This window comes from Rickettsia endosymbiont of Gonocerus acuteangulatus, assembly GCF_964026435.1.
In the GTDB taxonomy this organism is placed as follows: Bacteria; Pseudomonadota; Alphaproteobacteria; order Rickettsiales; family Rickettsiaceae; genus Rickettsia.
The window spans coordinates 287,109-748,481 of sequence record NZ_OZ032147.1 but is presented as its reverse complement, the minus strand read 5'-3'; the positions used below and the strand labels follow the sequence as shown (position 1 = coordinate 748,481).

Sequence of the window (461,373 nt, the reverse complement as noted above, 5' to 3'; positions counted from 1 at the left end):
AAAAATTTCCTACACAAATCACTAAGAAAAATTTAGAGGAGTTTGTTACTTACGCTATTATTGGAATAATAGTCGGAGGCAGACTCGGCTATATTCTATTATATAATCCTTATAAATATTTTTCAAATCCGATAGAGATTTTAAAAACATATGAGGGTGGAATGTCCTTTCACGGTGGTGCTATAGGAGTTATTATTGTTGCTTATATATTTTGCAAATGGCATAAACTTAATTTCTTAAGTCTTACCGATATTATTGCTCCAGTAGTCCCAATTGGCTTATTTTTCGGCAGAATTGCTAATTTTATTAATGGTGAATTATATGGGCGTGTTACAAATTCATCTATCGGTGTAATTTTTCCAGATAGCGATTTAAGCTTGCGTCATCCTAGTCAATTATATGAAGCTTTCTTTGAAGGGTTAGTGTTATTTTGTATTTTGGCTTATGCTGTATTTAAACGTAATACAATTAAAAAGCAAGGTTTAAACTCAGGTTTGTTTTTAATGTTTTATTCTCTTTTTAGAATAATTATTGAGATATTTAGAGAGCCGGATGTGCAAATCGGTTTTATTTTTGATAGTTTAACTATGGGGCAGATTTTATCGATGCCACTATTACTTTTAGGTAGTTATTTAATAATAAAAACAGAATGTCGATCGATCACAAAATAAGGGAAATAATTGAGCAAAGTGGCTATATCACTTGTGATCGTCTTATGCAGGAAGTTTTACATTTAAGCCCGACTTCTTATTATAGGCAAACGAAATCCTTAGCAGAAGAAGGGGATTTTACTACCGCTCCTGAAGTTTCGCAGCTATTTGGTGAGATTATAGGTTTATGGTGTATAAAAGAATGGCAAAGAATCGGTAGTCCTAAAGATCTTAATATAGTTGAACTTGGTCCAGGGCGAGGGTTATTAATGCGGGACTTATTACGCACAGCAAAATTAGTTCCAGAATTTTATAACGCCTTATCGATTCACTTAATTGATATCAATGAAAATTTTATTGTTCAGCAAAAATCCAATCTACAAAACTTTGATTTACCGATTAATTGGTACGCATCTATAGAAGATATCCACAAAAAACCCGCTCTAATAATAGCTAATGAGTTCTTTGATGCTATGCCGATAAAGCAATATATCAAAGTAAAAGAATCATGGTATGAAAGAATATTTGTAGTACAGCCGGTAGATGGGAAAATCAAGTATGATAAAATAGCTGTTAGTAAACAATTACAAGACTATTTACAGAAGACCCATTTAGATGCGAAAGATGGAGCAGTGCTTGAAGAGCCCTATAAATCTATAGAGATTATGAAATTTATATCCGAGCATATAAAAGAATTAGGCGGAAGCGGTCTTATAATAGATTACGGCTATGATATAAACCCGAATATTAGGACTAGATATCAATATAACTCAACCTTGCAGGCTATAAAAAATCATAAATATTGCCCGATAATTGAGAATTTAGGGGAAGCAGATTTATCAGCCAATGTAGATTTTTATGTGCTCAAAACAGTAGCTCAAAATAGCAAAATAAATGTAATAGATACAATCTCACAACATGATTTCTTAATAGAAAACGGGATTTTACTACGCAAGCAAACGCTGCAAAACAAACTTAATCCCGAGCAAGCAGAGCTAATAGAGAGACAAGTAAATAGGTTGATATCTCTGAAAGAAATGGGCGGGTTATTTAAGGTATTGCAGGTGATGAATTAAAAACTCTTCATTGCAAGGAGAGACGGGATTTATTGCATATACAAAAACTTTTGGTAGCTTGATGGAGTTCAAAAACGCCCTCGATGTCATCCCGTGGCTTGCTAACTAGATCCAGTTAAAAATTATAAAATAATTTTTTCATATAAATCATGCCATTCTGGATTTTCAGATTCAATCAAATTTTTATAATATTTGATGTTACTCCAATATGTAATGTACCATTACGCTGGTTTGCTAATATATAAACATAATATTGTTTCATTATACATTTTTAAATTAAAAGCTCGATTTCTCTCGCTTTATGATGGATCCCGTGGACAAGCCACGGGATGACTACCTTAGGGCGTTTTTCGATCCACGCAATAACGCTGACTTAAGCACTTCCTACTTGGGAAGAGAAATGTGCTTCATCAATGCCTAAATGCTTCAACGCATTATGCCATTTATTTTCAGGGTTATCAGCAAAAATAAATTCTTTATCACAATCCATAACCAGCCATAGATTTTCTTCTAGTTCTTTTTCAAGCTGCCCTGCTTTCCATCCTGTATAACCTACAATTAATAAGCTATTTTTAGGTCCTTTACCAAAAGCTATATCTTCTGAAATTTCTAAATTAGAGCTTACTGCTAAATCATTATGAAAATCTAACAATAAGTTTTTATTATAATCTGTGGAATGCAAAAAGAATCCCTTTTCATGCTCTACAGGTCCGCCAAGATATATAGGTACCATAACAGGATTTACTATTTCATCATTTTTTATTTTAAAAAATGATTTTAAATCTATATGATTTACTAAACGATTAAACATTAACCCTATTGCACCTTCTTCTGTATGTGATAACATATAAATCAAGGATTTATGGTAGATACCTTTTGTAATTACATAAGGTGTTGAAACTAGTGTTTTACCGGATAGGTTATAAAAGATCTTATCATTCATAATAAAACTAGTATTATAATAGTTATTTATTAAGTATATAAGATTTAAATTCAATTATTCAATAGAAGTTAACAATAATGATCACATTTTTTGATATTACTATTTTTTCTATCATCACACTTTTTTCGTTTTTTGGACTATACCAAGGGATAATAGGTTTTTCGACAAGAATACTTGGTTTTATTACCTCGATAATGTTAACATATTTCTTATATCCACATATTTCGCAAATAATAAGCAGATATGTACATAATGAGATTGTAAGAGTAATAAGTAGCGGTATTATATCCTATATTATTTCTTTAATCTTATGCATTTTTATAGTTTATAAATTCCTAGCAATAATTTCATTTATGAGAAATGGTTTTATTGATCGATTCTTGGGATTATTAGCCGGTTTTGCAGTAGGAGCTGCTATTTCAGCTGTAGTATTTTTTGTAACAATGATTTTTACATCTGAAAATTATTATAAAAGTAAATCCCTAGAGGATTTTATAGCAAGCAGCAAAAGCAATAAATATTCAGGAGTGCTTAAAGAATCTCTAACTACAGACTATTTTGACGAATTAAATAAAAACATAATAGTTATTATCCCTGTTGAGACTTTAAAATCAGTTAAAACCTTAAACAGCAAAGATTTAGGTAATTTTAAAGCTTCATCTACTAAATCCGATGATGAAAATAACCAATATTCTCAAAAAATAGATGATGAGCTTAATGATAATGATGCATTTTCCGATGTGGATGATTAGAAAAAACGCTCGATGTCGTGTGATGGCATTTTTTGCATGGATCGAAAGTTGTCATTGCGAGCGAATGAAATGAGCGTGGCAATCCAGAAAAAATAATAAAAAATACTAATATTATTAGTATTTTTTAGCTGGATTGCTTCGTCAATTACTTCGTAATTTCCTCGCAATGACGATTTGGTATCCACGCAACAATGCCTCATTGCGAGGAGATTCGTAGAATCGACGTGGCAATCTCATAAAGTAGAATTCCTGAGATTAATTAGTCAAACTTTAAGTTTCTTCTCACAATGATGTTTTTTGTCTTAAGATTCTTTAGTTTCCTTGTTGTGGCTTGATGCGGATTCTAACACAGCTACTACCTTATTTAGTTCTACTTGACTACAGAGTCCAAGTAATACAGGGTCACGTGGGTGAATAGATTTCATATTCCAATGGCTGCGGGTTCTAATAGCGTCGATAGTACTTTTAGTAGTACCAATAAGCTTAACTACTTGATTATCTTGAATATCTGGATAATTACGTAGTAACCAATATATAGCATCAGGTTTATCTTGACGTCTTGCAATTGGTGTATATTTAGCACGTTGTTTTTTCTGATTCTTCATTAATTCATAAGCAGGGCTATGAGAAATTTGTAAGACATTTTTAGGGTCTTTGCTACAACGATCAATTTCCTCCAGAGTTAGCTGACCATTTGCAATCGGATCAAGACCTTTAATAGATTGTGCTACTTCACCATCTGCCATACCTTTTATTTCAAGTTCATGAATACCACAAAAATCAGCAATCTGCTTAAAAGTTAATGAGGTATTTTCAATTAACCACATAGCCGTAGCTTTTGGAAGTAGCAGTAATATTTTTTGGGAATTCATGATATTTGTTTTTTAGCTTAATAAGAAAGGTTATAACAAATGGTGTTATTTAAGTCAATCTTCATTTAGAAACTTGACAATCTCTTCAACTACTTTCTTAGCATCGCCAAATAACATGAAGGTATTGTCGTGATAGAATAACTCGTTTTCTATACCAGCATATCCTGAAGCCATAGAGCGTTTAATGAACAAAACACTACGAGCTTTTTCAACATCTAAAACAGGCATACCATAAATCGGGCTATCTGGATCATTTTTAGCAGCTGGATTAGTTACATCATTTGCTCCAATAACTAAAACTATATCGGTGGTAGCAAAATCTCTATTAATTTCTTCAAGCTCTAAAACTTTCTCATAGTCAATATTAGCTTCGGCAAGTAGTACATTCATATGTCCAGGCATTCTACCTGCTACCGGATGTACGGCAAAACGTACGTTAATGTCTAACCCTTCTAATATATCAACCATTTCTTTTATAATATGCTGAGATTGAGCTACTGCCGTACCATAGCCTGGAACAATTATAACAGATGACGCATTACGCAATAAATTTGCTGCATCTTCAGGGCAGCTTGCTTTTACAACTTTATCATCGTCTATATTTTTGCTAGCACCGCTAGGAGCTGGTAAAAATGCACCAAAAATAACTTTGATTAAGGAGCGATTCATTGCCTTACACATTATATAGCTAAGTATAGCACCACTACTACCAACCAATGCTCCGGTAATAATAAGTAAGCTATTACTAAGGGTAAAACCAATGCCGGCAGCTGCAAAACCTGAATAGGAATTTAGCATCGATACTATCACCGGCATATCAGCACCACCTACCGGTATTATAAGCAATACCCCAATTAGCAAAGATAGTAATATTATTAGGTTAAATAGAAATATATTTTCTGAGCGAATAAACAACACTATTAATGTGACTAGTAATATCGTTGTCAGTAAACATACATATTGCTGACCATAAAATTTTAATGGGCTGCTTTTCATTAAGCCTTGTAGCTTTAAAAAAGCAATAATTGAACCGCTAAAAGTTAAAGCACCTATAGATACACCTAGTGATATCTCTATCAAAGAACTGATAGGCAAGCTTCCTGCAATACCTATAGCAAAATTTTCAGGTGCAAGTACAGTAGCATAGGCTACAAATACCGCAGCAAGACCAACAAAAGAGTGAAAGCCCGCAACTAATTGCGGCATTGCCGTCATAGAAATTTTAAGAGCGATTACTCCTCCTATTATACCCCCAATTAATATAGTAGCTATAATGGGTAATTTATAGGCAAAATTAGGCAGAAAGAAAGTAATACCGACTGCTATTATCATCCCCAAAATACCTATAGTACTGCCTAAACGTGCCTGTTTCTGTGATGACAAAAACTTGAGCGATAGAATAAAGCAAATAGCAGCTACGAGATATAATAATTGTATAATCTGTAAGGGCATAGGTTAATATGTTTTATATTTGGATAAAGTCATTGCAAGGATAGGCAGCCTCGATGCGGCAATTTCAGGAATCATGTATTGTTTCATGAGGTTGCTATGCTCCTTATGGTCGCTCGCAATGATGAGTATACTTGGGTATACGAAGATCAACTTGGAAAAGAGGAATCGGTCTTGAAGCTTATAACCGCAGCATACATACTAGTATAGTAGCGGATTATAAGCAAAAGACAACGATGCCAATTTTTCAAGTTCATCGAGTATATTAAAAACTAAATCCTATACCTATAGAAACTACTAAAGGATTAAGCTTAACTCTAGAGGTAACATTTTGATTTCCTACTAAATTTGGCTTATATACAATTTTAGGATTTAAATAATATTGTTTTATGTCTAAATTTATTACAGTATCATCTTTAGCATAGAAATCTAGACCTATTTGTCCTACGAAACCATTTCCGTTTCTTATTTTAATACCGCTAGATTGAGTGATCATATATGAACCATGATAACCCAGCCCTACATAAGGTCTAATGCCACCGAAAGGTGCCATATGAAATTGTCCTGTAATTGTTGCTGGGATCATGTAAAGAGGCTTGCTTTTACCAGGTGTTGCTCCAACGCCATAGTTATAGGATACATTACTAAGCACTGAATATTTAGTACGTAAAACATTAAAACCTAAAGATAATTCAGTAGCAAAATAATTGTTGAAGAATATAGTAGTAGATATATCACCACCATAACCATTTTTTACAAACTCACCTATTGGAAGAGGCTGAGGAACTGTAGGAGCAGGTAAGTTTTTTTGCTTAGCATGTGCAAAAACTCCGTTTAGACGCATTTTAACGAGTAAACTTCCTTCATTTTCATAATATGGAATATCATCATAATTATATTCCGGTACAGCATTTACATCAGCTTCCATGCTTTTAGCAAAGCTATTAATGCTTATGCATGATACAAACAAAATTACTCCTAACCTTTTAGACATTCTTATCATAGTTACAACCTTTACTTGCTTAAAATTCATTATTATATTATAACATAAGCTTTTCATCGTTATGTATTTAATATTTTTTAGAAGATAAGATTCTTTCATATCAAAAGTCAAGAAATTTAAATAAAATTATAGAAATTACTGGAGTATATTAATGAATGATGCATTAAAAACATATTCGATAGGTATAGGTTGGTTCTTACTTAGTTTAGTAAGTAGTAGTGCTAACGATGTAATGTCTAAATATTTAGGAACTAGATTACATAGCTTTGAAGTAGCTTTTTTTCGTTTTTTCTTCAGTAGCATAGTTTTATTACCTTTCGTTGCTTATTATGGTAAAAATACCTTAAAAACAAGTCGTCCTTTTGTTCATATTTTAAGAGGATTATTATTGTTTTTCGGTATGACTTCATGGACTTGCGGCTTAAGTATTGCACCTGTTACTACTGCGACTGTTATAAGTTTTTCTATCCCACTATTTACTTTAATACTTGCCGTATTTTTTCTTAATGAGAATATCATTTGGCAAAGATGGGTAGTAACAATAGTAGGATTTGTTGGGCTAGTGATTACACTTAAACCTCATGCTGAAGATTTTAACCCTGAAATACTCTATTTTATTTTAGCCGCTATTTCATTTGCCATGCTTGATATTATAAATAAAAAATTTGTGGTAAAAGAATCAATGATTAGTATGCTATTTTATTCAGCAATAGTAACTGCTGTGGTATCGATACCTGCTGCTGCTAACTACTGGCTTGCTCCGACTCTTTTTGAATTAGCGTTATTATTTATTTTAGGCAGTAGCGGAAGTTTAATATTATTCTTGCTACTTAAAGCTTTTTCTATTGTAGATGCTACCGCCACTGCTCCTTACAGGTATTTAGAACTCGTGATTTCAGCAATAGCAGCATATTTCATATTTAACGAGTTTCCCGATAAAAGTACATTGCACGGGGCGATAATCATAATTCCAGCAACTTTATTTATAATATATTCTGAAAAGAAAGCTATGAACAGAAAAATATGAATCGAAGTAAAATAGTATTTTCAAGCGGCATAGCCAACACCTTTGAATGGTATGATTACGTACTATTCGGTTATTTTGCACCAATAATCGGAACTAAGTTTTTCCCGAACGATGATGCTAATACTTCTTTACTGCAGGCTTTTTTAGTCTTTGCTATAGGGTATTTGGCAAGACCATTAGGAGGTATATTTTTTGGTGTTATTGGTGACAAATTTGGCAGAAAAGTAGCTTTAACTGGTGCTTTATTCTGCATGTCTGCCCCAACTGTATTAATTGGAATATTACCGACCTACCATACTATCGGTATCACTGCCACTATATCATTGATTGTTGTTAGAATCTTACAAGGGCTGTCAATGGGCGGAGCTTTAACCGGTTCTATCTCATTTGTTATTGAGCATACACCGCCTAAACATCGAGGTTTTACCGGCAGTATTTCAATGTCTAGTATATGTGCTGGTTTATTGCTTGGCTCTTTTGTTTCTAATATCGTCAAGAACATCTTAAATGCTGAGCAGTTCGATAGTTTCGGCTGGAGGATACCTTTTTTACTCGGTTTCTTTATTCTTTTTGCAGCGTTTTATATTAAAAACCATACGCATGAAACGCCGAATTTTAAAAATTTAAAAGAACAGAAAAAGATACAGAATTCGCCGCTAAAAAAAATTATTACTAAGCACTGGTTTGATATATTAATTTCGATTTTTATTAATGCTCCAGGTTCTATAATATTCTATTTGCATGCAATTTATTTAGTGTCATTCTTAAAAATCAGTCGTAACTTTAACGAAAATGAAGTAAACAGCCTAGCCAGCGTATGTTATGTGATTATGATAGCTGTAACATTACTTAGCGGTTATTTATCTGATATTTTATAGGTCGCAGGAAAATTTTTGTAATTAATCTTGTAGTAATTATTATAGCAACTCCGTTTTTACTTAATAATTTTGAAACAGGTAATTTCACCGGCGTAATTATTTCACAATTTATACTCGCAGTGCTTGCTGCTAGCTATATTGGTCCTGAGCCAGCTTTGCAGGCAGAATTCTATCCTACTGAAATACGCAATACTGCACTCTCGCTTTCATATAATACCGCTACAACTATTTTTGGCGGCACTACACCACTCGTTTTTGAGTATTTAGTACAAAAAACAGGTCAAGTTACCTCTGTAGTTTATTATATTATTTTAAGCTGCCTCCTCTCATTGATAGCATTATTCTTTTACAGAAATCGTATAGCTTAATGCGATAAGGTAGTGACTTATAGTATGAGTTGGATTATACTAAATGAAAAACTTATGGCAAAGGCATATTCATACGATTTAAGAATACGAGTAATAAAAAGTTTGATGGTAAAACAATAAAAGAGACTTCAGAGATATACTCTATTAGTAGGAAGACTATAATAGAGTGGAAAAAATTAAAGAAACAAACTGGGGATGTCAAAGCAAAAAGTGGTTATCATACAGGACATCGTAGAATAATAAGAGACATAGAGGGATTTAAAAAATTTATAGAATTAAATTTTGATAAAACCACCATGGAGCTAGCTAATAACTGGAGTCAAAAAGTATCTGCAAGTACGATATGTCATTGCTAAAATAAAAGGGACCAGTAAATTGCACGAAAAAGGGACCAGAGAAGTTGGTGTGACCTAATAAGGTTAATGTGCAATATTCACTAGATAATTAAGCAAGTAAATATCTAGTGATACAATGATAAGAATAAATATGTATACAACAATTATCACCCTTTATAAACAAGGCAATAGTCAAAGGAATATTGCCAAACTAACAAGAACAGACCGCAAAACAGTACGAAAAATAATAAACCGCTATGTAGAGGCTGGTACAGAATCCCCAGCAATCTATGAACGATCTTCAGTTTTGGATTTTTGGCACGAAAAAATAATTGAGTTATTAGAAAAAAATCTGAGTTACATAAGAATTTTTGAGGAGTTAAAAAATCAAGGTTATACAAGCAGTTATACTTCTTTGACCCGTTATATCAAAAAATATAAAATTAAGGATAACAGTTGCATTCGTTTTCATACTTTAGCAGGAGAGGAAGCACAAGTAGATTTTGGTGACATAGGCTTACAGTATAATTCTAAAGGGCGTAGAGTTAAAGCATATGTATTTAATATGCGTTTAAGCTATAGTCGCCTTGATTATTATGAAGTAGTGTTTGATCAAAGTTGTCAAACATGGATTCAATGTCATATCAATGCATTTAATTATTTTGCTGGTAGTCCAAAAGTAATAAAACTTGATAATCTTAAAGCTGGAGTAGTAGATGCCAATTTTTATGAGCCAGTATATCAGAAGGAATATAAGTGCTTAGCCGATCATTATGGAATTTTACTTTCTCCTTGTCGAGTGTATCAACCGCAAGAAAAAGGCAAAGTTGAGTCGGGAATAAAATACGTTAAAAATAATTTTTTTGCTGGTCGTAAATTTGATAGATATGAAGAATTAACAAATGGTCTTGCAAATTGGTTAAATAAGGCCAATAGCCGAATACATGGTACTACTAAGAGAATACCTAGAGAACTGTTTGAGCAAGAGGAAAGAAGTAGTTTGATTCCTTTACCATTAGAAACTTTTGATTTGTCATCTTGGCATAATCGAAAAGTAGCAAAAGATTGTCATATTACCATAGATAATAATTATTACTCTGTACCAGCAAAATATATATACAGTGAGGTAATGGTACAATTGTCCCCAAAACTTGTTCAAATATTTTCTATACAAAATGATTTAATAGCAAGACACGTTAGAACAGAGGGCAAGGGGATATTTACCACTAATCCGTCTCATTATGCTAAATACAAACGTCTATGCCCAGGTTTTATAGAATATAGTGAACATTATCAACAACAAATGCAGCAGATAGGGAATAATTGCAGTTTATTATTAGAATCATTACAACAAACAAGAGTGAATGATTGGCAACGTTGTGCACGAGGTATCATTTCTTTACGTAAGGTTTACAATGATGACTTAATAGATAAAGCCTGTCATAGAGCACTACATTATGGTATAAGTTCTTACTCTAAAATTAAGAATATTTTAAATAGTAATGCAGTAAACTTACCATTACCAGAGTTTGGAGGTAATAATGCAGAACTTATTTAATGACCTACGAAGCTTTAGATTATCAGGTATAGTCAATAGTTTAAATGAAAGGATTATTTATGCTCAAAATAATAAACTAGGATTTAAAGAATTTCTATCACTATTATGTGAAGATGAAAAATCTAACCGTAAGGATAATAATTACCGTCGCCGTAAAAGTGCTGCTAAATTGCCGGTAACTAAAAATTTAGAAGACTTTGATTTTAATTTCCAACCAAGTGTTGATGCCAAAGTAATAAGTGATTTATCAACTTGTGATTATATTAATACTAAGGGAAATGTAATATTCATAGGTGATTCAGGAACTGGGAAAACTCATCTTGCCATTGGGCTAGCATTAAAAGCTTTAACACGAGAATACTCTGTATATTTTACTACGGTATCGGATATGCTTTATAATTTACATATTGCAAGAGCAGATAATAGTTATCACAAAAAGGTTAAATTACTCCTATCGTTTGATTTATTAATTCTTGATGAGCTCGGGTTTAAGCAATTGCCAAAACATTCAGTAGAAGACTTTTTTAATATTATTGCTAAACGATATGAAAATAAATCTACCATTATTACCACAAACAAGGATTTTGAAAAATGGAATGAAATATTTGCTGATGAAGTATTAACTCATGCAATTATTGATCGAGTGGTACATCATGCTCATATACTAAACATAAAAGGTAAAAGTTATCGTATTAATAACTATAAATCTGGAGGTAATATGGCATAAAAATTTTTAAATATAGTGGTTCCTTTTTCGTGCAATTTACTGGTCCCTTTTTAATTGACAATGACAGATATCAAGATTGCTTAATAAATTAGGTTATAGTTATAAAAAAAACTTTTCTTCATCCCAAAAGGGATATTGGTCTAAGGAATGAGTTTATATTGAAACTAAAAACTATAGATAAACAAGATTTAGTATTTATCGATGAGTCTGGGATAGAAGATAATAGCTGTAGAGAACACGGGTGGAGCATTATCGGTCAAAGATGTTATGGTGAAAAGGTCTATCAACATAAATCACGGATTAGTATGATTGCTGGGCTGTGTGTCAAAGATATTATTGCCCCAATAATATTTGATGGGACATGTAATAAGGACATTTTTGAAACTTATGTACAAGAGATATTGATCAAGGAATTAAAGGCTGGTCAGATAGTAGTAATGGATAATATTAATTTTCATAAAAGTACAAAAGTGAAAACGTTAATTGAATCTGTTGGTTGCAGTATTTTATTTTTACCAACTTACTCTCCTGACTTAAATCCTATTGAGCATTACTGGTTTAAAATCAAGAATGAAATAAGAAAAACTATTTCTAATTTTGAGCACTTTTTTGATGCTGTTTACTATGCTCTTAAAAAATCACTACCTTATCGCATTAAGCTATATGATTTTAATGTCGATATATTATTAATAAATTAATAACTATTTAATAATCTGCTTTTATAAAATAAAGACCACAGGCAGGGGAGGTAGGACCAGCAGCTTTTCTATCCTTTGCTTCTAAAACTTGCTGCATTTGCTCAGCTTGCCAAATATTTTTACCGACTAATACTAGGCTACCGACTATATTACGCACCATGTGATGTAAAAAAGATGGAGCAGAAAAATATAGTTTTATTTCCTCATTTTCTTTTATGATATCAAGCTTTGTTAAGGTTTTGATGGGAGATTTTGATTGACAAGAACTAGCTCTAAATGATGTAAAGTTATGTTTACCTAAAAGATAATTACCGCTTTTCTGCATAGCTGAAACATCTAACGGCACACTAATCCACCAAACACGATCATAATCAATTACTGATGGGTAAGGTCTATTAAGAATTCTATATATATAATGACGTGCTGTTGCGGAAAAACGTGCATGAAAATCATTTGGGGCTAATTCACAATTAACTATGCCTACTTTATATGGTCTTACAAAATAATTGATAGCTCTAATGATTTTATAAGGCTCAAAATATTTTGAGAGATCCAAATGTGCTACTTGACCTATCGCATGAACTCCAGCATCAGTTCGACCTGATGCAAATAATGTTACCTGCTCACCGGAAAATTTATAGATTGCTTCTTCTAATATTTGTTGAACCGATATCACTCCCGATTGTCTTTGCCAACCTGCAAGATTCGTACCTAAATATTCAATGGTAATTTTATATCGATACATAGTTTTACAATTATCATGCCGTGGTGAGATCTACTCGTTGCATAGCTTCTATGTCATTCCCACAAAGTATTGCCCGCATGGATCAATTTCCCCTCTGTCATCCCATGGCGGCATTGCCCGCGTGGATCGGTTTTCCAATTGTCATCCCGTGATTTATTCTATAGTACCGGACAGTTATTATTCTATATCATTCTTAGCAATGGCGGGAATCCAGCGTAAAGCGAGATATCTAAGCTTTTAATTTTAAACACTTGCTGCTTTTATATTTATTTTTCTGGATTCCCGCCTACGCGGGAATGACATATAAGGTTACCTACACCTGAATAAAATATAACATTTTTTTAAAACTGTCCGGCACTATTGATTTATTCACGGGATCCAGTTAAAAATACTAATAAAATTAGTATTTTTAATTATTTTCTGGATATCGTGGTCAAGCAACTAGATGACACCGAACATGTTTTTCGATCTACGCAACAATGCCTCCCCACGAAAGCGGGAATGACATACGGGGCATTTTCCGAGCCATGCAACAACCTAGCAATTAGATAACAGTTTTAAGCTTCTAACAAATCAGAAGGATTACCATCGCCACGTTTTCCACCGCTTCTAAAGCTATTAAGCTTTTTAGATCTGATAGGATGTTGTAACTTTCTTAAGGCTTTTGACTCAATTTGTCTTATACGTTCTCTAGTTACTTTAAATTGCTGCCCTACTTCTTCAAGCGTATGGTCGGTATTCATGCCTATGCCGAAACGCATTCTAAGCACCCTTTCTTCACGAGGCGTAAGGGTTGCAAGCACTCTAGTTGTAACTTCACGTAAATTTGACTGAATTGCCGCATCAATTGGTGCTACTGCGTTTTTATCCTCAATAAAATCGCCTAAATAACTATTATCATCACCATCCCCTACCGGATTTTCAAGGCTAATCGGCTCTTTAGCTATTTTCATAACTTTCCTTACCTTATCAATCGGCATAGAAAGTCTTGCTGCTATTTCTGCTGGTGTTGGTTCATATCCAAGCTCATTAAGCATTTGTCTTGAGGTTCTTATTATCTTATTAATTGTTTCGATCATATGCACAGGAATACGTATAGTCCTTGCTTGATCGGCAATAGCTCTTGTTATTGCTTGTCTAATCCACCAAGTAGCGTAAGTAGAGAATTTATAACCACGGCGATATTCAAATTTATCAACCGCTTTCATAAGTCCTATGTTACCTTCTTGAATTAAGTCTAAGAATTGTAAGCCTCTATTAGCATATTTTTTAGCAATAGATATCACTAAGCGTAAATTCGCCTCTATCATGTCTTTTTTTGCTTGCAACGTTTGTCGCTCACTTTTTTGTATAGTATTTACTAACTTCTTAAAATCATTAACTAAAAGACCGGTATTAGACTCTATAGCTGATAGTTCAGCAATCATCTGATCTATATAATCTGATTCTTTAGTAATTAATTCTTTCCAACCAGCTTTCTTATTTTTCCGCATTTTTTCTTTCCATGCTGCATTAATTACGGCTCCTATATATTCATCTAAGAAGTTCTGACGGGTTATTCCGTATTTTTCAGCAAGCTTTAAGAAAGCTGTTTCTTTATTTATTAAATCACGATTTATCCCATACATTTCAGACAGAATTTCTTCTGTTCTTTTAGAATTAAAATGTATTTCTGAAACTTCGCTAATTAATAGTTCTAAATTATCATTATATTTTTTACTATTTTGTAATATTTTTGGATCAGCAGACTTTTCAAAAGATTTTTTAGTTTCAATTAATAATTCTTCACAAATAAAAGCGATCTTTTTCATCCGCTCTATAATATTAGGCAATATCTGCGTTTCTACTTTAGACATTGATAAGATATTTTCTTCATGATCGTGGTCGTGATCCTGCTCTTCTTCCTCATGATCACTATTATGATCGTCTTCACTCTCTGAATTCTCATCATCATGCATCATATTAGATTCTAGATCTATAAGATCACGCAGTAACATATTATTCTCATTAACTAAATCCGCATACCACTTTCTAAACTTATCCATAGCAATAGGACTTCTACATAGTGCAGCGATTAATGTTTTACGACCTTCTTCAATTCTTTTTGCTATTTCGACTTCATTTTCACGAGTAAGTAGATCAACCCCTCCCATATCCTTAAGGTAAAGCCTTACCGGATCATCGGTAGTACCTATATTTTCTTCCTCTGTTTCATCTTCAGGTTCATGATCAATATTGGTGGATATTTTAAAACCTTCCTCCATTTCCATGTCATCAATCTTAATTGCGTCATCCTCGTTAGTATCTAAAATATCTACTTCCGCCTCGGAAAATCTAAACATAACATTATCTATCTCTTCCACAGATGTCCCATCAGGAAGAGCTCTATTTATATCATTATAAGTAACCGAACCTTTTTTAGATTTAGCTTTTTTTAGTAAACTATCTATTTTATTTAGATTATTATTAGCTGTATTTGTCATTAAATACCTATGGAATTAAGCTGATTAAGTTATAATAATATTTTATTGTGAAACCGCAATAAATCACGATTTCTACAGTTTGTTATTTGCTATTATCAATAATATGATTAATAAAAGATTCATTTAAGTCTTGTAATTCACTTGCAATCTTTAAAATTTCTTTTTTATAAAACAAAATTTTCTCATAATCATCAATGTTAGTTATAACATATTCTTTTGTAATATGTGCATATTCTTGCTGTAAATTTAATAGATAATATCTTTTGTATAACCATTGCCATAATAAATCTAAGCGAACATTATCTTTATTAAATGCTATATCTAAGAATAAGTTGTCTGCTTCTGATAATAATAAAAAAATATCAAAAAAGCTAGTTTTTTCCACAATTGCGGCAATTTCACCTGCATCTACAGCATTATCAATAATCTCACTTAAGTACCAATTACGGAATTCTTCAAGTAGTTTATTACTAAAATTTAAATTTAATATAAATTCTTTAATTTCGAATTCTTGTAATATTTGCGGGAATTTTATCAATAAAGCACAAAAAGCATGCTCTAATATTTCAAGCTCTGAATAACCGCTACTAAGAGGCAGCAAGTTTACATTTTTAGCTACAGTCTTTTGCTGTTTTGTAACTAAATTTTGCCATATTTGATCTTTAAAAAACCTATAATAGCTAGCTCTTAAATTACTATCAGATATTTTACTGCAATAATCTTTTAAATTCTTTTCTAAATTAGCCTTATCTTCTGCTGTTTTAAAATTTTTACCAGCATATTCTATTTGCCAAATCATTTCCGATAAGCTTATTCTTGCATCTATAAGCTTTATAAAAAAATCTACACCATTTTTATTTACTGCATCATCAGGATCAAGCCCGCTAGGTAGTCTAATAAAAGAAATTTTCTTTTCACTGTTAATAAGCGGCAAAGCTAAATTAATTGTCCTAACACTTGCCTTTATTCCAGCACTATCCCCATCAAGACATAGTATAATTTCATCTCCTGCTCGCCATAATTTGTGCAAATGATTTTCAGTAACACTAGTGCCAAGGCTTGCTACTGCTTCACTAAATCCTGCTTGATGCAGGGAAATAACATCAAAATAACCTTCTACTAAAATCGAGTAATTTTTTTTATAGCTACTACTTATGGCTTTATGCTCACCATAGAGAGTTTCACTTTTTTGGAATACTACAGTTTCTGGCGAATTTAAATATTTAGGCAGACCTTGCCCAATTACTCTACCCCCAAAACCTACTATTTTATTGTAAATATTTCTGATAGGTATAGTTATACGATTTGAAAATAAGCTATATATTTCGCCATCTTCTCTTTTACCTATAAGACCTGCTTTTCCAAGCTGGATATTTGTTATATTTTTATCATGGAAAAATTTCTCAAATTTATTACCTCTAGGTGCAAAACCGATTGAAAATTCCTTTATTGTCTCATTAGTAATATTTCTTTCATTTAAATAGTTTAATATTTCAGGCGTTAATTGTGATTTAAAAAACTTATTAGCAAGCTCAAGAATATTTAAAATCTCGTCTGATTCTTCATAAAATTCTTTTTGCTTTTGGGTTAATTTTGGTATTTCTATACCATAATCGGTAGCTAGTTTTATAGCAGAATCATTATAAGATAAACCGCTAATATTGGAGATAAATTTTATAACGTCCCCTGCTGCCTTACAGCCAAAACAATAAAAAAATCTTTTACTATCACTAACTGTAAAAGATGGGGTTTTCTCTTGATGGAAAGGACATAAACCTACATAATTACCGGATTTTCTAGTTAAAACTACCTTTTGCCGCACTACATCAGATATGTTAATACGATTTCTTAAAACTTCATAAAATTCTGGTGCAAGCTTCATGTTTTAAATAATATAAGAAAGGATAGCTGTAGAAAAACAATAAGTAAGCGGAATTGATAAATTATCATTAACTTTCAAATCCTTTGAATAAAATTCAATTGCTGTAGTTGCTATAGAACTTATAATAATAATAATAAAACTAGTATTAAATCCTAAGTAAAAATACACTAATAAACTTATAAAAATTGCGGATAGCAAGAATGCTGTAGAGCCTGCAACCGACTTACCATTATTTAAACTATTACCTATTTTTGTACCAACAAGAGCTGCTAGACAGTCAGAAACAATTAAAATCAGCCAGGAACAAATTGTCAAATTTTTAGGAAAAAGAAGAGCTGTTAAAAAAAAGCCAAGCATCATGAAGCTAGAGCCACTTAAGGCAAAAGAGCCATTGCTTTCGTCTGCTCTCATAATTTTTATAAAAAACTTAGTTACAAACTCACTAATTTTAATGCTACTATGACGTGATATATCTAAATACAAAGTTGCAGCAGTTACTATAAATAATAGTATAGTAATAGAGGTTCTTGAGATGAATATATATATTAAAGGTAGTATTATAGCAGATAAATGAAAAGCTTTACGCTTTTTTTCAAAATCAAAATCTTCAATGTTCATGAGGTTAATAATTTATTTTTAGGTATACGAAAGATAATAAAGATGATATAATATCATACTAAAATTACCAATTTTACACAATAACAATATGATGGCAAAATTTCCTATCACTGACCAAGGCTTTGAAAAATTAGAACATGAGCTTAAGCATTTAAAACATGTAGAGCGTAAAAAAGTTAGCGAAGATATAGCAGAAGCACGAGCACATGGCGATTTATCCGAGAATGCTGAATATGAAGCTGCACGTGAAAAACAAGCATTTGTAGAAGCTCGTATTAAACATTTGGAAGATATAACAGCAAGAGCAGAAATTATAAATGTTGCTAAATTGTCGGGTGATAGTATAAAATTTGGTGCTACTGTTACGTTAATAAATGATGAAACCGAAGAAGAAGTTATGTATCATATTGTTGGTGAATATGAGGCTGATATCACTAAGAAAAGAGTTTCCATTGCATCTCCTATAGCAAAAGCTTTAATTGGCAAATCAGTAGGTGATATTGTGGAAGTTATGACCCCTGGAGGCGTTAAATCCTATGAAGTTGTAACAATAAAATATGAAGAATTAGTATTTTAATTGTTTCAGTTTTATCAAAAGTACTGAATATATGGTACAATTCATTACTATACCAACCCCTATAGACTATCAAGATAGCTTAACGTTAATGGAAAATTATGTTAACAAGGTTATCGACGGTAAAGAACTGGAAGCAGTCTATTTAGTTGAGCATTTAGATGTATATACTGCTGGCACTAATTACAAACAGGAAGAATTATTAAACCATACTAATATTCCTGTTATTTATACTAGTCGTGGTGGTAAGTTTACCTTTCATGGAGCTGGACAACGTGTTATTTATCCCATTCTTAATTTAGCCTTACCAAATCGTACTAAAGATTTAAAGCTATATGTAAGAATGCTTGAAGAATGGATTATAAATAGTCTAGATATTTTGGGAATAAAGGCATATCTTATAAAAGATAAAGTAGGTATTTGGGTAAAAACAAACGATGATATTCCATCAAAAGTTGCTGCGATAGGAGTCAGAGTAAGAAAATGGGTAACATATCACGGCATAGCTATAAATATTTCAACAGACTTAAATAAGTTTAACGGAATTATTCCTTGTGGTCTTGAAGATTCTTTAGTAACATCTCTAAATCAATTAGGAGTTTATATTAAAATGACTGAATTTGATAAAATTCTTCAAGCTGAATTTATTAAAATATTCAAATGATACGAAAAATTGCCCTTACAATTTTAACAATATTTGCTATTTGGGCTAGCGGTTTTGTTTATTATTTATATCTGGTAAATTCTTATAAGCCAAGTAGTAATACTGCTAATGCAATAATAGTATTCGCTGGCGGAGGACACAAAATTGAAACTGGAATTGCTTTGCTAAAAGCTGGATATGCACCTATATTATTTATCACTGGCATAGAAACTGCAGACCAATAAAAGTAATCCCCGCCGCAAGCAGCGGGGTATTTTAGAAGAAAGCTAGCTGATGATCCTCATGCAGTTTCTGATATTCCTTGCCTTGGTTTTTTACGTATTTTCCTATCATATTCTCATTTCCATGCTTACCTACCGTACTCGTAAAATATCCATCAGTCCAAAATTCTCCACCCCATAATTGTTTCTTTACCTGTGGACACTGTCTAAATATTTGACGAGCTGTAACACTTTTAATTGTTGTTACTATTTTTGTTACGCTATAGGTTGGTACAGATTGTACCAAAAAATGGACATGATCTTCATCAACCCCTATTTCTAAAAATTTTATTTGATATCTCTTTTCTATCTCTAAACATATTTCTCGTAATACTTGATCAACTGATACGTCAAACACTGCTCGGCGATATTTTGCTGGAAATACCATGTGATACAGCAGTACCGTAACATTATGACTTTTATGTATATATTTGCTCATTCCGCCATATTACGCCGCAAGCGGCGGGGAATATACCCAAAAGAGATTAAACATTGTCAAAGAGGATAAAGTTGCAAGCAATACCAATTAATAGGACAGATTATTGTCAATTTTTAATAGTTAGCCAAAAGAATTATAGTTTAACCTACTACGCTGAACATGCAAAGAAATGTAGTCATGATGTTATTAATAGATTTTTAAGGAATGAAAAATATACACCTTCTTTGTTATGGGAACACATCAAGAATGATGTTATTTTTTCATCTAATGGATATACAATATTTGATGATACGGTTTTAAATAAAAGGAATACGAAGCAAATAGAAGTTGCAAGATCGCAGTACAGTGGAGCTACAGGTAGAGTTACTAAAGGTATAGGAGTAGTGAGTCTGGTATATTATAACCCTGATATTAATAAGTTTTGGGTAATAGATTATCGAATTTTTGCACCTGATCATGATGGAGCAACAAAACTAGAACACCTATTAAACATGTTAAATAATGCTGTTTATAGCAAGAAGATTCCTTTTCAAACAGTACTTTTTGACACATGGTATTCTACACACAAAATTATGCAACATGTTGACTCTCTGGGGAAATATTATTATGCCCCTATTAAAGCCAATAGAAACGTTAGTAAAACACACGATTCTAAACCTTATAAAGCTGTAAAAGAGTTGACATTTTCAGATGAAGAGATCAGGCATGGAGTAGAGATTCATATAAAAGGCTTTGCTAAAAATAAGCATGTTAATTTGTTTAAATTTACTGTTTCTACCAACAGAGTTGAGTATGTTGTTACCAATAACAAAACTCAAAAATCTTCTAAAGCTGCACAAGATGAGTGTGGCTTTCGATGGGTAATTGAGAGCATGCACAGAGAAATTAAGCAACTTACTGGGATAGAACGTTGTCAATGCAGGAAACAGCGTATTCAACGTAATCATATTAGTTGGGCATTTTTAGTTTGGGCATTTCTCAAAAGGACTGCAAATACAATCGGTAAAACGGTTTACCAAATAAAGTTAGGGCTTTTAGATGACTATATGCAACAACAGCTGCGTTCTCCATCTTTACGATATTTAGAACCAAACATAGCGTAAGTTTTGGGAATCTTCTTGCTATAAACAGCATTATTTAACATGTTTAATAGGTGTTCTAGTTTTGTTGCTCCATCATGATCAGGTGCAAAAATTCGATAATCTATTACCCAAAACTTATTAATATCAGGGTTATAATATACCAGACTCACTACTCCTATACCTTTAGTAACTCTACCTGTAGCTCCACTGTACTGCGATCTTGCAATTTCTATTTGCTTCGTATTCCTTTTATTTAAAACCGTATCATCAAATATTGTATATCCATTAGATGAAAAAATAACATCATTCTTGATGTGTTCCCATAACAAAGAAGGTGTATATTTTTCATTCCTTAAAAATCTATTAATAACATCATGACTACATTTCTTTGCATGTTCAGCGTAGTAGGTTAAACTATAATTCTTTTGGCTAACTATTAAAAATTGACAATAATCTGTCCTATTAATTGGTATTGCTTGCAACTTTATCCTCTTTGACATGTTTAATTATTTTTACAATAATTTATCACTTTTTTACTCATAGCGTAAGTTTTGGTTATATAGCTATTTACCTTCTAAAAGATATAAAAGGCAAGAAAGAGGGAAGAGGCGTCAAAGGATCATTATACCACAAAGGATCTCAATACATCAGCGTGATGCAATAGCTACGAAAAAGGTAGAAGTAGGGAATTTTGAGGCAGATCTTACATTTCATAAAGGTAATCAAAGTATGAATATTGGTGCACTGGTGGATAAAAAGAGTCAAAAGATTATTTTAGTGCTGAATAACTCCAAGAGAGCTACAACAGTTACCAATGGTTTTTTAAGAAAGATAAAAACTCTTCCAAATAGTGTGAGAAAGACTATTACTATGGATAATGGCAAAGAGTTTGTGGGGCATGTTGCCTATAGACTATCTGGGTTTCAAACTTTCTTTTGTGATCCATACCGCCCTAGACAAAAAGCATTAGTGGAAAAAATGAATTCTATGATTCATAGAATTTTACCTAAAAATACAGATATTACTACCGTTACACAAAGAGGTCTTGACAATGTTGCTGAGATTTTAAATAACATGCCAAGAAAGATTTTTGGTTATAAAACCCCTAATGAAATTTGGGCAGAAAATTTATAGGTTTTGTTCTACTTAGTCCTTGCATTTTCATGACTATGTCCTTTCTGATAACCAGTTGCTGCTTCTAAAGTACCTTGCTTATCTTTTAATTTTTTCCATTTATATATAGTATCACGACTTACATTAAATAATTTACTTACCTTACTTATTCGTATCCCTGCTTCTACAGCTTTTATAACTCTTAGTCTTAGTTCTATTGCATATGCTCGTGCCATATCTCTTTACATGCTTGTTAATATTTGCTTACTATAACATGATACTCTCGCTCTGTCAGTACCTTAATGACTTATGCTATACCATATTGTATTTACCAACTTACTCTCCTGATTTAAATCCTATAGAGCATTACTGGTTTAAGATAAAAAATGAAATTAGGAAAGTTGTAGGAGATTTTGAAACATTTTATGATGCTGTTTTTAATACTATTAAATTGTCAGTATCTTAATGATTTATGCTATATCATCACTCTCACAATGCCCACCAAGTTGAAGCCATTTATTAAGCTTTTTATGATGCATCAATAGAAACTTAGTTTGATCATGATTGAGTAAGAACGCAGAGGCAGTAAAATGCCCTGCAGCTAAATTCAAAAAGCTTGATACAAGCGAATTTTTTGATATTCGCCTTTGCTCACGTAACTTTGTACGCTCCGCAGGCTTATCTTCAAATTCATCTTGTCTGAAGCTTTTTGAATTTAGCTGCATTTTTAAGTCACTTCTAACTAAATTTAAGTGCTTATCCAAAAATTCTAGCATTCTTTCTTTGGAAAGAATTTCTTCGGAGTGGATGCTGTTATAGTTTTGTAATAAAGATTTAAGATGATTTAGCACGTTTTAAACTGTTTTTAAGCGTAATCTTGACTTGCTTTAATGAGCGAGGATTTGCATCCGTTACTTCAATTTCAATATTTTCTGAAACATTTATTTTAGTACCCACCGCCGGAACATTGCCCATTTTTGTCAGCACTAAACCTCCTATGGTATCAAACTCATCATCATCATCTTTTAGTTTCTTGCCGATTATCTCTTCAAGCACCTCCACTTCAACACGTGCGTTTGAAATAATTGTTGAGTTATTAATGACCTTATAGTTATCATATTCTGATTTCTGATCATGCTCATCATCGATTCGCCCAACTAATGCTTCCATAACATCTTCGATAGTAACTAAGCCATCAGTACCACCATACTCGTCAATAACTATAGCAATATGGGTTTTTTCACGACGCATTTTTGCAAGCAAATCCAATAGCTTCATAGAGGGAGCAGCGATTATATGCTTACGTATTAGCTTTTTTAAGCGAAAATTTTGTTTTGTAACTAATGCTTTAAATAGATCTTTGATATGAATAAAACCAACTATATTATCCAAAGTACCATCATATATTAGAGTTCTGGTATGCGGAATTTTTACTTTAATAGATTCGTTTAATTCTTCTATATTTGTAGTAAGTTTTATTGCCACAATATCAGAGCGTGGTACCATTATATCTTCAATAGTTTTGCCTTTTAATTTTAGCAAATTAGCTAAAATATTACGTTCATCTAAAGTCATTTTCTGACTATTAGTTTTTAAACGTTTTATAACGCTAAAAAAATCATCCGGTACTTTATTGGAAAATAAAGATTTTATCGGTGAGAATAATTTTCGTAAGTGAAAAATTGACTTATTATCGTGATTCTTTTTATTGTCATCTTCTTTTTTTGAAGATTTTAACATAAATTTTTTTATTTAGTTAATAAATAGGGTGAGGATATACCGAAATGTGCTAATATCTCGATTTCTAAATTTTCCATGATATTTGTTTCTGTGTCATTTTGATGATCGAACCCGATTAAGTGTAAAATACTATGTATTAAAAGATGAATAAAGTGATTCTCAAAAGTTTTTTGTTGCTCGTATGATTCATTATATATTACATCATAGCAAAATGCTATATCCCCTAAATGCATATAATCAGAATCCCCTAAATTTTCAAGGATAATAGGCTGATTACTAGAAGCTGTTTCGTTACCGCTAAAACGCAAATCTTGCCAATTTAATTCATTAGCAGGAAAAGAAAGAACGTTAGTTGCTTTTTCTATATTACGAAATTGCTTGTTTAAGGTCAATATTTCTTCGTTATTTGTCAGCAAAATCGATAGTTCGAATTGTTTTATTTCACTAAAATTTTCGAATTGCGATAAGGTTTTTTGAGTAATTTTTTTAATCAAAGCCTTATTTATTTGCTTATATTCTCGCCATTTGCTGTAGTTTTTTATAATCTCTACGTTTATCATTATTATATAATTTTTGTCGTCTGAGCTCAGAAAAACTGTAAGTTTTGTACGTGTGCAATCTCAGGAACTTATACTGTTTTATGAGATTACCACGTCAAGGCTTCGCGTTTCCTCGCAATGACGATGCCTATAATTCTCCTTTAATTTCTCAAAATCCTCGTCAGCATGGTATGAAGAGCGGGTTAGGGGGCTTGCGGAAACCATCAAAAATCCTTTTGTGCGGGCTACTCGCTCTAAATATTTAAACTCTTCAGGAGTAACATATTTTGCCATTTCTGCGTGATTCTTCGTAGGTTGCAAATACTGCCCAATAGTCAGGAAATCAACCTTTGCTTCTCTTAGATCATCCATAACTTGCACTACTTCGCTGATTTCTTCCCCAAGCCCTACCATCATACCGGATTTTGTAAAAACTTCAGGTGATAATTTCTTGATGTTATGGAGTAAGCTTAGAGAATTATAATATCTAGCTCCTGGTCTAATCGTTTTATATAAAGACGGGACAGTCTCAACATTATGGTTAAAAACATCAGGTTTTGCGTTCGCTATTATTTCTGCTGCTCCGTCTTTCCTTAAGAAATCAGGAGTTAAAATCTCGATAGTGGTATTCGGTGAAGACTTACGAATTTCACTAATACACTCAGCAAAATGCGTAGCTCCGCCATCCTCTAGATCGTCACGATCAACCGAAGTAATTACTACATGTTTAAGATCCAGCTTTTGCACTGCCTCAGCTAGTCTTTGCGGTTCATGCGGATCAAGTAAATCTGGTCTGCCAGTTTTAACGTTACAAAATCTGCAAGCTCTGGTGCAAACCGAGCCGAGAATCATCACAGTTGCATGTTTTTTTGACCAGCATTCACCAATATTAGGGCAAGCAGCTTCCTCGCACACAGTATTTAACTTGAGATTTTTAATCAAATCTTTTGTATTATAATACTCTGAAGAGTTAGGAGCTTTTACTTTTATCCAATTGGGTCTATCTAAATTAGTCATAAAACGGAAATAATTTAATTAATTTTGTTACTTCGCTTAACACTTTCTGCTCGGCTTTGCTATTATCTTCGCTATTCTTTAAACCATCTAAAATATCAGCCATTAAATGACCAACTAGTACAAAATCTTTTTCCTTAAATCCTCTAGTAGTGCAAGCTGGTGTACCGAGCCTAATACCTGAAGTAATAAAAGGCGAAGTTTCATCAAAAGGAATAGCATTTTTATTGCAAGTAATACCTGCTCTATCTAAAGAATTAGCAGCAATTTTACCGGTAATACCGTCTTTTCGTAAATCCACTAGTACAATATGATTATCAGTGCCACCTGTTAATATATCATATCCTCGCTCTTGCAAGCTACTAGCTAGTGCCTTAGCATTACTTATAACTTGTTTTATATAGTGTTTATATTCCGGCTGCAAGTTTTCTAAAAATGCTACAGCTTTTGCAGCTATTATATGCATTAATGGACCACCTTGCAAACCAGGGAATAAAGCAGAATTTATTTTTTTGCCTATCTCTTCATTGTTAGACAAAATTAGACCACCCCTTGGTCCTCTAAGTGTTTTATGAGTAGTTGAAGTAACAATATGAGCGTGCGGAATAGGGCTTTGATGCTCACCTGCCGCAACTAACCCCGCAATATGAGCGATATCAGCCATAAGATATGCTCCTACCTTATCAGCTATTTCTCTGAATTTAGCAAAATCAAGATTACGAGGATAAGCTGAAAAACCGGCTATAAGCAATTTTGGTTTATGTAAAATTGCTAAACGTTCAACTTCATCATAATCAATTAAGTAAGTCTCTTTATCGACGCTATAAGAAACTGCATTAAACCACTTACCTGACATATTAGCAGGTGAGCCGTGTGTTAAGTGTCCCCCGCTATCTAAAGACATACCAAGTACAGTATCACCTGGCTGCATTAAAGCTAGATATACGGCTTGATTTGCTTGCGAACCGGAATGAGGTTGCACGTTGGCATATTTACAGTTAAATAGCTTCTTTGCTCGCTCTATCGCCAAATTTTCGGCTTTATCTACTTCGACGCAACCATTATAAAAACGCTTACCTGAATATCCTTCAGCATATTTATTAGTCAGCACCGATCCTTGAGCTTCAAGCACTGCAGGACTTACGAAATTCTCAGAGGCAATAAGCTCAATCACACTATTTTGACGAGCTTTCTCATGCTTAATTATTTCGAAAATTTCTTTATCTATTTCTTGTAACTTGTTATTAAAAATGTTCATTATGCCTCAAGTATTTATTTGGTTTTGTCATGTATTTATGTCATTCCTGTATGGCATTGCCCGCGTGGATCAAAAAACGCCCTCGGTGTCATTCCGTGGCTTGCTAACTAGATCCAGTAAAAAAATATAAATATAAAAAGCTCGATTTATCTCGCTTTATGCTGGATCTAGTTCCCAAGCCACAGAATGACAATAAAAATCCTGAGATTGCCACGCAGCTTACGGCTGCTCGTAATGACTATTATTTACAAAATTAACAGCGATCTCAATCCCCCTATCATCTATCGAATGAGCAAGCCGAGTTAATTTATGCCCGCTATGAGGTATATGATATTTGGATAAATAGTGCGAGGCGTTATATATTTCGTTAACGCTTACTACCTCATCTAGCTCTCCATGAATCAAGCATATAGGCGTGATCTTATTATTAATCTCAGCAGGTGGAATTAACGCACCTGAAAAACCTACAGTACAATAAAATGGCTCTTTCTGAATAAGAGTTAAATATAATCCGATCATAGTACCTTGAGAAAATCCAATAATTATCGTATCTTTATTGGTTAAATTTAGCTCTTCCTGCTTTTGCTTTATGATATCGTCTAACTTAGAAATATTTTTTACCAGAAGCTTAGATATATTATCAGGGTTACGATCCTGTAAACTAAACCATTGTCTGCCATATGGAGCCATATCATAAGGCTCGATGCCATGCGGCGAAATAAAATGACAATTCGGTAAATCGTCTTTGATATAAGGAACTAATCCTATTAAATCGTGACCGTCCGAACCGACACCATGTAGCAATACTACTAGCTTTTTTGCCGGCTGCTCGATACTTGCTATTTCAGGGTATGTTAAATTTTTATTCATGTTTTTTTGTAATTTGTTATATTGTATATGTCATTCCCGCCTACGCGGGAATGACACTAAAGCCACGGGATGACAACTCAACCTTTCAGCATCTTCTCGAGTTCACCGCCATTATATAGTTCTGTTACGATATCACAGCCGCCAACTAATTCACCATTAATATATAATTGCGGGAAAGTAGGCCAATCGCTAAAAATTTTTAAAGACTCACGCAATTCAGGGTCTGATAGAACATCAATATCACGAAATTCTGTTCCTAGCTTAGTCAAAATAGCAACTACTTTACCAGAAAAACCACACATGGGTGCTTCTTTGCTACCTTTCATGAACAATACTACTTTATTATTTTTTATCTCATTTTCTATAAATTTAAAACTTTTATTTTCTAACATTAAAAACCTGATATGTTTAATTTTATTTGTAACATTATACACCATGCAAGCAGAAATAGTTAATAAAATCTTTGAAGTTTTTAGCAAGAATAATGAAAACCCAAAAACTGAGTTAGTTTATAAAAACGATTTTACCCTATTAGTAGCGGTAATATTATCAGCTCAAGCAACAGATGTGTCAGTGAATTTAGCGACTAAATCTTTGTTTGAAATTTATGACACACCAGAAAAAATTTTAGGGCTTGGTGAAGAGGGCTTAAAAAAATACATAAAATCTATCGGGCTATTTAATAGCAAAGCGAAAAATGTTATTGCCTTATGTCAAATATTGATAAGCAATTATGATAGCAAAGTACCGAATAGTTTTGAAGAATTAGTTAAATTGCCTGGTGTTGGAAGAAAAACTGCAAATGTTGTACTTAATTGTTTATTTGGTTTGCCGACAATGGCAGTTGATACTCATGTATTTAGAGTAGTAAAAAGAATAGGGCTTGCTAAAGGTAATACCCCTGAAGAAGTTGAAAAGGAGCTACTGCAAATTATCGATGGAAAATGGCTAAGCCACGCCCATCACTGGCTAATTTTGCACGGCAGATATATTTGTAAGGCAAGAAAGCCCGACTGTGAAATCTGCCCTATTAGAAAATATTGCGAGTATTATAGATTAACAACTAGATGACACTTATGATTTAACTAAACCTATTATTTTTTGGGAAGCCCATAGGGGGTAGTTTACCGGTGCTACCTCGTTTACCTAAAAATGCAATAATATTCTTCTCTAGTTTCACTTTCCCGCCACTATTCCAGCTTAAGCCATCTTCCCTATTAAATATTTTAATATCTAAAAGCTTGCCGTTTTTAAATTTTTGCAGCGTTACACCTTGTCCTTTTTTCATCTCTGGTATTTCGTAGATATTAAACACCAGAAGCTTGCGACTTTCACCAATGCAAGCAACGCTATCACCATTGACCGGTAAACAAGCTATGCATATATGACCATCCGGCACGTTCATAATTTGTTTGCCACTTTTCGTTTGAGCCATTACTTCGTTTGAATTAACCATAAACCCTTTACCTATGCTGCTTGCAAGCAATAAAAGCTGATCAGGCTTATAGACTAAAATCTCGGTAATATCATTATTGCCTATATCTACAAGCAGTTTTATAGACTCACCCGTGCCTTTGCCTTTGGAAATATTATCAGCAAGTAGAGTAAAAAATCTTCCTTCTGAGCTGATTATCAATATTTTATCGGTTGTGTAAGCTTCTAAAATAAACTTTTCTGCATCGCCCTCTTTATATTTTATACTCGATAAATCGTTATTATGACCTTTTAGCGAACGCACCCAGCCCATTTTTGAACAGATAATCGTGATTGGTTCTTTAGTAATAAAAGCTGTTATGTCAACTACTTGATTCGTTAGTGTTACTTCTTCAAAACTAGTTCGTCTTGCTCCTATAGCAGTATTTAAGCCGAATTTATTTTGTATAGCTTTTAGTTCTTTCTTAACTACTTTCCATAGCTCTTTTGGATTATTTAAGATCTCCTCAAGCATTGCTTGCTGCTTTTGCAAATTACTATGCTCAGTTATAATTTCCTGCTCTTCAAGTTTACGAAGCGAACGCAGGCGAGTATTTAATATTGCCTCTACCTGAATTTCGGTTAACTTAAACCGCTCCATCATTATCGCTTTCGGCTCATCCTCTTCACGGATGATTTTAATAATCTCATCTAGATTTAGATAAGCTATTCGCAAACCCTCTAGAATTTCTAAACGATGCTTTATTTTATTTAGAAGATAAGTCGATCTGCGAGTAATAATATTTTGTCTGTGGCTTAAGAATTCTTGCAGAACCTCTAAAATATTCATCACTTTCGGTACATTATTACTACCGATGACATTCATATTTAGCTGAATTCGGCTCTCTAAATTTGTTAGTTTAAATAAGGACTCCATAACAATTTGCGGGTCGCAGCTGCGATCCCTTGGCTCGATAACAAGCCTGATAATATCGGTTGACTCATCCCTGATATTGCTAACAAGCGGTATCTTCTTATCTTTTAATAATATTGCGATTTGCTCTATAAGCTTGGATTTCTGAATTTGATAAGGTATCTCAGTTACGACTATTTGGTAAGTACCATAACTTAGTTCTTCTTTCTCCCATCTAGCTCTTACCCTAAAGCTACCTCGTCCCGTCATATAGGCACTAGTGATAACATCACTTTTATCAATAATTATACCGCCAGTCGGAAAATCAGGTCCTTTAATGAAATGCATCATGTCGCTAATTTCGGCTTTCGGATGATCGATTAAATGCACTAAAGCATCACAAAGCTCATGCAAATTATGCGGCGGAATATTAGTTGCCATACCAACCGCTATCCCCTCCGAACCATTAGCAAGCAAATTTGGGAAGCTTGCCGGCATTATAACCGGCTCTAAATCAGAATCGTCATATGTTGGGCGGAAATCTACCGTATCCTTGTCGATATCTTCCATAAGAAGCGTACATATCTCCGTCATACGTGATTCTGTGTAACGCATCGCAGCCGCATTATCGCCATCAATAGAGCCAAAATTACCTTGTCCATCAATCAATGGATAGCGGAGAGAAAAATGTTGAGCAAGACGTACTAAAGTATCATATACTGCAACATCACCGTGTGGGTGATATTTACCGATTACGTCACCGACTACTCTTGCACATTTCTTATAGCCTGAATTCGGTTCAAGCCTTAGCTGCAACATTGCGTATAATAACCGACGATGTACCGGCTTTAACCCGTCACGTACATCAGGAAGTGAGCGGGACATGATCGTTGACAGTGCATAAGCAAGATAACGCTCGGATAAAGCACTACCAAAGTCAATATTTTCTATTTTAGCTTCTTTCATAATTTATTTATTTATTTTGCGGTGTTATCCCGTGGCTTGTCCGGCGTTGCTGTATGGCTCAAGAAAAACACACAGTGTCATCCCCGCAAAAGCGGGGACCCAGCATAAAGCGAGATGACATCGAGCTTTTAATTTTAAAAATTTTCTGTATTTAGGCTTTTTTTTGCTGGATTCCCGCTTTCGCGGGAATGACATAGGAGCCATCTAGCAATGCCGGCTTGTCCACGAGATCACACCGAGAGTGTTTTTTAACCTTTGCAATGACAGGAGGAGTACCCAAAAATCTTCATGCTTTATCCAATTTTTAGCTTCTTCTAATCGTTTATCTGCAAGTTTTGAAAAATACATATCTTCTTCAAGTGTAATTTCATCAAAATCTTCTTCCTCTGTTGTCATAAATTATTCTCACTAAATATTAAATAAAGAGTTGGGTAGACGAGTATACTACTTCAATACACAGCTTTGCTTATTCTGTGCCAATTTCTTACAAACTGCTTTTGCTTGACTAAGGTTATCATAGTTACCAGCTAATATTAAATAGAAAAATTTCCCATCGTCACATTTAATTTTTTGAGTAGTGATAATAGCGTTTTTTAGGATTTTTGGAAATTTCTTTTTTATTCTCTCACCTTCATTTATTGCATCTTCTTCCGATTTTACTGAACCGAGCTGCACTTTATAACTATTAATGTTATTATAACTTTTTATATTTTTATTGCTATCTGTACTTTCTTTATCACGTTTTATTATATTTAAATCTGTTTCATCTTTTTGTGAATTATTATTTGGTTCTATTAAAGAAAGTAGATTTGATATGTCATCCGAAGAATCTATATCAAAAGGGTCATCATTTTGATTGCGTGAATTTATATTAACAGGCTTTTCAGGTTCAGGAAGAAGTCTTGCATTTTTAAGGTTTGTATTTTTAGAAATAAGGTTTTCATATATAGTACTATGCACCGCAGACGGCATAATATCTTCTACTTTGGGGGGTTTTATTTTTGTAGGTAGTTCGTCTGCATAAATAGTAATTACCGGTCTACTATCTTGATAATATTGATAAGCAAAATAAATAACAGCAATACATATCAAAACCACCAGACATATTTTAGTAAAAATATTATTGATCATATATAAAATATTTGAGATGTCATCCCGTGGCTTGTCCACGGGATCCAGCAAAAAAGCCTAAATACAGCAAGTTTTTAGACAAAACTTACGCTATGTTATAGCAAATATGCTAAAAACCCTTACTACAAAGCTATGTTTTTACAGTGCATCACTTTATAATATCCTTTAATTTATAGGAATTATATCAAACATAGCGTAAGTTTTGTAGAATTAAAAGCTCGATTTCTCTCGCTTTATACTGGATCTAGTTCCCAAGCCACGGGATGACAATTGAACTACATCCTTTCCATCGGTTCTACGCCTATAACCTCAAGACCACTAGCTATAATTTTCTGTATGGCTTTAGCAAGAGCAAGGCGTGCTGTTGTTAACTCTACATTATTTTCTATTATGAATCTATAATCGTTATTTTCCTTACCAAAGTTCCATAAAGCATGAAATTTTGAAGCTAGATTTATCAAATAAAACGCCACTCTATGTGGTTCAAAATATTTTGCTGCTGTTTCCAAAGTTTTTGTCCAGCTAGCTAACAGCTTTATTATCTCAATTTCTTCTTCCGATGATAATAACGATAAATCATATGTGCCAGCTTCAAAGCTATTATAAGATTGCGGAATCGTTTCCATAGCTTTCGATAATATCGATAGCGTTCTAACATGTGCATATTGGACATAAAATATAGGATTTTTTTTAGATTGTTCTTTTACTTTTATTAGGTCAAAATCAAGCGTTTTGTTATTTTCTCTTGTTAACATCATAAACCTTATAATGTCTTTGCCTACTTCATGATTTACGTCTTGCACGCTAGCGAAAGCTCCAAGACGCTTTGACATCTTAACCGGCACACCATTTTCAACAAAGTTTACTAATTGGCAGATTTTAACATCAACTTTAACCTGCTCTTTGCCTAAAGCTTTAACAATCGCTTCAATTCTTTTGACATACCCGCTATGATCAGCACCAAGTACATAAATTAAGTGATTTGCACCTCTATCTATTTTATCTTTAGCATAGGCAAGATCAGAAGCAAAATAAGTCCAACTTCCATCGGCTTTTCTTATAGGACGATCTTGATCGTCACCGTATTTGGTAGATTTAAATAATTCTTGGGTTCTGTTTTCCCACTCATCATGAACTTTACCTTTGGGAGCAGGCACGCTACCTTCATAAATTAGCCCCATATCGGTTAGCAGTTTAACAGTTTTTTCTATCTCGCCGTTATCGTGTAATGCTTGCTCGGAAAAGAATATATCGTGCTTAATACCCAGTTCTTTTAAATCTTCTTTATTTAAATCTAGCATTTTTTGTATGGCAAAATTTTTAACTATTCTAAACCTTTCTGGATCATCCATACTTAATAATTTATCACCATATTCTTTAGCTAAAGCTTGCCCAACAGGAATTAAATACTCTCCTGGATATAATCCTTCGGGGATAGTAATTTTTTCACCTAAAGCTTCTCTATAACGCAATATTACTGTGCTTACTAAATCATTTATTTGTGAACCTGCATCGTTAACATAATATTCTTTCGTAACAGGATATCCTACTTTTTTTAAGATATTTGCAAGCACGTCCCCATATATCGCACCTCTTGCATGTCCTATATGCATCGGTCCAGTTGGATTAGCTGAAACATACTCAATATTGACATTTTTGTTTTTATCTATGTCAATTTCAAAAAATTTAGATTCATTTTGTAAAATATCTTTAATTGCAGTGTGCCAGCTATCAGCTTTGATAGTAAAATTAATAAACCCGGGTCCGGCTATTTCTATACTTGCGATATATGGTAGTTCATTAAGAATTTCTTTGAATTTTAACGCAACTTCGCGGGGAGGAATGTTTTCCTTAGCAGCAATAATCATTGCAATATTGCTTGATAAATCGCCGTTAAAGTTATCTTTCGGAGTTTCAATACTAGCGTTATTTGCTATTTTAGAATTATTATATAGCTGCGTACTTGCAGTAATTATATCGTGTTTTAGTTTGTTAAATATATTCATAGTTAAGAAGCATTCCAGTGAAATTAAAAATGTTTATACGATTTTGGTATATTAGATATTGTTAAAATTGAGCGAACAAAGTTGGTTATACTCTTGAATAGCAAAGCGATCAGTCATACCGGCTATATAATCGGCAATAATTCTAGCTTTACTATTTGGATTGCTAGAATCTATTTGTATTTTCCAATTAACAGGCAGTAAATTAATATCTTCCATATAAACCTTAAATAAGCCTTGCACGATCTTAGTATATTTAAGGCTGATTGCAGTAATCCTATTACTTTTATAAACTCGCTCATGTAGAAATTTTTTAATCTCTTTAATACGCTCATTAGTTTTCTCAGTAAAATCTACTATTTGATACTCTAAGTTACGTATTTCATCTATATGAGTAATTTTTTCTTTATTTATATTAGTCTTAGTTTGCCATAATAAATCGGTAATGAGTTCATGCATTAGCTTGCGTACTACTTCATATATTAAGCAAGAAGAGCTTATATTTTTATATTTTGATTTAAGTTCAAAAACATGTTGGTCGATATATTTAAGCTCAGCAAGATTATTAAAATCGATAATTTTAGCACCGATACTATCCTCCAGATCATGTGAAATATAGCTAATATCATCAGCAAGTGCTGCTATTTGAGCTTCAGCAGAAGCGTAAGTATTAAGCTCTAAATCATTTTGGCTATTATACTCTTCTATATACTCATTTACTTCGCCGCTTATAGGACCATTATGCTTTACTATCCCTTCTAAAACTTCCCAAGTAAGATTTACTCCTCTATAAGCAGCATATCTTTTTTCAAGTAAGGTTAGTATTTTCAAGGATTGAGCGTTATGAGAAAAGCCGTTATGCTCTTTCATGCACTCATTCAAAGCTCTCTCGCCCGCATGACCAAAAGGTGTATGACCAAGATCATGAGCAAGTGCTATAGTCTCGGCTAAGTCGCTTGACAGGTTTAAAGTGTTGGCAATCGAGCGAGCAACTGTTGAGACTTCTAAAGAATGAGTTAGCCTATTTCTATAATGATCGCCCTCATGGTTGATAAAAACCTGCGTTTTATATTGCAAACGTCTGAATGCATTAGTATGGATGATACGATCACGATCCCGCTCAAACTCATTGCGGTAAGATGTCGGTATTTCTCTGTATAATCTTCCTCTGCTTTTAAGCGGATTGGAAGCATATGAAGCTAGCATTGTTATCCTTATCTCTATGTTATTTTATTGTGGTACTAGTGTTGCCCGCGTGGATCAGTTTTGCCTTCTGAGCTAAGGAAATTACGGAGTAATTGACGAAGCAAGAAAGTATAAAAAATGCTAACTTATAGCATTTTTTATTATTTTTCTGGATTGCCACGCTCATTTCATTATTTTTGGATCCCACTACACGTGAGCTAGATAACAAACATCTTTCTGGATCTAGTTTCCAAGCCACGGGATGACATTAAACATATTTCTTGAGCCATGCAACAAGACCAGTTCCTCGCAATGACGATTTAGTATCCACCTTGAAAAAATATGAAATATTAGGTATATTATATAATTTATAAGATTTTTACAAGGTTATTTTAGTGACAATCACAATTACCGATAGAGCTTTTGAGCGGGTAAAGGAATTAATAGAGTTAGAAAAAGATAAGGATTTAGTGCTGCGAGTGTCCGTTGATAGCGGTGGTTGCTCTGGACTAATGTATAATTACGAACTAGTTTTAAGAAATACTATAGCAAAAGACGATCATGTTTTTACTAAACATAACGCTACTATTGTTATCGATGCTATTTCTCAAAAATTTATGCTAGATTGCACTCTTGATTTTATAGAAGAGCTAGGCAGTTCATATTTCAATGTCAGCAACCCACAAGCTAAAGCAAAATGCGGTTGCGGCAATTCTTTTGCGGTGTAATGTTATCCAGTGGGTTGTTGTATAGATCAAGAATCGTCATTGCGAGGAGGCATTGCCTGCGTGGATCATTCTCCCGGCTTTGTTCGGAAGGGTATCTGTTGGTCTTTTTTAGACGTAATTATCCTATTTTGACTGCGACACATTTACCGAATGAATTCCATAAATTTATAATATTGGTAATAACAATTGCTTCACGTTTTTGTGATGATATTTTTTTAGTTAATAGAGATGAACCAATACATCTCTTAATTCTTGAAATTTGAGCTTCAATTCGTGCCCTAATTCCATAACAGTATTTTTTATAAAATGCATAAATGTTACCTTTCTTACTAATATAACTTACAACCTTATCATGCCATATGGTGTTATCTTGACCATATATCTTAGCATTACGTGGGGGAGGAATTACTGGCGTAATACCGCAATTACTTACAAAACTTACGCTATGAGTAAAAAAGTGATAAATTATTGTAAAAATAATTAAACATGTCAAAGAGGATAAAGTTGCAAGCAATACCAATTAATAGGACAGATGATTGTCAATTTTTAATAGTTAGCCAAAAGAATTATAGTTTAACCTACTACGCTGAACATGCAAAGAAATGTAGTCATGATGTTATTAATAGATTTTTAAGGAATGAAAAATATACACCTTCTTTGTTATGGGAACACATCAAGAATGATGTTATTTTTTCATCTAATGGATATACAATATTTGATGATACGGTTTTAAATAAAAGGAATACGAAGCAAATAGAAATTGCAAGATCGCAGTACAGTGGAGCTACAGGTAGAGTTACTAAAGGTATAGGAGTAGTGAGTCTGGTATATTATAACCCTGATATTAATAAGTTTTGGGTAATAGATTATCGAATTTTTGCACCTGATCATGATGGAGCAACAAAACTAGAACACCTATTAAACATGTTAAATAATGCTGTTTATAGCAAGAAGATTCCTTTTCAAACAGTACTTTTTGACACATGGTATTCTACACACAAAATTATGCAACATGTTGACTCTCTGGGGAAATATTATTATGCCCCTATTAAAGCCAATAGAAACGTTAGTAAAACACACGATTCTAAACCTTATAAAGCTGTAAAAGAGTTGACATTTTCAGATGAAGAGATCAGGCATGGAGTAGAGATTCATATAAAAGGCTTTGCTAAAAATAAGCATGTTAATTTGTTTAAATTTACTGTTCCTACCAACAGAGTTGAGTATGTTGTTACCAATAACAAAACTCACAAATCTTCTAAAGCTGCACAAGATGAGTGTGGCTTTCGATGGGTAATTGAGAGCATGCACAGAGAAATTAAGCAACTTACTGGGATAGAACGTTGTCAATGCAGGAAACAGCGTCTTCAACGTAATCATATTAGTTGTGCATTTTTAGTTTGGGCATTTCTCAAAAGGACTGCAAATACAATCGGTAAAACGGTTTACCAAATAAAGTTAGGGCTTTTAGATGACTATATGCAACAACAGCTGCGTTCTCCATCTTTACGATATTTAGAACCAAACATAGCGTAAGTTTTGTTATATTCATGTACTTGCATTATAGTATTTATAAGTAGTTTTTTTGTTAGATTTATATCACATTCTATAGTTTTGTAATTTGCTGTATTATAAAAAACTAAAGATGGGGTATTCTCTGATTTCGCTATTTTTGTGTTAACCTTATTTAGCAATAAGTTTATATCAATACTTTCTACTTCAAGTCTTACATAATCTTTAGCTTGAATTGCTACCTCTTCTAGATATTGTGTAACAGAGGTCAGCTTATTATAAGCTTTGGTAAATACTTCACTAGAATCTATCATCATTTGTCTGCGTAGATTATTTATGACTTGTTGTGCTTGTTTTAATATTTCTAACCCTTCTTTACCAAGACCACGAGCTAATTTTTCTTGGTAATTTAAAGCATCTATTAATTTATCAGTAGTAGAATTATATAACTCTCTTAACTCTTGCTGATTATTGAGTAGCATATATACATATTGTTGTCTTCTGCGTACAAAAATTATACCAATAATAACAGAGAAAAAACATGTATAAGCCAATGTATAAATAACACTGGTGCTTGGTATGATAAAATTATCAAATATTGAGTAATATATAGTAAGAGCAAGCAATGTGCCGGTAATAGATAACGCTGTAAATACTACCCAATTTACCAGCACAATTAATAATATTGTTGCAAATGTAATATTTATCAACCATTCTACATTGCCTTTTTCTAGAAGAAAAATAAAAGTAGTAGAGAAGGGCAAACAATAAAATAGCGTTAAATGATAATATGCTGGAAAATATATTTTTAAAATAGATGGCCAATAAGGTCTTAACAGTAGCCCTATACACATTAAGCCACCTATTATTCTAAGTAATAAAATCCAATGGTATAAATTAGGCACTGCATAGCTATACATGAATAAAGGTAGCATATAATTAAAAATCATGAATAACGCAAATATATTAGCACTGGCACCATAACCTTCTATTTCAGGCTGTGAGTAATTTGTAAATTGCTTAAAAAAAGATTTTAATAATGTAAATAATTTGCTGGAATAACTAGGTTTTATAGATGAATTAATTACAAAACTGTCATCTCTTTTTACCATTATAAATCCTTTATTTAGAATATAATGGCTAATAAAAAAGCTAATGAAATTTATAATAACACTTGTAGGAATTAGTAGCTCGTTATCAAAAAATAATTTACCAATGATAAAAGTTACGGTAGTAATTATTGATGGTATAAAAAAAGAAAGAGAACTGCCTTTAAGACCTATAATACCGGCAATTAAAGGAATTGTAAAAATCAATGCGACAATCTCAGATGCTATATTTATCCCTTTAGCTAAATCCACTATTCCTGCATATTGTATCCTAGGCAAAACATTATTCACTGATGCTGTAAATACTGCAATTACCCCAAGTCCAAACGTAATATAACGTGCTAATTTTAGTTCATCAATATTAATATTTTTTTATTACAAACTGGTTTTATTACATCATGAGCAAGCAATAATGCTCCTGAATTTAAAAAGGAATCAGCAGTAGATATAACCGCACCAATTAATCCAAGAACTAGAATGCCTTTAGTACCAGCAAAGAAGTAATTATTTATTAGATAAGTAATTATTTCACTCCCTCTAGAAGGTATATTTACATATCCTGTTTCTTTCAAAACTATAACAGATAAACCAATTAATGTAAGTAACCCAAAGAATATAATTAGAAAAAACATACAAATATAATAACTATTGGTAAGCTGCTTACTATTTCTAGCCATAAGCATCCTTTGTATGAAAGGAAAACTTAAAGGAAAAGCTGGGAAAATATACCATACACAATAAATAAGATAATCCTTTAAATTAGGATGGTGCAAAATATCAAAATGCTGTATAGGAGTTTTAGTAATTAAAGATCTTATACCTCCAACTTTATTAAGCACTACATAGGCTATCATTGGTATCATTATCGTTATTGCTATAAATTGTATAAGATCAGTAATAGTGATAGATTTTATGCCTCCTATAGAAGAGTAGATTATCAAAAATGCTCCACCAAATATTACACCCCATAATTTTGGCATTCCTAACAACTCCGCAACGTTACCAAGCCATATAATTTGTAAAGTTACTAAGGTAATAGTATAGAAACTACCAAGAACACCTACAGTAAAACGAGTTTTTGTGCCATAAATTTGTCCCATTAATTCAGCGGTAGTTAAGCAACCATCAAAATATTTAATACGTGGTAAAATAAAGAAGATGATAAATGAGAAGCAAAATATCACACCACACAAAATTGATGGTAATATCGGCAAAATACCATCATCAAACACATAGCCTGCATATCCTATGCCTTTAGAACCAGTAATATATGTAGCTAATATGGTAATTGCGAGTATTCCACTACCAAATACTTTATTGCCTATAGCATATTCTGCTATATCTTTGATGTTTCTACTTGCTCGAAGACCAATAACTAATGTTATTATTAGAAATATAATAACTATAATATTATCTATATTCAGATTAAACATATTGGACCTTAAAAATTTTTATTTATTATTTAAATACCATATTAAAAATAAAAAGTAATTAATAATTTACCTTTAAGAAATATTAGGTGTGAGATTTATAGACATAGTTACAATAAGGATGTCTGTTTAATTCGTGACTAATTAATCATAGATGATTCCTTTTTAAGCTTAATAATGTTTCTTAGTTCTTTATTATTAAGTTTATCTTACCAAGATTATGTTTCTGCAGGACTTTATGTATAGTAGCCGTAGAAAACGAAATGTTATGTAAACGTTTTAGTTCGTTCTGAATACGTCTTGCTCCTAATTTCCTCTCTTGTCGTAACACTATATTTGTTGCTCTGATATATCATTTAATTTCTGAAAAGGAAATGTATGCGGTTTCCTGCTTAAAGAATGCAGCTCCTCAATACCCAATAACTCATAACGTTTATACCATTTACGTAAGGTGAATCTTGAAATACCATAATAACTACACACTTTCCCTGCATTACCTGACTCTTGATATAATTTAACCCAACTCAAACGTATTTTAATCTTAGAGTCCATTTTGGTATTTTTTATAACTAAATTACATTTGAGCTTACATCCTTATTATAACTATGTCTATAAATCACACAAATGATCAGCTAATACTCTACCATTATTGCCATCACAAGGATAGTGTGATATATTCATATATGACCTCATATTGATTTATGGGTTGTTTCATTGACCGGTATATGCTCAAACTTTGGCTAGGATGAGCATCTATCGGTTTTTTCTTTTCTGTAATAATCTCCTTCTTTGTTCTCTATTACTACATCTCATATAACTAATAATTATATAAGCTTAAAACTTAAGTCAAGAATAATTCATACTTATGAGGTAATAATTATTTTTTATGAAAAATGAATGATGATTTTATGAATTAATATATATGATTGAATAATTATTTTTTATGCAGTATAATTATTATTAACGTGTTATATTTTGATATAGCAAAATTAGTTTTTAACATTTAGTGTATACTCCACACTATTCATCCCAACACTACCAGCCACTCGTCTTATCACATGATAATAGTTATTCCTAATCCAATCAGCCATAAATCTTGTTGGCATTGTTAATGTCAAGGTTTTGGTTTCCTTACACTCGGCAACTTCTGCTTTTGCAAACCAAGCTTGGTCAATATGATCACCCAGCTCCTCCCTCACACCTTTTCTAATTTGATGCCATGCTGTCTCTTCTGCTTTTGCTTCTGATTCCCTAGTTGATCCTAGGTCTCCAATAGATTTGCCATTAGGATCAATATCAAATGTTTTTGTTTTTTGTGGTAGCATTTCTTCTCCTACTTCCTACACATAATACCCATTAATGCCATATACTGCTTCTAATTGCACACTTAAAGTTGCTATTTGTCTCTCATTTTGTCAACAGCGGTCGAAAAATGATACAGATTTTTAATATGCAACGGCTGAAAATTGATACAGTATCATAAAAAAATTATCTGACAAAACTTACGCTATGAGTAAAAAAGTGATAAATTATTGTAAAAATAATTAAACATGTCAAAGAGGATAAAGTTGCAAGCAATACCAATTAATAGGACAGATTATTGTCAATTTTTAATAGTTAGCCAAAAGAATTATAGTTTAACCTACTACGCTGAACATGCAAAGAAATGTAGTCATGATGTTATTAATAGATTTTTAAGGAATAAAAAATATACACCTTCTTTGTTATGGGAACACATCAAGAATGATGTTATTTTTTCATCTAATGGATATACAATATTTGATGATACGGTTTTAAATAAAAGGAATACGAAGCAAATAGAAATTGCAAGATCGCAGTACAGTGGAGCTACAGGTAGAGTTACTAAAGGTATAGGAGTAGTGAGTCTGGTATATTATAACCCTGATATTAATAAGTTTTGGGTAATAGATTATCGAATTTTTGCACCTGATCATGATGGAGCAACAAAACTAGAACACCTATTAAACATGTTAAATAATGCTGTTTATAGCAAGAAGATTCCTTTTCAAACAGTACTTTTTGACACATGGTATTCTACACACAAAATTATGCAACATATTGACTCTCTGGGGAAATATTATTATGCCCCTATTAAAGCCAATAGAAACGTTAGTAAAACACACGATTCTAAACCTTATAAAGCTGTAAAAGAGTTGACATTTTCAGATGAAGAGATCAGGCATGGAGTAGAGATTCATATAAAAGGCTTTGCTAAAAATAAGCATGTTAATTTGTTTAAATTTACTGTTTCTACCAACAGAGTTGAGTATGTTGTTACCAATAACAAAACTCACAAATCTTCTAAAGCTGCACAAGATGAGTGTGGCTTTCGATGGGTAATTGAGAGCATGCACAGAGAAATTAAGCAACTTACTGGGATAGAACGTTGTCAATGCAGGAAACAGCGTATTCAACGTAATCATATTAGTTGGGCATTTTTAGTTTGGGCATTTCTCAAAAGGACTGCAAATACAATCGGTAAAACGGTTTACCAAATAAAGTTAGGGCTTTTAGATGACTATATGCAACAACAGCTGCGTTCTCCATCTTTACGATATTTAGAACCAAACATAGCGTAAGTTTTGAAGTTTGATGACCCTATTAATATCTTAGAAAAAGATAAATAGTAATACGTTTACCCATGCTCCCTATGCTTAGGTGGAGCATATTTATTTTGAACCTTTATTGCAGCACTTTTATTTTTAGTTATAAATGATTCTAAATCATCTTTAGTAAATTTGAACTTAGCAATATTTTCATCATAAGTTTTAGTTTTATTAAATCTTGTATCTTTGCTTTTATCTATAGCAAACACCTCTATAAAACTTTCTTTTACTTCATTAGAAGTACTTGGATCATTCAATACATGGAATAAAGCCTTTACTGAATTTGTATTGTCTTTTAATGTACCATTACGGCTAGTTGCAGCTGTTATTACATATTCTGTAAGAAGTGGCTGTAAATTTTCTTTAGTTAAAGCATTAACATTACAAAATGATAATAGTATTTTTGCTTTATCATCATGGTTTTCAACAACTCCTTGTTGCCATTTAGAATCATTATTTTCCTTTGACGGAATAAACATTTCTAATAATTTGATTCCAAAGGTTTTATTTAAATTCTTGTTGTCATAAACTTCATAAACATTTAATAGAAATTTCTGATGTTCAAGCGTTTTATCTTTTTCTTTAGCAAGCCCATGATTATTAGCATATTCCATAGTTTGGCAATATCCTTTAATATGTAGATAGTTAGCATATTTTTGGGCATCTTTAAAATCAAGAGTATCGATTCCTTGAGTATCTAAAACAACAGTATTTAAAGCATTCTCACGTAGCTGCTCATTTGTTTCTTTTAGAGTATCGGTATATTTAAATTTTCCACCTATTTTTGCAATCATTTTAAATAATACGTTAGCTAAAAATTTTATAATTTCACTTGGACTTTTAAATTCTCTAGCACTATATATCGCAATATTTGCATCCGCTTCCATGCCAACACCAAAAGCCATAGAAAGAGTTCTCTTTTGCTTTTTAGCTAATATAATCTCATCTGTATCATTCGTTATTTCTTTTACATCAAATTCTGGTTCATTATCTTTAAAATATTTTGTCGGGACATTATCTAAATAACCACCGTCAACATATTTTTTGCCATTAATTTCTACCGGCTCAAAAACAAGTGGGATAGAAGCAGAAGCACGACAGGCTAAAGCAACTTCAACATCAGGTGTATCAAGGCTACTAAAAATAGTTAGTGTGCCTGCATCTTTCTCAACAGCCGTAACCACTAAATCTTTATAGTTAGTAGGATCATATTTTCGAAGTAATACTAAATCCCTAAAATATATTTTACCACCGCTTTTATGTCTTTCTCTTAACCTATCTAAATCTTTATCATCTTTGACATTTACAATATCTGGTCTTTGTAAAAAATCACCTACATTATCTTTTATAGTTTTATCAAGCAAATTATATAAAGGTTTACCATCTTTATTTAACTGTAAAACACCAGCAGAAAACCCTTTTTGTCCTAGTAAATCTTGTAAATTAGTAGTTTTAGATATTTCTTCAAATCGCTCAGCTGGTGTACCAAATGCCACTATTGCTGCAGTTATAGCACCGGCTGATGAGCCTGCAACAGCTTTTACCTTATCTAAAAGATGGGCTTTTTTTAGTGCAGCATAAGCACCTGAATATATAGCCCCTTTAGCCCCACCACCGCTAAAAGCTACATATTCTATAAGAGCTTCTTCAGAATCTTCTATATTTCTAATTGGAGTTTCTTGAACTTCTTTTAGATCATCTATATATTTGACTTGCTCTTCTTGAGGTTTTTTTAAATCAACAATAGGTTTAATAAAATTTCGATTTTTTTTAAAGTTTTCTATTTCTGCCATAATTTACATTTATTTAGTTAAATTATTTTCTACAAATTCCCAATTGATCATATGCTTAATAAAAATGTCAACGTAATCAGGACGTTTGTTACGATAATCAATATAATAAGCATGCTCCCAAACATCACATGCAAGAAGCGGTTGCATACCATTTGCTATAGGTGTACCAGCATTTGCAGTTTTTACAATTTGTAATCTATTATTATGATATACAAGCCAAGCCCAGCCACTCCCGAACTGCCCCGTTGCTTCTGCTTTAAACTGTTCACAAAACCCTTCAAAACTACCAAAATCCTCATTAATTTGCTTTAATATTTTACCACTTGGCTTTCCTCCACCATTTGGCTTTATTGAATGCCAAAAAAATGTATGATTCCAAACTTGTGCAGCATTATTAAAAATTGCAATATTTTGATTTTGTGATGACCATTCTATAATTTCTTCTAAATTCTTTTTTTGTAGTTCTTCTTTATCTTTTAGCAAATTATTTAAATTCTGCACGTAAGAATTATGGTGTTTACCATGATGGTACTCAAAAGTTTCAGCAGTAAAATGTGGTTTAAAACTTTCTTTGTTATAAGGCAAATTAGGTAGCACAAAAGGATAGGAAGTTTGATTAGATTTATCACAATAAGTCATGTTATTTTTCTCCTGTTTTATTATTAGTCTCTAGAAAAAATATATAAAGAATAGCTTTTTGTACGAATAACCAAAAAACTTATATCATAAGTAAGCATACTGTATTTATTAAAACTAATAAATAAAAAATAATAAGGAAAATAATATAGAAATAGTAATGCCTTGAAAATGCAAGGACTAAGTAGAACAAAACCTATAAATTTTCTGCCCAAATTTCATTGGGGGTTTTATAACCAAAAATCTTTCTTGGCATGTTATTTAAAATCTCAGCAACATTGTCAAGAGCTCTTTGTGTAACGGTAGTAATATCTGTATTTTTAGGTAAAATTCTATGAATCATAGAATTCATTTTTTCCACTAATGCTTTTTGTCTAGGGCGGTATGGATCACAAAAGAAAGTTTGAAACCCAGATAGTCTATAGGCAACATGCCCCACAAACTCTTTGCCATTATCCATAGTAATAGTCTTTCTCACACTATTTGGAAGAGTTTTTATCTTTCTTAAAAAACCATTGGTAACTGTTGTAGCTCTCTTGGAGTTATTCAGCACTAAAATAATCTTTTGACTCTTTTTATCCACCAGTGCACCAATATTCATACTTTGATTACCTTTATGAAATGTAAGATCTGCCTCAAAATTCCCTACTTCTACCTTTTTCGTAGCTATTGCATCACGCTGATGTATTGAGATCCTTTGTGGTATAATGATCCTTTGACGCCTCTTCCCTCTTTCTTGCCTTTTATATCTTTTAGAAGGTAAATAGCTATATAACTTTAATTTAGCTGCTACTACAGAAGTGTAAACAAATCTATATATACTTTCTGTACTGATACACAAAGCTGTATTTTTGTCTAGTTTTAACTTTCCGGCTATAGCATCCGGCGACCATTTCTTGCGAATCATAGCATTTTTAATATAATCTAACAACATAGGGTTCTTTTCTATTTTTAATAACTCTTGCTGATACATCCTATTTTCATATTTTTCCTGAGCAACACAAGGCATATACTTATCTTTTACCTTATTTCTTTTTAGCTCTATACTAATAGTGCTTTTAGACCTCGTAAGATGTTGTGCTATCTTATTAATACTGACTCCTAGGTCATACATTCTTTTTATCTCATATCTCTCTTCTCGAGATAAGTGTCTATATTTTCTGTTCATCATTACCTATTTAAAATCTTATTATTTTAAATAGGTTCTGTTCTACTTACTTATAGTATTTTCACCTTATAGGCACATTGCTTGCGGAATTTGATTCTACTACCTCGTGTCATCCTACAAGCTTTTAGCAGAATGACAGGGGAAACTGATCCACGCAATAAATCTAGTCTTTTTTTAATTCGCTAAGAGAAATGCCTTTTCAAGAGGTAATAGTTTGAGACCTGGTAACATTGGCATAATTAATTTTATTCCGGCTTTTTCGTTGCTGTTACCATGCACTAAGATAAAAGAACCATCTTGAACTTTTTCACCTTTTGCAAGCCAAGCATCGCTTCCGAGCGGAATAAATCCGAAATCTTTCAGTTTTTCTATTAATGTAATGTTTGATCTGAAACTAAACCAGGAAAACGGAAGAAAGGGGATGGAAGCAATATTATGGCTAACTAGTACTTTCCCTGCTTCAAGCACTTCGCTTTCAAAATTTTCTTTATTAGAGAGAAGAAAATTATTTTCAAGAGGTTTATCCTTGAAATAAGGGTGGCTAAATGAATGGTAAACCCAAGTAATTTGTAAATGACCTTTTTGTTGCTGCTGTACTAACCATAAAAATTCTTTCTCATGTTTATTGATCCATAAACCCGAAACACATATAGCAATTGGAATAGGTTTATTTAGCTTAACAGATAGCTCAACAAGTTTGTTAAAAAATTCCTCCTCAAAGCTTTTAGAAGAAGGACACATATCAATTGTAAGAAATTGTCCTTTTACCTCATACATTGAATGAGTAGCACCATAATTTTGTTGTATATAAGGTGGCTTTGTATATTTATTTAAAGCTTTGATATAAGGGGTATTATCTAGTTTTTTGAGAAGATTTTGCTTTTCTGCTTCATTCTTAGGTAACTCCACTTGGTCTTGCGAAATTAGAGTAGTTTTAAAGGAATTTGGATCGACTAAAACAAAATATTTTTTAGAATTATTTAAGTACGAACGTATAGTAATTTTTGTTTCTTTATCGCTAGTGATTATAGGCAAAAAGACTGATTTATAGTCAACTATTTTTTCATTTGCATAACTCGCATTAAAAAACAATATTATAAAAACAAAACTTAAAACTTTTCTTATTACTCTCTATTTATAACGCTTGTATAAAACTCCACAATCTTATCTTTTACCGCTATTGGATCATTCATTAAATTAACAGCTCCCCTAAATTCTGCCGAATTAGGCAACCCGCTACTATACCAATCCATATGTTTACGAGCGATAGGTACGCCTGCAGATTCACCATAATAATCAACGATAGCCTGATAATGCTCAAGCACTATTTCTAGCTGCTCCTCTATAGAGGGTGCCGGTTTTTCCTCACCTGTTTTAAGATAGTGGTCAATTTGCGAAATAAGCCAAGGTTTGCCATATGCCCCTCTACCGACCATAACCCCGTCTGCACCGGATTTCTCTAATGCTTCTTTAGCTTTGGCGAAATTAGTGATATCGCCATTAGCAATAACCGGAATTTTTACTGCTTCTTTAACGTTTTTGATAAACTCCCAATCAGCATTACCTGAATAAAATTGGCACCTAGTTCTGCCGTGAACTGTCACCATTTGAATCCCTGATCTTTCCGCAATTTTAGCTAGAGTTGGAGCATTTTTTGTCTGATCATCCCAGCCCATACGCATTTTAACAGTTACTGGAATTTTTACTGCTTTAATGGCTGCTTCAAAAATTTTAGCTGCAAGCCCCTCATCTCTCATCAAAGCCGAACCTGAATAGCCGTTTACAACCTTTTTTGCTGGACAGCCAAAATTCAGATCGATAATTTTTGCTCCCATATCCTCATTCATCTTAGCAGCTTCGGCTATTACATTCGGCTCACAACCGGCAAGCTGCACGCATGCACTTGTTGCATCGTCTTGCATAATAGAACATTTTTGCAGTGATTGCCTAGATTCTACAATCATTGCTCTGCTTGCAATCATTTCCGATACCACAAGCCCCGCTCCGAATCTTTTCACTAATCTTCTAAATTCTAAATCCGTTACACCGGACATCGGAGCTAGTATTACGTTTGAAGAAAATTCAATGTTACCAATTTTTATCATAAAAAATGCTATATAAATAATTACGCATTATACTATAATTTCTTATTTTTGTCTAATACTAGTAAATTAAGAATAGACAAAAGCCAATTAATCTATTATAAGGATTAGATTACTTTTCTAGATAAAACGAGTACATACTCAAATGATTTGGAGAATTGGAATGTAAAACAAGGGGCGAACACGCGGAGCCTATACTTAATAGGTGAGCATGTGAGTTCCCCGAAGTTTTGCAGAGCCAATTCTTCAAATCAGAAGAGTATATTTGGCCATGTAGCTCAGTTGGTAGAGCAAAGGACTGAAAATCCTTGTGTCGTTGGTTCGATTCCGACCATGGCCACCACTTCTTAATCACTCCCCATTAATTAGCTTTTTAAAGTAATTGATTTTATTAAGACCAGAAATAATTTTCATTACTTTTTAAGACTTTTATATTTAACACAAAATCATTCTCATCATAGATGAAAATTTTAACTATAGCTTAATGCGATAAGGTAGTGACTATAGTATGAGTTGGATTATACTAAATGAAAAACTTATGGCAAAGGCATATTCATACGATTTAAGAATACGAGTAATAAAAAGTTTAACAGATGGTAAAACAATAAAAGAGACTTCAGAGATATACTCTATTAGTAGGAAGACTATAATAGAGTGGAAAAAATTAAAGAAACAAACTGGGGATGTCAAAGCAAAAAGTGGTTATCATACAGGACATCGTAGAATAATAAGAGACATAGAGGGATTTAAAAAATTTATAGAATTAAATTTTGATAAAACCACCATGGAGCTAGCTAATAACTGGAGTCAAAAAGTATCTGCAAGTACGATATCAAGATTGCTTAATAAATTAGGTTATAGTTATAAAAAAAACTTTTCTTCATCCCAAAAGGGATATTGGTCTAAGGAATGAGTTTATATTGAAACTAAAAACTATAGATAAACAAGATTTAGTATTTATCGATGAGTCTGGGATAGAAGATAATAGCTGTAGAGAACACGGGTGGAGCATTATCGGTCAAAGATGTTATGGTGAAAAGGTCTATCAACATAAATCACGGATTAGTATGATTGCTGGGCTGTGTGTCAAAGATATTATTGCCCCAATAATATTTGATGGGACATGTAATAAAGACATTTTTGAAACTTATGTACAAGAGATATTGATCAAGGAATTAAAGGCTGGTCAGATAGTAGTAATGGATAATATTAATTTTCATAAAAGTACAAAAGTGAAAACGTTAATTGAATCTGTTGGTTGCAGTATTTTATTTTTACCAACTTACTCTCCTGACTTAAATCCTATTGAGCATTACTGGTTTAAAATCAAGAATGAAATAAGAAAAACTATTTCTAATTTTGAGCACTTTTTTGATGCTGTTTACTATGCTCTTAAAAAAGTCATTACCTTATCGCATTAAGCTATAACTTGAGATATGATAACGTACCAAAAATAATAGAACGAAACAAACCCGAATAGGATTTCGGCAATTGTTTATCAATTATAAGTATAATTTTTTGCATGGCGATTTGAATAAAAGTAATCCCCGCCGCAAGCAGCGGGGTATTTTAGAAGAAAGCTAGCTGATGATCCTCATGCAGTTTCTGATATTCCTTGCCTTGGTTTTTTACGTATTTTCCTATCATATTCTCATTTCCATGCTTACCTACCGTACTCGTAAAATATCCATCAGTCCAAAATTCTCCACCCCATAATTGTTTCTTTACCTGTGGACACTGTCTAAATATTTGACGAGCTGTAACACTTTTAATTGTTGTTACTATTTTTGTTACGCTATAGGTTGGTACAGATTGTACCAAAAAATGGACATGATCTTCATCAACCCCTATTTCTAAAAATTTTATTTGATATCTCTTTTCTATCTCTAAACATATTTCTCGTAATACTTGATCAACTGATACGTCAAACACTGCTCGGCGATATTTTGCTGGAAATACCATGTAGCAGTACCGTAACATTATGACTTTTATGTATATATTTGCTCATTCCGCCATATTACGCCGCAAGCGGCGGGGAATATACCCAAAAGAGATTAAACTATGAATTAACTTATAGTAAGAATGAAAATGCAAGGACTAAGTAGAACAAAACCTATAAATTTTCTGCCCAAATTTCATTGGGGGTTTTATAACCAAAAATCTTTCTTGGCATGTTATTTAAAATCTCAGCAACATTGTCAAGACCTCTTTGTGTAACGGTAGTAATATCTGTATTTTTAGGTAAAATTCTATGAATCATAGAATTCATTTTTTCCACTAATGCTTTTTGTCTAGGGCGGTATGGATCACAAAAGAAAGTTTGAAACCCAGATAGTCTATAGGCAACATGCCCCACAAACTCTTTGCCATTATCCATAGTAATAGTCTTTCTCACACTATTTGGAAGAGTTTTTATCTTTCTTAAAAAACCATTGGTAACTGTTGTAGCTCTCTTGGAGTTATTCAGCACTAAAATAATCTTTTGACTCTTTTTATCCACCAGTGCACCAATATTCATACTTTGATTACCTTTATGAAATGTAAGATCTGCCTCAAAATTCCCTACTTCTACCTTTTTCGTAGCTATTGCATCACGCTGATGTATTGAGATCCTTTGTGGTATAATGATCCTTTGACGCCTCTTCCCTCTTTCTTGCCTTTTATATCTTTTAGAAGGTAAATAGCTATATAACTTTAATTTAGCTGCTACTGCAGAAGTGTAAACAAATCTACAAAACTTACGCTATGAGTAAAAAAGTGATAAATTATTGTAAAAATAATTAAACATGTCAAAGAGGATAAAGTTGCAAGCAATACCAATTAATAGGACAGATTATTGTCAATTTTTAATAGTTAGCCAAAAGAATTATAGTTTAACCTACTACGCTGAACATGCAAAGAAATGTAGTCATGATGTTATTAATAGATTTTTAAGGAATAAAAAATATACACCTTCTTTGTTATGGGAACACATCAAGAATGATGTTATTTTTTCATCTAATGGATATACAATATTTGATGATACGGTTTTAAATAAAAGGAATACGAAGCAAATAGAAATTGCAAGATCGCAGTACAGTGGAGCTACAGGTAGAGTTACTAAAGGTATAGGAGTAGTGAGTCTGGTATATTATAACCCTGATATTAATAAGTTTTGGGTAATAGATTATCGAATTTTTGCACCTGATCATGATGGAGCAACAAAACTAGAACACCTATTAAACATGTTAAATAATGCTGTTTATAGCAAGAAGATTCCTTTTCAAACAGTACTTTTTGACACATGGTATTCTACACACAAAATTATGCAACATGTTGACTCTCTGGGGAAATATTATTATGCCCCTATTAAAGCCAATAGAAACGTTAGTAAAACACACGATTCTAAACCTTATAAAGCTGTAAAAGAGTTGACATTTTCAGATGAAGAGATCAGGCATGGAGTAGAGATTCATATAAAAGGCTTTGCTAAAAATAAGCATGTTAATTTGTTTAAATTTACTGTTTCTACCAATAGAGTTGAGTATGTTGTTACCAATAACAAAACTCACAAATCTTCTAAAGCTGCACAAGATGAGTGTGGCTTTCGATGGGTAATTGAGAGCATGCACAGAGAAATTAAGCAACTTACTGGGATAGAACGTTGTCAATGCAGGAAACAGCGTCTTCAACGTAATCATATTAGTTGTGCATTTTTGTTTGGGCATTTCTCAAAAGGACTGCAAATACAATCGGTAAAACGGTTTACCAAATAAAGTTAGGGCTTTTAGATGACTATATGCAACAACAGCTGCGTTCTCCATCTTTACGATATTTAGAACCAAACATAGCGTAAGTTTTGTAGCATCATTGCAGGAAAAAGCTAGCGTTATTGTATAGCTTCTATGTCATTCCCGCGTAGGCGGGAATCCAGGAAAAAAAGTCTAAATATAGCAATTTTTTAGAATATAAAAGCTCGATATTATCTCGCTTTATGCTGGATTCCCGCCTACGCGGGAATGACATATAAGGTCACCTATACCTGAAAAAAATATAACATTTTTTTAAAAATGTCCGGTACTATAGAATAAATCATGGGATGACAGGGGAACTATATTCTTTTACGTATAAATAAATATAAACCTATTGATAAAATGAGGGATATATTTAGGTAGCAAGCAGTAATAAAAGCTAATTTTTTTGAAGCAAAGTTTTGTAGTGTAAAGTGAGCAGAAGTAGCTATTAATACTGATAAAGCAGCAAATAATATCGGCATGAAAGTTGTTTTTTTGCTGTAAGGATATTTTAAGAAAACTGCCAATGCTAAAAATGGTAATACAAAATTATATAAAGGCCAAATTATTCGTTGATGAGCTTCAGCAATTAATTTAATTTTTTTCATAGGGTTTAGATCAACAGGGGGTTCTAGTAATTCCTCAATATAATATTCGTTTGCTTCCTTATTATGCGTTGTTCTTTCTGATATTAACAGATTATCATTTTGCAGCTTTATCATCAATGAATCAAAAGTTAGCTGCGTCAGATTCCCATTTATATTATATTCTTGCCTACTACCCTTACTAAGCTCAAAAATAGGATCATTCTCATATATATCAAGTATTCCGGAATTTGCAAATACTACAGATGGGTTATCAGCATTGCGGTTATCAAATATGATTACGCCTTTCATAACATTTCCTGCAGATTTTTTATCTATATAAACAGTAATATGTTTTGTTATTTTGTTAAAAGTCTTTTCCTCAATCATACTTGATATGTAGTTATTCTTTATAAAGCTTAAACGTGATTTTAAATTTATATGGGATAAAGGTATGACAGTGGAAGATATATAATAAGCAAGTAATGCGACTATTAATGCAACATATAAAGCAGGTAGAGCTAATTGTAGATTACCTACCCCTGAAGTTTGTAATATAATTAATTGCCTCTCAATTTTTAGGTTATTATAAATATAAATTATTGTAATAACTGTTATGATGGGTAATAAAATAAATAATAAGGTAGGCAGTACTAAAATTATTAAACTCAAGAAATCCATAACTTTTATACCTTTGTCAAATAAATATAAAAGCTTTAATACTTGAGTAATCCATACCAAGCTAGTCATTGAAAAAGTAATGACTATAAGCAAAGGTAGGATATTTTTTATAAAATATTTTCTATATAACAGCATATATTTGTTTTATTTAAAATTGGTTGTGGTGTTATTCCCTAGTTTTTAGCTCATTCCCGCGTAGGCGGGAATCCAGCATAAAGCGAGATAAATCGAGCTTTTGGCTTTAAAAACTATTTTTCAATTACTGGTACTGGACTCCGTGGATAAGCCATAAGAGATGACATTAAAATAGTCTGGATTCCCGCCTATGCGGGAATGACATTAATAAAAAATCACCCATCCACTTTATTACATTATTTTTAAAAATTTGGTAAATTATTTTACCGATTAATATTGTTACAAATCCGGTAATAATACCATAAATTATGTCGCTTGGATAGTGCATAGCAAGACTAATGCGAGATAAAGATACTAATATAATAACACAAATCATTAATATTTTAACTGGTAATTTTATATAATTCCAGATAAAATACGTTACTAAAACGCTAAGTGCTGCGTGACTACTTGGAAAACTCGATAAACATCTTTCGCTTGCAGTATTTAATATAGTGATAAAACTTCCCTCAGGTAGGCTACAATAAGGACGTGGTAAATTAACAGTAAATTTAAGAGCAGTAAAGACCAAACCAAATACGCCATATACTATCCCGATTTCAACTAATTTATTATAATTATGCCAAAATTTATTTTGTAGCTCATTATCGTTTTTGATTTTCTTTAGTTGAATATAAAGATATATACAGTATAAAATATATATTATGGCGAAATTAGCGATATTAAAGCAAAAAGAAAATATTCTTAAAAAATAGGCAAACAGACCGATATTAGTAATTTTATTTAAGAATAAAAATATTTCTTGATTTAAGCCGCAAAAATTATAAAAAACTTCAAACATTATTTTATTAGTTTATGTTACAGGTGACAATACTGGGCTGCGGAGCATCTATAGGCGTACCGGTAATCGGATGTGGTTGCTCTGTATGTTTATCAGATTCAAAGTACAATAAAAGAACTAGATCAGCAATATATATCAACGATGAAAATAGTCAAATACTAGTTGATTTTGGGTTTGATATCAAAAATCAGCTAGTAAGAGAAAAGATAAATAAACTTGATTGTGCGGTATTAACGCATTATCATTCCGATCATGTTAACGGAATTGATGATTTACGAATATTTTCTTTTATGGAAAAAAAGGCATTAGAAATCTATACAGACGCAAATACAGCAGCAAATTTACATAAAAGTTTCGACTATTTATTTGGTTATAATTCATTTATGCAAGGTCCAGTTCTTGAAACTAGGAATATTGATTTTTTTGATAAAATTAAGATTAACACAATTGAAATACAATTTTTTAGACAAACCCATGGTCCTATCGATAGTTTAGGTTTGCGGATAGGTGATTTTGTTTATTCGCCTGATGTTATTAATTTTCCGCCAGAGTCAGAGAAATTTTTGCAAAATATAAAAGTATGGATTTTAGATTGTATGGATTATACTTCAAATAAAAATCATGCAGGGCTTGATAAAGTCTTAGAGTGGCGAGAGAAATATAAACCAGAGCAGATATTATTGACAAATATGCGGCATACTATAGATTATCATGAAATTACAAAAATACTTCCAGATAATGTTAAACCGCTTTATGATGGTTATAAATTTACATTGTATACTCGATGAACTTGAAAAATTGGCTGTGTCGCTTCTCGTTTTTGATCCTCACGTAGTTTATCTACGCTGCGGTCAAAAACTCCGAGGCTTCTTGCTCTTTTCCAAGTTGATCTTCGTCTACTATTTATTAGAAGTATTATGATTATTTTAGAAAAAGTCTGTAAATGTTACGGCAAAAATTATGGTATTAAAAATATAGATTTAAGTTTTACCACTAAAGAAACCACTGTAATAATTGGTCCGTCAGGAGGTGGTAAGACCACTTTACTACGTGTTTTAAATAATTTAGAAGAACCAACTAGTGGAACCCTGCTTGTAGACGGCAAAAAGCTATTGCCAAAAGATAGAAGAAAATTGCGGTTAAAAGTTGGGATGGTTTTTCAGAATTTTAACCTCTTTCCGCATTTAAGTGTAGGTGATAATCTGATTTATACACCGGTGAATGTTTTAAAGATTCCAAAAGATGAAGCTATATCGAAAGCAAAAGAACTACTTGAAAAGTTTAAGCTAAGTCAGAAGTTTGATTCATATCCGGCAAATCTATCAGGTGGGCAGAAGCAGCGTATTGCAATAGCAAGAGCTTTAATGATGAAACCGGAAATTTTATTGTTCGATGAGCCAACATCGGCATTAGATCCTGAAAATATTAAAGATGTGATCGAGAACATTAATTTACTGAAAGACCAAATGAGTATGGTAGTAGTAACCCATCACTTAAAATTTGCGAAGCTGATAGCCGACCGTATTATTTTTATGGATCAAGGACAAATTTTAGCAAATCAATCGGCACAAGAGTTTTTTGACAAACCAGCTTCTCATAGGGTTAGGTTGTTTTTAGAAAATATCGGAGATTTTCTATAAAGAAGTGTATTTCTGCACCTCCTTATGGAAAAGAATAAATTAAAAAGTATCAAAAATAAAAGGTGGCTTCCACTTTTGATATTAGTTGTTATACTTTCAATATGGACAGAAAATACATAAAACTTATATTTATAATTTGCAGTACTATATTCATAACTGGCTTAGTATACAAATATATCAATCAGCACTATCCAAAGTTTTTTAAAGAGCCGCAAAATATCGGAAGTTTTTGTGCCTCATTACTAATATTATTTAGCATAATTTATAGCACTATAAGTCAAAATGAAATACGTAAATTTTGCTTGCAATTAGCAGCTTGGGCAGCAATTTTTTTAGTTATAATCATCGGCTATGCTTTTAGATTTGAACTAAATTATGCTTATCAAAGAGTAGCATCAGTGTTGATTCCATCATATAATTGGTCTACGGAAGCTGGCGAAATAATCATAGCTCGTAGCGGAGATGGACATTTTTATATTGATGCTGTTGTGAATAATGTTAAAATAAGCTTTATGATTGATACTGGGGCAAGTGATGTAGCTTTAACCAAAGAAGATGCTCAAAAATTAGGGTTTGATCTAACTCAGTTAAAATATACTAGAACCTATCTAACTGCTAATGGTGAAAATAAAGCCGCTCCTATAAAATTAGATAGTGTAATAATAGGAAAAGAATTTAAGGATATTAGTGGACATATCGGACTTGGTGATCTTGATGTTTCTCTTCTTGGTATGTCAGTACTTGAACGCTTTAAAGGTTTTAAGATTGATAAGGATTTGCTAATTTTAAATTATTAAAAATGAAGCTTATTTAAAGCCTATAGTCCTCAAACTAATGGAATATATGAACGATTCCACAAAACTATGCAGGAAAAATTTTATCATATTTTATTCCGTAAAAAGTTTTATTTCACCTTATAAAAATTACAAATTGATATAGATAATTGACATTGAACATGAGAATATTAGTAACTGGAGCTAACGGTTTTATTGAATCATATATTACTGCTGCATTGTTAAAAAGTAATTATAAAGTAGTATGTGCCGTTAGAGATATTGAATCTACTAGAAAAAAATTCCCTACTGCAGAAATTATACATTGTGATTTTAATACAGATATTAGCTCCCAAGATTGGATAAATAAATTAGAGAAAATAGATATAGTAATTAATGTCTCAGGTGTGTTAACGTCTAGTCGTGCTAATAATATTAAAAATGTTCATATCAACGGTCCAAAAGCTCTATTTAAGGCTTGTACTCTTACTAACGTAAAAAGAATTATTCATATTTCAGCTCTTGGAATAGATGATGAAGAAAACACTGCTTATGCTTTAACTAAAAAAGCAATAGAAAGGTATTTACAAAAATTAGAAAATATAGATTGGGTAATTTTACAACCTTCTCTTATTTATGCAAGCGGTTGCTATGGTGGTATAGCATAAGTCATTAAGGTACTGACAGAGCGAGAGTATCATGTTATAGTAAGCAAATATTAACAAGCATGTAAAGAGATATGGCACGAGCATATGCAATAGAACTAAGACTAAGAGTTATAAAAGCTGTAGAAGCAGGGATACGAATAAGTAAGGTAAGTAAATTATTTAATGTAAGTCGTGATACTATATATAAATGGAAAAAATTAAAAGATAAGCAAGGTACTTTAGAAGCAGCAACTGGTTATCAGAAAGGACATAGTCATAAGATAAAAGATTCAGAATTTTTTAAAGCTAATATGAATAAAACATCAAAGGAGTTAGCAAAGCAATGGGGTAATATTGCATCTGTAACTATTTTAAGACAAATCAGAAAACTTGGCTATAGCTATAAAAAAACTCATTTTCATCCGAAAAGAGATATTAAATTAAGAAATGAATTTATAGCAAAGATACAAACCATCACAAAAGACAAATTAGTATATCTTGATGAATCTGGAATAGAGGATAATGCTTGCAAAGAGTATGGATGGAGCATTATAGGACAAAGGTGTTATGGAGAAAAGGTGTATCAACATAAATTTAGAATAAGTATGATAGCTGGTCTTTGTAATGGTAATCTTATTGCTCCTGTAATATTTGAAGGTAATTGTAATACAGAGGTCTTTAAAACTTATATTAGGGATGTATTAATTACAGAATTACAACCTGGGCAAACCGTTATTATGGATAACATTAATTTTCATAAAAATTCTAAAGTTAAAGAGTTCATTGAATCCGTTGGTTGTACCATATTGTATTTACCAACTTACTCTCCTGATTTAAATCCTATAGAGCATTACTGGTTTAAGATAAAAAATGAAATTAGGAAAGTTGTAGGAGATTTTGAAACATTTTATGATGCTGTTTTTAATACTATTAAATTGTCAGTATCTTAATGATTTATGCTATACAGGTAGAGTTACTAAAGGTATAGGAGTAGTGAGTCTGGTATATTATAACCCTGATATTAATAAGTTTTGGGTAATAGATTATCGAATTTTTGCACCTGATCATGATGGAGCAACAAAACTAGAACACCTATTAAACATGTTAAATAATGCTGTTTATAGCAAGAAGATTCCTTTTCAAACAGTACTTTTTGACACATGGTATTCTACACACAAAATTATGCAACATGTTGACTCTCTGGGGAAATATTATTATGCCCCTATTAAAGCCAATAGAAACGTTAGTAAAACACACGATTCTAAACCTTATGAAGCTGTAAAAGAGTTGACATTTTCAGATGAAGAGATCAGGCATGGAGTAGAGATTCATATAAAAGGCTTTGCTAAAAATAAGCATGTTAATTTGTTTAAATTTACTGTTTCTACCAACAGAGTTGAGTATGTTGTTACCAATAACAAAACTCAAAAATCTTCTAAAGCTGCACAAGATGAGTGTGGCTTTCGATGGGTAATTGAGAGCATGCACAGAGAAATTAAGCAACTTACTGGGATAGAACGTTGTCAATGCAGGAAACAGCGTATTCAACGTAATCATATTAGTTGGGCATTTTTAGTTTGGGCATTTCTCAAAAGGACTGCAAATACAATCGGTAAAACGGTTTACCAAATAAAGTTAGGGCTTTTAGATGACTATATGCAACAACAGCTGCGTTCTCCATCTTTACGATATTTAGAACCAAACATAGCGTAAGTTTTGTATCATTCTATTTAGTTACTTACTTAAAAATCAAATATGAGGTAGCTTATGCAACTTAGTTCGAGCTCTTTTTCCATTATTAAAAAGGCAAACAATAGAAATAGCGTTACGGATAGCATTGCTTGCGATTTGTTCGCACATAACAATCCCTCTTAAGCGCGCCCCCTATTCCTGTAACATTACAAACTGTTGCAGTTATGTTTATTGGGCTTATTAAGGTAGTAAAACCAAAAGCCAAATATACTACTTGAACTTGAAAATTAGCTATATATGTCATTCCCGCAAAGGCATTGTTGCGTAGATCGGTTTTACCTTGTCATCCCGTGATTTATTCACGGGAGCCAGTTAAAAATACTAATAAAATTAGTATTTTTTATTATTTTCTGGATTGCTGCATTCCTTTGGGAATGACATTAAAAGTTTGTTAACTGGATCCCGGGGCGGGGCCACGGGATGACAAAGAAAAATTAAAAATATGTTCATGCCGCATTTTCCAGTACCAAAACCAAACTGGAAAAACCAAATTAAATATGATTTAGAAAATATAAGTAGTCTTTTAAAGGCTTTAGGCGATCCTCACTTAAGGCTTCCTCCTGTAATACATATAGCAGGTACGAACGGCAAAGGCTCAAGTAGTGCGATGCTTAAAAGCATTTTTACGCAAGCTGGTTATAAAGTACATTGCTATACTTCTCCACATTTATTAGAGTTTAACGAGCGAATTGTAGTAGCAGGTGAAAAAATTTCAGATGATGAATTATGGCAAGTTTGTGAACAAGTTAGGGTAGCAAGTGAGAAATTTAATATTGAACCTAGTTTTTTTGAAGGAACAACAGCTGCAGCTTTTCTAGCATTTGCGAATAATAAAGCTGATATATTAATATTAGAAACGGGACTGGGTGGTAGGTTAGATGCAACAAATGTAATAGATCAGCCGTTAATTACGTTAATTACCCCCATTTCATATGATCATATGCATATGCTAGGGTCAACCTTGCCGTTAATAGCTTTTGAAAAGGCTGGCATTATGAAGCAGGGCGTGCCTTGTGTTATAAGCGTACAAGTTCCCGAAGTTCCTGAAATATTATTTGCAAAGGCGGAAAATTTAGCAGTCCCCACCTTTTGTTATGAATATGATTTCGGTATACAAAAAACGGATAATGGGTTTATTTATTCCTCACAAAATTTTACCTATGAATTTCCTACTCCTTCGCTCTTTGGTGATCATCAATTAATCAATGCAGCAAGCGTTATTGCTTTGATAAGCCTAATTAATAAACAATTTAATATCAATAATGAAGCTATTGCTGAAGGTCTACAAAATACTATTTGGTCTGCCAGAATTGAAAAAATTAACCCACAAAAATATTCTAGATTAATAGGTGATAACGTACAAATTTGGGTGGATGGAGCTCATAATAATAGTGGAGCCCAAGCCTTAACAGCGTGGATTCGTGATAATTTAAAATCACCGATATATTTAATACTCGGTATGACTAAAAACCGCAATATAGAAGAGTTTTGTGTTTACTTCAAAGGTTTGATAACTAAAGGTTATGGTATTAAAGTTTTATCTGAAACATTAAGCTATAATGCTGAGATAATAGCCTTAGAGGCAAGTAAAACCGGTATTGATTTTGCTGCTAGTGATAGTCTTGAAGAAGCAATTATGGACATAAAAAAAATAAATGGCGATAATAAAGCAAATATCATAATAACCGGATCGCTTTTCTTAGCGGCTGATTTTTATAAACTGCTATCTACTCATTGACCTATTATTATATAGCATAAATCATTAAGATACTGACAATTTAATAGTGTTAAAAACAGCATCATAAAATGTTTCAAAATCTCCTACAACTTTCCTAATTTCATTTTTTATCTTAAACCAGTAATGCTCAATAGGATTTAAGTCAGGAGAGTAAGTTGGTAAAAATAAAATACTGCAACCAACAGATTCAATTAACGTTTTCACTTTTGTACTTTTATGAAAATTAATATTATCCATTACTACTATCTGACCAGCCTTTAATTCCTTGATCAATATCTCTTGTACATAAGTTTCAAAAATGTCCTTATTACATGTCCCATCAAATATTATTGGGGCAATAATATCTTTGACACACAGCCCAGCAATCATACTAATCCGTGATTTATGTTGATAGACCTTTTCACCATAACATCTTTGACCGATAATGCTCCACCCGTGTTCTCTACAGCTATTATCTTCTATCCCAGACTCATCGATAAATACTAAATCTTGTTTATCTATAGTTTTTAGTTTCAATATAAACTCATTCCTTAGACCAATATCCCTTTTGGGATGAAGAAAAGTTTTTTTTATAACTCAAAACTTACGCTATGAGTAAAAAAGTGATAAATTATTGTAAAAATAATTAAACATGTCAAAGAGGATAAAGTTGCAAGCAATACCAATTAATAGGACAGATTATTGTCAATTTTTAATAGTTAGCCAAAAGAATTATAGTTTAACCTACTACGCTGAACATGCAAAGAAATGTAGTCATGATGTTATTAATAGATTTTTAAGGAATGAAAAATATACACCTTCTTTGTTATGGGAACACATCAAGAATGATGTTATTTTTTCATCTAATGGATATACAATATTTGATGATACGGTTTTAAATAAAAGGAATACGAAGCAAATAGAAATTGCAAGATCGCAGTACAGTGGAGCTACAGGTAGAGTTACTAAAGGTATAGGAGTAGTGAGTCTGGTATATTATAACCCTGATATTAATAAGTTTTGGGTAATAGATTATCGAATTTTTGCACCTGATCATGATGGAGCAACAAAACTAGAACACCTATTAAACATGTTAAATAATGCTGTTTATAGCAAGAAGATTCCTTTTCAAACAGTACTTTTTGACACATGGTATTCTACACACAAAATTATGCAACATGTTGACTCTCTGGGGAAATATTATTATGCCCCTATTAAAGCCAATAGAAACGTTAGTAAAACACACGATTCTAAACCTTATAAAGCTGTAAAAGAGTTGACATTTTCAGATGAAGAGATCAGGCATGGAGTAGAGATTCATATAAAAGGCTTTGCTAAAAATAAGCATGTTAATTTGTTTAAATTTACTGTTTCTACCAACAGAGTTGAGTATGTTGTTACCAATAACAAAACTCAAAAATCTTCTAAAGCTGCACAAGATGAGTGTGGCTTTCGATGGGTAATTGAGAGCATGCACAGAGAAATTAAGCAACTTACTGGGATAGAACGTTGTCAATGCAGGAAACAGCGTATTCAACGTAATCATATTAGTTGTGCATTTTTAGTTTGGGCATTTCTCAAAAGGACTGCAAATACAATCGGTAAAACGGTTTACCAAATAAAGTTAGGGCTTTTAGATGACTATATGCAACAACAGCTGCGTTCTCCATCTTTACGATATTTAGAACCAAACATAGCGTAAGTTTTGATAGATTAATAAGTTCTGCCAATTTCTTTAGTAAAGTCAGCAAAGATTATACTTTTGGGTTATCGAAAGCATTTTTGCCGATTTTAGTCCATTGATTTTGGATACTCGGATGTTGTATTAATTCTTCTTTCAAAGAAACAAAAGCACCAAGTAAGCTGTTAGTAGGTAAATCATCAAGTTTTGCTTTTACAACTAAACCTCCCATTTCAATCAAATGACGAGTACGAATTTTCCTTTCCTGAATTTTAAGTTTAACCTCTTCCATAACTACTTTAGCCTTCTTTTGTTCTAATTTTAATCTTCGTTTTATGACATTATCCATATAAATAGTTTAAACTTTTCATTGTTACAATCATCATGAATGCTCAATAAATTTTGGAAGTCAACTGCATAATTATAAGTGTTAAGGAATTCTGCAAATTTTTTCTTGAACAGATCAATATTGGATACAAGTTTTAAGTTTGCAAAGTCCAGTATAATAGTAAAATAGAAAACCATTTAAAATCAAAATATCCCCATACCTAAAAACCGAACCAGCAAACTAAGATCAATAAAAACAAATAAAGATGAGTACCATTATTAGACTATAAAGAAGTAGCAGAGAGGAGAGTTCTCTCCTTGTTTGTAAAAACAGGGAGAGACGCAATATATAAACCTTACGGTTTATTTTTGCTTGCTGGTTCAAGTGGTTCTGGTTTCAGTGGATGATTTTAAGATTGCATGGTAATGTCAATGATGGATTGAACATTGTTAGAATTAACAAACCATGGCGATACAGTTTGCAAGAATAGAAATAGTAAGTAGGAGTGAAGGTAAAAATGCTTGCCTTAAAGCCGCCTATAATGCCAGGCTGATTATTAAAGATGAGAGAACTAACATCACTTATAATTTTAGCAAAAAAGGCGATAATGTTTATCATGCTGTTTTATTGCCAGATCATGTAGATAAAAGATTCAAAGACTCAAGGATCTTGATGAATGAGGTAGAGCGTACAGAGAAAAGAAAAAACAGTCAATTATTAAAAGATATAGTTATAGCACTGCCTGATGATAAGGAATTAGATTTAGATGATAGAATAGCCATTACTCATGAAATCATCGAAGAGATGGGGTGGGTAAGAAATGGCCTAGGAGTTCAGGTTGATATTCATCAGCCACATGATGGAGAAAAGAATTGGCATGCCCATGTGCTTGTGACTACCAGAAGATTTACAGAAAACGGTAAAGCTTTAGGAGCTAAGGCAGTAGATTTAAATCCTAAATTTGCCAAAGTTAAGGGCAAAGCGTTCATTATCCCCGAAGATAAAATTATTCATGAAAAAGCTAAAGAAGTAATCAATAAATATTTTGCCAAGTTAGGTTTAGAAATCCGAGTAGACCCAATAAGTTTTATGCCACAGCAGCATGTCGGCCCTACTAGAATGCGAAGTATTATCAATGAAATAGCAGAGCAAAATAACATATGCAGGTTTGCCCATCTTGAAATCATCAAAGGAGCAGATGGAGTGCTTGATCGCATGATTCGTCATCAAGCTATTTTTACTAAATTGGATATAGAAAAAGCAGTAAAAGAGATTAAAGAAGAAGCATGTTAGCAACGGAAGTAAAATGATACAGAGCAACGGATAAAAATTGATACAGTATTAAAGTAATATCTTCTGAATAAGGTGAAAATACTATAAGTAAGTAGAACAGAACCTATTTAAAATAATAAGATTTTAAATAGGTAATGATGAACAGAAAATATAGACACTTATCTCGAGAAGAGAGATATGAGATAAAAAGAATGTATGACCTAGGAGTCAGTATTAATAAGATAGCACAACATCTTACGAGGTCTAAAAGCACTATTAGTATGGAGCTAAAAAGAAATAAGGTAAAAGATAAGTATATGCCTTGTATTGCTCAGGAAAAATATGAAAACAGGATGTATCAGCAAGAGTTATTAAAAATAGAAAAGAACCCTATGTTGTTAGATTATATTAAAAATGCTATGATTCGCAAGAAATGGTCGCCGGATGCTATAGCCGGAAAGTTAAAACTAGACAAAAATACAGCTTTGTGTATCAGTACAGAAAGTATATATAGATTTGTTTACACTTCTGCAGTAGCAGCTAAATTAAAGTTATATAGCTATTTACCTTCTAAAAGATATAAAAGGCAAAAAAGAGGGAAGAGGCGTCAAAGGATCATTATACCACAAAGGATCTCAATACATCAGCGTGATGCAATAGCTACGAAAAAGGTAGAAGTAGGGCATTTTGAGGCAGATCTTACATTTCATAAAGGTAATCAAAGTATGAATATTGGTGCACTGGTGGATAAAAAGAGTCAAAAGATTATTTTAGTGCTGAATAACTCCAAGAGAGCTACAACAGTTACCAATGGTTTTTTAAGAAAGATAAAAACTCTTCCAAATAGTGTGAGAAAGACTATTACTATGGATAATGGCAAAGAGTTTGTGGGGCATGTTGCCTATAGACTATCTGGGTTTCAAACTTTCTTTTGTGATCCATACCGCCCTAGACAAAAAGCATTAGTGGAAAAAATGAATTCTATGATTCATAGAATTTTACCTAAAAATACAGATATTACTACCGTTACACAAAGAGCTCTTGACAATGTTGCTGAGATTTTAAATAACATGCCAAGAAAGATTTTTGGTTATAAAACCCCCAATGAAATTTGGGCAGAAAATTTATAGGTTTTGTTCTACTTAGTCCTTGAATTTTCAAGGAGGTAATAAATAATGATAATACTGGAGCAAATAATGGAAATAAAAATATTGAATAAACATGGTAAAAGCTTAAGAAGTATAGCAAGAGAAGTAGGTGCATCAGTAAATACAGTACGTAAATATTTAAAATATGATGGTTCCCCTAAATATAAGGATAGGCCAAAGTTGGTAACAAAGCTTGCCCCATATAAAGACTACTTGAGTGACAGAATAAAATCAGCCCATCCTGTATCACTATCTGGTACTGTTTCAAGAGATAAAGGAGTTGGGTTACACAGGCGGGATGACCCAACTCAGGTATTATTTAAGGAGTATAAAGCCTGCAGCTAAACAGGAGGATATGATAAGATTTGAGACTGCTTCTGGCAAACAGATGCAAGTTGACTGGATAGAATTTCGTAAGGGGAAAAGTCCTCTATCAGCTTTTGTGGCTACATTAGGATTTAGTCGAGCAAGCTATGTAGAATTTGTTACTAATGAGAAGCTTGTAACATTAATAGAATGCCATAAGCGGGCATTTGAATAGGCTCTGTCCAAATAAGTGTGGGAATTTCTCAAAGGTTATATAAAAATATAATATAACAAAAGGAGAAATTATATGCACCAAAAACAAAATGAAGCAATGAATCAAGCGATAGATTTATTAATAAATAATGATACAGATATATCAACATTACTTAAAGAGGATGGTTTATTAAAGCAATTAACCAAACGGCTTGTAGAGAAGGCATTGCATTCAGAGATGAATAATCACTTAGGATATGATAAATATTGTCATACTGATAGTGATAATGTTCGTAATGGTAAGAATGTAAAGAATCTAGTAACAAATAATGGAGTTATAGAGATTGAGGTTCCAAGGGATAGAAGTAGTACATTTGAACCTGCATTAATTCCAAAGCGTCAAAGACGTATTGAAGGATTTGATGATAAAATAATATCGTTATACGCTAAAGGAATGAGCTTATCTGATATTAAGATTCAAATGCAAGAATTGTATGGAGCTGACGTTAGCGAAAGTTTGATAAGTCAAATTACTGATGATGTAATTGAGGATGTCAAGATATGGCAAAGCCGACCATTGGATCGAGTATATGCTATAGTATTTTTTGACTGTTTAGTAGTAAAAGTACGTCAAGATAAACGAATTATCAATAAGTCTGTATATGTAGCATTAGGTATTGATTTATCTGGCAGGAAGGATATTTTAGGATTGTGGATCAGTGAAAATGAAGGAGCAAAATTTTGGCTTGGTAATTTTACTGAGATGAAGAACAGAGGTATGCAAGACATGCTTATTGCTTGCAGTGATAATTTAACCGGTATGTCTGAGGCGATAGAGGCAGTTTTTCCGAAAACCGAACATCAATTATGTATTGTACATCAGATTAGAAATAGTTTAAAATATGTATCATATAAAGACCGAAAAGAATTAGCGGCTGATTTAAAGCCTATTTATACTGCTAGCACAGAGGAAGAAGCACATCTTGCTTTAGAATCTTTTGAAGCTAAATGGAGTAAACAGTATCCACAAATTGCTAAATCTTGGTATGTTCATTGGGAAAATTTAATGGTTTTTCTAGGATACCCTGAGGCGATAAGGAAAGTAATATACACAACGAATAGTGTAGAATCTGTCAATAGCCAATTACGTAAGGTTACCAAGAATAAACGGGTTTTTCCAAATGATAATGCCGTTTTTAAGACCTTATATTTGGCAATTGATTATATGACCAAGAAATGGGCTATGCCGATTCCAAACTGGAACGCAGCTATGGCTCACTTTTTGATAAAATTTGAAGGTAGAATTTAAGCCCTATGAAAAATTTACACACTTAATTAGAAAGACTCTTTGAATATTTTGGCGGAGTGCCAGAAGAAGTACTGTATGACAACATGAAGACAGTAATACTGGATAGGGATACATATGGTCCTGGCATACACCGCTTTAATAAAGGTATGCTGGATTTTGCCAAACATTACAGTTTCCGATTAAAAGTGTGTAGGCCTTATAGAGCAAAAACTAAGGGCAAGGTTGAGCGATTTAACAGATATATAAGAGAAAGCTTTTATAATCCATTAGCAACAAAATTAAAAACTGCAGAGTTAGTGTTGGATGTGGATACTGCAAATTCAGAGGTGCTAAAATGGTTGCGTGATACTGCGAATCGGCGTGTGCATGGAACAACAGGCGAAATACCTGCAGAAAGATTAAAGTTTGAAAGGAGCAATCTTCCGCCACTACCATTGGATTATAGTGGTAGTCATCCTGCAGCACTAGAGATTATGGAAGATAAAAGGGAACGATTTTCTACAGTTTCCTTACAACATTCCCTCTGCATATACCAAAGTATACTGGAGGCATTATGAACCTACAGCACCAACGTATAGAAGAGCTATGCCGCTCTTTAAACCTTATTCAGATAGCTGAAAATTATTTTGATATTGCACAATCTTCTAGTAAAGAAGACTCAAGTTATACGGATTTCCTTGAGTCAATATTCAAAACTTACGCTATGTTTGATATAATTCCTATAAATTAAAGGATATTATAAAGTGATGCACTGTAAAAACATAGCTTTGTAGTAAGGGTTTTTAGCATATTTGCTATAACATAGCGTAAGTTTTGTATTAAAAACAGAGCTGTTGGCACGACAGAATAGAAGTAAATCAATACTCACCAGAATGGCAGGTTTTCCTGCTATTAAAACGCTGGATAATTTTGATTATGATTTTGCTACAGGAATAAAACGCAAGATTCTGGAAGGCCTAAGATCTCTATCTTTTGTAGAAAGACAGGAAAATATTATTCTGCTTGGTCCTTCTGGAGTAGGAAAAACCCATATAGCTATTGCCCTTGGTTATGCAGCTACACAATGTGGAATCAAGACTAAATTTATAACAGCTGCAGATTTGATGCTTGTACTGAATGCCGGACTAAACCAGGGAAACCTGGACTCCATATTCAAAAGAGTCATACTACCATATAAATTACTTATAATAGATGAATTTGGATATCTGCCGTTAAAACAGGAACAAGCTAATCTATTATTTCAGGTTATAGCAAAGCGTTATGAGAAGGGTAGCATAATTCTTACAAGTAATCTTCCATTTGGACAATGGCACAATAGTCTTGCTCAGGATAGTGCTCTTACAGCTGCTATCTTAGATCGTCTGCTTCATCACTCCACTATACTCAATATTAAAGGTGATAGTTTCAGGCTTAAGGATAAAAAGAAAGCTGGTCTTGTGCCAATAGAAATTACTAATAAACAGGAGGATAATTTTATGACTTAAATATCAGATAATTTTTTTATGATACTGTATCAATTTTCAGCCGTTGCATATTAAAAATCTGTATCATTTTTCGACCGCTGTTGACATCGTACTTGCAGATACTTTTTGACTCCAGTTATTAGCTAGCTCCATGGTGGTTTTATCAAAATTTAATTCTATAAATTTTTTAAATCCCTCTATGTCTCTTATTATTCTACGATGTCCTATATGATAACCACTTTTTGCTTTGACATCCCCAGTTTGTTTCTTTAATTTTTTCCACTCTATTATAGTCTTCCTACTAATAGAGTATATCTCTGAAGTCTCTTTTATTGTTTTACCATCTGTTAAACTTTTTATTACTCGTATTCTTAAATCGTATGAATATGCCTTTGCCATAAGTTTTTCATTTAGTATAGCATAAATCATTAAGATACTGACAATTTAATAGTATTAAAAACAGCATCATAAAATGTTTCAAAATCTCCTACAACTTTCCTAATTTCATTTTTTATCTTAAACCAGTAATGCTCTATAGGATTTAAATCAGGAGAGTAAGTTGGTAAATACAATATGGTACAACCAACGGATTCAATGAACTCTTTAACTTTAGAATTTTTATGAAAATTAATGTTATCCATAATAACGGTTTGCCCAGGTTGTAATTCTGTAATTAATACATCCCTAATATAAGTTTTAAAGACCTCTGTATTACAATTACCTTCAAATATTACAGGAGCAATAAGATTACCATTACAAAGACCAGCTATCATACTTATTCTACAAAACTTACGCTATGTTTGGTTCTAAATATCGTAAAGATGGAGAACGCAGCTGTTGTTGCATATAGTCATCTAAAAGCCCTAACTTTATTTGGTAAACCGTTTTACCGATTGTATTTGCAGTCCTTTTGAGAAATGCCCAAACTAAAAATGCACAACTAATATGATTACGTTGAATATGCTGTTTCCTGCATTGACAACGTTCTATCCCAGTAAGTTGCTTAATTTCTCTGTGCATGCTCTCAATTACCCATCGAAAGCCACACTCATCTTGTGCAGCTTTAGAAGATTTGTGAGTTTTGTTATTGGTAACAACATACTCAACTCTGTTGGTAGAAACAGTAAATTTAAACAAATTAACATGCTTATTTTTAGCAAAGCCTTTTATATGAATCTCTACTCCATGCCTGATCTCTTCATCTGAAAATGTCAACTCTTTTACAGCTTTATAAGGTTTAGAATCGTGTGTTTTACTAACGTTTCTATTGGCTTTAATAGGGGCATAATAATATTTCCCCAGAGAGTCAACATGTTGCATAATTTTGTGTGTAGAATACCATGTGTCAAAAAGTACTGTTTGAAAAAGAATCTTCTTGCTATAAACAGCATTATTTAACATGTTTAATAGGTGTTCTAGTTTTGTTGCTCCATCATGATCAGGTGCAAAAATTCGATAATCTATTACCCAAAACTTATTAATATCAGGGTTATAATATACCAGACTCACTACTCCTATACCTTTAGTAACTCTACCTGTAGCTCCACTGTACTGCGATCTTGCAATTTCTATTTGCTTCGTATTCCTTTTATTTAAAACCGTATCATCAAATATTGTATATCCATTAGATGAAAAAATAACATCATTCTTGATGTGTTCCCATAACAAAGAAGGTGTATATTTTTCATTCCTTAAAAATCTATTAATAACATCATGACTACATTTCTTTGTATGTTCAGCGTAGTAGGTTAAACTATAATTCTTTTGGCTAACTATTAAAAATTGACAATAATCTGTCCTATTAATTGGTATTGCTTGCAACTTTATCCTCTTTGACATGTTTAATCTCTTTTGGGTATATTCCCCGCCGCTTGCGGCGTAATATGGCGGAATGAGCAAATATATACATAAAAGTCATAATGTTACGGTACTGCTGTATCACATGGTATTTCCAGCAAAATATCGCCGAGCAGTGTTTGACGTATCAGTTGATCAAGTATTACGAGAAATATGTTTAGAGATAGAAAAGAGATATCAAATAAAATTTTTAGAAATAGGGGTTGATGAAGATCATGTCCATTTTTTGGTACAATCTGTACCAACCTATAGCGTAACAAAAATAGTAACAACAATTAAAAGTGTTACAGCTCGTCAAATATTTAGACAGTGTCCACAGGTAAAGAAACAATTATGGGGTGGAGAATTTTGGACTGATGGATATTTTACGAGTACGGTAGGTAAGCATGGAAATGAGAATATGATAGGAAAATACGTAAAAAACCAAGGCAAGGAATATCAGAAACTGCATGAGGATCATCAGCTAGCTTTCTTCTAAAATACCCCGCTGCTTGCGGCGGGGATTACTTTTATTTATTTTTACAATAATTTATCACTTTTTTACTCATAGCGTAAGTTTTGTATATTTAAATTGGCTAAAAAAGAACGAATGTTTTGAAAATGAAAAGCCTCCGATAGGTATTATATTATGTTCTGAAAAATCTGACGCCCAAGTAGAATTGTTAGAAATGTCGGCAAGCGGTATACTTGCAAAACTTACGCTATGTTATAGCAAATATGCTAAAAACTCTTATTACACAGCAATGTTTTATAGTGAAGCACTTCATAATATCCCTTAATTCATGGGCATTATATCAAACATAGCGTAAGTTTTGCTTGTTTAATTTGAAAAATTGGCTACGTCGTCCTATAAGTAATGCGGTGCTCACGTATTAAGTATACGCTCCGCTCCTTGTCTTGTGGACTTCTTGCTCTTTTCCAAATTAAACTTCGTCTACCGGCTTTTCGTTTATTAGTAGTATATTCACGATGCACAATATTGGACAGAATTACCTCCTATAGAGATTTTGCAGAAAAAAATCGGAGAAATAGTATTGCAGACAAAAAGAATTTATGAAAATAGACCTATTACAAACGCATACGAATAAAGATAATTTGTATATCCTTGATACTTCAAGATTTGGTAAGCCAAATTTCAGGACTTGCCTATGGTGATGAATAGTACCGGACAGTTATTATTCTATGTCATTTTTAGCAACGGCGGGAATCGAGCTTTTAATTTTAAAAACTTGCTGCTTTTATGTTTACTTTTCTGGATTCCCGCTTCTGCGGGAAGGCATTGCCTGCGTGGATCGAGAGTCGTCATTGCGAGGAAATTACGAAGTAATTGACGAAGCAAGGAAGTATAAAAAATGCTAGTTTATAGCATTTTTTATTATTTTTTTCTGGATTGCCACGCTCATTTTATTCGCTCGCAATGAAGGAAAAATTGATCTACGCAAGCAAGCCTTAAGTGGGAATGACATATAAGGTCACCTACACTAAAATATAACACTTTTTTAAAACTATCCGATACTATAGGACAAGCAACTAAATGACACCGATCACGTTTTTCGATGTAGGCAATGCCGTTATAAGGTAATAGAGGAAACTAGTCCACACAAAGTAATACTTACTTCTTTGCATATAATAAGTACTAATTATGCATTAACTAAGATAGATGTTTGGTGATTATTATTTTATCTATCCCGTAATTAAGTTGCGGGATAAATAAAGCATTTGAATAAAGACAAATCAAATTGTAGAATGATAAAGCTAGTCTTATGCTGACTCAGCTAAAGGCTCTGTTGTAGATTCTTCAGTTTTTTGTTCACGTAAATAGTCTTGTACTTCTGATTCTGATCTTGCAACAATAACTGTAACATCTGTACTAAGCTCAGCATGCAATCTTACTTCAACCTTGTAAATCCCTGTAGATTTAATCTGAGTATCAAGAATTATATTTAAATGAGAAATAGGGTAAGATACAGCTTGAGATAATTTTTCGGCTATTTCCTTATTATTTACTGAACCAAATAATTTACCATCATCTGAGGTCTGACGAACAAAAATTAATTTTTGATCTTTAATAAGATCATTAATTTTTGTTATTTCTTCTTTTACTTGTTTATCTTTTTCTTCTAATTCATGTTTTTGCTTAACAATCAACTCTTTATTAAGCTCAGTAGCTCTAATAGCTAATTTTTGTGGTAAAAGATAATTACGACCAAATCCGTCGGCTACTTTATGTATTTCCCCTATCTTACCTAATGTTCTTACCGGTTTAATTAAAATAACTTCCATGGTATTATACGTCCTTTACTTAGCTTGAAATACAAAAGGTAACAATGCTAAAATTCTTGCAATTTTAATAGCATTATTTAGCTTTCTTTGTTTTTTTGCACAAACATTTGTGATTCTACTTGGTAGCATTCTACCGCCTTCAGAAACAAATTTTATTAAAAGCTCTGGATTTTTATAATCAATAACCGGTGCATTAGGCACGGAAAGAGGACAACCTTTACGTCTTCTAAAGAACACTTTTTTAGAAGCTCTTTCCATTGGTTTTCGGGTTGTTGTTTCGCTAGTATTATTTTTCGACATTCTTTACCTATAATTCCTGCAAATTTAGATTTGATTATTTTAATTAGCCGTTACATCAATTACTGGAGTATTTTCTGTACTTTGATTTTTTAATATCGGTGAAGGCTCATTACTAATTGAATCTACTTTTTGTGTAAGAAATCTTATGATATTTTCATTAAGTTTCATTTTTCTTTCTAGCTCTTGCTTTACAGCTGAAGTAGTATCAAGACCTAAAAGGTAATAATGCCCTTTTTTGTGATTACCGATTTTATAAGCTAAAGCTCTTAATCCCCAGTATTCTTTTTTTACAATAGCACCGTTATTATCTTTAATGATTTTACTAAAATCATCAACTATTTTATCTATATCATTTAATGATACGTCTTGACGCACAATAAAAACTGACTCGTAAAAACTCATAATTATAAGAATCCCAACAAAAACTTTAAAATAAAGCTATTTATAGCAACTGAAACTATTAAATTCAAGTATTATTTTTAAAAAATTATTATTTCTTTGTTTATTTTTAAAAAAAGTTTGCTATAACACCTAGTAAATCTGCAGATTATTAACAAAAATTTTCAATTATTTACTAGATATTAACAGAGGTTAATTTAGTGTTAGACAAACTCTTACCACAACTTCTAATCATAGAAGAAGAAAATAAAAAAAGCATTAATATTTCTTTATGTAACGATATAGTAAAGAGCAGGCTTTAATATAACAAGAGTTATAAACATAGAAAAAATATTAAATTATTTCTTCAATGAACCACTTGCTATTATAGTTACTAATGCAGAACTACAGGAAAATCCTATGGTTACTGTATCTAATAATTAGGAAAATTGATAAGCTTTCTAATACCCCGATAATTTTTCTGTCTTCAACTAAGCAGTTAAATTTAATGGAGATCGATGATTTGATATCATTTTTCTATAAACCTTTCTTATCTGATCAGATAATACATTTTCTGAAAACCTTGTTAAGACGTTCTAAAACAATTTTACAGGATAATATTATCAAGTTTAAAAATATAAGCATTGATTTAAATGCTGAAAGGGTTTATAAGGGCAAGGAAACTATTCGTTTAGGTCCTACAGAATTTAAAATTCTGCGACTTTTTCTTCAATCGCCTGATAGCGTATTTTCACGCCGAGAAATAATGCGATATTTATGGGAAGATGACGAAAGTTTTAACCAGCGTCTGATTGATGTGCATATAAATAGAATTAGAGATGCTTTAGGAAAAGATAGTCCAATTATTAAAACAGTTCGTTTTATTGGTTATTCACTTAATAAAGATATAGTAGAATCAGATACTTAATGATAACAATTAAAAATTTCTTTGTATTTATATATTAATTGTGTTAATATTTCTTATCGATGCTAGTTAGGTTCATTGTTACAATTAAAAATCGGTTAAACTTTATGCTAAGTAAAATAAATAAGCCTGCGTTTTTTGCACTAATAATTTATCCTGTTATCCTGATATCGCTCTTAGTTAAATATGTATCTAATTATGGAATAGGTTGGACTGAAATTATTTTTCTAGTTAGCAGTTATTATGTTAATAATATTACTGTTGGGATTGGATTGCATAGATTATGGTCTCATCATTCTTATAAGATAAATAAATATGCTGAGTTTGTTTTAGTTATGCTATCTGCTGGAACTCTGCAAGGACCTGCGTTGTCTTGGGCATCAAATCACTATAAGCACCATGCTAAAACGGATACAGATCAAGATCCGCATAGTCCTTTAAAATTTGAAAATAGAGTTTTAGGTTTTATTTGGTCTCATATAGGTTGGATGTTAGTTGGGCAAGGCAGCTATAAATCTATTGATCGTATTACTTGGGTTAAACTTGGTAAAAATAATTTGTTAAAGTGGCAGCTAAGATATTATTGGCAGATAGCAGCCTTTATGAATATAGCTGTACCATTAATTATAGGTTACCTAGTCGGTGGTACTTTACATTCGGCATATATGGGATTTTTATTTATGGGTCTTGGTAGATTCCTGCAACAACAAGCAACTTTTTGTGTAAATTCTTTATGCCACTTTGTCGGTAGTAAAAAATATTATAAAGGAACTGCTGGAGATATTTGGTGGATGGCTTTATTTTTACTTGGGGAAAATTGGCATAATTATCACCATGCTTTCCCTGCAGATTATCGTAATGGTGCAAAATGGTATCATTTTGATGTTCACAAATGGATAATATTTTTGATGAGTAAAATTGGGCTTGCTTCAGAACTTGAACGTACTACAAAAGTAAGAGTTCAAGCGAAAATGCAAGAAACATTAAGTTATCTTAGTGAAAAAGAGAAGCAAAAATTAAACTTAATGCAAGCTAAGGTAGAGCAGCTTTTAGAAAATTTATGTTTAAAAATAAAAGAGCTTGAAGAATCATCTACTACGATTAAAGAGCAATTTAGAAGATCTTTTATAGAAATACAAGAATCTCTTAAAAATTTAGCAGAACAGATAAGCTCTGCTGCACAAATAACTGAAGAGCCTTCAAAGAAATTATTGAAAGTAGTTAATAGAAAAATTAACGATGCTGAACAGTCTATTTACAAACTATATAATAAATTAAATGCAATAAAAGTTTCTAATTAATTGCTTTATTTTTATCTAACAACTTTCTTCGTTTACTAGCGGTTTATGCCGCTAATAAACGAAGATTTGGCATATCTTTAACTAACTTTCTGCCAATTTTTCAAATTCTATTCAATTATAGAATCTCATATCTCAATTCCATCTAATAAAACTATCAATTCAAGCATTATTTTATTTCTTTTTCTTAATTTTTTTATATGATTCGAGCGGTTAAAAATTTTAATAATTTTTAATGTATACCGCAGATACTTCAAAAGTTAGAAATCAAATAAGTGGTGAGTTAAGCTAGGCGTAAAAAAAGGTCGATACAAGCGAACTTTGCAGGATTTGCCTGTGCTCACGTAGTTTATCTACGCTGTGCAGGCTCACCTTTAAATTCATCTTGTCTAGACCTTTTTGAAACATGCTGTAAATGCGAACCTCGAAATTTGAATAAAAGTAATCCCCGCCGCAAGCAGCGGGGTATTTTAGAAGAAAGCTAGCTGATGATCCTCATGCAGTTTCTGATATTCCTTGCCTTGGTTTTTTACGTATTTTCCTATCATATTCTCATTTCCATGCTTACCTACCGTACTCGTAAAATATCCATCAGTCCAAAATTCTCCACCCCATAATTGTTTCTTTACCTGTGGACACTGTCTAAATATTTGACGAGCTGTAACACTTTTAATTGTTGTTACTATTTTTGTTACGCTATAGGTTGGTACAGATTGTACCAAAAAATGGACATGATCTTCATCAACCCCTATTTCTAAAAATTTTATTTGATATCTCTTTTCTATCTCTAAACATATTTCTCGTAATACTTGATCAACTGATACGTCAAACACTGCTCGGCGATATTTTGCTGGAAATACCATGTGATACAGCAGTACCGTAACATTATGACTTTTATGTATATATTTGCTCATTCCGCCATATTACGCCGCAAGCGGCGGGGAATATACCCAAAAGAGATTTAATTCTGTTGAAGAAATAATTTTTAACTACGGCACTATAGGGAATAAATTACTTAACCAAGGTAAGATTCAAGAAGCAATGGCTGCTTATAAATTATCTATAGAATACGGCAAAGATAATAAATTTTTTATAGATAATTATTATCCTATTCCTTACTTAGGATTAGGGCTTATTTTTGAAAATGAACAATCTGAGAAAGCACTAGCATTTTTTAACAAAGCTATAAATATGGCAAGTAATTTTTATATAGATACTAAAAATATCTATTATGAAGAAGAAATTAATAATTATAATGATGGACTTGCTAAAGCCTATCTGTATAAAGCGTATTTATTAGAAAAATTAAAACAATTTGATGAAGCTGCAATCAATTATGGTGAGGCTACTATTTACAACAAATATATGTATTCCGCCTATTTTGGTAAAGTAGCTTGTTTGGGAAAGTTAGGAAAGGCTGAAGTGTCAACAGCGGTCGAAAAATGATACAGATTTTTAATATGCAACGGCTGAAAATTGATACAGTATCATAAAAAAATTATCTGATATTTAAGTCATAAAATTATCCTCCTGTTTATTAGTAATTTCTATTGGCACAAGACCAGCTTTCTTTTTATCCTTAAGCCTGAAACTATCACCTTTAATATTGAGTATAGTGGAGTGATGAAGCAGACGATCTAAGATAGCAGCTGTAAGAGCACTATCCTGAGCAAGACTATTGTGCCATTGTCCAAATGGAAGATTACTTGTAAGAATTATGCTACCCTTCTCATAACGCTTTGCTATAACCTGAAATAATAGATTAGCTTGTTCCTGTTTTAACGGCAGATATCCAAATTCATCTATTATAAGTAATTTATATGGTATAGCATAAGTCATTAAGGTACTGACAGAGCGAGAGTATCATGTTATAGTAAGCAAATATTAACAAGCATGTAAAGAGATATGGCACGAGCATATGCAATAGAACTAAGACTAAGAGTTATAAAAGCTGTAGAAGCAGGGATACGAATAAGTAAGGTAAGTAAATTATTTAATGTAAGTCGTGATACTATATATAAATGGAAAAAATTAAAAGATAAGCAAGGTACTTTAGAAGCAGCAACTGGTTATCAGAAAGGACATAGTCATAAGATAAAAGATTCAGAATTTTTTAAAGCTAATATGAATAAAATATCAAAGGAGTTAGCAAAGCAATGGGGTAATATTGCATCTGTAACTATTTTAAGACAAATCAGAAAACTTGGCTATAGCTATAAAAAAACTCATTTTCATCCGAAAAGAGATATTAAATTAAGAAATGAATTTATAGCAAAGATACAAACCATCACAAAAGACAAATTAGTATATCTTGATGAATCTGGAATAGAGGATAATGCTTGCAAAGAGTATGGATGGAGCATTATAGGACAAAGGTGTTATGGAGAAAAGGTGTATCAACATAAATTTAGAATAAGTATGATAGCTGGTCTTTGTAATGGTAATCTTATTGCTCCTGTAATATTTGAAGGTAATTGTAATACAGAGGTCTTTAAAACTTATATTAGGGATGTATTAATTACAGAATTACAACCTGGGCAAACCGTTATTATGGATAACATTAATTTTCATAAAAATTCTAAAGTTAAAGAGTTCATTGAATCCGTTGGTTGTACCATATTGTATTTACCAACTTACTCTCCTGATTTAAATCCTATAGAGCATTACTGGTTTAAGATAAAAAATGAAATTAGGAAAGTTGTAGAAGATTTTGAAACATTTTATGATGCTGTTTTTAATACTATTAAATTGTCAGTATCTTAATGATTTATGCTATACCAGACTCACTACTCCTATACCTTTAGTAACTCTACCTGTAGCTCCACTGTACTGCGATCTTGCAATTTCTATTTGCTTCGTATTCCTTTTATTTAAAACCGTATCATCAAATATTGTATATCCATTAGATGAAAAAATAACATCATTCTTGATGTGTTCCCATAACAAAGAAGGTGTATATTTTTCATTCCTTAAAAATCTATTAATAACATCATGACTACATTTCTTTGCATGTTCAGCGTAGTAGGTTAAACTATAATTCTTTTGGCTAACTATTAAAAATTGACAATAATCTGTCCTATTAATTGGTATTGCTTGCAACTTTATCCTCTTTGACATGTTTAATTATTTTTACAATAATTTATCACTTTTTTACTCATAGCATAAGTTTTGTTATTAATGCTTGACCTAAAATAGATATAGGAGCTGTCTGCATAGGATCACCGACCACTATAACATTTTTTGATTTGTAAATAGCACTTACCGCACATTGTGGGGGAGTTTGTCCTGCTTCATCGATAATAAGCCAAGCAAGGTCGTTATGCCTAAAATGCTTAAACATATTATCGAAAGAATGGAAATTTGTGGAAACTACTGGAATGACCATAAAAAAGTTCTGCCATAAAATACGCCAAATTTCCGGCTCTATATTATTAAGTTTTCCGCTTATTATTTCAGAGAAGAAATTCAAACTATTCCAAAAATTACTAGCGTTGGCATTTATAAATATCTCATGTAACTTAATTGCTTGGATAAATAGTTTTGAACGTAATTTTTCAACTTCTTGATTAAAATAAGGAGTAGTTCTATGAAACTCATCATAATCATTAGAGTAATTTTGCCAAAAATCATCCTCCTTAAAACTTGCAACATCAAATTTTCTTGCTTCTAAGAATTCTGTATAATCGGATAAAAATTTTTCTGTTTGTGCGAGTTGCTCAATATCAAGTTTTAATTTTTTAGATTTATCCTGTAATAGCTGAATATCAGCTTTAGTTTTTTGGGCTAGATCTAATTGCTCGCTTTTTGAGCGAGTTAAACGTAAATTATCTTGAATAAAATCATTATGTCTCTTTGTTTTGAAAAAAGTATGAACTACCGCAAAAAAACCTAACGATAAAAAATTACGCTCATAATCTAATTCCTGGATTTTAGAATCGATATATTGTAGGTTTGCTTCTAAACTCTTTATCTGTTCAGTCCATTCTTCTAAAAATTTCAAGAGATCTTTATTTTGATAAGTTTCTAACAAATCGTTTTTTTATTTGTTTAAACTAATAATTTTTTCTATTGCTTTATTAATATCTAAAATCTCTTGATGTAATTGATTAAAATATTTGCACTCTTTTTGCCATGTCTCTTTAATTAATGTCGGTGAGCTATAATAGTCAGGTATTAAATGTTTCAGAGTATGAGCTTCCTGCTTACCTTTTAGTAGATTTAAATATTGAAACATTGTTTTGCATTTATAACTTTCATTAGTTTTAAAGCTAGCAAATTCAGGCTTCCAAAATTTATCCATAAAAGCTTGACGATTAGCACTTCTACCTAATACTGCGGTAAATATTCCCCAATTCTTATCATTATCCTCATCATTCGCTAACCAATCAAAAAACTTTATTTCTTCATGATAAATTTTATCTATTTTCGCATAAAGAGGTAGCTCCTTAGAAATATTTTCAACAGCACTATTATTAGATGAAGCTACAACAATTTCGTAATTTTGAAGCGAGGGATCTATAGCTGCTACTTCATATTCAAGTCCCATAACTTTAAATGAACATTTATCACCGCTAAACCCTTTCTTTATCGGGAGTTTTAAATTTAGCAAGATTAGATGCTCGTTTAACGTAAATATTGGCTATTATATCAAATAATAAAGTAGTTTTACCGGTACCGGGTGGACCATTGATGGCAAAAATATGTTCATTATTTTCTGTTTTCTGGATAATATTCAAAACTTACGCTATGAGTAAAAAAGTGATAAATTATTGTAAAAATAATTAAACATGTCAAAGAGGATAAAGTTGCAAGCAATACCAATTAATAGGACAGATTATTGTCAATTTTTAATAGTTAGCCAAAAGAATTATAGTTTAACCTACTACGCTGAACATGCAAAGAAATGTAGTCATGATGTTATTAATAGATTTTTAAGGAATGAAAAATATACACCTTCTTTGTTATGGGAACACATCAAGAATGATGTTATTTTTTCATCTAATGGATATACAATATTTGATGATACGGTTTTAAATAAAAGGAATACGAAGCAAATAGAAATTGCAAGATCGCAGTACAGTGGAGCTACAGGTAGAGTTACTAAAGGTATAGGAGTAGTGAGTCTGGTATATTATAACCCTGATATTAATAAGTTTTGGGTAATAGATTATCGAATTTTTGCACCTGATCATGATGGAGCAACAAAACTAGAACACCTATTAAACATGTTAAATAATGCTGTTTATAGCAAGAAGATTCCTTTTCAAACAGTACTTTTTGACACATGGTATTCTACACACAAAATTATGCAACATGTTGACTCTCTGGGGAAATATTATTATGCCCCTATTAAAGCCAATAGAAACGTTAGTAAAACGCACGATTCTAAACCTTATAAAGCTGTAAAAGAGTTGACATTTTCAGATGAAGAGATCAGGCATGGAGTAGAGATTCATATAAAAGGCTTTGCTAAAAATAAGCATGTTAATTTGTTTAAATTTACTGTTTCTACCAACAGAGTTGAGTATGTTGTTACCAATAACAAAACTCACAAATCTTCTAAAGCTGCACAAGATGAGTGTGGCTTTCGATGGGTAATTGAGAGCATGCACAGAGAAATTAAGCAACTTACTGGGATAGAACGTTGTCAATGCAGGAAACAGCGTATTCAACGTAATCATATTAGTTGGGCATTTTTAGTTTGGGCATTTCTCAAAAGGACTGCAAATACAATCGGTAAAACGGTTTACCAAATAAAGTTAGGGCTTTTAGATGACTATATGCAACAACAGCTGCGTTCTCCATCTTTACGATATTTAGAACCAAACATAGCGTAAGTTTTGCATTAATAACTTAGATATACTTAATGAGCTTGAAGATGCAAAAAAACAATTAGATGAATTAAAAAGTAAAAAAATTACTGGATTATTTGCTTTAAATAATAATGGTGAAAATGCATCAATATCTTTTGATCAAAATTTGATAGATATATTAAAAATTTTAAAAGAGGTCCCAGATTTTGTTAGTATAATAAGAACACATCCCGATTTATTTCCAACTATATTTAGTGATCAATACTCTAGCATTTTTAGAGAAATGCTCACCAGAAGATTATGAGAATATAATAATAGAGCTAAGTTTATTAAATTCAAAATCTCAAAACCTGGAATCTTTAATTGTAAAAAAGCAAATATCTGAAGAAGTTACTTTGCATAATCAAGTGGCTTCTATTACTAATAAACCTATTCATATGGGTATTCATGGTAGATTGTTGTTGCCTAATGCTGCGATTGCTGGTGGTGATGAAGAGGACGCAATAAACAGAGGAGTATGGATCAGTAGTTTATATGGAGTAAGCAATCAAAAAGCATGGAGAAGCATACCGAAATATCAAGGACGCACTAGCGGTGTAACTATCGGTATGGACACAGAACTTAGTAATAGCTCTGACGTAATAGGTATAGCTTATTCAAGAATTGAGTCGCATTTTAAATATAATAAGAAGTTTGCTAAGACCGCACTTAATGGACATTTATTAAGTGTTTATGGTTTAAAAGAATTACCGAAAAACTTTTCATTGCAAGCTATAGCATCTGTTGGTCATAATTATATTAAAAATAAAGCTACATCTGCTAATAATATTATTAGTAAATATCAAAATAATAGCTTTAATTTTGAAGCATTATTAAATTATAAGTATCGTACAAATTATGATTTATACTTAATACCAAATATTGGATTAAAATACGATTATTCAAGAAGTAGTGGTTATAAAGGAAATGATTTTGTACAAAAATTAATGATTCAAAAGAAGTCAAATCGTCTATTAACGACTAGTTTAGGTGGTAAGGTAGAATTTAAATCGATAAAGGTTTTAAATGATATAACGCTAGTGCCAAGCTTGTATAGGAGTATAGAAAATCATTTTTATAATAAAGATACAAAAGTTAATGCTAAGGCAGTTTTAAATAATCAAATAATAGAAGAGAAGATTATTATATCAAAACAGCCTAAATTTGGTTATAATATTGGAGGTAATGTTCTTTTAAAAAAGAAGAATATAAATGTAGTATTTGAATATACAAAACTTACGCTATGAGTAAAAAAGTGATAAATTATTGTAAAAATAATTAAACATGTCAAAGAGGATAAAGTTGCAAGCAATACCAATTAATAGGACAGATTATTGTCAATTTTTAATAGTTAGCCAAAAGAATTATAGTTTAACCTACTACGCTGAACATGCAAAGAAATGTAGTCATGATATTATTAATAGATTTTTAAGGAATGAAAAATATACACCTTCTTTGTTATGGGAACACATCAAGAATGATGTTATTTTTTCATCTAATGGATATACAATATTTGATGATACGGTTTTAAATAAAAGGAATACGAAGCAAATAGAAATTGCAAGATCGCAGTACAGTGGAGCTACAGGTAGAGTTACTAAAGGTATAGGAGTAGTGAGTCTGGTATATTATAACCCTGATATTAATAAGTTTTGGGTAATAGATTATCGAATTTTTGCACCTGATCATGATGGAGCAACAAAACTAGAACACCTATTAAACATGTTAAATAATGCTGTTTATAGCAAGAAGATTCCTTTTCAAACAGTACTTTTTGACACATGGTATTTCTACACACAAAATTATGCAACATGTTGACTCTCTGGGGAAATATTATTATGCCCCTATTAAAGCTAATAGAAACGTTAGTAAAACGCACGATTCTAAACCTTATAAAGCTGTAAAAGAGTTGACATTTTCAGATGAAGAGATCAGGCATGGAGTAGAGATTCATATAAAAGGCTTTGCTAAAAATAAGCATGTTAATTTGTTTAAATTTACTGTTCCTACCAACAGAGTTGAGTATGTTGTTACCAATAACAAAACTCAAAAATCTTCTAAAGCTGCACAAGATGAGTGCGGCTTTCGATGGGTAATTGAGAGCATGCACAGAGAAATTAAGCAACTTACGGGATAGAACGTTGTCAATGCAGGAAACAGCGTATTCAACGTAATCATATTAGTTGGGCATTTTTAGTTTGGGCATTTCTCAAAAGGACTGCAAATACAATCGGTAAAACGGTTTACCAAATAAAGTTAGGGCTTTTAGATGACTATATGCAACAACAGCTGCGTTCTCCATCTTTACGATATTTAGAACCAAACATAGCGTAAGTTTTGTATAATCATTACACCCATAAAAAATATAAAAGCAATCAAGGGTTAGTGAAGTTAAAAATTAATTTGTAGAACAAAATAGATAAAGAGATAAGGCTTCATTCTCTTTATCTATTTGAATTTAAGTAAGTAATGTTAGTAATTACTTCTTGACAGTATACAAGTATTACTTTATATTTTTTATCTATTATATAAGTTAAAGTTTGATAGGTTAAGCTTATGTCTCGTAAATGTGAACTCACTGGAGTGGGTGTTTTATATGGCAATAATGTATCGCATTCACAGCGTAAAACTAGAAGGCGTTTTGAGCCTAATTTAAGATCGGTTAAGTTTATAAGTGATATAACAACCGCAGAATATAGATTATCAGTTAGTGCTAGATGCATAAGTTCAGTTGAAAAAGCTGGCGGGTTTGATGCATATATGTTAAAAGCTAATAATGATGCTTTATCCACTACAGCTAAAGCTATTAAGAAAAAAATAATTCAGACTAAGGTGGCAAAATCATTATGAAAAATGGGATACATCCAGACTATAAAAAGTTTTTAATTAAGGTTGGAAGTGATGTTTTTGAAACGATGTCAACTCATCCTGCAGGTGAGATTTTAATGGATGTTGATTTCAGAAAACACCCAGCATGGAATAAAGATATCGGAAATGTAGTAAATCAGTCTAACAAAAGCGTTAGTGATTTTAATAAAAGATTTTCCGGTCTTTCTTTCAGTAGTCAAAAAAAGGAAGCTAGTTAAGATTGTCATTGCAAGGAAATGCATTGCAGAGGGTGGAAACAATCTCAGGAATTCTGCTTTATGAGGTTGCCACGCTTATTCATATGCGTAGTTTATGATGCTAGAGATTAGTTTGCTCTAATCATTTATGTCATCAATCTTTGTTTACAACATTAATAAACAAAGTCATCAATTTTCTATTATTGCGGGGTGGAGCAGCTCGGTAGCTCGTCAGGCTCATAACCTGAAGGTCGTTGGTTCAAATCCAGCCCCCGCTACCATATTTTTATTTCAATTTTTTTTATTGTTGCCTTGTGGTAAAATTGTTGTGTAGAATGGTTTGGCTTTGCCCGCCTGACTCGAGAGTCGTCATTGTGAGCGAACTTAAGTAGAGTGTGGCAATCTCATGGAGTTATACAAAACAGTTTCTTTTTGCAATGACGGAGAAACTGATCCACGCAGGCAATTTTGCTACAGGATAATACAGGACGTACTAATATAGGTTGCAAAATTATGATTGATGAAAAAGTAATTAATAAAAAAGTAGTAGGTGATAATAAGCTTTTTCGTCATCAAGCCAAATTTGTAGCTGGTGCTATGGATATAAAGCAACTTCCTAATTTTGCATTACCGCAAATTGCTTTTGTTGGTAAATCAAATGTTGGCAAATCGAGCTTAATAAATACTATATGCAATAATAAAAATCTTGCTAAAGTTTCTAATACCCCAGGGCGTACTAGGCAGATTAATTTCTTTAATCTTGTAGATAAACTTATAATAGTTGACCTACCAGGTTATGGTTTTGCAGAAGTTCCAAATCAAGTTAAAGAGCAGTGGGAAATATTAATTAATCATTACTTACGCAAGAGTGACAATCTAAAATTAGTTAACTTATTGATAGATTCAAGAAGGGGAATTAAAGAAAACGATAAAAAAGTAGCAGAGTTATTACTTGCAAATAAGCGAGATTTTCAAATTATTTTTACAAAATCCGATAAAGTTACAGATCGTAAAAACCTTAACCTAGAAGCACAGAATTTTCTTGCAACTTTAAACTACTCATGTAATCTTATTTATGTAAGTAGTAGGAGTAAAGAAGGTGCAAGAGAACTTAAAACTAGTTTGGCAAAATGCATCAAACTTGAAAAGTAAAGAAGTAGATAATATTTCTGAATTAGGCGACATTACTATAATTAGGGATATAATCACATGTAGTAATGAGCTTAGAAATCAAGCTATAGTTTTAAAGTTACCCATCAATATTATTATTAATGAGCAGTTATTTGCTTCTTTTATAGAATCTATCAAGCTGCTTGAGATGTGCGGTGCTAAAATCTATATAATACATGACCATATAGATTTAGGAAATCTATCTTTAATATCACAATTGGATAAAAGTTTCAGTAAAAAATTTAATGAAGTAAGTGAAAATAGTTTCGTAGATAATCCTATTATTATGGAAATATTATCAAGTTATGTCAACAAACTTATAGTGACAAAACTTAATAATAAAGGTTGTTATGCGGTTGGTATTTCAGGGAAAGATGCGAATTTACTACAAGCAAGAAAATCAAAATTATCACATAGAAGAGTTGCAAATCGTGATGTTATAGATATTGGCTTTGTGAGCGAGCCTATTATAGTTAATCCAGAAATTCTAATAAAAGTAATCCCCGCCGCAAGCAGCGGGGTATTTTAGAAGAAAGCTAGCTGATGATCCTCATGCAGTTTCTGATATTCCTTGCCTTGGTTTTTTACGTATTTTCCTATCATATTCTCATTTCCATGCTTACCTACCGTACTCGTAAAATATCCATCAGTCCAAAATTCTCCACCCCATAATTGTTTCTTTACCTGTGGACACTGTCTAAATATTTGACGAGCTGTAACACTTTTAATTGTTGTTACTATTTTTGTTACGCTATAGGTTGGTACAGATTGTACCAAAAAATGGACATGATCTTCATCAACCCCTATTTCTAAAAATTTTATTTGATATCTCTTTTCTATCTCTAAACATATTTCTCGTAATACTTGATCAACTGATACGTCAAACACTGCTCGGCGATATTTTGCTGGAAATACCATGTGATACAGCAGTACCGTAACATTATGACTTTTATGTATATATTTGCTCATTCCGCCATATTACGCCGCAAGCGGCGGGGAATATACCCAAAAGAGATTTAACTGCTGCAACAATTGCTGTTACTTTAGGAGCAGAACATCTAATATTTCCATATGAAATGTCCCAGATATTTAGAGGATTTCAGTATAATATGAAAATACAAAATGCTAATTTATTAAAATCAATGCTAAATGATAGTAATCACTATTTAGAAGAAGAATTAATCAAAATAGCAATTAAGGTGATTGAAAGTATAGGTAATAATGTACATTTTGTTAATAGTAAAATACCAAACTCAATATTATTAACTATGTTTGCAAACAAAAATATAAATTTATATTAATAATTTTTAAGTTTATGTTTATTATTGAATAAAAAATATAAAAGAGGAAAAGTATATGGCAGGAACATTAGCAACCGATCTTTTATTCGTAGGACTAACTAGACCACCAATGATATTCGGTGTGAGTATTAAATTTGCGGCGTTAAATATGATCATGACTATGATAGTATTTATTTGGAATAACGGCATTATGATTTTATTCATTGCGGCAGGTCTACATTTAATAGCCTATATTATATGCTTTAAAGAGCCACGATTTATAGAATTATATTTAAACAAGATGTCAAGAACTAGCCAATGTCCTAATAAATTTTATTATAGGGCAAATTCATACGGAATTTGAATTTGATGTCATTTCGTAGTTTGTCTACAGAGTCTAGATTTTATTGTTACCCCGTGACTTGATTGCGGGGTCTTATGTTATAGATTCTATCTTAAGATACCACAGGTACAAGCCACAGTATGATGTCATAAGAACCAAAAATCAAAATAGTTAAATTAGGTTATGTAATGAAGTTATTTAGAACTAGAGCAGCTAAAGAATTGAGGTCTAAACAAGAGAGACCTACTTCGCATTTTATCCCTTATAAATGCCATTGGGATAGTAATACCATTTTAACTAAAGATAATTCGCTCCTACAAGTTATTAAAATAAACGGCTTTTCTTTTGAAACAGCTGATGATGAAGATTTAGATATTAAAAAGAATATACGGAATGCTTTACTTAAAAACATGGCATCAGGAAATATAGTGGTATATTTCCATACTATCAGAAGACGTAAAGCAGTAATATTTGATAACACGGAATTTACCTATGATCCTACTGTAAAAGTACCAAATGATTTTATTACATATCTCGGAGCAGAATGGCGTAAAAAACACGCAGGTGCTAGATCATTTTTTAATGAATTATATGTCAGTATTTTATACAAGCCTGATACTGGTGGTGCAGCTATAGTTGAGTATTTTTTAAAGAAGCTTAGACAAAAATCTAATAAAAATGCTTGGGAAAATGACATGAAAGAGATGAAAGAAAATCTCCAAGAAATGTCAAACAGAATAGTTAATACATTTATAAGTTATGGGGCTAGGATTCTTGGAGTTCGTAAAACTACTACAGGTAATTATTGTGAAATGCTAGAATTTCTTTCATCTTTGGTTAATTGTGGCGACTCCCCAGGTCCAGTAGCAGTACCGCGTGGTACTATTGATGAATATTTACCAACACATCGCTTGTTTTTTGAATCACGTACTATTGAGGCAAGAAGTTCGATTGGAACTAAATATGCTGGAATAATAAGTATTCTTGAATATGGACCTAATACTTCTGCAGGGATTTTTGATGGATTTTTGCAAATGCCATTTGAGTTTGTGATGACTCAAAGTTTTATATTTGCTAACAGAACCGTAGCTATTGGTAAAATGCAATTACAGCAAAATAGAATGATACAGGCAGGTGATAAAGCTACTTCACAAATTGCTGAAATATCAACGGCACTTGATATGGCAACTAGTGGTGATATTGGTTTTGGAGAACATCATCTATCACTTTTATGTTCTGCAAATAGTATTAAAGCTTTAGAAGATATATTATCAATGGCATCTGTTGAGCTTTTTAATTCAGGAATTCAGCCTGTTAGAGAAAAAATTAACATGGAGCCTAGCTATTGGGGACAGCTTCCAGGAAATATGGAGTATATAGTTCGTACATCCACTATAAATACCCTTAATATGGCTAGTTTTGCCTCTCAACATAACTATCCTATTGGAAAGGTGCGAGATAACCATTGGGGTGAATATGTCACAGTACTCGACACAACTTCAGGTACTCCGTTCTATTTTAATTTCCATGTAAGAGATGTTGGGCATACTTTAATCATAGGCCCGACTGGTGCCGGTAAAACTGTTCTTATGAATTTCTTATGTGCTGAAGCACAAAAATTCAAACCACGTATGTTCTTTTTTGATAAAGATCGTGGTGCTGAAATATTTATCAGAGCTATAAACGGTGTTTATACAGTTATAGATCCAGGTTTAAAATGTAACTTTAATCCATTGCAGCTTGAAGATACTAGTGAAAATAGAACGTTTATTTTAGAATGGTTAAGGGTTCTTGTAACTTCTAATGGTGAGAGTATAACAGCACAAGATAATAAGATATTATCGCAAGCAGTGAGTGGTAATTTTAGACTAGAGAAAAAAGATAGACGGCTTAGTAATGTGGTAGCATTCCTTGGAATCGATACACCAGATAGTCTAGCAAGTAGAATTGCAATGTGGGTTGGAAATGGTTCTCATGCTAAAGTATTCGATAATGAAATAGATGATATTGATTTGCAAAAAGCTAGGGTATTTGGTTTTGATATGACTGAATTACTTAAAGACCCAATAAGTCTTGCTCCGGTGTTGTTGTATATTTTCCATCGTATAAATATTTCTTTGGATGGGCAAAAAACTATGATAGTACTTGATGAGGCTTGGGCTTTAATCGATAATCCAGTCTTTGCCCCTAAAATCAAAGATTGGTTAAAAGTGTTGAGAAAACTAAATACTTTTGTTATATTTGCTACTCAAAGCGTAGAAGATGCAGCAAAAAGTAGAATTAGTGATACGTTAATTCAGCAGACGGCTACGCAAATCTTTCTGCCTAACCTTAAAGCTACCGATATTTATCGTAGTGCTTTTATGTTAAGTCAGAGAGAATATGTTTTAATTAAAACTACCGATCCTACAACACGTTACTTTTTGATAAAACAAGGAGTAGATGCAGTAGTTGCTAAAGTAAATTTAGACGGTATGAATAATATAATTAGTGTTTTATCGGGTAGAGTGGAAACTATTATACTACTCGATCAAATTAGGGAAAAATACGGGAATGATCCGGAAAAATGGTTACCTATATTCTATGAAGCAGTCAAAACATTGTAGATTTAATGGATTATGGTTACTTGTTGTTGTAAGTCTAAAAAATCGTCTGAGCTACGCGACTGTAAGGAGCGTGGCAATCCAAAAAAATAATAAAAAATGCTATAAGTTAGCATTTTTTACTGGATTGCTTCGTCAAAATTTTCAATTTTTCCTCGCAATGACGTTTATCACACACGAGGCAAGTAGCTAGTCATGAAATTATTCCCTCGTACTTTACTTAAAATTTTAGTAGTCAGTTTTATCCTCAATTTTGGGATTACAAGCAAATCATATGCTGATAATACACTTGATACTATCGTTAATACACTAGAAAATTTAACTTGTGAAACACAAGGAGTCGGTGATTTATTACGTACCGAATTTTCTCAAACTTGCATTGTCGCTCCCTTTTTTACTTTTGCTATAATGAATCTTGTATCTCCTGTTTTATACATGAATACATTCTTAAAGCTTAGAATAAATGACAATGAATTATTTGGTACAAAATTTCCGGGAGGGCAATGTACGCGTGAAAACAGAGCTGACCCTGACCCTGAAAAACTTGAATTAACTTTTGGTTTATGTAGTAATGCAAAACTTACGGTAGTTAGAGCAAAAGCAGTTGCAGAATCAGCACTTGCTATTGCTAAAGCTGCGTTAACTGGTAGTGATCCGTGGGATGATATAAAGGAAGTTTGGGAAAATAAGAAAGAAGATTATTATAATATATATACCCAAAAGCCTGAAGATAGCGGTATAATGTGGGATTTAGGGGTGCCGATTTTTTGGAAAGTTGTTCATGATAATGATCGTATATGTGTCGGAACATATGGTTTTACAGGTATAGTACCGGTGGGATGTAAATATATAAAAGAGCCATTTCCAAAATCTATGTATAATAGCTTTATGGATGTAAACGATACAGATTTTATTGATGACCCTAATAATAAAGCTGTTGATCCTTTAGCATTAGTTTCTTGTAGTGCAGCAGGTGGGGGGTGCTATCAAAAAGCTTATAACGCTTCAAGAACTGCGGTAGTTATGACTTCTCCGCTTATAGAATGCATAAGACAAATGATTGCAAGATTGTTGATTAGTGAAGATGTATGTAGCTTTGATGATGTAAATGCAGTAGTTAATTCAGCTTCAAGGCAGACTAGTGCTTTATTCCAGTTTCAAGTAGGAATGTATAGAATAGTTACGGCTTTCTTAACTTTATATGTTATGCTTTTTGGTGCTAAAATACTTCTTGCAGGTCAAGTTCCGCCAAAAAATGAGTATATAAACTTTATATTAAAAATAATATTTGTAACTTATTTTTCAATAGGATTGAACATAACGCCAGGTAGTACTTCCCCTTATGATCGTATGGATGGGATGATTCAATTGGCATTTCCTTTCTTACTTAATGGTATAAATGGGTTAGCTAGCTGGGTTATGAATGCTGCCCCATCTGGGTTATGTAAATTTAATGGTCCGGATATTTCATATGACAATAGTGTTGCATATATTGCATTATGGGATGCTTTAGATTGTCGGGTAGCCCATTATTTGGGGCTAGATATGTTATCTACACTATTAGTTGAGAATACTTATAAAAGCCATAATTTTGCAAATTTTGACTTTTTTAGCTTTAGTGCCCCTCCATATATTTACTTACTAATACCCGCTATAATATCTGGTAATATGATGCTAGTATCTCTAGCTCTTGCCTATCCGTTGCTTGTGATCTCAGTTGCTGCCTTTATGGTTAATGCCACTGTTATGTGCATGGTATCTATAGTAATACTGGGTATTTTAGCACCTCTTTTCGTACCGATGTTTTTATTTGATTATACACGAAATTATTTTGATAGCTGGGTTAAGCTAATGATTTCGTTTTTACTTCAGCCTATGGTAGTAGTTACTTTTATGATTACTATGTTTGCAGTTTATGATTTTGGTTTTTACGGAAAATGCCAATATAAAAGTAAATTGATTCATAATAGTGTAGAGGGTGCTCTGCAAGGACAAACTTTTAAAAGGGATGTTTTAGTATTTTTTGTTGATAATGATTGGACAAAATATAGTAAAGAAGATGCAGAGAGTTGTCAAAATAGCTTAGGCTATATGTTAAATAATCCAATTTCAACAGCTTTTAACTTTGCCAAAGACAGTGTAGAACAAATAGTTGGCAGTAAGCCGAACGAGACTTGTGATCCAAAGGCAGCTGATGCAGATACTAAATGTAATCCAAAACCAGGAGATAGTAGTACAAGCAGCTTCCTTTCTAAATTCCAGTTTTTATCAGGAGTAATTTTAGGTCCTGGAATGTTCTTTGTTTCACCTAAATTACTTTTTGAGAAGATTAAAGATATTTTACTTGCTTTAGTTACAGCCTGTTTTACCTTATATTTAATGTATAATTTTAGTAGCCAGCTGGCTAATTTTGCAGCAGATATGACAGAAGGAGTAGCTCTTAGCAGTGTTGCTATAAAACCGCAAGCAATATTTAAAGCCGTAATGGCAGGGCTTGCTGCTGCAGGTGCTGCAACCAAAAGTCTTGACCAATTCGCTACCAAAGGTGGCGGCGGTGGTGATTTACTCAGCACTAAAGGCGGAAGAGCCGGTGATTTAGTAAAAGGTAGTGGCGGTGGTAGTGAGGGAGGTGATTCTATCACATCAGGCGGTCTTAGAGAACCGTCTAGTACGGCTGCAACTCCATCTTCTGCATTAAGTTCTGTTGGTAAAAGTGTAGGCGGTACGGCAACACCAAGTAGTGCTTCTGAAGAAATGCTTGATACTAGTTTTAGCAATAGAAAACCTATAGAAGCCCCTGTGTCTCAACCAACGACAGTTTCAACACAAATTGATACTACTATTAAAACTGAGCCACCGAAAGTAAGTGTGGCAGAAGTTATAAGAAGTACTGCAGAAGATAAGCTTGAAGATTTATCAAGTAAGCTTAATGTTACAAAAGAAATTAAAGAAGCTGTGCCTGAATCTCAGAAAGAAGAACAAAAAGAGCCAAGAGTAAAACATACTACTGAGGTGGAGCCGGAACCTAATTTAGATGAAAATCTTGGAGTTACACGTACTATCAGAGGGCTTGATAAGGACAGAAAATTTACCAAACAAGAAAGTCACGAATTAAAGATAGGTGAGGCAGGATACGTAAAACAAGAGATGAGAAATGCTCAAATTCGTGATAGAAGAGCAGCATTTGAGAAAGAAACAGAAGAGTTATATCGTAGCGGTGGTGGTAGAGCAAAAGATAAAGCAACCGAGAGAAATGATGGAACGATTGAAAATAGAAGCAAGAAAATAGATAGCGGTTCCGATGAAAATACATAATATTATAAAAATTATTATTGTCGTTTGTTTGGAAGGTTTTGCTTTAACTAGTTTTGCCGGCTTTGGAGATTCTTGTGCCTCGTTGCCGACTACTACAGATGGATATTTAGAATCTGATACAGCATATGGTTACATAATTCGTAGTATTGATATGAAAGCACCTGGAGGGAATTGTGATGCAAACAAGCCGGGTATAACTTTTTGCTTTAAGAATAAAGAGGGTAGTAGTGACCCTTGTACTATGTATACTTTAAATCAAGGTGATTCGAAAAAAATTAGCGATTTAAGCAAGGATAATAATCCCGATCTTGGTGCAAATCCTATATTAAAAAATATAGTCTTAACAGTGCAAACATGGCAAAATGATATATGTTTACTTATGCCAACGTCAAGAGGACCAATGCCGGTGGCATGTAAAGCATTAAGTAACACTCTACCTCCTCCTCCCCCTGATGATCCTAGCTGTAGTAATATAGGGCAAAGTTGTTATACTGGAGCAAATTATAGTCAATCATTAATTAACTTTTCCGGTCTTGCTGTCCAGTGTTTAAAAGAAACTCTTGATAAAATATTTTTTGTAGGAAATAGTTGCGGTTCACAAAGTCAAAGCTCTGAAATAACTAATCTTACTGCTTTTCCTACTTTTCAAGGATATTTAAAAAATGCTATTGGTGCTGCATTGATTTTGTACGTAATGTTTTTTGCATTTAATATGGTGCTTAATAAAGAATATGGAAACCCAGATAAAATAGCCCTTTTTATAATAAAACTTTTATTTGTTACTTATTTTGCTATAGGGCTTGGTCCTCTGAATTTTAATAGCAGTCAGCCAACTCAAGAGAATGGTATGTTAAAATACGGGTTACCTCTCTTAACGGGAATAGCACCGGAATTTGCACAAATTATTTTTAATGCTGCGGGTTCAAAAGGATTATGTGTATTTGATACTTCAAAATACCAAAGTGGGTATCAATTTTATGCTTTATGGGATTCTATAGATTGTCGCATAGGTTATTATCTTGGTCTAGATTTACTTTATAATATAGATAAAAATCACATATTGACTAATTTTGCAAGAGGTGATGGTGGTAATAGTAGTGGCAGTATACCTATACCAAATCTCGGAACTCCTGATAAGAACAGTCCAGATGCTTTAACTTCAGTAGGGTCTTTAAGGTTTTTTACTGTTATGTTTGGTTTCTTTATGGCAGGAAACGTTATTATTCTTATAAGTGGTTTAGTATTTGCAGTAATATTCCTTTCTATACTCTTATATTTTATCATGCATTATTTAGTTTGCATGATTACTATTTATGTGATGACATATGTTTCGCCAATATTTGTTCCTATGATGTTATTTAATCGTACAAAAGGTTATTTCGATGGATGGTTAAAAGTATCCTTGTCATGTGCATTACAACCAGCTGTAGTAGCAGGCTTTATAGCGTTATTAATTAGTATGTATGATTCAGCAATATTTAAAAATTGTGAGTTCTTAAGATATGATTACGAGAAAAATAACGTAAAGTTTAGTACTTTTGAACTGAGATTGCCAGCTAACGGTGCAGAGGTGTGTCAAGAAAGCTTTGGATATAAAATGCTAAATTATTATGCTGGTAAAGGTTGGGAAGAACATTTAGTCATACTTTTCCCTATAAAATCAATTGCTAAAGATGTTGTGTCTATTCTTGCTGAGCTATTGTGCGTCTTGGTATTTTCGGTGATTTTCTATTATTTCTCTAAATCGATAAGCCAATTTGCTGCTGATTTAACTAATGGTCCAAAAATGGATGCGGTAACAGCAAGCCCAACTAAAATTGTTGATTTAGTAAAACAAGGAGCAGCTTTTATTAAGGATGCCGCTCAAGCAACGCAGGGTAAACCTCCGAGCGGTGGTGATATGCCGGGCGATAGAGGAAGTAAACGTCCAGAAGGACAAAAAGGTGATGATTCATTTATCTCAAGCGGAGGAAACAGCAGCGGAGATTCAATATCATCGAGTGGAGGTAAATAAGGTAATATGCAAACTAGCTTAATAAAAGTTTTAGGTGTGCTTGCTATAATAGCAACCCTTGTTTGCTTCGTTTTTGCAGCACTTGGAATGATAGGAGCAGTAAGCGTTGGTAATGGTTGTTATATGAGGTATGCTCCGGATGGTAAAGGAGGGTCAGATTCTATAACTAGTACAATTACTCTTAACGCTAATGCTAACTATGTTAATACCTCTACAATGTTACCAGATGGTACTATGCAGCTTACTCCTGATCCTGCTTATTATGGTGAGTGGTTAAATACCCAAGTAGAAGTAAAAGATAAGCAAGCAGTATCATTACAAGTAGTTGGTCAGATTAGTTTATGTCTTGCTTATGTGCCGAAAGATAATTTGCAATTTACTGAAACTACAAGACCAGGTAAGTCTAATTTAGACGATAATGGCAAGATGATTCCTATTCCTCGTGTTACAGACGTTAATAAACCGCCGCTTTCCTTGATAATGGATGCAAAAAATAATGAGTGGCGTAATATTACTGAAATGTATGCTAATGATAGAATATTAGTTTCGGTGACGCCTAATTATTCTCCTGGTGCAGGTGGAATGGCAGGGGCTATGGATGCATTTAAAGGTACTAACGTTACGGCTGATTGCTCAGAAAATAAAACTACCTATAGCCCAATTTGTGGAAGGTACTCTATTTACTCAGGACCATATGTAAATGCTTGTGAATTAAAACAAAATTATTGGCAAGGTAATAAACGTAGAGAAAAATGTCCTTGGGGATGTATTTTTGGTTGTATTCATCCTGAGGATGTAGCAATTTGGGTATGTTCGGCTGCTGGTGCTTGTTGTACTGCATGGATATGTGATTCTTTATCAGCTTGGATAAATAATTATGGAACAATGCCGGAACCCTATAAGGATGATGGCACTTTTACTTTTAGTTGGGCAAGTAATTCTGGTGGTATATTTATTGATTATGCTAATCTTCAATGTTCTAATAATGCTAATATTCCGCCAAACGGCAAATGTCCTGATAGTGTAGATGATCGTAGTCCTAAAGATAAAGATTATATAGGCGGAGCTGGGTGTACTTCAGGTGTATGTAATGGAGGGGAATTTCAGTCACAACGAAGATTTTGGTATACGTCAGATGGTAATGGTGGTAAGGGTCCAACAGGCTTAATATGGCAAATAAGTAACACAAGTAACGTAGATTCAACCCTACCTTCCAATCCCCAATTTGCTCAATTTGTAACAGCTTCAGATCAGCCTACCGAATATGGTAATGAATATAAAGTAATATATAATATACCATTTAATAGTAATACTGATAAAGGCTATTTACAGTATAGGCTCTGGTGTCCTACTTCTCAGGATGCAAGTAAAAATACTGGTGGTTATGTTATGAACATCAAACAAACTAAATGCTATAGAGAAAATGGCAATAGTTTAACTGATGTTTTTAATAATCGTGGTCAGGTACAATATTTAGTAGTACCAAGTGCAGAAAATCCAAATACTAGCGGTAAGAATTATTCGCCTGAAGCTGCTATAGTAGATAGTGATGGTAAAGCTAATTTTAATGCAGCTGGTGATGGATATATATGGATGAGAGTTCTAAACGATCCGAATGATTATAAAGATAGTGAGGGTAGTTATAAAGTACATTTTTCAACTTCTCAGTCAGTAGGAAGCTTTACTATTAAAGTAATGAATCCTCTACTTCAGCTATTTAAAGGCAAAGTTAAAGGGGCTGCTGAGTCTATTTTCCGAAATATAGTATGTTATGGAGGAGATACGTCTTCTTGTACTAATTTTTTTAATTATATTAAAGCACTTCTAATTCTTTATGTTATGGTTTACGGGGCAATGTTTTTACTGGGCTTTGCAAAAATAAACCAGAAAGATTTAGTAGTTAGAATAGTAAAAATAGGTATTGTTAGTGGACTTATGAATGGCAATACGTTTGAGTTTTTTAATAATTATCTATTTGATACTATTGCTAACTTTTCCGATGAAATTATTTCTAATATGAGCGGATATAGCTTATTTACTTCCACTAATACGGTTTCAAATCCTTTCATGTTTTTAGATGCAGTAATGAGTAGGATATTGTTTAGCCAAACATTTATGGCACAATTACTTGCATTATTATCTTTAGGTCTTAGCGGTATTATATATTTTATCATTACTGTTATTGCAGTAATGATTGTGATTTTGACAGCACTTAGAGCAGCTGCCGTTTATATTATGGCATTTATGGCAACTTGTATATTAATTGGTATAGCACCTATATTTATTAGCTTCTTATTATTTGATTTTACTAGGTATTTATTTGATAATTGGGTTAGATTTACAATTAGATATATGATTGAGCCGGTTGTTCTAATGGCAGGTATTATCGTGCTGACTCAATTATTTACAATATATTTAGATTTTGTGTTAGGTTACAGCGTTTGTTGGAAATGTGCATTACCTATAAAAATTCCGTTTATCGGTACTATTTTACCGGTTGCATTACTTAATGTACCAATCTTTTGTATAAACTGGTTTGCACCTTGGGGCATGGATTATATGTCGGGTATGATGGGTGTGAATATGCAAAATATAGTTGCATTAGTTATTATAGCTTATGGTATGTATGGTTATGTTGATTTTTCTGGTAATATGGTGGCAAAGCTGACAAGTGCTGCTGGTCCTTCAGCTACTAGTATGGGTGGAGCAATGTCAAATGCTGCAGAGCAGGGAGCATTGAGCCAAGTAGGCATGGATGAAAAAACAAGAAAAGGTATTACTGGTAGAGCAAAAGAACGATTAAAGCAACGTAACGAAACTTTAAAGCAAGCTGAGAAAACTAGAAAAAATGCACCAAAAGAAGAGCCGCCTAAAGCGGAAATACCGAAATAAAAAATTATGAAAATTATTAAGAGTTTAATTTTATTAGTTTTATTTATGGCGTCACCTGCCAAGGGTGATGATTTTGCTTGGATGTCAAGTGGGCTTAGCGGTCTTAAAAGCATATTTGGTTGTTTGGAAGTACCTACATTTACAAGTTTCCGAGAGGGTAAAATAGGTATTAGTTTATCGACTGCTGGAGATTGGCAACCAACTGGTAATGTAGTTGAAAAAGGTAAACTGCTTAAAATTAAATGGTCTACTGCGGGTCTTACCCCAGAACCTCGAAAATATTTAGTATTATATAGAATTGATCCAAGGTTTAGTACCCCGCAAGTCTTTATTAAAAATTATAATTACAAAAACTCACAGTTTGAAGTTGCAGGATTCCCAGGTTTTAGTACAGCAAATGATGGTGTTATACCTCCTGATAAAAACCTTGACGCATTATCATTTGCTAAAATGAATAATTATGTTAACTACTTTAATTATGCTAATGGTAATCCGAAAATTCAGGTTAATGCTGGTGATATAGTAAATATTAGCCTAGCTGATAAAGATGATTTTTTTAATCCAAGTACATCAAAAACTCCAAGCACCTTAAATAATATATTAGCTAAAGAACTCGATAGTTCTGTATTTGCCGCTTCTGCTCTTTATACTGAAAGCAATCTCGGTAATTTTGAAAATAGGATAGTTTACTCAAGTGCAGAGCAAGTTTGTAATATTATAGATGCTCAAAGAACTACTCTATGTACTGGTACAGGTTCGGCTACAAAATATACTAATGTTGGTAATGGTGCATTAGTTGGTAAGCCAATGGCTGTAACTACATTACAAAATTTTATGAGCATAATTAACTCTTGCCCTGCTAATTCTAATTTAGATGCTAGCCCTGCTTGTTATTATGATCAAGGTAGAGGAATGGTTATTAAAATAGGTGGACAAGTTATTAAAAATCGTGATCAAAGCTTTGTTAATAATGATAATACACAGAATAGTTTTATGTATTATCAAGCAACTAGTGGTGGTGCTATGGATTTTAGTAGCGATTGGCAGCCTACCGGTATGTTTAATAATTCTTTTTCAATGAGTGAGTGGAGTAGAAATTTTTCTAATTATACTGATTTTGCAACTTATATAACTAATGGTAATTGGGCAACTAATTTTTTATATTTTGGTCGTTATGCAATGATTGTTGAGATAGGTAATGGCACAAACACTATAAGTCCGGGTGATCAACAAAATATAACTTTAGAGTATTTAATAACAGCTGATGGTACATTACCTAGTTCATCTACTTCCGGCACTGCAGTCGGTTATGATTTTTCATGTGATGCACCACAAGATGGATATTTATGGTTAAGAGTAAAAAATCCTAATTGTAATATACAGGGAACAATTAGTGTAGATTACGCTAATTATACTGGTACAACTTGGTTTTCAAATATAGTTTATAATGGTGCAATTAAGCCAATTACAGATGAATTTAGAAGTTATAGTGAGAATTTTTATTTTAAATTAGTTGCAAATTCTGCAATACAAAATATAGCTAAAACTGCATTAACACTTTACGTTACTATATTTGGCTTAATGTTTGTTTTGGGGGCTTTGAAATTGACTGCTGTAGAAGTAGTAACTCGTATATTTAAAATAACTATAGTAGCTATTTTACTTAGACCTGAAAGCTGGAGTTTCTTTAATAACAATTTCTTCAGTGCATTTATTAATGGTATAGATTTCTTTGCAACGAATGTTGTAGGTGCTACAAGCTCTAAATCTAACATTTTTGGTTTTATTGATCCTATATTTGATAAATATACTAATGGTAGGATTTGGGGATTACTGTTTATTCAACTATTACAAATACATAATGGCTTAGCATTTATTGCTATCATAACCATTTACTCACTTATTACTTATTTTAGGGCAGTACTCGAAGTAATTATAGGTTATATTATAGCCTTTATAGGTTTGACAGTTATGATTTCATTAGCACCAATTTTTATAATATTAATGTTGTTTGAAAAAACAAAAACTATGTTTGACAACTGGATATCAATTTTGTTTAGCTATGTAATGCAGCCAACGTTATTATTAATTTTCTTTTTATTAATAGATCAAATTTTATCAGAACAGCTGTTAAAGGTAATTGTCAGAGCTTGCTGGGATACGCTCATACCAATTAAAATAGGACTCGACTTGTCAAATCTTGGTATTCCGTTAAATTTCTCTTTCACTTTACCATTTTTACCAGGAATACCTTTTTTTGTTCCACAAGTTCCAGATATTACTAGTTCTAATATTTTAACAAATGACACTAATACATTTTTAGTATTATTTACTACAGCTTTATTATTTTATTCATATTGTCTAATGTCATATGGTTTAGTAAGTTTTGTAACCATAGTTGTTGGTATGTTAACGCAGGTTACTCCTGCACGAATAGAAGGTAATTATCAAGCTCCTTCTAATCCTACAGAATCTATTATGAAAGATATAGGTTCAGTAGCAGCCCCGATTAAAAAAGCTGCCCTTGCTCCAGCACGGATTTTTAAAGATAAAGTAATTGATCAGAATTATGAAGCTAGAGAGTCAAAAGATGGCGGTGAGCATACAGGTAAGTTTTTTCAAAATCGTAATGATGTGAAACCTGAACAGAAAGAAGAGAAAGATTAACATCATTGCGAGGAGCCGTAGGCGACGTGGCAATCTTATGAAACATTTAAGAATTCTGGGATTGCTTCGTCGAAACTTAAAGTTTCTCCTCGCAATGATGTTGAAATTTAAAATATTAAAATTTTTATGGATTCTGTGGATAAGCCACGGAATGACAAATCGATTTAAAATGAACAGAAATATTTTTATTACATTATTAATATCGTTATTGGCACTGTCGGGGTGTACTGGGGATACTTGTATCGATCCGGATGATTTCGGTTTTATAAAATTTAATATTTCTTCTAGATATGATCCATCTGAAGTTACTTCAAGACAGGAGGGGGATCAGGTAGCACCATGGCGGGATAGTGCTTATAAAGTAAATGGTTATCCTTTAACAGTTATGGTAAGACCTTGGGATTATATGTCTGGGGACAAGAATACTTCAGGGATGTTATCGGCATGGTGTCCATGGTATGGGCAGCAGAATAATTTTACTACCTTAGCTGATTTTTGCGTTAAGTTGCAGCCATGTCAATTTACTGACGGTAAGATGTGTCCAACTCCTACGCCAAGCGATGCACCTATTAATAATGCTCCTTGTATACTTACAAACGGAGTAGGGCTTTATTTTTTAATTGCTGATAAAGGTTCTAATCCTAATATGTCGTCAGATTCACAGCGTAGCCCAAAAGGTATAACGCAGCATTTAGGTGAACCAATTACAAGCAAAGGTTATGAATTTTATAGTATTAGCAGTACTGGGAAATTTTTACAAGCCGGTGGTATAAATTATCAATATGGTTGTACTAGCCTACCTTGCGATCAAGCTTCAAATTATGCTCAATCTCCCCTATATTTTAAAATTTTAGACAAATTTTATGATGATAATAGTGGACAATATAGGGTAGTCATAAAATCCGGAGTTAGCGATACAAGACCTGATCCGCTACAATTTTTAACAAATTTAATAAAGAATGAGTTATTTGGTACTAGCGATAAAGATCCTGGAATTGTAAGGCAGACTTATCAGCAAATAATTGAAACACTTAGCTATAGGTTAAGTGTTTCGGCTCTTTTAACTCTTTATATAATGTTTACTGGATTTTCCTTTTTAATAGGAAACATAAACATGACTCATGTTGAGCTGGTAGTTAGAATACTAAAAGTCAGTATAGTTTCAATATTATTAAGTACAAGTAAAGCTTGGACATTTTTCCATGATTATTTATTTGTATTTTTTGTTGAAGGGCTAGCACAGATATTACAGATAGTACAAGATGCTTCAACAGGTCAAAGTTTATTAAATCTTCTTATTTCCCCGCAAACTTTATCTAAGCTATTTTCTTTATTATTTGTAGATCCGCTTGGGTTTATTTATATTATATTATATTTAATAGCTCTATATTTTATTTTCTTACTTATATTCAAAGCTACAATTATTTATCTTACGGCACTAATAACTATTGGTATGATTATAACAATGGCACCGATATTTATTTGTTTCATGTTATTTAATATAACTAGATCGTTATTTGAAAATTGGTTAAGACAATTAATATCATATGCTATACAACCTATAATTTTATTTGTCGGTATTGCTTTTATCGGAATGATTATTAAAACGGAAATACAATCGACATTAGGTTTTGCTGTCTGTAAGAAAGATTTTCCTAATTTAGGACCTATAAATCAAATTTTTGGTAGTTTTACAGAAGATTTAGACTCCAGTATTGGTAATTCGATATTTTATTGGTGGTTTCCGGTACCGATGAAAGGAGGAATTGAGAATTTCACTCAAGCAAATATATTAGTCCCTGAAGATTATACCAAAGCTGATGGTACCAAGTGTTTGGCATATCAATGTATAGATAAACGTTATATTCAATTACCGTTTTTAGATTTAGTTAAAGATGCAAATAGAATTAGTAATTTTATAAATGGTAAATTCGTCCAGCTTGATGGCTTGTTATTGATATTTGTTTCTATTTATTTGCTTAGTAAATTTAATGATACTGCTATATCGACGGCTAGTTTTATTGCAGGTACTTCGGGTAATTTAACATCGATACAGGCTGTTAACCAGAAATCTTATGATTCTATCATGAAGCAGGTCAATAGACCGATAAATTATGCAGCAGGAGTTATTAGTAAGCCAATAAACCGAATGCAAGAGCAAACGAGTATGTTCTTTGCTAAAAAATATCAAGGACTTATGATGGGTAGGCTTGACAATAAAGCCATTAGTTCTTCGGCTAACAAAGCAGTGCAAAATGAAGTTAAAAGAAAATATGGTATAGACCATAAAGACGTTAATATGCAAGCCGGAGCAGATTATAAAAACGGCATTTCTAAATTGCTAGATAATAAAACGTTTTTACCGAAAGGTGGTGATTTGGATGTGAAAAAACTAGCAACTATGAATTTTGCACAGCTTCGAGATGAATTTGCCAAAAATAAATATGGTGCAAAAAATTATAGCTCTTTAACTAGTGATCAGAAACTAGAGCTTGATAAATTCATGAAATCCGATTTAGGTGAGAAAGGTAAATCGGAAAAAAGCTTACGTGAGCTTGCAAGTGATGCAAGCTTTACTAAAGATTATCAAAAAGCTTACAGAAATGCTCATCAGGATATGTCAGGGCGAGGAGTTGGGTTATTTGGTAAAAATATAGGAGCACTTAGAAGTTGGCAAGAAATGGAAAATCGCGTGAAAACTAAACGTGAATTAAAAGAACAAAAACGTGTAGCTATAGGCGAAAAAATATATGCCGGCTATACAGGATTAAAGAGAGAAGCACTTACTGCGATAGTTGGTAAAGATTTACGTGATAAATATGAGGGTAATCTAACTAGTGCTGAATGGCATGACTTTAATTATAATGATCCACAGCTTAGAACTTATAGTGAAAGTCTAAAAGATGACGAAAGAGCACGAGAACTCAAAGAGCTTCAAATGCAGATTAATAAAGAAACATTAGGAGCTCAAGCAGATGTAATATCTCCTGAATATATAGCAAAATTAGAGCGTTCAGGTAGACAGAGTGACGTAGAGTTTTATCAAGAATTATCTAAAAGAAAGCTTGTTCATCAGGTATATGATAAATTATCAGAAGCTAAAAATGGAGAAGATCCTGTAATCATGGGCGATAGGTTTATGCAGGAAAAAGCTACCGATGCCCAAATGCGTACTATGATAGATAATGCACATAAAAAACACGAAGACCTTATTAAGGAAGATTGGTATGGGCGTCGTCAAGAGCATTACGAGATTATGCATGAAAAAGCTCAAGAAAATATCGACAGAACTTATAAAGAAATTAAAGATCATTTCAAAAGAGATGATATTAAGCTTGAGGAAATGCCAGCTTTAATAGCACAATATGAAAGAGAAAAACCGATAGAATCTTTTGATAGTAAGACAGAGCCTTCTGTAGATAAAAGGATTGAAGATGCAGTTAATAACTTTAATATCAATGCTAAAAATTATGAATATAGTGCATCGGTGCTTAATAATATAGAAGAAAGAAAGCAAGTTATTACTGATGAAGTAAATGCTCAGATTGATCGAATTAATAAATATAGAGAAAATGCTAAAATGCCGCAATACCAAAAACCGGTAGAAAATTCAGGAAGAAAGCTCAGAAAATTAGAAGACCATTTGAGAAATATGAAGTAAAAAACCCGTCACCCCGTGGCGGCTTTGTTGCGTGGATCATTTTCCTTTGTCATCCCGTGATTTATTCTATAGTACCGGACAGTTATTATTCTATGTCATTCTTAGCAACGGCGGGAATCCAGAAAAATAAACATAAAAGCAATAAGTTTTTTAAATAAAAAGCTCGATTTATCTCGCTTTATGCTGGATTCCCGCTTTTGCGGGAATGACATATAGCATAAGTCATTAAGGTACTGACAGAGCGAGAGTATCATGTTATAGTAAGCAAATATTAACAAGCATGTAAAGAGATATGGCACGAGCATATACAATAGAACTAAGACTAAAAGTTATAAAAGCTGTAGAAGCAGGGATACGAATAAGTAAGGTAAGTAAATTATTTAATGTAAGTCGTGATACTATATATAAATGGAAAAAATTAAAAGATAAGCAAGGTACTTTAGAAGCAGCAACTGGTTATCAGAAAGGACATAGTCATAAGATAAAAGATTCAGAATCTTTTAAAGAATTTTTTAAAGCTAATATGAATAAAACATCAAAGGAGTTAGCAAAGCAATGGGGTAATATTGCATCTGTAACTATTTTAAGACAAATCAGAAAACTTGGCTATAGCTATAAAAAACTCATTTTCATCCGAAAAGAGATATTAAATTAAGAAATGAATTTATAGCAAAGATACAAACCATCACAAAAGACAAATTAGTATATCTTGATGAATCTGGAATAGAGGATAATGCTTGCAAAGAGTATGGATGGAGCATTATAGGACAAAGGTGTTATGGAGAAAAGGTGTATCAACATAAATTTAGAATAAGTATGATAGCTGGTCTTTGTAATGGTAATCTTATTGCTCCTGTAATATTTGAAGGTAATTGTAATACAGAGGTCTTTAAAACTTATATTAGGGATGTATTAATTACAGAATTACAACCTGAGCAAACCGTTATTATGGATAACATTAATTTTCATAAAAATTCTAAAGTTAAAGAGTTAATTGAATCCGTTGGTTGTACCATATTGTATTTACCAACTTACTCTCCTGATTTAAATCCTATAGAGCATTACTGGTTTAAGATAAAAAATGAAATTAGGAAAGTTGTAGGAGATTTTGAAACATTTTATGATGCTGTTTTTAATACTATTAAACTGTCAGTATCTTAATGATTTATGCTATACAAGCTCACCTACATCTGAATAAAATATAACAAAACTTACGCTATGTTATAGCAAATATGCTAAAAACTCTTATTACACAGCAATGTTTTATAGTGAAGCACTTCATAATATCCCTTAATTCATGGGCATTATATCAAACATAGCGTAAGTTTTGATTAATAAGTTTTGGGTAATAGATTATCGAATTTTTGCACCTGATCATGATGGAGCAACAAAACTAGAACACCTATTAAACATGTTAAATAATGCTGTTTATAGCAAGAAGATTCCTTTTCAAACAGTACTTTTTGACACATGGTATTCTACACACAAAATTATGCAACATGTTGACTCTCTGGGGAAATATTATTATGCCCCTATTAAAGCCAATAGAAACGTTAGTAAAACACACGATTCTAAACCTTATAAAGCTGTAAAAGAGTTGACATTTTCAGATGAAGAGATCAGGCATGGAGTAGAGATTCATATAAAAGGCTTTGCTAAAAATAAGCATGTTAATTTGTTTAAATTTACTGTTTCTACCAACAGAGTTGAGTATGTTGTTACCAATAACAAAACTCACAAATCTTCTAAAGCTGCACAAGATGAGTGTGGCTTTCGATGGGTAATTGAGAGCATGCACAGAGAAATTAAGCAACTTACTGGGATAGAACGTTGTCAATGCAGGAAACAGCGTCTTCAACGTAATCATATTAGTTGTGCATTTTTGTTTGGGCATTTCTCAAAAGGACTGCAAATACAATCGGTAAAACGGTTTACCAAATAAAGTTAGGGCTTTTAGATGACTATATGCAACAACAGCTGCGTTCTCCATCTTTACGATATTTAGAACCAAACATAGCGTAAGTTTTGATAAGTATGATAGCTGGTCTTTGTAATGGTAATCTTATTGCTCCTGTAATATTTGAAGGTAATTGTAATACAGAAGTCTTTAAAACTTATATTAGGGATGTATTAATTACAGAATTACAACCTGGGCAAACCGTTATTATGGATAACATTAATTTTCATAAAAATTCTAAAGTTAAAGAGTTAATTGAATCCGTTGGTTGTATAGCTTAATGCGATAAGGTAGTGACTTACAGTATGAGTTGGATTATACTAAATGAAAAACTTATGGCAAAGGCATATTCATACGATTTAAGAATACGAGTAATAAAAAGTTTAACAGATGGTAAAACAATAAAAGAGACTTCAGAGATATACTCTATTAGTAGGAAGACTATAATAGAGTGGAAAAAATTAAAGAAACAAACTGGGGATGTCAAAGCAAAAAGTGGTTATCATACAGGACATCGTAGAATACAAAACTTACGCTATGAGTAAAAAAGTGATAAATTATTGTAAAAATAATTAAACATGTCAAAGAGGATAAAGTTGCAAGCAATACCAATTAATAGGACAGATTATTGTCAATTTTTAATAGTTAGCCAAAAGAATTATAGTTTAACCTACTACGCTGAACATGCAAAGAAATGTAGTCATGATGTTATTAATAGATTTTTAAGGAATGAAAAATATACACCTTCTTTGTTATGGGAACACATCAAGAATGATGTTATTTTTTCATCTAATGGATATACAATATTTGATGATACGGTTTTAAATAAAAGGAATACGAAGCAAATAGAAATTGCAAGATCGCAGTACAGTGGAGCTACAGGTAGAGTTACTAAAGGTATAGGAGTAGTGAGTCTGGTATATTATAACCCTGATATTAATAAGTTTTGGGTAATAGATTATCGAATTTTTGCACCTGATCATGATGGAGCAACAAAACTAGAACACCTATTAAACATGTTAAATAATGCTGTTTATAGCAAGAAGATTCCTTTTCAAACAGTACTTTTTGACACATGGTATTCTACACACAAAATTATGCAACATGTTGACTCTCTGGGGAAATATTATTATGCCCCTATTAAAGCCAATAGAAACGTTAGTAAAACGCACGATTCTAAACCTTATAAAGCTGTAAAAGAGTTGACATTTTCAGATGAAGAGATCAGGCATGGAGTAGAGATTCATATAAAAGGCTTTGCTAAAAATAAGCATGTTAATTTGTTTAAATTTACTGTTTCTACCAACAGAGTTGAGTATGTTGTTACCAATAACAAAACTCACAAATCTTCTAAAGCTGCACAAGATGAGTGTGGCTTTCGATGGGTAATTGAGAGCATGCACAGAGAAATTAAGCAACTTACTGGGATAGAACGTTGTCAATGCAGGAAACAGCGTATTCAACGTAATCATATTAGTTGGGCATTTTTAGTTTGGGCATTTCTCAAAAGGACTGCAAATACAATCGGTAAAACGGTTTACCAAATAAAGTTAGGGCTTTTAGATGACTATATGCAACAACAGCTGCGTTCTCCATCTTTACGATATTTAGAACCAAACATAGCGTAAGTTTTGAATGTTATTTTCTAAAAATTCAATTCGAGCTAATAATTCTTTGATTCTTTCATTTTCAGATAAATTATTTGTATCTTTCATTACTGTAGAAAGTGGTATATTTGCTGGTGTTAAATCCCAATTGTTTTCAGCCTTTATTAAATTAAATTCTGTATTATCTACATATTCTGCAGAACCATCTTCCTTTACTATTTTTAGTCTTTTTCCATATATTTTATTATTATCTTCTGTTAAAACCCTGCGATTACAGCTCGTTTTTTTGCTTCATTTATCACTAGTTTTTCGTAATCTTCATAGTTTATTTTACTGTTACTACCAGGTTTAGAAACTTGATAAGTGTCCCAACTACTTTCTCCAATTTTTTCAATTATTTCTTCACATTTTTTAATGTATTCTTCTTCATTTAAGGTTGATCTATCTAGTTTATCTACCTCACTCTTGTATAATCCTGTTTTTTCTTCATAGGCACGTTTATAACCTAAAGCTCTAGTTATTACGTCTTTTTCATATTTTGTAAAATATTTTTCATAACTATTATCACTTATATTATTATTATAATAGTCAATATACTCTATATTATTACCATAAGCTGATTTTATTAGTGATTCAGCTTCTGATTTTATTAAACTATAAACTCTTTCTTGTTCTATTTGCATAAGTTTTGTTGCATCAAAATTCCTATAAGAATTTTCTTTAGAATCTTTTTCAAAACCTTTTACAATATCAACCACTTGGGCAGTAACATCCTTTTCTAAATTCCCATTTGGCGTACTATACAAAATTATATATTTATAATTTGGATTAAAATTAGAAATATACGTTGAGTTACTACTAGAGCTATTAAAAATTGGATCTACCTGTATATCACCATTAGCATCTTTGGTATAAACTCCTTTAGCTAAGTTTATTCTTTCCAGTAAATCTACTTTAGAATAAAATGGTAAATTCTTATTTTTTACTACGTCTTTTATTACTGATAAGCGTTTTTTAGCATCATAAAAATCTCCTGAAAGTAGATTTAATAGAATATCTTGTTCTTTTTAGGATCAAGTTTAGGACCATGATTATTAGTCTGATTTTTAGTTTTCCTTTTTAAGGTATTAAAAAAATTTGCTGTATCAAATGTTGCACCTAATTCATCATTAATATCTTTTGCTGCTGATTTAGGGTCAATAGATGTGGTTGTTGGATTTACCGGCGGTGGTGGTGGTCCTCCTCCAGCTTCTGCTTTATTATTTAAAGTAAGCAATAATATTCCTGAATTAATTGTCAATAAATTTATTGATATGGCAACAACGAAAGAGTATTTTAACAATTTAGATTTTAGACTCATCTTGGTTTATCTCATTAAATATTAATTTAAACGAGAGGAAATATATAATTTTTGTTAACTAGAGTCAATAAAACTTATTAATTTTTGTTAACTATTAGATTTTTCAGTTATACTATGGCTAAAAAGCCTCACAATAAGATAAAATTTAATTTTTTATAAATAGAGCAAACCTTATGCAAATTTACTTATTTAATACTCTCACTCAAGGCACAGAGCTCTTTAAACCTGAAGATCAGACTAATGTAAAAATGTATGTCTGCGGACCTACTGTTTATGATAACCCACATATAGGCAATAGTAGATCGGTGGTAGTATATGATTTACTCTACCGCATACTTATAGAAATATTTGAAGCTAAATCTGTAAAATATGTACGGAATATTACTGATGTAGATGACAAGATAATTGAGAGAGCAGCAACATCAGGCATTAGCATTAATGAATTAACGGACAAAGTTACAAAAGAATTTCATACGAATATGGAGTATCTATTTTGTTTATCACCTACTACAGAACCAAAGGCTACGCAGCATATTGATGTAATGATCGAAATAATAGAAAAGCTAATTAAATCTGGGCATGCATATATTGCAGATGATCATGTTTATTTTGATGTTTTATCAGCTCCTAACTATACGGAACTATCTAATCGAAAATTAGAGGATATGTTTGAGGGCGTACGGGTAGAAAATAGTAAAACTAAAAAGCATCCACAGGATTTCGTTTTATGGAAACCAGCTAAACCGGATGAAGATGCAAATATGAACTTTAAAAGCCCATGGGGGCTAGGGCGTCCCGGCTGGCATATTGAATGTTCAGCGATGAGCTATAAATATTTAGGTAAAAACTTTGATATTCATGGCGGTGGTGCTGATTTAATATTTCCTCACCATACTAACGAGATCGCACAAAGTAAATGTGCATTTCCAGGTTCTACTTACGCAAAATACTGGGTTCATAATGGCTTTTTAACGGTTAACGGCGAAAAAATGAGTAAATCTCTTGGTAATTTTATTACTGTCAGGGATTTAATGGATAAACAAATTAAAGGCGAGATAGTGAGATTATTTTTATTAAGTACCCATTATAGACGCCCTCTTGATTATAACGATAAGGCTATAGAAGATGCTAAAAAAACTTTAGATTATTGGTATAGAGCTGTCCAAAATATAAACATGCGGGAGATAGATCACTTACCAAATAATTTCATGGAAGCACTGCTTGACGATATGAATAGTACGCTTGCTATTAAAATAATTAACGACTATGCCAAAGCTATTTTTACAGCTACAAACGAGGAAGAAAAGATATCTAACGCCTCTAATCTTATTGCTTGTGCTAATTTTATTGGATTAATGAATGAAACACCTCATGAATGGTTTAATAAAGATGTAGACGAAAATTATATAAATAATCTTATTAATGAACGCTTAGAAGCAAAAAAACAAAAAAATTGGGGATTAGCTGATCAAATTCGTAACAAATTATTAAATGAAAAAATAATTTTAGAAGATAAGCCAGACGGCACTACTATATGGAGGAAAGAATAAGGACTTGTAAATTATAGAATATAAGTATATAATTTGTAGGCTTATATTTTTAAGCAAATTCACACGTAAGATAAATGTTAGTTCATTAGTTAAGTGACTAGTTCTTATGTCATCCCCCCGTAGGCGGCAGGGAATCAGCATAAAGCGAGATAACCTAAGCTTTTTATTTTAAAGGTTTTACTGGATTCCCGCCTCCGCGGGAATGACATAGTTGTACAACTATGGTACGACAAGACACACAATGAAAGACTATTTTACGGAGGTATAAACTAACAATCAGGAGAAATAAATGTCAAAAATACCACCAATTAATGTTAAAGATTTATTAGATGCCGGCGTGCATTTTGGTCATAAGACTTCACGTTGGAATCCTAAAATGGCACCTTATATATATGGTGAGCGTGATGAGGTACATATAATTGATTTAAGACAAACAGCAGCTTTAATGAATGTTGCTTTAAATGCAATATATGAAACTGTAAAAAATGATGGCAAAGTATTATTTGTAAGTACAAAAATACAAGCAAGCGATATTATAGCAGAATATGCTGAAAAATGCGGACAATACTATGTAAATCATAGATGGCTTGGCGGAATGCTAACTAACTGGAAAACTATTTCAGGTTCCATAGAGAAATTAAATAAATTAGAACAAACTTTGGAAAATGAAGAAGCTTGCATCGGTTATACTAAGAAAGAAATACTTGATATGAACCGCAAGAAAGATAAATTACTTTTATCACTCGCTGGAATCAGAGAGTTACATTCTAAGCCAGATTTAATAGTAATTATCGATACTAATAAAGAACATATTGCAATTAGTGAAGCTGTAAGGCTTAATATACCTATCGTGGCTGTTGTAGATACTAATTCTAATCCTGACTATATAGATTATCCAATTCCAGGTAATGATGATGCGATAAGATCAATTAGGTTCTATTGTAGTTTATTTGCTGATGCTGCACTACAAGGTTTAGAAGAATCAATGAAAGCTTCCGGAGTCGATTTAGGTAGTATCCAAGAACATGGCGATAAAAATTTAGCTCCTAAAAATGTTTCTAAATTAAAACAAGCTAAAAAGTTCTCTAAAACAAAAAATATCAATGAAGAAGCAAATACAGAATTTGAGCAAGCATTAAGTGATGCTGATGAAGATAAAAATTAGACATCTTTTTAAAATGCATAATTAAATGGAGATAGGTAAAATATGAGTGAAGTAAATATAAGTGCTAATGACGTTAGAGAGCTCAGAGAAAAAACTGGTGCTGGAATGATGGATTGTAAAAAAGCCTTAATCGAGACTAAAGGCAATCTTGAAGAAGCTGTTGACTTTTTGCATAAAAAAGGTCTTGCTGCTGCAAAGAAAGCCGGACGTGTTGCTGCTGAAGGGTTAACAGCTGCTAAAGTTGACGGATTAAATGGAGTTGTTGTTGAAATAAATTCTGAAACCGATTTTGTCGCAAGAAATCCAGAGTTTCAAGATTTAGTGAAAAATATTGCTGCTCTTGCAATAAATGCTGAAAATGTAGAAAAATTAAAAACATCTATCATGCCAAATGATAATTCAGTAGAAGAAGATATTATAAGATGTATCGCAAAAATAGGCGAAAACTTAACACTACGCCGCATGGAAGTACTAAAAGTATCTGAAGGAGCTATTGGCTCATACGTACATAATGAAGTTGTACCAAATTTAGGTAAAATTTCTGTGTTAGTAGGGCTACAATCAAGCACAAAAGATACAGCAAAATTAAAAGTTTTGGCCAACCAAATTGCAGTTCATATAGCAGGGAATAATCCGCAAAGTATAGATAATTCCGGTTTAGATCAAGCCCTTGTAGAACGTGAGAGAAAAGTATTCTTTGAGAAGTCAAAAGAAGAAGGTAAGCCTGACAATATTATCGAAAAAATGGTAGAAGGCAGAATTCGTAAATTCTTTGCTGAAGTTGTGCTATTACAACAAAATTTCTTATTTGATAATAAACTAACTGTTGCTGAAGTAATCAAAAATGCTGCTAAAGAACTTGGTGCAGAAATTCAAATTACTAAATTTATCAGATATGAACTTGGTGAGGGTATAGAGCAGGAAGAAAAAAACTTCGCTGATGAAGTAGCAGCAGTAATAAAAGGCTAGTATACTTACCTTTATCATGCAATATGCGTTTTTGTTGCATGGATTGAAAAATACATATAATGGCATCCCCGCAGAAATATAGTAGTGTCCAGATAAAATTGTAATATTATTAAAATAATCATTGCGAGAAGGTGAAAATGCAAGGACTAAGTAGAACAAAACCTATAAATTTTCTGCCCAAATTTCATTGGGGGTTTTATAACCAAAAATCTTTCTTGGCATGTTATTTAAAATCTCAGCAACATTAGACCTCTTTGTGTAACGGTAGTAATATCTGTATTTTTAGGTAAAATTCTATGAATCATAGAATTCATTTTTTCCACTAATGCTTTTTGTCTAGGGCGGTATGGATCACAAAAGAAAGTTTGAAACCCAGATAGTCTATAGGCAACATGCCCCACAAACTCTTTGCCATTATCCATAGTAATAGTCTTTCTCACACTATTTGGAAGAGTTTTTATCTTTCTTAAAAAACCATTGGTAACTGTTGTAGCTCTCTTGGAGTTATTCAGCACTAAAATAATCTTTTGACTCTTTTTATCCACCAGTGCACCAATATTCATACTTTGATTACCTTTATGAAATGTAAGATCTGCCTCAAAATTCCCTACTTCTACCTTTTTCGTAGCTATTGCATCACGCTGATGTATTGAGATCCTTTGTGGTATAATGATCCTTTGACGCCTCTTCCCTCTTTCTTGCCTTTTATATCTTTTAGAAGGTAAATAGCTATATAACTTTAATTTAGCTGCTACTGCAGAAGTGTAAACAAATCTATATATACTTTCTGTACTGATACACAAAGCTGTATTTTTGTCTAGTTTTAACTTTCCGGCTATAGCATCCGGCGACCATTTCTTGCGAATCATAGCATTTTTAATATAATCTAACAACATAGGGTTCTTTTCTATTTTTAATAACTCTTGCTGATACATCCTATTTTCATATTTTTCCTGAGCAACACAAGGCATATACTTATCTTTTACCTTATTTCTTTTTAGCTCCATACTAATAGCGCTTTTAGACCTCGTAAGATGTTGTGCTATCTTATTAATACTGACTCCTAGGTCATACATTCTTTTTATCTCATATCTCTCTTCTCGAGATAAGTGTCTATATTTTCTGTTCATCATTACCTATTTAAAATCTTATTATTTTAAATAGGTTCTGTTCTACTTACTTATAGTATTTTCAAGGCATTGTTTGCGTGGACCCAAAAGCACTCTCGATGTCATGCCGTGGCTTGACCACAGCATACAGAAAATAATAAAAAATACTAATAATATTACTATTTTTAGCTGGACCCCGTGAATAAATCTACAGTACCGAACAGTTATTATTCTATGCCATTCTTAGCTAGAAGCGGGAATCCAGCGTAAAGCGAGATACCTAAGCTTTTAATTTTAAAAACTTGCTGCTTTTATGGTTATTTTTCTGGATTCCCGCTTCCGCGGGAATGACATATAAGGTCACCTACACCTGAATAAAATATAACACTTTTTTAACACTGTCCGGTACTATAGAATAAATCACGGGATGACAGGGAAAAATGATCCATACGGGCAATGTCACAAGAGATGAAAGAAGCTAAAAAACCTTCTGAAGAAGCTTATAAAAGATATATTGAAGCAGAAGTTTCTAAAAAAACTCTTAATGATATTAAGAAAACACTAGATTCTCATCTTATAAACAAAAAGTCTAGTACTAATATAGTACCAAATTTAAAAAAACAAGAAAGTAACAAGGCTAATACTCGTTAGCTATATTACACAAACGTTTATCATCATCTAATAATTTTAAATTTACTTCAATTAAAGGCGTAGGTAGGAGGTGCTTAATAATTTCAGACCATTCTATTAAAGTTAGATTACCGCTTAATGCCTCTTCAAGCCCTAATTCATATATTTCTTCAGGTGATTTTAGACGATAAAGATCATAATGATAGATAGTAAAATGAGGTGCTTTATATGTTTGTAATAAGTTAAAGGTTGGGCTTATAATTGAGGTGTTGTCACCACATAAATGTTTAATAATTTCACGACCAAAAAAAGTTTTACCTACTCCAAGATCACCATTTAATAACACAATATTATTAGGTTTTAAGGTTGCAGCAAAAGCCCTAGCAAAGTTTTTTGTTTCTTCTTCACTATTTAATATGGTTTGACTATTTAACATTTGCAAGAATAGATATTGGTTGTTTGAGATAGCTACTTTTTAAAAAGCTTTTCTTACACAGATCGAGATCAGATTGTTTTTTCGTAATTCCAAGGTAAAATTAATATTATTATATGGCTACTATGTTATTCGAAGCAACTGTCCGGTACTATTGTTTATAAAACGAGGAATGAAACCGTTACTTAAGGCATAAGTACCGTAGTACTTATAAAACGACGACGCCAATTTTATCGAATATACCGTAGATACTTCAAAAGTTGGAAGTCAAATAAGTGGTGAGTCAAGCTAGGCGTATATTAATACGTGAGCAAAGGCGAACCCCGAAATTTGACGTACCAAATCTTAACATATACAAAGACAGATTATGCCACCAACTTTTCACGTAATACTTCCACTAACTTGTTAATAGCTTCAGATGGATCTATGTTCTCAAGAATAGCAAGTTCACCTGCAAGTCTATTTAGAGCTGCTTCATAAAGAGTTCTTTCACTATAAGAGCGATCATTATCAACATTTTTATGTAAGTCACGTAATACCTCAGCAACTGCCACAATATTACCTGAATTAATCTTTCCTTCATATTCTTGAGCTCTTCTGCTCCACATTCTATTACCCTGTTTTGGCTTGCCTTGAAGGGTTGAATATATTAAATCTAGGTCTTTTTTGCTCGCAACTGCTCTAAGCCCTACAACTGTGGCTCTGCTAACTGGTACTTTTAGAGTCATTTTATCTTGAGGAAAAGAGATTACATATACCTTTATCTCAGTACCTGCAATAGTATGGTTCTCTATATTCGTAATCTCACCTACTCCGTGTGCAGGATAAACAATTCTTTGTCCTATTTTAAACTCAGATTTTTGTTGTTCTGTTTTGTCTTCGGATTGTGCTATATTTACCATTATTAATTCCTCCGTAGTAATTCTTAGTGCTTAAGAATCCAATGTTAGATTATTATCCTATCTAGCATAACACATTTTGCTTAAATGATAAAGCAGATAATTTTATATAGCAAATTTATTTACTATTGAAATAAAGTAAATAAAACCTTATTGTATTGTTAAATCTCTTTTGGGTATATTCCCCGCCGCTTGCGGCGTAATATGGCGGAATGAGCAAATATATACATAAAAGTCATAATGTTACGGTACTGCTGTATCACATGGTATTTCCAGCAAAATATCGCCGAGCAGTGTTTGACGTATCAGTTGATCAAGTATTACGAGAAATATGTTTAGAGATAGAAAAGAGATATCAAATAAAATTTTTAGAAATAGGGGTTGATGAAGATCATGTCCATTTTTTGGTACAATCTGTACCAACCTATAGCGTAACAAAAATAGTAACAACAATTAAAAGTGTTACAGCTCGTCAAATATTTAGACAGTGTCCACAGGTAAAGAAACAATTATGGGGTGGAGAATTTTGGACTGATGGATATTTTACGAGTACGGTAGGTAAGCATGGAAATGAGAATATGATAGGAAAATACGTAAAAAACCAAGGCAAGGAATATCAGAAACTGCATGAGGATCATCAGCTAGCTTTCTTCTAAAATACCCCGCTGCTTGCGGCGGGGATTACTTTTATTCAATATTATAAAGGGTTAAATTATGCGAAATAGTTTTATTACGTTAATATTTCTATTACTTTTGAGTGGTTGCTCAGAAGAAAAAGAGAAAGTAGTAGAGCAAGAATCATCTAAATCTATAGCTCCGGCTCAGACTTCAGCTTCAGATGAAAACAATAACCAAACAACGGAAGTAACAACTCCAGCTGTAATAACTCCGGCTGTGCAAGAACAAATCGAGCAAAAGCCTGAAGTAAAAACTTTTAAGGTTACTTTTAAGATTGATGAAAATGACATGGTTCTTGGGAATAAAGATTCTAAAATAGTTGTGGTGGAATATTTCTCTCCTACTTGCCCACATTGTGCTTATTATCACTCTACAATTTTTCCTGAACTTAAGCAAAAATATATAGATACTAACAAAATAGCATATGTTACTAGAGAATTTATTGCTACTAAACAAGATTTAGACGCTTCTATTTTAGCACGTTGCAAAGGTTATATAAATAGCTTTATGCTGTTTCATGATATTATGTTAAAGCAACAAGATAAATGGTCAGTTAGTAATAAATATAGAGAGTTATTAACTGATATAGGTCAGCTTGGCGGCGTTACTCCGGAAGAGTACAAAAAATGTTTGAGCGATGATAAAATTACTGAAACCTTAATTGCTAACACTAATTTTATAACAAAAGCACCAAAATTTATAGGAACTCCTTCTTTCTTTGTTAACGGAGTACAAACTGAGAATTATAGTATGAACAGTATTTCAGCAGCAATAGATAAAGCCATAGAAGAATCAAAAAATAAAATAGATTTATAGTGGATAATAATAAATTAAAAGATATTAAAACAAGAATTAATCAGTTAAAAATTGATAAAACTCCTAATTCTAACTTGCAACAGGAAATAAGTCCGTTTACTATAGCTATAGACTTAGTTTCGGGAACAATGGTAGGGTTTGTTATTGGTTTATTAACTGATAAATTCTTTGATTCTAAACCTTTATTTATTATTATATTTACCATAATCGGAATTATAGCAGGATTTAATATAGTCAGGCAAAGTCTAATCAGTAAGAAATAACAAAATGCTTCATAATCCTTTAGTACAATTTAATATAAAAAAGCTGATAGACATCCAAGTGATGTATTTCGATATCAGCTTTACTAATTCAGCTGCTTATATGCTACTTGCTAGTGTTTTAGCTTCAACTTACTTTTACTTGGCTTTTTCAAATCCTAGGTTAGTACCATCAAGGTTACAAATAAGTGGCGAAATAATCTATAATCTTGTAGCTGATATGCTAAATCAGAATGTAGGCAGTAAAGGACGCAAGTTTGTTCCTGTGATTTTCACTCTATTTGTTTTTATTTTATTTTGTAATTTATTTGGCATGATACCTTACGGGTTTACTGTTACCAGCCATATCATTATTACTTTCGCTTTAGCAATTCTAGTATTTTTAATGGTGACTATAGTTGGCTTTGTAAAGCACGGCATGCATTTTCTTTCCCTTTTCTTGCCCCATGGTACGCCTTTATGGCTTGCCCCACTAATGATCATAATTGAATTATTTACATATCTAGCAAGACCGGCTAGTTTATCCCTAAGGCTTGCGGCAAATATGATGGCAGGTCATATTTTATTAAAAGTAATTGCTAGCTTTGTTGTAACCTTGATGATTTACTTGAAATTTCTACCAATACCTCTTATGGTTATATTAATTGGGTTTGAAATCTTTGTCGCAATTCTTCAGGCTTATATTTTTACTATTTTATCTTGTGTATATCTTAATGATGCTGTTAATTTACACTAGAGTTTTTTAATTAATTAAAGTTGAGTTTTTTTATGGATATGGTTTCTTTAAAGTTCATTGGTGTTGGTTGTATGGCTATTGGAATGCTTGGTGCAGCTTTAGGCGTCAGTAATATATTTAGTTCACTACTTAATTCAATAGCTAGAAATCCTTCAGCTACCGAACAGCTTCAGAGAATGGCACTTATTGGTGCAGGTCTTGCTGAAGCAATGGGGCTTTTTTCTTTTGTAATCGCAATGCTACTTATCTTTTCCTAAAATTTGCTTTTAAATAATATGCCTCAATTTGATATTAATACATATTATTCACAAATTTTTTGGCTAATAGTTACTTTTAGCTTATTATATATTTTTGTCTACAAATTTATAGTTACTAAAATTGAAAGAGTTTTAAATAATAGACAATCTAATATTCAAGATAACATTGCAAAAGCAGATGAATTAGCTTTTGAAATCGAAAAGCTAAATAAATATTATAATGAAGAAATAACAAGAATAAGTACTGAAATAGACAGGTTAAAAAAAGAAAAAATAGATTCTTTAGAGGCAGAATTTTTAATTAAAAAAAATAATTTAGAACAAAACCTACGAAAGCTTATAAATCAAAATATTAAAGATATAAAATTAGTTGCAGAAAAATTTAGAACTAGTAAAGTAGATGCGACTATAATGCTTGCTGCTAGTATTATCGAAAAAATCACTGGCACTAAAGCAGATATAAACTTACTAAAAAATATAAAAATACAATAATAATGCATTTTCTAGATGAAAGCTTTTGGCTTGCTATTAGTTTTATAATTTTTGTATATTTAATTTATAGACCAGCAAAAAAAGCAATTTTAAAATCTTTAGACACGAAAGTTTTAGAAGTACAAGAGAGAGTTCTAAAAGCTGAAAAATTAAAAGATGATGCAAAATTATTATTTGAACAAACTGAAGAGCAAATAAAAAATTTAGAAGCTTTGCAACTTCAAATGACCAAAGAAAATAACGAAATCACAAAAAAAATAGTTCAAGAGAAAACTAAAGAAATTGAAGAATTTTTAGAGCATAAGAAAGTTGAAACTATTAAATTAATTGAAAGCCAAAAATTATTAGCAAGTAAAGAATTACAAGATGAATTTTCTGATGAAGTTGTTAAACTCGTTTCAGAATATTTTCACTCAACCAAAAATAATAATCTCTCAGAAACTGACATAGCTAAGAATTTAATGGATAAAGTATAGCACATTCCATAAGGTCGATACAAGCGAATTTGAAAGTAATTGCACGGTATCATTGGGGTATATCATTGGGGAGCGACAGCAGTTAATAATACGTGAGTAGGCATTGTCTGCGTGGATCAGTTTTTCAGTCTGAGCTAAGGAAATTACGAAGTAATTGACGAAGCAATCCAGCCAAAAAATGCTATAAATTAGCATTTTTTATTATTTTTTCTGGATTGCCGTACTCGCTTCGCTCGCTCGCAATGACGACTTTCGATCCACGCGGGACAAGCCTTAAGCGGGAATGACTATAGAATAATAACTGTCCGGTACTATTATATCACTGCCTAATTAGTCTTTTAGAACTCGGTAGAGTATAGTTTGAATCAGTTGTACGATACGGGCAAATATCAATTCCGCCTCGTCTTGTATATATTATATAGATAGAAAGAAATTCAGGATTTATAGCATTTTTGATATCAGTAAAAATACGCTCTGCACATTGCTCGGCAAATTCATTAAAATTTCTAAAAGATATTAAATATTTTAGAAGTGCATCGTGTTTTAACTTTTTTCCTTTATATTTTATAATTATTGTCCCCCAATCCGGTTGCCCTGTTACTAAACAGTTTGATTTTAATAAATTAGAATTAAGTTCTTCCTCTACTAAAACATCTTCATGTTTAATCAAGCTATTATTGGGTGGACCATATTCACTACATTCTATATCTAAATCATCGATGTTAATGCCGGTTGGAGTACCAAATTCTATTTTTGTATTTATAGGAAATATTTCTCCTGTCACTTCGACATGTGTAGCCTTACTTAAATCTTGCAAAACAATTCTTTTTAACTCATCGACGGAATCAACAGCAAAATTATTAAAAGAATTAAGATATAACTTTACTGATTTAGATTCTACGATATGAGAAGAAGTTGTTGGCACAAAAAAAGTAAAGATCGCAACACAAGGCTTGCCTTTTTTATCAAGCCAAGATAGCTCATAAGCATTCCAAACATCTATGCCAAAAAATGGAAGCTTATCATTAACTAGACCTAATTCTTTACGATTATCTATGCGTGGGATTTTAAATAATAAAGTTGGATCATAAGTATCTTTATAAGTACTTTTTTTACCAAGAGCGGAATTAGATAATGTCATAATATATTAAGTAAATGAAAAGTTTTTTTGTCATTGCGAGGAGATACGTAGCATTGATGCGGCAATCTCAGGAGTTTTATACCACCAAAACTTATGCTATGTTTGATATAATGCCCATGAATTAAGGGATATTATGAAGTGCTTCACTATAAAACATTGCTGTGTAATAAGAGTTTTTAGCATATTTGCTATAACATAGCGTAAGTTTTGCCACTTCATGAGATTGCCACGCAGCCTACAACTGCTCGCAATGACGACTTAGTATTCATGCAACAACACCTATTTCTAAATGAAAAGACACTATGCTCCTTGGGCTAAAGCTTCCTTATGTCCATGTCCATTCTCATCATACTCTTTTAACATATAACCGCGTCCCCAAACTGTATCTATATAGTCTTTACCACCAGCAGCATCACTTAATTTCTTACGCAATTTACAGATAAATACATCAATGATCTTCGTTTCAGGTTCATCAAGACTACTATATAAATGATTTAAGAACATCTCTTTAGTTAAAATTGTTCCTCTACGCAATATTAATAGTTCTAAAATAGCATATTCTTTATTGGTTAAATGTACTTTTTTACCGTCAATTTCAACACTTCTAGTATCTAAATTTACACTGACTTTATCTAATCTAAATACTGATGCAGCATGCCCTTTAGAACGTCTAACTATAGCTTTAATTCTAGCGATTAGCTCTTCTCTAACAAATGGTTTAGTTAAGTAGTCATCAGCTCCTGAAGAAAAGCCAGTAATCTTTTGATCTGTATCAGTTAAGCTAGATAAGATTAAAATAGGGGTTTTTATTTTTGCTGCACGCAATCTTAGTAATATTTCGAAACCATTAATATCAGGTAACATTAGATCTAAAATCATCAGATCATACCTACCAAGTTTACCTAATCTTAAACCTTCTAAACCAACCGAAACTTTATCGCAAACTATTCCTTCTGAAGCTAAAGTAAGCTCAATTAGATTAGCCATTTCTGGTTCATCTTCAATTAATAAAACTCTCATTTTATTTTCTCCTAAAATTCAATTTTTATGTTTGTGCTATAATTTAATTACAGTTAATTATTGTTAACTAAATTATAATTTTTTATTAGTGCTTTATACATTTATTAGCAACGTAGGTAAAGAATTTTTAATTATGATTGATAAAATTTTTACTATTAAAGTATGTCTGTGATTTAAAAACCATGCCAATTAATTAAGTAAAAGGTAAGATTTCATAATACTTAAGCGGTTTTTAGTTCTGATGCTCTGACATTTTCTTATGGTACAAAGCTCCGAAATCTATCGGGTCAATCATTAAAGGTTGAAATCCCGCATCTTGAGTACAACTTGCTATGATTTTTCTAGCAAATGGAAATATCATTGCCGGACAATGGACTGATAGCAAAATTTGATGTTGCTCAGGAGCAATATTAATTAAGTTAAATACACCTGCATATTTTAGCTCTACTTGAAATAATTTATATTTCTCATTTCTTGCTACTGCTTCAATATTTAATTCGACTTCATAAAAATTTTCTTCTGATAGATTAGTGATATTTATATCAAGAGACAAATCAATTTGAGGTCTATGTTCTAAAGCTGTCAAAGAAGATGGAGCATCAGGATTTTCAAGAGATAGGTCTTTTATATATTGTGCATTAACAGAAATATGAGGCATCGCCTCGTTTGCGTCGGTATTTATTGTATTCATAAAATCCTTTATTAAGAAAAATGGTTATTAAATATATTATAAAAAATTATACTTTATGTTATCTTGGGGTAAAAATTAACATACTTTTATATAAAATAATTTACATGTATCTTGCAACAAAAAAAGTAACAATTATGTTAATGGTAGAGTTACACCTAATTGTTTCATATATTTTCCTTGACGATCTGCATACGATAAGTCACAAATTTGATCACCTTTTAAAAATAAAAATTGACAAGCTCCCTCATTTGCATAAATCTTAGCTGGCAGCGGTGTAGTATTTGAAAACTCTAGAGTTACATGCCCCTCCCATTCTGGTTCTAGAGGCGTAACATTTACTATTATACCGCATCTTGCATAAGTAGATTTACCAACACAAATAACTAATACATCACGTGGTATTTTAAAATATTCTACAGTTCTTCCAAGTGCAAAGCTGTTAGGCGGGATAATGCATACATCTACTTCTCTATCAACTAAATTATATTTATCAAAATTTTTAGGATCAACCATAGTAGAGTTTATATTTGTGAATATTTTAAACTCATTTGATACTCTAGCATCATAGCCGTAAGAAGATAAGCCATATGAAATAATTTTTTCTGAATCTTTAACCCTTACTTGCTTTTCTGCAAAAGGCTCAATCATTTTATGATTTATAACAGCTTCCCTTATCCATTTATCCGACATTATAGACATAGTAAATATTATTATTTAGTTAAACTATAAAATATAATTGATAATTATTTTTAATACAAAGTAATTATGTTTATTTAAAATTGTAATTGCTTTAACTTTAAACCACTTTAATAACATAAGTTGTAATAATACAACATTATACATCTATAAATAAATAATTACAAATTAAAATTTGTTTATTTATTGTAAGTTTTAAAAATTATATTATATTTAGCATAAATTATATTTAGCCGCTATAACATAATAACCTTAATTATAGCATATAGTTTCACAAATATATGAGGTTTTAAAGTGAAAAAGTTATTATTAGCAAGTATTATTGGTCTTGCATCTACTACCAGTTTTGCCTCAGGAAGCACAACTCCTGTCATTTCTAATTCTGATACTGAAATAAAATTAGAAGGTTTTTATCTATTTGAAAGTGGTTTCTCAAATCAAAATCGTTTAGGTGAATTTGAAAATTTAAGTGATAATAGGAAAAAAATAGCGTTTTATACAGAGGCAGCATTTGCAGCTACTATAACTAAAACTATAAATGATGTAATAGGTGGGGTTAAAATAGTATTGCAACCTGCTACAAGAACAAAAACATCTACATCTTATAATGGTTCACACATCTTTATTGAGACTAGTTATGGTAAAGTAGAACTCGGTTCTCCTTATGACGCAGGTAATAAGCTTCGTATTACCGGTGGTCAAGTAGTTGCTGGAACAGGCGGATGGTGGAGATATGCTAACCTCACTAGCAAATACATGCAATATAATAATTTAAAACCTGATTTTGATACCAGCCCTAGTTTTTATATAGAATCATTTTCTAACAATTTTGATGAATTTAATGCTAGAGCTGAGGCAGCTAGAAAAATTAGTTTTTATACCCCTAAAATGAAAGGTTTCCAAGCCGGTATATCTTATACCCCTGATTCTGCTAACGCAGGTGGTAATAAAAATTTAAATAATGTGGCATTTGATAATTCAGTTACCGGTCTTACTAAAGTTAACACTGGCATAAAGCGTTACAATGTAGAAAACGGTCAAGTTATTACTATTAATCAAAATGTTACAGATTCAGTATCTGGTGGTTTAACTTATGAACACGCACTTGGTGAAGATGCAGATTTAAAATTATCCGTTACTGGTGAATATGGTAAACCTGCTCGCCTTGCTGTTCGTTCCCAAGGAACAGGCAAAGAATATACTGTATTAAAACCTTATAAACTATCTAACTTAAAAGCTTATAATCTTGGGGCAGTTTTCACATATGGTAATTTCTCATGTGGTGCTTCTTATGGCAATCTAGGAAAAAGTTTAACAACTCCTGACTACCATAAAAATGGTCGTAATACTTATTATTACAACGGAGCTATCGCTTATGGTCAAGGTCCTATAAAAACAAGCCTTAGCTATTTTAAATCTTCAAGATATAAGAACACTGTGGATACTATAACTGTAGCTACAGAATATAAAATTATGCCAGGTTTATTACCATATGCAGAAATTTCACATTTCCAAGCTAAAGGTAAACCAGTATATTATCCTGAAGCTCCTAATAAGAAAACTAAAGGTACTGTTGGTTTAATCGGTACAAAACTTAAGTTCTAATATAAAGTCATTGCGAGGAGAAACTGCAAGTTTCGACGCGGCAATCTCATAAGGTAGTATAAAATTCCTGAGATTGCAACAAAGCTTCGCTCCTCGCAAGGCATTGCCTGCGTGGATCGAAAAACACCCTCGGTGTCATCTAGTTGTTTGGGAACTAGATCCAGAAAATAATAAAAAATACTAATTTTATTAGTATTTTTAACTGGATCTAGTTCATAAATCACGGGATAAAAGGGGAGAATGGGCTTTGTTCGGAAGGGTAATAAAAAAGGAAGGGTAGTATGTAGAGAATACCATATAATATTCTGGAATAGATAAGTTATAAATTAAAAATGCCATACAAAGAAAGAACAAAAACAGGTTTGCCAAGAAAAATAGATAAGCCGAGATATAAAATAACCAATTGGTCACAATATAACGATAGTTTAAGAAAAAGAGGGATGGTCAGCCTGTATTTCCCTGAAGGTGATTTAGAGTCTTTGTTCATTAATACACAACCTTACATAGAGGGAGAATCTGGGAGGACAACGACATACCAAGTACCATATATACAACTAATTTATACATTATATCGTTTATTTGATTTCGGGCAGCGTCAAATAACAGGTTACTTTGAGGGACTTTGTTCGGAAGGGTATCTGTTGGTCTTTTTTAGACGTAATTATCCTATTTTGACTGCGACACATTTACCGAATGAATTCCATAAATTTATAATATTGGTAATAACAATTGTTTCATGTTTTTGTGATGATATTTTTTTAGTTAATAGAGATGAACCAATACATCTCTTAATTCTTGAAATTTGAGCTTCAATTCGTGCCCTAATTCCATAACAGTATTTTTTATAAAATGCATAAATGTTACCTTTCTTACTAATATAACTTACAACCTTATCATGCCATATGGTGTTATCTTGACCATATATCTTAGCATTACGTGGGGGAGGCATTACTGGCGTAATACCGCAATTACTTAATTTCTCAACTCCTTCAATACTATAGTAAGCACCATCAGCAATTACTCTATCTACCGATATATTCTCTGGTATTAAGGACTCTAGCATCTCTATATCAGCAGTATAGCAATCAGTAATCTCAACATCATGAATATTCATTGCAGGATCTATAGAAATATGCATTTTCTGCCATGGCTTATTCTTACAGACTTTATTGTATTTTGTTTCATACTAGTTACTAGCTGTATTAAATCTAAGACCTGTGCTATCTAGTATCAGAGATATAGCTTCGCCATTCTTGATACGCACAGCAAGTTTATTGCAAAACTGTTTGACCTCTAATGGTATCTGTGAAAATAAATCACATAGATGACCAAAACTTGGTACTGGAATCTCAAGACCCTTGCCCCGCCATAGATCCTCAAAGTAACCTGTTATTTGACGCTGCCCGAAATCAAATAAACGATATAATGTATAAATTAGTTGTATATATGGTACTTGGTATGTCGTTGTCCTCCCAGATTCTCCCTCTACGTAAGGTTGTGTATTAATGAACAAAGACTCTAAATCACCTTCAGGGAAATACAGGCTGACCATCCCTCTTTTTTTTAAACTATCGTTATATTGTGACCAATTGGTTATTTTATATCTCGGCCTATCTATTTTTCTTGGCAAACCTGTTTTTGTTCTTTCTTTGTATGGCATTTTTAATTTATAACTTATCTATTCCAGAATATTATATGGTATTCTCTACATACTACCCTTCCTTTTTTATTACCCTTCCGAACAAAGCCCCTATCACCCCAACCCTAATAAAGTTGAGGGCGTATCGTTTATAGTAGATACAACCATATTGGCGTGAGGTTTCGACACCCCAAAGCAGCCTCAAAAAGATTCTAGGCAAAACTTCAAATAAGTCAATCTGATTTTGTAAGTCTTATTTAATTATAATAAACTCAGTTGAATTTTGTGGATTCCGTGGCGGGGTCACGGAATGACAGGTGAAAATGATCCATGCAACAAAGTTGACTTGTCCATAGGATGATAGAAGCCAATTTCATGAGGTAGTATAAAATTCCTGAGATTGCCACGCTCATTTCATTCGCTCGCAATGACAGAGAAAAGATCAATGCAACAAATGGATTAGATATTTAACTCCCTGAAACAGTAGAATAAATACCATTTTCTTTTTTAATAATATCATATTGCCTTTGGGCTATTCCATCAACAAAATGAATATTGCCAGATAAACCTATATATGGTTGTCTACTATTTATTCTATTTAAAAATCTGCTTAAATCGAATTCATTTCCTATGAAGCTGGCAGTCATATGTCCTAAATCATAGGCAAGTAAATGCATAAAACCCATATGATTAATTCCGAGAGCTTTTGCTCGCTCAGAAACATTACTGTTAAGGGTATTTAATGAGCCAGTAAAACTAATATCAATATTTTCTGGATAATCTACATCAATGCGGTTATCACCAATTAATATAGCTTTTTTATCTAAATTATATTTATTAATACTACCAGCAAGTAGGCTTAAATTCTTTGGATCATCTGATATATAAATAATAGGCTTTGTTGTATCGCTGCGTTCATTTATAATATCGGTATTATCCGAAACATTTTTTACAGCCTTTGCAATAAATTCAGGATTATCTTCATAAAATTCAGTAAGTGCTAAGGTGGCATTTTTCTGAATCAAAATATTTTGCATAACTTGACTAACAGTTTGAGAGTGTTTGCCTGTAGGCAGTAATGCCATAAAATCCTTATGACTACTTCCATAATAATTAACGATTCGGATTAGCTGCTTTAAAGGTGCATGACCAAATACGAATAATTTATCATCTGCAAGAGCTGGATTATTTGACATAGTTATTATAACAATATTATTGGCTTTGGCTTTTTCGGCTATTAAAGAAGTAAAGTTAGAATATAAAGGACCTAGGATAATTTTAGTTTTACGTGCTACTATTTTATCCATAGCAGCTAACACATTTTTTTCATCTGAGCCATCATATGATGTAACATGGATATAAGACTTTACTCCATCATTAAGACCCATTTTAATCAAATCTTTATATTGCTTACCAACAATACCATCAGGACCTTGGTTAGGCATTAAAATTGCAATCTCAATTTCTTTCTGTGCTTTTTTTACAGGTACAATAGTTTCTTCTTTGGAAGTTTGACAGGATGATAGATATAAGGAACAAAAAAACATTAAAATGATTTTTGCAAAGTTTCGTGTTATACTAGCCATAATATTACTACAAGATTAAAAAATTATGTTTTTAAAAGCGGGATTATATATTGTTTCGACACCGATTGGCAATTTTGAAGATATCACACTTCGTGCTATATCAACCCTAAAAAACTCGGATATTATCTTATGCGAGGATACTAGAATATCACAAAAATTGCTAGCAAAACATGACATTTGTACTAAATTACAAGTTTATAATGATCATAGTGACGAGAAAGACAGAGAAAATATTATAAATCTAATAAAAGCAAATAAGATAGTAAGCTTAATTTCTGATGCCGGCACTCCTTTAATTTCTGACCCTGGGTATAAATTAGTACGAGATTTAAGATCGCTAAATTTCCACATAGATGTAGTGCCTGGTGTGTCTTCACCAATCACTGCATTAACTTTGTCTGCTCTACCTACTGATCGCTTTCTATTTTGCGGATTCTTACCTAAAACTACAGAAAGTAAGAAAAAGCTCTTTACTGAATTTGCAGATATCCGTGCTACGCTAATTTTCTTTGAGGCTGCACCCCGCTTAATAAACACTTTATTAATAGCTAAGGAAATACTTGGAAATCGTGAAATATGTGTAGCACGTGAACTTACTAAGCTTTATCAAGAAACAAAAAATGTAAATATCGATGAAGTAATAGCATTTTATCAAAATAATACTCTAAAAGGCGAGATAGTATTACTAATTTCGGGGGTTTTACAAGAACAAGAAGAAAAGCTGGAACTTGATTTAATAGGGTTTATAGAATCATGTTTAAGTAAAGATTTAAGTGCTAAAACTACTACTGACCTTGCTTATGAAAAATTTAAAAATACATATAGCAAAAAAGAAATATATAGATTGGTAAATAAGCAAAAGAGCTAATATAAATTTACGGTAGAACATTTACCTTAAAATATGGTATAATTAAACAATAAGTAAAATAAAAGAGATTTGTACAAAGTTAATCCGAGAGTAGATTTAGCATTTAAAAAAATCTTTGGAGTGGAAGAGAACAAAGACTTATTGATATCTCTTATTAATTCAATAGTAAGCAGTGAAGATCAGATAAAAGAAATAATATTACAAAACTTACGCTATGTTTGGTTCTAAATATCGTAAAGATGGAGAACGCAGCTGTTGTTGCATATAGTCATCTAAAAGCCCTAACTTTATTTGGTAAACCGTTTTACCGATTGTATTTGCAGTCCTTTTGAGAAATGCCCAAACTAAAAATGCCCAACTAATATGATTACGTTGAATACGCTGTTTCCTGCATTGACAACGTTCTATCCCAGTAAGTTGCTTAATTTCTCTGTGCATGCTCTCAATTACCCATCGAAAGCCACACTCATCTTGTGCAGCTTTAGAAGATTTTTGAGTTTTGTTATTGGTAACAACATACTCAACTCTGTTGGTAGGAACAGTAAATTTAAACAAATTAACATGCTTATTTTTAGCAAAGCCTTTTATATGAATCTCTACTCCATGCCTGATCTCTTCATCTGAAAATGTCAACTCTTTTACAGCTTTATAAGGTTTAGAATCGTGTGTTTTACTAACGTTTCTATTGGCTTTAATAGGGGCATAATAATATTTCCCCAGAGAGTCAACATGTTGCATAATTTTGTGTGTAGAATACCATGTGTCAAAAAGTACTGTTTGAAAAGGAATCTTCTTGCTATAAACAGCATTATTTAACATGTTTAATAGGTGTTCTAGTTTTGTTGCTCCATCATGATCAGGTGCAAAAATTCGATAATCTATTACCCAAAACTTATTAATATCAGGGTTATAATATACCAGACTCACTACTCCTATACCTTTAGTAACTCTACCTGTAGCTCCACTGTACTGCGATCTTGCAATTTCTATTTGCTTCGTATTCCTTTTATTTAAAACCGTATCATCAAATATTGTATATCCATTAGATGAAAAAATAACATCATTCTTGATGTGTTCCCATAACAAAGAAGGTGTATATTTTTCATTCCTTAAAAATCTATTAATAACATCATGACTACATTTCTTTGCATGTTCAGCGTAGTAGGTTAAACTATCAAAACTTACGCTATGTTTGATATAATTCCTATAAATTAAAGGATATTATAAAGTGATGCACTGTAAAAACATAGCTTTGTAGTAAGGGTTTTTAGCATATTTGCTATAACATAGCGTAAGTTTTGCTATGTTGTTAGTAAGATACTAAAATTATAATTGTAATATTTTGTCTTGCTATATCTTATTCATTGCTTTTTAGAATAATTTTTGAGCAAAATTACCAACTGACCACCACTTTATTTGTGTCTTGATTTTTCAGTCCATTATATCTTACATGAATCTCATAACTTAACCAACCTACCGGCCCTCAGCCGGTAGTAGTTGATTAAAAGTATTACATCCAATAGGATCGTTTTCTTTTTGAGCACTATAATAGTTTTAACACTATGACTTATTTGCTTAGAATAATCAAAATTAAACGTTCCATTATTAAATGATTGTTCGTTTAGATTTCTAAACCAATATTTTATTTCTGCTTCTGTTGCATTTGCTGGTGGTACTGATGGAGATTTTTCAGGATATTGTGCTGTACTATGGCATGATAGGCATGAAGAGTTTTTATTATCTATGGGGCCATTAAGTCTACCTAAATATCCTAAAGAGTTTGTAGATACATTAGGATTGATCCAACACTCTGATAGTTTTTTTCTATTCTCGTAACTTGATGTAAAATAATTAGGATCATTACCCCACGTAATACCTACTAATTTCATATTAAACCATGGGTTTTCATTATTCATAGTATTATCATAAATAAATGTACCTGCAACCCATCCTGTTTCCTTTGAACGCCTATCTTTAACTAAAAAGTCAATTTGAAATAATCTCAGTTGTTTAAATACTTTTGGCGTACCTTTGTTATTCTGATTAATATAACCAGTCTAGGTAATACTGTTTTTAAGAGTTGGGATATCTTCTGGTGTGGCCTCTGTAAATACTAATTTTGCACTAACTGTACCATCTAGGAATATACCTTTGGTAATATCGGGTTTGTTGATATCTCGCCATACCTGTCCATATGTGTAAGCTCCGTGTTCATTAATAATAGAGATTGCCCAATTTTGTATTATAGATTTTTGCTTACTATGTAACTCACCGGGTTTAAATGATCTCTCTCTGGTTAAACCGTGTACCAATTCTCTACCAGTAACCCCATAATGCATCCATGGTGCATGATACCAATTAGCAATCTTATTACAGTGCAAATCAAAATCACAGTTAATATTGCCATTATATATATTTTAACACTGTATAACCATATTTTGATGGCTCCTCTTTAAATGATATGTGTTGCCATGGTTTTTCTGTATTATGAATTTTAGTTGGATAGTTAACCTTAATTTAAAAGATCCTATCGTTATAACCTAAAGGTATTTTATCACATGAAGATATCACTGTTGAATTAGCATGTGCAATAATATTATCAAATATAAAAAGTAATAGTATTATTATATAATAACCTTTGGTTATATTATTACCTTTAAATTGTAATAATCTTTTCTTATAACTCATCACTATTAAGAAATACGTATTCATAATACTAAATCTAGGTTTTTGTTTAGGTAATTTCTACTTCCCCTAATAAATCAATGATGTCTTGAGCATCATCAACTTCTGGATGATTAGCATAATAGGATATTATTTTTTCTTTTATATTAGGCTCAATTTGCTCATTATATAAAGGAATGTCATATTTATTTAGCATCTTGTACATATATGGATGTAATATACATTGTTTTTCATCAATCAAATAAATCGGTCTATGATATAACAAACTTTCGACAGTACTACTTAATTCCATATCTTCACATTTTTTTAGAATATTTATTTTAGTATTTATATCTGCCTCTAATTTAGTATTAAACACAGCAAATTCATCTGAAATGCTTTTTATAAATTTTACTATTTGTTCTCGTGTATATGTTATACTATTATCGTTAATAATATGAGAAACCATACCAGGAGTACAGTTTATAGAGTTTATAAAGAAGATGCACTGATCTGTATATTGTTCTAAACTTAGATCATTTATTATAGTAGAAAATGCTAATAAATTGTTATTATCTTCAAACACCACATTTTTAAATATATGAGTTAAATGTTTTGCATTTATCCAATTGTGATATAAAACATTCCTTAGCTCCCAGTAAGTATTTAATCCTATATATTCAAAATTAATATCAAGACATGCTATATGCGAATCTTGAAAATCTTTAATCATAGAATTCATGCCATCTTTTCCTAAATGCTGGGAAGTGAGAATAAGGTTTATCACTTGCGTGTTTTTGAGACCTGTAGCTAAAGCTTGTGCTCCATCTTTTCCTATACTTTTTTCATTCAAAACAAGATGTATGATTTGAGTGTCTTTCAGACATGCAGCTAGTGTTCGTATTCCTTCGCTACCTATATTATTATAACTAAGATTAAGATATGCAATCTGAGTATCTTTTAAGCAGTTAGCTAAAATTTCTGCTCCTTTGTCTTTTATACTATTACCACCTAGATTAAGATCTATAATTTTACTATCTTTAAGAGATTCACCCAGAGTATGCACTTCTATATCGTCTACATCATTAGAACTAAGATCAAGGTCTATAACTTTGCTACCTTTTAAACCTTGAACAAAGATTTGTATTCTTTGGTCTTTTTTATAACTTCTGAAGGTAGCATAGAGGTGAAGGTGAGTAATTTGTGTATTTTTCAATCCTTTAGCTAAAGCCATTGCTCCTGCTTGATCTATACTGTTTAAACCTAGATTAAGATTAGTAATCTGAGTATTTGCTAAAGATTCCGCCAAAGCTCTTATTCCTTCGTCTCCTATTAAACTTTTGTACAAGTTAAGATATTTAATTTTGGTATTTGGTAATACTATAGCTAATGCTTTAGCACCGTCATCCTCCATTCTACTCTTGCGAAGATTAAGAGACATAATATTAGTTCTATCCAAAACATTTGCTAAAGCCTTAGTTCCTTCTATCCCTATTCTATTATAACTAAGATCAAGGTTTGTAATTTGAGTATCTTTTAAAATTTGTGCTAAAAAAGGCATAATTTCTTTTTTCATTTTATAAGCATGCAAACTAAGATGTGTAATCTTAGTATTTTTTAATTTTTCAACTAGTGTAATTACTGCATCCCCTATATTATCAAAGCCAAAATTCATATTAAGATGTGTAATTTTTGTATCCTTTAAACCTTCAGCAAATGCTTGTATCCCATCATTATCTATACTATTTTCAGAAAATTTCAGATGTGTAATTTGAGTGTCTTTTAACCCTTGTACTAGTGTTTCACCTCCTTCTTTTGTTATTCTATAATGACTAAGGATTAGAGAGGAAATGTGAGTATCTTTTAATTCTTTAATTAAGATTTCTGCTGTTTCCTTATTTATAATTTTATAAAACTTGCTATTTAATGATATAGACAACATAAATACACTTTTAACATTAATATGACTTGTTTGTTCAGATAAATATTCAAGGTACAAGATTTCATTATTCTTTTCAACAGCTAACTTCTTACTATCCTTAAAAGTTTGCATAGGAGTTTTTCCATAACAATATTTACCGGAATGAGGTCTTTCATTATTGAAACAAAACTTACGCTATGAGTAAAAAAGTGATAAATTATTGTAAAAATAATCAAAACTTACGCTATGTTTGGTTCTAAATATCGTAAAGATGGAGAACGCAGCTGTTGTTGCATATAGTCATCTAAAAGCCCTAACTTTATTTGGTAAACCGTTTTACCGATTGTATTTGCAGTCCTTTTGAGAAATGCCCAAACTAAAAATGCCCAACTAATATGATTACGTTGAATACGCTGTTTCCTGCATTGACAACGTTCTATCCCAGTAAGTTGCTTAATTTCTCTGTGCATGCTCTCAATTACCCATCGAAAGCCACACTCATCTTGTGCAGCTTTAGAAGATTTTTGAGTTTTGTTATTGGTAACAACATACTCAACTCTGTTGGTAGAAACAGTAAATTTAAACAAATTAACATGCTTATTTTTAGCAAAGCCTTTTATATGAATCTCTACTCCATGCCTGATCTTTTCATCTGAAAATGTCAACTCTTTTACAGCTTTATAAGGTTTAGAATCGTGCGTTTTACTAACGTTTCTATTAGCTTTAATAGGGGCATAATAATATTTCCCCAGAGAGTCAACATGTTGCATAATTTTGTGTGTAGAATACCATGTGTCAAAAAGTACTGTTTGAAAAGGAATCTTCTTGCTATAAACAGCATTATTTAACATGTTTAATAGGTGTTCTAGTTTTGTTGCTCCATCATGATCAGGTGCAAAAATTCGATAATCTATTACCCAAAACTTATTAATATCAGGGTTATAATATACCAGACTCACTACTCCTATACCTTTAGTAACTCTACCTGTAGCTCCACTGTACTGCGATCTTGCAATTTCTATTTGCTTCGTATTCCTTTTATTTAAAACCGTATCATCAAATATTGTATATCCATTAGATGAAAAAATAACATCATTCTTGATGTGTTCCCATAACAAAGAAGGTGTATATTTTTCATTCCTTAAAAATCTATTAATAACATCATGACTACATTTCTTTGCATGTTCAGCGTAGTAGGTTAAACTATAATTCTTTTGGCTAACTATTAAAAATTGACAATAATCTGTCCTATTAATTGGTATTGCTTGCAACTTTATCCTCTTTGACATGTTTAATTATTTTTACAATAATTTATCACTTTTTTACTCATAGCGTAAGTTTTGTATATATAGATAATAATAAAAATATATCTAATAAATCTAGATCTAGCAAATCTACAATTTTTCAAAATGAAAAAAATGCATCTATTCACAATAATCAACAACAGTTACAACAACAAAAACTTGCAGCAGATTTACAATTCAAGGCAACAAGCTCAATCAACGATCAACAACAAGCTGATAATACTAATTTCTCTAGTGCTAATATCACAACAGGTGCTACACGGATTAATATTACACTGCAAGCAGTTATTGATAACATTTCTAAAAAATATAATCCTACAGAATCAAGTAGCAATAATGCTGCAATTAGGGCTATTAATCATAAAAGCTGGTTCAAAAGAAAGAAATTAGCAGATTTTTACCCTTTAAGCCAAGAAGATGCTGATTTACTGCGAGTAAAATCAAATCGTGAATTTAATCTGGAATTTATTAATAAATTACTCTTAAAGCTTGCAGGAGAATATTCCAATCACCATTTTGGCCATAAGAAAGTGTTACTAAACTATATGGCTAAAGCTTTAGCTCATGAGTTACATGAAACTACTAAAGCTAATAATGCTACATTTCAGTTTAAATCTAGCGACTTAAACAACGCTAAAGAGCAATACCTAGATAAGATAGAAAGTAGCCTTGATACTAGCTTGCAAGCTCAGCTAAAACGTAAAATTGTTGGTAGTTTTAATCCTGATTCAGCTTATGAATTACTAAGCTCCTGCTTATTTATTGGGGTAGTAGGTAATAGCTATCAAATAAAACTGCTTTAAAATATTACGCTTTCAGAAAATGCACAAGATAAAATACTACAGCAAGTACAAATTATCTATGGCAGTAGTATTGAGAAGTTGAAAATCATACCATTTTCTGAGCTTGAAGCGAAGCAGAATAATACTGAAGATGAAAAACAAAATTATCTATTGCAGCTAAGCAAACAATTAAATCCTGATTCAATATGGTACAGGGCACGGAAATTTCTTATTGAACGTTATAACCAATATATTGATTTTGGTGTATTAACTAAATTAGTAGTGGTAGAGGAAGATATAGTCAATAAAAAGGTAATCCTCAAATCAATATCAGCTTTTAATGATTATTATGTTAGGAATCGTCATATGCAAGATCTAGAAGAAGCTTTTAAGAGTCAAGATTATTACTTTGAATTAATCAAGTTTGAATATAACTAAGCTATTGTGGTAATTGATAATTTATAATAACTACTTCATCAGATATTTTATTGTGCTCAGGCATAGAATATTTAACCTTAATAGTACTAATATTAAAATTTTTGTATAAGTTTCTAATAAAGGGAGTATTACTATTAGAAATCATTATTTTTATACCTTGATTATTGAGTTCTGTAGCAAAATCTTTAAGTCTCGTTTGATCATTTTCATCAAAGGGTAATCTGGTATAAAACTTCTCACCTGATTTATGATAAGGAGGATCAAAATAAACAAAATCACCTTTTTGTGGTTCAATGAACGAAAAATCCATAGCACAAATAGATGTGTCAGCTAAAAGCTGACTACATTGTTTTAATCGAGAAGCAAGATCAGATTTACTATAATTCCTACCAGAGAAAGTTTGAGCTGGTTTGCCATCAATATTAATCCGGTAAATGCCTTTAAATGAATATCTATTAAGATAGATAAATCTTGCGGTAATCTTTGCTGGGTCGTTACTGTCATTATTACTTCTAACTTGATAATAATGTTCTTTAGAGTGTTTTTCTTTATGAGAGTCTAATAGTTTACTGACCTTATCTGGATTCTTCTTTATTGCGTTATAGCTAGTTACTAGCTCTAGATTAATATCAGATAAATAGCATTGTTTAAATTTATCTCTAATTTGAAAAAATAAAGCCCCACCACCAAGGAATGTAGTAGTTATTCAGTGTTGATGGAAGAAACTTAATTAATTGATCGGCAATTTTTCTTTTACCACCAACCCATTGTAGGAATGGTTGTGGTTTATCTGAGTTCTTTACTGACATGAAATTATTATTAAAATATTTATACTAAATTATAGTATAAAATAGGTTTAAATGCCAGCAAAATACTGTATTACAAGGGATTTTCAAGGAATTCTTGATGTTTTCTGTAGCATCATTAATACTAGTTTTGATTTGTATGTAATAGACAAAGATCTGAGCTAACAAATAATAGTAATTTAGCTGTGTCTCATTTATGCAGCTCTTTATTAAATTGTGTAGAAATCTGTCAAAAAAGCTCTTAAATCCTCTGTACTTCATGGAATAGTTAGGATATCTGTCCTTGTTAAGAGCAGCCGTGGTGCAGTTCTAGTTCAGAGGTTAAATTAAAAACTACAAAATTTTAGCACTTTAACCTCTGAGCTGTTTTCTTAACTTTAACAGCAAGGAAATGTTATGACAATTAATAATCAAAATCAACAAAAAGATAATAATAACGTTAAAAATTCTCTGCAGCAAGCTTGGATATTGCAATTATCTCCTATATCTGTCACATTAATGCCATCTGATCCTGAATACAGTTTTACAGACAAACATCAAGAATTAGAGCAAGAATTACAAAAAGCAAAGCATGAACTAAAAGAATCTAATATATTTAAGATAGATTTAATTAAAAATATTAGTAATAAATTAGATATATCGTGTAATGAAATGCTCTCTGAGTTACTTACACTTTATGGAGTAGAAACAGATTCTAATAAGAAGAATTCCTTATCTAATATTGTCATAGATTGTGCTAAGGGACTATTAGATTATTCTCATAATCTGGTTAATTTGCTGCATAAAGATGCTAAACTAGTTCCCATAGATCTACAAGCTTTTGATCTAGAGCAATTAGTAAATGATACTGTTAATAAAATTGTACCAGAAGCTAAGAATAAAGGTTTAGATCTTTTTTGTAATTTTCAGTACGATATAGCCAAGATTATTATTGGAGATAGTTACTGGATAGGAGCAATATTAGAACAATTAGTAGCTAATGCAGTTAAATTTACTGAAGAAGGCAAAGTTATTGTGACAATCAATTTATTTCCTACCACTATAGAAGAAGATAATAACGAGAGGGTGTTACAATTTATTATCCATGATACAGGTATTGGTATGTCTGAAGAAATACAGCAATATATTAGAAGTAAGGATACTGAATTTGATTATGCAACTGGGTATAAAGGGTTAAAATTAGGACTTAGCTTTGTTAAAAGGCTTATCCATGAAATGCATGGAGATATTGAGGTAGAAAGCGAAGAAGGTAAAAGTACAACTGTTACATGTAATATACCAGTAAAATTGCCTATATATCATCAATAATTACTAAATAACTTAAAGTCTTGTAAATTTTATTTTACAAGACTTCACTTAACTATCTATAAAACTATAGTCCTAGTAACCATGCTGTAGTAAAAATATCTTGACTATTATTAGTTTAGTTAACTAAACTTAAGATAGGATAGTAAAGAATGACAAAATATGGTTAAAAATCAAGTTAATTGTAAATATGAGGAGTCTTTAAATTGTTGTTATAGTAAAAGATTATTAAAAAAACTTTTACTACTAAACAAATATACAACAAATACGATAGATTTTGATCAAGTCACTAAGGCTATTTACTATGCCAAAAAATATCATGGTGGGCAAAAACGCAAAACTGGAGAATTATTTTACACTCATACTTTAGAAGTGGCATATATGATTTCTGATTACTCATTTAAAACTGATCTTATTGTTACTGCCATATTACATGATGCGATTGAGGATACAGAGTTGACTCAAGAAATGATAGCAGAAGCATTTAGTGATAAGATAGCAAGTTATGTTGAAGATTTAACCAGAATCAAGAAAGATTATAAGATTAGTGCCGTAGAAATGGTTAAGATGTTATATATACAAAAGAAGGATGATTTATTACTAATTAAGCTGTTTGATAGATTACATAATATACAAACGGTTAGAGCTAAGTCTCTTGACAAGATCTGGCAAACCACCTCTGAAACTCTGCAAATATTTTTAGCATTAGCTGCTTACTTAAAAATACCTGAGATTGCGGGGCAATTAGAAAAACACTGCCTACGAGTAGTCTTTAATTATGAAATCTTACAGGATCAAATGTTGGTAAATAATTAAAATAGTGAAGATCATAAGATAACTCAGTCAATAAATTTATTACAATAGAACCATTAAATGGTTAGAGCATTTCCAAAACTTACGCTATGAGTAAAAAAGTGATAAATTATTGTAAAAATAATTAAACATGTCAAAGAGGATAAAGTTGCAAGCAATACCAATTAATAGGACAGATTATTGTCAATTTTTAATAGTTAGCCAAAAGAATTATAGTTTAACCTACTACGCTGAACATGCAAAGAAATGTAGTCATGATGTTATTAATAGATTTTTAAGGAATGAAAAATATACACCTTCTTTGTTATGGGAACACATCAAGAATGATGTTATTTTTTCATCTAATGGATATACAATATTTGATGATACGGTTTCAAATAAAAGGAATACGAAGCAAATAGAAATTGCAAGATCGCAGTACAGTGGAGCTACAGGTAGAGTTACTAAAGGTATAGGAGTAGTGAGTCTGGTATATTATAACCCTGATATTAATAAGTTTTGGGTAATAGATTATCGAATTTTTGCACCTGATCATGATGGAGCAACAAAACTAGAACACCTATTAAACATGTTAAATAATGCTGTTTATAGCAAGAAGATTCCTTTTCAAACAGTACTTTTTGACACATGGTATTCTACACACAAAATTATGCAACATGTTGACTCTCTGGGGAAATATTATTATGCCCCTATTAAAGCCAATAGAAACGTTAGTAAAACACACGATTCTAAACCTTATAAAGCTGTAAAAGAGTTGACATTTTCAGATGAAGAGATCAGGCATGGAGTAGAGATTCATATAAAAGGCTTTGCTAAAAATAAGCATGTTAATTTGTTTAAATTTACTGTTTCTACCAACAGAGTTGAGTATGTTGTTACCAATAACAAAACTCACAAATCTTCTAAAGCTGCACAAGATGAGTGTGGCTTTCGATGGGTAATTGAGAGCATGCACAGAGAAATTAAGCAACTTACTGGGATAGAACGTTGTCAATGCAGGAAACAGCGTATTCAACGTAATCATATTAGTTGGGCATTTTTAGTTTGGGCATTTCTCAAAAGGACTGCAAATACAATCGGTAAAACGGTTTACCAAATAAAGTTAGGGCTTTTAGATGACTATATGCAACAACAGCTGCGTTCTCCATCTTTACAATATTTAGAACCAAACATAGCGTAAGTTTTGGAGAGCTAGTTGTACCGGTAAAGGGATAAAGAGAACCTTGACATCCCCCGCACCAAAACATCGTATCATTTGAGAGGTTACCAGAACTACAGCTCACACAATCAGCTATGCAAGCCGATTGAGCTGCAATACTTCCAAATAATAAACTTTCAGGATTTAATATAGCAGCCTTGTTATCATCTCCCCATAATGGATCAAATTCAGTTAAATATGCGATATCTACTTGTGACATCTCTAAACAGGCAAAATCAAGTAATATCTCAAGCCAGTAAATAACCGGATATATATACCAATGTACATGATAAAAGCTGCTTCCCTCTATATCATCCTTAACACCTTTTTGCATGCTAGTACCAAGATTAATGCCTCCAAGACTTACCATACACATCGGAGATTTAGTCACATCAACCAATCTCACTGGCTCCCAAAATCCAATTGGAATTCCAGGAACCGGCATCGGAATCGAAGGCTTAGGACAAAAACAAACAATTTGCCTTGGGTTATTAGTATCAGCCATAGAACCTGAGACAATTTTTACTCCTCCGATAGTAATTGGAAATAAACATTTCCAGCAAACATCAGTGATTGGATTTACAAACCTGCCTACGCAGCCAATTGATGCATAACTATAATTACCAAGCAAAATAATTATAATAAACATTATTAACTTCATTATTACTTGTATATTTCAGAAGTTATTAAATCTGTATTTGCTTGACAACCTACCTTTGCTTGCTCTACTATAATATTATTTTTCTCACCTGCGATTAGATATACTACTTCTCCACTAGATTTTACTATTGCTTGCACCCGACCTTGTAATACCTGATCTATTATCTTTTCTAAATTTTTCTTTGCTTCTGGTAATTGCCACTTCTTCATAGATTACCTCCGGATTTTATCAGTTGTTATTCACACCTTAATTTTTACTCAAATACTATAATATTTCAATCTCTTTTGGGTATATTCCCCGCCGCTTGCGGCGTAATATGGCGGAATGAGCAAATATATACATAAAAGTCATAATGTTACGGTACTGCTGTATCACATGGTATTTCCAGCAAAATATCGCCGAGCAGTGTTTGACGTATCAGTTGATCAAGTATTACGAGAAATATGTTTAGAGATAGAAAAGAGATATCAAATAAAATTTTTAGAAATAGGGGTTGATGAAGATCATGTCCATTTTTTGGTACAATCTGTACCAACCTATAGCGTAACAAAAATAGTAACAACAATTAAAAGTGTTACAGCTCGTCAAATATTTAGACAGTGTCCACAGGTAAAGAAACAATTATGGGGTGGAGAATTTTGGACTGATGGATATTTTACGAGTACGGTAGGTAAGCATGGAAATGAGAATATGATAGGAAAATACGTAAAAAACCAAGGCAAGGAATATCAGAAACTGCATGAGGATCATCAGCTAGCTTTCTTCTAAAATACCCCGCTGCTTGCGGCGGGGATTACTTTTATTTCGCTAATTTTAAGTAATTTGCCTTCCTGCTCGACAATAGCTGGCACTGCTTTGATTTTAAAACGAGTAGTAAGCACGCCACCTTGATCAAAAAACACTGGCTTATTTAACTTTTTGCCAGCTTAATAGGATTGCCATTCGTGAGTACTAATTTTCCTATTTTTGAGTTACTCCACTTAATCTGCTGCTCATCATCACCATCAATAAACATTAATGGTTCTCCCCAACTTATTTTCTCTAAAGGATTTACACTTGTTCCAGCTTTTACTATGATCTTTCCCGCTTGATCTTTTATATCTGTCTTTTGTATAAAACTTGGATCATAGTGCCAATTTCGGTTTATGCTTGTTTTTGCTAAAGCTAAGATAGCAGTTGGTCTAGAGATTTTTTGCTGTACTTTATTTTTAAATTCTTCCTGCATTTTCTCTAATGCACCATTTTGCTCTGCTATTTTGAGCCTCGCCATAATTATCTCTAGTAAAGATTCTTCAATAATTGGAAATACATGACCTCTAACACCATAATCTAATATTTTACTGCTTTTACTTTTGCCAAGCTTATTAACACCATCTGCATTAACATTACTGACTTGCAATATAGCTAAAAATAAAATAAAAAAGCTGATTACAATAATTTTTAGAGCTAAATATCTTCCCATATTTTCTAATCACTTTAAGCCAAGCCTCGCTCTTCCATGATACTATTAATTGCATCCGTTGCATTTAAGCCTTAAATCATTTTATCCTCTATTCCCTAGCATTACTGGTTTAAGATAAAAAATGAAATTAGGAAAGTTGTAGGAGATTTTGAAACATTTTATGATGCTGTTTTTAATACTACTTAAATTGTCAGTATCTTAATGATTTATGCTATAAGTCTCATGATAGCTTCTAGATGATACTATCATCCGACGATCCGGCTCTATTGCCGGAATTAATAACCATTTTTCTTCCGTGCTAACTGTTTTAATCATCCCCAAAAGACTCGTAAACGCAAGCAGCAATGTGATCAGCAATAATCTCTTATTATATCTGACTAGTTCTTGTATGGAGCTTTGCTTAAATAAATGATCCATTACTTACCTACCTTTTTCCCAAGCAAATTAGGATAAGAAGTAGGAGCATATAGCCATTTCTTAGCGACTAAATAACTCTTAAGTACAAAATATTCCGATAATTTCTTAAACTTCTTAAATGCATAACAAAGTACAATACCAGCTATAATGCATATCATCCCAAGCTTAGCATGTCCGCTATTTAGTAACACTATCCCAGATACTATACCAAGTAAGATAACTAACCACTCATCTAAGCTTAAGGCCATATATTTTAGTGGAGTAGAGAGTGACCAATATAATCTTTGATTAGCACAATTATTATTCATATTAATTAAGTGATATTTCCATTAATAGATAAGTTTTGCTAGTCATGACATTAACATCCTAATTTTTTACATTGCCAGTGGAGTTTTAAGCCATAATAAAAAAAGCTGTAATTCATCTAAAACTGTGCCTATCTGGAGATGAATTCTATAGCTATATAAATGCATTTGTTGATAATTAGTAGTAAATTTGCTAATATTAATGAAATAAATTATTGGTGAGTTGTGTATGTTTAGAAGTGATGTAGAGTTAAAATTAGAATGTTTAAAACTTGCTATTCAGTCCTGCTGTAGTTATGATGCTGTGGATCTTGCAAAACAATATTATCGTTTCCTTATAGAAAATAGTGAAAATGTGCCGGTTCAATTCCTTTTTAATAATAAAGCTAATTTAAATTAACCATTAATTCTAATTACTTATTTTAGAGTTAGTACGTTTCCAGAATTGTAACTGCTCTAGGGCTTCATCAGACCAAATGACTTTCAACTTTTATTACCTTCTTTTTTCTTCTTTACCTTCAAAAGGTATTCTGTAATATCTTCAGCAGGTACGCCACTATCATAATTCATCCACCACCCATCTTCAGCATTTTCTATTTGTACAATATCTGCTTTAGTAGTTGATAAAATATAATCTTTAATATCATTTATTATATTAGCTTTAAAAAATTCCTGTATCTGTTCTTTAGTAATAGTATTATCTGCATTCTCTATAGCTTCATACCAAATAGAATGTTTATGTGTTAAATGACGTAAATAAGCAGCTGAATGTTCACCATAAAAAGAATATACTTTGTGAAGTAATTTTTTTGTTGCTAAGTCATAAATAGCAAAGTCTATTTCTCCGGGCAAAGTAATTACATTATCTCTAAAGCTACCAAATATTGAGCGTAAAGCCGGTACTACCGGCCCATGTTTCCAAGCCTTGATCTCTTCTTCAAACAACACTTTATCAAATAAAGCAAGATGAATGCCTTGAGCAAAATATATTAATTTCTGCAGCTTTAACTGGGTTATACTATCCCCTGCTTCTCTATCAACTAATACTAAAAAATAATTAGCTACATCAAAACAGCTAAGTACTTTAGCTTTTTCTTTAGTATTCATAATTATAAAATTCTTCATTGTTGTAAAATCTTCAAAAACTCAATAATTCTTAAGAATATAGAAGAAGCAAAAAAGGAATTTCCAAGCTTGTTGCAACAATTGCTTTACTACTTTCCTTTTCTAGCCTTTCTGTTCTTATAGAACTCACTTAATACAGGAGTTATTATAACATGAATATATTAATTAACATATATTTAAGATTTTATATTTATAATAGTATTTACGGCTCTTTGCATATATTCTCGAGCAGTATCATTGGCAAGTCTAGTATACACTGCCGTTGATCTTGGATCTCTATGATTTAGAAGCTGTCCTATTACATATTGATTTGCTCCGGTCATTGCCATCCAGCTTGGTATTGTTCTCCTTAAATCATGGATCCTTAAATTTTCTATTCCTGCCTTTTTACAAATCCTCTTCCATGCTTTCTTTGGTTCTTGCAGGTGACCACTACTGCTGGTCTCACTTGGAAATACCCACATACTAGTAGATTGCTCTTTCCTGGCTTTTAATATTTCTACTGCCTGATCTAGTAAAGTAAAACTTACGCTATGTTTGATATAATGCCCATGAATTAAGGGATATTATGAAGTGCTTCACTATAAAACATTGCTGTGTAATAAGAGTTTTTAGCATATTTGCTATAACATAGCGTAAGTTTTGTAAAGGTAAACGGTGAGGATCACCATTTTTAGTTTCTGGAAGATATAATTGTTTATCAGCAAAACTTACCTGTTCCCAACGCATAGTAAGTAAATTATCCTTACGAACTGATGTATACAAAGCTATTAAGAAAAAGTCTTGCATTACCTGGTTTTGCTCGTCTGCTATTGCTGTAAAAAATCGTGGTATTTCTTCCCTAGTTAAATACCTGCTTCTTGATTGTTCCTTGTGCTTCTTTATGCCAATAACTGGATTTATTGTAAGCAATTCCCATTCTATTGCTTTACTAGATACAGGACTTAAAACTTCAAGAAATCTATTAGCTCCATATTTACCAGTGTTAGTTAAATTATTAAACAACTCTTGAATATCTGTTTTTTGAATAGTGGATATTTTTCTAGGATATAAATGTTTGGCATATCTATCTACAGAAGCGGCATAATCTTTCCATCTTTTATTATTAATTTTACTATATTCATTAAGATATTTATCATAAAGCTCCTTAAAGGTCAGTTCTTTGGATAATCTAGCTTTTTCTTCTACAGGATTATATCCTTTGGCGATCTCACCTTTTAATTCAGATGCTTTGGCTCTAGCATCAATAATTGATAGATCAGGGAACACACCTATTTTAATTCTATGATATTTCTTATCAAGTACTGTGTCCAAATAAAATATTTTACTACCACCATATGATACGATTAGCAATAATCCTTTTTCTTTGGTATCTTTATATACATCTCGTTTTGCCTGTGGAGCTTTAATTTCATGTAATGCTTCTTTAGTAAACAAATAAAAGTAATCCCCGCCGCAAGCAGCGGGGTATTTTAGAAGAAAGCTAGCTGATGATCCTCATGCAGTTTCTGATATTCCTTGCCTTGGTTTTTTACGTATTTTCCTATCATATTCTCATTTCCATGCTTACCTACCGTACTCGTAAAATATCCATCAGTCCAAAATTCTCCACCCCATAATTGTTTCTTTACCTGTGGACACTGTCTAAATATTTGACGAGCTGTAACACTTTTAATTGTTGTTACTATTTTTGTTACGCTATAGGTTGGTACAGATTGTACCAAAAAATGGACATGATCTTCATCAACCCCTATTTCTAAAAATTTTATTTGATATCTCTTTTCTATCTCTAAACATATTTCTCGTAATACTTGATCAACTGATACGTCAAACACTGCTCGGCGATATTTTGCTGGAAATACCATGTGATACAGCAGTACCGTAACATTATGACTTTTATGTATATATTTGCTCATTCCGCCATATTACGCCGCAAGCGGCGGAGAATATACCCAAAAGAGATTAAAATTTTTGTATAAGTTTCTAATAAAGGGAGTATTACTATTAGAAACCATTATTTTAACACCTTTATCATTGAGTTCTGTAGCAAAATCTTTAAGTCTCGTTTGATCATTTTCATCAAAGGGTAATCTGGTATAAAATTTCTCACCTGATTTATGATAAGGAGGATCAAAATAAACAAAATCACCTTTTTGTGGTTCAATGAAAGAAAAATCCATAGCACAAATAGATGTGCCAGCTAAAAGCTGACTGCACTGTTTTAATCTAAAGGCAAGATCAGATTTACTATAATTCCTACCAGAGAAAGTTTGAGCTGGTTTGCCATCAATATTAATCCGGTAAATTCCTTTAAATGAATATCTATTAAGATAGACAAATCTTGCAGTAATTTTTGCTGGATCATTACTGTCATTATTACTTCTAACTTGATAATAATGTTCTTTGGAGTGTTTTTCTTTATATGAGTCTAGTAATTTACTAACTTTATCTGGATTCTTCTTTATCATGTTATAGGACGTTACTAGCTCTAGATTAATATCAGATAGGAAGCAATGTTTAAATTTATCTCTAACTTGAAAAAATAAAGCCCCACCACCAAGGAATGGTTCATAGTAGTTATTTAGTAGTGATGGAAGAAACTTAATTAATTGATCGGCAATTTTTCTTTTACCAGCAACCCATTGTAGGAATGGTTGCGGTTTATCTGAGTTCTTTACTGACATGAAATTTATTATTTATTGATACTATAATAATAGCCTAAAATAGGCTTAAATGCCAGCAAAATGCTGTATTCAAAGGAATTCTTGATGCTTGCTGTAGCATAATTAATGCTGATTTTGATTTGCATGTAAATAGATAAAGAGCTGAGTTAACAAATAATACAATTTAGCTATGTCTTATTTATGCAGCTCTTTGCCCAATTGTATAAAAATCTGTCAAAAAAGCTCTTAAATCCTCTGTACTTCGTAGAATTGTGGTGATATCTGTCCTTGTTAAGAGCGGCCGTGGTGCAACTCTAGTTCAGAGGTTAAGTTAAACTGCAAAATTTTATCTATTTAACCTCTGAGCTGTTTTCTGAACTTTAACAGCAAGGAGATGCTATGACAATTAATAATCAAAATCAACCAAAAGATAATCATAATATTACTAAAACAAATTGGAATCTTCAATTATCTCCTATATCTGTCACATTAATACCATATCAGCAAGAAGAGAATATCATTAACTCGACAATCACAAATTATACTGATATAATTAAATATAAATTAGAGTTACAAGAAGCAAATAATAAATTGAAAGAATCTGAGTTATTTAAAAGAGATGTGGTGCAAAATATGGTACATGGATTAAAGATTCCATGTAATGGGATTTTTTCATTAGTAACAGCCCTTTATGAAATAGAGGATCATCCTGAAAAAAAGGATTATTTAGCTAGTGTGGTAAATTGTGCTGAAGAATTACTGGATTATTATAACAATATACTTAGTTATTTACAGAATAATTCAGGATTACCTCCTATAGTTTTTAATAAGTTTGATCCAAAACAGTTGGTAAATAAGATTATTGATAAAGCGATGCCAATAGCTCAACGTAAGGGATTAAATTTATCTTGTAATTTTCAGTATGATTTAACAAATGCTATAATTAGTGATACTTATCGAATAGGGGCAATATTAGAGCAGTTAATAGATAATTCTATTAACTTTACTAAAGAAGGTAAAGTTGTGGTAACAGTGAACATGTTTGCTATTAGTCCAGCCGTTTCAGAATCAGAACAACAAAACAGAGAAATGGTATTCCAATTTATGGTGCATGATAGTGGTGTTGGTTTGTCTAAAGAAATCAGGCAACATCTTCATGAAAAGATTGATAAATTTGATGTTGCTACGCAATATCATGGACTTGGATCAGGATTAAGTTTTGTAAAGCGTCTAATTGGTGAGTTAAATGGAGAGATTGAAGTAACAAGTGAAAAAGGTAAAAGTACTACTATTGTCTGTAATATACCAATTAAGTTACCTCTTCTTGATGATCTGATTTATGATACATAATATTGATAAGGTTTTGATGATAATACACACACAAATTATCTCTAAAAGTAGAGTTTTAAAAGTACTCTATTAATTAACAAGTATGATTTTCTTAATTATTGCTATGATTCTTACTACACTTAAAATAATATTAGGGATGGATAGATGGCAAAAAATCAAGAAAATCATCAAAAAACTATAGCTCCTATTGTAGAAAAGTTAAACTTACCTAAAGGTATAGATATTGAGCTAGACAAAGTAAAAATTATAGATCTATCAAATTGCCGATATAGTAAAAGGCTATTAACTAAGATCATGCTTATTAATAAGATTTCTGAGAACAAAGTTGATCTTAGTAAAATTAAAAAAGCAATTTATTTTGCTAAAAAATATCATGGTGGGCAAAAACGAGAAACAGGAGAATTTTATTATTCACATCCTTTAGAAGTAGCATATATGGTTTCTGATTATTTATTTAGAACAGATATCATAGTAACTAGCATATTGCACGATTGTATTGAAGATACGTTACTTACTAAAGAAATGATTATAAAAGAATTTGGTTATAAAATTGCCAATCAGGTTGAAGATTTAACACGAATTAAAAATGATAAAAAAATTAGTTCAGCAGAAATAGTTAAGATATTATATCAGCAAAAGAAAAAAGAGTTGCTATTAATTAAATTATGTGACCGATTACATAATATACAAACAGTAGGAGCTAAATCTCCTGAAAAAGGGTGGAAAACGATTTTAGAAACTTTACAATCTTTCTTAACTATTGCTACTTATCTCAAAGTGCCAATAGTCACAAATCAATTACGCACACATTGCTTAAATATAATTATAAGTTACAAAAAATCAAATTTATATAATAATATAGCAAGGATTTAAAATATATTATATGAAAAATATGTTGTTATTACAATTATAGAATAAATTAGATAGTAATAGTAAAATATTTAAAGGTATCAATAACCCGAATTATGAAATAAAAGTAATCCCCGCCGCAAGCAGCGGGGTATTTTAGAAGAAAGCTAGCTGATGATCCTCATGCAGTTTCTGATATTCCTTGCCTTGGTTTTTTACGTATTTTCCTATCATATTCTCATTTCAATGCTTACCTACCGTACTCGTAAAATATCCATCAGTCCAAAATTCTCCACCCCATAATTGTTTCTTTACCTGTGGACACTGTCTAAATATTTGACGAGCTGTAACACTTTTAATTGTTGTTACTATTTTTGTTACGCTATAGGTTGGTACAGATTGTACCAAAAAATGGACATGATCTTCATCAACCCCTATTTCTAAAAATTTTATTTGATATCTCTTTTCTATCTCTAAACATATTTCTCGTAATACTTGATCAACTGATACGTCAAACACTGCTCGGCGATATTTTGCTGGAAATACCATGTGATACAGCAGTACCGTAACATTATGACTTTTATGTATATATTTGCTCATTCCGCCATATTACGCCGCAAGCGGCGGGGAATATACCCAAAAGAGATTTAACACAAAGCAGGAAAAAAGTGGTGATATTAAGAATTTTTTAAAGATAAAGTGATTTAAGCTATACCATATATAAAAACAATAAGAAAAAGAAGTTTTAATTCATGTATTAGTTGAGATTTGATCTTACATTTAATAAAAATCACGTATTAAAAAATACAGATAAAAAAATGGAAGGTTATAATGAACTTAAATCAAAAAATAATAAAGCCAAAATTAGGTTTACTTGAATTAGCTAAGAGCCTTGGTAGCATATCATCAGCATGTAAAGCAATGGGATATAGTAGAGATAGTTATTACAGATTTAAAGAACTGTATGAAACGGGTGGTGAAGAAGCATTGTATGAAATTAGTCGTAGAAAGCCAATAATAGCGAATAGAGTTGATCCAGCGATAGAGAAGGCAGTAATGGATATGGCAATAGAATATCCAGCATATGGTCAGTTAAGAGTATCAAATGAACTTAAGAAGAGCGGTATACTTGTATCACCTGGAGGGGTAAGATCAATTTGGCTACGTAATGATTTAAACAATATCAGTAAAAGGCTTAAAGCATTAGAAGCAAAAATGGCTCAGGATGGTATTGTTCTTACTGAAGCTCAGCTACAAGTGCTAGAGAAGCGTCGTAATGAGAAAGAAGCCCATGGCGAGATTGAGACACAGCATCCAGGTTATCTAGGATGCCAGGATACGTACTATGTAGGTAATTTTAAAGGAATAGGTAAGGTTTATTCTCAGGTATTTATTGATAGCTACAGCAGAGTAGCTGATGCTAAATTATATACTGATAAAACAGCTCTTACCGCTGCTGATATGCTTAATGATCGGGTATTACCATGGTATGAGAGTCAACAAATACCAATACTGCGTATTCTAACTGATAGAGGTAGTAAATATAAAGGTAATATAGAGCATCATGCTTTTGAGTTATTTCTTAGCATAGAAGGTATAGAGCATACTACAACTAAGGCATATTCTTCTCAAACAAACGGTATGTGTGAGCGTTTTAATAAAACTATGAAACAAGAATTCTTTGATACAGCTATGCGAAAAAAGATTTATACAGATCTTGATGATTTACAATTAGATCTTGATATTTGGTTAGAGCATTTCAATAATGAAAGACCTCATTCTGGTAAATATTGTTATAGGAAAACTCCTATGCAAACTTTTCAGGATAGTAAGAAATTAGCTGTTGAAAAGAATAATGAAATTTTGTATCTTGATTATATATCTGACAGTCAAAATTTAACTGACAATCAGGTACAAAATTTATAGTGTCTGTAAGATCAAATCTTGACTTCTACAAATTACAACTTATAAATGATTCAATCCCTCCTAGGTTGTATTCCCTATGGCTTGTCACGATTATTTTTAATGAAGCCAGAGCGATCCAAAGGAAAATTTACCAATACCCCATAGGTTATAGATAGCCTGTTACACACTATAAACCATATCACCTCACACTTCAATAATGAGTTTCAAATCCACATCATCTTCAGTATGAATTTCTTTAATCTGTTTGTAGAAACTTAAAAATTTGTTTTCACCCTCTTCGTTCTATGTCATACTTCATTATGATAACATTCTATTGTTAGTAAAATGAATAAAAAAGTTTGTGTTATAGGCTTAGGTCATATAGGTTTTCCCATTATGTGTATTTTAGCAAATTCTGGTTATTCAGTTCTTGGAGTAGATATTGATAAAAAAGTAGTATCAAAAATCAATGCAGTTAATTACATGACTCATGAAACAGCATTAAAGGATTTATTTATTAAAGGAATATGTAAGAGAAATCTTAAAATATCAACAAAGGTTGAACATTCCGATATCTATATAATTACTGTACAGACTCCTCTAAATTTAGAAAATAAACCAGATATCTCTTACGTAAGTGCAGCGATTGAATCTATTATACCGTATCTTGAAACTGATAATTTAATTCTTATTGAATCGACATGTCCTATAGGGACGACTGAGATGATGGCTAAACGGCTTCGCATAGTTTGTTCTAATATATTTATAGCTTATTGTCCAGAAAGAATATTACCAGGTAATATTCTTTCTGAATTAATATATAATGATAGAATTGTAGGTGGTATAGATAATCAATCTGGGACACGAGCAGCTGATTTTTATAGATCATTTATTCATGGTGAGATAGAAGTAACTGATTCAAAAACAGCAGAAGCGGTCAAGTTAGCAGAAAATACCTATCGCGATATTAACATTGCCTATGCTAATGAATTGTCTATGATTGCCGATCATATTAATGTGAATATAAATGAACTCATTAGTCTAGCGAACAAACATCCTCGTGTAAATATTTTACAACCAGGTCCAGGAGTTGGAGGTCATTGTATAGCTATAGATCCATATTTTTTGGCACACTCAGCATCGGAATTTGCCCAGTTAATATTAAAAGCAAGGGAAGTTAATATTAATAAAGCTAGTTGGGTAATTCAGAAAATAAAAAAAGTAGCAAAAGAAAATAATGTTCGCATTATAGCTTGTTTGGGTCTTACTTACAAACCTAATGTACCTGATACCAGAGAATCGCCGGCTATAATAATAACTGAGACCCTGAAACAAGAATTTGATGTTATTGTTTTTGATCCATATGTTAAAAATATAAAATCAATAAATGATACGCTACTAAAAGTAGATATGATAGTTGTATTAGTTGCTCATAATGAATTTTTAGATATACCTAATTATTTGTTTCATGAAAAAATTTTTCTTGATTTTACTGGAGTATTAATAAAATGAAAAAAATAATGATAGTAATAGGAACACGACCTGAGGCAATAAAACTTGCACCTATCATTGCAGCTTTTGAAAATAATAAATATTTCTCTTATGAGATATGTATGACCGGACAACATACGTCTTTACTTGATTCTGTTTTTTCAGATATGAACATTAAAGTCAGTTATAAATTTCAATCTATAGAAAGCAAAGGATCTCTGTGCCACAGTGCAACACATATGTTGTCAGGATTTAGTAATACATTAGAAAAGTCAAGACCAGATTTAATTATTGTTCAGGGAGATACTACAACAGCTTTTGTAGCAGCTCTTGCTAGTTTTTATTCAGGGATAGCAGTAGCACATATTGAAGCAGGTTTACGAACAGATAACATATATTCACCATGGCCTGAGGAGATACATAGATGTTTTATAGATAAACTAAGTACTTATTTTTTTGCACCAACTAATCGAGCAAAAATTAATCTTATTAAGGAAGGAGTACCAATTGATAAAATTTGGGTAGTAGGTAATACATCCATAGATGCAGTAAGACTTATAAATAAAAAATTATGTGGATTAAAACCAGATTATAAAACTAAATTTATCTTAGTTACAATTCATAGAAGAGAAAACTATGGCGAACCACTAAAAGAAGTATGTAATGCTTTACGTAACATTGCGAAACAATTTCTAGATATAAACATAATGTTCTGTTTACACCCCAATCCTTCTATAAGTGAACATGTAAAAACATTATTATCAAATATAAGTAATATTAATTTAATTTCACCAATAAATCATATATCATTTATTAAGCTTCTAAAAGAATGTCTTTTTGTAATAACTGATTCTGGGGGCATACAAGAAGAAGTAACATTTATTGGAAAGCCTGCACTTATTGTTAGAGATATCACTGAAAGACCAGAAGTAATTGAAAATAACATAGCTATATTAGTAGGAACAAAAGCAGTTGATATTATAAATATCTGCAATAGGTTATTAAAAAATCCGGATTTGCTAGCTGTAATGTCAAAAATATGTTTTCCTTATGGAGATGGTTACGCAGCAAAGAAAATAGTTAATATCTTAGAACAAGAATTAAAAAAGAACTAAATATGACAAAATTAGGTATTTTATTTTTTGCTGATCGTCTTCCTCCTTTAATTGGAGGAATGGAAATGCATGCAAAATATTTCATAGAATATTTTATTAATCATTCTCAATTTCCTATTTTAAGTATAATTACAAAAAATCTTAAAGGACAAGATTGTATTATATTAGATGGAAAACTTAAGGTAATAAATTTAAATAAATTAGCTAGTTTATTTAATCCAGCTATTATATTTTTTAATAGCGGCAGATGGATAGAGGACCTTAAAGAACTTCGTGATATATTTCCAAAAGCGAAATTTATATACCGTACGGGTGGGAATGAAATTTTAAAAGCTTCTCTGATTAGCAAAACAATTCCAAATTATATTATGCGTCGATCATATTGGGTCGATATTTTAAATAACACTATAGATTTATTAATAACAAATTCTACTTATACGGAAACTCGTTTAAGTCAAATTGGCATAAAATGTCCTTTTACCCGTTTTGTAGGCGGGGTCAATGTATCTGTATTAAAAACAGCAAGAATTTTAGATAATAAACCTTTTACTATCTTCTGTGCTGCTCGTTTTGTTCCATATAAAAATCATTCATTAATGATATCTTTGGTTCACGAGTTGGTATTAAGAGATTATAGCTTTAAAGTGAGATTAGCTGGAGAAGGACCTTTACTAGCACAAGTTAAAAAACAGGTGGATAAGAATAATCTGAATTCAATTATAGAGTTTCTTGGAGTACTAGAAAATGAAAAAATATGTGAAGAGATCATTAATGCAGATATTTACATGCAATTAAGTTGTGATCAAGTAACAGAAGTTCCTGGTGGTTCATATATTCATTCAGAAGGAATGGGGCGTTCTATTTTAGAGGCTTTAACAGCAGGCACTTTTGTAATAGCTGGTAATAGTGGAGCTTTACCAGAGATTATTACATCTGATAATGGATTATTACTTGACTTTAATAATTTTCAACAAATAGTTAATCAAGTTGAACAGATTTTAAAATATCCTAAAGTTAAAAAGCCTTTGGATGATAAATTTTGTTGGTTAAAGATTTTCAAAGGTTATGAAGAATTATTTAAGCATCACAAATGAAAATATTATTAGTTACAGAAAAATTTAGTCCTGATAACACCCAGCGTGATGGTGGTGCTAGGCTGGTAGACACCCTAAAACAAGGTTTTAAAAATCACTTAAGTATAATGCAGTTTGGAGGACAAACTAATTCACCAGCAACTTGGAGTTTTGATTATCCTGTGAATGTGGAACATCGATTTGAAAAAAGACTTGCTAATGCTGAGTTTATTGCACAAAAAGTAAAAGCTGTTGAACAACAATTTACTCATATAGTTTTTATCCATATATCAATGCAATTTGGTTTTATTGATATTAAATTACGAGAAAAAATAAAAACATGGACATTTCCTATGTTCTTGACCCCTTCTTACCAAGCATCTGGTGAAGATGTGCCATTTAAATATACAGAGAGGGAATTTTTAACTCTAGCTGACACTCAAAACATCTTAACACCAAGTTACTTAGAAAAAAAACAATTAATAGAATTTTATTCTGTTCCAAAACAAAAAATTCAAGTAGTGCCTAGAGGTGTAGATACAAGTTTACTAATACCTAAAATTCGTTTTTTAAATACAGTCCCAGAGTTTTGTAGCGTTGGTAGTATCAAACCTCAAAAAAATATTCTTGGATTAATAGATTTATTTGCTACAGTAAAAACTAGATTTCCTCGAGCAATACTTCGTGTAGTTGGACCAGTTCAGAATCAGGGATATTATAATGCAGTTAAAAATAAAATTGAAAAATTAGGTCTTGATAAGGTTATAAAATTTACAGGCTATATATCTCCAGCTAAACTTGCATTTATTATTGAAAATTCACATATTCACATATCCACCTCAATGTGTGAAACATTTGGACGCTCAATTTTTGAAACACTTGCTTCTGGTATACCAAATATAGTAATGGTAAAAAATAATGCTGCTGCTGAATTTTTATTAAATTTGCCTTATGCAAAATTTGTAAATGATACAAGTGAAGCACTAGATGCTATAGAACAGGTCTTTAATAATCTTCCTAAATTATCAGAAATGGCACTTGAAATCGGCAAATTATACAGTGATACAATCCTTGGTAAATTACTTGTAGCAAAGATTTGTAATAAAGAAGTAATAGCTATAAGCGATTTTGACGGCACACTATTTCATAAAAACAATTCTGAAAAAACAAAAAACTGTGTATTAAAGTTTCAGCAATTTTCAAAAAAAGTTATATGTAGTGCACGTCCACTTGACTATTTAGTGCAAGAAATTAAACATATTAATTTAAAAGTAAATTGGATTATATCTTATAGTGGTGCTGTAATATCTGATGGTGAAGGTAATATATTATTTATTACACCAATTGATTTAGAAGATGTTAGAAGATTAGAAGCGATGGTACCGGAAGCAAAAAGAGTAATTATAGAAGATAAAATAGTCCAAATGTCAATGCCAGCACATTTAGTGCCAGATATTTTTGATTTAAATGTTGAAATTTATCAGGGAACTGCTTTTGTTGCAAGTTGGCATTCTTCAAAATTACGTGCAATTAATAAACTTTTAAATCATATTAATTGGTCTGGAACAGTAGAAGCGTTTGGAGATAGCAAATATGACCAAGAGTTTTTAACTTATTTTGATGGAAAGCTTGTTAAAACCAATAATAAGGCATAAAATTAATTCATGGCTTAATAAATATGGAGGAATTTTATGAGTAATACGTATTATAAAGGTTATTGGATGGTAACAAATCGTTGTAATTTAAGATGTAGTTACTGTGTACTTGAAGATGCACCTCACCAACTTAGAGCAGAACTTAACCTAGAATCTAAGAAAGAACTAGTTAGTCATTTATATCATAAACTTAAATTTCGTCGTCTTACATTATCAGGTGGAGAAGTAATTATTTTTGGTAAACATCCACCAAAAGAATGTATCGAATTACTTCGCCATATTCGAACATTTCGTTCAGATGATCCAGTTAAAAACTTAGGAATAGAACTTTATACGAATGGTACTTATTTAGATGAAAATGTTGTTAATGAAATGAAAGGGGTAGTTGATATTGTTGCTGTTACGATTGATAGTACTGAAGATAGCTTTTTAACAGAAATTGGGAGAAATTTTGGTAGATATAAAGAGTATTATAAAAATATAATGAATAAATGTAGCTTAATTTCAAAAGCTGGTATTGAACTAAAGTTTCACAGTGTTATTAGTACTAAAAATCATTTAGTATTGTCAAGTCAAATAAAAGATATTCTTAATGCTTTAGAAAGTGTTGGGGGTAACTTATCCTGCTGGAAATTCTATCAGTATATGTCATATGATAATCCTGAAAAGGATAATATTCATGCAATATCACCTACAATGTATAAAAAGTTTAAAGATAATACTATGAAAGCCTTATCAGGAAGAAAAACAAGGTTGCATTTTAAGGATAATAAAAGTAATCCCCGCCGCAAGCAGCGGGGTATTTTAGAAGAAAGCTAGCTGATGATCCTCATGCAGTTTCTGATATTCCTTGCCTTGGTTTTTTACGTATTTTCCTATCATATTCTCATTTCCATGCTTACCTACCGTACTCGTAAAATATCCATCAGTCCAAAATTCTCCACCCCATAATTGTTTCTTTACCTGTGGACACTGTCTAAATATTTGACGAGCTGTAACACTTTTAATTGTTGTTACTATTTTTGTTACGCTATAGGTTGGTACAGATTGTACCAAAAAATGGACATGATCTTCATCAACCCCTATTTCTAAAAATTTTATTTGATATCTCTTTTCTATCTCTAAACATATTTCTCGTAATACTTGATCAACTGATACGTCAAACACTGCTCGGCGATATTTTGCTGGAAATACCATGTAGCAGTACCGTAACATTATGACTTTTATGTATATATTTGCTCATTCCGCCATATTACGCCGCAAGCGGCGGGGAATATACCCAAAAGAGATTTAATATCTTATCTTATGGTAACGCCCAATATATGAGAGATGATGATACATGGTCAACTAGTAAACGTACTGAAGACTTGCGCTCATATAATTCAATGTCAGAATTATTTACAAAACATGATATTAACAAAGAACGTTTCCATAAGTTTCATGAGATATGCTTATGAGTGTTATAGTAACTGTTGATCTTGATTGGGCATGTGAATATGCTATAGAGGAAACCTTAGCTTTTTTAGAAGATAGAAAGATTGTTCCTACTATTTTTAGTACTCATAATTCATCCATAGTAGAATCTATGCTAAATAAAATTGAAGTAGGACTCCATCCATATTTTAATTCAAATTCATCACATGGAACTACATTTTCAGAAGTAGTAAAATATGTTATGAATTTACCACATAATTTAGCAGCTTTTCGTTGTCATAGATTTGCTACATGTAATTTATCTAAGCAACTTATGTTTGAAGCTGGTATGTTAATTTCATCAAATGTATGTACAGATCTAGAAGTCATTACTCCTTTTAAAGATAGATTTGGTTTACTTGAAGTTCCTATTTTTTTAGAAGATGGTGGATATTTATGGCGTAATCATCCTATGCAAATAGATAAAGAGTTAAGGAATACTATTTTAGATCAATTAATTAAAGTTATTGTGATCCATCCTATGCATTTTACTATAAACACCCCTTGTTTTGCTTACATGTATGATATCAAAAAATCAGTAAGTCGGAAAGAATGGCAAAATATGACTAAATATACCATTAATAAACTACGATGGGAAGGCTATGGAATAAGAAATTTTATTACTGAATTATTAGAGATAGTACCAAAAACTTTATCTTTAAAGTCATTAATTACCACGAGTTAAGATTGCATAATCATTCATAATAGTTGCCTTCATTATAAAATCAAATCGGTCTACTTCAAGGCAGCGAAAAAAATCTTCTTTTGGATATTGCCATTGGTCTTGGGAAAAAAAGTATTTTCCTGAACCTTCTAGAAGAATAGGTAAAAATTTGATTAATTCTAACTCCTTCCCATGAATTAAGGCCTTAATATATTCAGCACAAATATTGTATTCTAGGGAAGGTGTATTTCCCTCATGTCCCATAGGAATTATTATAATTTCTGTATTTGGGAGTGTTTTAATATATTCAGCAGTAGCACTTGCATTTATAAAACCTGCAGCAAGTACTATGTTTGCTTCTTTGGCTAACAAGATTCCACTAGCTCCTGCTGCTGTTCTATGTAATACATTTTTACCAATTATAGTAATATCTTGAACTCTTGTTGGCGAATTTGGAACATCATAAGTAAGATTTGCTCCTTTTTCTGCTTTTCCAATTAATACAGGATTATTAAAATTTGATATCAAACGAGAAACAACAGCACTATCACTTGCTAATATATATGTCACTGGATTATGATCTAGTACATAAGCAGCTGTAGTAAAAGCACGGAATACATCAATAATTACTATTACCTGCGTTTTGATCTGTTCATCAAATCTCAATTGTATTGGGCTCATTATATATATTATCTTACTACTGGAGCTAGATAATGGAACAGTCTTTTTTATTGCTGTACAACTACTCAATATAAATAATATAATAATTAAGTGATAATATTTGCACAAAATGAACATTTTATTTAGTTTTTAAATATTAATAATATAATATACTTTCATGTATCTTAATAGTAATAAGTTTATTCTTTTATTTTTCTGGCAACATATAAAACCATTTCAATGGTTTTATATGTTGATGTTTTCTGCTACTATTGTAAGCAGTTTTCATCCTTTTGCATATAACTATTCTATAAAATTATTTTTAGATAACATGTCAATTAGTGATAATCTAGCCTACCATGATATCATTTTGTCAACAGCGGTCGAAAAATGATACAGATTTTTAATATGCAACGGCTGAAAATTGATACAGTATCATAAAAAAATTATCTGATATTTAAGTCATAAGATTTTCCTCCTGTTTATTAATAATTCCTATTGGCACAAGACCAGCTTTCTTTTTATCCTTAAGCCTGAAACTATCACCTTTAATATTAAGTATAGTGGAGTGGTGAAGCAGACGATCTAAAATAGCAGCTGTAAGAGCACTATCCTGAGCAAGACTATTATGCCATTGTCCAAATGGAAGATTACTTGTAAGAATTATGCTACCCTTTTCGTAACGCTTTGCTATAACTTGAAATAACAGATTAGCTTGTTCTGGTTTTAACGGCAGATATCCAAACTCATCTATTATAAGTAATTTATATGGTAGTATGACTCTTTTGAATATGGAGTCCAGGTTTCCCTGATTTAGCCCAGTATTAAGTACAAGCATCAAATCTGCAGCTGTTGTAAATTTAGTCTTGATTCCACATTGTGTAGCTGCATAACCAAGAGCAATAGCTATATGGGTTTTCCCTACTCCAGAAGGACCAAGCAGAATAATATTTTCCTGTCTTTCTACAAAAGACAGAGACCTTAGACCTTCCAGAATCTTGCGTTTTATTCCTGTAGCAAAATCATAATCAAAATTATCCAGCGTTTTAATAGCAGGAAAACCTGCCATTCTGGTGAGTATTGATTTACTTCTATTCTGTCGTGCCAACAGCTCTGTTTTTAATATTGACTCAAGGAAATCCATATAACTTGAGTCTTCTTTACTAGAGGATTGTGCAATATCAAAATAATTTTCAGCTATCTGAATAAGGTTTAAAGAGCGGCACAGCTCTTCTATACGTTGGTGCTGCAGGTTCATAATGCCTCCAGTATACTTTGGTATATGCAGAGGGAATGTTGTAAGGAAACTGTAGAAAATTGTTCCCTTTTATCTTCCATAATCTCTAGTGCTGCAGGATGACTACCACTATAATCCAATGGTAGTGGCTGAAGATTGCTCCTTTCAAACTTTAATCTTTCTGCAGGTATTTCGCCTGTTGTTCCATGCACACGCCGATTCGCAGTATCACGCAACCATTTTAGTACCTCTGAATTTGCAGTATCCACATCCAACACTAACTCTGCAGTTTTTAATTTTGTTGCTAATGGATTATAAAAGCTTTCTCTTATATATCTGTTAAATCGCTCAACCTTGCCCTTAGTTTTTGCTCTATAAGGCCTACACACTTTTAATCGGAAACTGTAATGTTTGGCAAAATCCAGCATACCTTTATTAAAGCGGTGTATGCCAGGACCATATGTATCCCTATCCAGTATTACTGTCTTCATGTTGTCATACAGTACTTCTTCTGGCACTCCGCCAAAATATTCAAATGCCCGCTTATGGCATTCTATTAATGTTACAAGCTTCTCATTAGTAACAAATTCTACATAGCTTGCTCGACTAAATCCTAATGTAGCCACAAAAGCTGATAGAGGACTTTTCCCCTTACGAAATTCAATCCAGTCAACTTGCATCTGTTTGCCAGAAGCAGTCTCAAATCTTATCATATCCTCCTGTTTAGCTGCAGGCTTTATACTCCTTAAATAATCCCTAAGTTGGGTCATCCCGCCTGTGTAACCCAACTCCTTTATCTCTTGAAACAGTACAGTACCAGGTAGTGATACAGGATGGGCAGATTTTATTCTGTTACTCAAGTAGTCTTTATATGGGGCAAGCTTTGTTACCAACTTTGGCCTATCTTTATATTTAGGGTTACCATCATATTTTAAATATTTACGTACTGTATTTACTGATGCACCTACTTCTCTTGCTATACTTCTTAAGCTTTTACCATGTTTATTCAATATTTTTATTTCCATTATTTGCTCCAGTATTATCATTATTCATTACCTCCTTATTCAGAAGATATTACTTTAATACTGTATCAATTTTTATCCGTTGCTCTGTATCATTTTACTTCCGTTGCTAACAATTTTTCCTATCTTCCTTTTTCTTACAACACAATTATCTTTAACAATTATATGGAGAATAAGTGATATAATAGAATGGAAAACGATACCTTATGTTAGAAGATCAATTTTTCTAAAAACTTATGATTATATTCAACACCATTCTTACTCTTTTTTTCAAGATAATTTTTCTGGAGTTATTAGCAGTAAAATAAAAAGCATTTTAGATTGTCATGATCGTTTGTTTGCTGAAATTCATCATGGATTACTAGCAAAAATCTTAACAATAATTATTAATTTTTTTGTACTTTTTATGGTACATCCTAATCTAGGATTATTTATCTTTATTTGGAGTGCTATATATGTTTCTGTCATGTATAAACTTTCAATAAAACTAAACCAATTATCTTTTGAAGAAACAGAAAGTAGACATAATTTAATTGGACAAATTGCAGATAAAATTACTAATATCTTTTCTATTATATTATTTTCTGCAAAAAAAAGAGAGATGCAAGCATTAGATAACAAATTATTTAATGATTTTATTCCAAAGCAAATTCAAGTTTATAAACATAATTTTGTTATTCAAATCATTAGTGGGATTCTCTACTTTATTATGTTTGCATTTATCTTATTTTACATGATTCATTTAAGAATGCATGAATTAATTTCTATTGGAGACTTTGCTTTTGTATTTGGTATTTCCTTAATTATGATAGAAGATATTTGGCATACAACAATCTCTTTACAGGATTTTACACATGTAGTAGGTGAGCTAAAAAGTGCTCTTACCGTTTTATATGTGCCACAACAGAATTTAGATAGAAAAAATGTACAACAATTTATAATTAAAGAACCAAAAATAGAATTTAAAAATATTAGTTTTGGTTATGATAAAACTGATGCTATTTTTAGTGATCTTAACTTGGTTATAAAGGCAGGTGAAAAAGTAGGATTAGTTGGCAAGTCAGGTGTTGGAAAATCTTCTTTAATAAATCTTTTATTGAAGTATTTTAAAAGTACTAAAGGACAAATTCTTATTGATAACCAAAATATTGATAATGTGACACAAGATTCATTGAGAGAAAATATTGCAGTCATTCCTCAAGATATTCTGTTATTTAATAGAACTCTTATGGAAAATATAAAATATGGCAAACCAGATGCTTCAGATGAAGAAGTGATTAAAGCCAGTAAGAAAGCTTTTATACATGAGTTTATTATAAATCTACCTAATCAATACAATACTTGTGTTGGAGAAAGAGGTATAAAATTATCAGGGGGACAAAGACAAAGAATTGCAATTGCAAGAGCTATTCTAAAAAACTCTCCTATCCTTATTCTTGATGAAGCAACTTCATCACTTGATGGTCAAATAGAAAAAATGATTCAAAGAAGCCTTAGTGTTTTAATTGCAGATCATAAAAAGACTGTTATTGCTATTGCACATCGTCTCTCTACTCTAAAACATATGGATAGAATTATTGTTTTAGATAAAGGTAAAATTATTGAGGAAGGAACACACAACACATTAATCCAAAATCAAAAAAGCTTATATAAAAAACTATGGGATTTCCAAGAAATTTAAAGGCGTAATCTACTAAAAAAACTATTTCATATTTTAAAAAATGGATATAGAAGGAAAAAATCAATAAACTACAAAATTATAGTAAAGAGTTTAAGTTTAAGGTAGTACTAAATAATAATAGTGCCAATACTTTCAAATCTAATAATGAAAGTTAGTAATAATACCTTTTTTGTACACAGTCAGGACTTCCGCAAAAATGCAGATATAGCTGAAAAAGGTATAATAATTACAATCATTGTAAAAGATTCAAAAAACAATAATTTTAGTATAGTTGCGTCTCTTAATCCTTAAGGTGATCAAAAATGTTTTTGCCGATTCTAGTCCACTGATCTTGGATATTAGGATTTTGTATTAATTTTTCTTTTAAAGAAACAAAAGCTCCTAGTAAACTGTTAGTGGGTAAATCATCAAGTTTAGCTTTAACAACTAAGCCACCGATTTCAATTAAATGACGGGTGCGAGCTTTCCTTGCTTGAATTTTAAGTCTTGCTTCTTCAGTAATAATTTTAGCTTTTTTTGTTCTAATTTTAATCTACGTTTTATGACATTCTCCATAGAGATAGTTTTATTTTTGATTGTTATAATCATCATGAATCATCAATAAATTATGGAAGTCAACTCCATAATTATCAGTGTTAAGGAATTCTACAAATTTTTTTTCTCAAACAGGTTAGTGCTGTATACAACTTCAAACGTGCAGAGTCTAGCATAGCAAGAAAATAACCAGCCATGCAAAATCAAGATAATCCCCCCATACCTCTAACTGAACCAGCAAACTAAGATCAACAGAAATAAGCAAAGATGCTTGCTATTAATCAAACTACGTTGACAATTAGCAGATAGAGAGGTTGGTCTTTGTTTGATAAAACAAAGCACCACGCAATATATAAACCTTACGGTTTATTTTTGCTTGCTGGTTCAAGTGGTTCTGGTTTCAGTGGATGATTTTAAGATTGCATGGTAATGTCAACGATGGATTGAATAAGATCGAGATTCACGAACCATGGCGATACAGTTTGCAAGAATAGAAATAGTAAGTAGGAGTTCAGGAGGAAATAGCTGCTGTAAAGCTGCCTATAATGCCAGGATGATTATTAAAGATGAAAGAACTAACGTTACTTATAATTTTAGCAAAAAAGGCGATAATGTTTACCATGCAGTATTATTACCTAGCCACGTAGATCAGAAATTCAAAAATCCAAGTATCTTGATGAATGAAGTGGAAAGGAGTGAGAAAAGAAAAAATAGTCAATTATTAAAAGATGTAGTTATAGCACTACCTGATGATAAGGAATTGGATTTAGAGGATAGAATAGCCATTACTCATGAAATCATCGAAGAGATGGGGTGGGTAAGAAATGGCCTAGGAGTTCAGGTTGATATTCATAAGCCACAGACGTACGAGAAGAATTGGCATGCCCATCTGCTTGTTACCACCAGAAGATTTACAGAAAACGGTAAAGCATTAGGAGCTAAGGCAGTAGATTTAAATCCTAAATTTGCCAAAGTTAAGGGTAAAGCATTTATTATCCCAGAAGATCAGATAATTCATGAGAGAGCTAAAGAAGTAATCAATAAATATTTTGCTAAGTTAGGTTTAGAAATCAGAGTAGATCCAATAAGTTTTAGTCCTGAGCAGCATGTGGGCCCTACTAGAATGAGAAGTATTATCAATGAAATAGCAGAGCAAAATAAAATATGTAAGTTAGCCCATCTTGAAATTATCAAAGGAGCAGATGGAGTATTAAATCGTATTATTCGTCATCAAGCTATTTTTACTAAATTGGATATAGAAAAAGCAGTAAAAGAGATTAAAGAAGAAGCAGCAAAGCAAAAACTAATAAGGGAAATATTAAATTCAGATAGGCTGGTAAAACTATATAATGAAGATGGCACGGATACTAAATACTATACTACTATAGATATACGGGATGAAGAATTAAGGATACTAAGAATAGCAGATAAGGTAAATAGCCAGATTCATTTTAATAACGTTATTAAGCTTAAGAGTGCTATCGATAATCTTGCAAGTGTTAATGAAGCACAAAGAGCAAGTCTGCAGCATATTTTAATTAATAGTCAAGGGATTAGGATCTTGCAAGGTAGAGCCGGCACCGGTAAGTCGCAAGTACTTGCTGAAGCTTATAAAATTGCTACCAATCATGGGCAAAATGTCATAGGACTCGCTCCTACTCATAAAGCAGCATCGGAGCTTAAAAGTAAAGGCTACCGGCAATGTCATACAGTCAAAGGGTTTTTATTTAAATTGTATAATGGTAAAGCTAATCTACCAAGAGATACTACGCTAGTAGTAGATGAAGCAGGAATGGTAGGTAATAGTGATTATTTAGAATTATTAAAAGTAGCAAGGAGTAATAATTGTAATCTGATACTGGCTGGAGATGAGAGACAACTCACTTCCGTTGAACGAGGAGGAATGTTTACAGTATTGGCTAGTAAATTTGGCTCATATGAATTAAGTAACATTAGAAGATAAAGCAAGGCATGGGCAAGAGAAATGGCTTCATGCTTTGCAAAATCAGATATTGCTGGTGGTCTGCGTTTACTTGCACAGCATGACGGTTTAAATATTGATCATACATTAGAAGAATCAATGGCAAGATTAATTAATGATTGGAGTAATAGCAAATTTGCTCTAAATGAGCGTTTAATAATTACCATGCGTAATGTTGAAGTAGATAGTATTAATTAAGGGATCAGGGAGTTACTAAAAGCTAAAGGCTTGCTTACTGGTAAAGAGTATAGACGCTATCTACCATCTCAGCAGTATGAAGATTATATGGTAGGAGATCGTATTTTGTTTAAAAGTACTAATAAAGATCTACAAATAGAAAATGGTGAATTTGCAACGATAACTTCAGTAAGTAACGATAAGTTTGTTGCTAAAACAGATAGCAGGAAAGAAATAGAATTTAATCCTCAAGATGTAAGCTTTAAACATGGCTATGCTTCTACAGTGTATAAAGCACAAGGAGCCTCAATTAAAGATGTCTATGTATTACATAATCTAGCAGGAAATAGCAGAAATTCTTATGTAGCCATGACAAGGCACATAGAAGAAGTAAAATTTTATTATAATAGGAAGGCTACCAGGAATATGGCCAGTTTAATATCGCAACTTAGTAAAATAGATAATAGGCTATCTAGCATTAATTTTAAAACTTTAGAAGAATTGGTAGCGATTCAAGATCAAAAAAATAAGAGTCCTAATATTATAGATAAAGTAGGTAATTGGTTTAAAGGGGTAGTAGAAGATATTAATGATAGATTACACAGTAATGATAATTATTACCACTTAAGAGTGAAGTTAGAGCCACCTGCTAAAGTAGCAGAAATCCTAAGAAGCACTAGCACAAATCTTGCCACAAGCCATAAAGCCCAAGAAGATCGGAAAAGCTCTTCTTATAACCTTACGAATTGTAATAAACAAGATACAACAATAAGTGTTAAGTTACAAGAGGATATTATGGCAAAGAATAAAATAGATTATAATGCTATTAATAAACAAAAAGCAGTAGAATTAAAGCAACGATTATCATTTAAAGCGGAAGAAATAGGTAGAAATTTGCTAGGCAGTCCAAACAAGCATTTATCAAATAGTCAAGTGTTACGCTGGGAGAAAGATGGCAAAATAGTGATGAGGATAGGTGGCAGTAAAGCTGGCAGATGGTATGATTTTAGTAAAGGAGAGGGAGGAGATTTATTTACCTTAGTACAAAGAGAAAAAAATTGTGATTTTGTAGAAGCTAAGAAATATTTACAAGATATGGTTGGTGTGTCAAACAATAGCAAGTTATTAGAAGATAAGATAAAAGAGCAATTTGACCAAAAAGTTAAGAATCAAGATCAACAAGCGAAATATGCTGAAATATCTAAGATAAAGAGAGCTGAAGAATTATATGAAAAATCAGATTCTATAATTTATATGACGCCAAATAATATAGCAAAAAAATATTTATTAGAACATCGTGGAATTAAAAAAATATTAACAGGATATCAACTAAATAATGATCTTAGAACCAATATGATGTGGGACAGTAATAGCAAACAATATTATCCTGCATTAATTTTGAAAATACTATAAGTAAGTAGAACAGAACCTATTTAAAATAATAAGATTTTAAATAGGTAATGATGAACAGAAAATATAGACACTTATCTCGAGAAGAGAGATATGAGATAAAAAGAATGTATGACCTAGGAGTCAGTATTAATAAGATAGCACAACATCTTACGAGGTCTAAAAGCACTATTAGTATGGAGCTAAAAAGAAATAAGGTAAAAGATAAGTATATGCCTTGTATTGCTCAGGAAAAATATGAAAACAGGATGTATCAGCAAGAGTTATTAAAAATAGAAAAGAACCCTATGTTGTTAGATTATATTAAAAATGCTATGATTCGCAAGTGAAAATACTATAAGTAAGTAGAACAGAACCTATTTAAAATAATAAGATTTTAAATAGGTAATGATGAACAGAAAATATAGACACTTATCTCGAGAAGAGAGATATGAGATAAAAAGAATGTATGACCTAGGAGTCAGTATTAATAAGATAGCACAACATCTTACGAGGTCTAAAAGCACTATTAGTATGGAGCTAAAAAGAAATAAGGTAAAAGATAAGTATATGCCTTGTGTTGCTCAGGAAAAATATGAAAACAGGATGTATCAGCAAGAGTTATTAAAAATAGAAAAGAACCCTATGTTGTTAGATTATATTAAAAATGTTATGATTCGCAAGAAATGGTCGCCGGATGCTATAGCCGGAAAGTTAAAACTAGACAAAAATACAGCTTTGTGTATCAGTACAGAAAGTATATATAGATTTGTTTACACTTCTGCAGTAGCAGCTAAATTAAAGTTATATAGCTACAAAACTTACGCTATGTTTGATATAATGCCCATGAATTAAGGGATATTATGAAGTGCTTCACTATAAAACATTGCTGTGTAATAAGAGTTTTTAGCATATTTGCTATAACATAGCGTAAGTTTTGAAAAGATTCTGAATCTTTTATCTTATGACTATGTCCTTTCTGATAACCAGTTGCTGCTTCTAAAGTACCTTGCTTATCTTTTAATTTTTTCCATTTATAGTATCACGACTTACATTAAATATACAAAACTTACGCTATGAGTAAAAAAGTGATAAATTATTGTAAAAATAATTAAACATGTCAAAGAGGATAAAGTTGCAAGCAATACCAATTAATAGGACAGATTATTGTCAATTTTTAATAGTTAGCCAAAAGAATTATAGTTTAACCTACTACGCTGAACATGCAAAGAAATGTAGTCATGATGTTATTAATAGATTTTTAAGGAATGAAAAATATACACCTTCTTTGTTATGGGAACACATCAAGAATGATGTTATTTTTTCATCTAATGGATATACAATATTTGATGATACGGTTTTAAATAAAAGGAATACGAAGCAAATAGAAATTGCAAGATCGCAGTACAGTGGAGCTACAGGTAGAGTTACTAAAGGTATAGGAGTAGTGAGTCTGGTATATTATAACCCTGATATTAATAAGTTTTGGGTAATAGATTATCGAATTTTTGCACCTGATCATGATGGAGCAACAAAACTAGAACACCTATTAAACATGTTAAATAATGCTGTTTATAGCAAGAAGATTCCTTTTCAAACAGTACTTTTTGACACATGGTATTCTACACACAAAATTATGCAACATGTTGACTCTCTGGGGAAATATTATTATGCCCCTATTAAAGCCAATAGAAACGTTAGTAAAACGCACGATTCTAAACCTTATAAAGCTGTAAAAGAGTTGACATTTTCAGATGAAGAGATCAGGCATGGAGTAGAGATTCATATAAAAGGCTTTGCTAAAAATAAGCATGTTAATTTGTTTAAATTTACTGTTCCTACCAACAGAGTTGAGTATGTTGTTACCAATAACAAAACTCACAAATCTTCTAAAGCTGCACAAGATGAGTGTGGCTTTCGATGGGTAATTGAGAGCATGCACAGAGAAATTAAGCAACTTACTGGGATAGAACGTTGTCAATGCAGGAAACAGCGTATTCAACGTAATCATATTAGTTGGGCATTTTTAGTTTGGGCATTTCTCAAAAGGACTGCAAATACAATCGGTAAAACGGTTTACCAAATAAAGTTAGGGCTTTTAGATGACTATATGCAACAACAGCTGCGTTCTCCATCTTTACGATATTTAGAACCAAACATAGCGTAAGTTTTGTATATTTACTTACCTTACTTATTCATATCCCTGCTTCTACAGCTTTTATAACTCTTAGTCTTAGTTCTATTGCATATGCTCGTGCCATATCTCTTTACATGCTTGTTAATATTTGCTTACTATAACATGATACTCTCGCTCTGTCAGTACCTTAATGACTTATGCTATAGTTTGCTACAAGCCATTTTGCTATTTGCATAGCATTAAATTTTTGATCTTCATGTGCTTTAAAAAAACTGATAATTGCATCACTGCGGTTAAATTCCATAATAATTACTGAAATTAATTATATTACTATACTACTAAAAATAATACATTAGTTAACAAAAATTTTCAACTTCTAATTATTAATCACTAGAATTTAGGTAATTTATAAATTTAAAAAATAATGTTTTGAAGTTATTAGTAGTAACATTTGCTACTTCTTTGGAGGTGATATTTTTGAGTTCGGCGACTTTCTCAGCAACATATCTAACGAAAGCCGGTTCGTTTTGTTTGCCACGCATAGGGGTAGGGGCTAGATAAGGTGCATCGGTTTCAATCAGTAATCTATCAAGCGGCACATATTTAACTATTTCCTGCAAATCAGTTGCATTTTTAAAAGTTATAATACCTGACATTGAAATATATAAACCAATATCTAGCATTTTTTCCACTAGCTTTTTTGAGGATGTAAAGCAATGTATTAACCCAGGAAATTTATTATTACGCATTTCCGAGGTTAAAATATCTATAGTGTCATCGTCTGCTTCTCTCGTGTGAACAATAAGCGGTAACTTTGTTGTAGCAGCGGCTTCTATATGATGTAATAAGGAATCTTTTTGTAGTTTTTTATCATAAGGCTCGTGATAATAATCAAGCCCAGTTTCACCTATTCCAATGATTTTGGGGTGATTAGTAAGCTCTATAATTTGTGGGGTTGTAATTAGTTGTTTGCTCCCATTCACCTCACACGGATGCACGCCTACGCTCGCAAAAACATTTTCATATTTTTCGGCTATATCTAAAATAACCGGTAAGTCATCAAGTTTAGTGCAGATAGTTTGCATATACTGCACGTTATTTTCTATAGCTTGCTTGATTATGTTGTCTATTTCTACATCTTTCAGTAAATTAAGATGGCAATGTGAATCTATTAGCATATGTGTTTATAAGGGTATTATTTTGTCCAGTATTTAAATGGCTTTTATGTTATTCCTGCGAAAATGCATGGATGTCTATTTAAGGTTTGATGTCATCCCGTGGCTTGGGAACTAGATCCAGTAAAAAATACAGATATAAAAAGCTCGACTTATCTCGCTTTATTGCTGGATTCCCGCCTACACGGGAATGACATATACAAGTCATGCAACAAAGCCGGAGCAAAGCTATGTGGCAATCTCATGAAGCATCCTAAGATTGCTTCGTCAATTACTTCGTAATTTCCTTGCAATGACGCAAAAAATTACTCTTCAAACCTTGGAAATACTATAACCGGTTCTAGAATATTGCTAGCTGGTGTTAAAACAAACTTAAGGGATAAATGCTTAAATAAACGCTCTTCTTTAGATACCCCTAACTGATCTAGCATTTTACCGGCGGAGCTTGGCATAAAAGGTTGAAGCATTATGGCGATATAACGCAAAGTTTCTAGCAGAGCATATAACACCTCTAGCATTTTCTCAGGGTCTGTTTTTTTCAAGTTCCAAGGAGCTTCGCTATCAATATAAATATTCGCTTCTTCAGCTAAATTAATAATATTATCAAGAATCTTGTTAATCTCGGTTTTTTCCATTAACAAAATATTCTGTTTAGCAGAATTAATTGCTGTTTTTAAAAGCGGTAATTCATATATTTTATTAATTACATCTTGCGTAATTGCTGGCACTTTACCGTCATTATTTTTATAAACAAAAGAAGTAGTACGTTGCAATAAATTACCGATTTTATTGGATAATTCGCTATTAATACGGGTAATTAAATTACTGTGGGCAAAATTACCATCCGCCCCAAATGTTACTTCACGCATTAAAAAATATCTAACCTGATCAACGCCAAACTCTTCTATCAGCTTAATCGGATCAATGGTATTCCCAAGTGATTTAGAAATTTTCTGCCCCTCATTAGTCCACCAACCATGTGCCATAATTGTTTTAGGCAGCGGAATTTCAGCAGCCATTAAGAAAGCTGGCCAATAAACCGCATGGAAACGTAAAATATCCTTACCGACTACCTGCAAATTGGCTGGCCAAAACTTGCCGTAATTGCTATTTTGATCAGGATAGCCAAGGGCTGAGATATAATTAGCAAGTGCATCAAGCCAAACATAAATTACATGCTTATTATCGTTCGGGACTTTGATACCCCAGTTAAAAGTAGTGCGTGATACGGACAAATCCTTTAGACCTGATTTAACAAAGCTGATGACCTCGTTACGTCTTGATATAGGTCTGATAAAATCAGGGTTTGCTTCATAGAACTCAAGCAATTTATCTTGCCATTTTGAAAGATTAAAGAAATAGCTAGGCTCTTTAACCCATTCCACAGTTGCACCGGTTGGAGCTAATTTGTCTGCTGTTAGCTCAGATTCATCATAAAAAGCTTCATCACGAACGGCATACCACCCCTCATAAAAACCCTCATAGATAGAGCCGTTATCTAACAATTTTTGCCAAAATATAGCTACTGCTTCCTTATGTCTTTCTTCTGTTGTTCTGATAAAATCATCATTTGAAATATGCATAGCAGTCATGAGATGACGGAAACTTTGAGATGTCTGATCAGTAAATTTTTGCGGATCGATATTTTTATTAATAGCAGCTTTTTCTACTTTTTGCCCATGTTCATCAGTACCAGTTAAAAACATGACTTCACGACCGCTAAGACGCATAAAGCGGGCGATCACGTCACTTGCAACGCTGGTATAAGCATGCCCAATATGTGGGACATCATTAACATAATATATGGGAGTGGTGATATAGTAGGTATTAGTCATATCAAATTTAAGTGTTTTTTTATTAATTCGTGTACTTGTTCAGGATCAAGATCAGAAGCCTTAATTGTTACTATCCTCTCAGGAAATTTTTCACTTAATCTCTTAAAGCAATCATAAATTTTATTGTAAAAATCTAGACCTCTTACGTCAAATTTATTGCTCATATGCCGTGAATTTACCCGCTCAATGGCAATAGAAGATTCTACATCAATAAAAAAGGTAATATTCGGCATAAGAGGCGGCATTAAGTCTTTGTGCAGATTATATACAAGTTCTATACCGTTTTCTAGCTCTAATCCTTGATAGCAGGCTGTTGAGTCAATAAATCGGTCGCATATTACTATTTTCCCTGCCTGTAAAGCCGGTATAATTTTTTTTACCATATGGTCATAACGTGCTGCCATAGCTTGCAGTAGTTCGGACATCGGCAGTAGATCGGTATGCACTAGGATCTCACGCATCTTTTCGGCTACGTTAGTTCCGCCAACTTCACGGGTTAGAATTACGGGAATATTTTGAGATTTTAGATATTCGTATAACATTTGGCATTGTGTGGATTTGCCAATTCCTTCCCCTCCCTCAAAAGTGATAAATGTTCCTTGTTTTAATTTGCTCATTAATTGCAATTATTTTTAACTATAACTTTCTAATAATATCTTTTAAAAAAATATTTACAAGGATTATATATCGCTAATAAATGAAAAGTGGATAGAGTAGTTTATACGTCGAGTATATGCTTTTTTCAAGATAGAAAAATTACACCCCTAAATTTTTTTGCCTTTAGTTTGCTTTTGCTCTACAGATTGAGTATGGGATTTGGCCCGAGGGATTGTCAGATCAACTATATGTTCATAGCGTGCTCCGTTTTCAAGTAAAACACGACCACATTTATTCACTAAAGTTATATCATCTTTAGTAAATTTATTGAGAATAGTTTCTGTAATATCATAAAGAAATTTCCAAGATAATTCTATTCGTTCTTGTAAGGTGAGTTTTTTATTATCCTGATTTTTGTTATTAAGAGCAAAAGTTTCCTCAGAATTATTTTCTCCAGAAGTCGTAATATTTTTTTTACGTGATGCTGTTTTATATATTAAATATATTACTAATACTAATAAACATCCTATAGCAATTAAAATATGAGTATTAAGCACTTTTTGACCTGCCTTGTGTTTGATTTAAGTTTTGTGATTTGGAAAGGACTGTGTAATTATTGCCTTACCTACTTTAACTAACTCTGCTACTTCAGGAGCTAATTTAGCTATTGTTAAAATTGGTTGGGGTAATAGGTTAGTTTTTATTATCCCGCTTATAACACTTTCTAATTTTTGTCCCCCTGGTATTACTCCTGCTATTTTTTTCACATCACTTGCAATTTAGGTAGCTGCTTCTACTGCTTTAAATAAAGAAGTTATTTTATCAGCAAAAGGAGTTTCAGGGTTTGCTGCTTTTAATAATTCTGTTTTTGTACTATTTAATCTATCACTAATAGTATTTTTAATGGAATGTAGTTTTTCATTTTTTATCTATTCAGGAAGTGCTTTTTCAACATCACTTTTTATTTTTGATATTTTATCTTCTACTTCTTTAGTAGTTTTCGGTATGGCTTTTTTATTAGCTTCTATTACATAACCTAACGAAGATTCATTGCTAGGATTTTCTGCCACCTCAATAATTTTCTTAACAGGTTCGTTGGATATTTCTGAAATTTCAGCAACTCTTTCAGCTTTTTTATAAACATCCTTAAGGTTTTTATTATCCTTTATTTCTTGCTGCATCTTTTTAATATCGCTATGCCATTTTGTTATTTTGGGCAATAGTTTTTCATGATCGATGAGATTATTGACTTTTTCAAGTATACCGCTTGCTTTTATAAATGTTGAAAGAATAGGCAGTTGAGTTGCAATTACAGCAACTAATATATTTTCTAATGATGTTATAATTTTCTTAGAAGCACCAGGATAAACTTCATCTAATTCTTTTTGAAATTTTAGAACTTGTTCTAAAACACTTAAACATTTTTCTACGATAATTCCGTCAAATAGAAATATATCTTTTGTCTTTATCTGATCTTGATAAGTTTTATCTAAAGCTTTTGATAATTCACTAAGAGATGTTTTTACTGTTTTGTTAAAAAGTTTTTCTATCTTCTCTAAATCTAAATTTTCAGTTTGTACTAATTCTTTTAAGGAGCTTTTTAAAATAATAAGAATATTAACTTCTAAATCTTTTAAATTAGTTTTTAAAGAACCAGAAAAACTATTTAGTCTTTTTAAAAGGTTTAATAACTCTGTTTCTTGTTCTTTACTTAAACCAACAAACTGAGAAAAATCTATTAGAGTTTTAGGCATATATGTTATTTATTATCAATTGTTAATTAATTGTAACGCTTTGTGTAGAAAAATGAAATATAAAATAGTTATCATTGCCCTTAGAATTAATTTTTGTTATATTACGTGCTAACATTGTTACATAGTATTATATTATCTAACTTAAAAATAGCTATATTCTTGAAAGATTAAACTAATCTTACTACCATATTATCAACTCATTTAAAAAATTTATGCGTAAGTTAACTATATTTATTTTCTCATTATTACTAACTTCTTCTGCTATTGCAATAGATTTGCAAGAAGCTTTAACAGAAGGATATAAAAATAACAATGATCTAAAAACTGCAAGAGTTAAATTTTTAAATTCTATTGAGCAGTTTCCTCAAGCTTTTTCAGGTTTTATGCCTAGTGCATCGTTGAGTGTTAACAGAAATAATAGTAAAACCAAATATACTAATAAAAGATTTGCTCAATTAGCCGGTAACCCGCCAGAAATATACAATAATCAAGGAGCATTAACAATTCAACAATCTTTGTTTAATGGTGGTTCAGATGTTGCTGCTCTTAGATCTGCACAAGCAGCTTTTAGAGCATCACGTGGTCAATATTATTCTAGTGAGCAAAAAGTATTATTAGACTTAATCGGTGCTTATCTTGATTATTTCGAAAGTAAAGAGAAATATGATATTTCAGAAAGTAGAGTTCGTACTAATATCCAACAAGTAAACACTGTAGAAGAAAAATTAAGGCTTGGTGAAGCAACTGAGATAGATATAGCAACTGCAAGAGCAGGGCTTGCAGCAGCAGAAACGAATAAGCTAACCGCTTATGCTGATTTCCAAGCAAAAAAAGCAAACTTTATTAGAGTATTTGGTATAGAACCTACTGACATAGCTATGCCTATCTTACCTCAAGGATTGCCAAATTCATTAGATGAGCTAACAAAAAGAGCTGTTAATTTAAATCCTGATATTGATTCAGCAAGACATAGCGTAACTTCAGCAAAGGCACAAGAGTTAGTAGAAAAAGGAAGATTATTGCCACAAGTAAGTGTGCAATTACAATCTGGTAAAACTGATTACAGCCCACAAAACACGAATACTAATCAAATAAATAATAAAAGTGTTACCACTACGTTATCTGTTAATATTCCTATTTATCCAAATGGAGGAGCACAATATTCAAAAATTAGATCGGCTAAAAATCAAACAAGAAATAGTGCAATACAGCTTGATAGTGTGATAAGACAAACCCAGGCTTATGTTATAAGCATATGGGAGGGTTTTGAAGCAGCAAAATCTCGTATTATTGCAGCAGATCAAGGAGTAGCGGCAGCTCAGATATCTTATGATGGTACAGTACAAGAAGAAATAGTAGGTTCTAAAACAATGTTAGATGTTTTAAGTGCTGAAGAAAAGCTCTATGATGCAAAAATAACACGTGTTGATGCTTATAAAGCTTCTATACTTACTGCATATCAGATGAAATCATTAACTGGTGAGTTAACTGCTCAAAGTTTAAAGCTTAAGGTAAAATATTTCAGTCCTGAAGAGGAATTTAAGACTATTAAAAAGAAAATGTTTATAGGTTTCTAAGTGAGTAAGGAAAGCAAGAAAAGCCAAGATATGTCGATAGAAGACATTCTAAAATCTGTTAAAGGAGTAATTAACGAGCGTAAAAATTTAAGCAATGAGGACGAAGATATACTTGAGTTAACAGAAATAATAGATCAAGATGAAGAGGAGCTAATATCAACTAAATCTGCTGAAAAAGTAAATGATATTTTAAAAGATTTCACCTCAACTATTAAAGATAAAAATTTAGATAATAATGTTTCATCTAAAAATGCTCTTGAAGAATTAGTAATCGAAATGTTAAAACCAGAGCTTAAAACATGGCTTGATAAAAACCTACCTTCGCTTGTAAAAGAATTAGTAGAGAGTGAAATAAAAAAATTAGTGCAGAATAGTAGAAAGTAGAAAGTGTTGGGTTAAGCGTCATTGCGAGGAGAAACGTAGTTTCGACACGGCAATCTTGTTAAATATCCTGTGATTGCACACGTACAAAACTTACAGTTTTTCCTCGCAATGACGGAAAAATTGAGCCACGCAGCTAAAGCTCCTACAAGATGATAAACTCAAATAACTATTTAATAGGGAAATAAGGGAAATATATGTTAAATAAATTATGCAGAATATTATTTTTTATAAGTCTATCCCTAGTTGCGTTGCAAAGCTATGCTGCTGCACCGCCGCCATTACCTATGCCATCACAAAATTCTGATATAAAAAGCAAAGATGAGAAGCCTACTTCTGACTCTGGATCATCTATGTCTATTTTCGATAAGATTAAACAGTTTTTCCATAAATCACCAAAAAAACCCCCATTGCCTAAACCGCAAGCACAACCAGATAAGCCAAATGATAAATTAGTTTCACAAGAACCTAATAAAAACGAAGTACAATTGCCTAGTGCAAATAATGCTGTTCATCAAACTAATACGAATTTAGCTTCACATAATGATACGAATAGTGAAAAAGAAGCATCTGAGCCTTTTATAGACATGGGTAATGCAACATTACCTAGTGCAAGTAATCAGAGCCATCAAGCTAATGCAAACTTAGCTTCACATAATGATACAAATAGCGAGAAAGAAGCATCTGAGCCTTTTATAGATATGGGTAATGCAACACTGCCTAGTGCAAGCAATCAGAGCCATCAAGCTAATACGAATTTAGCTTCTCATGATGATACAAAAGATGTGGCATCTTCTAGCGAGAAAGAAGCAAATAGTACGCCTTTGCCTAATACTGCAAATAATGAAAAAACACAGCCGGAGCTTAAAGTAGCTGGATCTCTTATATCTAATCCACCTCTTCGTCCAGGCAGCTATGTAGTACCACCTGCACCACGTACACAAGTATATCAACCTATTGCTTTGCCGCCTACGCATCAATATATAAAGCTTACCCCTCCGCCAAATCCAAATGAACAGCAAGATAATGTAACTGCACCACCACCTCCTCAAGAGGTAGTACCTGCACCAACAGTAATGCCAGCTACTCCTGTTCCTGTAGTTAATCAGCCTACAACAAGTGATGTAGTAACACCGCCAGTAATGACTCCTGCACCTGTACCGGCAACACCATCTACGCCTAATACGCGTGTACCTACAGTTAATCAACCGACAGCACCAACTGCACCTAGTAATACGCCTATACCGGCGGTACAGCCTGTAGTTCCGCCTGCAACAATGCCAACTACAACCGATTCTTCAGCCAAAGCTGATAATTTGAAAGAAACATTTACTGCCGATGTAAATTCGCCGAAAAAACAAGATTGGCATACTCCATTAAAGCCTGTTGAAGTGTTATCTGCAAATCAGAATCAAGGTTCTAATAATACTAATGCTGCTAACAATTTAGCTCCAGCTAATCAAAAACAGATACAACCACAAAATACAAGCACTTCAGTAAGTTCTTCAAATGTAGTTGTTAAGAAGCAAGATAATATCGTTAATACAGAACTAACGGAATCAGCAACGAAATTTGCTAAAGATGAAAGCCAAATGTTGTTATTGCCTAATGATGATATTGTACTTGGTAAGTTAACCGAGAAGGCTACTTTAGATCAGATGGATATATATTCATATATTAAGCTATTCCAGAAAAAAGAAGAGTGGATAGCAAATGCTGATAGAAGAAAAGCTGTAGAAAGTCTTGTTAAATATGACAACGATCTAAATAAGAAAAAAGATATTACCGCTACTTTATCTTATTGTAGTGCAATAGATAATTCTTTTAGAGCAATCGACAGAAATAACCTCTCAAAATTACGTGTTTTACTTGATGTTTACCCTATATTACAAGAAAAAAATAATAAAGGTGATACATTACTTACCGCTGCCGTGTATAAAGATAATTATTATCTAGCAAAATATTTAGTAATACGTGGCATCAAAATTTCTACTTTAAACTCTGAATGTCAATATCCTTTAGATATTGCCCTAGCACGAGGAAACACTAATATAGCGTGTATGCTGACCAAAGCTAAGGGTTACTAATACTCGTCTTACATTATCATTAATTATATATTTTCTTCAAACCATAATTGCTTTTCTATACTAAATAGTTTAATTTAAAGAAGTATAAAAAATTCTTTTTTAATCGTAATTCTAACTTATGAGCGATCTATTTAGCTTCAACAAAGAAAAAAAACCTAAGATAATTAATAATACATATAGTGCAAAAGATATTGAAGTATTAGAGGGGCTTGAACCTATTCGTAAAAGACCTGGTATGTATATTGGTGGCACAGACTTAAATGCTATGCATCATTTAGTCTCTGAGGTGCTTGATAACTCTATGGATGAGGCTGTAGCCGGTTTTGCAAGTATTATCACGATAAAAATGCATCAGGATCACAGTATAACCATATCGGATAATGGTCGTGGAATCCCTATCGATAATCATCCAAAATTCCCTAACAAATCAGCATTAGAAGTTATTTTAACTACGCTTCATTCTGGTGGTAAATTTTCAAGCAATGTTTATCAAACTGCTGGTGGGTTGCATGGTGTTGGGATATCGGTAGTTAATGCCTTGGCAGAACATCTAGAAATTAAAGTGTATAAGCAGGGTAAATTATATAAGCAAAGCTATGCAAAAGGTGAAAAATTAACCGAATTAATATGTGAAGAAGCTCCTAAAAGGCTAAAAGGTACATCGATAAACTTCATCCCTGATCCAGAAATTTTTGGTGACAAGATACATTTTAATCCTAAAAAAGTTTATGAACTGGCAAGATCGAAAGCTTATTTATATCGAGGTGTTACTATAGAATGGGAGTGCGAAATTGAAGTATCTAGCGATGTACCTAAGAAAGCATTAATAAACTTCCCAAATGGTTTAAAAGATTATTTAAGCTCAAAAATAACACCAGATGATTTAATTACGTCGGAAATCTTTTCTGGGAATGTTGAATCAGAGCAAGACGGCATAAAGCTTGAATGGGCAATTTGCTGGCAAAATAATGACAGCTCGGCATTTATTCAATCTTATTGTAATACTGTCCCAACGCCCTTAGGCGGAACTCACGAACAAGGTCTTAAATCTGCTTTACTACGTGGGCTTAAAGCATATGGTGAAATGGTTGGGAATAAAAAAACCGCTAATCTAACTATCGAAGATATTTTAGAAACTGCAAGCGTTGTACTATCTATTTTTATAGCCGAGCCTACTTTTCAAGGGCAAACTAAAGAAAAATTAGTATCTCAAGGTGTAAGCAAACCTGCGGAAAATATTATAAAAGATCATTTTGACCATTTTCTTAGTAGCAACAAAACCATAGCTAATAATTTGCTTGAGCATTTCATAGCTATTGCTGAGTTTAGAGTAAATAAGAAAAATGAGAAAACTATTTCTCGTAAAAATGCTACGCAAAAATTACGTCTGCCTGGTAAGCTTGCTGACTGCACAAGAACTTCACCAGAAGGTACGGAATTGTTTATTGTAGAAGGTGATTCGGCAGGTGGTTCGGCTAAACAAGCACGTAATAGAGAAACGCAAGCAGTATTGCCGTTATGGGGTAAAGTCTTAAATGTTGCAAGCTCTACGCTTGAAAAGATAGTTAATAACCAAGCTATACAAGATTTAGAAATAGCTCTTGCTTGCGGTAGTTTAAAAAATTATAAAAAAGAAAACTTGCGTTATGAGAAAATAATTATTATGACTGATGCCGATGTTGATGGTGCTCACATAGCTTCATTATTAATGACTTTCTTCTTTTTAAGAATGCCAAAATTAGTAGAAGATGGACATTTATATTTAGCAAAACCACCACTTTATCGCTTAACGCAGTCTAATAAAACTTATTATGCAAATGATGAAGAGGAAAAAAACCAACTAACAGATAAATTATCCAAGAGTAGTAAAGCTAAGATTGAAGTTGGTAGATTTAAAGGACTCGGGGAAATGATGCCTATGCAGTTAAAAGAAACTACCATGCATCCAGAAAAAAGATCACTTCTAAAAGTTACTTTAGAGGATTTTCAAAATGTTGATAAAATAGTAGATGATTTAATGGGCAAAAAGCCGGAAAAAAGATTCCAATTTATTTATGAACAAGCTTTAGTTAAAATGGATAAGATTATTAACGAGCTGGATATTTGAGGATATCAATGTCATTCTTAGCAACGACGGAAAAAAAGCATAAGTACAGTAAATTTTTAGAGCTAAAAGCTCGATTTATCTCGCTTTATGCTGGATTCCCGCCTACGCGGGAATGACACAACACAAAAAACTAATAAACACATGCGGAGTATTATGTATTTACGTTTAATTATAGCATTATTTTTTACTATAAATTTTGTTTCTGTATTTGCCGCTACTAAAGAAGAAGCGAAAGAGCCTGAAAATAAAATAACAAATGAAGAGGCTTATAAGCAATTTCAGGAAATATTTGAACGTGTTGAAAAAGAATACGTAGAAATACCAGATAAACAAAAAATGATAGATGAAGCAATTAACGGCATGTTAAATTCGCTTGATCCGCATTCAAGTTATTACACAGGTGAGGATTTTGAAGATATTTTTACATTTACTAAAGGTGAGTTTGGTGGAATTGGAGTTAATATAATGTATGATAGTGGGGCTATAAAAATAATATCTCCTATTGATGATTTGCCTGCATTCAAAGCTGGTCTAAAAGGAGGGGATTACATAGTCGGGGTGAATAATGAGTTAGTATCTACAATTGGTCCTAACAAAGCCGTGAAAGAAATGCGAGGCACGCCGGGGACTAAAGTTAAATTACTAGTTATAAAAGCCGATGAGGTAAAACCACAAGATATAGAGCTTACTCGTGAAATAGTGAAAATGAACCCAATAAAAGCACATTTGGAAAAAAATAATATTGCTTATATACGTATTATTACTTTTAACGAATCAACAATCTCCGAATTGAAAGCAGCAGTAAAGAAGCTTAAATCTGAAAGTAAAGACGATATTAAAGGTATTATTCTCGATATACGTAATAATGCAGGAGGTATACTAGAACAAGCAATTGCTGTTAGTGATTACTTTATTGATTCCGGTATAATATTAAGGACAAAAGGTAGAGCTAACTTGATCGCTACTGAAACCAAAGCAAATGAGTTTTCACTGAAAGCTCCAAAAGTTCCTATGATAGTCCTGATAAACGGCAATTCTGCTTCAGCTGCGGAAATAGTAGCAGGAGCGTTGCAAGATCATAAAAGAGCGATAATACTTGGGACTAAATCTTTTGGTAAAGGTTCAGTTCAGGCTTTGACTCAAATTAATCAAAGAGCAGCTGTAAAACTTACTATCGCTAAATATTACACACCAAGCGGTCGTTCTATTCAAGCAGATGGTATAGAGCCTGATATTATAATTGAACCGGCAAAAGTAGAATATCCGGAAGTTAAAAAAATAGATAAACGTTTTTCTGAAAGTTCATTAAAGAATTATTTGAAGAATGATGCCGAAAAAGATAATTCATCTAAAAACAAAGATAGTAAAAAAGAGACAAAAGATAAAAATAACAAACAAGAAGACAACGAATTATCTGAATTATACAAAAAAGATTACCAATTTGCTCGTGCTTATGATGTAATTACAGGGTTAATTATTAATAAGAATCTAGAGACAAAAGGGGAAGTTAAATAAAAGTGGACCAGCCCCACCTATGTCACCCCGTGACTTGGGAACTAGGTCCAGTTAAAAATATCAATGATATTGATATTTTAAATTGTTTTTCTGGATCCCGTGGTCAAGCCACGGGATGACACCGAAGACGCTTTTTTATCTATGCAAAGCCTCATGTGGGGACAACATTGAATGTATAAAATGCTTCTTTTAAAAGAAAAATAAGGTGATAATGAACCATAATAAATATATAGTCAGATTATCATTTGTTGTATTATTTCTTAATATTGTCATAAATATGATGTTTTATCGTTATTTTATGATAAAAGAGATGATAGTAAAACAGGTAGCTTTACAAAACACTAAGATAGCTTCTCTTTATACCCATAATATTTGGAATACTCATGAAAATGTAATTAATAAATTACATAAATTTGGCTATTTAAAATTATTACAAGATCAAGAATTCATTGATTTTGTCACTATTACTGCTGATTGGTTTACTAATCTTGATATTAACATTTCTCTGTATGATCTTAACGGTAATAAATTTATTACCAGTAATATGCTAAATATGTATAGTGTGGATAATTATCCAGATGATAGTTTAGTTGAAATATTCATCGCAAAAATTGATAAATATTTTTTTAGATCTCTTACTGCAAAACCACCTTTGTTAAGTGCTCTTGAAGGCATTACCAGCCATATATTACTTCCTAAGGTTATAATTCAGAATGAAAATGATTTAACAGAAAAAAAAGCTTCTTTTATTACTAGCTATATACCTATTATAGGTAGTGATTTAAACAATTTTCGAGTAGATGCAATACTTGAGATTAATACTAATATTACTAATCAATGGCAAAATATAATATCTCTTGAGCAAAAAGTTTTTATAACTTTTATTATTATTTTTATAATATTTTGTACTATAATTGTTAGTAATACTAATTATGCTAGGCATATTATCGAAGAGCAGCTAATAACAAATAGAAATTTAAAAGCTGAAATAATAAAGGTAGAAAAGACTAGCTCCTCAAATACAAAATTCTTTGCCAATATTAGTCATGAGTTACGAACCCCTCTTAACGCTATAATAGGCTTTTCTGAAATTTTAATGTCAGAAAAAGATCCAGAAAAAAGTAGAAATTATATTAAAGATATTAATGATGCCGGTAAGCATTTACTTAGCATGATTAACGATATTTTGGATCTTTCTAAGGCTTCTGCTGATAAATTAAAAGTAGATAGTATTGATCTTGATTTAAATAAATTGGTTAGCTCGTCACTTATACTTGTTAAGCCTCGTGCTGATCAAGCTGGAGTAGAATTAGTTAACAAGTTACCGAAAGAGCATATTGTTATAAAGGCAGATCCAAAAAGACTTAAGCAAGTATTTTTAAATCTTCTATCAAATGCTGTAAAATTTACAAATGCCGGTGGAAGAGTTACTATTACAATGGAAAAAGATGAGCTAGCTAAATTAGTATATATAAAAGTTATAGATACCGGTATTGGTATTGAAGAAAAAGATATACCAAAAACTTTGTCAACATTTGGACAGATTGATAGTGAACTTAGCCGCAAATATGAAGGTACAGGGCTTGGACTGCCGCTTACTAAAAAGTTAGTTGAGCTTATGAATGGTAAATTTGATCTGCAAAGTAAAATAAATGAAGGAACTACTATTATACTGACTTTTGCTTATGACGGCAGCATCGAAATATAAAATATACCTTTGATATTTCAAGATTTGATAAGCCAAATTTTGGGATTCGCCTGTGCTCACGTACTATTGTACGCTCCGCAGGCTCACCACTTATTTGACTTTCAACTCTTGAAGTATCTGCGGTATATGATAGTTTATTGTAAGATTTTTAAAAACATGTGGAATGTTAGAAAATTTTCAGTATTATAAGAAATATTATTGTAAAAATAAAAAATAATATGAAGCTAGTTATTTTAATATTTACTCTTTTATTTTCATTATTAACGTTTGCAGAAAGTAGCACTATAAAGGGACAACCTTTAAAATATGCAGCAAGTAATGATTTTGAAAGTAGATTGGATGAGCAAGAGCAAGAAATTAGAAGATTGATTGGTAAAATTGAGGTTTTACAGCATAAAATTGATATATTAAGCAAAAATTCTAATATTCCACAACTAAATGAAAACACTGAAACTTCGGAAACAGATCATCAAAATACCCCTGATATTTTTGACGTAAGCCTGCTTAAAGATATGCCTAATAGAGTAGAGGAAGTAAAAACTGCTCCCGAACCTAACAAGGATGTTGCACCTGATAAACAAGCTTATGATTTAGCTCTTGCTTCTTACAAAGATAATAAGACTGATGATGCTAAAAATAAATTCAAAAACTTTATCCAAAAATACTCTAAGAGTTCAATGATTAGTAATGCTTATTTTTGGTATGGAGAATGCTTTTTTAAACAAAAAGATTATAACACAGCTGCTGTTAATTATTTAAAATGTTATAAAGAATCGCCAAAAGGAGCAAAATCCTCCGATGGTCTATTAAAGCTAGCACTTTCACTTGGTGAATTAAAGAAGACTACAGAAGCTTGCAATATGCTTGATAAGCTGAATAAGGAATTCCCAAGTAACAGAACAGCTGCATCTAAAAAAATGGCAGAGGATGCTAAGCTCAAATTTGGCTGTACCACTAAATCAAAATAAAAAATATGACAGATATTCTAGACGAAGTATTAAATGATCAAAATGAAGAAAAAAGGCTAATTTTTTTTAAAAGACTTTTACCTATAGTAATAATTATTGCCTTAATAGCTATTACTATAATGGTCATTAACAATAACAATAAAAATAAGCAAATTGAAAATAACCAAAAAAATGGTGATATTTTTGTTAAAGCAGTTAATTTAGAAGCTGTGCAAGGTAATAAGGAACTTGCTATTAGTACCTTAGAAAATTTAGTTGGCATTAGTAATACTAAGATAAAAGAGATTGCTTTACTAGAGCAAGTTGCTATAAAACTTTCAGGGCAACAAAATTCAGAAGCAAAAGATTTACTTAGCAAGATTATTGAAAATAAGGAATATTCAGAAATCGTTACTTCATATGCTCGTATTGCATGGTGTAGTCTCGTTATTGATGATGAAAATCTAGATATTGCTGACAAAGAAAAATTAGTGAAATATTTAAATTATTTTGATAATGAAAATAAGCCTTTTTGGGCTACGGCAAATATTATGAAAGCTATTTGGGATATTAAGAGCAATATGCTTGCAGAAGCAGAAAAGAATTTAAGAATTTTAGTAGCATCAAATAACACTTCAGATTTACTAAAAGATCAAGCAAAAGCTTTGCTTGCAGGCTTAGATAGAGCTAAATAATAGAATTAAAGGAGAAATATGATCAAGAAAATAGTAAGTTTATTATTACCGCTCATTATTTTAAGTGCATGTAACGCACTTGGTCCAAAAAGAGTAAAAAATATAGTTGAATTAACTCCTAAATTATCTCTGCAATCTAACGAACCAATATATTTAGGAAACAGTGCAAACATATATGCATTTAATCCAAATATGTTAAAAAACAAGCGATATGATTTTGTTAAAAATAAAACCATTACAGCGCCTGTTTTTGTTGGTGATATGATTTATGCGTTAGATATTAGGTCAAATGTTTCAGCATTCTCTATAGAAAAGAATAAAGTTATTTGGTCTTATAATTTAAGCCGAAATAAAAAAGATAATTATATTGGTGGCGGCATTTTACATTATAACGACAAATTATATGTAACATATGGTTCAAGATTATTAGTAGTACTAGATGCAAAAACAGGTTATGAAATAATCAGAAAACAGCTTCCTGATATTATACGAACAAAACCGGTAATGCTAAATGATAGCACGGTTTTAGTCCAAACAATCAGTAATCAAACAACAGCTCTAAATGCTGAAACTTTAAAAATTGTTTGGGAACATGAAAGTTTAGCTGAAGTTTTATCAGCAAGCTATTTCATGACACCGATATTACATAAAGACAGTGTAATAATAACTTATAATTCCGGACAAATACTTGCATTAAATACAAAAAATGGTGAAGTAAAATGGAATTTTGAATTTGCGAGTTTCGATCATATAGCTATACCAAATTTTGAAGAAGCTAGCATTTTATGTGCTCCTATTTATGATAATAATAATTTATATATAGCAACAGGACTCGGTAAACTTATTAAATTAAACCTCGATACAGGAGCAGCTCTTTGGCAAGTAAATGCTGAGGATATTCAATCAATATCCTTAATCGGTAATAGTTTATTTGTCACAAATAATGCAAGGCAGGTAGTTGCTTTTAATCCTGAAACAGGCTTAGTAAAATTTGTAGCTGATTTAAATGATGGAAAAGATTCCAAAAAACTAAAAGCTTCTACTTTCTTAGCACCTTTTATAGCAGAGAATAACGGCAGCCGCAGCCTAGATATTATTTCTATGAGTGGTGTTTTGTATAGCTTTGATTTAGATAATAATGATCACTTAAGTGCAGTGCCAAATATTACTAAAATCATTAATAATATCCATTATTATGGTTTAACTGCTAATAAAAACTTATATTTTTCTACCGATAGAAAAATAATATTTGGAAACAAATAGTACTAAATATAACTTGACAAACTACTGGTATTAATGCTATTAAATATGGCTTTAGATCTTTATTTCAAAAATTTTAATTAAAAAGATATTGTTGTGAAAACTTATTCTGCAAAACCATCGGAAATTGAAAAAAAATGGTGGGTTATAGACGCAAAAAATGTTGTACTTGGGAGACTTGCAAGTAGAGTTGCTAATATGCTTCGTGGTAAACATAAACCTAGTTTTACTCCTCATATGGATTGTGGTGATAATATAATCATAATCAATGCAGAGCATGTAACATTAACCGGTAAAAAAGCAAATCCTAAAGACGGGAAGATATATTATAGACATACCGGATTTCCAGGCGGTATTAAAGATACTACTGCAGGTAAAATCTTAAGTGGTAAACACCCTGAGCGAGTCATTAAAATGGCAGTTAAAAGAATGATTACAAGAAATGCTTTAGGTGCTAAGCAAATGAGTAATCTATATATTTATGCAAATAGTGAACACCCGCACGCAGGGCAGCAGCCTGTAGTTTATGATTTTGCAAGCCAAAATCCAAAAAATAAGAAGTAATCAACTATGACAACGTTAAAGATTAAAACAGACAAAGTAGAAAAGTCGCTAAATAAGGAAGCTTTAATTGCTGACAAACAAACAGTTAAAACTCCTAAAGAGAAAATGGATAATTCAGGTAGATTCTATGCTACTGGTAAAAGAAAAAACGCTATAGCACGAGTTTGGCTCAAACCAGGAAAAGGGCAAGTAATTGTTAATAAAAAAAGTTTAGATCAATATTTTGCTTCTGAAACGCAAGTCAAAACTATATTGCAACCTTTTACTTTAACGAAAACTAATAATCAGTATGATATAGTTTGTACAGTTAGAGGCGGAGGTATTTCAGGGCAGAAAGGTGCTATATTGCATGGTATATCTAAAGCATTAGCACAATCAGCTCCAGACTTTCACGCTGTTTTACGTAAAGGTGGATTCTTAACACGTGATTCTAGAGTAGTGGAGCGTAAGAAATACGGGCAACATAAAGCACGTAAGAAAACACAATTCTCTAAACGTTAATTTATTGTTTTATTTCGTTTTCGTATAGGTAAAGCATTAATTGCATGGGATCGAAAAATGCCCTCGGTGTCATCCCGTAGAGGCATTGTTGCGTAGATCATTTTCCCCTGTCATCCCCGTGGCTTGTTCACGGGATCCAGTTAAAAATACTAATAAAATTAGTATTTTTTATTATTTTTTCTGGATTGTTGCACTCACTTTGTTCGTTCGCAATGACGTTTCTCGAGCTATGCAACAAAGCCAGCCTTAGACGGGAATGACATTAAAGCCTGCAATAACTACGTACAAGCTAACTAGATGACACCGAACACGCTTTTAGATTGGACACAATTAAGCTAACTGAAGAACAATAAAATATCGCATTTACAGCAAAATCCACAATAAAAACACATCTTTGGCGGGGTAGCTCAGTTGGTTAGAGCGACGGAATCATAATCCGTGTGTCGGGGGTTCAAATCCCTCCCTCGCTACCATTTTTTTTTAATATTCTGTCTACAGTAAAATAGCACTAAATAATTTTAACAAATCAGTGGCACTGTGAGAAAAAATTAATGTTATCAGATAGCTTTGATATCATTCCCGTATGAGACTTGTCCCACGTAGACGTAGAGCGGAAAATGTTTTTGGTATTATTCCTAGCTAGAAGTTTGGCTTTATTGCATGGCTCGATTTTTTTTGCTATCACCCCTTGACTTGATTATAGTACCAGACAGTTTTTATTCTATGTTATTCTTAGCTGCAGCGGGAATCCAGTAACTTTAGTATCACCTAGTTGCTTGTATAGCATAAATTATTAAGATACTGACAATTTAATAGTATTAAAAACAGCATCATAAAATGTTTCAAAATCTCCTACAACTTTCCTAATTTCATTTTTTATCTTAAACCAGTAATGCTCTATAGGATTTAAATCAGGAGAGTAAGTTGGTAAATACAATATGGTACAACCAACGGATTCAATTAACTCTTTAACTTTAGAATTTTTATGAAAATTAATGTTATCCATAATAACGGTTTGCCCAGGTTGTAATTCTGTAATTAATACATCCCTAATATAAGTTTTAAAGACCTCTGTATTACAATTACCTTCAAATATTACAGGAGCAATAAGATTACCATTACAAAGACCAGCTATCATACTTATTCTAAATTTATGTTGATACACCTTTTCTCCATAACACCTTTGTCCTATAATGCTCCATCCATACTCTTTGCAAGTATTATCCTCTATTCCAGATTCATCAAGATATACTAATTTGTCTTTTGTGATGGTTTGTATCTTTGCTATAAATTCATTTCTTAATTTAATATCTCTTTTCGGATGAAAATGAGTTTTGTTTATAGCTATAGCCAAGTTTTCTGATTTGTCTTAAAATAGTTACAGATGCAATATTACCCCATTGCTTTGCTAACTCCTTTGATGTTTTATTCATATTAGCTTTAAAAAATTCTTTAAAAGATTCTGAATCTTTTATCTTATGACTATGTCCTTTCTGATAACCAGTTGCTGCTTCTAAAGTACCTTGCTTATCTTTTAATTTTTTCCATTTATATATACAAAACTTACGCTATGTTTGATATAATTCCTATAAATTAAAGGATATTATAAAGTGATGCACTGTAAAAACATAGCTTTGTAGTAAGGGTTTTTAGCATATTTGCTATAACATAGCGTAAGTTTTGAAGAATTAAATCAGGCTCTAACCTAGAATCTGTTTTAAATAATGATATTACTTGCTCTTCAGATCTATTAGATAACTTCGTTCTTTCATATAACATTTTATCAATATTACTACGTATAGCTTAATGCGATAAGGTAGTGACTTATAGTATGAGTTGGATTATACTAAATGAAAAACTTATGGCAAAGGCATATTCATACGATTTAAGAATACGAGTAATAAAAAGTTTAACAGATGGTAAAACAATAAAAGAGACTTCAGAGATATACTCTATTAGTAGGAAGACTATAATAGAGTGGAAAAAATTAAAGAAACAAACTGGGGATGTCAAAGCAAAAAGTGGTTATCATACAGGATATCGTAGAATAATAAGAGACATAGAGGGATTTAAAAAATTTATAGAATTAAATTTTGATAAAACCACCATGGAGCTAGCTAATAACTGGAGTCAAAAAGTATCTGCAAGTACGATATCAAGATTGCTTAATAAATTAGGTTATAGTTATAAAAAAAACTTTTCTTCATCCCAAAAGGGATATTGGTCTAAGGAATGAGTTTATATTGAAACTAAAAACTATAGATAAACAAGATTTAGTATTTATCGATGAGTCTGGGATAGAAGATAATAGCTGTAGAGAACACGGGTGGAGCATTATCGGTCAAAGATGTTATGGTGAAAAGGTCTATCAAACATAAATCACGGATTAGTATGATTGCTGGGCTGTGTGTCAAAGATATTATTGCCCCAATAATATTTGATGGGACATGTAATAAGGACATTTTTGAAACTTATGTACAAGAGATATTGATCAAGGAATTAAAGGCTGGTCAGATAGTAGTAATGGATAATATTAATTTTCATAAAAGTACAAAAGTGAAAACGTTAATTGAATCTGTTGGTTGCAGTATTTTATTTTACCAACTTACTCTCCTGACTTAAATCCTATTGAGCATTACTGGTTTAAAATCAAGAATGAAATAAGAAAAACTATTTCTAATTTTGAGCACTTTTTTGATGCTGTTTACTATGCTCTTAAAAAAGTCACTACCTTATCGCATTAAGCTATAACTGTCTAACGCTCCAATTTTCTTGTATAGACGTATAGGCATAAAAATCTTTCTGATTCTGTTCTTTTAGAGGTAATAACTCTATTATATGACGCCAGTTCAATTGTCGCGACAGTGTCGCGACAATTTTTTCTTCAGGGAAAACTTCATAAAACTGAAGCATTCTAAATAAACCTGCTCTAGTAAACCCTTTGCCATATTTAATATGTAAATGCTGTGCTAAAGTCTTAATAACCTCCTGCCCATATTCCGCTCTAGTACTTTTAAGAATCTCTATGCCAGTATACCGCAGATATTTTAAGATTTGGAAGTTAAATAAGCGGTGAGCCTGCGGAGCGTACAAATGTACGTGAGCAAAGGCGAATCCCAAAATTTAGCTTACCAAATCTTGAAATATCAAAGGTATATAACATTGTCCTTTCGGCATTAGCTTTAATGGCAACTCTCACTTTAGCATTATTAATAAGAACGCTGATATCATTTATTAGTTCATTAGTATTTGTTGTTATTTCACTCATGGATTTTTCTATATATTATATTTTGCTACTTTTAGTATATTTTTATAGAATTTTCAACACTAAAAGTTTTATTTTAACTTTAAAAAATAAAATTTGATTTTTTAGAATTAAGTCTATATTTTAATTTAATTAAGAATTAGTTAAGTATTGGAAGCTTATGTCAAATATAGATAAAGAAAAAGCTGTTGCTGCAGCTCTCGCACAGATTGAAAAAAGCTATGGTAAAGGCTCAGTTATGAAGCTTGGTCAACGACCTAATGTTGATATAGAAGCTGTGTCAACCGGTTCGCTTGGACTTGATATAGCTCTTGGAATTGGCGGAGTTCCTAAAGGCAGAATAATAGAAATATTTGGTCCTGAAAGCTCGGGTAAAACTACTCTCACATTACATTTAATTGCCGAAGCCCAGAAGAAAGGCGGCACATGTGCATTTATCGATGCTGAGCATGCTTTAGATCCAGCTTATGCTAAAAAGCTTGGAGTCAATATTGATGAGCTTATCATATCTCAGCCTGATACAGGAGAGCAAGCTTTAGAAATTGCTGATACTTTAATTCGCTCCGGCGGTATTGATATGATAATAATAGATAGCGTTGCTGCTTTAGTACCAAAATCAGAAATTGAAGGCGAGATGGGCGATGCACAAATGGCTTCTCAAGCAAGATTAATGAGTCAGGCTTTACGTAAACTTACTGCCTCAATTAATCGTACTAATTGTATAACTGTTTTCATCAATCAAATTAGAATGAAAATAGGTGTAATGTTTGGTAGTCCTGAGACTACAACCGGCGGTAATGCTTTAAAATTCTATGCTTCAGTTAGAATAGATATCAGAAGAATAGGATCTATTAAGGATAAAGAAGAAGTAATAGGCAGCCAAACTAAAGTAAAAGTAGTAAAAAACAAAGTATCACCTCCATTTAAAACAGCAGATTTTGACATAATGTATGGCTCAGGTATCTCAAAAGAAGGTGAAATAATCGATCTTGGAGTGAAGCTTGATATAATAGAAAAATCTGGTTCTTGGTTTTCTTATAATAGCGTACGTATCGGTCAAGGGCGTGAAAATGTTAAACAATATTTGAAAGATAATCCACAAATCTCTAATGAAATTGAGAAGCTTGTACGAGAAAAATCATCTAAAGTCAATAATATAAATTTTGAACAAGAGGAGGAAGTAAATGATTGATTTAAGCGGTCAAACAGCATTAATTACCGGAGCTTCAGGAGGTATAGGAGGTGCTATTGCAAGGCAGCTTCATAAGCTTGGAAGCCATGTAATTATAAGCGGGAGTAATGAGGAAAAATTAAAAGCTCTTGGCAATGATTTAAAAGATAATTACACAATTAAAGTCTGTAATCTTACAAATACTGAAGAATGCGGCAATTTAGTAGCTCAAATAGAAAAATTAGATATTTTAGTCTGTAATGCCGGTATTACCAAAGATACGCTAGCAATAAGAATGAAAAATGAAGATTTTGACCAAGTTATTGATATTAATTTAAAAGCAAATTTCATTTTAAATCGTGAAGCAATAAAAAAGATGATGACTAATAGATACGGACGCATCATTAACATAGCTTCAATAGTAGGAGTTTCAGGTAACCCTGGGCAAGCAAATTACTGTGCTTCTAAAGCAGGTTTAATCGGTATGACAAAGTCACTTGCTTATGAAGTTGCAATCAGAGGAATTACAGTTAATGCAGTAGCTCCAGGTTTTATTAAATCTGATATGACTGATAAGTTAAATGATGAACAAAAAGAAGCTATAACACGAAAAATCCCGAAAGGAACATATGGTATGCCTGAAGATATAGCAAACGCAGTTGCATTCTTAGCAAGCAATCAATCGTCATATATTACTGGTCAAACCCTACATGTAAATGGTGGAATGTTAATGGTATAAAATTTTATGCTGGCATAAAACAATTTTTTGTGCTAGAAGTTCTTTTAAAGCTAAAATAGCTATGAATAATAAGTATTCATAATATTTTAAAAAGTTAAACTTATGTTTATAAATATACAAACTAATAAAAAATGATTTATGGAGTTCAAAATTATGAGTAAAGTGGATAATATCGAGCAGAAAGTTATCAAAATTATTGCTGATAATCAAGGGAAAAAAATTGAAGAAATCAGCGTGGACTCGCGATTTGCAGAAGATTTAGGAGTAGATAGCCTATCTACAGTAGAAATAATGATGGAAATAGAGAAAGAATTTGGTGTTGATGTTCCTGATGAAGAAGCAACTAAGATAAAAAAAGTAGCAGATGTTGTTAACTATATAAAAGAACATAAATCTTAATCTGTATTAAATTAAGACTTAATAAAATAATTAAGGATGTTGAATCAAACCATGAATAAAAGAGTAGTTATTACTGGTCTTGGGCTGATTACCCCAGTTGGGCTTAACGTTAAGTCATCTTGGGATAATATAGTCCAAGGAGTAAGCGGTATAAGAACTATTACAGCATTTGACACTTCCAAACTTGCATGCAAAATTGCAGGACTATTAAACCATTCTGAAGAGAATGACTTCAAACTTGAAAATTTTACGAAAGCTGAAGATGTAAATAGATTGAGTAAAATGGATAAATTTATCCATTATGGCGTTGCAGCTGCAACTGAAGCAATTGAAGATAGTGGATGGTTACCAGAAGATCAAAAATCACGTGACAGAACTGGTTTAATATTAGGTTCAGGAATTGGCGGTCTTAAAATGATTGAAGATACTGCAGTAAAACTCCATCAAGAAAATAATGGTAAAGTTAGCCCATTCTTTATTCCAGCTTCCTTAATTAATCTTTTATCAGGTCTTGTTTCAATAAAGTATGGTTTTAGCGGTCCAAATCAAGCTGCAGTAACAGCTTGTTCTACGGGAGCACATGCTATAGGTGATGCTATGCGTATGATAAAGCATGGCTATGCTGATATCATGATCGCAGGCGGTGCGGAAGCACCGGTAACTCCTGTCGGAGTTGCAGGTTTTGTAGCAGCAAGAGCTTTATGTACTAAATATAATGATGAACCTGAAAAAGCATCTAGACCTTGGGATAAGGATCGAGGTGGTTTTGTTATGGGCGAAGGTGCTGGCGTTGTAGTCTTAGAAGAATACGAGCATGCTATGCGTCGTGGTGCTAAAATTTATGGCGAGGTCGTAGGATACGGCTCTACTGGTGATGCGTATCATATGACAGCTCCGCATCCTGAGGGAAGAGGAGCTTATCGAGCAATACATGAAGCACTGCAAGATGCTGGTATAACCCCTGCTGCCATTGGCTATATTAACGCACATGGTACTTCTACTGATATAGGCGATGCGATCGAATTAAATGCAGTTCAGAGATTATTTTTAGAAGCTAACCCTAAAGTTTTAATGTCTTCTACTAAATCTTCAATAGGGCATTTGCTTGGTGCTGCTGGAAGTGTTGAATTTATTTTTGGTACGCTTGCAATTAGAGATCAGATTGCACCACCTACCCTAAATTTAGAAAATCCGATGGATGAAGCTAAGTTAGACTTAGTTGCACTTAAAGCTAAAGAGGCTAAAATAAACTACGTACTTTCCAACTCTTTTGGCTTTGGCGGCACTAACACTAGTTTAATAATTAAAAAGATTTAACATCATTGCGAGGAAATTTACAATAGTAAATTGACGAAGCAATCCAGTTAAAAATGCTATTTTATAGCATTTTTTAATTATTTTTTTGGATTGCCGCGGTCACTTCGTGGCTTCGCAATGACGAAAAGCTGAGCTACGCAACAACATTACGACTGCAAGGAGCGTGGCAATCTTATGAAGTAATATAAAATTCCTGAGATTGCCACCTCGATGCTACACATCTCCGGCTTTGTTGCATGGATCAGGAAACATCCGCAATGCCATTCCCGCGTAAGCGGGAATCCACATAAAGTGAGATAAAATCGAGCTTTTAGCCATAAAAATTTACTGTATTTATGATTTTTTCTGGATTCCCACTTTCTTGGGAAAGACATAAGTGATCCATGCGACACCCCGGGTACAAGGAACTAGATGACACCGAACGCGTTTTACGATCCATGCAACAATGCACGCTCGCATTGACGATTTGGTATCCACGCGAGCGACATCGGTTTAACTATGGGTTAGTAAAAAGATATAGTATAATTCCGTTCAAAAAAAAATACTATTTAATTTTATCCATAGTAATAAAAGTCAATAATATCTCTAGGTGTTACATCTTTCCCAAGTTCACTAACATCTATTATATTATCTGATTTCATATCATAAGCAGATATAGAGTTAGCTAATAATTTGAAAATGCAAGGACTAAGTAGAACAAAACCTATAAATTTTCTGCCCAAATTTCATTGGGGGTTTTATAACCAAAAATCTTTCTTGGCATGTTATTTAAAATCTCAGCAACATTGTCAAGACCTCTTTGTGTAACGGTAGTAATATCTGTATTTTTAGGTAAAATTCTATGAATCATAGAATTCATTTTTTTCACTAATGCTTTTTGTCTAGGGCGGTATGGATCACAAAAGAAAGTTTGAAACCCAGATAGTCTATAGGCAACATGCCCCACAAACTCTTTGCCATTATCCATAGTAATAGTCTTTCTCACACTATTTGGAAGAGTTTTTATCTTTCTTAAAAAACCATTGATAACTGTTGTAGCTCTCTTGGAGTTATTCAGCACTAAAATAATCTTTTGACTCTTTTTATCCACCAGTGCACCAATATTCATACTTTGATTACCTTTATGAAATGTAAGATCTGCCTCAAAATTCCCTACTTCTACCTTTTTCGTAGCTATTGCATCACGCTGATGTATTGAGATCCTTTGTGGTATAATGATCCTTTGACGCCTCTTCCCTCTTTCTTGCCTTTTATATCTTTTAGAAGGTAAATAGCTATATAACTTTAATTTAGCTGCTACTGCAGAAGTGTAAACAAATCTATATATACTTTCTGTACTGATACACAAAGCTGTATTTTTGTCTAGTTTTAACTTTCCGGCTATAGCATCCGGCGACCATTTCTTGCGAATCATAGCATTTTTAATATAATCTAACAACATAGGGTTCTTTTCTATTTTTAATAACTCTTGCTGATACATCCTGTTTTCATATTTTTCCTGAGCAACACAAGGCATATACTTATCTTTTACCTTATTTCTTTTTAGCTCCATACTAATAGCGCTTTTAGACCTCGTAAGATGTTGTGCTATCTTATTAATACTGACTCCTAGGTCATACATTCTTTTTATCTCATATCTCTCTTCTCGAGATAAGTGTCTATATTTTCTGTTCATCATTACCTATTTAAAATCTTATTATTTTAAATAGGTTCTGTTCTACTTACTTATAGTATTTTCAAGTGATCAAACAAAACTTACGCTATGTTATAGCAAATATGCTAAAAACTCTTATTACACAGCAATGTTTTATAGTGAAGCACTTCATAATATCCCTTAATTCATGGGCATTATATCAAACATAGCGTAAGTTTTGCAAAAATAAAATTTCCGATATTTGCTGCTTGATTATAAATTAAGCCCGCAAATGAAGATAAAAATTTAAACATAATTTCCTCTTTAATTGTTTAATTTAGATTTTTTTTAAATCTAATGGAGCATTATACACTAAATGATCATCATTGACAATAGGTAATATTAATTTTTTATTAAAATATTAACTTATATTCGATTCTTAGAAATTTACTTAAGGAAAAACTCCTTTGAAATTCTTAAATTGAAATTACCTGCTTAATTTATTATATTATCTTATTACACGTGCACAGCATTACATATTCCTATGACTCCAATCTATTATATTAAAGATGGTAATTTAAGTTTTGCCGATAAAATAATTCTATCTGATTTAGAGCTTTATTTATATAAAGGCGATAAGATTTGCTTGATAGGTCGCAATGGCTGCGGTAAATCAAGCCTAATGAAAGTAATATCGGAAGATTATGAGTTAGATAACGGAGAATTATTCAAGGATCCTGCAATCACAATCGGATATTTAAAACAAGATATTGCGATCAAACTTAATTCTAATATTTATGATTTCATTCTAGATCAGAACACTAAAAATGAAATAGATAAGTATGAAATAGATATAATACTAGAAAAGCTACAAATCAACGGCACAGATAATTTATCTACCTACTCAGGCGGGCAGCTTAGAAGAGCCAGTCTTGCTAAAGCCTTAATATTAGAACCAGAAATATTATTGCTTGATGAGCCGACTAACCATTTAGATATTGAAACAATTGAATGGTTGGAAGGATATGTTAAATCATATAACGGTGCGATTATTTGCGTTAGTCACGATAGAACTTTCCTATCAAATGTGACTAATAAAATTTGGTGGCTTGATCGTGGACATTTACGCAAATCCGATAAAGGATTCAAATATTTTGACGAATGGCAAAATATTATTATAGAGCAAGAAGAAGCAGCCCTGCGAAAATTAAATAAAAAATTAGCTCAAGAAAATGAATGGTTAAATGCAGGTGTTACAGCTAGACGTAAGCGTAACCAGAAAAGGCTTGCTCAGCTAAAAGCCTTAAGGGAAATAGCCAGAGAACACGCGACAAAGCTAGCTCGTTCAAAACAAAGAGTACAAGCTGAACTTGAAGAAAATATAGCTAAAAGTAAGTTTATTATCGAAGCTGATAATGTTAGTTTTAGCTATAAAAATACTAAAATTATCGATAATTTTAGCTTCCGTGTTAAAAAAGGCGAAAAGATCGGCATAATTGGAGCGAATGGCTCAGGAAAATCTACTTTTATCAAATTACTAACCAAACAACTTACTCCTGAAATCGGCAAAATTATATATGGTGGTAATTTAGATATTTCATATTTTGATCAACATCGAGAAAAACTAAACCATAATCACACTTTGCAACAAACTTTATGCCCTACCGGCGGAGATCAGGTATTTTTGCCCAATGATAAAACTATGCATGTTGCTGGCTATCTGAAGCAATTCATGTTCGATCCTAAGCTACTAAATGCTAAAACTGCTATTCTATCAGGAGGTGAGGCTAACAGGCTATTACTAGCAAAAATTTTAATTAATCCTGGCAATTTGCTCATCCTAGATGAACCAACCAATGATTTAGATATGGGTAGTTTGGAGATTCTGCTAGACATACTTGCAGATTATTCCGGCACTTTAATAGTAGTTAGTCATGATCGTGATTTCTTAGATAGATTAGTTACACGTACTTTAGTCTTTGCTCAAGGTAAAATTCATGATTTGACAGGTGGATATGAAGATTACAAACAATATTTTACTGCAAGCTCCACAACTAAAAAAATCTCAAAGCCTATAACTCCTATTTCTAGTCCTAAAGAACCACAAAATAAAAAGCTATCTTACAAATATCAACGTTTGCTTGAAACATTACCAAATGAAATTGAAAAATTAGAAGCTTCAATTAAGGCTTTAGAAAAGCAACTTGAGGATAGCAATCTATACCTTGCAAACCCGCAAAAATATAATCAACTCAGCATTCAACTAGTTAATGATAAAAAGAAGCTTGATGAGTTATTAAACCAATGGCTCACAATACAAATTTAATTTTTGTTAATAAATCCTTGACTTAAATTTCACCATTTGCTAACATTTTTTTGTAAATAAAGTCAGGGTATATTTATGTCCGATATAACAAACGAATTAAGACACAAATTTAATAGTTTAAAAGAAAAATTCAGTAATGTTTATACTCGCTCTCAAGCTGATATGCTTTTAGGGGAGTTAAGCACGCTACAAAATGAAGCAGCGTTATATGGGTTAAATTTTGATATATCTGGCTTACAACAAACTTTAGAAAATAAAGCTAAAAATTTTGAAGTAGAACAATCTATTGATAAATTACAGGCTAATGAAGAAGCTCAAAAAGCAGCAAAGCTTGCTGAAGAAGAAAGAGAGACCGCACAAAAAATAGCAACTCTTAATAATTTTCATGATAATTTTGTAACAAAAATAGATAAAAACCTTAAGCAAACTCAAGAAAATAATTCACATATTGAGCATGTAATAAATAAATTAGAGAAAGAAAAAATTATTGATCATGAAAAACTAGATGCAGGGATATTAACTCATGAGGAGATATTATCGCAGCATAAGGATCATAAAGAATTTTATGAACATCATAAAAGAACGAATAAAGAGCATATTTGCGTTCATCAAGAATTGAATGAATTAAATAAAGAAATAACGAATTTAAAACAACAACTTAAGCAAAAAAACTTATCTCCTGAACAAATTAATAAGTTAAAACAAAAGTTAGAATTTCATCAAGAAATGCTAAAAATCCGTAAGCCGTATGCCGAAAAGTTAGAAAAAGCTAAAAAAGAAGCGGATAAGAAAATTACTGAATATGAGAAAGCTCGAAAAGTACGTGGTGAAAAAATAGAGAAATTAGGAAATGCTATTAAAATACATCACGAAAAAAATCCTGAAAAATACTCAGAAGCACACCAAAAATATGTGGCTTTGAAAAATCAGCATGAAGCTATTGAAACAAATGGTATTGTAAAAGATTTAGACCACCATAATAAGATACTTGGTAATATTAATAACACTAAAAGCAGATCATTAACCGATAAAATGAAAGAACAAATTACGGTTAAAGATAGTATAGGAGGAAGTTTATGCCCTTCTCGTACTCCCCCTAATACTTCTACAAACACTAAAACGAGAGGAATTTAATAACAACATGAGGATAATATGCCACTTACCGATGAACAAAAAGCAAAGTTAGCAGCAGCAAAAAAAGAAACTAATAGAGAAATGCATGATCAGCAACAAAGACAGCAAACATTCACTCAGACTATAAGTGCTGCAACATTAAATCTAGGTCAAGATTTAAATGATCCATTAAAAGAATCTACTGTATCTACTATGGGGAATAGTGCTAAACCTACAAAAGGTGGATGTGAAATAATGTAATTATCTTTCTTCTTTATTTTCATATAACCTATCTAGAATTTACACAAATTCTAAATTCTATGCATTTTTTAAAATGCATAGAACCGAAGTAACTCGTCATCTAATATTATTTAAAATTTGATAAAGTTATTTAAATATATTATAATGTAGACCTTATTTAAGGTATTACAAAACAATATGAGTAAGAAGCTTTATATTAAAACTTACGGATGTCAGATGAATGTGTATGACTCCGTTAAGATGCAGGATTTGCTATACCCTTATGGCTATGAGCCTACGGAAAATATCGAAGAAGCAGATGTTATTATTTTAAATACTTGCCATATTAGAGAAAAAGCCGCAGAAAAAACCTACTCGGAACTTGGTCGTATTAAAAAATTACAAGATGCACGAAAAAAACAAGGTCTAAATTCAGCAATAATAGTAGTAGCTGGCTGTGTTGCACAAGCTGAGGGCGAAGAAATTTTCACCAGAACTCCTTATGTTGATATCGTAGTCGGTCCTCAATCTTATTATAACTTACCCGAATTAATTTCTAAAGTTGTTAGACACGAAAAACACTTAATTGATCTTGATTTCGTTGAAGAAGCAAAATTTGACCAATTACCTGAGCAGTTATACCCGCAAGGAGCAAGTAGCTTTATATCAGTACAAGAGGGGTGTGATAAGTTTTGTACTTTTTGCGTAGTACCTTATACTAGAGGTGCTGAATTTTCAAGAAATGTAGAGCAAGTTTATAGAGAAGCTTTAAAGGTAGTTAGCAGCGGTGCTAAAGAAATTATGCTGCTTGGACAGAATGTTAATGCCTATCACGGCAAAACATCAGACGATAAAGTATTTACTCTTGCTGATTTGATAAGGCATTTAGCAAAAATTCCAAATTTAGAGAGATTACGTTATACCACGTCACATCCGATAGATATGACAGATGATTTAATAAGCTTGCACGGCTTAGAGCCTAAATTAATGCCATTTTTACATCTTCCAGTGCAATCAGGTTCAAATAAAATACTCAAAGCAATGAATCGCAAACATGATTGGGATTATTACTTTGACATAATTGATCGCTTAAGAAAAGCAAGACCTGATATAGTTTTATCTTCTGATTTTATTGTTGGATTTCCTGGTGAAACAGATGAAGATTTTGCCGATACTTTAGATTTAGTCCGTAAAGTAAAATATGGTCAGTGCTATTCATTTAAATATAGTCCACGTCCTGGTACCCCAGGGGCGACAAGAAACGATCAAGTGCCTGAACATATTAAATCAGAAAGATTAACTATCTTACAGCAAGAATTATCAAATCAACAGCTAGCCTTTAATGAAAGCTGTGTAGGAAGTATTATGAAAATTTTATTTGATCGTAATGGTAAATTTGATTATCAAATCATAGGCAAAACACCTTATATGCAGTCAGTATATATCAAAAACCCTAATAAAGATTTACTTGGTAAAATTATTGAGGTAAAAATTACTAAAGCAGCACTTAATAGTTTAAGTGGAGATATAATTTAAGATCGTCATTGTAAGGAGCGTGTCAATCCATAAAATAATAAAACTAAAATGTATAAACCTCTATTTTTTTGTTTACAAATTCTTGCTTTGCTTTTTTTAATAGGCTGCGGGATTGTCGCTTATATAATATATTACTATTCTCGTGATTTACCTGATTATAGACAGCTAGCAAGATATTATCCTCCCTCCGTAACCCGTATTTATTCTCGTGATGGGAAATTAATGGAGGAATACGCTTTTGAACGACGTGTATTTGTTCCAATTAATAGTATTCCTACCTCATTAAAAGAAAGCTTTATTGCTGCAGAGGATAAAAATTTCTATAACCACCAAGGGGTTGATTTATTTGGAATAGTTAGGGCAGCATTTCTTAACATATCAAATTTTCTTCATCATAGGCGTATGGAGGGGGCTTCCACTATTACTCAGCAGGTAGTAAAGAATTTTTTACTTACCAATGAAGTATCATTTCAGCGTAAGATCAAAGAAGCTATTTTATCTTATATGATCTCAAGAGTATTTACTAAAGATCAAATTCTAGAATTATATCTCAATCAAACATTTTTTGGGCGTGGTGCGTATGGGGTTGCTACTGCCGCACAAAATTATTTTAACAAATCAGTAGAGGAGCTAACTATTGCGGAGTCAGCTTTTATTGCAGCATTACCTAAAGCCCCTTCTGAACTTAATCCTGAGAAAAATTATGCTAGGGTTAAAGCTCGTCGTGATTATGTAATAATGCGAATGCTAGAAGATGGCTATATCACAAGCGATGTAGCAAAAGAGGCAATAGATAGTCCAATTACGCTGCGAAAACGAGACCCGGATGAAACTGTTACGGCTGATTATTATGCTGAACAAGTTAGGGATGAAGTAATTAAAATGTTAGGTAGTAAAGACGAATTTTATACTAGCGGTCTTACTATTATTACTTCTTTAGATGCTAAAATGCAAAAATTTGCTGAAGAGTCACTAAGAAAAGGTCTTAGAGATTTTGATAGAAAACGTGGTTTTAGAAAAGCTATATCTACTATTTCACTTAATAACTGGCAAGAAGAGTTAAAAAAATTACCAACTACACCATCACTTTTAGAATATAAAATTGCTGTAGTTTTGGAAGTTACTGATACTCAAGCTGAAATCGGTTTTGCAAGCGGAGCTAAATCTAAAATCCCTATTTCTGAAATGAAATGGGCAAAAAGTGAGCTGAAATCAGCTAAAAAGCTACTAACAAAGGGTGATGTAATAGTTGTAGAAGCTGTAAAGGATTATTATGCCTTACGGCAAATTCCAGAAGTAAACGGTGCTATTATGGTCATGAATCCAAATACTGGACAGGTACTTGCAAGCGTCGGCGGATATGATTTCTTTGCTAGTAAATTTGACAGGGTAACACAGGCACTTCGTCAACCAGGTTCTTTAAGTAAAACTTTTGTTTATCTAGCAGCCCTTGAAAATGGCATTAAACCAAATCAGATTTTTAATGATGGTCCTATTGAAATTTCACAAGGTCCAGGGATGCCAAGCTGGCGTCCTAAAAATTATGAGGGTAAGTTTCTAGGACCGATTACTATGCGTACCGGACTTGAAAAATCCCGTAACCTTGTAACAGTTAGAGTAGCAACTGCGGTGGGACTCACCAAAATCGTTGATATAATTAAGCGATTCAGAATTAATGATAATCCGCAAAAAGTCTATTCTATGGTACTTGGTTCTATTGAAACAACACTTGAGAGAATAACTAATGCTTACGGCATTATTGCTAATGGCGGTAAAAGAATAAAGCCGCATTTCGTTGAATTAATTAAAGATCGTAACGGCAAAGTTATTTATCGCAGAGATGATAGAGAATGTACAACTTGTAACGTTTCAGATAATAATTTAGATAACGCAATATTAGAAATTCCGGCAGAAAATATTTATATGGTCACGGATACAGCAAGTGACTATCAAATTACTTCACTTTTAACAGGTGTAGTAGATAGGGGAACTGCTTACTCTGCAAAGAAATTAGGGAAAATTATCGGCGGAAAAACCGGTACTAGTAACGATAGTAAAGATACATGGTTTATAGGCTTCACACCCAAAATAGTTGTGGGGAGTTATGTTGGATATGATACGCCAAGAACTCTAGGAAGAAGAGCAACAGGATCAAGCGTAGTATTACCTATTTTTATTGATTTTATGAGTAACGCTTATAAAGATGAACCACCCTTACCTTTTAAAGTACCTGATTCAATAAAGCTACAAGCTGTAGATAGAGCAACTGGTCAAATCACGCCTGGTGGTTCTATTATGGAAGCATTTAAGATCAATAACATCCTGATAATTGAAGATGAAAGCGGAATCGTAGACAACAATTATAATAATGACGTTTTTGATTACGTGCCTAGCGAAAAAGATCAATCTCAAGAGATTTATTAATGTCACCCCGTGGTGACATTGCCAGCGTGGATCGGTTTTCCAATTGTCATCCCGTGAATAAATCTATAGTACCGGACATTTTTAAAAAAATGTTATATTTTTTTCAGGTATAGGTGACCTTATATGTCATTCTTAGCTAGAGGCGGGAATCCAGCATAAAGCGAGTAAATCGAGCTTTTTATTTAAAAAACTTGCTGCTTTTATGTTTATTTTTCTGGATCCCCGCCGTTGCTAAGAATGACATAGAATAATAACTGTCCGGTAATATTGATTTATTCACGGGATCCAGTTAAAAGTACTAATAAAATTAGTATTTTTTATTATTTTCCGGATCTAGTTCCCAAACAACTAGATGACACCAAGAGTGTTTTTTGATCCACGCAGGGTAAGCCTTACATGGAAATGCTTCAAATTATTTATTTGAAGTAAAAGTTTATCTTGATATAATTCACACAAAAAATTGATTTAAGAGATATACAATTTATGAAAAAAATTATTCTATATTTAACTACGTTAATATCATTTACTGCATCTTTTGCAGCTAAAGCAGATTGCTTTTTAGTCAAGGAAAATGATAAGTTTATTAAACAAGATGGTGATTGCAAATCACGCTATGCTCCATGTTCTACCTTTAAAATTGTTTTAAGTCTAATGGGTTATGATGATGGATTTTTAATTGATGAAACTCATCCAAAATTACCTTTTAAAGAAGGATATGATGATTATCTTGAAGTTTGGAAACAGCCACATACACCTAAAGATTGGATGAAAAACAGCTGTCTTTGGTATTCACGTCTTATTACTAAAGAATTAGGTTATGAAAAATTCCATAATTACGTAACAAAATTTAATTATGGTAACCAAGATACTTCAGGAGATAAGGGAAAGAACAATGGTTTAACTAATGCGTGGCTTTCTAGCTCTTTAGAAATTTCACCTGAAGAACAAATTGCTTTCCTGCAAAACTTGCAGCAGATCAATTACCTGTAAGCCTTAAAGCTCAGGAAATGACCAAAAATATTATGTTTATCGAAGATTTTGCAGATGGGTGGGAGCTTTATGCTAAAACAGGAAGCGGTAATCGTCTTAATGAAGATAGAACTGTAAAGTTAAAAGATCGTCAAATAGGTTGGTTTATAGGATGGTTACAAAAAGATAACCGCAAAGTTTTCTTTGTACACTTTATTGAAGATAAAGAACATCACGATTCTTATGCAAGTTTTCGCTCTAGAGAGGCTGCAAAAGAGAAGCTAAAAGGATTAATAAGCAAAGAACTGAAATAATTTTAGCTGTGTCATCCCGTGGCTCAAAAGACGTCATTGCGAGGAGCGAAGCTTTATTGCAATCTCAGGACATTTTCACGAGATTGCCACGCTCCTTTTAGTCGCTCGCAATGACAGAAAAATTAGAACAATCGAGCATATATGAACAAAACCTCTATAGTTTGGTTACGGCGTAATTTGCGGCTGCATGATAATAAATCATTCGCAGCAGCACTTCGTAATTCTGATAAAATCCTACCGATTTTTATTTTTGATACCACTATTTTAGAAAGGTTTAAAAATCCACATGACAGACGGCTTTCCTTTTTAGCAAACACACTTTGTTTAATTAATGATGAACTTAAAAAGTTAAAAGGGAAGCTGTTAGTATTTCACGGCAACCCTTTAGATATCATTCCAAAACTCGCAGCTACCTTAAAAATTGAAAATATTTATGCTGATGAAGATTATGAGCCAAGCAATATAGAACGTGATAAAAAAGTTCAGGAGTTATTAGGCAATGATTGCACGCTTAATTTATATTGTGATCATTTACTTATAAAGCCTGATAGAGTTTTAACGAAAGATAATAAGCCTTATAAAGTATATACTCCTTATATGCAGGCTTTTCGTAAATTTATAGCAGATAACGGAAGTATATCACATAATAAGCTACTAACAAATTACAGTTATAATTTAGATGGCAAATTATATATACTAGGAAGTATAGAGCTGAAAACTATTGACCTAAATGTAGGGGAATCTGAAGCGTTAAAACAAATCGGTTACGTCTATAAAGAAGATGAGCTTTGGCAGCCTAAAAATGCTCAGAATGTTTTAGATAAATTCATTACAAGAAGGATAAATCGTTACAAAACCGATCGGGATTTTTTATATCTTAACGGCACAAGTACTATCTCACCTTATTTAAGATTTGGGCTTGTATCAATAAGGACGTGCTATCATAAAGCTTTTAACGCTCCCTCAAACCCGGGTAGTATAACGTGGATTAATGAACTAATTTGGCGAGAGTTTTACGCAACTATTCTATATCATTTTCCAAATACTGTTAATGAGGAATTCCTAGAAAAATATAAAAACAAAATACCTTGGAATAATAAAAAAGAATATTTCGATAAATTTATTAATGCCGAGACTGGTTATCCTATAATTGATGCAGCAGTTAAGCAGCTAGTTGGTGATGGCTGGATGCATAATAGAGCACGAATGATCATTGCTAGTTTCTTCAGTAAGAATTTGCTTTTAGATTGGCGGAAAGGTGAAGAATTTTTTGCTCAATACCTCATGGATTATGAGCTTGCTTCTAATGTTGGCGGATGGCAATGGGCAAGTTCTTGCGGTACTGATGCCCAGCCTTATTTCCGTATTTTTAACCACTATACTCAAGGGAAAAATTTTGATCCAGATGCCGAGTATATCAAAAAATATCTTCCTGCCTTAAAAAATGTCCCTCCCGCTATCATACATAATATTAATTTCCACAAAATGTATGATCATTACCTAGAACCGATAGTAGATTATGGGCTATCTAGAGCAAGAGCTATTGAGGTGTTTAAGGGAATTGCGTAAATAAATCTTGATGAAATAATATGACAAAACTTACGCTATGTTTGATATAATGCCCATGAATTAAGGGATATTATGAAGTGCTTCACTATAAAACATTGCTGTGTAATAAGAGTTTTTAGCATATTTGCTATAACATAGCGTAAGTTTTGTTGTTTGAATGTTGTCATCCCTCATTCTTATTAGGATTTAAATCATAATTAAGCATTATAAATAACTCATTTAGAGCATCTTTAGAAGAATAATTCTTATTGCCTTCGTAATGTGTTGTATAGCATAAGTCATTAAGGTACTGACAGAGCGAGAGTATCATGTTATAGTAAGCAAATATTAACAAGCATGTAAAGAGATATGGCACGAGCATATGCAATAGAACTAAGACTAAGAGTTATAAAAGCTGTAGAAGTAGGGATACGAATAAGTAAGGTAAGTAAATTATTTAATGTAAGTCGTGATACTATATATAAATGGAAAAAATTAAAAGATAAGCAAGGTACTTTAGAAGCAGCAACTGGTTATCAGAAAGGACATAGTCATAAGATAAAAGATTCAGAATCTTTTAAAGAATTTTTTAAAGCTAATATGAATAAAACATCAAAGGAGTTAGCAAAGCAATGGGGTAATATTGCATCTGTAACTATTTTAATACAAATCAGAAAACTTGGCTATAGCTATAAAAAAACTCATTTTCATCCGAAAAGAGATATTAAATTAAGAAATGAATTTATAGCAAAGATACAAACCATCACAAAAGACAAATTAGTATATCTTGATGAATCTGGAATAGAGGATAATGCTTGCAAAGAGTATGGATGGAGCATTATAGGACAAAGGTGTTATGGAGAAAAGGTGTATCAACATAAATTTAGAATAAGTATGATAGCTGGTCTTTGTAATGGTAATCTTATTGCTCCTGTAATATTTGAAGGTAATTGTAATACAGAGTGTCATTGCTAAAATAAAAGGGACCAGTAAATTGCACGAAAAAGGGACCAGAGAAGTTGGTGTGACCTAATAAGGTTAATGTGCAATATTCACTAGATAATTAAGCAAGTAAATATCTAGTGATACAATGATAAGAATAAATATGTATACAACAATTATCACCCTTTATAAACAAGGCAATAGTCAAAGGAATATTGCCAAACTAACAAGAACAGACCGCAAAACAGTACGAAAAATAATAAACCGCTATGTAGAGGCTGGTACAGAATCCCCAGCAATCTATGAACGATCTTCAGTTTTGGATTTTTGGCACGAAAAAATAATTGAGTTATTAGAAAAAAATCTGAGTTACATAAGAATTTTTGAGGAGTTAAAAAATCAAGGTTATACAAGCAGTTATACTTCTTTGACCCGTTATATTGTCATTGTCAATTAAAAAGGGACCAGTAAATTGCACGAAAAAGGAACCACTATATTTAAAAATTTTTATGCCATATTACCTCCAGATTTATAGTTATTAATACGATAACTTTTACCTTTTATTTTTAGTATATGAGCATGATGTACCACTCGATCAATAATTGCATGAGTTAATACTTCATCAGCAAATATTTCATTCCATTTTTCAAAATCCTTGTTTGTGGTAATAATGGTAGATTTATTTTCATATCGTTTAGCAATAATATTAAAAAAGTCTTCTACTGAATGTTTTGGCAATTGCTTAAACCCGAGCTCATCAAGAATTAATAAATCAAACGATAGGAGTAATTTAACCTTTTTGTGATAACTATTATCTGCTCTTGCAATATGTAAATTATAAAGCATATCCGATACCGTAGTAAAATATACAGAGTATTCTCGTGTTAAAGCTTTTAATGCTAGCCCAATGGCAAGATGAGTTTTCCCAGTTCCTGAATCACCTATGAATATTACATTTCCCTTAGTATTAATATAATCACAAGTTGATAAATCACTTATTACTTTGGCATCAACACTTGGTTGGAAATTAAAATCAAAGTCTTCTAAATTTTTAGTTACCGGCAATTTAGCAGCACTTTTACGGCGACGGTAATTATTATCCTTACGGTTAGATTTTTCATCTTCACATAATAGTGATAGAAATTCTTTAAATCCTAGTTTATTATTTTGAGCATAAATAATCCTTTCATTTAAACTATTGACTATACCTGATAATCTAAAGCTTCGTAGGTCATTAAATAAGTTCTGCATTATTACCTCCAAACTCTGGTAATGGTAAGTTTACTGCATTACTATTTAAAATATTCTTAATTTTAGAGTAAGAACTTATACCATAATGTAGTGCTCTATGACAGGCTTTATCTATTAAGTCATCATTGTAAACCTTACGTAAAGAAATGATACCTCGTGCACAACGTTGCCAATCATTCACTCTTGTTTGTTGTAATGATTCTAATAATAAACTGCAATTATTCCCTATCTGCTGCATTTGTTGTTGATAATGTTCACTATATTCTATAAAACCTGGGCATAGACGTTTGTATTTAGCATAATGAGACGGATTAGTGGTAAATATCCCCTTGCCCTCTGTTCTAACGTGTCTTGCTATTAAATCATTTTGTATAGAAAATATTTGAACAAGTTTTGGGGACAATTGTACCATTACCTCACTGTATATATATTTTGCTGGTACAGAGTAATAATTATTATCTATGGTAATATGACAATCTTTTGCTACTTTTCGATTATGCCAAGATGACAAATCAAAAGTTTCTAATGGTAAAGGAATCAAACTACTTCTTTCCTCTTGCTCAAACAGTTCTCTAGGTATTCTCTTAGTAGTACCATGTATTCGGCTATTGGCCTTATTTAACCAATTTGCAAGACCATTTGTTAATTCTTCATATCTATCAAATTTACGACCAGCAAAAAAATTATTTTTAACGTATTTTATTCCCGACTCAACTTTGCCTTTTTCTTGCGGTTGATACACTCGACAAGGAGAAAGTAAAATTCCATAATGATCGGCTAAGCACTTATATTCCTTCTGATATACTGGCTCATAAAAATTGGCATCTACTACTCCAGCTTTAAGATTATCAAGTTTTATTACTTTTGGACTACCAGCAAAATAATTAAATGCATTGATATGACATTGAATCCATGTTTGACAACTTTGATCAAACACTACTTCATAATAATCAAGGCGACTATAGTGTCATTGTCAATTAAAAAGGGACCAGTAAATTGCACGAAAAAGGAACCACTATATTTAAAAATTTTTATGCCATATTACCTCCAGATTTATAGTTATTAATACGATAACTTTTACCTTTTATGTTTAGTATATGAGCATGATGTACCACTCGATCAATAATTGCATGAGTTAATACTTCATCAGCAAATATTTCATTCCATTTTTCAAAATCCTTGTTTGTGGTAATAATGGTAGATTTATTTTCATATCGTTTAGCAATAATATTAAAAAAGTCTTCTACTGAATGTTTTGGCAATTGCTTAAACCCGAGCTCATCAAGAATTAATAAATCAAACGATAGGAGTAATTTAACCTTTTTGTGATAACTATTATCTGCTCTTGCAATATGTAAATTATAAAGCATATCCGATACCGTAGTAAAATATACAGAGTATTCTCGTGTTAAAGCTTTTAATGCTAGCCCAATGGCAAGATGAGTTTTCCCAGTTCCTGAATCACCTATGAATATTACATTTCCCTTAGTATTAATATAATCACAAGTTGATAAATCACTTATTACTTTGGCATCAACACTTGGTTGGAAATTAAAATCAAAGTCTTCTAAATTTTTAGTTACCGGCAATTTAGCAGCACTTTTACGGCGACGGTAATTATTATCCTTACGGTTAGATTTTTCATCTTCACATAATAGTGATAGAAATTCTTTAAATCCTAGTTTATTATTTTGAGCATAAATAATCCTTTCATTTAAACTATTGACTATACCTGATAATCTAAAGCTTCGTAGGTCATTAAATAAGTTCTGCATTATTACCTCCAAACTCTGGTAATGGTAAGTTTACTGCATTACTATTTAAAATATTCTTAATTTTAGAGTAAGAACTTATACCATAATGTAGTGCTCTATGACAGGCTTTATCTATTAAGTCATCATTGTAAACCTTACGTAAAGAAATGATACCTCGTGCACAACGTTGCCAATCATTCACTCTTGTTTGTTGTAATGATTCTAATAATAAACTGCAATTATTCCCTATCTGCTGCATTTGTTGTTGATAATGTTCACTATATTCTATAAAACCTGGGCATAGACGTTTGTATTTAGCATAATGAGACGGATTAGTGGTAAATATCCCCTTGCCCTCTGTTCTAACGTGTCTTGCTATTAAATCATTTTGTATAGAAAATATTTGAACAAGTTTTGGGGACAATTGTACCATTACCTCACTGTATATATATTTTGCTGGTACAGAGTAATAATTATTATCTATGGTAATATGACAATCTTTTGCTACTTTTCGATTATGCCAAGATGACAAATCAAAAGTTTCTAATGGTAAAGGAATCAAACTACTTCTTTCCTCTTGCTCAAACAGTTCTCTAGGTATTCTCTTAGTAGTACCATGTATTCGGCTATTGGCCTTATTTAACCAATTTGCAAGACCATTTGTTAATTCTTCATATCTATCAAATTTACGACCAGCAAAAAAATTATTTTTAACGTATTTTATTCCCGACTCAACTTTGCCTTTTTCTTGCGGTTGATACACTCGACAAGGAGAAAGTAAAATTCCATAATGATCGGCTAAGCACTTATATTCCTTCTGATATACTGGCTCATAAAAATTGGCATCTACTACTCCAGCTTTAAGATTATCAAGTTTTATTACTTTTGGACTACCAGCAAAATAATTAAATGCATTGATATGACATTGAATCCATGTTTGACAACTTTGATCAAACACTACTTCATAATAATCAAGGCGACTATAGCTTAAACGCATATTAAATACATATGCTTTAACTCTACGCCCTTTAGAATTATACTGTAAGCCTATGTCACCAAAATCTACTTGTGCTTCCTCTCCTGCTAAAGTATGAAAACGAATGCAACTGTTATCCTTAATTTTATATTTTTTGATATAACGGGTCAAAGAAGTATAACTGCTTGTATAACCTTGATTTTTTAACTCCTCAAAAATTCTTATGTAACTCAGATTTTTTTCTAATAACTCAATTATTTTTTCGTGCCAAAAATCCAAAACTGAAGATCGTTCATAGATTGCTGGGGATTCTGTACCAGCCTCTACATAGCGGTTTATTATTTTTCGTACTGTTTTGCGGTCTGTTCTTGTTAGTTTGGCAATATTCCTTTGACTATTGCCTTGTTTATAAAGGGTGATAATTGTTGTATACATATTTATTCTTATCATTGTATCACTAGATATTTACTTGCTTAATTATCTAGTGAATATTGCACATTAACCTTATTAGGTCACACCAACTTCTCTGGTCCCTTTTTCGTGCAATTTACTGGTCCCTTTTATTTTAGCAATGACACTATAGCTTAAACGCATATTAAATACATATGCTTTAACTCTACGCCCTTTAGAATTATACTGTAAGCCTATGTCACCAAAATCTACTTGTGCTTCCTCTCCTGCTAAAGTATGAAAACGAATGCAACTGTTATCCTTAATTTTATATTTTTTGATATAACGGGTCAAAGAAGTATAACTGCTTGTATAACCTTGATTTTTTAACTCCTCAAAAATTCTTATGTAACTCAGATTTTTTTCTAATAACTCAATTATTTTTTCGTGCCAAAAATCCAAAACTGAAGATCGTTCATAGATTGCTGGGGATTCTGTACCAGCCTCTACATAGCGGTTTATTATTTTTCGTACTGTTTTGCGGTCTGTTCTTGTTAGTTTGGCAATATTCCTTTGACTATTGCCTTGTTTATAAAGGGTGATAATTGTTGTATACATATTTATTCTTATCATTGTATCACTAGATATTTACTTGCTTAATTATCTAGTGAATATTGCACATTAACCTTATTAGGTCACACCAACTTCTCTGGTCCCTTTTTCGTGCAATTTACTGGTCCCTTTTATTTTAGCAATGACAGCAATTGATTATATGACCAAGAAATGGGCTATGCCGATTCCAAACTGGAACGCAGCTATGGCTCACTTTTTGATAAAATTTGAAGGTAGAATTTAAGCCCTATGAAAAATTTACACACTTAATTAGAAAGACTCTTAAAAAATCGATGAAGCAATCTCAGAATGTTTGATGAGATTACCTCCGTCCTTTGCTCTGCATCTCCTCGCAATGACATTGAACAATAAACTATAAATCTCTTCCAATTATATCTACATTCTCTTCATGATTATTAACAACCAAATCAGTAAAAGAAGAAACTTCAGAAATTTCCGTTTTATGATCATAAGCTATTTCTAAACTTGCTTTAAAATCTTCGAATTTTAAATCTTTACGTTTATATTTAATCCAAGCTTCTTTACTTGTTAAGGTTTGTATTTTTTCTACGCTCAAATCCTTTAAGTCGTTGAATGTAAAATATTTGCTTTTATAACCTATAATTGTTATACTTTCTGTCAAAGCTTTTATTTTGTTTACATCTACATTTTTAAGATCGTTAAACGTACAATGCTCTTCTCTAAGGACTCTCTGACATCCACGTATATTATCATAAATAGCTTGCATTTTTTCTACGTCTAATTCGGCAAAATCTTTAAATTTAAAAAAATTAAGTTGATAACAATCAATTATATTTGGTAAAACTGCTATTTTTAACTTATCCGAACTTAAAACTTTAAGATCATTAAACGTCAAAACTTACGCTATGTTTGATATAATTCCTATAAATTAAAGGATATTATAAAGTGATGCACTGTAAAAACATAGCTTTGTAGTAAGGGTTTTTAGCATATTTGCTATAACATAGCGTAAGTTTTGAACGTAAAAAATTGTTTCTCATATCCTACGTTAATAAAATTATTTCTATCCGTTGTTAGTACTTTTATTAAATCTATATCTAAATTTTTTAGATCATCAAACGTAAAATATTTATCTTGATATCCAGATTTAGCCTTATCACTTACAAGCATTTTTATTAAATCTGTATCTAAATTTTTAAGTTCATCAAATATGAAATATCCCTTAGAATAACCATTTACAGCTTCATCACCTCTAAGAGCCTCTTTTTCTTTACATTTAAACCTTTAAAATCATTAAAAGTAAAATATTTATTTTCATAACCCTCTATTGAGGTATGTGAAGTTAATAATTGTATCTCTTCTATATTTAAATCTTTAAGATCATCAAAAGTAAAAAATTTTTGTTCATATAGCTTAATGCGATAAGGTAGTGACTTATAGTATGAGTTGGATTATACTATGAAAAACTTATGGCAAAGGCATATTCATACGATTTAAGAATACGAGTAATAAAAAGTTTAACAGATGGTAAAACAATAAAAGAGACTTCAGAGATATACTCTATTAGTAGGAAGACTATAATAGAGTGGAAAAAATTAAAGAAACAAACTGGGGATGTCAAAGCAAAAAGTGGTTATCATACAGGACATCGTAGAATAATAAGAGACATAGAGGGATTTAAAAAATTTATAGAATTAAATTTTGATAAAACCACCATGGAGCTAGCTAATAACTGGAGTCAAAAAGTATCTGCAAGTACGATATCAAGATTGCTTAATAAATTAGGTTATAGTTATAAAAAAAACTTTTCTTCATCCCAAAAGGGATATTGGTCTAAGGAATGAGTTTATATTGAAACTAAAAACTATAGATAAACAAGATTTAGTATTTATCGATGAGTCTGGGATAGAAGATAATAGCTGTAGAGAACACGGGTGGAGCATTATCGGTCAAAGATGTTATGGTGAAAAGGTCTATAGCTTAATGCGATAAGGTAGTGATTTTTTAAGAGCATAGTAAACAGCATCAAAAAAGTGCTCAAAATTAGAAATAGTTTTTCTTATTTCATTCTTGATTTTAAACCAGTAATGCTCAATAGGATTTAAGTCAGGAGAGTAAGTTGGTAAAAATAAAATACTGCAACCAACAGATTCAATTAACGTTTTCACTTTTGTACTTTTATGAAAATTAATATTATCCATTACTACTATCTGACCAGCCTTTAATTCCTTGATCAATATCTCTTGTACATAAGTTTCAAAAATGTCCTTATTACATGTCCCATCAAATATTATTGGGGCAATAATATCTTTGACACACAGCCCAGCAATCATACTAATCCGTGATTTATGTTGATAGACCTTTTCACCATAACATCTTTGACCGATAATGCTCCACCCGTGTTCTCTACAGCTATTATCTTCTATCCCAGACTCATCGATAAATACTCAAAACTTACGCTATGTTTGGTTCTAAATATCGTAAAGATGGAGAACGCAGCTGTTGTTGCATATAGTCATCTAAAAGCCCTAACTTTATTTGGTAAACCGTTTTACCGATTGTATTTGCAGTCCTTTTGAGAAATGCCCAAACTAAAAATGCCCAACTAATATGATTACGTTGAATACGCTGTTTCCTGCATTGACAACGTTCTATCCCAGTAAGTTGCTTAATTTCTCTGTGCATGCTCTCAATTACCCATCGAAAGCCACACTCATCTTGTGCAGCTTTAGAAGATTTGTGAGTTTTGTTATTGGTAACAACATACTCAACTCTGTTGGTAGAAACAGTAAATTTAAACAAATTAACATGCTTATTTTTAGCAAAGCCTTTTATATGAATCTCTACTCCATGCCTGATCTCTTCATCTGAAAATGTCAACTCTTTTACAGCTTTATAAGGTTTAGAATCGTGCGTTTTACTACTAACGTTTCTATTGGCTTTAATAGGGGCATAATAATATTTCCCCAGAGAGTCAACATGTTGCATAATTTTGTGTGTAGAATACCATGTGTCAAAAAGTACTGTTTGAAAAGGAATCTTCTTGCTATAAACAGCATTATTTAACATGTTTAATAGGTGTTCTAGTTTTGTTGCTCCATCATGATCAGGTGCAAAAATTCGATAATCTATTACCCAAAACTTATTAATATCAGGGTTATAATATACCAGACTCACTACTCCTATACCTTTAGTAACTCTACCTGTAGCTCCACTGTACTGCGATCTTGCAATTTCTATTTGCTTCGTATTCCTTTTATTTAAAACCGTATCATCAAATATTGTATATCCATTAGATGAAAAAATAACATCATTCTTGATGTGTTCCCATAACAAAGAAGGTGTATATTTTTCATTCCTTAAAAATCTATTAATAACATCATGACTACATTTCTTTGCATGTTCAGCGTAGTAGGTTAAACTATAATTCTTTTGGCTAACTATTAAAAATTGACAATAATCTGTCCTATTAATTGGTATTGCTTGCAACTTTATCCTCTTTGACATGTTTAATTATTTTTACAATAATTTATCACTTTTTTACTCATAGCGTAAGTTTTGTACTAAATCTTGTTTATCTATAGTTTTTAGTTTCAATATAAACTCATTCCTTAGACCAATATCCCTTTTGGGATGAAGAAAAGTTTTTTTTATAACTATAACCTAATTTATTAAGCAATCTTGATATCGTACTTGCAGATACTTTTTGACTCCAGTTATTAGCTAGCTCCATGGTGGTTTTATCAAAATTTAATTCTATAAATTTTTTAAATCCCTCTATGTCTCTTATTATTCTACGATGTCCTGTATGATAACCACTTTTTGTTTTGACATCCCCAGTTTGTTTCTTTAATTTTTTCCACTCTATTATAGTCTTCCTACTAATAGAGTATATCTCTGAAGTCTCTTTTATTGTTTTACCATCTGTTAAACTTTTTTTACTCGTATTCTTAAATCGTATGAATATGCCTTTGCCATAAGTTTTTCATTTAGTATAATCCAACTCATACTATAAGTCACTACCTTATCGCATTAAGCTATATCAACATAAATCACGGATTAGTATGATTGCTGGGCTGTGTGTCAAAGATATTATTGCCCCAATAATATTTGATGGGACATGTAATAAGGACATTTTTGAAACTTATGTACAAGAGATATTGATCAAGGAATTAAAGGCTGGTCAGATAGTAGTAATGGATAATATTAATTTTCATAAAAGTACAAAAGTGAAAACGTTAATTGAATCTGTTGGTTGCAGTATTTTATTTTTACCAATTTACTCTCCTGACTTAAATCCTATTGAGCATTACTGGTTTAAAATCAAGAATGAAATAAGAAAAACTATTTCTAATTTTGAGCACTTTTTTGATGCTGTTTACTATGCTCTTAAAAAATCACTACCTTATCGCATTAAGCTATAAATCTGGATTATTTAAATCACCAGATTGAAGTTTTCCTATCTCTGTCTTAATGATAGATTCTGGTTTCTTTGCAATCGTACTTCTCTCAAAAAGCATATTATCTATTTTTTGTCTTAAAACCCTTACACTCCAACGTTCCAATCGACACATCTCTGCGTAAAAGTTTCTCTTTAACTCATCTTCAATCACTATAAGTCTTATTACATGAGACCAAGATAATTGTTGTGACAATGTAACACAAATCTCTTTAGAATATAGTTTTGAGAATTTAACCATACGAGAAAGGTTAGGTCTATCAAATCCATTACCATATAATAACGTTAATTCCTTTGCTAAATGTGATAAAATTTGTTCTCCATATTCTGCTCTTGATCCAGATAAAATTTCGTTATTAATTAATAAGCCAACATTCCAGTAAAGGAGTACCAATGCCGAATTGGTATAACTTGCCACATGAGATTTAGCTGATTCAATATGAGCTATAATATTATCAAGGAGTTTCTTTGACAACTTCTGGTATAGCATAAATCATTAAGATACTGACAATTTAATAGTGTTAAAAACAGCATCATAAAATGTTTCAAAATCTCCTACAACTTTCCTAATTTCATTTTTTATCTTAAACCAGTAATGCTCTATAGGATTTAAATCAGGAGAGTAAGTTGGTAAATACAATATGGTACAACCAACGGATTCAATTAACTCTTTAACTTTAGAATTTTTATGAAAATTAATGTTATCCATAATAACGGTTTGCCCAGGTTGTAATTCTGTAATTAATACATCCCTAATATAAGTTTTAAAGACTTCTGTATTACAATTACCTTCAAATATTACAGGAGCAATAAGATTACCATTACAAAGACCAGCTATCATACTTATTCTAAATTTATGTTGATACACCTTTTCTCCATAACACCTTTGTCCTATAATGCTCCATCCATACTCTTTGCAAGCATTATCCTCTATTCCAGATTCATCAAGATATACTAATTTGTCTTTTGTGATGGTTTGTATCTTTGCTATAAATTCATTTCTTAATTTAATATCTCTTTTCGGATGAAAATGAGTTTTTTTATAGCTATAGCCAAGTTTTCTGATTTGTCTTAAAATAGTTACAGATGCAATATTACCCCATTGCTTTGCTAACTCCTTTGATGTTTTATTCATATTAGCTTTAAAAAATTCTTTAAAAGATTCTGAATCTTTTATCTTATGACTATGTCCTTTCTGATAACCAGTTGCTGCTTCTAAAGTACCTTGCTTATCTTTTAATTTTTTCCATTTATATATAGTATCACGACTTACATTAAATAATTTACTTACCTTACTTATTCATATCCCTGCTTCTACAGCTTTTATAACTCTTAGTCTTAGTTCTATTGCATATGCTCGTGCCATATCTCTTTACATGCTTGTTAATATTTGCTTACTATAACATGATACTCTCGCTCTGTCAGTACCTTAATGACTTATGCTATATAGTATTGTTTTTTATAATTTGATTTGTATCTATCACTGTACGTCCTAGTGAAAATACTATAAGTAAGTAGAACAGAACCTATTTAAAATAATAAGATTTTAAATAGGTAATGATGAACAGAAAATATAGACACTTATCTCGAGAAGAGAGATATGAGATAAAAAGAATGTATGACCTAGGAGTCAGTATTAATAAGATAGCACAACATCTTACGAGGTCTAAAAGCGCTATTAGTATGGAGCTAAAAAGAAATAAGGTAAAAGATAAGTATATGCCTTGTGTTGCTCAGGAAAAATATGAAAACAGGATGTATCAGCAAGAGTTATTAAAAATAGAAAAGAACCCTATGTTGTTAGATTATATTAAAAATGCTATGATTCGCAAGAAATGGTCGCCGGATGCTATAGCCGGAAAGTTAAAACTAGACAAAAATACAGCTTTGTGTATCAGTACAGAAAGTATATATAGATTTGTTTACACTTCTGCAGTAGCAGCTAAATTAAAGTTATATAGCTATTTACCTTCTAAAAGATATAAAAGGCAAGAAAGAGGGAAGAGGCGTCAAAGGATCATTATACCACAAAGGATCTCAATACATCAGCGTGATGCAATAGCTACGAAAAAGGTAGAAGTAGGGAATTTTGAGGCAGATCTTACATTTCATAAAGGTAATCAAAGTATGAATATTGGTGCACTGGTGGATAAAAAGAGTCAAAAGATTATTTTAGTGCTGAATAACTCCAAGAGAGCTACAACAGTTACCAATGGTTTTTTAAGAAAGATAAAAACTCTTCCAAATAGTGTGAGAAAGACTATTACTATGGATAATGGCAAAGAGTTTGTGGGGCATGTTGCCTATAGACTATCTGGGTTTCAAACTTTCTTTTGTGATCCATACCGCCCTAGACAAAAAGCATTAGTGGAAAAAATGAATTCTATGATTCATAGAATTTTACCTAAAAATACAGATATTACTACCGTTACACAAAGAGGTCTTGACAATGTTGCTGAGATTTTAAATAACATGCCAAGAAAGATTTTTGGTTATAAAACCCCCAATGAAATTTGGGCAGAAAATTTATAGATTTTGTTTTACTTAGTCCTTGCATTTTCACTAGTATTTAGTTCCCGTAATGACTGGAGGAGGAACTCTTGCTGTCAAAAAATAGTAAAAGTTAGAGCTTTATGGGAAGTATAATAGCATTAAAACAATAAAGTGACAACTACAAAAATGAAAAGGGGAGTCTTTCTAATTAAGTGTGTAAATTTTTCATAGGGCTTAAATTCTACCTTCAAATTTTATCAAAAAGTGAGCCATAGCTGCGTTCCAGTTTGGAATCGGCATAGCCCATTTCTTGGTCATATAATCAATTGCCAAATATAAGGTCTTAAAAACGGCATTATCATTTGGAAAAACCCGTTTATTCTTGGTAACCTTACGTAATTGGCTATTGACAGATTCTACACTATTCGTTGTGTATATTACTTTCCTTATCGCCTCAGGGTATCCTAGAAAAACCATTAAATTTTCCCAATGAACATACCAAGATTTAGCAATTTGTGGATACTGTTTACTCCATTTAGCTTCAAAAGATTCTAAAGCAAGATGTGCTTCTTCCTCTGTGCTAGCAGTATAAATAGGCTTTAAATCAGCCGCTAATTCTTTTCGGTCTTTATATGATACATATTTTAAACTATTTCTAATCTGATGTACAATACATAATTGATGTTCGGTTTTCGGAAAAACTGCCTCTATCGCCTCAGACATACCGGTTAAATTATCACTGCAAGCAATAAGCATGTCTTGCATACCTCTGTTCTTCATCTCAGTAAAATTACCAAGCCAAAATTTTGCTCCTTCATTTTCACTGATCCACAATCCTAAAATATCCTTCCTGCCAGATAAATCAATACCTAATGCTACATATACAGACTTATTGATAATTCGTTTATCTTGACGTACTTTTACTACTAAACAGTCAAAAAATACTATAGCATATACTCGATCCAATGGTCGGCTTTGCCATATCTTGACATCCTCAATTACATCATCAGTAATTTGACTTATCAAACTTTCGCTAACGTCAGCTCCATACAATTCTTGCATTTGAATCTTAATATCAGATAAGCTCATTCCTTTAGCGTATAACGATATTATTTTATCATCAAATCCTTCAATACGTCTTTGACGCTTTGGAATTAATGCAGGTTCAAATGTACTACTTCTATCCCTTGGAACCTCAATCTCTATAACTCCATTATTTGTTACTAGATTCTTTACATTCTTACCATTACGAACATTATCACTATCAGTATGACAATATTTATCATATCCTAAGTGATTATTCATCTCTGACTGCAATGCCTTCTCTACAAGCCGTTTGGTTAATTGCTTTAATAAACCATCCTCTTTAAGTAATGTTGATATATCTGTATCATTATTTATTAATAAATCTATCGCTTGATTCATTGCTTCATTTTGTTTTTGGTGCATATAATTTCTCCTTTTGTTATATTATATTTTTATATAACCTTTGAGAAATTCCCACACTTATTTGGACAGAGCCGAAAAGGGAACGAGTTTCCACAAAAACCCCTCTACCGTCACCGATAGCCTATAATGCTTCTTCGCCACCAGTTTCATACAGTTCTTTAAATCTGTAATAACTATCTCTACTATATCCCATTGCTTTACATGCTGATGATATGCTACCAAGGCTCTTAGCTAATTCAAGTAAACCTAATTTTGGCTTTATTATTTTTTGATTTAAGTGCATTGTGACCTCCTATTTTTTATCTGTATTTTTTAATACATTATTTTAATTAAATGTAAGATCAAATGTCAACTACTACAGATTATCCATAGTAATAGTCTTTCTCACACTATTTGGAAGAGTTTTTATCTTTCTTAAAAAACCATTGGTAACTGTTGTAGCTCTCTTGGAGTTATTCAGCACTAAAATAATCTTTTGACTCTTCAAAACTTACGCTATGTTATAGCAAATATGCTAAAAACTCTTATTACACAGCAATGTTTTATAGTGAAGCACTTCATAATATCCCTTAATTCATGGGCATTATATCAAACATAGCGTAAGTTTTGTCTTTTTATCCACCAGTGCACCAATATTCATACTTTGATTACCTTTATGAAATGTAAGATCTGCCTCAAAATTCCCTACTTCTACCTTTTTCGTAGCTATTGCATCACGCTGATGTATTGAGATCCTTTGTGGTATAATGATCCTTTGACGCCTCTTCCCTCTTTCTTGCCTTTTATATCTTTTAGAAGGTAAATAGCTATATAACTTTAATTTAGCTGCTACTGCAGAAGTGTAAACAAATCTATATATACTTTCTGTACTGATACACAAAGCTGTATTTTTGTCTAGTTTTAACTTTCCGGCTATAGCATCCGGCGACCATTTCTTGCGAATCATAGCATTTTTAATATAATCTAACAACATAGGGTTCTTTTCTATTTTTAATAACTCTTGCTGATACATCCTGTTTTCATATTTTTCCTGAGCAACACAAGGCATATACTTATCTTTTACCTTATTTCTTTTTAGCTCCATACTAATAGTGCTTTTAGACCTCGTAAGATGTTGTGCTATCTTATTAATACTGACTCCTAGGTCATACATTCTTTTTATCTCATATCTCTCTTCTCGAGATAAGTGTCTATATTTTCTGTTCATCATTACCTATTTAAAATCTTATTATTTTAAATAGGTTCTGTTCTACTTACTTATAGTATTTTCAGTCTTTAAAACTTATATTAGGGATGTATTAATTACAGAATTACAACCTGGGCAAACCGTTATTATGGATAACATTAATTTTCATAAAAATTCTAAAGTTAAAGAGTTAATTGAATCCGTTGGTTGTACCATATTGTATTTACCAACTTACTCTCCTGATTTAAATCCTATAGAGCATTACTGGTTTAAGATAAAAAATGAAATTAGGAAAGTTGTAGGAGATTTTGAAACATTTTATGATGCTGTTTTTAATACTATTAAATTGTCAGTATCTTAATGATTTATGCTATACAGAATCCAGATGTTAGAAAAATAATCATTGAGCTTGTTAGATCACTCGCTATTTGCGTATAAGTATTTTCCTGTTACCCTGTGAGGGCATTAATAGTACCGGACAGTTATTATTCTATGTCATTTCTTAGCAACGGCGGGAATCCAGCATAAAGCGAGATAATATCGAGCTTTTATATTCTAAAAAATTGCTATATTTAGACTTTTTTTCCTGGATTCTCGCCTACGCGGGAATGACATAGAAGCCATACAATAACGCTAGCTTTTTCCTGCAATGATGCTAATTTTTTTAAACTGTCCGGTACTATAGAATAAATCACGGGATGACAGAGGGAAAATGTTCCACTAGGGCAATGCCGTCATGGCATGACAAGGGTTGAACTGAACTATCCAACAACATTAATTTTTCCTTGTAATAAGGGAAAAACAATCCATATAGGGAATAAATCTTTATCTACAATCTATATTATGCTAAAATGCTGTCTTTAATATTTAAATAAACAGGCAACTATTAGTGTCAAAATTTTCCTTTAATATCAATCATCAACATAAAAAAGCAAGAAGCGGTGTTATTATTACTGCTCATGGCGAAATTCGTACGCCTGCTTTTATGCCGGTCGGAACAAGAGGAACAGTTAAAGCAATGCTACCTGAATCGGTAGCCGAAACAGGGGCCGATATTCTGCTTGGTAACACCTACCACTTAATGCTACAACCAAGTGCCGAGCGTATTGCTAAGCTTGGTGGTTTGCATAAATTCATGAATTGGGATAAGCCGATACTAACCGATTCCGGTGGTTATCAAGTAATGTCTCTATCGAAGTTGCGTAAGATAACGGAAGAGGGAGTAAGTTTTAACTCGCATATTAATGGTGATAAATATTTGCTGACGCCTGAGCGTTCTACCGAAATACAGCATTTACTCGGCAGCACTATTACCATGGCTTTTGATGAATGTACGCCTTACCCTGCAACGTTTGAAGAAGCAAAAACCTCTATGCAGCTCACAACTAGATGGGCATATAGATCAAGAGAAGCATTTGTTAAACGAGATGGTTATGCACAGTTTGGTATTATTCAAGGTAGCACTTACGAAGAGTTACGCAAGCAATCGGCTAAAGATTTAATAGAGCTTAATTTTGAAGGATATGCTATAGGCGGTCTTGCAGTTGGGGAGGGGCAAGAACTTATGTTTAAAGTTCTTGATTATGCCCCTGATTTCCTACCGCAAAATAAACCTAGATATTTGATGGGGGTAGGAAAGCCTGCTGATATTATCGGAGCAGTCAGCAGAGGGGTAGATATGTTTGACTGCGTAATCCCGACTAGGTCAGGTCGTAATGGTCAGGCTTTCACGAAATATGGCACGGTAAATATCCGCAATAGTAAATATGCTGAAGATAATGAGCCTTTAGAAGCTGATTGCCTTTGCCCTGCTTGCCGAAATTACAGTAAAGCTTACTTGCATCATTTGGTTAGAATAGGTGAGATACTTGGAGCGATGCTAATAACTTGGCACAATCTTACATATTTCCAAAACCTAATGAGCCGTATTAGAGAGTATATTGCCTTAGGTAAAGATTTTGATTTTACTACTTGTATGCAATGACAGATATTATTGCCGAGGGGTGACAGTTTTCTTTGCCGATAATAAAATAGACATCTAAACAAATTAATTAGTTGCAAAGATGTCTGGGAAAAGAATAACACACCAACAAGTAAAGGTATATATGACATTAAGAAAAGCAGGTTTAAACCAAGTTATTGCATCAGCTAAAGCAGGATTTTCAGAACGTACTGCTAGAAATATAGAAAGAAGAGGGCTACCACAAAAACAATATAAAAAAGTTTCTAAACGTATTAATGATCCTTTAGACAAAGTGTGAGAACCAATTATAGTGCCTTTATTAGAACAAATACCACATTTAACATCATTAACATTATTAGAATATCTACAGGATCATCATCCTGGAGAATATCCGGATAGTATACAAAACTTACGCTATGAGTAAAAAAGTGATAAATTATTGTAAAAATAATTAAACATGTCAAAGAGGATAAAGTTGCAAGCAATACCAATTAATAGGACAGATTATTGTCAATTTTTAATAGTTAGCCAAAAGAATTATAGTTTAACCTACTACGCTGAACATGCAAAGAAATGTAGTCATGATGTTATTAATAGATTTTTAAGGAATGAAAAATATACACCTTCTTTGTTATGGGAACACATCAAGAATGATGTTATTTTTTCATCTAATGGATATACAATATTTGATGATACGGTTTTAAATAAAAGGAATACGAAGCAAATAGAAATTGCAAGATCGCAGTACAGTGGAGCTACAGGTAGAGTTACTAAAGGTATAGGAGTAGTGAGTCTGGTATATTATAACCCTGATATTAATAAGTTTTGGGTAATAGATTATCGAATTTTTGCACCTGATCATGATGGAGCAACAAAACTAGAACACCTATTAAACATGTTAAATAATGCTGTTTATAGCAAGAAGATTCCTTTTCAAACAGTACTTTTTGACACATGGTATTCTACACACAAAATTATGCAACATGTTGACTCTCTGGGGAAATATTATTATGCCCCTATTAAAGCCAATAGAAACGTTAGTAAAACGCACGATTCTAAACCTTATAAAGCTGTAAAAGAGTTGACATTTTCAGATGAAGAGATCAGGCATGGAGTAGAGATTCATATAAAAGGCTTTGCTAAAAATAAGCATGTTAATTTGTTTAAATTTACTGTTTCTACCAACAGAGTTGAGTATGTTGTTACCAATAACAAAACTCACAAATCTTCTAAAGCTGCACAAGATGAGTGTGGCTTTCGATGGGTAATTGAGAGCATGCACAGAGAAATTAAGCAACTTACTGGGATAGAACGTTGTCAATGCAGGAAACAGCGTATTCAACGTAATCATATTAGTTGGGCATTTTTAGTTTGGGCATTTCTCAAAAGGACTGCAAATACAATCGGTAAAACGGTTTACCAAATAAAGTTAGGGCTTTTAGATGACTATATGCAACAACAGCTGCGTTCTCCATCTTTACGATATTTAGAACCAAACATAGCGTAAGTTTTGTATATTAAGAACTATGCAAAGACGTGTTAGTAAGTGGAAAGCACTACATGGTCCGGAGAAAGAAATTGTTTTTCGTCAGTTACATGAACCGGGACATCAATGTTTATCAGATTTCACTGTCTTAAAAGGTATTAATATTACAATTAAAGGTCAGGTATTTCAGCATATTTTATATCACTTTCGCTTAGCTTATAGCAATTGGTCTTTTATGAAAATTATTCAAGGTGGAGAGAGCTTTACTGCTTTATCTCAATCACTACAGGATGCTTTATGGAAGTTAGGTGGCTGCCCACGTGAGCATAGAACAGATAGTTTATCAGCAGCTTTTAAAAATCTCTATTCAAATAGTGAAGAAGATATAACTAAAAGTTATGAAGCAATATGTATCCATTATGGTATGATTGCTACCAGAAATAATCGAGGTAAAGGACATGAACATGGCAGTGTTGAAGCAGCACATGGGCATCTCAAAAGAAGGTTAGAACAAGCTCTTTTACTCCGTGGTTCATATGATTTTAAATCAGTTGAAGAATATCAAGATTTTATAGATGTGATAGTTCAAAAACACAATAACCGTCATGAAGCACAACTTAATATTGAGTGACCTTATTTACAATTACTACCTCAAAAAAGAACGATTGATTTTACTGAGATCACTGCAAGGGTAACAACGTCTAGTACTATATCGGTACAAAAAGTTATGTATACTGTACCATCACGTTTGATTGGTCAGCAACTGAAGATTCATATTTATGATAGTTATCTTGCATGTTATTTAGGTGCTGATCATGTATTAAATCTAGCAAAAGTAAGAGTTGATAAAAATAAAAAATGGCAAAGATCTAGATGTATTAATTACCGCCATTTAGTAAATGCTTTGATAAAGAAGCCTGGAGCATTTCGTGGTTCTATTCTACGGGATGATATTTTACCAAATGAGACATATAAAAACATTTGGAATTTGATTAATCAGCATTGTAAGCCAAAGCATGCGAATAAATTAATGGTAGGTATTTTAAAGTTAGCTGCTGATTATGATTGTGAACTGGCACTAGGAGAATTGGTGCTGTCATCTCTTTCTAAAGGTCAGATACCTTCTTTGAGTTTATTGCAAATACGTTTTCAATCTTGTAGTAATAATCCATTATTACCACCTATAGGAGTAACACAACATTCGCTACAAACATATGATCATCTTTTATCTGTGTTTGCTGTAGGAGGTTGTTATGCATGATTCTGCAACTTTACCAATTCTTCTAAAAGAATTAGGATTATTGACTATACTTGAGACATGGGAAAACTTTTTAGAGAAGGCACAAATTGAAGGATGGAGTTATAATAAACTGTTTTCTATTCTTTTAGAACAGGAGGTAGAGACACGTCATAGGGAAAAAGTACAAGCTTATCTTAGGAAAGCACACTTACCACCTGGTAAATCTTTAACCACTTTTGATTTTAGCCAAGTATAGCATAAGTCATTAAGGTACTGACAGAGCGAGAGTATCATGTTATAGTAAGCAAATATTAACAAGCATGTAAAGAGATATGGCACGAGCATATGCAATAGAACTAAGACTAAGAGTTATAAAAGCTGTAGAAGCAGGGATACGAATAAGTAAGGTAAGTAAATTATTTAATGTAAGTCGTGATACTATATATAAATGGAAAAAATTAAAAGATAAGCAAGGTACTTTAGAAGCAGCAACTGGTTATCAGAAAGGACATAGTCATAAGATAAAAGATTCAGAATCTTTTAAAGAATTTTTTAAAGCTAATATGAATAAAACATCAAAGGAGTTAGCAAAGCAATGGGGTAATATTGCATCTGTAACTATTTTAAGACAAATCAGAAAACTTGGCTATAGCTATAAACAAAACTCATTTTCATCCGAAAAGAGATATTAAATTAAGAAATGAATTTATAGCAAAGATACAAACCATCACAAAAGACAAATTAGTATATCTTGATGAATCTGGAATAGAGGATAATGCTTGCAAAGAGTATGGATGGAGCATTATAGGACAAAGGTGTTATGGAGAAAAGGTGTATCAACATAAATTTAGAATAAGTATGATAGCTGGTCTTTGTAATGGTAATCTTATTGCTCCTGTAATATTTGAAGGTAATTGTAATACAGAGGTCTTTAAAACTTATATTAGGGATGTATTAATTACAGAATTACAACCTGGGCAAACCGTTATTATGGATAACATTAATTTTCATAAAAATTCTAAAGTTAAAGAGTTCATTGAATCCGTTGGTTGTACCATATTGTATTTACCAACTTACTCTCCTGATTTAAATCCTATAGAGCATTACTGGTTTAAGATAAAAAATGAAATTAGGAAAGTTGTAGAAGATTTTGAAACATTTTATGATGCTGTTTTTAATACTATTAAATTGTCAGTATCTTAATGATTTATGCTATACAGCCACTGAATAAAGCTAAGATAGAGGAATTAGCTTTTAATACTGCCTGGATAAAGAGATCAGAAAATCTTTTAATCTTCGGTCCGTCTGGAGTAGGCAAAAGTCACTTAGCGGCTGCAATAGGATATGCTTTAGTGGAGAAACATGTTAAGGTATTATTTATATCTACTACTAAACTAGTACAGCTTTTACAAGCTGCACGTAAAGAGTATAGATTACCAAATGAACTGACCAAATTAGATAAGTATGATGTTATTATCCTTGATGATATTGGTTATGTACGTAAAGATGAAGGAGAAACACATGTATTGTTTGAGTTAATTGCTCAACGATATGAATCTGGTAGTATGATTGTAACTGCTAACCAACCTTTTAGTCAGTGGGATAGCATTTTTACTACTAATTCTATGACTGTAGCAGCGATTGATAGGCTCATTCATCATGCTACAATTTTAGAAATTCAATCAGATAGTTATAGAAGAAAAAGTGCATTACTAAAACAAGTAGAGGATAATAAATAGTATGATAACTAATTGTATTAATGATCATAATGATACAGTAATCTATACTACTACCAATGAGCCAATGATGCCTGCTAGATTATATTATAAGGTCCACAATGAAGATTTATTAGTCAGGGCTTTAAAAAAGCTAAAGTGTATAGGATTTGAGAGTAAAAAGCATTTTGTATTATTGTATTATAAAGAAGCTAAAAACTTGAATTTAGAGGTACATTATCAAGATGTACCAGAAGAGTGTTATCCCGTAGTCTTAGCAACTGGATGTATTAAGCAAGGCTCTATATTACACTTAGACTTAAAATCGTTACAAAGAGCAGTATGCATAATAGATTTTTTAGGAAAGCACATACCCCCAACCATTATGGAAATTACTAGTTTTGCTCATTCTAATAAACTAACTGTAATCCAGAATAGCCAAGAGATACAAGAACTATTAGATCAGAATTTTGATCATATTTTTCTTGATAGTAATATTCATAATATTAATCATGTGATAAATCTAAATGATGCAGTAGGAAAAGAAATATTAGCCAGCTCTCCAGATAAAGCAATGGTGAATGAATCATTAGCAATGTTCATGCCATATGTTGAAGAAGAAGATATAGCTAATTATCCTGAATTTGAAAGGATATCAATACATTATAATAGGCAAAAACATGATAATTTAATTGTATGGTTATCAATAAGAGCAGTGATAAAGGAATTAGTTGCTACAACACATTACGAAGGCAATAAGAATTATTCTTCTAAAGATGCTCTAAATGAGTTATTTATAATGCTTAATTATGATTTAAATCCTAATAAGAATGAGGGATGACAACATTCAAACAATTTAAAACTGAAGTAATACAATAGATAACAAGGAGATTGGGATGAGCAATACACTACCACCATAACCGGCAAAGAAAACTGTCACCCCTCGGCAAAGAAAACTGTCGTTGCATACTCCTAGCTGTAATACGTCAGAATTTAAAAATTTAAATGCCGTAAGATGACAAAAATCATAATCTCCTGTTTTCTTAGCATAATACTCTTCAATCGTATTAATATTGCTGGCATCTTCTGCAATATCATATAAATTCCTAACTACTAAATCATTACTTTGGGATGGATTAATGAATTTATAGTTACTTCTATTATGAGTAAATTCTATTTTCGCTGCTGGTTCTAAATTTAACTTATTTATGTATAAATCATTTTCGGTTTGCTCAAAGTTTTTTCCCTTTGCAATATTAATAGAATTCAGTTTACTATAGCTTAATGCGATAAGGTAGTGACTTATAGTATGAGTTGGATTATACTAAATGAAAAACTTATGGCAAAGGCATATTCATACGATTTAAGAATACGAGTAATAAAAAGTTTAACAGATGGTAAAACAATAAAAGAGACTTCAGAGATATACTCTATTAGTAGGAAGACTATAATAGAGTGGAAAAAATTAAAGAAACAAACTGGGGATGTCAAAGCAAAAAGTGGTTATCATACAGGACATCGTAGAATAATAAGAGACATAGAGGGATTTAAAAAATTTATAGAATTAAATTTTGATAAAACCACCATGGAGCTAGCTAATAACTGGAGTCAAAAAGTATCTGCAAGTACGATATCAAGATTGCTTAATAAATTAGGTTATAGTTATAAAAAAAACTTTTCTTCATCCCAAAAGGGATATTGGTCTAAGGAATGAGTTTATATTGAAACTAAAAACTATAGATAAACAAGATTTAGTATTTATCGATGAGTCTGGGATAGAAGATAATAGCTGTAGAGAACACGGGTGGAGCATTATCGGTCAAAGATGTTATGGTGAAAAGGTCTATCAACATAAATCACGGATTAGTATGATTGCTGGGCTGTGTGTCAAAGATATTATTGCCCCAATAATATTTGATGGGACATGTAATAAGGACATTTTTGAAACTTATGTACAAGAGATATTGATCAAGGAATTAAAGGCTGGTCAGATAGTAGTAATGGATAATATTAATTTTCATAAAAGTACAAAAGTGAAAACGTTAATTGAATCTGTTGGTTGCAGTATTTTATTTTTACCAACTTACTCTCCTGACTTAAATCCTATTGAGCATTACTGGTTTAAAATCAAGAATGAAATAAGAAAAACTATTTCTAATTTTGAGCACTTTTTTGATGCTGTTTACTATGCTCTTAAAAAATCACTACCTTATTGTCATTGTCAATTAAAAAGGGACCAGTAAATTGCACGAAAAAGGAACCACTATATTTAAAAATTTTTATGCCATATTACCTCCAGATTTATAGTTATTAATACGATAACTTTTACCTTTTATGTTTAGTATATGAGCATGATGTACCACTCGATCAATAATTGCATGAGTTAATACTTCATCAGCAAATATTTCATTCCATTTTTCAAAATCCTTGTTTGTGGTAATAATGGTAGATTTATTTTCATATCGTTTAGCAATAATATTAAAAAAGTCTTCTACTGAATGTTTTGGCAATTGCTTAAACCCGAGCTCATCAAGAATTAATAAATCAAACGATAGGAGTAATTTAACCTTTTTGTGATAACTATTATCTGCTCTTGCAATATGTAAATTATAAAGCATATCCGATACCGTAGTAAAATATACAGAGTATTCTCGTGTTAAAGCTTTTAATGCTAGCCCAATGGCAAGATGAGTTTTCCCAGTTCCTGAATCACCTATGAATATTACATTTCCCTTAGTATTAATATAATCACAAGTTGATAAATCACTTATTACTTTGGCATCAACACTTGGTTGGAAATTAAAATCAAAGTCTTCTAAATTTTTAGTTACCGGCAATTTAGCAGCACTTTTACGGCGACGGTAATTATTATCCTTACGGTTAGATTTTTCATCTTCACATAATAGTGATAGAAATTCTTTAAATCCTAGTTTATTATTTTGAGCATAAATAATCCTTTCATTTAAACTATTGACTATACCTGATAATCTAAAGCTTCGTAGGTCATTAAATAAGTTCTGCATTATTACCTCCAAACTCTGGTAATGGTAAGTTTACTGCATTACTATTTAAAATATTCTTAATTTTAGAGTAAGAACTTATACCATAATGTAGTGCTCTATGACAGGCTTTATCTATTAAGTCATCATTGTAAACCTTACGTAAAGAAATGATACCTCGTGCACAACGTTGCCAATCATTCACTCTTGTTTGTTGTAATGATTCTAATAATAAACTGCAATTATTCCCTATCTGCTGCATTTGTTGTTGATAATGTTCACTATATTCTATAAAACCTGGGCATAGACGTTTGTATTTAGCATAATGAGACGGATTAGTGGTAAATATCCCCTTGCCCTCTGTTCTAACGTGTCTTGCTATTAAATCATTTTGTATAGAAAATATTTGAACAAGTTTTGGGGACAATTGTACCATTACCTCACTGTATATATATTTTGCTGGTACAGAGTAATAATTATTATCTATGGTAATATGACAATCTTTTGCTACTTTTCGATTATGCCAAGATGACAAATCAAAAGTTTCTAATGGTAAAGGAATCAAACTACTTCTTTCCTCTTGCTCAAACAGTTCTCTAGGTATTCTCTTAGTAGTACCATGTATTCGGCTATTGGCCTTATTTAACCAATTTGCAAGACCATTTGTTAATTCTTCATATCTATCAAATTTACGACCAGCAAAAAAATTATTTTTAACGTATTTTATTCCCGACTCAACTTTGCCTTTTTCTTGCGGTTGATACACTCGACAAGGAGAAAGTAAAATTCCATAATGATCGGCTAAGCACTTATATTCCTTCTGATATACTGGCTCATAAAAATTGGCATCTACTACTCCAGCTTTAAGATTATCAAGTTTTATTACTTTTGGACTACCAGCAAAATAATTAAATGCATTGATATGACATTGAATCCATGTTTGACAACTTTGATCAAACACTACTTCATAATAATCAAGGCGACTATAGCTTAAACGCATATTAAATACATATGCTTTAACTCTACGCCCTTTAGAATTATACTGTAAGCCTATGTCACCAAAATCTACTTGTGCTTCCTCTCCTGCTAAAGTATGAAAACGAATGCAACTGTTATCCTTAATTTTATATTTTTTGATATAACGGGTCAAAGAAGTATAACTGCTTGTATAACCTTGATTTTTTAACTCCTCAAAAATTCTTATGTAACTCAGATTTTTTTCTAATAACTCAATTATTTTTTCGTGCCAAAAATCCAAAACTGAAGATCGTTCATAGATTGCTGGGGATTCTGTACCAGCCTCTACATAGCGGTTTATTATTTTTCGTACTGTTTTGCGGTCTGTTCTTGTTAGTTTGGCAATATTCCTTTGACTATTGCCTTGTTTATAAAGGGTGATAATTGTTGTATACATATTTATTCTTATCATTGTATCACTAGATATTTACTTGCTTAATTATCTAGTGAATATTGCACATTAACCTTATTAGGTCACACCAACTTCTCTGGTCCCTTTTTCGTGCAATTTACTGGTCCCTTTTATTTTAGCAATGACACTTATCGCATTAAGCTATATATGGACACAAATTATTAAATATTGTATCTGTATTAACAAAAATATTTTCTAGGTATAAACAATGATTATTTAATGTTAAAGTGTTAGAATTAAATTCGTCATTCAAAGTAAGTGTAGTAATAGAGGGTCTCCATTGTTACTAATTATAACAACTTCTGCTCCCACATTAATCGTAGCAGAGCCGCTATAACTCTCAAATTCAATAGAACCTCCAAAACCATTAATATTTATTTTATTACTACTAGTTTCAACAGTAATACCATTATTATATGAAATTTTTGTATGATTTAAACCATTACTATTATTATAAATAATTGTAGAATTATTTATATTCAAGCAAGGAGCAAATGTAAATGTGCATTCAGAATCACTGATGGTTATAGGACTTAAACCATTATTAGAATTAGTTATTGTTAACAAAACTTACGCTATGTTTGATATAATTCCTATAAATTAAAGGATATTATAAAGTGATGCACTGTAAAAACATAGCTTTGTAGTAAGGGTTTTTAGCATATTTGCTATAACATAGCGTAAGTTTTGTTAATTTACTCATATCTTAACTTATTTTTAATTGTTGGTAGCAAAAACACTAAGCATAATAAAATTAATTATCAATTAAAAATTTAAGTTACCTACTAAAAAATCAATTGATTTTTTAGTAATTTACGTATATTGATAGATTAACTTTTAATTAATTTTTATAAAATAAATGCCTAATAAAATTATACCTACCCCTTTTGAAGCAATTAAACAAAATAATATGTCAGCATTCAAAGCTTGGCTTGAAGCAGGCGGAAACCCTAATGCTGAAGACGAAAACGGCAATAGTCTTGTTGAATTGCTTGCCACTCAGCATAATTTAGAAGGGATAAAAATACTTTCACCTTATAACCCTGATATAAGCGTAAAACGCAATAGTGTGGGTGAGTTTAGTAAGTACAGGAAGTGAAGAGCTAAGAAATTTTATCGATCTTGAAGTGGCATTTTATGAGGAAGATTTTAGTATAGCGGAAGTAGCATTTAACATATACCAAACTCAGCAAAGAAGCTTAATTTTAACATACAAAAATGATAATGCATTATATGAACAAATAATAGAATTTGGAAAGTTAAAGCTAAAAACTCTAAATATATCTTGTATTAAATATGATGTATCAACTTATATAAATAAGCTAGGTCAATTTTACGAATTTATAGAATGTAATTCTTATTTTGATAACAAACTAGTAAAAAGATTTTTGAAAAATAAAATTCATGAATATAATACAACCGAACAACTGACGCCGGAAAGTTTTGAAGAGTATGAAGATTATATTAACTTGTTGGGATAATAATTTTTTCTTTAAATCTAGCCTCTTCCTTGATAATTATTATTAGGTTTCACAAAACCTTGCCTTTTATGAGCACTGCTATTTGTTGTTTGTGTTTGCGGTCTGTAAACATATCTATTTAATACCCGACTACCAATATCTCTTAAATTTTGTTGAGAGGTTTGGTATCCTATATTATTATTGTTTTCTTGATTATTTAATTTTAGCTCTTCAGTAATAAAGTTTATTATTCCTTTCTTATTAACTATTAAATTATTAATAGGTATTTTTTGTAATTCTTCTGATAAAATATTTTTTATTTCTCTGCGTATTTCATTATTAATCGGGCTTATTTTATCTATTGTTTCTATTGCTGAATTTATTATCTCTTTTAATAATTTATTTTCAGCTCCACGATTTGAGTTAAAAAAATCATGCTTAGGATGGTTTATATTTGAATTAATATCTGCTGATAATACCCAAGCTCTTTTATTTAAGCTTTCTAATTTAGGTAAACGCGGCGGCTTTGGTGGAGGCGGATTATATGATGGATTATTTTTATCAAGTTTATTTAATATTCTTTGAGTATTAATTTCTGTTTCTAAAAACGCTTTTACTTTTGTATGACCATACTGGTCAGCAATAGATATAGGATTAAGCCCACGACCTTGTATAGCATAAATCATTAAGATACTGACAATTTAATAGTATTAAAAACAGCATCATAAAATGTTTCAAAATCTCCTACAACTTTCCTAATTTCATTTTTTATCTTAAACCAGTAATGCTCTATAGGATTTAAATCAGGAGAGTAAGTTGGTAAATACAATATGGTACAACCAACGGATTCAATTAACTCTTTAACTTTAGAATTTTTATGAAAATTAATGTTATCCATAATAACGGTTTGCCCAGGTTGTAATTCTGTAATTAATACATCCCTAATATAAGTTTTAAAGACCTCTGTATTACAATTACCTTCAAATATTACAGGAGCAATAAGATTACCATTACAAAGACCAGCTATCATACTTATTCTAAATTTATGTTGATACACCTTTTCTCCATAACACCTTTGTCCTATAATGCTCCATCCATACTCTTTGCAAGCATTATCCTCTATTCCAGATTCATCAAGATATACTAATTTGTCTTTTGTGATGGTTTGTATCTTTGCTATAAATTCATTTCTTAATTTAATATCTCTTTTCGGATGAAAATGAGTTTTGTTTATAGCTATAGCCAAGTTTTCTGATTTGTCTTAAAATAGTTACAGATGCAATATTACCCCATTGCTTTGCTAACTCCTTTGATGTTTTATTCATATTAGCTTTAAAAAATTCTTTAAAAGATTCTGAATCTTTTATCTTATGACTATGTCCTTTCTGATAACCAGTTGCTGCTTCTAAAGTACCTTGCTTATCTTTTAATTTTTTCCATTTATATATAGTATCACGACTTACATTAAATAATTTACTTACCTTACTTATTCGTATCCCTGCTTCTACAGCTTTTATAACTCTTAGTCTTAGTTCTATTGCATATGCTCGTGCCATATCTCTTTACATGCTTGTTAATATTTGCTTACTATAACATGATACTCTCGCTCTGTCAGTACCTTAATGACTTATGCTATATCTCTAAATTAGCACCATTTTCTACAAGCATTTTTACTAACTCCAGATTACCATTTTTGCAAGCTAAACGTATTGGAGTGTCACCCTTTACATTAGATTTATTTATATCAGCTCCATACTTTAATAGTAGTATAGCTGTTTCTAAATCCCCTTTTTCGCATGCAGCCATTAAAGTAGTAGTACCATCAATATTAGACAAATTAGGGTTAGCTCTATGATTTATTAAAAGCCGAAATATTTTTAAATTATTATCATTATACACACTATACAAAAGGGTAGTACCTGTTTTTCTATTTATAACATTAGAATTTGCTTCTTTTTCTAACAAAAGTTCCATTATTCTTACTGAACGGTTTTTATAAGCAACAAACAAAGGCATAACTCCGTTACGATCTTCTATATTAGGATTAGCATTTTTTTTCAATAAATGTGACACTATTCCTTCAGAATTTTTAGAACAGGCTATAATTAATGGAATGATACCTTTTGGTCCTATTACATTAGGGTTGGCATTATTCTCTAATAAACTGCTTGTTATTTTTTCAGAATTTTTAGAACAAGCTATAACTAATGGTGTCAGTTTATCTTTACTCACAGTATTAGAATTTGCTCCTTTAGTAAGTAATGCGTCTACTAATTCTAAAGAGTTATTAAAGCATGCCTCCATTAAGGGCGTACGATTGGAGTTATCTGAGATGTTAGGATTAACTCCTTTCTTTAATAATAAATTGGCTATTTCTGGAAAATTTTTATCACATGCGATATATAAAAGAGAACAACCATTCTTATCAACTTCATTAGGATTTGCTCCTTTAGCAAGTAAAGCTTCGGTTATTTCTAATTTATTATTATGAACGGCAACATATAAAGGTGTAATATTTAAAATACTATGATTTACTAGTTCGGGATTTAAATTATTTAATATGTTATCTAGAATATCTGCCACTTCATCTTTAACTTTCATATCTTTGTAAGTAGTCACAGTAATTAAGTTCATGACTGTACCGGTAATATAATTTTTTACATCTAAGTCTGGAATATTGCTAATATGATTCTGGAATTGTTCTATATCTGTGAAAGATATAGCATAAGTCATTAAGGTACTGACAGAGCGAGAGTATCATGTTATAGTAAGCAAATATTAACAAGCATGTAAAGAGATATGGCACGAGCATATGCAATAGAACTAAGACTAAGAGTTATAAAAGCTGTAGAAGCAGGGATACGAATAAGTAAGGTAAGTAAATTATTTAATGTAAGTCGTGATACTATATATAAATGGAAAAAATTAAAAGATAAGCAAGGTACTTTAGAAGCAGCAACTGGTTATCAGAAAGGACATAGTCATAAGATAAAAGATTCAGAATCTTTTAAAGAATTTTTTAAAGCTAATATGAATAAAACATCAAAGGAGTTAGCAAAGCAATGGGGTAATATTGCATCTGTAACTATTTTAAGACAAATCAGAAAACTTGGCTATAGCTATAAAAAAACTCATTTTCATCCGAAAAGAGATATTAAATTAAGAAATGAATTTATAGCAAAGATACAAACCATCACAAAAGACAAATTAGTATATCTTGATGAATCTGGAATAGAGGATAATGCTTGCAAAGAGTATGGATGGAGCATTATAGGACAAAGGTGTTATGGAGAAAAGGTGTATCAACATAAATTTAGAATAAGTATGATAGCTGGTCTTTGTAATGGTAATCTTATTGCTCCTGTAATATTTGAAGGTAATTGTAATACAGAGGTCTTTAAAACTTATATTAGGGATGTATTAATTACAGAATTACAACCTGGGCAAACCGTTATTATGGATAACATTAATTTTCATAAAAATTCTAAAGTTAAAGAGTTAATTGAATCCGTTGGTTGTACCATATTGTATTTACCAACTTACTCTCCTGATTTAAATCCTATAGAGCATTACTGGTTTAAGATAAAAAATGAAATTAGGAAAGTTGTAGAAGATTTTGAAACATTTTATGATGCTGTTTTTAATACTATTAAATTGTCAGTATCTTAATGATTTATGCTATACATAATCCTTTAACACCTCATGAAAACGCTTTGCTTCTAAGGCTTAATAATTTTGTAACTTTTTTATTCAAAACTTACGCTATGAGTAAAAAAGTGATAAATTATTGTAAAAATAATTAAACATGTCAAAGAGGATAAAGTTGCAAGCAATACCAATTAATAGGACAGATTATTGTCAATTTTTAATAGTTAGCCAAAAGAATTATAGTTTAACCTACTACGCTGAACATGCAAAGAAATGTAGTCATGATGTTATTAATAGATTTTTAAGGAATGAAAAATATACACCTTCTTTGTTATGGGAACACATCAAGAATGATGTTATTTTTTCATCTAATGGATATACAATATTTGATGATACGGTTTTAAATAAAAGGAATACGAAGCAAATAGAAATTGCAAGATCGCAGTACAGTGGAGCTACAGGTAGAGTTACTAAAGGTATAGGAGTAGTGAGTCTGGTATATTATAACCCTGATATTAATAAGTTTTGGGTAATAGATTATCGAATTTTTGCACCTGATCATGATGGAGCAACAAAACTAGAACACCTATTAAACATGTTAAATAATGCTGTTTATAGCAAGAAGATTCCTTTTCAAACAGTACTTTTTGACACATGGTATTCTACACACAAAATTATGCAACATGTTGACTCTCTGGGGAAATATTATTATGCCCCTATTAAAGCCAATAGAAACGTTAGTAAAACACACGATTCTAAACCTTATAAAGCTGTAAAAGAGTTGACATTTTCAGATGAAGAGATCAGGCATGGAGTAGAGATTCATATAAAAGGCTTTGCTAAAAATAAGCATGTTAATTTGTTTAAATTTACTGTTCCTACCAACAGAGTTGAGTATGTTGTTACCAATAACAAAACTCAAAAATCTTCTAAAGCTGCACAAGATGAGTGTGGCTTTCGATGGGTAATTGAGAGCATGCACAGAGAAATTAAGCAACTTACTGGGATAGAACGTTGTCAATGCAGGAAACAGCGTATTCAACGTAATCATATTAGTTGTGCATTTTTAGTTTGGGCATTTCTCAAAAGGACTGCAAATACAATCGGTAAAACGGTTTACCAAATAAAGTTAGGGCTTTTAGATGACTATATGCAACAACAGCTGCGTTCTCCATCTTTACGATATTTAGAACCAAACATAGAGTAAGTTTTGAAATGTAAGATCTGCCTCAAAATTCCCTACTTCTACCTTTTTCGTAGCTATTGCATCACGCTGATGTATTGAGATCCTTTGTGGTATAATGATCCTTTGACGCCTCTTCCCTCTTTCTTGCCTTTTATATCTTTTAGAAGGTAAATAGCTATATAACTTTAATTTAGCTGCTACTGCAGAAGTGTAAACAAATCTATATATACTTTCTATACTGATACACAAAGCTGTATTTTTGTCTAGTTTTAACTTTCCGGCTATAGCAATCCGGCGACCATTTCTTGCGAATCATAGCATTTTTAATATACAAAACTTACGCTATGTTATAGCAAATATGCTAAAAACCCTTACTACAAAGCTATGTTTTTACAGTGCATCACTTTATAATATCCTTTAATTTATAGGAATTATATCAAACATAGCGTAAGTTTTGTATAATCTAACAACATAGGGTTCTTTTCTATTTTTAATAACTCTTGCTGATACATCCTGTTTTCATATTTTTCCTGAGCAACACAAGACATATACTTATCTTTTACCTTATTTCTTTTTAGCTCCATACTAATAGTGCTTTTAGACCTCGTAAGATGTTGTGCTATCTTATTAATACTGACTCCTAGGTCATACATTCTTTTTATCTCATATCTCTCTTCTCGAGATAAGTGTCTATATTTTCTGTTCATCATTACCTATTTAAAATCTTATTATTTTAAATAGGTTCTGTTCTACTTACTTATAGTATTTTCAGAATAATCCGTAAATAATTATTAATAAATAAATATTATAAAATAGCTGTTGACGGGTATTTATTATTTTTATAGGATTTAAACTTATATTTAACAAATTATGAGTCATAAATAATGAAAAAACTATCAATTGTACTTTTATCCGTTAGTATGCTTTCTAGTATAGCTTTTGCAGATAATGCAGACAGAGTAGTTGCTACTTACACAGGGGGTGAAGTAAGAGAATCACAAATAATGAAAGAATTTAAACCACAACTTAATCTTCCTTCAGGTGAAACTATCAAAAATTTTGACGATTTCCCACCACAGGATCAAGATAAATTGATAAGAATTTATGTTAATAATATTTTATTAAAGAAAGAAGTTGAGAAGTCAAACATCACCTCTTCTAAAGAATTCCAAGAAAAGCTTGAAAATGCAAAAAATCAATTGGCTCAAAAAGAATTATTAGAAAATTATGTAAAATCTAATCTTACTGATAAGATGTTTGATGATGAATATAATAAATATGTAACTAGCCTAAAAGGTAAAGAACAAATAAAAGTTGCTCATATTTTAGTAAAATCTGAAAAAGAAGCTAATGATTTAAAAAATAAATTAAACAAAGGTGCAGATTTTGCTAAACTTGCTGGAGAATCTTCTCTTGATAAAGCTTCAGCTACAAATGGTGGTGTAATCGGTTACATTTTATTAAATCAACCAGGACAGTTAGTACCTGAGTTTGAAAAGAAAGCCTTTGCTTTAAAAGTAAACGAAGTTTCAACACCAGTAAAAACTGACTATGGTTGGCATATCATTAAGGTTCTTGAGAAAAAACCTGTACCTATCCCAACTAAAGAAGAAGCTAAAATGACTATCGATAATGTATTAGCAGCAGAAATACTAAAAAAATATATTAGCGATTTAGAAGCTAAAGCTGATTTAAAAATTATGTTACCTCCAGCTGCAAATAACGAAGCTAAGAAATAATTATACTCTATCCTATGTCATTCCCGCGGAGGCGGGAATCCAGAAAAATAAGCATCAATACAGTGAGTTTTTAAAATTAAAATCTCGCTTTACACTGGATTCCCGCCTCCGCGGGAATGACATTAGACATTAAAAAACGAAGTCTAATTTCAAAATAATATATCTTTTAAGCTAAGCAACTATTGACAATCTGGCAAAAAAAAATTATATTCTACAAAAATCTAATTTAAGTAAAAAAATTATTAAGCTATGTCTAAAGCAAAAACTGCTTCTAAAAACAACCCAACCGCTAGGGAATTAGCTAAAGTACATTTTTATAAAGGCGAAGAGATTATACCATCAAAATATATCCCTCAACAAGGTTCTTCTTTTTTAGCTGCAGAAATCAAATCTTCCGGAGACTTGGTATTAGGAAATAATGGGCAAGTGTTACCTTGGAACTTAGTCAAAAATTTAGCTTAGTTTGATTTAATTACTTACAAATATAACAATTCCACTTCAGTAACTTATATAATAAGTCACATATTGGGGGCATAGCTCAGGGGTAGAGCATCTGCTTTGCACGCAGAGGGTCAAGGGTTCGATTCCCTTTGCCTCCACCAGTTCCTACAAGGGTTTTAGCCTTTCTTAAATCTTCTAAAAAAACATATGTTCCTTATATGTTCCAAAATACTTAATTTTAATATTGAAACAGTATAAAAAAATAATCAGCTCATAAGCTATTCTTTTCCATACTTACTTAAAACATAATCAAGCAATGCCAAGCTATCGGCTTCGTTATTATCTCTAGGCTCAAATCCTTTCTGCTTAATAGCATTTAACACCGCATATTTAGTAGCGTTACCTTTACCGGTTATATGCTTCTTTATAGTGAAAATGCAAGGACTAAGTAGAACAAAACCTATAAATTTTCTGCCCAAATTTCATTGGGGGTTTTATAACCAAAAATCTTTCTTGGCATGTTATTTAAAATCTCAGCAACATTGTCAAGACCTCTTTGTGTAACGGTAGTAATATCTGTATTTTTAGGTAAAATTCTATGAATCATAGAATTCATTTTTTCCACTAATGCTTTTTGTCTAGGGCGGTATGGATCACAAAAGAAAGTTTGAAACCCAGATAGTCTATAGGCAACATGCCCCACAAACTCTTTGCCATTATCCATAGTAATAGTCTTTCTCACACTATTTGGAAGAGTTTTTATCTTTCTTAAAAAACCATTGGTAACTGTTGTAGCTCTCTTGGAGTTATTCAGCACTAAAATAATCTTTTGACTCTTTTTATCCACCAGTGCACCAATATTCATACTTTGATTACCTTTATGAAATGTAAGATCTGCCTCAAAATTCCCTACTTCTACCTTTTTCGTAGCTATTGCATCACGCTGATGTATTGAGATCCTTTGTGGTATAATGATCCTTTGACGCCTCTTCCCTCTTTCTTGCCTTTTATATCTTTTAGAAGGTAAATAGCTATATAACTTTAATTTAGCTGCTACTGCAGAAGTGTAAACAAATCTATATATACTTTCTGTACTGATACACAAAGCTGTATTTTTGTCTAGTTTTAACTTTCCGGCTATAGCATCCGGCGACCATTTCTTGCGAATCATAGCATTTTTAATATAATCTAACAACATAGGGTTCTTTTCTATTTTTAATAACTCTTGCTGATACATCCTGTTTTCATATTTTTCCTGAGCAACACAAGGCATATACTTATCTTTTACCTTATTTCTTTTTAGCTCCATACTAATAGTGCTTTTAGACCTCGTAAGATGTTGTGCTATCTTATTAATACTGACTCCTAGGTCATACATTCTTCAAAACTTACGCTATGTTTGATATAATGCCCATGAATTAAGGGATATTATGAAGTGCTTCACTATAAAACATTGCTGTGTAATAAGAGTTTTTAGCATATTTGCTATAACATAGCGTAAGTTTTGTCTTTTTATCTCATATCTCTCTTCTCGAGATAAGTGTCTATATTTTCTGTTCATCATTACCTATTAAAATCTTATTATTTTAAATAGGTTCTGTTCTACTTACTTATAGTATTTTCAATACTAATAAAATTAGTATTTTTTATTATTTTTTCTGGATTGCCACGCTCATTTGATTCGCATAGCTCAGACGACTCTCGATTCACGCAGGCAACGCCTAACCGAGGCGAATACTCAAACGCCGCTGATGAGTTGCTGCGATGGGTAAAAGCTAAAGGCGGTGTTACCCTACAAGGCTCGGTAAAACGTAGGGCTACAGAGCGGTCATTGTTCTTATGCTAATTTTTGGTTAAATTTCTGTTGTATTCTTAAAACTTCTTCTTATTATCTAATTTATATATTTTAACAAAATATTAAAATTTATAGAATTTAATAAGGATATAATTATGTTTAGTTGGTTGTTTAGCTGGTTTCAAACTCCAAAAAAATCACATGAGAAGTTAATAGAGGCAATAGAAGCAAGAAATGAAGCAGAAGCACAAAACTTAATTGTACATATGGACACAGCCGAATTAAGCAAAGTTGACGACGGCTGGACAGTTTTAACTTTTGCTGCAGCTTATGGCTTAGAAAAGGTTTGTGAGGCTTTAATTCCTAAAATGACCGAGCAGGCTATTAATCAGGCTAATCATGAACGCGATACAGCTCTAATTTTTGCTGTGCGTAATAGTTTAAAAAAGGTTTGCGAGGCTTTAATTCCTAAAATGTTTTATGAGGCTATTAATTGTGAGAGTACTAACTTTTCGTGGTTTGGTTTTACAGCTTTCACTTGGGTTACTCTCAATGGAGATAAAAAAATTTGTGAATTGCTTATACCTAAAACATCGCCAGAAGTTATCATAGACATTTTAAAACTTGCAAAAGAAAAACAATTTATGATAGAAGCAATCAATAGTTACAATAATAAGTTAGTAAAAGAATTAAATTTAATTTTGAATAAAAATAATCCAAATAATACTATTAAAATGATTTGGGCGGTTAAAATTTATAAAAAATTATTTAAAGAGTATTTAACAGTAGAAAAAACTGAGAATTTTAAACCTTTACAAAATAAAATAGAAGACTTTATTAAAAATAATTTTTTTACTGCTGCAGGGGTATGCAAAAAATTAATACCTAAAATTGATAATAATGAAATGCATATATCACGCCTGCCTACTAAAATAATAGCTAATATTGTTGAATATTTGGAAAATGAAAAATGGGGATTAGAAGTTGAGACTTTGGGTTAATAATAACACATTATGATATAAGTTAACTAAAAGCTCAACTTCCCCCACCCCTAAAATTTTTATCCTGCTTGTGAATTTTGTTGCATAAAAAAAGCATCATTTATATACTGTCTTTTTGTGCCTGAGGTTAGCAAATCGTACTATAGTAAACTCAGTTGAATTTTGTGACAGGCGTGAGGGTAGAGCCTATAATAGACGACGAACAACCTGCTACATGCGTTCAAATCAGTTTACTATACTTGCCTCCACCACACTAAAATTTATCTACTTTAATCTGTTCTTTCTTAACAAATGAATGATAATTTTTCTAAATCTTTAATATAAATCTCATGAAATTATCCGATTTTGACTTTGACTTACCTTTAGAGCTAATCGCTCAAAATCCAGTAAGCAAACGTGATGAGTCAAATTTATTAATTGCTTCTACAGAGCAATATGTTAAAACCAAATTTTACAATATTGTTGATTATTTAAAAGCAGGAGATCTATTAGTTTTTAATAACAGTAAAGTGATTAAAGCCAAGTTAAATTTAGACAAAAATATCACCATAAACTTAAATCAAAAACTTAAGGATATAGTGACGAGCGACGATGTAGGCAGGCTTAAATCAATTGACTATTGGTCAGCTTTTGCAAAACCTGCACGTAAGCTAAAGGTAGGCGATGAGTTTTATTTTGATGATCATAAAATAATTATCACCGAAAAGCTCGAAATGGGTGAGATTAAAATTAAATTTGAACTTGCTAACATTTCGGTGTTTGAGTTTTTAGATAAATATGGCGAAATGCCATTACCACTTTATATTAAACGTCCTGAAACACAAAAAAGCGATGATGAACGTTATCAAACAGTTTATAGCAATATTCAAGGTTCAGTTGCTGCACCAACGGCAGGCTTACATTTCACAAACGATATAATAAATAAGCTTAAAGAAAAAGGCGTGCAAGTGGCGTTTGTAACTCTACATGTCGGAGCAGGAACTTTTATGCCAGTTAAAACCGAGAATATTAACGAGCATAAAATGCATACGGAATATTGCTCTATTACTCCTGAAACCTCTGCAATTATAAATAAGGCTAAACAAGAAAAAAGACGTATTATAGCAGTCGGCACTACAAGCCTTAAAACTCTTGAAAGCTCTGCTATAAATGGTAATTTAAATTCTGGCGAATTTGAAACTGATATCTTTATAACTCCAGGATTTAAATTTCATATAGTCGACATGTTGCTTACTAATTTTCACTTCCCAAAATCTACTTTATTTATGCTAGTCTGTGCTTTTGCTGGCTTTAAAGAAATGCACGAACTATATAAATACGCTATAGAAGAACAAATGCGTTTTTTTAGCTATGGCGATGCAACACTTTTGTACAGAAAAGGATAAATTTAAATATATCCTAAAAACTTCTTGATTAGAATTTGGATGAAATAAAAGAATATTACAGCAGCACAGCAGATCATAATACTTATTTGCATAGAATATGGAAGCTGTTTTGCTATATTTGAGGTTTCATTAGAAGAAGATTTATAAATAAACCCTAATATTTTGATAAGATATAGGCTTGAGAATATACTACTAATTATTATAACACCCATTACAATAAACTGATTCTGCTCGGCTGCAGCCAATAAAATCGAGAATTTACTTATGAAGCCGCTTAAAACCGGAATACCGATCAACGATAATGATGATATTAATATCATAAAAGAAATCAATGGAAATTCTTTTGAAGTACCTGTTAAATCCTGCACTTGATTGGCTTTCTTTAGGCTATAAATACTTCCCATACTATAAAATAAACAAATCTTTGTAAAAGAATGCGATACTAAATGCAGAGTTGCAGCGGCTAAGGACTTAGGCGTTAGCATAAAAGCACTAAGCAATGCTATGCCTAATTGGTTCATGGTGGAATAGGCAAGTATTTTCTTGATGTTATCCGTTCCGAAAGCTTTAAATGGGCTATAAAAAATACTTACTATTGGGATAAAAATCAACCAGTTAAACGCTCCAAATATTTCTTGTAAATAAGACAAACCGAATATATATACCAAAATTTTGTAAATACAAAATAAACCGGTTTTTACTACTATCACTGCATGCAGTAAACTACTGATAGGATAATGTGCAACCATTGCCGCAGGAAGCCATAAATGTACTGGAAAAATCGCTGTCTTTGCAATACCGAAAATAAACATTAGTAATAAAAGAATAGACTGATTTTTAGAAAAATGCTCTAGCATTAGCCCTTTACTTACGAAATCCCCATTACCTATTTTAGCATAAATGATTATAATAACCGGCAAAAATAGCATAATTCCGGTAATCATCAAAATTTTTAAATATTTATATAATCCCGTAAGCACTATGTTATTTTTAGTATGCCCTATTAAAAAAGCCGTAGAAATTGTTAAAAGCTCATAACAAATAAACATCGTAAATAAATTGCTAGATAGGGCAATTAAAATGCCAATAAGAATAGTCAAATTGAAGAAAAATAAAAACCTTGAAGAGTTTTCTATATTATTAATAGCAAGATATTTTGGAGTATAAAGCAGCGAGCAAATCCATAAAAAGCTAATCAAGCTTAAGAAGATCAGCCCTAAAGGTTCGAGATGAAAGCCTATAAAATAGTTACCGAAAATATGGAACTTAAACCCTGCCCTTACACCTTTTAAAAATACCCAATCAATAATTAGAACATTACTAAAGAAAAAAATCCCGATAGCAATAAGTAAAAAATTACGTGTAAAACTATCTTCTTTAGTCACAAACGGACTAGTTAAATTCAGCATACCAACTAGTAAAGTTGATAGAATCAAAAGATTCGGAGTGGTAAATTGTGCTAACATGTTATTATGTTTTTATTAGTTATCAACGTCATTACGAGAAGATGCCTAACCAAGGTGTGGCAATCTCAGAAGTTTATTGTGTCATCTAGTTAGCTTTTCCGGCGTTGTTACGTGGCTCGAAAAGCATCTTCAGTGTCATACCATGGCTTGACCACGGTATCCAATAAGATAAACATAAATATAACAAGTTTTTAAAATTAAAAGCTCGATTTCTCTCGCTTTATACTGGATCCCGTGGTCAAGCCACGGGATGACACCGAAGATACCTCTCGGCTTATACAAGTAATAACATCAAAAGCTTTTTCTTTTCTTAAGTTGATTCTTGCTTTTGCAAAAATAAAAGTTTCACCATCTTATAATGATAAAATAACGATCCTACTGAGCTTAGTAAAATTATTATAAAATCTAATAATAGATTTTGTTTTAATAATAATTCTAGAATACTTACCTTAATAAAAAATAATGGACTGATTGGCAAGCCGCTGCTACAAATTACAGCTATTATTACTAAAACTTGGTTCGGTTTTTTCGAATATGCTTCTTTATAAGCAGCAATTAGAAAAAGAGCTATTTTATTTATGCTATCTATAATCAATAAACATGGCAAAATTTTCATACCGCTATCGGTAACATATAACAAAAATACATAGCCTATTTGAGTAATACACGAATATACTATAATTTTCTTAAAATTCTCAGCTTTATAAGCAAAATAAGGAGCTATGATAAGCGTCAATAAAGCAATCGGTCTTATAAAATTGTTAATTGCTAGTTCAATCATTTCATAATTTATAATGAGATAGGTAAATTTATATATTATATATACGCCTATTATGGTCGAGATTCCTGCCATATATACTAGAATCACTGAAGCGGTACTGCTATAAGCTCTCATCATCCAAAAATGCATAGGGAAAAAAGCAGTTTTTAAAATAACCCCTATTAAGAAAAATCCTATAGATAAAGTTACTATATTTGAATTAGAATATTTTTGTAAACCAGCTACATCCAACATATTTAAACTACCTGTAATGCTTAGCAGAAAGCCTATGGCTATAAGAATTAAAGTTACCCCAATGCTACCCATTATTAAATAATCAAGAGCACCGATTAAGGATTTATGATTACCACCGCTAGCTATCAAAACATAGCTACTAAGTGCTGAAATCTCTATAAATACATATAAATTAAAGAAATCATTAGTACTAACCATTCCTAAATAACCCATATGAGCAAACAACAATATGGCGTAAAATAAAGCTCTTCTATTGCGGTTAATATATTTTAGAATAGTTTGGTTAGTGATATTGTAGCAAAAAATTAGAAAAAATAATAAAACCAAATTAAGGTAAATAATAATAGCTTGATTTAAAGAGTTTAAATAATACTCAATCCCGATAGAGGAAGCCCACCCTCCCATCACATAAGAAATCTCAGTATTTTTTACAATAAAATATCCATAAATACTAATTACAAAACTTGTTAAAATACAGCAGATAGTAATGATTCGAGTTAATAAAATAAAACGAAAAAATGTCGTCGCAAGTAATGCACCTGCAAATGGGAATAATATTTGTAAGATAGGAAAATGTTTAGCTAGGATCATGGGTTTTTATTCAAATCGGCGTCATCCCGTGGCTTGTCCACGGGATCCAGTAAAAAAGTATAAATACAGCAAATTTTTAAAATTAAAAACTCGATTTTATCTCGCTTTATGCTGGATCCCGTGGACAAGCCACGGGATGACAGGTGGTTACAAATAACATACTAGAAACATATCTATTTATCAAAACTAATTTCGTTTTCCGATATTGTACCAAAATGTTTATAAATTTGATATATGAAACTTAGAGCTACGCTAAGTGTTGCAAAGCCCACTACTATAGCTGTTAGCATCAATACGTGAGGCAATGGGCTGGTATAGGTAGTTACGCCTTCTTGCATAATAGGCACAATGCCTGTTTTAACTTTACCCAAAGCTAAATAGAAAACTAATACTGAACTTTGAAAAACCCCAAGCCCAATAACTTTATGAATATAATTATGACTTGTAAGCATTATAAACAAACCAGAAGTAAGTAATATTAAAGCAAAAAAATATATTAAGTGGGACATGAGTATATAATTAAGTGAAGAATAATACGAATATCAACTTGAAAAAGAGCAAGGAGACTGTAAGCCGAGGTGCGGAGCGTATACTTAATACGTGAGCAGCCGAGGACTTACAAAGACGACGCAGCCAATTTTTCAAGTTCTATCTTAGTATCAGTATGCTCTAAAAGATTCATTGAATATACAAGTAATCTTTTTACCTTTACGTACGGCAAGTTTTGGGAATACTTGTTCAAGAATAACTAAATTAGGGTTATCTGGAGCAAGACGATAATTTACTAAAGATTCACGTAGTGAATCATCTACAGCAAAAATACCAGGAATTTCAGAATTTTTATCTCTAAATTGTAGATAGGTAAATTCGCCATCGTCAAAAATTTTAATAGGAGCTATTTCTTCACTACCGCTAATATAATAGTTGAAGTTATATTTTTCTGGATGATTAAGATCAGGGGTTGCTGAAGAGACAATATAAGTTTGCATGTGACCACCAGCATTATCATTTTCATCATCAGGATAGAGGAACTTGACGTTAAAAACCATTTCTGGATCACGCATATCAAGAGTCTCAGCAGCGTATAGTTCAAAGAAATATGTTCGTTTATTAGTAATTAAGGTCATATTAGTGGTAGCATCCTGCTCCATCGGTTTAATAAAAATTCTATGACCTGCAGGTACTATTTGCCAGGAGGTAGTATCACCCATAGAGATACTCACTATTTCTTCATCTCTTGCAAGCTCTATGCTTGCTTGATAGCCGTAATATCCTGTAAATTTGAAAACATCATCAGGGTTATAAACCATAACTCTTAAACGAGAATCTTGCCCCAAAGGTCTTGACTCTCTAATAGCAAATATATTTAATGTAAAAAATATTATTGTAAAAAATATTATTAATCGCTTCATATTATTTCTGGTTTTTATCTTTTAATAATTTTAGCTTATAACTGGTAACAGTAAAGTTAAATGGAGCATTAGGCGGAAGATTTGCAACAATAGAATCCATTATATAACCTATTTTTGCTTCCCATAACATATTTTCTAAAACTTCCCCTGCACTATTTTTAGCTAATGACTCAAAAGTAACAATTACTTCGTTATTATTTATATTTTGAATTGATGTTATACTAATTGAACGCCTATATAATTTTTGATATCGCATAACCGGTGATAGTGGGTTATCAATATTCATAAAATTAGCAAATTGCATATAAACAATACTTGTAGAACTATTTTTAATAAAGATAAATTGTTGTTTTAATAAATCACAATTATATTCTTCTCGCTGTAGCACATAATTTTTGAGCATAATATTAGCAACAGAAGCATAAGGATCGCGTAATGCAGATTCTTTAGTGTTAGTAATAGTAGCTTGTTTTTCGGTACTAGATTTTATCAAGTAACTTATTTTTTCTTTTATAGGTAATAATAAATCAATATTTATACAAATTATAGTAAGCAATAACGTAAATGTTACACATGCTAAAAGTAAAAGAGACCTACTACTTAACGGCACTACATATTTAAAGCTGTACCATTTTCTTGCATCACTAAAATATTTGCCGGATTTAACATATTCTTGTACGGCACTAAGTACTGGATCCATAATTATCTAGTAATTGATGAGTATTTTTTATTCCCATAACCTTAGCATAATTATTTTAATATAATTATCATTTGTTAATTTAAGATTATTTAAGTTATAAAATAACTTTATATTGTTGCTACAATACCAAAATACTACTTAATTTTAAAATTAAAATAAATAATTTATAAATTTAAATTATACAATAATAATTATTGATGGTAATAATATTGTATCAATATTATTGTTATATAACACTGTTTACAATCTTTTTAATATTTTTTTACACTTAAAATAAATTTTTGTAAAAAATGCTTGTGAACAATTATATACTAAGTTAATTTAAACAAGTAATAAAATAAACCACTATTATATATTTAAGATGTTAAAATTATTCAAGTTTGGGGTATTATTAATTATGCTTTCACAATTATTATCATGTACACCCTCAGCACCTTACGAAATTAAAAGCCCGTGTGTTGCAGCTGAAATTAATGATGAAGCAGAGTTAAATATGAATCCTTGTGTAAGAAGACCGGTTAATTCTATAATAGATATAGCATAAATATATCAATGACACTTATTTCGCTAGTAACCGTTTAATATAACAATAGAAGTATGTTAGATAATATATTCGGCTTCTTTAAATCAAGTGATAAAGCACAAAATGATGCAAAGAGCGAGCAAAGCCAAGCAAATCCGCTAAAGATAACTCAAAATTGGTATGAAGAACGTGCTGATAAGCTGATTGTTCAACGTAACTTGTTAATAATATTACTGATAATATTATCAATTTTTATGGTAATATCTACTTTAGTAATAGCTTTTGTAGTAAAATCTAAACAGTTTGATCCTTTTGTCATTCAATTTGATGACACTACCGGTCGTGCATCAGTAGTAGAGCCTATTTCATCACCAGTGCTTACTGCAGATGAGTCTCTTACAAGATATTTTATAAAAAAATACATAAATGCAAGAGAAACATATAATTTTGTTGATTTCACTACTTTGGCACGCACTACTATAAGATTACTTTCAACGAGTAATGTTTTTTATGGTTATCTTGGGTATATAAGAGATAAGAACAACGATCCAAGTTTAAAGTATCAGGAAAATAATACAACTTATTTAGTAGTAAAGTCATGGTCAAAAATTGCCTCAGACAAGTATATAGTTAGATTTTCCGTAAATGAAACAACAGGAAATCAAACAGTTTATAATAAAATAGCAGTAGTAAGTTATGCTTACGTACCAATGCAATTAACAGATTCAGAGCTTGATATAAATCCTGTAGGATTTCAAGTTAACGGATATAGGGTAGACGATGATAATAGTTAGATTTTGTTTTTTAATTTTTATATACCTAAGTGGCTTAATAGCTAATGCTGACTGTCCACTTTTAGAAAATGATCCATGTAGTAATATCAGCAATAATTATTTGGATGATTTATCTATAACTAGGGATAATAGGATACAAACATATATATATAATCCTAATGAAGTTTATTTATTAACACTGCATTTCGGTTTTCAAGCACATATAGAATTTGCTAAGAATGAAGAAGTTCAAAATATTATTCTTGGAGATGCCTATGCATGGAAACTAACTCCTATTGGTAATCGTTTATTTATAAAACCTCTTGAAAAATATATTCGTACCAACATGACTATCATAACCAACAAAAGAACATATGAATTTGATATTTCTTCTGTTGAGTTAATGGAAGGACATGAGAAAGAGTTAGTATATGTAATTAAATTTGACTATTCTAAGAACAGAACAAGCAATAATTACATGGCAAGATACTAGTGTCATTCCGTGGCTTGTTATAATGTCATTCCCGCGTAGGCGGGAATCCAGTAATAAAAAATACAAGTATACTAAAATCTTAAAATAAGAAACTTGATTTATCTTGCTTTATGCTGGATTCCCGCCTACGCGGGAATGACATTGGGAGTGGGAATAACGTAACAATAAACAATAATGCTTTAACTAATATATAATTTAAATATGGCCGAAGAGCAAAACAATAACAGTTCTTTATCAGGAGCGGATACACCTGAAGTTCAAAAAGAATTATCAAAAGTTTCAGTGAGTTTTAATAAAAGTATTGCTATCGTAGTTGTAATTTGCGGTATTCTTATATATATTTTTTATTCCCTTTTCTTTGCTCCTAAAAAAGAAGAAATTCAAAATACTAATATACCTAGCAATATTGTTAAACCTGTTGAAGATAATTCAGATAACGTACCTGAAATACCTAAATTACCGGATCCACCAAAGCTTAAAACACCAATTGCTCCGCCGCCTCCACCTACCCCTCCAGTAGTGGAAGTACCTCCCGTTTTACCTCCAACTATACCAGTAGAAACTGATAAGTCAAAAACACTTCCAGCTCCTCCTATTTCATTACCTTCAACAAACGGACCTTTAGTTGAAAGTGACGAAGAAAAGAAACGTAAACAAGCAAAAAGGAAATCATCTATTGTATTAGTTAGCGGTGTAGAACCTAAGAAAACAGCAGAGCAAGTTGCTGCAGATGCAGTATTTAAAGATCGTGGTGACATGTCTTTAATCTTAGGGCGTGGTAAATTAATTGAGGCAGTACTTGAAACAGCCATAAATAGCGATCTTGGTGGTGAAATAAGAGCCATTATTAGCAGAGATGTATATTCTGAGAAAGATAAGATAATATTAATACCAAAAGGATCAAAAGTATTTGGTAAATATGCAACTTCAACTTCAGCAGATAGCTATGGTAGAGTTTCTGTAATATGGGATAGAATAGACTTAACTAATGGTTATACTATAGCATTTGATTCGCCTGCAGTCGATAATTTAGGAAGACCAGGAGTGCAAGGAAGAGTAGATAATAAATATAAGGAACAGTTTGCTAATTCAGTATTACAATCTGCTTTCAATATAGGAATTGCTAAAGTTCTCGATAAATTAGTACCTCCGCCTATAAACTCACAAGCTGCTGCTACTAATAGTGCTATTGCTACTCAGTTATTAAATACTGCTCAAACAATTTCCCAAAATACTAGTTTGGATCCAAATACAAGAATAGTTACAATTTGTACAAATGTTTTAGCTGCTATTACTGATAAAACATCTACTGCCTATACTACAATGACACAAGCGTGTACAACTGCCCAAGATGCTTCTTCGGCAAATACACCTGAACAAAGACTAGCTACATTAGTACAAGCGGTTAATACCGCTGCTTCAAGCTTACTTACTAGTACTTCTATAGCATCAAATCCAACTCAGGCACAACAAGCTTCTACACAAGCTTTTACGGATATTACTAATACTGTACAAAATATGATAACTCAGCAGCAATTTAAACCTACTACAACGATTAATCAAGGTACTCCGATTAAGATATACGTTAATAAGGATTATAAATTCCCTGCTACCGTATTAACAAAATCAAAGGTAGTAAAATGAGTGATGCATTTGCTGCCTTAGAGACCTTTTTATTACCGTTTAAAGAATTATTTGCTGAAGATGGTATTAATGAGATTATGGTTAATAAACCTGGAGAAGCATGGGTTGAGAAGAAAGGTGATATATATTCTAAACAATTACCAGAGCTTGACGTAGAACATCTTCTTTCGCTTGGACGTTTAGTTGCTCAATCTACTGAACAAATGATTTCAGAGGAAAAACCTTTACTTTCAGCAACACTTCCAAATGGTTATCGTATTCAAATAGTATTTCCACCTGCTTGTGAAATAGGGCAAATCATTTATTCTATAAGAAAGCCAAGCGGTATGAATCTAACTCTAGATGAATATGCTAAAATGGGAGCTTTTGATGAAACTGCAACAGAAAGTTTAGTAGATCAAGATGAAATAATTTTAAACGGATATTTAGCTGAAAAAAAGATAAAAGAATTTATCAAACATGCAGTTATTTCAAAGAAAAATATTATAATTAGCGGCGGTACTTCAACAGGTAAAACTACTTTCACTAATGCAGCACTTACTGAAATACCTCAATTGGAAAGATTAATTACAGTAGAAGATGCTCGTGAGGTTGTATTATCTAGTCACCCTAATAGAGTTCATTTGCTTGCTTCTAAAGGCGGACAAGGACGAGCAAACGTTACTACTCAAGATCTAATAGAAGCGTGTTTGCGTTTAAGACCTGATAGAATTATAGTTGGTGAGCTTCGAGGTAAAGAAGCTTTTAGTTTCTTGCGAGCTATTAATACTGGTCACCCAGGTTCTATATCTACACTTCATGCTGATAGTCCTGCTATGGCAATTGAACAACTAAAATTGATGGTTATGCAAGCTGATCTTGGTATGCCGCCTGAAGAAGTAAAAAAATATATTTTAACAGTTGTAGATATTGTAGTACAATTAAAACGTGGCAGCGGCGGTAAAAGATATGTATCGGGAGTATATTACAAAAAGAATAAAAACGCTCAAGGAATGGTGTAGTGAGAGCGTCATTGCGAGGAGATGCATGGCATCAACGCGGCAATCTCATAAAACAGTACAATACTCCTGAGATTGTCACGCTCCTTTTAGTCGCTCGCAATGACATAAAAAATAAAAATCAAGGATTACTAAATGGAATGGCATAACATACTCAAAGTCACTAGAAATATATTCGGTCATGCTATAATTCATCCGGTTGTTATTTTTAGTACCTTATGGATAAGTGGTGCATTTGTTGCAATTTTTACCAATGAAATTGGGACTCTTGGAGTAGATGTAACTGCTATAAATATTGCTTATAAATGGGCTTATTGGCTTGTTAGCGTTTGGGGACAATTAAAAATCTCTGATTATAACTATTTAAAATTAAAGCTACTTGCTTCACTTCTTGGTCCTGCTCTTGTCGTTATAATATTTTACATTAAAAACTTTGAGAGAATCAAATCACTACAATTTTTTGAGCAACCTGAAAAAGTCTATGGTGATGCTAGATGGGCAAGTCCTGCAGATGTTGAATCGGCTGGTCTTAGAGCTAAAAAAGGTATGCTAATCGGGGTTGATAGTGGTGGTTATTTTGTTGCTGATGGATTCCAGCACGCCTTATTATTTGCTCCTACCGGTTCTGGTAAAGGTGTGGGTTTTGTGATACCTAACCTATTATTTTGGTCTGATTCCGTAGTCGTTCATGATATAAAACTTGAAAACCATGGCTTAACGAGCGGTTGGCGTGAGAAACAAGGTCAGAAAGTCTTTGTATGGGAGCCATCCAATCCTGATGGTATTACTCACTGTTATAATCCTATTGATTGGGTTAGTACTAAGCCTGGGCAAATGGTTGATGACGTACAAAAAATTTCAAACCTTATCATGCCTGAAAAGGATTTCTGGAATAACGAAGCACGAAGCTTATTCTTAGGTGTAACTTTATATTTAATAGCCGATCCTGTTAAAACCAAATCCTTTGGTGAAGTGGTGCGTACCATGAGAAGTGACGATGTAGTATATAATCTAGCGGTCGTGCTTGATACTCTAGGCGGAATAATCCACCCTGTAGCATATATGAATATTGCAGCTTTCCTACAAAAAGCCGATAAGGAACGCTCAGGTGTTATATCTACCATGAACTCATCACTTGAGTTATGGGCAAACCCATTAATTGACTCTGCTACTGCTTCCTCTGACTTTAACGTGCAAGAATTCAAGAAAATAAAAACAACTGTATATGTAGGTCTTACTCCTGACAATATACAACGTTTGCAGAAATTAATGCAGGTCTTTTATCAGCAAGCTACAGAATTTTTAAGCCGAAAAATGCCTGATTTAAAAGAAGAACCTTATGGCGTGATGTTCTTACTTGATGAGTTCCCAACACTTGGTAAGATGGATACGTTCAAAGCAGGTATCGCTTATTTCAGGGGGTATAGAGTTCGTTTATTCTTAATTATTCAAGATACCCAGCAGCTAAAAGGAACATATGAAGATGCAGGTATGAACTCTTTCTTATCTAACTCAACATATCGTATTACCTTTGCTGCTAACAACTATGAAACTGCAAATTTAATATCACAATTAGTCGGTAATAAAACTGTAGAACAAAGATCATTCTCCAAACCTATATTTTTTGATCTTAATATTTCTACTAGAACACAAAATGTTTCTCAAGTTCAAAGGGCTTTACTTTTACCTCAAGAAGTAATACAGTTACCAAGAGATGAGCAGATTATTTTAATAGAGTCTTTTCCTCCGATAAAATCTCGTAAGATTAAATATTTTGAGGATAAGTTTTTTACCAGTAGATTATTACCGCCGACTTTTGTACCTACTCAAGTACCTTTTGATCCGCGAGCAAATAATAACGAAACTTCTCATTAGACAGAAGAGGCTGCTGTTGCTCCAGAAAACAGTGAGTAATATATACCCAAATGATTTGAGTATAATTCTACTCTTAAAAGAAAAGAAGTATATACGAAGATGCGTTCAGCTATTATTGATATCGGTTCAAATGCTTTAAGAGCTGTAGTTTATGAAACCGATGAGCTTGGAGCTCCTGAAATTTTTAATTATAAATTCAAAAATTATCTAACTAATCTACTTAATTTAGATAATTTAGACATAAAACATCAAACATATTTATCTTTACAATATCTTATTCACATCTTCAATAAGCTTTCCGTTACTAATATTAGATGCGTCGCAACTGCTATACTCAGAGGTCACCCTAAAGCAGAAGAATTCAAAACAATAATTGAAAAGAAATTCAATATTGAAGTTGAGATTATCTCAGGTGAACGTGAAGCTTATTTAACTGCTGCAGGTTTAATCTCCGGAATTAGCGATGCTTCAGGTATTGTAGCTGATCTTGGGGGCGGCAGCTTAGAGCTTGCACAAATTGCGGATAAAAAAGTTGGTAAGTTAAAATCGCTACCGCTTGGCACACGAATTATTGCTAATAATAATTTTGATAACCTTAGGCTTATTACTGAATTAATTGAAAAAGAATTTGGTCTTGAGCATTATTCTAATCTATATTTAATCGGTGGTGCATTACGTTTAATGAGCCGCATATATATGGAGTCTATTAATTATCCTCTTAAAAATTTACATAACTTTGAAATAAGCCGTGTAGAGTTCGAGCTATATTTGGAAAAATTATCACAAATCGATAAGTTAAAGCTTAGCTATTATGAACAAAAAGCGATTAATTATAACGCTGTTTTAGTAATAAAAGCGATGATTAAAGTATTTTTTCCAGAGAAAATTATCATCTCAAATTATGGCTTAAAAGAAGGGGTGAGATTTGATTCACTACCGGATAATGAAAAAGAAAAAGATATTATTTATGAGCGAGTTAAGAGATTAGTAAAATTTGATAGAAATATATGTAAAATCGATCAATATATTGAAGCCGTAAAATATCTTCTTATTAATCCAGATAATACCACTCTAATAACAGTGGAGCTAGCTATAATGCTTGCTCAGTATAACAAAAATATCGATAAAACACTCAGAGCTAATTTCGTTTCAGAATTTATTCTATCTTCAGATATTCCCTTTAGCCATAGACAGCGTCTAATGCTTGGTATTGCACTAACTGTTACTTATACTGCTAAAACTGATATGAATATTAATAAGATAGCTAAAAAAATGATCAGTAAAAGTGATTATTATAACAGCCATATTATCGGTTATTATATAAAGATTGCTAGAGAAATCGATGGACCAGAATTTCAAGAACCCTCTTTCTCTATCAAGCTAAAAGATGACGAATTTTTACAAATTAATACTTCTATCCTTCCTAAACAAGTCTTCGAAAAAGTCCATGAACGCCTAAAGGATATAAGAAGTGCTAGGAAAAATATCAACCAAAGCTTTAGTGATTAATGGCTTCAAGCAATAAGGTTGATACATCAAATTTAGCGAGTCTCGATTGTGCTCACGTATTTAATGTACGCTTAGCCGACTCGCTCACAAATTTAATGTCTGAACCTCATTGCTTTTTGCTATAGTTATTTACATACATTACATAAAATAGTATAATACATGAAGTATGATAATTTTATTAGGATATAGATATGGCACAGATAGTTAAGGCAACAGAAGCTGTTCGTTCATTTTCCGATATTATTAACCGTGTTTATTATAAAGGCGAAAGCTTTGATATTCAAAAAGGTAATAATATCGTGGCAAGGATTACTCCTGCTCATCCAATTGATAAACCTAAAAAAACTTTAAAAGAGTTTTTTGAACACGCTCCTACATTAGATGCAGATGACGCTGAACAATTTAAAAAAGTTGTATATAAAGCACGACAAAAATATGATTTTAAAAGGGATGATAAATGGAAGTAGTTATTGATACCTCTGTATTAGTAGATTTAGAAAAAAGTAAATTAACCTATGAAATACTGGAAGATTATCAACAATGTTATATTAGCCCTATTACCATAACAGAATTATTAATAGGAGTAGATAGAGCAGATAATGAAAATAGACGTATTAAACGTTTAGCCTTCATCGAATATATATTAGAATCACTTGAAAATACTATAAGTAAGTAGAACAGAACCTATTTAAAATAATAAGATTTTAAATAGGTAATGATGAACAGAAAATATAGACACTTATCTCGAGAAGAGAGATATGAGATAAAAAGAATGTATGACCTAGGAGTCAGTATTAATAAGATAGCACAACATCTTACGAGGTCTAAAAGCACTATTAGTATGGAGCTAAAAAGAAATAAGGTAAAAGATAAGTATATGCCTTGTGTTGCTCAGGAAAAATATGAAAACAGGATGTATCAGCAAGAGTTATTAAAAATAGAAAAGAACCCTATGTTGTTAGATTATATTAAAAATGCTATGATTCGCAAGAAATGGTCGCCGGATGCTATAGCCGGAAAGTTAAAACTAGACAAAAATACAGCTTTGTGTATCAGTACAGAAAGTATATATAGATTTGTTTACACTTCTGTAGTAGCAGCTAAATTAAAGTTATATAGCTATTTACCTTCTAAAAGATATAAAAGGCAAGAAAAGAGGGAAGAGGCGTCAAAGGATCATTATACCACAAAGGATCTCAATACATCAGCGTGATGCAATAGCTACGAAAAAGGTAGAAGTAGGGAATTTTGAGGCAGATCTTACATTTCATAAAGGTAATCAAAGTATGAATATTGGTGCACTGGTGGATAAAAAGAGTCAAAAGATTATTTTAGTGCTGAATAACTCCAAGAGAGCTACAACAGTTACCAATGGTTTTTTAAGAAAGATAAAAACTCTTCCAAATAGTGTGAGAAAGACTATTACTATGGATAATGGCAAAGAGTTTGTGGGGCATGTTGCCTATAGACTATCTGGGTTTCAAACTTTCTTTTGTGATCCATACCGCCCTAGACAAAAAGCATTAGTGGAAAAAATGAATTCTATGATTCATAGAATTTTACCTAAAAATACAGATATTACTACCGTTACACAAAGAGGTCTTGACAATGTTGCTGAGATTTTAAATAACATGCCAAGAAAGATTTTTGGTTATAAAACCCCCAATGAAATTTGGGCAGAAAATTTATAGGTTTTGTTCTACTTAGTCCTTGCATTTTCATTAAAAATCTGTATCATTTTTCGACCGCTGTTGACATAGGAATAGTAATTGCTATAACAGGAACTTATGCTAGAACACGTTTACGTGCAACTCGTGATTTTATAGATGCTAAACAGCAAGTTAAAAATAGCTTTAGTAAAGCTAATATGGATATAAAGATACTTGAAAATGATCCTATTTGGAAAAAAAAAGTTAACTGGAAAACTTCTGTATCTTATTTTTTAATTCAATGCTCCTGACCTGTCACATTTTATCTTGTATTTTTTTACTGCAGTAATATTTTGAAAGATACTTTTCATTATACTTCTGAACAAGTTATAACTCATAATTTCTTTGTCTCTATTATACAATTTGGGTTAGCTTTATTTATTAGATGTTACTTAAGTGGTATAATACATCCTTTAAAAATTCTTAAAGGATTTTTATTTACATTTTCATTATTTATTATTACTTGTCCATATCTGTTAAATAACCTTAGTTCCCCCACAGAATTATTTATTATTCAGACAATTTTAGCAGTAATTGGTTTAGGAGATGTTCCTGCTATACCGATTTTCTTTAAATATTTTCCGGTTTTTAAAAGGTTTACCTATTCAAGTTTTTTATATGCTTTATCTCGTGCTTTAATACATGTAGCTACTTCGTTTGGTATGGTATATTTAGTAAAATATTTTGGTCACTGGGGAATATTATTTATTGCAATTCCGATAAGTATAGGTTATGGATTCGGGTTATTTCACTTTGAACAGTTAGAAAAGAAGAATCAGAGTTATTTTTAGAAATAACTCTGTTGGATTCTAATATTTTTAAAGATAGTTCTAATAATTTATTTCTTATTTTTGGTGTTCCTAAATATATACTTAAAATTAAAAATTTTCTCAATGTTTCCTCTATAATTTTTTTAGCTTTCTCAGGTGATTTAGCACCTAAAGTTGTTTGTACGTTATGGATGCGGTCAAATAGCTTAATTAATACTGTGTCGTATCTTTTTTGTTTAACTAATATATTCAGACTTTCTTCAGCGGTAATTTTCCCGTATGGTTTAACTCTGGTCAAGCCCTCTACGTGCTTTGCCACTTCTTCCCCGAAGATTTCGGCAATCATTTCTTCATTAAGTTCTGTATCTTCGATAGTATCATGAAGTAGTGCCGCTTGCATCATTACAGACGTGTAAAGCTTAGGTACTTCTGCGGCTGTAAACTCTGCCACCATAATTGCCACTTCAATTGGATGAGAATAATATGGATCGCCTGATTTTCGTATTTGGAAGCCGTGATATTTACGAGCGTAATATATCCCTTTTTTGACTTCTTCTAAATCTATTGGGTTTGCTACTTTAGTATTTAAATAGTGAAGTTTATCGAGAAGTTTTTTAGCATAAATGCATTCTTCAAACTTTTCTTTCCAAGAGCTTAAATCTTCCATAAAAGTTTATTTTTAGTTAGTTAAAACAATTCTTGTAGCAGCTTATATTTAAAATGAAAAGTAAAAAGTTATAATAATGAATATTTTTTAAACTTTATATTGCAAAATTCAATCATAACTTACTTATAGAAAATAAAAGTAATCCCCGCCGCAAGCAGCGGGGTATTTTAGAAGAAAGCTAGCTGATGATCCTCATGCAGTTTCTGATATTCCTTGCCTTGGTTTTTTACGTATTTTCCTATCATATTCTCATTTCCATGCTTACCTACCGTACTCGTAAAATATCCATCAGTCCAAAATTCTCCACCCCATAATTGTTTCTTTACCTGTGGACACTGTCTAAATATTTGACGAGCTGTAACACTTTTAATTGTTGTTACTATTTTTGTTACGCTATAGGTTGGTACAGATTGTACCAAAAAATGGACATGATCTTCATCAACCCCTATTTCTAAAAATTTTATTTGATATCTCTTTTCTATCTCTAAACATATTTCTCGTAATACTTGATCAACTGATACGTCAAACACTGCTCGGCGATATTTTGCTGGAAATACCATGTGATACAGCAGTACCGTAACATTATGACTTTTATGTATATATTTGCTCATTCCGCCATATTACGCCGCAAGCGGCGGGGAATATACCCAAAAGAGATTTAAAAAATATACTCTACCCCTCAAACTATAGTAAAGTTAATTAGATTTTGTGACAGACGCAAGGAGCGATATCTATAATAATAGGCGAGTCGACGAGCAACGAAATACTAATTTTAATTCACTTAAAACTAATATAACAAAACTTGACAAAAGCCTTACTTAAGTCTAATTTATACTCATGGAAAATTCATATTACGTATCCAAAAAAATAATAAAAAATGCTATGCATTTTACTGGATTGCTTCGTCGAAACTTTCAGTTTCTTCTCGCAATGACGGGAAAAAGCAATCCACGTGGGCAACGCATTACGTACCATTCTCCTCATTAATCAAGACCATTAGCTACTTAAATATCTTTTTATATATTGTATGAGTACAATAAAACCTCATCAAGTGATAACATTAGACACAAAACAAACCAATTTATTAGAAGAATTAAGCCAAATAGCAATAGAGTTTAATAAACCTAAGAGCTTACTTAAATTCTTTAACAAAACTAACCTTAAAAGTGGAATTTATTTATTTGGTCCGGTTGGCACAGGTAAAACTATGTTGATGAATTCTTTTTTTGAAAAGCTTAACGTGCCAAAAATAATTATTCATTATCAAAATTTTATGCAGGATATTCACAAAACGATGCATAAATTACAACTGGAAAATCAAAAAGATATCGTCCCCAAAATTGCTAAAGATTATGCTAAAAAAACTAAAATACTTGGGATAGATGAATTTGAGATTAAGGATATCACCGATGCAATGATAATCGATAGATTATTTGATGAGCTAATAAAACAAAATGTTTTCATTTTCATAACTTCTAACTCGCAACCTAATAATTTATATAAGGATGGGCTGCAAAGAAATTCATTTTTGCCGTTTATCGATAAAATAAATAACGAGTTTTATGTCAAACATCTTGATAATCATCACGATTATAGATTTGATAAAGCTTTAAATGTTAAAGGCGATAGGATTATTTATCCTCTAACACCTAAAAATCAAGATAAGTTCCAAAAAATTATTGTAGATATTAGTGATAATAATTTCATTCCGCAAACTATTGAAGTTTTAGGGAGAGAAATATCCTTTCAAAAAGTTCATAAAAGAATATTAATCACTGATTTTAATGAACTATTTACAAGAAATCTTAGCTACATTGATTACGTCAATATTTGCCAGAAATTTAATATTATCATTGTACAGAATATGCAAATTATTCCACCTGATAACACTAATTTAGCAGTCAGATTTATCAACTTTATTGATAACGCTTATTTTTATAAAATTCTACTTTTTATGAATTTAGAAGATAACCCTAATAAAATATATCAGGGGACAGCTAGAGCCGAAGAGTTCAAACGCACCATCTCAAGGCTAAACGAAATGAATAGCGAGTCTTACTTATTAAACAACGATTTTAGAAATTGAATTTCAATTTTTTATTTATCTAACTCATTAAAAAATTTCATAAATTTATTGATATCTATTTTTATATCATCTTCTAAATGTTCTTCAGTTGTTTGATCTACGTAATAAGGATAATAATCGCATAACATATAATTTGCCATTCTCTTATAAAAACTTCTTGGAGGATTTGTACCGTGATCAATTTCCACGACTTTACATTTAGGAGTTGCAAAAATAAGATTGGCAAACCCTGAGCCGTGTATCCCGATTATTATTTTCGCCTTATTAAAAATTTGAGCTTGCTCATGAGGGGAAAGTAGCTCTAAATATATTACTTTAAAACCAATTTTCTCTATTTCTTCTATTAATTTTTCTTCATTGATTATTTTTCTACTAGAAGCATATTTACGTGAGATATATATTTTATCATAAGTTTTTATATCATCCTTATTATTTTTAAGAAAGATATTCCTTAAATCTTTTTTTAACCAAAAAGGTAAAACTGTACCTTTTACAGGAATAAACGGTACAGATGGTACAATTAAGTTAGAAGCTTGAATTATACAATCACTATTTACTACTAAAAGCTTATCTTCACTTATATTTAAATAATTTAATACTACTTCTAGTGATTTAATTTGCCACTAATATTTTAAATTATTAACATAAATACGATCATACTCAAAGTTTGATTCTTTTAATATAATTAATCTAGGCAAAACTTGCAGTATGAAAATACTATAAGTAAGTAGAACAGAACCTATTTAAAATAATAAGATTTTAAATAGGTAATGATGAACAGAAAATATAGACACTTATCTCGAGAAGAGAGATATGAGATAAAAAGAATGTATGACCTAGGAGTCAGTATTAATAAGATAGCACAACATCTTACGAGGTCTAAAAGCACTATTAGTATGGAGCTAAAAAGACAAAACTTACGCTATGAGTAAAAAAGTGATAAATTATTGTAAAAATAATTAAACATGTCAAAGAGGATAAAGTTGCAAGCAATACCAATTAATAGGACAGATTATTGTCAATTTTTAATAGTTAGCCAAAAGAATTATAGTTTAACCTACTACGCTGAACATGCAAAGAAATGTAGTCATGATGTTATTAATAGATTTTTAAGGAATGAAAAATATACACCTTCTTTGTTATGGGAACACATCAAGAATGATGTTATTTTTTCATCTAATGGATATACAATATTTGATGATACGGTTTTAAATAAAAGGAATACGAAGCAAATAGAAATTGCAAGATCGCAGTACAGTGGAGCTACAGGTAGAGTTACTAAAGGTATAGGAGTAGTGAGTCTGGTATATTATAACCCTGATATTAATAAGTTTTGGGTAATAGATTATCGAATTTTTGCACCTGATCATGATGGAGCAACAAAACTAGAACACCTATTAAACATGTTAAATAATGCTGTTTATAGCAAGAAGATTCCTTTTCAAACAGTACTTTTTGACACATGGTATTCTACACACAAAATTATGCAACATGTTGACTCTCTGGGGAAATATTATTATGCCCCTATTAAAGCCAATAGAAACGTTAGTAAAACGCACGATTCTAAACCTTATAAAGCTGTAAAAGAGTTGACATTTTCAGATGAAGAGATCAGGCATGGAGTAGAGATTCATATAAAAGGCTTTGCTAAAAATAAGCATGTTAATTTGTTTAAATTTACTGTTCCTACCAACAGAGTTGAGTATGTTGTTACCAATAACAAAACTCACAAATCTTCTAAAGCTGCACAAGATGAGTGTGGCTTTCGATGGGTAATTGAGAGCATGCACAGAGAAATTAAGCAACTTACTGGGATAGAACGTTGTCAATGCAGGAAACAGCGTATTCAACGTAATCATATTAGTTGGGCATTTTTAGTTTGGGCATTTCTCAAAAGGACTGCAAATACAATCGGTAAAACGGTTTACCAAATAAAGTTAGGGCTTTTAGATGACTATATGCAACAACAGCTGCGTTCTCCATCTTTACGATATTTAGAACCAAACATAGCGTAAGTTTTGTCTGTTCTATGCTCACGTGGGCAGCCACCTAACTTCCATAAAGCATCCTGTAGTGATTGAGATAAAGCAGTAAAGCTCTCTCCACCTTGAATAATTTTCATAAAAGACCAATTGCTATAAGCTAAGCGAAAGTGATATAAAATATGCTGAAATACCTGACCTTTAATTGTAATATTAATACCTTTTAAGAAAGTGAAATCTGATAAACATTGATGTCCCGGTTCATGTAACTGACGAAAAACAATTTCTTTCTCCGGACCATGTAGTGCTTTCCACTTACTAACACGTCTTTGCATAGTTCTTAATATACTATCCGGATATTCTCCAGGATGATGATCCTGTAGATATTCTAATAATGTTAATGATGTTAAATGTGGTATTTGTTCTAATAAAGGCACTATAATTGGTTCCCACACTTTGTCTAAAGGATCATTAATACGTTTAGAAACTTTTTTACATTGTTTTTGTGGTAGCCCTCTTCTTTCTATATTTCTAGCAGTACGTTCTGAAAATCCTGCTTTAGCTGATGCAATAACTTGGTTTAAACCTGCTTTTCTTAATGTCATATATACCTTTACTTGTTGGTGTGTTATTCTTTTCCCAGACATCTTTGCAACTAATTAATTTGTTTAGATGTCTATTTTATTATCGGCAAAGAAAACTGTCACCCCTCGGCAATAATATCTGTCATTGCATAATCTATTCATTACCTCCTTATTCAGAAGATATTACTTTAATACTGTATCATTTTACTTCCGTTGCTAACACAAGTGCTCTGATATTTAACTCAGCTCCTATATCCTTGTCTAAAAAGATTGTAGTAAGTTTCTTGCTTTTTGAATTTTGGTCAAAAGACTCTTTGTGGTTGTATTTCTGCAAGCATATTTGTAAGAAGGATAGTAACATAGTCTTACCAGAACCTGTAGAGCCTATTACTGAAGTACTTGCGTTGTTCTTTTCACCAAACTCATCTTTGCCAAGTTTTGACTCGTGAAGATTTAAGTAGTAAGCCTGCTTATTAGGAGTTTTAAGGATTGCTAGAGCCTCCCCCCAACAATTCTGGTCTCTTTTGCCACTTTCAAAATTGTGGAAACTTGCACAAAACTTACGCTATGTTTGATATAATGCCCATGAATTAAGGGATATTATGAAGTGCTTCACTATAAAACATTGCTGTGTAATAAGAGTTTTTAGCATATTTGCTATAACATAGCGTAAGTTTTGTTGCAAAATCTACAAAATGTCTACCTGTCATAGAAGAAAGACGAGGTCTGTAGTCAAATACGGCAGGAAGTTGCGAGAAAAAATTACCATATAATGATAATTCAGCAAGTATTGGTACAAAGCCTAAATTACTTAAGATACTCATCTGCTTATTTGTGCTTTGTTTTGTTTCCTCTAAAGAATTACCATATACCACTAAGCTAAAATGATACTTGCCAAAGAAAATCTCATTACCAGCAAGTTCGTCTTTAGCATCAATTAAATCATCTCTTTGCGTTAATGCGTCATCTTCCGAAGCTCTGAGCTTCTTAATTACATTGTTAATGAAACTCAAAGATTTTCTTTTGCTTACGCACGAGAAAGATTGTGTTAATACGAAATCACAATCAGATATTAGTAAGCTACTCATACTTAAACTATTGCTGCTATCTGGAAACTCTAATATCTCAATGATTTTAAAGAACTTCTTGCCTATTGATGTGTTAATTTGTCCGTTCTGATTGGCAAAATATACGTCATTTGTTCCAAATGTCTCGTAGATAGGTTTTTTTAGTACTGGTATTTTTTGCCAAACATTTGAAATCAGGAAATTAAAGAACTCTAACTGCTTTGAAAACAATACGCCTGCGGCATTTTGGTAGGTATAGCATAAATCATTAAGATACTGACAATTTAATAGTATTAAAAACAGCATCATAAAATGTTTCAAAATCTCCTACAACTTTCCTAATTTCATTTTTTATCTTAAACCAGTAATGCTCTATAGGATTTAAATCAGGAGAGTAAGTTGGTAAATACAATATGGTACAACCAACGGATTCAATGAACTCTTTAACTTTAGAATTTTTATGAAAATTAATGTTATCCATAATAACGGTTTGCCCAGGTTGTAATTCTGTAATTAATACATCCCTAATATAAGTTTTAAAGACCTCTGTATTACAATTACCTTCAAATATTACAGGAGCAATAAGATTACCATTACAAAGACCAGCTATCATACTTATTCTAAATTTATGTTGATACACCTTTTCTCCATAACACCTTTGTCCTATAATGCTCCATCCATACTCTTTGCAAGCATTATCCTCTATTCCAGATTCATCAAGATATACTAATTTGTCTTTTGTGATGGTTTGTATCTTTGCTATAAATTCATTTCTTAATTTAATATCTCTTTTCGGATGAAAATGAGTTTTGTTTATAGCTATAGCCAAGTTTTCTGATTTGTCTTAAAATAGTAAAACTTACGCTATGTTTGGTTCTAAATATCGTAAAGATGGAGAACGCAGCTGTTGTTGCATATAGTCATCTAAAAGCCCTAACTTTATTTGGTAAACCGTTTTACCGATTGTATTTGCAGTCCTTTTGAGAAATGCCCAAACTAAAAATGCCCAACTAATATGATTACGTTGAATACGCTGTTTCCTGCATTGACAACGTTCTATCCCAGTAAGTTGCTTAATTTCTCTGTGCATGCTCTCAATTACCCATCGAAAGCCACACTCATCTTGTGCAGCTTTAGAAGATTTTTGAGTTTTGTTATTGGTAACAACATACTCAACTCTGTTGGTAGGAACAGTAAATTTAAACAAATTAACATGCTTATTTTTAGCAAAGCCTTTTATATGAATCTCTCTCCATACCTGATCTCTTCATCTGAAAATGTCAACTCTTTTACAGTTTTATAAGGTTTAGAATCGTGCGTTTTACTAACGTTTCTATTGGCTTTAATAGGGGCATAATAATATTTCCCCAGAGAGTCAACATGTTGCATAATTTTGTGTGTAGAATACCATGTGTCAAAAAGTACTGTGAAAAGGAATCTTCTTGCTATAAACAGCATTATTTAACATGTTTAATAGGTGTTCTAGTTTTGTTGCTCCATCATGATCAGGTGCAAAAATTCGATAATCTATTACCCAAAACTTATTAATATCAGGGTTATAATATACCAGACTCACTACTCCTATACCTTTAGTAACTCTACCTGTAGCTCCACTGTACTGCGATCTTGCAATTTCTATTTGCTTCGTATTCCTTTTATTTAAAACCGTATCATCAAATATTGTATATCCATTAGATGAAAAAATAACATCATTCTTGATGTGTTCCCATAACAAAGAAGGTGTATATTTTTCATTCCTTAAAAATCTATTAATAACATCATGACTACATTTCTTTGCATGTTCAGCGTAGTAGGTTAAACTATAATTCTTTTGGCTAACTATTAAAAATTGACAATAATCTGTCCTATTAATTGGTATTGCTTGCAACTTTATCCTCTTTGACATGTTTAATTATTTTTACAATAATTTATCACTTTTTTACTCATAGCGTAAGTTTTGATTATTATGCCCCTATTAAAGCCAATAGAAACGTTAGTAAAACACACGATTCTAAACCTTATAAAGCTGTAAAAGAGTTGACATTTTCAGATGAAGAGATCAGGCATGGAGTAGAGATTCATATAAAAGGCTTTGCTAAAAATAAGCATGTTAATTTGTTTAAATTTACTGTTCCTACCAACAGAGTTGAGTATGTTGTTACCAATAACAAAACTCAAAAATCTTCTAAAGCTGCACAAGATGAGTGTGGCTTTCGATGGGTAATTGAGAGCATGCACAGAGAAATTAAGCAACTTACTGGGATAGAACGTTGTCAATGCAGGAAACAGCGTATTCAACGTAATCATATTAGTTGTGCATTTTTAGTTTGGGCATTTCTCAAAAGGACTGCAAATACAATCGGTAAAACGGTTTACCAAATAAAGTTAGGGCTTTTAGATGACTATATGCAACAACAGCTGCGTTCTCCATCTTTACGATATTTAGAACCAAACATAGCGTAAGTTTTGAAGAAATAAGGTAAAAGATAAGTATATGCCTTGTGTTGCTCAGGAAAAATATGAAAACAGGATGTATCAGCAAGAGTTATTAAAAATAGAAAAGAACCCTATGTTGTTAGATTATATTAAAAATGCTATGATTCGCAAGAAATGGTCGCCGGATGCTATATAGCATAAGTCATTAAGGTACTGACAGAGCGAGAGTATCATGTTATAGTAAGCAAATATTAACAAGCATGTAAAGAGATATGGCACGAGCATATGCAATAGAACTAAGACTAAGAGTTATAAAAGCTGTAGAAGCAGGGATACGAATAAGTAAGGTAAGTAAATTATTTAATGTAAGTCGTGATACTATATATAAATGGAAAAAATTAAAAGATAAGCAAGGTACTTTAGAAGCAGCAACTGGTTATCAGAAAGGACATAGTCATAAGATAAAAGATTCAGAATCTTTTAAAGAATTTTTTAAAGCTAATATGAATAAAACATCAAAGGAGTTAGCAAAGCAATGGGGTAATATTGCATCTGTAACTATTTTAAGACAAATCAGAAAACTTGGCTATAGCTATAAACAAAACTCATTTTCATCCGAAAAGAGATATTAAATTAAGAAATGAATTTATAGCAAAGATACAAACCATCACAAAAGACAAATTAGTATATCTTGATGAATCTGGAATAGAGGATAATGCTTGCAAAGAGTATGGATGGAGCATTATAGGACAAAGGTGTTATGGAGAAAAGGTGTATCAACATAAATTTAGAATAAGTATGATAGCTGGTCTTTGTAATGGTAATCTTATTGCTCCTGTAATATTTGAAGGTAATTGTAATACAGAGGTCTTTAAAACTTATATTAGGGATGTATTAATTACAGAATTACAACCTGGGCAAACCGTTATTATGGATAACATTAATTTTCATAAAAATTCTAAAGTTAAAGAGTTCATTGAATCCGTTGGTTGTACCATATTGTATTTACCAACTTACTCTCCTGATTTAAATCCTATAGAGCATTACTGGTTTAAGATAAAAAATGAAATTAGGAAAGTTGTAGGAGATTTTGAAACATTTTATGATGCTGTTTTTAATACTATTAAATTGTCAGTATCTTAATGATTTATGCTATAGCCGGAAAGTTAAAACTAGACAAAAATACAGCTTTGTGTATCAGTACAGAAAGTATATATAGATTTGTTTACACTTCTGCAGTAGCAGCTAAATTAAAGTTATATAGCTATTTACCTTCTAAAAGATATAAAAGGCAAGAAAGAGGGAAGAGGCGTCAAAGGATCATTATACCACAAAGGATCTCAATACATCAGTGTGATGCAATAGCTACGAAAAAGGTAGAAGTAGGGAATTTTGAGGCAGATCTTACATTTTATAAAGGTAATCAAAGTATGAATATTGGTGCACTGGTGGATAATAAAGAGTCAAAAGATTATTTTAGTGCTGAATAACTCCAAGAGAGCTACAACAGTTACCAATGGTTTTTTAAGAAAGATAAAAACTCTTCCAAATAGTGTGAGAAAGACTATTACTATGGATAATGGCAAAGAGTTTGTGGGGCATGTTGCCTATAGACTATCTGGGTTTCAAACTTTCTTTTGTGATCCATACCGCCCTAGACAAAAAGCATTAGTGGAAAAAATGAATTCTATGATTCATAGAATTTTACCTAAAAATACAGATATTACTACCGTTACACAAAGAGGTCTTGACAATGTTGCTGAGATTTTAAATAACATGCCAAGAAAGATTTTTGGTTATAAAACCCCCAATGAAATTTGGGCAGAAAATTTATAGGTTTTGTTCTACTTAGTCCTTGCATTTTCAAAACAATAAAAGAGACTTCAGAGATATACTCTATTAGTAGGAAGACTATAATAGAGTGGAAAAAATTAAAGAAACAAACTGGGGATGTCAAAGCAAAAAGTGGTTATCATACAGGACATCGTAGAATAATAAGAGACATAGAGGGAATAAAAGTAATCCCCGCCGCAAGCAGCGGGGTATTTTAGAAGAAAGCTAGCTGATGATCCTCATGCAGTTTCTGATATTCCTTGCCTTGGTTTTTTACGTATTTTCCTATCATATTCTCATTTCCATGCTTACCTACCGTACTCGTAAAATATCCATCAGTCCAAAATTCTCCACCCCATAATTGTTTCTTTACCTGTGGACACTGTCTAAATATTTGACGAGCTGTAACACTTTTAATTGTTGTTACTATTTTTGTTACGCTATAGGTTGGTACAGATTGTACCAAAAAATGGACATGATCTTCATCAACCCCTATTTCTAAAAATTTTATTTGATATCTCTTTTCTATCTCTAAACATATTTCTCGTAATACTTGATCAACTGATACGTCAAACACTGCTCGGCGATATTTTGCTGGAAATACCATGTGATACAGCAGTACCGTAACATTATGACTTTTATGTATATATTTGCTCATTCCGCCATATTACGCCGCAAGCGGCGGGGAATATACCCAAAAGAGATTTAAAAAATTTATAGAATTAAATTTTCAAAACTTACGCTATGTTTGATATAATGCCCATGAATTAAGGGATATTATGAAGTGCTTCACTATAAAACATTGCTGTGTAATAAGAGTTTTTAGCATATTTGCTATAACATAGCGTAAGTTTTGTTTTGATAAAACCACCATGGAGCTAGCTAATAACTGGAGTCAAAAAGTATCTGCAAGTACGATATCAAGATTGCTTAATAAATTAGGTTATAGTTATAAAAAAAACTTTTCTTCATCCCAAAAGGGATATTGGTCTAAGGAATGAGTTTATATTGAAACTAAAAACTATAGATAAACAAGATTTAGTATTTATCGATGAGTCTGGGATAGAAGATAATAGCTGTAGAGAACACGGGTGGAGCATTATCGGTCAAAGATGTTATGGTGAAAAGGTCTATCAACATAAATCACGGATTAGTATGATTGCTGGGCTGTGTGTCAAAGATATTATTGCCCCAATAATATTTGATGGGACATGTAATAAGGACATTTTTGAAACTTATGTACAAGAGATATTGATCAAGGAATTAAAGGCTGGTCAGATAGTAGTAATGGATAATATTAATTTTCATAAAAGTACAAAAGTGAAAACGTTAATTGAATCTGTTGGTTGCAGTATTTTATTTTTACCAACTTACTCTCCTGACTTAAATCCTATTGAGCATTACTGGTTTAAAATCAAGAATGAAATAAGAAAAACTATTTCTAATTTTGAGCACTTTTTTGATGCTGTTTACTATGCTCTTAAAAAATCACTACCTTATCGCATTAAGCTATACCTCGCATAGCCCCGCTCCTTACAAGCCATATAGACCCAACTGCTTCTAAAGCTAATTACCTAGAACCTCTTGCACGCAAGCGTAAACAAAATACAGAACCAGAAATTAATTCAAAGAAACATAAAACTATAATTAATTCTGAAGATAGTACTAACATTTTGTATTCATCTATTGCAAATAATAAATTAGATAAAAATCTTAACCCTGCAAATAATAAAACAACAACTACCTCATATGATGAGCTAGATAATTTATTTCTTGCGTTTTCTAATACAAATAATGTACCTGACAATCCTATTATAGACGAAGTGGAATTAATCGGTAGTAAATCTACTTAATATAACAAGCTTTTTTAACGGCTTCTATTACGTCGTTTTCGCTTGGTAGTGCTAGTTTTTCGAGATTCACAGCATAAGGAAGAGGTACATCTTTACCGCTGACAATCTCTATTGGTGCATCTAAATAATCAAATGCTTCTTTCATCACGATAGCTGCGATAGTTGCACCAACACCGGCAAAAAACCATCCTTCTTCAACTACAACTAAACGACCGGTTTTCTTTACCGACTCTATTATAGTATCTATATCAAGCGGTTTGATAGTGCGTAAATCTATAACCTCACAATTAATATTATCATTTTGTAAAATATTTGCCGCATCTAATGCAAGTTTTACCTGAATCGAGAATGTCACTATAGTAACACTATCGCCCTCTTTTAAGATTTTTGCCTTACCGAACGGAATAGGCTCAATATTTTCAGAAATATTGAAACTGTAACCATATAAAATCTCATTTTCTAAGAAAATAACCGGATTATCGTCTCTAATGGCTGTAATCATCAGCCCTTTATGATCTTCAGCACTATATGGGGCTACTACTTTCAGCCCAGGTATATGAGCATACAAAGCTGCATAGTTTTGACTGTGTTGAGCAGCTACTCTACTTGCTGCTCCGTTTGGACCTCTAAATACTATTGGGCATCTGACCTGACCACCTGACATGTAATGAGTTTTAGCAGCCGAGTTAACTATATGATCCATCGCTTGCATAGCAAAGTTAAAGGTCATAAACTCAACGATCGGACGAAGTCCTGCAAAGGCTGCCCCGACGGCAAGCCCAGCAAAACCATATTCCGTTATTGGTGTATCGATTACTCTTTTAGAACCAAACTGCTCAAGCAATCCTTGTGTTACTTTATAAGCCCCTTGATACTCAGCGACTTCTTCACCCATGACAAAAACTTTGTCATCTCTTATCATCTCTTCTTGCATCGCATCACGCAATGCTTCCCGTACAGTTATTTGCATCTTTCTTTTTATTTAATTAAATTCTTTATATTTAGCATTGATGTCATCCCGTGGCTTAGGAACTAGATCCAGTAATAAAAAATACAAATATAAAAAGCTCGACTCATCTCGCTTTATGCTGGATCCCGTGGACAAGCCACGGGATGACCCAGTAATACAAGTAAAACGCGCACATCCTAAACATATATATTAGTATAAAGCTCTTCCTCATTAGGCAGTGGGGAATTTTCTGAAAACTCTACCGCCTCTTTAATAACCTCTTTAACTGATTGTTCTATTTCTTTTAAATCAGCTTCGCTTGCATAATTATTTTTTAATATTATCTTGCGTATCTCAGTAATAGGATCACGTTCTTTATACGTTTCTACTTCTTCTTTACTACGATATTTCGCAGGATCGGACATTGAATGCCCACGATAGCGATAGGTTTTTACTTCTAATATTAGCGGCATACTATTTTCTCTAACATATTCCGCTGCTTGTTTAGCACCATTATACATCTCCTCAAAATCCATGCCATTTAGCTGAAACCCTTTGATCCCAAACGATTCACCTTTTTTATAAAGATCACGCATAAAGGTTGAGCGAGCAACTGAAGTACCCATAGAATATTCATTATTTTCGATAATATAGACTACCGGTAAGCTCCATAAGGCAGCCATGTTAAAGGCTTCATATACTTGACCTTGATTAACAGCTCCATCCCCTAAAAAAGTAAAGCAAATATTGTTCGTGCCATTATATTTCTCAGCAAAAGCAAGCCCTGTACCTATTGGCACTTGAGCTCCCACAATACCATGTCCACCATAAAATTTATTCGGCACGCCAAACAAATGCATCGAGCCACCCTTACCTTTTGAACAGCCTGTAGCACGCCCCATAAGCTCCGCAAGCACATATTTAGGCTCTGTACCTGCTAAAATAATATGAGCATGATCACGATAGCTGGTAACCATACTATCTTTTTTTTGCTTAACCATATCTACAGCAGAAATTACTGCTTCCTGTCCAATATATAAATGACAAAAACCGCCTATTTCACCCATACCATATAACTGCCCGCATTTTTCTTCAAAACGCCTAAGCAACAACATATCTTTGAAGCTTTTTATGTATTCTTCTTTTACTGGTTTATATTTTTCTAATTTAATATCCACTCATTACTCCTTATAATCTTAAACGTCATTGCGAGGAGATGCGTAGCAGAGGGGGGAGGCAATCTCATAAAGCATCCTGAGATTGCTTCGTCGAAACTGATAGTTTCTCCTCGCAATGACGGGACACTACAATTTTTTCAAACTCACAAAATACGGCACATGATCCGAAGGTGGTGTCCAATCTCTTGCTTCTGATAATAAATGTATAGAAAACAATTCATCTTTTAAATTATTACTAACCCAAATATGATCAAGCCGTCTACCTCTGTTAGATTTTTTCCAATCTACGTTTCTATAACTCCACCAAGTATAAAATTTTTCATCAAGCGGCACAAAATGCCTACTACTATCAATAAACTTCAATGAGTTTTGCAATTCTACCAATAAAAAACGCTCAATATCAGTATGGCTAATAACATTTCGTAGCTGTTTGCTAGACCATACATCATGCGGGTGCGGTGCAATATTTAAATCACCTGCAATTATAATCTTATCATCTCTGGTGCGGTTATTAGTCAGCCATTCTTGCATTAACCTTATATATTCCAGCTTATGCTTAAACTTTGAATTTTGCTCTATGTCAGGTATATCACCACCGGCAGGAACGTAAAAATTATGTATCTCAATATTATTAACAGTAGCTGCTATATGCCTTTTATCGCCATTATATAGCTCAAGCGAAAAAACATTTTGCAGTGGAAGTTTTGAGATAATAGCAACACCGTTATATGATTTTTGCCCTGAATATATTACATGTTCATAGCCTATATTTTTAATTACTTCAAGAGGAAATAACGGATCATCTACTTTTGTCTCTTGCAATAAAATAATATCAGGCTGATGTGCATATGCCAATCTTTTTAATAAATCAATACGCAAACGCAGTGAATTAATGTTCCACGTAACTATCTTCATCTAGTTTTGGTCATCTCTTATAGCTGCATTTACTATTGCATCTCTGAAATAAATTATTCCAATTTGGTTTAGAGGATTTTTTAGATCAATTTTATCTTGCATTTCTTCAGGAATTTTTACCATAGTATTACTTAGTATAGCAAAATAAAGATTATTAGGCAAAATATATCCCATTTCACTCTGCACTCCTAAAGCTTTACCCGAAAAATGGATCATTGTATGTTTAGAATCAAGGTCAGTAATATAGATACCATATCCCATGTAAGTCTTACGTCCGTCTATTTCTTTTGCAGGAAAATACTTAGTAGTCATAAGCTTATAGGACTTTGTGGAAAGAATTTTACCGCTAATAAAAGTAATCCCCGCCGCAAGCAGCGGGGTATTTTAGAAGAAAGCTAGCTGATGATCCTCATGCAGTTTCTGATATTCCTTGCCTTGGTTTTTTACGTATTTTCCTATCATATTCTCATTTCCATGCTTACCTACCGTACTCGTAAAATATCCATCAGTCCAAAATTCTCCACCCCATAATTGTTTCTTTACCTGTGGACACTGTCTAAATATTTGACGAGCTGTAACACTTTTAATTGTTGTTACTATTTTTGTTACGCTATAGGTTGGTACAGATTGTACCAAAAAATGGACATGATCTTCATCAACCCCTATTTCTAAAAATTTTATTTGATATCTCTTTTCTATCTCTAAACATATTTCTCGTAATACTTGATCAACTGATACGTCAAACACTGCTCGGCGATATTTTGCTGGAAATACCATGTGATACAGCAGTACCGTAACATTATGACTTTTATGTATATATTTGCTCATTCCGCCATATTACGCCGCAAGCGGCGGGGAATATACCCAAAAGAGATTTAATGGTCTAAAAAATTCATCTTGAAAAAAATTACATAAATCTTTTTTAGTTACTTTTTCAATAATCATACCAAGTATAACAAAATTAGTATTACTATATTTAAACTTTTTCCCTATAGGTACTTCTAAAGGCTTAGATACAACATATTGTAATATTTTTTTACGTGCATCTTTTCTAGTCATATTTAAATCTAGTTTTACAAAACCAAAATATTCAGTAATACCACTACTATGAGTTAATAAATTATGAATCGATATTTTATATGCCCAATCAGGTACTTTACCTTGCCACATTTCCAAATCAATATATTTATATATCTTATCATTGACATTTAATAATTTTTGCTCTTGCAGCCTTAAAATTCCTGCAGCAGTTATGGGTTTCGTAGCAGAAGCAATAGGCATCATTTCACTTGCTTTTAACTGTTCACCATTTAAAGCAAAAATGCCTTTAGCTCCTGTTAGTAGTTGTTTATAATCATCGGCAAACATAAAAACAGCATTTACAAATCTATTGCTTATATATTCTTTTTCTGCTTCACTAATTCTTTGCTGAATATCTGCAAAACTATCAACACAATTAACTATTAAAAGAACCAATAATAAAATATAACTACGGAACATAATAACTTTAACTCTATACAAACTAAAACTTAAACTCTATTAAAATAAGAAGGCAATTTTGCTTCTAAATTAACCTCTTTGCCAAAAATTTTTTTAGACAATACTATATTACTAGCATGCAAAAACATATATTTACTATACGGCATTAATTTGTCATTGCCATATTTATTATCACCAAATATTGGACAACCTAGTAATTTAGCATGCAATCTTAATTGATGCATTCTACCCGTAATTGGAATAAATTCAACCAAAAACAAGTTATTGGTAAGTGATTTAAGTAATTTATAATAAGTAATGGCAAGTTTACCATTATTCGTTGAAATATCAGTAATTTTAGGTATACTCCCTTTACTTTTTTCTATGTTAGTCTTGACCTCTCCCTGATCTTTAATTGGTTTTCCATAGGTTACAGCGAGATAGGTCTTTTCAACCAATTTTTCTTTAAAAGCATCATGAAGTTTTACGCTACTTATATAATTCTTAGCAATTAAAAGCAAACCGCTTGTTTCTTTATCAAGTCTATGTACTAACTTAAAATCAGCTCCTTGACTGTTTAAATATTTTAACGCAGAATCAACCGATAAATTAATTTTATTACCACCTTGCGTTGCAAGCCCTGCGGGTTTATTAATCGCTATTATATTATCATCCTCATATATTAAATATTCAGTGGTAATTTTCTTTGCTAATATAATTTCAGCATCAGTAAAAACTAGTTCAGTTGGTTGAATTATAGGTAAATTAAACTTATCATGAATAAAAATTTCATCACCCTCCACTACTCTTAAACTCGCTTCTGCTTTTTTAGAATTTACGATTATTTGCTTTTGACGCAACGCTTTCTCTATCACTCCTTGAGTCAAAAGAGGATATAGACATCTTAAATATTTATCTAACCTTGAGGCGATAGGGCTGTTTACAGTAATGATCATTAAGAATTTTTTATTAAAGAATAGCAGTAAATTATTACTGATAAAAGCACTATAGCAAAAAATTGATGCATAGAAGCTGCTATTATAGGAACATAGTATAAAAGAGTAATTATGCCGGTGGATAATTGTATTAATAAAGCAATAGCCAAATAAAATGCTATTTTATTTAATTTTGGATGTTTAATTTTTAATAAAGAAATGATTAAAGCTATGATGATTATAGATAAGCTATAAGCACCTAGGCGATGCATAAATTGGACAAAAACTGGATCATACCAATTTTTAAAACTAAAGAAATTATCTTTTATTTCTATAGGGATAAAACTGCCCCCCATTAACAGGAAGCTATTATATACTAAACCTGCATCAAGCCCAGCAACTAAAGCACCAAAAAAAATCTGCACATATATTATAGCAATAGCAGCAACAGAAAATATTAGCAGTAATTTTAAATTTGTTTGTGATGGAATTAATAAGATATCACAACAATTTTTGACTAGTTTGTAAAAAAGCAAATGATAAATAATTACGGCAATAATTAGATGAAAAGCTAGACGAAAATGGCTAACAGATGGGTAGTTAACTAAACCGCTTTTAACCATATACCATCCCATAAAGCCTTGCATGCAGAATAACAGCAAAACAATTATATAAGATAATATATCACGATTTTTTATGATCCCTTTAAAATAAAAATACATTAAAGGTAATACATATATTAAACCTGTAGCCCTACCAAGCAAGCGATGCACAAACTCTAATAAATAGATGAATTTAAACTCTGATAAAGTCATCCCGTAATTAACTGCATTATATTCCGGAAACGCTTTATACTTAGCAAATTCAGCTTGCCAAGCATCATAACTAAAGGGAGGCAAAATACCCGTTACTGGACGCCACTCAACTATCGACAAACCGGAATCAGTAAGCCTTGTTATCCCACCTACAATAATCATCGCCACGACCATTATACAACAAGTAAATAGCCATCTAGTTAAATTTTTCTGCACTTATATAGTTTTATTACTTTGTTAAATTTAGATAATTTAAAATACTTAATGTGAGTTCAGGAAATTCTTTTTTGGTATAATCTCCACCAAAATGCCCTTGATTTTTATATTCATGATATTCGCAATTTAAGTGTTTATATAGATATCTAGCATAGTCAATAGGGATCCAGGGATCATCTTCAGAAGCAAATAGACTTATATATTTTTGATTAGAACGTATTTTTTCCCAATTCCATGGGCGAGAAAAATAACCTGATAATTTTTCTTTCTCCATATCTAAATCAGTATGATATGCACCAACCAAAACGGAACCTAAAATAGGATATTGTTCTGCAAAACGCATTGCCGCTATTGCTCCTGAAGAGTGTCCAACTAGAATAGTTTGATCATCAACCTTATTTCATCATGTAGGAAAGGAATCCAATAAAATTCTCGAGCTAAATCAGGATCTGGAAATGTTGCTGCAACTACTTCTATGTCATGCAGTTCTAATTCTTTTTTAACACTTGGAAACCAATTATCCTTTGTTGTAGAATTACCATTACCGGGTACAAATACGATTTTTATCATTTTTATATGGTAAGTTATTGCAAATGGTTAAAGATGTTGTCGCATAGCTCCGATGTCATTCCTACGTGAGGCTTGGGCATTGTTGCGTGGATCAATTTTTCTTCTATCACCCCGTGATTTATTCTATAGTACCGAACATTTTTAAAAAAATGTTATATTTTTTTCAAGTATAGTATATGTCATTCCAGCATAGGCGGGAATCCAGCATAAAGCGAGAGAAATCGAGCTTTTAATTTTTAAAACTCACTGCTTTTATGTTTATTTTGTTCTGGATTCCTGCTTTCGCAGGAATGACATATGAGCAATGCAACAACGCTGGTTTTTCCTCACTATGTCGTATATTACCCCTCACCACCCTCGCTATTCTCTGCCACAGAACTCTCTTTATTAGCCACAGGGCGGTTCTTATTCGATTTTTTATTACGATATCTGCGTTTTGTCTTTTTTGGTAGTGGTTTTTCTTCTACTACTACACCATCATCCGTAATCTCTACTTCTTCCTTTACAACACTTACTACCTGATCTTTTACCTCTTTTATTTCAGGCACTTTTTTCTTTTCTTCACTGACGACATTATTATTGCCTGTTTTCCATTTATGCTTATTTTTACGTAGCTGCTCTTTTTTAGGCTCTTCTTCGGTATAATCAGCACTATGATTTTGAATCACCGGCTTACCAGCATTGAGGTTATTATTATTTTTCTTTAATAATTTTACTTTCTCGATTGAATAACTATCAGATGTAGCGTTAGGATCAGAATAAAAATTGAGCCTTATATTATATTTCTCTTCAATAAATTTTATCTCTTGGCGTTTATTATTAAGTAGATAAATCACCGAAGAAACATTAGCAAAAACATTTATTATATCAATTTTATCTTCGAAAATTTCATTTTCAATAGTACGCAAGATTAGCATAGCATTCGACTCATCGGCTCTAACGACACCTTTACCATTACAATGAGAACAAATTGAGGAGTTAGTTTCTAGGAAAGAAGAACGTAATCTTTGCCTTGAAAATTCAAGCAATCCAAACTGACTAATATTACCGGTTTGTATACGTGCCCGATCACGACTTAAGAATTCTTTAAAAGATCTCTCGATAATTTTACGATTTTTTGTCTCATCCATATCAATGAAATCAACGACTATTAAACCTGATAAATCTCTAAGTTTAACTTGCCTTGCTATTTCTTTTACTGCTTCTAAATTAGTCTTTAAGGCTGTTTCTTCAATATTTTTTTCAGAAGTTGACCTGCCGGAATTCACATCTATAGAAATAAGAGCTTCAGTTGGATTAATAACGATATATCCTCCTGAAGGTAAAGTTACCACAGGCTGGTATAGCTTAATTAACTGCTCTTCTACTTGAAACTTAGTAAATATAGGAGTTTTACTTTTATGCTCTTTAAGTTTTGTCATCTCTGAAGGTAACAAATCTTGCATAAATTTTGCTGCATCTTCATATGCTTCTTGCCCATGAATTATGACCTCTTTGACATTATGATCACACATATCACGTATAGTTTTACGTATTATGCTGTCTTCTTCGTGAATAAAGCACGGAGCTGGAAATTTAACAGTACTTTTACGGATTTTATTCCATAACCTTGATAAATAGCTATAATCTTTTTTCAGGTCCAAAGTACTACAACCTCTACCCGCTGTCCTGATAATTACGCTATAAGGACTCTTATCGCCGTTTACTACCTTATTTAAAATATTCTTAAGCCTTTTTCTTTCATCACCATTTGATATTTTACGAGATATACCATTTTGTGCTGCTTTATTAGGCATTAGAACACAATATTTACCTGCTAAAGATACATAAGTAGTGAAAGCTGCACATTTATTTCCACGCTCCTCTTTAGTAACTTGAACTAGTAATATTTGGTTTTTTCTTATTACGTCCTGTACTTTATATTGCTTATATTGCGGAACATTTTCTTCCTTATCGCTTTGAATAATTTCAATATCATCTGCTGCTTCTAAATTAAGCTCTGACTGAAATTTACTCTCTACTAACTCCTCTATTGCTTTTAGATCGATTTCCTCCCCATCAATTAATGGGTCATATGAAGTAACTACTGGTGCTTCATCTTCATCATCAATGACAATTTTAGGTGGTACTATCTCAGGAAATGCGTTAATTGGAAAATTTTTCTCTGACGCAGGTAAATTGTAATAATTAGGATGTATTTCGCTAAAAGGCAAAAAGCCGCTTTTATCCATACCATATTCTATGAACACAGCTTGCAAAGAGGGTTCTATTCTCGTTACTTTTGCTAAATAAATATTACCTTTATTTTGTTGTTTTCTTGTTGTTTGAAATTCAATATCTTCTATATTATTGCTTTGTCCCAATAAAACTACTCTTGTTTCATTTGAGAAATTAGCATCAATTATTATCTTTTTATTCATTAATCTCGCTCACTAACTCGAAGAATAAATAATTAATATAACACCTTAAGCATATCTTGTATTAATCTATTTAAATAAGTACCTATCTTTCTTTGGATTCTGTGCATAACCATAAGTAAATTAAGTAGCGAATTATATTATTATTTTTCTTACATTAAATTATTTATCATATATAAAAACTACATTAGATATTTATTTTATATATCTAATGCTATATAAGATCATCATACTAAAATATTAACTATAAATATCTTAATGAAATTACAAATCTCTTTAATTATTCAGAATAACTATTTATACTAAACTCTGTATATCTAAAATAGTTTTAACCTTTGTATCGTATCTTGATACAGTAAACTTATTAACTATGAGTTATATACCATGTATGTATGTTTAGCAAACACTTAATTTATGACTTTAAAAAACGATTATAAGACAATTTTATTTTCACTTTTGGGAATATTTATTTTTTCTTGTATTAATGCTACAAATTTTTATACTTCTAAAATTTTCTTACTTATAAATAAAGGTTTAGGCGGAGAAGAGATAAATAATATCAATCAAACTAAATTCCTAGGCTCAATAATTGCTGCTTTCGCTTTAACGCAGCTAATCAATAAATTAAGTAATAAAGTAATTATTATTACTAGTTTAATATTACTCATTCTTTGTACCATTAACTTAGTTTTGCTAGATGATTTTACTTTCATTAAAATTAACTTTATCATAATCAACGCAGGAATATTTGCATATTTCACCTCAACAGTACTAGAGATTATTGAAATTTCCGGTGAGAAAAAATATTTTTTCTTAGCTTGTATAATATTATTATGGGCATGCGGCAATTTAATAATAAACTTAATAAGTCAATTCATTAACCCAACAAATAATACCATAATAATTTGTGCTTTATTATACTACATCAATATTTTAACTGAGTTTCTACATTCTAATCCTACTATCCACACTTTGAAATTGGATTCAAAATTTTCATCTTTAATAAAAAATGTGGAATTACAGATATTAACGGGATTTGTAGTATCTTATGTTACCTTAGATATATTTTGGTATTATGAAGCATTTGCGTTAAAAAAAGAATTAGCATTAATTAATCTATCCCTAATATTGAAATATATTTTTACAGGAATATTATTTTCCATAATACCTATTTGTTATCTAATAAATAAAACAAATAAATATTTAGCTAATTTCATATTAACTTTAATCCTACTCATATGCTTTATTTTATTATCACTACATGGTTGGAATAAAAACCTAAATATATTATATGTTATATTGATCGGAAGTTGCTTAGGATCAATTTTTATCTGCAATATTTTAATATTGATTGATAAATTTAAAGGATATGAATTTAGAACAGCACTATTTTCATACTTTTCTATGTGCAGCATAGGCGTTTATGCTGGTGCTTTATCTTCTAGCGTTCCTTACGGCACAGTGAATGGAAGTGACTTCTTATTTTCTATTTCTGCTGTAGTTGGTAGCTTCGTCATTTATCATCTATGGTATCTTATTAGCTATAGATTATATAATATGCCTACAAAATGAAAAACTCCTTAAACAAAAGAGACATCTCAATATTAATCGGTAATGCGTTAGACCATTTTGATACTGCACTTTATGGATTTCTTACTCCACTGCTTGCCGGCATTTTCTTTCCGAATCACGATAAAATAGTAGCATTAATTTTAACTTATAGCGTTCTTGCTACTTCCCTATTTACTCGTCCTATAGGTTCTTACTTTTTTGGAGTAATTGCTAAAAAATATGGTGGAGTTTTTGCATTATCACACTCTTTAATCGGCGTTGCTTTAACCACTGCTTTAATAGGCTTAATACCCTCACATACCCAAATAGGGTGGCTTGCACCGCTGTTATTAGTCGCAATTAGGACTATGCAGGGTATATATTCTGAAGGAGAATGTGCTATTGCTAAGTTATTTATTTTAGAGAATAAAGAAGAAAAAAAAACCTTTAAAGCTTCTTACCTTTATAATACCTCTACCATGTTTGGAATTATCTTCGCATCTTATATCAGTACTATAGTTTTAAATACTGATTATAACGGTTACTGGCGGGTATGCTTTATATTTGGTGGGCTTACTGCACTTGTCGGTTATTTTTTAAGGAAGAGTTCCTCACCTTTGTCATCTACTACTTCTTTATGTCATTCCCGCACGCCTTTATGTCATTCCCGCGTAGGCAGGAATCCAGTAATTAAAAAATACAAATTTTTTTCCTGGATTCCCGCTTTTGCGGGAATGACAATACATCATGACCTACTCACAATATGGAATAATAAACTAAATATCATACGAATCAGCTTTGCCGTAGGCTTTTCATATATGACTTATATAGTGCCATTCGTCTTTATGAACAGCTTTATTCCTCTAATTACTGATATTTCCTTAGAAACAATGATGAAGTTTAATACGGAATTTCTGATTTTTGATATGATTATGATTCCAGTAATCGGGAATCTAACCAAAAAATTTCATTATCTTAAAATATTAAGAGGCACTCTTATATTAATGATTTTAAGCTTAATTCCTCTATGGTGGTTTTTAAACAACTCATCAATATGGTATGTTAATTTTGTTCGTATATTTATTATATTAGCTGGAGTTAGCTTTATTGCCCCATTAAATTGCTGGCTAAATGATCTCTTTAAAACTGCCGATAAATATATGCTAGTTGGTATCGGCAGCAGCATCGGCTCTTCACTAATCGGACGGCTTACCCCCTCCACATGTTTAATGCTCTGGCATATCACAAATAGCAGTATATCGATTGCCATTTATATAACCATGATATCACTAGTAGCTTTATGGTGTGTTAAGCCTAAAGTGAATTGAGATATTCCTCAGGCGTCATACCTATAATCTCTGTTAGTTCCTGATAACAATCTTCATGGACAAGATTGCTAAATTTAGTTTTGTCGTGATCGATTAACGGAGCATATGAAGTGAGCATTTTCTTTTATAAAAGAAATACCTTTCTTAAATTCATATTTATTATTAAGCCCATATTTTCTTGCTATTTCATCAAATATAAAACTATTTATGTCTTGCATTCTATAGTTGTGAATACCAAAACTACCTGTAAGTAAACCATAAGTAATATCATTCTTTTTATATTCTATAACTTCTCTAATATCTTGTAATAACGAATCCCTAATATTTGCATTTAAGTTTTCTTTATATGTGTCATTCTTTAACATAATTAATATCCTTTTTATATTTTATATATAGTATAATTACTACTAAAAATATAAGAAGTAAATTAATTTACTACTATGAATAAAAATATTTGTAGAGCTTTCATAAAATGATAATGGTTTTAATCGACACATTAATTGCAACTTTTTTATTACAACAATACCGCTTTTTAAACTAATTTTTACCAATTAACTTATATTTTTTTAATAAAATATGTTCTTATTAATTAATAAGAATTAAATATTATTAAAAATATGTCTAAAGCTATAATTAGTGAAAAAGCAGAACCTAGAGAGCTAAAAGCACTTTTTATAGTAGGGCTTGATATGAGACCTAATCCTAAAATTTTAGAGATATATGATCAAGAAAATTGTTTGGTGATAGGAGATGGAAAGAACCCTATTAAAAATAACAGATGTAGAGGAGTTACTAAATAAACATAATCTACGAATAAGCCCCAATACCAGAATTGATATTTGTGCACATGGTCGTAGACTAGGAGAAGAGCATACTCTAAATTTAGAAAATAAAAAAATTAAAACAAAAGATTTTTTACAGCAATTACAAAACCTTTCCCCTCAAAATCCTTTATATATTCATATTTGGGCATGCCATGGAGGAACAGCAAATAAAGATGTCGAAATTTTAAATCCAGGAAGTATAGCATAAATCATTAAGATACTGACAATTTAATAGTCAAAACTTACGCTATGTTATAGCAAATATGCTAAAAACTCTTATTACACAGCAATGTTTTATAGTGAAGCACTTCATAATATCCCTTAATTCATGGACATTATATCAAACATAGCGTAAGTTTTGATTTCATAAAGGTAATCAAAGTATGAATATTGGTGCACTGGTGGATAAAAAGAGTCAAAAGATTATTTTAGTGCTGAATAACTCCAAGAGAGCTACAACAGTTACCAATGGTTTTTTAAGAAAGATAAAAACTCTTCCAAATAGTGTGAGAAAGACTATTACTATGGATAATGGCAAAGAGTTTGTGGGGCATGTTGCCTATAGACTATCTGGGTTTCAAACTTTCTTTTGTGATCCATACCGCCCTAGACAAAAAGCATTAGTGGAAAAAATGAATTCTATGATTCATAGAATTTTACCTAAAAATACAGATATTACTACCGTTACACAAAGAGGTCTTGACAATATTGCTGAGATTTTAAATAACATGCCAAGAAAGATTTTTGGTTATAAAACCCCCAATGAAATTTGGGCAGAAAATTTATAGGTTTTGTTCTACTTAGTCCTTGCATTTTCATTTCTGCAACAAAAATATTTGAAATAAGTATATAAAGACATAAATATATAACTAATTGATAATTTTATAAAATAGCCTATATTTATATGTACAAAAATATATTTAAGGATTTTGATGTTTTCTATATTGAAAAAAATTTTTGGTACGGCAAATGATCGTACGATAAAAAAACTATTTTCTGACATTGCAAAAATTAATTCGCTTGAACCAGCGATTCAAAAATTATCAGATGAAGAATTAAAAAATAAAACTGTAGAATTTAAGAAAAAACTTAAAAATGGTGCTACTTTAGATGATATAGCATATGAAGCATTTGCGGTAGTTAGAGAAGCTTCGAGAAGAGTATATGGAATGCGTCATTTTGATGTGCAGCTTATAGGTGGTTTGGTATTACATAGAGGAATGATTACCGAAATGCGTACAGGAGAGGGTAAGACCTTAGTTGCAACACTTCCTGCATATTTAAATGCTTTAGCTGAGAAAGGTGTACATGTCGTAACAGTTAATGATTATCTTGTTAGCCGTGATTCCGCTTCCATGGGCAAGATTTATAATTTTTTAGGTTTATCAGTTGGATGTATTGTTGCTGGTATGCCAGATGAAGCTAAGCGAGAAGCTTATAACTCTGATATTACATATGCCACAAATAACGAGCTTGGCTTTGATTACCTAAGAGATAATATGAAATATAGCTTGCAGGAGCGAGTACTTCGTCCTTTTAACTTTGCTATTATCGATGAAGTAGATTCGATTTTAATAGATGAAGCAAGAACTCCTTTGGTTATTTCTGGTCCAGTTAATGATAATTCAGAATTATATGGCAAAGTCGATAACCTTGTACGTAGGCTTAATGTAAGTGATTTTGAAAAAGATGAAAAATTAAAAACTATCAATTTAACGGAAAGCGGCATTAGTCATGTAGAATCACTTTTAAGCCAAGCAAATATTATAAAGCCTGAGTCTAGTTTATATGACTTTGAAAATTTAAGCTTAGTGCATTACGTTAATCAAGCCCTTAGAGCTCACAATATGTTTACAATCGATGTAGATTATTTAGTACGTGATGGTAAAGTAATGATCATAGATGAGTTTACAGGACGGGTAATGGAAGGGCGTAGATATTCTGAAGGGCTACATCAAGCGTTAGAAGCAAAAGAAAACGTAAAAATCCAAAACGAAAACCAAACGCTTGCATCTATTACCTTCCAAAATTATTTTCGTAATTACCTTAAATTATCAGGTATGACTGGTACAGCTATGACCGAAGCACCAGAGCTAAAAGATATATATAATCTTGATGTAGTAGCAGTACCGACTCATAATAAAGTTACAAGACGTGATCTTGATGACGAAATTTATGGAAGCAAAAAAGAAAAATATGATGCTATTTTAAAGCTAATTAAAGATTGTTATGATCGTGGTCAGCCGGTGCTTGTCGGTACTGTAAGTATTGAAAAGTCAGAAGAAATTTCCAATGTTCTAAATAAAAACAAAATACCTCATAAAGTATTAAATGCTAAATTCCACGAGCAGGAAGCATTTATTATCGCCCAAGCAGGTAGATTTAAAGCAGTAACGATTGCAACTAATATGGCAGGACGAGGCACTGATATTATGCTTGGCGGTAATCCTGAAATGCTGATAGAGCAGATAGATAGAAAATCTTTAACTAATGCTGCTTATAAAGAAAAAGTAAATGAGATAAAAGCTCAAATAGCTGAAGAGAAAAAGCAAGTAATTGCAGCAGGTGGGTTATTTGTAATAGGCACGGAAAGGCATGAGAGTCGTAGGATAGATAATCAGCTGCGTGGTAGGTCGGGCAGACAAGGTGACCCTGGTAATACTAAATTTTTCCTATCACTTGATGATGATTTAATGCGTATTTTTGCCTCAGAACGTATTTCAGGGGTACTTCGGACGCTTGGCTTAAAAGATGGTGAGGCGATACATCACCCAATGATTAGCCGATCACTTGAGAAAGCTCAGCAAAAAGTTGAGGGGTATAACTATGAAATACGTAAAAATTTATTACGCTTTGATGATGTGATGAATGATCAGCGTAAAATAATATACGAGCAAAGAACTGAAATTATTAAATCAAAGGATAGTTATGACTTCTTAAGTAGTACTACTGAGGAATTAGCTAAAAAAATAGTGCTAACTTTTATGCCAGCAGTCTCTTATAGAGAAGATTGGGATATAGAGAATTTAAGCGTAGAACTACACCGCACTTTTGCTATAAAGCTTGATCAAAATCTAATAAGCAAAAATGATGTAACAGAAGAAGAAGTTACAAAAATTGTTATTCAAACAGCGGATAGTATATATAAGTCTAAGGAAGAAGCCTATAGTCCTGACTTAATGCATAATGCTGTAAAATATATTTTATTGACTACTCTTGATCAGGTTTGGAAAGATCACCTACATAGCTTAGATCACTTAAGACAAGGTATATCTCTTAGAGCTTATGCCCAAAAAGATCCTTTAAGCGAATATAAAAGAGAAGCATTTAACTTATTTGAGCATATGCTTAATAACTTAAAGGAACTCTTTATTCAAACAGTCTACCACTTCCATATTGACTTAAAGCATATTCAAAAAGAAGATATATCGCTTGAAAATAAAAAGCTGCAAAATAATATGCATGAAAGCCGTGAAGACCCGGCATTTAGTAAGTATAATGCAGGTAGTAACTTAGAAACTGAGCTTAGACCTGTCATATCACGCATTAACCCAGAGGATAGAGACCCTAAAAACCCTACTAGTTGGGGCAAGGTATCTAGAAATGAACTATGTCCTTGTGGTTCAGGTAAGAAATATAAATATTGCCACGGACTAAACGAGTAAAGAAGCAGATAAAACAAAGTTCATGAGAGCTTTGTTTTGCTGGCTTATCACGACTTTAATGATCAGGCGTATAGCATAAATCATTAAGATACTGACAATTTAATAGTATTAAAAACAGCATCATAAAATGTTTCAAAATCTCCTACAACTTTCCTAATTTCATTTTTTATCTTAAACCAGTAATGCTCTATAGGATTTAAATCAGGAGAGTAAGTTGGTAAATACAATATGGTACAACCAACGGATTCAATGAACTCTTTAACTTTAGAATTTTTATGAAAATTAATGTTATCCATAATAACGGTTTGCCCAGGTTGTAATTCTGTAATTAATACATCCCTAATATAAGTTTTAAAGACCTCTGTATTACAATTACCTTCAAATATTACAGGAGCAATAAGATTACCATTACAAAGACCAGCTATCATACTTATTCTAAATTTATGTTGATACACCTTTTCTCCATAACACCTTTGTCCTATAATGCTCCATCCATACTCTTTGCAAGCATTATCCTCTATTCCAGATTCATCAAGATATACTAATTTATCTTTTGTGATGGTTTGTATCTTTGCTATAAATTCATTTCTTAATTTAATATCTCTTTTCGGATGAAAATGAGTTTTGTTTATAGCTATAGCCAAGTTTTCTGATTTGTCTTAAAATAGTTACAGATGCAATATTACCCCATTGCTTTGCTAACTCCTTTGATGTTTTATTCATATTAGCTTTAAAAAATTCTTTAAAAGATTCTGAATCTTTTATCTTATGACTATGTCCTTTCTGATAACCAGTTGCTGCTTCTAAAGTACCTTGCTTATCTTTTAATTTTTTCCATTTATATATAGTATCACGACTTACATTAAATAATTTACTTACCTTACTTATTCGTATCCCTGCTTCTACAGCTTTTATAACTCTTAGTCTTAGTTCTATTGCATATGCTCGTGCCATATCTCTTTACATGCTTGTTAATATTTGCTTACTATAACATGATACTCTCGCTCTGTCAGTACCTTAATGACTTATGCTATACTATCTGACCAGCCTTTAATTCCTTGATCAATATCTCTTGTACATAAGTTTCAAAAATGTCCTTATTACATGTCCCATCAAATATTATTGGGGCAATAATATCTTTGACACACAGCCCAGCAATCATACTAATCCGTGATTTATGTTGATAGACCTTTTCACCATAACATCTTTGACCGATAATGCTCCACCCGTGTTCTCTACAGCTATTATCTTCTATCCCAGACTCATCGATAAATACTAAATCTTGTTTATCTATAGTTTTTAGTTTCAATATAAACTCATTCCTTAGACCAATATCCCTTTTGGGATGAAGAAAAGTTTTTTTTATAACTATAACCTAATTTATTAAGCAATCTTGATATCGTACTTGCAGATACTTTTTGACTCCAGTTATTAGCTAGCTCCATGGTGGTTTTATCAAAATTTAATTCTATAAATTTTTTAAATCCCTCTATGTCTCTTATTATTCTACGATGTCCTGTATGATAACCACTTTTTGCTTTGACATCCCCAGTTTGTTTCTTTAATTTTTTCCACTCTATTATAGTCTTCCTACTAATAGAGTATATCTCTGAAGTCTCTTTTATTGTTTTACCATCTGTTAAACTTTTTATTACTCGTATTCTTAAATCGTATGAATATGCCTTTGCCATAAGTTTTTCATTTAGTATAATCCAACTCATACTATAAGTCACTACCTTATCGCATTAAGCTATAAAGGAAAATAATCTTAAAGCCATAGAATGTTTCAATAAGGCTTTTGAAAATGTTTATTATCTTAGAGTACAAGTATTTTTATTTGGATTTGTAAAAATTAACGAGAAAATTTTAGAAGAAAAATATAGCAATGGTCTAATAGTTGGTAGAGATAATTTAATCAAAAAATTTATTAGCGATATAATGTTAGATGTCACTAGCTCAGATTCTAAAATTATCGGTAATCTCAATACACTTATTTATGAAACAGCAAGCCTTATTAAACAAACAGATATTATTACAGAGCAAAATAATGTTATAATTTCCGGTGAAGTTTCTGACAAAATACATGACAGCGATAGCTTGTAGTGCGTTTCATATCTTATTCCCACTTGCTTAGCGTGGATTAGTTTTCTGTCATTGCGAGGAAATTACGAAGTAATTGACGAAGCAATCCAGCTAAAAAATGCTAATTTTATTAGTATTTTTTATTATTTTTCTGGATTGCTACGCTCCTTACAGTCACTCGCAATGACGACTTGGTATCCACGCAAGGCAAGCCTTACGCAGGATGACAGTACAATAACTTATTTCTTTTTCTTGCTTTTATTCTTATTTCCGCCAGTAGTTTTATTAAATCTACCTAGGTTTTTAACGAATTTTTGTAAGCCATTAAGTTCAGTGCCGTATGTTTTCGTATATTCACTGATCGTTTCGATATCATGTCTAGGTGAATCATCAATTACCACAACCTCTTGCATTAAATTACGGCTATCAAAGGTAACTTTTACTATTCTCTGTTTTACGATTTTAGGATTAAGCCAAGCTCTTTGTGACATAACTCGCTCGACATAATACCATGTATCTTGAGAATATTCTGGGATCATGGTAGGAGTGCCAATTAGCTCTACCACTTCTGTTTTACTTAGTTTTTTTGCTTCTAATTTTGTAAGTACTGAGTCATCTATAGACTGTCCTCTATTTTCGATAGTTTGGCAACCGCTTAAGGAAAAAATGACGAATATACTGGAGACGAATATTAAGAAAAATTTCATAAATTTAATTTTATCTAGATTTTATTATAAGATTATAATATACTGCTTCACTAATTTGACAAATACTTTTTAATAAAAGAGGTAAATAATGGCAGTTCCAAAGAAGAAAACATCAAAATCAAGACGTAATATGAGACGTTCACATTTAGCACTTGGTAAAGTTAATGTAATAGTTGACTCTCAAACTGGTGAATATAAACTTCCACATCATGTTTCTTTAGTTGATGGTACTTATAATAATCGTCAAGTAGTAACGAAAAAAATCGAAGCTGAAGAAGAAGTAGCTTAAATTTAAATTTTTATGACCTGTAAAATTATTGGCTGCGGCGGATATCTCCCTCCAAAAGTTGTTAGCAATGATGAACTTGCAAAATTTGTTGATACTAACGATGAATGGATTAGAACAAGAACCGGTATTTCGCAGCGTCATATAGCAGGTGATACTGAATATACTTCCCATCTTGCTTTAAAAGCCACTGAAAAAGCTATAGCGGATGCTGGCATTTCAGCAAATGAGATTGATTTAATTATCACATGTACTACTACTCCTGACAATAGCTTTCCATCAGTTGCAACTAAACTACAAGGTTATCTTGGTTTAACTAATGTTCCATCATTTGATTTACAAGCCGTATGTGCCGGTTTTGTTTATGGCGTGCAAGTAGCAAATTCTCTTATTTTCTCCGGTAAATATAAAACTATTTTACTGATAGGTGCTGAAAAAATGACATCTTTATTAGATTGGGAAGATAGAGCTACTTGTGTTCTATTTGGCGACGGAGCAGGCAGTGTAATCCTACAACGTAGCGATGATAACTCCGGTGTAATAGACAGTAATATTTTCTCAAGCGGTGTAGATTACGAAATACTATATACCAACGGCGGTGTAAGTATGAATGGTAGCAGCGGTAAAATAATTATGCAAGGACAGAAATTATTTCGTCTTGCAGTAGAGAAAATGCACCAATCTATAGAGGAATTATTACGCAATAATAATTTCAATGTAAACGATATTAACTATTTTATCCCACATCAGGCAAATATACGTATAATTAATAAGCTTGCCGAGCTATTAAATGTCGAAGATCATAAAGTAGTAAAAACTGTAGAAAAACACGCTAATTGTTCAGCTGCTTCTATTCCACTTGTTCTAAGTTCTCTCAAAGCTTCAGGTAAAATCAAAAAAGGTGATATTATTTTATTCTCAGCTATAGGTGCCGGTCTTACTTGGGGTAGTGCTTTACTAAGATGGTAGTCTAATAAAGGAAATATTAAAGAGCTGATATACGAAGATCATCGAGTATATTGATATTTTTACCACATTTATATAGCACTATTTGTATTTTATAGTATTTTAGCCTTTAAACTCATAAAATAATCATATATACTAACCTCATAGTTTTAGATAGTTTAAACTTGTTATCTAACTGAATAATTTAAATTTTAATAAATTATAACCTCAAGGAGTTTAATTATGAAAATAAAAAAAATAACATTAGCTTTTCTTGCATTATTTGTGCTTGCAGGGTGTAATAAAAACAAAAGAGCGTCACATGGTTGTGGAATGAATCAATCAGAAGAAACATCTATAATGAAAGATTTTGAAAAGCAAGCAGGTAATGCTGTATGGTTTGCTTTTGATAGGTCTGATTTATCTGAAAAAGCTAAAGAAGAATTACAAAGACAAGCTTGCTGGTTATCAAGACATCCTCATGTAAAAGCTACTGTCGAAGGACATTGTGATGAAAGAGGTACTAGAGAGTATAACTTAGCTTTAGGTGAAAGAAGAGCACAAAAAGCTGCAGAATTCCTAAAACATAAAGGAATCGAGCATCATAGAGTAAGCACAATATCTTATGGTAAAGATAGACCTGCTATGATGGGTAGCACTGAAGAAGCTTATGCTTACAATCGTAGAGCTGTAACAGTTGTACATCACTAAAAATCTTCTAAATCATTAGATTTAGTATTTATAAGAGAGGTCGAGTTATAATTACTCGACCTTTTTTTTATGAATGGTTTTTAAAAAATTTGTTCGGGATCAAGAAGCATCCTAAATGTTATTCTTAGGTGCGGTACAGCGTTGTTATATGGTTTAATAAATGTTTATTCGAAGACAATGGCAGAAATCCAGAAATAATAAAAGCATAAATACACAAAACTTACGCTATGAGTAAAAAAGTGATAAATTATTGTAAAAATAATTAAACATGTCAAAGAGGATAAAGTTGCAAGCAATACCAATTAATAGGACAGATTATTGTCAATTTTTAATAGTTAGCCAAAAGAATTATAGTTTAACCTACTACGCTGAACATGCAAAGAAATGTAGTCATGATGTTATTAATAGATTTTTAAGGAATGAAAAATATACACCTTCTTTGTTATGGGAACACATCAAGAATGATGTTATTTTTTCATCTAATGGATATACAATATTTGATGATACGGTTTTAAATAAAAGGAATACGAAGCAAATAGAAATTGCAAGATCGCAGTACAGTGGAGCTACAGGTAGAGTTACTAAAGGTATAGGAGTAGTGAGTCTGGTATATTATAACCCTGATATTAATAAGTTTTGGGTAATAGATTATCGAATTTTTGCACCTGATCATGATGGAGCAACAAAACTAGAACACCTATTAAACATGTTAAATAATGCTGTTTATAGCAAGAAGATTCCTTTTCAAACAGTACTTTTTGACACATGGTATTCTACACACAAAATTATGCAACATGTTGACTCTCTGGGGAAATATTATTATGCCCCTATTAAAGCTAATAGAAACGTTAGTAAAACGCACGATTCTAAACCTTATAAAGCTGTAAAAGAGTTGACATTTTCAGATGAAGAGATCAGGCATGGAGTAGAGATTCATATAAAAGGCTTTGCTAAAAATAAGCATGTTAATTTGTTTAAATTTACTGTTTCTACCAACAGAGTTGAGTATGTTGTTACCAATAACAAAACTCACAAATCTTCTAAAGCTGCACAAGATGAGTGTGGCTTTCGATGGGTAATTGAGAGCATGCACAGAGAAATTAAGCAACTTACTGGGATAGAACGTTGTCAATGCAGGAAACAGCGTATTCAACGTAATCATATTAGTTGGGCATTTCTCAAAAGGACTGCAAATACAATCGGTAAAACGGTTTACCAAATAAAGTTAGGGCTTTTAGATGACTATATGCAACAACAGCTGCGTTCTCCATCTTTACGATATTTAGAACCAAACATAGCGTAAGTTTTGTACAGTAAAAGCTAGATTTATCTCGCTTTACGCTGGATTCCTGCTGCAGCTAGTAATGACATAGAATAATCACTGGGTAATAGCAAAAAAATTGAGCCATACAATCATTAATTCTTTTTCTTCCGTTCTTGTAAAATAATTGTATGTATTTGTTGAAGAGTATCGTTAAAATCATCGTTAGTAATTATATGATCATATTCGTTAGCATGAGATATTTCCGCTTGTGCTGAAGCCATGCGTAGCTGGATTGCTTCTTCATTATCGGTAGCTCTATTTCTTAAACGTTGCTCCAGTACTTCAAGGCTAGGAGGTAAAATAAATATAGAAACGGCATTAACTGCATTTTGTTTTATACTCCTTGCACCTTGCCAATCAATGTCGAATAAAACATCTAGTCCTTGATTTAGCAAATTTTCGATATATTTTTTAGGAGTACCATAATAATTATCGTATATCTTAGCATGTTCGAGGAATTGATTTTGTTTAACTAATTCTTCAAATTCAGATTTAGTTTTAAAATAGTAATTTACGCCCTCTTGCTCGTTTGGTCGTGGTTTTCTAGTAGTTGCCGAAATTGATAAGCGTAGATTATCATCGATTTCTAATAACGCTCTTGTTAAGCTTGATTTACCTACACCAGATGGGGAAGATAAAATTATGATCAACCCTTTATTTTTTGTCATGTTTACTAACTATTCGTATTAGGTACAGTTCTCTTTATTACCTCATCCATAGTACAACTAAAATATTTTGCTATTTTTAAAATTGTATCTATTTCAGGATTAAATTCACGATTTACTTCCGCTCTCATAATCCTGCTAATGGTAGTATAAGGAACATCGGTGACTTCAGCCAGATATTTACGATCTATTTTTTCTTGTTTTAACTTTTCTTTTAAAAATTCTTTTACTTTAGTAGCAAGTGCCATATTGGTATACTCCAAATAGTTCGATTAAATATTTGTATCACGATGAAAAACACTTTTGGTGTCATCCCCGCGTAGTGTTGTTGCGTGTATCCTTTCCTCCCAAGCCACGGGATTGTAAGTTTAAAATAAGTTATAATATGAATTATAAATGTAATATAAACATTTATAAGAGAGTGTTAATACCCTATATCATGATATAGGGTATTAAACGGGCGTAAGCGACCGTCACGGGATAGAGATCATAAAAGACCGAAGTCATCAAGGTACTATAGCCCGAACTCTCGAGACGTCCCCATAGTTGGAAGGGATGCGATAAGCACACCCGATTACAATCCTAAATAATATAAAATTTTGAGGTACATATGTTAAAATATCATAAATTTATGGGGATTGATATAGGAAAATATAATTTTGTAGTAGGAATAGAGGACATAAAAGATACAAAAGAATATGAGAATACAAGTTCCGGTATATTTGAATTTATTATGATGAGATCACAGAGATTACTAACGGCATAGAAGCAATTATATCATTGGATCAGATGCTAAAAGCAAAGCATGAGATATTAAAAACGATAGCAGGTGTTGGTAATGTAGTTGCTTTTGAGTTATTAATATTATTACTGGAGTTAGGGAAGTTAACAAGACGGCAGATTGCTTCTCTTGCAGGGCTTTTGCTCCGAAAGCTAATGATAGTGGTAAATATCAAGGATATAGAAGAGTAGGACATGGTAGAGCTGGCGTAAAGCCTACACTATTCCTTGCTGCTATGGGGGCAAGGAATAGTAAGGCTTCTACTTTGAGACTCTTTTATGAGTAACTCATTAACAATGTTAAAAAAAGAAAATGGTCGCTCTTACTGCTTTAATGCGTAAAATTATTGTCATCGTTAATGCTAAATTAAGAGATTTTGATATGTTAAATAATGCAAATTAATTTTTATCCTTTATTTTTTTGCTTATACTTAAAAACATAGTTGATGACAAGATTGAGTTGATCCACACAGGCAATTCCTTCTTGTAATAAAAGAAAAATCGATCCACATAGGCAATGCAAAAAGTAAGGTGATATTTATTTATAACTTATAAATCCCAGAGAATTCAAGGAGTTTACTGTTTCAAATAATGGCAATCCCATAACATTTGAATAAGAGCCGGAAATAAATGAAATGAAAGCTTCGACGTAACCAGAGATTTTACATCCTCCAGCTTTATCAATCCCCTCATCTAGTGAGCAATAAAAATTTAGCTCTTCTTCGCTGAGTCTTTTAACCTTCAGGACTGTTTGGACTATTTTCTGCCTAGTAACCAATTGATCTTTATCTTTTTTGATGATGCATAAACCGGTATAAACACGATGACGACGTCCGGATAATATATTCATACAATATCTTACTTCTTCAGGGCTACTTGCTTTTGGCAATATTCTTCTTCCAAGTGCCGTTACAGTATCTGCTGCTATGATAATAGCAGAATCTTCTATTTGAGAGGCAACTTTTGTAGCTTTTTTGTAAGCAAGCCTTGTCGCTAAATGATTTGGTGATTCACGTAGATTAGGTGTTTCGTCTATATCTGCTGGGATAATTTGTGTAGGTGTAATTTTAATTCTTTTAAGAAGCTCAACCCTTGCAGGTGACTGTGATGCTAGTATTATAGGTAGGTTTTTTGATCGATATTGCATGTTTAAGATTGGTGACGAAGAATTACACGTCCTTTAGTTAAATCGTAAGGGGTCATTTCTACTGTAACTTTATCACCCAATAATATTCTAATACGATTTTTACGCATTCTACCAGCGGTGTGAGCAATAATTACATGACCATTTTCCAACTTCACTCTAAAAGTAGCATTAGGTGCAAGCTCAATTACTGTACCCGTAAACTGAATGAGATCGTCTTTTGACATTATATTTATATTTATAAATGGTCGGGGCGGAGAGATTCGAACTCCCGACCCTCTGGTCCCAAACCAGATGCGCTACCAAGCTGCGCTACGCCCCGAGAGTTAATTTCCTATATTATATACTCCATTATTCGCAACAAATCAATTTGTTTATTTAAAAATATGTAAATATTAGCTTATTTAACAATAAAAGCAGTAATTAATACCTTATCCACTCGACATCTTACTAAGCATAGGTTAACTCATGTTAATAAAATTTTAACTATAGTTAAAATTAATTATATTTAAGCAGAAAAATTAAATTTTATTTAGGTTTTACGAAGTTATTACAAAAAATTTACAAAATTTAATTCTCTTTAACAAAAGAAAAACAATTATAAGTTGTTAACTAATCCCATAATTTCCTTTTGAATGCTAACTTTATCCATGTTTTTGTTACTTATAATTAATAATTTTCAATTAAAAGTAGTGTGTTTTTTATAGAACAAATTTATGCACTAAGAAAATTTTATTGTTTTAATAATTATTAATTATTTCTACTATTCCTTTTTTATTATTAATATTAATTAAAATACAGAGTAAAAATATTAATTTTATTATTAACCATTTTTAAGGTTAAACATAACAGAAACATTAACATTTTTATATTATCTTTTGCACGAAGTATTTACCAATCTTCACGTAATACAGAACAATATTTGCTGAAAAAATACAGATCTCAAATTTTAATTTAAAGATTAAGCAAAGTTTAGGAGACGTTATGTCAAGTCAAAAAAATAACATAAAGGATTTCGTAAAAAAGGCACTAGTCAGTACCTCTATGGCTGCAACAATGCTTACAGCAGAAAGTGCTTTCGGTACATCAACGTTAATAAATCGAAATGTGATAGGAAGTACTGCAGATTTAAACAGCGGGATGGGACTTGATGCAGGAACACCGCTTCTCCCTGGTCAAATGCTTACAGTTCCAATACAGTCCAACATCAATGTTAACACGCCCACGGTTAATGGAACATATCTTAAGTGCTTCAGGTACTGTTATGACCTTTACAAATCCTAATACAACAATTGATGCTATTCAAAGCTCAAATGGTAACCCGAACGCATTAAGTATGGTTATAACACCAGGCGTACATGTTACCCTGACAGGTGTAGGATATGCCGCTGATCCAAATGCACAAGATGCTTCTGGGAACTCAAACCCTTTTGCTGGTACTGCAACTAATCAAAGTGATATCAAAAGTATAGATTTCCAAAGCGGTAATGGAATAATTGAGATGAATGCCACAACTCCTGGCTAAATGGATTTTGCTACCGGCACTACACCTACTACTATTGCTAATGCTGCGGATGCTACTACAATAATTGGGGCTGGTACTACTATACAGGTAAAAGACCAAACTTGGACTAGCATGGGGACAGTTGATATTGCTCCAGCTTTAACAGCAACAATAGGAACAGGATATAAATATATTAACGCCTTAACTGGTAATGTTAATGTATATCCAAACGGGCAAACTTTTATATTTCGAGGTCAAACTTCTTCAGTTGATTTTAGTAATGAAAGCAGTCAAAGCTATGCATTTGTATCCGATAAACCTATAGCACCTATCACTGATAACAGTGGAACAATAACAGACAGCTATGGGGCAGCAGCCTTTCACGTTTCTACCTCAGAAACAACTATTGCTGTAAATATCGGGCTTAGCAATAATCAAAGACTAAATACTTTCATTACAGACGGTACTAACGTAACAACTATTACCGGTACTATTTTTGCTCAAACTATTGGAATTAATCAAAACCCTTCAGACGTGCCTGCCGGTACTACACAGCTTAAATGGCAAACACCGATTGATACTGGAGCAGGAGGGGTAGTACAATTTGCGAGCAATAGTATTTCAGAATTCCAAGCAGCTATAACCTCTAATATGGATTTTGGTGGAAAGGGTGCAACAGCAATAATAGATTCGGGAGTTAATATAACGGGTAATATAATTAATTCCGTAGCAGGAGGAACGCAAAGCTTAAATTTCGCTGGAAATAACATAGTTACCGGTAGCGTAGGGAGTGCGACAGGAAGTAATCCTGTTAATACGTTAAATGTTCTAGGCAATACACGAGTTGATCTTCAGGGAGATGTGACTGTTGACAATTTTAATTTCATTATTGATGGTATGGCTGCTGTAGGTGGAACATTAACCGCTATATCAGGAGTAAATTTTAATAACCAAAAAGGAATACTTATATTTGATGGATCAGCAGCAGGTCCTTATTTTTTTCAAGCCCTGTTCTTAACCAATCAGATGGTGAAATAACCGTAGCTACCAATCTTATAGTAACTGACCCTAGTATTGCTGGTATTGGAAGTACTCAAATAGGATCACAGCTTCCTGGAGCTGACTTACGCAATTAATCAACCAAATCTTACTCTTTTGGCAAATGGTAGTGAACTTACTTTTGCTCAAACTAATTCTAGTCTAACTTTTGCTGCTCCTACTCCACAAACCGTAGCCTTTAGTGATAGTATAGATGGTTTTACTGATGGTACTAGTAACATGGTCTTAAATGGTACTCAACCTTTAACTATTCAAGGAACTACCAATACTCAAACTATAGGGGCTACTAATAAATTTAAAAATTTACAGATTATAGGAAATGTTACAGCTTCAGGTGGAGCAAATCTAATTAATATTGCCGGTTTTAATATTCTTACTGTTACTGGCGGTAGTAATTTTACAGATCAGGGTGTGACTTCATCAAATATTGCTTCTATAATTATTGGTGATGGTAATGGAGGTTATTTACTCAAGCCAGTTGCAGATTTTAATCTTAACGCCACTGGTATAGAATTTGGTAGCCAAGACTCTGAATTAGGGATTGAAGGTAATGGAACAAATATAACAGTTACTTTAAATGGAAGCTTAGACTCACGTACATCAGGTAATGGTAACATTGGATTAAACCCGGGTGTTAATGGTTCTTTAACGATAACTGGACCTGCAGGAAGTAGTTTAGGTACACAGGGACAGGGCGGCAACCTTTTAAATCAAATTGTACCATCAGGAACTGGTGATGTTACTATAACACCGGATATTAACACTGTAAAGCCTCTTCTTACAGGTTTAGTTGGTCAATTAATACTTGGAAATGTCAATACTGGTATTAATTTTGCTGTTGCAACTAATCTCACAGTAAATAATGTTACTGGAACAACTGATTTTAAAGGTCAGACAGGTGCGTTAATTCTTACAGACGGAGGTAGTTTAGCAGCAGTTACGAATAGTCAAGCTGCAGCATGTACTTTAGTTACAGCAGTAAATGGGACAATCACAGGTCCTATAAGTAATATTAACGAGGTACAAGTCAATGGTGTAGCAGATACAACTGTGGAGTTCCAACAAGATATATCAACTGTAATATTAACACTTAATAATGGTGGAACAGCTGATTTAAAAGGATCACTCACCACTACTAATGATGTGGAGTTCAACAACGGCGGTGGTATCTTACAATTCTCAGGAACAAACCCAGCCGGCTATTCATTTAACAGTGCAGTTACAAATGGTCAGAATGGAACATTAAATGCTTATACTAATTTAACATCTACCGATGCATCTATTGGAACAATAAAAACAATTAATATAGGTCAAGCAGCTGCACCAACAACACTTACTATAGCAGTTAACCAACCAGCGTTAAGTTTACTTGCTGCAGGTTGTGCTATTAATTTTAATGATCCAAGCTCAACATTATATATACAGCCAAGTCAAGCACAAACTATAACATTTAATGGTAATTTAGATGGTACTGCTGGCGGCGGAGGTATTCTAAACTTCGACGCAACTAACGGTGCTTTAACATTACAAGGTGCAACAGGTGCTGAAACTGTAGGAGCAACTAATCCATTAATATCTATAAATCTTGAAGGAGCTAATACTGTTACATTACTTGGCGGAGCTAATCAATTAAGCTTTACTAATGGTGCCGCTGCTTTAACTATTGGAGGAGGTACAACATTTGCTGATCAAAGCGTTACTTCAGCTAGTATTCCATCAATAACTATAGGAACTGTTGCAGGTGTTGGTACTTATGAACTTGATGCAGTAAATGGTAATTTTAATCTCACACCAGGCGTAACTTTTGGCAATCAACAAAACTTACGCTATGAGTAAAAAAGTGATAAATTATTGTAAAAATAATTAAACATGTCAAAGAGGATAAAGTTGCAAGCAATACCAATTAATAGGACAGATTATTGTCAATTTTTAATAGTTAGCCAAAAGAATTATAGTTTAACCTACTACGCTGAACATGCAAAGAAATGTAGTCATGATGTTATTAATAGATTTTTAAGGAATGAAAAATATACACCTTCTTTGTTATGAGAACACATCAAGAATGATGTTATTTTTTCATCTAATGGATATACAATATTTGATGATACGGTTTTAAATAAAAGGAATACGAATCAAATAGAAATTGCAAGATCGCAGTACAGTGGAGCTACAGGTAGAGTTACTAAAGGTATAGGAGTAGTGAGTCTGGTATATTATAACCCTGATATTAATAAGTTTTGGGTAATAGATTATCGAATTTTTGCACCTGATCATGATGGAGCAACAAAACTAGAACACCTATTAAACATGTTAAATAATGCTGTTTATAGCAAGAAGATTCCTTTTCAAACAGTACTTTTTGACACATGGTATTCTACACACAAAATTATGCAACATGTTGACTCTCTGGGGAAATATTATTATGCCCCTATTAAAGCCAATAGAAACGTTAGTAAAACGCACGATTCTAAACCTTATAAAGCTGTAAAAGAGTTGACATTTTCAGATGAAGAGATCAGGTGTCATTGCTAAAATAAAAGGGACCAGTAAATTGCACGAAAAAGGGACCAGAGAAGTTGGTGTGACCTAATAAGGTTAATGTGCAATATTCACTAGATAATTAAGCAAGTAAATATCTAGTGATACAATGATAAGAATAAATATGTATACAACAATTATTACCCTTTATAAACAAGGCAATAGTCAAAGGAATATTGCCAAACTAACAAGAACAGACCGCAAAACAGTACGAAAAATAATAAACCGCTATGTAGAGGCTGGTACAGAATCCCCAGCAATCTATGAACGATCTTCAGTTTTGGATTTTTGGCACGAAAAAATAATTGAGTTATTAGAAAAAAATCTGAGTTACATAAGAATTTTTGAGGAGTTAAAAAATCAAGGTTATACAAGCAGTTATACTTCTTTGACCCGTTATATCAAAAAATATAAAATTAAGGATAACAGTTGCATTCGTTTTCATACTTTAGCAGGAGAGGAAGCACAAGTAGATTTTGGTGACATAGGCTTACAGTATAATTCTAAAGGGCGTAGAGTTAAAGCATATGTATTTAATATGCGTTTAAGCTATAGTCGCCTTGATTATTATGAAGTAGTGTTTGATCAAAGTTGTCAAACATGGATTCAATGTCATATCAATGCATTTAATTATTTTGCTGGTAGTCCAAAAGTAATAAAACTTGATAATCTTAAAGCTGGAGTAGTAGATGCCAATTTTTATGAGCCAGTATATCAGAAGGAATATAAGTGCTTAGCCGATCATTATGGAATTTTACTTTCTCCTTGTCGAGTGTATCAACCGCAAGAAAAAGGCAAAGTTGAGTCGGGAATAAAATACGTTAAAAATAATTTTTTTGCTGGTCGTAAATTTGATAGATATGAAGAATTAACAAATGGTCTTGCAAATTGGTTAAATAAGGCCAATAGCCGAATACATGGTACTACTAAGAGAATACCTAGAGAACTGTTTGAGCAAGAGGAAAGAAGTAGTTTGATTCCTTTACCATTAGAAACTTTTGATTTGTCATCTTGGCATAATCGAAAAGTAGCAAAAGATTGTCATATTACCATAGATAATAATTATTACTCTGTACCAGCAAAATATATATACAGTGAGGTAATGGTACAATTGTCCCCAAAACTTGTTCAAATATTTTCTATACAAAATGATTTAATAGCAAGACACGTTAGAACAGAGGGCAAGGGGATATTTACCACTAATCCGTCTCATTATGCTAAATACAAACGTCTATGCCCAGGTTTTATAGAATATAGTGAACATTATCAACAACAAATGCAGCAGATAGGGAATAATTGCAGTTTATTATTAGAATCATTACAACAAACAAGAGTGAATGATTGGCAACGTTGTGCACGAGGTATCATTTCTTTACGTAAGGTTTACAATGATGACTTAATAGATAAAGCCTGTCATAGAGCACTACATTATGGTATAAGTTCTTACTCTAAAATTAAGAATATTTTAAATAGTAATGCAGTAAACTTACCATTACCAGAGTTTGGAGGTAATAATGCAGAACTTATTTAATGACCTACGAAGCTTTAGATTATCAGGTATAGTCAATAGTTTAAATGAAAGGATTATTTATGCTCAAAATAATAAACTAGGATTTAAAGAATTTCTATCACTATTATGTGAAGATGAAAAATCTAACCGTAAGGATAATAATTACCGTCGCCGTAAAAGTGCTGCTAAATTGCCGGTAACTAAAAATTTAGAAGACTTTGATTTTAATTTCCAACCAAGTGTTGATGCCAAAGTAATAAGTGATTTATCAACTTGTGATTATATTAATACTAAGGGAAATGTAATATTCATAGGTGATTCAGGAACTGGGAAAACTCATCTTGCCATTGGGCTAGCATTAAAAGCTTTAACACGAGAATACTCTGTATATTTTACTACGGTATCGGATATGCTTTATAATTTACATATTGCAAGAGCAGATAATAGTTATCACAAAAAGGTTAAATTACTCCTATCGTTTGATTTATTAATTCTTGATGAGCTCGGGTTTAAGCAATTGCCAAAACATTCAGTAGAAGACTTTTTTAATATTATTGCTAAACGATATGAAAATAAATCTACCATTATTACCACAAACAAGGATTTTGAAAAATGGAATGAAATATTTGCTGATGAAGTATTAACTCATGCAATTATTGATCGAGTGGTACATCATGCTCATATACTAAACATAAAAGGTAAAAGTTATCGTATTAATAACTATAAATCTGGAGGTAATATGGCATAAAAATTTTTAAATATAGTGGTTCCTTTTTCGTGCAATTTACTGGTCCCTTTTTAATTGACAATGACACAGGCATGGAGTAGAGATTCATATAAAAGGCTTTGCTAAAAATAAGCATGTTAATTTGTTTAAATTTACTGTTCCTACCAACAGAGTTGAGTATGTTGTTACCAATAACAAAACTCAAAAATCTTCTAAAGCTGCACAAGATGAGTGTGGCTTTCGATGGGTAATTGAGAGCATGCACAGAGAAATTAAGCAACTTACTGGGATAGAACGTTGTCAATGCAGGAAACAGCGTCTTCAACGTAATCATATTAGTTGTGCATTTTTAGTTTGGGCATTTCTCAAAAGGACTGCAAATACAATCGGTAAAACGGTTTACCAAATAAAGTTAGGGCTTTTAGATGACTATATGCAACAACAGCTGCGTTCTCCATCTTTACGATATTTAGAACCAAACATAGCGTAAGTTTTGTACTATAAGTAAGTAGAACAGAACCTATTTAAAATAATAAGATTTTAAATAGGTAATGATGAACAGAAAATATAGACACTTATCTCGAGAAGAGAGATATGAGATAAAAAGAATGTATGACCTAGGAGTCAGTATTAATAAGATAGCACAACATCTTACGAGGTCTAAAAGCACTATTAGTATGGAGCTAAAAAGAAATAAGGTAAAAGATAAGTATATGCCTTGTGTTGCTCAGGAAAAATATGAAAACAGGATGTATCAGCAAGAGTTATTAAAAATAGAAAAGAACCCTATGTTGTTAGATTATATTAAAAATGCTATGATTCGCAAGAAATGGTCGCCGGATGCTATAGCCGGAAAGTTAAAACTAGACAAAAATACAGCTTTGTGTATCAGTACAGAAAGTATATATAGATTTGTTTACACTTCTGCAGTAGCAGCTAAATTAAAGTTATATAGCTATTTACCTTCTAAAAGATATAAAAGGCAAGAAAGAGGGAAGAGGCGTCAAAGGATCATTATACCACAAAGGATCTCAATACATCAGCGTGATGCAATAGCTACGAAAAAGGTAGAAGTAGGGCATTTTGAGGCAGATCTTACATTTCATAAAGGTAATCAAAGTATGAATATTGGTGCACTGGTGGATAATAAAGAGTCAAAAGATTATTTTAGTGCTGAATAACTCCAAGAGAGCTACAACAGTTACCAATGGTTTTTTAAGAAAGATAAAAACTCTTCCAAATAGTGTGAGAAAGACTATTACTATGGATAATGGCAAAGAGTTTGTGGGGCATGTTGCCTATAGACTATCTGGGTTTCAAACTTTCTTTTGTGATCCATACCGCCCTAGACAAAAAGCATTAGTGGAAAAAATGAATTCTATGATTCATAGAATTTTACCTAAAAATACAGATATTACTACCGTTACACAAAGAGGTCTTGACAATGTTGCTGAGATTTAAATAACATGCCAAGAAAGATTTTTGGTTATAAAACCCCCAATGAAATTTGGGCAGAAAATTTATAGGTTTTGTTCTACTTAGTCCTTGCATTTTCAATGCTCTATAGGATTTAAATCAGGAGAGTAAGTTGGTAAATACAATATGGTACAACCAACGGATTCAATTAACTCTTTAACTTTAGAATTTTTATGAAAATTAATGTTATCCATAATAACGGTTTGCCCAGGTTGTAATTCTGTAATTAATACATCCCTAATATAAGTTTTAAAGACCTCTGTATTACAATTACCTTCAAATATTACAGGAGCAATAAGATTACCATTACAAAGACCAGCTATCATACTTATTCTAAATTTATGTTGATACACCTTTTCTCCATAACACCTTTGTCCTATAATGCTCCATCCATACTCTTTGCAAGCATTATCCTCTATTCCAGATTCATCAAGATATACTAATTTGTCTTTTGTGATGGTTTGTATCTTTGCTATAAATTCATTTCTTAATTTAATATCTCTTTTCGGATGAAAATGAGTTTTTTTATAGCTATAGCCAAGTTTTCTGATTTGTCTTAAAATAGTTACAGATGCAATATTACCCCATTGCTTTGCTAACTCCTTTGATGTTTTATTCATATTAGCTTTAAAAAATTCTTTAAAAGATTCTGAATCTTTTATCTTATGACTATGTCCTTTCTGATAACCAGTTGCTGCTTCTAAAGTACCTTGCTTATCTTTTAATTTTTTCCATTTATATATAGTATCACGACTTACATTAAATAATTTACTTACCTTACTTATTCGTATCCCTGCTTCTACAGCTTTTATAACTCTTAGTCTTAGTTCTATTGCATATGCTCGTGCCATATCTCTTTACATGCTTGTTAATATTTGCTTACTATAACATGATACTCTCGCTCTGTCAGTACCTTAATGACTTATGCTATATTGTACATCAGATTAGAAATAGTTTAAAATATGTATCATATAAAGACCGAAAAGAATTAGCGGCTGATTTAAAGCCTATTTATACTGCTAGCACAGAGGAAGAAGCACATCTTGCTTTAGAATCTTTTGAAGCTAAATGGAGTAAACAGTATCCACAAATTGCTAAATCTTGGTATGTTCATTGGGAAAATTTAATGGTTTTTCTAGGATACCCTGAGGCGATAAGGAAAGTAATATACACAACGAATAGTGTAGAATCTGTCAATAGCCAATTACGTAAGGTTACTAAGAATAAACGGGTTTTTCCAAATGATAATGCCGTTTTTAAGACCTTATATTTGGCAATTGATTATATGACCAAGAAATGGGCTATGCCGATTCCAAACTGGAACGCAGCTATGGCTCACTTTTTGATAAAATTTGAAGGTAGAATTTAAGCCCTATGAAAAATTTACACACTTAATTAGAAAAACTCAATTTTTAGTGTATAGGTTAGTGTCATCCCGTGACGGCATTGCCAGCGTGAATCATTTTCCCCTGTCATCCCGTGATTTATGAACTAGAGCCAGCTAAAAAATATTAATAAAATTAGTATTTTTTATTATTTTCTGGATCTAGTTAGCAAGCAACTAGATGACACTTATCAGACATTAAATCTCTTTTGGGTATATTCCCCGCCGCTTGCGGCGTAATATGGCGGAATGAGCAAATATATACATAAAAGTCATAATGTTACGGTACTGCTGTATCACATGGTATTTCCAGCAAAATATCGCCGAGCAGTGTTTGACGTATCAGTTGATCAAGTATTACGAGAAATATGTTTAGAGATAGAAAAGAGATATCAAATAAAATTTTTAGAAATAGGGGTTGATGAAGATCATGTCCATTTTTTGGTACAATCTGTACCAACCTATAGCGTAACAAAAATAGTAACAACAATTAAAAGTGTTACAGCTCGTCAAATATTTAGACAGTGTCCACAGGTAAAGAAACAATTATGGGGTGGAGAATTTTGGACTGATGGATATTTTACGAGTACGGTAGGTAAGCATGGAAATGAGAATATGATAGGAAAATACGTAAAAAACCAAGGCAAGGAATATCAGAAACTGCATGAGGATCATCAGCTAGCTTTCTTCTAAAATACCCCGCTGCTTGCGGCGGGGATTACTTTTATTCTAAAATGAACTATATCCCCATCCTGCATTTTATATTCTTTACCTTCTAGCCTCATTTTTCCCACTTCTTTGGCTTTTGCTTCGCTACCGAGATTTATATAATCTGCGTAACTTATTACTTCTGCTCTAATAAAACCTTTTTCAAAGTCGGTATGAATAATACCTGCAGCACCAGGTGCAAGCGTACCATCTTTAAAAGTCCAGCTATGTGCTTCTTTCGGACCTATCGTAAAAAAGCTTTTAAGATTTAAGAGATTATATCCCTCTTTAATTACTTGACTTAAACCAGTTTCCTTGAGATCAATACTATTTAGAAATTCTTTTTTCTCTTCCTCATCTTCAAGCAAAGCAATATCTGCTTCTATTTTTGAGGAAATAATAACACTTTTAGCCTCTTCTTTTTTTGCTTGTTCTGCTACTAATTTTGTAAACTCGTTACCACTTGCTGCATCCTTTTCAAGTACATTACACACATATAGAACAGGCTTAGAAGTAAGTAGCTGTAACTGCTTTAGATTATCAGTTCCTAAAGTTTTATTTAGCACTCTTACAGGTTTACCATCGGCTAACACTTTATGAACTTCTTTTAGTTCTGCTAAAGTCTTATCGCCTGATTTCAAACGTTTTTCGCTTGTAGCTAATCGTTTTTCCACCGATTCTATATCGGCAAGTATTAACTCCATCTCAATTATTTCAAGGTCATGAATCGGATCAACCTTATTATGTACGTGCGTTACATCTTCATTCTCAAAACAACGTAACACATGCAATATTGCGTCTACTTCTCTAATATTTGACAAGAACTTATTACCAAGCCCCTCCCCTTTGCTTGCACCTTTAACAAGACCCGCAATATCGACAAATTCGATATAAGATGGTATAATTTTTTTACTTCCTACAAGTGCGGCAAGCTTGTGTAAACGCTCATCAGGTACTGAAACAACGGCACTATTTGGCTCAATCGTACAAAACGGATAATTAGCAGCTTCAGCTGCCACGCTTGCCGTTAAGGCATTAAATAACGTTGACTTACCAACATTCGGCAAACCCACAATGCCTAATTTTAATGTCATAAATCTTTCCTTAAATGATATGAAACTGAATCTTTTTCATAGCCGTGTCTTGTAAATTCTAGCTTATATCCTAATTTTTCATAAAATGGTTTAGCCTGAAAATCCATAGTCGATAAAACAACAAAATTACAGCCACGCTCACGTGCCAATTCTTCAGCTTTTTCCATTAACATGCTTCCATATTTTTTGTTTCTATGATTTTCATCTACAAACAATGAAGTAATATACACACCACCCCAAAGGCTTATCCCTTGCATACCGGCAATAAAGTTTTTATCTTGGTCTAAACATGAGAAAGAAAAAGATTTTAAATCACCCGTTAAACCTTTCTTTTCTCTTGCGTCTTTACTAAAGGCATCCCAAATTATAGCTGAATAGGCTTTATCCATTTCTTCGGCATATATAATTTCAAAATCTTGGGTCATAATTTTATTTTTAGCTAATTTGGTATTTTTAACTTCACATTGTCATCCTGTGGCTTGTCCACGGGATCCAGTACTTAAAAAGCTAAATACAGCAAATTTTAAAATTAAAAGCTCGATTTTTCTCGCTTTTTTCTGGATTCTAGTTCCCAAGCCACGGGATGACACCGGACACTATTTCATGAGATTGCTACATCGATGCTACGCATCTCCTCGCAATGACAATCAAAATACTTAAACCATCTTACCTTTAAACTCTTCTAATTTATTTTCTAATATCAAATCAAAGTTATCGGTTATTTTATCTATAGCCTGCTCTGCTATCGTATATTCAGATTTAGAGAAGTTACTGAGTACATAATCAGCTACATCCTGACTATTTTGCGGTCTACCAACACCAATTCTAATACGGTGATAATTATTTCCTATAATTCCATCAATGGATTTTAAACCGTTATGTCCACCATTTCCACCACCAGTTTTAAACTTTATTTTACCTAATTCTAAATCAATATCATCATGAATAACAAAGATTTTTTCAAGAGGAATATTATAATATGTTTTTACTGCTATCACGGACTTGCCGGATAAATTCATATAAGTAGTAGGTTTTATGAATATTAGCTTCTGCCCACTATTAGTACTTTCAGCAATTTCGCAATGAAATTTTTTCTTTACGCTAAATGATGCATCGCATTGTTTTGCTATATTTTCTAAAGCAATAAAGCCAATATTATGCCTTGTATGCTCATACTCTTTACCTGGATTACCAAGACCAATAATAAGCATCATAATATATATACTCGTTTTATTTGAAAAATTTTAAAGATACATATGGTTTGAAATAGAATGGGGATGTGCGTATTTGTTCTTGTGCGAATCTTACTCCTATGTGGTCATTTCCGCTTAAGGCTTGCCCCGCATGGGTTCAAAAGCACCCTAAGGTAGTTATAGTTGCTTGGGAACTAGATCCAGAAAATAATAAAAAATACTAATTTTATTAGTTTTTTTAACTGGATACCTTGGACAAGCCGGTCTTATTGTATGACTCCTCCAATGTCATTCCCAGCAACGGTGGGAATCCAGAAAAAATAAATACAAACGCAGTAAGATTTTAAAATTAAAAGCTTAGGTATCTCGCTTTATGCTGGATTCCCGCCTCTGCGAGAATGACATATAAGGCATTTTTCGAGCCATACAACAACGCTTTTAGTTAGCAATAAAAATATTTTACTTCGCTGCTTCAGCTGGTTGCTCACTTTCAACTTCGGTTTTTGCACCTCTACGTCCTATTATAGTTGCAAGCACAAATTCTTTTTCTGTAGTAAAGCTACAACCTTCTGGTAGTTTTACTTTTGAAGATTTTAATGAAGTAGCAATCGGCATATTAGTAACGTCAATAGTTACGTTTCTTGGGATATTATTAACATCACATAATAAAGTAACTCTTCTTTTTACTATATTGAAATACCCACCTCTTTTAACGCCTAATGCTCTTTCTTTACCCTCATAAACTACAGGAACTTCCATTTTTTGGGTTTTATCTTCTAAAAAGACAAAATCGACGTGACGTACTATATCTGTAACAGGATGTAATTCTACAGCTTTCGGTAGCACTTTATATTGCTTACCATCGATTTTTAAACTAATTAGCTGAGATATAAAAGCCGGCTTTCTATAATATTTTGTTATTTCTTTTTCTTCTAAAGAAATACTAACTGGGGTTTTCTTTGCCCCATAAATAATAGCAGGAACACGCCCTTCTCTTCTTAAGGCTCTTGCTGCACCCGTACCAAATTCATTGCGAGACTTTGCTTCAAGTTCTAATATTTCACTCATTATTTCAACACTTTAAACTTTATAAAAAGGTTATAATAGTACTAATTAATCTAAAATTCAAGATATATTTATAATTACTCTATGCCTACAAATTTATGAGTTTGTACTGACAACCTAGCACCACTTTCTAACACTAATTTTACTGCTAATTCGTTATTTTCTTTATTAAGCTCTTGATCACCCTGATCCATAGGCTGAACAAAAACCGGTATATTGTAAGCAGTTTGCCCTACTTCAGGTATTAAGCTATACTCTAAAGTATTTTTAGCAACGATAAATTTTACAGCACTAATTTTAGGCAATAAATCTTCTCTGATTTTGCTATAGCCGTTTTTACCTGCTTTAGGCGAGCATATTATAGATACTTTATCCGGCAAAGAACGATATAACGTGCCGTTAGTTTCTATCTGCACCTTAAAATCTTGTTCTAATAATTTTTGGCACAATAATTCTATAGGTTGACGCATCGGCTCACCACCTGTTATCACTACTAACTTAACTGATTGCTCGTTTTTAGAATTTAAAGCAAGCAAGTTAACCTTAGATAAAATATCATCTATTTTGATTGTTTCGAAAGTTTCAAATTCTGTATCGCAAAAATCGCATGCAAGGTTACATCCTCCAAGCCTAATGAATATAGCAGGAACACCTACAAATATTCCCTCACCTTGAATAGTCTTAAAAATAGACTGCACTTGTAATTGCGTCCCGTCACCTTTAAATATTCCTCTTTTAGGATTTTGCCCAAACATTATATTTAATAAATAAGTATTAATCTTAGCAATTATAACATATATTATAAAAAACATCTTGCAATAAATCGTAAAAAAACTATTATGTAGCTTCTAATCGGTAACGTGGCTTTGGTATGCCTAAAATAATATTACCGACGAATCTTGTAAATACCAATTAAAGGAAAATCATGCCTAAATTAAAGACAAAATCTGCTGTAAAAAAGCGTTTTAAACTTACTGCTAGTGGTAAAGTGGTTGCATCTCAAGCAGGTAAAAAACATTTTATGCGTCGTCGTACTAAAGCTCAAATTCGTAACTTACGTGGAACCACGATCCTTTGTGATCAAGATGGATATAACATCAAAAAATATTTTCTTCCATATGGTACAAATTAATTAAGGAGCTAAAAAATGACACGTGCAAAATCAGGAAAAATTTCCAAAAATCGACATAAAAAAATCCTCAAACTTGCAAAAGGTTATAGAGGTAGAGCTAGTACTTGTTTTAGAGTAGCTATTGAGAAAGTAGAAAAAGGACTGCAATATGCTTACAGAGATCGTAGAAATCGTAAGCGTGATTTCAGAGGTCTGTGGATTCAAAGAATAAATGCAGCGGTAAGAGAGCATGGTTTAGTATATTCTCAATTTATGGGTGCTCTTAAAAAAGCTCAAATCGATATAGATCGTAAAGTCCTTGCAGAACTTGCTGTAAATAACAATGAAGGATTTGCAAGTATCGTAGAACAAGCAAAGGCACATATTTAATATAGACAACGTCATTGCGAAGCCACTTTGTTGCTGAGGCAATCTCAGGATTTTTTCACTAGATTGCTTCGTCAAAACTTATAGTTTTTCCTCGCAATGACATTTATTTCATTATAAATAATTAATTTTCGTTTGGTATAAATATTATGAAGCGTACATTTCAACCTAGTAATTTAGTAAGAAAAAGAAGACATGGTTTTAGAGCTAGAATGGCTACTGCCTCTGGAAGAGCAATTTTAAGAAACCGTCGTGCTAAAGGCAGAAAAAAACTATCCGCATAAATAATAATCTGACCTATTCAATTGTTTATCACCTCTTTAAAAAATCAAAAGGAATTTGAGCTTATAAATAAGCTTGGCAAAAAATTTCATGAAAAATATTTTATTTTGGTGATAGCAAAGAACATCCCAAAAATCTTTCTTGAATCAAAATATAATATCTTTCTTGGAATAAAAGTTAGCAGAAAGCTAAATAAAAAGGCTGTAGTACGTAATAAAATTAAAAGACGTATAAAACATCTTATTAGGCTTATTTGTAGCAATTCTAACCTTAAAAAGCTTGCTATGATAATTATTCCAAGAAAGGGCTTTGATACAGTAGACTTTTCAGTATTAAATCATGAATTGAACAAAGCAATTTTAGATTTTTACAATTCAAAAAAATAACGCAATGAATTTTGTAACAAGCATGAAAGCAGAGCAATAGTACCGGACAGTTTTTATTCTATGTCATTCCCGCTTAAGGCTTGCTTGCGTGGATACCAAATCGTCTGAGCTACGCGACTGCAAGGAACGTGGCAATCCAGAAAAAAATAATAAAAAATGTTATAAAGTTAGCATTTTTTACTGGATTGCTTCGTCAATTATAGCATAAATCATTAAGATACTGACAATTTAATAGTATTAAAAACAGCATCATAAAATGTTTCAAAATCTTCTACAACTTTCCTAATTTCATTTTTTATCTTAAACCAGTAATGCTCTATAGGAATAAAAGTAATCCCCGCCGCAAGCAGCGGGGTATTTTAGAAGAAAGCTAGCTGATGATCCTCATGCAGTTTCTGATATTCCTTGCCTTGGTTTTTTACGTATTTTCCTATCATATTCTCATTTCCATGCTTACCTACCGTACTCGTAAAATATCCATCAGTCCAAAATTCTCCACCCCATAATTGTTTCTTTACCTGTGGACACTGTCTAAATATTTGACGAGCTGTAACACTTTTAATTGTTGTTACTATTTTTGTTACGCTATAGGTTGGTACAGATTGTACCAAAAAATGGACATGATCTTCATCAACCCCTATTTCTAAAAATTTTATTTGATATCTCTTTTCTATCTCTAAACATATTTCTCGTAATACTTGATCAACTGATACGTCAAACACTGCTCGGCGATATTTTGCTGGAAATACCATGTGATACAGCAGTACCGTAACATTATGACTTTTATGTATATATTTGCTCATTCCGCCATATTACGCCGCAAGCGGCGGGGAATATACCCAAAAGAGATTTAAATCAGGAGAGTAAGTTGGTAAATACAATATGGTACAACCAACGGATTCAATGAACTCTTTAACTTTAGAATTTTTATGAAAATTAATGTTATCCATAATAACGGTTTGCCCAGGTTGTAATTCTGTAATTAATACATCCCTAATATAAGTTTTAAAGACCTCTGTATTACAATTACCTTCAAATATTACAGGAGCAATAAGATTACCATTACAAAGACCAGCTATCATACTTATTCTAAATTTATGTTGATACACCTTTTCTCCATAACACCTTTGTCCTATAATGCTCCATCCATACTCTTTGCAAGCATTATCCTCTATTCCAGATTCATCAAGATATACTAATTTGTCTTTTGTGATGGTTTGTATCTTTGCTATAAATTCATTTCTTAATTTAATATCTCTTTTCGGATGAAAATGAGTTTTGTTTATAGCTATAGCCAAGTTTTCTGATTTGTCTTAAAATAGTTACAGATGCAATATTACCCCATTGCTTTGCTAACTCCTTTGATGTTTTATTCATATTAGCTTTAAAAAATTCTTTAAAAGATTCTGAATCTTTTATCTTATGACTATGTCCTTTCTGATAACCAGTTGCTGCTTCTAAAGTACCTTGCTTATCTTTTAATTTTTTCCATTTATATATAGTATCACGACTTACATTAAATAATTTACTTACCTTACTTATTCGTATCCCTGCTTCTACAGCTTTTATAACTCTTAGTCTTAGTTCTATTGCATATGCTCGTGCCATATCTCTTTACATGCTTGTTAATATTTGCTTACTATAACATGATACTCTCGCTCTGTCAGTACCTTAATGACTTATGCTATACTTCGTAATTTCCTCGCAATGACGACTCTCAATCCACGCAACAATGCCTTCCCACAGAAGCAGGAATGACATATAATAATAACTGTCCGATACTATTGAACAAGCCACGGGATGACACAGGGGCAAAAATAATCCATGAGGGAAATGCCTTGCGAGGAGCAAAGCTTTGTTGCAATCTTATGAAATAAGGCTATAACTCCTGAGATTGCTTAGTCGAAACTTTCAGTTTCTTCTTGCAATGACGACTCTCGATCCACACAGGCAATGTTTTTGTGGGAATGATATAAAAGCCTTATTGCATAGATCAAAAAACACTTTCGGTATCATCCCGTGGCTTATCCAATAGTGCAAATAAATATAGTGATAAAGGTGGGATTCTTCTTTCACCTTTATCACTGACTATCAAAATGTTATTTCAAAACTCAAGATTTTTAGCACAACATTTATATCTGAAGTGTTGGACTATTTCTCCTTGCTAGGGTTTTTCTTAGATCGTCTTGAAAATTATTATTTCCTTGCTGCTTATTCCTATCTTGAGGTGTTTGCATAGTTTTTAATGTTTCTTGCAATTTCGGTGGAATATTAGGCATTTGAGATGACTTTGGAGCAGCCCCACCCTTGCCTGGCATTGGATGTGGTGGAGGTGGCGGAATAGGAACACCTTTCCCCGGAGGAGGAGGTGGTATAACACCAGGTTTTAGAGGTTGTGTGGCTGGATTATTAGCGATTATAGCCTTACTAGCAGCTTCTTCTTGTAATCTTTGCTCTTTTCTAAGCCTGATTGCTTCCATAGCACCTTGTTGCTGCTTATCAGCTGCAGTAGGCTCGCCTTTTAAAGCTGAAGATTGTGAGCTTTTATTAAATTGTTTCTCTCTTTCTTCAGCAGTATTTATAGTATTATGTTCTTTTTTTATGCTTTCAAGATGCTTACTAACTCCTTCTAATTCAGCGACAATTTTCCATTTTTCTTCTTTAGTAATATTAGAATTAGCTTTTTTTTCTTCAAGCTCTTTCTTTTTATTTTCAAGCTCTTTCTGCTTTTGCTTTAATTCCTCTAAACGTTTTTTGTGATTATCTATTTGTACTTTAGGTTCTTCGTTTTTAGTTACTGGAGCATCAATAGCTTGCTTTTTTTGTGCATTTTTCCAAGCTAACTCTTCTGCAAAAGTATTAAATTTTGGCTTTTCTACTGGTTGAGTTCTTACCGGCTGAATCCCTATTTCTGCTTGTTTGAGATCCTGAAAATTTGTTTCAGAAGCCAAAGGAATGCTTTTAGTATCAGGTATTTCTGGATCAACTTGTTGTACTTTTGCGGTAGTTTCTTTTATTTGATTATGAAGATCTACCACTGAATTTGCTTTTCTTAGTTCTTGTTCAGGATTATTATAATAATTTTCTAAATCCTGTTTTAGATAATCATACGTTGCTTTAATAGAGGTTACTTTAGTGTCAAAACTTGCTGCAATTTGAGCTGCTAATTTTAAAGATTGCTCTGACCCCCCTTTAGGCTGAATCACAAGTTTACTTTTTTCTCCTAAAAACCATTTTGACAAAATATTTGGTTTATAAACTTGTATTTCTACCTCTGCATTACCTGCTTTAACTGATATACTACCCTCATAACCTGTGAACTTATTAAGCCATGTTTTTGGTTGTTTATGTTCTGCAGTTATATTATTTCCTAGATTAGAAAAAACTTTGTTTATATCTGTTTTTGCTGTTAAAAAATCATCTAGTTTTTTAAAAGTTTTATCATTTTGTGAACTTATACCGGCTATTTCATAACCAGTAGCAATTTGTATAAAATTTAATTCAAAAGGCTCTGCCTTTATTCCATTATAAATATTTTCTAAGAACTCATTGCTAAAATTTTTACCACTCTTAATTCCTTGCAATTTACTTTCTGTATTTAAACCTTCTAGTTGATCCTTAAACTGATCAATTGTCCATTTATCTTTTACGCTAGGATTATGAAGATTAGTATTAAGACCTACAGTAGCGTAAGCTGATATAAAAGCTGCGTCTGCATGATTTATGTCAGTAGTAGTATTTTGCTCATAATATTTAGAGGCAAAACTTTCAACCAACCTATCTATTTTTTGAGCCTCACCTGGTAATTTAAAAGCCTTTAAAAACTCTCTTAAACTTTTCAAATAATTTTTATCTTTAAAATCAAATTGTTTAACAAAACTATCCAATACTTTTTTATTATCTTCCCCATCTGTTCCAAGATAATCCCCAACAGCTACTAAATCTAAATTATTTTTTTCCTCACGAAAAAATTTAGCTGTCTCTTCTGCAAAATCTTTATTATTACTAGCACACCATTCTTTAATCTTACTGATTCCATCTTTAGGTTTATCATTAAATGAACTTATTACTTCTCTTTTTATTAAGGGGTCCATAACTATCTCTCATAAGTTAATTATTATTAATCTTTAATATAGCTATTTAATAGCTTCAACGCAAGCAAAAGTCGCTATTTTTAATATTTCACTTGCTGAAGCTGTGGCTTGCAGGATTTGAACAGGCTTTTCAAAACCATTTGTTATAGGACCTATAAAACTATTTGAAGAAAACTCTCGAAGCAGTTCAGTAGAAATAGCTGCAGAGTTTAAACCTGGCATAATAAGCACGTTAGCAGGACCAGATAACCTACAAAATTTATATAATTTACGTAAGTTAGAATCTAAAGCAACTTTAACTGACATTTCGCCATCATATTCAAAATCTACCTCCATATCATTAAGCTTTGCTTTATCTTCACTAAAATTGTCTAATATATTTACTGCTTCACGAATACGAGCTGTTTTTTCCTTAGAAGAATTGCCAAAACTTGAAAATGAAAGAAGTGCAACACGTGGGACAATTCCCATATCCTTAGCTATTTCTGCTGTTTGAGCTGCTATTTCTGCAAGCTCGTGACTATTTGGATATTCAGTAATACAATTGTCAGAAATAATAATATTATTATCTTTTGCAATCATGATAGAATAACCCAAAATTCTACGATTAGGCTTTCGTGAAATGACTTTTAATATATCTTCTAAACTATCAACATAGCTTTTTGTCACCCCTGTTAAAAGTGCATCGCCATCACCGCAAGCAAGCATACAAGCGGCGAAAATGTTCTTATCTGTTTTAACCAGCTTAGCACAATCTCGGTATAAATAACCTTTGCGTTGGAGCCTTTTATATAAATAATCAATATATATCTCTAACTTATCAGTTAAAGCAGCGTTCATTATGGTAATACCATCTAAACTAATATTCTGCCCTAATTGCTTTTTTAGCTTTGCTTCAATTCTCTCAATGCGACCGATCAAGATAGGGTTCCCATATTTCTCATCCCGCATCATTATTGCCGCAACGATTACTTCTTCTTCTTCTCCTTCAGCAAAAATAATACGTTTTAGAGGTGCATTATGGATTTTTTCAGATAAGAAATTCATATAGTTAGAGGTAGGGTTTAGTCTACTTTCTAATTCTTTTTTATATTTATTGAGATTAAAATCAGAAATTTTAGCGACATCGCTATCTAGTGCTGCTTTAGCTACCGCTATCGGCACTACTGTAATTAAACGGGGATCAAATGGAACAGGGATAATATATTCATTACCAAAAATCATCTTGCGACCGGCATATGCCTTATATACCTCCTCCGGCACAGGCTTGCGAGCAAGTTCTGCTATAGCTTTTGCTGCTGCTATTTTCATTTCTGTGTTGATGGTCTTAGCTCTAACGTCTAATGCTCCCCTAAAAATATAAGGAAAACCCATAACGTTATTAATCTGATTATTATAATCAGAACGACCTGTTGCTATAATCGCATCATTACGAACTTGCTTTATCTCCTCAGGCGTAATTTCCGGATCAGGGTTAGCCATAGCAAAAATAATTGGATTATTTGCCATTTTGCTAACCATCTCTTTAGTTACTGCACCTTTTACAGATAATCCTATAAATACATCCACATCTTTTAATGCTTCTTCTAAAGTTCTAAGCTCCGTGCTATTTGCATGAGCCTCTTTCCATTTATTCATACCCTCCGTGCGACCCTGATAGATAACACCTTTAGTATCGCATAAAATAATTTTTGATTTATCCGCTCCAAGAGCAATCAATAGATCAATACAAGCAATAGCGGCAGCACCCGCACCATTAACCACTATTTTTAAATTCTCTAGCTTACGGTTAGTAATATAAGCGGCATTTATTAGCCCTGCTGCTGTGATAATTGCCGTTCCGTGCTGATCATCATGAAATACTGGTATATCCATTAAAGATTTTAGCTTCTCTTCAATAACAAAACACTCAGGAGCTTTAATATCTTCAAGATTAATTCCGCCGAAACTATAACCAAGATATTTTACAGCATTAATAAACTCTTCTGGATCATTAGTATCAACTTCCAAATCAATTGCATCGATATCGGCAAATTTTTTAAAAAGTACCGCTTTACCCTCCATCACTGGCTTTGAGGCAGCAGCTCCTAAATTACCAAGACCAAGCACGGCAGTACCATTAGAAATCACAGCAACCAAATTCCCACGTGCAGTGTATTTATACATTTCATCAGTACTTTTAGCGATCTCAAGACAAGGAACCGCAACACCTGGAGAATAAGCCAGCGATAAATCATGCTGCGTAACAAGCGGCTTAGTCGCAGAAATAGCAATTTTACCTGGCTTATTTTTTTGATGATATTCAAGTGCTTCAGTGTAATTTATTTTGTTCATTTTATCCATTTTTTAGATATTCCTGTTTTGTTTTATTTATTAATCGTGGCGTACTCCATGTCATTCCCGCGTAGGCGGGAATCCAGCATAAAGCGAGATAAATCGAGCTTTTAATTTCAAAAATTTGCTGTATTTAGAATTTTTTCCTGGATTCCCGCTTTTGCGGGAATGACAGTTACCCCATCACATACATAATAATTGATATAGTCACTACCGAGAAGAAAGTTGTAAATGTTATAATCGATGCCATCGAATCAGGATTGCCGCCAAGCTGGCGTGATAAAACATAAGCAGTGCTTGCACATGGCAGTGAGCTATATAATATCCCTACAGATCTATCTATTCCGCTAATTGACATCATCCATAGCACTACTACACTTACTAACGGAAAAGCAATTAATTTAATAAAGCTCGTAAATACTATGCTATGTAAAAGCTCTTGTCTAATAGTAAAATTAAGCCCTGCCCCAACATTTAACATACCGATTGCTAAAGCAGCATTAGAAAGACTATCTAAAGTTTTCTTAAGACCTAAATGTAGTTCAAGGTTTGAATAATTAAAAACAAATCCTACTAAGCTTGCAATAATTAGCGGGTTGCGTACGATTAGCTTGATCATTAAAACAATACTAGTTCTAATGGTAGTAGTGACCGACTTATCAGGAACATAATATGCAAAAATCATTACCGATAAAATATTGGTGATGATAATCATATAAGAAGAAATAACGGCAACAATAGAAAGACCACTAGGACCAAGTAAGGGACTCGCTGCTCCAAAAAAAATGTAGCTATTATAGCGAATCGATCCTTGAAAAATAGAAGTGAATTCTATTTTATCAATATTATATTTTCTTTGATAAATTATTAGACCTAAAGTAATAAGAAGAGTAGAAATAATAAGAGCGATTACTAATTTAATTATTGATGTAACGCTTAAATCAGCTGTAGAGATATAGTTAAAAAGCATTGCAGGAAACAATACAAAATAAGATAATTTCTCTATGCCACGCCAAAATTCTTCTAAAGTTAGCCATTTATTTTTTATAATACTACCAAGTAAGATAATTAAAAAAATCGGCAACGTACTGCAAAAAATATCATTCATTTGTTAATAATTTATACTTTTAGTATCTACCGCAAGTCCTGTCATCCCGTGGCTTGTCCACGGGATCCAGCATAAAACGAGATAACCTAAGCTTTTTATATTTGTACTTTTTATTACTGGATCCCGTAGACAAGCCACGGGATGACACCGAAGACACTTTTTAACCTGCACAACAATTTTTACGCAGGAAACATAGCTCTTCTATAACTTCTCTTCAATCAACTTCATAGTTTCGTTTATACCATAAAGCTTTATGAAAGTGCCAAGCCTTGGACCATCGCTTTGCCCAAGTAATATCTGGTATAAATCTTTGAAATAATCACGCAAATTTTCATATCCGGCTTTCATTCCGATATCATAAATTCCTTTTTGGATGCTTTCAGCTTCTATTTGCTCAGGCAAACTTTTTAGCATATCTAAAATATCTTGCAAAATAGCTTTATGCTTTTCAGACGGAGCTAAATATGATTTATGTGCTTTAACAAAATCATTATAATATCTTATAGCAAATTCTGCTAAGTGGTCAAGATAAGGACTATTATTTGGCGTAGCTTTTGGTTCATATCTGCTAATAAAACCCCAAAGTACCGACTTATCGGATGGATTACACACAGAAGTTAGGTTCAATAATAGCGAGTAAGTAATACCAAAAATCTCAATTTTAGGCACATTTCCATGATGAATATGATAAACCGGATTTGCAAAACGTTTTGATCTATCTTCTTCTAAATGATATTTTTGATTAAAGGTAATATATTCATCAACATTTTTAGGAATTACATCGAAAAATAACCTTTTAGCCCTAGTAGGGTTTTGATACATAAACAAAGCCATACTTTCAACAGGGGCATATTTAAGCCAATCATCAACGCTAATACTATTGCCTTTTGACTTTGATATTTTTTCACCATTTTCGTCTAAGAATAGCTCATAACATAATTGCACCGGCGGTTTTCCACCTAAAATTCGGCAAATCTCTGAGTAAAGTCTACCATTTGCTAAGTGATCTTTTCCATACATCTCATAATCGACTTTTAAAGCTGCCCAACGCATACCAAAATCTGGTTTCCATTGCAATTTACAATGCCCTTTTGTCACCGGCACTTCTATTGTCTCACCGTTTTCATCTTTATAGGTTATTGTACCAAGTTTTGCATCCCACTTATGTATAGGTACTTGCAGAACTTTACTAGTTTTCGGACAAATAGGCATAAAAGGCGAATAGGTAGCTTTCCGCTCTTCTCTAAAAGTTGGTAGCATCAGCTCCATTATCTCATCATATTTCTCAAGTACCCTTATCAGCATTTCATCAAACATTCCTGCTTTATACATTTTCGTACTGCTGTAAAATTCATACTCGAAGCCAAATTTATCAAGAAATGAGCGAAGTTTTGCGTTCATATAATGCCCGTAGCTCTCACATTCACCGAAAGGATCAGGGATAGAGGTTAGTGGCATATCCATATATCTGGCTACCATTTCAGGATTTGGGATATTGCTTGGTACTTTACGAAGCCCGTCCATATCATCAGAAAAACAAATTAGCTTAGTTGGAATATCAGATAATTGTTCAAACGCTTTCTGCACCATTACCATACGGGCATTTTCACCAAAAGTCCCAATATGCGGCAGCCCTGATGGACCATAGCCTGTTTCAAACAATACATAACCTTTTTCAGGCACTTTGCCGTTTAAGCTATCTAGTATTTTTTTAGCTTCTTCAAAAGGCCAAGCTTTTGACTTTATTGCATCTTCCAAAATTTCCGACATTTATTTTTCTTACACTTGTAATTAATTATCAGTGACAATATACTATATTTAATTAATTGTAAAATTTAATTGTCATTCCCAACAATGGTTTGTTGCATAACTCTTATGTCATTCCCGCGTAGGCGGGAATCCAGCATAAAGCGAGAAAATTGAGCTTTTAATTTTAAAAACTTGCTATGTTTATGCTTTTTTTTTCTGGATTCCCGCTTTCGCGGGAATGACATTGGAACCATACAACAATGCCAGCTTGTCCACGAGATGACAAGTGTGCAATGCCTCCACAGGATGGCACTGTTTGACAATACAAAAACTATAAAATAAAACTATGCTATTTAATACCATTATAAACTACATAAGAAAAGACAGCTATAAAATGCTGCATATAGGCTTAATTGCGATTTCCGTAATAGCTCTTGCTACAGCCTACTTTGCTGAGTATATATTGCATTACGCCCCCTGCCCTTTATGCGTTTACGAAAGATTCCCTTATCTAACATTAATAAAAATTTGTCTAACTGCTTTAATTATAAGGCAATTAAGCAAATATACTTTAATATTTATTTTCTTAACACTTCTTAGCTCCTACATATTATCAACCTATCATAGTATGGTAGAGCGAGGAATAGTTCAGCCAAGCAGCCTTTGTTCATCTATGATTCGTTTCCCAAAAGGCTTATCTATCGAGCATATTAGACAGATGCTTTATTCACAGCCAATAACTTCCTGCACCAAACCGGCAATTAAAATCCTTAGTATTTCTATGACCGAGTATAATTTACTATTAAACTTGGGACTTTTAATTGGTTTATTAATTGTTTGGCTTTATCCTAAAGAATCTTCACTATAAACTTTTACCCTAACATCTTTTTCAATTCTCTCATAGAAAAAGCCGGTGGTTTTAGGTAGTCTTGTACTACCTTACCATTATTTAAAACTATAAGTCTTTTTCCGTAATTTACAGCATCATCCAAATTATGTGTGATCATTACGGCAGTTATTTTACGCTCATCAACAATCTCTGCCGTTTTTTTCATTACCTCATGCGAAGCTTTAGGATCAAGGCTTGCAGTATGTTCATCTAAAAATAATATTTTAGGCGGATGAGAAATAGCTAGTGCCAGCAATATAAGCTGTTTCTCTCCACCGGAAAAATTACTAAGCGGCTGCGTTAGACGTGATAAAAAACGCTTAGATTTCGATAAACCGATAAGCTCTAATACTTCCACATCTGTTTTACGCTCATTTGCTGGAAAGCGGCTTTCCCATAAAGTAATATTTTCTTCTAATGTTAACTCCGAAAATAATCTGTCTTCTGCTTTTTGAGTTATAGTTAGTAATATATTAGCTTTTTGCGATTGCGGTAATTTATCAATTCGCATTTGATCTAAAAACACCTGCCCGCTAGTCGGCTTTAAATAACCTGCTAGAATTTTGGTTAAAGTAGATTTACCACTGCCGTTAGTTCCAAGTAATACAACAAACTCTTCTTTGGCAATGTTTAAAGTAGTTTCCGATATTATCGGCTCATTACGCTCTTTTACTTTAAACTGCACTTTCTCGGCATATAAATAAGGTTTCATACATTCTCTCTTTTCACAGAACGAAGCGAAATAAATAGCACCATTCCTAAGATAAGCTTAAGATTTATAGGATCAATACCGATGCGGAGTAAAATACTTAAAGTGATAAAGTAAAATAATATACCTATAAAACAGGAAAATATTTCTTTAAAGGTATCAAAACTGTTATTGTGAATTAGGATATGTCGCCCTATAACGATCGCACCGATACCAACAAGTGCTACCCCAAAACCCATATTAATATCGGCAAAACCATTTACTTGTGCCGATATAGTACCAGTTAATGCAGCAAGTGCGTTACTTATGCTAAGCCCAAGCGTACGATAGAATTCGGCAGGCTTTCCTAAAATAGCAAGCAAATCTTTATTAAACCCAAATGCTCTAAGCCTTAGACCTAGTTGCCCTTTTAATAAAACTATTACTGCAAATATCACAATAATATTTGTTATGATCAAAGATAATAACCAATTTTCAGTATTAAATATAGTTAGTAAGCTCGGCATCCCAAGAGTCGATATGTTAGGACGCTGCATAATCTGCAAATTAACCGAATAAAGCATAAAGCTGGCAAGTATTCCCGATGTAAGGCTGTTAACACGGTTATTCTTCTGCATAAAGCTTACTATAACACCGATAACACTCCCTGCTATTACGGCAAGTATTAATGCCGGAAATAGTCCAAATGAAATAAACCTAGCAAACACTACCGCACCTAATAAATATGTTCCATCTACAGTCAAATCGGTAATTTTCAAAATCCTGTAGCTAATATACATGCCTAAAATAAGCGGCAACATTATCAAAGATTGCTCAAGAGTGATAAATAAAAGATTCATTATATTACTCTTCCAACTCTTTTCTGTTAAAAGGAAAATTCGCTAAATTTTCCTTAGTAAGAATTTTTTGTTTGATAAAGGATTTGAGATTAACAAATAAAGTTAGCTCATACATATTTTGAAACGGAATATCTTTAGGGGCTATTGATTCTAAAATTTGCTTTGCCTGATTGCCTACTTTGAAGCCTATATCTTTTTCTCGTACCCCTACCGCAATGGTTGCTCCGCTAATTACCGACCCTTCATCCGAGGCAATAATAGGAATATCCCGTTTAAAGGCTTCTTGCTTTAAAATATTTATACCACTAACTATTAAATGATCTTTTAAAATCACAAAGCATTGTGTATTTTCGGGAGCGTTCTTTACAGCTACTGATAAGTCATTTAGGTTCTGTACCATTTTAAGATTTAATGAGATATTATTTTTCTTTACATATCTTTCCATTTCTTCTACTTCCGGTATAACTTTCTCGCTACTGCTGTAAATTAAGGTGATATTTTGTAGGAAAGGAAGTTTATTGATAATATCGGTAATTTTTATTTCATCATTAACACCAGTAACCAAGGGAAGATTTCTATTATCAATCTTAGCTGCCGCACAAACAATCGGTTTATCAGAGACATGAGAAATTACAGTTTGACAAGCAGATGTACCAATCGGAATTATTACGTCAATATCTTGATCTTTAATTTGTTTTATAATAGCAAGTAAAATATTAGAATCGGCATGGGCATTTTTCATTATAATTTTTGCATCTATAGCTTTAAGTGATTCTTCAATGCCTGCTACGATCTGAGTCATTGCTTCATGCTCAAGCGGAACAATAACAGCGACGTTTTTTTGAGTCGCATAAACTGATAAAGTGAAAAATAATGAAAATAAAAGAGAGAAAACTCTTAAGAAAATATTAAGGAATGACATTTTAATATCCTATATTAAGTTATAATTTAATAATTGAGCAGTGGGCATAATACACCCATAACGTAAAAATATTATCTACGCCAACGCCAATTTTGTATTAAACTAATAACTTTCAAAGATATCATAAATAATTTAACATATTATTTTGTATTGTAATTACTAGCAGTATTTTAATATTTTGTCAATAGCTGGTCCTTGGTTGTAGCTTGACATAGTCATCATAAGCCATTATCTTAAATCTCTTTTGGGTATATTCCCCGCCGCTTGCGGCGTAATATGGCGGAATGAGCAAATATATACATAAAAGTCATAATGTTACGGTACTGCTGTATCACATGGTATTTCCAGCAAAATATCGCCGAGCAGTGTTTGACGTATCAGTTGATCAAGTATTACGAGAAATATGTTTAGAGATAGAAAAGAGATATCAAATAAAATTTTTAGAAATAGGGGTTGATGAAGATCATGTCCATTTTTTGGTACAATCTGTACCAACCTATAGCGTAACAAAAATAGTAACAACAATTAAAAGTGTTACAGCTCGTCAAATATTTAGACAGTGTCCACAGGTAAAGAAACAATTATGGGGTGGAGAATTTTGGACTGATGGATATTTTACGAGTACGGTAGGTAAGCATGGAAATGAGAATATGATAGGAAAATACGTAAAAAACCAAGGCAAGGAATATCAGAAACTGCATGAGGATCATCAGCTAGCTTTCTTCTAAAATACCCCGCTGCTTGCGGCGGGGATTACTTTTATAAAAAGGATTTTATTATGAAATATTTAATAATCTTATTTGCTGCTTTGGCTTTAACTGGCTGTTCTAATCAAAAAAACACCAAGTCAAAAGAAGTAATACAAGCTGATGGTGATCCAAGCTATGCTATCATGAGAACAGTCAACAACACTAATAGAAGTATCGCTAGTACTGTTTCAACAGTACCAAACCCTCCTGTTCGTTAAATGCTTACTATTATTTCATCTGCTAAAACTCTTAATTTTGAGCCAATAGCTTTTAAAGGGGAGCTAATCTCCCCTGCTTTTCCCAAAATAACAAATCAACTACTTGCTATAGTCAAAAATTATTCTGAAGCTCAGCTATCTAAAATTATGGATATCAGCGAGAAATTGGCACATCTAAATAAAGAAAGATTTCAGAATTTTGAGAAGCAAGACAGCAAAGCAGCTATTTTTGCTTATGCGGGTGATGTTTTTAACAATATACAATCAGAAAATTTAAGCGAAGATGCAATAAATTTTTTACAATCGCATTTACTTATCATATCAGGGTTATATGGAGCTTTAAAACCGCTCGATGCTATCAAACCTTATAGGCTTGAAATGGCAACAAAGTTAGATGAAATAAATGACTTGAGCAAATTTTGGCAAGATGAGATAACAGATTATATTAATAAGAAGCTTGAGCATCATAAACATAAATATTTGCTTAATCTTGCATCACAGGAATATTCATCTGTGATAAATCAGGATAAGTTAAAATATCCTATAATTAATATTCATTTTAAAGAAAATAGAAACGGTAAGTTAGCAACTATTGGAATAAATGCTAAAAAAGCTCGTGGGAATATGGTGAATGTTATTGCCAATAATCTAATTGACTCTCCTGAATTACTTAAAGAATTTTCATATCTAGATTATAAATATAACTCTAAAGATTCATCAAATAGTGATTTAGTATTTGTGAAATAGAGATCTTTTCCGTCATTTGCGAGGAAAAGCAACTTTGATGTCATCTAGTTGCTTGTCCACGGGTTCCAGTTAAAAATAATAATAAAACTGGATTGCTTCGTCGAAACTTTCAGTTTCTTCTCGCAATGACGGGAAAACTTATCCACGCCACAATACAACAATCATCAACAAGTTTTGTAAAATATTAACTTGATAATTAATAGTTGATAATGTATTTATTATTTTGTAAATAATAGGTATTTTATGTTTTCAAAAAATGATACTGAAACAAATCAAGTTTCAAATTACCTAGACAATACTTTAAATTCAAACTCACCTATTACACCAAAAATTTTACAAAACTCACGCTATCTTTGGTTCTAAATATCGTAAAGATGGAGAACGCAGCTGTTGTTGCATATAGTCATCTAAAAGCCCTAACTTTATTTGGTAAACCGTTTTACCGATTGTATTTGCAGTCCTTTTGAGAAATGCCCAAACTAAAAATGCCCAACTAATATGATTACGTTGAATACGCTGTTTCCTGCATTGACAACGTTCTATCCCAGTAAGTTGCTTAATTTCTCTGTGCATGCTCTCAATTACCCATCGAAAGCCACACTCATCTTGTGCAGCTTTAGAAGATTTGTGAGTTTTGTTATTGGTAACAACATACTCAACTCTGTTGGTAGGAACAGTAAATTTAAACAAATTAACATGCTTATTTTTAGCAAAGCCTTTTATATGAATCTCTACTCCATGCCTGATCTCTTCATCTGAAAATGTCAACTCTTTTACAGCTTTATAAGGTTTAGAATCGTGTGTTTTACTAACGTTTCTATTGGCTTTAATAGGGGCATAATAATATTTCCCCAGAGAGTCAACATGTTGCATAATTTTGTGTGTAGAATACCATGTGTCAAAAAGTACTGTTTGAAAAGGAATCTTCTTGCTATAAACAGCATTATTTAACATGTTTAATAGGTGTTCTAGTTTTGTTGCTCCATCATGATCAGGTGCAAAAATTCGATAATCTATTACCCAAAACTTATTAATATCAGGGTTATAATATACCAGACTCACTACTCCTATACCTTTAGTAACTCTACCTGTAGCTCCACTGTACTGCGATCTTGCAATTTCTATTTGCTTCGTATTCCTTTTATTTAAAACCGTATCATCAAATATTGTATATCCATTAGATGAAAAAATAACATCATTCTTGATGTGTTCCCATAACAAAGAAGGTGTATATTTTTCATTCCTTAAAAATCTATTAATAACATTGAAAATACTATAAGTAAGTAGAACAAAACTTATTTAAAATAATAAGATTTTAAATAGGTAATGATGAACAGAAAATATAGACACTTATCTCGAGAAGAGAGATATGAAATAAAAAGAATGTATGACCTAGGAGTCAGTATTAACAAGATAGCACAACATCTTACGAGGTCTAAAAGCACTATTAGTATGGAGCTAAAAAGAAATAAAGTAAAAGGTAAGTATATGCCTTGTGTTGCTCAGGAACAATATAAAAAAAGGATGCATCAGCAAGAGTTATTAAAAATAGAGAAGTTACCTATTTTGTTAAATTATATCAAAAATGCTATGATTCACAAGAAATGGTCACCGGATGCTATAGCCGGAAAGTTAAAACTGGACAAAAATACAGCTTGTTGTATCAGTACAGAAAGTATATATAGATTTGTCTACACTTCTCCAGTTGCAGCTAAATAAAAGTAATCCCCGCCGCAAGCAGCGGGGTATTTTAGAAGAAAGCTAGCTGATGATCCTCATGCAGTTTCTGATATTCCTTGCCTTGGTTTTTTACGTATTTTCCTATCATATTCTCATTTCCATGCTTACCTACCGTACTCGTAAAATATCCATCAGTCCAAAATTCTCCACCCCATAATTGTTTCTTTACCTGTGGACACTGTCTAAATATTTGACGAGCTGTAACACTTTTAATTGTTGTTACTATTTTTGTTACGCTATAGGTTGGTACAGATTGTACCAAAAAATGGACATGATCTTCATCAACCCCTATTTCTAAAAATTTTATTTGATATCTCTTTTCTATCTCTAAACATATTTCTCGTAATACTTGATCAACTGATACGTCAAACACTGCTCGGCGATATTTTGCTGGAAATACCATGTGATACAGCAGTACCGTAACATTATGACTTTTATGTATATATTTGCTCATTCCGCCATATTACGCCGCAAGCGGCGGGGAATATACCCAAAAGAGATTAAAGTTATATAGCTATTTACCGTCTAAAAGATATAAAAGGCAAGAAAGGGGGACAAGGCATCAAAGGATCATTATACCACAAAGGATCTCAATACATCAGCGTGATGCAATAGCAATGCAAAAGCTAGAAGTAGGGCATTTTGAGGCAGATCTTACATTTCATAAAGGTAATCAAAGTATGAATATCGGTGTGCTGGTGGATAAAAAGAGTCAAAAGATTATTTTAGTGCTGAATAACTCCAAAAGAGCTAAAACAGTTACCACTGGGTTTTTAAAAAAGATCAAAACGCTGCCAAGTAGTGTTAGAAAGACTATTACTATGGATAATGGCAAAGAGTTTGTAGGGCATCTTGCTTATAGACTATCTGGGTTTCAAACTTTCTTTTGTGATCCATACCGCCCTAGACAAAAAGCACTAGTGGAGAAAATGAATTCTATGATTCATAGAATTTTACCTAAAAATACAGATATTACAACCGTTACACAAAGAGGTCTTGACAATATTGCTGAGATTTTAAATAACATGCCAAGAAAGATTTTTGGTTATAAAACCCCCAATGAAATTTGGGCAGAAAATTTATAGGTTTTGTTCTACTTAGTCCTTGAATTTTCACATCATGACTACATTTCTTTGCATGTTCAGCGTAGTAGGTTAAACTATAATTCTTTTGGCTAACTATTAAAAATTGACAATAATCTGTCCTATTAATTGGTATTGCTTACAACTTTATCCTCTTTGACATGTTTAATTATTTTTACAATAATTTATCACTTTTTTACTCATAGCGTAAGTTTTGATATTTAAAATTGTAGACACCCCTGAATTACACAAAAAAAATACATGATGAAAACTTTATATCATATAGCACCATACCTAAATATTTTGTTGATCAATTCAAAATTTGTGGACTTAAACTAATAGGAGAAGCACCTGAAGCTATACCTGAAATAGCTTAATAATAGATAAAGCTCGGTGTCATCCCATGAGGGCATTGCCCGCATGGATTGATTTTTACCGTCATTGCGAGGAAAAGCAACTTTGGTGTCATCTAGTTGCTTGTCCACGGGAGGCATTGTTGCGTGGATCGGAAAACGCCCTAAGGTAGTCATCCCATGATTTATTCTATAGTACCGGACATTTTTAAAAAAATGTTATATTTTTTTCAGGTATAGGTGACCTTATATGTCATTCTTAGCTAGAGGCGGGAATCCACATAAAGCGAGATAAATCGAGCTTTTTATTTAAAAAACTTGCTGCTTTTATGTTAATTTTTCTGGATTTCCGCTTCTAGCTAAGAATGACATAGAATAATAACTGTCCGGTACTATTTGGCTTGTCCACAGAATCCAGTAATAAAAAAGTACATATAGTAAGTTTTAAAATTAAAAACTCGATTCCCTCGCAAGGCGTTTTGAAGATTTTACTAATGACGCCAATTTTTCAAATAAAACGAGTATACTAAATAGAGCAGGCGTTGCTACTATAATCATCATCCTCACGGATAAATTTTTGCTTTACCTTAGAGTTATTATTATAAGGTTTATTATTTTTAACTGGTGCTACAGGTTCGTAGTTTGAAACTGGAGGTACATAATTTTGATTTGCTGTTGCATTTGGACAAGTGTATTTTGATATATCACGCTTAGTTTCTCTCAGCATTGCCTTTATTTGGTCTAGCTCTTCTTGCATTTTTCTTTCTTTATCAGTGTTGTCCTTTCTAACTTTCTTACTGGCTTTACTTAAAATCATATTATCATCGTCTGAAGATTCACCTGATTCAGCTTTATATTTTTCCATATCTCGTCTAATCATTTTAAGATATATCTCACGATTTCTTTTGACAGGATCAATTTGCTCCCCTCTTAAAGGATTATCGTAATCATCATCGTCATCCTCTGGATCGTCAAGATTATCTTCAATTATATTCTTTTTAGCTAAACTAATATATTTATTATTATATAAAGGTTTTCTTTTACCACCTTTAAAACCTTTACTATCAACTAACCTATTATTTGCGGATTTTTGGAAGTAACCTCTAAAATTATCAGTACAACCCGATAGTACAAAAACACCTAAAAATAATATTATAATTTTTTTCAACATATATTATTCCAAAACTTCAATTAGATTTATTTATATAACTTGACAAATTATCTTTAAAAACAAGCCATATGAAAAAGTCTATTATGATTAATGCCACATAATAATCAAACTTGCAAGAATAAAGAGCTTATATTGTTTAAATTAGCTCTTCTATTAGGTTACTTAGCAACTTATGCCCCTCTTTTTTTCTTTTTAATAGATTTTTCGAGGTATTTTCTAGTATCTTTGGATTACTTATTAGCTCAAACATTTTTTCGGCTAATTTTTCACTTGATATATCATCTTGCTTCATGCACCAACCACATTTCTCATCTTCTAATAATTTTGCATTATGATATTGGTGATTATCGGCAGCACTTGGCAAAGGAATAAAAATTGCTGGCAATCCTATATAAGTTAGCTCTTCTATAGTAGATGCTCCTGCTCTTGAAATCACTAAATCAGTATTTTTATACTGATTTGCCATATTATCAAAAAATTCAGCTAATTCGTAAGTAATATTTAAATTTGAGTATATATTTTTTATTTTTACTTGATCCTCGAGTGCTGCTTGCTGAGTTATATGGAGTTTAAGGTTTGGCTGCTTTTGCATTAAAATTTTTATACTATCAGGTATTAACTCTGAAAATAATTTAGCCCCTTGACTGCCGCCAAAGATAAAAATTTTAAAGGTACGGTCTTTGTCATTCCGCCGCTTGACCACCAAATCCAAATTTCTAATATTCTTTCTCACTATCCCGCCAGTAACTACTGTTCTATTTTTTACTACCATAGGCAAGTTTTTGGTATTTTTATAAGAGATAGCTATTTTCTTAGCAAAATTTGCAAAAAATCTATTAACCTTTCCAAGATAAGAATTCTGCTCATGAATTACAATCGGCACTCTTAGTAAAATTGCTGCAAACATTGAAGCAACAACCGGATAACCACCAAATCCTACTACAGCAGAAGAAGAAAGACTAAATAACAATTTAATAGCTTTAAAAATAGCAAGCGATAATAACGGCAAGAATAATAAAATATTTTTTGGTCGTTTTAAATCTATGACATGAAAAATTAATCCCGCATCATGATTTATATATTTCTCACATCTTAAATCTGTAATAAAATGAACTTCATACTTTCTTTTTATCAATTCCTCCCCAAGAGCAACTGCTGGAAAAAAATGCCCACCTGTTCCACCTGCCACTAAAACTATTTTTTTCATATTTCTATTTTATTTATCTTATAGGAATCAAGCGGCGTTCGGTATCTAGTAAAGCCAAGCAGCATACCAGTAGCTATAGCAATTGCAAGTGTTGAAGAGCCACCATAGCTAATAAAAGGCAACGTCATACCCTTAGTAGGTAATAAATGCAAAGTTACACCCATATTAATTATTGCCTGAAGCCCTAATTGTGCAACAATACCGCTAGCAGCAAATTGGACAAATTTATCCTGCTCATTTAATAACTTAGCAAGACTTCTAAGCACTATAAACGCAAATATACCTATAACAATAAGGCAAATAATAGCCCCAAATTCTTCCCCAGCAACGGCAAAAATAAAATCAGTATGTGAATCAGGTAGAACCTGTTTTACTGCCCCCTCACCCGGTCCTTTACCATATAAACCACCATGCTCAAAAGCTTTCAGAGACTTGCTAACTTGATAATTCTCACTACTATCAGGATCTAAGAAGGAGTTAATTCTTTGTGTAACGTGCGGCAACCAAAAATACGCAACAGTTACTCCTATCATTCCTAAAAAACCCGCTAGAACAATCCAAAATATTGGCATACCAGCAATAAAAAGCTGAATACCAAAAACTGCTGTAATCATCACAAGCATTCCAAAATCTGGTTGAATGATTAAGAGAATAGCAACAATAAAATAAAGTATAGAGCAAACTGTAAAGCTTGGGAAATCATCATTAAATTTTAACGATAATATCCAGCCTGTAACGACAGCAAAAAATGGCTTAATAAATTCTGACGGCTGAATAGATAAGCCAGCAATATTAATCCACCTAGTTGCTCCTTTCACTTCGTAACCAAAGAATTTAACAGCGATCAATAAAATTACACTAGCTATAAAACCCAATATAGCAAAACGCTTTAACCATTTTTTATTAAAGCATGAAAATAACAATATAAGAGCTGAGGCAGCTGTTAGATAAAATACTTGCCTTGATGCAAAATAATTTTCTTCCAGCCCTATTCTACTTGCTACTGCTGAACCTGAAGTAGTCACAAGCATTAAGCTAAAAACAAATAAAATAACTAAAGAAATAACTATTTGGCGATCGGTACTACGCCACCATAATTTTATAAAATTATTCGATATTTCGTTATTCACGCTATAGTTATTCAATTTTTCCTCTAGCTATAAGATTGTTACTTAAGGCTATAAACAATTCACCCCGCTCCTCAAAGTTCTTAAATTGATCATATGAGCTGCAGCAAGGTACTAATAAAATATTTTTTATGCTCTCATTATCATTTAATGCATCTTTATAAGCAAGTTCAAAAGCCTGTTTAAGGTCATCACATATAACAAAATCTACTATATTCTTAGCAGTATTTGCAAACATTTCTTTGGCTTGCCCATAAAAATAAGCTTTTTTGATTTTATTAAAATAAGGTTTTATTTCCTCAATACCACCCTCTTTAGCAATACCGCCCACAAGCCAATAAATATTATCAAGAGCTTTAATTGATTGCCTTGCTGCTATAGCGTTTGTCGCTTTACTATCATTGTAAAAATTTATACCATTTGTACTACCTAGATATTGCATCCTATGCGGCAGTCCTTGAAAACTACTTATAGATTCAACAATTTTTACAGGCTCAAGACCTATTATTCTAGCAACTGCATAGCTTGCTGCAATATTCTCACTGTTATGAATTCCTTGAAGACTCTTATTAAACATTAGTTTAACACTAATATGCTCAAAGAAATTATCGGTAATTATATCATTAACTATTGATATACCTTTTTCAAGAATTTTAGTAACTGAAAAAGGGATTAATTTAATATGATGTTTTTGTTGTAGATTTGTAAAAATTTCATGGCAATAATCATTATCAATATTAATTATCCCGTAACTATCTTTATCCATTCGATCAAAAATTTTAGATTTTGCTGTAATATAACCTTCCATATTTTCATGCCTATCTAAATGATCAGGAGTAATATTAAGAAGCACTGCCACTTTAGCAATAAAAGTTTTCACTAAATCTAACTGGAAAGAAGATAATTCAAGCACATACCCATCCTTACTTACTTTAGCTTGCAAAACCGGAACACCGATATTACCAGCTAATGGATAATCTAAACCATTACTATTTAAGATATGACTAATTAAAGCAGTGGTAGTACTCTTGCCGTTAGTACCAGTTACAGCTAGGAGGTTTAAACCTTTAGATTTTTCGAAAAATAAATCTATGTCGGAGATGATCGAGATATTAAAATTTTTTGCGATTTTGACTATCTCGTGTGTTAGAGGAATCCCAGGACTTAATACAATTTTATCTAAACTTTGCCATTTTATATCAGATATAGGAATAATATAATTTTTACCGAATAATTCCTCAAACTTATTTCTATGTGCTTCTAGATCATCATATACAATTATATTACATTTGTCTTGCAACTCTTCATAAACCGAAATACCGGTTTTACCAAGCCCAAAAACACCTATATTTTGTCTTTTATGAATAGTCATGAGTTAATTAAACGATGTCATTCCCGCGTAGGCGGGAATCCAGAAAAAAATACAAATATAGTGAGTTTTTTAAATTAAAAGCTTGATTTATCTCGCTTTATGCTGGATTCCCGGCCTACGCGGGAATGACATAAAACATTACTTAATGTCCTGTATCAATGCTTGCTCACCCTCATTAAGGTTGACCTGATCATTAACATTATTATAAACTGCTTGATTGTTAGTTGGAACAGGTAAATAATAATGAGGCGGTACTTCTAAAGCTTTACTACGCTGAACTTGATACTCATTAGGACCAGCTGTTGATATCCCTACAGTTTCTTTTAATTTTTTATTACATGCAGAAGTAATTAATAAAACAGTAAATAATAAAAAAACTTTTCTCACTTTAATACCTTATAGATTATTTAGATTATATTATATTTTATCGTTATCGCCTTGTGGAGCATTACGAATCTTTTCAGCCATAGCCTCAATTTGGGCTTTATCATAATTCTCTTTAGCTTTTTCTTCAATATTTTTTTTAGCACTATAATAATCTTCCACTAAGATAATTACTCCAAGTGTAATAAAACAGTCAGCTAGATTAAATACTGGAAAGCTATAATCTTGATAATGAAAATGTATAAAATCAAAAACTGCCCCTCGAAAGAATCTATCAATTAAATTACCGATAGCACCACCAATTACAAAGCTATAACCCGCAAAACCTCCTATGGTTTTGGAACTCATCATTAAATAATATAAATAACAAACAATAATCGTATTTGTTATTAAGAACACAATATTACTATATTGGTAATAATCACGCATTAAACCAAAGCTAATACCATAATTCCAAGTATAAACCATATTTAAAAAAGAAGTGACCTTTAAGGTCAAGCCAGGCTTCCATATTAGATTATTGATAAACCACCATTTAGTCAATTGATCAATAATCACTAATGTTATTATAATACGGCTACTACGGGCAAATGTTAGATATAGTTTTTTAAATGATAGAATCATAATTATTTAGGGATTTTTACAAAGGAATAAAGGAAGGGCGTCATTGCGAGGAGATGCACACAGCATCGATGCAGCAATCTCATGAAATAGAATATAACTCCTGAGATTGCTTCGTCGCTATGCTCCTCGCAATGACGACTACCACGAAACGACACACGCCTAACACATTATAGCGAAACTTCAGCTACTTTATTAGACTGCAATTCTTTATCAAGCTTAACATTCAAAGTTTTGATTTCTTTCTTAAACTGTTTGAATTTTTCTAATTTTTTTCCGCTTAATTCTACACCTAGTGTTGTTTTAACGGACATAGGATTAACATGTTTACCATCAATTTTAACTTCATAATGTAAATGCGGTCCCGTAGCTCTACCAGTACTTCCAACATATGCTATAATATCGCCTTGTTTTACTAAACTTCCTACTTTTAAACCTTTAGCAAAATTTGATGCGTGAGCATAGGCAGTAGATAACGTACCGCTATGTTTTATCTGGATAAATTTCCCATAACCTGATTTCCAACCTATTTCAGTAATAACACCATTACCCGCCGAATATATAGGTGTTCCAGTCGGTGCTGCAAAATCAACCCCTTTATGCATTTTGTTATAACCAAGTATAGGATGCTTCCTAATACCATATTGTGAAGAAACTTTTATAACTTTTAAAGGAGTTCTAAGCAAACTTCTTTTTACACTTTTACCATCTTCAGAAAAAAATGCATGATTATTTACATTATTATCATGTGAATAGCGATAAATATTATATTCTTTTCCTGAAAGATTTAACGAGACATATAAAATCTTACCGTGATGAGAAAATTTACCATCTTCTGTTACGTATTTTTCTGTTATAACAGTCGCAGTATCACCACTTTTTATTTGACGCTGAAAATCAATTTGATAAGCATAAGCATTAATCAGCTCTATTATATTATTGTTTGACAAACCAAGCTTCTTAAGAGCAGACATAAAGTTTGACTCGATATTTACAGATGACTTAGCTACTGTTTTTGTTAAAGGCACGATAATTTCTGCAATTTTAAAATTATCATTCTCTCTTATTATTTCAATAGTCTTAAGTTTATCTATAGCTAAAATAATCTTATTAAGAAATACTGTTTCAGAAGTTAAATCCTCATTATCATTTTCAGTAATTTTTGTTTCATATTCAAAAGTAATTTGCTGCCCTATTTTAAGTGATGGCAATAATTTATTTTCTTTTATTAAGCTTAATATTTTTTCTATATCATTTCTTGGGATATTTTGACCGCTCAGAATAGAATTTATAGTATCGCCTTTTTTAACCGTTACTTCTTTAAATGAAATTGCTTCTTGAATTTCTTCAGCCTCAGGACGTACTAATGTTATAGATAAAGTATCATTCACATAGTTATTAACAGCAAAAGAGACAAATATAACTAATGCTATAAATAGTAATAGGGAAACAGAGGTAAGAACTTTTTTGAATCGTGCACTAAGATAAGGAACTGATAATACATCATCAAAATCGTAAGATAGCGTGTCATTTTTCATTGATTACTTAGAAGTTATCTTGGTTTCGTTATTATTAATATGAACTATATAAACATAAATTACAATAAGAATTATAAAATAATTTAGTTTTTAAATTGTTTTATTTAAAATACTTTCTGTTTTTATTTTCAAAACTTACGCTATGTTTGGTTCTAAATATCGTAAAGATGGAGAACGCAGCTGTTGTTGCATATAGTCATCTAAAAGCCCTAACTTTATTTGGTAAACCGTTTTACCGATTGTATTTGCAGTCCTTTTGAGAAATGCCCAAACTAAAAATGCCCAACTAATATGATTACGTTGAATACGCTGTTTCCTGCATTGACAACGTTCTATCCCAGTAAGTTGCTTAATTTCTCTGTGCATGCTCTCAATTACCCATCGAAAGCCACACTCATCTTGTGCAGCTTTAGAAGATTTGTGAGTTTTGTTATTGGTAACAACATACTCAACTCTGTTGGTAGGAACAGTAAATTTAAACAAATTAACATGCTTATTTTTAGCAAAGCCTTTTATATGAATCTCTACTCCATGCCTGATCTCTTCATCTGAAAATGTCAACTCTTTTACAGCTTTATAAGGTTTAGAATCGTGCGTTTTACTAACGTTTCTATTGGCTTTAATAGGGGCATAATAATATTTCCCCAGAGAGTCAACATGTTGCATAATTTTGTGTGTAGAATACCATGTGTCAAAAAGTACTGTTTGAAAAGGAATCTTCTTGCTATAAACAGCATTATTTAACATGTTTAATAGGTGTTCTAGTTTTGTTGCTCCATCATGATCAGGTGCAAAAATTCGATAATCTATTACCCAAAACTTATTAATATCAGGGTTATAATATACCAGACTCACTACTCCTATACCTTTAGTAACTCTACCTGTAGCTCTACTGTACTGCGATCTTGCAATTTCTATTTGCTTCGTATTCCTTTTATTTAAAACCGTATCATCAAATATTGTATATCCATTAGATGAAAAAATAACATCATTCTTGATGTGTTCCCATAACAAAGAAGGTGTATATTTTTCATTCCTTAAAAATCTATTAATAACATCATGACTACATTTCTTTGCATGTTCAGCGTAGTAGGTTAAACTATAATTCTTTTGGCTAACTATTAAAAATTGACAATAATCTGTCCTATTAATTGGTATTGCTTGCAACTTTATCCTCTTTGACATGTTTAATTATTTTTACAATAATTTATCACTTTTTTACTCATAGCGTAAGTTTTGTTATATTTTTTGTGTTATTAAAGTTAATTTCCTTTAATTTTTAATAATTAAAATTATGTTTAGATTGTTCCTATTTTTATTAATTCTTACAAACTTCGCCTCTTGTTCGTTTAATAATCAAGATGTTAGGCTATCAAAAATAGAATATTATGAGAATATTTCTTCAAATAAAAAATGTTTCCCAAATAGCAAAATAGTTTTAGTAGGAGGTTGTTTTGATGTGTTACATTATGGTCATTTAGAGTTTTTACATGAAGCTAAAAAGCAAGGTAAATATTTGATCGTTGCTTTAGAGCCTGATGAAACAATAATTAAATCTCTTTTGGGTATATTCCCCGCCGCTTGCGGCGTAATATGGCGGAATGAGCAAATATATACATAAAAGTCATAATGTTACGGTACTGCTGTATCACATGGTATTTCCAGCAAAATATCGCCGAGCAGTGTTTGACGTATCAGTTGATCAAGTATTACGAGAAATATGTTTAGAGATAGAAAAGAGATATCAAATAAAATTTTTAGAAATAGGGGTTGATGAAGATCATGTCCATTTTTTGGTACAATCTGTACCAACCTATAGCGTAACAAAAATAGTAACAACAATTAAAAGTGTTACAGCTCGTCAAATATTTAGACAGTGTCCACAGGTAAAGAAACAATTATGGGGTGGAGAATTTTGGACTGATGGATATTTTACGAATACGGTAGGTAAGCATGGAAATGAGAATATGATAGGAAAATACGTAAAAAACCAAGGCAAGGAATATCAGAAACTGCATGAGGATCATCAGCTAGCTTTCTTCTAAAATACCCCGCTGCTTGCGGCGGGGATTACTTTTATTATAAAAAGCGAAAACCTATTCATAATCAACTGCAACGAGCAAAAATTTTAAGTTCCCTTACATTTGTTAATAAAGTACTTATGTTGCCTGAGTTAAAAGGTTTTAACGATTATGCATTATTAGTGCAAAATATTTGTCCGTCTGTAATTGCTGTAACAAAACCTGATCCTCAGCTAACAAATAAACAAACTCAAGTTAAATTAATAAATGCCCGAGTAATAGAAGTTATAGACTTAATACAACACCCTGATATAGGTACACTTTCCACCTCAAACATCATTAATAGCATATAAAATTTATTTTATTTATCGATTTTTGCTTTAATTAAAATACATATCCATTTATATTAATATAAAAATAACCTGTATTATGTACTTTATGAAGAATGTTATTACTTTAATTGGCTCAGTTTTATTTAGTAGTTTTTGCTTTGCTTCTGAGCCTTTGCCTTGGCAAATGGGATTTCAGCCACCTGCAAGTCCGATCATGGAAGAATTACATAAATTCCACGATTTCTTACTTTATATCTCTACTGCTATAGTTTTATTTGTTGCAGGATTATTAGCTTTTGTATGTATTAGATTTAATGCAAGGAATAATCCAGTACCAGCAAAATTTTCGCATAATGTTTTAATAGAAATAATTTGGACTGTAATACCTATAATAATTTTAGTGATTATTGCCGTGCCATCTTTTAGAATATTACGTCACGCCGAAAAAATACCTCAAGCGGACTTAACTATTAAAGTAGTAGGCTATCAATGGTATTGGCATTATATATATCCTGATCATAATGATATAGAATTTGATAGCGTTATGATCTCAGATGAAAATCTAAAACCTGACCAAAAAAGATTATTAGATGTTGATAATAGGATAGTGATACCTGAGAATGCTACAGTTAGGTTTTTAATTACAGCCGGTGACGTAATACATAGTTTTGCTGTTCCATCTCTTGGTTTTAAAATAGATGCCGTACCCGGAAGAGTAAATGAAACATGGACAAGAGTCGCTAAAAAAGGTGTATATTATGGGCAGTGTTCAGAGCTTTGCGGTATCAATCACGGCTTCATGCCAATTGCTATAGAGGTAGTAAGTAAAGAGGATTTCGATAATTGGGTTGCGAGTAAGAAATAATGTTTTACATATGCCATCCCGTGGACAAGTCACGGGATGACACCGAAAAAGCTTTTCGATCAACATAATAAAGCCAAAATTGACAAATAATTATATTTAAAAAAGCGAAGATGCCCTAGGTAATGAATCATGGTAACTAAAAAAATATATTAACACAAACAGAATAACAATTATGGATATAACTACAGAAGGCCTAAACCACGATGACCATCACACTCCGCATGGCTGGAGGCGGTGGCTGTTTTCTACTAACCACAAGGATATTGGCATTATGTATATCATATTTGCCATATTTGCCGGAATTGTCGGCGGGTTGTTTTCGCTGCTGTTTAGGCTAGAACTTGCAATGCCTGGCGGAACTTTCTTAAATCATGATTTCCAGCTATATAATGTGCTGATTACTGCCCATGCGGTAATTATGGTGTTTTTTATGATCATGCCGGCTTTGTTCGGTGGTTTCGGTAACTATTTCGTACCTTTATTAATAGGGGCTCCCGATATGGCATTCCCACGCCTTAACAATATCAGTTTTTGGCTACTAGTTCCGGCTTTCATCCTACTTATGGGGTCAGCGTTTGTTGATGGCGGACCAGGAACGGGCTGGACGCTCTACCCTCCTCTAAGCAGTATAAGCGGACATCCAGGAGCAGCTGTTGATATGGCTATTTTCAGTCTGCATTTAACAGGTCTTTCATCAATTCTTGGCTCAATTAACCTAATCGTTACTATCTTTAATATGAGAGCACCCGGGATGGGCTTATTTAAAATGCCATTATTTGTTTGGTCTATTTTAGTTACTGCATTCTTGATAATCTTAGCTATGCCGGTGCTTGGCGGAGCTATCACTATGCTACTTACCGATCGTAATTTCGGTACTACTTTCTTTAAAACTGATGGTGGCGGTGATCCGGTATTATTTCAGCACTTATTTTGGTTTTTTGGTCACCCTGAAGTATATATCGTAATACTCCCAGGCTTTGGTATTGTAAGCCAAGTTATTTCTACTTTCTCACGTAAACCAATATTTGGCTATCAAGGCATGGTTGGAGCTATGGCAATAATAGGCTTTGTCGGATTTATTGTATGGGCTCACCATATGTTTACAGTTGGACTTTCCTACAACGCACTTATATATTTTACTGCCGGAACAATGATTATTGCAATTCCAACAGGTATCAAAATATTTAGCTGGATCGCAACTATGTGGGGTGGTTCGATTACTTTTCCAACACCTATGCTATTCTCTATTGGGTTTATCATATTATTCACGATTGGCGGCGTAACGGGTATAATCTTATCAAATTCCGCACTTGATAGAGTTCTGCACGATACATATTATGTTGTGGCACATTTCCATTACACGATGTCGCTTGGTGCTTTATTTACCGCATTTGCTGGCTTTTATTACTGGTTTGGTAAAATATCAGGCAAGCAATATCCGGAAATTTTAGGTAAAATCCATTTTTGGATTACCTTTGTTGGTGTTAATCTCACTTTCTTTCCGCAACATTTCTTAGGACTTGCAGGTATGCCAAGAAGAATACCGGACTACCCTGAAGCTTTTGCCGGTTGGAATATGGTTTCATCGATAGGGGCAGGAATCTCTATGGCAGCTGCTTTATATTTCGTGTTTATCGTTTTCTATACGTTGAAATATGGTAAAGATTGCCCCAATAACCCCTGGGGCGATGGAGCTGATACACTAGAGTGGACACTTACCTCTCCTCCACCATTCCATACATTTGAGACACCACCGCATATTGAGGAATAATTTATGATTCTTAGAAGATTATTTGCTTTCTTAATTGACAAAATTATAATCGGAATGTTGCTATCATTGAATATAGCATATGTAAAAGACACTATAATAGAAATTGCTTTATTTTTTATTATTTCAGGATTTTACTTTTCTTACCTAGAATCTTCAAAAATACAAGCCTCTATTGGGAAAAAATTATTAGATTTAAAAGTAGTTCATCAAGATGGAACTACTCTTAAAGGTAGTGAAGCATTTATTAGATTTATCGCTTTTTATGTGATTAATTTAACTGGTATACTTTTTGTAATAAGCATTATTATGATGGTGATGAGAGAAGATAATAAGATGCTTCATGATTTAGTGTTCGACACGCAAATAGTAAAGTCATAATGACTAAACAAGAATTACGTTTGCATTTCAAGGAGCTTTTAACGAAAAATATAGATAAAATAAATTCTGATTTAACAAAAACTTCTTTACTAAATCAAGTCAGTAATTTATTAAAACAGTTAAAAGTAAAGCATGTGGGAATATATTACCCACTAAAATATGAAATTAACCTGCTTGCAATATTAAATATTCATCATGAAATAAAATTTTTTCTGCCTAAAATCATAAATAATGAAATAAAATATTGTGCTTATAATTTTAATGATGAATTAGTTTTAGGGAGTTTTAAAACTTTAGAACCGATAAATAATGATTTCTATGAACCAGAATTGATAATTGTTCCAGGTCTGGCATTTAGTAAAGATGGCTATAGACTTGGTTATGGTAAAGGACATTTTGATCGATACATAAATAATAATAAAGATATATTAACTGCCGGTGTTTGTTTAAAAGAACAAGTTATAGATAACTTTCCTGTTGAATTACATGATCAGAAACTTAATTTTATTATTTCTATATGAAAAACATGAATAGAAAACCTATAATAGGAATTACTCCTGATTTAGCTCAAAATTGTGAGAAATATACTTATACCGTCTTTCCTTGGTATGCATTACGTAAGAATTATACCGATGCAATAATCGAAGCTGGCGGCGTCCCTATGTTACTACCATACCAAGCTGAAACAATAGATCATCTCATGGATTTTATTGATGGTGTTATATTACCTGGCGGTGATGAAGATATACACCCTAAATTTATGAGCCTGAATATGCTGAAGATGTAGTAATTTCTAATGAAGAGCGTGATAATTTTGAAATATTAATTTTAAAGAAATCGTTAGAAAAAAATATACCTGTTTTAGGAATATGCCGAGGGATGCAACTAATAAATGTTGTTCTAGGTGGCACTCTTATTAAGCATATTCCAGATTATATTGAAGAGACAAAACAGCCTATAATCATAAACCATACACAGCCTCATCCTAAAGATATAGTCTCGCATGCAATTAGTATAAAGCCAAATACTAAGCTTGCTAAAATGGCAAATAATAAGCTGAGCACAATGGTTAATTCAACTCACCATCAAGCCATTAAACAAATTGGTAATAATCTTATTATATCAGCAAAAGCAGAAGACGGGATTATAGAAGCAATAGAATCAACAAACCATAAATTTCTTATCGGCGTACAGTGGCACCCTGAATATGTCAATGATAATGGCATAGACCTAGTTTTATTCAAAGAGCTAATAAAAGCTAGCACTATACAATAAATTAGAATTAGGCAGGCATAGTCCTAAAGTCATTATTACACAGTACCGGACAGTTTTAAAAAAATGTTATATTTTATTCAGGTATAGGTGACCTTATATGCTATTCTTAGCAACGGCGGGAATCCAGAAAAAAAGTCTAAATACAGCAATTTTGTAGAATATAAAAGCTCGATTTATCTCGCCAAAACTTACGCTATGTTTGATATAATTCCTATAAATTAAAGGATATTATAAAGTGATGCACTGTAAAAACATAGCTTTGTAGTAAGGGTTTTTAGCATATTTGCTATAACATAGCGTAAGTTTTGTCGCTTTATGCTGGATTCCCGCTTCTGCGGGAATGATATATAATAAAAACTGTCCGGTACTATTGGGAATAGTATATAATCTACTTACTAACAAAACCTAAATCCGTTGACTTTTTCAAATAGTTAGGTATAAATTTTAACTGAAATAGCAGCAATGCTATTTTGGGGCTTCAAAACCTCTTGCGATTATGGCACATGCATCAGCCATTATTATGATGCAATCCTCAGCACTTATGGTTGGGGATGACTATAGGCATGTCCAGAGCTTAAGGTACTACCTTAAGCTTAAAACCTATTGTGAGCTGTTAGTCGCGGTTTTTTTGAACTCCCCAACCACCAAAGCTTACGTTCATTGGTGGTTAAAACTTAAATCAATTAAGTTATAACTGGGAGCAATAATATGCTAAATCAAATTAACCATACCTCTAAAGCCATTCTCCTCTTATTGCCTCCTTATAATACAAAAAGCGAAAGAATTTGCCATGATACAAATATAAGCTGCAAAAAATTAAATCTCACCTTAATAAAAATTATCAAAGCTAAGAACTATTACGACTACAAAGCGTTTGTTATGTTAATTTACACTGTAATTAAACATCCAGATAAACCTATTATTATCATAATACAAAACTTACGCTATGAGTAAAAAAGTGATAAATTATTGTAAAAATAATTAAACATGTCAAAGAGGATAAAGTTGCAAGCAATACCAATTAATAGGACAGATTATTGTCAATTTTTAATAGTTAGCCAAAAGAATTATAGTTTAACCTACTACGCTGAACATGCAAAGAAATGTAGTCATGATGTTATTAATAGATTTTTAAGGAATGAAAAATATACACCTTCTTTGTTATGGGAACACATCAAGAATGATGTTATTTTTTCATCTAATGGATATACAATATTTGATGATACGGTTTTAAATAAAAGGAATACGAAGCAAATAGAAATTGCAAGATCGCAGTACAGTGGAGCTACAGGTAGAGTTACTAAAGGTATAGGAGTAGTGAGTCTGGTATATTATAACCCTGATATTAATAAGTTTTGGGTAATAGATTATCGAATTTTTGCACCTGATCATGATGGAGCAACAAAACTAGAACACCTATTAAACATGTTAAATAATGCTGTTTATAGCAAGAAGATTCCTTTTCAAACAGTACTTTTTGACACATGGTATTCTACACACAAAATTATGCAACATGTTGACTCTCTGGGGAAATATTATTATGCCCCTATTAAAGCCAATAGAAACGTTAGTAAAACACACGATTCTAAACCTTATAAAGCTGTAAAAGAGTTGACATTTTCAGATGAAGATCAGGCATGGAGTAGAGATTCATATAAAAGGCTTTGCTAAAAATAAGCATGTTAATTTGTTTAAATTTACTGTTTCTACCAACAGAGTTGAGTATGTTGTTGCCAATAACAAAACTCACAAATCTTCTAAAGCTGCACAAGATGAGTGTGGCTTTCGATGGGTAATTGAGAGCATGCACAGAGAAATTAAGCAACTTACTGGGATAGAACGTTGTCAATGCAGGAAACAGCGTCTTCAACGTAATCATATTAGTTGGGCATTTTTAGTTTGGGCATTTCTCAAAAGGACTGCAAATACAATCGGTAAAACGGTTTACCAAATAAAGTTAGGGCTTTTAGATGACTATATGCAACAACAGCTGCGTTCTCCATCTTTACGATATTTAGAACCAAACATAGCGTAAGTTTTGTAAAATTGTAGCAAATTGACTTGTAGCGGTACATGGTCAATTTGCAAAAAAATATATTAGTTATAATTTATAATTAAGGTTATATTAACAAACAAAATTAAAAGTAAATAAAAAATGACTTATGTTGTAACTGATGAATGCGTGAAATGTAAATATACTGATTGTGTCGAAGTATGTCCGGTAGATTGTTTCTATGAGGGTGAGTTCATGCTGGTTATCAATCCGGATGAATGTATAGATTGCGGGGTATGCGTGCCTGACTGCCCAATAGATGCAATAAAACCTGAATCACCAGAATTAATTGAATGGGTAGAGCGAGCAAAACACTTTATAGAACATGAGAAATGGCAAGTTATTACTAAGAAAAAACCCGCTCTGCCAGATGCTGATAAATTCAAAGATGAAAAAGATAAATTTAATAAATATATTGGTGTATAAAAGGGCTAATTATCTATTTGTGTCTATTTTGTCACAAACTTATCTAAAGTTCTTGTTTTAATCTATTAATTTTATATATTAATGTAGCACAATTAATAATAGTATGTTATACCAGCCCTAAAGATAGCTTTTTATTAATTAATTCAAATTATTGAGGTACTAAAAATGAAAAAATTACTTTTAATAGCTGCTACAAGTGCAACAGTTTTATCTTCCGCCCTTTCATTCGCTGATTGCGAGAATGATAGCTGGTACTTAAGAGTAGATGCTGGTGCGGCAATGTTCAATAAAGAAAAGGACAGCCTAACTGGTCTTAAATTAAAATCTAAGACAGCTTTTACTGGTGATATTGGTGTTGGTAACTATATTGCAGAAAATTTCAGAGCTGACTTAACTTTAGGTACTACATTCAGTGGTAAATTAAAGAAGTCTGGCAATGTCAAGGGAGATAATATTTCATCAAGCTATAAGCCTAATATCACACGTTTACTTATTAATGGTTACGTAGATCTATCTAACTTTGAAATGTTTGATGTTTTTGCTGGTGCTGGTATCGGTGCTTCAATTCTGAAAGAAAGAGTTTCATATTCTGGAATTAATAGTGGTGCTACTATTTCTACTTCTTATTCAAGCAAAAACACAACTAATTTTGCTTACAAACTAACTTTAGGTGCTTCTTCACAAATCTCTGATGGAGTTAAAGCAGAGTTAGCTTATAGCTGGATAAGTGATGGTAAGGCAAAAGGTGGAAATGTAAATTTACCTGGTGTAGGAAACAAACAAGTTAAAGGAACACGTTATCAAAGCCATAACCTAACTGCAGGTTTAAGATTTGATATATAATCAAATAATAAGCGATATTTAATAGTTTCAAGTAATTAAAATAACTTTTCTATTACTTGGAACTATTTTTATTAGATTAGGTAATAATCTTATCTAAATCTTAATTTTAATAACTAACAAATAATTTAAGGAATATTAATAATATGAAAAAATTACTTTTAATAACAGCTGCAAGTACAGCTATTTTATCTTCAGCTGCAATATTTGCTGCTACTGATCCTTGTGAAGGAGTTGTGATGAATGCCCCTATGACTGATTCAGCTATGAATTCATCAATGCCAGCATCAGCTATGGAGAATCAATGGTATTTAAAATTAGATGCTGGTGCTGTGATTTTTGATAGCCAAAAAAATAAGCCTACAGGAATAAAAATGAAGTCTAATACTGGCTTTACTGGTGAAATCGGAGCAGGTTACTATATTATGGATAATCTAAGAACTGATTTCACAGTTGGATTAGTAACAAGTAATCATTTAAAAAAGACAGGAAATGATTTAGATGGTGATAGAGTTTCAGTAAAGCATAGACCTAATATTGTAAGCTTTTTATTAAATGGTTATGTTGACGTAGTTGACTTAAATATGTTTAAAGTTTTTGCTGGTGCTGGTATTGGTGCTGCAATGGTGAAAGAAAAAATTTCATATGCATACGCTGATCCCAATCTTGCCGCTGATCACAATAAGAAGATAAATATTAAAAATAAAACAAATTTTGCTTATCAATTATCTTTAGGAACATCATTTGAAGTTGCTCAAGGTGTAAAAGCTGAACTAGTTTATAGCTGGAGAGATTACGGTAAAACAAAAACTAAAGCTATTAAATTTAACGATGGTACATCAGGAAGAGAAGGTGGAACACGCTATAGAGGTAGTAACTTAATGGCTGGTCTAAGATTTGATATGTAATTTTTTACATCTTTTAAATCCCTAAATCCAAGAAAAGAGTCTTTAGTTTCCTAAAGGCTCTTTTTTTTATATACTCACGTCTATGCAATGACAGATATTATTGCCGAGGGGTGACAGTTTTCTTTGCCGATAATAAAATAGACATCTAAACAAATTAATTAGTTGCAAAGATGTCTGGGAAAAGAATAACACACCAATAAGTAAAGGTATATATGACATTAAGAAAAGCAGGTTTAAACCAAGTTATTGCATCAGCTAAAGCAGGATTTTTAGAACGTACTGCTAGAAATATAGAAAGAAGAGGGCTACCACAAAAACAATATAAAAAAGTTTCTAAACGTATTAATGATCCTTTAGACAAAGTGTGGGAACCAATTATAGTGCCTTTATTAGAACTGAAAATTCAAGTGAAAATGCAAGGACTAAGTAGAACAAAACCTATAAATTTTCTGCCCAAATTTCATTGGGGGTTTTATAACCAAAAATCTTTCTTGGCATGTTATTTAAAATCTCAGCAACATTGTCAAGAGCTCTTTGTGTAACGGTAGTAATATCTGTATTTTTAGGTAAAATTCTATGAATCATAGAATTCATTTTTTCCACTAATGCTTTTTGTCTAGGGCGGTATGGATCACAAAAGAAAGTTTGAAACCCAGATAGTCTATAGGCAACATGCCCCACAAACTCTTTGCCATTATCCATAGTAATAGTCTTTCTCACACTATTTGGAAGAGTTTTTATCTTTCTTAAAAAACCATTGGTAACTGTTGTAGCTCTCTTGGAGTTATTCAGCACTAAAATAATCTTTTGACTCTTCAAAACTTACGCTATGTTATAGCAAATATGCTAAAAACTCTTATTACACAGCAATGTTTTATAGTGAAGCACTTCATAATATCCCTTAATTCATGGGCATTATATCAAACATAGCGTAAGTTTTGTCTTTTTATCCACCAGTGCACCAATATTCATACTTTGATTACCTTTATGAAATGTAAGATCTGCCTCAAAATTCCCTACTTCTACCTTTTTCGTAGCTATTGCATCACGCTGATGTATTGAGATCCTTTGTGGTATAATGATCCTTTGACGCCTCTTCCCTCTTTCTTGCCTTTTATATCTTTTAGAAGGTAAATAGCTATATAACTTTAATTTAGCTGCTACTGCAGAAGTGTAAACAAATCTATACAAAACTTACGCTATGTTTGATATAATTCCTATAAATTAAAGGATATTATTGTCATTGTCAATTAAAAAGGGACCAGTAAATTGCACGAAAAAGGAACCACTATATTTAAAAATTTTTATGCCATATTACCTCCAGATTTATAGTTATTAATACGATAACTTTTACCTTTTATGTTTAGTATATGAGCATGATGTACCACTCGATCAATAATTGCATGAGTTAATACTTCATCAGCAAATATTTCATTCCATTTTTCAAAATCCTTGTTTGTGGTAATAATGGTAGATTTATTTTCATATCGTTTAGCAATAAAAGTAATCCCCGCCGCAAGCAGCGGGGTATTTTAGAAGAAAGCTAGCTGATGATCCTCATGCAGTTTCTGATATTCCTTGCCTTGGTTTTTTACGTATTTTCCTATCATATTCTCATTTCCATGCTTACCTACCGTACTCGTAAAATATCCATCAGTCCAAAATTCTCCACCCCATAATTGTTTCTTTACCTGTGGACACTGTCTAAATATTTGACGAGCTGTAACACTTTTAATTGTTGTTACTATTTTTGTTACGCTATAGGTTGGTACAGATTGTACCAAAAAATGGACATGATCTTCATCAACCCCTATTTCTAAAAATTTTATTTGATATCTCTTTTCTATCTCTAAACATATTTCTCGTAATACTTGATCAACTGATACGTCAAACACTGCTCGGCGATATTTTGCTGGAAATACCATGTGATACAGCAGTACCGTAACATTATGACTTTTATGTATATATTTGCTCATTCCGCCATATTACGCCGCAAGCGGCGGGGAATATACCCAAAAGAGATTGAATCCATGTTTGACAACTTTGATCAAACACTACTTCATAATAATCAAGGCGACTATAGCTTAAACGCATATTAAATACATATGCTTTAACTCTACGCCCTTTAGAATTATACTGTAAGCCTATGTCACCAAAATCTACTTGTGCTTCCTCTCCTGCTAAAGTATGAAAACGAATGCAACTGTTATCCTTAATTTTATATTTTTTGATATAATGTCATTGCTAAAATAAAAGGGACCAGTAAATTGCACGAAAAAGGGACCAGAGAAGTTGGTGTGACCTAATAAGGTTAATGTGCAATATTCACTAGATAATTAAGCAAGTAAATATCTAGTGATACAATGATAAGAATAAATATGTATACAACAATTATCACCCTTTATAAACAAGGCAATAGTCAAAGGAATATTGCCAAACTAACAAGAACAGACCGCAAAACAGTACGAAAAATAATAAACCGCTATGTAGAGGCTGGTACAGAATCCCCAGCAATCTATGAACGATCTTCAGTTTTGGATTTTTGGCACGAAAAAATAATTGAGTTATTAGAAAAAAATCTGAGTTACATAAGAATTTTTAAGGAGTTAAAAAATCAAGGTTATACAAGCAGTTATACTTCTTTGACCCGTTATATCAAAAAATATAAAATTAAGGATAACAGTTGCATTCGTTTTCATACTTTAGCAGGAGAGGAAGCACAAGTAGATTTTGGTGACATAGGCTTACAGTATAATTCTAAAGGGCGTAGAGTTAAAGCATATGTATTTAATATGCGTTTAAGCTATAGTCGCCTTGATTATTATGAAGTAGTGTTTGATCAAAGTTGTCAAACATGGATTCAATGTCATATCAATGCATTTAATTATTTTGCTGGTAGTCCAAAAGTAATAAAACTTGATAATCTTAAAGCTGGAGTAGTAGATGCCAATTTTTATGAACCAGTATATCAGAAGGAATATAAGTGCTTAGCCGATCATTATGGAATTTTACTTTCTCCTTGTCGAGTGTATCAACCGCAAGAAAAAGGCAAAGTTGAGTCGGGAATAAAATACGTTAAAAATAATTTTTTTGCTGGTCGTAAATTTGATAGATATGAAGAATTAACAAATGGTCTTGCAAATTGGTTAAATAAGGCCAATAGCCGAATACATGGTACTACTAAGAGAATACCTAGAGAACTGTTTGAGCAAGAGGAAAGAAGTAGTTTGATTCCTTTACCATTAGAAACTTTTGATTTGTCATCTTGGCATAATCGAAAAGTAGCAAAAGATTGTCATATTACCATAGATAATAATTATTACTCTGTACCAGCAAAATATATATACAGTGAGGTAATGGTACAATTGTCCCCAAAACTTGTTCAAATATTTTCTATACAAAATGATTTAATAGCAAGACACGTTAGAACAGAGGGCAAGGGGATATTTACCACTAATCCGTCTCATTATGCTAAATACAAACGTCTATGCCCAGGTTTTATAGAATATAGTGAACATTATCAACAACAAATGCAGCAGATAGGGAATAATTGCAGTTTATTATTAGAATCATTACAACAAACAAGAGTGAATGATTGGCAACGTTGTGCACGAGGTATCATTTCTTTACGTAAGGTTTACAATGATGACTTAATAGATAAAGCCTGTCATAGAGCACTACATTATGGTATAAGTTCTTACTCTAAAATTAAGAATATTTTAAATAGTAATGCAGTAAACTTACCATTACCAGAGTTTGGAGGTAATAATGCAGAACTTATTTAATGACCTACGAAGCTTTAGATTATCAGGTATAGTCAATAGTTTAAATGAAAGGATTATTTATGCTCAAAATAATAAACTAGGATTTAAAGAATTTCTATCACTATTATGTGAAGATGAAAAATCTAACCGTAAGGATAATAATTACCGTCGCCGTAAAAGTGCTGCTAAATTGCCGGTAACTAAAAATTTAGAAGACTTTGATTTTAATTTCCAACCAAGTGTTGATGCCAAAGTAATAAGTGATTTATCAACTTGTGATTATATTAATACTAAGGGAAATGTAATATTCATAGGTGATTCAGGAACTGGGAAAACTCATCTTGCCATTGGGCTAGCATTAAAAGCTTTAACACGAGAATACTCTGTATATTTTACTACGGTATCGGATATGCTTTATAATTTACATATTGCAAGAGCAGATAATAGTTATCACAAAAAGGTTAAATTACTCCTATCGTTTGATTTATTAATTCTTGATGAGCTCGGGTTTAAGCAATTGCCAAAACATTCAGTAGAAGACTTTTTTAATATTATTGCTAAACGATATGAAAATAAATCTACCATTATTACCACAAACAAGGATTTTGAAAAATGGAATGAAATATTTGCTGATGAAGTATTAACTCATGCAATTATTGATCGAGTGGTACATCATGCTCATATACTAAACATAAAAGGTAAAAGTTATCGTATTAATAACTATAAATCTGGAGGTAATATGGCATAAAAATTTTTAAATATAGTGGTTCCTTTTTCGTGCAATTTACTGGTCCCTTTTTAATTGACAATGACAGTCCTTTTGAGAAATGCCCAAACTAAAAATGCACAACTAATATGATTACGTTGAATACGCTGTTTCCTGCATTGACAACGTTCTATCCCAGTAAGTTGCTTAATTTCTCTGTGCATGCTCTCAATTACCCATCGAAAGCCACACTCATCTTGTGCAGCTTTAGAAGATTTGTGAGTTTTGTTATTGGTAACAACATACTCAACTCTGTTGGTAGAAACAGTAAATTTAAACAAATTAACATGCTTATTTTTAGCAAAGCCTTTTATATGAATCTCTACTCCATGCCTGATCTCTTCATCTGAAAATGTCAACTCTTTTACAGCTTTATAAGGTTTAGAATCATGTGTTTTACTAACGTTTCTATTGGCTTTAATAGGAGCATAATAATCAAAACTTACGCTATGTTTGGTTCTAAATATCGTAAAGATGGAGAACGCAGCTGTTGTTGCATATAGTCATCTAAAAGCCCTAACTTTATTTGGTAAACCGTTTTACCGATTGTATTTGCAGTCCTTTTGAGAAATGCCCAAACTAAAAATGCACAACTAATATGATTACGTTGAATACGCTGTTTCCTGCATTGACAACGTTCTATCCCAGTAAGTTGCTTAATTTCTCTGTGCATGCTCTCAATTACCCATCGAAAGCCACACTCATCTTGTGCAGCTTTAGAAGATTTGTGAGTTTTGTTATTGGTAACAACATACTCAACTCTGTTGGTAGAAACAGTAAATTTAAACAAATTAACATGCTTATTTTTAGCAAAGCCTTTTATATGAATCTCTACTCCATGCCTGATCTCTTCATCTGAAAATGTCAACTCTTTTACAGCTTTATAAGGTTTAGAATCGTGCGTTTTACTAACGTTTCTATTGGCTTTAATAGGGGCATAATAATATTTCCCCAGAGAGTCAACATGTTGCATAATTTTGTGTGTAGAATACCATGTGTCAAAAAGTACTGTTTGAAAAGGAATCTTCTTGCTATAAACAGCATTATTTAACATGTTTAATAGGTGTTCTAGTTTTGTTGCTCCATCATGATCAGGTGCAAAAATTCGATAATCTATTACCCAAAACTTATTAATATCAGGGTTATAATATACCAGACTCACTACTCCTATATAGCATAAATCATTAAGATACTGACAATTTAATAGTATTAAAAACAGCATCATAAAATGTTTCAAAATCTTCTACAACTTTCCTAATTTCATTTTTTATCTTAAACCAGTAATGCTCTATAGGATTTAAATCAGGAGAGTAAGTTGGTAAATACAATATGGTACAACCAACGGATTCAATGAACTCTTTAACTTTAGAATTTTTATGAAAATTAATGTTATCCATAATAACGGTTTGCCCAGGTTGTAATTCTGTAATTAATACATCCCTAATATAAGTTTTAAAGACCTCTGTATTACAATTACCTTCAAATATTACAGGAGCAATAAGATTACCATTACAAAGACCAGCTATCATACTTATTCTAAATTTATGTTGATACACCTTTTCTCCATAACACCTTTGTCCTATAATGCTCCATCCATACTCTTTGCAAGCATTATCCTCTATTCCAGATTCATCAAGATATACTAATTTGTCTTTTGTGATGGTTTGTATCTTTGCTATAAATTCATTTCTTAATTTAATATCTCTTTTCGGATGAAAATGAGTTTTGTTTATAGCTATAGCCAAGTTTTCTGATTTGTCTTAAAATAGTTACAGATGCAATATTACCCCATTGCTTTGCTAACTCCTTTGATGTTTTATTCATATTAGCTTTAAAAAATTCTTTAAAAGATTCTGAATCTTTTATCTTATGACTATGTCCTTTCTGATAACCAGTTGCTGCTTCTAAAGTACCTTGCTTATCTTTTAATTTTTTCCATTTATATATAGTATCACGACTTACATTAAATAATTTACTTACCTTACTTATTCGTATCCCTGCTTCTACAGCTTTTATAACTCTTAGTCTTAGTTCTATTGCATATGCTCGTGCCATATCTCTTTACATGCTTGTTAATATTTGCTTACTATAACATGATACTCTCGCTCTGTCAGTACCTTAATGACTTATGCTATACCTTTAGTAACTCTACCTGTAGCTCCACTGTACTACGATCTTGCAATTTCTATTTGCTTCGTATTCCTTTTATTTAAAACCGTATCATCAAATATTGTATATCCATTAGATGAAAAAATAACATCATTCTTGATGTGTTCCCATAACAAAGAAGGTGTATATTTTTTATTCCTTAAAAATCTATTAATAACATCATGACTACATTTCTTTGCATGTTCAGCGTAGTAGGTTAAACTATAATTCTTTTGGCTAACTATTAAAAATTGACAATAATCTGTCCTATTAATTGGTATTGCTTGCAACTTTATCCTCTTTGACATGTTTAATTATTTTTACAATAATTTATCACTTTTTTACTCATAGCGTAAGTTTTGTATATAGATTCGTCTACACTTCTGCAGTAGCAGCTAAATTAAAGTTATATAGCTATTTACCGTCTAAAAGATATAAAAGGCAAGAAAGGGGGACAAGGCATCAAAGGATCATTATACCACAAAGGATCTCAATACATCAGCGTGATGCAATAGCAATGCAAAAGCTAGAAGTAGGGCATTTGGAGGCAGATCTTACATTTCATAAAGGTAATCAAAGTATGAATATCGGTGTGCTGGTGGATAAAAAGAGTCAAAAGATTATTTTAGTGCTGAATAACTCCAAGAGAGCTAAAACAGTTACCACTGGGTTTTTAAAAAAGATCAAAACGCTGCCAAGTAGTGTTAGAAAGACTATTACTATGGATAATGGCAAAGAGTTTGTAGGGCATCTTGCTTATAGACTATCTGGGTTTCAAACTTTCTTTTGTGATCCATACCGCCCTAGACAAAAAGCACTAGTGGAGAAAATGAATTCTATGATTCATAGAATTTTACCTAAAAATACAGATATTACAACCGTTACACAAAGAGGTCTTGACAATATTGCTGAGATTTTAAATAACATGCCAAGAAAGATTTTTGGTTATAAAACCCCCAATGAAATTTGGGCAGAAAATTTATAGGTTTTGTTCTACTTAGTCCTTGAATTTTCAATGGATAATATTAATTTTCATAAAAGTACAAAAGTGAAAACGTTAATTGAATCTGTTGGTTGCAGTATTTTATTTTTACCAACTTACTCTCCTGACTTAAATCCTATTGAGCATTACTGGTTTAAAATCAAGAATGAAATAAGAAAAACTATTTCTAATTTTGAGCACTTTTTTGATGCTGTTTACTATGCTCTTAAAAAATCACTACCTTATCGCATTAAGCTATAGAACTTCAAAAATTGTCTATAAAGTAAAGTCCTCTTTAAAAAAAGGGGGTTTTTTTATTTAAAATAATTTTAAAAGAAGTGTATAATGATACGAAGAAATATAATTTTTTAGTATGATTAAACTTCTATATCCTAAATTTTGGCAAAAGCGGAATATTATAGCTTATATATTATTCCCTGTAAGTTTGATATATCAATTTCTAGGATTTTTGCGGCATGTTTTTGCAGGTCCTGTTATATTACCTGCTAAAGTTATTTGTGTCGGTAATTGCAGCGTAGGCGGTACTGGTAAAACACAGATAGTTATGTATCTAGCTAATTTACTGAAGACTCAAAATATAGATTTTGTTATAGTCACTAAAGCTTATGGTAGTAATCTTAAAGAAGCAACTATTGTAAAAGCAGAGCATAATGCCTTAGAAGTAGGGGATGAGTCTGTAATACTTGCAAAGCACGGCACAGTTATTGCCACTAAAAATATTAAACAAATTTTACCTCTGATTCGTGAACTTAAGCCAAGCATAATAATAGTTGATGACTTTCTACAAAATCCTTATTTTTATAAAGATATCACTATAGTTTCTGTAGATAGACAAAGGCTTTTCGGGAATGGATTTTTAATTCCTGCAGGTCCATTACGGGAATATCCAAATAGAGCTTTAAGTGCTGCTGATTTAATTTTTTTAGTGGGTAATAATTCTGATGAAATACCAGTTAGCTTAACTTCTTATGCAAATAAGTTAATACAAGCACAAATAGTAGCTTCAAGCGATATAGACAAAAATAAAAATTATTTTGCTTTTAGCGGCATAGGTAATCCTGAACGTTTCTTTCTTACCTTGAAAAATTATGGTTTGAATATAGTAGGGTATAAAATATTTCCTGATCATTATAATTATTTACAAGCAGATTTAGAAAATTTATATCTACTTGCTAAGACAAATAATGCTACTCTTATTACTACAAGAAAAGATTACGTTAAGATTGGTGATTCGAGTGATATTATTGTATGCTTAGATGTGAAGTTATCTATCAATAATCCTAATTTACTTTATGAAAAAATTTTTAAAAAAGATTAGATATCTAATTGAGTATGCTGTTGTTGTTATTTTTTTGAAGATAATTGGCATATTTGGTATAGATAAAGCAGCGTATATTTGTAGTTTTATAGCTCGCAAAATTGGTATATTATTTGCTGTTAATAAAATTGCCAGACGAAATATTAAAGCTGTTTTCGGTGATGCATTTGATGTAGAAAAAACTATAGACCAGACTTGGGATAATTTCGGTAGGTTCATAGGCGAGTTTGCTTATATTAATGAAATGGATGAGTTAGAACTAGAACGCCGGATTGAGATAATAGGTTTGGAAAATATTAAAAAGCTAAAAGGACAGCCTTTTTTGTTTTTTACTGGTCATTTTGCTAATTGGGATATTGCTGTTAAAATTATTCATAAAATTTATCCTAAATTTGCTGTAATTTATCGTAAAGCTAATAATCCTTATGTTAATAAACTGATTAATGAGAGTCGTGCTAGTTCTAAGCTAAGACTTATTCCTAAAGGATCAGATGGTAGCAGAGCTTTAGTTAGAGCAATTAAAGGGCGTGAATCTATTGCTATGCTTGTTGATCAGAAAATGAATGACGGCATTGAAGTACCTTTTTTAGGTTATCCTGCCATGACTGCTAACGCTATTGCTAAAATAGCTTTACAGTATGGATATCCGATTGTACCATGTCAAATTGTTAGGACTAAAGGTAGTTATTTTAAGCTAATAATCCATCCAAATTTAACCTGGGAGCAAACAGGCGATAGTAAAACAGATTGCTATAATATCATGCTTAATATTAACCAAATTTTAGGGGAGTGGGTTAAGCAAAATCCTAGCCAATGGTTCTGGTTTCATAATAGATGGAAAAAAATATAGTGAATTAAGGGACATCATTGCGAGTATAGTACCGGACAGTTTTATTATTATAGGGATATTAAATGGCTTCCAAATCGTTATAAGCTACGTGACTGCAAGGAGTACGGATCATTTTCCCCTGTCATCTCGTGATTCATTCAATAGTACCGGACAGTTATTAAAAAAATATTATATTTTATTCAGGTGTAGGTGACCTTATATGTCATTCCCGCATGGCGGGAATCCAGCATAAAGCAAGATAAATCGAGCTTTTAATTTAAAAAACGTGCTGCTTTTATGTTTATTTTTCTGGATTCCCGCTTCTGCGGGAAGGCATTGCCTGCGTGGATCGAAAGTCATCTGAGCTACGCGAATGAAATGAGCGTGGCAATCCAGAAAAAATAATAAAAAATACTATAAATTAGCATTTTTTAGCTGGATTGCTTTGTCAATTACTTCGTAATTTCCTTAGCTCAGACGGAAAAACCGATCCACGCAAGCAAGCCTTAAGCGGGAATGACATAGAATAATAACTGTCTGGTACTATAGGACAAGCAACAGGGTGACAGAGAAAAAACAACAAAGTCAATTTAATGGCAATTAAGTTTTAGTATTTCTATACTTCTTGGATGCTGTTCTCCAAATTTTTCTATATGGTGATCTCGGAAATTTTTATAAAAAGATTTTAAAGGTACATGGCAACTTGCTTTAGCAGCATTTAAGTACATAATACTTATTTCATCTACATTTTTCATATACTCACGATAATTATTCCAATATATATTTTCTGCAGTAGCATAAGCAGTTACAGCTTCTTGATATTTATGTAGGCATAGCTAATGCATTACCTTTAGCAATAAATGCCAGAGCTAAAAATAGATCCAGAGATACAATAACATCTTTAGGTCTGTTTGGATCTTTAAGAAAAGTTGCTATAGCTCTTTTAGCATATTCTAAAGCTTCGTTAGTACTTCCAAACCCTAGCTTTACTATAGACATTTGAGTATAAATACGTCCAAATATTTGATATTCTTCTTTTTCTTAAGATTTTTTCATATTATAAAACTTACGCTATGAGTAAAAAAGTGATAAATTATTGTAAAAATAATTAAACATGTCAAAGAGGATAAAGTTGCAAGCAATACCAATTAATAGGACAGATTATTGTCAATTTTTAATAGTTAGCCAAAAGAATTATAGTTTAACCTACTACGCTGAACATGCAAAGAAATGTAGTCATGATGTTATTAATAGATTTTTAAGGAATGAAAAATATACACCTTCTTTGTTATGGGAACACATCAAGAATGATGTTATTTTTTCATCTAATGGATATACAATATTTGATGATACGGTTTTAAATAAAAGGAATACGAAGCAAATAGAAATTGCAAGATCGCAGTACAGTGGAGCTACAGGTAGAGTTACTAAAGGTATAGGAGTAGTGAGTCTGGTATATTATAACCCTGATATTAATAAGTTTTGGGTAATAGATTATCGAATTTTTGCACCTGATCATGATGGAGCAACAAAACTAGAACACCTATTAAACATGTTAAATAATGCTGTTTATAGCAAGAAGATTCCTTTTCAAACAGTACTTTTTGACACATGGTATTCTACACACAAAATTATGCAACATGTTGACTCTCTGGGGAAATATTATTATGCCCCTATTAAAGCCAATAGAAACGTTAGTAAAACGCACGATTCTAAACCTTATAAAGCTGTAAAAGAGTTGACATTTTCAGATGAAGAGATCAGGCATGGAGTAGAGATTCATATAAAAGGCTTTGCTAAAAATAAGCATGTTAATTTGTTTAAATTTACTGTTCCTACCAACAGAGTTGAGTATGTTGTTACCAATAACAAAACTCACAAATCTTCTAAAGCTGCACAAGATGAGTGTGGCTTTCGATGGGTAATTGAGAGCATGCACAGAGAAATTAAGCAACTTACTGGGATAGAACGTTGTCAATGCAGGAAACAGCGTATTCAACGTAATCATATTAGTTGGGCATTTTTAGTTTGGGCATTTCTCAAAAGGACTGCAAATACAATCGGTAAAACGGTTTACCAAATAAAGTTAGGGCTTTTAGATGAATATATGCAACAACAGCTGCGTTCTCCATCTTTACGATATTTAGAACCAAACATAGCGTAAGTTTTGTACATCTAGATCTTCTAGTAAAGGAAGAGCTTCTTTATACTTTTTAAGGCTGTTTAATATATCCACTTTAATTAAGTATAAGCCAGTAAGAAACGAATCCTGAGGCTTCATCCCATTACTAATACAAGTATTTATCGTAGTATCAATTTGTTCTAATGCTTCATCATATTTACCCTAAGTATCAAATAATCTAGATTTTGCATAATCTAACGTTGCAGCATCTGTTTTATCTATTAGCTTTTGATTAAACATATTTTGCATTATTTGGATATTTTCTTCTGCTTCCTTTAGATTCCCTAGTTGAATATTAGATATAGCTAAACCAAAAATTATATTACTTTTTGAGGTTTCATATCCTTTAACATCTTCAAATATTTTTCTAGCTTTTATATTATATTCAATTGCTTCTCTAGCTTCTGATCGGTTTAAATAATACCACCCTATGCGTCCTAAATAAGTAGCATAAGCTCCTTTCTCGTCATTATCCATCATCAATAATTTAAAATTATTTTCTTTTTCGTTTTTATCAAACCAGTCAACTAATATTTTCGCTCTCGTTATATCGCATGCAGTAACATATTGTATTAACAGATTTAGTTTAACTCTAAAATTTTATATATTGAAATATCATAATTTTCAGCATTTTGAGTAATTATTTCAATATTATCTGAGACGGTCTTAGCAGTTCTAAAAACACGTCCTTTTATCAAACTTTTAGGTATGGTATTTAGAAGATTAATGATAAGTTGATTCAGATTTTCTTTATTATTATGTCCATTAATTTTTAATATTTTTTCAACTATAACATCATGCATTTCAAATACGGGATTATCTTCATTTGGTTCAATGTTGGTTATAATGAAAATTCAAGGACTAAGTAGAACAAAACCTATAAATTTTCTGCCCAAATTTCATTGGGGGTTTTATAACCAAAAATCTTTCTTGGCATGTTATTTAAAATCTCAGCAATATTGTCAAGACCTCTTTGTGTAACGGTTGTAATATCTGTATTTTTAGGTAAAATTCTATGAATCATAGAATTCATTTTCTCCACTAGTGCTTTTTGTCTAGGGCGGTATGGATCACAAAAGAAAGTTTGAAACCCAGATAGTCTATAAGCAAGATGCCCTACAAACTCTTTGCCATTATCCATAGTAATAGTCTTTCTAACACTACTTGGCAGCGTTTTGATCTTTTTTAAAAACCCAGTGGTAACTTGTTTTAGCTCTCTTGGAGTTATTCAGCACTAAAATAATCTTTTGACTCTTTTTATCCACCAGCACACCGATATTCATACTTTGATTACCTTTATGAAATGTAAGATCTGCCTCAAAATGCCCTACTTCTAGCTTTTGCATTGCTATTGCATCACGTTGATGTATTGAGATCCTTTGTGGTATAATGATCCTTTGATGCCTTGTCCCCCTTTCTTGCCTTTTATATCTTTTAGACGGTAAATAGCTATATAACTTTAATTTAGCTGCTACTGCAGAAGTGTAGACGAATCTATATATACTTTCTGTACTGATACAACAAGCTGTATTTTTGTCCAGTTTTAACTTTCCGGCTATAGCATCCGGTGACCATTTCTTGTGAATCATAGCATTTTTGATATAATTTAACAAAATAGGTAACTTCTCTATTTTTAATAACTCTTGCTGATGCATCCTTTTTTTATATTGTTCCTGAGCAACACAAGGCATATACTTACCTTTTACTTTATTTCTTTTTAGCTCCATACTAATAGTGCTTTTAGACCTCGTAAGATGTTGTGCTATCTTGTTAATACTGACTCCTAGGTTATACATTCTTTTTATTTCATATCTCTCTTCGCGAGATAAGTGTCTATATTTTCTGTTCATCATTACCTATTTAAAATCTTATTATTTTAAATAAGTTTTGTTCTACTTACTTATAGTATTTTCAATAAGAGCAAATTTGGAAATATTATAAATATCATCATCTAAATGATCTTTATCCGAGGTAACAGAGCTTAGGAATTCTTTTGAAAAACTTTTATTGTTAATTAAAGCTATTTCATTTAGTAATTTTTGGGCAGAAGGGCTTAACTCACTAATAGCAAGTGTAATATTTAGTTTAATTTTATCATCAGCTTCTTGTATTTTTTTCTTATATTCGTTTAAACTTAAACCTTGTACCTGATTCAATATTTGCGATCCTTGAACCATAAGAATTGGATAACCTTTAAATTCTTGGGCTAAAAATTCTATCGATTCTGGATTATTACTTTCTAAAATATTTTTTACAAGCATTTTAGATTCTTTTTCCTCAAAAGGACTAATTTTTACTATATTCGGTAATGATTCGCTATCTTGAGAACAAAAAAGAATATTGCCATTGTGTTCACAATTAATAAAATTTGCTACTTTTTTATTCTGTCCTATTTTTAAATTATCAAATACTAGTAACCATCTATTTTGACTGGTCAGATAGGTCATTAATTCTTTTCTTACTACATTGATATTTTCTGAAACTACCGCAGTATTTGCTTTTATATTAATAGCCTTTGCAAGATTTACTAATTGTCCATCAATATCTAAATTGCAATCTATAAACCAAATAATATCATAATCAGCCTTATTATCTTTATCATAAGCGTACATCCTAGCAATTTGAGTTTTTCCCATGCCTTAGTTGTGATATATGATCTATAAAATAACTAACAGGTGTAACAAGATTAGATATTTGTTCCCTTGCAAATATATTATTGCTCATTAACAAAATGATGATTATTAATATATATTTTTTCATAGTATTTTTGCTAATTATAATCCTTAGATGTAAAGGTTTAGGGCTTTTCGATCAAAAGTCAATAGAATTTTATTATGAAATGAAAAAGATAAGTATTTTGGATTAAGATTTACGGCAGTTAAATATAAAATCAAACGGATTTATGGGTTTATTATCTAATATAATTTCGAAATGTAGATGTTCACCTGTAGCATTACCGGTCTTTCCTTGAGTGCCTATAAATTGACCACGTGTAACTTTTGTGCCCTCTTTAACATGTATTTCTTTTAAATGAGCATATTTAGTAACAAAATTATGCGAATGTTTAATCTCAATGAAATTTCCGTAATCACGTACTCTAGCGGTCTTAATTACTACTCCACTTGCGGATGCATATATCGGTGCTTCTTTTTTTGCTTGTAAATCAATGCCATTATGAAAGCATTTTTTCTTTCGTTTCTTTTTATGCGGGCTTATTCTATTGCCATAATGGCTAGTGATTTTAGGTTCGTATTCTGGCAGCATGAGAGGTATTTTAGAAATTATTCTATCAAGTTTTGCTAACTCAGACATATTATTTCTGTGAGTGGTTTTTTTAGCAAAATAACTAGTTTCTGCGTTAGAAAGGAATTTATATTTTGAATTTAATTTCGTAACCAATTCTTTGATAGCAGATATTTTTAAGCCAGCAGTGTTATTAAGTTCAGTAGGATTTTTGTTATGGAATTTCTGCAAGAAAATTTTATTTTGTTTAGGATCATTGATTACAACACCTAAATTTTTAGCATATAAATATTTATTGTTTTTATTTGTAAGATTATATAGAACTACTAATTCTGCATGATTTATATTATATTTTTTTTCTAATTTAGAAGAGGTAGTAGAAAGTAGTGTTTTATCCTTAGAGAATTCAAGAGTACTACAGTTTTGAAGAAAAAAAAGAGCAACTAGTAAAAAAATATTTCTTCGGGTAAACATTAAAAGTCAATATAAGTAAATTTCAGATTTAAAGCATAACTTAGATATTTTGTTAACTCTTTTAATTCTTGCCTAATATTAGGTGGGTTAATCAACATCAATCCACATTTTACCATATTCTTATCGCTGGATAAAAGTTCATATTCAATAATTAATGTTTCTTTGAATCCAATAGTTTTATAATTGTGGTAAAAATCACTTATTAGTAATAAATCCTTTATAGGATACCAAAATAAAAGTAATCCCCGCCGCAAGCAGCGGGGTATTTTAGAAGAAAGCTAGCTGATGATCCTCATGCAGTTTCTGATATTCCTTGCCTTGGTTTTTTACGTATTTTCCTATCATATTCTCATTTCCATGCTTACCTACCGTACTCGTAAAATATCCATCAGTCCAAAATTCTCCACCCCATAATTGTTTCTTTACCTGTGGACACTGTCTAAATATTTGACGAGCTGTAACACTTTTAATTGTTGTTACTATTTTTGTTACGCTATAGGTTGGTACAGATTGTACCAAAAAATGGACATGATCTTCATCAACCCCTATTTCTAAAAATTTTATTTGATATCTCTTTTCTATCTCTAAACATATTTCTCGTAATACTTGATCAACTGATACGTCAAACACTGCTCGGCGATATTTTGCTGGAAATACCATGTGATACAGCAGTACCGTAACATTATGACTTTTATGTATATATTTACTCATTCCGCCATATTACGCCGCAAGCGGCGGGGAATATACCCAAAAGAGATTTAAAGCTGAAACTTTAATTTTTTTCAAGGCAGTAATTAGTTTTTGAAACTCATTCTTTACTTCAAATGGTGGATCAAGAAATATTAATCCTCTATTTTCTTTAAAAGGCAAAAAAGCTTTTATGGCGTTATAAGCATCTATATTATGTGCATTAGGTATTAGTTTTTTTAAATTAAGGTAATCCGTCGGATGGAGTTCACAAGCAATTAAACGATCTTGAAATCGTAATAATTGTTGAATAATAAAGGGAGAACCTGGATAAAAATTCTGACCTACGGAATTTATTACGGACAAAAATATTTTTAATGATTTAGGAGTATGATCTAGAGCTTGTAATAATTTACCGATTCCGTTGTTATGTTCTAAAGTTTTGGAAGCGGCTTCTGAAGTTAAATCATATAGTCCAAGCCCTGCAAAAGCATCTAAAACGACAAAAGGTTTTTCTTTGTTTTTCAGCTGCTCTAAAATCGCAATTAAAACTAGATGCTTAACTATATCGGCAAAATTGCCTGCATGATAAATATGACGGTAGTTCAAAGTTATAGACTATATTTTTATTTTAGTAACTTTTCTGCTTCTTCTGACGAGATGTAATAAATAATATCATATTATAATGTCTTATACAATTAATCATAAACTGTTGACAAAATAATTATTGTAAATTTCTTAATTTTATATAATAACATTAATTTTTTAACTAAATATTTATAGAGTAATTTATGAAAATTAAATATAACGATTTTTTCGCTGAAAGTGTAATTGAAGAAATTAATAATACAAAACTTACGCTATGTTATAGCAAATATGCTAAAAACTCTTATTACACAGCAATGTTTTATAGTGAAGCACTTCATAATATCCCTTAATTCATGGGCATTATATCAAACATAGCGTAAGTTTTGAATAAAATAGAAGAATTATCCAAAGAAGCAATTGAGGTGCTAGGTTTTGGCAATATTGCAGAAGAAGTAGATTTCTCTAAAGATCAGGTGCAAAAGATAATGGAGTTTATAGTAAATAAAGAAATATTTACTAAGGGAGAAAATATTAAATATTTTTGGATGGCTATCGATGACATTAATTTAATTAAAATAAATGAATTAAAAAATAATATTGACGATAAAAAATATGCAGAAATCTTAATCACTTCATTGTTATTAAATTCAATAATTCGTAATGATAAAGTTATTAAATTTCTGCTTACGGAAACTGAAATATCTCAATATCCTACTTTAAAAGCAAAGATAATTCCATATTTCTTGGGTTCAGAATTAAATGAAGAAATTATTGAATTGTTAAGCATAGATAATGAAGCAATATTTAGGAAAGAACTAAGTTATTTGAAAATGCAAGGACTAAGTAGAACAAAACCTATAAATTTTCTGCCCAAATTTCATTGGGGGTTTTATAACCAAAAATCTTTCTTGGCATGTTATTTAAAATCTCAGCAACATTGTCAAGACCTCTTTGTGTAACGGTAGTAATATCTGTATTTTTAGGTAAAATTCTATGAATCATAGAATTCATTTTCTCCACTAATGCTTTTTGTCTAGGGCGGTATGGATCACAAAAGAAAGTTTGAAACCCAGATAGTCTATAGGCAACATGCCCCACAAACTCTTTGCCATTATCCATAGTAATAGTCTTTCTCACACTATTTGGAAGAGTTTTTATCTTTCTTAAAAAACCATTGGTAACTGTTGTAGCTCTCTTGGAGTTATTCAGCACTAAAATAATCTTTTGACTCTTTTTATCCACCAGTGCACCAATATTCATACTTTGATTACCTTTATGAAATGTAAGATCTGCCTCAAAATGCCCTACTTCTACCTTTTTCGTAGCTATTGCATCACGCTGATGTATTGAGATCCTTTGTGGTATAATGATCCTTTGACGCCTCTTCCCTCTTTCTTGCCTTTTATATCTTTTAGAAGGTAAATAGCTATATAACTTTAATTTAGCTGCTACTGCAGAAGTGTAAACAAATCTATATATACTTTCTGTACTGATACACAAAGCTGTATTTTTGTCTAGTTTTAACTTTCCGGCTATAGCATCCGGCGACCATTTCTTGCGAATCATAGCATTTTTAATATAATCTAACAACATAGGGTTCTTTTCTATTTTTAATAACTCTTGCTGATACATCCTGTTTTCATATTTTTCCTGAGCAACACAAGGCATATACTTATCTTTTACCTTATTTCTTTTTAGCTCCATACTAATAGTGCTTTTAGACCTCGTAAGATGTTGTGCTATCTTATTAATACTGACTCCTAGGTCATACATTCTTTTTATCTCATATCTCTCTTCTCGAGATAAGTGTCTATATTTTCTGTTCATCATTACCTATTTAAAATCTTATTATTTTAAATAGGTTCTGTTCTACTTACTTATAGTATTTTCACTACCAACAGAGTTGAGTATGTTGTTACCAATAACAAAACTCACAAATCTTCTAAAGCTGCACAAGATGAGTGTGGCTTTCGATGGGTAATTGAGAGCATGCACAGAGAAATTAAGCAACTTACTGGGATAGAACGTTGTCAATGCAGGAAACAGCGTCTTCAACGTAATCATATTAGTTGTGCATTTTTAGTTTGGGCATTTCTCAAAAGGACTGCAAATACAATCGGTAAAACGGTTTACCAAATAAAGTTAGGGCTTTTAGATGACTATATGCAACAACAGCTGCGTTCTCCATCTTTACGATATTTAGAACCAAACATAGCGTAAGTTTTGTCAGATAATTTTTTTATGATACTGTATCAATTTTCAGCCGTTGCATATTAAAAATCTGTATCATTTTTCGACCGCTGTTGACAAACTATTATATTTTCTAAGATGATTATACTCATAATATTCTATAATGACATTTTCTTTATTAAATTTTTCTTCAATAAAATTAGCTATTTTCTTTAAATTTTCTCTTGATTGCCTGATATTCCATATTTCTTGTGTTTCAGTATCTAGGGCTTCATAAGCCTTAATAAAATCATCACCTTGACCGATACTATATAAATCTTCAAGGTTTGTTATAGATAGTAGAAAATCTCTAACATACCCAATAGTAGGTTCTTCTCTTATTCTGTGATTATTCCATGATAAAGACATGTCATACGGAATTTGTGCACCATGCTTTACAAGAAACTTAGCCATTTCTCTATAATCTTCTCCCACATACCTAAACCTACAATATAAACCAAATTCAAGTATCTCATCATTAAATTCAGCATTAATTTTTGCTCCTCTTTTCAATAAATACTTGAAAGCTTCAAGCTTATTATATTCAATAGCTAATTCAAGAGCTGTTTTATCATCTTCAGAAACTTCTTTATCTATAGTATAAATATTATTATCTAGTAAATATGCTATAACATCTATAGAACCATTTTCTGCAGCAATATTAAGTAAATTTATCTCTTTTTCCATCTTTATCTACTATAAGATTTAAATTACCTCCATTCTTAGTAAAATACTCTAATATATGCAACAAATTAAAATCAGCAGCTGCAGCTATTATTTCTTCCACTGGATAATCTTCCCATTCTTGTTTAGCTTCTAATAATTCTTCTTCTGACCCATCAAATATTTTTATAGCTGCTTCAAAAAACATTGTTCTCAATTCTTCTAACATATTAAACCTAATTCAATTTTTAATTATAAAATATGGTGAATTATTGTACGAATCAATTTAAATTTTTAATAAACTATAAATACTTATCCAGCACAGCAGACATGATTTTGCGGGCTATAGGAGCAGCAGCTTTACTTCCGCCTCCTCCATGATCGACAAAAACAGTAATGGAGTAGCGAGGGTTATGATAAGGAGCAAAACCTATAAATAAAGCATGATTCCGTCGCTCCCAAGCGATAGAATCACGGCTAAGATCATCGTTAGCATTTGCTTTGCCTTGCACTTGAGAAGTGCCTGTTTTACCGGCAAGTTGTCTATCTTCCCCGAGTATCCTATTATAATAAGCAGTACCGCCCGCAACATTCACCGCATTATACAAGCTTTCCTGCACTATTTTAATATTTTCAGGGTTAATATCAATATTATGATATTCTAGATCATTTTTGACTATTCTTGGTGTATATAATTTTCCCGTACTTGCAATAGCTGTAATAAACCTTGCAAGCTGGATAGGTGTAACACCTAAATAACCTTGTCCTATTGCTAAATTAAAAGTATCACCTATTGACCAAGGAAGCTTTAGTTTTTTCTTTTTCCATTCCTTTGATGGTACAAATCCTGAACTTTCAGGGGCTAAATCAATACCGGTTTTTGAGCCTAGCCCAAATTTTCTAGCAACCTCAAGAATTTTATCAGGTCCTACTATCCTAGATATCTCATACATGTAAGTATTACAAGAATGTTTAAGAGCAGATGACATATCAAGAGTGCCGTGACCAGTATGTTTCCAACATCTAAAACTATTAGTACCAAGTACAGAAGTACCACTGCAAAAAAAAGTTTTGTTTGGCTTAATACCCGCTTCTAATGCTGCAAGTATGGTAATTATTTTAAAAACAGAACCAGGGGGATAAGAATTCTGCACTACTTTATTGATTAGAGGCTTATAAGGATCGTTAGTTAGGCTTTGCCAATAACTCTCGGATAATTTGCTAAAATTATTTGATTCAAACGCAGGCGATGAAGTGCAAATTAATACATTGCCGTTTTCAGTATCCATAACTATTGCGGAAGAACCTTGTGGATTTAGATATTCTTGTATTTTTTGCTGAAGGTTTACATCAATATTTAAATAAATATCACTACCTGATTTACTAGAAACGCCAGAAATCTCTCTTATTTGTTTACCATAAGCATTAACTTCAACTTTTTTATAACCGAATTCCCCTCGCAATTTATCATCATAATATTTTTCGATACCAGATTTACCTATATTAAAATCACTTAAATTATATACGTTCAATCCTTGTTTTTCCTGTTCATTTATCTGCCCAAGATAACCGATTAGGTGAGAAGTCACATTTGAGAAAGGATAGGACCTTAAATATCCTATATCGATAAATATATTAGTTAATTTATGTTTCTGCTCTTCAATTAAAGATACTTGTTGCCAATCAAGTTGATCGAGTATCATCAAAGGTACGTGACGGCTAGATTTCTTAATTTTTTGCTGGATATAATTATATTTTTCTTCAGATAAGTTTAAAACTTTACTAACTATTTCTAGCTCATCCTTATAATTATTATTAACGCTTCGATCTATTAATAGCTGATAGCATGGTTTATTAGTAGCTAGAATATTATTTTCCAAATCATAAATTCTGCCTCTGCTAGGTGGTAGAACAACAAAATTAATACGATTTTTATCTGATAACGTCTTATATTCCTCACTTTTGATAAGCTGCAGATAAAACATCCGCATTCCAAGTAAAGATAAAAGTCCAAGTTTACTTGCTCCAATTATAAAAGCACGGCGTGAGATTAACTCATTATGTAATATTTTTTTGTTTAGCATGCTTTTTAAAATAACTTAGAGGAGAGTCAAATATAAGACGAATTAAATTATAAGAAAATATAGTTGTTAAATATTGAAATAAAATTGTTAAATATCCATCTATTTCTAACTTTTTTATTGTTACAAGTAAATATTTAAAGTTCAAGATAAATAAACAGTAAACACAAAATACGATGAAATTTACTAAATAATTTTTTACCGCAAAAAATTTTGAAGATAATTTTAAAATTATATAAGCTGATAAAAAAACTAAGGAATTTGTCCCAATAGGCATAGAATTTATTTGATCAAGCAGTAATCCTATCAAAAATATTCCGAGCATATTTAAGGAATATAAAGTCATGAAATAATAAATAAATATGATTTCTATTGCAGGAAAAATTCTGCTCTTAATACCAATTTTATAAGCAAATTCAGTAAATAATATTATAAAAAAACATAATAACGCAAACAGCAATCTAAATACTATTTGTACAGTGTTGTTTATTATTTCTTGTTTTATTTTAAACATGTTAATAAATTTAATTTTGTGGCTTCTAGATTGTCATTGCGAGGAAAAACTGTAAGTTTTGATGAAGCAATCTCAGGAGTTTAATATTATTTCATGAGATTGCCACCTCAAGGCTACGCCTTTCCTCACAATGACGACGCACTTATCCAATGACACTATCCAAAGAAGAGACAATCGGCATATCCAAACCATATCTCTTCTATCAACTCCAAAACGAGCTTTATCACCTCTCTTCCCTCTACTAGCTCTGTATATTCTTGTAAAAATTTCTGTTTGTTTTGACTTACGCCAAACTCATAACCAAACTTTGTATTACGTGAGTCCATCGAGTAACAAGTAAGCACTAAATCACCAACTACGCCAGCTTCTAACAAAATATCCATATTATTTTTCATGCTACCTAAAGCTTTTGACAATATCGCTATTTCTTTTAAGGCAGATACGATTAGGGTTGCTCTTGCATTCTCACCCTGCTCTTTTGCCATATCAATGCCGCTTTTAATGGCAAAAATATTTTTTAAAGCACCTGCTACTTGTAATGTTATGACGTCATCAGTAGTATTAGTAATAAAAGCTTCTGAAGATAGATTATAAGATATTTTATTTGCCAAATCTATATCTAAGCTTGCAATAGTTGCAGAAGCATGTAAACCTTTTGCTAGCTCTTTTGCTAAATTTGGACCAGATAAAAATGCTATAGGGTTATTTGGTAATAAAGTTTTAAGCCTATCAGAAAATAATTCAGTAGGATTACGTGCAAAACCTTTTGTAGCAATTAGAAGAATATTATCGTTTGAGATATGAGTTTTTAATAATTTTATTGCCTCATCAAAAGCGTAAGACGGTACTGCAATAATAATTAGCTCAAAATCTTTAATTTTATCTAGATTAATAGTAGCTTGTAGATTAGAAGGTAGTTTGATATTGCCTAAATATTTCGTGTTAGTTTTCTTATCTATTATTTCTTTTGCTATCTCTTCATCACGTAAGAATAAAGTAACATTCTTGCTGCTATGGCTGCAAGGCTCGTGCCAAAACTCCCTCCTCCATATATTGCAATATTTTTAAACCTTTTCATGATTTTTATTTTTTTATTTGGAGGGGGCTAATATCTGTCATCCCGTGGCTTGTCCAATAGTACCGGACAGTTATTATTCTATGTCATTCTTAGCAACGGCGGGAATCCAGCATAAAGCGAGATAATATCGAGCTTTTATATTCTAAAAAATTGCTATATTTAGACTTTTTTTTCCTGGATTCCCGCTTCCGCGGGAATGACATAGAAGCCATACAATAACGCTAGCTTTTTCCTGCAATGATGCTAATTTTTTTAAACTGTCCGGTACTATAGGCTTGTCCACAGGATCCAGAAAAAAATACAAATAAAAAGCTCGATTTATCTCGCTTTATGCTGGATCCTGCTACAAGCTTGCGGGATGACAAACGCTTTTCTGGTTCTAGTTCCAAAACGGATAACAGTAAGAATGATAAAAATTTACCCTTTATTAAGTAAATCCAGCATAGTTTTGCCGATATCCGCAGGTGATCTTGTAATAGTTACGCCGGCACTTTGCAGAGCTTCAAGCTTATCTTCAGCACTACCTTTTCCGCCAGCAATAATAGCACCAGCATGCCCCATTCTTTTACCTGGAGGGGCAGTAATACCTGCTATAAAGCTTACTATAGGTTTTTTGATTTTTGAATGCTTGATAAAATCAGCTGCATTTTCTTCTGCGTCACCACCAATTTCACCAATCATGATAATTGCTTTTGTTTCGTCATCTTGTAAAAACATATCAATGCAATCTACAAAATTAGTGCCATTAACGGGATCACCGCCAATACCAACACATGTAGATTGACCAAGCCCTACGGCTGTCGTTTGTGCTACTGCTTCATAAGTTAAAGTACCTGATCTTGAAACAATCCCTATAGAACCTTTTCTATGAATATGCCCCGGCATAATACCTATTTTACATTCATCAGGGGTTATAATGCCTGGGCAGTTAGGACCGATTAATCTTGTTTTAGAACCGACTAAAGCACGTTTTACTCTGACCATATCAAGCACCGGAATTCCTTCCGTGATACATACGACTATTTCAATTCTAGCATCAATTGCCTCTAATATTGAATCGGCTGCAAAAGGAGGTGGTACATAAATAACACTAGCATTTGCTCCAGTTTTTTCTTTTGCCTCATGCACAGTGTTATATATCGGTAAATCGAAGTGAGTTTTACCACCTTTACCTGGTGTCACCCCACCGACCATTTTAGTACCATAAGCTATTGCTTGCTCGGAGTGGAAAGTACCTTGTGAACCTGTAAAACCCTGACAGATTACTTTGGTTTTTTTATTAACTAATATTGCCATCTTTGATATACTATTTTATAAATTTTTATGTTTTTTCTTATATTGTGTCATCCTGTGGCTTGTACCTAGGTTGTTACATAGCTCTTAGAGTTGTCCTATATGTCATTCCCGCATAGGGGGGAATCAAGGAAAAAAAGCATAAATACAACAAACTTCTAAAATTAAAAGCTCGATTTATCTCGCTTTATACTGGATTCCCGCCTACGCGGGAATGACATAAGTGATCCATGGACGCCGACTTGTCCACAAGATGACACCCTAATTTATAGCCTCGACTATCTTACTAGCCGCATCAGCTAAATCATAAGCAGGTATTATTTCTAAACCTGAATTTGATAAAATCTCTTTACCTTTTTCAACATTTGTACCAGCCAACCGAACTACTAGCGGTACTTTTATACCTATATCTTTTGCTGCTGCGATAATTCCTTCTGCTATAATATCACAACGCATAATCCCACCAAAAATATTAACTAAAATGCCTTTCACTTCTTTGTCAGATAAAATTATTTTTAAGGCTTCTTTCACACGTTCACGATCAGCTCCGCCCCCAACATCTAAGAAATTCGCAGGCGTTGCACCATAAAGCTTAATAATATCCATTGTTGCCATAGCAAGCCCTGCACCATTTACCATACAACCAATACTACCATCCATTTTCACATAGCTAAGCCCCGCATCAGCTGCTCTTGTTTCTAACGGGTCTTCTTCATCTTGATCACGCAGAGCCATAATTTCAGGATGCTTAAATAGACCATTATCATCAAAGGTAAATTTTGCATCTAATGCTAATAAATTACCCTCTTTATTTACAATTAAAGGATTAATCTCAATTTGTGCTGCATCTGTTTCAATAAAAGCTTTGTAGGTTGCTTTTACTATTTCTTTCATTTGCTTTACTTGATGGTCTTTAAACCCCAATTCATATGCTATTCCTTGAGCATGGAAATTTTGTAAGCCGGTAGCTGGATCAACTGAAAATTTGATAATTTTTTCAGGTGTTTTTTCTGCAACTTCTTCTATATCAACACCACCCTCCGTAGAAGCTATAAAGGTGATGCAACTAGCTGATCTATCAAATACGACACTAAAATAATATTCCTTTAAAATATCACAACCTGATTCAATATAAAGACGATTTACTTTCTGCCCTTGTGGTCCTGTTTGGTGTGTGACCAAATTAATACCGAACATATCATGAGCAACTTTTTTTGCTTCCTCTTTGCTCTTAACAACCTTAACACCTCCGGCTTTACCTCTACCACCAGCATGTATTTGTGCCTTAACTACATAAACCTTTGTATTTAGCTCATCAATTGCGGCATTAATGCTTTCGGTTTTCGTAACCACTACCCCAGTTGAAGTAGGCACACCGTATTTTCTTAAAATCTCTTTTGCTTGATATTCGTGAATATTCATAAATAATTTATTTAAATAATTAAAACATAGTATAATGATTAATCTTCAGGCTGTAAAGTAGAGACATCTAAATTAAAGTTATTTTCTATCACTGCCTTACTAATAGCCTTATCTATATCTATCGGTTCATTTTCCCCTTTATTTTTACCTTTTCCAAAAAAGTCTAAAATATTTTTACTCATTACCACATCCTCTTAAGTACATTATCCTTTCTAATAAAATGATGATAAAACGCAGCTAGTGTATGAAGAATAATCAGAGCAGTAAATAATAAAGCTGCTTTTTGGTGGATTTTTTTGCATATTTTGGCGAATTGTAAATCTTGGGCAAAAGATTGTATAGTAAATAAGCCGTAAAAATCTATATGATGATTTGACAAAATAGTCATAAGAAAGCCGCTTATTGGCATCAATATCATTAAAAGATATAAGATATTTATGTTAATGGCTGTGGCTTTCTTTTGCCAGTTTGGTAAATCAGCAGACAGTAAAACAGTAGTGTTATAGAATTTCCATAAAAGCCTTAATATAACTAGAGTTAAAATTAGCACTCCGGTTGCTTAATGTAAACCAAATATTTGCCATTTTAAAGGCGGCTCTATGTAATCATCCATTAAAAAACCGGCAATGAGCATTAATATAACCATAATACTCATAACCCAGTGGAAAAGTTTAGCAATCAACCCATAAGAATTTTCAGTATTCGTAAGTAGCATAATTGTACTCCTAATGATGTCATACTGCGTCTTAACCGCGGTATCTTTTATTACACGCTGTGTCCTGAGATCCCGTGGACAAGGCCACGGGATGACAGTATTACACTCGCAATGACCTAGCCGTATTACTCTCCAATTGCCTTATCTATTATCTTCTCTGCTTCCACTCCGTTTAGATTCTCTTGATCATTCAAAATTAAATCTCTTTTGGGTATATTCCCCGCCGCTTGCGGCGTAATATGGCGGAATGAGCAAATATATACATAAAAGTCATAATGTTACGGTACTGCTGTATCACATGGTATTTCCAGCAAAATATCGCCGAGCAGTGTTTGACGTATCAGTTGATCAAGTATTACGAGAAATATGTTTAGAGATAGAAAAGAGATATCAAATAAAATTTTTAGAAATAGGGGTTGATGAAGATCATGTCCATTTTTTGGTACAATCTGTACCAACCTATAGCGTAACAAAAATAGTAACAACAATTAAAAGTGTTACAGCTCGTCAAATATTTAGACAGTGTCCACAGGTAAAGAAACAATTATGGGGTGGAGAATTTTGGACTGATGGATATTTTACGAGTACGGTAGGTAAGCATTGAAATGAGAATATGATAGGAAAATACGTAAAAAACCAAGGCAAGGAATATCAGAAACTGCATGAGGATCATCAGCTAGCTTTCTTCTAAAATACCCCGCTGCTTGCGGCGGGGATTACTTTTATTTAGCATTTTTTAGATCATCGCCAATTTCTTCAGCACGTCCTTTTAAGATTTTAGCTAAAAATTGTTCAGCAAGAGCATAATAAGAGATTCTGTTACCAGGTTTTGCAAAGCCGTGACCTTCATCTTTATAAAGTGCATAAACTACTGGTATATGCTTTGCTTTCATAGCGTTTACAATCTGATCGGATTCTGCTTGCACGACTCTCACATCATGAGCTCCTTGGGCTATGAATAAAGGCTTTTTGATATTATCAACAAAATTAATCGGTGATCTTTGTCTTAAAAACTCTTTTTCCTCTTCAGTATCCCAAGGACCTATACGTGTTTTATATATACTTAATAATGGAGCCAAATATGGGGCTTTAGTTTGTACATGAGTTAATAAATTAGACATACCAACAACATCAACACCGCAAGCAAACACATCAGGTGTCATAGTAAGACCAACTAGCGTTGCATAACCGCCGTAACTTCCACCCATGATCCCTATTTTATCAGCTTCTGCTATATTATTCTTAATAGCCCAATTTACACCATCAATTAAATCAGTATGCATTTTACCGGCATATTCTAAATTTCCAGCATTAAGGAAATCTTTACCAAAGCCAGTAGAACCACGGTAATTAATACTTAAAACTGCATAGCCACGATTAGCAAGCCATTGATGCTCCGGATCGTATCCCCAACTATCACGTGCCCATGGACCACCATGAACATTAATTATTAGCGGCACTTTCTTATCAGGAATATTATTTTCATCAAGTTTCACATCATTTGGGAAAGTAATATAACTAACCAAATCAAAACCATCACGTGACTTAATGATTACCGGTATCATTTTAGCAAGTTTATATTGCTCTAATTCTTTGCGGTTAGTAAATAAAAACTCAGCTTTTTTATTTATTCTATCGTACTTATAGTATTTTACCAGTGAATTATCGCTGTTATAAGCTACAATCCAAGTTTTATCATCAAGTGTTCTGCTATTAATAATCAAATCACCTCAATCAAGATTTTGCAAATATTTGATATCATCTTCAATATCTTTATCTAATATTTTGTATGATACCATATCATAGTTTACTGATACTGCTTGTGGTGTCTGCTTGGTAGGATGAACTGTAAACAGACCTATATCAGCTTTCGCATCTGCCGCTAATATTACTTCACTATTAGTATAGTAGCTAAATTTATAGCTTTAAGGGCTGAGGTATTACGATCACGCCCCTCTAGCATATATAAAGTTTCACCATTAGCATCAAAACCAAGTATAGCGGTATTAAACGAATCTTCCATTGATATTTTGGTAAATAGCTGAGGCTTGCCATCTTTTAATTCGTAATATTCAACAGCACCATCTTTATCTAATAAACTACCAAATCTTAAATTTAAATTTTCATCTGTTACAAAATTGGTAAATTTATCATTTTGATAAATCAGTTCTTTTTCTAAAGTATCTAGATTTAATTTATAAATATCAAAATATTCAGGATTACGCTCATTTGAATCTATTAATATTTCATTTGGCTTTTTGTAGCTCAGCCCAACTAGACCAGCTTTGACTCCCTTTTCTGGAGTAAGTAACTTTGTTTCTTTTGTTTCTATATTATAACTATAAATTCGATCATTTTCATCGCCGTTAAAATCTTGAGTATATAAAATATTTTTATTGTTATAAGCTTTAGCATAAGACCATATACCACGCCCTTTATCATGCGTTATAGCTTCCGCTTTACTAATATCATCGCTTGGAGCTAGCCAAATATTCAACACCCCGTCTTTTGGTGCAACATTATTTGCCGTCATGAGTTAATGATACTCTGGCTTTGTCAGGATTACCGAACAGAACTTTACGAGGGATTATTTTATTATCATCACCTGTTATAGTGGATTTATTTTGAAATATAAAAAAGACACCTATTATTAATATAGTGCCTATAATATAGAATAATTTGTTCATTACTAATAGTTTGTTATTTATATTGTTGCGTGGTACCAAATTGTCATTGCGAGCGAATGAAATGAGCGTGGCAATCTTATGAAGCAGGACTCCTGAGATTGCCACGTCGATGCGTTGCATCTCCTCACAATGACGGCAAAAACTACACTTTTTCTATATTGCTTAAAAACCAATCCACTTCCTTGGTATTAGCATTACGGGTAAAAGTCCATTCTTCTTTTAATTCCTCTATTTTGTCAACTACGTTTTTACCTTGGAATAGTAATTTAATAAATATGTTGTTGCCAAATGTATAAATTTCAGAATATTTAGCGTTTAAAGCATTTGAGTCGAAAAAATTACCATAAGAATCAGATATTTTTTCAAATTCTTCTAAAAATCTTTTATCAACTAATTCAGCAAGTTCTTCTGTTTGGTTTTTATAAGCAGCTTCTATAATCATTTGGAAAGCGATTTTAGCATTGTTTATAAATTTAATAGGTTGAAATGCATTAAGACGTTTATGTACTGTTTCCATACCATCCACAACTGCCGTTATATTCTGTTCTACTATCAAATTTTTAAAAGTTTTAATATCTTGTGCGGTTGGTAGATCTTTTTCTTCTTCATATGATTTATTAGAACTGTGTGTTACATCTTTAATAACTGGTTCACCAAAATAAGATTTTTGTTTCGCTGGATCATCATCCGAAGTAGCACCAAGCGTCGTAATTAGCTTATTAATAATAAAAAAAGCAATACCAGCAAAAATTAATAACTCGATTATTTGAGGAGACATTCTACTTACTCTAAAAGATTATCTCTTTATTTTAATACAAAAAAACAATCTTTGAAAGTTATTTATGGAAATAAGGCTTTATTTTTTATAAAAATTAATAATTTTTTATACTGGAAATATAAAAACATTAAGAAATAATATGGGTATACTTATAGTTTAAAAAAATACTAAAAAGTAACTAAAAGCACTTGGTTATTTTAATTACTGTTGATAGTATATAGAGCGTGAATGATGTTTAAACTCCATTATTGCAAAACAGCTTATTAAGCCTTTAGTGCAAACTTTATGCTAGGGGACTGTTGTACTAAGTATTTTTAAATACTTACTACAATGGATAATTATTGTTTTCAATGATTGAGTTTATCCCCTAGCACCTGTTCCTATCTAAAATATATCCCATTTTTAGTTATTATTAGTATCCTTTAGTAACTGCTCTACCTTTAAGGCATTGTCAAATCCGTGGTCGTAATGAAATCTTATATCGGGTGAGTATTTCATATTTATCTTGCTTGTTACGAAATTTCTGATAGCATTTTTGGAATTATTTAGGCTTTCGGTAATCTCTTGAGGCGTTAGTTTAGTGTTAAAAGGTAGAAAATAGCAATTGGCTATTTTTAAATCGGCAGTAACTATAATTTTTGTTATCGTAAGAGGACAATCGTAAAGTCTAGGGTCGAGCATTTTACCACGATGTAAAATCTCAATTAATGCTTCATTTATTATACTTGCTACTTTTTGCTGTCTATGAGAGTTTTCCGAGGTTAATTTTTTCATGGCTATTTATATAATATATAGTTCTGCAATATAATAGCAGGCTTTTGCTAAACAACCAAGCTCCAAAAATTTTGAAAATTTTGTTTTAAAAAAACCAGAAAATAAGGAAATAAAGCTTCCCCAAAAAGGAAACGCCATCAGAAGAAGTATAAATATCTCATATTTATAAAAAAGTTGTGCTAAATTTTTATGCCTTAAGATATTTTGTTCATTTTTAGAAGAGTAGAAAATATTTAAAGCACATTTACCAAAAATATAATTAACTATATTACCACCAAGAGAAGCACAAGTAACTACTACAAACATTATAGGATAACTATAGTTACCAAACATTTTCATAGAATGAAAAATTAATTCACGCTGAAAACCGATGACTAAGTTTGAGACAAAACTATCAACAAATAATAAACTAAATGCTTCAAATTGTTCCATAAATACTGTAATGTTTTTAAATTATTTATAATTAAACATCAAAAAATAGTAATCAGCAATGAAAAAACAAATTATATACCCAGATTTTATAGCACGTATTTTTTCTACAGCCCTTGATTTATCGTTATTTGCTTTCATAGCAATTCCAATTTTACAATTTTGTTTCTTTTATCTAATGGTTTTTTTCTATAATGATTATTTCCAGAGCTATAATATTGACTTGCATAATCAAAGCAAGGTTCTTCAATCTGTTATGAGTCAAGAATTTTATGAATATCTTAAAGCAGGAAATTTTAATAAATATATTTTGTTTAATATTTCAATTTTACTAATTAATTTAACAGTGATAGGTTCCTATTTTATAGGTTTTTGGTATTATAAAGGAGCAACTATTGGTAAAATATTTATGCGTATGAGAATAGTAGATGCAAACGACTTTAACCGTCCGACCCTTAAACAGTTAATTAAACGATTCCTTGGATATATGACATTTCCAATCGGTATTTTCTTTATACTTTTCTCTTCTCAGAAACAAGCATTACATGATAAAATAGCTGGAACTGTCGTAATAAAGGCTTAACATGAACGATAATAATAACGAGATAGACCAGCTAATTTACCTTTTTTCTAAGCTTCCCGGGCTTGGTAGCAGATCAGCAAGACGTATAATATTATATTTATTACAAGACAAGGATGTAAGGCTAAAAACCCTTATCAATAATCTTATAGCAATAGATAAGAAAATAGTAAAATGTCAGGTTTGTGGTAATATGGATACTGAAAATATTTGCGGTATTTGCACGTCTGAATATCGAGATAAATCAATTATTGCAATCGTTGAAACTGTTGCTGAATTATGGGCGATGGAGCGTAGTGGTAATTTCAAAGGACTATATCACGTGCTTGGTCATAATTTATCGGCTGCTAGCAGACAAAACCCTAGTATCTTGAGGTTACCAGAACTACTTGACAGATGCTTTAAGGAAAATATTAAAGAAGTGATTATCGCAACTAACTCTACTTTAGAAGGGCAAACTACTGCCTATTTTATTACAGAATACCTAAAAGACCATCCCGCAAAAATCTCTCGCCTCGCTAGCGGCATACCTATCGGTGGTGAACTCGACTATTTAGATGAGGGAACTCTGTCTGCTGCTATTAATTTAAGACAGCCTTTTGAGTAAGTTAAAAAGCTTCATGAAATTCTAAATTATGCTCTCCAGCAAATTTTATTACATCTTTATGATTACCAAAGTGATCAAAATTTATTAATAATTCACCTTGGGGATTAGTATATAATTTGTTTGTATATACAAAACTTACGCTATGTTTGGTTCTAAATATCGTAAAGATGGAGAACGCAGCTGTTGTTGTATATAGTCATCTAAAAGCCCTAACTTTATTTGGTAAACCGTTTTACCGATTGTATTTGCAGTCCTTTTGAGAAATGCCCAAACTAAAAATGCCCAACTAATATGATTACGTTGAATACGCTGTTTCCTGCATTGACAACGTTCTATCCCAGTAAGTTGCTTAATTTCTCTGTGCATGCTCTCAATTACCCATCGAAAGCCACACTCATCTTGTGCAGCTTTAGAAGATTTGTGAGTTTTGTTATTGGTAACAACATACTCAACTCTGTTGGTAGAAACAGTAAATTTAAACAAATTAACATGCTTATTTTTAGCAAAGCCTTTTATATGAATCTCTACTCCATGCCTGATCTCTTCATATGAAAATGTCAACTCTTTTACAGCTTTATAAGGTTTAGAATCGTGTGTTTTACTAACGTTTCTATTGGCTTTAATAGGGGCATAATAATATTTCCCCAGAGAGTCAACATGTTGCATAATTTTGTGTGTAGAATACCATGTGTCAAAAAGTACTGTTTGAAAAGGAATCTTCTTGCTATAAACAGCATTATTTAACATGTTTAATAGGTGTTCTAGTTTTGTTGCTCCATCATGATCAGGTGCAAAAATTCGATAATCTATTACCCAAAACTTATTAATATCAGGGTTATAATATACCAGACTCACTACTCCTATACCTTTAGTAACTCTACCTGTAGCTCCACTGTACTGCGATCTTGCAATTTCTATTTGCTTCATATTCCTTTTATTTAAAACCGTATCATCAAATATTGTATATCCATTAGATGAAAAAAATAACATCATTCTTGATGTGTTCCCATAACAAAACTACATTTCTTTGCATGTTCAGCGTAGTAGGTTAAACTATAATTCTTTTGGCTAACTATTAAAAATTGACAATAATCTGTCCTATTAATTGGTATTGCTTGCAACTTTATCCTCTTTGACATGTTTAATTATTTTTACAATAATTTATCACTTTTTTACTCATAGCGTAAGTTTTGACATTATACGTTAAATATTAAGATTTGTCAAATAATTAAGATTTTAGATGATAGAATAAAAAACGTCATTACGAGAAGAAACTGCAAGTTTCGACGAAGCAATCTCAGGACGTTTAACAAGATTGTCGGGTCGATTCTACGAATTTCCTTGCAATAACATTTTTTGACTCACATGGAATAAGAAAGAAAAAACTACTCTATAGCTTTTTCGATATTAACTATTATTGCAGGGGATTTATTAATTTCTTGTTTAAGAGTTTTTCGTATCGTAGATTTTATTTTTTCTTCTATCTGTTCTTTAGATAAAGCTTTTTTAGCTTGGCTCTGCTGAGTTTTAATAAGCTCTGCAATGTCATTTTTAATTATATTAATCAATTGCATATCTTCATTTTCGTCAAGTAAACCTGGCATAGATAATATTGGCTTCGCAGCAAGCATATTTTTCTGATCAATTACAATCGAAGCTATTACTATACCAGACTCACGCATACGTCTTCTAGCTTTAAAAATAGGTGATTCTATAGGGAGTAAATAGTTACCATCAACAGCTAAATAACCGCTTTCAACTTTTGCAATCACTTTAGCATTATTAGGTTCAAGTAACACCACGCTGCCATTCTCAACTTCCACTGCTTGTTTTATGCCATTTTTCTTAGCAAGTTTAACATGTTCATGAATATGTACTGGCTCACCATGTACAGGTATACAAATATTTGGTCTAATTAAAGAATACATTTTTTGTAACTCATCAACAGAAGGGTGACCTGATACATGCACGAAATGATCACGTTCGGTAATAACTTCCACGCCACTTTTAATGAATATATTAAACAGCCTAAATATTTTCTTTTCATTACCAGGGATAATTTTTGAAGAAAAGATCATGGTGTCTTTAGGTGCAAGCTTTATTGACGGGTGCGAGTTAGAGGCTAGTTTTGCAGTAGCAGCTAACGGCTCACCTTGACAACCAGTAGCGATTATTAATAGCTCTTCTCTTCTGAATCTACTAACATCACGTTCACTAATTAAAGGCGTGATATCTTTAAAATAACCGCTCTCTTCGGCGGCAAGCTTAATACGGTGCAAACTTCTACCAGTTAGGGCTACTTTTCTACCTGCAAGTTGAGCTGCGTGAATAATTGTATCAAGACGTGCTAGATTAGAAGCAAAAGTTGAAACTACTACCATTTGCGGGCAGCCAGCTATAATATCTATTAAACTTTTTTTAACATCACCCTCAGAGCCGGAACTTCCTTTATTAAAGACGTTGGTAGAATCGCAAACTAACGCAAACACTCCCTCGTCCCCATAAGACTTTAAAAGCTCTTCATCAGCTTTTTTACCAAGCACAGGATCATTATCAAATTTCCAATCTCCTGTATGTAAAATATTACCCGCCTCTGTACGGATCATAATTGCTTGCATCTCAGGTGCTGAGTGGGTTAATGGTACCATTTCCAGCGAAAAAGGAGATAAATCTATTTTACCTCCTGGTTTTATTTCATGAATTTTAATATTTTTAGCAAAATCATATTCATTTAAACGAATTTTCAAAAAATTTGCCGTGAAAGTAGTAGTATATATAGGACATTTGAGGCTATTCCATAGATATTGTACTCCGCCCAAATGATCTTCATGAGCATGAGTTATAATCATTCCGACTATATCTTTTTTATGTTTTTCAATGAAACTGCTATCTGCAATCATCATATCAACGCCCGGTAAATAATCATCAGCAAAACCGCTACCACAATCAATAATTAGCCATTTACCTTTATAATGATACAGATTAAAATTCATACCTATTTCGTTAGAACCACCAAGAGGTATAAATAGTAAATCATTTTTATGATTTTTGATATTGAATGACGACATATTAATTTCTATAATTATTATATTTATTATTGTATACCTTTAATACTTCAAAAGTTGGTAAGCCAAATAAGTGGTGAGTCTGCGGAACGTAGATAAACTACGTGAGCAAAGACGAATCCTGAAATTTGGCTTACCAACTTTTGAAGTATTAAAGGTATATATCTTATAACTTATTATTGCTTAAGCGTCTATCTTTAAAAAAGAAATTCACAATGAATATGAATAAAATAGCATTAGTTTATAATGAAAATTCTAAATCTTCAAGTAGTATAGAGGAAATAAAAAAACTTTATACTTATTGTGACGTGGAAGATGCGGACGTAATCATGGTAGCTGGCGGGGACGGGGAGTTATTGCATAACATACATCGTTATATGCCTTTAAATATACCTTTTTATGGTGTTAATTTAGGTAGCCTCGGCTTTCTGATGAACCCTTTGGATATTAAAAATATAATACAAAATATTCAAGAAAGCACCGCTTCTACTCTTAATCCTCTTTTAATGCAAGCTGAAGCTGTGGATGGTCAAATACATGCAGCTCTTGCGATTAATGAAGTATCAATATTTCGTAAAACTAATCAAGCAGCTAAATTTAGAATTGAAGTAAACGGCGTAGAGCGAATGAGTGAGCTAGTGGCAGATGGAGCTTTAGTTGCAACACCGGCAGGTAGTAGTGCCTATAATTTATCTGCCGGTGGTTATATTCTCCCTCTAGAGTCGAATATGCTATGCCTAACTCCTATATGTTCATTCAGACCACGTAGATGGCATGGGGCATTATTACCGTCTTCAGCTTCCATTAAATTTGAAATACTTAATACAAATAAAAGACCAGTAAATGCCACTGCCGATTTTCAGGAATTTAATAATATAAAATCAGTTACTATTAAATCAACTAACGATAAATCTATCAAACTGCTCTTTAATAAGAATCATACTTTAGAAGATCGTATTATCAAAGAACAGTTTGGCGGGTAGACTCGTTTTATTTGAAAAATTGGTGTCGTCGCTTCTCATTTTTGATCCTTACGTACTAATATGTACGCTGCGGTCAAAAATTCTAAGGCTCCTAGCTCTTTTCCAAATAAACTTCGTCTACCGATTCTTCATTTACCCAAAATCTTCAAAAAATATTGAACAGTCACCTACTACGTCTTCATCGGGACCGTTCGGGTATAGCTTAATGCGATAAGGTAGTGATTTTTTAAGAGCATAGTAAACAGCATCAAAAAAGTGCTCAAAATTAGAAATAGTTTTTCTTATTTCATTCTTGATTTTAAACCAGTAATGCTCAATAGGATTTAAGTCAGGAGAGTAAGTTGGTAAAAATAAAATACTGCAACCAACAGATTCAATTAACGTTTTCACTTTTGTACTCAAAACTTACGCTATGAGTAAAAAAGTGATAAATTATTGTAAAAATAATTAAACATGTCAAAGAGGATAAAGTTGCAAGCAATACCAATTAATAGGACAGATTATTGTCAATTTTTAATAGTTAGCCAAAAGAATTATAGTTTAACCTACTACGCTGAACATGCAAAGAAATGTAGTCATGATGTTATTAATAGATTTTTAAGGAATGAAAAATATACACCTTCTTTGTTATGGGAACACATCAAGAATGATGTTATTTTTTCATCTAATGGATATACAATATTTGATGATACGGTTTTAAATAAAAGGAATACGAAGCAAATAGAAATTGCAAGATCGCAGTACAGTGGAGCTACAGGTAGAGTTACTAAAGGTATAGGAGTAGTGAGTCTGGTATATTATAACCCTGATATTAATAAGTTTTGGGTAATAGATTATCGAATTTTTGCACCTGATCATGATGGAGCAACAAAACTAGAACACCTATTAAACATGTTAAATAATGCTGTTTATAGCAAGAAGATTCCTTTTCAAACAGTACTTTTTGACACATGGTATTCTACACACAAAATTATGCAACATGTTGACTCTCTGGGGAAATATTATTATGCCCCTATTAAAGCCAATAGAAACGTTAGTAAAACACACGATTCTAAACCTTATAAAGCTGTAAAAGAGTTGACATTTTCAGATGAAGAGATCAGGCATGGAGTAGAGATTCATATAAAAGGCTTTGCTAAAAATAAGCATGTTAATTTGTTTAAATTTACTGTTTCTACCAACAGAGTTGAGTATGTTGTTACCAATAACAAAACTCACAAATCTTCTAAAGCTGCACAAGATGAGTGTGGCTTTCGATGGGTAATTGAGAGCATGCACAGAGAAATTAAGCAACTTACTGGGATAGAACGTTGTCAATGCAGGAAACAGCGTATTCAACGTAATCATATTAGTTGGGCATTTTTAGTTTGGGCATTTCTCAAAAGGACTGCAAATACAATCGGTAAAACGGTTTACCAAATAAAGTTAGGGCTTTTAGATGACTATATGCAACAACAGCTGCGTTCTCCATCTTTACGATATTTAGAACCAAACATAGCGTAAGTTTTGAAGATTAAAGGCGAAGTATTTATATTATGGAGAGCCGTTGACTCTGAGGGTCATGAATTAGAAGTATTACTGCAGAAGCGTCGTAACAAGAAATCAGCTATCCGTTTTTTATCAAGATTATTGGGTAATTATCCAGCTCCAATAGTAATTGTTACTGATAAGCTCAGGAGTTACATTAAACCGGTTAAGCTTATGTGTCCTAAGACTCAGCATCGCACTCATAAGAGATTAAATAATCGTGTTGAAAATGCTCACCAGCCAACTAGGCGAAAAGAAAAGATATTAATTAAATTCAAGCATCCTAATTCAGCACAATGTACATTATCACTGATGGGCAAAGTCAGAAATATATTTGCCATAAATGTTGGAAGATATACTAAAACAGCACCTGAGCAAAGAATTGCATTTGCATAGAGTCTTTCTAATTAAGTGTGTAAATTTTTCATAGGGCTTAAATTCTACCTTCAAATTTTATCAAAAAGTGAGCCATAGCTGCGTTCCAGTTTGGAATCGGCATAGCCCATTTCTTGGTCATATAATCAATTGCCAAATATAAGGTCTTAAAAACGGCATTATCATTTGGAAAAACCCGTTTATTCTTAACCTTACGTAATTGGCTATTGACAGATTCTACACTATTCGTTGTGTATATTACTTTCCTTATCGCCTCAGGGTATCCTAGAAAAACCATTAAATTTTCCCAATGAACATACCAAGATTTAGCAATTTGTGGATACTGTTTACTCCATTTAGCTTCAAAAGATTCTAAAGCAAGATGCACTTCTTCCTCTGTGCTAGCAGTATAAATAGGCTTTAAATCAGCCGCTAATTCTTTTCGGTCTTTATATGATACATATTTTAAACTATTTCTAATCTGATGTACAATACATAATTGATGTTCGGTTTTCGGAAAAACTGCCTCTATCGCCTCAGACATACCGGTTAAATTATCACTGCAAGCAATAAGCATGTCTTGCATACCTCTGTTCTTCATCTCAGTAAAATTACCAAGCCAAAATTTTGCTCCTTCATTTTCACTGATCCACAATCCTAAAATATCCTTCCTGCCAGATAAATCAATACCTAATGCTACATATACAGACTTATTGATAATTCGTTTATCTTGACGTACTTTTACTACTAAACAGTCAAAAAATACTATAGCATATACTCGATCCAATGGTCGGCTTTGCCATATCTTGACATCCTCAATTACATCATCAGTAATTTGACTTATCAAACTTTCGCTAACGTCAGCTCCATACAATTCTTGCATTTGAATCTTAATATCAGATAAGCTCATTCCTTTAGCGTATAACGATATTATTTTATCATCAAATCCTTCAATACGTCTTTAACGCTTTGGAATTAATGCAGGTTCAAATGTACTACTTCTATCCCTTGGAACCTCAATCTCTATAACTCCATTATTTGTTACTAGATTCTTTACATTCTTACCATTACGAACATTATCACTATCAGTATGACAATATTTATCATATCCTAAGTGATTATTCATCTCTGACTGCAATGCCTTCTCTACAAGCCGTTTGGTTAATTGCTTTAATAAACCATCCTCTTTAAGTAATGTTGATATATCTGTATCATTATTTATTAATAAATCTATCGCTTGATTTATTGCTTCATTTTGTTTTTGGCGCATATAATTTCTCCTTTTGTTATATTATATTTTTATATAACCTTTGAGAAATTCCCACACTTATTTGGACAGAGCCCAATAATACTCGCATGTGATAAGAAGACTTGCAGGAAGTGTTGGGGTTAAGATGGTGGAGTATTGGTATGAGTGATATTTTAGAGAAAGCAAGCATCATGTTTAAAGATACAATGGAGGAAGAGAATATAGAATGTAAAATCACATTATAGGACATCGACACTGCACCAAAGTTATCAAAACTTACGCTATGTTATAGCAAATATGCTAAAAACTCTTATTACACAGCAATGTTTTATAGTGAAGCACTTCATAATATCCCTTAATTCATGGGCATTATATCAAACATAGCGTAAGTTTTGTTATATAGTAAATATGTGGAGGATTCTCAAAACTATGATGACCAGATTTATAGTATAATCAAGACATTGCCTGTAAATCTGTATATGCAGTAGTCTTACTACATACAATTGTACATAAAGGGTATAATTTAACGAATTATCAAGACAAATTTAGTAGTAATATATTATATTCAGTTGACCTTACTGATCAGATCATATCTTTTTGTTATAAATTTCCTTCTGGTTCTGTACATGACTTTAATAAACTTGTATCAGATAATAAAGAATTAGCAGAAATATCTATCTTTTCTTCTCTTGTGCTTCATTTATATAAGATAAGTATTTTGAACGATGCTGATGCGTTATTTCATGAGATGAATATTAGTAAAATCTTAAGTAGTTATTATATTCCTTATCTTATATCGCATATAGAATACTCGGAGTTTACTGACATTCTACACGATGAATTATCATTACATGATGCGGCATTTAATGGTGATATAAAATTGATCAAACATTTAGTCAAGAATGACTTTAGTATTGATATTAAAAATAGTGCTGGCGAAACACCATTGTTCCGCGCAGTCATCGGAAGTTAAATAGATGCAGTGAAGTATCTAATGACATGCGGGGCAGATATTAATGCAAGAACGCAATACACTAAGATGACTTCGCTGCTCTATGCTGCTTTTTATAAAGATATAAAGCTTGTGAAAGAGTTAATAGAACTTGGTGCAGATGTTAATGTTAATAACACTTATGGCAGTTCGGTATTAGAGTCTATTGTAAGGAAAGGAGATATTGAGCTTACTAAAGAACTAGTAAAACTTGGGGCTAATGTGCATGTCATGCATGATGTTTGTGGAACATTGTTACATGCTGCTGCATTTAGTGGCAATCTAGAGTTAGTACGATATGTAATCGAGGAGCTTGGCGTCAATGATGTTCATGCCAGAGATATGCGTGGTTATACGCCTAGAGATTTGGCAAAGCAAAAAGGTAATGTTAACATAGAACAATTTTTAATGGAACAAGAATGTAGTGCTAATATGATACAGGATATATCATCTCTATCATGTCACAATATACTATATGATAATATATACATACCACCACCACAATCAAAAGTTTTAAATAATGTAGTTAGCATTACTGATAACTCGTACGAACGAAATGATGTATTAGAGCATTGTACATTAAGTGGAATTCATACGGATTTTGATGATACTTTAAGAATAGGGACCACTTTTGGTATATAATTAGTAGTGCTTAAACCTTTACACTCAAATGTACGAGAAACTTCCTTTTGCCAATTATGTGTGATTTATAGACATAGTTATAATAAGGATGTAAGCTCAAATGTAATTTAGTTATAAAAAATACCAAAATGGACTCTAAGATTAAAATACGTTTGAGTTGGGTTAAATTATATCAAGAGTCAGGTAATGCAGGGAAAGTGTGTAGTTATTATGGTATTTCAAGATCTACCTTACGTAAATGGTATAAACGTTATGAGTTATTGGGTATTGAGGGGCTGCATTCTTTAAGCAGGAAACCGCATACATTTCCTTTTCAGAAATTAAATGATATATCAGAGCAACAAATACTAGTGTTACGACAAGAGAGGAAATTAGGAGCAAGACGTATTCAGAATGAACTAAAACGTTTACATAACATTTCGTTTTCTATGGCTACTATACATAAAGTCCTGCAGAAACATAATCTTGGTAAGATAAACTTAAAGCGGCATTATTGTAAGCAAGTAAAACGTTATAGTGCTAAAGTTCCAGGGGCAAGGATACAAATGGACGTGTGTAAGATAGCCAGTAATTTATATCAGTATACTGCCATAGATGATTGCACTAGATATAAGATATTAGCTTTATATAAAAGATGTACTGCAATAAACACAGTATCTTTTTTAGAGAAAGTATTAACACATCTGCCATTTCCAATACAGCGTATTCAAACTGATAGAGGACAGGAGTTTTTTGCGTACATTGTACAAGATTATCTGAAAGAACATAAAATTAAATTTCGTCCTATTAAACCGTTGTCACCTCATCTAAATGGTAAGGTAGAAAGATCGCAAAAGACTGATTTAGATGAATTTTATAGTAGTGTTGATATACGAAGTATAGAATTACCAAAGCAATTATATAATTGGGAGCATTACTATAATCATAATAGGGGACACACTTCTCTTGCTGGGAAAACACCTTGGGAAAAATATCAGGATCTTAAATCTTCTGTTCCTTCTATACAGGAATTGAAAAAAATTATGATCCGTTAAAAGAACCATTTATTATGCAAGATTATAAATATAATAAAGAACTAAGGAGCATTATTAAACATAAAAAGGTATCAAGCCGTATAATTGATTAGTCACGAATTAAACAGACATCTTAGTTGTAACTATGTCTATGAATCTCACAATTTAAGTATTTTAAGTGTAAAATCATTATGTTTTGTTTTACCATAAATAAGGCATTTATATTTAAATATGTCTCATAGTCACATATGATGCTACTATCAAACTATTCATAAACTACTGTAATAAAGGCAGTTTACACCTTAACTTGATACGTATGATCAGAAAGATTGTGTAAGTTATGCGTATCAGAGATATTAACCCCTAATACTTGCTTGTACCGCTTTACATTCATTGATGATGATAAACACCCAAGATTATGTAAAACAAATTTATAACTTACTTATTTTGTACTTTGTGCTATAATATGTTAATGCATATACAAATATTAGTAACTAATTATGGCAGTTTCAAAGTTCCTAGATCCTAAAAATGATGTCGCCTTCAAGAAAATCTTTGGTTCTGAAAAAAACAAAGATATTCTTATTCATTTTATTAATGACATCATGGAATTTAAAGATGCAGAACAAATACAGGATGTTACTTTCTTAAGTCCTGTCCAAGACCCTGATATTGCTTATAAAAAACAATCTTTCGTCGATGTTCTTTGTAAAGCTCAAAATGGTACGCAAATCATCGTAGAAATGCAAGTCTCCCCTTCTAAAGGCTTTGAGAAAAGAGCTCAATATTATGCCGCTAAAGCTTATTCACGACAACTATCCCAAGGACAAAAACAAGACGGTCTCTATGCTAACCTTAAGGAAGTCATCTTTATTGCTATTAGTGATTATATTATCTTCCCTGATAAAGCTGATTATATCTCTCATCATGTTATCCTAGATAAAATTACTTTTGAACACGATTTAAAGGATTTCTCTTTTAGCTTTATTGAACTACCTAAATTTAATATAGATAAAATTGAAGACTTAAAAACTATTACCGAAAAATGGTGCTATTTCTTTAAATATGCTGCTAACACAAATGAAGCTGACCTGCAGAAAATTATAGGTAGTGATCTTGTAGTAGGGCGTGCTTATGAAGCATTAAATCAGTTTAACTGGAATGAAGTAGAACTCCTGGCTTATGAGCAAGAAATTAAACGCATCATGGATAACAAAGCTGTCGAAGATTTCATGATTGAATCCGCTGAAGCTAGAGGTATGCAGATCGGAAAAACTGAAGAAAAAATAGCAATAGCAAGAAACTTAAAAAGATCAGGAGTAGCAATTACGATAATATCTGAGTCTACTGGCTTAACTAAAAAGCAAATTGAAGAATTAGATGATTAAATTTTAAGTTGAGTTAACTATAAAGTAAGTGCATATTTAAATAACAGACCGGCCATTGGAATTACTAAAAATCAGTTAACTATATTGGTATAGAATGCATTGAATAGCATGACCCAATATGGTTTAATAGACTGCTGTATATTAGATAAATATTCATTTTCAATCATTGAAATTAAAATCAGTAATTAATCAATGAGAACGAGTAGCTAAAAACTAATTAATATTATTAAAAGCCAGATATTATGGCAAATCATCCAAAAAAATTAATAAAATAACTTATAAAGATAATGAGCAAAAAATCAACTATGCCAGAAATTTCTGTTAAAAGTACTAAGGAGCAAATTTTAACTGCCTATAATGAGGTATTAGCTAAGTTAAATGATAAACAGCTAGCTACCCCTCAAGAACAGAAAAAACAGCAAGAGAAACAAGAGTTAGTAAACAAGGTCAGCACTGATTCATCTGATAGTATATTAACTGAATTAAGTAGCTTAAAGTCTAAAACTATCAAACAGATTGATAATTTATCAGAACAATTATTGAGCGAATTTGAAAAATTGGCTAATTTGCGAGAAGCTATTGTTTTGGAGCAACAACATTTGCAGGAATTATACCAAATTAATGAAACAGCAAATAGTTTGTCAGCTTTATTACAAGCACAAGCTGAGCAAAAAGAGCGTTTTGAGCAGGAGATGAGTCAAAGAAAACAAGATTTTGAACAAGATATAAATAGTCAGAAATTGCATTGGCAACAACAACGAGCAGCACTTGAACAAGACTATAAGGAACAGAAAGAATTGCTTAGCAAAACTAGAAAACGTGAGGAAGAAGAATATAATTATACTTTAGAGTTAAAACGTCGTAAGGAACTTGATGAGTATAATAATAAACGCATTTTAATTGAAAAAGAGTTGTCAGAGTTAAAAGATAATTTACTAAAACGAGAAGCTGATTTGGCCACCAAAGAACAAGAATATGTTTCATTAAAAATGCAAGTAGATGGTATGGCAGATAAGATAAAAGAAGCAGTCTATACTGCCGAAGAATTATTACGTAACCAATTATTACAACAATATGATTTTGAAAAGCAACTAACACAAAAAGAATATAATGGCATACTACAGCTAAAGGAGCAAAGCATTATCTATCTTGAAGATAAAATCAAGAAGCAGGAAAATACTATCCAAGAGCTAACTGCCAAAGCTGATAATGCAACGCAACAAGTACAATCTATAGCGTGCCGAGCCCTAGATACTTCAGGCCAACGCTTCGTAAGCTTAGCTACTAATAAACAGGAAGAAAAGGGCTAATCATGTGTAGAAGTTTAGATTTAATAGATACATGAGCTACCACACTAAGATTATGTGTAATAGTTGAGAGGAGCTGTTGAAAAAGTACTTTTACTAAAAAAGTCTATACAAAAATTACTGTTTTTATATAAAAATGCATTCAAAAACACATAAACTTTTATAAAAGGCGTAATTGTTAGCAGTATTTTTATAAAAAAATAAACAGTGGAAAAATAGTTTTGGACTTTTTCAACAGCCCCTCTTGACTTCTACAATGTAAATAGACTCAAATAGTAACAATATCTGATATAAAAAGGTCTGTATCATAAAATAATCAGAACTCTACAGAATTTTCCCTAGGTCTTGAATGCTCTCCAAAAAAGATGATTTTAGGATATCAGAGTTTTAGCGTTTATGCTTTTAATTTGCGTCGTAAGTATTTTCCAAACTACCGGTATATGTCGGTATTAGTTGATAACTCGGACTTCTCTGAACAAAGCTAAATGACCATGTTCATGCATTTTCAACACATCATTACAACACTTAGAAAGTTTGATCCTAACTTTAATGAATCTGAGATTAATAGTGCTATTACTTTTAGCCTAAAGTGTTCTAATAATAACATATCTTGGGAAATAGCAGAAATAATTACATCTATATATCCTGATAGCAATTCAGTTATTGCAGCTTTACGATTTTTCATTACAGAAAATAATAACCTAAAGTCAATAAAAATTGAATATTCTTTCAGTAAAGAAATATTTGACATATTTTATGCATTAACTAAATTATTTAAAATTCATAATATACATTCTGATGTTACATCACAAAAGACTATTCGGTTATTGTCATCATTAGATTCAAATATAAAAATTAAAGTATTATTAATCAGATTTGCTTACTTATTACATAAAATAATATTTAATTCAAATATATCACATATAGAATATGTTTGGATTAGTAAAGAGATTAGCAAGATTTATGTACCTTTATTTAAAGAAATCAAAGTAGAAAAAATTAAAGTAGCATTACAAAATGCTTGTTTTAAGAACTTACAACCAAGACTATATAAAACTATTATTTCTTTTTTGGATAGAGAATACCTGCATTATGAATTAGTTGCTCAAATAATTAATGCATTGCATAATATTTTACCTGCTACAAATATAGAATATACCATATCTGGAAGGATTAAGTCTCCTTATTCTATTGCAAAAAAGATAGTACATAAATCTAGTACCATACAGCAGTTATATGATATTATTGGTATTAGGATAATAGTAGAGAAGGAACAAGAATGTTATGATATATTAGGTACTATCCATAAACATTATGTCTACATTCCAGAACGATATAAGAATTTAATTAAATTTCCTAGGAAGAATGGATATCAATCACTACATACAGTAATAATAAGCAAAGATTTACGAAAGGTAGAAGTACAAATACGTACTAAAATTATGCATTATATTGCTGAATATGGTACTGCATCACATTCGCAATATAAAATGGGATTAATAAATATATCTAATATTGCTTATAATATATTAAATAGATTAATATTAGATATATTAAACCAATTAACCATAATACCAATATTACATACTAGAATTAATAATAGTGATACAGTTTATGTACAATTGTTAACCAATGAAGTATCCGGGAATGTACTAACACAACAATTATTAAACATAAATTTAGAAAATAAGACATTTGTTAATGACAAAGTGTTAGGTATAATAGATGAGTGGAACGATAACCTGCCTTTGCATTATGCTGCTACATCAAGACAGTCTAGAGTAAGTACCCCAATGAATGCAATATTCATTCATCCATTAAAATCATTAGATTTAGATATAGAACAGGAAAGTAATAATGCAAATGATAGTGGAATAGTAGAAAGTAACTTCGATGAAGAAGATTATACAACATTTAATCCAAGACAGTCTAGGGTAAGTACCCCAGTGAATGCAATATTCATTCATCCATTAGAACCATTAGATTTAGATATAGAACAGGAAAGTAATAATGCAAATGATAGTGGAATAGTAGAAAGTAACTTCGATGAAGAAGATTATACAACATTTAATCCAAGACAGTCTAGGGTAAGTACCCCAGTGAATGCAATATTCATTCATCCATTAGAACCATTAGATTTAGATATAGAACAGGAAAGTAATAATGCAAATGATAGTGGAATAGTAGAAAGTAACTTCGATGAAGAAGATTATACAACATTTAATCCAAGACAGTCTAGGGTAAGTACCCCAGTGAATGCAATATTCATTCATCCATTAGAACCATTAGATTTAGATATAGAACAGGAAAGTAATAATGCAAATGATAGTGGAATAGTAGAAAGTAACTTCGATGAAGAAGATTATACAACATTTAATCCAAGACAGTCTAGGGTAAGTACCCCAGTGAATGCAATATTCATTCATCCATTAGAACCATTAGATTTAGATATAGAACAGGAAAGTAATAATGCAAATGATAGTGGAATAGTAGAAAGTAACTTCGATGAAGAAGATTATACAACATTTAATCCAAGACAGTCTAGGGTAAGTACCCCAGTGAATGCAATATTCATTCATCCATTAGAACCATTAGATTTAGATATAGAACAGGAAAGTAATAATGCAAATGATAGTGGAATAGTAGAAAGTAACTTCGATGAAGAAGATTATACAACATTTAATCCAAGACAGTCTAGGGTAAGTACCCCAGTGAATGCAATATTCATTCATCCATTAGAACCATTAGATTTAGATATAGAACAGGAAAGTAATAATGCAAATGATAGTGGAATAGTAGAAAGTAACTTCGATGAAGAAGATTTAATACATCATTTCCAGTCTAATGATTATCAAGATAATCAAGATGCTCAATATGTAGTTAGTTTATTAGGAAATGACCTTTAAAAGTTAGTAAAAAGTTATAAGTTCTATGGGCACCGTCAAGTTAACTTGACCCCGGAGTCTTTTGCAATGATTGTGTAAATTTGAGCAGGTCCTATATATTTAATATAATAAAAATATAGGTAACAGAAATGCAATTAGAAAAGAATAAAAAAATAAATGAAGCAATAGACTTATTAATAGAAGGAGGAGCAGACCTAAAGAGAGTACTTGGTCAAGATGGATTAATCAAAGAGCTAAGCAAGGGTATTCTGGAGAGGGCATTAAAAGCTGAGATGTCTGAACATTTAGGATATAGTAAGTACGGTAGGAAAGAGAGTGAGAATGCTAGGAATGGTAGTTTAAGTAAAAATGTAACCACAGAGAATGGAGCTATAGAGTTAAATATTCCACGAGATAGAACTGGTAAATTTGAACCAATGATTGTAGGTAAGAAGCAGACTAGAATTGATGGTTTAGATCAGAAGATAATATCACTATATGCTAAAGGAATGAGTTTATCTGATATACGTATTCAGCTACAAGAGTTATACGGTACAGACATTAGTGAAAGTTTAATTAGTAGGATTACAGATGAAGTAATTGATGAGGTTAGAAGAGAACGTTCATAGAACTGTGTCAAACTAGAAACCGCTTCCAAAATTCAGCCTATTGGGAAAGTAAATATCTAGCTGGGAAATTGTCAGTGCCCAATTTGATACTGGCATGTTCCATTTAGCTGTTATCTGTTTGAAAATACTATAAGTAAGTAGAACAGAACCTATTTAAAATAATAAGATTTTAAATAGGTAATTGAAAATTCAAGGACTAAGTAGAACAAAACCTATAAATTTTCTGCCCAAATTTCATTGGGGGTTTTATAACCAAAAATCTTTCTTGGCATGTTATTTAAAATCTCAGCAATATTGTCAAGACCTCTTTGTGTAACGGTTGTAATATCTGTATTTTTAGGTAAAATTCTATGAATCATAGAATTCATTTTCTCCACTAGTGCTTTTTGTCTAGGGCGATATGGATCACAAAAGAAAGTTTGAAACCCAGATAGTCTATAAGCAAGATGCCCTACAAACTCTTTGCCATTATCCATAGTAATAGTCTTTCTAACACTACTTGGCAGCGTTTTGATCTTTTTTAAAAACCCAGTGGTAACTGTTTTAGCTCTTTTGGAGTTATTCAGCACTAAAATAATCTTTTGACTCTTTTTATCCACCAGCACACCGATATTCATACTTTGATTACCTTTATGAAATGTAAGATCTGCCTCAAAATGCCCTACTTCTAGCTTTTGCATTGCTATTGCATCACGCTGATGTATTGAGATCCTTTGTGGTATAATGATCCTTTGATGCCTTGTCCCCCTTTCTTGCCTTTTATATCTTTTAGACGGTAAATAGCTATATAACTTTAATTTAGCTGCAACTGGAGAAGTGTAGACAAATCTATATATACTTTCTGTACTGATACAACAAGCTGTATTTTTGTCCAGTTTTAACTTTCCGGCTATAGCATCCGGTGACCATTTCTTGTGAATCATAGCATTTTTGATATAATTTAACAAAATAGGTAACTTCTCTATTTTTAATAACTCTTGCTGATGCATCCTTTTTTTATATTGTTCCTGAGCAACACAAGGCATATACTTACCTTTTACTTTATTTCTTTTTAGCTCCATACTAATAGTGCTTTTAGACCTCGTAAGATGTTGTGCTATCTTGTTAATACTGACTCCTAGGTCATACATTCTTTTTATTTCATATCTCTCTTCGCGAGATAAGTGTCTATATTTTCTGTTCATCATTACCTATTTAAAATCTTATTATTTTAAATAAGTTTTGTTCTACTTACTTATAGTATTTTCAAATGATGAACAGAAAATATAGACACTTATCTCGAGAAGAGAGATATGAGATAAAAAGAATGTATGACCTAGGAGTCAGTATTAATAAGATAGCACAACATCTTACGAGGTCTAAAAGCGCTATTAGTATGGAGCTAAAAAGAAATAAGGTAAAAGATAAGTATATGCCTTGTGTTGCTCAGGAAAAATATGAAAACAGGATGTATCAGCAAGAGTTATTAAAAATAGAAAAGAACCCTATGTTGTTAGATTATATTAAAAATGCTATGATTCGCAAGAAATGGTCGCCGGATGCTATAGCCGGAAAGTTAAAACTAGACAAAAATACAGCTTTGTGTATCAGTACAGAAAGTATATATAGATTTGTTTACACTTCTGCAGTAGCAGCTAAATTAAAGTTATATAGCTATTTACCTTCTAAAAGATATAAAAGGCAAGAAAGAGGGAAGAGGCGTCAAAGGATCATTATACCACAAAGGATCTCAATACATCAGCGTGATGCAATAGCTACGAAAAAGGTAGAAGTAGGGAATTTTGAGGCAGATCTTACATTTCATAAAGGTAATCAAAGTATGAATATTGGTGCACTGGTGGATAAAAAGACAAAACTTACGCTATGTTTGATATAATGCCCATGAATTAAGGGATATTATGAAGTGCTTCACTATAAAACATTGCTGTGTAATAAGAGTTTTTAGCATATTTGCTATAACATAGCGTAAGTTTTGAAGAGTCAAAAGATTATTTTAGTGCTGAATAACTCCAAGAGAGCTACAACAGTTACCAATGGTTTTTTAAGAAAGATAAAAACTCTTCCAAATAGTGTGAGAAAGACTATTACTATGGATAATGGCAAAGAGTTTGTGGGGCATGTTGCCTATAGACTATCTGGGTTTCAAACTTTCTTTTGTGATCCATACCGCCCTAGACAAAAAGCATTAGTGGAAAAAATGAATTCTATGATTCATAGAATTTTACCTAAAAATACAGATATTACTACCGTTACACAAAGAGGTCTTGACAATGTTGCTGAGATTTTAAATAACATGCCAAGAAAGATTTTTGGTTATAAAACCCCCAATGAAATTTGGGCAGAAAATTTATAGGTTTTGTTCTACTTAGTCCTTGCATTTTCAGACCTCTGTATTACAATTACCTTCAAATATTACAGGAGCAATAAGATTACCATTACAAAGACCAGCTATCATACTTATTCTAAATTTATGTTGATACACCTTTTCTTCATAACACCTTTGTCCTATAATGCTCCATCCATACTCTTTGCAAGCATTATCCTCTATTCCAGATTCATCAAGATATACTAATTTGTCTTTTGTAATGGTTTGTATCTTTGCTATAAATTCATTTCTTAATTTAATATCTCTTTTCGGATGAAAATGAGTTTTTTTATAGCTATAGGCAAGTTTTCTGATTTGTCTTAACAAAACTTACGCTATGTTTGATATAATGTCCATGAATTAAGGGATATTATGAAGTGCTTCACTATAAAACATTGCTGTGTAATAAGAGTTTTTAGCATATTTGCTATAACATAGCGTAAGTTTTGTTAAAATAGTCAAAACTTACGCTATGAGTAAAAAAGTGATAAATTATTGTAAAAATAATTAAACATGTCAAAGAGGATAAAGTTGCAAGCAATACCAATTAATAGGACAGATTATTGTCAATTTTTAATAGTTAGCCAAAAGAATTATAGTTTAACCTACTACGCTGAACATGCAAAGAAATGTAGTCATGATGTTATTAATAGATTTTTAAGGAATGAAAAATATACACCTTCTTTGTTATGGGAACACATCAAGAATGATGTTATTTTTTCATCTAATGGATATACAATATTTGATGATACGGTTTTAAATAAAAGGAATACGAAGCAAATAGAAATTGCAAGATCGCAGTACAGTGGAGCTACAGGTAGAGTTACTAAAGGTATAGGAGTAGTGAGTCTGGTATATTATAACCCTGATATTAATAAGTTTTGGGTAATAGATTATCGAATTTTTGCACCTGATCATGATGGAGCAACAAAACTAGAACACCTATTAAACATGTTAAATAATGCTGTTTATAGCAAGAAGATTCCTTTTCAAACAGTACTTTTTGACACATGGTATTCTACACACAAAATTATGCAACATGTTGACTCTCTGGGGAAATATTATTATGCCCCTATTAAAGCCAATAGAAACGTTAGTAAAACGCACGATTCTAAACCTTATAAAGCTGTAAAAGAGTTGACATTTTCAGATGAAGAGATCAGGCATGGAGTAGAGATTCATATAAAAGGCTTTGCTAAAAATAAGCATGTTAATTTGTTTAAATTTACTGTTCCTACCAACAGAGTTGAGTATGTTGTTACCAATAACAAAACTCACAAATCTTCTAAAGCTGCACAAGATGAGTGTGGCTTTCGATGGGTAATTGAGAGCATGCACAGAGAAATTAAGCAACTTACTGGGATAGAACGTTGTCAATGCAGGAAACAGCGTATTCAACGTAATCATATTAGTTGGGCATTTTTAGTTTGGGCATTTCTCAAAAGGACTGCAAATACAATCGGTAAAACGGTTTACCAAATAAAGTTAGGGCTTTTAGATGACTATATGCAACAACAGCTGCGTTCTCCATCTTTACGATATTTAGAACCAAACATAGCGTAAGTTTTGTAGTTACAGATGCAATATTACCCCATTGCTTTGCTAACTCCTTTGATGTTTTATTCATATTAGCTTTAAAAAATTCTTTAAAAGATTCTGAATCTTTTATCTTATGACTATGTCCTTTCTGATAACCAGTTGCTGCTTCTAAAGTACCTTGCTTATCTTTTAATTTTTTCCATTTATATATAGTATCACGACTTACATTAAATAATTTACTTACCTTACTTATTCGTATCCCTGCTTCTACAGCTTTTATAACTCTTAGTCTTAGTTCTATTGCATATGCTCGTGCCATATCTCTTTATATGCTTGTTAATATTTGCTTACTATAACATGATACTCTCGCTCTGTCAGTACCTTAATGACTTATGCTATATTTTAGTAAACGCTCTAGTTAATGATAAAATTTCTCTCTCTAAAGTTCTAGTTAAGTCTTCTCTACTAAAAGGAATATCATATGCATAATCTTCGTCTTCTTCAGCCACATTATTTAAAAGATGCTCATCTATTTCGTTAGATAAATATTCAATTTCATTATCAAAAATATTATCGTCAGTATTTAATCTTTCTTCTTCAGAAATAGAAGCGTTGAAAAAATGCTTTAACGGCGTATTTAAAATTTTTGCTAAAACATATAATCTACTTACTGGTATAGTACTTATTCCCTCTTCATATTTTTTTATTTGAATAGCACTAATGTCTAAGGTTTCGCCGAGTTCTTTTTGACTAAGACCTATTGCAATACGACGTTGCTTTAAGCGTTCACTTGCGATTTTATCTATGTGTTTTATTGTATTCATAATTAATAATAGGCTTAATATTAAAAATTGGTTATTACAAAGTATATTCAACTTTAAATATACATTATACACATAGCACGTATTTAATCAAGCAACTTTATTAAAAATTTAATATAATTAAACTAACTCCTCGATTTAATAAGCTTTTTATCTAATAAATAGTTAACTAAAAATATAAAAAATACGATTAGTATAATAGTAATATTTCCGAATTTCGAAAAAATTGTAGGAGAATTTAGTTTTTTAGGAATTAAACCATCAATATAATTTGTTTCATTTAAATCTAATTTTTTTATTACCCTACCAAGAGGGTCTATTATTGCAGAAATACCATTATTTGCCACTCTAATCATCGGCAAACCGTTTTCTACAGCTCTACTTCTGCTAATATAAAAATGTTGATATGGTCCGCTAGATTTTCCATACCATGCATCATTTGTAACGTTAATTATTACATCAGCTGTTTCATTATTTGTTCGGACAAAATCAGGGAAAATAGATTCGTAGCAAATCAAAGGTTTTATTTTTAGGTTGTATTTGTCAAGATAGACAAGTCCGCCATTCCCTTCAGTATAATCAACAAAACCATGAGTTAGCTTTTTAAAAGGTAGTATTTTTTTAAATGGCATATATTCACCAAAAGGCACTAGATGAGATTTATGATATTCAAATAACTTATTGCCGTTTTTTTCAAGAGCATACATAGCAGTATAGAGTTCAAAATGCTCTCCTCGTTTTTTATTATCGGATATCCCACCTGTAATCAAAGTAGCATCTACCGAATTTAGCAGCCCTAACAACTCTGATTTAACTGCCGGTATTTCATAAGGCACTACTAAAGCAGCTTCCGACCAAATAACTAAGTCAACAGGTTGTGGATTTTCTGATAAATTAATGTGCAGCATTAAATTATGCCAAAATTCTTCCTCATCCCATTTCTCGGTTTGAGGGATTGATGGTTGTACTAAACGGACTTTTATATCAGTAAAATTTGTAGGATGATTATATAGCCTTATATTGCCGAAAGTAATTATCACGGCTAGGGTTATGCTTGAAGTCAGTAATAAAACTTTTAACTGATCAAACTGTTTGGTAAAAAATGGATAAAAAGCAGTGGAAATATAGATTACTATAAAACTAAGCCCATATATTCCAATTATATTTAAAGGTTGGATTAAAATATCCGAGAATGAAAAAGCATAACCTATTAAATTCAAAGGAAGACCGGTAAATATCCACGATCTTACCCACTCAAATAACACCCAATATAAGCAAAATATAAAATGATAATATTTGTTATTTCTAACAAAAAAACTAAACACACAACTTACAGATATGAAAAAAGCTAAAATTATAGGTAAGCCAAATAATGCGAAAGGAATAGCCCACCAGAAATCTGATATATAAACGCTAACGCCGATGCTAATCCAATATATGCCACTTAAAAAATGCCCAAAACCGAATATGTATCCAAGCTTTGCTGCCTCTTGCCAATCTTTAGAGTTTTGTACCAAATAGCAAAGATAAGATAAGGTTAATAATGCAGGTAATAGAAAAGTTGGAGCAAAAACTAAGCCGCTTAATAGACCTAATAATAAACAGCTAATCTTCGGTTTATACATTTTTTTATCAAAATTATTTTATTTACAAAATAATACATCATGCTATCATCCAGGCAAGTTATATTTAGGTATACTCGTTGAACTTGAAAAATTGGCTGCGTCGTCTTATAAGATCTGCGGTACTCACGTATTAAGTAACGGCTTCCGTTCCTCGCCTTATAGACCGATTACTCTTTTCCACGTTGAACTTCGTCTACTTGATGTTTTATATTTATACAGGAGTATTATGACTACAGGATTATTACAGGGGAAAAGGGGTATAATTACCGGTATTGCAAATAATATGTCTATATCATGGGCGATAGCACAGCTTGCTCATAAACATGGTGCTGAGCTTTGCTTTACTTATCAATCAGAAATCTTAGAAAAAAGAGTTAAACCTCTTGCTGAAGAAGTTGGTTGCAATTTTGTTAGCGAGCTTGATGTTACAAATCCAGAATCAATTACTAATTTATTTACTGAAGTAAAAGAAAAATGGGGAAGTTTTGACTTCTTACTGCACGGCATGGCTTTTTCCGATAGAAATGAACTTAAAGGACGTTATATAGATACTAGCCTTAGCAATTTCAATAATAGTTTGCATATATCATGCTATTCTTTAGTTGAGCTTGCAAGAGAAGCTGAAAAGTTAATGAATGATGGTGGAAGTATAGTAACATTAAGCTATTACGGTGCTGAGAAAGTTATACCAAATTACAACGTTATGGGCGTAGCTAAGGCGGCATTAGAGGCGAGTGTTAGATATTTAGCAAATGATATGGGTGAAAATAATATCCGTGTAAATGCTATTTCAGCAGGTCCTATTAAAACTCTTTCAGGTAGCGTTATTGGTGACTTTAATACTATGCTTAAATCTTATGCGGCAACTGCTCCGCTAAGACGCAATACTCTTCAGCAAGACGTGGCAGGATCTGCTGTATATTTATTTAGTGAACTTGCCTCTGGTGTTACGGGCGAAATTCATTATGTAGATTGCGGCTATAATGTTATGGGTAGCAATAAGATAGTGGGTTAGTTGCCACTCCGTGGTGGCGTGGATTAAGAATTGTCATTGCGAAAAAAGGCTCTGTCCAAATAAGTGTGGGAATTTCTCAAAGGTTATATAAAAATATAATATAACAAAAGGAGAAATTATATGCGCCAAAAACAAAATGAAGCAATGAATCAAGCGATAGATTTATTAATAAATAATGATACAGATATATCAACATTACTTAAAGAGGATGGTTTATTAAAGCAATTAACCAAATGGCTTGTAGAGAAGGCATTGCAGTCAGAGATGAATAATCACTTAGGATATGATAAATATTGTCATACTGATAGTGATAATGTTCGTAATGGTAAGAATGTAAAGAATCTAGTAACAAATAATGGAGTTATAGAGATTGAGGTTCCAAGGGATAGAAGTAGTACATTTGAACCTGCATTAATTCCAAAGCGTCAAAGATGTATTGAAGGATTTGATGATAAAATAATATCGTTATACGCTAAAGGAATGAGCTTATCTGATATTAAGATTCAAATGCAAGAATTGTATGGAGCTGACGTTAGCGAAAGTTTGATAAGTCAAATTACTGATGATGTAATTGAGGATGTCAAGATATGGCAAAGCCGACCATTGGATCGAGTATATGCTATAGTATTTTTTGACTGTTTAGTAGTAAAAGTACGTCAAGATAAACGAATTATCAATAAGTCTGTATATGTAGCATTAGGTATTGATTTATCTGGCAGGAAGGATATTTTAGGATTGTGGATCAGTGAAAATGAAGGAGCAAAATTTTGGCTTGGTAATTTTACTGAGATGAAGAACAGAGGTATGCAAGACATGCTTATTGCTTGCAGTGATAATTTAACCGGTATGTCTGAGGCGATAGAGGCAGTTTTTCCGAAAACCGAACATCAATTATGTATTGTACATCAGATTAGAAATAGTTTAAAATATGTATCATATAAAGACCGAAAAGAATTAGCGGCTGAATAAAAGTAATCCCCGCCGCAAGCAGCGGGGTATTTTAGAAGAAAGCTAGCTGATGATCCTCATGCAGTTTCTGATATTCCTTGCCTTGGTTTTTTACGTATTTTCCTATCATATTCTCATTTCCATGCTTACCTACCGTACTCGTAAAATATCCATCAGTCCAAAATTCTCCACCCCATAATTGTTTCTTTACCTGTGGACACTGTCTAAATATTTGACGAGCTGTAACACTTTTAATTGTTGTTACTATTTTTGTTACGCTATAGGTTGGTACAGATTGTACCAAAAAATGGACATGATCTTCATCAACCCCTATTTCTAAAAATTTTATTTGATATCTCTTTTCTATCTCTAAACATATTTCTCGTAATACTTGATCAACTGATACGTCAAACACTGCTCGGCGATATTTTGCTGGAAATACCATGTGATACAGCAGTACCGTAACATTATGACTTTTATGTATATATTTGCTCATTCCGCCATATTACGCCGCAAGCGGCGGGGAATATACCCAAAAGAGATTTAAAGCCTATTTATACTGCTAGCACAGAGGAAGAAGCACATCTTGCTTTAGAATCTTTTGAAGCTAAATGGAGTAAACAGTATCCACAAATTGCTAAATCTTGGTATGTTCATTGGGAAAATTTAATGGTTTTTCTAGGATACCCTGAGGCGATAAGGAAAGTAATATACACAACAAATAGTGTAGAATCTGTCAATAGCCAATTACGTAAGGTTACCAAGAATAAACGGGTTTTTCCAAATGATAATGCCGTTTTTAAGACCTTATATTTGGCAATTGTCATTGTCAATTAAAAAGGGACCAGTAAATTGCACGAAAAAGGAACCACTATATTTAAAAATTTTTATGCCATATTACCTCCAGATTTATAGTTATTAATACGATAACTTTTACCTTTTATGTTTAGTATATGAGCATGATGTACCACTCGATCAATAATTGCATGAGTTAATACTTCATCAGCAAATATTTCATTCCATTTTTCAAAATCCTTGTTTGTGGTAATAATGGTAGATTTATTTTCATATCGTTTAGCAATAATATTAAAAAAGTCTTCTACTGAATGTTTTGGCAATTGCTTAAACCCGAGCTCATCAAGAATTAATAAATCAAACGATAGGAGTAATTTAACCTTTTTGTGATAACTATTATCTGCTCTTGCAATATGTAAATTATAAAGCATATCCGATACCGTAGTAAAATATACAGAGTATTCTCGTGTTAAAGCTTTTAATGCTAGCCCAATGGCAAGATGAGTTTTCCCAGTTCCTGAATCACCTATGAATATTACATTTCCCTTAGTATTAATATAATCACAAGTTGATAAATCACTTATTACTTTGGCATCAACACTTGGTTGGAAATTAAAATCAAAGTCTTCTAAATTTTTAGTTACCGGCAATTTAGCAGCACTTTTACGGCGACGGTAATTATTATCCTTACGGTTAGATTTTTCATCTTCACATAATAGTGATAGAAATTCTTTAAATCCTAGTTTATTATTTTGAGCATAAATAATCCTTTCATTTAAACTATTGACTATACCTGATAATCTAAAGCTTCGTAGGTCATTAAATAAGTTCTGCATTATTACCTCCAAACTCTGGTAATGGTAAGTTTACTGCATTACTATTTAAAATATTCTTAATTTTAGAGTAAGAACTTATACCATAATGTAGTGCTCTATGACAGGCTTTATCTATTAAGTCATCATTGTAAACCTTACGTAAAGAAATGATACCTCGTGCACAACGTTGCCAATCATTCACTCTTGTTTGTTGTAATGATTCTAATAATAAACTGCAATTATTCCCTATCTGCTGCATTTGTTGTTGATAATGTTCACTATATTCTATAAAACCTGGGCATAGACGTTTGTATTTAGCATAATGAGACGGATTAGTGGTAAATATCCCCTTGCCCTCTGTTCTAACGTGTCTTGCTATTAAATCATTTTGTATAGAAAATATTTGAACAAGTTTTGGGGACAATTGTACCATTACCTCACTGTATATATATTTTGCTGGTACAGAGTAATAATTATTATCTATGGTAATATGACAATCTTTTGCTACTTTTCGATTATGCCAAGATGACAAATCAAAAGTTTCTAATGGTAAAGGAATCAAACTACTTCTTTCCTCTTGCTCAAACAGTTCTCTAGGTATTCTCTTAGTAGTACCATGTATTCGGCTATTGGCCTTATTTAACCAATTTGCAAGACCATTTGTTAATTCTTCATATCTATCAAATTTACGACCAGCAAAAAAATTATTTTTAACGTATTTTATTCCCGACTCAACTTTGCCTTTTTCTTGCGGTTGATACACTCGACAAGGAGAAAGTAAAATTCCATAATGATCGGCTAAGCACTTATATTCCTTCTGATATACTGGCTCATAAAAATTGGCATCTACTACTCCAGCTTTAAGATTATCAAGTTTTATTACTTTTGGACTACCAGCAAAATAATTAAATGCATTGATATGACATTGAATCCATGTTTGACAACTTTGATCAAACACTACTTCATAATAATCAAGGCGACTATAGCTTAAACGCATATTAAATACATATGCTTTAACTCTACGCCCTTTAGAATTATACTGTAAGCCTATGTCACCAAAATCTACTTGTGCTTCCTCTCCTGCTAAAGTATGAAAACGAATGCAACTGTTATCCTTAATTTTATATTTTTTGATATAACGGGTCAAAGAAGTATAACTGCTTGTATAACCTTGATTTTTTAACTCCTCAAAAATTCTTATGTAACTCAGATTTTTTTCTAATAACTCAATTATTTTTTCGTGCCAAAAATCCAAAACTGAAGATCGTTCATAGATTGCTGGGGATTCTGTACCAGCCTCTACATAGCGGTTTATTATTTTTCGTACTGTTTTGCGGTCTGTTCTTGTTAGTTTGGCAATATTCCTTTGACTATTGCCTTGTTTATAAAGGGTGATAATTGTTGTATACATATTTATTCTTATCATTGTATCACTAGATATTTACTTGCTTAATTATCTAGTGAATATTGCACATTAACCTTATTAGGTCACACCAACTTCTCTGGTCCCTTTTTCGTGCAATTTACTGGTCCCTTTTATTTTAGCAATGACAGGACTGCAAATACAATCGGTAAAACGGTTTACCAAATAAAGTTAAGGCTTTTAGATGACTATATGCAACAACAGCTGCGTTCTCCATCTTTACGATATTTAGAACCAAACATAGCGTAAGTTTTGATTATTATGCTCCTATTAAAGCCAATAGAAACGTTAGTAAAACACATGATTCTAAACCTTATAAAGCTGTAAAAGAGTTGACATTTTCAGATGAAGAGATCAGGCATGGAGTAGAGATTCATATAAAAGGCTTTGCTAAAAATAAGCATGTTAATTTGTTTAAATTTACTGTTTCTACCAACAGAGTTGAGTATGTTGTTACCAATAACAAAACTCACAAATCTTCTAAAGCTGCACAAGATGAGTGTGGCTTTCGATGGGTAATTGAGAGCATGCACAGAGAAATTAAGCAACTTACTGGGATAGAACGTTGTCAATGCAGGAAACAGCGTATTCAACGTAATCATATTAGTTGGGCATTTTTAGTTTGGGCATTTCTCAAAAGGACTGCAAATACAATCGGTAAAACGGTTTACCAAATAAAGTTAGGGCTTTTAGATGACTATATGCAACAACAGCTGCGTTCTCCATCTTTACGATATTTAGAACCAAACATAGCGTAAGTTTTGTATATACTTTCTGTACTGATACAACAAGCTGTATTTTTGTCCAGTTTTAACTTTCCGGCTATAGCATCCGGTGACCATTTCTTGTGAATCATAGCATTTTTGATATAATTTAACAAAATAGGTAACTTCTCTATTTTTAATAACTCTTGCTGATGCATCCTTTTTTTATATTGTTCCTGAGCAACACAAGGCATATACTTACCTTTTACTTTATTTCTTTTTAGCTCCATACTAATAGTGCTTTTAGACCTCGTAAGATGTTGTGCTATCTTGTTAATACTGACTCCTAGGTCATACATTCTTTTTATTTCATATCTCTCTTCTCGAGATAAGTGTCTATATTTTCTGTTCATCATTACCTATTTAAAATCTTATTATTTTAAATAAGTTTTGTTCTACTTACTTATAGTATTTTCAATTAACAGATGTACTTGTATCGGTAAGAGTAGCAGCAAACGACATAGCTGCATCATTAGTATTCTGTGCTAAAAGGATATTGTTATATGCTTGTTTAGCATTATCAGTATTATTTGGATTTAAGAATGTTACAAGGTTATGACGTATAACTGGATTACCATTACCGCTAATATCATTATTAAGTATATTTTCTATATTATCGATATTAATGGTACGTGTTACTAATGTTTCATTATCACCGCTTAAACCATAAATTACATAACGATTAGTTCCAACTACATTAGGATCAATGTCATCATTATCAGCACTAATCTCACCTTGGATTAAAGTATAGGTTCTTGTACCGATAAAGTCTATACTCGCATTATCTTGTACCTTAATGGTTTTCAATCCTGCAACCTTAACTTCTGCTGCACCACTGATAACGATATTACCCATAACTTCATCTGATGTCCAAGTAGTAGAAATAGTTGTATCATTCCCCCATGTCGAAGTACCATCAGTAAATCCTAAAACATTTGCACCAAGATTGATTTCACCGTTAACATTTACGATACCATCTATAGCTACATCAGCACTACCCGAAACTTGTAATGCTGCTAAAGCATTATCAGGATTAGGATTACCTTTTAACGTTACAAGAATACCCTTAGTATTAACAATTGTAATGTACCTGTATCACCCGCAGCATTACCTTGGATATAATCTGCAATATAATCATTGGCAATTTGTAAGGTAGAATTGCCACCAATTGTAGTAGCACCATTAGAAATAACATCATCTGTGAATTTAACAGTAGTATTATTAGTTAATGTTATACTGTTAAATTTATTAGCATCTGTACCAACAGTACCGCTTACTATACTTGTTCCGCCACCATTAAAGTTAAAGGAACCAGTGTCAACACCTGCAGTGGTAATTTTAGTAGCATATAAGTTAACACCTTGACCAACGTTAAGAATAGTATCTGTATTAGTACCAGCTGGAGCAGCAAAATTAATTTCTGCAAGTGGGTTATCTGCACTACCCAAATTTGTACCAGCTACAAGATTTGTATTGTCAGCAACTACAGGTCTAAATATTATTGTACCTTGACCGCTAGCATTTGTGGTTTTGGTTATTAAATAGTTATTGTGAGCGAATAATGCTATTCCGTCATTTCCAAAAATTAAGTTACCAATAGCAGCATTACCAGCATTAAAATCAGTTGCAGATGCACCAATATTGAACTGTCCAAGTCTTACAGATGTTGAATAATTACCGATATCACCCTTAATAACTAAACCTTGCCCACTTGCTAAACCACTGGCATCTATAGAACCTTGCTGGTCGTTAGTTACAGCTATATTACTATTAATTTCTATATCACTTGCACTAGTTAGAGTTAATTGCTCATTAGCTCTAAAAGTTATAGCACTACCATTAGCTAATAATTGAATATTATTACCGCCAAATGTTAAGTTATTACTATTTAAATCAATAGCTTTAAGATTCGTAATATTACCATTAAGAGTTACACCTTTTGCATTAAGGGTAATAGTACCATTAACGCCTCCACTACTAATAAAAGTAACATCTGAAGTAAAGCCATCTGTTTCAATTGAAACATTAGAATTTGTATTAGAAAAATTTATGTTTAATAAACCAACATAACTACCAACTTCACCAGCAACAGCAAAATTTCCAGCAGCAACTCCATTAGGTCCTAAAATAAGATTAGAGGCTTCATTCATCATCATGATAGTTAATTGCTTACTACCTACAACCCCTGCAACTCCAACAGTATTACCAGCAGTAGCAGTTCCTATTTGTAAAATGGGGTTAATGCCATTATTATTGATAGTTACAGTATTATTAACATTACCTATTATCGTATTGCCTGTTGCACTATATAAAAGGGAATCACCATTCCCAACAGCAACAGCAGGAAGCCAATCTGCTCCAGTACCAAAACTTGCTGTTGGAACATTAACAGTTTTTTGAACACCAGCTACCCATAGCAGAACTTGAGGCAGCTGCGATAAAAGCTGCAGTAGAAATTGTTTTTATCAACCTTTTTGAAATTAATCTTTTTAGAAAATTTGTTTTTTGAGCCATGATTTTTTCCTATTTCTTAAGTTAAAATTTAGTATTTGGAATTAAACAAAAAAGCTTATTTTCTACTCAGAAAGAACTAAAGCTTGTTAAGAAACTCCTCTAAACTACTGATTAACTATATTATAGGTAATAATCAATTACAAAGAAGCGGTATATTTTATTAATAAAGTTTTAACTAATGTAATATTTTTACCACGAAATTTAACTTAATAAATTATTAAACTTTATTGTTGTTAATAAAGCTTTCAGAGGTAAAATTTATGATATTTTTTGTGGTTTTGGAGATGGGAAAAAGTTATTGCGAGAAAAATGATAATGATATATACTGCTAATAAATAAATTAAATTTGTATTCTAGATGGGAACCGCTTTCCATCTAGAATACTCATTATTACAAACTTCTTTCAAAAGGAGTATGTTAATACTACTTTTGAAAGAAAAGAAGTATATATCTATTCTTGGCTAAATATTAATAACTTAGCACCACTTTCCCATTTTAGCATTTCATCATATCTAGTATGCCAAACACGCATAATTTCTTTTTCATATTCTATAATTTGCTCTTTTAGACCTTTAAAGCTTTCTACCATTTGTCTAGCTCTATATAATATTGTATCATTAGCAATATCAAAAACTTTTTGCAAATGCTTATCTTGTTCTGCTTTATAATTTAAATGGGCTGCTCTACCAAGTTCGGCATCTCTATCCATTTCTTCGCTTCTTATTTGTATTTCGAAGTTACGTTTAGAGTATTGAAGCTGCATTATACTATGAATAGATTGATAACCATTATTTTTCGGTCTACAAATATAATCTTTGGTGTGCAATAATGATAGATGTGGGGAATCCTTTATTATATCAAGAGTGTTATAGCATTGATCCTTAGACTTAACAATAATTCTGCATGCAATTAAATCTTTCAATTCATGAACCGCCACCTTTTTTCTTTTCATTTTTTTAAGAACAGAGTAAGGTTCTTTAAGACGCATAAATATCTTGTTCTCTATGTCGGCTTTATGCAAGTCCTCTTTAATTATATTAATTATATCGCAAATCAAGCACTTTTCTCCCACTTACTAAATAAAATATAAAAGAATTTCTTAATTTCAATTTTTAGTAAATAGCTTATAATGCTTTCAAACTAAAGTTATAAGGCTATCATACCTAAATATTAAGAAAACTATTGAAATTAATTCTTTAACTAAAAATTAAAAAACATATTAATATTAAAAACAAGTTTTTTCAATATATTGTTTAATTAAATTAAACTTAGATTAATAAAATAGTTTCCTTAAAGCAACTTATACATGTTAGTTTATAGTAAATCAGTAAATTTATCTATCGATACTTCTTGTACACTTCCTAAAACTTCTACCATATTTTCATACTTCCCAGTACATTCTAGTACTATATTCACCCCTGCGTTCAATACATTTGTAGTAATATCTGCCATACTACCGCTTAAAGCTTTCATATCTATTGCATCGGAAATAATAAGACTTTTATAGCCGATTTCATTTCTAATATATTTAATAACTTTTGATGATAATGTAGCAGGATTATCAGGGTCAATGCACTCATAAACTATATGTGCTGTCATAGCAAGCTTCACTTGATCAAAAGAGGTAAGTTCTTTAAACACCTTAACTTAAAGTCGGTTTTTTCTAGCTCTTCTAAACTATTACTTACTTTTGGCAATTCTTTATGGCTATCAGCTTTAGCTCTACCATGCCCTGGCAAATGTTTTATACAACCTTGCACCTTTTCTTGCTGCAAACCTTCCAAAGCTGCTATACATAAAGGCATAACTATTTCAGGTTCTGCACCGAAACTTCTATTACCTATAACATCATGAGCTTCTTTATGGGTTATATCGCCTACCGGTGCAAAATCTAAATTAATACCAAGAGCTTTTAGTTCTTTACCTATATTGCTGTAATTTTGTTTACATTTTTCTATTGCCACTTCTAACCCTTGATCTTTTGCTAAGTCACCGAAATCTTTAGCAGGAGGGGCATCATAAAAAGTTGGTTTTGTAAGCCTTTGTACTCTACCACCCTCTTGATCTATAGCAATAATAGAATTTTCCCCTAATATTTCTTTTATATCAGCGATAAGCTGAGCAAGAACTTCTTTATTTTGCTCACCTTTATCATTCTTCTCAATATTTCTTGCAAACAAAATTATTCCCAAAGGAGAATGGTCTTTTAATAACTTTCTTTCGTCATCAGTTAATCTAATATTTGAGATACCTATAATTACAGGTTTTACAGCTTTTCTTAAAGTCATAATTACTTCAATATAATATTAAATTTGTAATACTATACACACGATTTAAAATTATCAGCAAGGATTTTTTTATTTGGAGGGATAAATTATTGAAATTAATAAGTAATATATCTATTTTATCATTAATATTAACATCTGGAAATAAATTAGGAATATTTTTATCGATATTTAAATGATTTTGAAATAATTCAAAATCATTCGCAGTATAATATTTTCTATTTTTTATTTTGTAATTAGATAAGCCTAAAATTTTTGTTTCTAAATACCTTAACTGATATAAAGCAATATTTAAAAGCTTTGTTATTTCACTAGCTGAATAATATTTTTTTTAGTCATTTTCATTAATTAAAGCTTTTAACTTAGAAGATGGGACAAAACGTAATATATTTTTCGGCTCTATAGTGATTTGAGATTTGGTATGAAAATTTATTCCAGGACGAGAATTTTTATGCTTAACTTCAAAACTACCAAAGTTCTTTAAAGTTAATTTCTGCTCTTTTGCGATCTCTAAAATATTAGAAAAAACTGCATTAACTATCTCTTCGCATAAGCTTTTTGAAAAGCCTAATTCAGCGTTTAACATAAAAGCAATTTTTTCTTTAGTAATAGTCATAGCATACGAATCAATTATATGAGTGTAATTTAACTTATAGCATGCTTAACTTATTAAAGTCAAATATATGTAATTAGCTGGTTTCTATGCCATTCCTGCGTAAGGATTATTTCTCACTGTCACCCCCCGTGGCTTGTCCACGGGGTCCAACTAGAAATACATTAATTATGATGTTGCTTTTTCTTCTTTGTGTTCATTAATATTTTTATTTAACGCATCTAATTTATCAATAATAGCTTGACGCATTTTCTCTTGTTGCTTAGTACCAGCTTTTTTATATTCTTCGATTTTTTCATTAGTATCATCTAAAGCTTTTTGTAACTCTTTACCTTTTTCGTCTTTTATTTCTGCAATAGTTTGTGACATTTGATCATAAGTATCACTTAAAGTTTGATTAAACTTTTCGCTACCATCTTTTGCTAAATCTTTTAAATTTTCTTTTAGTTCTTCTAATTTTTGAGCAATTGTTTTTGTTTGTTCTTGAGCTACTTCTTGTGCTTGTGTTTCATTTTTTGTAGCATCATCAGCAAAAGCATTAGGTGTTAATAATAATGTAGCAGCAGTTGCAAATGTTACTAAAATTCTTTTCATGATATTCTCCGATCATTAATGTTATTATTTATATTGTATAGTTCAAATTTCTTACTATTTTTTTGAAAATAGTTAACAAAAATTAAACTTAAATATTTTGTATTTACATAATAAATAATCCGATAAAAAAAGCAATATGATAAAAAATAATTTTAAAAATATATATTTTAATATAAGATGATTAGCTATGTTAGATCCTCTGAACTTAATAATTAAATATGGAAATTTTATGACATTAGAAATAGGGAAAAAAGCTCATGATTTCTCTTTACATATAGGTAAAGAGAAAGTAATTAAATTATCTGATTTAAAAGGTAAATTTGTGGTGCTATATTTTTACCCAAAAGATGACACACCGGGATGTACTTTAGAAGCACAAGATTTCAATAAGTTAAAACCAGAATTCGATAAGCTTAACGCAGTAATTATTGGAGTTTCAAAAGATAAGCTTAACTCTCATGATAAGTTTAAAGAAAAATATTGCTTAGAATTCAATTTAGCTTCAGATGCAAATTCAAATTTATGCGAACAATATGAGGTATGGGTAGAAAAATCAATGTTTGGTAAAAAATATATGGGTATAGATAGAGCAACTTTCTTACTTGATAAGGAAAGTGTTGTTAGGCATATTTGGCGTTCTGTCAACGCTAAAGGACATGCTCAGGAAGTATTAAACAAACTGAAATCATTGCAATAAACTAGGATTAGTTAACTAGACCCCATGAATAAATCGCGGGGTAACATTATAATTAATCAATTTCACTTACTTACCCCCGCGGTTCGTCTAAATGATTTTTTTCATAATTTTCATGCCGCATTTGTGCTTCAATACATAATGTAGCTATTGGTCGTGCTTCTAATCTTTTTATACCTATCGGATCGCCTGTTTCTTCACAATAACCATATTCACCGTCTTCAATACGCTTTAATGCTTGTTCTATTTTTTCACATAACTTACGATATCTGTCTCTAGTACGAAGTGCGAAAGCAGTTTCTGTTTCAGTAGTAGCACGATCATTAGGATCTGATTCATTCCAATTTTCTTCTTTTAGATGATTTAAAGTTTCTTGAGATTCACTTAGTAAAGAACTTTTCCACTTTAAAAGTTTTTGCCTAAAATATTCTAAGTGATTTATACACATATATTCTTCGTCTTTAGACGGCTTATATTCTTCAGGCAATGTAGTAATTTTAAACATATTAGTACCTATACTTTAAGGTTTTAAATTAATATAATATATAACTTAAAATTAACGCAAGTAGATTGTTAATATCAAATAACATTTTATTTTTTGATTGGATGTGCGGTAACATATGCCGTTTCTAAATGCTTTATACTTGTTTTTGTATAGCTTTGTGTAGTTGATAAACTTTTATGTCCTAACAGCTCTTGAATAGAGCGTAAATCTGCCCCATTTTCTAGTAAATGCGAGGCAAAACTATGCCTAAATGAATGAGCACTTAAATGCTCAGGTAAACCATAAAACCGTTTCAACTTAATTAACTCACGGTTAAATACAGGAGGTTGCAATTTCTTACCTTGCTTCCCTCTAAATATTGGTTCATCATCTTTCAATTCATATGGTAATTTTTCTAAATATTCTGTGATCAAATTTCTAGCAATAGCAAGCCAAGGAATTACCCTCTCTTTACCTCCTTTACCCATTATTTTTATAAATTCTAAATTTTGTAAATGAAGCTTTGTAATCGATAACGCTTCAGATATCCTTAAACCTGAAGCATATATGAGAACAAGTAATGCTTTATTTCTAACTTCTATCCACCGACTATTTCCATATTCTTCAATATGATCAAGTGATATATTTACCTCTTCTTCAGATAAGGCTTTTGTCAGTAGTTTACTTTTTTTGGGAGATTTAATAGAAAAAACCACATGATTATGTAATTCAGCCGTCTTTTCTAAAAATTTATAAAAATTCTTTATGGCAGATAAACCACGGGCAATTGATGAAGTAACAAAATTATCACATTTTCTTTTAGCAAGCCAACTTCGCATCAATCTTATATCTGCTGCCTTAATATAATCCATTGTGACGATATCCGAATTATAATAATTTATGAACTCAAGAAAATGTTTAAGATCATTATTATAGGAAATCAGGGTATGATTAGAGTAATTTTTTTGCAAGCTGAGGTATTTTTGCCACTTAATTATTAATTCTTGTGTTTGTATATCTAACATTTATAAAGCTTAATTAATTTTAATATTAACTTACCATCTAACAATTATTGACTCATAATTTTATAAATGTTAGCATGGACTAATGGGTTAAGGGTTCTTAACAAATCCACAAAACACACAGTCACTTATATTTTACAAAGTTTAATTTATTTTTAGGAGAAAAATAATGTTAAATAATACACAATTTTTAGATTTTATGAAATCTTATATGAATCCTGAACTTTATATGAGTTCTTTAAAAAATATGCCTAATATAGATTTTTCATCTGCCACCGGAACAATGCAAAGAGCTTTAAATATTTTAGTAACAACAAATCAAATAGCTACTGAAAGCATGCAAAATTTGCTTAAGAAAAACTCTGAAATGGTACAACATAATGTTAACACCATTGTGAATTCTACTAAAGAAGCAATGGGTTCTAATGATTTCAAGCAAGCTAGCGATTGTCATCAGAAATGTTTCAAATCTATTTATGAAACATCTATGAATAATGCTAAAGAAATTGCAAATATTGCTTACGAAACTTCAGCAAAAATATTAGAAGCAGTAAACAAAAATATTGCAGAAAATGTACATCACGCTTCTTCTAATATGCAGAATATGGCACAGCAAGCACAAAAAAACGTATTTAATAAAAAGCCTGCTTAGATTTTAATCTACATGTCATTCCCGCGTAGGCGGAAATGACATAAAAACCATATAACGGATTATCGATTCTTCGCTTTTCTACTGAGCCAGTTTTGTAGATAAGAATCTGCAAGCTCAGCATCTTCTATAACGATAACATTTTCTGCGTTACGTTTATCAGCAGCGGCAGTAAAATTAAATGAGCCGGTTATAACTTTCTTTTTATCGATAATTATAACTTTATTATGAGCAATACCCGGAACTTTATCTATTCCCACTTCAATTTTTGCTCGTTGTAATTCGTGTAATTTAGAAAATTTTTGCTTTAAATTACTACGATCGAGTAAGATTTTAACCTTTACACCACGAGCTTGAGCATCAATTAAAGCGGCAGTAATCAATGAATCGCTCATACCATATGCATGCATATAAATAGACTCTTTAGCCGTATCAATCTGATCTGCTATAAATTTAGTGCAACCTGATGGTGGAGTAAAACATGTACTAACTTTACTTCTAGAAAGCTGCGAAATATTGTAATGCTTTATTTTTGGAGGCGGTGTATGTGATATTTTGAACTGATTTATTAGATCAGTTCCATAATCTGAATATCCTAGAACACCTATTGCTAGGCCTAAAATAAAGGCAATAAATATTTCCGTAAATTTTTTATTTTTTCTATTCACAAACTTTTTTATTTTTTAACGTAACTTCCTGGTGCTTCTTCAATTGCTATCAAATTTTTATAATCCAAAGATTTTACTAGTTCAGTATTATTTTTGATAAGCCAATCAAGCCAGCATTCCCACCATGAGCCTTTATATTCTGTAGCATTCAAAAGCCATTCTCTACTATTTAAACTTAAATCCTCATTAAGTCTATAATTATATTTAGTAGTTTTAGGAGGATTAACAACCCCTGCTACATGCCCTGAATCAGTTAGGCAAAAAATCTTATCACCATTTATTAATTTCATTCCATCATATATTGAACGCCAAGGTGCGATATGATCCTCCTTAGCTGCCACAAAAAAAGAATCACAATCAACGTTACCAAGATCTATCTTAGTTCCTAATATTTCTAAACTATTAGGCTCTTTTAGTAAATTATTATAATAGGTATTTTGTAAATATTCCTGATACATTCTTGCCGGTAAATTTGTAGAATCAGCATTCCAATATAACAAATCAAAAGGCATAGGATTTTTGCCAAGTAAATAATTATTTACAAAAAATGTCCAAATTAAATCATTAGCTCTTAGTAAACTAAAGGTATTTGAAAAATATTTTCCATCAAAATATCCTTTCAAATCCATATCCTCTTTAATATACTTCATCGTATTTTCATTGAAAAATACTCCAAGCTCACCAGGGCTAGTATAATCAAGTAAGGTGGTAAAGAACGTAGCACTATTAGCATAATCTAGTTTTTTTACTTTTAAATAAGCAAGAATAATGGCAAGAAACGTTCCGCCCATGCAATATCCAGCGAAGTCAATTTTTTTAAAACCAAGTTTTCTAATATATTCAATAGGTGCTAAAATTCCATCTTGTAAGTAATCATCAAAGCCTTTTTCTGCTAAAGATGAATCCGGATTAACCCATGAAATAAGAAAAACTTGAAAATTATTTTCTACTAAAAAAGATATTAATGAATTATGTGAGGATAAATCGAGAATATAATATTTATTTATGCAAGGTGGAATAATTAGTATCGGAATCTTATGCACTTTTTCTTTCGGCTCATAGCATATTAGTTGCATCAAATCATTTTGAAATATAACTTTTCCTTTTGTTGTCGCAATATTTTCACCAAGTTTAAAAGCTGATTTATCTGTAGTTCTAATATTTAATCTCTTTTGGGTATATTCCCCGCCGCTTGCGGCGTAATATGGCGGAATGAGCAAATATATACATAAAAGTCATAATGTTACAGTACTGCTGTATCACATGGTATTTCCAGCAAAATATCGCCGAGCAGTGTTTGACGTATCAGTTGATCAAGTATTACGAGAAATATGTTTAGAGATAGAAAAGAGATATCAAATAAAATTTTTAGAAATAGGGGTTGATGAAGATCATGTCCATTTTTTGGTACAATCTGTACCAACCTATAGCGTAACAAAAATAGTAACAACAATTAAAAGTGTTACAGCTCGTCAAATATTTAGACAGTGTCCACAGGTAAAGAAACAATTATGGGGTGGAGAATTTTGGACTGATGGATATTTTACGAGTACGGTAGGTAAGCATGGAAATGAGAATATGATAGGAAAATACGTAAAAAACCAAGGCAAGGAATATCAGAAACTGCATGAGGATCATCAGCTAGCTTTCTTCTAAAATACCCCGCTGCTTGCGGCGGGGATTACTTTTATTATATCACCTGAATTTTTTATATCTCTTAGGAAATTTTCAAGCCCTTGTACTAAATTCTGTCCTCCGCTTTCCAAAGTTTCACGTAAAACTTTTGGATTACAAAAAGCAAAATTTGATGGCGAAAAAGCATCAATAAAATGCCTAGTTAAAAAATCTAAATGCTGCTTAAGGTCATCTGATAATTCATATTGATCGATATTTTTCTTAAGCCATTCAGCAGATAGTAGATAATATTGTTTAACAAAATCAAAATAAGCATTATCTTCCCACAAAGAATCTTTAAATCTTTTATCACGATTATCCGGAGAAAATATAGCTTTTGCCGGACTACCAACAAATTTCGCAAAAGCATTCGTAGTAAGTTCTCTTAGCTTTTCAATATACTGGGTATTAATACTACAAAATTTTTCAGGATTTGCCCAAAATTGTTCTACCATTAAGGTGGCGATAATTCTGTTCTTATCACTATTAATTAAATTTTGTGGTATTATACTACCCTTGCCCTGCATTAAATGCATGATTAGTTCTTGATATTTATCAGCTATTTCTTTGAAATTATTAATTATCGTTTCGTGTGGTATGTTGTACATAGCTCAGTTCCATTTTTGTCAAGCCACGAGATGACATATTATATCTCTAGACTATCCCATATACTATTTATCTTGTCGATAACTTCCTGATCCATTTCGATTTTTTTACCCCATTTTCTGTTTGTCTCAGGGTATATTTTATCTGTTGCATCTATCCCCATTTTGCTGCCAAGCCCTGACTCTGGTGATGCAAAATCTAAATAATCTATTGGGGAGTTTTCTATGAAAGTTGTATCACGCTTTGGATCAACTCGTGTTGAGATTGCCCAAATTACTTCCTGCCAGTTACGAATATCAATATCATCATCGACCACGATAATAAATTTGCTATACATGAATTGCCGTAAATAAGACCAAACACCAAGCATTATTCTTTTAGCATGACCAGGATAAGATTTTTTAATTGATACTACCGCAACCCTATATGAACAACCTTCAGGCGGCAACCAAAAATCAACAATTTCTGGATATTGTTGTTGAATAAGAGGGATAAAAATCTCATTTAATGCTTCACCAAGTATTGATGGCTCATCTGGCGGTTTGCCTGTATAAGTACTCAAATATACAGGATTTTTTTTCATCGTTATTGCTGTTATAGTAAATACTGGGAATTCTTCAACATCATTGTAATATCCGGTATGGTCACCAAAAGGACCTTCGGGTAAATACTCATCTAGACTAACATACCCCTCAAGCACTATCTCACTATGTGCTGGAACTTTTAAATCAATGGTTTTGCACTTTACCAATTCTACTTTTTCATTACCAAGTAACCCAGCAAAATTATACTCCGAAATATTTTCTGGTATCGGCATTACTGCTGCCATAGTTACTGCCGGATTTGCCCCAATAACGATAGCAGCTGGAAAAGGCTCTCTTTTTGCTCCTTTCCAACGTTTGTGATGCTCTGCACCACCTCGCAGCTTAAGCCATCGCATCAATAATTTATTTTCCGAAATAACCTGCATTCTATATATGCCGAGATTATAATTATCAACCTTTTCATCGGTTGGTCCTTTAGTTACAACTATAGACCAAGTAATTAAAGGTGAAACATCAAGAGACCAACATTTTTGGATTGGTAATATATTAAGGTCAGGCTTGTCGATAATAACTTCATGGCAAGCGGCTTTTGAAACAGTTTTAGGCGACATAGCAAAGATACGCTTTGCTAGCGGTAACATCGATAATGTTTCTTTAAAAGATGATGGTGGTTGCGGTTGTTTAAGAAATGCGAGTAAAACTCCAAGCTCTCTTAATTCCTGAATATTCTGAAGTTTAAGCCCCATGCAAATACGATTGATACTAGCATAAAGATTAGTTAGAACAGGAACATTAGATTTACTGCCATCAGATTTTATAACATTCTCAAATAGCAAAGCAGGACCATCGTGCTCCAATGCTCTTTTGCTGATTTCAGTAATTTCTAGATCGGTTTTAACTTCAACAAAAATACGCTTTAATTCACCGTTTTTTTCTAACAATTTCAAAAACTCAGGTAAATCTCTAAAGCTCATATTATTTATTAGATTTTGTGTTATTTAGCTCGTATGTAATCCTCATTCTACGTGTGCATCGGTGTCATCCCGTGGCGGCATTGCCCGTGTGGATCGAAAAACGCCCTCAATGTCATTCCCGCGTAGGCGGGAATCCAGAAAAAATTTAAATAAATATAATTTTTGATTGTAAAAACTAATTATATTTGCGTTTAGTAATTACCGGATTCCCGCTTTTGGGGGAATGAAATCAGAGCCATACAATAACGCCGGTCCACGGGATGACATATACTTGCACTGGAATGACAATTAACTCTTCACTTTCATATCATTTTGCTTGATTGTATAGTTAATCAATTCATCAATTATAGAATTTTTAATAGTGTTTACTATATTTTTTTCTGAATTAGTTCTAATATTTTTAGCTACTTGCTCATCTATATTTGTAGATTTAATATGGGCAAAATATAGCTCATCACCTACTTGAAATACAGGAGTATTAGCACCTATTTTAGTGTTAAAAATGGATAATAATATTTCAGGAGTTAGCATCTGATCATTTTCCATTTCTGATCTTATATAAGTTTTGTTACGTATTTTAGCATTTGATGCTTTATCTTCTGTATCAAAATTATCTTCTTTTGCTAAATCTTTCATAATTTTTATATTAAGATCAGCAAGATATTGCTTTATCCAAGTGCTATTTATCTGTTCTTTAATACTATCAAATTCAGGTATTTTTGCTGGATTTATAGATTTTAATTTAACAAGCACTAGATAGCTTTTATCTTCTGCCTCAATCGGGTAAGATAGTTCCCCCTCACTAAGCTCAAAAATACTATCGGCATTTTCGGCAATTATTTTGTCTTCGATCAAATCGGCATAGCTTATATTATTGATATTGTTAATAGGCAGCTCATATTTTTCTGCGATTTCAACTAAGCTAGAACCCGCTGCAACATCATCTTCTAAATTTTTAGCAAGCTCCATATTTAGGATATCAATTTTTTGAGATTCTATTTGTTCATATAATTGCTTTTGTACATCCTCAAAACTTTGTTCTCCAAATTCCTCTTTATTCTCATTATAAAATTCTAATAATTCTTCTTTAGTAACTTGGATTTTCTTTTGTAAGTTTTCAGTAGTAACTTTTATATATGAAAAGCTACGCTTCTCTGGTACTTCAAATAAAGATTTGTTATTCTGGTAAAAATCCTTTAATTCCTGATCAGAGGGAACTGGAATTTGTAAATCTTTTGGCTTGTTTTGTAGATTCATTTGCACCAATTCTACTTCTCTTTTTTCAGCCATATAATTTACTATATTATCAGTCATAGCTTTTGGAACATAGAAGCTATCTAAAAAAGTACAATCAAAAATATTTTTTAAGGCTTTTTCTTTAAAATTTACTAAATATTTTTCTTCATCTGTATAAGAATTTCTAAAATAAGTTTTAAAGAGTTTTATATCGAAAACTCCTTGATCATTTTTAAAAACCGGTGATTCTTTTACTAAATTTTTTACAGTATCGTCGCTTATATCAAAATCATAATAGCTAACTAGATAATCTAAGATATTCTCAAAAACAAGCCTTTTTAAGATTCTATTATCTATATTTAATTGTGCTATTTCTTCTTCCGTTAGGCTTACTCCTACTTGTTTAGATATAGCGTTAATTTCTAAAGATTTTGCCCGCAGAAAATCTTCTTGCGATATATTTTTCGCATGAGAAAAAGTTACGATATTGCCACCGCCTCTTCCATGTAATACATCTTTAATGCCAAAGCCAACAAAGGCAAAAACGATCATTGCGAATAAAACCCGCATTATAAAACTATCGGCAGTTTTTCTAATATTATTTAACATAATTTTTTATTTAAGATTCTTAATGTCATCTTGTACATTATAAAGCAAAAAAAACTATATAGTCAAACTATATAGGTTTTTTATTACGTATGTGTTATGCCGTATGGATCAATTTTCCCAGCATTGCAAGCGACTAAAAAGAGCGTGGCAATCTCAGGATGCTCGACAAGATTGCCACGTCGATACTTTGTATCTCCTCGCAATGACGGGGAAACTGATGCACACGAATAAGCCACCACGGGATAACATCATACTAGAAATTAACCCGGACTTTTAAACTATAGCTTAATGCGATAAGGTAGTGATTTTTTAAGAGCATAGTAAACAGCATCAAAAAAGTGCTCAAAATTAGAAATAGTTTTTCTTATTTCATTCTTGATTTTAAACCAGTAATGCTCAATAGGATTTAAGTCAGGAGAGTAAGTTGGTAAAAATAAAATACTGCAACCAACAGATTCAATTAACGTTTTCACTTTTGTACTTTTATGAAAATTAATATTATCCATTACTACTATCTGACCAGCCTTTAATTCCTTGATCAATATCTCTTGTACATAAGTTTCAAAAATGTCCTTATTACATGTCCCATCAAATATTATTGGGGCAATAATATCTTTGACACACAGCCCAGCAATCATACTAATCCGTGATTTATGTTGATAGACCTTTTCACCATAACATCTTTGACCGATAATGCTCCACCCGTGTTCTCTACAGCTATTATCTTCTATCCCAGACTCATCGATAAATACTAAATCTTGTTTATCTATAGTTTTTAGTTTCAATATAAACTCATTCCTTAGACCAATATCCCTTTTGGGATGAAGAAAAGTTTTTTTTATAACTATAACCTAATTTATTAAGCAATCTTGATATCGTACTTGCAGATACTTTTTGACTCCAGTTATTAGCTAGCTCCATGGTGGTTTTATCAAAATTTAATTCTATAAATTTTTTAAATCCCTCTATGTCTCTTATTATTCTACGATGTCCTGTATGATAACCACTTTTTGCTTTGACATCCCCAGTTTGTTTCTTTAATTTTTTCCACTCTATTATAGTCTTCCTACTAATAGAGTATATCTCTGAAGTCTCTTTTATTGTTTTACCATCTGTTAAACTTTTTATTACTCGTATTCTTAAATCGTATGAATATGCCTTTGCCATAAGTTTTTCATTTAGTATAATCCAACTCATACTATAAGTCACTACCTTATCGCATTAAGCTATACCCTGTTGAGAGAAGTATTTATTTGCAATAGTTGTATCGTAATTAATACCATATTCCATCATCTTATGCTTAACAGTTAAACCTAATCCTAAGTCAAAGTTTAATTTAGTTTGCCTAAAGGCAGTAGCTGGATATGGGTTAGTCATGCCTTGTAATCTTGCATCGATTACTGGAGCTTTATTCTTGAAAGCATAATCAACCATCGCATAAAATTCAGGCATTAAAGTTACTTCACCAGTATTGAAACTGCTTGATAATCTACCACCTAACATACCATTGAAAGTATTATATCTTTTACTCTTAACAATAAGATTTTGATAGGTCGTGCCGGTTTCAGTATATCCTTTATTATCTATATTTGAATATCTAAGACCTGCAAGCGGTGTTGCTACTAACGGCATGGCACTGATTGTGTTAGGCACTGAATAGTTATAACCAACCATAACTTGTCCATTATAACTTAGTGATTTATATTTACCGATAGCAGTCTGATATCCAGCAGTATTTTGTGCTACACCTATAACACGTTGTGACTTACTTTTTACTCTGTCATTGTCAATTAAAAAGGGACCAGTAAATTGCACGAAAAAGGAACCACTATATTTAAAAATTTTTATGCCATATTACCTCCAGATTTATAGTTATTAATACGATAACTTTTACCTTTTATGTTTAGTATATGAGCATGATGTACCACTCGATCAATAATTGCATGAGTTAATACTTCATCAGCAAATATTTCATTCCATTTTTCAAAATCCTTGTTTGTGGTAATAATGGTAGATTTATTTTCATATCGTTTAGCAATAATATTAAAAAAGTCTTCTACTGAATGTTTTGGCAATTGCTTAAACCCGAGCTCATCAAGAATTAATAAATCAAACGATAGGAGTAATTTAACCTTTTTGTGATAACTATTATCTGCTCTTGCAATATGTAAATTATAAAGCATATCCGATACCGTAGTAAAATATACAGAGTATTCTCGTGTTAAAGCTTTTAATGCTAGCCCAATGGCAAGATGAGTTTTCCCAGTTCCTGAATCACCTATGAATATTACATTTCCCTTAGTATTAATATAATCACAAGTTGATAAATCACTTATTACTTTGGCATCAACACTTGGTTGGAAATTAAAATCAAAGTCTTCTAAATTTTTAGTTACCGGCAATTTAGCAGCACTTTTACGGCGACGGTAATTATTATCCTTACGGTTAGATTTTTCATCTTCACATAATAGTGATAGAAATTCTTTAAATCCTAGTTTATTATTTTGAGCATAAATAATCCTTTCATTTAAACTATTGACTATACCTGATAATCTAAAGCTTCGTAGGTCATTAAATAAGTTCTGCATTATTACCTCCAAACTCTGGTAATGGTAAGTTTACTGCATTACTATTTAAAATATTCTTAATTTTAGAGTAAGAACTTATACCATAATGTAGTGCTCTATGACAGGCTTTATCTATTAAGTCATCATTGTAAACCTTACGTAAAGAAATGATACCTCGTGCACAACGTTGCCAATCATTCACTCTTGTTTGTTGTAATGATTCTAATAATAAACTGCAATTATTCCCTATCTGCTGCATTTGTTGTTGATAATGTTCACTATATTCTATAAAACCTGGGCATAGACGTTTGTATTTAGCATAATGAGACGGATTAGTGGTAAATATCCCCTTGCCCTCTGTTCTAACGTGTCTTGCTATTAAATCATTTTGTATAGAAAATATTTGAACAAGTTTTGGGGACAATTGTACCATTACCTCACTGTATATATATTTTGCTGGTACAGAGTAATAATTATTATCTATGGTAATATGACAATCTTTTGCTACTTTTCGATTATGCCAAGATGACAAATCAAAAGTTTCTAATGGTAAAGGAATCAAACTACTTCTTTCCTCTTGCTCAAACAGTTCTCTAGGTATTCTCTTAGTAGTACCATGTATTCGGCTATTGGCCTTATTTAACCAATTTGCAAGACCATTTGTTAATTCTTCATATCTATCAAATTTACGACCAGCAAAAAAATTATTTTTAACGTATTTTATTCCCGACTCAACTTTGCCTTTTTCTTGCGGTTGATACACTCGACAAGGAGAAAGTAAAATTCCATAATGATCGGCTAAGCACTTATATTCCTTCTGATATACTGGCTCATAAAAATTGGCATCTACTACTCCAGCTTTAAGATTATCAAGTTTTATTACTTTTGGACTACCAGCAAAATAATTAAATGCATTGATATGACATTGAATCCATGTTTGACAACTTTGATCAAACACTACTTCATAATAATCAAGGCGACTATAGCTTAAACGCATATTAAATACATATGCTTTAACTCTACGCCCTTTAGAATTATACTGTAAGCCTATGTCACCAAAATCTACTTGTGCTTCCTCTCCTGCTAAAGTATGAAAACGAATGCAACTGTTATCCTTAATTTTATATTTTTTGATATAACGGGTCAAAGAAGTATAACTGCTTGTATAACCTTGATTTTTTAACTCCTCAAAAATTCTTATGTAACTCAGATTTTTTTCTAATAACTCAATTATTTTTTCGTGCCAAAAATCCAAAACTGAAGATCGTTCATAGATTGCTGGGGATTCTGTACCAGCCTCTACATAGCGGTTTATTATTTTTCGTACTGTTTTGCGGTCTGTTCTTGTTAGTTTGGCAATATTCCTTTGACTATTGCCTTGTTTATAAAGGGTGATAATTGTTGTATACATATTTATTCTTATCATTGTATCACTAGATATTTACTTGCTTAATTATCTAGTGAATATTGCACATTAACCTTATTAGGTCACACCAACTTCTCTGGTCCCTTTTTCGTGCAATTTACTGGTCCCTTTTATTTTAGCAATGACAATATTATAAAGTGATGCACTGTAAAAACATAGCTTTGTAGTAAGGGTTTTTAGCATATTTGCTATAACATAGCGTAAGTTTTGTCTTTTTAGCTCCATACTAATAGTGCTTTTAGACCTCGTAAGATGTTGTGCTATCTTATTAATACTGACTCCTAGGTCATACATTCTTTTTATCTCATATCTCTCTTCTCGAGATAAGTGTCTATATTTTCTGTTCATCATTACCTATTTAAAATCTTATGATTTTAAATAGGTTCTGTTCTACTTACTTATAGTATTTTCATAATCCAACTCATACTATAAGTCACTACCTTATCGCATTAAGCTATATCATAATGAACTCCGTTAATTTGGCCATAAGTCATAACAAGCTGATAACGTTTGAAACTTTCGTTAGTTTCCTGATTGTTTAATTTTTGAAGAGTTGAATTTAGATCAGATTCTTGTAATGACAAAACTTACGCTATGTTATAGCAAATATGCTAAAAACTCTTATTACACAGCAATGTTTTATAGTGAAGCACTTCATAATATCCCTTAATGGGCATTATATCAAACATAGCGTAAGTTTTGATGAAATTATCCCTTCTTTTTTTAATAAAGAACTCATCAGCTTTATAGCTTCAATAGGATTTTTCACATGCATTAATAGTAATCTAGAATAGACAATATCAGCTTTGGGATAATCATTATTTGATAGTGAGTAAAGATCACTAACTATAAATGTAACATTTTTGAGTCCTGCACTCTTAATTCTTTGCTGGGCTATTTGGATTTGTTGCTCGCTAATATCAACTGCATATACTTGCCCATTATCACCTACTCTAGATGCCATGATCTCAGTCATTGTACCATTTCCACAACCAATATCCCAGATAATGATGCTTTCTTTTAAACCAGCTTTTTCAAGTTGCTCTGTAGAATGCCGCTTTAACATCTGGTGCTGAAAATCTAAATTTTTAGCTCCTGCTTTTCCTACACCTAAATATGTAAGAATTCTTTTGTTTTAAATTGTTATCATAAGTCATAGTTCGAGACGTTCGTACAAACAGCAAAAACTGAAGAGTGGCGCGCCCTAAAGGATTCGAACCTCTGACCTACGGATTAGAAATCCGTTGCTCTATCCAGCTGAGCTAAGGGCGCTGAAATGGGTGGATATGGTTTATATGTTTTAGTACAGTGTTTTTATGGCTCTGAAACCGTTATTATTAGTGTTATCCCGCAACTTGATCGGCTTTGTTGTATGGCTCTAATGTCATTCCTGCGGAAGCAGGAATCCAGAAAAAAAAGCATTAATACAGCAGATTTTTAAAATTAAAAGCTCGATTTTTCTCGCTTTATACTGGATTCCTGCTTCCGCAGGAATGACACTATGTACTTTTTCCGAGCCATGCAACAACACTGACTTGATCACGGAATCCAGCTTAAAATACTAAAACCATTAATATTTTTTTAAACTGTATGGTACTATAGGTCAAGCAACTAGATGACACCAAGAGTACTTTTCGATCCTCGCGGGCAATGCCTCCACGGGAATGACATCGGAGTCATGCAACAACGCCGGAAATCCTCAACGCTGCAATCTAATATTTTTACAATTTCTCACCTATAAAGGTGGTGCCGGATATCGGATTTGAACTGATGACCTACCGCTTACAAGGCGGTTGCTCTACCACTGAGCTAATCCGGCTTAATTTTTATTTATTGCTTGAACTAAAAACGTCATTGCAAGGAGCAAAACGACTAAGCAATCTCAAGAATTTTACATTACTCACATAAAATTGTCAGGCTTCTTATAGCCAGCCACTTACAATAATGATTTAGCATCCATACAATGAAACCATTAAAAGCAGAAATCTAGTCACTTAAAAACCTCACTAGATTTGCTAATTAAAAGCTTAGGTTATCTTCGCGCTTCATATTGGAGTTAGCAAGCCACTAGATGACACTATGCTTCTTTAGCTTCTTTTTTTCTTGGTTTAGCTTTACGGTTTTTTAGCTTAACTTCCATCTCTTTTTTAACTTTCTCAGGAAGAGCTATACCAGCTTGCTCGATAAATTTTGCAACTCTATCTGTTGGTTTAGCACCAGATTTAAGCCAATATTCTACACGATCCGCTTTTAGAACTACACGCTCATTACTATCTTTAGCAAGCATCGGATTATAAGTTCCAACTTTTTCTAAAAAATCACCATCACGTGGTGCGGTTGCGTTAGCTACTACTACACGGTAAAAAGGACGCTTTTTAGCACCGCCTCTAGCTAAACGAATTTTTACTGCCATATATTACTTCGATTATTTTATTTTTTCTTCTTTGAAAAGAACATGTTTTCTTACTTTTGGATCGTATTTACGAAAAGAAAGCTTTTCAGTTTGCTTTTTTGGATTACGCTTTTTTACTAAAAAAAAGCCTGTACCTGCGGTACTTACTAACCTTACCAAAATGTTTTTATTTTTCTTTGCCATTAGCTTATCGCCTAATCAAGATATTATAATATTCTAAGTAGAGCAGAATAAAACGAAATTAAAAAATAGTCAAGAAAAATTCCTCAGTATGCGAAACTTTCCTTATATCCATTTCACCTCTGGCGGCATGGACATCAATATAGCCTCTACATTTCCATCAGTCATTAAGCCGAACTTTGTACCTCTATCATATAGCAAATTAAATTCTACGTACCTGCCTCGTCTTATAAGCTGATATTCTTTCTGCTCATTTGTCCAAGGTAAAAATAACTTATTTCTAACGATTTCAGGATATACCGATAATAAAGCCTTGCCTACATCTTGCGTAAAAGAAAAATCTTGCTCAAAATTGCCACTATTTAGATAATCGTAAAATATGCCGCCGACTCCTCTCGGTTCTTTTCTATGCTTCAAATAAAAATATTCGTCACATTGTTTTTTGAATTTAGGATAATAGCTAGAATCATATTTATCACACGCTTCTTTGAAAGCTGCATGAAATTTTGCCGTCTCGTCTTCTTTCGGATAAAAAGGTGTTAAATCACCACCGCCGCCAAACCAATTTTTTGAGGTTTCAATATAACGGGTATTGAAGTGCATTGCGGGGATTAAAGGAGATTTAAGGTGAGCAACTAATGAAATACCGGTAGCAAAAAACTTGCCATCCAGCTCTGCTCCAGGAATTTCGGCACGAAACGCTTGCGAAAACTCACCGAATACAGTCGATATATTAACGCCAACTTTTTCAAACACTTCCCCTTTCATGATAGACATAACACCACCGCCACCGCCATCACGTTCCCAGCTTGAACGGACAAACTTACCCGCCTTTAAACCTTTTGCCTTTGCGTATTCTTCTTCGATTTTCTCAAATTCCGTGCATAATAAATCACGTAAATTAGTAAACCAGCTACTTGTTAGTTTTCTATTTTTTATGTTCATAACTATATAACAACTGTTTAATTACTCTTTTCATCATATACATAATAATTAAAAATACAGCTGCAATAATCATGATATAGAAAGCTGGAGCATAGAATAAGCCGGTATGCTCAACAAGCCAACGTGAAATAATAGGGGACGTACCGCCAAATATAGCAATTGCAAAATTATAGCTGAAAGCAACGCCGGTAAATCTTTGTTCTGCCGTAAATAAAGTAATAACAAATATATATGCCGTACCTGCTATACTTCCGGCAAGCATGCCAAGAATAGTAAGTGCTGTAATCTGTTGCCACGTTTCTTCTGAAGACATAAGCAGCATAGTCGGAAAAATTAGTAATAAATTAGCAATTCCGGCAAGCATACTCATTTTAAATTTTCCAATAATATCAGCAATACCCCCAGCAAATGGCATTGTGATCATAGCAATAAAGGAGCCGTAAGCCATATATAATAAAGCAGTAGTGTTACTAAGATGCATAACACTATAATAAAATACGTTTATATACGTTTTTACTAAATACATAATGCTACTTGCTATAGCACCCATGCATATAGTTAAAAGCATAGATTTCCAAGCTGTTTTAACTACATTAGAAAAAGGAGCTTTAAGAACTTTTTTCTTCTTCTCAAGCATTTTAAAAATAGGAGTCTCTGAAACGCGTAATCGCAAATAAAAACCAACAAGCCCCATAAATCCACCAAGCAAGAAAGCAAACCGCCACGCAAAATCAATATGAGAAAAATAACGCTCTATAATAATACCGATAAAGGTTGCGATTAAAGTACCGGCGATATTTGAGCCGTTTACTAAACCTGCTGTAAATCCTGGTCTTAAATTTTGACGATGCTCTAAAATGAAAATAGCAGCTCCTGTTCCTTCGCCGCTAATACAAAGCCCTTGAATAAGCCGCATTATGATCAGAGTCAGAGGTGCATAAACTCCAATATCTGCATATGAAGGGATCAAGCCCATGATAAAGGTTGGGATAGTCATACCAAGCATAGATATTATCAGGGCAATACGCCTGCCATATCTATCACCGATATAACCAAATAATATACCACCAATAGGTCTCGTCAAAAACCCAACGGCAAATACTGCAAGACTTAAAATAATTTGGATAAACTCTGACTCCCCAGGAAAGAAAACCCGCCCTATAATTGGCGAGAAAACTGAATATACAGTAAAGTCATAATATTCAAGTATATTCCCTGAAATAGCAGATAGAAAAATGAATTTAGATTTGTTCATTGAACTCTAAATAACTTAATTAATAATTAGCTATTATAAACAAATTCTATCATTTATAAAGTGTAAATTTTTATCCAATAAAATTTGCCCTTTTTGTACGTCGTGCATTTGCAGCTAAATCTCTGGCAGCATTTTTATCATCTCGATTTCTTTGTTGTAATGTATCCTTTAAATTTTTACCTATTCTCGTTGCTTGTGTTATTGCAGCTTTCTTAGAAACATTTTCTAACCTAGCTTGATATTCTTCAATTCTTGCTATTCTGTCTTCACGTAACAGTTCATAATGAGTTTTATCACCTGCTCCTCGCACTTTTATTTCCATTTTTGCTACAAAATCCTTAACAGGCTCAGGTTTTTTACCATGAAATAAAAGTAATCCCCGCCGCAAGCAGCGGGGTATTTTAGAAGAAAGCTAGCTGATGATCCTCATGCAGTTTCTGATATTCCTTGCCTTGGTTTTTTACGTATTTTCCTATCATATTCTCATTTCCATGCTTACCTACCGTACTCGTAAAATATCCATCAGTCCAAAATTCTCCACCCCATAATTGTTTCTTTACCTGTGGACACTGTCTAAATATTTGACGAGCTGTAACACTTTTAATTGTTGTTACTATTTTTGTTACGCTATAGGTTGGTACAGATTGTACCAAAAAATGGACATGATCTTCATCAACCCCTATTTCTAAAAATTTTATTTGATATCTCTTTTCTATCTCTAAACATATTTCTCGTAATACTTGATCAACTGATACGTCAAACACTGCTCGGCGATATTTTGCTGGAAATACCATGTGATACAGCAGTACCGTAACATTATGACTTTTATGTATATATTTGCTCATTCCGCCATATTACGCCGCAAGCGGCGGGGAATATACCCAAAAGAGATTAAACAATTTTTATCTAAAGCTCCAGGCATTTTTTCCTGTATCTTTTTTATACCACGGTACATGTCTATCTCCTCAGGTTGATAATGACCGCTATTATTACTAATATAGTCAATTTTTCCATTCTTACTTACTCGTACTACTCCAGCCATCTCTGCAGATCTTCCACTTAAAAATGAACCATGTACAAGTGTCTTTTCCTTTGCAGAATATTGATTTTTATGAGTTCCTACATAAATATTACCTTCTTTTGACATAACAAATGCTTGTACATCTAGCATACTTTTGCTTTCTTTGCCAATAGTAGAAGCTATTTTTCCTTTAGAATCAAATAACGATCCTGTTCTTCTATCATAAGTTAGTTTATGAACTTCTAACTCTTTAGGATTCATTTGCAATATTTCAAATTCTGCTGGTCCATGTACATGCTTGCCCTGTGCTATTTCTTGTAAATATATATCACCTTGCTTAGGGTTAGGCTGTACTATTTTAATTCTTACAGAATCTGCTATAGCTTCGTTTAACTTACCAAGATCATGTTCAGGTATTACAGCTCGCTTGAATTTACCTATTAACTTATTCCAATTATCTCTTGCTCTATTTTTTCCCTCATCTAAATCATAATCCGGTGCTGGCTCAGCTCTTTTATTCTTATTAGATTTATCAGAACCATAGCCTGAATCGTCTGAATCATAATCCGGAAGTGGTTCATTTGGTTTCAAAATACCTTTAATAGGTTGGTTTTTCAGATTTTCAATTCCTTTATTGGTATCAACATAGACATCTCTATGAGTTTCTCTTTGCTCAGTATTATGATGTTTTTTAATATGATCAGTAGCATTAGCTTTTAGTTTAGGGTTCTTTTTAAATAATCTAGCCATAAAATTACCTTTAAATTAAATTTATCTAGTAGGAACTTTTGGGGTTTCTACTTTTTTAAGTGCAGCAGCTTTTGGTTTTTTATTAATTCCTGCAAAATTCTTTTCTTGCTCTTTACGTAATTCTTCACCTATTTTTTTTGCAACTTCTCTACTACTTTTCAAAGCACTTTTAACTGGTTTTTTATCAAGATTTTCTTTACCTTTTTTAGTCTCAACCTCTTTTTCTTTGTCAAAATATTTTACGTTCGGAGCAATATCTAGATAGTAAACTCCACTTCCTTTTTTTATAAGAGTATCTTTTAAAGCCTTACCCTCTAAATCTAAAAATTTACCATTTTTTTCCTCAGCAAATATTTTTCCATTTTTCTTAAGAACAGTCTCATCATATGTTAAGGTGCTGTTTTTGCTTTTAAAATGACCTTTATCCTCAATATAACCGATCTCATTATCATTAATATCATAAGCTTTTAAACCTTTATGCTGCTTTAAAAAACGTTTTATCGCTCCTTTTTTATCATTGAAATCACCTAAATTATGAATCCCTACATTGCGTTTTTGTTTACTTACTACTTGTTCCTTATGTAACTCTTGTACTTTTAATAACACCAAGATAAGCTAAGACTTTTTTAAACCTACCTAAATTACGCTCTACTTCAACTTCTACAGGTTTATAAAATTCCTTTTCCCTTATACTTTCTACTTCACCTAATAATTAGCTGACCATCTATAGCTTTGCCTTTTTGATCTTTAAAATGCAATATTTTAGCGTTTTGTATCTGATGTAATTCATTTTTTTAGCGTGAAAATTTACATGTTTATTTTGTGTCATAACTCCCTCCTGAAATAAAAATTAATTTATTTTAGTGTAATGAGGTAAATAATGACTTTTCAAGAAATTTCTATTGTTGGTTATTTCTTAATAGTTAATAAATATTAAGATTTAAGGGTTATTGTGCTGTCCAGCCCTCATCTATCAAGAATCCAGCCCCTGTTATAGATGATGCTTTTTCGTCACACAGAAATATTACTAGATCAGCTATTTCGCTTGCCTCTATGAATTTCTTTGTGGCTTGCGACTTTAATATTACATCTCTTAAGGCTGATTCTTCGCTGATGTGACGGGCTTTTGAGGTATCTGCTATTTGATTTTTTACAAGTGGGGTATTTACGTAACCAGGACAAACAGCATTAACAGTGATATTATTCTCAGCAACCTCTAAAGCAACAGTTTTAGTAAGACCGAGTATGTCGTGCTTTGCCGCAACATAGGCTGATTTAAAAGGGGATGCGACGTATGCATGAGCCGAAGCAATGTTAACGATACGCCCAAAGCCGTTCTTTTTCATTATAGGAATTGCATATTTTGTAGTATAAAAAGAGGCTATTAAATCTATACACAAAATCTGTTCCCATTTATCTTCCGGAAACTCATCGATAAGAGCAACATGCTGAATACCGGCATTATTCACCAATATATCTATAAAACTTACGCTATGAGTAAAAAAGTGATAAATTATTCAAAACTTACGCTATGTTTGGTTCTAAATATCGTAAAGATGGAGAACGCAGCTGTTGTTGCATATAGTCATCTAAAAGCCCTAACTTTATTTGGTAAACCGTTTTACCGATTGTATTTGCAGTCCTTTTGAGAAATGCCCAAACTAAAAATGCCCAACTAATATGATTACGTTGAATACGCTGTTTCCTGCATTGACAACGTTCTATCCCAGTAAGTTGCTTAATTTCTCTGTGCATGCTCTCAATTGAAAATTCAAGGACTAAGTAGAACAAAACCTATAAATTTTCTGCCCAAATTTCATTGGGGGTTTTATAACCAAAAATCTTTCTTGGCATGTTATTTAAAATCTCAGCAACATTGTCAAGAGCTCTTTGTGTAACGGTAGTAATATCTGTATTTTTAGGTAAAATTCTATGAATCATAGAATTCATTTTTTCCACTAATGCTTTTTGTCTAGGGCGGTATGGATCACAAAAGAAAGTTTGAAACCCAGATAGTCTATAAGCAAGATGCCCTACAAACTCTTTGCCATTATCCATAGTAATAGTCTTTCTAACACTACTTGGCAGCGTTTTGATCTTTTTTAAAAACCCAGTGGTAACTGTTTTAGCTCTTTTGGAGTTATTCAGCACTAAAATAATCTTTTGACTCTTTTTATCCACCAGCACACCGATATTCATACTTTGATTACCTTTATGAAATGTAAGATCTGCCTCAAAATGCCCTACTTCTAGCTTTTGCATTGCTATTGCATCACGCTGATGTATTGAGATCCTTTGTGGTATAATGATCCTTTGATGCCTTGTCCCCCTTTCTTGCCTTTTATATCTTTTAGACGGTAAATAGCTATATAACTTTAATTTAGCTGCAACTGGAGAAGTGTAGACAAATCTATATATACTTTCTGTACTGATACAACAAGCTGTATTTTTGTCCAGTTTTAACTTTCCGGCTATAGCATCCGGTGACCATTTCTTGTGAATCATAGCATTTTTGATATAATTTAACAAAATAGGTAACTTCTCTATTTTTAATAACTCTTGCTGATGCATCCTTTTTTTATATTGTTCCTGAGCAACACAAGGCATATACTTACCTTTTACTTTATTTCTTTTTAGCTCCATACTAATAGTGCTTTTAGACCTCGTAAGATGTTGTGCTATCTTGTTAATACTAACTCCTAGGTCATACATTCTTTTTATTTCATATCTCTCTTCGCGAGATAAGTGTCTATATTTTCTGTTCATCATTACCTATTTAAAATCTTATTATTTTAAATAAGTTTTGTTCTACTTACTTATAGTATTTTCACTAGAACACCTATTAAACATGTTAAATAATGCTGTTTATAGCAAGAAGATTCCTTTTCAAACAGTACTTTTTGACACATGGTATTCTACACACAAAATTATGCAACATGTTGACTCTCTGGGGAAATATTATTATGCCCCTATTAAAGCCAATAGAAACGTTAGTAAAACACACGATTCTAAACCTTATAAAGCTGTAAAAGAGTTGACATTTTCAGATGAAGAGATCAGGCATGGAGTAGAGATTCATATAAAAGGCTTTGCTAAAATAAGCATGTTAATTTGTTTAAATTTACTGTTTCTACCAACAGAGTTGAGTATGTTGTTACCAATAACAAAACTCACAAATCTTCTAAAGCTGCACAAGATGAGTGTGGCTTTCGATGGGTAATTGAGAGCATGCACAGAGAAATTAAGCAACTTACTGGGATAGAACGTTGTCAATGCAGGAAACAGCGTATTCAACGTAATCATATTAGTTGTGCATTTTTAGTTTGGGCACCTCTATAAAAAATTGCGTCAGCTTTTTCTATATCTTGTTTTAAACTAGCTGCATTAGTTAATATTTTTTGAGTTTCTTGAGGTAACCCCTGTATCATTGTTTTTAGATCACCTTTCGGTTTATTAATACCGAATAATCTTTCTAATTTACCACGTGGTTTTAAATGGGTCGCAATATCTTTGAAGTTAGATTCTTTTGGTAAATTATTAGCCAAATCGTTAAGTTGTTCTTTTGTACCATCAAAATGATTAAAACCTGCGATTTTTCTAAATTTATTAAACGCTGTATTAGTATAACGACCTCCTACATGATCTATAGCTCTTTTAGTAAGAGTTACTAACTTCGCGTCAGGGTGCACGGCACTACAAAATTTGCAGCTCCACTATTTAAAGTATTAGCATGCAATTTACGATCGCCCATCCATTCTTGAGCTTGCTTAGTATTTAAATCTGTAATTCTTTGTTGTGATTCTTTATCACAAGAAATAGAAGCAAGAGTTCCTGCATGTTTAGAGGTATGTATTATTTCAATAGGTTTATTTTCTTCAGCTATTGCTGTAATTTTTTCAAAAGCGTTTTTCATTCCTACTATTTGACGCAATTGAGTAGGGATAACATGCTCACCTTCTTTAATTGTTTCAGCATATTTATTAACTAACTATCTTTCCCAACTAGGCATTTTCTTGAACCAATCTTTATCGGCTCTATTCTGATATTCTGCTCTTTGCTCATCAGTTACTCCCTTTAGTGCTACTTCTGCCTCAATAAAAGTATGATCTTTACCATTTTTATCTTTAATATTTGAGAGCGTTACTATATTACAATGTTCATCATTAAAATTCTGAAAATCTTTTGCTACATTTAGCTTCTTATGCACTTCTTTAATGCCATTATTTTCTAGCAGTATGGCTATGTCATTAATCTTATCCTTTACATTAGGAGAGATCTGCATTTGAGAATTTTTTTCATTATCTTTATGAAAGCTATCAATAAAATCTACTGCTTGTTTTCTTAATTCTGTTTTAAGTGCTTCCGGTTTTCCTTCGATTTCAGCTATATCTATTGCTGCTCTTATGACATTTAAATATTGCATTTCAAAGCTTTCCGTTCCAAGCTCTCAAGGATCTTTAGCATTTCGTGCATCACGAATTATTATCGGTGTTGTACCTTCTATCAACGGATCAATTTTAGTAAGTGTTATACCGGTTTTTTCTTCACGTAAAATTTCAAGCTTTTGTAATGCTTCAGTAAAATTACCGCTTTCAACTGCTTCTCTAACTTCATCTCTGTTTGTATGTAGAGAAGCTTGTTTATTATTTGCTAAAAATTCATTTGTTTGTGTTGTAAGAAAATATTTATCTGCGTCGAATTGTTCTTTTAATGAGGACATAGTGAAAGCTTTATATATTAATATTTAGTTTAGTTAGATAGTAGACGAAGTTTTATTTGGAAAAGAGCAAGAAGTTTATAAGCACGAGGAACAGAGCGTAGATAAACTACGTGAGAACCTCAGCAGATGTAGGACGTCGCCGTCAATTTTTCAAATAAAACGAGTATACCCTTGTATTATAATTTTAAAGTAATTATATAAACAATATCTATTAAAAAATTTTAATCTTATTAATTAAAATATATTATTTATATGAATATTGATAAATTTACTGCACATGCTAAATCAGCGATAACAAACTGTCAACACATTGCTGCTAAAAATGATCATCAGCAAATATTACCTTTGCACTTATTAGCTAGTCTTTTTAATGAAGATACTGGGATTATCAGAACGCTTATTAATAATAGCGGAGGTAACTTAAATATTTTAGCTGATCAAGTACAGGTAGAATTAAATAAAATTCCAAAAGTACAAGTTGATGGCGGAGGAACAATTTATTCTTCTGCTGAGTTTCTTAAAGTTTTAGAAAAAGCTAATAGCCTTGCTAAAGATAATGGGGATAGTTTTGTTACAATCGAGCGTATTTTGGAAGCTTTAAGTTTTGATAATACTATAGCTGGTAAAATTTTAACCAATAATGGGGTTAATAGCAAAAAACTAGCAGCTAGTATTTTGCAGCTTCGCAAAGGTAAAAAAGCTGATACTGAATCAGCAGAAAATAGCTATGATGCTCTAAAAAAATACGGCAGAGATGTGACTGAGCTTGCTGAAAGTGGTAAGCTTGACCCAATAATCGGACGTGATGAAGAAATCAGAAGAACAGTACAAGTATTATCTCGTCGTATGAAAAATAACCCTGTGTTAATTGGTGAGCCTGGGGTTGGTAAAACTGCGATAATCGAAGGGTTAGCACAACGAATATTTAGCAAAGATGTGCCGGAAACTCTTATTAATTGCCGAATTATCGAGCTTGATATGGGAGCATTGATTGCGGGTGCTAAATATCGAGGTGAGTTTGAAGAGAGACTTAAAGCTGTTTTAGGTGAAATAAAAGAGTCGAGTGGTGAGATTATTTTATTTATCGATGAATTACATTTATTGGTCGGTACGGGTAAAACTGATGGAGCTATGGATGCATCGAACTTGCTGAAGCCAATGCTTGCACGTGGTGAACTGCATTGTATCGGAGCTACCACTTTAGACGAGTACCGCAAATATATCGAAAAAGACGCTGCACTTGCTCGCCGCTTCCAGCCTGTCTATGTTAGCGAGCCAACTGTAGAGGATACTATATCAATCCTTAGAGGTATTAAGGAAAAATACGAACTACACCATGCGGTACGGATTTCCGATAGTGCGATAGTTGCGGCAGCAACTCTATCAAATCGCTATATTACGGATTGTTTTCTACCTGATAAAGCGATTGATTTAATCGATGAAGCTTGTAGCCGTATGAAAATCGAACTATCAAGTAAACCTGAAGAACTGGACGAACTAGATCGCCGTATTATTCAGATAAAGATAGAGCTTGCAGCTTTAAAGAAAGAGAATGACGAGCATTCTAAAAAGAAAGTCGAGAATCTAACTGCCGAGCTTGCAAAGCTAGAATCTAAATCATATGACATGAATGCGAAATGGCAGGCAGAAAAATCTAAGATTCAGGGGCAGCAGAAGCTTAAAGAAGAGTTAGACCGAGCAAGAAACGATTTAGAGCGAGCAGAACGTGATGCTAATTTAGCCAAAGCTAGTGAATTAAAATACGGAATTATTCCTGAGATTATGAAGAAAATTCAGGAATCCGAAAATGCTGACAGTAAAGGATTGTTAAAGGAAATCGTTTCAGAAAGTGATATAGCAAGTATTATTTCACGTATCACCGGTATTCCGATCGATACAATGCTATCAAGTGAGCGTGAACGTTTACTTGTGATGGAGCAGAAATTACGTGAGTCGGTAATAGGGCAAGATGAGGCGATTAAAGGTGTTAGCGACGCAGTCAGGCGGTCACGTGCAGGTATTCAGGATGTTAACCGCCCGCTTGGTTCGTTCTTATTTTTAGGTCCGACAGGAGTTGGTAAAACTGAGCTGACTAAGGCTTTAGCGGGTTTTCTTTTTGATGATCGTAACGCCATCTTACGTATTGATATGTCGGAATATATGGAGAAGCATACTATCTCTCGTTTGATAGGAGCTCCTCCCGGGTATGTTGGATATGATCAGGGTGGAGTGCTTACCGAAGCCGTAAGACGCCGCCCGTATCAAGTCATATTATTTGATGAAGTGGAAAAAGCCCATCCCAATATTTTTAATATTATGCTGCAGATCCTAGATGAGGGAAGACTTACCGATAGTCAGGGTATCACAGTTGATTTTAAGAATACTATTATTGTGCTAACATCTAATTTAGGGGCTGAAATACTCGTTAATCAAAAAGAGGGGGAAGATACTTATAAGGTAAAAGACAAAGTTATGGAATATGTAAAAATGGTATTTAAGCCTGAATTCTTGAATAGGTTAGATGAGATTATATTATTCCATAGATTAAACCAAAGTAATATTCACGATATAGTAAAAATTCAGCTAGAGGGTTTAAAGAAAATCTTATCAGCACAAAATATCATTCTTGAATTTGATGAACCGGCTTTAAACTATCTAGCCTTAAAAGGTTACGATCCGAGCTTTGGAGCAAGACCATTGAAGCGACTTATCCAGCGTGAAATACAAAATAACTTAGCTAAGATGATTTTAGCAGGTGAGGTAAGTAGCGGAAAAATAGTAAAAATAACCGCAAAAAAAGAAGAGTTGATTATAAAAATTTAGTTGGCAGATTTTATTCCAGCATAGATATTATTGCGATTCTGTCATTCCCGTGGCTTGTCCAAGGGATCCAGCTTAAAAATACTAATAAAATTAGTATTAGTTAGCAAGCCAAGAGATGACATCGAGAGCACTTTTCGATCCATGCGGGCAGAACTAATCACTCCCCATTAATCAGTTTTTTAAAGTAATTAATTTTATGTCATTGTCAATTAAAAAGGGACCAGTAAATTGCACGAAAAAGGAACCACTATATTTAAAAATTTTTATGCCATATTACCTCCAGATTTATAGTTATTAATACGATAACTTTTACCTTTTATGTTTAGTATATGAGCATGATGTACCACTCGATCAATAATTGCATGAGTTAATACTTCATCAGCAAATATTTCATTCCATTTTTCAAAATCCTTGTTTGTGGTAATAATGGTAGATTTATTTTCATATCGTTTAGCAATAATATTAAAAAAGTCTTCTACTGAATGTTTTGGCAATTGCTTAAACCCGAGCTCATCAAGAATTAATAAATCAAACGATAGGAGTAATTTAACCTTTTTGTGATAACTATTATCTGCTCTTGCAATATGTAAATTATAAAGCATATCCGATACCGTAGTAAAATATACAGAGTATTCTCGTGTTAAAGCTTTTAATGCTAGCCCAATGGCAAGATGAGTTTTCCCAGTTCCTGAATCACCTATGAATATTACATTTCCCTTAGTATTAATATAATCACAAGTTGATAAATCACTTATTACTTTGGCATCAACACTTGGTTGGAAATTAAAATCAAAGTCTTCTAAATTTTTAGTTACCGGCAATTTAGCAGCACTTTTACGGCGACGGTAATTATTATCCTTACGGTTAGATTTTTCATCTTCACATAATAGTGATAGAAATTCTTTAAATCCTAGTTTATTATTTTGAGCATAAATAATCCTTTCATTTAAACTATTGACTATACCTGATAATCTAAAGCTTCGTAGGTCATTAAATAAGTTCTGCATTATTACCTCCAAACTCTGGTAATGGTAAGTTTACTGCATTACTATTTAAAATATTCTTAATTTTAGAGTAAGAACTTATACCATAATGTAGTGCTCTATGACAGGCTTTATCTATTAAGTCATCATTGTAAACCTTACGTAAAGAAATGATACCTCGTGCACAACGTTGCCAATCATTCACTCTTGTTTGTTGTAATGATTCTAATAATAAACTGCAATTATTCCCTATCTGCTGCATTTGTTGTTGATAATGTTCACTATATTCTATAAAACCTGGGCATAGACGTTTGTATTTAGCATAATGAGACGGATTAGTGGTAAATATCCCCTTGCCCTCTGTTCTAACGTGTCTTGCTATTAAATCATTTTGTATAGAAAATATTTGAACAAGTTTTGGGGACAATTGTACCATTACCTCACTGTATATATATTTTGCTGGTACAGAGTAATAATTATTATCTATGGTAATATGACAATCTTTTGCTACTTTTCGATTATGCCAAGATGACAAATCAAAAGTTTCTAATGGTAAAGGAATCAAACTACTTCTTTCCTCTTGCTCAAACAGTTCTCTAGGTATTCTCTTAGTAGTACCATGTATTCGGCTATTGGCCTTATTTAACCAATTTGCAAGACCATTTGTTAATTCTTCATATCTATCAAATTTACGACCAGCAAAAAAATTATTTTTAACGTATTTTATTCCCGACTCAACTTTGCCTTTTTCTTGCGGTTGATACACTCGACAAGGAGAAAGTAAAATTCCATAATGATCGGCTAAGCACTTATATTCCTTCTGATATACTGGCTCATAAAAATTGGCATCTACTACTCCAGCTTTAAGATTATCAAGTTTTATTACTTTTGGACTACCAGCAAAATAATTAAATGCATTGATATGACATTGAATCCATGTTTGACAACTTTGATCAAACACTACTTCATAATAATCAAGGCGACTATAGCTTAAACGCATATTAAATACATATGCTTTAACTCTACGCCCTTTAGAATTATACTGTAAGCCTATGTCACCAAAATCTACTTGTGCTTCCTCTCCTGCTAAAGTATGAAAACGAATGCAACTGTTATCCTTAATTTTATATTTTTTGATATAACGGGTCAAAGAAGTATAACTGCTTGTATAACCTTGATTTTTTAACTCCTCAAAAATTCTTATGTAACTCAGATTTTTTTCTAATAACTCAATTATTTTTTCGTGCCAAAAATCCAAAACTGAAGATCGTTCATAGATTGCTGGGGATTCTGTACCAGCCTCTACATAGCGGTTTATTATTTTTCGTACTGTTTTGCGGTCTGTTCTTGTTAGTTTGGCAATATTCCTTTGACTATTGCCTTGTTTATAAAGGGTGATAATTGTTGTATACATATTTATTCTTATCATTGTATCACTAGATATTTACTTGCTTAATTATCTAGTGAATATTGCACATTAACCTTATTAGGTCACACCAACTTCTCTGGTCCCTTTTTCGTGCAATTTACTGGTCCCTTTTATTTTAGCAATGACATTTATAAGACCAGAAGTAATTTTCATTACTTTTTAAGTCTTTTATATCTAGAGCAAAGTCATTCTCATCATAGATGAAAATTTTAATTAACTTGAGATATGATATATGTACCAAGAATAATAGAACGAAATAAACCTAAGAAAGATTTTAAAAGTTGTTTATCAATTATAAGTATAATTTTATTGCATGGCGATTTAAATAAACTACGAATTAGAGTATAATAAGCATAGGATTTATAGGTGTGAGATTTATAGACATAGTTACAATAAGGATGTCTGTTTAATTCGTGACTAATTAATCATAGATGATTCCTTTTTAAGCTTAATAATGTTTCTTAGTTCTTTATTATATTTATAATTTTGCATAATCAATGGTTCTTTTAACGGATCATAATTTTTCTCAATTTCTTGTATAGAAGGAACAGATGATTCAAGATCCTGATATTTTTCCCAAGGTGTTTTCCCAGCGAGAGAAGTGTGCCCCCAATTATGTAATTGCTTTGGTAATTCTATACTACGTATATCAACACTACTATAAAATTCATCTAGATCAGTCTTTTGCGATCTTTCTACCTTACCATTTAGATGAGGTGACAACGGTTTAATCGGACGAAATTTAATTTTATGTTCTTTTAGATAATCTTGTACAATATACGCAAAAAACTCCTGTCCTCTATCAGTTTGAATACGTTGTACTGGGAATGGCATACGCTCTAATACTTGCTCTAAAAAAGATACTGTATTTATTGCAGTACGTCTTTTATATAAAGCTAATATCTTATATCTAGTACAATCATCTATGGCAGTATACTGATATAAATTACTGGCTATCTTACACCTGGAACTTTAGCACTATAACGTTTTACTTGCTTACGATAATGCCGCTTTAAGTTTAGTCTCCCAAGATTATGTTTTTGTAAGACCTTATGTATAGTAGCAGTAGAAAACGAAATGCCATGTAAACGTTTTAGTTCGTTCTGAATCCGTCTTGCTCCTAACTTCCTTTCTTTTCGTAAAACTAGTATTTGTTGCTCTGATATATCATTTAATTTCTGATAAGGAGATGTATGCGGTTTCCTGCTTAAAGAATGCAGACCCTCAACACCCAATAACTCATAACGTTTATACCATTTGCGTAAGGTGAATCTTGAAATACCATAGTGACTACAAACTTTCCCTGCATTACCTGACTCTTGATATAATTTAACCCAACTTAAACGTATTTTAATCTTAGGCTCCATACTAGTATTTTTATAACTAAATTACATTTGAGCCTACATCCTTATTGTAACTATGTCTATAAATCTCACAAATAAGGTTTCTTAGCTAAAATAAACTCTATCATTAAATCCCTATCCAAGCCATTTGGATAGATTTCACTCATTAATTCTTCATTTCTAATGATAAAATCTAAATATGGCTCAATGAGGGTTACTCTTTTTTCTACAATATTGTTCATAACGGCTTAGTTCTCCTAGCTTAAATTATTCAAGTGTTAACCACCACAAAATATTTTATGGTGGTTGGGGAAGTTCGAAAAACCGCCAATAACAGTCTATAATAGCCTTTAGGTTTAAGATTTACACCTTAAACCCTGGACATACGCTATTATCACCCCAACCCTAATAAAGTTGAGGACGTATCGTTTATAGTAGATACAACCATATTGGCGTGAGGTTTCGATACCCCAAAGCAGCCTTTAGCTGCCTCAAAAAGATTCTAGGCAAAACTTCAAATAAGTCAATCTGATTTTGTAAACTTTGTTATACAAAATATCCCCTTTTATATAAGCGTAACTTACAATAGTCCTGACAGCTATTAGTACGAATTGTACAATATAGTATAATTTACAATGTATATATAGTATGTCAAATATAACTACCTCGGTTGCTAGGGAGCATTTCTCAGAAATAATAAATCGTAGCAGCTATGGAAAAGAAAGAATAGTTTTAAGCCGTCGAGGTAAAGACTTAGCCACAGTAATACCTATAGAAGACTTAAAATTAATAGAAATGATTGAAAATAAATTAGATATAGAAAAAGCCAAAGAAGCTGTTAAAGATGCAAAGTTAAAGGGTACTATTTCCAAAACTTACGCTATGTTTGATATAATGCCCATGAATTAAGGGATATTATGAAGTGCTTCACTATAAAACATTGCTGTGTAATAAGAGTTTTTAGCATATTTGCTATAACATAGCGTAAGTTTTGTTTCTTTAGATGAATTTAAAAAAGAAATATTATAGATCCACGCAACAAGGCTATCTATTTTCTACCAAATAAACGTTCAATATCCTTAAGCTTAAGTTCAATATAGGTAGGTCTGCCGTGGTTGCACTGTCCTGAAAATGGCGTGTCTTCCATTTGGCGGAGTAATGCGTTCATTTCATCTCCTGATAATTTTCGTCCTGCTCTGATAGAATAGTGACAAGCGTAAGTCTCAGTAACATGCTCAATTAATTCGGTTAAGGCTATATTTTCCCCGCATTCTGCTAAATGGTCAGCCAAATCTTGAATTAGCTTTTGTACGTTTATATCACCAAGAATATTGGGAATTTCGGTTACTATAATAGATTTTTCGCCAAATTTTTCTAAGCTTAATCCTAATTTAGATAATTTATCTTTGTTCTCATATAAAATATCTGCTCTTTTCTCGTCCGGTAATTCGACTATTTCAGGAATGAGTAAACGCTGTTTTATCAGCTCTTCATCCTTAATATAATTCTTGATTTTTTCATATCCAAGACGCTCATGTGCTGCATGCTGGTCAGTAATCACTATACTATCCTCTGTTTGAGAAATAATATAAGTAGTATGAAGTTGAGCTTTAGCAGCCCCAAGCCTATATTGTGAAGATTTTTGCGACTCGTTTTGTATACGTTGTTCTACTTCCTGCTCTATTTTAGCATGGGGCAGTGTATCGATTAGTTTTTGACAAGTGTTATTTGGCGTATATTTAGGCACAGTAGGTGATATAGCAGGTCGATATTCGCTAGGTTTACTATTCACGTTTAAGAGTTTACTTATAGCTGGCTCTTTATTAACGAATGGGTTTTTAAATAATTCAATAGCACTAGATGCAATGGTGGTGGATGCGATATGACTTTTATTTGACAAAGCATTTTTAATTGAATCTATAAGTAAATTCCGTACATAATTCGGATCATGAAACCTAACTTCAGCTTTTGCCGGATGGACATTTACGTCAACAAGTTGTGGATCGATTTGTAGGAATATGGCACATAGTGGGTAGCGATCACGCGGCATATAATCTTGATATGCTACCCTTAGAGCTACTTGCAGCAATTTATCTTTTACCGGTCTGTTATTGATAAATAAAAACTGATCTTCGCTGGAGGCTCTATTATATGTTGGAATGCTCGTATAGCCGTAAATGGAAAAATCAGGAGATTTAAAATCTATATAAGAGGCATTTTTTATAAAATCCTCACCTATTACGTCAATTATTCGTTGTTTTAAATTACTTTCTGCATCCTTATTTTGTCCTTTAAGTTTTAATAAACTCTTACCGTCATGAGTTAAGCTAAAGGATATTTCAGGATGTGCGAGTGCAATTTTTTTAACTATGTCTACAGTAGCAGCAAGCTCGGTTTTATCAGTTCTTAAGAATTTTAGACGTGCGGGAGTGGCAAAAAATAAGTCACGTATCTCGATTTTAGTACCTTCATTGTGAATAGCCGGAGCAATTTGTTTCTCATCACCACCGATTAACTTAATCTGAAAAGCTTTTTGATTATCACGTTTTTTAGAAGTAATCAGCATTTTGCTAATAGCGGCAATAGATGGTAATGCCTCGCCTCGAAAACCAAAAGTATGGATATTTAGGAAATCACTTTCATCGAGCTTAGAAGTCGTATGACGCTCAACGGCAATCTCTAGCTCCTTATCCGTCATACCGACGCCGTCATCGGAAATGATAATTAGATTTTTACCAGCACGCTCTAAGATAATATCTATTTTAGTGCTACCGGCATCAACGGCATTTTCAACCAATTCTTTTACAACTGATGCAGGACGCTCTATAACCTCACCAGCAGCAATGCGGTTAATAGTACTGTCCGACAAAAATTTTATAGTCATTTTGATTCTATTAATCTAAATTTCTTACTACAATAAGGGCAAATAACTTCCTTTTTTGCTTTATCAATTTCTAAATAAACTTTCGGATGATCATAAGGCGGTTCTTTGCCACAACAATATACAGATGAATCAATGCTATTAACAATTTCCATAGATTTGCACATTTTTCTTTAAGTAATATCTAACATAAGTTACTTTTAAATAAAAGACAATTTAATACTTATCATACCACTCGTGGTGGCGTTGCTGGGAATGACATAGAACACTAAATATAAATCTTTTGAGAATTAACATAATATGGAGGTAAAAATGAAAAATAAAGTAGTAGTTATAACCGGTTCAACAAGTGGTATCGGATTTGAAATAGCCAAGCATTTTGCAAAACTTGGTACAAAATTAATTATTAATGGTTTTGCAAAAGATGAGGAAGTGAAAAAGATTTCTACAGAATTAAAAGAACTTGGTGCAGCTGACATATTTTATCAAGGAGTAAATCTTGAAAAGCCGAGCGAAATAAAAGCTATGTTTGAAAATATAGTAAAAGAATTTGGAAAAATAGACAAAACTTACGCTATGTTTGGTTCTAAATATCGTAAAGATGGAGAACGCAGCTGTTGTTGCATATAGTCATCTAAAAGCCCTAACTTTATTTGGTAAACCGTTTTACCGATTGTATTTGCAGTCCTTTTGAGAAATGCCCAAACTAAAAATGCCCAACTAATATGATTACGTTGAATACGCTGTTTCCTGCATTGACAACGTTCTATCCCAGTAAGTTGCTTAATTTCTCTGTGCATGCTCTCAATTACCCATCGAAAGCCACACTCATCTTGTGCAGCTTTAGAAGATTTGTGAGTTTTGTTATTGGTAACAACATACTCAACTCTGTTGGTAGAAACAGTAAATTTAAACAAATTAACATGCTTATTTTTAGCAAAGCCTTTTATATGAATCTCTACTCCATGCCTGATCTTTTCATCTGAAAATGTCAACTCTTTTACAGCTTTATAAGGTTTAGAATCGTGCGTTTTACTAACGTTTCTATTGGCTTTAATAGGGGCATAATAATATTTCCCCAGAGAGTCAACATGTTGCATAATTTTGTATGTAGAATACCATGTGTCAAAAAGTACTGTTTGAAAAGGAATCTTCTTGCTATAAACAGCATTATTTAACATGTTTAATAGGTGTTCTAGTTTTGTTGCTCCATCATGATCAGGTGCAAAAATTCGATAATCTATTACCCAAAACTTATTAATATCAGGGTTATAATATACCAGACTCACTACTCCTATACCTTTAGTAACTCTACCTGTAGCTCCACTGTACTGCGATCTTGCAATTTCTATTTGCTTCGTATTCCTTTTATTTAAAACCGTATCATCAAATATTGTATATCCATTAGATGAAAAAATAACATCATTCTTGATGTGTTCCCATAACAAAGAAGGTGTATATTTTTCATTCCTTAAAAATCTATTAATAACATCATGACTACATTTCTTTGCATGTTCAGCGTAGTAGGTTAAACTATAATTCTTTTGGCTAACTATTAAAAATTGACAATAATCTGTCCTATTAATTGGTATTGCTTGCAACTTTATCCTCTTTGACATGTTTAATTATTTTTACAATAATTTATCACTTTTTTACTCATAGCGTAAGTTTTGTATAGCAAAGATACAAACCATCACAAAAGACAAATTAGTATATCTTGATGAATCTGGAATAGAGGATAATGCTTGCAAAGAGTATGAATGGAGCATTATAGGACAAAGGTGTTATAGAGAAAAGGTGTATCAACATAAATTTAGAATAAGTATGATAGCTGGTCTTTGTAATGGTAATCTTATTGCTCCTGTAATATTGAAGGTAATTGTAATACAGAGGTCTTTAAAACTTATATTAGGGATGTATTAATTACAGAATTACAACCTGGGCAAACCGTTATTATGGATAACATTAATTTTCATAAAAATTCTAAAGTTAAAGAGTTCATTGAATCCGTTGGTTGTACCATATTGTATTTACCAACTTACTCTCCTGATTTAAATCCTATAGAGCATTACTGGTTTAAGATAAAAAATGAAATTAGGAAAGTTGTAGAAGATTTTGAAACATTTTATGATGCTGTTTTTAATACTATTAAATTGTCAGTATCTTAATGATTTATGCTATATCTCGGCTTATCTATTTTTCTTGGCAAACCTGTTTTTGTTCTTTCTTTGTATGGCATTTTTAATTTATAACTTATCTATTCCAGAATATTATATGGTATTCTCTACATACTACCCTTCCTTTTTTATTACCCTTCCGAACAAAGCCCTAAAGCTCAGTCGCTTGCTGATAAGAAACGTTTTGAAATATTATATTTAAGTAACTAATTAATTTACTTTATTTTATCTATGTTTTTGATGTCCTAGTTTCTTATCTAATTTGATGTTTAATTTAGTTGGTGTTGTTATTATGCTCTTTTGAATATTTTGTCTTTTTTCTTGAGATAATAAATTTTCATTATTATTGGATATTTTCGCTATAATCTGATTAATATTATTCTGCTCCAGTTTTATCGCTTTATCGTTATTTAAAATTAGCTCTCCAATTTTTTCACCAATTTTAGGGGCATATTTCACGGCAAAAATTGAAACAGGCAAAACTACAATGGAAAAAGCTGCTCCTGCTGTTGCAACGCTAATCGCTCCGACTAAAAGGGCACAAGCAGCACCAGCAATTTTTCCGGTAGTTTGTTTAAATAGATTACTTCTTCTTGTAAGTTCTGAAGATATTTCTAATACTTTACTAAATTTTTGTTGTATATAAACGCTTATTTCGTTGGGAGTCTTATACTTATTTATGCCATATCTTAAAGACGTACGGAATAATTTTACGTACGATTGTGCATAATTAATTATTTCGTCGAAATTCTTTTCTTTTAAAAGAACTTTAAACACGTTTTTTATTTTTAATTTTTCTTCGCTACTTATTTTTTCAGCTCCAAAATACATTTCTACTAGGTTTTCTGCTACGATATCCTGTGATTGTTCAGAAATATTTTGATTATTCTCACCTTCTGGAGTAATCAGAATTACAAATAATTTTAGAGCTAGAGAAAAACTATCATCATTAATAACACGTAGCCTTAAGTGATTTTTAAGCCTTGAAATACATGCATTTATATATTTTTTAGCTTCAGGTTTTGAATTAAGTCTTATCTCATAATCTATAGCAAGCATATTTGCGAGAGTTGAGCAGGTAATTTCGGTAAGGTTATTAATAAAATTATTAATAATGTCTTTTTTAAATAAATTAGTATCTATATTATTCATGTTGAAGATAATTCTCGTATATATAATATTAATTTGGCATAAATAAGGTTAGGAGGGTGAGCTACTGAAAGTTTGTAAATATTTTTAGGTGTTAATACTTCTTCATTTCGTACTCTTACAAATGATATAAGCGTGTTAGGCGGCATATAAGAATAGATTTCATGAAATATTTTTAGGAAAGTTATAAAATCCACAGCTGCATATTTTATATTTATACTATAATTATTTACACGAATATTTTTATTTTCGTTTTCGATTGCCGGAATATTATTTTTAAAAAAGACTGAGTTTATTGATATATCTATAGGTTCTAGTAGATTATATTTATTGCTTAAACCTTTTATTTTAGGAATCAATTCTTGATAATTTAAGCAGGTCGCTTTATTTGGTAAACTTAAATCGACATATTTCTTATAAGATTCTAAAATTTCTTCTTTAGAATTTTGCACGGAATAAAGCTTTAACACTTCTTCAGTTAAACCTTCTAGAGCTAATTGTTTATCAAGAATCGATTGTGCATATTCTTGCTGTAAACTTTTTATTACCCAAATAGTTAATGAAATAAAGAAAAAATATATAATAAATTGAAAGAATATAAGATTCTTTAAATACACGATATATTTTTGAAACATTCTTTTTACCTTAAATAATTTAAGTTTTTTCGTCAATGATACTAACAAATAAAGGGATTTCTACTCTATTTGATATATCAATTATTTTATCCTTATATATAACGTAATCTATATATAAATGAGGTAATTTATTTTTTACGCTTGTCATATGATCATTAAGCATTTTGATTGACTCATCTACTGAGATACCTTGAGTATTGTAATTAAGCAATAGTTGTATTAATAAGTGTCTTTTTGAGACCAGTAAAATATTATCTATATTTGTTAATTCCCATTTTATTTCTTTTACTTTAAAAGATGGATTAAGGGTAATAATAAGTTTTTCAAGTAGTTCAAATGGTAGTGGTACTGGTGCTTCTAGTAATTTGTCTATTACGTATAAATCAGCAAGGCTAGTAGTATTTTTAATATATGGATATTTATATTTTATATTATCATATTCTTGATTTGTGGCATAATATTTTTCATTAATAAAGTTAGTGTCTTTATAATTTATATCTGTACGATATTTCATAACACCAGCAGTAATTATTAGTGTTGCAAGTAATGCAGCAGATAATTTAAATGTTAAGCTTCTTATAATAGTTAGCTTTTTTATTGATTTTAGATAACTATTAGAAGCAGGAAAATTTTTATGTTTGATAAGTAATTTACTGATATTTGTATCTATAAGTCGAGTATTCTCTAAATTCGGTTCGTTTAATATGTTATCAACTGGAACAAAGATTACACGATAATCTTCAAAGCTTATAGGCTCTAATAAAGATTTTAATTCTTTATCTACTATAAGAATAATGCAAACTTCTTTGTTAAGATTATTTATGTAGTTTTTAAATAATATTAAACAGTCATTAATTTCCTGTTCTATAATACCTTGAACATAGCTAGCTGTCTTATCAAATGGATATTCAAAATTTCTAATAGTAATTATATTATTTTTATGTTTGATAATGAACTTTATACCGCTAGCTTGTGTTGCAAATGCACAAATTTGAAAATAATTTGCATATTTATTATTTTCTACATTTTGAACTATTTTATTGATAATAACTTGTAGTTCTAGTGTTAAAAAATACATTCCTTTAAAATTAAACAATCTATTTTCTATTACGCATGAAACTATATCACTTAAAGGAGCTTTTAAAGGAGATGACATAATTAAAAGCGACCAAATCTCGCTTGGTTGAGAAGTAACCTCATAAACACAATGAGCTATAATATCTTCTTTTTCAAAATATCCTACAATAAATTGCTCAATAGGATCTATTTTGACTATAGATTGCAATATTGGCAACTGATCATGACGCATCTTGCATTCAGTATTATCAAGTAAAAAGTAAATATCGCTTTTGGAAAATTTATTAAAAAAATTTTTATATAAGCTTAAATCAATTTGTTTTTCTTCCTTATAAGGAATAAATAATTTATCTAATATTTTATCCCCAAGAAAAGCACTAAGAAAAATGCCTTTATTGCCTAATAAAACTACAATATTTTTTTTCAGTTTAAATAAGTCAAAAATATTTTTCATGAATATTTTTTATAAATTAAGTTTATTTTGATTATAATTCATTATATATAATTAATTTTTATACTTATTATAATATATATGTCTAAATTTACCACCGAAGAAATTAGAAGTAAATTCATATCTTACTTTAAAGCAAATAATCATACGCATGTAAGTAGTAGTCCGCTCATTCCGCATAACGATCCGAGCCTTATGTTTGTTAATTCTGGTATGGTGCAGTTTAAAAATGTCTTTACTGGGCAAGAAAAAAGACCATACGACAAAGCAGTAACCAGTCAAAAATCGCTGCGGGCAGGCGGAAAACATAATGACCTTGAAAATGTCGGCTATACTGCAAGACATCATACATTTTTTGAGATGCTCGGTAATTTTTCTTTCGGTGATTATTTTAAAGAGCAAGCTATATATTATGCTTGGAATTTACTGACTAAAGAGTTTGAATTGCCTAAGGATAAGCTTTATGCAACAGTTTATCACACTGACGATGAAGCAGCTTCTTATTGGAAAAAAATAGCAGGGCTTTCGGATGACCGCATAATCAGAATTAAAACGAATGATAATTTTTGGTCAATGGGTGATACTGGTCCTTGCGGTCCTTGCTCCGAAATATTTTATGATCATGGTGAGCAAATATATGGTGGGTTACCTGGCACCAAAGACGAAGATGGTGACCGCTTTATTGAAATCTGGAATATGGTATTTATGCAATATGAGCAGATTGATAAAGATACTAGAATAGAGTTGCCGAAGAAGTCTATTGATACCGGCATGGGTCTTGAACGTATGACAGCTGTTCTTCAGCACGTTAATAACAATTATGATATAGATCTATTCCAAGAAATAATTAGTTTCACAGAGAATATATTGAAAGTGAAAATAGAGGCAGAAGCAAAATTCTCATATCGCGTTATTGCTGATCACTTAAGAGCTTGTAGCTTTTTGATAGCTGATGGGGTAGTGCCGTCAAATGAGGGACGTGGTTACGTGCTACGCCGCATTATGAGAAGAGCTATGCGTCACGCTCATATACTCGGGTCAAAAGAGCCGCTAATGTATAAGTTACTGCCGAAACTTGTTGATTTAATGGGTAATACATACCCTGAGCTTAAACGAGCAGAAAGCTTTATAAGTAGTATATTGGAGCAGGAAGAAATTAGATTTAAAACTACTTTAGAGCGGGGTTTAAAATTACTTTCTGAAGAAACAGAAAATCTAAATGCAGGCGGTAGATTATCAGGTGAAGTAGCGTTTAAGTTATATGATACATATGGATTTCCTCTTGATTTAACCGAAGATATTTTAAAGAATCGTAATATTGCTGTTGATCATCAAGGATTCGAGCAGCAAATGCTAGAGCAAAAAGAGCGTGCTAGAAAATCTTGGCTTGGATCGGGTGAATCTAAAACCGATCAGCTATGGTTTGATATTAAAGCAAAATATGGCAGTACGAAGTTTTTAGGCTATAATCTTAATGAAGCTGATGGAAAAATAGTTGCTTTAATTAAAGATAATGCTTTAGTAAACGATATTAGCGAAATAGATACGCAGTTTCTCTTAATAGCTAACCAAACACCTTTTTATGGTGAGTCAGGTGGGCAGATGGGCGATATCGGAGTAATTAAAACCCCAAATTGTGAGATAGAAGTAGTCGATACTCTAAAATATTTAGGTTCTATCATAGTTCATAAATGTATATTGAAAAAAGGTAAGGTTACTACGAATGAAAATACTAATTTTAGTATTGATGTTAAATATAGGCAAAATTTAAGAATTCACCATTCGACAACCCATTTGCTTCATGCAGTATTGCATCAGGTACTTGGCAAGCATGTTACGCAAAAAGGATCACTTGTTGCTACTTCTTATTTGAGATTTGATATTAGCCACCCTAAAACTTTAACTCCTGAAGAAATTATTTTAATTGAAGATAAAGTAAATGAGATTATTAGAGATAACCACGAAGTAGATACTACGCTTATGTCTACTGAAGATGCTGTAAAACAAGGAGCTATGGCATTATTTGGCGAGAAATACGATTCTGAAGTTAGAGTAGTTAAGATGGGCGAAACTTCGCTCGAGCTATGTGGCGGTACGCATGTCAGGCATACTGGCGATATTGGTTGTTTTAAAATTACCAGCGAATCAGCTATTGCAGCAGGTATTCGTAGAATCGAAGCAGTTTGCGGTGAGTTTGTAATTAAGCTAATTAGGGAAAAAGAGGGGCTACTTAAAAATATAGAAAATAGCCTAAAGACTAACAAAAATGAGCTTGTCAGTAAAGTTAACAATATTTTAGAGCGTAATAAAGAGCTTGAAAAGGAGTTAGAAAAAACTTATTTAGCTAGTTTAGATTTAAGCGTCGAGCAGATTGAAAAACAAGCCGAAAAGATCAAGAAAATTAAGTTAATTTATCGTCATGTAGAAAATTTAGATAATAAAATTTTGCATCAAGCTGCCGAAAATTTAGCTAAAAAAGCAGAAGATTTAGTAGTGGTGTATGTTGGAAATAATAACTCTAAATTGTCCATTACTATAGCAATAAGTAAGACTATAACAGATAGAATTAATGCAGGTATAATTGCAAAAGAGCTTTCACTGTTTTTAGGTGGCAGCGGTGGTGGTGGACAGCCTTCCATTGCCCAAGCTGGCGGAAATGATTTAAGCAAACTATCAAAAGTAAAAGAAAAGCTACAAAGCTTACTAGATGCTTAATATAACTTTTAATTAAAAAATAATATTATTGTTATACTGTTAGTAGAAAATGTATATAGTGCGTTTATAGTTTTTTAACTTGGACTCGGGACAGTCAATTTTGCAAGTTTCGCCTGTGCTCACGTATTAAGTATACGTTCCGCAGTCTCACTTTTAAATTAACTGTCCCGAGTCCAAGTTAATTCACTATATATTAATAGTAAGCAATTATAAGTGTCTAAAAAGCCTAAACACGACGAAATTATCCGAAGTGCGTTTGAAAATCCTTTCGTTTCTAAAGAGTTTTTTCAAATGCATTTATACTCGATGAACTTCAAAAATTGGCGTTGTCGTTCTATAAGATCTGCGGTACTCACGTATTAAGTAACTGCTTCCGTTCCTCGCCTTATGAATTTCTAACTCTTTTTGAAGTTGATCTTCGTATATTGCACTTTATGGATATTTTATTAATAATAGAC

Annotated in this window: 486 protein-coding genes, 7 tRNA genes and 63 pseudogenes (1 of these 556 cut by a window edge); 270 read left to right on the top strand and 286 right to left on the bottom strand. The window is 32.0% G+C overall.

Annotated elements, in window-relative coordinates; genetic code table 11:
- Together lgt and AAGD55_RS04540 are read left to right on the top strand one after the other, a co-directional pair.
- Nucleotides 1-671, top strand: the 3' portion of a protein-coding gene (gene lgt, locus AAGD55_RS04545; RefSeq protein WP_341792302.1) for a prolipoprotein diacylglyceryl transferase. The gene continues 121 nt to the left of window position 1, outside the view; the window shows 671 of its 792 coding nt (coding positions 122-792); its start codon lies off the left edge, out of view; it ends in the stop codon at nucleotides 669-671.
- On the top strand, nucleotides 650-1,726 hold the full coding sequence (locus AAGD55_RS04540) for a class I SAM-dependent methyltransferase (protein ID WP_341792301.1): 1,077 nt from the start codon (nucleotides 650-652) through the stop codon (nucleotides 1,724-1,726). Before lgt ends, AAGD55_RS04540 begins: the two co-directional genes overlap by 22 nt.
- A gap of 373 nt (nucleotides 1,727-2,099) precedes the next feature.
- On the opposite strand, the gene AAGD55_RS04535 is transcribed toward AAGD55_RS04540, so the two are convergent.
- Complete coding sequence (locus AAGD55_RS04535) at nucleotides 2,100-2,669, bottom strand: YqgE/AlgH family protein (protein WP_011476723.1); 570 nt, start codon at nucleotides 2,667-2,669, stop codon at nucleotides 2,100-2,102.
- A gap of 77 nt (nucleotides 2,670-2,746) precedes the next feature.
- On the opposite strand from AAGD55_RS04535, the gene AAGD55_RS04530 reads away from it, so the two are divergent.
- Nucleotides 2,747-3,421: a CvpA family protein gene (locus AAGD55_RS04530; protein WP_341792300.1), complete on the top strand. Its 675-nt coding sequence runs from the start codon at nucleotides 2,747-2,749 to the stop codon at nucleotides 3,419-3,421.
- Between the two features lie 302 nt (nucleotides 3,422-3,723).
- Here AAGD55_RS04530 and AAGD55_RS04525 read toward each other — a convergent pair whose 3' ends face one another.
- From AAGD55_RS04525 to AAGD55_RS04515, 3 genes are all read right to left on the bottom strand, one after another.
- A complete protein-coding gene (locus tag AAGD55_RS04525; protein WP_341792299.1) occupies nucleotides 3,724-4,293 on the bottom strand; it encodes a cell cycle transcriptional regulator TrcR in 570 nt (189 codons plus the stop codon).
- A gap of 54 nt (nucleotides 4,294-4,347) precedes the next feature.
- The gene (locus AAGD55_RS04520; protein ID WP_341792298.1) at nucleotides 4,348-5,745 is read right to left on the bottom strand and encodes an NAD(P)(+) transhydrogenase (Re/Si-specific) subunit beta; all 1,398 of its coding nucleotides are present in this window, start codon (nucleotides 5,743-5,745) and stop codon (nucleotides 4,348-4,350) included.
- A gap of 262 nt (nucleotides 5,746-6,007) precedes the next feature.
- Nucleotides 6,008-6,745, bottom strand: coding sequence for an OmpW family outer membrane protein (locus tag AAGD55_RS04515; protein WP_341792516.1), 738 nt, complete (start codon nucleotides 6,743-6,745; stop codon nucleotides 6,008-6,010).
- A 151-nt stretch (nucleotides 6,746-6,896) separates the two neighbouring features.
- On the opposite strand from AAGD55_RS04515, the gene AAGD55_RS04510 reads away from it, so the two are divergent.
- From AAGD55_RS04510 to AAGD55_RS04490, 5 genes and pseudogenes are all read left to right on the top strand, one after another.
- Nucleotides 6,897-7,772, top strand: a complete 876-nt coding sequence (locus AAGD55_RS04510) for a DMT family transporter (RefSeq protein WP_341792297.1) — start codon at nucleotides 6,897-6,899, stop codon at nucleotides 7,770-7,772.
- Nucleotides 7,769-9,018, top strand: a pseudogene (locus AAGD55_RS04505) (MFS transporter). Before AAGD55_RS04510 ends, AAGD55_RS04505 begins: the two are co-directional and overlap by 4 nt.
- 486 nt (nucleotides 9,019-9,504) lie before the next feature.
- Complete coding sequence (gene istA / locus AAGD55_RS04500) at nucleotides 9,505-10,911, top strand: IS21 family transposase (protein ID WP_341790850.1); 1,407 nt, start codon at nucleotides 9,505-9,507, stop codon at nucleotides 10,909-10,911.
- Nucleotides 10,895-11,638 carry an IS21-like element helper ATPase IstB gene (istB, locus tag AAGD55_RS04495; protein WP_341790851.1) on the top strand — a complete coding sequence of 248 codons (744 nt, stop codon included), beginning with the start codon at nucleotides 10,895-10,897 and terminating at the stop codon, nucleotides 11,636-11,638. The genes istA (AAGD55_RS04500) and istB (AAGD55_RS04495) overlap by 17 nt, the downstream gene beginning before the upstream one ends.
- 88 nt (nucleotides 11,639-11,726) lie before the next feature.
- Nucleotides 11,727-12,336, top strand: a pseudogene (locus AAGD55_RS04490) (IS630 family transposase); the annotation flags it as partial.
- 7 nt (nucleotides 12,337-12,343) lie between these two features.
- Here the strand turns inward: AAGD55_RS04490 and truA are convergent.
- The 4 genes from truA to AAGD55_RS04470 form a co-directional block, all read right to left on the bottom strand.
- Entirely contained in the window at nucleotides 12,344-13,081 is a 738-nt protein-coding gene (gene truA, locus AAGD55_RS04485; RefSeq protein WP_341792296.1) for a tRNA pseudouridine(38-40) synthase TruA, read from the bottom strand.
- Between the two features lie 557 nt (nucleotides 13,082-13,638).
- On the bottom strand, nucleotides 13,639-15,564 hold the full coding sequence (gene rpoD / locus AAGD55_RS04480) for an RNA polymerase sigma factor RpoD (RefSeq protein ID WP_341792295.1): 1,926 nt from the start codon (nucleotides 15,562-15,564) through the stop codon (nucleotides 13,639-13,641).
- A gap of 82 nt (nucleotides 15,565-15,646) precedes the next feature.
- Nucleotides 15,647-17,446, bottom strand: a complete 1,800-nt coding sequence (gene dnaG, locus AAGD55_RS04475; protein WP_341792294.1) for a DNA primase — start codon at nucleotides 17,444-17,446, stop codon at nucleotides 15,647-15,649.
- A gap of 3 nt (nucleotides 17,447-17,449) precedes the next feature.
- A complete protein-coding gene (locus AAGD55_RS04470) occupies nucleotides 17,450-18,064 on the bottom strand; it encodes a diacylglycerol/polyprenol kinase family protein (protein ID WP_341792293.1) in 615 nt (204 codons plus the stop codon).
- 88 nt (nucleotides 18,065-18,152) lie between these two features.
- Here AAGD55_RS04470 and greA point away from each other — a divergent pair, with 88 nt between their 5' ends.
- The 3 genes and pseudogenes from greA to AAGD55_RS04455 form a co-directional block, all read left to right on the top strand.
- Nucleotides 18,153-18,641, top strand: coding sequence for a transcription elongation factor GreA (gene greA, locus AAGD55_RS04465; RefSeq protein WP_341792292.1), 489 nt, complete (start codon nucleotides 18,153-18,155; stop codon nucleotides 18,639-18,641).
- A gap of 31 nt (nucleotides 18,642-18,672) precedes the next feature.
- Nucleotides 18,673-19,302: a lipoyl(octanoyl) transferase LipB gene (lipB, locus tag AAGD55_RS04460; RefSeq protein ID WP_341792291.1), complete on the top strand. Its 630-nt coding sequence runs from the start codon at nucleotides 18,673-18,675 to the stop codon at nucleotides 19,300-19,302.
- Nucleotides 19,299-19,523 (top strand): annotated as a pseudogene (locus AAGD55_RS04455) (YdcF family protein); the annotation flags it as partial. The gene lipB and the pseudogene AAGD55_RS04455, both read left to right, overlap by 4 nt.
- 34 nt (nucleotides 19,524-19,557) lie before the next feature.
- Here AAGD55_RS04455 and tnpA (AAGD55_RS04450) read toward each other — a convergent pair.
- Nucleotides 19,558-20,001, bottom strand: coding sequence for an IS200/IS605 family transposase (tnpA, locus tag AAGD55_RS04450; protein WP_341790826.1), 444 nt, complete (start codon nucleotides 19,999-20,001; stop codon nucleotides 19,558-19,560).
- Nucleotides 20,002-20,054: 53 nt separating this feature from the next.
- Here tnpA (AAGD55_RS04450) and AAGD55_RS04445 point away from each other — a divergent pair, with 53 nt between their 5' ends.
- The gene (locus tag AAGD55_RS04445; protein WP_341792290.1) at nucleotides 20,055-21,104 is read left to right on the top strand and encodes a transposase; all 1,050 of its coding nucleotides are present in this window, start codon (nucleotides 20,055-20,057) and stop codon (nucleotides 21,102-21,104) included.
- Here the strand turns inward: AAGD55_RS04445 and AAGD55_RS04440 are convergent.
- On the bottom strand, nucleotides 21,044-21,583 hold the full coding sequence (locus tag AAGD55_RS04440) for a hypothetical protein (protein WP_341792289.1): 540 nt from the start codon (nucleotides 21,581-21,583) through the stop codon (nucleotides 21,044-21,046). The two genes, AAGD55_RS04445 and AAGD55_RS04440, sit on opposite strands and share 61 nt — an antisense overlap.
- Before the next feature lie 115 nt (nucleotides 21,584-21,698).
- On the opposite strand from AAGD55_RS04440, the pseudogene AAGD55_RS04435 reads away from it, so the two are divergent.
- Nucleotides 21,699-22,217 (top strand): annotated as a pseudogene (locus tag AAGD55_RS04435) (IS30 family transposase); the annotation flags it as partial.
- An 8-nt stretch (nucleotides 22,218-22,225) separates the two neighbouring features.
- On the opposite strand, the gene AAGD55_RS04430 reads toward AAGD55_RS04435, so the two are convergent.
- Nucleotides 22,226-22,432 (bottom strand): IS630 transposase-related protein, encoded by a 207-nt coding sequence (locus AAGD55_RS04430; protein ID WP_341792288.1) that lies wholly within the window; start codon nucleotides 22,430-22,432, stop codon nucleotides 22,226-22,228.
- Nucleotides 22,433-22,512: 80 nt separating this feature from the next.
- Here AAGD55_RS04430 and AAGD55_RS04425 point away from each other — a divergent pair.
- Nucleotides 22,513-22,662: pseudogene (locus tag AAGD55_RS04425) on the top strand (transposase); the annotation flags it as partial.
- Between the two features lie 16 nt (nucleotides 22,663-22,678).
- Here the strand turns inward: AAGD55_RS04425 and AAGD55_RS04420 are convergent.
- The 7 genes and pseudogenes from AAGD55_RS04420 to grxD all read right to left on the bottom strand — a co-directional run.
- A pseudogene (locus AAGD55_RS04420) lies at nucleotides 22,679-23,047 on the bottom strand (palindromic element RPE3 domain-containing protein); the annotation flags it as partial.
- Nucleotides 23,031-23,936, bottom strand: a complete 906-nt coding sequence (tlyC, locus tag AAGD55_RS04415; RefSeq protein ID WP_341792286.1) for a hemolysin C — start codon at nucleotides 23,934-23,936, stop codon at nucleotides 23,031-23,033. The gene tlyC and the pseudogene AAGD55_RS04420, both read right to left, overlap by 17 nt.
- Before the next feature lie 8 nt (nucleotides 23,937-23,944).
- Nucleotides 23,945-24,496, bottom strand: a complete 552-nt coding sequence (ybeY, locus tag AAGD55_RS04410; protein WP_341792285.1) for an rRNA maturation RNase YbeY — start codon at nucleotides 24,494-24,496, stop codon at nucleotides 23,945-23,947.
- Between the two features lie 78 nt (nucleotides 24,497-24,574).
- A complete protein-coding gene (gene lipA / locus AAGD55_RS04405) occupies nucleotides 24,575-25,492 on the bottom strand; it encodes a lipoyl synthase (protein ID WP_341792284.1) in 918 nt (305 codons plus the stop codon).
- Nucleotides 25,485-26,747 (bottom strand): serine hydroxymethyltransferase, encoded by a 1,263-nt coding sequence (gene glyA / locus AAGD55_RS04400; protein WP_341792283.1) that lies wholly within the window; start codon nucleotides 26,745-26,747, stop codon nucleotides 25,485-25,487. Before glyA ends, lipA begins: the two co-directional genes overlap by 8 nt.
- A 219-nt stretch (nucleotides 26,748-26,966) precedes the next feature.
- A complete protein-coding gene (locus AAGD55_RS04395) occupies nucleotides 26,967-27,617 on the bottom strand; it encodes a dienelactone hydrolase family protein (protein WP_341792282.1) in 651 nt (216 codons plus the stop codon).
- A 77-nt stretch (nucleotides 27,618-27,694) separates the two neighbouring features.
- Nucleotides 27,695-28,009 (bottom strand): Grx4 family monothiol glutaredoxin, encoded by a 315-nt coding sequence (grxD, locus tag AAGD55_RS04390; protein ID WP_341792281.1) that lies wholly within the window; start codon nucleotides 28,007-28,009, stop codon nucleotides 27,695-27,697.
- Between the two features lie 43 nt (nucleotides 28,010-28,052).
- Here grxD and nth point away from each other — a divergent pair, with 43 nt between their 5' ends.
- Nucleotides 28,053-28,688: an endonuclease III gene (gene nth, locus AAGD55_RS04385; protein WP_341792280.1), complete on the top strand. Its 636-nt coding sequence runs from the start codon at nucleotides 28,053-28,055 to the stop codon at nucleotides 28,686-28,688.
- 10 nt (nucleotides 28,689-28,698) lie between these two features.
- Here the strand turns inward: nth and parC are convergent, their stop codons facing one another.
- The 5 genes from parC to AAGD55_RS04360 all read right to left on the bottom strand — a co-directional run bounded on the left by parC (nucleotide 28,699) and on the right by AAGD55_RS04360 (nucleotide 35,249).
- Nucleotides 28,699-30,909 carry a DNA topoisomerase IV subunit A gene (gene parC / locus AAGD55_RS04380; RefSeq protein WP_341792279.1) on the bottom strand — a complete coding sequence of 737 codons (2,211 nt, stop codon included), beginning with the start codon at nucleotides 30,907-30,909 and terminating at the stop codon, nucleotides 28,699-28,701.
- A 204-nt stretch (nucleotides 30,910-31,113) separates the two neighbouring features.
- Entirely contained in the window at nucleotides 31,114-31,305 is a 192-nt protein-coding gene (locus AAGD55_RS04375) for a hypothetical protein (RefSeq protein WP_341792278.1), read from the bottom strand.
- Nucleotides 31,306-31,353: 48 nt separating this feature from the next.
- On the bottom strand, nucleotides 31,354-32,040 hold the full coding sequence (locus AAGD55_RS04370) for an SPOR domain-containing protein (RefSeq protein ID WP_341792277.1): 687 nt from the start codon (nucleotides 32,038-32,040) through the stop codon (nucleotides 31,354-31,356).
- A 275-nt stretch (nucleotides 32,041-32,315) separates the two neighbouring features.
- On the bottom strand, nucleotides 32,316-34,046 hold the full coding sequence (gene argS, locus AAGD55_RS04365; protein WP_341792276.1) for an arginine--tRNA ligase: 1,731 nt from the start codon (nucleotides 34,044-34,046) through the stop codon (nucleotides 32,316-32,318).
- A 51-nt stretch (nucleotides 34,047-34,097) separates the two neighbouring features.
- Nucleotides 34,098-35,249: a deoxyguanosinetriphosphate triphosphohydrolase gene (locus AAGD55_RS04360; protein WP_341792275.1), complete on the bottom strand. Its 1,152-nt coding sequence runs from the start codon at nucleotides 35,247-35,249 to the stop codon at nucleotides 34,098-34,100.
- A 374-nt stretch (nucleotides 35,250-35,623) separates the two neighbouring features.
- On the opposite strand from AAGD55_RS04360, the gene AAGD55_RS04355 reads away from it, so the two are divergent.
- Entirely contained in the window at nucleotides 35,624-35,956 is a 333-nt protein-coding gene (locus tag AAGD55_RS04355) for an iron-sulfur cluster assembly accessory protein (protein WP_341792274.1), read from the top strand.
- 118 nt (nucleotides 35,957-36,074) lie between these two features.
- Here AAGD55_RS04355 and AAGD55_RS04350 read toward each other — a convergent pair whose 3' ends face one another.
- Nucleotides 36,075-36,476: a hypothetical protein gene (locus tag AAGD55_RS04350; protein WP_341792273.1), complete on the bottom strand. Its 402-nt coding sequence runs from the start codon at nucleotides 36,474-36,476 to the stop codon at nucleotides 36,075-36,077.
- On the opposite strand from AAGD55_RS04350, the gene AAGD55_RS04345 reads away from it, so the two are divergent.
- Nucleotides 36,443-37,492, top strand: a complete 1,050-nt coding sequence (locus AAGD55_RS04345; protein ID WP_341792272.1) for a transposase — start codon at nucleotides 36,443-36,445, stop codon at nucleotides 37,490-37,492. The two genes, AAGD55_RS04350 and AAGD55_RS04345, sit on opposite strands and share 34 nt — an antisense overlap.
- Here the strand turns inward: AAGD55_RS04345 and AAGD55_RS04340 are convergent.
- Nucleotides 37,432-38,580 (bottom strand): hypothetical protein, encoded by a 1,149-nt coding sequence (locus AAGD55_RS04340; protein ID WP_341792271.1) that lies wholly within the window; start codon nucleotides 38,578-38,580, stop codon nucleotides 37,432-37,434. The two genes, AAGD55_RS04345 and AAGD55_RS04340, sit on opposite strands and share 61 nt — an antisense overlap.
- Before the next feature lie 43 nt (nucleotides 38,581-38,623).
- Here AAGD55_RS04340 and AAGD55_RS04335 point away from each other — a divergent pair, with 43 nt between their 5' ends.
- Nucleotides 38,624-38,914, top strand: a complete 291-nt coding sequence (locus AAGD55_RS04335; protein ID WP_341792270.1) for a hypothetical protein — start codon at nucleotides 38,624-38,626, stop codon at nucleotides 38,912-38,914.
- 10 nt (nucleotides 38,915-38,924) lie between these two features.
- Here AAGD55_RS04335 and AAGD55_RS04330 read toward each other — a convergent pair whose 3' ends face one another.
- From AAGD55_RS04330 to AAGD55_RS04320, 3 genes are all read right to left on the bottom strand, one after another.
- Nucleotides 38,925-40,010: a sodium:solute symporter family transporter gene (locus tag AAGD55_RS04330; protein ID WP_341792269.1), complete on the bottom strand. Its 1,086-nt coding sequence runs from the start codon at nucleotides 40,008-40,010 to the stop codon at nucleotides 38,925-38,927.
- Nucleotides 40,011-40,337: 327 nt separating this feature from the next.
- The gene (locus tag AAGD55_RS04325) at nucleotides 40,338-40,535 is read right to left on the bottom strand and encodes a helix-turn-helix domain-containing protein (RefSeq protein ID WP_341792268.1); all 198 of its coding nucleotides are present in this window, start codon (nucleotides 40,533-40,535) and stop codon (nucleotides 40,338-40,340) included.
- A 461-nt stretch (nucleotides 40,536-40,996) separates the two neighbouring features.
- On the bottom strand, nucleotides 40,997-41,332 hold the full coding sequence (locus tag AAGD55_RS04320) for a DnaA N-terminal domain-containing protein (RefSeq protein ID WP_341792267.1): 336 nt from the start codon (nucleotides 41,330-41,332) through the stop codon (nucleotides 40,997-40,999).
- 225 nt (nucleotides 41,333-41,557) lie between these two features.
- On the opposite strand from AAGD55_RS04320, the gene AAGD55_RS04315 reads away from it, so the two are divergent.
- The gene (locus AAGD55_RS04315; RefSeq protein WP_341792266.1) at nucleotides 41,558-42,607 is read left to right on the top strand and encodes a transposase; all 1,050 of its coding nucleotides are present in this window, start codon (nucleotides 41,558-41,560) and stop codon (nucleotides 42,605-42,607) included.
- A 56-nt stretch (nucleotides 42,608-42,663) separates the two neighbouring features.
- Here the strand turns inward: AAGD55_RS04315 and AAGD55_RS04310 are convergent, their stop codons facing one another.
- The 5 genes and pseudogenes from AAGD55_RS04310 to dusB form a co-directional block, all read right to left on the bottom strand.
- On the bottom strand, nucleotides 42,664-44,427 hold the full coding sequence (locus AAGD55_RS04310; RefSeq protein WP_341792265.1) for a patatin-like phospholipase family protein: 1,764 nt from the start codon (nucleotides 44,425-44,427) through the stop codon (nucleotides 42,664-42,666).
- Nucleotides 44,428-44,436: 9 nt separating this feature from the next.
- Entirely contained in the window at nucleotides 44,437-45,066 is a 630-nt protein-coding gene (locus AAGD55_RS04305; protein WP_341792264.1) for a superoxide dismutase, read from the bottom strand.
- Between the two features lie 193 nt (nucleotides 45,067-45,259).
- Nucleotides 45,260-46,234 carry an IS30 family transposase gene (locus AAGD55_RS04300; RefSeq protein ID WP_341792263.1) on the bottom strand — a complete coding sequence of 325 codons (975 nt, stop codon included), beginning with the start codon at nucleotides 46,232-46,234 and terminating at the stop codon, nucleotides 45,260-45,262.
- A 171-nt stretch (nucleotides 46,235-46,405) separates the two neighbouring features.
- Nucleotides 46,406-47,356: pseudogene (locus tag AAGD55_RS04295) on the bottom strand (polysaccharide deacetylase family protein).
- Complete coding sequence (gene dusB, locus AAGD55_RS04290; RefSeq protein WP_341792262.1) at nucleotides 47,356-48,336, bottom strand: tRNA dihydrouridine synthase DusB; 981 nt, start codon at nucleotides 48,334-48,336, stop codon at nucleotides 47,356-47,358. Before dusB ends, AAGD55_RS04295 begins: the two are co-directional and overlap by 1 nt.
- Before the next feature lie 264 nt (nucleotides 48,337-48,600).
- On the opposite strand from dusB, the gene AAGD55_RS04285 reads away from it, so the two are divergent.
- Together AAGD55_RS04285 and AAGD55_RS04280 are read left to right on the top strand one after the other, a co-directional pair.
- Nucleotides 48,601-48,676, top strand: a tRNA-Phe gene (locus tag AAGD55_RS04285).
- Between the two features lie 195 nt (nucleotides 48,677-48,871).
- Nucleotides 48,872-49,754, top strand: a protein-coding gene (locus AAGD55_RS04280; protein WP_341792515.1) for an IS630 family transposase whose coding sequence is annotated in 2 segments (ribosomal slippage) — nucleotides 48,872-49,198 and nucleotides 49,200-49,754 — 882 coding nt in all. Because the reading frame shifts where the segments join, the coding sequence is not laid out codon by codon here.
- Nucleotides 49,755-49,902: 148 nt separating this feature from the next.
- Here AAGD55_RS04280 and tnpA (AAGD55_RS04275) read toward each other — a convergent pair.
- Together tnpA (AAGD55_RS04275) and AAGD55_RS04270 are read right to left on the bottom strand one after the other, a co-directional pair.
- Nucleotides 49,903-50,341 (bottom strand): annotated as a pseudogene (gene tnpA / locus AAGD55_RS04275) (IS200/IS605 family transposase).
- Between the two features lie 105 nt (nucleotides 50,342-50,446).
- A pseudogene (locus AAGD55_RS04270) lies at nucleotides 50,447-50,998 on the bottom strand (IS30 family transposase); the annotation flags it as partial.
- A gap of 121 nt (nucleotides 50,999-51,119) precedes the next feature.
- Here AAGD55_RS04270 and AAGD55_RS04265 point away from each other — a divergent pair.
- Nucleotides 51,120-52,088 (top strand): transposase, encoded by a 969-nt coding sequence (locus AAGD55_RS04265; RefSeq protein WP_341792261.1) that lies wholly within the window; start codon nucleotides 51,120-51,122, stop codon nucleotides 52,086-52,088.
- Nucleotides 52,019-52,168, top strand: coding sequence for a hypothetical protein (locus AAGD55_RS04260; protein ID WP_341792221.1), 150 nt, complete (start codon nucleotides 52,019-52,021; stop codon nucleotides 52,166-52,168). The genes AAGD55_RS04265 and AAGD55_RS04260 overlap by 70 nt, the downstream gene beginning before the upstream one ends.
- Before the next feature lie 255 nt (nucleotides 52,169-52,423).
- On the opposite strand, the gene AAGD55_RS04255 is transcribed toward AAGD55_RS04260, so the two are convergent.
- Nucleotides 52,424-53,506 carry an LptF/LptG family permease gene (locus AAGD55_RS04255; protein WP_341792260.1) on the bottom strand — a complete coding sequence of 361 codons (1,083 nt, stop codon included), beginning with the start codon at nucleotides 53,504-53,506 and terminating at the stop codon, nucleotides 52,424-52,426.
- Between the two features lie 166 nt (nucleotides 53,507-53,672).
- Nucleotides 53,673-54,347, bottom strand: a complete 675-nt coding sequence (locus AAGD55_RS04250) for a phosphatase PAP2 family protein (RefSeq protein ID WP_341792259.1) — start codon at nucleotides 54,345-54,347, stop codon at nucleotides 53,673-53,675.
- A 14-nt stretch (nucleotides 54,348-54,361) separates the two neighbouring features.
- Here AAGD55_RS04250 and AAGD55_RS04245 point away from each other — a divergent pair, with 14 nt between their 5' ends.
- The 8 genes and pseudogenes from AAGD55_RS04245 to AAGD55_RS04210 all read left to right on the top strand — a co-directional run bounded on the left by AAGD55_RS04245 (nucleotide 54,362) and on the right by AAGD55_RS04210 (nucleotide 60,897).
- Nucleotides 54,362-55,135: an MBL fold metallo-hydrolase gene (locus AAGD55_RS04245; protein WP_341792258.1), complete on the top strand. Its 774-nt coding sequence runs from the start codon at nucleotides 54,362-54,364 to the stop codon at nucleotides 55,133-55,135.
- Between the two features lie 129 nt (nucleotides 55,136-55,264).
- Nucleotides 55,265-55,987: an amino acid ABC transporter ATP-binding protein gene (locus tag AAGD55_RS04240; protein ID WP_341792257.1), complete on the top strand. Its 723-nt coding sequence runs from the start codon at nucleotides 55,265-55,267 to the stop codon at nucleotides 55,985-55,987.
- Between the two features lie 101 nt (nucleotides 55,988-56,088).
- Complete coding sequence (locus AAGD55_RS04235) at nucleotides 56,089-56,784, top strand: TIGR02281 family clan AA aspartic protease (RefSeq protein WP_341792256.1); 696 nt, start codon at nucleotides 56,089-56,091, stop codon at nucleotides 56,782-56,784.
- 15 nt (nucleotides 56,785-56,799) lie between these two features.
- Nucleotides 56,800-56,904 (top strand): annotated as a pseudogene (locus AAGD55_RS04230) (IS481 family transposase); the annotation flags it as partial.
- A gap of 38 nt (nucleotides 56,905-56,942) precedes the next feature.
- Nucleotides 56,943-57,428 (top strand): NAD-dependent epimerase/dehydratase family protein, encoded by a 486-nt coding sequence (locus tag AAGD55_RS04225; RefSeq protein ID WP_341792514.1) that lies wholly within the window; start codon nucleotides 56,943-56,945, stop codon nucleotides 57,426-57,428.
- A gap of 71 nt (nucleotides 57,429-57,499) precedes the next feature.
- Nucleotides 57,500-58,357: an IS630 family transposase gene (locus tag AAGD55_RS04220; RefSeq protein ID WP_341792255.1), complete on the top strand. Its 858-nt coding sequence runs from the start codon at nucleotides 57,500-57,502 to the stop codon at nucleotides 58,355-58,357.
- On the top strand, nucleotides 58,317-59,120 hold the full coding sequence (locus AAGD55_RS04215; protein WP_341792254.1) for a transposase: 804 nt from the start codon (nucleotides 58,317-58,319) through the stop codon (nucleotides 59,118-59,120). Before AAGD55_RS04220 ends, AAGD55_RS04215 begins: the two co-directional genes overlap by 41 nt.
- A 481-nt stretch (nucleotides 59,121-59,601) precedes the next feature.
- Nucleotides 59,602-60,897 carry a folylpolyglutamate synthase/dihydrofolate synthase family protein gene (locus AAGD55_RS04210; protein WP_341792253.1) on the top strand — a complete coding sequence of 432 codons (1,296 nt, stop codon included), beginning with the start codon at nucleotides 59,602-59,604 and terminating at the stop codon, nucleotides 60,895-60,897.
- A gap of 24 nt (nucleotides 60,898-60,921) precedes the next feature.
- Here AAGD55_RS04210 and AAGD55_RS04205 read toward each other — a convergent pair.
- Nucleotides 60,922-61,467: pseudogene (locus AAGD55_RS04205) on the bottom strand (IS630 family transposase); the annotation flags it as partial.
- Nucleotides 61,468-61,528: 61 nt separating this feature from the next.
- Between AAGD55_RS04205 and AAGD55_RS04200 the strand changes: the two are divergent.
- Nucleotides 61,529-62,578, top strand: a complete 1,050-nt coding sequence (locus AAGD55_RS04200) for a transposase (protein WP_341792252.1) — start codon at nucleotides 61,529-61,531, stop codon at nucleotides 62,576-62,578.
- Between the two features lie 52 nt (nucleotides 62,579-62,630).
- Here the strand turns inward: AAGD55_RS04200 and AAGD55_RS04195 are convergent, their stop codons facing one another.
- Nucleotides 62,631-62,906, bottom strand: a complete 276-nt coding sequence (locus tag AAGD55_RS04195; RefSeq protein WP_410526116.1) for a conjugal transfer protein TraD — start codon at nucleotides 62,904-62,906, stop codon at nucleotides 62,631-62,633.
- A gap of 444 nt (nucleotides 62,907-63,350) precedes the next feature.
- Here AAGD55_RS04195 and AAGD55_RS04190 point away from each other — a divergent pair.
- The 8 genes and pseudogenes from AAGD55_RS04190 to istB (AAGD55_RS04155) all read left to right on the top strand — a co-directional run.
- Nucleotides 63,351-64,169: pseudogene (locus AAGD55_RS04190) on the top strand (MobA/MobL family protein); the annotation flags it as partial.
- 143 nt (nucleotides 64,170-64,312) lie between these two features.
- Nucleotides 64,313-65,287 carry an IS30 family transposase gene (locus tag AAGD55_RS04185; protein ID WP_341790922.1) on the top strand — a complete coding sequence of 325 codons (975 nt, stop codon included), beginning with the start codon at nucleotides 64,313-64,315 and terminating at the stop codon, nucleotides 65,285-65,287.
- Between the two features lie 45 nt (nucleotides 65,288-65,332).
- Nucleotides 65,333-65,650 (top strand): hypothetical protein, encoded by a 318-nt coding sequence (locus AAGD55_RS04180; RefSeq protein ID WP_341792250.1) that lies wholly within the window; start codon nucleotides 65,333-65,335, stop codon nucleotides 65,648-65,650.
- A gap of 10 nt (nucleotides 65,651-65,660) precedes the next feature.
- On the top strand, nucleotides 65,661-65,846 hold the full coding sequence (locus AAGD55_RS04175) for a hypothetical protein (protein WP_341792249.1): 186 nt from the start codon (nucleotides 65,661-65,663) through the stop codon (nucleotides 65,844-65,846).
- Nucleotides 65,847-65,918: 72 nt separating this feature from the next.
- On the top strand, nucleotides 65,919-67,133 hold the full coding sequence (locus AAGD55_RS04170) for an IS256 family transposase (protein WP_341790928.1): 1,215 nt from the start codon (nucleotides 65,919-65,921) through the stop codon (nucleotides 67,131-67,133).
- Nucleotides 67,134-67,162: 29 nt separating this feature from the next.
- Nucleotides 67,163-67,567, top strand: a pseudogene (locus tag AAGD55_RS04165) (IS21 family transposase); the annotation flags it as partial.
- Nucleotides 67,568-67,686: 119 nt separating this feature from the next.
- Nucleotides 67,687-67,863, top strand: coding sequence for a hypothetical protein (locus tag AAGD55_RS04160; RefSeq protein ID WP_341792248.1), 177 nt, complete (start codon nucleotides 67,687-67,689; stop codon nucleotides 67,861-67,863).
- Between the two features lie 85 nt (nucleotides 67,864-67,948).
- Nucleotides 67,949-68,617 (top strand): annotated as a pseudogene (istB, locus tag AAGD55_RS04155) (IS21-like element helper ATPase IstB); the annotation flags it as partial.
- Between the two features lie 63 nt (nucleotides 68,618-68,680).
- On the opposite strand, the gene AAGD55_RS04150 reads toward istB (AAGD55_RS04155), so the two are convergent.
- The 3 genes and pseudogenes from AAGD55_RS04150 to AAGD55_RS04140 all read right to left on the bottom strand — a co-directional run bounded on the left by AAGD55_RS04150 (nucleotide 68,681) and on the right by AAGD55_RS04140 (nucleotide 70,495).
- On the bottom strand, nucleotides 68,681-69,025 hold the full coding sequence (locus AAGD55_RS04150; protein WP_341792247.1) for an IS630 transposase-related protein: 345 nt from the start codon (nucleotides 69,023-69,025) through the stop codon (nucleotides 68,681-68,683).
- Nucleotides 69,025-69,378: pseudogene (locus AAGD55_RS04145) on the bottom strand (IS630 family transposase); the annotation flags it as partial. The gene AAGD55_RS04150 and the pseudogene AAGD55_RS04145, both read right to left, overlap by 1 nt.
- Before the next feature lie 7 nt (nucleotides 69,379-69,385).
- Nucleotides 69,386-70,495: a transposase gene (locus AAGD55_RS04140; protein ID WP_341792246.1), complete on the bottom strand. Its 1,110-nt coding sequence runs from the start codon at nucleotides 70,493-70,495 to the stop codon at nucleotides 69,386-69,388.
- Here AAGD55_RS04140 and tnpA (AAGD55_RS04135) point away from each other — a divergent pair.
- Together tnpA (AAGD55_RS04135) and AAGD55_RS04130 are read left to right on the top strand one after the other, a co-directional pair.
- Nucleotides 70,488-70,931, top strand: a complete 444-nt coding sequence (tnpA, locus tag AAGD55_RS04135; protein WP_341790826.1) for an IS200/IS605 family transposase — start codon at nucleotides 70,488-70,490, stop codon at nucleotides 70,929-70,931. The genes AAGD55_RS04140 and tnpA (AAGD55_RS04135) overlap by 8 nt on opposite strands.
- A gap of 704 nt (nucleotides 70,932-71,635) precedes the next feature.
- Nucleotides 71,636-71,812, top strand: a complete 177-nt coding sequence (locus AAGD55_RS04130) for a hypothetical protein (RefSeq protein ID WP_341792245.1) — start codon at nucleotides 71,636-71,638, stop codon at nucleotides 71,810-71,812.
- Nucleotides 71,813-72,214: 402 nt separating this feature from the next.
- On the opposite strand, the gene rplI is transcribed toward AAGD55_RS04130, so the two are convergent.
- The 3 genes from rplI to rpsF are packed head-to-tail and all read right to left on the bottom strand — an operon-like array spanning nucleotide 72,215 to nucleotide 73,438.
- The gene (gene rplI / locus AAGD55_RS04125; protein ID WP_341792244.1) at nucleotides 72,215-72,736 is read right to left on the bottom strand and encodes a 50S ribosomal protein L9; all 522 of its coding nucleotides are present in this window, start codon (nucleotides 72,734-72,736) and stop codon (nucleotides 72,215-72,217) included.
- A gap of 15 nt (nucleotides 72,737-72,751) precedes the next feature.
- On the bottom strand, nucleotides 72,752-73,036 hold the full coding sequence (gene rpsR, locus AAGD55_RS04120) for a 30S ribosomal protein S18 (RefSeq protein ID WP_341788698.1): 285 nt from the start codon (nucleotides 73,034-73,036) through the stop codon (nucleotides 72,752-72,754).
- 39 nt (nucleotides 73,037-73,075) lie between these two features.
- Complete coding sequence (rpsF, locus tag AAGD55_RS04115; RefSeq protein ID WP_341792243.1) at nucleotides 73,076-73,438, bottom strand: 30S ribosomal protein S6; 363 nt, start codon at nucleotides 73,436-73,438, stop codon at nucleotides 73,076-73,078.
- 484 nt (nucleotides 73,439-73,922) lie between these two features.
- Here rpsF and AAGD55_RS04110 point away from each other — a divergent pair, with 484 nt between their 5' ends.
- Nucleotides 73,923-74,342: a response regulator transcription factor gene (locus AAGD55_RS04110; RefSeq protein ID WP_341792242.1), complete on the top strand. Its 420-nt coding sequence runs from the start codon at nucleotides 73,923-73,925 to the stop codon at nucleotides 74,340-74,342.
- Between the two features lie 104 nt (nucleotides 74,343-74,446).
- Nucleotides 74,447-75,640, top strand: a complete 1,194-nt coding sequence (locus tag AAGD55_RS04105) for a fatty acid desaturase (protein ID WP_341792241.1) — start codon at nucleotides 74,447-74,449, stop codon at nucleotides 75,638-75,640.
- 467 nt (nucleotides 75,641-76,107) lie between these two features.
- On the opposite strand, the gene tnpA (AAGD55_RS04100) is transcribed toward AAGD55_RS04105, so the two are convergent.
- Nucleotides 76,108-76,551: an IS200/IS605 family transposase gene (gene tnpA, locus AAGD55_RS04100; protein ID WP_341790826.1), complete on the bottom strand. Its 444-nt coding sequence runs from the start codon at nucleotides 76,549-76,551 to the stop codon at nucleotides 76,108-76,110.
- On the opposite strand from tnpA (AAGD55_RS04100), the gene AAGD55_RS04095 reads away from it, so the two are divergent.
- Nucleotides 76,544-77,083, top strand: coding sequence for a hypothetical protein (locus tag AAGD55_RS04095; RefSeq protein ID WP_341792240.1), 540 nt, complete (start codon nucleotides 76,544-76,546; stop codon nucleotides 77,081-77,083). The genes tnpA (AAGD55_RS04100) and AAGD55_RS04095 overlap by 8 nt on opposite strands.
- 63 nt (nucleotides 77,084-77,146) lie before the next feature.
- On the opposite strand, the pseudogene AAGD55_RS04090 reads toward AAGD55_RS04095, so the two are convergent.
- Nucleotides 77,147-77,455: pseudogene (locus tag AAGD55_RS04090) on the bottom strand (ATP-binding protein); the annotation flags it as partial.
- A gap of 87 nt (nucleotides 77,456-77,542) precedes the next feature.
- On the opposite strand from AAGD55_RS04090, the gene AAGD55_RS04085 reads away from it, so the two are divergent.
- Complete coding sequence (locus AAGD55_RS04085) at nucleotides 77,543-78,400, top strand: IS630 family transposase (RefSeq protein ID WP_341792239.1); 858 nt, start codon at nucleotides 77,543-77,545, stop codon at nucleotides 78,398-78,400.
- 9 nt (nucleotides 78,401-78,409) lie between these two features.
- Here AAGD55_RS04085 and AAGD55_RS04080 read toward each other — a convergent pair whose 3' ends face one another.
- From AAGD55_RS04080 to AAGD55_RS04065, 4 genes are read right to left on the bottom strand one after another with little or no spacing between them, the layout of a single operon-like run.
- Nucleotides 78,410-78,754, bottom strand: coding sequence for a hypothetical protein (locus AAGD55_RS04080; RefSeq protein ID WP_341792238.1), 345 nt, complete (start codon nucleotides 78,752-78,754; stop codon nucleotides 78,410-78,412).
- A gap of 37 nt (nucleotides 78,755-78,791) precedes the next feature.
- Entirely contained in the window at nucleotides 78,792-79,667 is an 876-nt protein-coding gene (locus AAGD55_RS04075; RefSeq protein WP_341792237.1) for an AAA domain-containing protein, read from the bottom strand.
- A gap of 9 nt (nucleotides 79,668-79,676) precedes the next feature.
- A complete protein-coding gene (locus AAGD55_RS04070) occupies nucleotides 79,677-80,183 on the bottom strand; it encodes a hypothetical protein (RefSeq protein ID WP_341792236.1) in 507 nt (168 codons plus the stop codon).
- Nucleotides 80,184-80,208: 25 nt separating this feature from the next.
- Nucleotides 80,209-80,373 carry an AAA domain-containing protein gene (locus tag AAGD55_RS04065; RefSeq protein WP_341792235.1) on the bottom strand — a complete coding sequence of 55 codons (165 nt, stop codon included), beginning with the start codon at nucleotides 80,371-80,373 and terminating at the stop codon, nucleotides 80,209-80,211.
- Between the two features lie 51 nt (nucleotides 80,374-80,424).
- Here AAGD55_RS04065 and AAGD55_RS04060 point away from each other — a divergent pair, with 51 nt between their 5' ends.
- The 9 genes and pseudogenes from AAGD55_RS04060 to AAGD55_RS04020 form a co-directional block, all read left to right on the top strand.
- Nucleotides 80,425-81,474 (top strand): transposase, encoded by a 1,050-nt coding sequence (locus AAGD55_RS04060; protein WP_341790834.1) that lies wholly within the window; start codon nucleotides 80,425-80,427, stop codon nucleotides 81,472-81,474.
- Nucleotides 81,475-81,704: 230 nt separating this feature from the next.
- Entirely contained in the window at nucleotides 81,705-82,736 is a 1,032-nt protein-coding gene (locus AAGD55_RS04055) for an autotransporter outer membrane beta-barrel domain-containing protein (protein ID WP_410526115.1), read from the top strand.
- A gap of 37 nt (nucleotides 82,737-82,773) precedes the next feature.
- Nucleotides 82,774-83,307, top strand: a complete 534-nt coding sequence (locus AAGD55_RS04050; protein ID WP_341792234.1) for a hypothetical protein — start codon at nucleotides 82,774-82,776, stop codon at nucleotides 83,305-83,307.
- Nucleotides 83,264-83,626: a hypothetical protein gene (locus AAGD55_RS04045; RefSeq protein WP_341792233.1), complete on the top strand. Its 363-nt coding sequence runs from the start codon at nucleotides 83,264-83,266 to the stop codon at nucleotides 83,624-83,626. Before AAGD55_RS04050 ends, AAGD55_RS04045 begins: the two co-directional genes overlap by 44 nt.
- A gap of 419 nt (nucleotides 83,627-84,045) precedes the next feature.
- Nucleotides 84,046-84,339 carry a 50S ribosomal protein L28 gene (gene rpmB / locus AAGD55_RS04040; protein ID WP_341788463.1) on the top strand — a complete coding sequence of 98 codons (294 nt, stop codon included), beginning with the start codon at nucleotides 84,046-84,048 and terminating at the stop codon, nucleotides 84,337-84,339.
- Entirely contained in the window at nucleotides 84,336-84,575 is a 240-nt protein-coding gene (gene rpmE, locus AAGD55_RS04035) for a 50S ribosomal protein L31 (protein WP_341792232.1), read from the top strand. The genes rpmB and rpmE overlap by 4 nt, the downstream gene beginning before the upstream one ends.
- Before the next feature lie 183 nt (nucleotides 84,576-84,758).
- Nucleotides 84,759-84,835, top strand: a tRNA-Met gene (locus tag AAGD55_RS04030).
- Between the two features lie 232 nt (nucleotides 84,836-85,067).
- Complete coding sequence (gene yihA / locus AAGD55_RS04025) at nucleotides 85,068-85,706, top strand: ribosome biogenesis GTP-binding protein YihA/YsxC (protein ID WP_341792231.1); 639 nt, start codon at nucleotides 85,068-85,070, stop codon at nucleotides 85,704-85,706.
- A pseudogene (locus tag AAGD55_RS04020) lies at nucleotides 85,654-86,217 on the top strand (acetylglutamate kinase); the annotation flags it as partial. The gene yihA and the pseudogene AAGD55_RS04020, both read left to right, overlap by 53 nt.
- Before the next feature lie 32 nt (nucleotides 86,218-86,249).
- Here the strand turns inward: AAGD55_RS04020 and tnpA (AAGD55_RS04015) are convergent.
- Nucleotides 86,250-86,693 (bottom strand): IS200/IS605 family transposase, encoded by a 444-nt coding sequence (tnpA, locus tag AAGD55_RS04015; protein WP_341790826.1) that lies wholly within the window; start codon nucleotides 86,691-86,693, stop codon nucleotides 86,250-86,252.
- A gap of 140 nt (nucleotides 86,694-86,833) precedes the next feature.
- On the opposite strand from tnpA (AAGD55_RS04015), the gene AAGD55_RS04010 reads away from it, so the two are divergent.
- The 8 genes and pseudogenes from AAGD55_RS04010 to AAGD55_RS12345 form a co-directional block, all read left to right on the top strand.
- On the top strand, nucleotides 86,834-87,025 hold the full coding sequence (locus AAGD55_RS04010; RefSeq protein WP_341792230.1) for a hypothetical protein: 192 nt from the start codon (nucleotides 86,834-86,836) through the stop codon (nucleotides 87,023-87,025).
- Nucleotides 87,026-87,080: 55 nt separating this feature from the next.
- Nucleotides 87,081-87,368: a type IV secretion system protein VirB3 gene (locus tag AAGD55_RS04005; protein WP_341792229.1), complete on the top strand. Its 288-nt coding sequence runs from the start codon at nucleotides 87,081-87,083 to the stop codon at nucleotides 87,366-87,368.
- A 167-nt stretch (nucleotides 87,369-87,535) separates the two neighbouring features.
- Nucleotides 87,536-89,953 carry a VirB4 family type IV secretion/conjugal transfer ATPase gene (locus AAGD55_RS04000; RefSeq protein ID WP_341792228.1) on the top strand — a complete coding sequence of 806 codons (2,418 nt, stop codon included), beginning with the start codon at nucleotides 87,536-87,538 and terminating at the stop codon, nucleotides 89,951-89,953.
- 192 nt (nucleotides 89,954-90,145) lie between these two features.
- Entirely contained in the window at nucleotides 90,146-93,265 is a 3,120-nt protein-coding gene (locus tag AAGD55_RS03995; protein WP_341792227.1) for a type IV secretion system protein, read from the top strand.
- Nucleotides 93,252-95,279 carry a type IV secretion system protein gene (locus AAGD55_RS03990; protein WP_341792226.1) on the top strand — a complete coding sequence of 676 codons (2,028 nt, stop codon included), beginning with the start codon at nucleotides 93,252-93,254 and terminating at the stop codon, nucleotides 95,277-95,279. The genes AAGD55_RS03995 and AAGD55_RS03990 overlap by 14 nt, the downstream gene beginning before the upstream one ends.
- 6 nt (nucleotides 95,280-95,285) lie before the next feature.
- Complete coding sequence (locus AAGD55_RS03985) at nucleotides 95,286-98,171, top strand: type IV secretion system protein (protein WP_341792225.1); 2,886 nt, start codon at nucleotides 95,286-95,288, stop codon at nucleotides 98,169-98,171.
- Nucleotides 98,172-98,177: 6 nt separating this feature from the next.
- Entirely contained in the window at nucleotides 98,178-100,838 is a 2,661-nt protein-coding gene (locus AAGD55_RS03980) for a type IV secretion system protein (protein WP_341792224.1), read from the top strand.
- A gap of 37 nt (nucleotides 100,839-100,875) precedes the next feature.
- A pseudogene (locus tag AAGD55_RS12345) lies at nucleotides 100,876-102,399 on the top strand (type IV secretion system protein); the annotation flags it as partial.
- 231 nt (nucleotides 102,400-102,630) lie between these two features.
- On the opposite strand, the gene AAGD55_RS12340 reads toward AAGD55_RS12345, so the two are convergent.
- Nucleotides 102,631-102,684 carry a hypothetical protein gene (locus AAGD55_RS12340; protein ID WP_410526127.1) on the bottom strand — a complete coding sequence of 18 codons (54 nt, stop codon included), beginning with the start codon at nucleotides 102,682-102,684 and terminating at the stop codon, nucleotides 102,631-102,633.
- A gap of 2,107 nt (nucleotides 102,685-104,791) precedes the next feature.
- Here AAGD55_RS12340 and AAGD55_RS03970 point away from each other — a divergent pair.
- From AAGD55_RS03970 to AAGD55_RS03945, 6 genes and pseudogenes are all read left to right on the top strand, one after another.
- Nucleotides 104,792-105,660 (top strand): IS630 family transposase gene (locus AAGD55_RS03970; RefSeq protein WP_341792223.1). Its coding sequence is split into 2 segments (ribosomal slippage): nucleotides 104,792-105,116 and nucleotides 105,116-105,660, totalling 870 coding nucleotides; the frame shifts between segments, so codons are not numbered across the junction.
- 166 nt (nucleotides 105,661-105,826) lie between these two features.
- Nucleotides 105,827-106,441: a transposase gene (locus AAGD55_RS03965; RefSeq protein ID WP_341792222.1), complete on the top strand. Its 615-nt coding sequence runs from the start codon at nucleotides 105,827-105,829 to the stop codon at nucleotides 106,439-106,441.
- Nucleotides 106,372-106,521: a hypothetical protein gene (locus AAGD55_RS03960; RefSeq protein WP_341792221.1), complete on the top strand. Its 150-nt coding sequence runs from the start codon at nucleotides 106,372-106,374 to the stop codon at nucleotides 106,519-106,521. Before AAGD55_RS03965 ends, AAGD55_RS03960 begins: the two co-directional genes overlap by 70 nt.
- Before the next feature lie 6 nt (nucleotides 106,522-106,527).
- Nucleotides 106,528-106,728: pseudogene (locus AAGD55_RS03955) on the top strand (transposase); the annotation flags it as partial.
- A 33-nt stretch (nucleotides 106,729-106,761) separates the two neighbouring features.
- Nucleotides 106,762-107,001 (top strand): IS630 transposase-related protein, encoded by a 240-nt coding sequence (locus AAGD55_RS03950; protein WP_341792220.1) that lies wholly within the window; start codon nucleotides 106,762-106,764, stop codon nucleotides 106,999-107,001.
- Between the two features lie 33 nt (nucleotides 107,002-107,034).
- Nucleotides 107,035-108,084 (top strand): transposase, encoded by a 1,050-nt coding sequence (locus AAGD55_RS03945; protein ID WP_341790834.1) that lies wholly within the window; start codon nucleotides 107,035-107,037, stop codon nucleotides 108,082-108,084.
- A gap of 236 nt (nucleotides 108,085-108,320) precedes the next feature.
- Here AAGD55_RS03945 and AAGD55_RS03940 read toward each other — a convergent pair whose 3' ends face one another.
- Nucleotides 108,321-108,869: a hypothetical protein gene (locus AAGD55_RS03940; protein WP_341792219.1), complete on the bottom strand. Its 549-nt coding sequence runs from the start codon at nucleotides 108,867-108,869 to the stop codon at nucleotides 108,321-108,323.
- 239 nt (nucleotides 108,870-109,108) lie between these two features.
- Nucleotides 109,109-109,423, bottom strand: coding sequence for a hypothetical protein (locus AAGD55_RS03935; RefSeq protein WP_341792218.1), 315 nt, complete (start codon nucleotides 109,421-109,423; stop codon nucleotides 109,109-109,111).
- A gap of 173 nt (nucleotides 109,424-109,596) precedes the next feature.
- Between AAGD55_RS03935 and cysS the strand changes: the two genes are divergently transcribed.
- The 3 genes from cysS (at nucleotide 109,597) to tsf (ending at nucleotide 113,107) form a co-directional block, all read left to right on the top strand.
- A complete protein-coding gene (cysS, locus tag AAGD55_RS03930) occupies nucleotides 109,597-110,973 on the top strand; it encodes a cysteine--tRNA ligase (protein WP_341792217.1) in 1,377 nt (458 codons plus the stop codon).
- Nucleotides 110,974-111,262: 289 nt separating this feature from the next.
- Nucleotides 111,263-112,138 carry a 30S ribosomal protein S2 gene (gene rpsB / locus AAGD55_RS03925; protein ID WP_341792216.1) on the top strand — a complete coding sequence of 292 codons (876 nt, stop codon included), beginning with the start codon at nucleotides 111,263-111,265 and terminating at the stop codon, nucleotides 112,136-112,138.
- A 42-nt stretch (nucleotides 112,139-112,180) separates the two neighbouring features.
- Nucleotides 112,181-113,107: a translation elongation factor Ts gene (gene tsf / locus AAGD55_RS03920; protein ID WP_341792215.1), complete on the top strand. Its 927-nt coding sequence runs from the start codon at nucleotides 112,181-112,183 to the stop codon at nucleotides 113,105-113,107.
- Between the two features lie 227 nt (nucleotides 113,108-113,334).
- Here tsf and AAGD55_RS03915 read toward each other — a convergent pair whose 3' ends face one another.
- Nucleotides 113,335-114,240, bottom strand: a complete 906-nt coding sequence (locus tag AAGD55_RS03915; RefSeq protein ID WP_341792214.1) for an IS30 family transposase — start codon at nucleotides 114,238-114,240, stop codon at nucleotides 113,335-113,337.
- A 444-nt stretch (nucleotides 114,241-114,684) separates the two neighbouring features.
- On the opposite strand from AAGD55_RS03915, the gene AAGD55_RS03910 reads away from it, so the two are divergent.
- Entirely contained in the window at nucleotides 114,685-114,867 is a 183-nt protein-coding gene (locus tag AAGD55_RS03910; protein WP_341792213.1) for a hypothetical protein, read from the top strand.
- On the opposite strand, the gene tsaE is transcribed toward AAGD55_RS03910, so the two are convergent.
- A complete protein-coding gene (gene tsaE, locus AAGD55_RS03905) occupies nucleotides 114,854-115,282 on the bottom strand; it encodes a tRNA (adenosine(37)-N6)-threonylcarbamoyltransferase complex ATPase subunit type 1 TsaE (protein WP_341792512.1) in 429 nt (142 codons plus the stop codon). The two genes, AAGD55_RS03910 and tsaE, sit on opposite strands and share 14 nt — an antisense overlap.
- A 235-nt stretch (nucleotides 115,283-115,517) precedes the next feature.
- On the opposite strand from tsaE, the pseudogene AAGD55_RS03900 reads away from it, so the two are divergent.
- A pseudogene (locus tag AAGD55_RS03900) lies at nucleotides 115,518-115,659 on the top strand (palindromic element RPE5 domain-containing protein); the annotation flags it as partial.
- On the opposite strand, the gene AAGD55_RS03895 reads toward AAGD55_RS03900, so the two are convergent.
- On the bottom strand, nucleotides 115,645-116,181 hold the full coding sequence (locus tag AAGD55_RS03895; protein WP_341792212.1) for a CarD family transcriptional regulator: 537 nt from the start codon (nucleotides 116,179-116,181) through the stop codon (nucleotides 115,645-115,647). The pseudogene AAGD55_RS03900 and the gene AAGD55_RS03895 overlap by 15 nt on opposite strands.
- Before the next feature lie 209 nt (nucleotides 116,182-116,390).
- On the opposite strand from AAGD55_RS03895, the gene tnpA (AAGD55_RS03890) reads away from it, so the two are divergent.
- Genes tnpA (AAGD55_RS03890) through AAGD55_RS03860 form a run of 7 tightly spaced genes read left to right on the top strand, consistent with a single transcriptional unit; the run spans nucleotide 116,391 to nucleotide 119,893 of the window.
- Complete coding sequence (gene tnpA, locus AAGD55_RS03890; protein WP_341790826.1) at nucleotides 116,391-116,834, top strand: IS200/IS605 family transposase; 444 nt, start codon at nucleotides 116,391-116,393, stop codon at nucleotides 116,832-116,834.
- A gap of 58 nt (nucleotides 116,835-116,892) precedes the next feature.
- Nucleotides 116,893-117,672, top strand: coding sequence for a DsbA family protein (locus AAGD55_RS03885; protein ID WP_341792211.1), 780 nt, complete (start codon nucleotides 116,893-116,895; stop codon nucleotides 117,670-117,672).
- Nucleotides 117,672-117,935 carry an AtpZ/AtpI family protein gene (locus AAGD55_RS03880; protein WP_341792210.1) on the top strand — a complete coding sequence of 88 codons (264 nt, stop codon included), beginning with the start codon at nucleotides 117,672-117,674 and terminating at the stop codon, nucleotides 117,933-117,935. Before AAGD55_RS03885 ends, AAGD55_RS03880 begins: the two co-directional genes overlap by 1 nt.
- Nucleotides 117,936-117,939: 4 nt before the next feature.
- Complete coding sequence (locus AAGD55_RS03875) at nucleotides 117,940-118,668, top strand: F0F1 ATP synthase subunit A (protein ID WP_341792209.1); 729 nt, start codon at nucleotides 117,940-117,942, stop codon at nucleotides 118,666-118,668.
- A gap of 32 nt (nucleotides 118,669-118,700) precedes the next feature.
- Nucleotides 118,701-118,925, top strand: coding sequence for a F0F1 ATP synthase subunit C (locus AAGD55_RS03870; RefSeq protein WP_011477942.1), 225 nt, complete (start codon nucleotides 118,701-118,703; stop codon nucleotides 118,923-118,925).
- An 18-nt stretch (nucleotides 118,926-118,943) separates the two neighbouring features.
- Complete coding sequence (locus AAGD55_RS03865; RefSeq protein ID WP_341792511.1) at nucleotides 118,944-119,417, top strand: ATP F0F1 synthase subunit B'; 474 nt, start codon at nucleotides 118,944-118,946, stop codon at nucleotides 119,415-119,417.
- A gap of 2 nt (nucleotides 119,418-119,419) precedes the next feature.
- Nucleotides 119,420-119,893, top strand: coding sequence for a F0F1 ATP synthase subunit B (locus tag AAGD55_RS03860; protein ID WP_341792208.1), 474 nt, complete (start codon nucleotides 119,420-119,422; stop codon nucleotides 119,891-119,893).
- Between the two features lie 319 nt (nucleotides 119,894-120,212).
- Here the strand turns inward: AAGD55_RS03860 and queF are convergent, their stop codons facing one another.
- From queF to dcd, 4 genes are all read right to left on the bottom strand, one after another.
- Nucleotides 120,213-121,034, bottom strand: coding sequence for an NADPH-dependent 7-cyano-7-deazaguanine reductase QueF (gene queF / locus AAGD55_RS03855; protein WP_341792207.1), 822 nt, complete (start codon nucleotides 121,032-121,034; stop codon nucleotides 120,213-120,215).
- 300 nt (nucleotides 121,035-121,334) lie between these two features.
- Nucleotides 121,335-122,054 carry a response regulator transcription factor CtrA gene (gene ctrA, locus AAGD55_RS03850; protein ID WP_341792206.1) on the bottom strand — a complete coding sequence of 240 codons (720 nt, stop codon included), beginning with the start codon at nucleotides 122,052-122,054 and terminating at the stop codon, nucleotides 121,335-121,337.
- Nucleotides 122,055-122,286: 232 nt separating this feature from the next.
- Entirely contained in the window at nucleotides 122,287-122,745 is a 459-nt protein-coding gene (gene secB / locus AAGD55_RS03845) for a protein-export chaperone SecB (RefSeq protein ID WP_341792205.1), read from the bottom strand.
- A gap of 132 nt (nucleotides 122,746-122,877) precedes the next feature.
- Nucleotides 122,878-123,444: a dCTP deaminase gene (gene dcd, locus AAGD55_RS03840; protein WP_011477948.1), complete on the bottom strand. Its 567-nt coding sequence runs from the start codon at nucleotides 123,442-123,444 to the stop codon at nucleotides 122,878-122,880.
- Between the two features lie 291 nt (nucleotides 123,445-123,735).
- Between dcd and AAGD55_RS03835 the strand changes: the two genes are divergently transcribed.
- Nucleotides 123,736-125,046: a porin gene (locus AAGD55_RS03835; protein ID WP_341792204.1), complete on the top strand. Its 1,311-nt coding sequence runs from the start codon at nucleotides 123,736-123,738 to the stop codon at nucleotides 125,044-125,046.
- Nucleotides 125,047-125,707: 661 nt separating this feature from the next.
- Here the strand turns inward: AAGD55_RS03835 and AAGD55_RS03830 are convergent.
- The 3 genes from AAGD55_RS03830 to AAGD55_RS03820 form a co-directional block, all read right to left on the bottom strand.
- Nucleotides 125,708-126,184, bottom strand: a complete 477-nt coding sequence (locus AAGD55_RS03830) for a transposase (RefSeq protein WP_341792203.1) — start codon at nucleotides 126,182-126,184, stop codon at nucleotides 125,708-125,710.
- Between the two features lie 48 nt (nucleotides 126,185-126,232).
- The gene (locus AAGD55_RS03825; protein ID WP_341792202.1) at nucleotides 126,233-126,706 is read right to left on the bottom strand and encodes a transposase; all 474 of its coding nucleotides are present in this window, start codon (nucleotides 126,704-126,706) and stop codon (nucleotides 126,233-126,235) included.
- A 446-nt stretch (nucleotides 126,707-127,152) separates the two neighbouring features.
- Complete coding sequence (locus tag AAGD55_RS03820) at nucleotides 127,153-128,271, bottom strand: penicillin-binding protein activator (RefSeq protein ID WP_341792201.1); 1,119 nt, start codon at nucleotides 128,269-128,271, stop codon at nucleotides 127,153-127,155.
- Nucleotides 128,272-128,296: 25 nt separating this feature from the next.
- On the opposite strand from AAGD55_RS03820, the gene rsmI reads away from it, so the two are divergent.
- The gene (gene rsmI / locus AAGD55_RS03815; protein ID WP_341792200.1) at nucleotides 128,297-129,139 is read left to right on the top strand and encodes a 16S rRNA (cytidine(1402)-2'-O)-methyltransferase; all 843 of its coding nucleotides are present in this window, start codon (nucleotides 128,297-128,299) and stop codon (nucleotides 129,137-129,139) included.
- Between the two features lie 120 nt (nucleotides 129,140-129,259).
- The gene (locus tag AAGD55_RS03810; RefSeq protein WP_341792510.1) at nucleotides 129,260-129,367 is read left to right on the top strand and encodes a hypothetical protein; all 108 of its coding nucleotides are present in this window, start codon (nucleotides 129,260-129,262) and stop codon (nucleotides 129,365-129,367) included.
- On the opposite strand, the gene AAGD55_RS03805 is transcribed toward AAGD55_RS03810, so the two are convergent.
- From AAGD55_RS03805 to AAGD55_RS03780, 6 genes and pseudogenes are all read right to left on the bottom strand, one after another.
- Complete coding sequence (locus AAGD55_RS03805; RefSeq protein WP_341792509.1) at nucleotides 129,347-130,264, bottom strand: transposase; 918 nt, start codon at nucleotides 130,262-130,264, stop codon at nucleotides 129,347-129,349. The two genes, AAGD55_RS03810 and AAGD55_RS03805, sit on opposite strands and share 21 nt — an antisense overlap.
- Before the next feature lie 332 nt (nucleotides 130,265-130,596).
- Nucleotides 130,597-131,055 (bottom strand): hypothetical protein, encoded by a 459-nt coding sequence (locus AAGD55_RS03800; RefSeq protein ID WP_341792199.1) that lies wholly within the window; start codon nucleotides 131,053-131,055, stop codon nucleotides 130,597-130,599.
- A 141-nt stretch (nucleotides 131,056-131,196) separates the two neighbouring features.
- Entirely contained in the window at nucleotides 131,197-131,478 is a 282-nt protein-coding gene (locus AAGD55_RS03795) for a hypothetical protein (RefSeq protein ID WP_341792198.1), read from the bottom strand.
- Nucleotides 131,479-131,873: 395 nt separating this feature from the next.
- Nucleotides 131,874-133,037: a hypothetical protein gene (locus tag AAGD55_RS03790; RefSeq protein WP_341792508.1), complete on the bottom strand. Its 1,164-nt coding sequence runs from the start codon at nucleotides 133,035-133,037 to the stop codon at nucleotides 131,874-131,876.
- 756 nt (nucleotides 133,038-133,793) lie between these two features.
- Nucleotides 133,794-133,907, bottom strand: a pseudogene (locus AAGD55_RS03785) (IS481 family transposase); the annotation flags it as partial.
- Nucleotides 133,908-133,963: 56 nt separating this feature from the next.
- Nucleotides 133,964-135,013 carry a transposase gene (locus AAGD55_RS03780; RefSeq protein ID WP_341792197.1) on the bottom strand — a complete coding sequence of 350 codons (1,050 nt, stop codon included), beginning with the start codon at nucleotides 135,011-135,013 and terminating at the stop codon, nucleotides 133,964-133,966.
- Between the two features lie 53 nt (nucleotides 135,014-135,066).
- On the opposite strand from AAGD55_RS03780, the pseudogene AAGD55_RS12335 reads away from it, so the two are divergent.
- Nucleotides 135,067-136,248, top strand: a pseudogene (locus tag AAGD55_RS12335) (hypothetical protein); the annotation flags it as partial.
- 1 nt (nucleotide 136,249) lies between these two features.
- On the opposite strand, the pseudogene AAGD55_RS03765 reads toward AAGD55_RS12335, so the two are convergent.
- Nucleotides 136,250-137,057: pseudogene (locus tag AAGD55_RS03765) on the bottom strand (DNA adenine methylase).
- A 393-nt stretch (nucleotides 137,058-137,450) separates the two neighbouring features.
- Between AAGD55_RS03765 and AAGD55_RS03760 the strand changes: the two are divergent.
- The 3 genes and pseudogenes from AAGD55_RS03760 to AAGD55_RS03750 all read left to right on the top strand — a co-directional run.
- Nucleotides 137,451-138,362 (top strand): sensor histidine kinase, encoded by a 912-nt coding sequence (locus tag AAGD55_RS03760; protein WP_341792194.1) that lies wholly within the window; start codon nucleotides 137,451-137,453, stop codon nucleotides 138,360-138,362.
- 159 nt (nucleotides 138,363-138,521) lie between these two features.
- Nucleotides 138,522-139,175 carry an HD domain-containing protein gene (locus AAGD55_RS03755; RefSeq protein ID WP_341789681.1) on the top strand — a complete coding sequence of 218 codons (654 nt, stop codon included), beginning with the start codon at nucleotides 138,522-138,524 and terminating at the stop codon, nucleotides 139,173-139,175.
- 127 nt (nucleotides 139,176-139,302) lie between these two features.
- A pseudogene (locus AAGD55_RS03750) lies at nucleotides 139,303-140,160 on the top strand (transposase); the annotation flags it as partial.
- Nucleotides 140,161-140,227: 67 nt separating this feature from the next.
- Here the strand turns inward: AAGD55_RS03750 and AAGD55_RS03745 are convergent.
- Both AAGD55_RS03745 and AAGD55_RS03740 read right to left on the bottom strand, forming a co-directional pair.
- Entirely contained in the window at nucleotides 140,228-141,031 is an 804-nt protein-coding gene (locus AAGD55_RS03745) for a TraU family protein (protein WP_341792193.1), read from the bottom strand.
- Nucleotides 141,032-141,033: 2 nt separating this feature from the next.
- Nucleotides 141,034-141,240 carry a type II toxin-antitoxin system prevent-host-death family antitoxin gene (locus tag AAGD55_RS03740; RefSeq protein ID WP_341792192.1) on the bottom strand — a complete coding sequence of 69 codons (207 nt, stop codon included), beginning with the start codon at nucleotides 141,238-141,240 and terminating at the stop codon, nucleotides 141,034-141,036.
- A gap of 115 nt (nucleotides 141,241-141,355) precedes the next feature.
- Here AAGD55_RS03740 and tnpA (AAGD55_RS03735) point away from each other — a divergent pair, with 115 nt between their 5' ends.
- The gene (tnpA, locus tag AAGD55_RS03735) at nucleotides 141,356-141,799 is read left to right on the top strand and encodes an IS200/IS605 family transposase (protein WP_341790826.1); all 444 of its coding nucleotides are present in this window, start codon (nucleotides 141,356-141,358) and stop codon (nucleotides 141,797-141,799) included.
- Here the strand turns inward: tnpA (AAGD55_RS03735) and traW are convergent.
- Both traW and AAGD55_RS03725 read right to left on the bottom strand, forming a co-directional pair.
- Nucleotides 141,796-142,493, bottom strand: a pseudogene (gene traW, locus AAGD55_RS03730) (type-F conjugative transfer system protein TraW). The gene tnpA (AAGD55_RS03735) and the pseudogene traW sit on opposite strands and share 4 nt — an antisense overlap.
- Before the next feature lie 416 nt (nucleotides 142,494-142,909).
- Nucleotides 142,910-143,218 (bottom strand): hypothetical protein, encoded by a 309-nt coding sequence (locus tag AAGD55_RS03725; protein WP_341792191.1) that lies wholly within the window; start codon nucleotides 143,216-143,218, stop codon nucleotides 142,910-142,912.
- Nucleotides 143,219-143,444: 226 nt separating this feature from the next.
- Between AAGD55_RS03725 and AAGD55_RS03720 the strand changes: the two genes are divergently transcribed.
- Complete coding sequence (locus tag AAGD55_RS03720) at nucleotides 143,445-143,615, top strand: hypothetical protein (protein ID WP_253308684.1); 171 nt, start codon at nucleotides 143,445-143,447, stop codon at nucleotides 143,613-143,615.
- Nucleotides 143,616-143,698: 83 nt separating this feature from the next.
- Here the strand turns inward: AAGD55_RS03720 and AAGD55_RS03715 are convergent, their stop codons facing one another.
- The 5 genes and pseudogenes from AAGD55_RS03715 to AAGD55_RS03695 all read right to left on the bottom strand — a co-directional run bounded on the left by AAGD55_RS03715 (nucleotide 143,699) and on the right by AAGD55_RS03695 (nucleotide 147,024).
- The gene (locus tag AAGD55_RS03715) at nucleotides 143,699-144,322 is read right to left on the bottom strand and encodes a Panacea domain-containing protein (RefSeq protein WP_341792190.1); all 624 of its coding nucleotides are present in this window, start codon (nucleotides 144,320-144,322) and stop codon (nucleotides 143,699-143,701) included.
- 194 nt (nucleotides 144,323-144,516) lie between these two features.
- A pseudogene (locus tag AAGD55_RS03710) lies at nucleotides 144,517-144,858 on the bottom strand (tyrosine-type recombinase/integrase); the annotation flags it as partial.
- Between the two features lie 130 nt (nucleotides 144,859-144,988).
- A pseudogene (locus AAGD55_RS03705) lies at nucleotides 144,989-145,777 on the bottom strand (tyrosine-type recombinase/integrase); the annotation flags it as partial.
- 35 nt (nucleotides 145,778-145,812) lie between these two features.
- Nucleotides 145,813-146,256, bottom strand: coding sequence for an IS200/IS605 family transposase (gene tnpA, locus AAGD55_RS03700; RefSeq protein ID WP_341790826.1), 444 nt, complete (start codon nucleotides 146,254-146,256; stop codon nucleotides 145,813-145,815).
- A 9-nt stretch (nucleotides 146,257-146,265) separates the two neighbouring features.
- Nucleotides 146,266-147,024, bottom strand: a complete 759-nt coding sequence (locus AAGD55_RS03695; protein ID WP_341792189.1) for a Dam family site-specific DNA-(adenine-N6)-methyltransferase — start codon at nucleotides 147,022-147,024, stop codon at nucleotides 146,266-146,268.
- A 378-nt stretch (nucleotides 147,025-147,402) separates the two neighbouring features.
- Here AAGD55_RS03695 and AAGD55_RS03690 point away from each other — a divergent pair, with 378 nt between their 5' ends.
- Both AAGD55_RS03690 and AAGD55_RS03685 read left to right on the top strand, forming a co-directional pair.
- A complete protein-coding gene (locus AAGD55_RS03690; RefSeq protein WP_341792188.1) occupies nucleotides 147,403-148,353 on the top strand; it encodes a HAMP domain-containing sensor histidine kinase in 951 nt (316 codons plus the stop codon).
- Nucleotides 148,354-148,497: 144 nt separating this feature from the next.
- Complete coding sequence (locus AAGD55_RS03685) at nucleotides 148,498-149,226, top strand: HD domain-containing protein (RefSeq protein ID WP_341792187.1); 729 nt, start codon at nucleotides 148,498-148,500, stop codon at nucleotides 149,224-149,226.
- 132 nt (nucleotides 149,227-149,358) lie between these two features.
- On the opposite strand, the pseudogene tnpA (AAGD55_RS03680) reads toward AAGD55_RS03685, so the two are convergent.
- Nucleotides 149,359-149,802, bottom strand: a pseudogene (gene tnpA / locus AAGD55_RS03680) (IS200/IS605 family transposase).
- 231 nt (nucleotides 149,803-150,033) lie between these two features.
- Here tnpA (AAGD55_RS03680) and AAGD55_RS03675 point away from each other — a divergent pair.
- The 6 genes from AAGD55_RS03675 (at nucleotide 150,034) to AAGD55_RS03650 (ending at nucleotide 157,260) form a co-directional block, all read left to right on the top strand.
- On the top strand, nucleotides 150,034-151,128 hold the full coding sequence (locus AAGD55_RS03675; protein ID WP_341792186.1) for an IS481 family transposase: 1,095 nt from the start codon (nucleotides 150,034-150,036) through the stop codon (nucleotides 151,126-151,128).
- A 375-nt stretch (nucleotides 151,129-151,503) separates the two neighbouring features.
- On the top strand, nucleotides 151,504-152,619 hold the full coding sequence (locus AAGD55_RS03670; RefSeq protein ID WP_341792185.1) for a nucleotide sugar dehydrogenase: 1,116 nt from the start codon (nucleotides 151,504-151,506) through the stop codon (nucleotides 152,617-152,619).
- On the top strand, nucleotides 152,616-153,713 hold the full coding sequence (gene wecB, locus AAGD55_RS03665; protein ID WP_341792184.1) for a non-hydrolyzing UDP-N-acetylglucosamine 2-epimerase: 1,098 nt from the start codon (nucleotides 152,616-152,618) through the stop codon (nucleotides 153,711-153,713). Before AAGD55_RS03670 ends, wecB begins: the two co-directional genes overlap by 4 nt.
- Nucleotides 153,714-153,715: 2 nt before the next feature.
- On the top strand, nucleotides 153,716-154,807 hold the full coding sequence (locus tag AAGD55_RS03660) for a glycosyltransferase family 4 protein (protein WP_341792183.1): 1,092 nt from the start codon (nucleotides 153,716-153,718) through the stop codon (nucleotides 154,805-154,807).
- On the top strand, nucleotides 154,804-156,441 hold the full coding sequence (locus tag AAGD55_RS03655; RefSeq protein ID WP_341792182.1) for a glycosyltransferase: 1,638 nt from the start codon (nucleotides 154,804-154,806) through the stop codon (nucleotides 156,439-156,441). Before AAGD55_RS03660 ends, AAGD55_RS03655 begins: the two co-directional genes overlap by 4 nt.
- Nucleotides 156,442-156,507: 66 nt before the next feature.
- Nucleotides 156,508-157,260 (top strand): radical SAM protein, encoded by a 753-nt coding sequence (locus tag AAGD55_RS03650; RefSeq protein WP_341792181.1) that lies wholly within the window; start codon nucleotides 156,508-156,510, stop codon nucleotides 157,258-157,260.
- Here AAGD55_RS03650 and tnpA (AAGD55_RS03645) read toward each other — a convergent pair.
- Nucleotides 157,246-157,684 (bottom strand): annotated as a pseudogene (gene tnpA, locus AAGD55_RS03645) (IS200/IS605 family transposase). The gene AAGD55_RS03650 and the pseudogene tnpA (AAGD55_RS03645) overlap by 15 nt on opposite strands.
- On the opposite strand from tnpA (AAGD55_RS03645), the gene AAGD55_RS03640 reads away from it, so the two are divergent.
- Together AAGD55_RS03640 and AAGD55_RS03635 are read left to right on the top strand one after the other, a co-directional pair.
- On the top strand, nucleotides 157,677-157,898 hold the full coding sequence (locus AAGD55_RS03640) for a hypothetical protein (RefSeq protein ID WP_341792180.1): 222 nt from the start codon (nucleotides 157,677-157,679) through the stop codon (nucleotides 157,896-157,898). The pseudogene tnpA (AAGD55_RS03645) and the gene AAGD55_RS03640 overlap by 8 nt on opposite strands.
- Nucleotides 157,895-158,599 carry a hypothetical protein gene (locus tag AAGD55_RS03635; protein WP_341792179.1) on the top strand — a complete coding sequence of 235 codons (705 nt, stop codon included), beginning with the start codon at nucleotides 157,895-157,897 and terminating at the stop codon, nucleotides 158,597-158,599. Before AAGD55_RS03640 ends, AAGD55_RS03635 begins: the two co-directional genes overlap by 4 nt.
- Here the strand turns inward: AAGD55_RS03635 and AAGD55_RS03630 are convergent.
- The 3 genes from AAGD55_RS03630 to istA (AAGD55_RS03620) form a co-directional block, all read right to left on the bottom strand.
- Entirely contained in the window at nucleotides 158,582-159,259 is a 678-nt protein-coding gene (locus AAGD55_RS03630; RefSeq protein ID WP_341792178.1) for a 2-phosphosulfolactate phosphatase, read from the bottom strand. The genes AAGD55_RS03635 and AAGD55_RS03630 overlap by 18 nt on opposite strands.
- A gap of 436 nt (nucleotides 159,260-159,695) precedes the next feature.
- Nucleotides 159,696-160,496, bottom strand: coding sequence for an IS21-like element helper ATPase IstB (gene istB, locus AAGD55_RS03625; RefSeq protein ID WP_341792177.1), 801 nt, complete (start codon nucleotides 160,494-160,496; stop codon nucleotides 159,696-159,698).
- Nucleotides 160,493-161,500 (bottom strand): IS21 family transposase, encoded by a 1,008-nt coding sequence (gene istA, locus AAGD55_RS03620; protein WP_341792507.1) that lies wholly within the window; start codon nucleotides 161,498-161,500, stop codon nucleotides 160,493-160,495. The genes istB (AAGD55_RS03625) and istA (AAGD55_RS03620) overlap by 4 nt, the downstream gene beginning before the upstream one ends.
- 103 nt (nucleotides 161,501-161,603) lie before the next feature.
- On the opposite strand from istA (AAGD55_RS03620), the gene AAGD55_RS03615 reads away from it, so the two are divergent.
- On the top strand, nucleotides 161,604-163,178 hold the full coding sequence (locus tag AAGD55_RS03615) for an ABC transporter ATP-binding protein (RefSeq protein WP_341792176.1): 1,575 nt from the start codon (nucleotides 161,604-161,606) through the stop codon (nucleotides 163,176-163,178).
- A 280-nt stretch (nucleotides 163,179-163,458) separates the two neighbouring features.
- On the opposite strand, the pseudogene AAGD55_RS03610 reads toward AAGD55_RS03615, so the two are convergent.
- Nucleotides 163,459-163,733: pseudogene (locus AAGD55_RS03610) on the bottom strand (conjugal transfer protein TraD).
- Between the two features lie 448 nt (nucleotides 163,734-164,181).
- On the opposite strand from AAGD55_RS03610, the pseudogene AAGD55_RS03605 reads away from it, so the two are divergent.
- From AAGD55_RS03605 to AAGD55_RS03590, 4 genes and pseudogenes are all read left to right on the top strand, one after another.
- A pseudogene (locus tag AAGD55_RS03605) lies at nucleotides 164,182-167,268 on the top strand (AAA family ATPase); the annotation flags it as partial.
- Between the two features lie 62 nt (nucleotides 167,269-167,330).
- Nucleotides 167,331-167,609, top strand: a complete 279-nt coding sequence (locus AAGD55_RS03600) for a helix-turn-helix domain-containing protein (protein WP_341792175.1) — start codon at nucleotides 167,331-167,333, stop codon at nucleotides 167,607-167,609.
- A 58-nt stretch (nucleotides 167,610-167,667) separates the two neighbouring features.
- Nucleotides 167,668-168,114: a helix-turn-helix domain-containing protein gene (locus AAGD55_RS03595; RefSeq protein ID WP_341792174.1), complete on the top strand. Its 447-nt coding sequence runs from the start codon at nucleotides 167,668-167,670 to the stop codon at nucleotides 168,112-168,114.
- 262 nt (nucleotides 168,115-168,376) lie between these two features.
- On the top strand, nucleotides 168,377-169,426 hold the full coding sequence (locus AAGD55_RS03590) for a transposase (RefSeq protein WP_341792093.1): 1,050 nt from the start codon (nucleotides 168,377-168,379) through the stop codon (nucleotides 169,424-169,426).
- 353 nt (nucleotides 169,427-169,779) lie between these two features.
- Here the strand turns inward: AAGD55_RS03590 and AAGD55_RS03585 are convergent, their stop codons facing one another.
- From AAGD55_RS03585 to AAGD55_RS03565, 5 genes and pseudogenes are all read right to left on the bottom strand, one after another.
- Nucleotides 169,780-170,574: a TatD family hydrolase gene (locus tag AAGD55_RS03585; protein ID WP_341792173.1), complete on the bottom strand. Its 795-nt coding sequence runs from the start codon at nucleotides 170,572-170,574 to the stop codon at nucleotides 169,780-169,782.
- A 302-nt stretch (nucleotides 170,575-170,876) separates the two neighbouring features.
- Nucleotides 170,877-172,406, bottom strand: coding sequence for a methionine--tRNA ligase (gene metG, locus AAGD55_RS03580; protein WP_341792172.1), 1,530 nt, complete (start codon nucleotides 172,404-172,406; stop codon nucleotides 170,877-170,879).
- Complete coding sequence (gene tmk / locus AAGD55_RS03575) at nucleotides 172,403-173,023, bottom strand: dTMP kinase (protein WP_341792171.1); 621 nt, start codon at nucleotides 173,021-173,023, stop codon at nucleotides 172,403-172,405. The genes metG and tmk overlap by 4 nt, the downstream gene beginning before the upstream one ends.
- Before the next feature lie 147 nt (nucleotides 173,024-173,170).
- Nucleotides 173,171-173,560 (bottom strand): DUF2660 domain-containing protein, encoded by a 390-nt coding sequence (locus AAGD55_RS03570; protein WP_341792170.1) that lies wholly within the window; start codon nucleotides 173,558-173,560, stop codon nucleotides 173,171-173,173.
- Nucleotides 173,553-174,757: pseudogene (locus tag AAGD55_RS03565) on the bottom strand (hypothetical protein). The gene AAGD55_RS03570 and the pseudogene AAGD55_RS03565 overlap by 8 nt, the downstream one beginning before the upstream one ends.
- Before the next feature lie 212 nt (nucleotides 174,758-174,969).
- On the opposite strand from AAGD55_RS03565, the gene AAGD55_RS03560 reads away from it, so the two are divergent.
- The 6 genes from AAGD55_RS03560 (at nucleotide 174,970) to AAGD55_RS03535 (ending at nucleotide 184,132) form a co-directional block, all read left to right on the top strand.
- Nucleotides 174,970-176,334 (top strand): TolC family protein, encoded by a 1,365-nt coding sequence (locus AAGD55_RS03560; protein ID WP_341792169.1) that lies wholly within the window; start codon nucleotides 174,970-174,972, stop codon nucleotides 176,332-176,334.
- Complete coding sequence (locus AAGD55_RS03555) at nucleotides 176,335-176,718, top strand: PopZ family protein (RefSeq protein ID WP_341792168.1); 384 nt, start codon at nucleotides 176,335-176,337, stop codon at nucleotides 176,716-176,718.
- A gap of 194 nt (nucleotides 176,719-176,912) precedes the next feature.
- On the top strand, nucleotides 176,913-178,802 hold the full coding sequence (locus tag AAGD55_RS03550) for an ankyrin repeat domain-containing protein (RefSeq protein ID WP_341792167.1): 1,890 nt from the start codon (nucleotides 176,913-176,915) through the stop codon (nucleotides 178,800-178,802).
- A gap of 118 nt (nucleotides 178,803-178,920) precedes the next feature.
- Entirely contained in the window at nucleotides 178,921-180,909 is a 1,989-nt protein-coding gene (gene parE, locus AAGD55_RS03545; RefSeq protein WP_341792166.1) for a DNA topoisomerase IV subunit B, read from the top strand.
- 153 nt (nucleotides 180,910-181,062) lie between these two features.
- Complete coding sequence (locus tag AAGD55_RS03540; RefSeq protein ID WP_341792165.1) at nucleotides 181,063-182,424, top strand: S41 family peptidase; 1,362 nt, start codon at nucleotides 181,063-181,065, stop codon at nucleotides 182,422-182,424.
- A gap of 211 nt (nucleotides 182,425-182,635) precedes the next feature.
- Nucleotides 182,636-184,132 (top strand): HAMP domain-containing sensor histidine kinase, encoded by a 1,497-nt coding sequence (locus tag AAGD55_RS03535; RefSeq protein ID WP_341792164.1) that lies wholly within the window; start codon nucleotides 182,636-182,638, stop codon nucleotides 184,130-184,132.
- Nucleotide 184,133: 1 nt separating this feature from the next.
- On the opposite strand, the pseudogene AAGD55_RS03530 reads toward AAGD55_RS03535, so the two are convergent.
- A pseudogene (locus AAGD55_RS03530) lies at nucleotides 184,134-184,265 on the bottom strand (palindromic element RPE5 domain-containing protein); the annotation flags it as partial.
- Nucleotides 184,266-184,350: 85 nt separating this feature from the next.
- Here AAGD55_RS03530 and ybgF point away from each other — a divergent pair.
- The 6 genes from ybgF to AAGD55_RS03500 all read left to right on the top strand — a co-directional run bounded on the left by ybgF (nucleotide 184,351) and on the right by AAGD55_RS03500 (nucleotide 188,572).
- Nucleotides 184,351-185,100, top strand: coding sequence for a tol-pal system protein YbgF (ybgF, locus tag AAGD55_RS03525; RefSeq protein ID WP_341792163.1), 750 nt, complete (start codon nucleotides 184,351-184,353; stop codon nucleotides 185,098-185,100).
- Nucleotides 185,101-185,105: 5 nt separating this feature from the next.
- Nucleotides 185,106-185,774 carry a DUF2659 family protein gene (locus tag AAGD55_RS03520; RefSeq protein ID WP_341792162.1) on the top strand — a complete coding sequence of 223 codons (669 nt, stop codon included), beginning with the start codon at nucleotides 185,106-185,108 and terminating at the stop codon, nucleotides 185,772-185,774.
- An 18-nt stretch (nucleotides 185,775-185,792) separates the two neighbouring features.
- Complete coding sequence (locus AAGD55_RS03515) at nucleotides 185,793-187,037, top strand: PQQ-binding-like beta-propeller repeat protein (protein ID WP_341792161.1); 1,245 nt, start codon at nucleotides 185,793-185,795, stop codon at nucleotides 187,035-187,037.
- 93 nt (nucleotides 187,038-187,130) lie between these two features.
- On the top strand, nucleotides 187,131-187,598 hold the full coding sequence (rplM, locus tag AAGD55_RS03510; RefSeq protein ID WP_011476918.1) for a 50S ribosomal protein L13: 468 nt from the start codon (nucleotides 187,131-187,133) through the stop codon (nucleotides 187,596-187,598).
- Nucleotides 187,599-187,604: 6 nt separating this feature from the next.
- Nucleotides 187,605-188,099, top strand: a complete 495-nt coding sequence (gene rpsI / locus AAGD55_RS03505; RefSeq protein ID WP_341792160.1) for a 30S ribosomal protein S9 — start codon at nucleotides 187,605-187,607, stop codon at nucleotides 188,097-188,099.
- A 396-nt stretch (nucleotides 188,100-188,495) separates the two neighbouring features.
- A tRNA-Met gene (locus AAGD55_RS03500) sits at nucleotides 188,496-188,572 on the top strand.
- Between the two features lie 320 nt (nucleotides 188,573-188,892).
- Here AAGD55_RS03500 and AAGD55_RS03495 read toward each other — a convergent pair.
- A pseudogene (locus AAGD55_RS03495) lies at nucleotides 188,893-189,655 on the bottom strand (IS630 family transposase); the annotation flags it as partial.
- Nucleotides 189,656-189,960: 305 nt separating this feature from the next.
- Between AAGD55_RS03495 and AAGD55_RS03490 the strand changes: the two are divergent.
- Nucleotides 189,961-190,843: pseudogene (locus tag AAGD55_RS03490) on the top strand (IS630 family transposase).
- Between the two features lies 1 nt (nucleotide 190,844).
- Here the strand turns inward: AAGD55_RS03490 and AAGD55_RS03485 are convergent.
- Both AAGD55_RS03485 and AAGD55_RS12330 read right to left on the bottom strand, forming a co-directional pair.
- Complete coding sequence (locus AAGD55_RS03485) at nucleotides 190,845-191,192, bottom strand: DUF1016 N-terminal domain-containing protein (protein WP_410526114.1); 348 nt, start codon at nucleotides 191,190-191,192, stop codon at nucleotides 190,845-190,847.
- A complete protein-coding gene (locus tag AAGD55_RS12330) occupies nucleotides 191,161-191,367 on the bottom strand; it encodes a hypothetical protein (protein WP_410526113.1) in 207 nt (68 codons plus the stop codon). Before AAGD55_RS12330 ends, AAGD55_RS03485 begins: the two co-directional genes overlap by 32 nt.
- A gap of 157 nt (nucleotides 191,368-191,524) precedes the next feature.
- On the opposite strand from AAGD55_RS12330, the gene recA reads away from it, so the two are divergent.
- From recA to fabF, 4 genes are all read left to right on the top strand, one after another.
- Nucleotides 191,525-192,556: a recombinase RecA gene (gene recA, locus AAGD55_RS03475; protein WP_341788695.1), complete on the top strand. Its 1,032-nt coding sequence runs from the start codon at nucleotides 191,525-191,527 to the stop codon at nucleotides 192,554-192,556.
- Nucleotides 192,549-193,274 carry a 3-oxoacyl-ACP reductase FabG gene (gene fabG, locus AAGD55_RS03470; protein ID WP_341792159.1) on the top strand — a complete coding sequence of 242 codons (726 nt, stop codon included), beginning with the start codon at nucleotides 192,549-192,551 and terminating at the stop codon, nucleotides 193,272-193,274. Before recA ends, fabG begins: the two co-directional genes overlap by 8 nt.
- A 138-nt stretch (nucleotides 193,275-193,412) precedes the next feature.
- On the top strand, nucleotides 193,413-193,673 hold the full coding sequence (gene acpP, locus AAGD55_RS03465) for an acyl carrier protein (RefSeq protein ID WP_095568289.1): 261 nt from the start codon (nucleotides 193,413-193,415) through the stop codon (nucleotides 193,671-193,673).
- A gap of 36 nt (nucleotides 193,674-193,709) precedes the next feature.
- Nucleotides 193,710-194,990 carry a beta-ketoacyl-ACP synthase II gene (gene fabF, locus AAGD55_RS03460; protein ID WP_341792158.1) on the top strand — a complete coding sequence of 427 codons (1,281 nt, stop codon included), beginning with the start codon at nucleotides 193,710-193,712 and terminating at the stop codon, nucleotides 194,988-194,990.
- A gap of 703 nt (nucleotides 194,991-195,693) precedes the next feature.
- On the opposite strand, the gene AAGD55_RS03455 is transcribed toward fabF, so the two are convergent.
- Nucleotides 195,694-196,668 carry an IS30 family transposase gene (locus AAGD55_RS03455; protein ID WP_341792157.1) on the bottom strand — a complete coding sequence of 325 codons (975 nt, stop codon included), beginning with the start codon at nucleotides 196,666-196,668 and terminating at the stop codon, nucleotides 195,694-195,696.
- A 499-nt stretch (nucleotides 196,669-197,167) separates the two neighbouring features.
- On the opposite strand from AAGD55_RS03455, the gene AAGD55_RS03450 reads away from it, so the two are divergent.
- From AAGD55_RS03450 to AAGD55_RS03415, 8 genes are all read left to right on the top strand, one after another.
- The gene (locus AAGD55_RS03450; RefSeq protein ID WP_341792156.1) at nucleotides 197,168-198,949 is read left to right on the top strand and encodes an ABC-F family ATP-binding cassette domain-containing protein; all 1,782 of its coding nucleotides are present in this window, start codon (nucleotides 197,168-197,170) and stop codon (nucleotides 198,947-198,949) included.
- Nucleotides 198,950-199,024: 75 nt separating this feature from the next.
- On the top strand, nucleotides 199,025-200,083 hold the full coding sequence (locus AAGD55_RS03445) for a hypothetical protein (protein WP_341792155.1): 1,059 nt from the start codon (nucleotides 199,025-199,027) through the stop codon (nucleotides 200,081-200,083).
- 18 nt (nucleotides 200,084-200,101) lie between these two features.
- Nucleotides 200,102-200,323: a hypothetical protein gene (locus AAGD55_RS03440; RefSeq protein WP_341792154.1), complete on the top strand. Its 222-nt coding sequence runs from the start codon at nucleotides 200,102-200,104 to the stop codon at nucleotides 200,321-200,323.
- A 177-nt stretch (nucleotides 200,324-200,500) separates the two neighbouring features.
- Entirely contained in the window at nucleotides 200,501-201,838 is a 1,338-nt protein-coding gene (gene miaB / locus AAGD55_RS03435; RefSeq protein ID WP_341792153.1) for a tRNA (N6-isopentenyl adenosine(37)-C2)-methylthiotransferase MiaB, read from the top strand.
- A gap of 48 nt (nucleotides 201,839-201,886) precedes the next feature.
- Nucleotides 201,887-204,262 (top strand): penicillin-binding protein 1A, encoded by a 2,376-nt coding sequence (locus AAGD55_RS03430; protein ID WP_341792152.1) that lies wholly within the window; start codon nucleotides 201,887-201,889, stop codon nucleotides 204,260-204,262.
- Between the two features lie 483 nt (nucleotides 204,263-204,745).
- A complete protein-coding gene (locus AAGD55_RS03425) occupies nucleotides 204,746-205,252 on the top strand; it encodes a penicillin-binding transpeptidase domain-containing protein (protein WP_341792151.1) in 507 nt (168 codons plus the stop codon).
- Nucleotides 205,253-205,269: 17 nt separating this feature from the next.
- Nucleotides 205,270-205,545: a penicillin-binding transpeptidase domain-containing protein gene (locus AAGD55_RS03420; protein ID WP_341792150.1), complete on the top strand. Its 276-nt coding sequence runs from the start codon at nucleotides 205,270-205,272 to the stop codon at nucleotides 205,543-205,545.
- A 141-nt stretch (nucleotides 205,546-205,686) separates the two neighbouring features.
- On the top strand, nucleotides 205,687-207,114 hold the full coding sequence (locus tag AAGD55_RS03415; RefSeq protein ID WP_341792149.1) for a deoxyribodipyrimidine photo-lyase: 1,428 nt from the start codon (nucleotides 205,687-205,689) through the stop codon (nucleotides 207,112-207,114).
- Nucleotides 207,115-207,277: 163 nt separating this feature from the next.
- Here the strand turns inward: AAGD55_RS03415 and AAGD55_RS03410 are convergent, their stop codons facing one another.
- Nucleotides 207,278-207,424, bottom strand: a complete 147-nt coding sequence (locus AAGD55_RS03410; RefSeq protein ID WP_341792148.1) for a hypothetical protein — start codon at nucleotides 207,422-207,424, stop codon at nucleotides 207,278-207,280.
- Between the two features lie 38 nt (nucleotides 207,425-207,462).
- On the opposite strand from AAGD55_RS03410, the gene AAGD55_RS03405 reads away from it, so the two are divergent.
- Both AAGD55_RS03405 and AAGD55_RS03400 read left to right on the top strand, forming a co-directional pair.
- Nucleotides 207,463-208,068 (top strand): IS630 transposase-related protein, encoded by a 606-nt coding sequence (locus tag AAGD55_RS03405; RefSeq protein ID WP_341792147.1) that lies wholly within the window; start codon nucleotides 207,463-207,465, stop codon nucleotides 208,066-208,068.
- 130 nt (nucleotides 208,069-208,198) lie between these two features.
- Nucleotides 208,199-208,492 carry a helix-turn-helix domain-containing protein gene (locus tag AAGD55_RS03400; protein WP_341792146.1) on the top strand — a complete coding sequence of 98 codons (294 nt, stop codon included), beginning with the start codon at nucleotides 208,199-208,201 and terminating at the stop codon, nucleotides 208,490-208,492.
- 50 nt (nucleotides 208,493-208,542) lie between these two features.
- Here the strand turns inward: AAGD55_RS03400 and istB (AAGD55_RS03395) are convergent, their stop codons facing one another.
- The 7 genes from istB (AAGD55_RS03395) to AAGD55_RS03365 form a co-directional block, all read right to left on the bottom strand.
- A complete protein-coding gene (gene istB, locus AAGD55_RS03395; protein WP_341792145.1) occupies nucleotides 208,543-209,286 on the bottom strand; it encodes an IS21-like element helper ATPase IstB in 744 nt (247 codons plus the stop codon).
- On the bottom strand, nucleotides 209,270-210,223 hold the full coding sequence (locus AAGD55_RS03390) for a Mu transposase domain-containing protein (RefSeq protein ID WP_341792144.1): 954 nt from the start codon (nucleotides 210,221-210,223) through the stop codon (nucleotides 209,270-209,272). The genes istB (AAGD55_RS03395) and AAGD55_RS03390 overlap by 17 nt, the downstream gene beginning before the upstream one ends.
- Before the next feature lie 94 nt (nucleotides 210,224-210,317).
- Entirely contained in the window at nucleotides 210,318-211,061 is a 744-nt protein-coding gene (gene istB, locus AAGD55_RS03385; RefSeq protein ID WP_341790851.1) for an IS21-like element helper ATPase IstB, read from the bottom strand.
- Nucleotides 211,045-212,451 (bottom strand): IS21 family transposase, encoded by a 1,407-nt coding sequence (gene istA / locus AAGD55_RS03380; RefSeq protein WP_341790850.1) that lies wholly within the window; start codon nucleotides 212,449-212,451, stop codon nucleotides 211,045-211,047. Before istA (AAGD55_RS03380) ends, istB (AAGD55_RS03385) begins: the two co-directional genes overlap by 17 nt.
- Nucleotides 212,452-212,523: 72 nt before the next feature.
- A complete protein-coding gene (locus AAGD55_RS03375; protein WP_341792143.1) occupies nucleotides 212,524-213,024 on the bottom strand; it encodes a helix-turn-helix domain-containing protein in 501 nt (166 codons plus the stop codon).
- A gap of 367 nt (nucleotides 213,025-213,391) precedes the next feature.
- Nucleotides 213,392-213,895, bottom strand: a complete 504-nt coding sequence (locus tag AAGD55_RS03370) for a hypothetical protein (RefSeq protein WP_341792142.1) — start codon at nucleotides 213,893-213,895, stop codon at nucleotides 213,392-213,394.
- Nucleotides 213,896-213,996: 101 nt separating this feature from the next.
- Entirely contained in the window at nucleotides 213,997-214,170 is a 174-nt protein-coding gene (locus AAGD55_RS03365) for a hypothetical protein (protein WP_341792141.1), read from the bottom strand.
- 299 nt (nucleotides 214,171-214,469) lie between these two features.
- Here AAGD55_RS03365 and AAGD55_RS03360 point away from each other — a divergent pair, with 299 nt between their 5' ends.
- On the top strand, nucleotides 214,470-214,844 hold the full coding sequence (locus AAGD55_RS03360; RefSeq protein WP_341792140.1) for a helix-turn-helix domain-containing protein: 375 nt from the start codon (nucleotides 214,470-214,472) through the stop codon (nucleotides 214,842-214,844).
- Nucleotides 214,845-214,851: 7 nt separating this feature from the next.
- Nucleotides 214,852-214,992, top strand: a complete 141-nt coding sequence (locus AAGD55_RS03355) for a hypothetical protein (protein WP_341792139.1) — start codon at nucleotides 214,852-214,854, stop codon at nucleotides 214,990-214,992.
- Here the strand turns inward: AAGD55_RS03355 and AAGD55_RS03350 are convergent.
- From AAGD55_RS03350 to AAGD55_RS03340, 3 genes and pseudogenes are all read right to left on the bottom strand, one after another.
- A pseudogene (locus AAGD55_RS03350) lies at nucleotides 214,974-215,447 on the bottom strand (IS630 family transposase); the annotation flags it as partial. The gene AAGD55_RS03355 and the pseudogene AAGD55_RS03350 sit on opposite strands and share 19 nt — an antisense overlap.
- 7 nt (nucleotides 215,448-215,454) lie before the next feature.
- Nucleotides 215,455-216,507 carry a transposase gene (locus AAGD55_RS03345; protein ID WP_341792138.1) on the bottom strand — a complete coding sequence of 351 codons (1,053 nt, stop codon included), beginning with the start codon at nucleotides 216,505-216,507 and terminating at the stop codon, nucleotides 215,455-215,457.
- 97 nt (nucleotides 216,508-216,604) lie between these two features.
- On the bottom strand, nucleotides 216,605-216,733 hold the full coding sequence (locus AAGD55_RS03340; RefSeq protein ID WP_341792137.1) for a hypothetical protein: 129 nt from the start codon (nucleotides 216,731-216,733) through the stop codon (nucleotides 216,605-216,607).
- 292 nt (nucleotides 216,734-217,025) lie between these two features.
- On the opposite strand from AAGD55_RS03340, the pseudogene AAGD55_RS03335 reads away from it, so the two are divergent.
- A pseudogene (locus AAGD55_RS03335) lies at nucleotides 217,026-217,424 on the top strand (IS630 family transposase); the annotation flags it as partial.
- On the opposite strand, the gene AAGD55_RS03330 reads toward AAGD55_RS03335, so the two are convergent.
- Both AAGD55_RS03330 and AAGD55_RS03325 read right to left on the bottom strand, forming a co-directional pair.
- Nucleotides 217,419-217,934 (bottom strand): DUF1016 N-terminal domain-containing protein, encoded by a 516-nt coding sequence (locus tag AAGD55_RS03330; protein WP_341792136.1) that lies wholly within the window; start codon nucleotides 217,932-217,934, stop codon nucleotides 217,419-217,421. The pseudogene AAGD55_RS03335 and the gene AAGD55_RS03330 overlap by 6 nt on opposite strands.
- A 21-nt stretch (nucleotides 217,935-217,955) precedes the next feature.
- Nucleotides 217,956-218,825 (bottom strand): annotated as a pseudogene (locus tag AAGD55_RS03325) (IS630 family transposase).
- A gap of 191 nt (nucleotides 218,826-219,016) precedes the next feature.
- Between AAGD55_RS03325 and AAGD55_RS03320 the strand changes: the two are divergent.
- On the top strand, nucleotides 219,017-219,991 hold the full coding sequence (locus AAGD55_RS03320) for an IS30 family transposase (protein ID WP_341790996.1): 975 nt from the start codon (nucleotides 219,017-219,019) through the stop codon (nucleotides 219,989-219,991).
- 195 nt (nucleotides 219,992-220,186) lie between these two features.
- Here the strand turns inward: AAGD55_RS03320 and AAGD55_RS03315 are convergent, their stop codons facing one another.
- From AAGD55_RS03315 to AAGD55_RS03300, 4 genes and pseudogenes are all read right to left on the bottom strand, one after another.
- Nucleotides 220,187-221,401 carry an IS256 family transposase gene (locus AAGD55_RS03315; protein ID WP_341790919.1) on the bottom strand — a complete coding sequence of 405 codons (1,215 nt, stop codon included), beginning with the start codon at nucleotides 221,399-221,401 and terminating at the stop codon, nucleotides 220,187-220,189.
- 124 nt (nucleotides 221,402-221,525) lie between these two features.
- A pseudogene (locus AAGD55_RS03310) lies at nucleotides 221,526-221,684 on the bottom strand (helix-turn-helix domain-containing protein); the annotation flags it as partial.
- Nucleotides 221,685-221,756: 72 nt separating this feature from the next.
- Nucleotides 221,757-221,888, bottom strand: coding sequence for a hypothetical protein (locus tag AAGD55_RS03305; protein WP_341792135.1), 132 nt, complete (start codon nucleotides 221,886-221,888; stop codon nucleotides 221,757-221,759).
- A 96-nt stretch (nucleotides 221,889-221,984) separates the two neighbouring features.
- On the bottom strand, nucleotides 221,985-222,611 hold the full coding sequence (locus AAGD55_RS03300; protein WP_341790896.1) for an IS30 family transposase: 627 nt from the start codon (nucleotides 222,609-222,611) through the stop codon (nucleotides 221,985-221,987).
- A gap of 61 nt (nucleotides 222,612-222,672) precedes the next feature.
- Between AAGD55_RS03300 and AAGD55_RS03295 the strand changes: the two are divergent.
- The 11 genes and pseudogenes from AAGD55_RS03295 to AAGD55_RS03245 form a co-directional block, all read left to right on the top strand.
- Nucleotides 222,673-222,948, top strand: a pseudogene (locus AAGD55_RS03295) (transposase); the annotation flags it as partial.
- Between the two features lie 528 nt (nucleotides 222,949-223,476).
- The gene (gene tgt / locus AAGD55_RS03290; RefSeq protein ID WP_341792134.1) at nucleotides 223,477-224,571 is read left to right on the top strand and encodes a tRNA guanosine(34) transglycosylase Tgt; all 1,095 of its coding nucleotides are present in this window, start codon (nucleotides 223,477-223,479) and stop codon (nucleotides 224,569-224,571) included.
- Between the two features lie 121 nt (nucleotides 224,572-224,692).
- Nucleotides 224,693-224,848, top strand: a complete 156-nt coding sequence (locus AAGD55_RS03285) for a hypothetical protein (RefSeq protein ID WP_341792133.1) — start codon at nucleotides 224,693-224,695, stop codon at nucleotides 224,846-224,848.
- 159 nt (nucleotides 224,849-225,007) lie between these two features.
- Nucleotides 225,008-226,057 (top strand): transposase, encoded by a 1,050-nt coding sequence (locus AAGD55_RS03280; RefSeq protein ID WP_341790834.1) that lies wholly within the window; start codon nucleotides 225,008-225,010, stop codon nucleotides 226,055-226,057.
- Nucleotides 226,058-226,076: 19 nt separating this feature from the next.
- Nucleotides 226,077-226,667: an IS21 family transposase gene (istA, locus tag AAGD55_RS03275; protein ID WP_341792132.1), complete on the top strand. Its 591-nt coding sequence runs from the start codon at nucleotides 226,077-226,079 to the stop codon at nucleotides 226,665-226,667.
- Between the two features lie 96 nt (nucleotides 226,668-226,763).
- Nucleotides 226,764-227,297, top strand: coding sequence for a hypothetical protein (locus AAGD55_RS03270; protein WP_341792131.1), 534 nt, complete (start codon nucleotides 226,764-226,766; stop codon nucleotides 227,295-227,297).
- Nucleotides 227,290-227,532 (top strand): ATP-binding protein, encoded by a 243-nt coding sequence (locus tag AAGD55_RS03265; protein ID WP_341792130.1) that lies wholly within the window; start codon nucleotides 227,290-227,292, stop codon nucleotides 227,530-227,532. Before AAGD55_RS03270 ends, AAGD55_RS03265 begins: the two co-directional genes overlap by 8 nt.
- Before the next feature lie 76 nt (nucleotides 227,533-227,608).
- Nucleotides 227,609-228,479, top strand: a protein-coding gene (locus AAGD55_RS03260; protein WP_341791135.1) for an IS630 family transposase whose coding sequence is annotated in 2 segments (ribosomal slippage) — nucleotides 227,609-227,935 and nucleotides 227,937-228,479 — 870 coding nt in all. Because the reading frame shifts where the segments join, the coding sequence is not laid out codon by codon here.
- Nucleotides 228,479-229,015 (top strand): IS21-like element helper ATPase IstB, encoded by a 537-nt coding sequence (gene istB / locus AAGD55_RS03255; protein WP_341792129.1) that lies wholly within the window; start codon nucleotides 228,479-228,481, stop codon nucleotides 229,013-229,015. The genes AAGD55_RS03260 and istB (AAGD55_RS03255) overlap by 1 nt, the downstream gene beginning before the upstream one ends.
- 64 nt (nucleotides 229,016-229,079) lie before the next feature.
- Complete coding sequence (locus tag AAGD55_RS03250) at nucleotides 229,080-229,832, top strand: hypothetical protein (protein WP_341792128.1); 753 nt, start codon at nucleotides 229,080-229,082, stop codon at nucleotides 229,830-229,832.
- 498 nt (nucleotides 229,833-230,330) lie between these two features.
- Nucleotides 230,331-231,234 (top strand): IS630 family transposase gene (locus AAGD55_RS03245; RefSeq protein ID WP_341792505.1). Its coding sequence is split into 2 segments (ribosomal slippage): nucleotides 230,331-230,657 and nucleotides 230,659-231,234, totalling 903 coding nucleotides; the frame shifts between segments, so codons are not numbered across the junction.
- Between the two features lie 36 nt (nucleotides 231,235-231,270).
- On the opposite strand, the gene istB (AAGD55_RS03240) is transcribed toward AAGD55_RS03245, so the two are convergent.
- The 3 genes from istB (AAGD55_RS03240) to AAGD55_RS03230 all read right to left on the bottom strand — a co-directional run bounded on the left by istB (AAGD55_RS03240) (nucleotide 231,271) and on the right by AAGD55_RS03230 (nucleotide 233,986).
- Complete coding sequence (gene istB / locus AAGD55_RS03240) at nucleotides 231,271-232,014, bottom strand: IS21-like element helper ATPase IstB (RefSeq protein WP_341790851.1); 744 nt, start codon at nucleotides 232,012-232,014, stop codon at nucleotides 231,271-231,273.
- Nucleotides 231,998-233,404, bottom strand: a complete 1,407-nt coding sequence (istA, locus tag AAGD55_RS03235; protein ID WP_341790850.1) for an IS21 family transposase — start codon at nucleotides 233,402-233,404, stop codon at nucleotides 231,998-232,000. Before istA (AAGD55_RS03235) ends, istB (AAGD55_RS03240) begins: the two co-directional genes overlap by 17 nt.
- Nucleotides 233,405-233,668: 264 nt before the next feature.
- On the bottom strand, nucleotides 233,669-233,986 hold the full coding sequence (locus tag AAGD55_RS03230; RefSeq protein WP_341792127.1) for a hypothetical protein: 318 nt from the start codon (nucleotides 233,984-233,986) through the stop codon (nucleotides 233,669-233,671).
- A gap of 292 nt (nucleotides 233,987-234,278) precedes the next feature.
- Between AAGD55_RS03230 and AAGD55_RS03225 the strand changes: the two genes are divergently transcribed.
- Nucleotides 234,279-234,518 carry a hypothetical protein gene (locus AAGD55_RS03225; RefSeq protein ID WP_341792126.1) on the top strand — a complete coding sequence of 80 codons (240 nt, stop codon included), beginning with the start codon at nucleotides 234,279-234,281 and terminating at the stop codon, nucleotides 234,516-234,518.
- Nucleotides 234,493-234,900, top strand: coding sequence for a hypothetical protein (locus AAGD55_RS03220; protein WP_341792125.1), 408 nt, complete (start codon nucleotides 234,493-234,495; stop codon nucleotides 234,898-234,900). Before AAGD55_RS03225 ends, AAGD55_RS03220 begins: the two co-directional genes overlap by 26 nt.
- A 17-nt stretch (nucleotides 234,901-234,917) precedes the next feature.
- On the opposite strand, the gene AAGD55_RS03215 is transcribed toward AAGD55_RS03220, so the two are convergent.
- From AAGD55_RS03215 to AAGD55_RS03205, 3 genes are all read right to left on the bottom strand, one after another.
- On the bottom strand, nucleotides 234,918-235,565 hold the full coding sequence (locus AAGD55_RS03215; protein WP_341792124.1) for a hypothetical protein: 648 nt from the start codon (nucleotides 235,563-235,565) through the stop codon (nucleotides 234,918-234,920).
- A protein-coding gene (locus AAGD55_RS03210) for an IS630 family transposase (RefSeq protein WP_341790894.1) occupies nucleotides 235,565-236,435 on the bottom strand; the annotation gives its coding sequence in 2 pieces (ribosomal slippage) (nucleotides 235,565-236,107 and nucleotides 236,109-236,435; 870 coding nt in all). The genes AAGD55_RS03215 and AAGD55_RS03210 overlap by 1 nt, the downstream gene beginning before the upstream one ends.
- Nucleotides 236,436-236,511: 76 nt before the next feature.
- On the bottom strand, nucleotides 236,512-237,612 hold the full coding sequence (locus AAGD55_RS03205; RefSeq protein ID WP_341792123.1) for an ankyrin repeat domain-containing protein: 1,101 nt from the start codon (nucleotides 237,610-237,612) through the stop codon (nucleotides 236,512-236,514).
- A 66-nt stretch (nucleotides 237,613-237,678) separates the two neighbouring features.
- Between AAGD55_RS03205 and AAGD55_RS03200 the strand changes: the two genes are divergently transcribed.
- Entirely contained in the window at nucleotides 237,679-238,548 is an 870-nt protein-coding gene (locus tag AAGD55_RS03200; RefSeq protein WP_341792122.1) for an IS630 family transposase, read from the top strand.
- A 136-nt stretch (nucleotides 238,549-238,684) separates the two neighbouring features.
- Nucleotides 238,685-239,734 carry a transposase gene (locus AAGD55_RS03195; protein WP_341792121.1) on the top strand — a complete coding sequence of 350 codons (1,050 nt, stop codon included), beginning with the start codon at nucleotides 238,685-238,687 and terminating at the stop codon, nucleotides 239,732-239,734.
- Here the strand turns inward: AAGD55_RS03195 and AAGD55_RS03190 are convergent.
- Together AAGD55_RS03190 and AAGD55_RS03185 are read right to left on the bottom strand one after the other, a co-directional pair.
- A complete protein-coding gene (locus AAGD55_RS03190; RefSeq protein ID WP_341792120.1) occupies nucleotides 239,714-239,962 on the bottom strand; it encodes a hypothetical protein in 249 nt (82 codons plus the stop codon). The genes AAGD55_RS03195 and AAGD55_RS03190 overlap by 21 nt on opposite strands.
- Nucleotides 239,963-240,144: 182 nt before the next feature.
- Nucleotides 240,145-240,423 (bottom strand): helix-turn-helix domain-containing protein, encoded by a 279-nt coding sequence (locus AAGD55_RS03185; RefSeq protein WP_341792119.1) that lies wholly within the window; start codon nucleotides 240,421-240,423, stop codon nucleotides 240,145-240,147.
- A 174-nt stretch (nucleotides 240,424-240,597) separates the two neighbouring features.
- Here AAGD55_RS03185 and AAGD55_RS03180 point away from each other — a divergent pair, with 174 nt between their 5' ends.
- From AAGD55_RS03180 to AAGD55_RS03170, 3 genes are all read left to right on the top strand, one after another.
- A complete protein-coding gene (locus AAGD55_RS03180) occupies nucleotides 240,598-241,452 on the top strand; it encodes a peptidylprolyl isomerase (RefSeq protein WP_341792118.1) in 855 nt (284 codons plus the stop codon).
- 249 nt (nucleotides 241,453-241,701) lie between these two features.
- Nucleotides 241,702-241,914 (top strand): hypothetical protein, encoded by a 213-nt coding sequence (locus AAGD55_RS03175; RefSeq protein ID WP_341792117.1) that lies wholly within the window; start codon nucleotides 241,702-241,704, stop codon nucleotides 241,912-241,914.
- A 65-nt stretch (nucleotides 241,915-241,979) separates the two neighbouring features.
- Nucleotides 241,980-242,054: transfer RNA gene (locus AAGD55_RS03170), tRNA-Ala, on the top strand.
- 117 nt (nucleotides 242,055-242,171) lie between these two features.
- Here AAGD55_RS03170 and AAGD55_RS03165 read toward each other — a convergent pair.
- From AAGD55_RS03165 to AAGD55_RS03155, 3 genes are read right to left on the bottom strand one after another with little or no spacing between them, the layout of a single operon-like run.
- Nucleotides 242,172-242,372, bottom strand: coding sequence for a hypothetical protein (locus tag AAGD55_RS03165; protein ID WP_341792116.1), 201 nt, complete (start codon nucleotides 242,370-242,372; stop codon nucleotides 242,172-242,174).
- Entirely contained in the window at nucleotides 242,354-243,271 is a 918-nt protein-coding gene (locus tag AAGD55_RS03160) for an IS30 family transposase (RefSeq protein WP_341792115.1), read from the bottom strand. Before AAGD55_RS03160 ends, AAGD55_RS03165 begins: the two co-directional genes overlap by 19 nt.
- Before the next feature lie 15 nt (nucleotides 243,272-243,286).
- Nucleotides 243,287-243,457, bottom strand: coding sequence for a hypothetical protein (locus AAGD55_RS03155; RefSeq protein WP_341792114.1), 171 nt, complete (start codon nucleotides 243,455-243,457; stop codon nucleotides 243,287-243,289).
- 99 nt (nucleotides 243,458-243,556) lie between these two features.
- On the opposite strand from AAGD55_RS03155, the gene AAGD55_RS12325 reads away from it, so the two are divergent.
- The 3 genes from AAGD55_RS12325 (at nucleotide 243,557) to queA (ending at nucleotide 246,074) form a co-directional block, all read left to right on the top strand.
- Nucleotides 243,557-243,739, top strand: a complete 183-nt coding sequence (locus AAGD55_RS12325) for a glycoside hydrolase family protein (RefSeq protein WP_410526112.1) — start codon at nucleotides 243,557-243,559, stop codon at nucleotides 243,737-243,739.
- Nucleotides 243,740-243,843: 104 nt separating this feature from the next.
- Entirely contained in the window at nucleotides 243,844-244,689 is an 846-nt protein-coding gene (locus tag AAGD55_RS03150) for an ankyrin repeat domain-containing protein (protein WP_341792113.1), read from the top strand.
- Nucleotides 244,690-245,018: 329 nt separating this feature from the next.
- Complete coding sequence (queA, locus tag AAGD55_RS03145) at nucleotides 245,019-246,074, top strand: tRNA preQ1(34) S-adenosylmethionine ribosyltransferase-isomerase QueA (RefSeq protein WP_341792112.1); 1,056 nt, start codon at nucleotides 245,019-245,021, stop codon at nucleotides 246,072-246,074.
- Between the two features lie 2 nt (nucleotides 246,075-246,076).
- Here queA and AAGD55_RS03140 read toward each other — a convergent pair whose 3' ends face one another.
- The 5 genes from AAGD55_RS03140 to AAGD55_RS03120 form a co-directional block, all read right to left on the bottom strand.
- Nucleotides 246,077-247,540 (bottom strand): proton-conducting transporter membrane subunit, encoded by a 1,464-nt coding sequence (locus AAGD55_RS03140; RefSeq protein WP_341792111.1) that lies wholly within the window; start codon nucleotides 247,538-247,540, stop codon nucleotides 246,077-246,079.
- Nucleotides 247,541-247,850: 310 nt separating this feature from the next.
- Nucleotides 247,851-249,146 carry a proton-conducting transporter membrane subunit gene (locus AAGD55_RS03135; RefSeq protein WP_341792110.1) on the bottom strand — a complete coding sequence of 432 codons (1,296 nt, stop codon included), beginning with the start codon at nucleotides 249,144-249,146 and terminating at the stop codon, nucleotides 247,851-247,853.
- Nucleotides 249,147-249,319: 173 nt separating this feature from the next.
- On the bottom strand, nucleotides 249,320-249,655 hold the full coding sequence (locus AAGD55_RS03130) for a Na+/H+ antiporter subunit C (RefSeq protein WP_341792109.1): 336 nt from the start codon (nucleotides 249,653-249,655) through the stop codon (nucleotides 249,320-249,322).
- A gap of 150 nt (nucleotides 249,656-249,805) precedes the next feature.
- The gene (gene virB9 / locus AAGD55_RS03125; RefSeq protein WP_341792108.1) at nucleotides 249,806-250,558 is read right to left on the bottom strand and encodes a P-type conjugative transfer protein VirB9; all 753 of its coding nucleotides are present in this window, start codon (nucleotides 250,556-250,558) and stop codon (nucleotides 249,806-249,808) included.
- Between the two features lies 1 nt (nucleotide 250,559).
- Nucleotides 250,560-251,258, bottom strand: coding sequence for a VirB8/TrbF family protein (locus AAGD55_RS03120; protein ID WP_341792107.1), 699 nt, complete (start codon nucleotides 251,256-251,258; stop codon nucleotides 250,560-250,562).
- Between the two features lie 361 nt (nucleotides 251,259-251,619).
- Between AAGD55_RS03120 and AAGD55_RS03115 the strand changes: the two genes are divergently transcribed.
- The 12 genes from AAGD55_RS03115 to AAGD55_RS03060 all read left to right on the top strand — a co-directional run bounded on the left by AAGD55_RS03115 (nucleotide 251,620) and on the right by AAGD55_RS03060 (nucleotide 261,033).
- Nucleotides 251,620-251,802, top strand: coding sequence for a DUF2706 domain-containing protein (locus tag AAGD55_RS03115; protein ID WP_041804700.1), 183 nt, complete (start codon nucleotides 251,620-251,622; stop codon nucleotides 251,800-251,802).
- A gap of 53 nt (nucleotides 251,803-251,855) precedes the next feature.
- The gene (locus tag AAGD55_RS03110) at nucleotides 251,856-252,575 is read left to right on the top strand and encodes a virB8 family protein (protein WP_341792106.1); all 720 of its coding nucleotides are present in this window, start codon (nucleotides 251,856-251,858) and stop codon (nucleotides 252,573-252,575) included.
- The gene (locus tag AAGD55_RS03105) at nucleotides 252,562-253,047 is read left to right on the top strand and encodes a TrbG/VirB9 family P-type conjugative transfer protein (protein ID WP_011477674.1); all 486 of its coding nucleotides are present in this window, start codon (nucleotides 252,562-252,564) and stop codon (nucleotides 253,045-253,047) included. The genes AAGD55_RS03110 and AAGD55_RS03105 overlap by 14 nt, the downstream gene beginning before the upstream one ends.
- Nucleotides 253,048-253,248: 201 nt before the next feature.
- The gene (locus AAGD55_RS03100; protein ID WP_341792105.1) at nucleotides 253,249-254,691 is read left to right on the top strand and encodes a TrbI/VirB10 family protein; all 1,443 of its coding nucleotides are present in this window, start codon (nucleotides 253,249-253,251) and stop codon (nucleotides 254,689-254,691) included.
- The gene (virB11, locus tag AAGD55_RS03095; RefSeq protein WP_341792104.1) at nucleotides 254,688-255,692 is read left to right on the top strand and encodes a P-type DNA transfer ATPase VirB11; all 1,005 of its coding nucleotides are present in this window, start codon (nucleotides 254,688-254,690) and stop codon (nucleotides 255,690-255,692) included. Before AAGD55_RS03100 ends, virB11 begins: the two co-directional genes overlap by 4 nt.
- Before the next feature lie 132 nt (nucleotides 255,693-255,824).
- On the top strand, nucleotides 255,825-257,564 hold the full coding sequence (locus AAGD55_RS03090) for a type IV secretory system conjugative DNA transfer family protein (protein WP_341792103.1): 1,740 nt from the start codon (nucleotides 255,825-255,827) through the stop codon (nucleotides 257,562-257,564).
- A 99-nt stretch (nucleotides 257,565-257,663) separates the two neighbouring features.
- The gene (locus tag AAGD55_RS03085; protein WP_341792102.1) at nucleotides 257,664-259,073 is read left to right on the top strand and encodes a Ppx/GppA phosphatase family protein; all 1,410 of its coding nucleotides are present in this window, start codon (nucleotides 257,664-257,666) and stop codon (nucleotides 259,071-259,073) included.
- A 191-nt stretch (nucleotides 259,074-259,264) separates the two neighbouring features.
- The gene (locus tag AAGD55_RS03080; protein WP_341792101.1) at nucleotides 259,265-259,540 is read left to right on the top strand and encodes an antitoxin; all 276 of its coding nucleotides are present in this window, start codon (nucleotides 259,265-259,267) and stop codon (nucleotides 259,538-259,540) included.
- Entirely contained in the window at nucleotides 259,531-259,749 is a 219-nt protein-coding gene (locus AAGD55_RS03075; RefSeq protein ID WP_341792100.1) for a PIN domain-containing protein, read from the top strand. The genes AAGD55_RS03080 and AAGD55_RS03075 overlap by 10 nt, the downstream gene beginning before the upstream one ends.
- 39 nt (nucleotides 259,750-259,788) lie before the next feature.
- Complete coding sequence (locus AAGD55_RS03070) at nucleotides 259,789-260,286, top strand: helix-turn-helix domain-containing protein (protein WP_341792099.1); 498 nt, start codon at nucleotides 259,789-259,791, stop codon at nucleotides 260,284-260,286.
- Nucleotides 260,189-260,764, top strand: a complete 576-nt coding sequence (locus tag AAGD55_RS03065) for an IS30 family transposase (protein ID WP_341792504.1) — start codon at nucleotides 260,189-260,191, stop codon at nucleotides 260,762-260,764. Before AAGD55_RS03070 ends, AAGD55_RS03065 begins: the two co-directional genes overlap by 98 nt.
- The gene (locus AAGD55_RS03060; RefSeq protein ID WP_341792098.1) at nucleotides 260,746-261,033 is read left to right on the top strand and encodes a hypothetical protein; all 288 of its coding nucleotides are present in this window, start codon (nucleotides 260,746-260,748) and stop codon (nucleotides 261,031-261,033) included. Before AAGD55_RS03065 ends, AAGD55_RS03060 begins: the two co-directional genes overlap by 19 nt.
- Nucleotides 261,034-261,487: 454 nt before the next feature.
- Here AAGD55_RS03060 and AAGD55_RS03055 read toward each other — a convergent pair whose 3' ends face one another.
- Nucleotides 261,488-262,219, bottom strand: coding sequence for an HD domain-containing protein (locus AAGD55_RS03055; protein WP_341792097.1), 732 nt, complete (start codon nucleotides 262,217-262,219; stop codon nucleotides 261,488-261,490).
- A 167-nt stretch (nucleotides 262,220-262,386) separates the two neighbouring features.
- On the bottom strand, nucleotides 262,387-262,830 hold the full coding sequence (gene tnpA, locus AAGD55_RS03050) for an IS200/IS605 family transposase (RefSeq protein ID WP_341790826.1): 444 nt from the start codon (nucleotides 262,828-262,830) through the stop codon (nucleotides 262,387-262,389).
- Nucleotides 262,831-263,246: 416 nt separating this feature from the next.
- Here tnpA (AAGD55_RS03050) and zapE point away from each other — a divergent pair, with 416 nt between their 5' ends.
- Nucleotides 263,247-264,305: a cell division protein ZapE gene (gene zapE / locus AAGD55_RS03045; RefSeq protein ID WP_341792096.1), complete on the top strand. Its 1,059-nt coding sequence runs from the start codon at nucleotides 263,247-263,249 to the stop codon at nucleotides 264,303-264,305.
- An 11-nt stretch (nucleotides 264,306-264,316) separates the two neighbouring features.
- On the opposite strand, the gene AAGD55_RS03040 is transcribed toward zapE, so the two are convergent.
- The gene (locus AAGD55_RS03040; protein WP_341792095.1) at nucleotides 264,317-264,445 is read right to left on the bottom strand and encodes a hypothetical protein; all 129 of its coding nucleotides are present in this window, start codon (nucleotides 264,443-264,445) and stop codon (nucleotides 264,317-264,319) included.
- Between the two features lie 105 nt (nucleotides 264,446-264,550).
- A pseudogene (locus tag AAGD55_RS03035) lies at nucleotides 264,551-264,805 on the bottom strand (glycosyltransferase 61 family protein); the annotation flags it as partial.
- Between the two features lie 270 nt (nucleotides 264,806-265,075).
- Here AAGD55_RS03035 and AAGD55_RS03030 point away from each other — a divergent pair.
- Entirely contained in the window at nucleotides 265,076-265,237 is a 162-nt protein-coding gene (locus tag AAGD55_RS03030; protein ID WP_341792094.1) for a helix-turn-helix domain-containing protein, read from the top strand.
- A gap of 33 nt (nucleotides 265,238-265,270) precedes the next feature.
- The gene (locus AAGD55_RS03025; RefSeq protein WP_341792093.1) at nucleotides 265,271-266,320 is read left to right on the top strand and encodes a transposase; all 1,050 of its coding nucleotides are present in this window, start codon (nucleotides 265,271-265,273) and stop codon (nucleotides 266,318-266,320) included.
- Here AAGD55_RS03025 and AAGD55_RS03020 read toward each other — a convergent pair.
- From AAGD55_RS03020 to AAGD55_RS02995, 6 genes and pseudogenes are all read right to left on the bottom strand, one after another.
- The gene (locus AAGD55_RS03020) at nucleotides 266,260-266,892 is read right to left on the bottom strand and encodes a hypothetical protein (RefSeq protein ID WP_341792092.1); all 633 of its coding nucleotides are present in this window, start codon (nucleotides 266,890-266,892) and stop codon (nucleotides 266,260-266,262) included. The two genes, AAGD55_RS03025 and AAGD55_RS03020, sit on opposite strands and share 61 nt — an antisense overlap.
- Before the next feature lie 569 nt (nucleotides 266,893-267,461).
- Nucleotides 267,462-268,247: a hypothetical protein gene (locus AAGD55_RS03015; protein ID WP_341792091.1), complete on the bottom strand. Its 786-nt coding sequence runs from the start codon at nucleotides 268,245-268,247 to the stop codon at nucleotides 267,462-267,464.
- Nucleotides 268,207-268,768 (bottom strand): annotated as a pseudogene (locus tag AAGD55_RS03010) (IS630 family transposase); the annotation flags it as partial. The pseudogene AAGD55_RS03010 and the gene AAGD55_RS03015, both read right to left, overlap by 41 nt.
- 29 nt (nucleotides 268,769-268,797) lie before the next feature.
- Nucleotides 268,798-269,145 (bottom strand): transposase, encoded by a 348-nt coding sequence (locus AAGD55_RS03005; protein WP_341792090.1) that lies wholly within the window; start codon nucleotides 269,143-269,145, stop codon nucleotides 268,798-268,800.
- Nucleotides 269,146-269,174: 29 nt separating this feature from the next.
- A complete protein-coding gene (locus AAGD55_RS03000) occupies nucleotides 269,175-269,396 on the bottom strand; it encodes a hypothetical protein (protein ID WP_341792089.1) in 222 nt (73 codons plus the stop codon).
- Nucleotides 269,353-269,844, bottom strand: coding sequence for a hypothetical protein (locus AAGD55_RS02995; protein WP_341792088.1), 492 nt, complete (start codon nucleotides 269,842-269,844; stop codon nucleotides 269,353-269,355). Before AAGD55_RS02995 ends, AAGD55_RS03000 begins: the two co-directional genes overlap by 44 nt.
- Between AAGD55_RS02995 and AAGD55_RS02990 the strand changes: the two genes are divergently transcribed.
- From AAGD55_RS02990 to AAGD55_RS02965, 6 genes are all read left to right on the top strand, one after another.
- The gene (locus AAGD55_RS02990) at nucleotides 269,811-270,401 is read left to right on the top strand and encodes a transposase (RefSeq protein ID WP_341792087.1); all 591 of its coding nucleotides are present in this window, start codon (nucleotides 269,811-269,813) and stop codon (nucleotides 270,399-270,401) included. The genes AAGD55_RS02995 and AAGD55_RS02990 overlap by 34 nt on opposite strands.
- Nucleotides 270,402-270,432: 31 nt before the next feature.
- Nucleotides 270,433-270,570: a hypothetical protein gene (locus AAGD55_RS02985; protein ID WP_341792086.1), complete on the top strand. Its 138-nt coding sequence runs from the start codon at nucleotides 270,433-270,435 to the stop codon at nucleotides 270,568-270,570.
- A gap of 76 nt (nucleotides 270,571-270,646) precedes the next feature.
- A protein-coding gene (locus tag AAGD55_RS02980) for an IS630 family transposase (protein WP_341790833.1) occupies nucleotides 270,647-271,517 on the top strand; the annotation gives its coding sequence in 2 pieces (ribosomal slippage) (nucleotides 270,647-270,973 and nucleotides 270,975-271,517; 870 coding nt in all).
- Entirely contained in the window at nucleotides 271,517-271,864 is a 348-nt protein-coding gene (locus AAGD55_RS02975; RefSeq protein ID WP_341792085.1) for a hypothetical protein, read from the top strand. The genes AAGD55_RS02980 and AAGD55_RS02975 overlap by 1 nt, the downstream gene beginning before the upstream one ends.
- Nucleotides 271,815-272,210 (top strand): IS30 family transposase, encoded by a 396-nt coding sequence (locus AAGD55_RS02970; protein ID WP_341790873.1) that lies wholly within the window; start codon nucleotides 271,815-271,817, stop codon nucleotides 272,208-272,210. Before AAGD55_RS02975 ends, AAGD55_RS02970 begins: the two co-directional genes overlap by 50 nt.
- A complete protein-coding gene (locus AAGD55_RS02965) occupies nucleotides 272,192-272,425 on the top strand; it encodes a hypothetical protein (protein ID WP_341792084.1) in 234 nt (77 codons plus the stop codon). The genes AAGD55_RS02970 and AAGD55_RS02965 overlap by 19 nt, the downstream gene beginning before the upstream one ends.
- Here AAGD55_RS02965 and tnpA (AAGD55_RS02960) read toward each other — a convergent pair.
- Nucleotides 272,422-272,865, bottom strand: coding sequence for an IS200/IS605 family transposase (gene tnpA / locus AAGD55_RS02960; RefSeq protein ID WP_341790826.1), 444 nt, complete (start codon nucleotides 272,863-272,865; stop codon nucleotides 272,422-272,424). The two genes, AAGD55_RS02965 and tnpA (AAGD55_RS02960), sit on opposite strands and share 4 nt — an antisense overlap.
- Nucleotides 272,866-273,067: 202 nt before the next feature.
- On the opposite strand from tnpA (AAGD55_RS02960), the pseudogene AAGD55_RS02955 reads away from it, so the two are divergent.
- Nucleotides 273,068-273,731, top strand: a pseudogene (locus AAGD55_RS02955) (IS630 family transposase); the annotation flags it as partial.
- A gap of 46 nt (nucleotides 273,732-273,777) precedes the next feature.
- Here the strand turns inward: AAGD55_RS02955 and AAGD55_RS02950 are convergent.
- From AAGD55_RS02950 to AAGD55_RS02895, 12 genes and pseudogenes are all read right to left on the bottom strand, one after another.
- Nucleotides 273,778-274,014, bottom strand: coding sequence for a hypothetical protein (locus AAGD55_RS02950; RefSeq protein WP_341792083.1), 237 nt, complete (start codon nucleotides 274,012-274,014; stop codon nucleotides 273,778-273,780).
- Between the two features lie 38 nt (nucleotides 274,015-274,052).
- A complete protein-coding gene (locus AAGD55_RS02945; protein WP_341792082.1) occupies nucleotides 274,053-275,030 on the bottom strand; it encodes a pyruvate dehydrogenase complex E1 component subunit beta in 978 nt (325 codons plus the stop codon).
- 176 nt (nucleotides 275,031-275,206) lie between these two features.
- Complete coding sequence (pdhA, locus tag AAGD55_RS02940; protein WP_341792081.1) at nucleotides 275,207-276,187, bottom strand: pyruvate dehydrogenase (acetyl-transferring) E1 component subunit alpha; 981 nt, start codon at nucleotides 276,185-276,187, stop codon at nucleotides 275,207-275,209.
- A 126-nt stretch (nucleotides 276,188-276,313) separates the two neighbouring features.
- Complete coding sequence (xth, locus tag AAGD55_RS02935; RefSeq protein ID WP_341792080.1) at nucleotides 276,314-277,102, bottom strand: exodeoxyribonuclease III; 789 nt, start codon at nucleotides 277,100-277,102, stop codon at nucleotides 276,314-276,316.
- Nucleotides 277,103-277,444 (bottom strand): annotated as a pseudogene (locus AAGD55_RS02930) (penicillin-binding protein); the annotation flags it as partial.
- A 42-nt stretch (nucleotides 277,445-277,486) separates the two neighbouring features.
- Nucleotides 277,487-277,930, bottom strand: a complete 444-nt coding sequence (gene tnpA / locus AAGD55_RS02925) for an IS200/IS605 family transposase (protein WP_341790826.1) — start codon at nucleotides 277,928-277,930, stop codon at nucleotides 277,487-277,489.
- Nucleotides 277,931-277,972: 42 nt separating this feature from the next.
- Nucleotides 277,973-278,602, bottom strand: a pseudogene (locus AAGD55_RS02920) (serine hydrolase domain-containing protein); the annotation flags it as partial.
- Nucleotides 278,603-278,631: 29 nt separating this feature from the next.
- On the bottom strand, nucleotides 278,632-279,537 hold the full coding sequence (locus AAGD55_RS02915) for an RluA family pseudouridine synthase (protein WP_341792079.1): 906 nt from the start codon (nucleotides 279,535-279,537) through the stop codon (nucleotides 278,632-278,634).
- Complete coding sequence (locus AAGD55_RS02910; protein WP_341792078.1) at nucleotides 279,537-280,547, bottom strand: COX15/CtaA family protein; 1,011 nt, start codon at nucleotides 280,545-280,547, stop codon at nucleotides 279,537-279,539. The genes AAGD55_RS02915 and AAGD55_RS02910 overlap by 1 nt, the downstream gene beginning before the upstream one ends.
- A 13-nt stretch (nucleotides 280,548-280,560) precedes the next feature.
- Nucleotides 280,561-280,890: an alpha/beta hydrolase gene (locus tag AAGD55_RS02905; protein WP_341792077.1), complete on the bottom strand. Its 330-nt coding sequence runs from the start codon at nucleotides 280,888-280,890 to the stop codon at nucleotides 280,561-280,563.
- A 29-nt stretch (nucleotides 280,891-280,919) separates the two neighbouring features.
- On the bottom strand, nucleotides 280,920-281,117 hold the full coding sequence (locus AAGD55_RS02900) for a hypothetical protein (protein WP_341792076.1): 198 nt from the start codon (nucleotides 281,115-281,117) through the stop codon (nucleotides 280,920-280,922).
- 341 nt (nucleotides 281,118-281,458) lie between these two features.
- Nucleotides 281,459-283,537, bottom strand: a complete 2,079-nt coding sequence (locus AAGD55_RS02895; RefSeq protein ID WP_341792075.1) for an Rne/Rng family ribonuclease — start codon at nucleotides 283,535-283,537, stop codon at nucleotides 281,459-281,461.
- Nucleotides 283,538-283,948: 411 nt separating this feature from the next.
- Between AAGD55_RS02895 and AAGD55_RS02890 the strand changes: the two genes are divergently transcribed.
- Both AAGD55_RS02890 and AAGD55_RS02885 read left to right on the top strand, forming a co-directional pair.
- A complete protein-coding gene (locus AAGD55_RS02890; RefSeq protein ID WP_341792074.1) occupies nucleotides 283,949-285,106 on the top strand; it encodes a hypothetical protein in 1,158 nt (385 codons plus the stop codon).
- The gene (locus tag AAGD55_RS02885) at nucleotides 285,103-286,413 is read left to right on the top strand and encodes an MFS transporter (protein ID WP_341792073.1); all 1,311 of its coding nucleotides are present in this window, start codon (nucleotides 285,103-285,105) and stop codon (nucleotides 286,411-286,413) included. The genes AAGD55_RS02890 and AAGD55_RS02885 overlap by 4 nt, the downstream gene beginning before the upstream one ends.
- 74 nt (nucleotides 286,414-286,487) lie before the next feature.
- Here AAGD55_RS02885 and AAGD55_RS02880 read toward each other — a convergent pair whose 3' ends face one another.
- Nucleotides 286,488-286,778, bottom strand: coding sequence for a hypothetical protein (locus AAGD55_RS02880; protein ID WP_341792072.1), 291 nt, complete (start codon nucleotides 286,776-286,778; stop codon nucleotides 286,488-286,490).
- Nucleotides 286,779-287,030: 252 nt separating this feature from the next.
- Between AAGD55_RS02880 and AAGD55_RS02875 the strand changes: the two genes are divergently transcribed.
- The 4 genes from AAGD55_RS02875 (at nucleotide 287,031) to secA (ending at nucleotide 290,902) form a co-directional block, all read left to right on the top strand.
- Nucleotides 287,031-287,213 (top strand): hypothetical protein, encoded by a 183-nt coding sequence (locus AAGD55_RS02875; RefSeq protein WP_341792071.1) that lies wholly within the window; start codon nucleotides 287,031-287,033, stop codon nucleotides 287,211-287,213.
- Nucleotides 287,164-287,445 carry a hypothetical protein gene (locus tag AAGD55_RS02870; protein ID WP_341792070.1) on the top strand — a complete coding sequence of 94 codons (282 nt, stop codon included), beginning with the start codon at nucleotides 287,164-287,166 and terminating at the stop codon, nucleotides 287,443-287,445. The genes AAGD55_RS02875 and AAGD55_RS02870 overlap by 50 nt, the downstream gene beginning before the upstream one ends.
- A 175-nt stretch (nucleotides 287,446-287,620) precedes the next feature.
- On the top strand, nucleotides 287,621-288,025 hold the full coding sequence (locus AAGD55_RS02865) for an IS30 family transposase (protein ID WP_341792069.1): 405 nt from the start codon (nucleotides 287,621-287,623) through the stop codon (nucleotides 288,023-288,025).
- 144 nt (nucleotides 288,026-288,169) lie between these two features.
- Nucleotides 288,170-290,902, top strand: a complete 2,733-nt coding sequence (gene secA / locus AAGD55_RS02860) for a preprotein translocase subunit SecA (RefSeq protein ID WP_341792503.1) — start codon at nucleotides 288,170-288,172, stop codon at nucleotides 290,900-290,902.
- Between the two features lie 83 nt (nucleotides 290,903-290,985).
- Here the strand turns inward: secA and AAGD55_RS02855 are convergent.
- From AAGD55_RS02855 to AAGD55_RS02845, 3 genes are all read right to left on the bottom strand, one after another.
- Nucleotides 290,986-291,856 (bottom strand): IS630 family transposase gene (locus tag AAGD55_RS02855; protein ID WP_341790833.1). Its coding sequence is split into 2 segments (ribosomal slippage): nucleotides 290,986-291,528 and nucleotides 291,530-291,856, totalling 870 coding nucleotides; the frame shifts between segments, so codons are not numbered across the junction.
- 76 nt (nucleotides 291,857-291,932) lie between these two features.
- Entirely contained in the window at nucleotides 291,933-292,211 is a 279-nt protein-coding gene (locus AAGD55_RS02850) for a transposase (protein ID WP_341792068.1), read from the bottom strand.
- A 7-nt stretch (nucleotides 292,212-292,218) separates the two neighbouring features.
- Nucleotides 292,219-292,623, bottom strand: coding sequence for a helix-turn-helix domain-containing protein (locus tag AAGD55_RS02845; protein ID WP_341791052.1), 405 nt, complete (start codon nucleotides 292,621-292,623; stop codon nucleotides 292,219-292,221).
- A 217-nt stretch (nucleotides 292,624-292,840) separates the two neighbouring features.
- Here AAGD55_RS02845 and AAGD55_RS02840 point away from each other — a divergent pair, with 217 nt between their 5' ends.
- A complete protein-coding gene (locus AAGD55_RS02840) occupies nucleotides 292,841-293,005 on the top strand; it encodes a hypothetical protein (protein ID WP_341792067.1) in 165 nt (54 codons plus the stop codon).
- Nucleotides 293,006-293,223: 218 nt separating this feature from the next.
- Here the strand turns inward: AAGD55_RS02840 and AAGD55_RS02835 are convergent, their stop codons facing one another.
- The gene (locus AAGD55_RS02835; protein WP_341792066.1) at nucleotides 293,224-293,691 is read right to left on the bottom strand and encodes an outer membrane protein assembly factor BamE; all 468 of its coding nucleotides are present in this window, start codon (nucleotides 293,689-293,691) and stop codon (nucleotides 293,224-293,226) included.
- 88 nt (nucleotides 293,692-293,779) lie between these two features.
- Here AAGD55_RS02835 and rpmF point away from each other — a divergent pair, with 88 nt between their 5' ends.
- From rpmF to AAGD55_RS02815, 4 genes are all read left to right on the top strand, one after another.
- Nucleotides 293,780-293,980 carry a 50S ribosomal protein L32 gene (gene rpmF, locus AAGD55_RS02830; protein ID WP_341788705.1) on the top strand — a complete coding sequence of 67 codons (201 nt, stop codon included), beginning with the start codon at nucleotides 293,780-293,782 and terminating at the stop codon, nucleotides 293,978-293,980.
- Between the two features lie 12 nt (nucleotides 293,981-293,992).
- The gene (locus AAGD55_RS02825; RefSeq protein ID WP_341792065.1) at nucleotides 293,993-294,946 is read left to right on the top strand and encodes a beta-ketoacyl-ACP synthase III; all 954 of its coding nucleotides are present in this window, start codon (nucleotides 293,993-293,995) and stop codon (nucleotides 294,944-294,946) included.
- Nucleotides 294,947-295,165: 219 nt separating this feature from the next.
- Entirely contained in the window at nucleotides 295,166-295,633 is a 468-nt protein-coding gene (pal, locus tag AAGD55_RS02820; RefSeq protein ID WP_341792064.1) for a peptidoglycan-associated lipoprotein Pal, read from the top strand.
- Between the two features lie 268 nt (nucleotides 295,634-295,901).
- Complete coding sequence (locus AAGD55_RS02815) at nucleotides 295,902-296,936, top strand: transposase (protein ID WP_341792063.1); 1,035 nt, start codon at nucleotides 295,902-295,904, stop codon at nucleotides 296,934-296,936.
- A 113-nt stretch (nucleotides 296,937-297,049) separates the two neighbouring features.
- Here the strand turns inward: AAGD55_RS02815 and gmk are convergent, their stop codons facing one another.
- The gene (gene gmk / locus AAGD55_RS02810) at nucleotides 297,050-297,625 is read right to left on the bottom strand and encodes a guanylate kinase (RefSeq protein ID WP_341792062.1); all 576 of its coding nucleotides are present in this window, start codon (nucleotides 297,623-297,625) and stop codon (nucleotides 297,050-297,052) included.
- 5 nt (nucleotides 297,626-297,630) lie between these two features.
- Entirely contained in the window at nucleotides 297,631-297,870 is a 240-nt protein-coding gene (locus AAGD55_RS02805) for a helix-turn-helix transcriptional regulator (protein ID WP_341792061.1), read from the bottom strand.
- A 532-nt stretch (nucleotides 297,871-298,402) separates the two neighbouring features.
- On the opposite strand from AAGD55_RS02805, the gene AAGD55_RS02800 reads away from it, so the two are divergent.
- A complete protein-coding gene (locus tag AAGD55_RS02800; protein WP_341792060.1) occupies nucleotides 298,403-298,594 on the top strand; it encodes a hypothetical protein in 192 nt (63 codons plus the stop codon).
- Nucleotides 298,595-298,940: 346 nt separating this feature from the next.
- On the opposite strand, the gene AAGD55_RS02795 is transcribed toward AAGD55_RS02800, so the two are convergent.
- From AAGD55_RS02795 to AAGD55_RS02785, 3 genes are all read right to left on the bottom strand, one after another.
- Entirely contained in the window at nucleotides 298,941-299,549 is a 609-nt protein-coding gene (locus AAGD55_RS02795) for a nucleoside triphosphate pyrophosphatase (RefSeq protein ID WP_341792059.1), read from the bottom strand.
- A 2-nt stretch (nucleotides 299,550-299,551) separates the two neighbouring features.
- Entirely contained in the window at nucleotides 299,552-299,773 is a 222-nt protein-coding gene (gene infA, locus AAGD55_RS02790) for a translation initiation factor IF-1 (RefSeq protein ID WP_011476840.1), read from the bottom strand.
- Nucleotides 299,774-299,791: 18 nt separating this feature from the next.
- Nucleotides 299,792-299,868, bottom strand: a tRNA-Pro gene (locus AAGD55_RS02785).
- 662 nt (nucleotides 299,869-300,530) lie between these two features.
- Here AAGD55_RS02785 and AAGD55_RS02780 point away from each other — a divergent pair.
- From AAGD55_RS02780 to AAGD55_RS02730, 11 genes are all read left to right on the top strand, one after another.
- Complete coding sequence (locus AAGD55_RS02780; protein WP_341792058.1) at nucleotides 300,531-300,830, top strand: hypothetical protein; 300 nt, start codon at nucleotides 300,531-300,533, stop codon at nucleotides 300,828-300,830.
- On the top strand, nucleotides 300,811-301,071 hold the full coding sequence (locus tag AAGD55_RS02775; protein ID WP_341792057.1) for a hypothetical protein: 261 nt from the start codon (nucleotides 300,811-300,813) through the stop codon (nucleotides 301,069-301,071). The genes AAGD55_RS02780 and AAGD55_RS02775 overlap by 20 nt, the downstream gene beginning before the upstream one ends.
- Complete coding sequence (locus AAGD55_RS02770) at nucleotides 301,072-302,088, top strand: hypothetical protein (protein ID WP_341792056.1); 1,017 nt, start codon at nucleotides 301,072-301,074, stop codon at nucleotides 302,086-302,088.
- Between the two features lie 117 nt (nucleotides 302,089-302,205).
- Nucleotides 302,206-303,945 carry a hypothetical protein gene (locus AAGD55_RS02765; RefSeq protein ID WP_341792055.1) on the top strand — a complete coding sequence of 580 codons (1,740 nt, stop codon included), beginning with the start codon at nucleotides 302,206-302,208 and terminating at the stop codon, nucleotides 303,943-303,945.
- Between the two features lie 33 nt (nucleotides 303,946-303,978).
- On the top strand, nucleotides 303,979-304,158 hold the full coding sequence (locus AAGD55_RS02760) for a hypothetical protein (protein ID WP_341792054.1): 180 nt from the start codon (nucleotides 303,979-303,981) through the stop codon (nucleotides 304,156-304,158).
- A 6-nt stretch (nucleotides 304,159-304,164) separates the two neighbouring features.
- Nucleotides 304,165-304,641 carry a transposase gene (locus AAGD55_RS02755; protein ID WP_341792502.1) on the top strand — a complete coding sequence of 159 codons (477 nt, stop codon included), beginning with the start codon at nucleotides 304,165-304,167 and terminating at the stop codon, nucleotides 304,639-304,641.
- Between the two features lie 130 nt (nucleotides 304,642-304,771).
- On the top strand, nucleotides 304,772-306,178 hold the full coding sequence (istA, locus tag AAGD55_RS02750) for an IS21 family transposase (RefSeq protein WP_341790850.1): 1,407 nt from the start codon (nucleotides 304,772-304,774) through the stop codon (nucleotides 306,176-306,178).
- Nucleotides 306,162-306,905: an IS21-like element helper ATPase IstB gene (istB, locus tag AAGD55_RS02745; RefSeq protein ID WP_341790851.1), complete on the top strand. Its 744-nt coding sequence runs from the start codon at nucleotides 306,162-306,164 to the stop codon at nucleotides 306,903-306,905. The genes istA (AAGD55_RS02750) and istB (AAGD55_RS02745) overlap by 17 nt, the downstream gene beginning before the upstream one ends.
- A gap of 121 nt (nucleotides 306,906-307,026) precedes the next feature.
- On the top strand, nucleotides 307,027-307,374 hold the full coding sequence (locus AAGD55_RS02740; protein ID WP_341792053.1) for a hypothetical protein: 348 nt from the start codon (nucleotides 307,027-307,029) through the stop codon (nucleotides 307,372-307,374).
- A gap of 61 nt (nucleotides 307,375-307,435) precedes the next feature.
- A complete protein-coding gene (locus AAGD55_RS02735; protein WP_341792052.1) occupies nucleotides 307,436-308,065 on the top strand; it encodes an IS30 family transposase in 630 nt (209 codons plus the stop codon).
- Nucleotides 308,016-308,345 carry an IS30 family transposase gene (locus AAGD55_RS02730; protein ID WP_341792051.1) on the top strand — a complete coding sequence of 110 codons (330 nt, stop codon included), beginning with the start codon at nucleotides 308,016-308,018 and terminating at the stop codon, nucleotides 308,343-308,345. The genes AAGD55_RS02735 and AAGD55_RS02730 overlap by 50 nt, the downstream gene beginning before the upstream one ends.
- Nucleotides 308,346-308,437: 92 nt before the next feature.
- Here AAGD55_RS02730 and AAGD55_RS02725 read toward each other — a convergent pair whose 3' ends face one another.
- Nucleotides 308,438-309,211, bottom strand: a complete 774-nt coding sequence (locus tag AAGD55_RS02725) for an IS630 family transposase (RefSeq protein WP_341792050.1) — start codon at nucleotides 309,209-309,211, stop codon at nucleotides 308,438-308,440.
- Between the two features lie 38 nt (nucleotides 309,212-309,249).
- Between AAGD55_RS02725 and AAGD55_RS02720 the strand changes: the two genes are divergently transcribed.
- Both AAGD55_RS02720 and tnpA (AAGD55_RS02715) read left to right on the top strand, forming a co-directional pair.
- The gene (locus AAGD55_RS02720) at nucleotides 309,250-309,729 is read left to right on the top strand and encodes a transposase (protein WP_341792049.1); all 480 of its coding nucleotides are present in this window, start codon (nucleotides 309,250-309,252) and stop codon (nucleotides 309,727-309,729) included.
- A gap of 264 nt (nucleotides 309,730-309,993) precedes the next feature.
- Nucleotides 309,994-310,437 carry an IS200/IS605 family transposase gene (gene tnpA / locus AAGD55_RS02715; RefSeq protein WP_341790826.1) on the top strand — a complete coding sequence of 148 codons (444 nt, stop codon included), beginning with the start codon at nucleotides 309,994-309,996 and terminating at the stop codon, nucleotides 310,435-310,437.
- On the opposite strand, the gene ychF is transcribed toward tnpA (AAGD55_RS02715), so the two are convergent.
- From ychF to AAGD55_RS02690, 5 genes are all read right to left on the bottom strand, one after another.
- Nucleotides 310,434-311,546 carry a redox-regulated ATPase YchF gene (ychF, locus tag AAGD55_RS02710; RefSeq protein WP_341792048.1) on the bottom strand — a complete coding sequence of 371 codons (1,113 nt, stop codon included), beginning with the start codon at nucleotides 311,544-311,546 and terminating at the stop codon, nucleotides 310,434-310,436. The two genes, tnpA (AAGD55_RS02715) and ychF, sit on opposite strands and share 4 nt — an antisense overlap.
- A complete protein-coding gene (locus AAGD55_RS02705; protein ID WP_341792047.1) occupies nucleotides 311,543-311,971 on the bottom strand; it encodes a GNAT family N-acetyltransferase in 429 nt (142 codons plus the stop codon). Before AAGD55_RS02705 ends, ychF begins: the two co-directional genes overlap by 4 nt.
- 231 nt (nucleotides 311,972-312,202) lie before the next feature.
- Nucleotides 312,203-312,760 (bottom strand): aminoacyl-tRNA hydrolase, encoded by a 558-nt coding sequence (gene pth / locus AAGD55_RS02700; protein WP_341792046.1) that lies wholly within the window; start codon nucleotides 312,758-312,760, stop codon nucleotides 312,203-312,205.
- Nucleotides 312,761-313,198: 438 nt separating this feature from the next.
- The gene (locus tag AAGD55_RS02695; protein ID WP_341792045.1) at nucleotides 313,199-313,807 is read right to left on the bottom strand and encodes a 50S ribosomal protein L25/general stress protein Ctc; all 609 of its coding nucleotides are present in this window, start codon (nucleotides 313,805-313,807) and stop codon (nucleotides 313,199-313,201) included.
- 74 nt (nucleotides 313,808-313,881) lie between these two features.
- Nucleotides 313,882-314,559 (bottom strand): 7-carboxy-7-deazaguanine synthase QueE, encoded by a 678-nt coding sequence (locus AAGD55_RS02690; RefSeq protein WP_341792044.1) that lies wholly within the window; start codon nucleotides 314,557-314,559, stop codon nucleotides 313,882-313,884.
- A 170-nt stretch (nucleotides 314,560-314,729) separates the two neighbouring features.
- Here AAGD55_RS02690 and rpmI point away from each other — a divergent pair, with 170 nt between their 5' ends.
- The 5 genes and pseudogenes from rpmI (at nucleotide 314,730) to rnpA (ending at nucleotide 315,970) form a co-directional block, all read left to right on the top strand.
- Complete coding sequence (gene rpmI, locus AAGD55_RS02685) at nucleotides 314,730-314,936, top strand: 50S ribosomal protein L35 (protein WP_011477530.1); 207 nt, start codon at nucleotides 314,730-314,732, stop codon at nucleotides 314,934-314,936.
- A gap of 15 nt (nucleotides 314,937-314,951) precedes the next feature.
- Entirely contained in the window at nucleotides 314,952-315,305 is a 354-nt protein-coding gene (gene rplT / locus AAGD55_RS02680) for a 50S ribosomal protein L20 (protein ID WP_341788223.1), read from the top strand.
- A gap of 6 nt (nucleotides 315,306-315,311) precedes the next feature.
- Nucleotides 315,312-315,406: pseudogene (locus AAGD55_RS12320) on the top strand (DNA-binding protein); the annotation flags it as partial.
- A 45-nt stretch (nucleotides 315,407-315,451) separates the two neighbouring features.
- On the top strand, nucleotides 315,452-315,586 hold the full coding sequence (gene rpmH / locus AAGD55_RS02675) for a 50S ribosomal protein L34 (RefSeq protein WP_011477532.1): 135 nt from the start codon (nucleotides 315,452-315,454) through the stop codon (nucleotides 315,584-315,586).
- A gap of 21 nt (nucleotides 315,587-315,607) precedes the next feature.
- Nucleotides 315,608-315,970 (top strand): ribonuclease P protein component, encoded by a 363-nt coding sequence (gene rnpA, locus AAGD55_RS02670; RefSeq protein ID WP_341792043.1) that lies wholly within the window; start codon nucleotides 315,608-315,610, stop codon nucleotides 315,968-315,970.
- 359 nt (nucleotides 315,971-316,329) lie between these two features.
- Here rnpA and tnpA (AAGD55_RS02665) read toward each other — a convergent pair whose 3' ends face one another.
- From tnpA (AAGD55_RS02665) to AAGD55_RS02635, 6 genes are all read right to left on the bottom strand, one after another.
- Nucleotides 316,330-316,773 (bottom strand): IS200/IS605 family transposase, encoded by a 444-nt coding sequence (gene tnpA, locus AAGD55_RS02665; protein ID WP_341790826.1) that lies wholly within the window; start codon nucleotides 316,771-316,773, stop codon nucleotides 316,330-316,332.
- A 9-nt stretch (nucleotides 316,774-316,782) separates the two neighbouring features.
- Nucleotides 316,783-317,578, bottom strand: a protein-coding gene (locus tag AAGD55_RS02660) for an IS630 family transposase (RefSeq protein ID WP_341792042.1) whose coding sequence is annotated in 2 segments (ribosomal slippage) — nucleotides 316,783-317,250 and nucleotides 317,252-317,578 — 795 coding nt in all. Because the reading frame shifts where the segments join, the coding sequence is not laid out codon by codon here.
- A gap of 524 nt (nucleotides 317,579-318,102) precedes the next feature.
- The gene (gene ralF, locus AAGD55_RS02655) at nucleotides 318,103-320,064 is read right to left on the bottom strand and encodes a T4SS guanine nucleotide exchange effector RalF (RefSeq protein WP_341792041.1); all 1,962 of its coding nucleotides are present in this window, start codon (nucleotides 320,062-320,064) and stop codon (nucleotides 318,103-318,105) included.
- Between the two features lie 42 nt (nucleotides 320,065-320,106).
- Nucleotides 320,107-322,407 carry an NADP-dependent malic enzyme gene (locus tag AAGD55_RS02650; RefSeq protein WP_341792040.1) on the bottom strand — a complete coding sequence of 767 codons (2,301 nt, stop codon included), beginning with the start codon at nucleotides 322,405-322,407 and terminating at the stop codon, nucleotides 320,107-320,109.
- A 166-nt stretch (nucleotides 322,408-322,573) separates the two neighbouring features.
- On the bottom strand, nucleotides 322,574-323,506 hold the full coding sequence (locus AAGD55_RS02645) for an AEC family transporter (RefSeq protein WP_341792039.1): 933 nt from the start codon (nucleotides 323,504-323,506) through the stop codon (nucleotides 322,574-322,576).
- A 201-nt stretch (nucleotides 323,507-323,707) separates the two neighbouring features.
- The gene (locus tag AAGD55_RS02635; protein WP_341792037.1) at nucleotides 323,708-325,276 is read right to left on the bottom strand and encodes a lysine--tRNA ligase; all 1,569 of its coding nucleotides are present in this window, start codon (nucleotides 325,274-325,276) and stop codon (nucleotides 323,708-323,710) included.
- Between the two features lie 325 nt (nucleotides 325,277-325,601).
- Here AAGD55_RS02635 and AAGD55_RS02630 point away from each other — a divergent pair, with 325 nt between their 5' ends.
- On the top strand, nucleotides 325,602-326,123 hold the full coding sequence (locus AAGD55_RS02630; protein WP_341792036.1) for a disulfide bond formation protein B: 522 nt from the start codon (nucleotides 325,602-325,604) through the stop codon (nucleotides 326,121-326,123).
- A gap of 4 nt (nucleotides 326,124-326,127) precedes the next feature.
- On the opposite strand, the gene AAGD55_RS02625 is transcribed toward AAGD55_RS02630, so the two are convergent.
- From AAGD55_RS02625 to AAGD55_RS02615, 3 genes are read right to left on the bottom strand one after another with little or no spacing between them, the layout of a single operon-like run.
- On the bottom strand, nucleotides 326,128-326,856 hold the full coding sequence (locus tag AAGD55_RS02625; protein WP_341792035.1) for an ATP-binding cassette domain-containing protein: 729 nt from the start codon (nucleotides 326,854-326,856) through the stop codon (nucleotides 326,128-326,130).
- A complete protein-coding gene (locus tag AAGD55_RS02620) occupies nucleotides 326,853-327,692 on the bottom strand; it encodes an ABC transporter permease subunit (protein WP_341792034.1) in 840 nt (279 codons plus the stop codon). Before AAGD55_RS02620 ends, AAGD55_RS02625 begins: the two co-directional genes overlap by 4 nt.
- 4 nt (nucleotides 327,693-327,696) lie before the next feature.
- On the bottom strand, nucleotides 327,697-328,614 hold the full coding sequence (locus AAGD55_RS02615; protein ID WP_341792033.1) for an ABC transporter substrate binding protein: 918 nt from the start codon (nucleotides 328,612-328,614) through the stop codon (nucleotides 327,697-327,699).
- A 284-nt stretch (nucleotides 328,615-328,898) separates the two neighbouring features.
- Between AAGD55_RS02615 and tnpA (AAGD55_RS02610) the strand changes: the two genes are divergently transcribed.
- Genes tnpA (AAGD55_RS02610) through AAGD55_RS02600 form a run of 3 tightly spaced genes read left to right on the top strand, consistent with a single transcriptional unit; the run spans nucleotide 328,899 to nucleotide 330,328 of the window.
- The gene (gene tnpA, locus AAGD55_RS02610; RefSeq protein ID WP_341790826.1) at nucleotides 328,899-329,342 is read left to right on the top strand and encodes an IS200/IS605 family transposase; all 444 of its coding nucleotides are present in this window, start codon (nucleotides 328,899-328,901) and stop codon (nucleotides 329,340-329,342) included.
- Between the two features lie 47 nt (nucleotides 329,343-329,389).
- The gene (locus AAGD55_RS02605) at nucleotides 329,390-329,581 is read left to right on the top strand and encodes a hypothetical protein (RefSeq protein ID WP_341792501.1); all 192 of its coding nucleotides are present in this window, start codon (nucleotides 329,390-329,392) and stop codon (nucleotides 329,579-329,581) included.
- Entirely contained in the window at nucleotides 329,582-330,328 is a 747-nt protein-coding gene (locus AAGD55_RS02600; protein ID WP_341792032.1) for a YaaA family protein, read from the top strand. It begins immediately after the preceding gene.
- 342 nt (nucleotides 330,329-330,670) lie between these two features.
- Here AAGD55_RS02600 and AAGD55_RS02595 read toward each other — a convergent pair whose 3' ends face one another.
- Nucleotides 330,671-331,549, bottom strand: a complete 879-nt coding sequence (locus AAGD55_RS02595; RefSeq protein ID WP_341792031.1) for a transposase — start codon at nucleotides 331,547-331,549, stop codon at nucleotides 330,671-330,673.
- Between the two features lie 105 nt (nucleotides 331,550-331,654).
- Here AAGD55_RS02595 and AAGD55_RS02590 point away from each other — a divergent pair, with 105 nt between their 5' ends.
- Nucleotides 331,655-332,047: a helix-turn-helix domain-containing protein gene (locus AAGD55_RS02590; RefSeq protein ID WP_341792030.1), complete on the top strand. Its 393-nt coding sequence runs from the start codon at nucleotides 331,655-331,657 to the stop codon at nucleotides 332,045-332,047.
- 31 nt (nucleotides 332,048-332,078) lie between these two features.
- On the opposite strand, the gene tnpA (AAGD55_RS02585) is transcribed toward AAGD55_RS02590, so the two are convergent.
- Nucleotides 332,079-332,522, bottom strand: coding sequence for an IS200/IS605 family transposase (tnpA, locus tag AAGD55_RS02585; RefSeq protein ID WP_341790826.1), 444 nt, complete (start codon nucleotides 332,520-332,522; stop codon nucleotides 332,079-332,081).
- Here tnpA (AAGD55_RS02585) and AAGD55_RS02580 point away from each other — a divergent pair.
- Nucleotides 332,515-333,153 (top strand): IS30 family transposase, encoded by a 639-nt coding sequence (locus tag AAGD55_RS02580; RefSeq protein WP_341792029.1) that lies wholly within the window; start codon nucleotides 332,515-332,517, stop codon nucleotides 333,151-333,153. The two genes, tnpA (AAGD55_RS02585) and AAGD55_RS02580, sit on opposite strands and share 8 nt — an antisense overlap.
- 876 nt (nucleotides 333,154-334,029) lie before the next feature.
- Here the strand turns inward: AAGD55_RS02580 and AAGD55_RS02575 are convergent.
- From AAGD55_RS02575 to AAGD55_RS02540, 8 genes are all read right to left on the bottom strand, one after another.
- Nucleotides 334,030-334,674, bottom strand: coding sequence for a hypothetical protein (locus AAGD55_RS02575; RefSeq protein WP_341792028.1), 645 nt, complete (start codon nucleotides 334,672-334,674; stop codon nucleotides 334,030-334,032).
- Between the two features lie 136 nt (nucleotides 334,675-334,810).
- A complete protein-coding gene (gene murG, locus AAGD55_RS02570; RefSeq protein ID WP_341792027.1) occupies nucleotides 334,811-335,881 on the bottom strand; it encodes an undecaprenyldiphospho-muramoylpentapeptide beta-N-acetylglucosaminyltransferase in 1,071 nt (356 codons plus the stop codon).
- On the bottom strand, nucleotides 335,878-337,011 hold the full coding sequence (gene ftsW, locus AAGD55_RS02565) for a putative lipid II flippase FtsW (RefSeq protein WP_341792500.1): 1,134 nt from the start codon (nucleotides 337,009-337,011) through the stop codon (nucleotides 335,878-335,880). The genes murG and ftsW overlap by 4 nt, the downstream gene beginning before the upstream one ends.
- Nucleotides 337,012-337,018: 7 nt before the next feature.
- Nucleotides 337,019-338,380 (bottom strand): UDP-N-acetylmuramoyl-L-alanine--D-glutamate ligase, encoded by a 1,362-nt coding sequence (gene murD / locus AAGD55_RS02560; protein WP_341792026.1) that lies wholly within the window; start codon nucleotides 338,378-338,380, stop codon nucleotides 337,019-337,021.
- Nucleotides 338,381-338,518: 138 nt separating this feature from the next.
- Complete coding sequence (locus tag AAGD55_RS02555; RefSeq protein ID WP_341792025.1) at nucleotides 338,519-338,767, bottom strand: DUF3035 domain-containing protein; 249 nt, start codon at nucleotides 338,765-338,767, stop codon at nucleotides 338,519-338,521.
- 30 nt (nucleotides 338,768-338,797) lie between these two features.
- Nucleotides 338,798-339,388 carry a signal peptidase II gene (gene lspA / locus AAGD55_RS02550; RefSeq protein ID WP_341792024.1) on the bottom strand — a complete coding sequence of 197 codons (591 nt, stop codon included), beginning with the start codon at nucleotides 339,386-339,388 and terminating at the stop codon, nucleotides 338,798-338,800.
- A gap of 167 nt (nucleotides 339,389-339,555) precedes the next feature.
- On the bottom strand, nucleotides 339,556-340,923 hold the full coding sequence (locus tag AAGD55_RS02545) for a M23 family metallopeptidase (protein WP_341792023.1): 1,368 nt from the start codon (nucleotides 340,921-340,923) through the stop codon (nucleotides 339,556-339,558).
- Nucleotides 340,924-341,058: 135 nt separating this feature from the next.
- Nucleotides 341,059-342,108: a transposase gene (locus AAGD55_RS02540; RefSeq protein ID WP_341792022.1), complete on the bottom strand. Its 1,050-nt coding sequence runs from the start codon at nucleotides 342,106-342,108 to the stop codon at nucleotides 341,059-341,061.
- A 274-nt stretch (nucleotides 342,109-342,382) separates the two neighbouring features.
- On the opposite strand from AAGD55_RS02540, the gene AAGD55_RS12315 reads away from it, so the two are divergent.
- The 14 genes and pseudogenes from AAGD55_RS12315 (at nucleotide 342,383) to AAGD55_RS02470 (ending at nucleotide 351,792) form a co-directional block, all read left to right on the top strand.
- Nucleotides 342,383-342,544 carry an adenylyltransferase/cytidyltransferase family protein gene (locus AAGD55_RS12315; RefSeq protein ID WP_410526111.1) on the top strand — a complete coding sequence of 54 codons (162 nt, stop codon included), beginning with the start codon at nucleotides 342,383-342,385 and terminating at the stop codon, nucleotides 342,542-342,544.
- Nucleotides 342,525-342,968 (top strand): IS200/IS605 family transposase, encoded by a 444-nt coding sequence (tnpA, locus tag AAGD55_RS02530; RefSeq protein WP_341791202.1) that lies wholly within the window; start codon nucleotides 342,525-342,527, stop codon nucleotides 342,966-342,968. Before AAGD55_RS12315 ends, tnpA (AAGD55_RS02530) begins: the two co-directional genes overlap by 20 nt.
- Before the next feature lie 35 nt (nucleotides 342,969-343,003).
- Nucleotides 343,004-343,297, top strand: a pseudogene (locus AAGD55_RS02525) (glycerol-3-phosphate cytidylyltransferase); the annotation flags it as partial.
- A gap of 76 nt (nucleotides 343,298-343,373) precedes the next feature.
- The gene (gene coxB / locus AAGD55_RS02520; protein WP_341792021.1) at nucleotides 343,374-344,141 is read left to right on the top strand and encodes a cytochrome c oxidase subunit II; all 768 of its coding nucleotides are present in this window, start codon (nucleotides 343,374-343,376) and stop codon (nucleotides 344,139-344,141) included.
- Between the two features lie 172 nt (nucleotides 344,142-344,313).
- On the top strand, nucleotides 344,314-345,912 hold the full coding sequence (gene ctaD / locus AAGD55_RS02515) for a cytochrome c oxidase subunit I (RefSeq protein WP_341792020.1): 1,599 nt from the start codon (nucleotides 344,314-344,316) through the stop codon (nucleotides 345,910-345,912).
- Nucleotides 345,913-345,978: 66 nt separating this feature from the next.
- Nucleotides 345,979-346,290 carry an RDD family protein gene (locus tag AAGD55_RS02510; protein ID WP_341792019.1) on the top strand — a complete coding sequence of 104 codons (312 nt, stop codon included), beginning with the start codon at nucleotides 345,979-345,981 and terminating at the stop codon, nucleotides 346,288-346,290.
- Nucleotides 346,290-346,811 (top strand): 5-formyltetrahydrofolate cyclo-ligase, encoded by a 522-nt coding sequence (locus tag AAGD55_RS02505; RefSeq protein ID WP_341792018.1) that lies wholly within the window; start codon nucleotides 346,290-346,292, stop codon nucleotides 346,809-346,811. Before AAGD55_RS02510 ends, AAGD55_RS02505 begins: the two co-directional genes overlap by 1 nt.
- Before the next feature lie 5 nt (nucleotides 346,812-346,816).
- A pseudogene (locus AAGD55_RS02500) lies at nucleotides 346,817-347,565 on the top strand (gamma-glutamyl-gamma-aminobutyrate hydrolase family protein).
- 496 nt (nucleotides 347,566-348,061) lie between these two features.
- Nucleotides 348,062-348,259: a hypothetical protein gene (locus tag AAGD55_RS02495; RefSeq protein WP_341792017.1), complete on the top strand. Its 198-nt coding sequence runs from the start codon at nucleotides 348,062-348,064 to the stop codon at nucleotides 348,257-348,259.
- A 293-nt stretch (nucleotides 348,260-348,552) separates the two neighbouring features.
- A complete protein-coding gene (locus AAGD55_RS02490) occupies nucleotides 348,553-349,236 on the top strand; it encodes a transposase (RefSeq protein ID WP_341792016.1) in 684 nt (227 codons plus the stop codon).
- Nucleotides 349,190-349,600, top strand: coding sequence for a transposase (locus tag AAGD55_RS02485; protein WP_341792015.1), 411 nt, complete (start codon nucleotides 349,190-349,192; stop codon nucleotides 349,598-349,600). Before AAGD55_RS02490 ends, AAGD55_RS02485 begins: the two co-directional genes overlap by 47 nt.
- A gap of 120 nt (nucleotides 349,601-349,720) precedes the next feature.
- On the top strand, nucleotides 349,721-350,044 hold the full coding sequence (gene fdxA, locus AAGD55_RS02480; protein ID WP_341792014.1) for a ferredoxin FdxA: 324 nt from the start codon (nucleotides 349,721-349,723) through the stop codon (nucleotides 350,042-350,044).
- Nucleotides 350,045-350,209: 165 nt separating this feature from the next.
- Complete coding sequence (locus tag AAGD55_RS02475) at nucleotides 350,210-350,887, top strand: outer membrane protein (protein WP_341792013.1); 678 nt, start codon at nucleotides 350,210-350,212, stop codon at nucleotides 350,885-350,887.
- 143 nt (nucleotides 350,888-351,030) lie between these two features.
- A complete protein-coding gene (locus AAGD55_RS02470; RefSeq protein ID WP_341792012.1) occupies nucleotides 351,031-351,792 on the top strand; it encodes an outer membrane protein in 762 nt (253 codons plus the stop codon).
- A 438-nt stretch (nucleotides 351,793-352,230) separates the two neighbouring features.
- Here the strand turns inward: AAGD55_RS02470 and AAGD55_RS02465 are convergent, their stop codons facing one another.
- The 5 genes from AAGD55_RS02465 to AAGD55_RS02450 form a co-directional block, all read right to left on the bottom strand.
- Nucleotides 352,231-352,611 (bottom strand): IS30 family transposase, encoded by a 381-nt coding sequence (locus AAGD55_RS02465; RefSeq protein WP_341792011.1) that lies wholly within the window; start codon nucleotides 352,609-352,611, stop codon nucleotides 352,231-352,233.
- 96 nt (nucleotides 352,612-352,707) lie between these two features.
- Nucleotides 352,708-352,983: a hypothetical protein gene (locus AAGD55_RS02460; RefSeq protein ID WP_341792010.1), complete on the bottom strand. Its 276-nt coding sequence runs from the start codon at nucleotides 352,981-352,983 to the stop codon at nucleotides 352,708-352,710.
- 113 nt (nucleotides 352,984-353,096) lie between these two features.
- Complete coding sequence (locus AAGD55_RS12310; protein WP_410526126.1) at nucleotides 353,097-353,258, bottom strand: ATP-binding protein; 162 nt, start codon at nucleotides 353,256-353,258, stop codon at nucleotides 353,097-353,099.
- A gap of 66 nt (nucleotides 353,259-353,324) precedes the next feature.
- Complete coding sequence (gene tnpA, locus AAGD55_RS02455; protein WP_341790826.1) at nucleotides 353,325-353,768, bottom strand: IS200/IS605 family transposase; 444 nt, start codon at nucleotides 353,766-353,768, stop codon at nucleotides 353,325-353,327.
- On the bottom strand, nucleotides 353,749-353,886 hold the full coding sequence (locus tag AAGD55_RS02450) for a hypothetical protein (protein WP_341792009.1): 138 nt from the start codon (nucleotides 353,884-353,886) through the stop codon (nucleotides 353,749-353,751). The genes tnpA (AAGD55_RS02455) and AAGD55_RS02450 overlap by 20 nt, the downstream gene beginning before the upstream one ends.
- 284 nt (nucleotides 353,887-354,170) lie before the next feature.
- Here AAGD55_RS02450 and istA (AAGD55_RS02445) point away from each other — a divergent pair, with 284 nt between their 5' ends.
- The gene (gene istA, locus AAGD55_RS02445; protein ID WP_341792008.1) at nucleotides 354,171-355,577 is read left to right on the top strand and encodes an IS21 family transposase; all 1,407 of its coding nucleotides are present in this window, start codon (nucleotides 354,171-354,173) and stop codon (nucleotides 355,575-355,577) included.
- Nucleotides 355,561-356,304, top strand: a complete 744-nt coding sequence (istB, locus tag AAGD55_RS02440) for an IS21-like element helper ATPase IstB (RefSeq protein WP_341790851.1) — start codon at nucleotides 355,561-355,563, stop codon at nucleotides 356,302-356,304. The genes istA (AAGD55_RS02445) and istB (AAGD55_RS02440) overlap by 17 nt, the downstream gene beginning before the upstream one ends.
- 50 nt (nucleotides 356,305-356,354) lie before the next feature.
- Here the strand turns inward: istB (AAGD55_RS02440) and AAGD55_RS02435 are convergent, their stop codons facing one another.
- The 4 genes from AAGD55_RS02435 to AAGD55_RS02420 all read right to left on the bottom strand — a co-directional run bounded on the left by AAGD55_RS02435 (nucleotide 356,355) and on the right by AAGD55_RS02420 (nucleotide 358,778).
- The gene (locus AAGD55_RS02435; RefSeq protein WP_410526125.1) at nucleotides 356,355-356,744 is read right to left on the bottom strand and encodes a hypothetical protein; all 390 of its coding nucleotides are present in this window, start codon (nucleotides 356,742-356,744) and stop codon (nucleotides 356,355-356,357) included.
- A 20-nt stretch (nucleotides 356,745-356,764) separates the two neighbouring features.
- Nucleotides 356,765-357,547 (bottom strand): transposase, encoded by a 783-nt coding sequence (locus AAGD55_RS02430; RefSeq protein WP_341792007.1) that lies wholly within the window; start codon nucleotides 357,545-357,547, stop codon nucleotides 356,765-356,767.
- Nucleotides 357,507-358,377 (bottom strand): IS630 family transposase gene (locus tag AAGD55_RS02425; protein ID WP_341791135.1). Its coding sequence is split into 2 segments (ribosomal slippage): nucleotides 357,507-358,049 and nucleotides 358,051-358,377, totalling 870 coding nucleotides; the frame shifts between segments, so codons are not numbered across the junction. The genes AAGD55_RS02430 and AAGD55_RS02425 overlap by 41 nt, the downstream gene beginning before the upstream one ends.
- 113 nt (nucleotides 358,378-358,490) lie before the next feature.
- The gene (locus tag AAGD55_RS02420; protein WP_341792006.1) at nucleotides 358,491-358,778 is read right to left on the bottom strand and encodes a hypothetical protein; all 288 of its coding nucleotides are present in this window, start codon (nucleotides 358,776-358,778) and stop codon (nucleotides 358,491-358,493) included.
- Here AAGD55_RS02420 and AAGD55_RS02415 point away from each other — a divergent pair.
- From AAGD55_RS02415 to AAGD55_RS02400, 4 genes and pseudogenes are all read left to right on the top strand, one after another.
- Entirely contained in the window at nucleotides 358,745-359,455 is a 711-nt protein-coding gene (locus AAGD55_RS02415) for an IS30 family transposase (RefSeq protein ID WP_341792005.1), read from the top strand. The genes AAGD55_RS02420 and AAGD55_RS02415 overlap by 34 nt on opposite strands.
- Before the next feature lie 30 nt (nucleotides 359,456-359,485).
- A pseudogene (locus AAGD55_RS02410) lies at nucleotides 359,486-359,713 on the top strand (transposase); the annotation flags it as partial.
- A gap of 112 nt (nucleotides 359,714-359,825) precedes the next feature.
- Complete coding sequence (gene lpxK, locus AAGD55_RS02405; RefSeq protein WP_341792004.1) at nucleotides 359,826-360,791, top strand: tetraacyldisaccharide 4'-kinase; 966 nt, start codon at nucleotides 359,826-359,828, stop codon at nucleotides 360,789-360,791.
- A complete protein-coding gene (locus tag AAGD55_RS02400; RefSeq protein WP_341792003.1) occupies nucleotides 360,766-361,641 on the top strand; it encodes a lipid A biosynthesis lauroyl acyltransferase in 876 nt (291 codons plus the stop codon). Before lpxK ends, AAGD55_RS02400 begins: the two co-directional genes overlap by 26 nt.
- A 569-nt stretch (nucleotides 361,642-362,210) precedes the next feature.
- Here AAGD55_RS02400 and AAGD55_RS02395 read toward each other — a convergent pair.
- Complete coding sequence (locus AAGD55_RS02395; RefSeq protein WP_341792002.1) at nucleotides 362,211-362,375, bottom strand: hypothetical protein; 165 nt, start codon at nucleotides 362,373-362,375, stop codon at nucleotides 362,211-362,213.
- A 67-nt stretch (nucleotides 362,376-362,442) separates the two neighbouring features.
- A complete protein-coding gene (locus tag AAGD55_RS02390; protein ID WP_341792001.1) occupies nucleotides 362,443-362,619 on the bottom strand; it encodes a hypothetical protein in 177 nt (58 codons plus the stop codon).
- Between the two features lie 115 nt (nucleotides 362,620-362,734).
- Between AAGD55_RS02390 and AAGD55_RS02385 the strand changes: the two genes are divergently transcribed.
- Nucleotides 362,735-363,784 (top strand): transposase, encoded by a 1,050-nt coding sequence (locus tag AAGD55_RS02385; protein ID WP_341792000.1) that lies wholly within the window; start codon nucleotides 362,735-362,737, stop codon nucleotides 363,782-363,784.
- Nucleotides 363,785-363,964: 180 nt separating this feature from the next.
- On the opposite strand, the gene AAGD55_RS02380 is transcribed toward AAGD55_RS02385, so the two are convergent.
- The 9 genes and pseudogenes from AAGD55_RS02380 to rlmJ (AAGD55_RS02340) all read right to left on the bottom strand — a co-directional run bounded on the left by AAGD55_RS02380 (nucleotide 363,965) and on the right by rlmJ (AAGD55_RS02340) (nucleotide 368,815).
- On the bottom strand, nucleotides 363,965-364,282 hold the full coding sequence (locus AAGD55_RS02380) for a hypothetical protein (protein ID WP_341791999.1): 318 nt from the start codon (nucleotides 364,280-364,282) through the stop codon (nucleotides 363,965-363,967).
- A gap of 101 nt (nucleotides 364,283-364,383) precedes the next feature.
- The gene (locus tag AAGD55_RS02375) at nucleotides 364,384-364,605 is read right to left on the bottom strand and encodes a hypothetical protein (protein WP_341791998.1); all 222 of its coding nucleotides are present in this window, start codon (nucleotides 364,603-364,605) and stop codon (nucleotides 364,384-364,386) included.
- Nucleotides 364,606-364,679: 74 nt separating this feature from the next.
- Nucleotides 364,680-364,973, bottom strand: coding sequence for an IS30 family transposase (locus AAGD55_RS02370; RefSeq protein ID WP_341792499.1), 294 nt, complete (start codon nucleotides 364,971-364,973; stop codon nucleotides 364,680-364,682).
- Nucleotides 364,963-365,655 carry an IS30 family transposase gene (locus AAGD55_RS02365; protein WP_341791997.1) on the bottom strand — a complete coding sequence of 231 codons (693 nt, stop codon included), beginning with the start codon at nucleotides 365,653-365,655 and terminating at the stop codon, nucleotides 364,963-364,965. The genes AAGD55_RS02370 and AAGD55_RS02365 overlap by 11 nt, the downstream gene beginning before the upstream one ends.
- 39 nt (nucleotides 365,656-365,694) lie before the next feature.
- Complete coding sequence (locus AAGD55_RS02360) at nucleotides 365,695-366,438, bottom strand: hypothetical protein (RefSeq protein WP_341791996.1); 744 nt, start codon at nucleotides 366,436-366,438, stop codon at nucleotides 365,695-365,697.
- A gap of 226 nt (nucleotides 366,439-366,664) precedes the next feature.
- Nucleotides 366,665-367,519, bottom strand: a complete 855-nt coding sequence (locus AAGD55_RS02355) for a M23 family metallopeptidase (protein WP_341791995.1) — start codon at nucleotides 367,517-367,519, stop codon at nucleotides 366,665-366,667.
- Nucleotides 367,519-367,752 (bottom strand): annotated as a pseudogene (gene rlmJ, locus AAGD55_RS02350) (23S rRNA (adenine(2030)-N(6))-methyltransferase RlmJ); the annotation flags it as partial. The gene AAGD55_RS02355 and the pseudogene rlmJ (AAGD55_RS02350), both read right to left, overlap by 1 nt.
- A gap of 34 nt (nucleotides 367,753-367,786) precedes the next feature.
- Complete coding sequence (tnpA, locus tag AAGD55_RS02345; RefSeq protein ID WP_341790826.1) at nucleotides 367,787-368,230, bottom strand: IS200/IS605 family transposase; 444 nt, start codon at nucleotides 368,228-368,230, stop codon at nucleotides 367,787-367,789.
- 9 nt (nucleotides 368,231-368,239) lie between these two features.
- Nucleotides 368,240-368,815 carry a 23S rRNA (adenine(2030)-N(6))-methyltransferase RlmJ gene (gene rlmJ, locus AAGD55_RS02340; RefSeq protein WP_410526110.1) on the bottom strand — a complete coding sequence of 192 codons (576 nt, stop codon included), beginning with the start codon at nucleotides 368,813-368,815 and terminating at the stop codon, nucleotides 368,240-368,242.
- A 182-nt stretch (nucleotides 368,816-368,997) separates the two neighbouring features.
- Here rlmJ (AAGD55_RS02340) and AAGD55_RS02335 point away from each other — a divergent pair, with 182 nt between their 5' ends.
- Nucleotides 368,998-369,144 carry a hypothetical protein gene (locus tag AAGD55_RS02335; protein WP_341791994.1) on the top strand — a complete coding sequence of 49 codons (147 nt, stop codon included), beginning with the start codon at nucleotides 368,998-369,000 and terminating at the stop codon, nucleotides 369,142-369,144.
- Between the two features lie 33 nt (nucleotides 369,145-369,177).
- Nucleotides 369,178-369,753 carry a hypothetical protein gene (locus AAGD55_RS02330; protein ID WP_341791993.1) on the top strand — a complete coding sequence of 192 codons (576 nt, stop codon included), beginning with the start codon at nucleotides 369,178-369,180 and terminating at the stop codon, nucleotides 369,751-369,753.
- On the opposite strand, the gene AAGD55_RS02325 is transcribed toward AAGD55_RS02330, so the two are convergent.
- Complete coding sequence (locus AAGD55_RS02325) at nucleotides 369,650-370,624, bottom strand: IS30 family transposase (protein ID WP_341791992.1); 975 nt, start codon at nucleotides 370,622-370,624, stop codon at nucleotides 369,650-369,652. The genes AAGD55_RS02330 and AAGD55_RS02325 overlap by 104 nt on opposite strands.
- 159 nt (nucleotides 370,625-370,783) lie before the next feature.
- Between AAGD55_RS02325 and AAGD55_RS02320 the strand changes: the two genes are divergently transcribed.
- A complete protein-coding gene (locus tag AAGD55_RS02320; protein WP_341791991.1) occupies nucleotides 370,784-371,014 on the top strand; it encodes a hypothetical protein in 231 nt (76 codons plus the stop codon).
- 66 nt (nucleotides 371,015-371,080) lie between these two features.
- Here the strand turns inward: AAGD55_RS02320 and AAGD55_RS02315 are convergent, their stop codons facing one another.
- From AAGD55_RS02315 to AAGD55_RS02270, 10 genes and pseudogenes are all read right to left on the bottom strand, one after another.
- Complete coding sequence (locus tag AAGD55_RS02315) at nucleotides 371,081-371,710, bottom strand: ankyrin repeat domain-containing protein (protein ID WP_341791990.1); 630 nt, start codon at nucleotides 371,708-371,710, stop codon at nucleotides 371,081-371,083.
- The gene (locus AAGD55_RS02310; protein ID WP_341791989.1) at nucleotides 371,685-371,915 is read right to left on the bottom strand and encodes a hypothetical protein; all 231 of its coding nucleotides are present in this window, start codon (nucleotides 371,913-371,915) and stop codon (nucleotides 371,685-371,687) included. Before AAGD55_RS02310 ends, AAGD55_RS02315 begins: the two co-directional genes overlap by 26 nt.
- 73 nt (nucleotides 371,916-371,988) lie before the next feature.
- Complete coding sequence (gene mrdA, locus AAGD55_RS02305) at nucleotides 371,989-373,770, bottom strand: penicillin-binding protein 2 (protein WP_341791988.1); 1,782 nt, start codon at nucleotides 373,768-373,770, stop codon at nucleotides 371,989-371,991.
- Nucleotides 373,745-374,281: a hypothetical protein gene (locus tag AAGD55_RS02300; RefSeq protein ID WP_341791987.1), complete on the bottom strand. Its 537-nt coding sequence runs from the start codon at nucleotides 374,279-374,281 to the stop codon at nucleotides 373,745-373,747. The genes mrdA and AAGD55_RS02300 overlap by 26 nt, the downstream gene beginning before the upstream one ends.
- Before the next feature lie 142 nt (nucleotides 374,282-374,423).
- Nucleotides 374,424-375,359 (bottom strand): annotated as a pseudogene (locus AAGD55_RS02295) (NAD(P)H-dependent glycerol-3-phosphate dehydrogenase).
- A gap of 221 nt (nucleotides 375,360-375,580) precedes the next feature.
- The gene (locus tag AAGD55_RS02290; RefSeq protein ID WP_341791986.1) at nucleotides 375,581-375,748 is read right to left on the bottom strand and encodes a hypothetical protein; all 168 of its coding nucleotides are present in this window, start codon (nucleotides 375,746-375,748) and stop codon (nucleotides 375,581-375,583) included.
- Between the two features lie 28 nt (nucleotides 375,749-375,776).
- Nucleotides 375,777-376,655 carry a succinate--CoA ligase subunit alpha gene (sucD, locus tag AAGD55_RS02285; RefSeq protein WP_341791985.1) on the bottom strand — a complete coding sequence of 293 codons (879 nt, stop codon included), beginning with the start codon at nucleotides 376,653-376,655 and terminating at the stop codon, nucleotides 375,777-375,779.
- Nucleotides 376,656-376,913: 258 nt separating this feature from the next.
- On the bottom strand, nucleotides 376,914-378,074 hold the full coding sequence (gene sucC, locus AAGD55_RS02280) for an ADP-forming succinate--CoA ligase subunit beta (protein ID WP_341791984.1): 1,161 nt from the start codon (nucleotides 378,072-378,074) through the stop codon (nucleotides 376,914-376,916).
- Between the two features lie 38 nt (nucleotides 378,075-378,112).
- Complete coding sequence (locus tag AAGD55_RS02275) at nucleotides 378,113-378,256, bottom strand: hypothetical protein (RefSeq protein ID WP_341791983.1); 144 nt, start codon at nucleotides 378,254-378,256, stop codon at nucleotides 378,113-378,115.
- Nucleotides 378,256-378,624 carry a cytochrome b gene (locus AAGD55_RS02270; RefSeq protein WP_341791982.1) on the bottom strand — a complete coding sequence of 123 codons (369 nt, stop codon included), beginning with the start codon at nucleotides 378,622-378,624 and terminating at the stop codon, nucleotides 378,256-378,258. The genes AAGD55_RS02275 and AAGD55_RS02270 overlap by 1 nt, the downstream gene beginning before the upstream one ends.
- Nucleotides 378,625-379,036: 412 nt before the next feature.
- Here AAGD55_RS02270 and tnpA (AAGD55_RS02265) point away from each other — a divergent pair.
- Nucleotides 379,037-379,480 (top strand): annotated as a pseudogene (gene tnpA / locus AAGD55_RS02265) (IS200/IS605 family transposase).
- Between the two features lie 37 nt (nucleotides 379,481-379,517).
- On the opposite strand, the pseudogene AAGD55_RS02260 reads toward tnpA (AAGD55_RS02265), so the two are convergent.
- The 4 genes and pseudogenes from AAGD55_RS02260 to AAGD55_RS02245 form a co-directional block, all read right to left on the bottom strand.
- A pseudogene (locus AAGD55_RS02260) lies at nucleotides 379,518-381,476 on the bottom strand (prolyl oligopeptidase family serine peptidase); the annotation flags it as partial.
- A 142-nt stretch (nucleotides 381,477-381,618) separates the two neighbouring features.
- Nucleotides 381,619-382,254 carry a Tim44 domain-containing protein gene (locus AAGD55_RS02255; protein ID WP_341791981.1) on the bottom strand — a complete coding sequence of 212 codons (636 nt, stop codon included), beginning with the start codon at nucleotides 382,252-382,254 and terminating at the stop codon, nucleotides 381,619-381,621.
- Nucleotides 382,255-382,656: 402 nt separating this feature from the next.
- On the bottom strand, nucleotides 382,657-383,028 hold the full coding sequence (gene rbfA, locus AAGD55_RS02250) for a 30S ribosome-binding factor RbfA (protein WP_341791980.1): 372 nt from the start codon (nucleotides 383,026-383,028) through the stop codon (nucleotides 382,657-382,659).
- Nucleotides 383,029-383,034: 6 nt separating this feature from the next.
- The gene (locus AAGD55_RS02245; protein WP_341791979.1) at nucleotides 383,035-383,460 is read right to left on the bottom strand and encodes a YqaA family protein; all 426 of its coding nucleotides are present in this window, start codon (nucleotides 383,458-383,460) and stop codon (nucleotides 383,035-383,037) included.
- A gap of 58 nt (nucleotides 383,461-383,518) precedes the next feature.
- On the opposite strand from AAGD55_RS02245, the gene AAGD55_RS02240 reads away from it, so the two are divergent.
- Together AAGD55_RS02240 and recR are read left to right on the top strand one after the other, a co-directional pair.
- Nucleotides 383,519-384,040: an RDD family protein gene (locus AAGD55_RS02240; RefSeq protein ID WP_341791978.1), complete on the top strand. Its 522-nt coding sequence runs from the start codon at nucleotides 383,519-383,521 to the stop codon at nucleotides 384,038-384,040.
- 1 nt (nucleotide 384,041) lies between these two features.
- Complete coding sequence (recR, locus tag AAGD55_RS02235) at nucleotides 384,042-384,644, top strand: recombination mediator RecR (RefSeq protein WP_341791977.1); 603 nt, start codon at nucleotides 384,042-384,044, stop codon at nucleotides 384,642-384,644.
- A gap of 135 nt (nucleotides 384,645-384,779) precedes the next feature.
- On the opposite strand, the gene AAGD55_RS02230 is transcribed toward recR, so the two are convergent.
- The 3 genes from AAGD55_RS02230 to AAGD55_RS02220 all read right to left on the bottom strand — a co-directional run bounded on the left by AAGD55_RS02230 (nucleotide 384,780) and on the right by AAGD55_RS02220 (nucleotide 387,712).
- Nucleotides 384,780-385,634, bottom strand: coding sequence for a transposase (locus tag AAGD55_RS02230; RefSeq protein WP_341791976.1), 855 nt, complete (start codon nucleotides 385,632-385,634; stop codon nucleotides 384,780-384,782).
- Nucleotides 385,634-385,783 carry a hypothetical protein gene (locus AAGD55_RS02225; protein WP_341791740.1) on the bottom strand — a complete coding sequence of 50 codons (150 nt, stop codon included), beginning with the start codon at nucleotides 385,781-385,783 and terminating at the stop codon, nucleotides 385,634-385,636. Before AAGD55_RS02225 ends, AAGD55_RS02230 begins: the two co-directional genes overlap by 1 nt.
- A gap of 246 nt (nucleotides 385,784-386,029) precedes the next feature.
- Complete coding sequence (locus tag AAGD55_RS02220) at nucleotides 386,030-387,712, bottom strand: ribonuclease J (protein ID WP_341791975.1); 1,683 nt, start codon at nucleotides 387,710-387,712, stop codon at nucleotides 386,030-386,032.
- A 212-nt stretch (nucleotides 387,713-387,924) separates the two neighbouring features.
- Between AAGD55_RS02220 and AAGD55_RS02215 the strand changes: the two genes are divergently transcribed.
- The gene (locus AAGD55_RS02215) at nucleotides 387,925-388,692 is read left to right on the top strand and encodes an NAD kinase (RefSeq protein ID WP_341791974.1); all 768 of its coding nucleotides are present in this window, start codon (nucleotides 387,925-387,927) and stop codon (nucleotides 388,690-388,692) included.
- A gap of 225 nt (nucleotides 388,693-388,917) precedes the next feature.
- On the opposite strand, the pseudogene AAGD55_RS02210 reads toward AAGD55_RS02215, so the two are convergent.
- A pseudogene (locus AAGD55_RS02210) lies at nucleotides 388,918-389,082 on the bottom strand (transposase); the annotation flags it as partial.
- Nucleotides 389,083-389,145: 63 nt separating this feature from the next.
- Between AAGD55_RS02210 and AAGD55_RS02205 the strand changes: the two are divergent.
- Nucleotides 389,146-390,195 (top strand): transposase, encoded by a 1,050-nt coding sequence (locus AAGD55_RS02205; protein ID WP_341790834.1) that lies wholly within the window; start codon nucleotides 389,146-389,148, stop codon nucleotides 390,193-390,195.
- A gap of 3 nt (nucleotides 390,196-390,198) precedes the next feature.
- Nucleotides 390,199-390,615: a DDE-type integrase/transposase/recombinase gene (locus AAGD55_RS02200; protein ID WP_341791973.1), complete on the top strand. Its 417-nt coding sequence runs from the start codon at nucleotides 390,199-390,201 to the stop codon at nucleotides 390,613-390,615.
- Between the two features lie 37 nt (nucleotides 390,616-390,652).
- Here the strand turns inward: AAGD55_RS02200 and AAGD55_RS02195 are convergent.
- Nucleotides 390,653-391,864, bottom strand: a pseudogene (locus AAGD55_RS02195) (IS256 family transposase).
- A 697-nt stretch (nucleotides 391,865-392,561) separates the two neighbouring features.
- On the opposite strand from AAGD55_RS02195, the gene AAGD55_RS02190 reads away from it, so the two are divergent.
- The 7 genes and pseudogenes from AAGD55_RS02190 to AAGD55_RS02160 all read left to right on the top strand — a co-directional run bounded on the left by AAGD55_RS02190 (nucleotide 392,562) and on the right by AAGD55_RS02160 (nucleotide 400,698).
- Entirely contained in the window at nucleotides 392,562-392,816 is a 255-nt protein-coding gene (locus AAGD55_RS02190) for an ankyrin repeat domain-containing protein (protein WP_341791972.1), read from the top strand.
- Nucleotides 392,817-392,837: 21 nt separating this feature from the next.
- The gene (locus AAGD55_RS02185) at nucleotides 392,838-393,476 is read left to right on the top strand and encodes an ankyrin repeat domain-containing protein (protein ID WP_341791971.1); all 639 of its coding nucleotides are present in this window, start codon (nucleotides 392,838-392,840) and stop codon (nucleotides 393,474-393,476) included.
- Between the two features lie 128 nt (nucleotides 393,477-393,604).
- Nucleotides 393,605-394,602 (top strand): annotated as a pseudogene (locus AAGD55_RS02180) (IS481 family transposase).
- Between the two features lie 387 nt (nucleotides 394,603-394,989).
- Nucleotides 394,990-395,877, top strand: a complete 888-nt coding sequence (locus AAGD55_RS02175; RefSeq protein WP_341791970.1) for an Rpn family recombination-promoting nuclease/putative transposase — start codon at nucleotides 394,990-394,992, stop codon at nucleotides 395,875-395,877.
- Between the two features lie 287 nt (nucleotides 395,878-396,164).
- On the top strand, nucleotides 396,165-397,187 hold the full coding sequence (locus tag AAGD55_RS02170) for a hypothetical protein (protein WP_341791969.1): 1,023 nt from the start codon (nucleotides 396,165-396,167) through the stop codon (nucleotides 397,185-397,187).
- A gap of 494 nt (nucleotides 397,188-397,681) precedes the next feature.
- Nucleotides 397,682-400,090, top strand: a complete 2,409-nt coding sequence (locus AAGD55_RS02165; protein ID WP_341791968.1) for a hypothetical protein — start codon at nucleotides 397,682-397,684, stop codon at nucleotides 400,088-400,090.
- A gap of 128 nt (nucleotides 400,091-400,218) precedes the next feature.
- Nucleotides 400,219-400,698: a transposase gene (locus AAGD55_RS02160; protein ID WP_341791967.1), complete on the top strand. Its 480-nt coding sequence runs from the start codon at nucleotides 400,219-400,221 to the stop codon at nucleotides 400,696-400,698.
- Nucleotides 400,699-400,910: 212 nt separating this feature from the next.
- Here AAGD55_RS02160 and AAGD55_RS02155 read toward each other — a convergent pair whose 3' ends face one another.
- Entirely contained in the window at nucleotides 400,911-401,885 is a 975-nt protein-coding gene (locus AAGD55_RS02155) for an IS30 family transposase (RefSeq protein WP_341791000.1), read from the bottom strand.
- Between the two features lie 62 nt (nucleotides 401,886-401,947).
- On the opposite strand from AAGD55_RS02155, the pseudogene AAGD55_RS12305 reads away from it, so the two are divergent.
- Nucleotides 401,948-403,051 (top strand): annotated as a pseudogene (locus AAGD55_RS12305) (IS30 family transposase).
- 30 nt (nucleotides 403,052-403,081) lie between these two features.
- Here AAGD55_RS12305 and AAGD55_RS02140 read toward each other — a convergent pair.
- Nucleotides 403,082-403,369: pseudogene (locus tag AAGD55_RS02140) on the bottom strand (transposase); the annotation flags it as partial.
- Between the two features lie 207 nt (nucleotides 403,370-403,576).
- Between AAGD55_RS02140 and AAGD55_RS02135 the strand changes: the two are divergent.
- A pseudogene (locus AAGD55_RS02135) lies at nucleotides 403,577-404,434 on the top strand (transposase); the annotation flags it as partial.
- 67 nt (nucleotides 404,435-404,501) lie between these two features.
- Here AAGD55_RS02135 and AAGD55_RS02130 read toward each other — a convergent pair.
- The 3 genes from AAGD55_RS02130 to lnt all read right to left on the bottom strand — a co-directional run bounded on the left by AAGD55_RS02130 (nucleotide 404,502) and on the right by lnt (nucleotide 407,048).
- Nucleotides 404,502-404,921, bottom strand: coding sequence for an IS630 transposase-related protein (locus tag AAGD55_RS02130; RefSeq protein ID WP_341791964.1), 420 nt, complete (start codon nucleotides 404,919-404,921; stop codon nucleotides 404,502-404,504).
- A 76-nt stretch (nucleotides 404,922-404,997) separates the two neighbouring features.
- Nucleotides 404,998-405,426 (bottom strand): helix-turn-helix transcriptional regulator, encoded by a 429-nt coding sequence (locus tag AAGD55_RS02125; RefSeq protein WP_341791963.1) that lies wholly within the window; start codon nucleotides 405,424-405,426, stop codon nucleotides 404,998-405,000.
- Nucleotides 405,427-405,548: 122 nt separating this feature from the next.
- Complete coding sequence (lnt, locus tag AAGD55_RS02120) at nucleotides 405,549-407,048, bottom strand: apolipoprotein N-acyltransferase (RefSeq protein WP_341791962.1); 1,500 nt, start codon at nucleotides 407,046-407,048, stop codon at nucleotides 405,549-405,551.
- A 226-nt stretch (nucleotides 407,049-407,274) separates the two neighbouring features.
- Here lnt and fabI point away from each other — a divergent pair, with 226 nt between their 5' ends.
- Together fabI and AAGD55_RS02110 are read left to right on the top strand one after the other, a co-directional pair.
- On the top strand, nucleotides 407,275-408,063 hold the full coding sequence (gene fabI, locus AAGD55_RS02115) for an enoyl-ACP reductase FabI (protein ID WP_341791961.1): 789 nt from the start codon (nucleotides 407,275-407,277) through the stop codon (nucleotides 408,061-408,063).
- 120 nt (nucleotides 408,064-408,183) lie between these two features.
- A complete protein-coding gene (locus AAGD55_RS02110; RefSeq protein ID WP_341791960.1) occupies nucleotides 408,184-409,032 on the top strand; it encodes an IS256 family transposase in 849 nt (282 codons plus the stop codon).
- A gap of 31 nt (nucleotides 409,033-409,063) precedes the next feature.
- On the opposite strand, the gene tnpA (AAGD55_RS02105) is transcribed toward AAGD55_RS02110, so the two are convergent.
- Entirely contained in the window at nucleotides 409,064-409,507 is a 444-nt protein-coding gene (gene tnpA, locus AAGD55_RS02105; RefSeq protein ID WP_341790826.1) for an IS200/IS605 family transposase, read from the bottom strand.
- On the opposite strand from tnpA (AAGD55_RS02105), the gene AAGD55_RS02100 reads away from it, so the two are divergent.
- The gene (locus AAGD55_RS02100; RefSeq protein WP_341792498.1) at nucleotides 409,498-409,848 is read left to right on the top strand and encodes a transposase; all 351 of its coding nucleotides are present in this window, start codon (nucleotides 409,498-409,500) and stop codon (nucleotides 409,846-409,848) included. The two genes, tnpA (AAGD55_RS02105) and AAGD55_RS02100, sit on opposite strands and share 10 nt — an antisense overlap.
- Before the next feature lie 50 nt (nucleotides 409,849-409,898).
- Here the strand turns inward: AAGD55_RS02100 and istB (AAGD55_RS02095) are convergent, their stop codons facing one another.
- Together istB (AAGD55_RS02095) and istA (AAGD55_RS02090) are read right to left on the bottom strand one after the other, a co-directional pair.
- Nucleotides 409,899-410,642: an IS21-like element helper ATPase IstB gene (gene istB / locus AAGD55_RS02095; RefSeq protein WP_341790851.1), complete on the bottom strand. Its 744-nt coding sequence runs from the start codon at nucleotides 410,640-410,642 to the stop codon at nucleotides 409,899-409,901.
- Nucleotides 410,626-412,032 (bottom strand): IS21 family transposase, encoded by a 1,407-nt coding sequence (gene istA, locus AAGD55_RS02090; RefSeq protein WP_341790850.1) that lies wholly within the window; start codon nucleotides 412,030-412,032, stop codon nucleotides 410,626-410,628. The genes istB (AAGD55_RS02095) and istA (AAGD55_RS02090) overlap by 17 nt, the downstream gene beginning before the upstream one ends.
- Nucleotides 412,033-412,137: 105 nt before the next feature.
- On the opposite strand from istA (AAGD55_RS02090), the gene AAGD55_RS02085 reads away from it, so the two are divergent.
- Nucleotides 412,138-412,293, top strand: a complete 156-nt coding sequence (locus AAGD55_RS02085; RefSeq protein ID WP_341791959.1) for a hypothetical protein — start codon at nucleotides 412,138-412,140, stop codon at nucleotides 412,291-412,293.
- Nucleotides 412,260-412,802, top strand: a complete 543-nt coding sequence (locus AAGD55_RS02080; protein ID WP_341792497.1) for a transposase — start codon at nucleotides 412,260-412,262, stop codon at nucleotides 412,800-412,802. The genes AAGD55_RS02085 and AAGD55_RS02080 overlap by 34 nt, the downstream gene beginning before the upstream one ends.
- Here AAGD55_RS02080 and AAGD55_RS02075 read toward each other — a convergent pair.
- From AAGD55_RS02075 to AAGD55_RS02065, 3 genes are all read right to left on the bottom strand, one after another.
- A complete protein-coding gene (locus AAGD55_RS02075; protein ID WP_341791958.1) occupies nucleotides 412,742-413,164 on the bottom strand; it encodes a helix-turn-helix domain-containing protein in 423 nt (140 codons plus the stop codon). The two genes, AAGD55_RS02080 and AAGD55_RS02075, sit on opposite strands and share 61 nt — an antisense overlap.
- A 58-nt stretch (nucleotides 413,165-413,222) precedes the next feature.
- Nucleotides 413,223-413,759, bottom strand: coding sequence for a hypothetical protein (locus AAGD55_RS02070; protein WP_410526124.1), 537 nt, complete (start codon nucleotides 413,757-413,759; stop codon nucleotides 413,223-413,225).
- A gap of 101 nt (nucleotides 413,760-413,860) precedes the next feature.
- The gene (locus AAGD55_RS02065; RefSeq protein ID WP_341791956.1) at nucleotides 413,861-414,961 is read right to left on the bottom strand and encodes a hypothetical protein; all 1,101 of its coding nucleotides are present in this window, start codon (nucleotides 414,959-414,961) and stop codon (nucleotides 413,861-413,863) included.
- Nucleotide 414,962: 1 nt separating this feature from the next.
- Here AAGD55_RS02065 and AAGD55_RS02060 point away from each other — a divergent pair, with 1 nt between their 5' ends.
- On the top strand, nucleotides 414,963-415,208 hold the full coding sequence (locus tag AAGD55_RS02060; protein ID WP_341791955.1) for a hypothetical protein: 246 nt from the start codon (nucleotides 414,963-414,965) through the stop codon (nucleotides 415,206-415,208).
- On the opposite strand, the gene AAGD55_RS02055 is transcribed toward AAGD55_RS02060, so the two are convergent.
- The 6 genes and pseudogenes from AAGD55_RS02055 to AAGD55_RS02030 all read right to left on the bottom strand — a co-directional run bounded on the left by AAGD55_RS02055 (nucleotide 415,194) and on the right by AAGD55_RS02030 (nucleotide 418,814).
- Nucleotides 415,194-415,322, bottom strand: coding sequence for a hypothetical protein (locus AAGD55_RS02055; RefSeq protein WP_341791954.1), 129 nt, complete (start codon nucleotides 415,320-415,322; stop codon nucleotides 415,194-415,196). The two genes, AAGD55_RS02060 and AAGD55_RS02055, sit on opposite strands and share 15 nt — an antisense overlap.
- Nucleotides 415,323-415,773: 451 nt before the next feature.
- Complete coding sequence (locus tag AAGD55_RS02050) at nucleotides 415,774-416,379, bottom strand: bifunctional (p)ppGpp synthetase/guanosine-3',5'-bis(diphosphate) 3'-pyrophosphohydrolase (protein WP_341791953.1); 606 nt, start codon at nucleotides 416,377-416,379, stop codon at nucleotides 415,774-415,776.
- A 257-nt stretch (nucleotides 416,380-416,636) separates the two neighbouring features.
- Nucleotides 416,637-417,610, bottom strand: a pseudogene (gene nagZ, locus AAGD55_RS02045) (beta-N-acetylhexosaminidase).
- Nucleotides 417,611-417,617: 7 nt separating this feature from the next.
- A complete protein-coding gene (locus tag AAGD55_RS02040; protein WP_341792496.1) occupies nucleotides 417,618-417,914 on the bottom strand; it encodes a hypothetical protein in 297 nt (98 codons plus the stop codon).
- Nucleotides 417,915-417,938: 24 nt separating this feature from the next.
- On the bottom strand, nucleotides 417,939-418,223 hold the full coding sequence (locus AAGD55_RS02035; protein ID WP_341791952.1) for an HU family DNA-binding protein: 285 nt from the start codon (nucleotides 418,221-418,223) through the stop codon (nucleotides 417,939-417,941).
- A 165-nt stretch (nucleotides 418,224-418,388) separates the two neighbouring features.
- Nucleotides 418,389-418,814, bottom strand: coding sequence for a hypothetical protein (locus AAGD55_RS02030; protein ID WP_341791951.1), 426 nt, complete (start codon nucleotides 418,812-418,814; stop codon nucleotides 418,389-418,391).
- A gap of 229 nt (nucleotides 418,815-419,043) precedes the next feature.
- Here AAGD55_RS02030 and bcp point away from each other — a divergent pair, with 229 nt between their 5' ends.
- The gene (gene bcp, locus AAGD55_RS02025; RefSeq protein ID WP_341791950.1) at nucleotides 419,044-419,511 is read left to right on the top strand and encodes a thioredoxin-dependent thiol peroxidase; all 468 of its coding nucleotides are present in this window, start codon (nucleotides 419,044-419,046) and stop codon (nucleotides 419,509-419,511) included.
- 70 nt (nucleotides 419,512-419,581) lie between these two features.
- On the opposite strand, the gene dksA is transcribed toward bcp, so the two are convergent.
- Both dksA and AAGD55_RS02015 read right to left on the bottom strand, forming a co-directional pair.
- The gene (dksA, locus tag AAGD55_RS02020) at nucleotides 419,582-420,013 is read right to left on the bottom strand and encodes an RNA polymerase-binding protein DksA (protein ID WP_341791949.1); all 432 of its coding nucleotides are present in this window, start codon (nucleotides 420,011-420,013) and stop codon (nucleotides 419,582-419,584) included.
- An 86-nt stretch (nucleotides 420,014-420,099) separates the two neighbouring features.
- Entirely contained in the window at nucleotides 420,100-421,017 is a 918-nt protein-coding gene (locus tag AAGD55_RS02015; RefSeq protein ID WP_341791948.1) for a tyrosine recombinase XerC, read from the bottom strand.
- A gap of 166 nt (nucleotides 421,018-421,183) precedes the next feature.
- Here AAGD55_RS02015 and AAGD55_RS02010 point away from each other — a divergent pair, with 166 nt between their 5' ends.
- A complete protein-coding gene (locus AAGD55_RS02010; protein ID WP_341791947.1) occupies nucleotides 421,184-421,666 on the top strand; it encodes a phasin family protein in 483 nt (160 codons plus the stop codon).
- A 59-nt stretch (nucleotides 421,667-421,725) separates the two neighbouring features.
- Here the strand turns inward: AAGD55_RS02010 and AAGD55_RS02005 are convergent, their stop codons facing one another.
- Nucleotides 421,726-422,331, bottom strand: coding sequence for a phospholipase D family protein (locus tag AAGD55_RS02005; RefSeq protein ID WP_341791946.1), 606 nt, complete (start codon nucleotides 422,329-422,331; stop codon nucleotides 421,726-421,728).
- Between the two features lie 8 nt (nucleotides 422,332-422,339).
- Nucleotides 422,340-423,551: an alpha/beta hydrolase gene (locus AAGD55_RS02000; protein ID WP_341791945.1), complete on the bottom strand. Its 1,212-nt coding sequence runs from the start codon at nucleotides 423,549-423,551 to the stop codon at nucleotides 422,340-422,342.
- Between AAGD55_RS02000 and tnpA (AAGD55_RS01995) the strand changes: the two genes are divergently transcribed.
- Nucleotides 423,544-423,987 (top strand): IS200/IS605 family transposase, encoded by a 444-nt coding sequence (tnpA, locus tag AAGD55_RS01995; RefSeq protein WP_341790826.1) that lies wholly within the window; start codon nucleotides 423,544-423,546, stop codon nucleotides 423,985-423,987. The two genes, AAGD55_RS02000 and tnpA (AAGD55_RS01995), sit on opposite strands and share 8 nt — an antisense overlap.
- A gap of 26 nt (nucleotides 423,988-424,013) precedes the next feature.
- Here the strand turns inward: tnpA (AAGD55_RS01995) and AAGD55_RS01990 are convergent.
- From AAGD55_RS01990 to AAGD55_RS01880, 23 genes and pseudogenes are all read right to left on the bottom strand, one after another.
- Nucleotides 424,014-424,613 (bottom strand): annotated as a pseudogene (locus AAGD55_RS01990) (poly(3-hydroxyalkanoate) synthetase); the annotation flags it as partial.
- Nucleotides 424,614-424,651: 38 nt separating this feature from the next.
- Nucleotides 424,652-426,130 carry a UbiD family decarboxylase gene (locus tag AAGD55_RS01985; RefSeq protein WP_341791944.1) on the bottom strand — a complete coding sequence of 493 codons (1,479 nt, stop codon included), beginning with the start codon at nucleotides 426,128-426,130 and terminating at the stop codon, nucleotides 424,652-424,654.
- A gap of 288 nt (nucleotides 426,131-426,418) precedes the next feature.
- Nucleotides 426,419-427,975 (bottom strand): SurA N-terminal domain-containing protein, encoded by a 1,557-nt coding sequence (locus AAGD55_RS01980; RefSeq protein ID WP_341791943.1) that lies wholly within the window; start codon nucleotides 427,973-427,975, stop codon nucleotides 426,419-426,421.
- 278 nt (nucleotides 427,976-428,253) lie between these two features.
- Nucleotides 428,254-429,142, bottom strand: a protein-coding gene (locus AAGD55_RS01975; RefSeq protein ID WP_341792495.1) for an IS630 family transposase whose coding sequence is annotated in 2 segments (ribosomal slippage) — nucleotides 428,254-428,814 and nucleotides 428,816-429,142 — 888 coding nt in all. Because the reading frame shifts where the segments join, the coding sequence is not laid out codon by codon here.
- Between the two features lie 54 nt (nucleotides 429,143-429,196).
- Complete coding sequence (locus AAGD55_RS01970; protein WP_410526109.1) at nucleotides 429,197-429,790, bottom strand: autotransporter outer membrane beta-barrel domain-containing protein; 594 nt, start codon at nucleotides 429,788-429,790, stop codon at nucleotides 429,197-429,199.
- A 29-nt stretch (nucleotides 429,791-429,819) separates the two neighbouring features.
- Nucleotides 429,820-430,563 carry an IS21-like element helper ATPase IstB gene (gene istB / locus AAGD55_RS01965; protein ID WP_341790851.1) on the bottom strand — a complete coding sequence of 248 codons (744 nt, stop codon included), beginning with the start codon at nucleotides 430,561-430,563 and terminating at the stop codon, nucleotides 429,820-429,822.
- A complete protein-coding gene (gene istA, locus AAGD55_RS01960; protein WP_341790850.1) occupies nucleotides 430,547-431,953 on the bottom strand; it encodes an IS21 family transposase in 1,407 nt (468 codons plus the stop codon). The genes istB (AAGD55_RS01965) and istA (AAGD55_RS01960) overlap by 17 nt, the downstream gene beginning before the upstream one ends.
- Before the next feature lie 72 nt (nucleotides 431,954-432,025).
- On the bottom strand, nucleotides 432,026-432,319 hold the full coding sequence (locus AAGD55_RS01955) for a helix-turn-helix domain-containing protein (RefSeq protein WP_341791942.1): 294 nt from the start codon (nucleotides 432,317-432,319) through the stop codon (nucleotides 432,026-432,028).
- A 98-nt stretch (nucleotides 432,320-432,417) separates the two neighbouring features.
- Nucleotides 432,418-432,552: a hypothetical protein gene (locus AAGD55_RS01950; protein WP_341791941.1), complete on the bottom strand. Its 135-nt coding sequence runs from the start codon at nucleotides 432,550-432,552 to the stop codon at nucleotides 432,418-432,420.
- Nucleotides 432,553-432,644: 92 nt separating this feature from the next.
- The gene (locus AAGD55_RS01945) at nucleotides 432,645-433,034 is read right to left on the bottom strand and encodes a class I SAM-dependent methyltransferase (protein ID WP_341791940.1); all 390 of its coding nucleotides are present in this window, start codon (nucleotides 433,032-433,034) and stop codon (nucleotides 432,645-432,647) included.
- Between the two features lie 129 nt (nucleotides 433,035-433,163).
- Nucleotides 433,164-433,240 (bottom strand) — tRNA-Arg (locus tag AAGD55_RS01940).
- 472 nt (nucleotides 433,241-433,712) lie between these two features.
- Nucleotides 433,713-433,787 (bottom strand) — tRNA-Thr (locus AAGD55_RS01935).
- A 258-nt stretch (nucleotides 433,788-434,045) separates the two neighbouring features.
- Nucleotides 434,046-434,381 (bottom strand): 30S ribosomal protein S16, encoded by a 336-nt coding sequence (rpsP, locus tag AAGD55_RS01930; RefSeq protein ID WP_341791939.1) that lies wholly within the window; start codon nucleotides 434,379-434,381, stop codon nucleotides 434,046-434,048.
- A gap of 12 nt (nucleotides 434,382-434,393) precedes the next feature.
- The gene (gene rpmG / locus AAGD55_RS01925; protein WP_341791938.1) at nucleotides 434,394-434,564 is read right to left on the bottom strand and encodes a 50S ribosomal protein L33; all 171 of its coding nucleotides are present in this window, start codon (nucleotides 434,562-434,564) and stop codon (nucleotides 434,394-434,396) included.
- Between the two features lie 102 nt (nucleotides 434,565-434,666).
- Entirely contained in the window at nucleotides 434,667-435,506 is an 840-nt protein-coding gene (gene hemF, locus AAGD55_RS01920; RefSeq protein WP_341791937.1) for an oxygen-dependent coproporphyrinogen oxidase, read from the bottom strand.
- Nucleotides 435,490-436,761 carry an MFS transporter gene (locus tag AAGD55_RS01915; RefSeq protein WP_341791936.1) on the bottom strand — a complete coding sequence of 424 codons (1,272 nt, stop codon included), beginning with the start codon at nucleotides 436,759-436,761 and terminating at the stop codon, nucleotides 435,490-435,492. Before AAGD55_RS01915 ends, hemF begins: the two co-directional genes overlap by 17 nt.
- A 70-nt stretch (nucleotides 436,762-436,831) precedes the next feature.
- Complete coding sequence (locus tag AAGD55_RS01910; protein WP_341791935.1) at nucleotides 436,832-437,083, bottom strand: hypothetical protein; 252 nt, start codon at nucleotides 437,081-437,083, stop codon at nucleotides 436,832-436,834.
- 79 nt (nucleotides 437,084-437,162) lie between these two features.
- Nucleotides 437,163-437,606 carry an IS200/IS605 family transposase gene (gene tnpA / locus AAGD55_RS01905; RefSeq protein ID WP_341790826.1) on the bottom strand — a complete coding sequence of 148 codons (444 nt, stop codon included), beginning with the start codon at nucleotides 437,604-437,606 and terminating at the stop codon, nucleotides 437,163-437,165.
- Entirely contained in the window at nucleotides 437,603-438,532 is a 930-nt protein-coding gene (locus AAGD55_RS01900) for a hypothetical protein (RefSeq protein WP_341791934.1), read from the bottom strand. Before AAGD55_RS01900 ends, tnpA (AAGD55_RS01905) begins: the two co-directional genes overlap by 4 nt.
- Before the next feature lie 21 nt (nucleotides 438,533-438,553).
- Complete coding sequence (locus tag AAGD55_RS01895; RefSeq protein ID WP_341791933.1) at nucleotides 438,554-439,138, bottom strand: hypothetical protein; 585 nt, start codon at nucleotides 439,136-439,138, stop codon at nucleotides 438,554-438,556.
- 341 nt (nucleotides 439,139-439,479) lie between these two features.
- A complete protein-coding gene (locus AAGD55_RS01890; RefSeq protein WP_341792494.1) occupies nucleotides 439,480-440,001 on the bottom strand; it encodes an SDR family oxidoreductase in 522 nt (173 codons plus the stop codon).
- Between the two features lie 55 nt (nucleotides 440,002-440,056).
- Nucleotides 440,057-440,323: a hypothetical protein gene (locus AAGD55_RS01885; RefSeq protein ID WP_341791932.1), complete on the bottom strand. Its 267-nt coding sequence runs from the start codon at nucleotides 440,321-440,323 to the stop codon at nucleotides 440,057-440,059.
- Between the two features lie 3 nt (nucleotides 440,324-440,326).
- Nucleotides 440,327-441,301 carry an IS30 family transposase gene (locus tag AAGD55_RS01880; protein ID WP_341791931.1) on the bottom strand — a complete coding sequence of 325 codons (975 nt, stop codon included), beginning with the start codon at nucleotides 441,299-441,301 and terminating at the stop codon, nucleotides 440,327-440,329.
- Nucleotides 441,302-441,335: 34 nt separating this feature from the next.
- On the opposite strand from AAGD55_RS01880, the gene AAGD55_RS01875 reads away from it, so the two are divergent.
- Nucleotides 441,336-441,752, top strand: coding sequence for a hypothetical protein (locus tag AAGD55_RS01875; protein WP_341791930.1), 417 nt, complete (start codon nucleotides 441,336-441,338; stop codon nucleotides 441,750-441,752).
- Nucleotides 441,644-441,871, top strand: coding sequence for a hypothetical protein (locus AAGD55_RS01870; RefSeq protein WP_341791929.1), 228 nt, complete (start codon nucleotides 441,644-441,646; stop codon nucleotides 441,869-441,871). The genes AAGD55_RS01875 and AAGD55_RS01870 overlap by 109 nt, the downstream gene beginning before the upstream one ends.
- Here the strand turns inward: AAGD55_RS01870 and AAGD55_RS01865 are convergent.
- Genes AAGD55_RS01865 through AAGD55_RS01850 form a run of 4 tightly spaced genes read right to left on the bottom strand, consistent with a single transcriptional unit; the run spans nucleotide 441,832 to nucleotide 443,252 of the window.
- Entirely contained in the window at nucleotides 441,832-442,221 is a 390-nt protein-coding gene (locus tag AAGD55_RS01865) for a hypothetical protein (RefSeq protein ID WP_341791928.1), read from the bottom strand. The two genes, AAGD55_RS01870 and AAGD55_RS01865, sit on opposite strands and share 40 nt — an antisense overlap.
- Nucleotides 442,200-442,463, bottom strand: a complete 264-nt coding sequence (locus AAGD55_RS01860) for a hypothetical protein (RefSeq protein WP_341791927.1) — start codon at nucleotides 442,461-442,463, stop codon at nucleotides 442,200-442,202. The genes AAGD55_RS01865 and AAGD55_RS01860 overlap by 22 nt, the downstream gene beginning before the upstream one ends.
- A 57-nt stretch (nucleotides 442,464-442,520) precedes the next feature.
- Entirely contained in the window at nucleotides 442,521-442,955 is a 435-nt protein-coding gene (locus AAGD55_RS01855; protein ID WP_341791926.1) for a hypothetical protein, read from the bottom strand.
- Between the two features lie 24 nt (nucleotides 442,956-442,979).
- Nucleotides 442,980-443,252, bottom strand: coding sequence for a hypothetical protein (locus AAGD55_RS01850; protein WP_341791925.1), 273 nt, complete (start codon nucleotides 443,250-443,252; stop codon nucleotides 442,980-442,982).
- A gap of 252 nt (nucleotides 443,253-443,504) precedes the next feature.
- On the opposite strand from AAGD55_RS01850, the gene clpB reads away from it, so the two are divergent.
- Nucleotides 443,505-446,075, top strand: coding sequence for an ATP-dependent chaperone ClpB (gene clpB / locus AAGD55_RS01845; protein ID WP_341791924.1), 2,571 nt, complete (start codon nucleotides 443,505-443,507; stop codon nucleotides 446,073-446,075).
- Nucleotides 446,076-446,338: 263 nt separating this feature from the next.
- On the opposite strand, the gene istB (AAGD55_RS01840) is transcribed toward clpB, so the two are convergent.
- The 4 genes and pseudogenes from istB (AAGD55_RS01840) to AAGD55_RS01825 form a co-directional block, all read right to left on the bottom strand.
- A complete protein-coding gene (gene istB / locus AAGD55_RS01840; RefSeq protein ID WP_341790851.1) occupies nucleotides 446,339-447,082 on the bottom strand; it encodes an IS21-like element helper ATPase IstB in 744 nt (247 codons plus the stop codon).
- A complete protein-coding gene (gene istA, locus AAGD55_RS01835; protein ID WP_341790850.1) occupies nucleotides 447,066-448,472 on the bottom strand; it encodes an IS21 family transposase in 1,407 nt (468 codons plus the stop codon). Before istA (AAGD55_RS01835) ends, istB (AAGD55_RS01840) begins: the two co-directional genes overlap by 17 nt.
- Nucleotides 448,473-448,904: 432 nt before the next feature.
- Nucleotides 448,905-449,854 (bottom strand): annotated as a pseudogene (locus tag AAGD55_RS01830) (helix-turn-helix domain-containing protein).
- Between the two features lie 65 nt (nucleotides 449,855-449,919).
- Nucleotides 449,920-450,072, bottom strand: coding sequence for a hypothetical protein (locus AAGD55_RS01825; RefSeq protein ID WP_341791923.1), 153 nt, complete (start codon nucleotides 450,070-450,072; stop codon nucleotides 449,920-449,922).
- Nucleotides 450,073-450,478: 406 nt separating this feature from the next.
- On the opposite strand from AAGD55_RS01825, the gene AAGD55_RS01820 reads away from it, so the two are divergent.
- Nucleotides 450,479-450,739 (top strand): type II toxin-antitoxin system Phd/YefM family antitoxin, encoded by a 261-nt coding sequence (locus tag AAGD55_RS01820; RefSeq protein ID WP_341791922.1) that lies wholly within the window; start codon nucleotides 450,479-450,481, stop codon nucleotides 450,737-450,739.
- A gap of 139 nt (nucleotides 450,740-450,878) precedes the next feature.
- Here the strand turns inward: AAGD55_RS01820 and mutL are convergent, their stop codons facing one another.
- Both mutL and AAGD55_RS01810 read right to left on the bottom strand, forming a co-directional pair.
- The gene (gene mutL / locus AAGD55_RS01815) at nucleotides 450,879-452,714 is read right to left on the bottom strand and encodes a DNA mismatch repair endonuclease MutL (protein ID WP_341791921.1); all 1,836 of its coding nucleotides are present in this window, start codon (nucleotides 452,712-452,714) and stop codon (nucleotides 450,879-450,881) included.
- Complete coding sequence (locus AAGD55_RS01810) at nucleotides 452,711-452,878, bottom strand: zinc-finger domain-containing protein (RefSeq protein ID WP_341791920.1); 168 nt, start codon at nucleotides 452,876-452,878, stop codon at nucleotides 452,711-452,713. Before AAGD55_RS01810 ends, mutL begins: the two co-directional genes overlap by 4 nt.
- 145 nt (nucleotides 452,879-453,023) lie before the next feature.
- Between AAGD55_RS01810 and AAGD55_RS01805 the strand changes: the two genes are divergently transcribed.
- Nucleotides 453,024-453,341 carry an SDR family NAD(P)-dependent oxidoreductase gene (locus AAGD55_RS01805; RefSeq protein ID WP_341791919.1) on the top strand — a complete coding sequence of 106 codons (318 nt, stop codon included), beginning with the start codon at nucleotides 453,024-453,026 and terminating at the stop codon, nucleotides 453,339-453,341.
- Here AAGD55_RS01805 and AAGD55_RS01800 read toward each other — a convergent pair.
- The gene (locus AAGD55_RS01800; protein WP_341791918.1) at nucleotides 453,281-454,330 is read right to left on the bottom strand and encodes a transposase; all 1,050 of its coding nucleotides are present in this window, start codon (nucleotides 454,328-454,330) and stop codon (nucleotides 453,281-453,283) included. The genes AAGD55_RS01805 and AAGD55_RS01800 overlap by 61 nt on opposite strands.
- A 55-nt stretch (nucleotides 454,331-454,385) precedes the next feature.
- On the opposite strand from AAGD55_RS01800, the pseudogene AAGD55_RS01795 reads away from it, so the two are divergent.
- Nucleotides 454,386-454,879, top strand: a pseudogene (locus tag AAGD55_RS01795) (IS630 family transposase); the annotation flags it as partial.
- A 234-nt stretch (nucleotides 454,880-455,113) separates the two neighbouring features.
- On the opposite strand, the gene AAGD55_RS01790 reads toward AAGD55_RS01795, so the two are convergent.
- Genes AAGD55_RS01790 through AAGD55_RS01780 form a run of 3 tightly spaced genes read right to left on the bottom strand, consistent with a single transcriptional unit; the run spans nucleotide 455,114 to nucleotide 458,203 of the window.
- Nucleotides 455,114-456,040 (bottom strand): RP853 family protein, encoded by a 927-nt coding sequence (locus AAGD55_RS01790; protein ID WP_410526108.1) that lies wholly within the window; start codon nucleotides 456,038-456,040, stop codon nucleotides 455,114-455,116.
- Complete coding sequence (locus tag AAGD55_RS01785) at nucleotides 456,037-456,672, bottom strand: hypothetical protein (protein WP_341791917.1); 636 nt, start codon at nucleotides 456,670-456,672, stop codon at nucleotides 456,037-456,039. Before AAGD55_RS01785 ends, AAGD55_RS01790 begins: the two co-directional genes overlap by 4 nt.
- 19 nt (nucleotides 456,673-456,691) lie before the next feature.
- Nucleotides 456,692-458,203 (bottom strand): hypothetical protein, encoded by a 1,512-nt coding sequence (locus AAGD55_RS01780; protein WP_341791916.1) that lies wholly within the window; start codon nucleotides 458,201-458,203, stop codon nucleotides 456,692-456,694.
- Between the two features lie 78 nt (nucleotides 458,204-458,281).
- Here AAGD55_RS01780 and alaS point away from each other — a divergent pair, with 78 nt between their 5' ends.
- On the top strand, nucleotides 458,282-460,915 hold the full coding sequence (alaS, locus tag AAGD55_RS01775) for an alanine--tRNA ligase (protein WP_341791915.1): 2,634 nt from the start codon (nucleotides 458,282-458,284) through the stop codon (nucleotides 460,913-460,915).
- Nucleotides 460,916-461,373 lie beyond the last annotated feature (458 nt).

Bases quoted from the DNA above. Each gene is read 5' to 3' on its own strand.
- AAGD55_RS04540 (WP_341792301.1), top strand. From the start codon at position 650: ATGTCGATCGATCACAAAATAAGGGAAATAATTGAGCAAAGTGGCTAT.
- AAGD55_RS04535 (WP_011476723.1), bottom strand. From the start codon at position 2,669: ATGAATGATAAGATCTTTTATAACCTATCCGGTAAAACACTAGTTTCA.
- AAGD55_RS04530 (WP_341792300.1), top strand. From the start codon at position 2,747: ATGATCACATTTTTTGATATTACTATTTTTTCTATCATCACACTTTTT.
- AAGD55_RS04525 (WP_341792299.1), bottom strand. From the start codon at position 4,293: ATGAATTCCCAAAAAATATTACTGCTACTTCCAAAAGCTACGGCTATG.
- AAGD55_RS04520 (WP_341792298.1), bottom strand. From the start codon at position 5,745: ATGCCCTTACAGATTATACAATTATTATATCTCGTAGCTGCTATTTGC.
- AAGD55_RS04515 (WP_341792516.1), bottom strand. From the start codon at position 6,745: ATGATAAGAATGTCTAAAAGGTTAGGAGTAATTTTGTTTGTATCATGC.
- AAGD55_RS04510 (WP_341792297.1), top strand. From the start codon at position 6,897: ATGAATGATGCATTAAAAACATATTCGATAGGTATAGGTTGGTTCTTA.
- istA (WP_341790850.1), top strand. From the start codon at position 9,505: ATGTATACAACAATTATCACCCTTTATAAACAAGGCAATAGTCAAAGG.
- istB (WP_341790851.1), top strand. From the start codon at position 10,895: ATGCAGAACTTATTTAATGACCTACGAAGCTTTAGATTATCAGGTATA.
- truA (WP_341792296.1), bottom strand. From the start codon at position 13,081: ATGTATCGATATAAAATTACCATTGAATATTTAGGTACGAATCTTGCA.
- rpoD (WP_341792295.1), bottom strand. From the start codon at position 15,564: ATGACAAATACAGCTAATAATAATCTAAATAAAATAGATAGTTTACTA.
- dnaG (WP_341792294.1), bottom strand. From the start codon at position 17,446: ATGAAGCTTGCACCAGAATTTTATGAAGTTTTAAGAAATCGTATTAAC.
- AAGD55_RS04470 (WP_341792293.1), bottom strand. From the start codon at position 18,064: ATGAACATTGAAGATTTTGATTTTGAAAAAAAGCGTAAAGCTTTTCAT.
- greA (WP_341792292.1), top strand. From the start codon at position 18,153: ATGATGGCAAAATTTCCTATCACTGACCAAGGCTTTGAAAAATTAGAA.
- lipB (WP_341792291.1), top strand. From the start codon at position 18,673: ATGGTACAATTCATTACTATACCAACCCCTATAGACTATCAAGATAGC.
- tnpA (WP_341790826.1), bottom strand. From the start codon at position 20,001: ATGAGCAAATATATACATAAAAGTCATAATGTTACGGTACTGCTGTAT.
- AAGD55_RS04440 (WP_341792289.1), bottom strand. From the start codon at position 21,583: ATGTCAAAGAGGATAAAGTTGCAAGCAATACCAATTAATAGGACAGAT.
- AAGD55_RS04430 (WP_341792288.1), bottom strand. From the start codon at position 22,432: ATGGCACGAGCATATGCAATAGAACTAAGACTAAGAGTTATAAAAGCT.
- tlyC (WP_341792286.1), bottom strand. From the start codon at position 23,936: ATGTTAAAATCTTCAAAAAAAGAAGATGACAATAAAAAGAATCACGAT.
- ybeY (WP_341792285.1), bottom strand. From the start codon at position 24,496: ATGATAAACGTAGAGATTATAAAAAACTACAGCAAATGGCGAGAATAT.
- lipA (WP_341792284.1), bottom strand. From the start codon at position 25,492: ATGACTAATTTAGATAGACCCAATTGGATAAAAGTAAAAGCTCCTAAC.
- glyA (WP_341792283.1), bottom strand. From the start codon at position 26,747: ATGAACATTTTTAATAACAAGTTACAAGAAATAGATAAAGAAATTTTC.
- AAGD55_RS04395 (WP_341792282.1), bottom strand. From the start codon at position 27,617: ATGAATAAAAATTTAACATACCCTGAAATAGCAAGTATCGAGCAGCCG.
- grxD (WP_341792281.1), bottom strand. From the start codon at position 28,009: ATGTTAGAAAATAAAAGTTTTAAATTTATAGAAAATGAGATAAAAAAT.
- nth (WP_341792280.1), top strand. From the start codon at position 28,053: ATGCAAGCAGAAATAGTTAATAAAATCTTTGAAGTTTTTAGCAAGAAT.
- parC (WP_341792279.1), bottom strand. From the start codon at position 30,909: ATGAAAGAAGCTAAAATAGAAAATATTGACTTTGGTAGTGCTTTATCC.
- AAGD55_RS04375 (WP_341792278.1), bottom strand. From the start codon at position 31,305: ATGACAACAGAGGAAGAAGATTTTGATGAAATTACACTTGAAGAAGAT.
- AAGD55_RS04370 (WP_341792277.1), bottom strand. From the start codon at position 32,040: ATGATCAATAATATTTTTACTAAAATATGTCTGGTGGTTTTGATATGT.
- argS (WP_341792276.1), bottom strand. From the start codon at position 34,046: ATGAATATATTTAACAAACTAAAACACGATATAATTACTGCAAGTACG.
- AAGD55_RS04360 (WP_341792275.1), bottom strand. From the start codon at position 35,249: ATGCTAGCTTCATATGCTTCCAATCCGCTTAAAAGCAGAGGAAGATTA.
- AAGD55_RS04345 (WP_341792272.1), top strand. From the start codon at position 36,443: ATGTCAAAGAGGATAAAGTTGCAAGCAATACCAATTAATAGGACAGAT.
- AAGD55_RS04340 (WP_341792271.1), bottom strand. From the start codon at position 38,580: ATGGTAAAAAGAGATGACAGTTTTGTAATTAATTCATCTATAAAACCT.
- AAGD55_RS04335 (WP_341792270.1), top strand. From the start codon at position 38,624: ATGAAATTTATAATAACACTTGTAGGAATTAGTAGCTCGTTATCAAAA.
- AAGD55_RS04330 (WP_341792269.1), bottom strand. From the start codon at position 40,010: ATGTTTAATCTGAATATAGATAATATTATAGTTATTATATTTCTAATA.
- AAGD55_RS04320 (WP_341792267.1), bottom strand. From the start codon at position 41,332: ATGCTACCACAAAAAACAAAAACATTTGATATTGATCCTAATGGCAAA.
- AAGD55_RS04315 (WP_341792266.1), top strand. From the start codon at position 41,558: ATGTCAAAGAGGATAAAGTTGCAAGCAATACCAATTAATAGGACAGAT.
- AAGD55_RS04310 (WP_341792265.1), bottom strand. From the start codon at position 44,427: ATGGCAGAAATAGAAAACTTTAAAAAAAATCGAAATTTTATTAAACCT.
- AAGD55_RS04305 (WP_341792264.1), bottom strand. From the start codon at position 45,066: ATGACTTATTGTGATAAATCTAATCAAACTTCCTATCCTTTTGTGCTA.
- AAGD55_RS04300 (WP_341792263.1), bottom strand. From the start codon at position 46,234: ATGATGAACAGAAAATATAGACACTTATCTCGAGAAGAGAGATATGAG.
- dusB (WP_341792262.1), bottom strand. From the start codon at position 48,336: ATGATAAAAATTGGTAACATTGAATTTTCTTCAAACGTAATACTAGCT.
- AAGD55_RS04265 (WP_341792261.1), top strand. From the start codon at position 51,120: ATGTCAAAGAGGATAAAGTTGCAAGCAATACCAATTAATAGGACAGAT.
- AAGD55_RS04255 (WP_341792260.1), bottom strand. From the start codon at position 53,506: ATGCTGTTATATAGAAAATATTTTATAAAAAATATCCTACCTTTGCTT.
- AAGD55_RS04250 (WP_341792259.1), bottom strand. From the start codon at position 54,347: ATGTTTGAAGTTTTTTATAATTTTTGCGGCTTAAATCAAGAAATATTT.
- AAGD55_RS04245 (WP_341792258.1), top strand. From the start codon at position 54,362: ATGTTACAGGTGACAATACTGGGCTGCGGAGCATCTATAGGCGTACCG.
- AAGD55_RS04240 (WP_341792257.1), top strand. From the start codon at position 55,265: ATGATTATTTTAGAAAAAGTCTGTAAATGTTACGGCAAAAATTATGGT.
- AAGD55_RS04235 (WP_341792256.1), top strand. From the start codon at position 56,089: ATGGACAGAAAATACATAAAACTTATATTTATAATTTGCAGTACTATA.
- AAGD55_RS04225 (WP_341792514.1), top strand. From the start codon at position 56,943: ATGAGAATATTAGTAACTGGAGCTAACGGTTTTATTGAATCATATATT.
- AAGD55_RS04220 (WP_341792255.1), top strand. From the start codon at position 57,500: ATGGCACGAGCATATGCAATAGAACTAAGACTAAGAGTTATAAAAGCT.
- AAGD55_RS04215 (WP_341792254.1), top strand. From the start codon at position 58,317: ATGATGCTGTTTTTAATACTATTAAATTGTCAGTATCTTAATGATTTA.
- AAGD55_RS04210 (WP_341792253.1), top strand. From the start codon at position 59,602: ATGTTCATGCCGCATTTTCCAGTACCAAAACCAAACTGGAAAAACCAA.
- AAGD55_RS04200 (WP_341792252.1), top strand. From the start codon at position 61,529: ATGTCAAAGAGGATAAAGTTGCAAGCAATACCAATTAATAGGACAGAT.
- AAGD55_RS04195 (WP_410526116.1), bottom strand. From the start codon at position 62,906: ATGGATAATGTCATAAAACGAAGATTAAAATTAGAACAAAAGAAGGCT.
- AAGD55_RS04185 (WP_341790922.1), top strand. From the start codon at position 64,313: ATGATGAACAGAAAATATAGACACTTATCTCGAGAAGAGAGATATGAG.
- AAGD55_RS04180 (WP_341792250.1), top strand. From the start codon at position 65,333: ATGATAATACTGGAGCAAATAATGGAAATAAAAATATTGAATAAACAT.
- AAGD55_RS04175 (WP_341792249.1), top strand. From the start codon at position 65,661: ATGATAAGATTTGAGACTGCTTCTGGCAAACAGATGCAAGTTGACTGG.
- AAGD55_RS04170 (WP_341790928.1), top strand. From the start codon at position 65,919: ATGCACCAAAAACAAAATGAAGCAATGAATCAAGCGATAGATTTATTA.
- AAGD55_RS04160 (WP_341792248.1), top strand. From the start codon at position 67,687: ATGAACCTACAGCACCAACGTATAGAAGAGCTATGCCGCTCTTTAAAC.
- AAGD55_RS04150 (WP_341792247.1), bottom strand. From the start codon at position 69,025: ATGATTTATGCTATACTAAATGAAAAACTTATGGCAAAGGCATATTCA.
- tnpA (WP_341790826.1), top strand. From the start codon at position 70,488: ATGAGCAAATATATACATAAAAGTCATAATGTTACGGTACTGCTGTAT.
- AAGD55_RS04130 (WP_341792245.1), top strand. From the start codon at position 71,636: ATGTCATTTTTAGCAACGGCGGGAATCGAGCTTTTAATTTTAAAAACT.
- rplI (WP_341792244.1), bottom strand. From the start codon at position 72,736: ATGGAAGTTATTTTAATTAAACCGGTAAGAACATTAGGTAAGATAGGG.
- rpsR (WP_341788698.1), bottom strand. From the start codon at position 73,036: ATGTCGAAAAATAATACTAGCGAAACAACAACCCGAAAACCAATGGAA.
- rpsF (WP_341792243.1), bottom strand. From the start codon at position 73,438: ATGAGTTTTTACGAGTCAGTTTTTATTGTGCGTCAAGACGTATCATTA.
- AAGD55_RS04110 (WP_341792242.1), top strand. From the start codon at position 73,923: ATGGAGATCGATGATTTGATATCATTTTTCTATAAACCTTTCTTATCT.
- AAGD55_RS04105 (WP_341792241.1), top strand. From the start codon at position 74,447: ATGCTAAGTAAAATAAATAAGCCTGCGTTTTTTGCACTAATAATTTAT.
- tnpA (WP_341790826.1), bottom strand. From the start codon at position 76,551: ATGAGCAAATATATACATAAAAGTCATAATGTTACGGTACTGCTGTAT.
- AAGD55_RS04085 (WP_341792239.1), top strand. From the start codon at position 77,543: ATGGCACGAGCATATGCAATAGAACTAAGACTAAGAGTTATAAAAGCT.
- AAGD55_RS04080 (WP_341792238.1), bottom strand. From the start codon at position 78,754: ATGTCAAAGAGGATAAAGTTGCAAGCAATACCAATTAATAGGACAGAT.
- AAGD55_RS04070 (WP_341792236.1), bottom strand. From the start codon at position 80,183: ATGGGACTTGAATATGAAGTAGCAGCTATAGATCCCTCGCTTCAAAAT.
- AAGD55_RS04060 (WP_341790834.1), top strand. From the start codon at position 80,425: ATGTCAAAGAGGATAAAGTTGCAAGCAATACCAATTAATAGGACAGAT.
- AAGD55_RS04050 (WP_341792234.1), top strand. From the start codon at position 82,774: ATGTCAAAGAGGATAAAGTTGCAAGCAATACCAATTAATAGGACAGAT.
- rpmB (WP_341788463.1), top strand. From the start codon at position 84,046: ATGTCTCGTAAATGTGAACTCACTGGAGTGGGTGTTTTATATGGCAAT.
- rpmE (WP_341792232.1), top strand. From the start codon at position 84,336: ATGAAAAATGGGATACATCCAGACTATAAAAAGTTTTTAATTAAGGTT.
- yihA (WP_341792231.1), top strand. From the start codon at position 85,068: ATGATTGATGAAAAAGTAATTAATAAAAAAGTAGTAGGTGATAATAAG.
- tnpA (WP_341790826.1), bottom strand. From the start codon at position 86,693: ATGAGCAAATATATACATAAAAGTCATAATGTTACGGTACTGCTGTAT.
- AAGD55_RS04010 (WP_341792230.1), top strand. From the start codon at position 86,834: ATGAAAATACAAAATGCTAATTTATTAAAATCAATGCTAAATGATAGT.
- AAGD55_RS04005 (WP_341792229.1), top strand. From the start codon at position 87,081: ATGGCAGGAACATTAGCAACCGATCTTTTATTCGTAGGACTAACTAGA.
- AAGD55_RS04000 (WP_341792228.1), top strand. From the start codon at position 87,536: ATGAAGTTATTTAGAACTAGAGCAGCTAAAGAATTGAGGTCTAAACAA.
- AAGD55_RS03995 (WP_341792227.1), top strand. From the start codon at position 90,146: ATGAAATTATTCCCTCGTACTTTACTTAAAATTTTAGTAGTCAGTTTT.
- AAGD55_RS03990 (WP_341792226.1), top strand. From the start codon at position 93,252: ATGAAAATACATAATATTATAAAAATTATTATTGTCGTTTGTTTGGAA.
- AAGD55_RS03985 (WP_341792225.1), top strand. From the start codon at position 95,286: ATGCAAACTAGCTTAATAAAAGTTTTAGGTGTGCTTGCTATAATAGCA.
- AAGD55_RS03980 (WP_341792224.1), top strand. From the start codon at position 98,178: ATGAAAATTATTAAGAGTTTAATTTTATTAGTTTTATTTATGGCGTCA.
- AAGD55_RS03950 (WP_341792220.1), top strand. From the start codon at position 106,762: ATGAGTTGGATTATACTAAATGAAAAACTTATGGCAAAGGCATATTCA.
- AAGD55_RS03945 (WP_341790834.1), top strand. From the start codon at position 107,035: ATGTCAAAGAGGATAAAGTTGCAAGCAATACCAATTAATAGGACAGAT.
- AAGD55_RS03935 (WP_341792218.1), bottom strand. From the start codon at position 109,423: ATGAGTCTAAAATCTAAATTGTTAAAATACTCTTTCGTTGTTGCCATA.
- cysS (WP_341792217.1), top strand. From the start codon at position 109,597: ATGCAAATTTACTTATTTAATACTCTCACTCAAGGCACAGAGCTCTTT.
- rpsB (WP_341792216.1), top strand. From the start codon at position 111,263: ATGTCAAAAATACCACCAATTAATGTTAAAGATTTATTAGATGCCGGC.
- tsf (WP_341792215.1), top strand. From the start codon at position 112,181: ATGAGTGAAGTAAATATAAGTGCTAATGACGTTAGAGAGCTCAGAGAA.
- AAGD55_RS03915 (WP_341792214.1), bottom strand. From the start codon at position 114,240: ATGATGAACAGAAAATATAGACACTTATCTCGAGAAGAGAGATATGAG.
- AAGD55_RS03910 (WP_341792213.1), top strand. From the start codon at position 114,685: ATGAAAGAAGCTAAAAAACCTTCTGAAGAAGCTTATAAAAGATATATT.
- tsaE (WP_341792512.1), bottom strand. From the start codon at position 115,282: ATGTTAAATAGTCAAACCATATTAAATAGTGAAGAAGAAACAAAAAAC.
- AAGD55_RS03895 (WP_341792212.1), bottom strand. From the start codon at position 116,181: ATGGTAAATATAGCACAATCCGAAGACAAAACAGAACAACAAAAATCT.
- tnpA (WP_341790826.1), top strand. From the start codon at position 116,391: ATGAGCAAATATATACATAAAAGTCATAATGTTACGGTACTGCTGTAT.
- AAGD55_RS03885 (WP_341792211.1), top strand. From the start codon at position 116,893: ATGCGAAATAGTTTTATTACGTTAATATTTCTATTACTTTTGAGTGGT.
- AAGD55_RS03875 (WP_341792209.1), top strand. From the start codon at position 117,940: ATGCTTCATAATCCTTTAGTACAATTTAATATAAAAAAGCTGATAGAC.
- AAGD55_RS03870 (WP_011477942.1), top strand. From the start codon at position 118,701: ATGGATATGGTTTCTTTAAAGTTCATTGGTGTTGGTTGTATGGCTATT.
- AAGD55_RS03865 (WP_341792511.1), top strand. From the start codon at position 118,944: ATGCCTCAATTTGATATTAATACATATTATTCACAAATTTTTTGGCTA.
- AAGD55_RS03860 (WP_341792208.1), top strand. From the start codon at position 119,420: ATGCATTTTCTAGATGAAAGCTTTTGGCTTGCTATTAGTTTTATAATT.
- queF (WP_341792207.1), bottom strand. From the start codon at position 121,034: ATGACATTATCTAATTCCGCTCTTGGTAAAAAAAGTACTTATAAAGAT.
- ctrA (WP_341792206.1), bottom strand. From the start codon at position 122,054: ATGAGAGTTTTATTAATTGAAGATGAACCAGAAATGGCTAATCTAATT.
- secB (WP_341792205.1), bottom strand. From the start codon at position 122,745: ATGAATACAATAAATACCGACGCAAACGAGGCGATGCCTCATATTTCT.
- dcd (WP_011477948.1), bottom strand. From the start codon at position 123,444: ATGTCTATAATGTCGGATAAATGGATAAGGGAAGCTGTTATAAATCAT.
- AAGD55_RS03830 (WP_341792203.1), bottom strand. From the start codon at position 126,184: ATGCATATTTCTATAGATCCTGCAATGAATATTCATGATGTTGAGATT.
- AAGD55_RS03825 (WP_341792202.1), bottom strand. From the start codon at position 126,706: ATGCCATACAAAGAAAGAACAAAAACAGGTTTGCCAAGAAAAATAGAT.
- AAGD55_RS03820 (WP_341792201.1), bottom strand. From the start codon at position 128,271: ATGGCTAGTATAACACGAAACTTTGCAAAAATCATTTTAATGTTTTTT.
- rsmI (WP_341792200.1), top strand. From the start codon at position 128,297: ATGTTTTTAAAAGCGGGATTATATATTGTTTCGACACCGATTGGCAAT.
- AAGD55_RS03800 (WP_341792199.1), bottom strand. From the start codon at position 131,055: ATGAATAATGAAAACCCATGGTTTAATATGAAATTAGTAGGTATTACG.
- AAGD55_RS03795 (WP_341792198.1), bottom strand. From the start codon at position 131,478: ATGCATTATGGGGTTACTGGTAGAGAATTGGTACACGGTTTAACCAGA.
- AAGD55_RS03790 (WP_341792508.1), bottom strand. From the start codon at position 133,037: ATGGCTTTAGCTAAAGGATTGAAAAATACACAAATTACTCACCTTCAC.
- AAGD55_RS03780 (WP_341792197.1), bottom strand. From the start codon at position 135,013: ATGTCAAAGAGGATAAAGTTGCAAGCAATACCAATTAATAGGACAGAT.
- AAGD55_RS03760 (WP_341792194.1), top strand. From the start codon at position 137,451: ATGACAATTAATAATCAAAATCAACAAAAAGATAATAATAACGTTAAA.
- AAGD55_RS03755 (WP_341789681.1), top strand. From the start codon at position 138,522: ATGGTTAAAAATCAAGTTAATTGTAAATATGAGGAGTCTTTAAATTGT.
- AAGD55_RS03745 (WP_341792193.1), bottom strand. From the start codon at position 141,031: ATGAAGTTAATAATGTTTATTATAATTATTTTGCTTGGTAATTATAGT.
- AAGD55_RS03740 (WP_341792192.1), bottom strand. From the start codon at position 141,240: ATGAAGAAGTGGCAATTACCAGAAGCAAAGAAAAATTTAGAAAAGATA.
- tnpA (WP_341790826.1), top strand. From the start codon at position 141,356: ATGAGCAAATATATACATAAAAGTCATAATGTTACGGTACTGCTGTAT.
- AAGD55_RS03725 (WP_341792191.1), bottom strand. From the start codon at position 143,218: ATGAATAATAATTGTGCTAATCAAAGATTATATTGGTCACTCTCTACT.
- AAGD55_RS03720 (WP_253308684.1), top strand. From the start codon at position 143,445: ATGTTTAGAAGTGATGTAGAGTTAAAATTAGAATGTTTAAAACTTGCT.
- AAGD55_RS03715 (WP_341792190.1), bottom strand. From the start codon at position 144,322: ATGAATACTAAAGAAAAAGCTAAAGTACTTAGCTGTTTTGATGTAGCT.
- tnpA (WP_341790826.1), bottom strand. From the start codon at position 146,256: ATGAGCAAATATATACATAAAAGTCATAATGTTACGGTACTGCTGTAT.
- AAGD55_RS03695 (WP_341792189.1), bottom strand. From the start codon at position 147,024: ATGTCAGTAAAGAACTCAGATAAACCGCAACCATTCCTACAATGGGTT.
- AAGD55_RS03690 (WP_341792188.1), top strand. From the start codon at position 147,403: ATGACAATTAATAATCAAAATCAACCAAAAGATAATCATAATATTACT.
- AAGD55_RS03685 (WP_341792187.1), top strand. From the start codon at position 148,498: ATGGCAAAAAATCAAGAAAATCATCAAAAAACTATAGCTCCTATTGTA.
- AAGD55_RS03675 (WP_341792186.1), top strand. From the start codon at position 150,034: ATGAACTTAAATCAAAAAATAATAAAGCCAAAATTAGGTTTACTTGAA.
- AAGD55_RS03670 (WP_341792185.1), top strand. From the start codon at position 151,504: ATGTGTATTTTAGCAAATTCTGGTTATTCAGTTCTTGGAGTAGATATT.
- wecB (WP_341792184.1), top strand. From the start codon at position 152,616: ATGAAAAAAATAATGATAGTAATAGGAACACGACCTGAGGCAATAAAA.
- AAGD55_RS03660 (WP_341792183.1), top strand. From the start codon at position 153,716: ATGACAAAATTAGGTATTTTATTTTTTGCTGATCGTCTTCCTCCTTTA.
- AAGD55_RS03655 (WP_341792182.1), top strand. From the start codon at position 154,804: ATGAAAATATTATTAGTTACAGAAAAATTTAGTCCTGATAACACCCAG.
- AAGD55_RS03650 (WP_341792181.1), top strand. From the start codon at position 156,508: ATGGTAACAAATCGTTGTAATTTAAGATGTAGTTACTGTGTACTTGAA.
- AAGD55_RS03635 (WP_341792179.1), top strand. From the start codon at position 157,895: ATGAGTGTTATAGTAACTGTTGATCTTGATTGGGCATGTGAATATGCT.
- AAGD55_RS03630 (WP_341792178.1), bottom strand. From the start codon at position 159,259: ATGAGCCCAATACAATTGAGATTTGATGAACAGATCAAAACGCAGGTA.
- istB (WP_341792177.1), bottom strand. From the start codon at position 160,496: ATGAACCTGCAGCACCAACGTATAGAAGAGCTGTGCCGCTCTTTAAAC.
- istA (WP_341792507.1), bottom strand. From the start codon at position 161,500: ATGGAAATAAAAATATTGAATAAACATGGTAAAAGCTTAAGAAGTATA.
- AAGD55_RS03600 (WP_341792175.1), top strand. From the start codon at position 167,331: ATGATGAACAGAAAATATAGACACTTATCTCGAGAAGAGAGATATGAG.
- AAGD55_RS03595 (WP_341792174.1), top strand. From the start codon at position 167,668: ATGATGAACAGAAAATATAGACACTTATCTCGAGAAGAGAGATATGAG.
- AAGD55_RS03590 (WP_341792093.1), top strand. From the start codon at position 168,377: ATGTCAAAGAGGATAAAGTTGCAAGCAATACCAATTAATAGGACAGAT.
- AAGD55_RS03585 (WP_341792173.1), bottom strand. From the start codon at position 170,574: ATGCTAATAGATTCACATTGCCATCTTAATTTACTGAAAGATGTAGAA.
- metG (WP_341792172.1), bottom strand. From the start codon at position 172,406: ATGACTAATACCTACTATATCACCACTCCCATATATTATGTTAATGAT.
- tmk (WP_341792171.1), bottom strand. From the start codon at position 173,023: ATGAGCAAATTAAAACAAGGAACATTTATCACTTTTGAGGGAGGGGAA.
- AAGD55_RS03560 (WP_341792169.1), top strand. From the start codon at position 174,970: ATGCGTAAGTTAACTATATTTATTTTCTCATTATTACTAACTTCTTCT.
- AAGD55_RS03550 (WP_341792167.1), top strand. From the start codon at position 176,913: ATGTTAAATAAATTATGCAGAATATTATTTTTTATAAGTCTATCCCTA.
- parE (WP_341792166.1), top strand. From the start codon at position 178,921: ATGAGCGATCTATTTAGCTTCAACAAAGAAAAAAAACCTAAGATAATT.
- AAGD55_RS03540 (WP_341792165.1), top strand. From the start codon at position 181,063: ATGTATTTACGTTTAATTATAGCATTATTTTTTACTATAAATTTTGTT.
- AAGD55_RS03535 (WP_341792164.1), top strand. From the start codon at position 182,636: ATGAACCATAATAAATATATAGTCAGATTATCATTTGTTGTATTATTT.
- ybgF (WP_341792163.1), top strand. From the start codon at position 184,351: ATGAAGCTAGTTATTTTAATATTTACTCTTTTATTTTCATTATTAACG.
- AAGD55_RS03520 (WP_341792162.1), top strand. From the start codon at position 185,106: ATGACAGATATTCTAGACGAAGTATTAAATGATCAAAATGAAGAAAAA.
- AAGD55_RS03515 (WP_341792161.1), top strand. From the start codon at position 185,793: ATGATCAAGAAAATAGTAAGTTTATTATTACCGCTCATTATTTTAAGT.
- rpsI (WP_341792160.1), top strand. From the start codon at position 187,605: ATGACAACGTTAAAGATTAAAACAGACAAAGTAGAAAAGTCGCTAAAT.
- AAGD55_RS12330 (WP_410526113.1), bottom strand. From the start codon at position 191,367: ATGAGTGAAATAACAACAAATACTAATGAACTAATAAATGATATCAGC.
- recA (WP_341788695.1), top strand. From the start codon at position 191,525: ATGTCAAATATAGATAAAGAAAAAGCTGTTGCTGCAGCTCTCGCACAG.
- fabG (WP_341792159.1), top strand. From the start codon at position 192,549: ATGATTGATTTAAGCGGTCAAACAGCATTAATTACCGGAGCTTCAGGA.
- acpP (WP_095568289.1), top strand. From the start codon at position 193,413: ATGGAGTTCAAAATTATGAGTAAAGTGGATAATATCGAGCAGAAAGTT.
- fabF (WP_341792158.1), top strand. From the start codon at position 193,710: ATGTTGAATCAAACCATGAATAAAAGAGTAGTTATTACTGGTCTTGGG.
- AAGD55_RS03455 (WP_341792157.1), bottom strand. From the start codon at position 196,668: ATGATGAACAGAAAATATAGACACTTATCTCGAGAAGAGAGATATGAG.
- AAGD55_RS03450 (WP_341792156.1), top strand. From the start codon at position 197,168: ATGACTCCAATCTATTATATTAAAGATGGTAATTTAAGTTTTGCCGAT.
- AAGD55_RS03445 (WP_341792155.1), top strand. From the start codon at position 199,025: ATGTCCGATATAACAAACGAATTAAGACACAAATTTAATAGTTTAAAA.
- AAGD55_RS03440 (WP_341792154.1), top strand. From the start codon at position 200,102: ATGCCACTTACCGATGAACAAAAAGCAAAGTTAGCAGCAGCAAAAAAA.
- miaB (WP_341792153.1), top strand. From the start codon at position 200,501: ATGAGTAAGAAGCTTTATATTAAAACTTACGGATGTCAGATGAATGTG.
- AAGD55_RS03430 (WP_341792152.1), top strand. From the start codon at position 201,887: ATGTATAAACCTCTATTTTTTTGTTTACAAATTCTTGCTTTGCTTTTT.
- AAGD55_RS03425 (WP_341792151.1), top strand. From the start codon at position 204,746: ATGAAAAAAATTATTCTATATTTAACTACGTTAATATCATTTACTGCA.
- AAGD55_RS03420 (WP_341792150.1), top strand. From the start codon at position 205,270: ATGACCAAAAATATTATGTTTATCGAAGATTTTGCAGATGGGTGGGAG.
- AAGD55_RS03415 (WP_341792149.1), top strand. From the start codon at position 205,687: ATGAACAAAACCTCTATAGTTTGGTTACGGCGTAATTTGCGGCTGCAT.
- AAGD55_RS03410 (WP_341792148.1), bottom strand. From the start codon at position 207,424: ATGATACTCTCGCTCTGTCAGTACCTTAATGACTTATGCTATACAACA.
- AAGD55_RS03405 (WP_341792147.1), top strand. From the start codon at position 207,463: ATGGCACGAGCATATGCAATAGAACTAAGACTAAGAGTTATAAAAGCT.
- AAGD55_RS03400 (WP_341792146.1), top strand. From the start codon at position 208,199: ATGTATACAACAATTATCACCCTTTATAAACAAGGCAATAGTCAAAGG.
- istB (WP_341792145.1), bottom strand. From the start codon at position 209,286: ATGCAGAACTTATTTAATGACCTACGAAGCTTTAGATTATCAGGTATA.
- istB (WP_341790851.1), bottom strand. From the start codon at position 211,061: ATGCAGAACTTATTTAATGACCTACGAAGCTTTAGATTATCAGGTATA.
- istA (WP_341790850.1), bottom strand. From the start codon at position 212,451: ATGTATACAACAATTATCACCCTTTATAAACAAGGCAATAGTCAAAGG.
- AAGD55_RS03375 (WP_341792143.1), bottom strand. From the start codon at position 213,024: ATGTATACAACAATTATCACCCTTTATAAACAAGGCAATAGTCAAAGG.
- AAGD55_RS03365 (WP_341792141.1), bottom strand. From the start codon at position 214,170: ATGCTTGTAAGTGATAAGGCTAAATCTGGATATCAAGATAAATATTTT.
- AAGD55_RS03360 (WP_341792140.1), top strand. From the start codon at position 214,470: ATGGCAAAGGCATATTCATACGATTTAAGAATACGAGTAATAAAAAGT.
- AAGD55_RS03345 (WP_341792138.1), bottom strand. From the start codon at position 216,507: ATGTCAAAGAGGATAAAGTTGCAAGCAATACCAATTAATAGGACAGAT.
- AAGD55_RS03340 (WP_341792137.1), bottom strand. From the start codon at position 216,733: ATGGAGCTAGCTAATAACTGGAGTCAAAAAGTATCTGCAAGTACGATA.
- AAGD55_RS03320 (WP_341790996.1), top strand. From the start codon at position 219,017: ATGATGAACAGAAAATATAGACACTTATCTCGAGAAGAGAGATATGAG.
- AAGD55_RS03315 (WP_341790919.1), bottom strand. From the start codon at position 221,401: ATGCACCAAAAACAAAATGAAGCAATGAATCAAGCGATAGATTTATTA.
- AAGD55_RS03300 (WP_341790896.1), bottom strand. From the start codon at position 222,611: ATGATGAACAGAAAATATAGACACTTATCTCGAGAAGAGAGATATGAG.
- AAGD55_RS03285 (WP_341792133.1), top strand. From the start codon at position 224,693: ATGACATTAAGAAAAGCAGGTTTAAACCAAGTTATTGCATCAGCTAAA.
- AAGD55_RS03280 (WP_341790834.1), top strand. From the start codon at position 225,008: ATGTCAAAGAGGATAAAGTTGCAAGCAATACCAATTAATAGGACAGAT.
- istA (WP_341792132.1), top strand. From the start codon at position 226,077: ATGCAAAGACGTGTTAGTAAGTGGAAAGCACTACATGGTCCGGAGAAA.
- AAGD55_RS03270 (WP_341792131.1), top strand. From the start codon at position 226,764: ATGTATACTGTACCATCACGTTTGATTGGTCAGCAACTGAAGATTCAT.
- AAGD55_RS03265 (WP_341792130.1), top strand. From the start codon at position 227,290: ATGCATGATTCTGCAACTTTACCAATTCTTCTAAAAGAATTAGGATTA.
- istB (WP_341792129.1), top strand. From the start codon at position 228,479: ATGATTTATGCTATACAGCCACTGAATAAAGCTAAGATAGAGGAATTA.
- AAGD55_RS03250 (WP_341792128.1), top strand. From the start codon at position 229,080: ATGATGCCTGCTAGATTATATTATAAGGTCCACAATGAAGATTTATTA.
- istB (WP_341790851.1), bottom strand. From the start codon at position 232,014: ATGCAGAACTTATTTAATGACCTACGAAGCTTTAGATTATCAGGTATA.
- istA (WP_341790850.1), bottom strand. From the start codon at position 233,404: ATGTATACAACAATTATCACCCTTTATAAACAAGGCAATAGTCAAAGG.
- AAGD55_RS03225 (WP_341792126.1), top strand. From the start codon at position 234,279: ATGCCTAATAAAATTATACCTACCCCTTTTGAAGCAATTAAACAAAAT.
- AAGD55_RS03215 (WP_341792124.1), bottom strand. From the start codon at position 235,565: ATGATTTATGCTATACAAGGTCGTGGGCTTAATCCTATATCTATTGCT.
- AAGD55_RS03205 (WP_341792123.1), bottom strand. From the start codon at position 237,612: ATGACTTATGCTATATCTTTCACAGATATAGAACAATTCCAGAATCAT.
- AAGD55_RS03200 (WP_341792122.1), top strand. From the start codon at position 237,679: ATGGCACGAGCATATGCAATAGAACTAAGACTAAGAGTTATAAAAGCT.
- AAGD55_RS03195 (WP_341792121.1), top strand. From the start codon at position 238,685: ATGTCAAAGAGGATAAAGTTGCAAGCAATACCAATTAATAGGACAGAT.
- AAGD55_RS03185 (WP_341792119.1), bottom strand. From the start codon at position 240,423: ATGATGAACAGAAAATATAGACACTTATCTCGAGAAGAGAGATATGAG.
- AAGD55_RS03180 (WP_341792118.1), top strand. From the start codon at position 240,598: ATGAAAAAACTATCAATTGTACTTTTATCCGTTAGTATGCTTTCTAGT.
- AAGD55_RS03175 (WP_341792117.1), top strand. From the start codon at position 241,702: ATGTCTAAAGCAAAAACTGCTTCTAAAAACAACCCAACCGCTAGGGAA.
- AAGD55_RS03160 (WP_341792115.1), bottom strand. From the start codon at position 243,271: ATGTATGACCTAGGAGTCAGTATTAATAAGATAGCACAACATCTTACG.
- AAGD55_RS03155 (WP_341792114.1), bottom strand. From the start codon at position 243,457: ATGATGAACAGAAAATATAGACACTTATCTCGAGAAGAGAGATATGAG.
- AAGD55_RS03150 (WP_341792113.1), top strand. From the start codon at position 243,844: ATGTTTAGTTGGTTGTTTAGCTGGTTTCAAACTCCAAAAAAATCACAT.
- queA (WP_341792112.1), top strand. From the start codon at position 245,019: ATGAAATTATCCGATTTTGACTTTGACTTACCTTTAGAGCTAATCGCT.
- AAGD55_RS03140 (WP_341792111.1), bottom strand. From the start codon at position 247,540: ATGTTAGCACAATTTACCACTCCGAATCTTTTGATTCTATCAACTTTA.
- AAGD55_RS03135 (WP_341792110.1), bottom strand. From the start codon at position 249,146: ATGATCCTAGCTAAACATTTTCCTATCTTACAAATATTATTCCCATTT.
- AAGD55_RS03130 (WP_341792109.1), bottom strand. From the start codon at position 249,655: ATGTCCCACTTAATATATTTTTTTGCTTTAATATTACTTACTTCTGGT.
- virB9 (WP_341792108.1), bottom strand. From the start codon at position 250,558: ATGAAGCGATTAATAATATTTTTTACAATAATATTTTTTACATTAAAT.
- AAGD55_RS03120 (WP_341792107.1), bottom strand. From the start codon at position 251,258: ATGGATCCAGTACTTAGTGCCGTACAAGAATATGTTAAATCCGGCAAA.
- AAGD55_RS03115 (WP_041804700.1), top strand. From the start codon at position 251,620: ATGTTAAAATTATTCAAGTTTGGGGTATTATTAATTATGCTTTCACAA.
- AAGD55_RS03110 (WP_341792106.1), top strand. From the start codon at position 251,856: ATGTTAGATAATATATTCGGCTTCTTTAAATCAAGTGATAAAGCACAA.
- AAGD55_RS03105 (WP_011477674.1), top strand. From the start codon at position 252,562: ATGATAATAGTTAGATTTTGTTTTTTAATTTTTATATACCTAAGTGGC.
- AAGD55_RS03100 (WP_341792105.1), top strand. From the start codon at position 253,249: ATGGCCGAAGAGCAAAACAATAACAGTTCTTTATCAGGAGCGGATACA.
- virB11 (WP_341792104.1), top strand. From the start codon at position 254,688: ATGAGTGATGCATTTGCTGCCTTAGAGACCTTTTTATTACCGTTTAAA.
- AAGD55_RS03090 (WP_341792103.1), top strand. From the start codon at position 255,825: ATGGAATGGCATAACATACTCAAAGTCACTAGAAATATATTCGGTCAT.
- AAGD55_RS03085 (WP_341792102.1), top strand. From the start codon at position 257,664: ATGCGTTCAGCTATTATTGATATCGGTTCAAATGCTTTAAGAGCTGTA.
- AAGD55_RS03080 (WP_341792101.1), top strand. From the start codon at position 259,265: ATGGCACAGATAGTTAAGGCAACAGAAGCTGTTCGTTCATTTTCCGAT.
- AAGD55_RS03075 (WP_341792100.1), top strand. From the start codon at position 259,531: ATGGAAGTAGTTATTGATACCTCTGTATTAGTAGATTTAGAAAAAAGT.
- AAGD55_RS03070 (WP_341792099.1), top strand. From the start codon at position 259,789: ATGATGAACAGAAAATATAGACACTTATCTCGAGAAGAGAGATATGAG.
- AAGD55_RS03055 (WP_341792097.1), bottom strand. From the start codon at position 262,219: ATGGAAGATTTAAGCTCTTGGAAAGAAAAGTTTGAAGAATGCATTTAT.
- tnpA (WP_341790826.1), bottom strand. From the start codon at position 262,830: ATGAGCAAATATATACATAAAAGTCATAATGTTACGGTACTGCTGTAT.
- zapE (WP_341792096.1), top strand. From the start codon at position 263,247: ATGAGTACAATAAAACCTCATCAAGTGATAACATTAGACACAAAACAA.
- AAGD55_RS03040 (WP_341792095.1), bottom strand. From the start codon at position 264,445: ATGGCAAATTATATGTTATGCGATTATTATCCTTATTACGTAGATCAA.
- AAGD55_RS03030 (WP_341792094.1), top strand. From the start codon at position 265,076: ATGATGAACAGAAAATATAGACACTTATCTCGAGAAGAGAGATATGAG.
- AAGD55_RS03025 (WP_341792093.1), top strand. From the start codon at position 265,271: ATGTCAAAGAGGATAAAGTTGCAAGCAATACCAATTAATAGGACAGAT.
- AAGD55_RS03020 (WP_341792092.1), bottom strand. From the start codon at position 266,892: ATGACATTAAGAAAAGCAGGTTTAAACCAAGTTATTGCATCAGCTAAA.
- AAGD55_RS03015 (WP_341792091.1), bottom strand. From the start codon at position 268,247: ATGATGCTGTTTTTAATACTATTAAATTGTCAGTATCTTAATGATTTA.
- AAGD55_RS03000 (WP_341792089.1), bottom strand. From the start codon at position 269,396: ATGCTGTTTATAGCAAGAAGATTCCTTTTCACAGTACTTTTTGACACA.
- AAGD55_RS02995 (WP_341792088.1), bottom strand. From the start codon at position 269,844: ATGTCAAAGAGGATAAAGTTGCAAGCAATACCAATTAATAGGACAGAT.
- AAGD55_RS02985 (WP_341792086.1), top strand. From the start codon at position 270,433: ATGCCTTGTGTTGCTCAGGAAAAATATGAAAACAGGATGTATCAGCAA.
- AAGD55_RS02975 (WP_341792085.1), top strand. From the start codon at position 271,517: ATGATTTATGCTATAGCCGGAAAGTTAAAACTAGACAAAAATACAGCT.
- tnpA (WP_341790826.1), bottom strand. From the start codon at position 272,865: ATGAGCAAATATATACATAAAAGTCATAATGTTACGGTACTGCTGTAT.
- AAGD55_RS02945 (WP_341792082.1), bottom strand. From the start codon at position 275,030: ATGCAAATAACTGTACGGGAAGCATTGCGTGATGCGATGCAAGAAGAG.
- xth (WP_341792080.1), bottom strand. From the start codon at position 277,102: ATGAAGATAGTTACGTGGAACATTAATTCACTGCGTTTGCGTATTGAT.
- tnpA (WP_341790826.1), bottom strand. From the start codon at position 277,930: ATGAGCAAATATATACATAAAAGTCATAATGTTACGGTACTGCTGTAT.
- AAGD55_RS02915 (WP_341792079.1), bottom strand. From the start codon at position 279,537: ATGATCATTACTGTAAACAGCCCTATCGCCTCAAGGTTAGATAAATAT.
- AAGD55_RS02905 (WP_341792077.1), bottom strand. From the start codon at position 280,890: ATGCGTTTTGCAGAACAATATCCTATTTTAGGTTCCGTTTTGGTTGGT.
- AAGD55_RS02900 (WP_341792076.1), bottom strand. From the start codon at position 281,117: ATGATAAAAATCGTATTTGTACCCGGTAATGGTAATTCTACAACAAAG.
- AAGD55_RS02895 (WP_341792075.1), bottom strand. From the start codon at position 283,537: ATGAATAAAAAGATAATAATTGATGCTAATTTCTCAAATGAAACAAGA.
- AAGD55_RS02890 (WP_341792074.1), top strand. From the start codon at position 283,949: ATGACTTTAAAAAACGATTATAAGACAATTTTATTTTCACTTTTGGGA.
- AAGD55_RS02885 (WP_341792073.1), top strand. From the start codon at position 285,103: ATGAAAAACTCCTTAAACAAAAGAGACATCTCAATATTAATCGGTAAT.
- AAGD55_RS02880 (WP_341792072.1), bottom strand. From the start codon at position 286,778: ATGTTAAAGAATGACACATATAAAGAAAACTTAAATGCAAATATTAGG.
- AAGD55_RS02875 (WP_341792071.1), top strand. From the start codon at position 287,031: ATGTCTAAAGCTATAATTAGTGAAAAAGCAGAACCTAGAGAGCTAAAA.
- AAGD55_RS02870 (WP_341792070.1), top strand. From the start codon at position 287,164: ATGGAAAGAACCCTATTAAAAATAACAGATGTAGAGGAGTTACTAAAT.
- AAGD55_RS02865 (WP_341792069.1), top strand. From the start codon at position 287,621: ATGAATATTGGTGCACTGGTGGATAAAAAGAGTCAAAAGATTATTTTA.
- secA (WP_341792503.1), top strand. From the start codon at position 288,170: ATGTTTTCTATATTGAAAAAAATTTTTGGTACGGCAAATGATCGTACG.
- AAGD55_RS02845 (WP_341791052.1), bottom strand. From the start codon at position 292,623: ATGAGTTGGATTATACTAAATGAAAAACTTATGGCAAAGGCATATTCA.
- AAGD55_RS02840 (WP_341792067.1), top strand. From the start codon at position 292,841: ATGTTAGATGTCACTAGCTCAGATTCTAAAATTATCGGTAATCTCAAT.
- AAGD55_RS02835 (WP_341792066.1), bottom strand. From the start codon at position 293,691: ATGAAATTTTTCTTAATATTCGTCTCCAGTATATTCGTCATTTTTTCC.
- rpmF (WP_341788705.1), top strand. From the start codon at position 293,780: ATGGCAGTTCCAAAGAAGAAAACATCAAAATCAAGACGTAATATGAGA.
- AAGD55_RS02825 (WP_341792065.1), top strand. From the start codon at position 293,993: ATGACCTGTAAAATTATTGGCTGCGGCGGATATCTCCCTCCAAAAGTT.
- pal (WP_341792064.1), top strand. From the start codon at position 295,166: ATGAAAATAAAAAAAATAACATTAGCTTTTCTTGCATTATTTGTGCTT.
- AAGD55_RS02815 (WP_341792063.1), top strand. From the start codon at position 295,902: ATGTCAAAGAGGATAAAGTTGCAAGCAATACCAATTAATAGGACAGAT.
- gmk (WP_341792062.1), bottom strand. From the start codon at position 297,625: ATGACAAAAAATAAAGGGTTGATCATAATTTTATCTTCCCCATCTGGT.
- AAGD55_RS02805 (WP_341792061.1), bottom strand. From the start codon at position 297,870: ATGGCACTTGCTACTAAAGTAAAAGAATTTTTAAAAGAAAAGTTAAAA.
- AAGD55_RS02795 (WP_341792059.1), bottom strand. From the start codon at position 299,549: ATGCAATATCGATCAAAAAACCTACCTATAATACTAGCATCACAGTCA.
- infA (WP_011476840.1), bottom strand. From the start codon at position 299,773: ATGTCAAAAGACGATCTCATTCAGTTTACGGGTACAGTAATTGAGCTT.
- AAGD55_RS02780 (WP_341792058.1), top strand. From the start codon at position 300,531: ATGTCAAGTCAAAAAAATAACATAAAGGATTTCGTAAAAAAGGCACTA.
- AAGD55_RS02775 (WP_341792057.1), top strand. From the start codon at position 300,811: ATGACCTTTACAAATCCTAATACAACAATTGATGCTATTCAAAGCTCA.
- AAGD55_RS02770 (WP_341792056.1), top strand. From the start codon at position 301,072: ATGGATTTTGCTACCGGCACTACACCTACTACTATTGCTAATGCTGCG.
- AAGD55_RS02760 (WP_341792054.1), top strand. From the start codon at position 303,979: ATGTCAAAGAGGATAAAGTTGCAAGCAATACCAATTAATAGGACAGAT.
- istA (WP_341790850.1), top strand. From the start codon at position 304,772: ATGTATACAACAATTATTACCCTTTATAAACAAGGCAATAGTCAAAGG.
- istB (WP_341790851.1), top strand. From the start codon at position 306,162: ATGCAGAACTTATTTAATGACCTACGAAGCTTTAGATTATCAGGTATA.
- AAGD55_RS02735 (WP_341792052.1), top strand. From the start codon at position 307,436: ATGATGAACAGAAAATATAGACACTTATCTCGAGAAGAGAGATATGAG.
- AAGD55_RS02725 (WP_341792050.1), bottom strand. From the start codon at position 309,211: ATGGCACGAGCATATGCAATAGAACTAAGACTAAGAGTTATAAAAGCT.
- AAGD55_RS02720 (WP_341792049.1), top strand. From the start codon at position 309,250: ATGATACTCTCGCTCTGTCAGTACCTTAATGACTTATGCTATATTGTA.
- tnpA (WP_341790826.1), top strand. From the start codon at position 309,994: ATGAGCAAATATATACATAAAAGTCATAATGTTACGGTACTGCTGTAT.
- ychF (WP_341792048.1), bottom strand. From the start codon at position 311,546: ATGACATTAAAATTAGGCATTGTGGGTTTGCCGAATGTTGGTAAGTCA.
- AAGD55_RS02705 (WP_341792047.1), bottom strand. From the start codon at position 311,971: ATGACCCAAGATTTTGAAATTATATATGCCGAAGAAATGGATAAAGCC.
- pth (WP_341792046.1), bottom strand. From the start codon at position 312,760: ATGATGCTTATTATTGGTCTTGGTAATCCAGGTAAAGAGTATGAGCAT.
- AAGD55_RS02695 (WP_341792045.1), bottom strand. From the start codon at position 313,807: ATGAGTGAAATATTAGAACTTGAAGCAAAGTCTCGCAATGAATTTGGT.
- AAGD55_RS02690 (WP_341792044.1), bottom strand. From the start codon at position 314,559: ATGTTTGGGCAAAATCCTAAAAGAGGAATATTTAAAGGTGACGGGACG.
- rpmI (WP_011477530.1), top strand. From the start codon at position 314,730: ATGCCTAAATTAAAGACAAAATCTGCTGTAAAAAAGCGTTTTAAACTT.
- rplT (WP_341788223.1), top strand. From the start codon at position 314,952: ATGACACGTGCAAAATCAGGAAAAATTTCCAAAAATCGACATAAAAAA.
- rpmH (WP_011477532.1), top strand. From the start codon at position 315,452: ATGAAGCGTACATTTCAACCTAGTAATTTAGTAAGAAAAAGAAGACAT.
- tnpA (WP_341790826.1), bottom strand. From the start codon at position 316,773: ATGAGCAAATATATACATAAAAGTCATAATGTTACGGTACTGCTGTAT.
- ralF (WP_341792041.1), bottom strand. From the start codon at position 320,064: ATGGACCCCTTAATAAAAAGAGAAGTAATAAGTTCATTTAATGATAAA.
- AAGD55_RS02650 (WP_341792040.1), bottom strand. From the start codon at position 322,407: ATGGATAAAATGAACAAAATAAATTACACTGAAGCACTTGAATATCAT.
- AAGD55_RS02645 (WP_341792039.1), bottom strand. From the start codon at position 323,506: ATGAATGATATTTTTTGCAGTACGTTGCCGATTTTTTTAATTATCTTA.
- AAGD55_RS02635 (WP_341792037.1), bottom strand. From the start codon at position 325,276: ATGTCGGAAATTTTGGAAGATGCAATAAAGTCAAAAGCTTGGCCTTTT.
- AAGD55_RS02630 (WP_341792036.1), top strand. From the start codon at position 325,602: ATGCTATTTAATACCATTATAAACTACATAAGAAAAGACAGCTATAAA.
- AAGD55_RS02625 (WP_341792035.1), bottom strand. From the start codon at position 326,856: ATGAAACCTTATTTATATGCCGAGAAAGTGCAGTTTAAAGTAAAAGAG.
- AAGD55_RS02620 (WP_341792034.1), bottom strand. From the start codon at position 327,692: ATGAATCTTTTATTTATCACTCTTGAGCAATCTTTGATAATGTTGCCG.
- AAGD55_RS02615 (WP_341792033.1), bottom strand. From the start codon at position 328,614: ATGTCATTCCTTAATATTTTCTTAAGAGTTTTCTCTCTTTTATTTTCA.
- tnpA (WP_341790826.1), top strand. From the start codon at position 328,899: ATGAGCAAATATATACATAAAAGTCATAATGTTACGGTACTGCTGTAT.
- AAGD55_RS02600 (WP_341792032.1), top strand. From the start codon at position 329,582: ATGCTTACTATTATTTCATCTGCTAAAACTCTTAATTTTGAGCCAATA.
- AAGD55_RS02590 (WP_341792030.1), top strand. From the start codon at position 331,655: ATGATGAACAGAAAATATAGACACTTATCTCGAGAAGAGAGATATGAA.
- tnpA (WP_341790826.1), bottom strand. From the start codon at position 332,522: ATGAGCAAATATATACATAAAAGTCATAATGTTACGGTACTGCTGTAT.
- AAGD55_RS02575 (WP_341792028.1), bottom strand. From the start codon at position 334,674: ATGTTGAAAAAAATTATAATATTATTTTTAGGTGTTTTTGTACTATCG.
- murG (WP_341792027.1), bottom strand. From the start codon at position 335,881: ATGAAAAAAATAGTTTTAGTGGCAGGTGGAACAGGTGGGCATTTTTTT.
- murD (WP_341792026.1), bottom strand. From the start codon at position 338,380: ATGACTATTCATAAAAGACAAAATATAGGTGTTTTTGGGCTTGGTAAA.
- lspA (WP_341792024.1), bottom strand. From the start codon at position 339,388: ATGATTCTATCATTTAAAAAACTATATCTAACATTTGCCCGTAGTAGC.
- AAGD55_RS02545 (WP_341792023.1), bottom strand. From the start codon at position 340,923: ATGAAAAATGACACGCTATCTTACGATTTTGATGATGTATTATCAGTT.
- AAGD55_RS02540 (WP_341792022.1), bottom strand. From the start codon at position 342,108: ATGTCAAAGAGGATAAAGTTGCAAGCAATACCAATTAATAGGACAGAT.
- tnpA (WP_341791202.1), top strand. From the start codon at position 342,525: ATGAGCAAATATATACATAAAAGTCATAATGTTACGGTACTGCTGTAT.
- coxB (WP_341792021.1), top strand. From the start codon at position 343,374: ATGTACTTTATGAAGAATGTTATTACTTTAATTGGCTCAGTTTTATTT.
- ctaD (WP_341792020.1), top strand. From the start codon at position 344,314: ATGGATATAACTACAGAAGGCCTAAACCACGATGACCATCACACTCCG.
- AAGD55_RS02505 (WP_341792018.1), top strand. From the start codon at position 346,290: ATGACTAAACAAGAATTACGTTTGCATTTCAAGGAGCTTTTAACGAAA.
- AAGD55_RS02495 (WP_341792017.1), top strand. From the start codon at position 348,062: ATGGCACATGCATCAGCCATTATTATGATGCAATCCTCAGCACTTATG.
- AAGD55_RS02490 (WP_341792016.1), top strand. From the start codon at position 348,553: ATGTCAAAGAGGATAAAGTTGCAAGCAATACCAATTAATAGGACAGAT.
- AAGD55_RS02485 (WP_341792015.1), top strand. From the start codon at position 349,190: ATGAAGATCAGGCATGGAGTAGAGATTCATATAAAAGGCTTTGCTAAA.
- fdxA (WP_341792014.1), top strand. From the start codon at position 349,721: ATGACTTATGTTGTAACTGATGAATGCGTGAAATGTAAATATACTGAT.
- AAGD55_RS02475 (WP_341792013.1), top strand. From the start codon at position 350,210: ATGAAAAAATTACTTTTAATAGCTGCTACAAGTGCAACAGTTTTATCT.
- AAGD55_RS02470 (WP_341792012.1), top strand. From the start codon at position 351,031: ATGAAAAAATTACTTTTAATAACAGCTGCAAGTACAGCTATTTTATCT.
- tnpA (WP_341790826.1), bottom strand. From the start codon at position 353,768: ATGAGCAAATATATACATAAAAGTCATAATGTTACGGTACTGCTGTAT.
- AAGD55_RS02450 (WP_341792009.1), bottom strand. From the start codon at position 353,886: ATGCGTTTAAGCTATAGTCGCCTTGATTATTATGAAGTAGTGTTTGAT.
- istA (WP_341792008.1), top strand. From the start codon at position 354,171: ATGTATACAACAATTATCACCCTTTATAAACAAGGCAATAGTCAAAGG.
- istB (WP_341790851.1), top strand. From the start codon at position 355,561: ATGCAGAACTTATTTAATGACCTACGAAGCTTTAGATTATCAGGTATA.
- AAGD55_RS02430 (WP_341792007.1), bottom strand. From the start codon at position 357,547: ATGATGCTGTTTTTAATACTATTAAATTGTCAGTATCTTAATGATTTA.
- AAGD55_RS02420 (WP_341792006.1), bottom strand. From the start codon at position 358,778: ATGTCAAAGAGGATAAAGTTGCAAGCAATACCAATTAATAGGACAGAT.
- lpxK (WP_341792004.1), top strand. From the start codon at position 359,826: ATGATTAAACTTCTATATCCTAAATTTTGGCAAAAGCGGAATATTATA.
- AAGD55_RS02400 (WP_341792003.1), top strand. From the start codon at position 360,766: ATGAAAAAATTTTTAAAAAAGATTAGATATCTAATTGAGTATGCTGTT.
- AAGD55_RS02395 (WP_341792002.1), bottom strand. From the start codon at position 362,375: ATGAAAAATGTAGATGAAATAAGTATTATGTACTTAAATGCTGCTAAA.
- AAGD55_RS02390 (WP_341792001.1), bottom strand. From the start codon at position 362,619: ATGTCTATAGTAAAGCTAGGGTTTGGAAGTACTAACGAAGCTTTAGAA.
- AAGD55_RS02385 (WP_341792000.1), top strand. From the start codon at position 362,735: ATGTCAAAGAGGATAAAGTTGCAAGCAATACCAATTAATAGGACAGAT.
- AAGD55_RS02380 (WP_341791999.1), bottom strand. From the start codon at position 364,282: ATGATGGATAATGACGAGAAAGGAGCTTATGCTACTTATTTAGGACGC.
- AAGD55_RS02375 (WP_341791998.1), bottom strand. From the start codon at position 364,605: ATGCATGATGTTATAGTTGAAAAAATATTAAAAATTAATGGACATAAT.
- AAGD55_RS02365 (WP_341791997.1), bottom strand. From the start codon at position 365,655: ATGATGAACAGAAAATATAGACACTTATCTCGCGAAGAGAGATATGAA.
- AAGD55_RS02360 (WP_341791996.1), bottom strand. From the start codon at position 366,438: ATGGGAAAAACTCAAATTGCTAGGATGTACGCTTATGATAAAGATAAT.
- AAGD55_RS02355 (WP_341791995.1), bottom strand. From the start codon at position 367,519: ATGTTTACCCGAAGAAATATTTTTTTACTAGTTGCTCTTTTTTTTCTT.
- tnpA (WP_341790826.1), bottom strand. From the start codon at position 368,230: ATGAGTAAATATATACATAAAAGTCATAATGTTACGGTACTGCTGTAT.
- AAGD55_RS02335 (WP_341791994.1), top strand. From the start codon at position 368,998: ATGAAAATTAAATATAACGATTTTTTCGCTGAAAGTGTAATTGAAGAA.
- AAGD55_RS02325 (WP_341791992.1), bottom strand. From the start codon at position 370,624: ATGATGAACAGAAAATATAGACACTTATCTCGAGAAGAGAGATATGAG.
- AAGD55_RS02320 (WP_341791991.1), top strand. From the start codon at position 370,784: ATGCACAGAGAAATTAAGCAACTTACTGGGATAGAACGTTGTCAATGC.
- AAGD55_RS02315 (WP_341791990.1), bottom strand. From the start codon at position 371,710: ATGGAAAAAGAGATAAATTTACTTAATATTGCTGCAGAAAATGGTTCT.
- AAGD55_RS02310 (WP_341791989.1), bottom strand. From the start codon at position 371,915: ATGTTAGAAGAATTGAGAACAATGTTTTTTGAAGCAGCTATAAAAATA.
- mrdA (WP_341791988.1), bottom strand. From the start codon at position 373,770: ATGCTAAACAAAAAAATATTACATAATGAGTTAATCTCACGCCGTGCT.
- AAGD55_RS02300 (WP_341791987.1), bottom strand. From the start codon at position 374,281: ATGTTTAAAATAAAACAAGAAATAATAAACAACACTGTACAAATAGTA.
- sucD (WP_341791985.1), bottom strand. From the start codon at position 376,655: ATGGCAATATTAGTTAATAAAAAAACCAAAGTAATCTGTCAGGGTTTT.
- sucC (WP_341791984.1), bottom strand. From the start codon at position 378,074: ATGAATATTCACGAATATCAAGCAAAAGAGATTTTAAGAAAATACGGT.
- AAGD55_RS02275 (WP_341791983.1), bottom strand. From the start codon at position 378,256: ATGAGTAAAAATATTTTAGACTTTTTTGGAAAAGGTAAAAATAAAGGG.
- AAGD55_RS02255 (WP_341791981.1), bottom strand. From the start codon at position 382,254: ATGTCTCCTCAAATAATCGAGTTATTAATTTTTGCTGGTATTGCTTTT.
- rbfA (WP_341791980.1), bottom strand. From the start codon at position 383,028: ATGAAAAAATTAACCTCGGAAAACTCTCATAGACAGCAAAAAGTAGCA.
- AAGD55_RS02245 (WP_341791979.1), bottom strand. From the start codon at position 383,460: ATGGAACAATTTGAAGCATTTAGTTTATTATTTGTTGATAGTTTTGTC.
- AAGD55_RS02240 (WP_341791978.1), top strand. From the start codon at position 383,519: ATGAAAAAACAAATTATATACCCAGATTTTATAGCACGTATTTTTTCT.
- recR (WP_341791977.1), top strand. From the start codon at position 384,042: ATGAACGATAATAATAACGAGATAGACCAGCTAATTTACCTTTTTTCT.
- AAGD55_RS02230 (WP_341791976.1), bottom strand. From the start codon at position 385,634: ATGTTATTTTTTTCATCTAATGGATATACAATATTTGATGATACGGTT.
- AAGD55_RS02225 (WP_341791740.1), bottom strand. From the start codon at position 385,783: ATGTCAAAGAGGATAAAGTTGCAAGCAATACCAATTAATAGGACAGAT.
- AAGD55_RS02220 (WP_341791975.1), bottom strand. From the start codon at position 387,712: ATGTCGTCATTCAATATCAAAAATCATAAAAATGATTTACTATTTATA.
- AAGD55_RS02215 (WP_341791974.1), top strand. From the start codon at position 387,925: ATGAATATGAATAAAATAGCATTAGTTTATAATGAAAATTCTAAATCT.
- AAGD55_RS02205 (WP_341790834.1), top strand. From the start codon at position 389,146: ATGTCAAAGAGGATAAAGTTGCAAGCAATACCAATTAATAGGACAGAT.
- AAGD55_RS02185 (WP_341791971.1), top strand. From the start codon at position 392,838: ATGACATGCGGGGCAGATATTAATGCAAGAACGCAATACACTAAGATG.
- AAGD55_RS02175 (WP_341791970.1), top strand. From the start codon at position 394,990: ATGGCAGTTTCAAAGTTCCTAGATCCTAAAAATGATGTCGCCTTCAAG.
- AAGD55_RS02170 (WP_341791969.1), top strand. From the start codon at position 396,165: ATGAGCAAAAAATCAACTATGCCAGAAATTTCTGTTAAAAGTACTAAG.
- AAGD55_RS02165 (WP_341791968.1), top strand. From the start codon at position 397,682: ATGCATTTTCAACACATCATTACAACACTTAGAAAGTTTGATCCTAAC.
- AAGD55_RS02160 (WP_341791967.1), top strand. From the start codon at position 400,219: ATGCAATTAGAAAAGAATAAAAAAATAAATGAAGCAATAGACTTATTA.
- AAGD55_RS02155 (WP_341791000.1), bottom strand. From the start codon at position 401,885: ATGATGAACAGAAAATATAGACACTTATCTCGCGAAGAGAGATATGAA.
- AAGD55_RS02130 (WP_341791964.1), bottom strand. From the start codon at position 404,921: ATGGCACGAGCATATGCAATAGAACTAAGACTAAGAGTTATAAAAGCT.
- AAGD55_RS02125 (WP_341791963.1), bottom strand. From the start codon at position 405,426: ATGAATACAATAAAACACATAGATAAAATCGCAAGTGAACGCTTAAAG.
- lnt (WP_341791962.1), bottom strand. From the start codon at position 407,048: ATGTATAAACCGAAGATTAGCTGTTTATTATTAGGTCTATTAAGCGGC.
- fabI (WP_341791961.1), top strand. From the start codon at position 407,275: ATGACTACAGGATTATTACAGGGGAAAAGGGGTATAATTACCGGTATT.
- AAGD55_RS02110 (WP_341791960.1), top strand. From the start codon at position 408,184: ATGCGCCAAAAACAAAATGAAGCAATGAATCAAGCGATAGATTTATTA.
- tnpA (WP_341790826.1), bottom strand. From the start codon at position 409,507: ATGAGCAAATATATACATAAAAGTCATAATGTTACGGTACTGCTGTAT.
- istB (WP_341790851.1), bottom strand. From the start codon at position 410,642: ATGCAGAACTTATTTAATGACCTACGAAGCTTTAGATTATCAGGTATA.
- istA (WP_341790850.1), bottom strand. From the start codon at position 412,032: ATGTATACAACAATTATCACCCTTTATAAACAAGGCAATAGTCAAAGG.
- AAGD55_RS02075 (WP_341791958.1), bottom strand. From the start codon at position 413,164: ATGATGAACAGAAAATATAGACACTTATCTCGAGAAGAGAGATATGAA.
- AAGD55_RS02065 (WP_341791956.1), bottom strand. From the start codon at position 414,961: ATGATGAATGAAGCCTCTAATCTTATTTTAGGACCTAATGGAGTTGCT.
- AAGD55_RS02060 (WP_341791955.1), top strand. From the start codon at position 414,963: ATGATAGTTAATTGCTTACTACCTACAACCCCTGCAACTCCAACAGTA.
- AAGD55_RS02055 (WP_341791954.1), bottom strand. From the start codon at position 415,322: ATGGCTCAAAAAACAAATTTTCTAAAAAGATTAATTTCAAAAAGGTTG.
- AAGD55_RS02035 (WP_341791952.1), bottom strand. From the start codon at position 418,223: ATGACTATTACTAAAGAAAAAATTGCTTTTATGTTAAACGCTGAATTA.
- AAGD55_RS02030 (WP_341791951.1), bottom strand. From the start codon at position 418,814: ATGAAAAGAATTTTAGTAACATTTGCAACTGCTGCTACATTATTATTA.
- bcp (WP_341791950.1), top strand. From the start codon at position 419,044: ATGACATTAGAAATAGGGAAAAAAGCTCATGATTTCTCTTTACATATA.
- dksA (WP_341791949.1), bottom strand. From the start codon at position 420,013: ATGTTTAAAATTACTACATTGCCTGAAGAATATAAGCCGTCTAAAGAC.
- AAGD55_RS02015 (WP_341791948.1), bottom strand. From the start codon at position 421,017: ATGTTAGATATACAAACACAAGAATTAATAATTAAGTGGCAAAAATAC.
- AAGD55_RS02010 (WP_341791947.1), top strand. From the start codon at position 421,184: ATGTTAAATAATACACAATTTTTAGATTTTATGAAATCTTATATGAAT.
- tnpA (WP_341790826.1), top strand. From the start codon at position 423,544: ATGAGCAAATATATACATAAAAGTCATAATGTTACAGTACTGCTGTAT.
- AAGD55_RS01985 (WP_341791944.1), bottom strand. From the start codon at position 426,130: ATGAGCTTTAGAGATTTACCTGAGTTTTTGAAATTGTTAGAAAAAAAC.
- AAGD55_RS01980 (WP_341791943.1), bottom strand. From the start codon at position 427,975: ATGTTAAATAATATTAGAAAAACTGCCGATAGTTTTATAATGCGGGTT.
- istB (WP_341790851.1), bottom strand. From the start codon at position 430,563: ATGCAGAACTTATTTAATGACCTACGAAGCTTTAGATTATCAGGTATA.
- istA (WP_341790850.1), bottom strand. From the start codon at position 431,953: ATGTATACAACAATTATCACCCTTTATAAACAAGGCAATAGTCAAAGG.
- AAGD55_RS01955 (WP_341791942.1), bottom strand. From the start codon at position 432,319: ATGATGAACAGAAAATATAGACACTTATCTCGAGAAGAGAGATATGAG.
- AAGD55_RS01945 (WP_341791940.1), bottom strand. From the start codon at position 433,034: ATGTTAAAGCGGCATTCTACAGAGCAACTTGAAAAAGCTGGTTTAAAA.
- rpsP (WP_341791939.1), bottom strand. From the start codon at position 434,381: ATGGCAGTAAAAATTCGTTTAGCTAGAGGCGGTGCTAAAAAGCGTCCT.
- rpmG (WP_341791938.1), bottom strand. From the start codon at position 434,564: ATGGCAAAGAAAAATAAAAACATTTTGGTAAGGTTAGTAAGTACCGCA.
- hemF (WP_341791937.1), bottom strand. From the start codon at position 435,506: ATGAACATAAAAAATAGAAAACTAACAAGTAGCTGGTTTACTAATTTA.
- AAGD55_RS01915 (WP_341791936.1), bottom strand. From the start codon at position 436,761: ATGAACAAATCTAAATTCATTTTTCTATCTGCTATTTCAGGGAATATA.
- AAGD55_RS01910 (WP_341791935.1), bottom strand. From the start codon at position 437,083: ATGGAAATAAAAGTGCGAGGAGCAGGTGATAAAACTCATTATGAACTG.
- tnpA (WP_341790826.1), bottom strand. From the start codon at position 437,606: ATGAGCAAATATATACATAAAAGTCATAATGTTACGGTACTGCTGTAT.
- AAGD55_RS01900 (WP_341791934.1), bottom strand. From the start codon at position 438,532: ATGGCTAGATTATTTAAAAAGAACCCTAAACTAAAAGCTAATGCTACT.
- AAGD55_RS01880 (WP_341791931.1), bottom strand. From the start codon at position 441,301: ATGATGAACAGAAAATATAGACACTTATCTCGCGAAGAGAGATATGAA.
- AAGD55_RS01855 (WP_341791926.1), bottom strand. From the start codon at position 442,955: ATGCAATATTTAAATGTCATAAGAGCAGCAATAGATATAGCTGAAATC.
- AAGD55_RS01850 (WP_341791925.1), bottom strand. From the start codon at position 443,252: ATGTCCTCATTAAAAGAACAATTCGACGCAGATAAATATTTTCTTACA.
- clpB (WP_341791924.1), top strand. From the start codon at position 443,505: ATGAATATTGATAAATTTACTGCACATGCTAAATCAGCGATAACAAAC.
- istB (WP_341790851.1), bottom strand. From the start codon at position 447,082: ATGCAGAACTTATTTAATGACCTACGAAGCTTTAGATTATCAGGTATA.
- istA (WP_341790850.1), bottom strand. From the start codon at position 448,472: ATGTATACAACAATTATCACCCTTTATAAACAAGGCAATAGTCAAAGG.
- AAGD55_RS01825 (WP_341791923.1), bottom strand. From the start codon at position 450,072: ATGAACAATATTGTAGAAAAAAGAGTAACCCTCATTGAGCCATATTTA.
- AAGD55_RS01820 (WP_341791922.1), top strand. From the start codon at position 450,479: ATGTCAAATATAACTACCTCGGTTGCTAGGGAGCATTTCTCAGAAATA.
- mutL (WP_341791921.1), bottom strand. From the start codon at position 452,714: ATGACTATAAAATTTTTGTCGGACAGTACTATTAACCGCATTGCTGCT.
- AAGD55_RS01810 (WP_341791920.1), bottom strand. From the start codon at position 452,878: ATGTGCAAATCTATGGAAATTGTTAATAGCATTGATTCATCTGTATAT.
- AAGD55_RS01805 (WP_341791919.1), top strand. From the start codon at position 453,024: ATGAAAAATAAAGTAGTAGTTATAACCGGTTCAACAAGTGGTATCGGA.
- AAGD55_RS01800 (WP_341791918.1), bottom strand. From the start codon at position 454,330: ATGTCAAAGAGGATAAAGTTGCAAGCAATACCAATTAATAGGACAGAT.
- AAGD55_RS01790 (WP_410526108.1), bottom strand. From the start codon at position 456,040: ATGAATAATATAGATACTAATTTATTTAAAAAAGACATTATTAATAAT.
- AAGD55_RS01785 (WP_341791917.1), bottom strand. From the start codon at position 456,672: ATGTTTCAAAAATATATCGTGTATTTAAAGAATCTTATATTCTTTCAA.
- AAGD55_RS01780 (WP_341791916.1), bottom strand. From the start codon at position 458,203: ATGAAAAATATTTTTGACTTATTTAAACTGAAAAAAAATATTGTAGTT.
- alaS (WP_341791915.1), top strand. From the start codon at position 458,282: ATGTCTAAATTTACCACCGAAGAAATTAGAAGTAAATTCATATCTTAC.